Origin of the sequence: Mucilaginibacter metallidurans (assembly GCF_003286435.2) — a bacterium.
In the GTDB taxonomy this organism is placed as follows: domain Bacteria; phylum Bacteroidota; class Bacteroidia; order Sphingobacteriales; family Sphingobacteriaceae; genus Mucilaginibacter; species Mucilaginibacter gossypii.
The window spans coordinates 1,324,222-1,785,594 of sequence record NZ_CP043449.1 but is presented as its reverse complement, the minus strand read 5'-3'; the positions used below and the strand labels follow the sequence as shown (position 1 = coordinate 1,785,594).

Genomic DNA, 461,373 nt, shown 5'->3' with positions numbered 1-461,373 from the left:
GCGGTTGCCCAGATGATAGAAAAAAGGCTGGTATAATGTTTAAGCTGCTCGCCCGAGTACATATCTACAAAGTATGCCCTCTTCCCTACCACAATAAGCGCTACGGTGATGCCCTGCAAAATACGCATGGCATAAATAAGCTCAATATTATGGCAGATAGCTATGACAAAACTTGCAAATGCAAACACCAGCAAGGAAACAGTACCGATACGGTACCGGCCAAAGCTATCGAGCAAGCTGCCAACAAACAACTGGCTAACGCCCGAACTGATCATAAACGCGATGAGCGAAAGCTGAACGGCCGAATTATTGACAGCTAATTCCCTGGCCATAGAAGGCAGGGAAGGTATATAAATATCAGTTGCAAAACCAGAAAGCGGGATCAGCGCGAACGCTAAAATTGTGCTGATGCCCCTGTGGTGTTCTTTTATAATTTTCATAGCTTATTGTTGAAATTTAACAGATCGTAAAAACAGTATGCTGTGCGTTTTTATTTAAAACAAAAGTAGACTAATTGGTTTATTAAATAAAACCATTTGGTCTACTTTTAGCCATATTTACATTACTGTGTCAATCACTGCTTAGCCGGCTTATAAATACAGGCATTCATAAGATAAGTGTAAAAAAATCAACCTAAAGTTATACATTTACAAACCAAACCTGAAAATAAAACACTAACTAACAGCTACTTACAAACAATAAAACACTCAGTTAATTTCAACAGGCAATCAACGGCCTTTACTTTTTTAAACCATTTAGTCTATATTTGCATAGTAAATAACTGAAGATGAGCAAAGGCGAGCAAAAAAGGCAATTCATTATTGAGCAGGCAGCGATTTTATTTAATGAGAGGGGAATTGCCGGCACTTCTGTTGATGAGGTACTTGAAGTTGCCAATACCAGTAAGGGATGTTTTTATGGCCATTTTGAAAGCAAAGACGAACTGGCACAAGCCGCTGTTGATTACCTTTTAGGAAAACTAAACGACAGAAGGAACAACACAGTAAGCAAACATAAAACTGCCATTGCCAAGATCAATGCCGCTTTAGACAACAGCAAAAATCCACTGAAAAGCTATATTGAAGGCGGCTGCCCGATAGTTAATTTTTCGACAGAGACCGATGACACTAACCCAGCCATCAAAAAAAAGTTAAAAAACATGGTTGATACCGCAATAACAACCTATGCCAATATAATTCAGGAAGGAATTGATAATGGAGAACTCTCAAACGCCATAAATCCCGTTGAATTTGCAACCCGAATGATGCTTTCGATAGAAGGAGGCAACGCGATCTGCAGGGTATTAAACAGCACAAAACCAATGCAGATCATGATCAAAAGCCTGAAAAACGAACTGGCATCATATGCCCTGGAAAAAGAATAAACACGCTATGGCTTTGCGATAGCCTCATTGATCAATTTTTCGGCCTGCGCACTCCCCGGGCCCGGAGCATCAAAGCTGAGCATTTTTCCTTCTTTATCAATCAGTATATATTTTGGAATTGCATATGCTATATATGATTGTGCAACTGTACCGTCTTTGTCATAAAGCTGCAGCCAGTCCGGCTTTTCTTCTTTGAGCGCATTTCGCCATTCCTTTTCTCCGTCATGTACGGCAATACTGACAAAAGCAACCTGCGGATTAGTTTTAAACTTGTCGCTTAGCTTTTTATATGCAGGCACCTCCTGGCGACATGGCCCGCACCAGCTGGCCCAAAGGTCAATATAAATAACTTTTCCTTTAAAATCGGCCAGGTTAAAAACCTTGCCACGGTCGCTGGGCAAAGTAAAAGCCGGGGCCGGCTTCCCAATTTGCACGTGCATCAGCTGTAACTTTTTTTCGGTAAAATTACCGGCGATGTTATTTTTTAAAGCCGGGTTACTTATTGCGTCAATGAATACACGCATCTCCTTTTGGGCTATATTCAATTTTTCAAGAGAGTTAGCACTACCAATTCTTTTTTCAACGTGTCGGTTCAGATAATAGTCCCTAACCTTACCGGTAAAAAGCTGTTTGATTTTGCCAAGTGTGTACCCGGGCTGCTTCACCGATGCCGAATCGCGCAGCAGATCCAAGCGCTGTTCATAAGCATAATAAAGGGGCAAAACCCATGATTTATAGTCTTCTGATACTAAATATTCGTCATGCGATATCCCTTTTGAAAATGCTGAAGGGGTATTTTTTGATACCAGCTCCCGCATCTGCGCTGCATTGTATTTACTCAAATCAAGGTGCTGAAGCAGCATGTAAAAATTTAAGCTTTGATTATCTAAATCAATCATTTTCTTAAACGTATTGAAATAATGATCCTGTTTTGCCGGCTTATTAAACACAGCATTTAGTAACGAATCTTCCAACGTCTTGCTTTTTTTAAGGAATTGGATTAACTCATCGGTCTTAAGTTCATACCACGCTGTTTTATCATTCCGGGCAACCAGGATTGAATCTAATTTTACACGGTATTGATTGGTTTCGGCACCTATACCGGTTATCTTTTTAGTTTTCGACAGCTTGGCATAATCAATAGCGTCACCGGTTATATGGAGATCATAACCCGGTGCCACATAGATCCGGTTGATTTGGGTATTGTTTTGCTGGATGCTGGTGCGTTGAGGCTTTACTATCTTGTACGTTTTTAAATAAAACTCACCCGAATCATTAAGCCTGATGGTATCCATAAGAAGTTTACCGTTGGCATCTTCAAAAAAGATCTTCAACATCTTTTCGGCCGAATTGCTGAGCTTTCCCTGAATAACAAGTGGTTGAACCGGGTTTTGAGCTACTCCCTTGCCGATAAAATAAAATGAAAGCAGGAACAGGATTATTTTTTTCATAGATGTAGCTGGTAGGTTTAAACAAATATAAAGCTCAGCAGCTTATTTCAATACAACTTCGGGATTTAGTTTGCATGTTATCCCCACCCGGAGACAGACCGAATCAGCGATGGTTCAAAAAGAAACCTAATCCCGTCAGCTTTGTCAAATCATAAAAAATTAAAAATTATAATAAAATGCTAAATCGATTTAATTATATTAGTCAAACCAATTTATCTACTTAATGCAAGCAGGAAAAACAACCTGACCATCACCAATTAATCAATTAAATCTACATGAAACACTTTCTGATTTTAATTTTTTCTGTAACTACCCTTCTCTCATCACAAAACAGTAATGCCCGGCCTGTTCATAAAACTGCACAGGAAAAGACATGGAATGCGCAATGGATCTCCGCACCCGGCATCACCGGAAATGAATACGGCATTTATTATTTCCGTAAAAACATTGAGCTGACCAACAAACCGGCCGGCTTTATTATTCATGTATCGGCAGATAATAGGTATAAACTGTACGTAAACGGCACATTGGTATCATTAGGCCCGGCAAGGGGCGATACTTTTTACTGGAACTATGAAACCGTCGACCTTGCGCCTTATCTCGTAGCCGGTAAAAATACCGTAGCTGCTTTAGTGTGGAACGAGGCTCAATACCGTCCTGAAGCGCAGATCAGTGTCCGCACAGCCTTTATTATACAAGGTAATTCAGCAGCCGAAGATATCCTCAATACCAATAACACCTGGAAAAGCATTCAGGATAAAGGCTATCAGCCCATCTGGGGCTATTTTGCAGCCAGCACCGGCGAAATGGTGGACCTGAATAAAAGTATTATGAACTGGTATTCGCCTAACTTTGATGATAGCAGCTGGCCAAAGGCGGCAAACCTCTTCGGTGGGCAATTAAAGGGCCGGTGGGACGGTTTCGGATGGCAATTGGTACCGTCCTCCATTCCGCACCAGGAATTAATTTACGAGCGGATCCCTATTGTACGTAAAGCCTCCGGGATGGATGTTCCCCCGGCTTTTCCGGGCACTAAGGCACCGCTTACTATTCCTGCAAATACTACAGTTACCATACTGCTTGATCAAACGCATCTTACCAACGCCTATCCTACTATTAATTTTAGCGGTGGGAAAGATGCCGGGATCTCTTTAAGCTATGCCGAATCGCTTTTTGATAATTTAAGCAAATATGGCATGCGTAAAGGTAACCGTAACGATGTGGAGGGCAAGGATTTTTCGGGCAGAAATGATAGTTTGATATCCAATGGCAGCAAAGGGCAATCATATACTACGCTCAACTTCCGTACTTTTAGGTACATCCGCTTAATTGTGCATACACAAAACGAGCCTTTGGTTATTGATGACCTGTATGGCACCTTTACCGGGTACCCATTTAAGCAGCGTGCCGTTTTCAATACCGATAATAAGGAAATAAAACAGATGCTCGATATCGGCTGGCATACCGCCCGTTTGAATGCGTTTGAAACCTATACAGATTGCCCTTATTATGAGCAATTACAATACATCGGCGATACCCGTATCCAGGCCATGATATCCTACTACTATAGCGGCGATGACCGGCTGGCCCGCAATGCCATAAACCTGATGGATCACTCCCGTTTAACAGAGGGCGTTACCCAAAGCCGTTACCCTACGCATGATACCCAAATTATTTCCACCTTTTCGTTATGGTACATAGGCATGCTGTACGATTACTGGATGTACCGCAATGACAGTAATTTTATTAAGGATAAGCTGGATGGCGAACGGGCAGTATTAAAGTTTTTCAGCCAATACCAACAAGCTGATGGCTCATTAAAAAACACCCCTTACTGGACTTTTGTGGATTGGGCCAGCGGCAAAAACTGGGATATAGGCTCGCCGCCAAAAGGCACCGACGGCAGTTCGGCCATTATTGATTTGCAATTACTTTGGGCTTATGAGTGGGCTGCTGCTATGGAAACAAAAATGGGCATGCCCGGTTACGCCACTTTATACAACAAAGAAGCTGCGAAACTTAAGCAAACCATTCAACGCAAATATTGGGACCCGGCGAAAATGCTGTATGCCGATACATGGGACAAGAAACAATTTTCGCAGCATGCCAATTCATTAGCCATACTTACAGGCATGGTGAAAAACGCAGATCTGCCTGTATTATCCAAACGATTATTAACCGATACCTCATTGACCCAATGCACCATTTATTTTAAATATTACCTGCACCAGGCCTTAGTAAAAGGTGGTTTAGGTAACGATTATATGAACTGGCTGGGTATCTGGCGCGAGAATATTAAAATGGGCTTAACCACCTGGGCCGAATACTCCGATCTTAAATATAGCCGTTCAGATTGCCATGCCTGGGGAAGCAGCCCCAACATTGAATTCTTCAGGACTGTTTTGGGTATTGACAGCTACGCCCCCGGGTTTAGCAAAATAAAGATCGAACCACATTTGGGGACAATGACCAATGTGAGCGGTGAGATCCCGCATCCTGATGGCAGGGTTGCAGTAGCTTATGTTTTAGAAAATAACAAATGGAAAATAAAGGTCAGTTTACCACAGCACACATCCGGCATATTGGTTTGGAGGGCAAAATCCTACCCGCTTAAAGGCGGTGAAAATGTGATGGTTATTTAAGAAGTTTTAAGACTTACGAAGTAATTATGTAAGAAAAGCATAGCGCAGAGTATGCGGTCATCCTCTTTTGGAGGGCCGAAATTTAATTTAGAGGCGATAACTTTAAGTTTCGCAAAATAACAATTAAATAACCGCGCTATGCCAAAAACAAAATTGCAAAATGGGAATGACTTTAGTGGTCAGAAATTTTATGTTGGACTTGATGTTCACAAAAAATCATGGGCAGTAACGATCCGGAGCCTTGGGATTGAGGTATCCCATTTTAGCCAGGATCCGGGAGCAGAGCGATTGGATGCTTATTTACAGCGGGAGTTTCCCGGAGGGGATTATTATTCAGCGTATGAAGCGGGCTTTTGTGGCACGGAAGCCCACGGGCAACTATGTAAGCTCGGAATAAAGAACATCATTGTACACGCAGCGGATATTCCCACAACAGACAAGCAAAAGAAGAATAAAACAGATCTTCACGACAGCCGGGCACTTGCAGACCATTTGGAGCGGGGCAATTTAAAAGGGATCTATGTACTCAACCAGGATCAACAGGAATTAAGGAGCCTGTTTCGGATGACGGAAAGCAAGGTTATTGACGTAACCAGGGCAAACAACAGGCTCAAAAGCTTTTTGATGTATTATAGTATAAAGCTACCCGAGACCATCTCAAAAAACGAGTTTTTATCGGGTAAGGCGCTGGCCTGGCTGAACATTGAGCTGGGTAGTTCGCCTGGCACGTTTACCTTACAGCAATATATAGAAGAGTTAAAATATCAGCGGAAGCAATTATTCCAAATAACGAAATCCCTGCGGTTGCAGATTCAGTCCTTGCATAAGGAAACTTATACGAACCTGTTGACAGTTCCGGGCATCGGTGCAATTACAGCAATGGGATTACTGGTAGAGATAGCTGATTTCAGTCGTTTCGAAGCGCCGGACAAATACGCCAGCTTTCTTGGTTTATGCCCATGGGAGGATAGTTCAGGTCCGGTTATTAAAACCAAAGGTGTGCAGCCACGCTGCAATGGTCACTTGCGTCCATTACTGGTAGAAGCATCATGGAAAGCGATAGCTAAATCCCGCTCATTGTTTGCTTATTACAGCAAACATGCAAACAAAAGTGGTAAAAAGGCGATCATTAAAGTAGCACGTAAACTGGCTATGATAGCCAAAGGGGTTGCCACAAGCGGACAGCCCTACAAAGAAGATTATTTAAAGAATAAACAAAACGAAAAGGGCCTGAAAGCTGAAAGGTTTTCTTTAGGCATGACAGAACAGCATATAAACAAACAGCCAGGCAGTGGACTACGAATAGAAATGCCTGGCTGATATGCTTTATCCGGCTGTAATATCCCTGGCAGGTTGCTCCTCAGCAGAGCCCGCTTCCGTTTCTTACAGCATACTAAATTTATTAAAAAAGAGTTTCAGTAACAAAAAGCATCTCAGATCAACATTAAAGAGGAAAACGCACATTTGAAAACTGTATTTAATTACATTACGAAGTATTCGTACCTCTTTTAAATTCACACAATTACTGGCGGCATTGATCGCACATAGCAGTTTGAGTCTTTTTAATTACTGAAAATAAAACTATAACTTTATGTGAATCGAAAAATCTCATACATCTTTGCTATGCTTTTCTACATAGCAGTTTTTAAAACTTCGTAAGTCTGGTTTTTATTATTTGAGATCTTTTAATTGAGCAAATGCCTTTCGTCCTGCCTTAAAATCATTTGTTCCCTGGCGCTTAGCAGCACCATAATAAATAATCCAAGTAAAATACAAACAACCACACCAAAATTGGCTGTAAGTATACTTGAACTTACATTTCTTTGCCCGCTTTGCAGCAGGCGGTTGCTCTCGCCAACCTGTATCGCTATCAGTTGATCAAGCGATTTAAGGGCCTGATTAAAAACATACTCTGCATTATTCAGGCCAGCTTCCTGCTGCTGCAGATCACGCAATTGCACACGAAAGGTCTTCCATTTTGCTGATTCTTCGCGTGTTAATTGAGTGGCCTCATATTTCTTTGCTAACGCTTCTATAGCTGCATAATTACCATTAGTTTTTACCTGGACATCTGCACCAGAAACAGCTGCCAGTTTATTTTCATAAAGCCTGCTGCTTATTTCATGTACAAAAGTAGCTGGCAATAAGCGATCCTTCATAATGGATGTCAGCGTTTTATCCAATTCTTTAACATTGTCGCGACCATTCCAGTTGGCTAATAAAAGCATAGCAGTAAGCACAGCTAAGGCTAATACCATTCTTGCTTTATTTTTTATAATAAAAGCCCGTTTCATAACAGTAAATTTTTATTAAAGGTAAGATACAAACTGAATATTAACGAAATATCCATCTTTATAAATACTTCACTTTTACCTGCTAATATAAGGCCCTTCTAAATCAAATCACCCTTTTAATCCGGACGATGAGCCCCTGATCTGGAGGTTGGTTTTAAGAATTATTGAATGAGAAGCGGTACTAACTCCCTTGGTATTAAGCTTTTTAAGTAGCACGGTGATCACATTATCGGCAATTTCTTCAACCGGCTGAGCTATGGCGGTTACCGGGGCGAGTACAGCTTAAAAACGTCATAATCATCAAACGATATAACGGCCATATCCCTGGAACTTTAATACCCAGTGTGTTAAACACTTTTAACCCGCAGGTACCTACGTGGTTGGTGCCAAAAACTACCGCGTCGAGATCCTGATGCTTTTTAAAAAAGGCAGTCATCGGTTTAATGATCATTTCTTCGTCCTGGTTAAAAACAATCTCTTTAACCACCGGAGCAAAACGGCTTTCCTTCAGGGCATCCTTATAGCCCTGCATCCGGGCCAGCATTTGTGTTTGTGACGAAGCGAAAGTAACGAAGCCTATATTTTTGTAACCCTGTTGTATTAAGTGCCTGGTGGCATTATAGGTGCTGAAAAGGTTATCAATCTCTACATAATCGGTATTTACTTTGGGTAAATGCCTGTCGAACATTACCACCGGCAGGCCATCCTTAAGCAGTTGTTCTACATCGTCTTCAATACCTTCGGGCGGGGCAATAATATAGCCATCCACATGCCTGTCACGAAACATGCTAATTAGTTCCCTGGTTTTTTGGGTATCATTATCGGTACTGCAATAAATTATTTTGTAGCCGTTTTTATAAGCCCTATCCTCAATAAGCCGGGCTATGCTTGCAAAAAAAGGGTTTGAAATATCTTCAACCATTAAACCAATGGTATTTGATTTACCGGTACGCAGGCTTTTAGCCAGGGAATTAGGTTTATAACCCACTTCTTCTACATATTTGGTAACACGCTCTACCAGGTCTTCACCTATCCGTTTTTCCTTTGCACGCCCGTTCAGTATAAACGATACGGTGGTTTTAGAAACCTTTAATTCATTGGCGATATCAACAATCGATAGTTTTTTCAATGGCTTATAATTGGCTAAAATCAAATATAAAATATAATCGCTTAATAACCATGATTTATTAAGCGATTATTGGCCAAAATATAAAAATAAATCGATTAAGCTAATCTGCTCATATTCCTTTTTTATTCAGTTTAGGATAACTGATCCCGAACAAAAATATCACCATATAACAAATGATAGGCAGGTAATAAGCCGTAGCAACATTGTGATTAGCAATGAGGCCCATAACCGGCGGAAACAATCCCCCGCCTACAACTCCCATTACTATAAATGATGACGCGTTTTGCGTTTGTGAACCTAAATTTTTCAACCCCAGGCTAAATATGGTTGGGAACATAATACTGAAGAAAAAGTTGATGAACAGCAATGCAACAAATGACACCACGCCAAATCCCTGTGCTACAATAACACACATCAGGATATTGCCCAGGGCAAATATCGCCAGCAGTTTGTTTGGCGCTATGTAACGCATCAGGAAGGTGCCAATAAAACGGCCGGCCATCATCATCACCATACTTAATGAAAAATAATAGCCTGCGTGTTCATCGGTTAAATGCATGATCTCGTGACCGTAATTTATAAAAAACGCCCAGGTGCCGCCTTGTGCTGCCACGTTAAACAGTTGAGCTATGGCCGCAAAAACGAAATGCTTTTTTTTGAACAGGCTTTCCGGAATATGTCCTTCGGCAGCAACAGCGTATGAATCCGTAGCTACCACATGTGGATCTTGTAAAGGGGGCACTTTTAAAAATGAAAATGCTACGCCAACCAATGCTATCACCGCTCCTATCACAATATACAGGTGTTTAACAGATATCAGGTCGTTAGAATGCTCCTGCCCCCTTTTAAAACGAAATAGCCGCCCAACAGCGGACCAATAACGCCGCCGACACCGTTAAAAGCCTGCGAAAAGTTAATGCGTTGGTCGCTGGTACGCTGATCGCCGAGAGAGGCAACAAATGGATGAGCAACAGTTTCGAGCGTAGCCAGGCCGCAAGCCAGGATAAACAAGGCTATCCGAAAGAAGTCAAACGATTTAGCATCAGCCGCCGGAACAAACAGGAATGCACCTGCAGCATACAGCCCCAGGCCTAAAAGCACACCGTTTTTATAACCGAACTTTTTCATGAACATACCTGCCGGGATGCCCATCACCGCGTAAGCGCCAAATAATGATAACTGTACATAAGCCGAACGCGACTTTGAAACATGCAAAACATTTTGAAAATGCTTGTTTAATGTATCGCCGAGGGTCATGGCTATGCCCCAAAGCATAAATAATGAGGTTACAAAAATGAGTACGACAAGGAACTTGCCTTCGGTGAATTTGGGTTTGGTATCCATTATGCAGGTTTGTTTGTTAATTGGACCGGTAAATTAGTTTAAAACTTCAAGGTACCAAAGGCTTATTATTACTTTTCTGTTATTACCGGATCGTTATAAGGCTGTACCAATAGCTTCAGCTTGTCGTTGCCCAGCAACGCTGCATCAAATTCAATCCTGATATCTTTTGATTCGCCCTTCATCAGCGAAAAATAGTTATCATTCATTATTGCCGGCAGTATCTGTTCACCCGTCCCGGCTTTCGTTGCCAGTACGCGAATAGCAAATGCAGCCGCCTTTGATGAGGATGGATTGCTGATCTTCGCATCCACATAATACTTGCCGTTAATTAGTTTTATGGTTGATGATACTTTCAGGTTAACCTTCGGCAGTTGGTTAAGAGCGGTAAAATCTGTGCGTTTATTACCCCGCCAGTAAAAATTATCCGATACCAATTTGCCACCCTTATCAATCAATCTTAGTTTGATGAAATGAACATCCGTAAGACCACTGCTTTTCGGCGCGCCGCCGTACACCTCAAAATCCCAAAGCGAGTAGCCCCATCCCGATCCGCGCTGCAATCCATACATACGAACGTAGCGGCCTTTTACCTCATCAAAAGTGATTTGCTGTACGCCAACGTGGCCATCCCCGCTTTCATAAACATCTTTCCAGCTTTTAGCATCGTCAGATACCTGGATCTTGAAAGCTTTACCATATGCCTCCTCCCAGTTTAATTTCAAGCCGTTTACTTCTTGCTCTTTACCCAAATCGACATAGATCCATTCGACATCATTTGAATTACTGGCCCACCTGCTTCCCGGATTACCATCCGTTACAGAACCGGCCTCACCCATGGTGGTTGATGATGCAAATGCAGGTTTGTTTAGTGCCAAATTTTCGCGGTTATCAGCAAAAGCCATGGCAAAGCAATTCAGCGCTGTATTCGATGGCGCATCGATAGTTTTTGACTGGCTATATTCTTTTACGATCTGTCCATCGCTGTTATAAACATCGGCATAAGCAATGAGGCTGTTTTCGTCGGTACGGGTGGTGTTGATCACTTTAATAGCATTATTTACCGGGTTCCATTGAATATGCACCGGTTCGCAGGCTTTTTTTGCTCCCCAGTAGGCACCAGTGAGATCATAATAGTAGTCATAGGTTTGCCACACCAATGAAGGATAGGCCGACTGGCTCATCCAGGTCATAATGCCCGATGCATCTTCCCAGATATTATCTTCCCAGCCTTCGTACATGGCTTTATTGGTTTCGATGTTCAGCAGCTGGGCTTTGCGGCAATAATCCTCGATACCCGTAGGCGCACCGTAACGGTTTTTAATACCATCGTCGTACCTGTCGGGCCCGGCATTACCTGCGGACGAACCAAAGAAATGCAGGTTCCACATCTCATTGCGGGGCCACCATTTATCCTTCGGCATAAACTTTTTAAAGCTGTCGAAATTGGTAAATACCGCCGTACCTATCTCGCTGCGAAGCCCCCAACCCTGGTTACCGCCAAAGCCATTAGGAAAACGGCTGAAATACCAGCGCGGATCAAAGTTAGTCCACGGACCGCTGCCTGTTAGGTTACCCGCATGCGAGTTGGGTTGATAATATCTGTCGTTACCATCGTAAGCGCTGATATCTTCACGAAGCCAGTTATTGAGCGGAGGTAAAGGTTCGCCCTCATTATCACCGCACCAAATGGCAATGGAAGGATGGTTCCTGAAGCGTTTAATTTTTTCGATGGCGTTGGCATTGAAAGTATTTACGTCATTAGGCAGGTTGGGGATAGAGTTAAGCCAGAAATCATCCCAGATCATGATGCCGTATTTATCACAGGCATCATAAAATTCCTCATCGGTGGTTGAGCCTATCCAGTTGCGGATGATGTTAAAATTCATCTCTTTGTGCAGGCGTACTTTAGTATCATACTCATCTCCCCGGCAGCGCAGCATGTACTCGGCCATTCCCCAATTGCCGCCCTTTAAAAATACTTTGGTGCCATTTACACACAAATGCAATACATGGCCAACAGTATCGTAGCTGTATTTTTTTATGCCGAATTTGATTTGCTTGCTGTCAGATACTTCATCGCCCAGTTTCAGGCTTAAGTTACAGGTGTACAGGTTGGCATCGCCATAGCCATTAGGCCACCACAGTTTTGGGCCGTTGATCACCAACTGCGAAAAATGTTTTGGGTCGATCTTTACCTCGGCATTGCTGTTAGCACCCACAAATACCTTTTGGGTAAACTGGATATTTCCAGGATTAATAACACCGGTTAAGGTTCCTGTTTGAAAAGTATCGGTGCTGTTTTTCACCCCAACCGAAACCGATACTTCAGCCCGGGCGGTAGTAGGCACATCCGTGCGAATCCAGGGATCATTAATGGTAAGGCTACCTGTGTTGCTCAGGTAAACATCATCAGTAATGCCGCCGTTGAGACCCGGTACATAAGGCATCCAATCCCAACTGGCGCTGGGTATATATGTTGGACTGGCATAATTTACCAATGGGTTCAGCGGACAGTAAGCCAAAACAGCCAGTGTGTTTGCCCCTGTTTTATTTACGAGTTTCGTTACGTCATACACTCCCCGCTGCATAAAACCATCCAGGCTGCCTATCTTCTTCCCGTTCAGGTAGATCTCGGCTTTGCGGTTAATACCTTTGAAATTAAGCCAGATTTTTTGTTTGGTGAAACCTGCAGGTACGCTGAACTGCGTACGGTACCAGAAATTGCGGTCGTACTTCTTTTTATCAACCTTATAAATATTATCGCCAAAATTGGGATCCTTTTCCAAACCGGCCGCTACGTATGATGAAAATACAGTACCAGGTACAATAGCCTTTACCCAATCAGTAGCGGCGTAACCGCTTTTGTGGATGTCAAGACTATCGGCTCCCAGGTCGGTCTGGGCTTTTACTTTCCATGTAATTTGTTTATTGGTGTTGTTGAGGTAAAAGATTTCCTGTGCTGATGCCGGGTTAAACAGCAGTATCACCGAAGTAAGTAATAGAATTGACTTTTTTATTTTGTAAATATTGATCATAAAATCGTTTTAGCGAATACTCTAATAATTCTTAAAGTAAATCGTCATTGCGAGGAACGAAGCAATCCCAAACTCTACAGAGCGGACCTGCTAATCGGGCATTGCTTCGTTCCTACCCATGACATAATAAAAAATACAGTCATGCTGAACTTGTTTCAGCACCCCACATGCAAGGCCGCTTGCATAGCCGCTCAGCGCGTCGGATCCCGAAATAAATTCGGGATGACGGGTAGTGTAAATGTCATTTCACCTTCAGAGGCCCGCGGATTTTAATACTTGCAATGACGGTTTTTGATTTACTTTTAACGGCATTAAACATCTTTTTATTTAGCTTTTGAAAGCGAGAACGGTCTGTCTTCAAGCGCTATGCCACGGTTCACCACAGGTTTATCACCCATTTCAAAATGCAGTACACCGCCATTTATAATATCGGCCTGGGTGATCCAGTTATGGGTATAAGGCTTACCATTAAGCGTCGCCGACTGGATATACACGTTCTCCTTGTTGTTATTGTTAGCTTCTATCACGAACTTTTTGCCATTTTCCAAAGCGATGGTCATCTTTTTAAATAGCGGACTACCAATCACGTACTGATCGGTACCGGGGCAAACACTGTAAAAGCCAGCGGCGCTCAACACAAACCAAGATGACATCTGGCCTTCATCCTCATCGCCGGGGTAACCGTTTTCGCCTGCGTTGTACATCTTATCCATTACATCGCGCAAATGCTGCTGCGCCTTCCATGGCTGGCCGGCATAGTTGTACATGTAAAGCAAGTGGTGAATAGGCTCGTTGCCCTGCGCATACTGCCCCATTTTAAATTCGGCCATCTCCGTCATTTCGTGGATCACCTGGCCGTACCCTCCTACTTTGATAGTTCCAGGCTCGGTAAATACCGAATCAATCTTAGCAGTAAAATTCTTCTCTCCGCCCATCAGGTTGATCAAACCCTGCGTGTCCTGAAAAACAGACCAGGTCCAGTGCCAGGCATTACCTTCGGTATAGGGGCCACCCCAATCCATTGGGTCAAAAGGTTCAACCCAATTACCTTGCCCATCTTTCGCGCGCATGAAACGGGTTTTGGTATCAAACAGGTTTTTATAATTGTACATCTGCCGGGCAAAAACATCTTCATAAAATTTATTACCGGTGAGTTTCGCCAGTTGATATCCACAAAAATCATCGTATGCAAACTCCAGCGTCCAGGCGGTTGAACCAAGGGTTTGCGGCGTAAAAGGCACGTAACCATTTGCATAATATTCCTTCCAGCCAGGGCGACCATTGGCACTGCCCCACGGACCTTTATTGGTAGCTTCATGATAGTAAGCCTCAAGGGCTTTTTTGGGATCGAAGGTGCGGATCCCTTTTACCCAGGCATCGGTTAATAGGGATATGGCATGGTTCCCCAGCATTCCTCCCGTTTCACCCGGGAACGACCAGGCCGGCAACCAGCCACATTGTTGTTGTGCATCAAGCAGCGCATTTACAAGCCGGCCTTCCATTTTGGGGTGCAACACCGTATTCAGCGGAAATTGGGCACGGAAGGTATCCCAAAAACCATTATCGGTATACATGTACCCATCATGTACCTTGCCATCGTAAGGGCTATAATAGTATGGCTTTCCATCTTTATTATATTCAAAAAACTGGTGTGAGAATAGATTGGCGTGATACATGCACGAGTAGAAAGTCGCCTTCTGATCTTCTGTAGCCCCCTCAATGGCCATACGGCCAAGCAACTGGTTCCACACTTTATCAGCAGCTTTACGGGTATCATCAAATGATTTGTATTTACCCAGTTCAGTTGTCAAAGTAAGTTCGGCCTGCTCCGGGCTGATATAGGACGAAGCTACTTTGGCTTGTACAGTTTCTCCATCTTTAAATTTGATATAGGCCCCGATACCTTCGCCCTCTGCCGATCCGTTCTTTTCAGAAAGGGTATTGTTTTTATTTTCCCAGGTGCCGTAATCGGTAAAGGGCCTATCAAAAATAATGACAAAGTAGTTCCGGAAATCTTTAGGGGCCCAGCGGCAGTTGTTTACATAGCCTGTTATTTTCCGCCGGGCCGGGATGATTTTTACCCCGCTCATTTTAGTGTAGCCATCTAAAACAAGATAAGAGGCTTTACCTTTCGGGAACGAAAACCTCAGGTGCGCTCCCCGTTCGGTCGGCGACATTTCGGTTGTAATATTATTATCAAGTTTTACCTTATAGTAACCTGGTTGCGCTATCTCGTTATAGTGGCTAAATGATGCCGCCCGTTCATCTTCATTAACAACCAGTTTCCCGGCAACAGGCATGAGCGAAAACACCGCATAATCGTTAACCCACGAACTGCACTGGTGCGATTGCTGAAAACCGCGGATAGTGTGCTCAAAATACTGGTATTTCCATCCATCGCCGTTTTTGCCGGTTTGCGGTGTCCAGGTGTTCATGCCGAAAGGCAGCGAAGTAGCCGGATAGGTGTTACCGTACGAGAACTCATATTTGGTATTGGTGCCCTGCCGGGTATTCACATACTTAACAAGGTTAGCCTCCTGCGCAAACAGTTTTCCGGCATACATAAGCGCAACTGCGCAAATAAGTGAACGTATTTTCATTGGGTTATAATGGTATCAGAGGCAGATTTGTAGAATAATTAGCCTCTGAACAAAATTAAAAATTAAATCGATTTAGCAAGGTAATATTTTTATGTTCTTTAAACAGAAAAGCTTCGTCGAAAAAGTTCTTTAGAACATTGCTTATTCAAATTTTACCCTGATAAACCTTGGGCGGTACAGGTTTGGATATTTTTTCAGATCGTTTAAAAAATCAACGGAGTTAATATTGTAGCTGATCAGCAGTTCACCGGGCTTTGATAAGCTTGGATGCGCCTTGGCATTATAAACCACAAAGGTTTTGGCGATAAGGTCTGGCTTGCAATCCCATAATTTAATGATCGGGCCAAACGGACCTACCGGGCTTGCACCTATCCGCATCCCCACCGATGTGGTCATCCCCCCTACCTGAAATATCAGCGCGTAACGACCATCCGGCAGCGGACTAAAACTTAACTCATTTGATACACTGCTGGTTATATTAGTAACCTGTTCCATATCGGCAACCCAGGCTTTACCATTATAGAAAGTCCATTTGCTATAATCCTCAAAATCCCCGGGCAGTACACGGGCAACCATCAGGTGCTTGGCCATGCCACGTACCCCATAAACATAAATATAGCCATCGGGCTTTGGCGCGCCGGCCTCTTTGGTATTTACGTAAATGCCGGCACCAAACGAGCCGCTTTCCCCTTTCTGATCTACCAGGTAAAACGGCGTATCCATTTGCTTCAGGTCTTTATACGGAGGCTTACTGTTTGCCGGGATCTTGATGAGCGTGTTGCCAACTTCCCTGAAACCAAATGCTTCGTTGCTTACGTTATGTACCCTGTATCCAAAAATATAGATGCTGTTATTCAATGCCTGGTTTACAAAGCCATCGCCAAGCCAGTAGTAATCTGTAGCTCCTGTTTTAGGTGTATGGGGGATAAAAATAGACTCCGGTTTTCCTTTAGCATTTTTATCCCAATAAAATTTCATTTGTTTATCCAAAGGCTCGTTGCCTTTTAGTTCAGCTACTGCATTGTGGATCATGATGGCTCCCGGCGCCGTTGTGTTATCACGCACCGCGCCTATCATGCTATCGCTGAAAATAAAAAGCACTTTATCGTTATGTTTTGCCTGGCCGGTCTCCTTGCCACTCAAAGGAATGGTATAAATACCATCGCCCCCAAACCAGCCCGAATCACGCTTTAACAGGGCCGACCATTCCGGCGCGGCCTCTACCTTAAATTTAATATCGGTAAGATTAACGGTATCAGCTTTTTGTGAAAAGGCTCTATTGGTTAAAACCAGGCTCAAACAAGCTAAACAAACAAGGGTAATTTTCTTCATTAAATAATATTTATACAGGTAAATGTTTATGATGATGGCTTTTGTGTTTAGTAAACAGCACAATAAAGCCTGTTAATCCACCCATCAGCATTAAAAATCCGATGAAGCCAGCCTGGGTAAATGGTAAACCTAAAAAATGATAAACCGGGTTTATACGGATCTGCTCTATCAAAAAACGCTCGGTACCGTTTAACACAAGGTACAGGAAAAACATAAAACCGGGTGTAACTATCCGTTTACGAAAAACCCACATCAGCAAAAACATACCAATGCAAAGTGCAGCCTCATAAAACGGCGTGGGGTATACCGGGTTAGCCAGTTGATTGCAATAGTTACCCAGGCAACCAGGTATTAGTGTACCTGCATTGACAGCATTATGCGGATAATTGAACGCCCATATCCAATCGGGCAACCAGCTTAAAAAACCAGGCTTTAGATGTGGGTTAACCTTACCCCAATCACCGTCACCCGCCAGTTGGCAACCAATACGGCCAACGCCATACGCCAGCATCATGCCCGGCGAACCGATATCGGCAAGGTGTACCAGTTTCATGTTATGCCGGTGGCCTATATACAAATAAGTCAATGCGCCAAAGATCAGGCCGCCGTAATAAGCAAATCCGTTGGCCGAAAATATAGTACCCAGCGGATCATATCTCAACCTGCCAAAATGCTCAACGATATCAAAAAGCTTGGCGCCAATGAAACCGAAAAATCCAACACTGAAAACAATCAGCCCCATTAATTGATAAGGGTGTACAGTGTATTCGGTTGTTTGCGGTTTAGGCAATGCAAATTTCTTGCGATCGCGGTAAATCCAAAAGGCAAATGCACCTCCAATAAGTACGCCGGCTGTTAAATTTCCCTGCAATGAAAGAATATATGCCCGCGGGTTTGCAGCAAAGACCTGGTAATTAAAAACCGCTCCAAAAAGTTTAAAGCCAAATAAAAAACCGGGCAAAAAATTAATGATCATTTCGGCTGCCGAAGCGGATTTTCCGATGATTACCTTCCGCTTAAATGCACTGATCTTTCCAATGGCTTCATATCTTTTAAATTCTGACGTAAACACTATGTAGGCAAATAGAAAGGCAAGTGCTATAAAAAAACCAAGCGTTTGGATAGGAAATCCAATCCGGATATGGAAGAGATAATATATCAGATCGCCGATGGTTGGAAACATATTCTAATTTAAAGTTTATCTGCCAAATCAAAAAAGGAAGCCGGCACCGCAACGCCGGCCCCTTATGGTTTATCTATTGGTTTTTAAAAACCTGCCTGGATGCCCAGGTTAATCACCCGCTGGTTAATGTACGCATCGCCCGCGGTATTGGTGGCAATTTCGGGGTCCTGCTGATATTTTTTGTAGTTATCAAACGTGAGCAGGTTATATGCACTCATATAAATGCGGGCGTTATTAATCTTAAATGGTAACAGCTTGGTTGGCAATTGATAACCGATATCAACCGTTTTTAACCGCACGTAATGTGCGTTTAGTAACCAGTAATCAGAAAAATAAGCCGTAGGGCTGTTTACCGAAGTTGGATTGGTAGTTAACCTTGGGAAGGCGGCATTAACCGGGTTTTCGGGTGTCCAGCGTTCCTGGTGAATGGGCTGAAACTGGCTTTGAAATGGTTCGATACCTGTACCAATCACCGCGAAACTGTAGTTAAACGATCCCTGCAAAAGCACACTTACACTAAAACCTTTGTAAACAGCCTGCAATGAAAGACCGAGTATGGTATTTGGCAGGTTTGGATTGCCTATCGGCCTTTTGTCAAACACATTGATAACGCCGTCACCGTTCAGGTCCTGGTATTTCAGATCGCCGGGCTGTAGTGGGATACCGTTATCTGGCACGGGTACCGATTTGCTTCCCGAATTGATGGCGGCAATATCGGCAGCGGTATAGTATCCCAAAAAGTGATAACCATATTGCTGCCCGATTGAATGACCGGTTTGCGCAAGCCATGGATATGCCGGGGTAGCCTCATCTTCATATAGGATCTTGTTTTTAGCGTACGAGAACACGAAACCAACGTTGTACTGTACTTTGCCAAGCGTGCTATGATAGCTGATCTGCCCGTCAAGGCCCTGGTTACGGGTTTTACCGATGTTTACGGCAGGCAAACCAACACCCAAAATCTCCGGTATACTCCCCGGTGTAATCAGCTGATTGTAACGGATATCGTGGAAATAATCGGCTGTGATGGATATTTTATCATTAAACAAGTTGGCATCCAGGCCTATGTCAATCTTTTTGGCACGTTCCCAAACTACGTTTGGATTGCCCAATGAACCTTCATATATAGTGTTGTAATTTTGAGCTGTTTCGCCAAAATTGTAACCACCGCCCTGATTGTAAACCTGGTTATATACATAACGGTTACCCGGCGCTGCATCCGAACCAACCAAACCATAACTACCCCTTATTTTCAAAAGACTGAACATAGGGAGGGCCTTTTCAAAAAAAGACTCTTTGGCGATGTTATAACCAAAGCTCACAGCCGGAAAAATCCCAAAGCGATGATTAGCGGCAAAGCGGTCGGTGCCATTATAGGCTACGTTAAAGTCGAACAGAAATTTCTGTTTAAAGTCATATCCCACCTTGCCCGATATACCGCGGAACTTTTGCGGCACACCAACCTGCGCGCCATCAAGCAGCGGATAGGTGAAATACGTTTGCGAAGTTTGATTGAACAACAACAATCCCGAAAAATGGTGCGAACCACGGAATGTCCTGTCGTAGTTGGCATAAAGCTGCAGGTTGTAATTATTGGTATTGATATCGGTGCTGCCCGTTAAAGCATAAGTTTGATACACATAAGTAGCACCCGGCCTTAAGGAATATTGATTAGTAGCCGGATCGTAATGATAAGCAGGGATACCGCCGTTAAAAATTTGCTTGGTAAATTGTTCAATACTTGAATAAGCAACCCTGCCTGTTACCGAAAGACCATTGGTTAAAGCATCGAGCCTTTGGGTAGCGCCAAAAAGTACGTTAAAATCGGTACGGCGGGAGTGTTGATAGCCTCCTGTTGCCAGCCTGGCGTTAAGCGTTGGCAGGTGATCGGGATTAAACGACGAATAGGCGTAAGAATAGCTTCCGTTAGGGTTAAGATATGGCGCCGTAAAAGGCGTTTCCTTGGTAAAATTATATACCTCGCTCACTGCGTTCTGGTTATAAGGCTGGTTCAGGTCCGAAAAACGGGTGGTAATGTCCAGCCGCAGGTCAAGGGTTTTATTGGCTTTCAGATCGAGGTTTGAGCGAAAGTTATAGCGTTTGAAATAGTAATTGGTATTCACCAAACTTTGCGGATCGGCAAAATCACGTACCAGGCCATTCTGGTTTAGCGCGCCACCCGAGATGAAATATTTTACCCCGGTTGTGCCACCCGAAATATCCAGGTTGGCATTGGTTTGATAGGTGTACTTCTTGAAAATTTTATTATACCAATCAACATTGGGGTGACCGTATGGATCGGATCCATTTTTAAACAGGTCAAGGTCCTGCTGGGTAAAGCTAAGCGGGATGCCGTCATTATGCTGGGCCTCATTAATCAATACCGCTGTATTATATGAATCTAAAAACTGCGGCGTTTTAGTAGGCTGCTGGATGCCGCTTTCCACACGAAGGTTCACTTTAGGGGTGCCGGCCTTGCCGCGGCGGGTGGTCACCACCAATACGCCGTTAGCGCCTTTGATACCGTAGATAGCTGTAGTTGACGCGTCTTTCAGAATCGAGATGCTCTCTATCTCATTCACATTGATCTGCTGTAGCTGGTCATAGCTGTACTCGATGTCATCTACAATGATGAGCGGCTGGTTACCCGATGGGTTTAGCGAGCTTACCCCACGGATATAAAAATCTGAAGCATCCTTACCCGGCTGGCCCGAACCCTGCTGCGAAAAAAAGCCCGGCAATTTACCGGTTAAAGCATTTTGCACGTTGGCCGTTGGCACGGTACGGATCTCACTGGCCGAAATGGAACTTACAGCACCGGTATTGGTGATCCTTTTTTTGGTTCCGTAAGCTACTACGGCTACTTCATCCAAACCATTGGTATTGGTTTGCAGTATGATATCCATTCTGCCTGACTCAGATACACGGAGCTCACGCGGGATATAACCAATAAAACGCACAATGATGGTATTTGACTGCCCTTTAAGAACAAGCCTGAACTTACCACCCTGATCTGTAATAGCACCGTTATTAGGAACACCTTTTTCAATTACCGATACCCCCGGCAATACCCCGGTAATATCGCGTACAGTACCTGTTACGGTCCTGCTTTGCGCAAATGACACCGCCGGGAGCAGGATCATTAATATCTGGAAGAGAAGTATTATTTTTCTCATAAAGCTTAATTTTTTTGGTTTAACTGGCTGAAGTTTTGAGATTACCATCCTGGATTTTGTTTCATATTCGGGTTCTTCAAAACCTCGTCATAAGGTATTGGGTACAGGTACATCTTAGGCGCTTCGAATTTGGTAGTGAGCGCATTCACCACGTTATAGGTAAGGCTGGAGCCTATCTTCACAATGCTGATCCCCTTTTGCGGCTGGTTCATTACCGTTTCGGCAATTTTCCAGCGGCGGATATCCCAGTAGCGGTTCTCTTCAAAAGCCATTTCCAGGCGCCGCTCATTTTGGATGATGGCGCGCATCTCCGCTTTGCTCATACCGGCTTTAAGCCCGTAATTGCCGGTGCCCGCATCTATCCCTGCCCTTTTCCTGATGCTGATAACAGCATTATAAACCTCGGGAGTTGCTCCGGCCGATTCATTGAGTGCTTCAGCATAGCCTAAAACCACATCAGCATAGCGCAGGATCTGCCAGTCTATGACATGAGCAGCGTAAGCATTGGTGTTTTCAAAATTGCCCATGAACTTGCGCATGTAATAGCCCGTTTTGGTTTGCTGTAATGAGCCGTTAGGTTTGCTGGCCCCGCCTTCGTACAATTGCAGATCTGAGTTAAGCCATCTTGCCCCGTTATAGAGCACGGTATAGGTCAAGCGTGGATCTCGGTTCTGGTAAGGGTTGTCCGGATTATAACCTGATGCCGGATCGGTAATAGCCAAACCGTTTTTCATGGGGAAGGCATCAACCAATTGCTGTGTAGGACTGGTTTGCCCCTTGCCTACCGCCCCGGTAAAGCCAACCGGACCGTTAGTGGTTTCAATCGAGGATGAATTATCCGTTTGGCGGATAAATATATTTTCAGAGCTGTTTTGAGTCAGAAATACATCTTTAAAGCTGGGCAATAACGAATAAACATTCAGGTCCATTACCGCTTTTTCGGCAGCAGCGGCCTGTGCCCACCTGTCGGCGCTGAAATCGGTATAACCGGTTAGCAGATTTGAGGCATCAATATTCTGCCCGTTAAATAATGGGCTTGCCGCATATAGCAGTACTTTGGCCTTTAAAGCCATGGCGGCACCTTTAGTAGGGCGGTAATAATCAGCATTAGGGTTGCTCAGCGGCGCGGCCATCAGGGTGTCCTTAATGGCATCGCATTCGCTTACAATGTATTTGATACAATCGGCAAAGGAATTACGTGGCAAGGCTACATTATCTGTTATAGTAAACACCTTGTTGCCCAATAAGGGAACGCCACCGTAACGTTTAACCAGTTCAAAATAATACAGTGCCCTTAAAAAACGTGCCTCGCTTTTCCATACATATTTCATGGAATAACCATGGTATTGGGCCAGCACCGGCACTACATCAATATTGTTCACAAACTCATTTGCCTTGCGGATGCCTGCGTAGTAATAAGCCCAAAGGTTTTCAACGGCGGGGATAGTATATGAATTATAAGATGCTGTTGAAAGTATGGTTACTACATTTGATGATACCGAAGCCGATGACATGGCATCATCACTGGCCGCGTCAAGGTAGTCGTTCCCTACCCTATTGTGCCCGTTTTGGAGCGTTGCATAAATCCCATAAAGGAACATTTGGGCATTGGTGCCTAAGGAGTCCTTTTTGTCAAACACGTAATTGATAGTCACCTTATCAACCGGGAACTGCTCATATTTTTTACAGCCGGCCATTATGGTTAAGAAGCCGGCGGCCGCTAAAATTATTTTGTTGAAACTCTTCATGATCGTAATATTTTTATGATGGCCAAAATCAAAGCTTAATGTTAACGCCGGCATTTATCACCCTTTGAATCGGGTAAGCAGTACCATATACCTCCGGATCAAAATCTTTGTAGCCATACAGTGTATACAGGTTTTCGCCGTTTACAAATATTCTCAAACCCGATAGCCTGAGCTTATGCGCCCACTCATAAGGCAGGTTGTAACCTACCTCAGCATTTTTAAGCCTTACATAATTGCCTTTGCGCAGGTACAAGGTTGAGTTGGCGGTATTATTGGCGTTACCTATTGATAACCTTGGCGCAGTAGCCGTGGCGGCGGTTTCGGGTGTCCACCGGCCTAAAATGGTTTCGTACGCCTGCCCGCTGTAGGTAAGCCCGAGGAACCCCACACCTGCAAAGCCGTTCACCTGCGAGTTATTGAACGTCAGCTCACGGTTCGCTACGCCCTGTAACAGGAAACTCAGACTAAAACCTTTGTAATTGAAGCCCGCCGAAAAGCCATAATAAACCAACGGCCGGTTACCGCCTATGGCCGAAACATCAAACTGGTTGATAATATGATCGCCGTTAAGGTCTTTGTATTTTACATCTCCTGCCTGTGCGGTGTAACCGGTAGTTGTTGCACTGGTGGCAGCATCCTGGGCATCCTTGAAATAACCGATAGCCGTGTAACCATAAATAGCATTGGTTGAGCGGCCGGTGTGCCTGAGCCATGGGTAAGGATATGGCTCTTCGTCGCTAAAAATAATTTTTGACGATTGGATAGAGGCATTACCCGAAATAAAGTAATTGAAATTTTGGATGTGGTTTTGATAAGTTAAAGTAAGCTCGCCGCCTTTATAAAGGTTGATGCCTAAATTTTCATAAGGGTAAGCAGTACCCAGCAAGGCTATGCTGTTGCCACGTACCTGTAACAGATCATAATACCTGTCGTGGTAATAATCGGCAGTAATATTAAAATGATTATTAAACAGGGAAATATCAGCTCCTACATCCAGCTTGCGGGCTTTTTCCCAACGGATGTATGGGTTGGCCAATGTGTTTTCAAAATAACCCTGTACCGGGCTTTTGCTGGTACCTGTGCTGTATGAATAGCCCTGCGAAGGGCCGTAGGTTTGCAAAAAGTTATAGTATCCGTAATTATCTACGTTGTTGTTTCCGGTTTTACCATAGGTGGCGCGCCACTTCCATGAGTTTATCCAGCTGAAATTATCTTTAATAAAATCTTCTTTACCCATTTGCCAGCCAATACCGCCGGCGTAAAACAAGCCATATTGATTGCCCGGAGGATAACGGTTATAGCCGCTGCTGTTGGCGGCCGCTTCAATAAAGTATTTACCATCATAATTATAGCCTGCTTTTAATGCACGGTTTGTTGTTACCTGCGAAAGGTCATAGTTTAATACAACCGAGCGTACATCATACAGTGCCATACCGGTTATATTACTTTTGCCAAAAGTCCTGTCGTAATTAACTGATGCCTGAGCAAACGAGTAGCGGGCGCTTGAAACTGTACTGAACGAATTGCTTTGCGCAACTGATGAGCCCACTGCCGAATAAGAACTGTCGGCGTTAAAGGAATAGGCATTATTTTGCAATGAGCGATTTAAAAAACTTTGCGATGAAAAAGCAAGGTTGCCTTTTGCCTTTGCCGACAAACCTGGTGTTATGCTGCTGAGGTTATAATTCAGATCGAGATTGGCCAGTACATCATTGCTGCTGGTGCGCTGATAGCCTGAAAACTCGGTTTGTGAAAGCAGGTTGTTGGTATATGTTGTTGTACCGCCAAATGTGTTATTTGGATTATAAAGCGGATATGCATTGTTTGGCGTGCTGTAAAGTGCGCCCAATATGTTTCCATACCCTGCTCCTGGCTGCGTGCTTTGCTGGATACGGCCAAATAACTGCAGATCGACAGTGAATTTTTTGGTTACGTTAACTGCGAGATCGGAGTTAATGATATAGCGGTTAAGATCATTATTGGTGTTGTATGGTACAGCCGATGCCGTGCGGAACATCCCGGCCTGGTCAAGGTAGTTTAATGAAACACTGTAGCGTGCTACCTGGGTACCGCCGTTAACATTCAGCTTGTAGCTGGTCATTGGTGAATTATCGCGCAATATGGTTTTAAACCAATTAACGTCCGGATGTCGTAAAGGGTCGGTGTGGTTGCGGTAGGCGTTAAAATCGGCACTGCTGTAAAGGGCGGGCTTACCATCGTTTTGTAACGCTTCATTATATAAATACGCATATTGATAAGCAGGCAGCGGGTTTGGCAAGCCTAAAGGCTGTTGGCTGCCTGTTTGTGCAGTGAATGAAATATGCGGCGTACCCACCTGACCGCGTTTAGTAGTAATAAGTAAAGTACCGCGCGAACTGTTGATGCCCAGCATCATATTTGAAAGCGCATCCTTTAATACCGAAACCGATTCGATACTTTCCGGATCAAGCGACGCTATCTCACGCTGAACACCATCGATAATCGTTATCGGCCCCTGCCCTCTTAATGAAAGGCCGAACTCGGTATTGTCATTGGCCGAATAATTATTGTGCTGCACTACCGCCCCGATAAAATCATTTACAGTCTGCACGCCGGTTTGAGGTGCGGCGAAACCGCTATACTGCTGGGTATATAAACCGGGGAGTTGCCCGGGTAAAGCATAGGTATACAAAGTTGCTGGTGTGCTTGTAAGCTGATTGGTATAGATAGTTGATATGGCACCCACATTTTTTGATGTGCTGATGGTATCATAAAGCACATTAATGGTTTTAGGTGCCTGAATATAGGTATCTATGAGCCTCACCGTTAATTTAGCAGTGTTTTTAACAGTAACTTGCCGGGCGTTATAATTCGCGGCGGTAAATACCAGGGCATCTCCCTTTATGGCGTTGATAGCAAACATGCCGTCTTTACCGGTAGTCAGGGTACTATTTTTTCCTTTATTAATTACTTTAACACCCTGTAGTGGGTTACCATACTCATCAAGTACAATACCGCTTACCTGACCGGGCCGTGCAGGCGCCATGGCAGCTGTATCCTGCTGCATGGCTGCATAACTGGTTTTAACCAGTAGCAGCATCAACAGCGTGATACCTGTTAAACATTTATTTATGTAGCAATAAGCCATATTTTTCAGGTTTAAAATTGTTGGCAAAAGGTTTAAATATCGTTTTAGCAAAAGCAATATTGTGTAGTGCATTTGCTTGTTATTTACATTTTCAGATCAACCGCATTTAAATGTATAGGTGAACGGGGCATCAGTATTACCATAGCCTACCTTTACCTTGCCCGTTTTATCTGTAAGGAAGTACTCCATTCTTGTGATGGTTTGCGTATCCCCTGCACTAAAGAATGATCTCGGCCAAAACGTGAGCTGGTACTTTTTACTGGTGGCAGTAGTTTGTTTCAATAATGTTTTAGTGGTTTGCTCACAAACTTTTATGGTTTTGCCATCGCTGGTGTAGGCCGTTGCGCACAGGTAAACTTCACTTGCGCCGCTCAACTGCGTATCGGTAACTGTACCATCAAAAGTCAGGGTCACAAAATCGTTATCCAATGATTTTGGCGGATCGATAGTGGTAAGTTGCGGGTTACAAAAGTCAACCAGGTCACCGCTGCCGCCGGTTACTTCAAAACAGGTATTACCAAGCAGCACACTGTAATAAGTACCGTTGCCATCGCTGGTAAAACCGTTGCCGCTATCGGTTATGGTATAGCCCAGTTTAACCAACATGTTATTATTATCGGCGCCTACTTTTGTTTTGATATTCAGGTCGACAATAAACTCTACCCCGCCGGTATGGCTGTAGGCTTTATCAGTTTGATAAGCCACCCATTCCATGTCATCAATAAGGTTACCACCGTTACCGAAAGTTTTTTTCATGTATGCCGACCAGGTAAGGCCGTCGCCTTTTTTAGGTAAAGTACCGTCGGGTATCAGGGACATGGTTCCGTTACCTTGTTTGCTGGTGTAAGTTATAGTGGTATTCTGCGCTGCCTTCCAGCCTTTAGGCACCAAAAAACCAAAAATGAGGTAGTCGGGGCCTCCATCTCCCACGGTAGGGATATCACAGTGTACCGTTATCGGCACAACTGAACCTACGGTAGCTGTGGCCGGCTGATCAACACTGGTAATTTGTTCGCCGCAGCAGGCTAAAGCAATACCCAGCACCACCAAAGCACACAGCTTCCATAAATTTTTACCTTTTATATGTAAATATGATCTCATAATTTATTGGTTGCTTTTAGTTTATCAATTGGCTTTTTCAAGCACGTACACATAAGTATTATTGGTACAGCCCGGACTGAAGGTTATGCTAAGCTGCCTTTTGCCGTTTACTATAGGATAAGTAAAAGCTGTTGAAACCGGCTTATCGCCTGTAGCAGTAAAGGTGATCTTAAAGGGATACTGCGGATCATCAAGTGCAAAAGCACCATCCTTGCTTACCAGGAAGGGCAATTTGTTCATCAGTGTATACCCTTTATCGGTAAAGCTGATCCTGAACTGGCTAAAATCAATAATGGAGGTTAAATCGGTGCCATTACGGGTAGCTTTGATCACCCGCCAGTTGCCGGCGATATCTTTGGGGGCCTCGCTTCCGGGAACTATCTTTTCGGTTTTACATGATGATACTGTCATCATAAAGACAGCTATCAACAGCAGGTAAAACCATTTTGCTTTGTAATTATATTTCATATCAATACTACTATACTGTCGGTGATTAATAACCAGGGTTCTGAATCAGTTCGGGCGATTTGGCTACCTCGCTTTGCGGGAAAGGCCACAGGTACATCGCTTTACGGAAATTGCGTTTGCGCACATCAAATTGTTTGTAGGCCACCGCAGCACCATCGCGGTCAACCTCCATGCCTTTGGTAGTGATGTTGTCAGTTTGGTCGGCAATTTTCCAGCGGCGCACATCCCAAAAGCGGTGCTCTTCAAAAGCCAGCTCAATGCGGCGTTCATTTTGAATGGCTGTACGCATATCAGCCTGGCTCAAACCTGCGGGCAACTGGTATGGGTTTAAGCCCGCCCTTTGACGGATAGCCTCAACTGCCGAATAAACTAATGCGGTTGGCCCTTCATATTCATTAGCAGCTTCGGCATAGTTAAGCAGGATCTCGGCATAGCGGATCAATGGCAGGCAACGATCTGTCCGGTGCATAAAATCATTGGCCACAGCGGCCGGGTCAAGCATTTTATTGGTATAGTATCCGGTGGTAGTGCCAACATGAACGGCATCAGGCCCTGTTGTATTTCCGTTGTATTTACCAACAAAAATATTTATGGGTGAGGTACCTGACGAAAGCCTGATTTGCAGAGGTGTTTGGTCATGGATGATGCTATAATCCAAACGCGGATCGCGGTTAGCATATGGATTATTGGGATTATAGTTTGATGTAGGGTCTGTTATACTTTTACCGTTGCTCATCGGGAAAGCATCAACCAATCCCTGCAGGGGGAAAGCACCGTTTTTGCCTGTACGGGTTGGCGGCTGCCATAAGTTTTCTAAATCCACGTTGCCGGTCGGGCGCATCAACTGGAAAATATATTCGGTATTTACGCGCCTGGTAAACAGCTTTTGAAAGCCAAAACCCGGGGCAGTGGCATTGTCAACGTTGAGACTATATACGCCAGTTGAGATAACGGCAGCCGCAGCTTGTACGGCAAGTCTCCAGCGTTCTTTATCGTAAGCCGGGTATCCCACCAATTCAAGCGTTTTACCCTCACCAATAGATTGCCCATTGAACAAAGGGCTTGCGGCATAAAGCAGCACCCTTGATTTTAAAGCAAGGCAGGCCCCTTTTGATGCACGCCCATAGTTTACCCCCGATTGCACAGTCGGCAGGTCCTGCGCTGCCGCGTCACACTCGGCAAGGATATAATTCACGCAATCGGCATAGGTATTGCGGGCAGCCGGGATCTTATCCGTATACGTGTAAACACTGTCGCCAAGTAAATGCACACCGCCGTAATGCTTCAGTAATATAGCATAATACCAGGCCCGTAAAAACCGCGCCTCAGCTTTCATCTGTGTTTTGACGAAATTATTGATTGGTGCCTTAGGCAAATTTTTAAGCAACTGGTTTACCGAGCGGATATTGGTATAGCAGGTTTTATACGCATCATCGGTAACCACGGCAGCATTGATGGTGCCGGTTTCAAATGCCAGCGCGGTTGACCCGGCAGATGCTGATACTTCGGCTTCGTCGGAGGCAGCGTCGATACCGCCGTTAGGTGTAGGCGAAAGTATTGGCCCGTAGGTAAACCTTCCTGCCGCCGCACTAAAACCAACATTGGCGTAAATGCCGGCTAAAAACGATACGGTATTGGCACTATCGGTAAACACTGTCTCCCCGGTTAGGTTTGATGTTTGTGTTTGCCCCAGGAAACCTTCCTTTTTACACGAAGTAAAAACAAGGAAGCCCCCGAAAACCGAATAAGCAAGAACCTTGAAGTAAAGTTTTTTCATACTATAGGGGTTAGTTAACATCATGCTTCGACAGAGAAAATATAAAATCGTTTTAGCAATTTCATATTTTAACCCGCGGAGCAAACGTTTTAAAAGCTATTTGTTAATTGGTTTATAATTCAGATGTTGAAATCTGATACTAATATAGTTTATAAAAACGATTTAGCAAATTTTTCGAGTTATTTTTTTATAATTTCTAAAATCACAATTTCGATACCGGAATTTTAACAATTACAACATTTGCAATCGGTTGAAAATGTTGTAATTGTTATTATAAAAGCGTTATCTATTTAAATCGATAATACTAAACCGGAAGCCACTGGTCTGATTTTCTCTTTTTTGATACCTGAACGTGTACATTGAACTAAAAACGTAGCGCAATTTATCGGTAACCTGGCACTAACTATTTTTTCCACCAAAAAAACGACTAAAAAACAGTGCCTGATAGTTAATGGAATTGCCCCAAAATTCCCAGGTATGGCCCCCCGGCCTTACGGTATAATCATGGGGGACTTTACGTTCAAGCAGCTTTTCATGCAGTTCCTGGTTGGCCTGGTAAAGGAAGTCGTCATAACCAACATCAAAAGTAATAGCAAGTGAGTTGGGTTTTAACAGGTAAATGAGGTTTACCACGCTGTTTTGTTCCCACCTGTCGGGGTGTTCGCTGTATTTACCCAATACGCGTTCGATGCCAAAACTATCCGGAAAAGGCCTGATATCAACCGCGCCACTCATGCTCCCGGCAGCACCAAATTTGTCTAAATGCTTAAACGCTATATACAACGCGCCATGCCCGCCCATACTCAAACCGGTTATGGCCCTCCCCTTCCGGTCGGTTATGGTTGAATAATGCTTATCAACCCAGTTCACCAGTTCGGTACCTACATAGGTTTCGTATTGTGAATCCTTAATGATTGGGCTATCAAAATACCAGCCCGCAAAGTCGCCGTCGGCACAAACTATGATAAAATGATAAGTATCGGCCAAACCGGCAACAGCAGGGACTTTTTTAATCCAATCGCTGTAATTGCCGCTAAAGCCATGCAGCAGGTATAATACCGGGTACTTTTTGGTGCTTGAATAATCGGCCGGCTTGATCACCACAGCCTTAATGTCTTTGTTCATTATGGCACTGTGGGTCAGCACCGTATCAACCGTTGCAGCGGCAGCTTTCAAACTGCAGACTGCAAAGCCGATAAATAATGGAATAAATAGTAACTTTTTAATATTCATCAGTATATAGTGATTTTATTTTGAGGCGATGATGGTGATGCGATGGTTTTGCGGTTTATTGATAGCATAGATCTGGTTGGTAAGTACATCCATTTCTTTTTGCCAGGCATCGCGCAGGCTTTTGTAGCGGGCACGGGTATAATTATCTTTATTTCCATTAACAAAAATGTCTTTTTTGGCATACTTGCTTATGGTATCCATAGCGGCGTTGGTATCATGGAACAACAAGCCTTTGCCTTTTAAAAAGTCAAACTGCATCCAGGTATACATGCGGATACGCCTTTCAATATCCCAGCGCTCCTCGTTCAGTTCCCTAATCTGGATAGCCTGCTGATATTGCGGTGTTATAGTGATCCCGGCCAGGTTGATACCTGCGCCAAATTGCTCAGCCGACCAACTCCCCATTTTTTCTCCATCGATAAGGACATCATAATTGGCTGGTTTTAACCCTTTAACGGCAAGCAACTCCTGGTTCATTTCTTTGGTAAACGGCACAACCTTAAGCGCATCGGCTTGTTTTTTTCGGTTTCCCCAACCACGCGGAATAGTATCAATAGGATAAGGCAATGAATTTGCGAGGTAATTAAACGATACAGAGTCTGCCGAAGAAACCAGGTTAGTTACTTTACAATTCACCGCCTTAATGGTCTTTTTACTTTTAGCGTCAACAGCCACATCAGCCACTACTTTATTGCTGAAGCCCTGCGCCTTTAGAAAAAGATAAGCCATCACGAGGTGCCCGTCATTGTCAGGATGTACCCTGTCATTAGGCGTTAAGCTGAAGGTGGAATCTTTGGCTTGCTCACGCAGGTTGATCTCTGTCATGGGGTGGTAGAAATCAACATAACCCCAGTTATTTCTTTTTGCCGCTGCTTGCTGAAAATCGATCACCTTTGAAAAAGCCGCACTTTTTTTAGGATAGATGTTTTTGACAGTAAACTTGCTGGTTTCGTCATAAGGCGAACCGAGAATAAAAATTTTACGGATCTCGGGGTGTTGCTTTAGTTTGTTTTCCAGCAGTGCATAGTTATCGTATGAGCCCTGGATCCTTTTATCCATAACATCCTGTGCATCGGGGCGGTACCATTCAAAATACCCGGTATCATTCATGCCCCAGGTAAGGGTTAACACATTTGGTTTTTTGCTGAACACATCATCTTCAAAACGATCGTTGATCTGCCCTACAACATCGCCGCCAATGCCGGCGTTATAGCAGGTTATCCGCATGTTGGGAAACCGCGTCATATAATACAGCCAGATGTACGAGTGGTAATGGCCCCCATCTGTAATGCTGTTGCCAACAAAAGCCACCCGGTCGCCCGCGCGAAATGGCGCTATGTTTTGGGCAGTTACTGCTCCCCGGGCTGCTATCAGTACTAATAATAAAATCAACTTTTTCATTAACTGTTAATTATAATGTGTTCAGCAAAAAATAAATTCAAACTATAAACCCACCAGGCTGTACGGGATCCTTACTGCTTTTACCTGGTAAAAGTTAGGATCCTGGTTATTATTTACGCAGGTGGTTGTGCTGCAGCTGCCGCCATCACCGTTATAATTAAGGCAATAGGTAACAAGCAACTCGTTATGCCCGTTAACAAATTCAGAGTGGATGGCTGGGGTATAATATTTAGCCAAATGCCCCTGGTAAACATCATTAATGGTAAAAACCATTTTGGGCGTGGTGAAAGGCCCTTTAGGGCTGTCGGCTGTTGATATGTAGATATTGTGGCTCGCCGGATCACAAAAATAGCCCAGGTCCATTTGCATCATTACATATTTATTGTTCACTTTTGATATGGTCACATTTTGCTGGGTGGTATTGCCTGCACCTACAGATATAGCTGCTGCCGAAGCGGTTGTACGGGTTGACGACCATGAAGAGCCTGTCCAGAACGACCAGTTAGACGGGTTACTTACCGGGAAGCGGGCCAGGAATACATTGGACGTATTAAAGAAAACGCTTTTGCTTCCGTAAACATATACCGAATCGTTAGTAGCGTTTTTAACCATCCCGTTTGAAAACCCGGTTTCAGTTTGACCCGACATGCCCGCAGGTGTTAGCCGTGCGGCTGTGCCCCAGTTAAGTCCGGATGTATTTTGAGTTAAGTCATAAAGCACCTGGTTTTCGGGTGTAGATCCGTTGGCCGATTCAAATGTGTAAAGATAAACGTGGCTACCGGCCTCAATTCCTGCGCCGGGCCAGCGATAGGTTGAGTTATGATCGCCCGGGCTTTCAATGATCTCCATGCTGTTTACCGGCGAATTATTGGTAGTGATATTGGGCGTAAGGGATTGATCCCAACTGTGACTGGCCGGCTGCAGCAGGGCCGAATTGTGATACTTAAAAAACTGGCAATATAACTGTCCGTTACTTTGAAGTTGTGACGATTCATAGGCATCTTCAGTTATCCAAAGCACTTTTCCGTTGTTGGCGCCATAAGTAAGCGGGATACTTTTTCCCTCATCAAAAGCAACGGTGCCATTGGTACGGTGAAAAAAGTTCACGACATCGTCGTCGCGGTAAGCCTCGGCTATGAGCCCGTTAAGCAGCCAGGTTTGCGCCGTATTCCCGGCAACAAATACTTCCTGGGTAATAGGCGTACCATTAGTGGCAGATGATCCATGATTGGTGACCGCCAGGCCATTACCCACATTAATAATTTTATAAACGCCGGTACTTACTGCCTGAATATACCATTGCTGGGCATTGTTGGTGTTGGCTTTATCCTGCCATAGGCCTGTACCGGGATTCGTGGTGGCTAAGGGTACTTCCAGATATTTACCGCTGGCTACGTTCATGATCTTAAATTTGGTAGTGCTGGTTATAGCGCCGCTGCCCTGTTGTACAATTATCCATTTTTGGTTGGGGGCCGTAGCTGTACCGCTGCCCGAGTATTGGTTTTGTTGCGCACCGGTGCCATCATTAAGCATACCGCTGCTATTAATTTCAATAGCTTTACCGCTTAAAACGTTGGTGATAAAAAAGGTTCCGTATGAGCTTACCGGCGATCCGCTGGTTAGTTGTACGGAATCTGTGCGTACAAAAGGTTTGGGGTACTTAACGGCAGCTTGTTTACTGCATGATGCCAGCAAAGCCATAGCCGTTATGGTACAGGTGAACAGGTTTGTTTTCATAATTTGGTTTGGTTTATAATTTGGTTTGATGTTTGGTCGGTGCTGTAAAATCATTCAATTTATAAAATCGATTTAGCAATTCTATATAAAAAACCTGCTCATCTTTCCTTCCCGTATATCCTAAATTATCAGATCCCCCAGTTTTTATTGGGTGTTGCGCCCATACTTAGTTCAAGGGTGCCACCTGCCGCAATATCCTTATAATCGATATAGCATTTATTATAGGCTTTGCCGTTAAGCTTTGCCCCCTGTATATAAATATTTTTTGTCGAATTATTATTGGCGATGATGGTAAAGGTTTTACCCTTCGCGTATTTAGGATCAAGCTTTAACGTTACTTTATCGAATACCGGGCTGGTGATTTCCTGCCTGGTATCACCCGGACAAACCGGATGCAAACCACTCGCTGCCAATACATACCAGGCCGACATCTGCCCGACATCTTCGTTGCCTACCAAACCCTCTACGGAGTTTTTATAAGCCCGGCCGCAGATCTCACGGGTCCATTTCTGGGTGAGCCATGGAGCGCCCAACCTGTTATATAAAAATGGAACATGGTGTACAGGCTCATTGGAATGATTGTAGTAATCGTTCCACATCATGTTATCGGGCGTTTTTTCAAAAAGATTGTTCAGATCAGCTATCACTCTTTCGCGGCCGCCCATTAGTTTTGCCATACCATCAATATCCTGCGGTACAAACCACCCCTGCTGATAAGGGTTGCTCTCAACACAGCCGTACCATTGTTTAATCCGTCCCTCTGCAGGCCAAGGAAGCCAGTTGCCGGTACTATCCTTAGGCCGGAACCAACCTTTATCAGCATCAAAGATGTTTTTAAAGGCTTCTCCCCTTTCACCGTATTTTTTTACGTCGTGTGTTTTGTTAAGCGCTTTTGCAAGCTGTGCAACGCACCAATCGTTATAGGCGTACTCAAGCGTATAGCTTACGCCGCCACCACCCGGAGTAAAACCCTTGTCGCCATTACCAAATTTTTCAACAGTGCTCACCGCTAATTTATAGGCATCTGGTATATTATAATTGCGGATGCCTTTGGCATACGCATCGGCCATTACAGCTACAGCCGGATTGCCAAGCATACATCCGCTGTAAGCATTTAATAACTCCCAGCGTTCCAGGTAATCTTTCTTCTTTTCGTTGGCAAGCGTAACCAGCGAATTAACAAGGTCATTAACCAGCGACGGATTAATAATGGTTTGTAAAGGCATCTGGCTCCTGAAAACATCCCACCCGCTAAATATGGTACGTTTTTTAAATGTTGTAGTATGATGCACCTTGCCATCGCCACCCATATATTGCCCGGTAACATCGCTTACAATGCGGGGATCGATCATGGTATGGTACAGTGCCGTGTAAAACACCGTTTTTTGCTCAGTAGTGCCCCCCTGGATGCTTACTTTTGATAAGGCGTTCTTCCAGAGGTTAACGGTATGCTGATGAACAGCATCGAAATTCCAGTCCTTTATTTCGGCTTGCAAATTGGCTTTGGCACCGGCTATACTCACAAATGAAATACCCGATTTAAGCAATACCTGTTCACCGGCTTTGGTAGCAAATTCGCTATAAAAACCAAGATGCTTTCCCTGCTTTTCCGTCAAACCTTTAAGTACCTCAGCATTAGCTACGCGTTCCTGGTATTTATCGCCGGTAACATCGTCCAGCTTACGACCCCAGTCGCTTGGAATATCGGCACTCCAGATGCCATAGTTTTTAAGCGGCTTGCTGAATTGTGCATAAAAACACACTGTATAATCCGCATGTCCGTCACCGTTGCCCCAGCCGCCACCCTCAGGGGTGCATTTCATAAAGCCCTCAATAGTGTGGTCATCAACTACTTTTACATATTGCAGCGTTGACGTTCCCCCTACCCTCCGGGCCAGATCAATCTGGATACGCGATTGTTTATTTTGTGAAAAGGTAAAGCGCAACATGCCGCTATGAGGGGCGGCAGTGGCTTCGGCCCTGATATGATTATCAGTTAGCAGGACGCTGTAATATCCGGCCGATGCTTTTTCAGTGCTTTTATCGTAAGCAGAACGATATCCAACCCCAGTAGTGCCTGGTTTACCGGCACTGATTTTAATTGGCCCCGCTGTAGGCATTACCAAAAAATTTCCCAGATCACCATACCAGCCAATGCCACTCATTTGAGTAAAGGCAAAGCCTTCAATACTTTTATGTTCATAGCTATAGCCCGAGCCATTGTCGCCTCCGGTTATGGTGTTTGGGCTTAACTGTACAAGCCCATAAGGTGAGGCAGCGCCCGGAAACGTTTTACCTAAACCATGGTAAACCCCTGCTCCATCGGCGCTGGTGCTGGCACCTATAAAAGGATTAACATAGGAAGCCGCATTTTGCGCTTTAAGCACTGTTGCCGGAATAAACAACATACCCGTGGCAAATACGTTTATTAAACATTTTTTTAAGGCTGGCAGCGTAGTTATGTTCATAATAGTAGTACCGGATAGAAAGTTTAGTTTACCGTAAGTTTTTTATGACAGATAAACCGTCAGAACTAAAATTGACCGGTATTTATTAATTGGTTATTGCACGACCAAATTATATAATAAAATCGATTTAGCAAATTTTTGTTAATTTTATTTTTAAGGCTTAGCCGTGTTTAAATTAGCGACTTATTAATTATTCAATAAAATTCATTGCCGTTGACTTCAGCCAACGGAATAATGCCGTAAATTTAAGGGGCTTTAGCCAAAATACCATCTGAATTTGGCTAAAGCCCTCTCCTCATTGGCTATTTTACCGTTGGCTGAAGCCAACGGCAATGAATAAATCACTCTTTAAACAGCTTCTTAGAAATATTTAATGGCTTCCCTTAATATCACAATACTGTATTACAGCCATTTGCTAAACCAATCCAACGTCATTTTAAAATGTTCCGGCGTAGATGTATGGAATAGCTTTGGCGTTACATCGCGCATAATCTTATCGGTTGCCCCTTTCGATCTATATGCTTGTATGGCCGAAGCGTAAGCTATGTTTGCTCCGGGAAGCGGGCAATTGGGATCATTTTCTGTGCTTACAATCAACATGGCACGGGGCGCTATCATTCGCAGCATCGACGGACAATCGAACTCGCCGGTGATACCGGGTAATAGTTTATCCCATACAGCCTGTACATTATGCATGTTTAATACCGAATCGCCAAGGTCTTTAGCTGCCTGCAAATGCGTTCCCCGGATAGTACCTGCACGCCCCTGCCATTTATCATTATCTAACGACCATTTGAAACTTTGCACTGCAATATCCAGTACAATTACTTTTATCCGCTTATCTACCGATGCCGCAAGCCATGTTTCCATCCCTCCCATGGATATGCCGCCCATACCGATGCGGTTAGCATCTACATCGGGCCTGCTTGCCAGGTAATCGGTTACCCGCCAAAGGTCAAAAGCGGTATCAAACAAAAATGGATGGGTTTGATGGGCTTTGTCCTTATTTTCCCAGGCAGCAGTGGCAGCTGCTACGTATTCCTTTGAGCCATGAGCGCCTCCGGCAATGCGTTCACCATGAAAGCGGGCATCAATGGCTACGCCCATGATCCCCCTTTTAACCAATTGGTACAACATCTTTTTGTTGTCTTCCTTTTTACCACCTGTACCATGTAAAAAAATTACAGCGGGATATGGTTTGGTCCCGGTAACCGGCTTATAAATAAGAACAGGTACCCGCTCATTCTTTTCGCTATAAATAAAACCGTGTTCTATAATAACTGAATCTGTATGAGTAATAGTAAAAGATGGATTTAACGGAACACGAGGCCTTTCTAACAGTTTTTTAAAATCAGCAGCAACCTTATCAACAGGAGGATAATTTATTTGCTGCGCAAATGAAATCAAAGAGCATAACGATAATGTAATGCAGGCACAAAGCACTTTAATCTTAAACAACATAACATAATTGATTTACCTGTACAATGTATAAAATATGTGGCTTGATAAATGTAACAATACTAACATGCTACGTGAGAATATTGAAGTGTACAGGCGGGACAGGAAGCGTGGACTTGGTAAAAAGAATAATAGCTTTGTTGAGTACATTTTCCTACTCCTAAACTAAGGGCAGAGTAAAAAGTACAAAAGCTGAATGTCTCCATCCAGCTTTTGTAAAACTACCATTAACGGTAAATTTCTGAGCACGTTAATTTTCTTCGGCGTATTTCTTAAAGTTGTTAAGTATCGCCTGCCAGCCATTTTTTTGCATTTCAAGGGGATTTTGATCTTCAGGATCGAATGTTACTTCAACTTCGGTTTGATCGCCATGCGCTTTGAAGGCAACCGAGGCCTGCCTGCCGCTTGGCATGGTATAGGTAAACTCTTCACCATCAACAATTTCGTCATAAGTAGCTTCAAAGTCAAAACCGAAGCTCCCATCTTTGGCTTCCATTCTTGCCGAGTATTTTCCGCCTACCCGCATATCATTTGATGCAGAAGGACATTGCCACGAAGGATCGGCAAAGTTCCATTTGGTAATGTGTTCGGGATTGGTGTAATAATCCCAAACTTTTTTAGCATCTGCATTTACCGTGGCAGTAACAGTGATCTTATTGCTCATTTCTTACTTTTTTAAGGTTAATAATAATTGGTCAAGTTTTTCGAGGGTTGCCATCATTCCCTGTTCCATGCCCATCTGGATAACCGTTTCCAAATCTGAAAGCGATTTGTAAGTTACAATGGTTTCTACCAAAGCGTTTTCGCCTTTATCGGTAAAAGTTACAAGCCACTCCGCACGGGGAAGATCCTTATTTATTTCACCTTCTGCGTTACAAAAAGCATCCAATGATGTATAGTAATCAATGGGTTTGATTTTCAGATAGTCTGTCCAGCCCCAATATTCTGTGCCGTTAGGTTCCACCATGGCGTAGTGCCAGTGGCCACCTTCGCTAAAGTCCATGGATTTGGTTTTGGTGGTTAAGGGCGCTGGCGCAAACCATTGATCGAGCAATTCGCTTTTAGTATAACAGTCCCAAACCAATGGTCTGTCGGCTGAAAACTCACGTCTGATGGTCAGCGTATTTTTTACTTTGTCGGCAATAAAATCGAAGTGCAAATTATTTTTCATTTTTGTTGTTTTTTTAAGGTTGCTAAAAGGTTATCGAGTTGCAGGAAGCGGGTTTCCCATATTTTCCGGAATTGCTCCAGCCATTTGTCTATTTCTTTCATTTTGTCAATCTCCAATAGATAGTAAATCTCCCGGCCCCGGTGCTCCGGTTTCACCAGTTCACATTCGGTTAAAACCCGCAAATGCTTTGAAATTGCCTGTCGGGTAGTATCAAAATGTTCGGCAATAGCATTGGGTGTCATTGCCTGCAATGCTATTAAAGCGATAATAGCTCTGCGGGTAGGATCGGCAACAGCCTGAAAAATATCTCTTCTCATTGAAGTACTATTTACGAACCGGTTAATAAGACCGCCGGTTCATTTAAAACTTATTTCCTGATCATGGGCAGGTATTTTTCCCAATTGTCAATAATTACCCAAAGAACAATTGCGATCAATACTAATACGATAGGTAAACCTGATGGGGCCATACTAATATTAGCCAATAAAATACCGGTTAAAAGAGGTACAAGTACTAATGCGCCGAGCGCCCTGGTTCTTGGAATAATCAATAATAAACCGCCAAAGATTTCCATGGCACCAACCAGCGGCATGAGCCATCCTATTTGCATAAAGGCCTGCCCCGCTTTCACCATTTTTTCGGGCATTTCTTTAGGCATCGGCATGTAATGAAAAAATTTGTCAAGACCGGCGTTGATAAACATTAGCCCGGTTAGCAGGCATAAAACAAATAGGATTTTAGTTTTCATGGTTTGGTTTATTTAAATAAGAAACTGATTGGTTGCAAATATATGCGCAACTAATTGGTTTCGCAAATTTATTTTGATTTTTTTAGTTATAAACACAAAGCCCCGATATTTGCGATATCGGGGCTTCTAATTATCCAATCTTATAACTGTTATCCCAGTTGCAGATCTTTTTGCTGTACAGCGCCTGGTTGCCCAGGTGCACACTGATGGCGGTGCGGGCTCCCGTGAATACATTACTGTCCGGTAGCTCATTATGCTGTATTTTCTGATAAAAATCGTTGAATGCATACCAGGTACCATCTTTCGTGACCTCGGGCAGAATGGGTGTGCCTCCTTCTTTATTCCATACAATACGTGTTGCACCGGTTACGCCGTCTACCGTCCCTTTTTCTTTCAATAGTTTTTTCTCAGGGTAAAACATGCCCTGGTCGGTTAGCAGGGATACAGTACCCAGGGTACCTTTAATCTTGAAAAGATATCCGTCATGCGCATTGCCGCACATCGCGCCGAAATTACCGATCAGGCCCAGGTCCGGGTAACGTAACATCAGTTGTACATTATCATAGGTCTCCCGGCCATCTTTAAACACATCTATTCCACCGGTGGCAAAAAATTCCTGCGGATGGGTATCAAAAACCCAGTTAATAAAATCAATCTGGTGCGAAAGCAGTTCGGCCGCCAGTCCGCCCGAATATTCTTTGTACATGCGCCAGTTGATGGCCCGTTCCAGTGAAGGATCGGGCACCGGGCGCCGCCAGTTGCCATTGCGGTCCCAGCGGCAATCTACTTGCGTTACTTTGCCCAGGTAGCCTTTATTGATTATCTCTTTAACCCGGTAATATAAAGGCGAATAGCGGTACTGGTGACCAACCTGCAGCACCTGGTTGCTGCGCCCATGCATCAGGCCCACAAGCTCAAGCGCCTGATCAATGGTATAGGTCATTGTTTTTTCCAGGTATAAATGTTTACCCGAGCGGATAACGTCAGCTGCCACAGCGTAGTGCAGGTACAGCGGAACAGCAACGATGATCGCCTCCACCTGCTTATCATCAATTAATTTACGGTAATCCGTATATATTTTCACTGAACCAGGCTTAACCAGCTTTTGTGCTGCTGTCAGCCTGAAATCGAGCACATCGCATAAGGCAGTAATGCGGAACTGATCGGGCATTCCGTTAAGGATATTCATAATCCCGGTACCACGGTCGCCACAGCCTACCACTGCAATTTTAACGGGATCGGCCCCGGGCTGTATTGCACTCAGGTTTTGGTTTAGCAATAGTCCGCCTGTTAGCAGGCCTGTATTTTTTAAAAAAGTTCTTCTCTCCATTTATCCAGTTTTATTGTTGATATCCTTTAAAGTAAGCAGTAACCGTATCTGCTATACGGCCATCCGGCTTCCGGTATACAATATAAGCACCCAGATCCTTCCGGTTTTTCAGGAAGCTCAACGTGCGTTTTAATCCCATCGTCATAAACCCGTTATCATAACCATCCGCTGTTATTGCATCTTTTGCATAAACGGTAACACTGATCATTTCGTTTTGTATTGGGTAACCTGTTAACGGATCCATTAGGTGCGAAACCTGTTTGCCGCCTGCTTCATGATGTTTGCGGTAATTGCCGGATGTAGTAATGGCGCCATCTCCCGGTTCGATCACTTTACGCATCGGGGCCGGGTTCAGGTCATCACCACTGATGCCTTCAATGCCTACCTTAAACGGCTCGTTGCCGGGTTTATGGCCTTTAACGCGTAATTCGCCACCCAATTCGATGAGATAGTTATGAATGGAATGCTGTTCCAATAACGAAGCCAGCAGATCGACAGAATAGCCCTGCGCGATGCCGTTGAGATCCAGTTGTACTTCCGGCTGGGTTTTGTGTAAAAAAGTACCTTTCAAACTGATTTTATCCGCTCCTACATGATGAAGGAGGTTTTGTACTTCTTTCCGGTCGGGGTCATGTGCCGGTTTAATTATACCAAATCCCCAGGCATCAACCAAAGGTTTCACTGTGGGGTCAACCAGCCCCCCGGTTGCGTGGCTGATCTGCAGCGCACGGGTGATCAGCACACGAAAAATCTCATCTATACGGATACCTTTTGCAGAACGGTTGAACTGGCAGATAAGCGAATTAGGCTGATATAGGGACACCGACTGATCAAAACGCTTTAACAGGCTATCCGTTTGCACTGTATTCACCAGGCTGTCGGGCGCATAATACACAATACTATATGTGGTACCTTGTGCATACCCCTTCAGTTCGAAGCGGCGGGGCTGCTCCTGCTGTACGAAAGCACAGCACATCAAAATAAAGACGTAAGGATACGCCAGTAAGGTCGTTTTCATAGTCAGATAGCCAAATGTAAGCATTCAGCCGCTTTTTTATCTTATTGCTTGAAATAAGCTTGATGATCATCTGCGGGCTACCGGAAGATCAATTCCCCTTGCTAAAATTCGTACCCCAAACGATAAATGAACTCCTAAAGACCGGTAGTTAAAGCGGCTTTAAGTGTTTTAATATGCAATGAGCTGATTTAAAATTTGATTAACACCTTTCCAAAAGGCTTTTCCTCTATTAAATAACGCTGGGCTTCCGGTGCATCGGCGGCATCAAACACTTTTGCTACCGTTGGTTTTACAGAGCCGTTAGCAAGTAATGGTAATAGCTGATTCCATACATATTGCTGTTGCTCGGCTGTAAACCAGCCCGAAAGGCTTTGCCCCCGCATTTGAAGGCCCTTCCACACAAAATCAGTAATGTTTGCTGTAAACTGTGCCCCTGCAGAATACCCAATGTTTACGATGATGCCATTTCTGGCCAGGGCCTTAATAGCGTTGCCGGTTAAATTACCACCAACACTATCAATAACGATGTCAACCCCTTTTCCACCGGTAATACGCATAACGCCTTCGTTAATACTTTCATTTTCCAAATTAATTACATTTTCAAAACCTGCTAATTCCGCAGCTTTTGCTTTTGAGGCCGATCCTGCTGTTGTTATTACCAATGATTTTCTTTAATTAATCGACTAATAGTTTAGCATTTAAATACAATGTCATTATTTCATCTCTTTTCAATATACGGCCAAACACTTTTATATTAGTTAAAAATGATGAAGCTGAAAGATGGCCGCAGCTGCTCCCTATTGTTTTTAGCGGACAAACGAATTGCTTTTCGACTGACTCTATTTCTTTGCCATCGATATAAAGAGTACAGTTGTTATGCCCGCCGGTCAAGGTTATCTGCGTCCATTTATTTACAGGGACAATGCTATTAAATACCTGCCGGTAAAAATCTTCACCCTCACCTGCGTACTCTTTATAGCCAACAGTCCGGGCAATACCTAAACCGGTCTTGCCTGATTTTTTATCTTTAAGGTTTAGGAAAATTGTTCCGTAGGGCGATTCGAACAGTACCGTCGTTGTATCGCGGGTATCTGTTTTTTTAACCCGGAAGCTCAATGTCCAGGGTTGTTCTAACTCGTCGGCTGGTAAGTTTAGCCGAACAAAATCATGCTGATCAAGCGCCAATACAGATTTTGACTCATAACCGGCCAAAGGTTTTATTAGTTGTTTATTTACAGCGTCGGGTAAAGTATTTTCTTTGAAATCGACGTCAACGATTGGATCACTGTTTTTGGAAGCGTTCAATAGCCTTGTATCATTTACTTTCGGTACGTTTTTCAGGCCGTCAACTCTCTTTATAAATTCATCAAAAGAGGGTGACATTTTATTGCCCCATAGTTTTTCGGCCATTACGGGTAAAGCCACCGCAACCTCGTCTGCCGTTTCATGATAGGTAAAACCCATTGGCCCAAGATCATTCCATACATGCAGCTTCGCCCCTAACAAATCAGGTTCGCCCGGGTTTAGCTGCTGGTTTGGCCCGAAATCATTCGGTGCCCATTTTTCATACAAAAACTTATTATCTACGCCATAGTAATTTGTACCCGGAACAATATACAGCCACCCGTCAGTTGATTGTACCACCTGGTGCCCCGCTTTAATCTCCTCCTTCGCATTATTACCCAACCACATATCAATCATTATATTACTATCAATAGGGGTAAATCCCGGCATTTCGTTGTATCCGGACCATATCATTACTTTTTTCCCTTTAGCACCTATGTATCTGTTGAAATGATTGATATAGTTACAAAAGCCTGCTGCAAAAGCCTTACGGTCTTCTGTCGTAGTAGCCTTTTTAAATCTGTACTCATCAGTTCCGATATGGAAATAGGGTGATGGAAATAACAGCACAAATTCATCGAAGATCTTTTCCATTATGGCGGTGGTTTTGGGATTTAATACATCCAATTGCCCATCCTGCAACTTCTCATTTTTTAGCTCGGGGGCAATATCCAAAATACTCATGGCATGGGCGGGCGCATCAATTTCCGGGATGATATTTATGCCACGATCTGTGGCGTATTGTATCAAATCCTTGATTTCCTGCTGTGTGTAAAATCCATCTGTAGCGGTTAGCTGCGGATATGTTTTACTTTCGACCCTGAAAGCCGCGTAATGCTGCCCGTGAAAAGCCTGATCGTTTAAATGCAATTGTAATTGGTTCATTTTATACCAGCTCATGCGGCATATGTAATCTTTCAGCTGCGATATCGGGAAAAATTTGCGCCCGACATCCAGCATAAATCCCCTAAAAGGATAAGCAGGGATATCTGAAATAATATAACAAGGAATACTTTGCTTATCGGCACTCTGTTCAATTAACTGCAACAAAGTCCTGGTGGCATAAAAAACACCGGCCTCATCCATTGCCTTTATAATGATCTTATCCGGTTTGATTTCCAGGTGATAAGATTCCCTTTGGAGTTGCGTTAAGTGACGCTGGGGTTTTATTTTTATGATAATATCATTCTTCCCTCTTTTTGCCTGTAACCCGGATTGCCGCTCCTTGCCTTGCAATGCAGCCAGGTCTTCAAGGAATATTGCAACGGTTTTTTGTGTTGAAACAGATGGCTTAAATTTAAATACCGTAGCAGCGTTAATAATAAAACTGCCGCTACCTGCCTGCCACTGATGAACCGCCGGTATAATATTCGGCGCAATATTATTCACCTGGGCGTACAGGCCCGATTGTATTAAAACAAAGAACGTGATGTACGTGATTAATTTTTTTGTTGAGATCATTCAAATAAATTTCGATGAGGTTATAAATAACAATTGAGAAAACTGGAGAGGTAATTTGTCGCTTCTCCGGTGGTTTTAACCATATCCGTAGCCTGTTTATTCAATAGTAAACCATGTATAACTCCCGGGCGCTATGTTGAAGGTTAGCGTAATCTCATATTTCCTGTCAACAGGATACTTTTTAGCTATCCCTCCCTTTTCCCTGAGCAGGGCCGAACTTGTTAAACCGGTGTAATACATGGGTACCTTAATGGTTCTTGTGATACCAACTTTAAGCGGGTTGTAAAGCATGAGCATTCCTTTTGTACCCAGTTTCGGATTTACATGCAGCAAACCATCCCAATCTCTGCCGTCGGCCCGGCGAAGATGGATGATCTCGGAGTTAAGGATGCTGCGATATTTTTTATACCAGTCAATTACGCTTACTACCATCTTTCGGGTAGCCTCGGTATCGTACAATCTTGGACCGCGGTAACAGGCCTGGACTCCCGCCCCGTAATATTGCACCATCAATTGTTCATAATCTTTCAAATGATCCGAAAGCGGTTCCAGCACGGCTTCGGGGCCACCGCCCTGATACCGGGTAAGCGGCACAAATCCCCAGCCCATAGCAGGGGTCTTCTCCCAGGTGCCGTCAAAAATATTCTGACGGTTCAGGATCATTTGCTGATCACGCGGCAAAGAAAAATTGACTTCTCGGTAGCCTAAGGCAATTTTATTGGTGCCATCCAGAAAATACCAGTCGGGAGCGTTTACATAAACACCGTGCTCATTGCACCAATGATATAAACCTTTTTGCAGTTCCATTTGCTGCCATTGGCTATCATCCAGGTTTTTATGGCCGGGGTGCGTAGTTGAAGCACAAACATCACCGGGATAAGGGCCGTCATTTTCAAAAATATCGAACCCGGTTTTACTAATAAAATATTTTAACTTATCCAGATAAGCCAGGCCCCATTTGCTGCCCAAACAAGGGGCATTACCAAAGAAAGCAGCGGCATCCGGCTTTTTTGTTACCGGATCGATCACATCATCTTCATCACTGATCCGCCTCGAACTAAATAAAGAATAGCCCCCTATCAGGATATGCTTACTGTGTGCATAATCGGATAGCGTTTTCCAGCGTTGTATGTTGACAGCCGAGCTGTCTTCCATATTGCAATGGCTTCCAAAGCTGAGGATCAGGGCTTCATATCCTGTCGCCGCGCATTGGTCTATAGCCTTTTTTACATCATCATCGTTACGGCTTACCAGGTGCATGAAGATGGGATTTTCGGTTGTCCATGGAGCTATAGTGCTGTACATTTTCCTGATGGCCAATCCGCGCCTTTCGCGGTCATAACTATCCATTAGTAACTCGTAAGTGCGAACGGAGTTAAAAACCTGCCCTTTTGCCAATTGTATACCAGTAGCCTTTTCCGGGTATACCTCTAATAAACACGGCGTTTGATAATTATAATTTACCTGTGATGTATAATTACTGTCGGCTTTCCAATGGGTAGTTTGGTCGCTGATGTCATATCGCATAGAATTGTTAAAGGCATAGTTAGTCTCCAAATAGAGGCCGTGCTGTTTTTCCATTTGCGCCGGCGAACCCACTACAGCACTTTCTTCCTCTACTGTTGCAAGCACCTCATTTATAACCCTGTTTAACGTTATCGCTTTATTTCCTTTATTCTGAACCGAAAGCCATTTCACAATAAGAGGAATGTTATTATACAGTTCATAATGTACAGTAACAAGCAGCTCTTTTAAGCCGTCAACATTTGATTTATAGCTGAATGACAACATTTTACCGGAGCAGGTTGCGATATTAAGCGCCCAGCCTCGCGGTTGCCAACGGATGTAAGGAGGAATATCCGTTACCGAAAACGATTGAAATTGAAAATCATTTTCATTGCCTTTGAATCCGCTAACCCATTCGGGCAGCAGATAGGCATTCTCCTTTTGCCCGTAAAGGCCTCCGATATTATATTCCCTGCCATCAACGGTTAACTTCGCTTCGGGCTTTACAGCCCTCAGCAATTGCTGGCCGTTGCTCATATTGCTGTAATCAATGCAGGCCACATTTTGTTGAATCCGGAAGGTTCTTTTTACCAAACCATTGCTCAAAATAATGTTTTCACCATCAGCATAAACGTCGGCTTTTTGCTGAACCGGGTTTACCAGCCAATCCTGAGAAAGGGCCGATCTGTCATTTTCCTTCCAGGCAGGTAATTTATTATTCGCTTCTTGTGCACTGGCGATGCTGATGATGCCCCAAAAAGCAATCGTCGAAAAAAACAGCTTTCTTTTCATTTATTTCTTTTCAATTTGTTCCATATTTTAAAAGCAACACTATACGCGCAACCTGTTCAGTCAGAACGAATGCGGATAATAGCGGTTACTTACGCTTCCATCTTCAAATAAATCTAATATAGCATAGCCAGGCGGGGTTTCGCGGTAATAACATTTAGCCGCCGAATCACTGTCGCCGTCTTCCCACCAAAATCCACTTAAGGCGCCGTTACAATAGTAGCGAACGCCATCATAACCGGCCTCATCAAGTAAATGGATATGGCCGCTTATACAAGTGATTGTTTTGTCCCGGTGTTTATTAAATAAATTAGTGATATATCTTGCATCTGTATGGTTGCCTCCTTCCATTATGGTACTTACGCCCAAAATCGGGTAATGGCTCATACACAAAACGGGCGTGCCGCGCCGCAGTGACGCCAGGTCGTTCTCCAGCCACTTTCGCTGTTCGGCATCTAATGAACCTGCATTATCATTATTGCTGTCGAGAATGATAAAATGCCACCCATGCTTTTCAAAACTGTAAAAGCGGCCCGGCATTTCAAGTTGAGCTATTACATGCGGTTTGCCATACATGCCGTCGGATTTGTCAGGGCAAGCCCACCACATATCATGATTACCCAAACAACTGTATACTTCATATTCCTTAAATATTTCACGACCGTTTTTCCATATCGCCCACTGTTCGTTGACCCGTTCACGGGTAATGTTATTGTAGTCGGCAGCGAATATGGAATCACCTCCGTTTAGAAAAAAATCGACCTTATGTTTCTTTATTTCTTCAATGCAGCGCCCGAAACGTTCAAGGGCATTGTATTCGGGCGGATATGTACATCTGTAATATGCGCTACCCGTAATACCCTTTTCTTTTCATGCGGCCCGGCCAAAACCTTCGGTTCGCATTTTACTCCCAATGGCAATGCTATGGCGAGCAAGCCTATCCCCTTTACCAGGTCCCGCCTTTTTTTGGGGTCGACAGTGTTTGTCATATTTTTAGTTGAGTGTTTTAATGGCCAAAATTTTGTTGCTGGCTGTGATTTGCAGCTGTACTTTTTGCCCTGCTTTTACCATCACTTTAGGCCAATGTAAAAACGCTGTATATGGAAGCGGCCTCTGCGCCTTGGCACTGCTTTCTGCAAAAACGGCTACGTTGGCATCATACCCGGTGTTGTTGCTCAACAGCAACGTGGTCGATTTCTTATCCTTCTTCAAAACAGCAGCGTCCACATGATCAAAAACCAGGAGCTTCCCCTTATCTGTTTGAAGATAAATTCCGGGCAATTCAATGGCCATTAACATGCCGTTCGTTTCTGTCCACGAATTCCGGGTGTTTATGAAATTGCCAACACTGCCACGGCCTTCGGCGTCACTGGGCTGAATCCGTTCCATGCTTGATCCGATAAGGTTGTTGGTAGTATAATGGCCGGGCATGTTTACTGCTTCGGCCTGCGCATGTTGAATATCCCTTATCAAATCTGCATATAATTTGTTACCTGTTGCACGGTATAATTTGAACAGGTAATCGCCCGAGGCTTCACAAATACCCGGAGCCGAATGTTTATTTTGAATACTGGCCCAAACCGCCCCGGTCATATGGCAGTTCAACTTTGCGATCTGGCTGCCGGCTGGAAAAACAGGATCATAGGACAATACCCAGGTTGAACAAAGCGCGGCTTCTACCTCGGCCTTTTGCAGCCAACTTTTATCGCCGGTAACGTTATATAAGGCCATCAATGATTCTAAAAAACCAAATGCCGATTCTGAATTAGCATCCATGCTAATATCTCCGCAGTCGCCGCCGGTGAGGCCCTGGTTTACCACATCGCGCTGGTAATAATAATTGGCAGCATCCCTGGCTACTCCAAGCCAGTCCGGATGATTAAAGTAATTTGCCGCAATAGCCAGTCCGCCGGGCGCTATCGCCCCTGCCGTTGAGTTAAATACGGCTATCTCGCCAGTTTCGGGTACGATGTACTGCCCAAATTCGCCGTATTTTTTCCAGGTTTTAGTAAAAGCTTCGGCCAGTTTCTTAGCGGCCGACTCCCATTCGGGCTTAATTATATTTCCAAAACCCTGTGCTTTCAGCAGCAACAGATGTTTCATCAGCCACAATAAAGCATCGCTATTTTTACGTACCATAGCCTGGCCTTCCGCGAAATCAGGGTGCATTTTTTCAAAAAGGAGGCGGCCATTTGCTTCTGTTCCGCCATAAAAAAAGCCGCTTTTCCCCTGAAGTTTATTCACAACAAAGTCTATCTCCTCCGCCACCCGCTCACGTTCTTTTGCATTATTAAGCGCCAGCATAGGATAGGTATTCATCATACCGCTCACCCAACCCAGCTGAAAATCGTCATTATTTTCAGGCTTGTAATAACTGCCGGCAGGAACATGTATAAAATTACCGCTGCATATTGCCGAACCTACTGCAAGTAACTTACTCATAGGTAATATATTGCGGGGACAATTTGGCCCGGTTATATCCTTACGTACCTGCATAAACTTCGTAAGCAAATCGGGAATGCTGCCGGCATCAAATACATATAACCTCATCGCAATGGTTACATGGTCGCCGGCTTTCCAGTCGCGTGCTTTATCGCCACTTTCATGAAAATCCCCAAACCCGGGCGCCATTCTGCGCACTGCAGGTGCCGAAATGCTAAAGCTGCAACTATCTTGTTTTGCATTTTCTGCAATGGTAAGGCCACTATTGCCCAACTGGGTCTGCTGGGTGGACAACAGGATAAAGCCTTTCTTTAATGATGGTGAATAAAAGCACATTGCCGGCGTTGCTGCATTGCCGGTTTGTAACTGCACCAGCGATGCTTTATCGTGTTCTGCGGATAACCTGGGGTTATTTGAAATGGTTAGCGGTACTTTGGGGTTATAGTACATATCCCTGGTGTAGGGTGGATTGTACCCGTTGCCAATAGCAGGATACCTGTTCCCGTTATACATACTTGCAGGCACCATAATATAATTTTTCCTGCTCCAGCGGCTGAAGCCAAAAGATACCTCCAGGGCCGTGGCAGCTGCATGGCCTTCTTTTAACTTAATATCGGCGGTGATATCCAGTATCCCGGCGCTTGTACCCTGTTTTGCGGTTAAGTTAAGCAACCACTGGGCACTGTCTGTTGTAAGGCTGTCGTTCCCGAACACAAATTTATTTAATGCTTTGGTACCCTCATATTGGATAGCGCTTACATGCATACTTCCATGTACAGCTTTTAAAAAATCTGGGGTTATAAGCTTTTTTACTCCCTGCGCATGGGCAATGCCTAATAAACATGTATAAATTATGAATGCGGAAAGGCAGCTTTTTTTGTTAAAGTTCATGTTAAATCATCAGAGTGCTATACCCGGACCTACGGATGAAACCAGCAGTTCCATATTTACTTTTTGATTGCTGTTATGCAAGGCGCTAACCTGGATTGACGATGCCCCGTGCGGAAGGCTCAAATTGCCCCGAGTAGGAATTTCAGCGATCTTCTTTCTGTTCTTATCCGCTACATAGCAAGCATTATCCTTCAGGATAATAAATTCGCCATTGGTAATTTTTTTGTCGATTGAAAGTTCTGTACCGTCCTGAAAAGTAATCCTGATCCCGTCAGCATATCCGTCTTTTTCGGCAGATGAGATCCGTATCGCACAATCCAGCGGCTGCGCATCAAATTCATTATTTAACCGGCAGGTATTTTTTTCGATAGTGTATTGCTGGTCAGTAAAGCGGGTTTCACGTACAGGATATAAAACGAAAGACTTTTCGCCGTTTTGCACCAGGTGAAATTTAAAGTTTAAATCTTTTAAACGCTCTTTTACTGTTTTGGTGAAAATATTCAATGCCCTGGCATTTTCCCAGGCGCGGTATGCCTTGAAAATATTATTCTTTTCCGGGCAATTTTCAACAGCATGCTGGCTCAAACCAAGCATGTAGGTTGCGTTCCATCCTATTGATTTGGCTTCCAGGTTTTCAGCATCGTATAAACTCCAATCACTCTGCAAATCAACTATTCCGAATGTTGCGGGTAAATAACTGCTCTCAAAAACATATCGCATATCTTTTCCTTCTATCCCCCATTGGTTCAATACCGGATTAAACATATTATTACCGCCGCCAACATTGCAAACGCTCATATAATGCCAGTTGCCTTCATATACCGCGCTCCCCATTACGCGGAGATAATCACCTCCATTTTTTGCGTAGCTATCAAATAATTTCCTGAAAAACTGTTTAAAGGAGTATTGCCCCTGTCCCTGGTATATACAGCTCTCTAAACCATCAAAATCAATATAATCCATCCCTCCTTCTTTAAGCCACTTGCCATAATAATCTGCGTATACTTTTTGCAAATTCATATCCGGAACAAAACCACGATAGCAGTTAGGCTGCAGCTTTACTATTGTGGCACCTTTTTTATAGGCACCTCTTTTTGTTCCGTAAAGCCCCCTTTTGATATGTAAAAAGGTATAAGGCTTACTCTCGCTAATACCATTGTATTCTATAAGCTCCTTCCCTATTTTCAGTACATTGGTATGGTTACCTTCCCAGCCACCAAACTCGTTGAAATAGGCCCTGTCGGCCACCGTTATAACCGTGTCCTGGTCAGTAAGATTTTTGGTTATGGAAGTGCGCTGCATAATGGCCAGGCTATCGCTTGGTACCGGGGCCACATCACTGTTATTATCAGGCTGCAGAAATTCGCACAGGGTATGCAGTCCATACCTGATCCCATTTTTTTTCATCAATGCGCCATATTGCGGAATATCCATGGGAGCGGCGTTGTTGAAATTTATTTTTCTGTTGGTCCAGCGATTTTGTGGGTTGGGATAATATTCGCCCCATCCTTCATCCTGTACGCCTTTGATGGCTAATTGATGAGCATAGGTGATCAGGCTGTCATGAACGCCATGCCACGCGATATCGGGGCGATATGCTTTAGGATCTTTGATCCATTGACCGTCAATTTCGGGATGCGGCAGACCTTCCTTTAAAACTATTTGTTCGATAGTGCGGAGCCCGACAGAATCGGGGCAGGCAAGCAAAGCAACCGACGATCCGATAAAATCAGCATTAACCGGCGGCACCAACTGGTACCTGGCCGAATTTACCTTGCCATCCAAATTATCGGGTAACACCGGGAAGCGTATCATTTGTTCCTTTCTACGGTCTCTTGAGTGCATGCAAACTGTTGAACCAAAAGCGGGTTCAAGTCTTGCTCCGTTTCCGTAGTTCATCCGGTAATACTCTTCCGGATGTGAATAAAACGCCACGTCATTTATGCCATCTCCGCCTATTGTGAAAGTTTGACCTTCCTTAAGATTTGGAGGCAAGGGGTATTTAAGGGGATCAGGCGAATGAATAAAATAGTACATGAAAGACATGTCGCCTCCTGTTGGGGGGCCGCTGGTGGTATTGTCATTTAAACCCAGTATGCCAAATGCGAAATCATCATCTCTCACTACGCCCAGGATATCTCCTATTGTTTTAGAGATAGTTAATTTATAAGGGCCCCAAACGATATTATCAACCCCGTTTCGCGGCTTAAGCGATACCAGTTTCAATCGTACGTACTCCCCTTTTTCATCAGTTTGCACCGTTGCCACCGAGCCATTAGGATAGCGTAGTGTAATGCGCTTATTGAGCGTGTTAAATGCAGCAGCTACCGGCAGTATATAGTTTTCGCCTTTGTACAGACTAAGCAATGCAGAAACTTTACCGGCAGGGCAATATTCTTTATGGGATGATTTATCCTTAATACTGGTGATGAACCCACGTTTGTTTATACTAAGCGTAACAAACTTTGTGTTTAAAGTTATGGTTTGTGCATTTGCCTGCGGGTGAATTACCAGCATCATACTGAACGCCAGGAGAACTAAAAAACCTTTGTTCAATTTATTTATCATGTTATAAAAACTCATATATAATCAACTAAAAAGCATTTCCAATTTCTAAGCACCGCTTTCTGATCAATGATAAAAGAGGGCGCCCTGTACCACCATACAGGGACGCCTCTTCAACTAAACCTCAGGTAGTCTCATTACCGGAAGTACACTTAAAAAATAAAACACATTCGGCACCTATTGTATCACCGGATTAAAGGTTCCGCCATCCCAGCCTGTATTTTGCTGCAGATTTTTGTTTTGTAAAATATATTGCGGGTCAATAGGGCCGAAATAATAGGCATCGGGTATATTGATTTGACTGGTGGCACCAGGATCTATCGGCTCATATTTGTAATTGGTAATAGCCTTAAGAAAAGCGTTACGATCAAACGATGCCGGTGAATTTACTATCAGGTTAGAAAGCTGTGCGGCAATCCCGCTATTACTTTGCGTAATATCAATACCATATTGGGAGGATGCAGCCGCGCTGTTAAAGTACGGCCCGTAAGCATGCAGCGTACCCATGTTATTCAGTACACTAAACATCCGCCTGCGCCTTAAATCCCAAAATCGTTTTCCTTCAAAAGCAAACTCTATTGCCCGTTCGGTCATAACAGCGTTTAACGTGGCCTGATAATCAGAACCAACCGATGCAGCCAATCCGTAATTTCCTGCTCCCGCTGTGACATGGGCCCTTTGGCGGATTTGAATAATATAAGCCCTCGCTTCAGCCGGGTGTTGTACTTCATTAGCAGCCTCGGCAAGGTTAAGTAAAACCTCAGCATACCTGATGATAGGCCAATCAAAAGCCTGGCGGTTCCAAACGCTTGAACCCAATGTGGTATCAATCCCCTTACGGCAATAAAAACCCGTGATATTATAATTGGGTGTGGCTTTGTAGGCATCATCGCCGGCAATTGTGTTAAAAATCCATTGCACACGTGGTGTTATGTCCGCAAAGTCGTACCTGGCGCCATTATATACAATTGTTTGATAGAAGCGCGGATCCCTGTCCTTCCAAAACTCTGTAGGGTCATATCCCGAAGCCGGGTCGGAAATTGGGAGGCCATTTTTCATGGGATAAGCCTGCACCATCTCCCAGGTTGGATCGCAGGAGCCTGCAGCGCCAGAGGTTTCAGTTAAAGGCCTTTGCCCTTGTTGAAAGCCATTTGTTTTTTCGGGATAATGGTAGCGTAAACTCAAAACCATTTCCTTAGCAGCCCCTGCCTTATCATACCACATGTTTTCATTTGGTTTTGCAGTATTATCAGTATACAAGCCATAACCATCAGCATCTAACTCAGTTTTGGCGGCCAGCAAGGCACTATAAGCATCATTCCAATAAGTGGCATTAGGTGTTTTGCAAAACAGAGGGCTTGCTTTTAATAACAGGGCTTCGCCTTTTACTGCCATAGCCGCGCCTTTGGTAACCCGGCCCATATCATTTGAGCCCCAGGTAGCCGGCAATAAATTAATTGCGCTATCCAACTGTTTGCCAATAAAGTCAAAACACTCAAGTGACGAATTTCTTTTTACCTGTAAAGTATTTATATCGGCTGTTGGGTCCTGAACCGCGGTAATGATCGGCACCCCTCCTAATACCTTTACCATCCTGTAGTATAAATATGCGCGGAAGAAGTATGCCTGACCTTTCAGGCTTTTATAATCGGCATCAGATAAAACAGATTTACTTTTATCAATATTTGCAAAAAAGTTATTGATAGACCTTACCCTTCCCCAGTCCCAAACCCTGTCGGGGTAACCGCTTTGGCTTGTATAGGTACCTTTAAGAAAAGAGTTAAGCCCATTGCCACCACTGCCGCCAGAATACGCTTCGCCGGCCAGTTCTTCGTTCCTGTTCCAGGAAGGTAAAATATTATAGAAATTGGTTACATATCCTTTTACAAAATCAGGACTGCCCCATTCCTGCTCCGGCGTGATAGGGCCTCCCGGATGATCAACGTCAAATACTTTTTTACAGGATATTGTTAAAGCAATCATCCCCAATAAAACGAATAGTATATTGAATTTAAGTTTCATGATCTAATAATTTAATGTTTAAAGTGTTACATTAAGCCCGCAGGTAAACCCTCTTAATACCGGGTACATTCTGAAATCGCCGCCCAGTTCAGGGTCCCAATCGGTTACATGGTTCCATTGATACAGGTTTTCGCCGCTGAAATAAACTTTCACAGCTTTAACTTTTATTTTCGCCAACAAGCTTGCCGGCAAACTGTAATCAACGATTAAAGACTTTAACCGCAGGAAAGCGCCATTTTTTAACCAAAATGTAGATGACACCTCGCTATTGCTTGTGCCTTGCCAGTCGGTCATAATAGGGCTTGGCATGGTAGCGGTAGAGGCTGTTTGCGGGGTCCATGCATTTTTCCAGATGGTTAAATTATCATTGCCAGGCAACGGCCGCCTGTAGTAAACATCGGTAGGCATAATGTCGTAACGGCCCAAACCGGCAAATACAGCGGTGAGGTTAAGCCCTTTCCAGCCAAATGTGAAGTTGAAGCCATAATTAACACGCGGTATGCCGTTTTTTGAAATGATCTGCTGGTCGTTCCCATCAATTTTCCCATCGGGCGAATCGGTACCCAGCGGGCCTCTGATGTCCTTGTACATCAACATTCCGGGCTGTGGCTTGCTGCCAAATATGGTAAAATTAGGGCCGTTAGCTTTTAAAATATTATCCACGTCCTGCTGCGTTCTGATAATTCCGTCGGATACATAACCCCATATAATCCCGTTGATTGGCTGTCCGATCAAATTCTGGTAACCACGAACTGATGCAGCCTGGTCAACCTTCAGATATTTGTTGGCAGAATATGACCAGTTGCCAGACACGCGATAAAAAAAGTCATTGATGTGCCGTTCGTGGCTAAGAGATAGCTCAATACCCCGTGCCGATGCTATTCCATAATTAACTGCAGGCAAGCTCGCTCCAACTGTGCTGGGAACTGATGCCACACGTGCACCAAGGATATCGGTGGTTTTTTTGTACCATAAATCAACAGTTCCTGTGAGGATTCTTTTTGGCATGCCAAAGTCTAAACCCAGGTTGTAATTATGATTTTTTTCCCATGTGATATTGGGGTTGATAGTTGAACCCAATGTTGTTGAAGGCGGAAGCCCGGATCCTATATAAATACCTGAGTTTGCGTTAAAGTTGTAGGTTTGTTGCCACTGCCATGGAGCGGTATTATCTGTGCCGGTTATACCGTAAGAGAAACGCAGCTTCAAGACATCAAGGACTTTAGTATAATTTGCAAAGAAATTTTCATTGGCGATATTCCAGCCTGCTGAAACGGCCGGGAAATACCCCCAACGCTTATTTGCCGGGAAAATATAAGAGCCATCGGCCCTCATGGTAAAGCCAAGCAAATATTTTGAGGCATAATTGTAGTCGACCCTCCCAAAGTAAGAAGCGAAGCCTGTAGGCTGGTTCTGATCGCCCCTGATGTACCAGTCGGTGCTATTGGTTGAGCCACCATTAATTTGCTGATAGTTAGGGTTGCTGTAATTGTCATCCCAGATGGTTGAATAATGGCCCCGGTATGCCGATTGCTCATAGCCGGCAAACGCGCTGATATTATGAAGGCCAAAAGAGCGTTCATAATTCAACATCAAATCCAGTTGGTAATTAGATGACTGCGAATACGACTCCTGCAATTCGGTAGGTGCACCAATTCCCGAAATCTGGGCCTGATCTAATATCTGATAGCCTCCTGATCGTGTTAAATCCAACTTATCGGTAACGATGTGGTTATGGTCTCCACCGGTTTGGAAATAATAAATGTAAGGTGCATTACGCCATGCTTTGGTGTAATTATTGGTGGTATTGTAGGCGAAAGTACCTTTTGCTGATAGTCCGGTTATGCCGGGGATTTCATATTTCAGTTGAAAAACAGGGGTGATATTATTGCCCGACGGCTTGGTGTAGCCACCATTTCCCTTTGCCAGGTTGGCGGTATTGGTGTTATCAAAGTTGCCAACAGGAAGGCCATTAATAAAAGACGGTCGGCCGGGATTTACCATTAACAACCTGTTGTACATGTTCGACAAATTGAAATCCCCATAATCATAGGCCCAGAACGGGCGGCTGCCATTATTCCATTCGCTTTGGATATTTAAATTATAGCTCCATCGCTCAGAGATTTGTCCATCTATTTTTGCTGTTAAATTATATTTACGGAAGGAATTTGAGGTTGCCCCTTCCTGCTGGAAATAACCTGCCGAGATGTAGTACCTGGCTGCTTGCGAACCACCGCTTACAGCTAAGTTATGTGAAGTATTCCAGGGATTACGCCAGGTATCTTTTAACCAATCGTACGAATGTGTTTTGAAATAATCTAATTCATCAGGCGTATAGTAGCTTGGATCGTTTGCCGGCAAACCTTTTTGGGCAAATGCCTCATTGGCAAAAGTATAAGCATCAAAAGCGTTCATTCTCCGTGGTGTAATTTCACGGTTATTCATGGTATATGATGCATTATAGGATATAAAGGTCTTATTAGCTACGCCATGTTTTGTTGTAATCAAAACAACACCGTTACCGCCCCTGATACCATAAATTGCGGTTGATGCGGCATCTTTCAGGATACTGATATTATCGATATCGGCCGGGTTAATGGTGGCAAATGTGGTTGCATCCCTTACAAAACCGTCTATCACGTATAGCGGGTCTGTTCCGCCCTGCCAGGTGGAGGATTCCCTGATTTTAATATTAGCGCTTGCGCCGGGATAACTACCCTGCGTAGTAACGGTAACGCCCGGTGACAGGCCTTGCAACAAATTGGCGGGGGAAGATGTAGGGCGGTTTTCAAGTGCAGATGATTTAATTACACCTATTGCACCTGTCAGGTTTTCTTTTTTCTGTGTACCATAGGCAACCACAACTATTTCGCTGAGCCCGCTTACATCGGCTTCCATCTTTACCAGCATAGGTGTACCGGGAGTAACCTGCAATTCTTTTTTCACATAGCCAACAAATGAAAAAACAAGTGTTGCGTTCCCATCCGGAACCTCTATGTTGAATTTACCATTGGCGTCGGATATTGTGATGGCTTGGCTTCCCTTTACTGAAATAGTTACGCCGGCCAGGGGTATATTTTTGTTATCAAATATCTGCCCGCTTATCTTAACCGGGCTTACATTTAAGCTGGTAACCACATTATCAACAGCCTTTTCAATTTGCTGAAGGACAATATTGTTATTAACCTTTTTATAAGTTAAGGACTGATTTTTAAGGCATTCCTTTAAAGCCTCGTCTATTGAGGCATCTTTCAGATGAATGGTTACACTTTTATTCTGTACATCTTTTGAATCATAAAAAAACACATATCCTGTTTGTTTATTTATCTGGTTAAGTACTTTTTTCAGTGAGGAATTTGTTTCATCCAGGTTAATTTTTTGACTATACACTTTTGCGCTACATTCAAGAAGGGCAACTAACATGATCAAGGTAGTCAATTTCATAACTAATAACATTTTGCGCGGCCACGGACAACGCATGGCCATTAAAAAAGCATTTAATTTCATACTTTTGTTGAGTTGGGTTAACAGACAGTTAGAGACACTAAACATATTCCCGTTTTGCGGGGAGGGTTAACTCAATATTTAACCGCATTCCGATTGCCCTCGGGATGCGTTTTTTTTGAGTTAACCTTGTGGGGATGGGCCTAAATTTTGAAGGCCGGATGTGTATTTATTTTTCCATATGGTTCCTTTTATTTTGAGGTGAATAATTGGTTAATTACAGATGTTAGTTCATTACAATAATTGTTTTCCCATCTATTTTGTAATGTATTTGCTTAAAGCTCAAAATATCCAGTATTTGTGACAGATTGACGTTCCTGGAAATTTCGCCCGAGAATCTTCGTGAGGGTAATTGCCCTTCATATCTGATCTCCACACCATACCAGCGCGAAAGCTGCCGCATTACTTCCTGAATATTATTGTCTTCAAAAAAGAAAAATCCATTTTTCCAGGCCACCACTTCGTCCGCATCTACATTCATAACATCGATCAGGCCGTGATCAAACCTTGCCTGCTGCCCAGGTTTAATGATATTACTCACTTTCCCGGCTGATACTTTTACACTGCCTTCGAGCAGGGTAGTTTTAACAGCTTGCTCATCATTGTAAGCATTGATATTGAAGTGGGTGCCTAATACCTCTACTGTTTGCCCGTTTGAAATAACTTTGAAGGGCTTTTTGGCATTGTGTGCAACTTCAAAATAGGCCTCGCCGGTAAGTTCTACCCTGCGTTCGTTACCATTAAAAACTACCGGGTATTTTATTGATGACGATGCGTTTAACCATACTTTAGTACCATCAGCCAAAATAAATTGATACTGCCCGCCTTGCGGCGTAGCGGCGGTGTTATATATAATGTTCTTTGACGGATGGAAGTCCACAACAACATCCCTATAACTAATTTGGCCGTCGGCGGCTTTTTTTATAATGATGTTACCCTGCCGTGCGAGTTTTCCAATCTTTGCACCATTTAATACGATAGTGCTTCCATCCCCTAATGTTAATATGGCTTTGTTTCCGCCGGGGGCTACATCCTGTTTCTGAGGCTTAACTGCAGCTATTTGCCGGCGGGAATTATTATTAATGGTAAAAAAATATCCCCCCACAGCCATAAAAAAAAGTATTGAAGCAGCTATTGCCCAACGCGATAATTGTATCCTTTTTGTCCTTCCCTGTATTTCATTCAGCAGACTATCAAGGCTCTCTTTCTGATCTTCTTCCAATTGCTCCTGCGACAAATAAGGATCGTCGTGCTTATATTTTAAATACCAGCTTTCAACCAAAGCATTCTCTGCCGGAGTAGTCATGCCGCTGTTATACCGTTCTATTAAATCTTCGATGTCTTGTGGTTGCATAATCGTTAAAGGATATATCATCCTTATTACCCCATATACAACTACTACCGGGGGGAGGGAGTAGATAAAAATTAAAAAATTTAAAATAATTTACCGGATCATAAAACGGGGAAGGTATCACCTGTTGTGATTGTAAGAAAGCTTATTGAACACTTACTTATATTCAGCTATTTCAAGTCGCCGGATCGACATCGTCTATGCTTTCAGATATAAGAATTTGCCACAAATAAATTCAACGCAAACGTTTGTTTATCGCAACAAGGCTCATAAATATGTTTTTTGAGTTTTATAACAGCGAAGTGTTGTTATTGAAAGCCTGTATTAATTACCCCGACGGTAAAATCTTTACCAATCAGTTAAAAACAGCGCTCTTAATCAGCGGATTAAAGCGACATATCGCTCGCATTGAGGGCAAGAACCTTTTTGTTAAAGCTGATTCGCCCAAATTAACGCAAACGGTTGCGTAGAACTTTAGCGCTTAAAATCACTCCAGTCCTCTTAATTTGTAACAACAATTATACGATTAGATAAACAGGGACCCGGTTTCAGGCGATTCGTTTATCCCGGGCCTCAATGGTCATCAATCAATAAATATCGCTTTGCAAATTTATAATCAATGTAAACTTTAATGGCTTTGTACGGTAAATATAGTGACGATGATTTGATAACGCTGTTAAGGCAAGATGACATATCTGCTTTTACGGCGATTCATTCGCGCTATTACGGAGCGTTATATCAGCATGCGTATAAAAGATTGCCGGACAGGGATACTGTGAAAGATCTTTTACAGGAGCTTTTTATCCATTTATGGGACCAAAGAACATCAATTGATATTAAAGGCAGTTTACAAGCTTATTTATGTACCGCTATCCGGAACAAGGTTTTAAATGTTTTTAAGCACGAGAAAGTAAAAGCCAATTACATTACCTCGTTAATTAATTTTGAGGAAACCTGCGAATCTACAACGGATGAAAATTTAAGAAATAAAGAACTTATTGCCCTGATTAAGGCCGAAGTAAGCTCTTTACCTCCAAAAATGAAACTGATATTTGAGTTAAGCAGGGATTCAAACCTGTCGCACAACGAAATTGCCGAAATATTGGAGATAAGCCCCTTAACTGTTAGAAAGCAGGTAAACAATTCTTTAAAAATACTGAGGGCAAAATTAGCGTCACATCTGCTAACGCTGTTTTTATAACCAGGTTTTAACACTTACGTGGTGTATTTTGATATGCGATAATACCATCCTAACCGATTACAAAAAATTTATGCTGTTTTAAAATGTTCCCGGTTTTGATTCGTCTTCATTATTAAAGAAGGTTAAAATCATTAAATAAACATAACATGAAAAAGCATATCATATCAACAGCAGATAGTCAGTTGTGGGAGGGCATAGACGACTAAAAGAGTAAATTAACAAAGGTTATTAGCGGCAGGTGCTGTATCTTAGCGCCATGACGGATTATAAACTGGAAGCAGCTAAAGCCGCTTTAACCTTGATTACCCCCAATCAAATTATTGGTTTGGGAGCCGGGAGCACCATAGCTCATTTGGTTAATATGTTAGCCCAGGATCGTAAGCTTGCGGCTTCCTTAATATTTACCTCATCATCATTCAAAACAACTCAACTGCTAAGCACATACGGTTTGCGCATTCAGTGGCCTGCCTTGCTTAATAAACTCGATATCTATTTTGATGGCTGCGACCAGTTTGACAGCGAACTAAACGCCCTGAAAAGCGGCGGCGGCATCCATACTACCGAAAAGGTCCTTGCCTCAATGGCGCATGAATTTATTTTGCTGGGCGATGAGGGAAAATTCTCTGCCCAACTTAACGCTACATATCCCCTGGTTATAGAGATATTACCCCAGGCTTTACAAATTGTACTGGTAAAACTGGCAATCCTATTTCCCCAGGCCACACTTACCCAGCGTATGAGCACACAAAAAGATGGGGCTTTGATATCAGATAATGGTAATATGCTGATCGATGTACAATTTACTGAACTGCCCGAACCCGTTAAATTAAATACCCTGGTTAAAATGATACCGGGTGTTGTTGAACACTCTTTATTTTACCAAATGGCCGGCAGGGCAATTATTGCAGGCGAAAATGGTATCCGGATCATAATACCTCAACGGTAACTGTCAGTCGGCATTATTTAAAACGGCGATACCTTTTAACGTACAAACGCCATAGTTAAAATGGTTTAAAAGCTGCAGCTGGACATCCCATAAATTAAATTCGGCATGAGGATATACGGAGGCGTTAAAACCAAGTTCAATCTGGTTAACCCGCATAATGGCAATTATTCTGGTATCAATTTCGGGACGGACATACCCTTGATCGATACCTTTTTTTAACAGCTTCCCGATAATATTTACCATGAAGCCTGTTTTAAATTTCAGGTATAACATCCAGCCTTCATGATGGTACTTTTGCAGATCGAACAAGACAGCAGGGTTTACCCTCGAAAAGATCTCCCCTGTACATTTGGTGAGCTCAACCATCTCATCCATCATATTACCCGTGTCACTAATAATTGAGCAAAGCATTGCCTCATCATCGCTCAGACGCTTTTTTACAAGAGCAGTAACAAGTTCATTTTTGTCCCTGAAATGTTGGTAAATTGTTTTTTTGGAGATCCCCAGATGCCGGGCAATATCATCCATGGTAATGCTTTTTATCCCTGCTTCAAGAAAAAGCGCTTCACTCCCATTTAAAACCCGCTCCTTATCAATCATAGCATTAGGTTGTTATCAACGCGGTGATCCCCCTGATAGCGCCAATCAGGATCTCCTGGTTCATTTTTTCATCCCGCGTGAGCTGGATCATGTTAATGGCTATCAATCCATGAATTACGGCCCAGTAGGTGTAGTATTTTTTTTGAACTTCCTCCTCACTTACCTCCCGGGGTGCATACAGCGCCCGTATCACTTCAGAAACCATCTCCGGAAAAACCAATGCTTCCGCTATCCGGTTTTCTACCGGGCTGCAACCTGTACCAACAGCAAACATCAGCTGGTAAAGCTCCTTATAGGCAATTGCAAAGTTCCAGTAAGCCAACCACATAGCCTCCATCTGTTCAATGGCGTCTGTATGTGCCTCTTTTGCCAGCTTTACCATAGCTGCCAGCTTCAGGTGCCCCTTGCGGGCAAGCTCGGTATACAAAGCTTCCTTGCTTTCAAAATACTCGTAAATAGCGGGAGCAGTGTACTCAATATGCTCAGCAAGTTTCCGCATACTTAACGCATCACATCCCTCACACTTGATCATATCCAATGCAGCGTCCAGTATCTTTCGGCGGGTATCATCCTTTTGCCGCAATATCCGTTCTTTACTTCCCATGTTTTAACCTCTCAATCACAAGCAAAATTTACTTTAATTTATTCATTAATAAACAATTAACCATAATTAAATTATCAATTTGGTTTAGATGATTGTATGATAACAGGTTTTACAAAAATCAATTAGTTGGCATAGATAATAAATGTTTAAACAACTTCAAAATATGTCAAAATCACCACTGGCTATAAAAGAAGCCCGGCAGCCCAATTGCAAACCGGGCTTCATAATTAACATGGTGCTGATGTCATCTATTTCCAGCCGCCCCCTAAAGCGCGGTAAAGGTTAACTATGGCTTGTAATTCCTGCAAATGATCGTTAACGCCGCTTAACTGGGCAGCAAGCAAGTTTTGTTCTGAAGTTAAAACATCGGTATAGTTAGTTGCCGAGCTGTAACGCAGCAACTCCTTGGTATAATCAACCGATTTTTCAAGCGCCTGCAACTGTTTAACCCTTGAACCTTGTTTTTCAATGGCGTTTTGGTAGGAGAACAACGCATTAGTTACCTCCTGCCCCGCCGTGAGTAATGATTTTTGATAAGCATAATAAGCTTCCTGTTGCTGGGCTTGCGCTGTTCTTAAACGCGCCCGGTTTTGACCTTTGTTAAAAATGGGCTGGGTAATGCCGCCAACAAAGTTGTAAAATATGGAATGATCAAAAAAGTTCTTCAACTGCAGGGTTGATAAACCGGCCTGCCCGGTAATGGTAAGCTGCGGATAAAAATAAGTACGTGCCAGGTTGGTATTCTCAAACGCACTCCTGAAGGCAAACTCCGCTTCCTGCACATCCGGGCGTTTTTTTAAGAGTTGGGATGGGATGCCCGTTTTCAGGTCGGCCACAGGTTTCTGTTCGCTTAGCGTTGTACGTTTGATGGTGCCCGGCGCCCTTGCCAGTAAAATACTTAAAGCATTCTCGGCTTCACGGATGCTTTGTTTAAGGTCGGGTATGGTAACCTCGGCAGCATAACGGTTTGCTTCGCTTTGTACAACGGCCGCGCCGTTTACCACAGCACCTTCCTTCAGGGCTTTTACGGTCTCTACATCTTTTACCCGTATGGTAAGGGTTTGCTGAGTGATAGCCAATTGCTCATCAAGCGCCAGCAGGTTATAATAAGCGTTTGCTATATCGGCTATGAGCTGGGTTTGAACCGCTCTTTTTGCCGCGTCACTTTGCAGCAGTGATGCCAGCGCCGCTCTTTTCGAACTGCTTAATTTACCCCAGATATCGGCCTCCCAACTGGTACTCAAGGCTGCCTGGTAAGTAGTGGTTTTCAGGTTGAACGAGTTGGCAAACTCAGGCGGAAAATTTAAGCTTGCCGCTGATGTTTTTGCCCTCGTAACGGTTCCGCTTCCTTCCAGGCTTGGCAGATATGCCGCCTTGCTTTGGTTAAATGTTGCCTGCGCCTCGTTAATGCGCTGTACGGCAGTTTTTAAATCGAGGTTTTCACGCAGCCCCTCCTGGATCAGGTTTACCAGAACGGTATCAGAAAATAGCTGGCTTACCGGCATGCTGGCCATTGATGTGGTATCGCTGATGGTGGTATCGCGATACAGCTTATCGGTATTTACTACCGGCTGCTGGTATTTTTTTGTAACACATGAGGCAAATACCGCCGTTGCTGCCAGCGTGGCCAATATTTGCCGTTTATATGAATGGATCATTTTTTTGCTTATTTATCGTTTTAAAAATTTTGCTCTGAGGCTACCGTTTCGGTCTCAATCTCTATTTCTTTTCCAACAGGTTTACCGCTTACGCGTTCCTGGAGTGATTGGAAGATGATGAACAGTACCGGGATCACAAACACACCGAATATGGTACCGATCAGCATCCCGCCTACAGCGCCTGTACCTATCGAGCGGTTACCTTCGGCACCTGCTCCTGATGCAATCATTAGCGGGACTAAACCCAGTATAAATGCGAAAGATGTCATCAAAATAGGCCTTAAACGGGCAACCGAGCCATCAATAGCGGCCTGCACAATGCTTTCGCCATTACGCCTGCGGGCTACCGCAAACTCAACTATCAGGATGGCATTTTTGGCTAACAGACCGATGAGCATGATGAGGGTGATCTGCAAATAAATATTGTTTTGGATGCCGAAGATCCTGGCGAAAATAAACGCGCCGGCCAAACCTATAGGCAGTGACAGTAATACAGCAAATGGCAGGATATAGCTCTCGTATTGCGCACTTAATAAGAAGTATACAAACACCAAACACAGCAGGAAAATAAAAATAGTTTGGCTGCCGCTGGCAATCTCCTCGCGGGTAAGGCCCGAAAATTCGAACCCGTAACCGGCAGGCAATGTTTTCGCGCCTACTTCCTGAATGGCTCTAATGGCATCACCCGTACTGAAGCCCGGTTTCGGAGCGCCGTTTACCGAAATAGAAGTAAACAGGTTAAAACGGTTAACTGATTCAGGGCCGTAAACCTTTTTCAGCGTAACAAACTCAGATATGGGCGCCATCGTATTATTGGCATTGCGCACATACATGTTGTTCAGGCTACCGGTGGTACCCCTGTAAGCGGCATCTGCCTGAATCATTACACGGTATTGCTTGCCAAACTCATTGAAGTTGGAGGCATAAACACCGCCAAAATATCCCTGTAAAGCGCTTAATACCGAGTTTACAGTAATACCGGCATCCTTACATTTAGCCACATTGACATCAACCAAAAACTGCGGGAAGTTGGTGTTAAAAAACGTAGACGCATATTGAATTTCGGGACGCTGGTTTAACGCGCTCAGGAACTTGCCGTTTATTTCGGCAAATTTCACAATGTCACCGCCGGTTTTGTCCTGCACCTGGAACTCGAAACCGCTGCTGTTACCAAAGCCCTGTAAGGTTGGCGGAGCAAAAAACAAGACGGTAGCGCCTTTAATTCCGGCTGTCATGCCAAATAGCTTACCGATAACGGTGTTTACGTCAGATCCTTTGGCCGTGCGTTTGTCCCAGGGTTTCAGCTTAACCATGATTAAGCCATATGAGCCACCCGCGCCGCTCAGTATGCCCTGACCTGCAACCCTGATAGTCGACTCCACTTCGGGCAGGGACCTTACCATACCTGATACCTTGTCGATAACCTCTGTAGTACGCTCCAGTGATGCGGCAGGCGGCAATGAGATATCGCCAATAATAAAACCCTGATCTTCATTAGGCACAAAGCCCGATGGCGTTGTTTTTAGCAGGAACCAAAATATCAACCCAAAAACCGCAATGCCGGCAATCGAGAGCCATTTTTTGGCCGCAAGAAAACTTACAGATTTTTTGTATTTGCGGGTAATTGTATCAAAACTGGTATTAAAGGCTGTATAAAATCTTTGTAACAGGCCTGTTTTATGATGCTCGCCTTCGGGATGCGGTTTCAATAGCAGCGCGCACAATGCCGGGCTTAATGTTAAAGCGTTTACTGCAGATATAAAAATCGCGACAGCAAGCGTTAAACCAAACTGTTTATAAAACACCCCGGTTGAACCGGTAATGAACGTTACCGGGATAAACACGGCAGCCATTACCAATGTGATAGATACGATTGCCCCGCTGATGTCATTCATGGCGCTGATTGTAGCCGCTTTTGCCGATTTAGCCCCATGATCAAGCTTGGCGTGTACGGCCTCAACCACTACTATGGCATCATCCACCACAATACCAATGGCCAGCACCATGGCAAATAGCGTAAGCAGGTTAATGGTAAAACCAAACAGCTGCAGAAAGAAAAAAGTACCTACAATAGCCACAGGCACCGCGATAGCTGGGATCAGTGTGGAACGGAAATCCTGAAGGAATACGAACACTACGATGAACACCAGCACAAAGGCTTCAATCAGGGTGTGCACAACTTTTTCTATCGAAGCATCTAAAAAGTCATTAACACTAAAAAGGGAAGTATAGCTAATGCCCGCGGGGAACGTTTTCGACGCCGCCTCAATGGTCTGCTCGCAGTTTTTAATTAACTCATGCGCATTTGAACCCGCGGTTTGATAAATGGCTATAGCTACCGCGGGTTTGCCATTCATGGTAGTAGCATTGGCGTAACTTTGCGCGCCAAGCTCAATCCGCGCTATATCTTTCAGGCGCAACAGCTGCCCCTTGGTTGATGAGCGGATCACAATGTTTTCAAACTCGGGCACACTGGTAAGCCTGCCTTTGTATTTCAATACATACTGGAACGACTGATTATCGTTCTCTCCTACTTTACCCGGCGCCGCTTCAATGTTCTGCTCGGCCAGGGCGGCGTTCACATCATCCGGTACAAGACCGTAAGTGGCCATTACATCGGGCTTTAACCAAATACGCATGGAGTAATCCTGTATGCCAAATGATGACGCGTCACCTACACCGCTGATACGCTTGATTTGCGGCAACACGTTAATGTTGGCATAGTTTTGCAAAAATTTCTCGTCGTAGCTTTTATTATCGCTCGACAGGGAAAATACCATCACCATACTGCTTTGCCGTTTACTGGTGGTAACGCCTGCCTTTGTAACTTCGGCCGGTAATAAACTGGTGGCTTTTGACACCCTGTTCTGCACGTTTACCGCTGCCAGGTCGGGATCGGTGCCTTGTTTAAAATAAACAGTGATAACGGCGCTGCCGTCATTACTTGCAGTAGAGGTCATGTAAGTCATGTTCTCCACGCCGTTAATTTGCTCTTCGAGCGGTACGATAACACTTTTCATTACCACTTCGGCATTAGCGCCCTGGTATGATGCGGATACCTGCACGGTAGGCGGTGCTATATCGGGGTATTCTGATATGGGCAAGGATGTAAGGCCCAGGATACCCAGTATGACTATAATTACCGATATTACGGTAGATAGTACTGGTCGTTCAATGAATGTACGTAACATATTGTTTATGTTGGTGCCGGGTAAAAAGGAATCCGGCCGGTGTTGTGAAAATTATTTTAGATCTTTATATACCACGGCGTTCTCCTGTACTTCCGGTTTGATAACCATACCGTCTTTTAAACTGCCTGCGCCATCGGTAACAATGGTATCACCGGCTCTAAGGCCTTCGGTAACTACATAATATTGGCCTGTGGTGAGGTCCATAACGCTCACTTCGGTATTTTTAACCGCTCCTTTGCCGTCAACCACATAAACAAAATGCTTTCCCTGTAACTCATAAGCGGCCTTTTGAGGGATCAGCACGGCATCTTTTACTGTCTGGGGGATCTGTATAGTAGCACTTCCGCCGCTGCGGATCAGGCCAACAGGGTTAGGGAACGCGGCCCGGTAACTTGCCGATCCGGTTTCGGTATTAATTAAACCGCTGATGGTTTCCACTTTACCTTTTTCGGCATAGGTGCTGCCATCCGGCAATACCAGTGAAACAGGCGGCGTGTTGGCCAGCTTTTCATTCATGGTTTTTCCTTTTACCGTTCTCGAAAAATCAAGCAGCTGCTTTTCATTCAGCGCGAAGTAGGCATACACCTTACCGATATTAGATACTGTTGTTAATGGCTGCGCGGTTGAACCGGTGATGAGGCTGCCCAATTTATAAGGGATGGCCCCTACCACGCCATCAACCGGGCTGGTTATTACCGTATAACCTAAATTGGTTTTGGCGTTTGCTAAACTGGCTTTTGCCTGGGCAAGGGTGGCCTTGCGGGCTTTTAATGTGTACTCGGCCGATTCAAGCTCATAATGGCTGATGATATCTTTTTCAACCAACGGCCTGGTTTTGTTAACCTGCAATTGGGCAGCGCTTACATCAGCTTCGGCACTAGCGATAGCCGCTGTCGCGGTGTTTACGTCCTGGGCGTATTGCGGCGCGCTGAGCTTAAAAAGCAGCTGGCCCTTTTTTACAACGCTGCCCTCGTCAATGTAGATCTTATCGACATAACCATCAACTTTAGGACGGATCTCTATATTTTGCTGCCCCTGGAGCGTGGCAGGGTATTCGCTGTTCAGCGTGGCGTCATGTAAACTAATTTTAAAAACCGGGTAGCTTTGCGGTGGCTGGGGAGCCCCCGCAGCCATGGCACCGCCCTGGTTTTGGCTGCCGCCGCATGACGACAATAGAATTAAGGCGGCCCCAAAGCCGGTTAACAGTTGAACTGTATTTTTCATAAATATTAACTTGTAGTTATTGGAGTGAATTGATATTGAAGACATTGTGATATATGTTAAATTGTTTTGTTTGACGATTGCGTTAATCACCGGATAAATTTTTTACTGGAAAATCATTTTACAGATCATCTTCTTTCGCTCATTAATGAGGCAGGTATAACTTTCATTGCTCAGGTTGAAGGCCTTCTTATATATAGGCCCCATGATAAGCGGGTATGACATCAGCGAAAACAGGTTCAGCACAAAATGCATGGGGTTCATCCGTTCAATATTACCCGCCTCCATCTCGGCGCTGATCTGCTCCATGAACTTATTGATATGGTGCGGCCTGGCCTCGTTTGTGTACTTACAGATGTTTGAATTGATCTCGGTGATCAGAAAAGTTTCCTGGTAGGGATAATCGTTGGCCTCAGTTAAAAACAGTTCTATAAAGCTTTCGACCTTGCTTTTAAACGGCATGTCAGATGCCATAACAGCATCAAGGCGGGTAGTTAAAGCAAGCATAGCTTCCTTAAACACCTGCTCAATTAAAACATCCTTAGTGCGGAAATAGTAATTTAACAAGGTGCGGCTTACACCGGCCGCGTCGGCAATATCCTGGGTATTGGCGTGGAGCCGGCCCTCGGCAAAAAAAATGTGTTTAGCGGTGTCCTTAATTAATTGTTCGGCACCTGTGTCCCTTATCGGCATAAACAAACCTGGCGTTTAACCGGGCACACTATTACGCCCGGCTGCATCAACAACTGATGACAGGGCAAAAGTGGCTCAATTATCGTTTTTGCAGAATGTTTAAAGGATGGCGCAATATGTCAAAAAGTCGTTTTCACTAAAAACATTGTAATGGAATGGTAATAATAGTTACAGCGTTGCAACGATACTTATCATTTGCAATTAAAATTATAACGAATAGCGTAGTAACTAAGTACCAAAGAGATCGGACTGAGAAGAATTTCTCCAGGGGGGCTATAGGCTTATAAAGGCGTTTGACGGTACTTACTGGGACTGGTACCGCATTGTTTTTTGAAAAACTTGCTAAAAAAGAACTGATCGGCAAAGTTGAGATAGGCAGCAATCTGGGCTATGGTTAACGAGGGGTCGTTAAGGGCGACTTTAGCTTCCAGTATCACAATCTCGTCAATGAACTCGCCCGCGGTTTTACCGGTTATTTCCTTTACAGTTTGCGAAAGGTATTTAGGGGTGATATTGAGCATGGCAGCATAAGCCTGCACGCTTCTTTCTTCCTTAAAATGCTGCGGAAGGATTTTTAAAAACCTAAAAGTCAGTTCTTCTTTACGCGTACCTTTTACTTCCGCTATTTTTTGTTGCTTTTGATATAAGGCACCTATCTCATAAATAAAACCCGTAAAAATGCTTAACACAACTTCGTCCTGGTATGCCAGATCATTACGAACATCCATTTTACTTTCGAGGATTTTCATAATTGGTATAAGCGTATCGGCCGCCTCCTGGTCAATAACCAGTAACGGATTTACCTGCGATGATAAAAAATCAAACGCTTCTACGTTTTTGGTGTGGATACTGGTAGCAGATAAATACGCCGAGGTAAATATGATCGAGGTAAGCCTGCAATCTGGCGAAACATTCAGAAACTGGCGAACGGTATTGGGGGCTACCATCAGGATATTGTTTCTTTTTAAGTTATATTCCAAAAGGTTGGCACTGATTGATAACTCACCTTCATGAACAAGCGTTAAAAAAAAATGATCTGACCGGAAGGGATGCAAAATAGGCACCTCAATGTCCCCCGGATTAAACGACATCACATGCAGGCCTTTATACTGATTGGTAACACCAAGCGGAGCAAGCAATTGCTCCATAGTATGCATCTGTACAGGTCGGATCTCTTTCGGCATAGTGAGCAATAATAATTATTTACACGAATTATTACGAATTGAATCGAATTACACGAATTAGCTATTTGATATAATTCGTGTAATTCGATACAATTATAAACACCTTGCAAAGGCATTCGTGTATATCAGCTCATCGACGGGAACGAAATTCCTTTAATCTTCCTAAACAATTCTACAGCGTACAGATCCGTCATGCCCGAAACAAAGTCAAGAACGGTCTGGATCTTTGAATAATCGTCATTGGCTTTGGTTAAAAACTGTTTAGGGATCAGTTCGATCAGTTTCTCGTGGTATTTTGAATTATTTTTTAAATAAGCAGGGACAAACTCTTCCAATAAACCACCCATTACCTTATAACCGGCAACTTCCTTTTGCACTACCGAACTATAGTTGTAGATCTTTTTTACAGAAACCTTTTCGATCGCTTTCATGGCAGACCGGAGTGGTTCTTCAATCGCATCCATCAGCGCCGAATTAAAATCACCGTTCATGATCTCTTCTTGTTTGTCATAAAACAGATTTGAGCATTGATTTACCAGTGTATTTATGGCTATTGCCCTTAGATATCCCACCTTAGCATCAGTATCATCAAACTCTTCCAGTCGCTCTTCCATCCTGGGAATAGTACACAATGGCATTAGCAATGCTTTCACTTCCTCATAGGAGAGTATTTTAAGGCGATGGGCATCTTCCAGATCAACGACATTGTAGCAAATATCATCAGCCGCCTCAACAAGGTATACTAATGGATGCCTTTTGTAAATAAGTTCATCTCCCTCTACCCTGATCAAACCCAAATCATTGGCTATCTTTTCAAAATCCTGTTGCTCGGAAGCAAAGAAACCATATTTCTTTCGGTAGATGATACCCTTTTTATGCCCGGCGGCAGATGAACACGGGTATTTTGCAATAGAAGCGATGGTTGAATAAGTTAATGCCAAACTCCCCCGGCCTTTACCGGCAAACGGATGCGTTAATAATCTCAGGGCATTGGCATTGCCTTCAAAATGCGTCAAATCATCCCATTGCTGAGCGGTAACAGTGTCTTTATAATCCTTACCTGCTCCTTCTGCAAAATAATGTGAAATGGCTGACTCGCCCGAATGGCCAAAGGCGGGATTACCCAGATCATGGGCTAAGCAGGCGGCAGCCACCATATTGCCGATCTCACTGATCAGCGGATATTTCTTTTCTACATCCGGATCTTCTTTAAGCATCCTGTTAAAATGCATCCGCCCTAACGAGCGGCCCACACTGGCTACTTCCAAACTATGGGTAAGCCGGTTATGTACAAAAATGCTTCCGGGTAAAGGGAATACCTGGGTTTTGTTTTGCAACCTCCTGAAGGGTGATGAAAAAATGATCCGGTCGTAATCCCGCTGAAACTCCGATCGTGCATCGATATGGTTTGCAATATATTTATCCTCGTAACCCCAGCGTTTTGCCGATAACAGTTGATCCCAGTTCATTATAGTTTGATGTATATAGAGCGGCAAAAGTAGCCATTATGCATGAAAGAAATAATAGGCTACACCACCTCAAAATGCTGCCTTAATTTCTCTTCTTCCAAATCCAGCAGATCCAATTGCTGCTTTACAATATCATCGCTAATGTTTTCTTTTTTATTCAGTGTAAGTAACAAGGCCCGCTGCTGGTCCATTACATCATTTAAAATTACGCGGTAGTCATGATAAAAATTATCGGCGCGTTGTTCACTGCCATCTTTTTCCCAGTCTTTCAGCAGTTCCATATCGGCACTCAATCTTAACCTAAATGCTTTGATCATATCGTTACCGTCTAATCTGTCGGCATATTTATCTTCAAGTATTTGTAATGCCAACTTCGATAACTTCTTCCTGACTAATTGCTTTTGCTGCTCGTGCGAACCTATGTAATCACGATCGGGCATATTTACAAACTTCACCAATAAGGGCAACGAAAGGCCCTGAACCACCAGGGTAAACATGATCACTACAAAGGTGATAAACAAGATGAGGTTGCGTTGAGGAAAGGCGGCGCCCGACGGCAAAAGTTCGGGGATACTCAAGGCGGCGGCAAGCGAAACCACACCCCGCATCCCTGCCCAGCCTAACAATAATGGCCCCTTCCAACCCGGGCTCGGATCGGCTGTAGTGATGTAACGGCTAATGAATACGGTAAATACAGAGGCCCCAAAAGTACTGGCCAAACGGGCCAGTATCAGTACACCGGTTATAATAAGGCTATAATTTATCGCCGGTTTCAAGCCATCGGGCCCAAGCGCCTTGATAATTACCGGAAACTCTAACCCTATCAGGATAAACACAAACCCGTTTAAAACAAAAGCTACTGTTTCCCAAACATTAACCCCCTGTAACCGGCTGCGGTAACTTAATATCACGTGCCGTTGTGACGACAGGAACAAACCGCCGCTTACTACAGCCAGCACGCCCGAAAAGTGAAACTCTTCGGCCGCCATATACATGGCATACGGTGTAATAAACGTAAGGATAATATCAATATTGGCCGTAGTTGGCAACCACCGGTGTATGGTATAAAAAACCAAACCTACTGCCAATCCTATAACGATACCCATTACAATCACCAGTACAAAACTTAGCGTGGCCTGTCCTAACGCAAATTTACCGGTAACAACCGCGGCAAGCGCAAACCTGAATATCACTAAACTTGATGCGTCGTTCAGCAGGCTTTCACCCTCAACAATGGCAATAAAGCGCTTAGGCACTTTTATATTTTTCAGGATAGTACTCGCCGACACCGCGTCGGGTGGCGAAATGATCCCTCCGAGCAAAAAACCCAGGGGCAGGGTAAAGCCCGCGATAAAGCTGTTTGACACAACCGCGATTAAACATGATGTTAAAATAACGATCAAAAATGCAAAGCTGGAGATCACCCTGCGCCATTTCCAGAAATCCTTCCAGGAAGTGTTCCAGGCCGATTCATACAACAAAGGCGGCAGAAAAATAACAAAGATCAGATCGGGCTGTATTTCGATACCTTTTAGAAAAGGAACGAAACCAAGAGGTAAACCGACTAAAACCAATAGTATGGGATAAGCTATTTTGATTTTTTGCCCAAGCATTACCACAAAAAGGATAACTACCAACAGGCAGGCACATTGAATAATAACGTGATGCAGCATGTAGCTAAAATACAATTATTCGTTGAGTTAAGCTTGCAAGCTATATTATTAACCAGTATTAAGAAAACATGAACAAATAATCGTTTTTGCTGTTATGAAATCATTAAATAAAACTACCGAAGTAAAAATTGAGTTATAAAAAGATAAAATCCTAAAAAACAGCAACAAAAAATAAAAATAAAGTCATTTTATATCAAAAAAAATACAAACCTATTTCGATAGCTTCAAATATTTTAGTATTTTCGCAATCATGGCGCCGACGATAAAAAAAATATTCTTCGCATTATTTTTTTTCCAGCTTGCAATAGCTGTAGCCCCTGCTAACGCCGAATCAATTTTAACCCACTACAAAAAATCCGGCCAGGCTGCCGATTTAATTTCCCGCACCCATCAAAGGATCATCGGTCAAATTCAGCAGCAGGAAGTTCAGGATGATTCACCCGATTCGGATACTAACGAAGCTCACCATAACCGTACCATCATACGCTTTTTACCCAGCCGGGTAAATTATTCATCAGCACTAATGCCTGGTCAGCAGGCCTCACTTGCCGATATTATATCATTAGTCGAAAAACGACAAAACCAGAATAAATCCATCAAAGGCTTTTTGCCTGCATATTACAATTTCCTTTTCAGGCTCAGCCCGTTCTGATCCCTTTTCCGTTTCAGATGCCCTTTGCGGCAAATCCATGTTTTTATAAATCAAATTTTAACATTGGCTAACAGTACGTGATTAGCACTGCTATGCCTGTAATCTATCCGGAAAAAAATGAAAAAGATCATCATTTATATACCCCTGCTGGCCATGGCCGCCGGCATACTTGTCACGGGTTGCTCAACCAAAGCCAAAACCAATAACGAAGCTGCCGCTTCCGATACGCTTCAGCTACCTGTACTTACGTTAAATACGCAGGATACTGTTCTTCAAAAATCATACGTTGCCGATATCCAGGCACAAAAAAATATCGAGATCCGCTCACGCGTTCGTGGCTTCCTCGAAAAAATATATATCGATGAGGGAAAGCAGGTTAAAAAAGGCCAGCTTTTATTTAAACTTAACGACCAGGAATTTAAAGTAAACCTGTCAAAAGCTAAGGCCGCGTTAAGTAATGCCGTGGCCGCTGCCAAAGCAACCGAACTTGAGGTAGCAAGGGTTAAACTACTGGTTGACAAGAAAGTAATATCTAAGTCTGAACTGGAAGTTGCCGAATCAAAAATGAGCGCAGATCGGGCAACCATTGAAGAAGCACGCTCTATGGTACAAAGCGCCGAAGACCAACTGGCTTACACTTACATCCATGCGCCGTTTGATGGCATCATCGATAGGATCCCGCTTAAATCGGGCAGTTTGATTGATGAAGGCACATTGCTTACCAGCTTGTCTGATATAAGCTCCATGTATGCTTATTTTAGCTTTCCGGAAAATGAATACCTGCAATATATCCGCAAAAAGGAATCAGCTCCCGGCCAAACAAGTGATAAGGTTAAGCTGGTATTAGCAGATGGCCTGGACTTCCCTTACCAGGGCGAAATAGAAACAGTAGAGGCTGAAATTGAGCAAAAAACGGGCTCAATCAATTTCAGGGCAAAATTCCCTAATCCGAGCAAGCTATTGAGGCACGGTGCTACCGGTAAGCTTTTCATATCTACCAAAGCCAATAACGTAGTCATGGTGCCACAGCAGTCGGTATTTGATATCCAGGATAAAAGTTACGTATACATAGTTGATAAGGATAATAAACTGCACATGCAGGCTTTTTCGCCGCAAACCCGTTTTTCTACCTATTATATTGTGAAAGACGGCCTGAAAGCAGGCGACAGGATCTTGTACCAGGGAGCGCAGAACGTACGTGACGGCATGATCATTAAACCAAGGAAAATGGCAAAAGACTCATTGCTGGCAATGAAATAATTATTGCTGATGTTTCCTTTTTCCGGCCGCGTAAAACGCGCGGCGCGGGTTTATTGTACACTTACCCTAACAAACTATGTTCGAAACTTTTATAAAGCGGCCAGTGCTGTCGCTTGTTATCTCATTGATAATTACCATGCTGGGTGTGCTGGCGCTTATCACGCTGCCCGTTACACAGTTCCCTGATATTGTGCCGCCATCGGTAACTGTAACGGCCAACTATACCGGTGCCAATGCCGAGGTATGTGCCAAGGCCGTGGCTACCCCGTTGGAGCGTGCTATTAACGGCGTGCCGGGGATGACCTACATGTCGACCGTTTGCAGTAACGATGGCTTAACGGTGATCCAGATCTACTTTAACGTTGGGGTTGACCCCGACCAGGCCGCGGTGAACGTTCAAAACCGCGTAGCCACCATTATTGACGAAATGCCGGAAGAAGTTATCAAAGCCGGTGTTACTACAGAAAAAGAAGTAAACAGTATGCTGATGTACCTGAACATCATGAGCCAGGACACCAGCATGGACGAAAAGTTTATTTATAACTTCACCGATATCAACGTTTTACAGGAACTTAAACGAATTGATGGTGTAGGCCGTGCCGAGATCATGGGTGCCAAAGAATACTCCATGCGGGTATGGCTTAAGCCCGACAGGATGATGGCCTACAAGGTATCAACCGATGAGGTGATAGATGCCATCCGTGCCCAGAACGTGGAGGCCGCGCCGGGCAAAACCGGCCAAAGCTCGGATAAAACCCCGCAAATGCTGCAATATGTATTGCGCTACCCGGGCAAATTCTTCGAGCCTAAACAATATGAAAACATTGTTATCCGCGCCGAGGAAGACGGTTCGGTATTAAGATTGAAAGAAATTGCTGATGTTGAATTCGGTTCCCTAACCTACAGTATGGTATCCAATACTGATGGCAAGCCCTCGGCATCAATCATGATAAAACAACGCCCCGGCTCAAATGCCCGCGAGGTGATCAACAACATTAAAACCCGCATGGCCGAGCTTAAGGAAAGCTCATTTCCGGCCGGGATGACCTTTAACGTAAACTATGATGTATCGCGCTTTTTGGATGCATCCATACATGAAGTATTACGTACGCTGGTTGAGGCTTTTATCCTGGTTTTCATTGTAGTATTTATTTTCCTGCAGGATTTCCGGTCTACACTGATCCCGGCTTTGGCGGTCCCGGTAGCCCTCATCGGTTCGCTGTTTTTTATGCAGATGCTGGGCTTTTCCATCAACCTGCTCACACTCTTCGCATTGGTATTAGCCATCGGTATTGTGGTGGATAACGCGATTGTAGTAGTTGAAGCCGTACACGTAAAAATGACCGAAAACCACATGAACGCCATGGATGCTACCATTAGCGCCATGCGCGAGATCAGTGGAGCTATTGTGGCTATCACACTGGTCATGTCGGCGGTGTTTGTGCCGGTGGCCTTTATGTCGGGGCCTGTTGGGGTATTTTACCGGCAGTTTTCGCTTACGCTGGCTATTTCCATTGTGATATCGGGCGTCAATGCTTTGACGCTTACCCCCGCCCTTTGTGCTATCATGCTGAAACATAGCCCTGCTTCAAAAAAGAAAAGTTTGATGCAGCGCTTTTTTGGCGGTTTCAATAAACGGTACGATGGATTACAGAACAGGTATTCAACCTTCATGACCTACCTGTCGCCGCGCAAGGGAATTACTTTGCTATTACTGGCAGGCTTCTTTATCCTTACCTGGGGTACCAGCGCTATTTTGCCAACGGGCTTTATCCCAACTGAAGACCAGGGTATGCTTTACGTGAACGTAACCACCCCGGCAGGTGCTACAGTTGAGCGTACCGAACAGGTGCTGAAAGAGATTGAAGCCAAAACCAAATCGATGAAGTCTATCGAATCGGTTTCAACCCTTTCGGGTTACAGTTTGGTGAATGAGATTGCCGGTGCCTCGTACGGCATGGCCATGATCAACCTTAAACCATGGGATGAGCGCAGTGAATCATTGGATGATATCATTGCCGAACTAACTGCGAAAACGAAGAATATCGGCGATGCATCCATTCAGTTCTTCCCCCCGCCTACCGTACCGGGCTTTGGTAACGCCAGCGGTTTCGAGATAAGGGTACTTGATAAAAGCGGCCAGGGCGATTTGCAGAAAGCTGCCGATGTAACCAAAAACTTTGTAAATGCGCTTAACGCTTCACCGGAAATTGCCGGAGCTTTCACCAGCTTTGATCCTAACTTCCCGCAGTATATGATCTCTGTCGACCAGCAAACAGCGGCTCAAAAGGGCATTACGATTGATAAAGCAATGTCGACCCTGCAAACATTGATGGGAAGTTTCTATGCTTCCAATTTCATCCGTTTCGGGCAAATGTATAAGGTGATGGTACAGGCCTCGCCCGAATACCGTTCGCGCCCCGAGGATGTTTTAAACCTGCAGGTTAAGAACGATAAAGGCGAAATGGTGCCGTTCTCCACATTCATTAAAATGGAGAAGGTTTTCGGCCCCGAGCAACTCACCCGCTATAATATGTATACATCGGCCATGGTTACCGGCGATGCAGACAAAGGCTTCAGCAGTGGCGACGCCATCAAAGCCATTGAGCGTATCGCTGCAGAAAAATTGCCGAAAGGCTATGCCTTTGAATGGTCGGGTATGACTCGTGAGCAGATCCTATCCGGTAACCAGGCTATTTACATTTTTGTGATCTGTTTGATATTCGTTTACCTGTTGCTGGCTGCCCAGTATGAAAGCTTTTTGCTGCCGCTTCCGGTTATCCTTTCATTGCCTACAGGTATTTTCGGCGCGTTCTTCTTCCTGAAGATCACCGGGCTGGAAAACAACATTTATGCCCAGGTGGCACTGGTAATGCTTATCGGCTTGTTAGGTAAAAACGCCATCCTGATAGTTGAGTTCGCTATCCAGCGGCAAAAAGAAGGATTGAGCGTGCTAAAAGCCGCTATTGAAGGTGCAGTATCCCGTTTACGGCCAATCCTTATGACATCGCTGGCATTCATTGCCGGTTTGATACCGCTTTGCGTAGCAAGTGGCGCCGGTGCAATGGGTAACCGGTCGATAGGTACCGCTGCTGCCGGAGGTATGCTGATGGGAACTATTTTCGGATTGATCCTTATTCCGGGTTTATATGTCATCTTCGCGGGTTTGGCCGAACGCAATAAAAAGCAAAAACCAGCCACAGAAGTAGCTCACCATGAGCTCGATATCGTTAATAATTAATCAAGATCTGCAATGCTAAAAAAAGCAATTTTCTATATACTCAATACAGCACTTTTGATGGTGATCATGGCCGGCTGTAAAAGCTACAAACCGGTCACGGGGCAGGAAGTGGCCGCTAATCTGCCGTCGTCATTCAATAACAGTACTGATACGACAACAATTGCAGCCTTACCAATAGGCCAGTTTTTTGCCGATCAGAGGCTCGTTAACCTCATTGACACAGCCCTTAAAGCAAACCCCGATTTGTTAAGCGCCCTGCAAAGGGTCGAAGCCGCGCGGGCCAATCTACGGTTCAACGCCTCAAAGCTTTTCCCTACCATAAACCTTGCCGCCAACGCAGGGGTTGAAAAATATGGTGATTATACCCAAAACGGCGTAGGTAATTACGACACCAATTTTTCAAACAACATCAATAGCGATCAGCATATCCCCAATCCTGTACCTAACTATTTCCTGGGCTTTCAAAGCTCATGGGAGGTTGACCTTTGGGGCAAGCTGAATAACCAGAAAAAGGCCGCCTTTGCCCGTTTCCTGGCCAGTCAAAGCGGATACCACCTGGTAACAACAGCCCTTACAGCCCAAATTGCCGGGCTTTATTACCAGTTACTGGCTTACGATACCGAATTAGGCATCATCAAAAAGAATATTAAGCTACAGGAGCATGCCCTGGAAATCGTTAAAATCCAAAAACTGGGCGGCCGTGCTACAGAGTTGGCCGTACAGCAATTTGAGGCGCAATTGGCCCGTACCAAAGGTTTGGAGTTTACCACCCGCCAGCAGATTACCGAAACCGAAAATCAGCTCCGCTTTTTAACCGGAAGTTATACCGGAACAGTAACACGGGACACTTCTATCATGAAAATTAAACTGCCTGTGGTAGTTGGTACTGGTGTTCCGTCGCAAATGCTGTTAAACAGGCCGGATATCCGCTCTGCCGAACTGGAGCTTACCGCGATGAATGCCGACATCAAAGCGGCAAGGGCCAACTTTTTCCCTACTTTAACTTTAACTCCCTATGTGGGTTATAACAGCTTCAGGGCAAACCTGTTATTCGACCCAACTTCATTTACCTATGGTATTTTAGGAGGCATTACCGCCCCTATTTTTAACCGCAAAGCAATCAAAGCCGAATATGAGCGGACTATAGCCGAGCAGAAAATAGCGGTGTACAATTATCAAAAAAGTATCCTTTCAGGTTTCCAGGAAGTGAAGAATAATTTGAGCGGGATAGAGAATTTTAACCGTGCTTTTGAATTTAAACAACAGGAGCTGCAATCGCTAAACAATGCTTTATCCGTAGCTAACGATTTATACCTTGTTGGCAGGGCCAATTATTTGGAGATCATCACCGCGCAACGGAGCGTACTTGATGCCGAACTTGAGCTGGCCGGTATTAAGCGGGATATTTTCTTAAGCTCGGTTAATTTATACCAGGCTGTAGGCGGCGGCTGGAGGTAAGATACAAACATAATTTAATTAGAAATGGATACCTTATTAGGCATCCATTTTTTGCTTCTATTGAGTCGTTAAAAGCTTGGGAATGTGCGATTCCCTCCCTTGAGAGGGTGTAGGGAGGGGTTTCTTCTGTATGCCTGCTCGTTTGCAAGGCGTATAAACCCCTCCCTGCTATCGCACTTATCCTCCGCGCCCCTCCCGAGGGAGGGAATTGCAAAAGCCTCATTTACCACTGCCGTCACAAATCCGTTACACAAATCAAATTACATCGCAACAATATTAACCGGTAGTATAAATTGCTTAATATAGTGGTTCCGGTGTTTACAAAAGAAAACATCGGTTGACTGACTAATACTTAAACAATTAACACAAATGATCAAACTTTTAAAGCACGCATTGATCACTCCATCAATTGCTGTACTGGCGTTTAACGCGGTTGCCCAAACCGCCGCGCAACCAAAGCTTATTGAAAAGGTTACCCGTAAGGGGACCGAGCTGGTGATCCCCTATGAAAAATATGTATTACCCAATGGCCTTACGGTTATTTTGGCCGAAGACCACTCCGATCCGCTGGTTCACGTGGATATCACCTATCACGTAGGTTCGGCCCGTGAGGAGATCGGTAAATCGGGCTTTGCCCACTTTTTTGAGCATATGATGTTCCAGGGATCTGATCATGTAGCCAATGGCGATCATTTTAAGATCATTACCGAAGCCGGCGGTACCCTAAACGGTTCAACTAACCGCGACCGTACCAACTATTATGAAACCGTACCGGCCAATCAGCTGGAAAAAATGCTTTGGCTGGAGTCGGACAGGATGGGCTTCCTGCTCGATGCTGTTACCCAGCAAAAATTTGAGGTGCAGCGTGCAACCGTAAAAAACGAACGCGGGCAAAACTATGATAACCGCCCATACGGTTTAGTTGGTCAGTATGCTTCAAAAACACTTTATCCATACGGCCACCCCTATTCATGGCTTACCATTGGCTATATTGAGGAGCTGAATAAAGTAGGCGTAAACGATCTTAAAAACTTTTTCCTGAGATGGTACGGCCCTAATAACGCCACGCTAACCATTGGCGGCGACCTTAACCCCAAACAAACGCTGGCCTGGGTGAGCAAATATTTCGGCGGGATCCCAAGAGGGCCAGTGGTAAAGAATATGTCTTTACCTGCACCTGTGTTAAAAGCCGACAGGTATGTATCCTACACAGATAATTACGCCAAGTTCCCCTTGTTGTCTGTAAGCTATCCTGGCGTAAAGATCTATGATAAAGACATGTCGCCGCTTGATGCTTTGTCAGCCATCATTGGCCAGGGCCGTAACTCTATCTTTTACAAAAACTTTGTAAAAACCCGTAAGGCGGCACAGGCCACCATGAGTTCGTCCAATACCGAACTGGCCGGTGAGATCAGCATGCGGGTTATACCTTTCCCTGGTCAAACTTTGGCCGACGCGAAAAAACTGGTAGACGAGTCATTAGCTGAGTTTGAGAAAAAAGGTGTAAGTGACGATGACCTGGCCCGCTTTAAAGCCACCGCCGAAGCCGATTATATCAACAGCTTATCGAGCGTAAGCGGTAAAGTATCTGAACTGGCTCAGGCGCAAACATTTACCGGTAACCCCAACCAAATTGGCCGCGAACTTGCTGCTATCCGCGCGGTTACCAAAGAGGATGTGATGCGCGTTTACAACCAGTACATTAAAGGAAAACCGGCGGTAATATTAAGCGTATTGCCTAAAGGCGGTAATATGCAGCCTGTAGCACCCGATAATTTTACTGTTGATACCACAGGTTACAAAGCACCGGATTATGGTTATAATGGTTTAACCTATCATAAGCCTAAAGATAGTTTTGATCGTACTGCAAAACCTGGCGTTGGCCCTAACCCGGCCATTAAAGTTCCGACTATATGGTCAGCCAATACATCAAATGGTATCAATATCATCGGTACGCAAAATAACGAGATCCCATCGGTATCTATGTCGATCTCTATTAAAGGCGGTGGCTTGTTTGCCATCAATGATCCATCAAAAGCAGGCCTGGCAGGTATTGTCGGCCGCATGATGAATGAAGAAACGCAGAAATACACTGCCGAAGATTTCAACTCCGAATTGGATAAACTGGGTAGCAGTATCACTTTTTATGCCAGTTTAGATCAGATTGATGCTGAGGTATCATCACTCACCAAAAACCTGGGCAAAACAATGTCCCTGCTCGAAGAAAGGTTATATCACCCTAAATTCACCCAGGACGCGCTCGACAGGATCAAGAAGCAAACTTTGGAAGGCTTTAAACAAGCTAAAACCCAACCTGCAGGCGTAGCCAGCACAGTGTACAGCAAAATCCTTTATGGTACCGATAACGTGCGCACTTACGCTGCAGGTGGTAATGAAGAAACTGTTGCAGGTATAACGTTGCAGGATGTTCAGGACTATTACGATAAAAACTTTTCGCCATCGTTAGCCAAAATTGTTGTGGTAGGCGATGTTAGCGAGGCATCTGCAAAAAGCGCACTCGCTTTCCTCAATACCTGGAAGGATAAAAAGGTGAACATCCCGGCTCCTGCTGAGGGTAAAACATTTGATAAAACCACGCTATACCTGGTTGATATCCCGGGCGCGGCACAATCTGAGATCCGTATCGGGTATCTGGATAAACTAAACTATGATGCAACAGGCGATTATTATAAGCTGAACATAGCCAACTACATTTTAGGGGGCGCATTCAACAGTCACATCAATCTTAACCTGCGTGAGAAAAAAGGCTGGACATATGGTGCCCGTTCATCTTTCAGTTCGGGTAGATATGGCGGCGACTTCACCGCCGCGGCCGGCGTATTGGCTACGGCTACCGATAGCTCGGTGGTTGAGTTTATGAAGGAGATCACCAATTATCAAAAAACAGGGATTACACCCGAAGAATTGAAGTTCACCCAAACTTCTATCGGTCAGAGTGATGCCCGTCGTTATGAAACCAACGCGCAAAAAGCGGCGTTTTTGTCGCGCATCCAGGAATACGGTCTTAAACCTACTTTTGTTGACGAGCAAAGCAAGATCTTATCTACCATTACTCCAGCCGAGATCAATAGCCTTGCTTCAAAATACCTCAATCCCGACAACATGATCATTTTGGTTGTCGGCGATAAGGCAAGGATCTATCCGGGCCTGCAAAAACTGGGCTACCCGATTGTTGAACTTGATGCTGATGGCAAGCCAAAACAATAAATTAACATAACAACAGGCGGATAAAACCCTTATACCTTAACCGGTATAAAGGTTTTTTATTTTAAAAATCAATCATTTATAATAAAGCTACAACCCTACGGGTGTTGTTTATACCATTGCTTTGCAACTGAAAAGTTACTATTCAAAACCTATTTACTAACATTGATTTAACCTAAATTGAATACACAAAGTTCAATTTTGAAAGGTTGATATAGTGCATATGGCAACTGCCAAAGCCGGTGGTGTTAATATTTAAGTTTTAACTATTTGAGTGCAAGCAGTGCACCGGCCTTGTAATGGCACAATAATATCCCAACAGGAGCATGTGAATGCGTATTCCTGTTTCTTTTAGTTCTCCTAAATCTTTCCGGTTTTAAAATTTACGCAGCGTAAACGCATTTGCTATGCATTGTATCTATCTATCATAAAAAACAACATTATGAAAATTAACAACCTACTTATTGGCCTGGGTTTAGCTTTAACCCTTGCCGGATGTTCCAAAGACCTTAAAAACTCGCCTATCCCGCCCAAAACCGGCGATACTACAGCAAGCCCTCCTGCCCCGGTTCCTTATTCCATTACCGAAGGTTTTGAACAGGGCAGTAAAACCGCCTACGCAGCAGCCGATGTAACCCTAAGCACCGGAAGCTGGAATTTTAGCGATGCCCTGATAGGCAATCTCGCTGCCGACCTTAAAGATGGCAGTAAATCTGTAAGGCTGCGTACCGGGGATATCGCGATGAATTTTGATATCAAAGGCCTTACTACTTTATACATTAAACACGGTAAATATGGCAGCGATGCCACATCGACCTGGCAGTTGCTAATGTCGACAGACGGCGGGGCGAATTACACGCAGGTAGGTACCGATATTACTGAAACCAATACCACACTGGTAACCGACTCATTTAAAGTGAGCGTTACGGGTAAAGTTAGGTTTGAGATCAAAAAAGCTGGCACAACCCGCATCAATATTGACGATATTACCTTTAAGGGTACCGGCGATCCGGGCATCACCGTTGGCATACCTGATACCGGCGGCAGCGACACTACCGGCACATCAAATTCTGCAACACCAAGGGACGTTACCGCCGGGGCTGATGCGCCACCTGCAAGCGGCGATAACAGCAACCTGCTTTTCGGTAACCCCTCAAATGCACTTTCAACACTAGCCTCAATGGATAACTACCTAATAGACCAGAAGTATTATGTAGAATCATACAACGCTACCAAAGGCGAGCCAAACTGGGTAAGCTGGCACCTTGATGCGACCAATACCACTAATGCGACTGGTCGTTTGGATAATTTTGCCGGCTGGAGCGGGATCCCTGCCGGCTGGTACCAGGTGGAGAGCAACAGCTATTCGGGCAGTGGGTTCGACAGGGGTCATAACTGTCCCTCGGCCGATCGCACAAGTTCAGCCAACGCTAATTCCTCAACCTTCCTGATGACCAATATGATACCGCAGGCCCCGCAAAATAACCAGCAAACCTGGGCCAATCTTGAAAATTATTTGCGCGAGCAAGTGGCTGCCGGTAACGAGGTTTACATTATTATGGGCAGCTATGGTACAGGAGGTACAGGTTCAAACGGAACTGCAAATACTATCAATGATGGCCATGTAAACGTACCAGGGAACGTTTGGAAAGTTGCGCTGATCATACCTAAAGGTGATGGCGACGTTGCAAGGGTTACCGCTTCAACCAGGGTTATCGCGGTGAATACCCCTAATGTTAACACCATCAACTCCGACTGGACCAAGTACATAACAACTATCAAAGATATTGAAACAGCAACCGGTTATACCCTGCTCTCAAACCTGCCAACTGCGGTTAGGACAGCGCTTGAAGTTAAGGTAGATACCGGAGCTTCGGGAACATAAGAAATTGGTAATTGAAAAAGGAAAGCCGGGAGTGTAAATATTTCCGGCTTTTTTGTTGGCTTTTTCGGGGGTGTTCAATTTTTGAAAAAGGAGTGTTCAACTTTCAGAAGTTCAATATTATAACACATTGACTATCAGCACCAAGATGTTCAAATTCCCTTATTGGGTGTTTCTTAATATTTATAACACATTGATTATCAGTGGTTAAAGTTTAGACAAAAACAACAAGTGTTCACACTTTTAAAAATTGAACACCTGCTATCTGTGTGAGTTTTGTTAATTCTGAAGCTATCGGGAAACAGGATCAATCCACTCCTTTTACATTCATTTTAAAGGTGTAAACTGCCTTTGATGCGGTTATAAATAATACATCTTTGTTTTTTCCGCCAAAACAGATGTTGGCTGTCCACGGCTCATCGATATCGATGTGGCCAATCTTTTCACCTTTGGGGTTAACTATGGTAACTCCTTTACCGCACATATAAATATTACCATGCTCGTCAATCGTCATACCATCGCAGCCCATGGCTATGAACAGGGTACGGTTGGTTAATGTACCGTCTTTATTGATGTCATAACGATAGGTTTTGTTATCACCGATATCGGCTACATACAAAGTCTTACCATCCGGAGTTCCGATGATGCCGTTAGGACGCACAAACTTATCATCAACCATAACAGCCGGTGCTTTTCCTTTGGCCAGGAAGTATAATTTTTGTCCGTCAAGATCGGGCTGTTTGCGGGTCCAGTAGTCACGTTGATAATAAGGGTCGGTTATATAGATGCCCCCGTCCGGGCGCACCCAAACATCATTAGGGCCGTTAAACTTATGCCCCTCATAGTCTTTCAGCAAAACGGTCACCTTTCCTTTGGGACTAATAGACCAGAGTTGATCATCGGCATCAGCGCAGCTAATGAGGTTGCCTTTTTTATCAAAATACATCCCGTTTGAGCGGCCCGCGCTATCCAGAAAAACAGAAAGCTTACCATCGGTATCATATTTCCAGATCTTGTTGTTGGGCTGGTCGGTAAAAAACACATTGCCTTTTTTGTCAACAGCTGGCCCCTCGGTAAATGAGAATTGTTTGGCAACCAGTTGGGCTTTGGTATTGGGATCGTAAAGGCTTGCATCCGTTTGGGCAAACGCCTTAACCGACAGGGCCGATATCAATAGAATAAGAGCAGGTAGTTTTCTCATCGCTTTTGGAGTGTTATAATGGTTTTGCTAAAGTAACACGTTTTTGAGACCGATTATTTTAAAGGGGTAAAATATTTGATACAAGTAGCGGTTTTGTAGGATTGCAGAGTTGACTTAACTTTCATTTACCACTATTCAAAATCTCTTTAAAAAGAACTCATTAAAAACGCTATTTTTGCACCTTTATTAAAATACCGTACATCACATGAGTATTGCATTATCCGAACAGGAGATCATTCGCCGCAAATCTTTACAGGAGCTACGTGCACTGGGTATTAACCCTTACCCTGCCGAAGCTTTTAATGTCAACGCCTGGGCACAGGATATAGCCGATAATTTTAAGGATAAACCCGAGGCCTACCAGGATGTTGTAATTGCAGGCAGGATCATGACCCGTCGTATTATGGGCAGCGCTTCTTTTGCCGAACTGCAGGATTCAACCGGTCGTGTGCAGATCTACCTGAAACGCGATGATATTTGCCCTGACGAGGATAAGACCTTATATAATACTGTATTCAAAAAACTGCTGGACATTGGCGACTACGTTGGCGTAAAAGGCTATGTGTTCCTCACTCAAACGGGCGAGATCTCGGTTCACGTACGTGAGCTGGTTGTGCTTTCAAAATCTCTTAAACCACTACCGGTTGTTAAGCGCGAAGAAGACGGAACTATTCATGATGGTTTTACCGACCCTGAACTGCGTTACCGCCAGCGATACGTGGATTTAACCGTTAACCCGGATTACAAACAAATCTTTATCAACCGCTCGAAAGTGATCAGCGCTATGCGCAGTTACTTTAACACCCAGGGATGGATGGAAGTGGAAACCCCAATCCTGCAGCCTGTTCATGGCGGTGCAGCGGCACGCCCGTTTGCCACACACCATAACACGCTGGATATGCCCTTGTTTTTACGTATCGCCAATGAGCTTTATTTAAAAAGACTTATTGTAGCCGGCTTTGACGGTGTTTATGAGTTTGGCAAAATGTTCCGCAATGAGGGCATGGACCGCACCCACAACCCGGAGTTTACCGCTATGGAGATTTATGTAGCCTATAAAGACTATATATGGATGATGGCTATGGTTGAGGAATGCCTGGAAACTGTTGCCAAAGCAGTTCACGGAATCCCGGTTGTGCAGGTTGGCAGCAATGAGATCAACTTTGCAGGCCCGTACGAAAAACTGTCGATGTATGATTCGATCCTGAAATATACCGGCATCGATGTATCGGCGATGGACGAAGCAGGCTTGCGCGAAGTTTGTAACGAACTGAAAATAGAAATAAACCCAAGCATGGGCAAAGGCAAACTGATCGATGAGATTTTCAGCGCTAAAGTTGAGCATCACCTGATCCAGCCTACTTATATTACCGACTACCCTATCGAAATGACGCCGCTTGCCAAAAAGCACCGCACTAAAGAGGGCTTGGTTGAGCGTTTTGAGTTATTCGTTAACGGTAAAGAGATAGCTAACGCATACTCTGAGTTAAATGATCCTATCGACCAGCGCGAGCGTTTGGAAGAGCAGTTGATCTTAGCCGGTCGCGGTGATGATGAGGCTATGGCCATGGATGACGATTTTTTACGTGCGCTTGAATACGGTATGCCGCCAACATCTGGTTTAGGTATCGGTATCGACAGGTTGGTAATGCTGATGACGAATCAGAGCACCATTCAGGAAGTATTGTTTTTCCCACAAATGCGTCCTGAGAAAAAAGCCAAGGTCGCCACTGCGGAGGACTTTATAAACATAGGTGTATCTGCTGAATGGGTACCGGTATTGAATAAAATGGGCTTTAATACCGTCGAAGAATTAAAAGCAGCTAACCCCAACAAGGTATTTAATGACCTTGGCGGGATGCGTAAAAAACTAAAACTCGATATTACCATGCCAACCAAAGAAGAGGTAATGACTTGGTTTAAATAATGAACCTTGATTTGTCGGATTTTAGGATTACCCTGATATTTAATAATGGCCTGCTTCGCGCAGGCCATTTTAGTTTATGATCAATCATAAAACCTTTCAATCAAGAAAATCAGGATTCTCGATAAGAAAATCAACGCAATCAGCGTAATCCCTCCATTCAGCAGTTATAATTTCTTAACAAAAGCTTAAAAAAAATAATACTTTCATTTAAAAAGAGTTGGCTATTATTGTAATAAACACATATATACAAATATCATGACCAACTCAATATTAGAGATCACCGAAAACGAATACCTGATCAAACTTAACAGGAGCAATTTTAACCTGTCGTTCATCAGGAGTTTATTGAAGCTTGTTGAAGTGGCCAACCCGTCTGAAGAATCTGAATATTCATCATACACAGACAGCTACGTTCAGCCTTATCAAAACCATTCAGCAACGCCTGATTATTTCAGCGCCATTGAAGAAAAATAAAAGGGACGCGGTTTTCGCGTCCCTTTTATTTTTATCCTTTTTCTATTCGTTCTTTTTCTTAGAACTGACGATATCCGCCCCTTACTACCTGCTTATCCATCTGTGCCAACTGGCCTTTCATCATTTTAATTTGTTCGGTAAGCAATTTGTTCTTGTCATCTTTTGAAGCTTCTGACAAATACATTTGCGCCTCACGCTTGTTACGCTTAGCCATTGAAATGCCGGCCAGGCTCAACTTCGCCAAAGCTATATTGTGCGACATTTTCATACCCAGCGACAGAGCTTTCTTAAAGTATTTCTCTGATTTCATTGGCGCTTTGCGTGATTCGATCAAACCGATCAGCAAGTTGTAGTAACCGTGCTGGTTTTTGTGAAGCTGTTTTTCGTAATCGGTAATTTTCAACAACCATACTTCCGACTTTTCAGAATTTTCCTTACGTAAAAAATACTGGGCGATGATCATGTTCTCGTTAAAGAAGAAGCTAAGCAGTATAATACCGCCCATTAACAAAACAAAAATACCCCATCCCCAAAAACCGAATGCACAAAGGGCAACCGCCGCACCCATCACTACACAAGCAATAACTAACCGAACAATATTTGACATAATTTGTGATACTAATATTAGCGCAAATATCTGTTTATTTGTACGCTAAACCAACTTCTATATAAATATTTATGGCGATTGCATTACCACCATCATGGCTTGAGGTTTTACAGCAGGAATTTGACAAACCTTACATGATAAAACTTAAACAATTTTTAAAAGAAGAGCAGCAATCAGGGCAAGTTGTTTATCCCAAAAACGGCGAAATCTTCAACGCTTTCAATACTACACCTTTTGATGATGTTAAAGTAGTTATATTAGGGCAGGACCCGTATCATGGCCCTCACCAGGCCCATGGTCTTTCCTTTTCAGTACAAAAGGGCATTGCTATTCCCCGATCATTAATAAACATTTACAAAGAGCTGCAAAACGATATTCCCGGATTTAAAATCCCCGCACATGGCAACCTCGAAGAATGGGCTAAACAAGGTGTGTTGTTACTGAACGCTACACTAACCGTTAGGGCAGGCAATGCAGGTTCGCACCAAAAAAAAGGATGGGAAGAATTTACCGATGAAGTAATCAAAACCATTTCCGATAAAAAAGAAGGTATCGTGTTTATACTGTGGGGAGCTTTTGCCCAATCAAAAGCGGTTTTGATTGACGAGAAGAAACATTTTATTATTCGCTCTCCGCACCCCTCGCCTTTCTCAGCCGATCGCGGTTTTTTTGGCAGCAAACCATTTTCAAAAACTAATGAGATATTGAAAAAGGAAGGGAAAGAAGAGATTGACTGGCAAATACATTGAGCGAGAGACAAGACGCCAAGAGTCAAGAAACAAGATTTAAAAAAGTCTGAAAATAAAAAGAGTCAAGAAATAAAAGATATTTAATCCTTCTTCTTGACTCTTGATTCTTATAGTCTTGACTCTTATCTAATACTCCAGCGGCACTATAGGCTCTTTTTTACTGGTAGACATGATCATCATTGTTTGGAAAGTTTTCACCACAGTAATACGGCTAATCTTTTCCATGATGAGTTGCTCGTATGATTTGATGTCGCGTACGTATACCTTTAACAGAAAATCACACTGGCCAGTTACGTGATGACACTCGGTTACCTCTTTAATATTCTTAATTTCATCCAAAAAAGTTTGAATGGTGTTTTTCTGATGAAAATCAAGGGAGATCTGGATAAAGGTTTTGATTCCTAATCCTAACTTCTCTTCATCTACCAGCGCATGATAGCTTTTAATGTATTCTGCGTTCTCAAGTTTACGCACGCGTTCAAGAGTAGGTGCTGGCGAAAGCCCTATCTCGTTAGACAACTGGAGGTTGGTTATCCTTCCGTTTTCCTGTAAAATCTTGAGTATTTGTAGGTCTATTTTATCTAATTCGGCGGCCATAGTTGTATGCAAATATAGTATTTTCCTTGCTTCGCAAAATTTAATTTTTCGTTAAAGTACTTCAACGAAAACATATTTCCTAACGTTTATTTTTTTAGATTAGTCTAAATTTTTTATTAGATTTGTTTAAATGAACACTTTAGCCGAGGAAAACTACTTAAAATCCATCTATCATCTCTCTGTAAATGATGGAAATGCGAGTACAAATCAGATCGCATCCTCGCTAAATACCAAAGCGTCTTCGGTTACCGACATGCTTAAAAAACTTGCAGATAAAGCGCTCATCAATTACACCCCCTACCAGGGAGTAAGCCTCACCCCTTCCGGCGAGAAAATAGCGATAAGCATTATCCGCAAACACCGGCTGTGGGAGTACTTTCTGGTAGAGAAACTCAATTTTAAATGGGACCAGGTTCATGACCTTGCCGAAGAGATGGAACATATCTCGTCTGAAGAGTTAATTGACCGCCTTGACAAGTTTATGGGTTATCCAAAACATGACCCACACGGCGACCCTATACCTGACTGTAACGGCCGTTTTAACACGCACGAGTTAAAACCGGTTTCGGCAGTAACAGTTAACCAAAGCGGTATAATTTCAGGCGTACGCGACCATAGTTCATCCTTTTTACAATACCTCGATAAAAAACAGCTTACCATCGGCTGCAAAATAATGATCACTGATATTATTGAATATGACCATTCGGTAGTGGTACAAGTCGGCAATAAAGAAGTGCATATCAGCCGCGAAGTAGCCAACAACTTGCTTATAGCCCTATGAACAATACACACAACGAATCTTTAGGCAATGTACACGGATCAGTAACCACCGAAAACAAAAACGGCTGGCGTAAGCTGATGGCTTTCCTGGGCCCGGCTTACCTGGTGAGCGTAGGATATATGGATCCTGGAAATTGGGCAACAGATATCGCAGGCGGGAGTGCTTTTGGATATAAGCTGATCTGGGTATTGTTTATATCCAACATGATTGCCCTTCTGCTGCAATCACTGGCAGCCCGATTGGGGATAGTGCGCGGGCTCGACCTTGCACAGGCCTCCAAAAATGCCTATCCCCGTTTTGTAAACTTTTGCCTGTATATACTGGCACAAATAGCCATTATAGCATGTGACCTGGCCGAAATTATTGGCATGGCCATTGGGTTAAAGCTACTGTTTCACCTTCCGTTAATCTGGGGTGTATCGCTTACGATCACCGATACTGTACTGATGCTCTACCTCATGAATCAGGGTATGCGCAAGCTCGAAGGTTTTATTATTTCGATGATCTTTATAGTCGGGCTCTCTTTTTTGGTCGAAATGTTTATTGTTAAGCCCGATGTAATAGAAGTAGCAAAGGGTTTTATTCCCGGCAATCTGTTTAAAGGTGATAAAATAAGCCAGCAAATGCTTTACATAGCTATAGGCATTATTGGCGCTACGGTAATGCCGCATAACTTATACCTGCATTCATCACTGGTGCAAACCCGCCAAATAACCCGTAGCGAAGAAGGCTTCAGGGCGGCGATTAAGTTTAATCTTTTTGATACTGTTATAGCCCTTAATCTTGCTTTTTTTGTGAATGCGGCGATTTTGATATTGGCAGCAAGCGCCTTTTTCAGGAACGGCTATTTTGAAGTAGCGGAGATACAGGATGCATTCAAGCTGCTGGAGCATATTTTCGGTGCAATAGCGCCTACTTTATTTGCCATAGCGCTTATTGCCTCGGGTCAAAGTTCAACCATTACCGGTACACTTGCCGGGCAAATCATTATGGAAGGGCATATTAACTTGCGGATAGAGCCTTGGCTACGTCGCTTGCTTACCCGTGTATTGGCTATTGTACCGGCAGTGTTCACCATACTTTTTTATGGCGAGGAGGGTTTAGGAAAACTCCTTATCTTAAGCCAGGTTGTATTAAGCCTTCAGTTGGGTTTTGCCGTAATCCCCCTCATCCATTTCACCTCCGACCGGAAAAGAATGGGCAAGTTTACTATCAATTTCCAAACAAGGGCATTGGCCTGGGCAAGTGCTTTATTAATTGTTGCATTAAACGCCAAACTGGTATATGAACAAATTGGCGATTGGGTAAACGGAACCCCATCACCGATATGGATTTATGCCGTAGTGGTTCCCATTGTTATCGGCATAGCGCTATTACTGATCTACGTTTTTATACGGCCATTATTATTTAAACATCATGACAGGCCGGCTATTGTACCACATGGAATAGCCAATGCCATTACCGAGCTTGATGCGATAACTTACAGCCACATAGCTATAACCATAGATTTTTCAAAGAATGATACCGATTGCCTCCGGCATGCTATTATGCAGGGAGGTAAAAAAGCCGATTATACATTGATACACGTTGTTGAAACTGCCGGTGCGCGTTATTATGGCGGCCAGGTGCTGGATAATGAAACCCAAATTGATTTTAACAACCTCGATAAATATGTTTGCGCGTTAAAAAACCTTGGCTACAATGCCCAGGGACAAATTGGCTACGGCAATCCGGCCAGTGCCATAGCCGAAATTGTAAAGAATGAAAAAATTGATTTCATTGTCATGGGTTCGCACGGACACAAAGCTTTGAAAGACCTCATATTTGGCACCACTGTAAACTCTGTAAGGCACAAGGTTAATGTGCCGGTACTGGTGGTAAAGCCACAGTCAAACTAATTTTGTAAGTTTGCGGCTGAATAATTATGAGCCAGGATAACATCTATATAAAAAATAAAAAAGCCTACTTTGAGTATCATATACTTGATAAGTATGTGGCAGGCATACAGTTGCTCGGTACCGAGATCAAGTCGATAAGGCAGGGGAAGGCTAACATTAATGACGCTTTTTGTACATTCATTAATAACCAGTTATATGTACGCAACCTGCATATCTCTGAATATTCATTCGGCTCGTTCTATAACCATGAGGCCAAGCGCGACCGCATCCTGCTGTTAAATAAAAAAGAGCTCAAAAAACTCCAGACGCGTGGCGAAGAACGGGGGTTGACCATAGTCCCCCTGGCACTATTTATCAGCGAACGGGGCTTTGCCAAACTTGAAATTGGACTTGCACAAGGTAAAAAGACATACGATAAACGCGAAACCATGAAGGAACGCGATACCAAGATTGAACTGGACAGGGTGATGAAAAGGTAAATTGATTTCGGAATTGGGAGTTTCGATTTCGAATTTATTTAAATGGAATCATGACAATTCTTAATTCCGGAATCAAAAATTCGAAATCCCAAATCCCTACCAGGCTTTATCCCCTACCAATGGCACAAACCTGAACGTATCCAGCACAATCTTTTCATAATCGTTATCTCCCACTTTTAGTATTGTAACCATTTTTTGGGTTTCCTCATCACCAACGGAATAACCAGGATACCGCCTATTTTCAATTGCTTTAACAGCACGTCGGGTACGGTAGGTGCTCCGGCGGTAACAATGATCTTATCATAAGGTGCGTGTTCGGCTATCCCAACAGAGCCATCTCCCAGGAAAAAACGGCATTGTAGCCCATTTCATTGGGCAGCACATATTTGGTACGCTGATAGAGCTTTTCCTGGCGTTCAATAGTGTAAACATTAGCTCCAAGTTCAAGCAGGATACAGGTTTGATACCCGAGCCTGTGCCTATTTCAAGAACTTTATCCCCTTTACGGATATGCAGTAATTCGGTTTGATAGGCCACAGTATAGGGTTGCGATATGGTTTGCCCTTCGCCTATCGGGAACGCAATATCCCTGTAAGCCTGGTTCCAGAAAGTTTCATCAAAAAAACAATGACGTTTTACCTTGCCAATAGCCTCTAAAACGTGTTCGTCGCCAATTCCCTTCTTTCTCAAAACATCCACCAGTCTTTTACGGGCACCCTGTTCGCGGTAATTATCAGTATACTTGTAAGCCATTTTCAAAGGCAAAGTTAATACGAATTTTCACACAATTTACCCAATAAGCATCATTTACGGGGTTTTGGACCCTGGTGGCTATTTATGTGCTTCATTAGTACAAATTTAAAATTCAATTTTTTCAATAATGAAACGCATGGTCTAAAAACACTACACGCCGAACAGTTTGCCCGGCGTGTCATGTTTTTATGTAATTAAGAACCTATACCTCCCTGTTACTGTCCCACTTCTCTAAATAATCGGCCACACGCCTTACAAACGAGCCACCCAAAGCTCCATCTACAACGCGGTGATCATATGATAATGAAAGGAACATCATGTGGCGTATAGCGATCATATCGCCTTCTTTTGTTTCAATAACAGCAGGTTTTTTCTTGATAGCGCCAACAGCTAAAATGGCAACCTGCGGCTGGTTGATTATAGGTGTACCCATTACGTTACCAAATGAGCCAACGTTGGTAATGGTAAATGTGCCCTCTTTTACATCATCGGGCAATAACTTACCGTTGCGTGCACGGTTCGCGAGGTCATTAACGGCTTTTGTTAAACCAACAAGGTTAAGCTCATCAGCTTTCTTTATTACAGGCACAATCAGGTTACCATTAGGCAAAGCCGTAGCCATGCTGATGTTGATTGCCGCTTTTTTAATGATCTGGGTACCGTTAACAGATACATTGATCATTGGAAAATCTTTGATCGCTTTCGCTACTGCCTCAATAAATATAGGCGTAAAGGTTATTTTTTCGCCTTCACGTTTTTCAAAGCTGTTCTTTACTTTTTCGCGCCATAACACCAGGTTAGTGACATCGGCTTCAACAAATGAGGTAACATGCGGCGATGTTTGTTTGCTCATCACCATATGATCGGCAATCAAACGGCGCATCCTGTCCATCTCTATGATCTCATCACTGCCGGATACAGAAACAGCCGGAGCAGGTTGCTGCTCCACAGGGGCAGTTTTTGGCGTTTCGGTTTTTGCAGGTCCGGGAGCCGCAGCAATTATCGGTTGCGGCGCCGGTTCAACAGCCGGTCGTGCTTCCTTAGCAGGCTCAACTGTTTTTACAGGTTGCCCGGCGGTTTGAGTAGTAAACGACTCAACATGAGCTGGCGAATGTGTATTTGGAACTGATGAAGTTTTTGCCTGCAGATAGTTCAGGAGGTCGTCTTTGGTTAAACGGCCATCCGACCCCGTCCCGGGGATGCTGTCCAACTCCCCAATACTGATACCTTCCTGTGTGGCAATATTTCTTACAAGGGGCGAATAAAAACGCCCTTCGGATTTAAATACCGGAGCAGCAGGCGAACTTTTTTGCTCAAGCTGATCAATCCCGGGAATACCCGATAAATCTTTAGATTGAATTTCGTTTATTTCGGCTTCAGGAACTTTTTCGGCTTCATTTAACTGAACAGCTTCCTGGTATGTTGTTTCCGTTATTTTGGGTCCTTCGGCTGATTGAGGAACTGGAGTTTCTTCAGGCTGAACACTTACCTGGGCAGTTTCGGCTTCTTCAGTTTCAATAATTGCTATAACTGCGCCAACCTGTACTACATCGTTTTCCTGATACAGTTGTTCAACTAACTTACCGGCTACAGGCGAAGGCACATCCGAGTCAACTTTATCGGTAGCAATTTCCATTACAGCATCGTCGGCATTCACCTTATCACCCGGCTTTTTTATCCATTTGATAACGGTTGCTTCAGCAACACTTTCCCCCATTTTTGGCAATAACAGTTGGTATTTGGCCATACAGTAGAATATAGTTTAACTCCAAAATTAGGTATTTAAATCTTTACTTTTTAATTTGAGTAAGCAAAGTATTCAACATTGACAGGGCCATTACAGCACTTCGCTCAATGTTTTGCCGGCGTTTACTACCAAATGTATATTTTTTTATTAATGATTTCTCTTTTGCGGCAACTGCAATCCACACAGTACCAACGGGTTTATCTTCCGTACCGCCCCCGGTCCGGCAACGCCGGTTATAGCGACGGCCAAATCCGATTTGAAATTCAACAGTGCCCCCTCTACCATTTCTTTTACAGTTTCTTCACTAACGGCTCCATGTTGCCACAAAGTTTCGTTCTTTACTCCCAAAATACTTTCCTTTAACTCGTACGAATAAGAAACCGCGCCGCCTAAAAACACCTGCGATGAACCCGGATGTTGGGTAAACAAGTGCGAAAGATAACCACCGGTACAGCTTTCGGCTACTGATAAAGTAAGGCCGTTACTTTCCATCAAATCAAGGATGGCTTTTTCAAGCGGGATATCCTGATCAATAACAAACGGTGAACCGATGCGCTCAATAAACCTGGTGGCAAATGCATCAACTTCTTTTTGCAAAGCAGCTTCATCTTCGCCAAAGGCGCTTAATCGTAAACGCACCTGGCCTAACTTGGGCAGGTAGGCCAGTTTAATATGCGATGGCAGGTCATTTTCGATATCCGCAATCCGTTCGGCCAAAAATGATTCACCCTCGCCAACGGTTAGCAACGTTTTATGAATGATCACCGGAAGCTTTAAGGTAGCTTTAATTTTAGGCAATACCTGCCCTTCCATCATGTACATCATCTCAAACGGCACACCCGGCATCGACATATAGATAACCCCATTATGATTAAACCACATGCCCGGAGCAGTGCCGTTTTCATTAAGCACAACTTCGCAATTGGCCGGAACAAGCGCCTGCTGTTTGTTGATCTCCAGCAACGGGCGGTTATATTTGGCAAAAATGCGTTCTACATTAGCAAATGCATCCTTGTTTTCAACAAGTTCAACACCAAAGTATTCGGCTAATGTTTTTTTGGTGATATCATCTTTTGTAGGGCCAAGTCCACCGGTAATAAAAATGATACTGGCCCGGCTTGCTGCTTCGGCTAATGCCTTCAGGATATGTTCTTTATCGTCGCTTATTGATGAGATCTGCTTTACCCTTATCCCTATCTTGTTAAGTTCGGTAGCCATCCAGGCCGAATTGGTATCAACAATTTGTCCGATAAGTATCTCGTCGCCGATGGTTATTATTTCTGCCAGCATTATTTATATTAATAAAAAGATGATTGTGGATTGTAATCGCTTTTCTTGCTTAGTTTCAAATCCTGCAAAATAGAGGCTTTCACCTTTAAAGTTACATTATACATTTTGTATACACCGAAGGGGATCCATTGAAAGGCCAGATCCCAGCAATGCAAATCGCGGTATATTGAAAACGAGGTAGCGCTTGCAAATTTAGCCGCCTTTATATCATACGTAGTAGAATATTGGATCTTCCACTTTTGCGTAAGGTTCACATCGCCCGAAATTTGGAGCGTATTACTGGTTGTTTTGTTGTTTAAGTAGTTTTGATAGCTAAAACTGTAGTTGAGCGAGATATTCCACGGCACATTAAAGTCAACATATGCATTCGGATCGCTGTTTACCAGGGCCAGTCTCTGAGCCTGGGTGGGATTCATGGTTGCGATAGTATTTAGAGCCGCATTCCCCGGAGTTGCTTTGGTTGAATTCAAACTCCCCCCCATAGAGATGTTCAAACCTGTTAAAGTTGGGAATTTGCCGTCCTGCCAGGCATACCTGTTTATGTAACGGCTTGTTCTTACAATCTGATTATTGGAGATTGAATCGCTTACCTTGGTTACATATGGGCTAAACACTCCCGAAAAACTGATACTTAATTTTTGATTAAAAATAGCGGTATGCCCCGAAAATGAAATATCAGAAAGTTTCATTGAGTCGGCTGCAAAATTATAAAAGGTGGAGAACGACAAACCTTGTAAAATCATGATTTTTCGGTCGGTGCCGGATGTATCCGTGCTTTTAGCTTTTACCTTAGCTTCTATCGTGTTATCTACCGAAAAGTTTAAACCCGCCTGCTTACCCGCTGAGGGGCCGCCGTAAACTCCATTCTGAAAAATAGAATATTTTTGATAGGTATACGGATAAGGCACTGTGGCTGTACTTACAGCTGTTTTGTAATAGCCAAAGCTTGGGTCGCTGAAGTCGGGACGATAGCTAAAACTTATTGACGGAGTTGCCACGTGCCTGATTGCTTTCAGGTTACCATGTTTAAAGTTTATGGTACCGTACAATTTGGTTGATATACCCGTACTGATGCTATACTCGCCGGCACGCTTAAAACCAGGTATAGTATCAATAATTAATTGATTTGAACCGGCAATGCTTCCCCTTTCAAATCTTTCATTAATGCTTTGAAAATACCAGCGTTCGGTATAGTTAACACTGTTATTAAACTGAAAGTACTTTAATACGTTTAAGCCTAAACTAACCGGGATGGTATGCTGAAAACCATTTTGTAACCGTTTTGATAAAGTTTCGCCTTTAAATAATTGAGACTCGGGTATATCGTTAAGCTTGTTGGTACCTACTAAATTATAGCTCACGGTAATTTTTTGATACCATTTTTGTTCGCCAACCCTGTTTTTAGAGTCGAATGGGTTTATTGACGACATACCGAAGGCAATGGTGGGCAACTCGATATTCACCGTTTTACGGGCTATATCCTGGCTATGCGAAATGCCTACACTTAAGTTAAACGGTGTACCTGCCCAGGTTTTACCATAAGCGATACTTGAGCGTAAACTACTTTGGGCAATGGAGTTAACATTATAGTTACTTGCCGATGGCGTATTCCTGAAGAAACCGGAAGTACCTGCATCAACCGAAGCACTGAAAGTTGAACCTGGGTTAGCATTGGCATCCTGCACATGCGACCAGTAAACATGTGCGTCTTTAGTGGCCGGGTCGCCCTCAAGGCCATAATTATGCGAGCCAAAGCTTAGCGTAACGTTGCCGGTATATTTATAACGTTTAAGATATCGTGCCGTGCTGCTTAGTTCGTACGAGCCTTTTGAGTAGATAGACCCGGTGGTAGTCAAATCAACATAATCACTTATACCAATATAGTATCCAAGCCCTTTTAAATAGAAACCCAGGGTGTTGTCCTCACCAAAAGTTGGCAAAATAACACCTGATGTCCTGGTATCCGGCTTAGGGAAAAAACCGAAAGGAATGGCAAGCGGTAAGGGGACCCCTTCAATCTCCAGGTAAGCGGGCCCGGATATAATACGTTTCTTTTCGCCGATGCCACGTGTAATCACTATACCAAAGTGTGTATCCGGGTAAGGCAAATCGCACGTACTGAAAATAACGTTACGGTATGCAACCTCATCATCATTGAGTTTTTTTGCCTGCCCGCCCGAAATAAAGTTGCCTTCCTGCTCGGATGCAGGATTATAGATCTTCACCTTTTTTGTTTGATAATTAAAAATCAGCGAATCGGATGCTACGGGCTTATCCGTTTTTTGCTTCATGATAGGCCTGCGGACATATTGGTGTGTACGCGGGTCAATGCTTCCCCGTGCAAATATGAGGTGGTTTTTATCATCAACCCTGATATAATCTGCGTCAAGCTCAAAATCTTCATAGGTTACACGGGCCTTGCCGTAAAAATAGGTAACCTGGTGCTCCCGGTCTGAGTGGGTCGAGTCCTCGGCAGTTGCCTTTACTTCTGATTGCAGGCCGCCTTTATTCTTTTTAGTGGTATCATTTGCAGGTAAAGAATTTACCGGCTTACCGTTTCTCAACGGCGTTATTGAGCCGGATTGTTTACCTTTAAGAAGTTTCTTATCACGAAGCGAATCAAGTTTGATAATAGTATCAGTTAAAGGCCTCCTGCCATGGCTGTTATTTAAAACAGTGCCGGCATTAGCAGCAAGTCCGTTTACTATTAATATAATTGCAAGCAGAAAAAAAAAGGTTATGAATTTCAAAATTGATTATGAATAGTATTTTTGCAGATATAGTTAACAGCGTTCAAAAATAATGAAAAATAAGGCATTGAAAAGATTGATTTATAGTTTGTGGGTGTTGCTGGTTCTCCTTTCATTTTTTCCCTTTAAATCATACAGTTCTATTTTAACCAATAGTCTTCCTCGTCAAACAGACACTGTTGTCAACAGTACCGGTTTTAAGATTAAAACCATTATTATCGACCCCGGGCATGGTGGTAAACCATCAGCCTCTACAGGTCATTATTCACACGGTGCATCGGGCTCTTATTCGTCAGAAAGGAATGTAACGCTGGCTATCGGCTTTAAATTGCAAGCCGCTATAGAAAAAGAATTAAGCGGTGTTAAAGCTGTAATGACTCGTACTACCGAAGATGATGTTTCGTTTGAACGCAGGGCTGAAATAGCCAATGAAAACAAAGGGCAGCTCTTCATTTCCCTGCATTGCAATTCGCTATCCGACAGAACAATTCGCGAAAAGGTTGGCACCAAACGTCATAAAGCGGTATACCGTACCGTTAGGGTTCCGGACAGGTCGGGCAAAGGCGTACTGATTTTAGTTTATGGTTTACACCGTACCCGCGAAGAGGAAAACGCCATTCAAAAAAATCAGGTTGGCGAAGAGACCGAACTCGATGGTGGCGCACTGGACCCGAACGACCCCATGACCATTATTTTAACAAACGAGTATAAGAGAAAGTTCAGGCAGCAGAGTATCAAGCTGGCTACTTTAATTAACGGCGAGTTTGTTGATACCGATGGAAGGCGTAGCGAAGGGATCAGGGAGCAGGGCATTTACGTACTTTGCCACAGCGCAATGCCATCAGTATTGGTTGAAACCGGCTATATCAATAACCCCGACGATGAAAAGTACCTTAATTCAGAAGAAGGACAAAATGAGATTGTAGCTTCAATTATCCGTGCATTAACAACCTATAAAAAAGAGATGGAACAGATTTCGCAATAATTATAAAAGCCAAACTGTTACCTTCCTTGTAAATAAAACGTACATCATAAAACATATAAGCCTGGTTGCAGGTTTATAGCCTTAAACACAATTAACGCATAAACTCTACTTAATGAAAATCTCTAACGAAACCAAAATTGGTGCACTTACGGCAATAGCAATTACCATACTCATATTAGGTTACAGTTATTTACGCGGTAATGATGTTTTTTCAGGATCAAATAAATACTATGCTATTTATAACAGCGTTGAAGGTTTAACCGTTTCAAAACCAGTATTGGTAAACGGTTACCAGATAGGCCGCATCTCTAAAATGAAGCTTCAGCCAGACGGGCGTACCGTGGTTGAATTTAAAATTGAGCCAGATGTGGTTGTCCCCAAAAATACGCTTGCCAAACTTGAAAGTACCGATCTGCTGGGCAGTAAAGCCATTGTTTTTGAGTTAGGTAACAGCAATGTGCCCGCCGAAGACCAGGATACACTTAAAGCCGATATTCAGGGCAGCCTTGCGGAAAGCCTGCAGCCCATACAAAAAAAGGCAGAGATGCTGATGTCTAAACTCGATTCGTCACTGAGCGCTGTTAACAAGATCCTGAATCCTAACTTTCAGAAAAACATTGACCGCAGCTTTATGAGCATTGCCAACTCATTACAAACGCTTGAAGGCACTACCAAAAAAATAGACCATCTGGTAGGTTCACAAACCGGACATATCGACGCCATACTTACCAATGCAGAGGAAGTATCAGGCAGCTTAAAGACAAGCACAGCCCACCTAAACGGGATGACAGCTAACTTTGAAAAAGTAAGTAACGACGTTGCTGCTGCTAACCTGAAACAAACACTTGATAATGCAAATAAAGCTATGGCCGATTTGCAGGCAACTATTGCCAAGATCAACTCCGGTCAGGGTTCTTTGGGCCTTTTGCTTAACGATGATAAAATGTACAAAAACCTTACGGATGCATCAAACAACCTCAATAACCTGTTTATTGATCTGAAAGCACATCCAAAACGTTATGTAAGCTTCTCGGTATTTGGCGGTAAAAAGGATTAAGGAAAAGCTAAAAGCTGAATGCACAAAGCCTAAAGCTAATAAACTGATTATTAGTCGTAGCTTATGCCCTATGTTAAGTTAATGAATAAACGTTTGCCGGTTGCAGCTTTTCGCTTTAAGCTTTCAGCTCCCTACTCTATAAAAAAGGTTTTCCCCTCAATTGCAAGTTCGGTTGAGGGGAAATTTATTTTAGCCTCATCCAATAACTCATTCAGGGTTTTATAACGGGCCGAAAAATGGCCTATTAGCAGTTTTTTGGCGTTGGTTTTCAGGGCTATCTCTCCGGCTTGTAACGCTGTGGTGTGATGGGTTATAACTGCCCGGTCGAGCATATCATTTAAAAAAGTAGCCTCGTGATAAAGCAACGTGGCGTTTGCGATTTGGCCGAAATAGTTTTCATTATACATCGTATCGGAGCAGTAAGCATAGGTTTTAGGCTCGGCCGAATCGATAGTTAGCTCCTCATTTTTGTAAACTTTACCTTTTTCATCAGTATAATCCCCCCCCTTTTTTAATACCGAATAATAGGCAACCGGGATATCGAGACTTTCTATTTTCTCCTTAACAAGTTTACGAAGTCTTTTCTTTTCCTTAAACAAAAAGCCGGTACAGGCAATGCGGTGATCAAGCGGTATAGTTTCAACAATAACGTCACTATTACTGATCACCACTTCACTTTGTTGGGCATTAGTAAATATATATTCAACAGGAAATTGCAGTTCGGTATCTGAATATCTTAATTGCAGATCAATTATCTCTTTCAACTGCACAGGGCATACCAGTTTAAGCGCCTTTTTACGACCGTTAAGGTGCATGGATGATAATAAACCAACTAAACCTAAATAATGGTCGCCGTGAAGATGACTTATAAAAATATGATCAATGCGACTGGCTTTGATATCAAAACGGAGCATTTGTTGCTGAGTGCCTTCGCCACAGTCTATTAAATACAGGCGCTCATTGATATTGAGCACCTGTGAAGTAGGATTTCTGTTAAAGATGGGGGTTGCGGAGCTGCTGCCAAGTATTGTTACCTCAAATTTCATAATAGGTAAACAATCAAATGGTTTATCTTGCTTCCTTTTTTAATTCCTTTTCAATCTCTTCCATAAAAATAAGATCGACACCCTCTTCGGCGGTTGGGACAATGGTTAATACATTATCCAATTGTGATATGGTTATTAAACGCGCAACTGCGTCATTTAAACCCGCCAAAATAAATGAACCCGTAGCATTTTTACACAAGCGGTGACCAACCAGCAAACTGCTTAAGCCCGATGAATCGGCATATTTCACCTGCGACAAGTCGAGAATGATGTTGCGCTGCCCCTCTGTATTGATCAAAATCAGTTCTGATTTTAACTGAGGCGTTACTATTGAATTTAATTTTGATTCATTAAGTTTCAATAATATATATTTCTCATGTTTATCTACAGTAAATTTCATTCTTATTAAATTTAATAAGCTAAGATAAATATTTTATGGATATTTTAAAATTACATAACGCTCAACGCGTTATTAATTGCTGTTTCAACGCGGGCTAATACATTCCCTTCGGCAGGCTTAACAAATGCCTCGCCGATAATCTTTTCGTAAAGCTCTATATAACGCTCAGATATCGAATTAACAATCTCTTCGGTCATAACCGGCACTACTTGCCCCTCTTTACCCTGGAAGCCATTTTCGATAAGCCATTTGCGCACAAACTCTTTAGAAAGCTGTTTCTGCGGCTGACCTTTTTGCTGACGTTCCTCGTACCCTTCTTTATAAAAATATCTTGAAGAATCAGGCGTGTGGATCTCGTCGATCAGGTAAATCTGTCCGTCAACCTTGCCAAATTCGTACTTAGTATCTACCAGTATTAAGCCTTGTTTGGCTGCTATTTCGGTACCACGTTTAAACAACGCCTGTGTGTAAGCCTCAAGCTTTACATAATCTTCTTCCGATACAATGCCTCTTGACAGGATCTCCTCGCGTGAAATATCTTCGTCATGCCCTACTGATGCTTTAGTGGTAGGCGTAATGATAGGTTGAGGCAGTATGTCATTCTCCTTTAAGCCTTTAGGCAAAGCCACTCCGCATACATGATGCCTGCCTGCAGCGTACTCGCGGGCAGCATGACCTGCCAGGTAACCGCGGATCACCATCTCTACTTTAAACGGCTCGCAAATACGACCAATGGTAACACTTGGGTCCGGAACAGAAATAACCCAGTTCGGAACAATATCGGTTGTAGCCTTTAAAAAACGGGCTGCTATCTGGTTAAGCACCTGTCCTTTAAACGGAATAGCTTCAGGTAATACAACATCAAAGGCCGAAATCCGGTCGGTAACAACCATGGCCAAGTATTTATTATCTATCGTATAAACATCGCGTACTTTCCCCTTGTAAAAAGCCGTTTGCCCCGGAAAGCTGAAATGTGTTTCTTTTATTGAGTTCATTGTTTTTAGTGATTAGAGATTGGAGGTTAGAGATTAGGATTGGCAAGTTTGCTTCCCTTTCAATAGCCTCAAATCACTTTATATTGAAGACTAAAGGTTGTTAGTTAGAAATGAGCTTTGGAACTAATCTCTAACCACCAACCTCTAATCAACTAATTACTGTATATCTCCGTAAGCTTCTAATATCTTACGTACTAATTTGTGCCTTACTACGTCTTCGCCGCTTAAGTATACTATCTCGATACCTTTGATATCGGTCAGGATCCTTAAAGCAGTGTGCAAGCCGGATTGTTGTTTTTTTGGCAAATCAATCTGTGTTACGTCGCCGGTTACAATAAATTTAGCTGATGGCCCCATACGGGTCAGGAACATTTTGAGCTGCATATCCGTAGCGTTCTGGGCTTCATCCAAAATAACAAAACAGTTATCAAGGGTACGGCCACGCATAAAGGCCAGCGGTGCAATCTCAATGGTACGGTTCTCCAGGTAAACCTTCAGTTTTTCGGCCGGGATCATATCATCAAGCGCATCATATAAAGGCCTCAGGTATGGGTCGATCTTTTCTTTAAGGTCGCCAGGTAAAAAACCAAGGTTCTCCCCTGCTTCAACCGCCGGGCGGGTTAGTATAATGCGTTTAATCTCTTTGTTTTTAAGTGCCCTTACGGCCAATGCCACCGCAGTATACGTTTTACCGGTACCCGCAGGCCCGATTGCAAAAAGGATATCGCTTTTGTTAATACTATCAACCATACGGCGCTGATTGGTAGTACGCGCCTTAACCATTACACCATTAGGTCCAAATACTATCACTTCGCCGCTTGCAAATTTATCGGCAGTAATAGGTTCGGATGTAGCGGCATTGTTAACCTTCGAACCAAGGATCCGCTCGAGATCAGTTATGTTGAGATTTTCAAATTTCTCAACATGATTTATCAGATGGGAAAATTTTTCCTGGAAAATATTCAGTTCGTTATCATCGCCCAAAACCTTCACTTCACTGCCGCGGGCAACTATTTTAAGCTTGGGGTATTGTTTCTTAATGATCTCAAAATGATCATTATTAGGCCCCCACAGTACTGCAGGGTTTACGTTTTCAATTGATAGCTTAAGTTCGTTCAATACTAATTTGATTTTTTAGTTACGGATTTTTATGAATTAAAAATTGAATATTTGTAGCTTCAAATGCTACTACAAGATTAGCAATAAATATTTATAAAATTAATGGCAATTATAACATTAACTACTGATTTAGGCGATAAAGATATTTACCAGGCTGCGTTAAAAGGCAGTATCTACAAATTGTTGCCTACAGTAAATATTGTTGATATTACCAACAGTGTTGCAGCCTTTAATGTACAGCAGGCCGCTTTTATACTTAAAAACAGTTTTCATTATTTTCCGGAAGATACCGTACACCTTATCGGTATTGATACCGTTTATAATGACCATACCAAATACCTCGCTGTCCGCTACAAAAAGCACTACTTTGTGGGGGCTGATAACGGTATTTTTTCGCTGATGTTTGACCAGGAACCTGAAGAAATAGTTGAGATCAACATTATGCAGGACCTTAAATTCCTTCACTTCCCCCTGGCCGATATCTTTGTTAAAACGGCCTGCCATTTAGCCAAAGGCGGCAAACTGGATGAAATAGGCCTGCCGGTGAGCGATATTGAAAACAAAATGAATTTGCAGCCTGTTATTGAAAAAAACATGATCAAAGGTGTTGTAATTTATATCGATTCATTTCAGAATGTGATAACCAATATAACCAAGGAGTTTTTTAACAGCGTGCAGCAAGGCAGGCGTTTTGTGCTCAATTTTAAGCGCAACGAAACCATAAACCATTTAAGCTGGCATTATAATGAAGTACCCGTTGGCGAAAAACTTTGTTTGTTTGGTATCAGCGACCATTTGGAAATTGCCATAAATAAAGGCAATGCAAGTGGCCTTCTGGGGCTGAACCTGAATGATAAGGTGATCATTGAATTTCAATAAGATATTTATATAAAATGAAAAAAACTGTACTGCTTTTTTTATTTTGCTTGATAACAACCGGTTGGGCATCGGCCCAAAGCTCTGTTAACTCCGATTCTGTAGCTTACCAGCTTCAGCGTAAAAAAATAAATAATATGCTGGCGGCCCGTAAACAAAAATTCGGGCAATATGACCAAAGCCTGGGCCATCATACCGGCATTTTCGGCTTTCAAACCAAAGGTGATGTCCGACGTTCGGCCGGCATCCTGATGGATATCGCCAAAACAGACGATGCAATTTTTAAAGAGCTCAAGATCCTGCTTGAATACCGTGATTTTCAGCAAAGACGGATCCAAAGTCACAGCAAGGAGGCAGAAACTACAGCTGCCGGTTATATACAGGTAATTAACAGGTTAAGGCAACAAAATGCGCATCTTAAACAACAGTTAAACAATTCCGAAGAGCACTTCAAAACCCGGCAAAACATATTTGTAGTAGTGATACTTTTCATGATTGCGTCAATTTTATTTCTGCTTGTTAAAAAGAACCGTGTTAAAGCGTAAATTCGCGGCTTATAACATTCAAACGCATACATGGCAAGAGGACGACTGAACAGTGGCAGCAAGGCCGAAGCAGAATTACCTAAAGCAAAGATAAACCGGAGCAGCCTGCGCAACGTAGCTAAACTGCTCACTTACTTAAAACCTTACCGGGTTAAATTCATAGCCGGATTAGTTTTCCTGTTTCTGTCAAGCCTGGTGGGCTTGGCATTCCCCGCCATTCTGGGTGCATTGATTGATGCAGCACAAGGCATTTATAAATACAAGTACCTGCCGCATGGCTTAAATGCCATTGCCATCATGGGTTTTATTATATTATTTGCACAGGCTTTTGTGTCGTTTTTCAGGGTGGTTTGGTTTGTGCAGGTGGCCGAAAAATCGTTAGCCGATATCAGGCGTGATACCTATTTTAAGCTTATTACCCTGCCCATGAACTTTTTTGCCAACCGTAGGGTTGGTGAATTGAACAGCCGTATTTCTGCCGATCTTTCCCAAATCCAGGATACGTTGACCACCACTTTTGCCGAAATGATCCGCCAGTTGGTGATCATGATAGGCAGCACTACCTTATTGGCCATCGTGTCTATCAAACTTACACTTGCGCTATTAGCTATATTGCCATTCCTGGTTGCATTCGCTGTATTCTTTGGGCGATTTATCCGTAAGCTATCACGTGAGGCGCAGGACAAATTAGCCGAATCAAACACCATAGTTGAGGAAACACTGCAAGGCATTGCCAACGTAAAGGCTTTTGTTAACGAAGCTTACGAGGCTAATCGTTACGATAAAATTCTGCGCAAGGTGGTTAACATAGCTGTTAGGGGTGCGAAATTCAGGGGTACCTTTGCCTCGTTCATTGTATTTTGTTTATTCGGCACCTTTGTGGGCGTTATCTGGTATGGCTCGGTACTGGTAGCCAATCATGAGATCTATGTTGGCGACCTTACCACTTTTATCATGTACTCGATATTTGTAGGTGCCGCTATGGGCAGTTTCCCTGATCTATACGCTAATCTGCAAAAGGCAGTAGGTGCAAGTGAGCGTGTATTGGAGATCCTTGCCGAGCAAGGCGAAGAAATTTCCATAGTCGAAAGCGACAATAATATCAAACAACCTATTAAGGGTGATCTTGCTTTTGATAATGTATTGTTCGCATATCCCTCTCGCCCTGAAATCACCGTATTAAAAGGTATTTCATTTAATGCCGATGCCGGACAACGCGTTGCTATTGTTGGACCAAGCGGTTCTGGTAAATCTACTATGGCTTCGCTGATATTGCAGTTTTATCATCCGCAAAGCGGCAGCATTTTATTCGATGGCAAACCAGCCCATAACTATTCTCTTACCGATATCCGTAACCAGGTGGCAATTGTTCCGCAGGATGTATTGTTGTTTGGGGGCACCATTATGGAAAACATTGCCTATGGTCGTTTAAATGCCTCAAAAGAAGATATCATCCAGGCTGCCAAACGCGCTAACGCCCATCAATTTATATCTTCCTTCCCAGAAGGCTATGAAACCGTTGTGGGTGAGCGCGGTGTTAAACTTTCAGGCGGGCAAAGGCAACGGATTGCCATTGCCAGGGCATTGCTAAAAAACCCTTCGATATTGATACTTGACGAAGCTACATCATCATTAGACTCTGAGTCGGAACGCCTCGTACAGGAGGCGCTTGAGGAATTAATGAAAGATCGTACGTCGATCATCATAGCTCATCGTCTGTCAACTATTCGCGAAGCAGATAAGATCATTGTACTTGAAAAAGGCCATATAGTAGAAAGCGGCAGCCACGTCGAACTCATTGGCAATGAACAAGGTCTTTATAAATACTTAAGCCAGCTTCAGTTTGAAAGCAACCAGGCTTAGTAACACTCCTTAAAACTTATTGGTTTATAACTAAACTTATAAAGCATTAATACGTTTACACTCGCAGTAAAGCGGGTGTAAACCGTTATATTCACAAACTGAAGATTACTTACAACGTAATATAATTATCGATACCCGCTTTAGCACAGGTATCACTTATAAAAATGAAACTAACTATACACGGGGCGGCCCGGCAGGTAACCGGGAGCATGCATTTGCTCGAGGTTGGACAATATAAAATTTTAGTGGATTGCGGACTTGATTATGAAAAGGACCGCAGTATCATATCTAACGAAAACTTTCCTTTTCGGCCCGAAGACATTGACGTGGTAGTACTTACCCACGCTCATATCGACCATTCGGGCAACCTGCCTACCCTGATCCGCTTAGGTTTTGAGGGGCAGATCTTATGCACCCCTCCCACGGCAGACCTGACTGAATTATTGCTGCTCGATTCTGTAAATATCTTCATGCGCAAAGCGGCAAGCAAGGGCGGTCACCATAAACGTGGCAGAGGCAAATTTAACACCCACGCACAGCCCCTATATATGCAAAAGCATGTTATGGACACAGTAGAGCGCTTCGTTACCATAGGATTCAACAAACCATTTAGAATCACCGGCGACATCGAGCTAACTTTCGTACCTGTTGGTCACCTGTTAGGTGCGGCCGCAGCGGTATTTAAAGTAAATGATAAAGGCGAAGAAAAATCAATAGCCTTTACCGGCGATATCGGCAGAAAAAACTACCCGGTATTAAATGACCCGAAGCCCCTCCCTCCTGTTGATTTCCTGGTTTCGGAAGCAACCTATGGTGGCCGCTACCACAGTAAAGACAAAACGGTTGAACAAACCCTGATAGAAGTTATTGAAAAGGCTTGTATTAAAGAGCAGGGCCGCTTAATTATCCCTGCGTTCAGCATTGGTCGTACACAATCCTTGGTTTATACGTTGAACAAGATCTTCAGCACTGGCTTATTGCCACCTGTCAAGGTTTTTGTTGATAGCCCGATGGCCACACAGGCTACTGAAGTATTCAGGAAATACCATAACCACGTTAACCAGGAAGCACAGGAGTTTTACCAAAAACGCGGCGACGAATTTGAGTTTGATAACCTCACCTATGTAGAAACCCTGAAGGATAGCCGGCAGATCTCCAATTATTGGGAGCCGTGCATTATCATATCATCTGCAGGGATGCTTGAAGGCGGCCGCATCCAGGATCATCTTTTTTATAACATTCAAAATTACTACGCCACGATTCTTTTCATAGGTTACTGTGCCAAAGGCACATTAGGCCATCGTTTATTACGTGGTGATTCCATCGTCCACATCAAAGACCGTGAACTGGCCGTTTATGCCACCATCAAACAAACCGACGTACTAAGCGCTCACGGCGACCATGACGACCTGATGAATACCGTAAAAGCCATTGATAAAGCAAAGCTCAAACACATATTCCTGGTGCATGGCGAAGGTGAAAGTATGCAGCTATTGGCCAATGACCTTGAAAAAGAAGGCTACGGAGTTACTTTGCCGGAGAAAGGTGTTAGTTATATAATTTAAATACATCATATTCGATGTCATTGCGGGGAACGAAGCATTCGCACGGAAGCATAGCGGCCCTGTAAAGCATGCGATTGCCGCGCTACGCTCCCAATAACATAAGATATAAAACAACAAACGGCACGAATTTCATCAATTCGTGCCGTTTGTTTTATAGTTTGTATTCGTGTAATTCGCTCTAATTAGAGCAAATTAGTGTTATGCTTTTTTGAAATGCTCGATGATCAAGCTTGCAAGCTCAACACCAATTCTTTCCTGGGCCTCGTTGGTAGCGGCGCCAATATGCGGGGTCAGGGAAATTTTTGGATGGGTCAAGATCTCGGCACGTGGGGTTGGTTCATTGTCAAAAACGTCAAGTGCTGCAAATGAAACCTGGCCGCTGTTTAAAGCGTCAACCAAAGCAAGTTCATCAATTAAACCACCGCGTGAGATGTTTACCAGGCCAACACCTTTTTTAGTTTTAGCCAATTCCTCAGCACCAAAAAGGGCTTTGTCGATAAATGGAGTATGTAGGGTAATGAAATCTGCAGTAGTGATGATTTCATCAAGAGTAGATTTTTTAACAGATGCTTTAACAGTGATACCGCCGCCTAAAACAAGATCCAGCTCGGGGTTGAAATCAAAAAGGTCATAGGCTAAAACATCCATACCAACACCGATAGCTATTTTAGCTACTTCCCTGCCGATACGACCAAAACCTACTATACCTAAAGTTTTACCGCGAAGCTCAACGCCTTTAGCATAAGCTTTTTTCAGGTCGTTAAATTTGGTACCGCCATCAACAGGCATTTTACGGTTGCTATCAGGCAAAAAGCGTACAGCGCCAAATAAGCTGGCGAATACCAATTCAGCAACTGATAATGAAGAAGATGCTGGCGTGTTGTAAACACCAATGCCTTTTTCTTTGGCATAATCAACATCAATATTATCGACACCTACGCCACCGCGACCAATCAGTTTAAGATTAGGGGTAGCGTCGATTAATGCTTTACGTACTTTAGTTGCGCTACGTACGGTAATAGCATCATAGTTTTTCAATTTTTCAGGAAGCTCGTCCTGTGGGATATTGTTGGTATCAACAAAAAAGCCGGCATCTTCCAGCATTTTTTTACCTATCGGGTCGATACCGTCATTAGCTAATATTTTGATCATGTCTAAAGTTTTGCCCCCCGGCCCCCTAAAGGGGGAGTGATTATTCCACATCTTTAAGGGCCGGGGTAATTATTTAAAATTGTTGTTCCCCCTTTAGGGGGTTAGGGGCTACTTATTTTTTTCAGCAAATTCCTGCATTACATCAATCAGCACATAGATGCTGCTTATTGGCAATGCGTTGTAAATTGAAGCGCGGAAACCGCCTACGCTCCTGTGGCCTTTGATACCTACTATACCGCGTTCTTCGGCAAGTTTCAGGAATGGTTTTTCCAACTCAGGGTTTTCCATTACGAAGCAAACGTTCATTTTTGAGCGGTCTTCAACTGCTGCCACGGCTTTGAACAATGGGTTGCGGTCAATTTCTTCGTAAAGTACACGTGCTTTGGTAATATTTTCCTGCTCAATTGCCGGCACACCGCCTTTTGCTTTTAACCATTTAAGGGTGAGCATTGATACGTATATTGCAAACACCGGCGGGGTATTGTACATTGAACCACCTTCAATTTGAGTTTGGTAGTTGAACATTGCAGGGATCTTACGGCCGGTTTTACCCAGCAGGTCATCCTTAACAATAACCAAAGTAACACCTGCAGGACCCATGTTTTTCTGAGCACCGGCGTAAATCAAACCAAAATCGGCAACGTTAACCACGCGACTGAAAATATCTGACGACATATCGCAAACCACCGGAATTGGCGATTTAAAGAACTCCTGTAACTGCGTACCGTAAATAGTATTGTTAGAAGTAATGTGGATATAAGAAGCATCAGCCGGAATTTCAAAATCCTTAGGGATGTAAGTAAAGTTGGCCTCTTTTGATGAAGCTACAACCTGTACTTCGCCAAAATATTTAGCTTCTTTTAAAGCTTTGTTAGCCCAAACACCGGTTTCCACATAAGCAGCTTTGCCGCCTTCGGGTAACAGGTTGTAAGGAGCTAAAGCAAATTGGGTGCTGGCACCGCCTTGCAGAAACAATACCGAATAACCTTCAGGAACGTTGAACAATTCTTTTACCAGGCTAACAGCTTCGTCTAAAACGGCCTCAAACTCTTTTGATCGGTGCGAAATTTCAAGCAAAGAGAGTCCAGTACCATTAAAATCAATAACTGCTTCTGAAGCTTGCTTTAAAACTTCGTGTGGTAGAATGCCAGGTCCGGCACCAAAATTATGTTTCATAATATTAACGAATTGTAGGTTCTAAATACACTATTAGGAAGTTTGTATTTTGCTGGGCCGAAGTTAATTAATTTGACAAAATATATAGACATTATTTACATTTTTTGAAAAAATATACAATTAATCAACAAACGGGCCTTTGATTGCAAATAATTAAACTAACCCTACAGGGCTTGTTTAATTATTATCATTATAATAACTTTTAGGGATGTTTGAGTTTTGAAATTGCGGCCACCTGGTTGGCCGACGAGAACACTGAAGTGCCCGCAACAAACACATTTGCTCCTACTTCTATCAGTTTGGTGATATTGTTGGCATCCACCCCACCGTCAATCTCAATTAACAGCCCGGGATTTTTTTCTGCACTTAGTGTCCTGAGTTCTTTAATTTTTTTGTAGGTATTTTCAATAAAATGCTGTCCGCCAAAGCCAGGATTAACGGACATGATCAAAACCATGTCCAAATCCGCAAGGATATCGTCCAAAGTAGATACAGGTGTGGCCGGATTGATGGCAACCGCTGCCTTGCAACCTAATTGCTTAATAGCCTGAATGGTGCGGTGCAAATGAGGACATGTTTCCTGGTGAACAGTAATACTATCGGCACCGGCATCCTTAAATGCCTTAAGGTAACGATCGGGGTCAACTATCATCAGGTGAACATCGAGTGGTTTAGTAGCGTGTTTTTTTACCGCGCTAACAACCGGGAAGCCAAAAGAGATATTTGGAACAAACATGCCATCCATAATATCAACGTGGATCCAGTCGGCTTCGCTGTTATTGATCATTTCAATATCGCGTTGCAGGTTGGCAAAATCGGCCGCTAAGATAGATGGTGCTATGAGGTGATTCATATGCAAATATATAAAAGCAGGTAATCTATGGGACTGATAGTGTAATTATTTTTATGATATAATTGTAAAAAAGTGCCTGTCCCAAAATCGCCGTTCTCCATAAAAAAATGAAATCATGCAGACTCCTTTTTTTTAACTGTTCCATTTTTTGAGTGTAAAAACATGAAACACCTTAAAAATAAAACGCACTGATAATCAATAATTTAATATTTCACCTAAAACACCATTAATAGCTCATAATCAACTAACAAAACTTTTGAGAATAAAAAATATGCGTTTCAAAAAGCACTTTATCCCGCTGTTTTCTGGTGATTTTTGGGTTGTTTTTCTGATCTTTTTGCTCAAACTTAAAATTAACCGAAAGGTGCTGACAGAACTCTGCCACCAAAAAAGCGGTTAATTTAGTTATAGCTGAAAGCTTTAACCATGCTACCACGGTTATGCTGCGCTAAACCCGCGGCTGTTATACAGTTGATATTTTAAAATCTAAACCCGATAGATATATAAGGCAACGAGCCTTCTTTTGAAAAGCCCATTACGGCTTCAATCAGCACCAATTGCGCCGGAATAATATACAAACCACCGCCATATCCATCGTGCCACCTGTCTGACGATTCGCCAGGAACCCATACCCTGCCCACGTCATTAAAACCAATTAAACCCAATGAGCCTGGCAACAGGTACGATGTAAAATCAAGCACTTTTAAACGCAGCTCCAGGTTGTTATAGGCTATGGTACTACCGGTAAACCTGTTGGTATGAAAGCCGCGGAAGTTTTGCGCCCCGCCAAGTTTCATCTGCTGAAAATATGCGGCATTTCCTACGGTTGTACCTAAGCCAGTACGATTGGCTATAACCAGCACTGAATCCTTGCCGGGATTTAAATAAAAACTAAACTCAGATAATACCTGTCCGTACGTATTGTGGCTGCCCGAACCACCGCCGCTAAAGCCGCTTACAGTGGTTGTCCACAAAATACCTTGTGTTGGGATGATCAGTCTATTCCGCGTATCAACCGTTGCGTTGGCTGTTAAGCCGCCGTAGACCTTAGTGCCAAATACTTTCTCATCCGGGAACATCGCATTGTATCCATTCAAGAACCTTTCGGTATTGTTTGATGTCTTGCTGTTGTAAAACTGCCCTGCAACGCCGGCGCTTACGTGCAGGTTTCCAAAACTGCGGTGCAGGGAAACATCGCCGGTAATATAATCGTAACGGTTACGATAGTAGGAGATCTTCCTGTCGTCCTTATTTTCAAAAACGGTATTATTCCCTATGCCGAAAAAATTGCTGAGGTTGCTTGGCCCGCGCGAAAGCAGGTTGATCTTCAGGTCGTTTTCACCGATGGCTTTTTTCCAGTCGGCGGTATAGGTAAACAAAAATGATTTACGCCCCAGTGAATAATTGGTCAAAAATTCTTCGCGGAAGGCATACGGTTCCTTACGAAACCCGTGCCGCTCGTATGAGAAACCTCCAATCAACAAAATGCCAATATCATTACTGTAATTAGCCAGGATAATAGGCTCAAACCTGTCGAACTTAAAGGCAGTTTTATCATAACTATTTACAGTGGTATCTGTCGAGGTCCGGTTTTTAGCAAGGGATGACGAAGGAAGTACATTTTTCTGGTCCGAACGGTCATAAATATAGGTTTTGCCTTTATTATTTAAACTGCTGTCAACCGCAAAAGTGTCCACCCCTCCCCACCTATCATCCGCACAGTTATGGGTGATGGTGTTGAGCCCGTCACCGTAAAAAAATCATCACCATCAAAACCATACATCCTGATCTCTTTGGTAACATCGGGTTTAAAAGTACGCTGATACGTAACCTTATCAATGCTGCCGTCTTTTTTTATCTTATTTATGGTAAGGGTAATGTCACCATTGCTTTCGTGAGCGATGGTAAACTTGTCCGTTTTGTCACTTGCAGGTACATCTACATATATGGAGATGAATTTATAATATTCGAGTGCCTGTTTTTGCAGGATGTTACGCCTCGCTATCATTTTGCTGATGATCTCAGGCCCCGAAAGTTTGTAGATGGTATCGGGCATTAAATGCACCGCTTTTTTGATCAGGTCATCGGTCAGTTTGCTTTGCACATAGGCTATCTGTTCTTTCCAGTCGTCTTCGCTCAACTGGTTCAGGAAATAGCGGTCAAAATAGCGGGCATTGAAATTCCATCCATTGATATCCCTGATCTCGTCACTATAACCCTGAAATTTTGATTTAAGCCATTGATGTGCTACTATCCAGGGCAACACACCTGATGTTTTATAGTACACCTGATCGCGGTCGCGCGGCACGGGTTCATATACGGTTTCATGTTTTCCATCTATTTTTTCCCAGCGCCATTGGTCTTCGTGCCTGTCCCAATCGCCCAAAAGCATATCTAACAGGCGGGCGCGTAGCACAATCTTCTGGTCAACCCGGTTATCATTGTCATCCTGTAGCTTGCGTTGTACCTTTTCGGTATTATCCGTTTTTTCGGCATCGAGCGGCTCACGCTCTTCAAATAAAAACACCTGATTTGCAAAATCCTTTTGATACTCACCAAAAGCAGGATCATCAGGAATATAAACAATTTTAGGATTAGAATGCGGAACCCCAAGCGCTTCGGCCAGCGGCGGTACTGTGAGTGCCGAGAATGGATGTGCGGCCGATACCTGATCTTGCAGGATATCTTTGGCTACCGTTGGCCGCAGATCAACAGGCAGGCCTTTTTCAGGATACTTTTGAATGGTGCGCAGTACCCATTGCTGGCCCGTAGGATCCTGAAGGCGTAATGATTTTGTTTGCTTCCCCCCGCCTCTTTGCAGTATTTTAAGTCCACCCTTTTCGGCGGTAAGGTGAAATACCGGCAAGGTGACGGGTGCCGCCCAAAGCTTGCGGTAATTATCGCCTAAAAAAAATTGGTGAGTACCGCTTACATTATTATAAGATGGCTCAATGGCCAGTTTAATACTATCGGCAGGGGTTTGTGCATATGAAATATTGCCGGCTAAGCACAAGCCTGCCGTTAAAAAAAAGGATAAAGCGTTGAACAGTTTTTTGCCGCCCATGAGGTTTTGTAAGTAATGCGTCAGTAGAATAATGCATATTACAAAATAGTTTTAATTATACACAGGGAAATTACTTTAAAAATGCATGATGAGCAGCTGTTAAAAAAAACAGAATATTCATTGCCGTTGGTTTTAGCCAACGGAATAAAAAGCTAAAAAGTCTTGGCTTTAGCCTAATTATGCAAGCGAATTTGGGCTGAAGCCATCATGTTGCTACTCATTATTCCGTTGGTTAAAACCAACGGCAATGAAGTTTTATCTACCCGTAAACGATATTCTTCAAGCTTTGACAGTTTCTAAGAAGAATCGAACAAATAAAAACTCCCGCACTATTTTTCCGAATTAACCTAATTACACCAATTTCAAATTTACGCTATTGAAAAGTTCGTGTAATTCGATTAATTGGGACAGGTATGAAAAGCAATTCGCATAGAAATTTCTGATCCTATTGTTAAAACTTGATTACTATCTGCCCTGATTAATCAACGCATGCATCACCTGCTCTTTAAGCTGCCTGCTGATTGGCACCTCAAATGTGCCTATATGCAGTATATTTCCTTCTATCGATGTAATTTTATTATTGGCTACAATGTATGACTTATGGGTTTGCATGAATTTACGTGGAGGCAGTTTTTCGGCAAAGGCCCGCAGGGTACTGTGGGTTATAATCTTACGCGCCGGGGTATAAACCTCAACATAGTTTTCCATGCCTTTAATGAACAACACTTCGTCAAAAATTATCTTCTCGAGCTTACCATTGCTTTTAACAAACAGATAATCTACACTATCTGTATTGTTCCTTAAATCAAAGTAATCCTTAGCTTTAAAGGCTGCCTTCATAAAACGCTCAAAAGGTATAGGCTTAAGGAGATAGTCGAGCACATCCAGGTCAAAACCATCAGTAGCATATTCTTTAAAAGCAGTAGTGAAAATCACTTTTGGCGGATTGGGCAGCGAACGAATAAATTCAACGCCGGTTAAATGCGGCATCTGGATATCCAGGAACAGCAGGTCTACAGGTTGCTGCGCTAACAACGCTCCTAATTCCATAGCGTCTTCACATTGCGCTTTCAGGTCGAAAAAGCCAGCTTTTTTAACATAGCCTTCCAGGCCCTTACGGGCAAAGGGTTCATCGTCGGTAATAATGCAGCTAATTAATGCCATTTTTTAAATATTCAATGCAAGTATTGCTGTATAATGATTTTCTTCACGACCCGCAGTTAATTTGTGTTTATCCGGATAAAGCAATTGCAGCCTCCGGCTTAAGTTTTCCAAACCAATGCCGCTGTAATTATCGGGAGCCTTCATATTGGCAGGCACATCGTTATAAACTTTAAAAACAAATCTATTTTCAATAATGCACCCTTCAATGGCTATTTTATATTCACCGCCTATATACTTAAAAGCGTTTTCAACCAGGGGCAGCAAAAGCAGCGGATAGATGAGCTGATCTGTTAAACATCCTTCAAAATTAACACTGAGCTGCATTTTGCTGCTTGCCCTGATCTGCTGCAGGCGGATATAATTTTCAAGATACTCCAGCTCCTGCTTAACGGGCACTTGCTGGTGTTGGTCATAAAGCTGATAACGCAAAAGGCTCGATAATAACTCGGTACTCTTTTTGGCACCGGGCACATCTTCATCCATCTGGAAATAAATAGTATTCAGGGCATTAAATAAAAAATGCGGATGGTATTGGGCTTTCAGAAACTTCAATTCGGTTTCCAGCTGATCGTTGGTGAGCTTTTCCAGTTGCATCTTATTATTTACATAAGCCTTTAGCCAGGTACTGCTACGTGCAATCCCATAATAAACAATAGCGTACAAAGTGGGGATCATATTAATATCGGCCACATCTGCCCAGGGCATCAGCTCATCTATGCCCTGGCTTACGTGCAGAGCCATGACCATCGGAACAAATACGACGTTCACTAATATCAAATTTGCTCCCACCAATATGGCCAACTCCCTCACTACAGCCCCGTAGGATAGCTGTACCGTCCGGTGCCTGTCATAGTACTTAAAAAGCCGTTCAAAAATATAGATTGCCAAATAGCCAACCAATATTGAACAGGCCATTTCAATGCCATTAACATAAAAATCTCTTTCCCAAAAATGCTGACCAATGTCAGTATCATGCAATAGCCTGATGGTAAAATAAACCAGTAGGCCATACAGTGCCGGAAAAATGTACTTCCTGAAAAATTTCATATCAGCAAATTACAAATTTAAGGCAGAAAGAATAGGTTCGGGTTTTGTCTCTACTATCTCCGGGATCGGCACAGTTTTGAGTTTTTCCTTTGGTTTCATACCGAATAAAAACCGGGTTAAAGCGTAAGGGCGTACTAACAAATGATAGGTAAGCACCGTTACAAAAAAGGTAATACCCACCGTATAAATATATTTTGATAGGATGCTTTCATTTTGCGTTTGTACAATATAATAGGCAATTAATACAATAACGGTTTGGTGCAATATGTAAAACGGATATACAGCCTGGTTTAAATAATTGAGCGCGTTATGAGGCTTATTTAAATAATGTTTGCCATAGCCAACCAGCGCCAACACCCATCCCCAGGCAATGATTGGGCGCAATGCGGTAAAAGCATAGGAGAATGCGATATTTTGAAAAGGCCAGTGGGGATGCAAGGGTTCGATACCGTTCCAGCGCATTACTTCCCATGTCATCAGGCTTAAAAAACCGATGGTTAAGGCAAAACGACGGTTGCGCTCAAGACTGTCCATTAGTTTAGATTGAAAGATACAGATAAAACCTGCCAGGAGGAACAATAACCAGTAAACAAAGTAACTGCCATCATGGATCAGGTCGTTGGTTTCGGGGAGGTCCCAACTGGTGAAGGTAAACCACAGGATTCCAGGCAGCATTAACAGGTAAACCCATTTCCCCCGGGCCAAAATGGCAAGCTTTTGTTTAAAACCATTGCTTTTGGGCGAGATCATCCAGGCAAATAAAGGCGCGAAAATGAGGTCATAAAGAAACAGATAGGCAATAAACCAAAGATGGTGCCAGCTGAAATTGCCTTTGGGATATGGCTGAAAGTTAAATGTACTGGGATAAAAATCCAGGAATGTGCCTTTGTAGCCATTGGCCAATCGTTCCATGTAAATTTGCGGTGGCACAATGATGAACATACCCACCAACAGCGGAATAAAAAGACGGCGGAAACGCAAACCGATGAAACTGAGTGTAGAACGCCGCTGCATCATGTAGTAACTCACGGTACCTGAAATAAAAAAGAGCAGCGGCATGCGAAAAAGGTGCAAAAAATGGTTTGATTCCATCATCAGGTTGCTGGTTTCGTGGTTTTTGATGTGCCAGCCATCCTCGGCAACAAAGGGCATTGCCGAATGAAAAAATAACACCCCCAATATAGATAAGATCCTCAGCCAATCGAGGTAAGTTTGACGTTGTGTGGTTTCCATGATTTCTTTTTTTATCAAAAGAAGTCACAACCCATCGCCCCATAAAATTACTTTGACCAATGGTAAAAAACCTTTGACCATTGGTTGAAAGCAAGAACATTTCCCATGGCGGCCAGAGGCCGGTTGATAGTTGCCACCCGGCTGGAGCGAGCGGCGTTCGGAAGATTTTTAATTCCCTCCCTTGGGAGGGGTGTGGCTGGAATGTGTAGTGGCAGGGAGGGGTTTATCCGCCATTTCAAAGGAATAGGCAAAACGATGAAACCCTCCCTACACCCTCCAGGGGAGGGAATCGCACAATCCTGCGCCTTTTTTAAACAATTAACTCGTCACAAAACAATCAACGGTCAGCCGCGCATAAACGGATTAAAATTCCTTGTACCAATTTCCATTCCGGCAGCCCGGCAGATGGTTTTATCGCCGAACTTGAAATTGATCTGATCCATGGCCTGGTAAAGTTTGATGCGTTCCTCATTATCCTCAAACAGGTTGATCTGGTAACTCCCTGTACAAAGATCGCTCAGCCGTACGCCTATCAGCCTGATAGGCCGGTGCTGGTCCCAAGCCATTTTAAGCAGGTTTTTTACACCGGGAATCAGGATATGTTCTGCCGCCGTAAGTGCTATCTTTTGCTGTTGGGTATGGGTTTCAAAATTACCGTACCGCAACTTAATAGCCAGGCATGATGAAAGCTTGTTTTCCCGTCGTAATTTGGACGATAGTTCTTCCGTCATGGATACTAAAGTAGTTTCAAGTGTGCGGTGATCCGACACATTAGTATGGAAAGTATGCTCGGTGCTGATGGATTTCCTGTCGGAATGCGGAACGATTTCGCTATGATCGATACCATTGGCTTTTTCCCAAAGCGAATGCCCGTATTTACCAAAAACAGTTTCCAGGAAACGGATATTGGTACGTTGCAGATCACCTATTTTTTCGATGCCGTATTGATATAACTTATTGCGGGTACTTTCGCCCAGGCCGGGTATCTTACCAATGTTAAGCGGCGCCAGGAACTTCAGCTCATCGCCATGCTTTACAAACATTTGTCCGTTGGGCTTGGCCTGGTTGGTAGCCATTTTTGCTATCGTTTTACCCGATGCCATACCGAAGGATATAGGCAGGCCCGTTTCTTTAATCACCTTCTGCCTAAGTTTGGTGGCCTCATGGTAGCAATCAAAAAAGCGGTCCATCCCGGTATAATCTATATAAAACTCATCAACCGATGTTTTTTGATACAGGGGTACCGTATCGTGAATGATCTGCGTAACCTCGCGTGAGGCTTCGCCATAGCGCCCGTGCGAACCGCGAATAAGAATGGCATGCGGACAAAGCTTTAAAGCTTGCCGGGTAGGCATAGCCGAATGCACACCAAAAGCCCTCGCCTCATAACTGCAGGAAGCCACAACTCCCCTTTCGGCCGAGCCCCCTATGATCACAGGCTTACCGATCAGTTCAGGATGAAACTTCCGCTCTACCGAAACGAAGAACGAATCAAGATCAATGTGTACAATATGACGTTTAACTTCCACATACCAAAAATGCTAACATTTTTTGTATTTTGCTAATTTTATTAGCATATTTGACATATAGAAATTGTGAAGCAAATGAGTATATATGAAGACTACCTGCTGTTATTATCGCCTCCCGACACGGTGAAGCATGAGATTGCGCGTTACAAAAAGGCATCGGCGAGGCTTATTGGCAGTTACAAAAGCATGGATTCGCCTGCTCATATCTCTATACAACACCTGGAGAGGCAAAAGCCCTTTATGGCCGATAAAAACCTGGAATTGATGGAACAGGCCCTGAATACCATGCCACCGGTATTGCTGCATATGGATGGTTTTTATCATTTTACCCACTTGCACAGCCGCATGACCATTTATGCCAACATCCGCGCAACACCCGCTACCGACGAATGGTTTAACACCTTAAAAAAGAAGCTGCGCATTAAAAAAAACCTTATCCCACATGTAACGGTTGTGCGTGATATTGCCGAAAAAGATTTCGACACACTTTGGCCGCATTTTAAGCATAAAAAATTGGTGGAGCCTTTTTGGATTAAAGAACTTACCATATTGAAACGCGATACACTTGACGCCTTTGCCAAATGGGATAAGTTTAAAACTTTTGAATTTAAAAACATGACCGGCCCCGGTTATACCCGCGATGAACTGGAACTGCTTAAAGCCGGCGACCCTGATCAGATCAATTTATTCATTTAAAATTTAACAATCATGGACTACGCATTTTATCATTTTATCCTCCCGATACCTGATCATGTAGATGTTATGATCCGGAAATTAAAAAGCGAAGCAAAACGTGTTATCGGTAATTATCCCAGCATGCATGCCCGGTCGCATATCACCATAAACAATTATCCGCGCAAACCGCTTGATGTAGACGTTCAGGGCTTCTCGTTTTTGAGCCGGAAACTTAGTTTGCTGCCTCCCGTTGTTTTTGAAACAGATGGATTTGATTGCTTTAATGAGAGTAATGACTATAACAAAACCATTTTTGCCAGGCTTAAGCTCACCGAACAAAATAAATATTGGATTAAACTATTGAAGGGTATTGTTGGCGATAGCAGTACCATACCTCATATTACCATAGCAAGGGCCATAACGCCCGAACAATTTAACCTGCTTTGGCCCTATTTTCAAAAAAGGGAAATGAAGGTAAAATTTGTTGTGAACCGGCTTACTATTTTAAAAAATTTGTTGCTTGATCTCGACCAACATGCCAAAACTTATCGGGAATTTGAATTTCGGGGAGATGAAAACGTGTTAACGAAGTATGATAATCTGGCTATAGCAAGGCAAATTAAAAATTATCCATCTATAAATCAACAGATAAGCCTTTTTTAACATTTTCTTAACCATAAACGCTACCTTTTTCTATATTTGCGCCGGGGTAAGTCTTTTACGGCCAGCTCCTCTTGAACTCCCCCAGGGTGGGAACGCAGCAAGGGTAGAGAGTTGAGCGGCGCGATAAAAGTAGCTTACCCTTTTTTATTTTCTTATTTTTGCCGCACCGGCAAACATGCCCGAACCTGTACAGGTTCATGATTTCTTAAATTTCATAAAGTACATAAAATGCTTGATATATTTATTATTGGCGGTGGCCCGATAGGTTTAGCTTGCGGACTTGCTGCTCAAAAAGCCGGTTTAAGTTTCGTAATTGTCGAAAAAGGCACGCTTGTGAATTCATTGTACAACTATCCCGCTACCATGACGTTTTTTTCCACATCTGAAAAATTGGAGATCGGCGGCGTTCCCTTTGTTACTGTACATAACAAGCCTACCCGCAATGATGCTTTGGAATATTATCGCCGCGTAGCACTCTCAAATAACCTGCCCATTCACCTTTTTGAAGAAGTTACTGAAGTAAAGCCGGAAAATGGCTTTTACAGCATAACCACAAAAAAAGCAACCTACCAGGCTAAAAAAGTGATCCTTTCAACCGGCTTTTATGATATTGCGGTAAACCTCAATATCCCCGGCGAAAACCTCCCCAAAGTAAAACACTACTACCAGGACCCTCATTATTATACCCTGCAAAAAGTGGTGGTGGTTGGCTCAAGCAATTCGGCTATTGATGTGGCCCTTGAAACCTACCGTAAAGGAGCCGAGGTAACACTGGTGATCCGCGGCAGCGAAGTGAGCAACCGGGTTAAATACTGGGTGCGGCCCGACATTATTAACCGAATTAAAGAAGGTAGCATTAAAGCTTACTTTAATTCTAATCTCGAGGCCATTCGTGAAAACGAAGTGGATATTCAAACGCCCGATGGATTGATCACTATCCCTAATGATTTTGTAATGGCGATGACAGGCTATAAACCGAATTTTGAGTTCCTGAAAAAGCTTGGTATTATACTTTCTGAAGATAAATTCATCCCCCAATACAACCCCGAAACCATGGAAACAAACATGCCTGGTTTATACCTTGCAGGCGTGGTTTGCGGCGGCCTTGATACCCATCTTTGGTTCATCGAAAACTCCCGCGTTCATGCTGATATGATCATCAATGATATTGTGGTAGGGAGGTGAACGGTTGATTGGGTTGATTAGGTGAATAGTTATTGCTGTAAATCTGTGAGTTACAACAACAAACCAACCACTCATTCAATAAACTTAATCAACCATTCACCAACCAACAAATAATCACATTTTTTTCTTGTATAAATAAAATTTTATAGCCTAATTTGCAGCAAATTAAAAACACAGTAATTCAAAAAAAAATGAATACACCAAGCTTAAATAAGCCCGCTACAAGAGCAAATTTTGCTCCGGTTGCTGCTGCCTTGGGTTCAACTGTTTTTTTAAACTGCCCTCTCCGACGAAGGACCTACATGCCACGGGTTTGAATTAATTTTTCTCCTGTCCACACAAAAAGAGTTTTTTAAACGTCTTTTTAAAAAAACCATCTAATTATTTAAGGCTTATAAAGCCAATTAATTTCACGGTAATTATCTATTTAAATGACAATACAAGATTTTGATATTCAGGTTGCTACTGCACAGCATGTAGATTATGCCACTATGATTTGCGATGAGATGGCCGAATCGGCCAAGGCGCGCGGAACTGGTATAGCTACACGCTCGCCCGAATACGTTGCTAATAAAATGCTGGAAGGCAAGGCTGTTATAGCCCTGCATAAAGACGGTACCTGGGCCGGTTTCTGCTATATTGAAACCTGGAGCCATGGCGACTTTGTTGCTAACTCGGGACTTATTGTTAATCCGCAGTTCCGTAAGGCGGGATTGGCAAAAGCCATCAAACACCGAATTTTCCAGTTATCGCGTACCAAATACCCTAATGCCAAAATATTTGGGTTAACAACCGGTTTGGCGGTAATGAAGATCAACTCGGAGCTTGGTTACGAGCCGGTTACCTATTCAGAACTAACCCAGGACGAAAACTTTTGGGCCGGCTGCAAAAGCTGCGTAAACTTTGACATTTTAACCAGCAAAAACCGCAAAAACTGCATGTGCACCGCCATGCTTTTTGATCCTGCCGAAAAACAAAAGGAATACGAGGAGAAAATGCAGCGCATTACGCACAAAGCGACTTTGCTTGAGCGTATTGAGAACGCCATCAAAAAGCGCATAAAACACGATGCTTAGGATTTAGGTAAAAGGTTAACACCTGTAAATTAATAAAACAGATCACCATAATTGATAAGTAAAGCTTTAAGCCTTGTGCCTTTAGCTTTAAGCTCACCAAAAACATGAAGAAAAAAGTAGTATTAGCTTATAGCGGAGGTTTAGATACCTCTTTTTGCTGTATTTATTTAACACAGGACCTTGGTTATGAGGTTCACTCGGTTATTGTAAATACCGGCGGTTTTAGCGAGGAAGAGTTAAAAGGCGTCGAGGAACGCGCTTATAAAATGGGCGTTACATCACACCATGTGGTTGATGAAACCGAAAACTTTTACAACACCTGCGTACGCTTTTTAATTTATGGTAACGTATTAAAAAACAACACCTACCCGCTATCTGTAAGCGCCGAGCGCGTAAGCCAGGCTACTGCTATTGCTAACTACGCTAAAGAAATTGGTGCCGAGTTTGTTGCCCACGGCAGCACCGGCGCCGGTAACGACCAGGTGCGTTTTGATATGATCTTCAACATCCTTGTACCTGAAGTAAAGATCATCACCCCTATCCGCGACCTGAAACTAAGCCGCGAAGAAGAGATCGAATACCTGAAAAAACATGGTGTTGATATGAACTTCGAGAAAGCCAAATACTCTATCAACAAAGGGATCTGGGGTACATCAGTAGGTGGTAAAGAAACTTTGACTTCAAACCTTGGCCTGCCAGAAGAAGCATGGCCTACACAGGTAACTGCATCTGAAGTAAAAGACCTTGTACTTACTTTTGAAAAAGGTGAATTGGTAGCTATAGGTGATGAAAAATATGATCACCCAACCAAGGCTATCCAGGCATTACAGGCTATTGCTCAGCCTTATGGCATTGGCAGGGATATTCACGTTGGTGATACCATTATCGGTATTAAAGGCCGTGTAGGTTTTGAGGCTGCCGCTCCTATGGTGATTATCAAAGCTCACCATACTTTAGAGAAACATGTGCTAACCAAATGGCAGCTTTCATGGAAAGATCAGTTATCATCTTTCTATGGCAACTGGCTGCATGAAGGTCAGTTTCATGACCCTATCATGCGCAATATCGAGGCTTTTTTAACCGATACTCAGAAAAACGTTACAGGTAAAGTATTTGTTCAGTTACACCCATATCGCTTCCAGGTAGTAGGCATTGAATCACCATACGATCTGATGTCGAACAAGTTTGGCAGCTACGGCGAAATGAACAACGCCTGGAGCGGCGAAGACGTTAAAGGGTTCTCCAAAATATTTGGTAACCAGGTAATGATCTATCATAAAGTAAACAGCCAAAATGATTAATACGGCGTTTTCAAAAGGTGACTGCTTAAAGCACTATAACTGGGGCGATGATTGCCATGGATGGACCTTTATTGATACAGAAGCGTTATCTGTTAAACAGGAGTTAATGCCACCGGACACTGCCGAACAATTGCATTACCACGAGAAAGCCACGCAGGTATTTTTTATTTTAAAGGGACGTGCTACATTTTCGATAGACGGCGAGGTTACGGTATTGAAGCCCGAACAGGGTATCGAGATCCATCCGGGTCAAAAGCATTTCATCAGCAATAACGACCGGAGCGACCTGGAGTTTATTTTATATTCATATCCATCTACAAATAATGATCGGGTAAATTTAGCCCCCTAATCCCCTAAAGGGGGAGTAATTGTTAAAATTATGACTGAATTTAAAGATAATAATGACGCTACTCTTGCTCCCCCTTCAGGGGGCCGGGGGGCAATACGTACAGGCATAATTGGCGGAGCAGGGTACACCGGCGGCGAAATGCTCCGGATCCTGATCAACCATCCTAACGTGGAGATAGCTTTTGTTCATAGCAACAGCAACGCGGGTAACTATGTTTACCAGGTACATACCGACCTGTTTGGTGATACCGATCTGAAATTTGCGGCCGAATTATCTACAGATATTGATGTGTTATTCCTTTGCGTTGGCCACGGTGATGCCAAAAAGTTCCTGGAAGCAAACGTTATCCCCGATTCGGTTAAGATCATTGACCTTAGCCAGGATTTCAGGCTGAACCAAAACTCAACTTTAAACGGTAAAAGCTTTATTTACGGCTTGCCGGAGTTAAACCGTGAGGCTATTAAAACAGCCTCTAATATTGCTAACCCCGGTTGCTTTGCTACCTGTTTGCAATTGGGTTTACTTCCACTAGCTTCAAAAGGTTTGCTAAACAACGAAGTGCACGTTACTGCTACAACAGGTTCAACCGGTGCAGGACAAAGTTTATCGCCGACCTCACACTTTACCTGGCGTAATGATAACCTTTCTGTTTACAAAGCATTCAGTCACCAGCATTTAAATGAGATCGGTCAGTCGTTAAGGCAGTTGCAAGCCGGTTTTGATAAGGCTATCAATTTTATTCCTTACCGTGGCGACTTTACCCGTGGCATCATCGCTTCAATTTATACCGAAAGCGATTTGAGCGAGGAAGAAGCATTAGCACTTTACCAAAGCTATTACGATGGGCATCCGTTTACGCATGTAACCAATCGTAATATCGATTTAAAGCAAATTGTAAACACCAATAAATGCTTTATCCAGATAAAAAAACACGACAACAAAATATTCATCATCAGCATAATGGACAACTTACTTAAGGGCGCTTCCGGCCAGGCAGTACAGAACATGAACTTATTGTTCGGGCTGGACGAACGCGCAGGCTTACGACTTAAGGCGATCGGCTTTTAGAAGAGCTGAAAGCCGATGGCTGAAAGTTCTGTTATTAATTAAGTACTAAATTTTTATACCATTTAAGAAATGAAATTATTTGATGTTTATCCTATAAATCCAATTAATATAGTTAGGGGCCAGGGCAGTTTAGTTTATGACGCTCACGATACTGAATACCTTGACATGTATGGTGGCCACGCCGTTATTTCTATTGGTCACACCCATCCACACTACGTAAAACGTTTAGAAGATCAATTGCATAAACTTGGCTTTTATTCTAATTCTATCGAGATTCCTATTCAAAAAGAGTTAGCTCAAAAGTTGGGAAAAGTTTCAGGCAAGGAAGATTACCAGTTATTTCTGTGTAACTCTGGTGCTGAGGCCAATGAGAATGCTTTAAAACTGGCTTCTTTTTATAATGGTAAAAAGAAAGTTATTGCTTTCAGCAAATCATTTCATGGCCGTACTTCATTGGCTGTGGCGGTTACTGACAACCCGAAGATCGTCGCTCCTATCAACGAAACTGATAACGTGATTTTTTTGCCATGGGCCGATGAAGCAGCGCTGGAAGAAGCATTCAAAAACAACGAAATCTCTTCAGTAATTATCGAAGGCATTCAGGGTGTTGGTGGTATCCAGGTTGCACCAGAGGGCTTCCTGCAAAAGATTCGCTCACTGTGCGATCAGTATAATGCCGTATTCATTGCTGATTCTGTACAATGCGGTTACGGCCGTACAGGTAAATTCTTTTCGCATGATTTTGCCGGTGTTAATGCTGATATCTACAGTATGGCTAAAGGCATGGGTAATGGTTTCCCTGTGGGAGGTATCATCATTTCGCCTAAAATACAGCCGGCATATGGCATGTTAGGTACTACTTTTGGTGGGAACCATCTGGCTTGCGCTGCAGGTTTAGCCGTTCTTGAAACTATGGAACAGGATAACCTGTTGCAAAATGCTGCTGAAGTTGGCGGCTACTTAATAAAGGAGCTTAACAAGCTGGAACAGGTTAAAGAAGTTCGTGGCCGTGGTTTAATGATCGGTATAGAATTGCCCGAAGAATTGGCCCATGCCCGTAAAGAACTGTTAAACAAGCACCATATATTTACTGGTGAAGCTAAACCAAATGTGATCAGGCTATTACCCGCTTTAAATTTAACTAAGGCCCATGCTGATAGGTTCCTGGAAGCTTTTGTAAACGTATTGAATCAATAAGACGCCCCCTCTAAATCTCCCCCTTGAGGGGGAGATTTAAAAAATAAATAGCAGAACAACTCACCCAAAAATTGTAAAGTTCATGAAACTATTCTCTTCTGTTAATGATGTTGCTGATGTTAACGCACTTGTAAAAGAGGCATTGGCGCTTAAGCAGGATCCCTTTGCCCATCAAAAGCTTGGTAAAAATAAAACACTTGCATTAGTGTTTTTAAATCCAAGTTTACGTACCCGTATGAGTACACAAAAAGCTGCTATCAATTTGGGCATGAATGTAATGGTGCTCAATATCGATAAAGAAGGCTGGGCACTTGAACTGCGCGACGGCGTGATCATGGATGGCACTACTGTTGAGCATATCCGTGAAGCCGCAGGCGTTATGGGCCAATACGCTGATATTATTGGCGTTCGTTCGTTCCCTGGCTTAAGGAACCGTGAGGAAGATTACAGCGAAATGATTTTCAACAAGTTTGTTGAGTTTTGCAAAGTGCCGGTTGTGAGCCTGGAATCAGCCACACGTCACCCGCTGCAAAGTTTGGCCGACTTGATCACTATTGAAGAGCTGAAAAAAACAGCGCGCCCAAAAGTAATATTAACCTGGGCACCTCATATCAAACCTTTGCCGCAGGCTGTTCCTAACTCATTCTCGGAGTGGATGTGCAAGGCGGATGTCGACTTTACTATCGTGCAGCCTAAAGGATATGAGCTTTGTACCGATTTTACCCGGGGTGCAAATATCTCTTATGATCAAGATGAGGCTTTAGCCAGCGCGGATTTCATCTACGTAAAAAACTGGTCGGCTTATGAGCCTTATGGCAATATATTAGGCAAACACGAAGAGTGGATGCTTACTAACAAAAAGCTGGAGCAAACCAACAATGCCAAAGTAATGCATTGCTTACCGGTACGCCGTAACCTGGAGCTTTCTGACGAAATATTAGACGGGCCAAGCTCAATCGTAGTACATGAAGCCGGAAACCGCGTTTGGGCCGCGCAAGCTGTGCTCAAACAGATGCTGGAAAGTTTGTAGCTATAACTGGCCATGAATAAAATATACGATATCTTACTTGGTAACACCAAAATCGGAACAACTGCATTTGAAAATGCGGATCCTCCAATGGGTGTTGTACTTGGTAAGATATCGTTTGCAGATGAAAGGTTTGACTATTCCTTTTTTAAAGATTACTGTATAAAGAACAATGTAGGCTTCCAGGAGGACATTGATCTTAAACTTATCACCACCGTTAACATTCCTGATTTACATGTTTTTGATTTAGCGGGTCTGAAGATTAAAGGATTAGCTGCAACGATTTCAGGCATGGACGATGACGAGTATTTAATTTCTTTAGAAGGAATCCCCTATCCGTTTTATGAAGATGAGTTCGGCCATCATTATAAATCATATTATCAAAGACCTGGCAATCATTAACTCAATTTCATCCCGATGTATACGCCAAAACATTTCCAATTAACGAATGAGCAGGAAGCAATCAGCTTTATGCAGCGCTATAGCTTTGCAACAATTGTAACAGCTACTGATAACGTTCCGTTTGCTACGCATCTTCCCTTCCTGGTAAGCAAACGCGATGATAAAATTGTTTTGTCGTCTCATTTCGCCAAGGCCAACCCGCAGGCTGCTGAAATTATTGGAAAGGAAATATTGGTGATCTTTACTGAGCCTCACGCTTATATCTCACCCAAACATTACGAAAAGGAAACCAACGTACCTACCTGGAATTATATCGCGGTACACGCTTACGGCAAAGCAACAATCCTGCCTGAAGGCGGACAAACTGCTGATCTGTTAGTGCAAATGATCAGTAATTATGAGGCCGATTATCTTACCCAATGGAATAATTTACCAGACGAATATAAGCAACGGATGATGAAAGGTATAGTAGCCTTCGAAATCATAGTTGACGACCTGCAAGGCAAACAAAAACTTAGTCAAAACCGTAGCGAAACGGAACGGGAAAACATCATCAATGCATTAGGCAAAAGTACGGACACTACTGAAGCGGAGATTGGCAAATACATGTCGCGTCTTAAATAATATACTACCCCGGGTTACGCTGCACCAAATCCACGCAGCATGTTTTATTCTTCTATCTTTTTGGAAGCGCTGTTTATCATTCTGTTCAACGTCAATCCCTGAACTATTACCGAAAATATCACAATAAAATAACTGCCGGACAAAATCAGGTGCCGGTATGGCGTATTGGGTAAAGACAACGCAAGGGCTATAGATATAGCCCCGCGCAGACCGGCCCAGGTCATAATGTTGATATTGCTATAGTTCACTTTAAGAGTATGCCTTAAAAACGTTAGCGGCAGCATAATACTCAGCCAACGGGCTATTAAAACTGTAACTATAGAAAGGCTTCCCGTTACCCAGTAATTATTTACAAAAGGCAGGTTAACGAGTTGCAAGCCAATCATTACAAATAAAATGGTGTTCAGTATCTCATCAACCAGCTTCCAGAATTTCTCCAGCGCCTCGTGCGATCGTTCTTTATTATCCTGGTTAATAGATTGGCTCCCGGCAAACAGCCCAGCTGTAACAACCGACAATGGAATTGAAAAATCAAGCAAAACTGCCAACACGGATAAACCCATTACTAAGGCCAGCGAGATCAATACGATAGTCTGAAAATCCTTAACCGAGCGCATCAACCGGTGAGCGAGATAACCTAAAATTCCCCCGGCTACTATCCCGCCAATAATTTCTTTAACAATAAGCGCTACAACCTTAGCCAGTTCAATTTTCTCTTCTCCTACCCGCGCCACCTCCAGGATGATCACAAACAGGATCAGCCCTATCCCATCATTAAAAAGCGATTCGCCCGAAATAATAGTTTCAAGATTGGCAGGTAACTTTGAATTACGGATAATGGCTGCAACCGCCACCGGATCGGTGGGTGAAATCAAAGCGCCGAACAACAGGCAATAGATCAGCGGCATATGGATATGAAAAAACGGGGCTACATAAAATAACAGGCATCCAAACACCGCAGTAGAAATAACAACCCCCAATGTGCTTAGTACAAATACGGGGCGCATTTCTCTCTTCAGCTTCCGGCCATCCAGGTTAAATGAGCTTGAAAAAAGCAGGAAACCAAGCAGCACATTCAATACCGCTTTTGAAAAGTTGATATTTTTGGCAAGTGTACCCAGGTAATCCGCTATCGACGAATCAATCCTATCTACAATAAGTATGGTGATAGAAGTAATGGTTGCCAGCAGCACAATGCCGATAGTGCCCGGCAGCTTAATAAAGCGGGCGTTAAGGTACGAAAATATCGCGCTGACAATAACCAGCAAAGCTATTACAACAAACAGATCCATAAATACTTACAAGTAAGGATTTAAAAGGATTATTGTTTGTTTTTATCTCGATTCGGGATCCGTCATTCGGGTTTCGGTATCAAAATAGCGTACGATGAGTCGGTTGTCGCTGTTTTTGGTGAAATAATTGATGGCCCAGCTAAAAAATATGATACCCTTATTGGTAAAGCCTGCAAGCGACATGATGTGTACAAATCCCCACACCAGCCAGGCAAAAAATCCCTGGAAATGAATTTTCCCCAAGTCGGCCACGGCTTTATTTCGGCCTATGGTTGCAAGCGAACCTTTATCCCTGTATTTAAAGGGGACCAATGGTTTACGGTCGAACATTCGGTAAACGTTCTCACCAAGGTTTTGTCCCTGTTGGATAGCTACCGGTGCAACACCTGGATGCCCGTTTGGATACTCCTCGGTGATCATAGCGGCAACATCACCTATGGCATAAATATTTTCGTAACCTTTTACCTTGTTAAATTCATCAACCAGGATGCGGTTACCCCGGACTATATTATCGGCAGAAATACCTTCAGGAAATTCTCCCTTTACTCCTGCCGCCCAAAGTACATTACGGGTTAACAACGATGTGCCGTTATCTATCTTGAGTTCATAGCCATTATAGCTTTCCACGTGTGCGCTGTTATAAATGGTTACGTCCATATCCTGCAAAAACTTTTTGGCCTTGGCCCTCGCCCCCGGCGAAAACGCGGCCAGCAGTTCCGCTTTACCCTCAACAAGGTAAACACTCATGCTGTGTTTGCGCAAACCATGATAATCCTTCATTAATATCAGCTCGCGCATTTCGGCAAGTGCACCAGATAGCTCCACACCGGTTGGCCCCCCTCCTACAACCACAAAGGTCATTAGCGCCGCTTTTTCTTCCGGATCTTTAGATACGAGTGACATTTCGAGGTTTTGGAGGATCAGGCTCCTTAAGTTTAAAGCCTCCGGGATATTCTTCATCGGCATAGCAAAATGCTCTATCTCTTTATTACCGAAAAAGTTGGTATTGGAGCCGGTAGCTATAGCAAGGTAATCGTAATAAATGGTACCGATATCGGTATCAAGCGTATTAGTTTCGGGGTTGATCTTTTGCACCTCAGCAAGTGCGAATCGAAAATTCTTTTGCCTGGTAAAGATCCGGCGCAATGGAAAGCCAATTGAATCGGCAGCTATGGAGCCCCCTGCCACCTGGTACAACAAAGGCTGAAACGTGTGATAATTATGCTTATCAATCATCAGTACATCAACGGGCGCATCTTTTAGTTTTTTAGCTAAATGGATCCCGCCAAATCCTCCTCCTATTATTGCCACCCGCGGCCTGGTGTTCTTTTTTTGCTCCATAGATAGTTATAAGCAAGGATAATGCCTTAAAGTTTTCCAATATTACTAATTCTTTCATAATCAAATTGTAAACTTAAACTGCAAGTCCCATTATTCATTTTTAAATCAATTTTTGAAAAAACACGCTATATTTTCGTAATTTTAACAGTTTTCCGCTTAAAAAAGTGGAAATTTGGCACTAAAAGAGTTATATTAACAGCTGGAATGAATAAAATTGATACAGATCATATCAAAACGGGTAAATTACCATCAAATAAGAGCCTTTATATAATCAAAATAGGTGGAAACGTTATTGATAACTCTGAAAACCTATATCATTTTTTAAAGGACTTTGAAGCGCTCGACGGCCTGAAGATCCTGGTACATGGCGGTGGAAAAGTGGCCACACAAATGGCCGAAGATTTAGGTATTGAATCGAAAATGGTTGATGGCAGGCGCATCACTGATATTGAAACGCTGAGAGTGGTCACCATGGTTTACGGAGGCCTCATCAATAAAAATATTGTAGCCCAGTTGCAGCGTTTTGGCAACAACGCCATAGGCCTGACCGGTGCCGATGGCAACTTTATTAAAGCGGTTAAACGGCCGGTAAAAACTATTGACTATGGCTTTGTGGGGGATATTGTTAAAGACTCTATCAACCCCGAAAATATAAGCCGGTTGATGGAAGCAGGCTTTACCCCCGTTTTCTGTGCTATAACGCATGATGGCGAAGGGCAGCTGCTAAATACCAATGCGGATACCATTGCTTCGGCACTGGCGGTATCGTTATCGGGATTATATGAAACCACCCTCATATACTGCTTTGAAAAAAAGGGTGTGCTAAAGGATATTAATGACGAAGAATCGCTGATCAGGGAAATTAACCCGCAGCACTATGAGGAACTAAAAGTGGAAAGGATAATACACAGTGGTATGCTACCTAAACTTGACAACGCTTTTACCGCAATTGCTTGTGGTGTGAAGGCAGTAATTATTGGCAAATCAGATGATCTGGGCCAATTGAAAGATAACAAACCATTTGGAACACGTTTAACAAAAAGCGCATGAACGCACAACAGCACATTTCAATATTAGGCTCCGGTAACATAGGGCTTTCATTAGCCAAAGGTTTGGTTAAAAAGGGTATTTGTAAACCCCAGCAAATATCATTAACCCGTCGTAACGTAGCTGCGCTGGCCCAATATGCCGAGCAGGGGTACCATGTGTCAGACAATAACCTGCGTGCCGTGCGCAAAGCCGATATTATTGTGCTGGCCGTACTGCCGCAACAACTCAATAAACTGTTAGACGAGATCAAACCATCGTTAAAGCCGGATAAGCAGTTATTGATCTCAGTTATCTCAGGCGTAAGCTGTGCCGATATCCGCCAGCACCTTGACCTCAATGTACAGGTGATCAGGGCAATGCCGAACACCGCGATTGCGATAGGCCACTCTATGACCTGTATCGCTACAGATAACGGCACCAATAAAAATATCAACATGACCAAATCATTGTTTGATACGGTTGGTGTAACTATCCAGATCAATGAAGAATTGATGACCTCGGCCACAGCTCTTTGCGCCTGTGGTATCGCTTTCTTTTTAAGGTCGATCCGCGCTGCTTCACAAGGCGGAACAGAGATTGGCTTTCATGCGCATGACGCCTTAAAGATGGCAGCTCAAACAGCCAAAGGAGCGGCCGACTTGTTACTGCAACTGGCATCGCACCCCGAGCAGGAAATTGATAAGGTAACCTCACCAAGCGGCTGTACCATTGCCGGCTTAAATGAAATGGAGCACCACGGTTTCAGTTCGGCCATGATCAAGGGCATCCGTTTATCTGCCGAAAAAGCAGGCGATTTATATAAAAAGGATAGTTAATTAAGCGAAAAGCTTAACGCCGAAGGCTCAAAGCTTTTAATCATTATATTTCAATCGTTTTGATAGCGTATATCAAAATGAGTTATTTTTAAAAAAGCAGTTCAGATACAAGCTATTTACATTCAACCAATTAATAAATAGCTACAACAATTGGTATGGTTAAGGTATTTGACTGCTGATCTTTCAATATAAAATGTTAACAGTAGAAAAAATTGGCGGTACATCCATGACCGCTTTGGGTGATGTGATAAAAAACATTATCCTGTTTGAACGCAGCGGGGAACAACTTTACAACCGCATATTTGTAGTATCGGCATTTTCAGGGGTAACCAACCTCCTGCTCGAAAACAAAAAGACAGGCGCGCCGGGCGTATATCACAAGCTTGCCAATTACAAGGATTTTCATACGCCGTTAAAACAATTGATTATGCGCCTGAAGCAGATCAATAAAACCTATGAAGGCCTTGGTTTGAACATAGCCGAAGCAGATAAGTACATTGAAACAAGGATCAACGATGCACAAACCTATCTGGAGAACCTGGCTAATATCCTGGCATCGGGATACGTAGGTAAAGAAGGCATTTTACAGGCCGCGAGAGAGATCCTGGCCTCAATAGGTGAAAGCCATTCGGCTTTTAACTTCACCAATATCCTGCAAAATATGGGTATCAATGCTACTTTGGTGGACCTGAGCGGTTTTCACGACCACCGTGCATTAACCATTGATCAACGCATTAAGAAAGACCTTGCCCATATTGATTTTTCAAAAACCATTACCGTTGTTACCGGCTACGCCAAAGGCACGGAAGGTATTATGCGCGAGTTCGACCGCGGCTATTCGGAAGTTACTTTCAGTAAAATTGCCGTTGCTGTACAGCCACAGGAGGCCATCATCCATAAAGAATACCACCTTTGCACTGCCGACCCTCAATTGGTTGGCGTTGAAAACTGTTTCCCTGTAGGTAACACAAACTATGATGTTGCCGATCAGCTGGCCGACGTGGGCATGGAGGCTATCCACCCTAAAGCATCAAAACCGTTGGAAATAAATGATATCGACCTGCGAATCAAAAACACCTTCCAACCTGAACATCCCGGTACGTTGATCACCCGCGAATACATTTGTGATAAAAAGCGTGTCGAAGTAATCACCGGCACCGATAAGGTGATCATGATTGATATTTACGATCCCTCAATGGTAGGTAACGTAGGTACAGATTTTCATATCATGCAGCTGTTTTACAAGTTTGGCGTTAGCTATAGCTTTAAGGCCACCAGCGCCAACAGCATTTCTATAGTGATATGGGAGAAGGACTACAATAAAAAACTGATTGGAGAACTGGAAGACAATTACGAAAAAGTTGCTGTGGAAAAAATGGCGATGGTTTGCCTGATAGGTTCCAACATGGATCAGCCGGGTTTACTGGCCAAATCGGCAACAGCATTGGCCCAAAAAGGGATCAATATCAAAAGCTGTGGCTTTGCACTAAGAATGGTCAATATCCAGTTTTTGATAGCCCGCGAAGATTTCGATGAGGCGATCCGCGCTTTGAATAAAGCAATGTGCTAAGGGAGGCGAACCCTGATTTTTAGGATTAGAGGATGTCCTTGATTTTTAACAAAACTTACGAAGTTTTTGAAACTTCGTAAGTTTCTCCCGCAACATACCCCCTCTTGTTTTTCGCCTCATCCGAATGTAACTTTCCTGTGGCTTATTTTTTAAAGCAACAAGTTTTCGGCATATTTAAGTTTGACACTACTCCTGTATGCGTAAACTTTTACTATCAGCTTGCCTTTTTTTGGCTATTGGTTTTCATGTATCTGCTCAAAAAATATCTAAAAAACCTTTAGACCATACTGTGTTTGACCGATGGCAAAGTATAACCGGTCAACGCATCAGCAATGATGGTAAATGGATAGGTTACATCATAAAGCCGCAACAGGGCGATGCCGAACTAATTATAAAAGATTCAAAAAATACCAGCTCAATTAAAATTCCCCGTGCAGATACAGTTAAAATAACCGGGGATTCAAAATTTGCTATATGCCTTATCCGTCCGTTTTATAAGGATACCAGGCAGGCCAAAATAAAGAAGAAAAAGCAGGCCGATTTCCCTAAAGATACTTTAGGCATAATTGCTTTAGGATCATCATCCGTAAAGAAAGTCCCGGCCATCCGTTCATTTAAAATAGCCGAAGATGCGGCTGTTATTGCTTACCTGGCAACGGCCGATACGCTTAAAAAACCTGCATCAGGCGATACCACAAAAAAAGCGGTAGCTGCAGCTGTAGCCCCGCCTACACATGAAGGTGCAGATTTAACTATTAAAAAGTTAAAAACCGCCGCCGAACGCTCTTTTAAATATGTTACCGAATACCAGGTCAGTAAAAATGGAAAATGGATTGCGTTTGCTGTAACAGCGCCGATAAAACAAAAAGAGACTGTATCTGGTCTGTATCTATTTAATTTGGAAAAAAACGCGGTCAAACGGCTTAGCACCGGAAGGGGTAATTACCGTAACATCAGCATTGATGATGCCGGACGTCAGATAGCTTTTACTGCCGAAAAAAATCCGGAAAAGGCACTGGTAAAACCTTTTAAGCTTTATTACTACAACACGGCAAAAGATAGCGCGGAAGTTATTGCCGCTGCCGGAACTGCAGGCATATCCAATAACTGGGCGGTAAGTGGCGATGGCAAAGTGAGCTTTAGCAAAAGCGGCAATAATCTGTACTTTGGCACTGCTCCTATCCCCAAACCAGCTGATACTACCCTTGTTGATTTTGAGGTAGCCAAACTGGATATCTGGAACTACAAAGATGATTATCTGCAGCCCCAGCAGCTCAAAAACCTGCAAACCGAGCTAAAGCGTAGCTATCTTGCGGTGATAAAACCTGAAGAAACAAACGCCAAAACTGTTCAATTAGGTAGCAAGGCCATCCCAGAAATATTAACTGCCGAAAATAAAGATGCCCGCTATGTTTTAGGACTTACGGACACCGGCGCACGCGTATCGGCCCAGTGGGAAGGCAGTACCAGGCAACAAGCCATTTTAATTGATACCCGGAGCGGCAATCACAGGTTTATTAATGCCTCTTTGGGCCGTTATTATATCTCTCCGCAGGGCAATTATGTGCTGTGGTTTGATCTCAAAGATCAGGCATGGTACTGTTATACCATTGCAACAGGGCAAAAAATAAACCTGAGCAAAGCAACCGGCACCAAAATGGGCGACGAACTGAACGATGTGCCAGGGTATGCTTCGGCCTATGGTATGGCCGGCTGGTTAGCAGGAGACAAGGCCGTATTTATTTATGACCGATACGACATATGGCGTTTTGACCCGGCAACTGGCGACGCGTTTAACTTTACCAAAGGCATCGGGCGCAAAAACAAACTGATCATGAGGTATGATCAAACTGACCCGGAGCAAAAATTCATCCCGCTGAAAGAGCCTATGTGGCTGTTAACCCAAAACGAAGAAACCAGGCAATGGGGATATTTCAGGAAGTTTCCTGAGACTAACAATCTGCCCGAAAAAGCGGTCATGGCCTCAATGAGTTATGATAACCTGCTGAAAGCTAAAAATGCCGAAGCTTACATCTACACCAAAGCAAGCTATAAACAGTCGCCTGATTTGTACTTTTCATCTGATTTGAAGAAAGAGATCAAGCTGAGCAGCATCAACCTACAACAAAATGATTATAACTGGGGCACTGCCGAGCTTGTGAGGTGGACGACACCTAAAGGCTATCAGTCGCAAGGGATCCTGTATAAACCCGAAGATTTTGATCCGGCTAAAAAATACCCGATGATAGTTTATTTTTATGAAAGACTTTCTGACGGGCTTTATAATTACATTGCTCCGGCTCCCACCCCTTCCCGCCTGCCTATCTCATTTTTTGTAAGCAACGGTTATCTTGTTTTCGCGCCAGATATCCGCTATCAAACCGGTCATCCGGGGGCATCAGCGGTCGAATTTGTAAATTCGGGTGTTGAGGCTTTAAAGAAACACACATGGGTTGACGCCACGCATATTGGCTTACAGGGCCAAAGCTGGGGCGGTTACCAGGTGGCTTACCTCATTACCCAAACCAATATGTACGCGGCAGCCTGGGCGGGGGCGCCTGTTGCCAACATGACTTCGGCCTATGGCGGTATCCGCTGGGAATCGGGCTTAAACAGGCAATTTCAGTACGAAAAATCACAAAGCCGCATTGGCGCCACGCTTTGGGAAAAGCCGGAGCTGTATATCGAAAACTCGCCCTTGTTCCAGTTACCTAAAGTAAAAACACCGGTGATGATCATGAGTAACGATGCCGACGGCGCTGTGCCCTGGTACCAGGGAATTGAAATGTTTACAGCTTTACGCCGTTTAGGTAAACCTGTTTGGTTACTGCAATACAATGGCGAGGCTCATAACCTGGTACTGCGCCAAAACCGCAAAGATATTACTATACGTGAGCAGCAATTCTTCGATCACTTTTTAAAAGGCGCGCCAATGCCGGTTTGGATGGATAAGGGCGTACCTGCAGTTGATAAAGGAAAAGACTGGGGCCTGGAGCTGGAAAAATAAAAACTTTATATAGAAATTAATTTCACATAAAGTAACAGCATGAATAATCTATAGCTCTTTCAAAAAGCCCAGCAGCGCAATGGCCACACCGGCCAATACCGCCATCATTTTACGCATATTGAAACGGTGATCAGCACTCGATTCAAAGAGGATGGTAGTGGAGATATGCAGGAAGATGCCGATGACAACGCCCATGATCCTGTTAAAATAATGCTGCAGGTTACCGATGTTTCCGCTGCTTAAGGCATCACTAAAAAAATAACCGGCCGGGGCCATTACCGCGAATACAGCCACAAAAAGTATGGTTTTGTTTTTACCTTGTTTGTTAGTGAGCAACACTGTAGCCAGTGCGAAGGCTGCCGGGATATGGTGTAAGGCAATGCCGTAAACTAATTGATCCTGGTTGCCCTGGGCAAGAGGCATTCCCTCCAAAAAAGCATGCAGGCAAAGGCTTGCCATAATGCCAATCGGGAAAACTGCCAGATCATGCGGGTGTTTGTGCATGTGGCCGTGCTCAATCCCGTCCGAAAATTGTTCAAGCACAATCTGGAACAGGAAGCCGACCAAGATAAATACGCCTACATAGTTATCATTACCGTGGTAAGCATCTGGAATCAGGTGCAAAACGGTAATACCGAATAGGTAAGCCCCGCTGAACGACAGCACCAGCTTCAGCGTTTTATGGTTATCGCCTTTAAATAAAAATACAGAAGTACCGCCAAAAAAGGCAGCAAAAAAAAGCAGCAGAATTTTCCAATATCCCATTAAAAGGCAGGTTGTAATTTTTTAAACAATAATGAAAACAGCCATCCAACAAAGGCCCCATATAAAGCGCCGCACAATACATCTACCGGGAAATGCACCCCCACATATACCTGTGCAAAGCAAATGCTGCCTGCCCAAAGTATCGCCCAAAGCCATACCCACCTCCATTTTCTGAAAAACACAAAGCTAAGGAATATCGCCATGGCAAAATGATCGGTGGCGTGGGTTGATGGAAAACTATACCCGCTACCACAGGGCACGCGGCTGATATCGGTTGCAGATACAACCGGATCATGGCAAGGGCGAAGCCGCTGGATATTGTGTTTGATAATAACCCCGCTGGTGAAATCAGCAACGCCTGCCGATGCCGCCAGCAGCATTATAATAATAGCGCCTGTTTTTTTATATCGCCATAAACAAAAAATAATGATGAAAATATACAGCGGGATCCAAAATTTGGGGTTACGCAACAAGGGCATGATCCAGTCGAAAAACGAATTGGACAGGTCATGATTAATGAAATAAAATAAATGCCGGTCGAGGTTTAAAAGATAGTCGGGCATTGTTTTTTACTATAGGTGTTTGTTTGCTGTAATTTCCAAAGTTATCAAATAGCTTAAAAAATCCTTTAAATTTTAATACTTAGCAGCAGCATTATCCCGTTAAGCATAAAATAATGCGCAGGGATGACAATTGAAACCACCCTGCACCGTATTAAAAAACAATAAATTAACCGTAACCTTATATGCAAGCGTTTGCGTAAATCCTTAAAACAATATCATTTGTAGCTTATATTTTTTACTTTTACCACACCAAAAACTTCGCATTTTGACATTAATAAAATCTATTTCAGGAATACGCGGCACCATAGGCGGTGCTGTTGGCGATGGTTTAACACCGCTTGATATTGTAAAATTCACTTCGGCCTACGGATCATGGGCTGTAAAAAAATCGGGGATTAAAAAGATTGTGGTAGGCCGCGACGCCCGTTTATCGGGTGCTATGGTGAACAATCTTGTTATTGGCACACTACAGGGTTTGGGGATTGATGTTATTGATCTTGGTTTATCAACTACGCCGACTGTTGAGGTTGCCGTTACCGGTGAGCAGGCAGCAGGTGGAATCATCCTAACCGCGAGCCACAACCCAAAACAATGGAACGCCCTTAAATTGCTCAATGCAAACGGCGAGTTCATCAGTGATGCCGATGGCAAGGAAGTGCTAACAATTGCCGAATACAGCGACTTTAATTATGCCGATGTAAACGATTTGGGTAAAGTTACTCATGATGACACCTGGCTTCAAAAACACATCGACCTTGTACTGGCCTTGCCGCTGGTTGATGTTGAGGCAATAAAAAAAGCCAACTTTAAAGTAGTAATAGATTGTGTTAACTCAACAGGCGGTATTTTTGTACCGGCCTTGCTGAAAGCATTGGGCGTTGAAACCGTTCACGAACTGTATTGTGAGCCGGATGGCAATTTCCCGCATAATCCTGAGCCGCTTCCTGAAAACCTGACAGCTTTATCAAAAGAGGTTGTGGGTAAACGGGCCGATTTGGGTATTGCTGTTGATCCGGATGTAGACCGCCTTTGCTTTGTTTGCGAAGATGGTAACATGTTTGGCGAAGAATATACGCTGGTTGCCGTAGCCGACTATGTTTTGAAAAACAATGTGGGCAACACGGTATCTAACCTGTCATCAACCCGTGCGCTGCGCGACGTAACTGAAAAAGCAGGCGGCGAATACCATGCGGCTGCGGTTGGAGAGGTTAACGTGGTTAACAAAATGAAAGAAGTCAACGCTGTTATTGGCGGCGAAGGTAATGGCGGGGTTATCTACCCTGAGTTACATTACGGTCGTGACGCTTTAGTTGGTATCGCGTTGTTTTTAACTCATCTGGCTAAATATGGTAAGTCGGTTTCAAGTTTGCGCGCGTCATATCCGGGTTATTTTATTTCAAAAAACAAGATAACGTTAACACCCGAAATGGACATAGACGCCCTTTTGGCGAAAGTTGAAGAAAAATACATCAAGCAGCCCCACTCAACAATTGATGGCCTGAAAATAGAATTTGATAAAGAATGGGTACATTTGCGGAGGTCAAACACCGAGCCCATTATTAGGATCTACTCTGAAGGTAATTCTGAAACCGTGGCAAACGGTTTGGCCAATAAGATCATCATCGATATTAAGGAGATCTTACAACTGAAAGGTTAATTTTACTGGTATTAAAAATAGCAGGCAACCGGCGGTAAATACCGTTGGTTGCTTGTTTATATATAATTACCGGGCATGTGTTTTTAAAGTTACTGATCCATTAATTTATAAATTTTAAAAAAATGCGCGTTTATTTTGATAATGCCGCCACTACACCGCTTGATCCTGATGTAATGAAGGAGATGTATAAGGTGATGGAAACCCAGTTTGGTAATCCGTCGTCAATACATGCCCACGGCCGGGAAGCCCGTACTTTAATTGAGCGTTCGCGGAAAACGATTGCCGGTTTACTGCACACCTCGCCCGCCGAAATCTTTTTTACATCAAGCGGTACGGAGGCCGATAATACGGCTATCAGGTGCGGGATCATTGATCACAAAATTACCCATGCTATCACCAGCCCCACCGAGCATCACGCAGTGCTCCACACGCTGGAAGCAATGGAAAAATCGGGCATTATTAAATTGAGCCTGGTAAACATAAACAGCAAGGGTGTTATTGATTATGATCACCTGGAAACATTATTGAAAGAAAATGAACGCAGTTTTGTTTCATTAATGCATGCCAATAACGAAATAGGCACCCTATCGGACATGGAACGCATTGGTGACCTGTGCGAAGCATACAATGCCATTTATCATTGTGATACTGTGCAAACCATGGGCCATTACCAGCATGACCTGAGCAAGCTTAAAGCTCATTTTGTGGTATGTGCCGGTCATAAATTGCATGGCCCTAAGGGCGTAGGGTTCCTGCATATCAATCATAAAATCAAAATAAAACCATTTATTTACGGCGGCGCCCAGGAACGCAACATGCGCGGCGGTACCGAAAATATTTATGGTATAGTTGGTTTGGCCAAAGCGCTTGAACTTGCTTACGGCGAAATGGAACAGCATCAAAATCATATCCAGGGTTTAAAATCTTATATGATGGAGCAACTGGTTGCTAACGTACCCGGTGTAAGCTTTAACGGCGAAACCGACCCCGAAAAAAGTTTATATACAGTATTGAACGTGGCTTTCCCCGAGATGGAAATGAGCGATATGCTGCTGTTTAATCTTGATATTGCCGGGATCTCCGCTTCGGGTGGTAGTGCCTGCAGTTCGGGCAGCGATATTGGTTCGCACGTGTTAACTGCTATCGGGGCCAGCTCTTCAAGGCCATCGGTACGTTTCTCGTTCTCAAAGTATAATACAAAAGAAGAAGTTGATTTTGTAGTGGCTAAAGTTCGCGAGCTTTGTGCTGTAAATGTGTAAGCTTTGAAATTGCTGATATTATAAACGCCTTAAGGACTGGTTCTTAAGGCGTTTATATTAAAAGACGTCATTACAAGTAACAGATGTCTTTTGAAGAATCTCTAAGCTACAGTTCCTTCCTCAACCTCGCTACCGGGATGTTCATTTGTTCGCGGTATTTGGCTACGGTACGGCGGGCTATGTTGTAGCCGGCGTCTTTGAGTATTTCGGTCAATTTTTCATCAGCAAGCGGGTGACGTTTATCTTCTTTTCCGATATGTTCTTCCAAAATCTTTTTAACCTCTTTATTGGATACTTCCTCACCGCTTTCGGTTTGGATGGCTTCGGAGAAGAAAGATTTCAGCAGGAAGGTACCAAACTCGGTTTGTACATACTTGGAGTTGGCTACACGGGATACCGTTGAAATATCCATGCCAATACGGTCGGCAATGTCTTTCAGGATCATCGGCTTCAGATTTTTATCATCACCGGTAAGGAAAAACTCATACTGGTACTGCATAATGGCATTCATGGTTTTGAGCAGCGTTTGCTGGCGCTGTTTAATGGCATCAATAAACCACTTGGCCGAATCAAGCTTTTGCTTTACAAATTGCACTGCTTCCTTCAGTTTTTTATCCTTTTGGGAAGCCTTGTCATAATGCTGAAACATTTCCTGGTATGAGCGGCTTACCCTAAGTTCGGGGGCGTTTTTTGAATTGAGGGTAAGGATGAGCACGCCATCATTGTTAGTGATATGAAAATCAGGGATCACCTGCATTTGCTTGGTGTTGATCTCGTTTGAATCGCCAGGTTTGGGATTGAGTTTTAAGATCTCATTAACCACCGCACGCAACTCAACGGAGTTCATATTCAATGATTTTTCAAGCTTATCGTAATGTTTACGGGTAAACTCATCCAAATAATGTTCAACAACCTGTATCGCTTTTTTGATGATAGGGTCGTTTGCATCTTTTTTGCGAAGCTGGATCAGCAGGCATTCCTGTAAGCTGCGCGCGCCTACCCCAGGGGGGTCAAAGCCCTGGATCACCTTGAGCATCTCTTCTACTTCGTCATCCTCAGCCAATACATTTTGTGAAAATGCAAGGTCGTCGGTTAGCGACATGATGGGGCGGCGCAGATAGCCGTCGTCATCAAGGCTGCCTATGATCTGCTTGCCGATCATGAAATCTTTATCACTCAGGGGAAGCAGGTCTAACTGGGCTTGCAGACTTTCAAAAAATGAGCTTTGCACAGCAATAGGAATCTCTTTACGCTCATCCTCATCGTCACCATTTTGATCATAGCGAGATCCGTAATCGTTTACGTTATCTTCCTGCAGGTAGTCGTCAATATTAAATTCATCCATCTCGCCCTTTTCCTCATCGTTGTTATAATTATCTTCGTCGGGGTCGCGGTCGGGATATTGTTCTTCGGGTTCGTTTAGGTTGGTAAGGCTCAGATCTTCAAGCGCGGGGTTTTCTTCCAGTTCTTCTTTTATCCGGGTATCAAGCGAAACAGTAGGCACCTGCAGCAATTTTATAAATTGTATTTGCTGGGGCGAAAGTTTTTGTAAAAGTTTTTGTTGAAGGTTCTGTTTAAGCATAATTAAGATGTAGCCAAAAATACATCAAATTAATATCAACTAAAAATTACTTGAGGTATCTGCTTTAAAGTTGTTAAATGTTTTAGGCATGCCAATTGTTTTAGCGCTATCAAAAAAACTATATGAATTGATAGTTTATGTAATATTAGGCAATTATATACAAAGCTAACCCAACCTTTGGGTAGCTGAATTTTGTTATTTGATTTGTTGTTTGGTAGAATTATTGACTTGGTATAAACTAAAGTTATAACCCTCCAATTTAAAGCCCTTTAAATATAGGCATCAAAATTACTACTCTATAAAAAAAGTTATAGCGACACAATGTATATAGTAAAATAGTTTACTTTGTATTGTTAATCATCTGAAAGGTACTATACCTCTCGCCCTTAATTCGAGACTAAGGGCGAAAAAATAGAACTAAAAGTATTCCCGTAGTTGCAAGGCTGCGGGATTTTTTTTGTCTTGCCTTGCGGTCTTTTTCAGGTAGACTTTAAAGAACTGGCGGAAAGGAGGTATAGTGCCTTGGAGAAGATGATTAACGGCCAGTTACATAAGCTTATATTCAGGAGAACTCGAACTCTTCCTAACGGAACTGTAATAAAAGCAACAGGTAAACCATTCCCTATATGGGTGTTGGCATAACCAATGTAAATGTGCTTATCTTTTTAAGAGGGCCGGGGCTATAGACACCCCGGTTTTTTATTACTTTTCAAAAGGTTTTATTATTTCTTCATATAAACTCTCGTGAACTAAATAATACCCATGCGCCTTAAGAACCGGTATAGGTTTACCTTTATTCCACATTTGGCTACTCTCGTCATTGGCTAATCGTTGTTGGCTTTTACACACACTATCAACATATTCCTTTCTCCTGTAGCAATTAACCATTTCAAACTGCTCAAATATTTGATTGTCCTTTGCTATAAAATAAGCTTTCCTGAATTTATACTTCTTGCCCATCATTGCTAAATTACTAATGTCATTAACAAATTAGCAAGTGGTTTTATCAATAAAAAGAATTGGTTATTATTCCCGAAAGTGGTATTATTGTCAAATAAGATATTTGTACCAATAACCTCTGGCTATCGCAAATTACCACCAATACCCCTGCCAGCAATAGAGCAAAAACGTACTACCCGCATGGCATAGCTATGTTGTTTGCTTTGGTAAGGCCGTGGTAAGCCTGGGCGATAGCACAACATTAGTTATGCCTATTTTTTTGATTAAGATGTAAAATGCAGTACTTTAGCGCTGTTAAAATTATTGTGCTGAAAATCGTAGTGCTGTTCTAAATTACCACATTTAACAACATGCATACACTCGATACAAGTGCGCTGATAAGGCGTGGCTATATCTTTTGTATGTATAGGTTGTGGTAAACCTTGAACGGCAAACGGTAATTGGTCACGCCGTTTTTTATTATCATTTAATCGTTCAAATTACCACACGCGAATGAAAACCTTACCACGTATAGCCGTACTGGCTATGCTTTGCCTATTTAGCTGCAAAGCGCCCCAATACACCATTGGGATGAATGAACAGGACTTTGTTAAGCACAACAGAGTTAATGTTGTAGAACAAGCCGAACACTACTCTATTTACAAAAAAACAAACTACCCGTTTGGCACAGCCCCGGTTACAAGGTTCTTTTACTTTGTTGATGGCCGGATGGTAAGAATGGATAGTGGCGAGCGGGTTCCTGATTTTATAATTGAACATAGATCCAGGTAAGCCATGATTAAGCCTTATAAGCCATGGTTGATAGCTTTGGGGGTATTGCTATTGCTAATCATAACAAACCCCTCTATATCGGCATTTAAAGCCTTTAGAGGCCGGGATTCATATAGTGGATTGAAAAGGCCATTAAACTTATTCGTTGCCTCTGTTTATAAAGAGCATTCAAAGAAATTTATAGGATTCTTTGGCAACTTTATTGATATTTCAAACAATCCTGAAGTATTAACTACGCCAGTGGTTGCTGATACGATAAAGCATGATTCAACTGTATATGACACCTCTTATCATTGGAAGCCCCCGGTTACAGATTCGGTTAAATAATATAACTTTATCCTAAATCCATCACACAATGCCAAATGAAGATATTTTTTTCATAGCCCTAAAAAAGGGTGCTGAAAAAGGACTGTATAGTCCTGTAGATATTACCCCTGAATTTAGGGCACTGATAAGGACTATTTATTCAGATCATCTATCAGCTCCACATAATTGGCACCAGTTACCTACTTTGTTTTTTAAAGACTTTGCAGATTTAGATTACATCCGCTATGTACCGATATATGACCATCCGTTAGATGACACACCCGTCCCTGATAATTGGATAGATGTTATATCGGTGCAAGTTATACTACAACCCAGTGGGCTATTGTTTTACAATCAATGGAATCAAATGAAGGTTCAGGAGCGTGCGAATAAATTGAGCACGAGAAACATAGTAGCCACGTTTGTTTTAGCTGGTTTAGGGTTTTTGGTTTCTTTCGGTTCTTTTATTAAATCGTTTTTTGATAAGAGTGATAAGCAACAATTACAAGAACTATCGCAGCAACTACAACAGCAAAAGCAATTGCTATCAACAATGCAAAAAAACCTAAATCAAGAAGATTATCGGTCACATTCGGAGAGCGCAAAAAAGCCCTCCAAGTAGATTCTTTAGAGGGCTTTTCCATAATGTTATCTCCCTATTTTGATTGAGTGTATGTTGACGGTTTTTTAAGCATTTTATCAATAGCGTTATCAAACGATTTATCTCCGCTTGATTGCTTTGGCTGAGGTGTGCGCACTGGCTCAACAACAACCGGTTTTTTATCTGCTGGCTTCATATTAAGTGATGGTTAAAATGTGTTGCTAATACGAAGTTACAGTAATAAATTTCGGCATCAAAATTAGGCCGCTATTAAATCTTTGTATTTTGTTCGGATAGCCATATTACTTATAGCTTGCTCAATTTGTTTTTGAGCGCTTAAATGCCTGTAATTATATCGGAATGTAAATTCCTGCACATACTTATCCTGGTGCTTACGGCTCACCCAGTGGTGTGTTGCCTGTATAGTTAGTTTTAGATGTTTCCAACCGCATTCAATAGCGTTAGAGGTATAGCCGGCATCGTTTTTATATTGCTTTCTACCGTGGTCAACAACTTCGTGTTGGTAGGTATCATTTAAGCCTTTGTAAGCAAACCATTCATCAGAGACTACAATACTACCGGCCACAACGTTAGCCCTTATTAGAGGCTGTATAGTCGCTGTTTTGGTGTCTTTGATGGTCCAACACTTCAAACGTGCGTTCTTATCTATAACCTTCTCTTTTACCGTTCTGCCGGGTATTACTTTATGATCACGCTCAACATAGTGCCTAACCTCTGTTTGAAGCAATCCTAATACGGGCGTTTTGTCAATAAAGGATCGGCCTTGGCTGTGTGCTACTTTTTTATCCTTATGGCGGTTCTTATTCTTTCCACCAACAAATGTTTCATCGCTGGCAATAGTTCCCTCTAATGGCACATCAATTTCGTTGCCGAATACAGCTCTTAAGCGCTGCAGGATAAACCACGCTGTCTTTTGCGTTACGCCAATGTCTTTGCCTAACTGGATGCTGCTAATGCCCTTTTTGTGAAGTGTAAGGTAAATAGCCATAAACCATTTAAGCGTGGCTATTTTGGATGCCTCCATCATAGTGCCTGTTTTAGCGGTGTAGATCTTACGGCATGTTTTACACTTGTAGCGGATGCCATCTTTAAATACATCGGCGCTATGGCCGTCACAGCCTTCATGAGGGCATGACATAACACCATCGGCCCAGCGCCTGGATGCTAAATATTGGTGACAAGATTTTTCATTGGGAAACCTTAGCACTACATCAATGACAGTTTTAAATTCGGTAGAAGATAACATGGTATTGGGGTATTACTGATTATCAATAAAGATAACCAATTAGAAGTTTAGATGATACTCTGCATTTATACGGGCTTGTAACCGTCAATGGCTGCATTACATCTACTCACAGGTAATAACATACCGGGCGAATCAATCAAGCCGTTCTTTGTTATATCTATTAATCGATCCCGCTATTTGCGTTCACCGTGGGAAAGCTTTGCCACGTGCCTTTAGGAGTAGTATACCTAAGACATAGCTATCGCTATGTTTCGCCGAATAACGGCTCTTCAGTTAGGTTAATTAAGATTTTTGGATTGGGTTACGTTTGTATATAATTGCCTAATATTATTAACTTTAAGTAACCAAACTTTAATTTATGGCAATAGTAAAAGAGTTTAAAGAATTTGCAATGCGGGGCAACGTGGTTGACCTTGCTGTGGGTGTTATCATTGGCGCTGCTTTTGGTAAAATTGTTACCTCGCTGGTTGCAGATATTATTATGCCACCTATTGGCATGGCAACCGGGGGTATTGATTTTAAAGATTTAAAGTACGTACTTAAACCGGCTGTTGATAAAACACCCGAAACCGCGATTAATTACGGTTTATTTATCAATAATGTAATTGATTTTTTAATCGTTGCTTTTTGTATCTTTTTAATTGTTAAGGGTATCAACTCTTTGAAGAAAAAAGAAGAAGCAGCCCCGGCAGCGCCACCTGAACCAACTAAAGAAGAAGTTTTACTTACCGAAATCCGCGATTTACTTGCTAAGAAAGCTTAATGGAATTTAGTTCATAGTTGATGGTTCATGGATCATAGTTTTTGTGCTATATGGCTATCTATAAACCATCAACTATTTCCTAACTATCAATCATAGTCACCAAATTTATGGTTCGCGTTTTTTTATCTTAATGACTATGAACCATCCACTATGAACCATGAAATATCAACTATCAAAAGGTTTTTGGCAGCTTAGGATCAGTTAAAATGATATAGTCGGCCATGCCGGCTAATTTGTTCCAGTCGGGCTTGTCAAAACTATCATCCATGTAGGTTGCTATGTTAAGCACACGTAATTTGGGTGCGTATTTTTTAAGTTGGGCTACCGCGCCCAGTTTTTCTTCACTGTGAAAGCCGCCGTTAAGCTGCAATACTTTAAAGCCGGAGTGGTTTTTCAGGAATTTCGCTATCGACCAGCCCATGGTAGCATCCCAAAGGTTTTGCGACTGGTAAATCTGCATGCCCGGCATTGAGGCATGACCTCCCATTATTTTAGCAAATTTATCATAATAAGCCCCGGCAGCGGTATCTATAGGCAGCGGCGCAAGATAGCTTTTAGCCTGCGCATCAAGCTGCTTTAAAGCATCAAGGCCGCCGCGTGTAACCATGTTGGTATAGCGGGTTGGAGCGTTGGCTGCTATTACCGGCAGATGATTGGATTTGGCAAGTTCAACAAGCGGTTTGTAATCCTTATAGTTAGGCCAGGTACGTGCATCTGTTACCAGATTTTTTTCGCGAATAAGCCCCGCGAGATATTCATTCAGCACCAGCTGACAGTCAGTTTGAAACATCTCCATGGAAAGCGCTGTTTTTTGTGGATATTTTTCCGAAAGCTTTTTGAACAAGCTAAACTCCAGATAGTGCGCCGTTGAATCATTATGCTCTTCGCCAAAGAAAAGCACGTCGGCATTGGCCATGTCATTAACAATATCATCGGGCGTGATGATTTTTTGTGCCGATGTGCTATAAATTTTATAATGCGTTGCAGGTAGCTCCTGCGCTATGGTAACAGCCGATAAGAAAATAAAAAGTATGGAGAGGATTAATTTCATTTGTTAGGATAACCTGTTGAATTTACACTTTGTTAATGATTCGGACCTATTTATTCAACTTTTTTTAGCAAATACCGTAGTTCGCGATTGTACATTGTTGCAAAATTGAATCTGTAACAAATAATTAATGTTAAATTTAACTTTTTATTTAATATGATTTGTAATGATAGCTTAGCGCTGTTATTTAGTTCAGACAATGAACAGGATTTCGAATTTAATTATTGCGTATACAATTAGTTTTCCGGAAAAAGTGCCACTGATTTGCAGCCACCGGGCGGCAGCACACATGTTATTATAAATAAGAAAAATAGTGTTTGAATTATTAAATAAAATAACTACATTTGCGCTCTTGTTTTAAAAAGACGAATAGAATAAAATATAGCCATGAAAAGAACGTTTCAGCCTTCTCAAAGAAAAAGAAGAAATAAACACGGTTTCCGTGAACGCATGTCAACTGCTAACGGTAGAAGAGTATTAGCAGCCAGAAGAGCTAAAGGCAGAAAAAGGTTAACTGTTTCTGACGAAGGCAGGCACAAAGCATAATTGAGGTTGCCCTACCCTATTTATAAGGGTTTGGAACCGCTTATCTGCTTTATCCTTCGGTTCAAAAATGGCAACTATGTATACTTTTAAAAAAGAAGAACGGTTATGTAACAAAAGGCTTATTGACAAGCTTTTTCATAACGGTTCTTCTTTTTTATGTTATCCCTTCCGGGTATCCTGGCTTGTCAGCCCCGAGCCACAGCCCCATCCTGCGCAAATTCTTTTTTCCGTTCCTAAAAAGCGTTATAAACACGCAGTTGACCGTAATTTGGTAAAACGACTGATGCGCGAAGCGTACAGGCTCCACAAACAGCAGCATCTTTATGATATTCTGCAGCAAGCGGATAAAAAGATAATTGTTTCGGTAGGCTATGTAGGCAAAGAAATTGAACCATACCTTTTCATCGAAAAAAAAATGCTGAGGATGCTTGCCCAGCTTTCAGGTGAATTAACTGCTGCAATACCAGTCACGGCTAATTAACATGAATGGGCTTATGGATACAATCACCAGGTTTTTAAAAGCAATAGTTGGGGGAGTTTTCATCATTCTGATCAAATTTTACCAATATTTTATATCGCCGCTTTCGGCTGCATCATGCCGGTATACACCCACCTGCTCGCAGTACGGTGTTGAAGCCATCAGGAAGTATGGCGCTTTTAAAGGTGGTTGGTTAACCATAAAGCGCATTGCCAGTTGTAATCCCTGGGGTGGTCATGGGCATGATCCGGTACCATAAATTTATAATATGAGCCTTATACTTCAAATAGAAACAGCAACAACATCCTGCTCGGTAGCACTTGCCCGCGATGCCAAGGTTTTGGACTTTAAACAAATAAACGTCCGTAATATCCATGCTGAAGTTATTACTTTATATATAGATGAATTGCTGAATAAATCGGGAGTAACTTATAACGAGCTTGATGCTATTGCTGTAAGCAGCGGTCCGGGGTCATACACCGGTTTACGAATAGGTGTATCTACCGCCAAAGGATTGTGCTTCGCCCTTGACAAGCCATTGATAGCGGTTGAAACACTTGAGGCTATGGCTTATGGTGTTATTAACAGCCCGGGGGTTGCTGCTGATGGTAATATGCTGCTATGCCCGATGATAGATGCCCGCCGAATGGAGGTTTACACAGCATTATTTGATGCAGCCGGCAATAGAGTGCGTGAAACAGCTGCTGATATTATAGAAGGAAACAGTTTTGCCAACTATTTGAAAGACCATCAGATCTTGTTTTTTGGTGATGGTGCCGAAAAGTGCAAAGGTGTTTTAAGTGAAAGCCCAAATGCCTTGTTTTTGGATGATTTTGTAAATTCGGCAACATATCTTACCCAACAAGCAGCTCAAAAATTTGCTGATGGCGCATTTGAAGATTTAGCTTATTACGAGCCTTACTACCTTAAAGATTTTATAGCCGGGAAAAAAGCTCTTTAATTATTGGTTTTAAAAATACGGCCAAACAAACGGCCCAAAAACCCTTTTTCGCCCATGGGGATATAGCTGGAATTCATGGGATGTTCAATTACCCGTCCAAATTTCAGTGAAAAGCCCAGGAAGATATCCGCCCCGCTATAGTTGCCTACCCTATTTATTTGATTGGTATTATTTAAAGCGGCCAGAGTAAGGCGACCCGTATTTAGTAAGCGTTCGGAACCTATAAAAAATTCGACATTAGGGGATTTTACCATAATTTGTGCGCCGAGATTAAATAATTTATAATCGTCATAAGTGGCCGTTAAGGTAGCTATCAGGTTGTTTTTCTGTACCGAGTTAACCATTGCACCGGTAAAACCGGAAAAGAACATTTCTTTTTGTGCTACAACTGTTGGGAAATATCTGTACGTTTTTTCATCATCAAGCCAATAGCTTTTAGATACACTCAATTCGGCTTTGGCATTGGTTTTTGTATTAAATGAGGTAACAACTCCATTGCCCCTGACTAAGTCATATACAGCATTATATATATTCTCATCACGATGCTGGGATGTAATATCTGTTATGTTTGTTGTGTTATTAAAATCAGTAATGGTTGAGCGCTTGTTCCAGTGAATAAAGCCAAGGTCTTTGATGTTACCTTGTATCAGTATCCCATCCTCTGTTCGGTAAGTTGCACCCATTGATATCGATGCGCCTGGGTTACGAAACGTTGGTAAAAAGTCTCGTCCGTCCAGTCTGCCCGGTACATAGCTCCTGTAATACCGTCCCCTCATATAAACGTCGGCATTGTCATTGTCGGGATTTGCCGGGTCCCGGTTAATCTGCAGGCTCGACTCCTCCACATCTATTTTGTCATATTGAACACCAGACAGGTAGCTCAGCTTAAACCCTAACGACAGTTGTTTATTAACCTGCTCCCGGTAAATATAACTTAACTGGTCATACATCTGCACCCGATAATGGTTGTTGAATATATTATCATAATTATCACGCGCAAAATTTGACGGTCCATCAAGAAAAGCAATAGATTCATCGGAGATCACGCCTTTACCTTCTACTTTAGTTTGGGCCGAAAAGCCCATTTCAACATTCCCGTTTAAGCTGGTGAAAAACTTGAGCATTACCGCATAGGCATTGGCATTTGCATTGAAATGATTTAAAGCATTTTGGCCGATGCGCAGTGATGAGGTATTATAATATGAAGGGCTTGCAAATGCGCGGCTTTTCAGCGGCCGTTGTATATCGCCGGTTACATAAAAATTAGCATCGAAATTCGGGATGAAAAAATTGAATGCTACCCCCGGCTCGAATCGGGGATAAAGGCTCTTTGTGAAGGATTTTCAAATGAATCGTAAAGCGTGCCGGTATTATATTGCGAAAACTGTTGAGCCGATACGGATAAAGAACAAAAAATAAAGAAAAGAATAGTAAAGAAGATTTTATTCATAATTGGCTCACATATCTTGCCCCGAATCTACTTAAAGAAAAGAACTCAAAGCTGATTGTCTGTAAATTTTTTACAAATTGCTATTTGTAATGTTTTACGAAATTGGGCGGGTATTGTTGTGTAAACGTAAATAAATTTATTTTTTAACTCCACTTGTATCCGGAACATTTAGCCGCATACAAAAATTGGTATAAAAGTTTTTGTCGGATGCAGTGAGTTGGAAGGCCGCACCATAATAATTTTTCCAACCGGGGTCGCTGTTTTCAAAAGCATCGTAAAAAGTCCTTTTTAAATCGCGTTTTAATATAGGCTGCATGTTTTTAAAGTTAATAAAGAAGGCCACATTGCTCCTTTCGGCCAGCAAATTATCAAACTGGGTATACTGATCGGTTTTTCCTATGAATTTGCGGTTGAAGTAGGTGTCGTTATAACTTTCTAACTCGGATACCGAAGTGGCAAGTATGAGATAATTATCAATGATCAGAAAGTAAGGTTTCCGGAAAATGCTGAATGCATCGCCCAATAAAAAGAAAGGCAGTTTTTCATAATTAAACTGGCCAACTTTATCAGTAACCATATTACTGATGTTCATCATCACCGGAAAAAGCTTTGAGCCATCCTTAACAGAAATGATGGCAAATTTTTCAAAGTACCGCGTGGTAACTATCGCGAACTCGTTACCGAGCAGCTTTTCAAACTCGGGTTTTACAAACAGCCCTGCTTCTGATTTTACCTTATTCAAAAGTTCATTCTTTTCCTTGCCCACTCCCGCTTTATCATGCCATTGCGAAAGGTCGGCTTCAAACTTTTTAGGATCTGAAACGGCGAAGCTTGTGCTGTAGGCAGTTGTAGCCGGGAAAATATCTTTTAAATGATTCTCGACAGGTTGCTGGGCCGAAAAAATGTTTAAATAACTGGTTGCATTATTTCGTTTAGTGGTGAAACCGTTAAACATCAAAGCATCGCTTTTGTAATTTAAGTTTAATGCCGCATAGGCCGGCAGCATTCTAAAGCTCTTAAAAAGATCGGTAGTTTTATTAAGGAACAGCTGATCAAAAAACGGGTTAAACTGGTTGTAATTAATATAAAGATTGGCAAGTGAATTGGCGTTTTGCTGCTCAGGCAACGGTACAAAGCCATTATGGCCTTTATTCTGTTGGTAGATGGCGCTATGATCAACCAAATCTTTTGAAAAACTGCCCGAAAATATATTGTCGCCGGTTTTAATGAGGTAAAAATGTTTATTGAGCGGCTTAACATATATATTATAACCCTGGCTTGCCGCTATTTGCATAGGCGCTATTTGTAAAGCGCTTTTGGCATTGCCTGTTAAATGATTAAACATAGTTGCGGAAAAAGCTTTTGATGCCGAGGTGGTTACGAGCAAGTCTATATTATCATTATTTGTAGGATGAAGGGAAACGAAAATGTTTTGGCCTGTAAAAAATTGATCAAGCTGTGGAGAGGCAATAAGCAACTTGCGTAAGGTGTCAAGTTCATGTAATTTGCCGGGGCCAACAAAAGTGCTCAAGAGCTGGTTGCCGGCAAAAATATCATAAAATCCCTTTTCATTACCAAACTCAAATATTGCCACCGCATTATCAGGAATAGCGCGCATAACCTGCCCGGTACGCACTCCCGGCGGACTTAAATTTTTAAAATATAACACCGTTACCAGCACGGTAGCTATAATCAAAAATATAGTGGTTACTATCAGTCGTTTCATAGCAGGGGCGTGCAGCAAATATAGAATTTTACCCCACGGCGTTAAAGTAATACTTTCAATTGGTTAACTTAGCTTTTTATATCGCATGAACAAACAAATAATTATTACCGCTTCGTTTTTAGGTATGCTGGCCGTTATCACCGGCGCTTTTGGAGCCCACGGTTTAAAAGCGTTGCTTGCCCCCGCCCAGCTTGAGGTTTGGCATACTGCTGTACAATACAACTTCTATCATGTATTTGCTTTGCTTTTTTTAGCAGTTTTTGCGCGGGAAAAGAGCGGTGGCTTAATATCAGCAGCTTACTACCTGTTCACTTTCGGCATTATATTCTTTTCAGGTTCGCTGTACCTGTTGTCATGCCGCGATCTGCTTGGCTGGAACTGGCTTATAGCCATGGGGCCAATTACACCCATTGGTGGTTTGTTGTTCATTTTGGGCTGGCTGATGCTGGCATTAGCTGCTATCCGCAACAAATAATAAACAATGTTAGAGTTTGCCGAAATTGAACATACCGACCGTGAAACACTTTTTGCCGAAGTGATTTTGCCATTGGCTATTTCAAAAAACTATACCTACCGGGTTCCTTATGATCAAAATGATGCTGTTGCTATTGGCAAAAGAGTGGTGGTGCAGTTCGGCAAAAGCAAGCTTTATACAGCCATTGTTAAAGAGATAGGGAAACTGGCGCCCGAAAAGTACGAAGCAAAATATATCATCGAGATCCTGGATGACCGCCCGGTTGTAACTCCCAAGCAGCTCGAATTTTGGCAGTGGCTGGCAGATTACTATATGTGCAACATAGGCGAAGTTATGAACGCCGCGCTGCCATCGGCATTGAAGCTGGCCAGCGAAACCCGCATCATACTTAACCGGGAATATGAGATAGATAAAGCCACGCTTCACGATAAAGAGTTTTTAATTGTTGAAGCCCTCGAAATTCAGCCGGAACTTACCATAAGCGATATTACCAAGCTTTTGGGACAGAAAACTGTAATGCCGATATTGAAGCTGATGTTTGAAAAAAACATCATCAACATATCCGAAGAAGTAAACGAACGTTATAAGCCCCGCAAACGCACTTTTATTACACTTAACCCGGTTTATAACAACCAGGATAATCTGCGGGAGCTATTCCCGATATTGGAAAAGCGCGCGCCTAAACAGGCCGATGCCCTATTAGCTTACATCAAGCTTTCCCGTCATCAAAAAAGCATCACCAAAAACGAACTTATCGAAGAAAGCGGTGCAGGTGAATCAAGCATTAAATCGCTCATTGAAAAAGAGATCTTCTTTTCGGAGGACAGGAACGTTAGCCGCCTGCATTTTGAGGAAGAAGGAGAAGAGGGCAACAACTTTGAATTGAGCGAACAGCAAACGGAGGTACTTCAAAGTATCCGCGGGCAGTTTAAAGAAAAAGAAGTAACGTTGTTGCATGGCGTAACCTCATCAGGCAAAACACAATTATATGTAAGGCTGATAGAAGAGATTGTACGCAGCGGGAAACAGGTACTTTACCTTTTGCCTGAAATAGCCCTAACAACACATATTATTGAAAGGTTACGGACGTATTTTGGTGCGGATATCGGTGTTTATCATTCGCGTTTTAATGACAATGAGCGGGTTGAGGTTTGGCAGAAAGTTTTAAGCGGAGAGTATAAGATTGTGCTCGGCGCGCGGTCGTCTGTGTTTTTACCTTTTGCCGATCTGGGATTGATCATTGTTGATGAAGAGCACGAAACATCATACAAGCAATTTGATCCGGCGCCGCGCTACAACGCACGCGACACCTCGATTTTTTTGGCTAACATGCACCAGGGTAAAGTGCTTTTGGGTTCGGCCACGCCATCCTTTGAAAGCTACTATAACGCCCGCACTCACAAATACGGTTTTGCAGAGCTCACCGAACGCTTTGGCGGCGTTGAGCTGCCCGATGTGCAGGTAGTAAGCATCGCTCATGAAACCAAACAAAAAACTATCCAGTCGCACTTTACCAGTGTGCTGATGGAGGGCATCAAGCAGGCACTTGAAAATAAAGAGCAGGTGATTTTATTCCAAAACCGCCGCGGATATGCCCCCATCCTGATGTGCAAAGTATGTGCTTATACTCCCAAATGTATCAACTGCGATGTAAGCCTTACTTATCATAAAAGCAGCGGCAAGCTGCATTGCCACTACTGCGGTTACAAGGAAGATACACCATCCATTTGCCCCGCCTGCGGATCTACCCACCTGGAATATAAAGGCTTCGGTACCGAAAAAATTGAAGATGAACTGAGCGTTTTATTGCCCGAAGCCCGGATTGCCCGGATGGACCTTGATACTACACGATCACGGAATTCCCTGCAAACTATCCTCAACGATCTGGAAGAGAAAAGGATAGATATATTGGTTGGAACCCAGATGGTGGCCAAAGGGCTTGATTTTTCAGATGTAACGCTAATTGGTATTATTAATGCTGATAGCTTGCTAAAATTCCCTGACTATAGGGCAAACGAGCGTGGTTATCAACTACTTGCACAGGTAAGCGGCAGGGCCGGCCGCCGGGGTAAGCAGGGCAAAGTAGTTGTGCAAACCTATGATATTTATCACCGGGTGTTAAAGCAGGTGATTGATAACAACTACGCCGATCTTTATTTTACCGAGATGGAAGAGCGGAAAAGCTTTAAATACCCTCCCTTATACCGGATCATTAACCTCGATATCAAGCATAAAAATCCCGATGTGCTCCATAACCAGGCAGAGTACCTCGGCGCGCGGCTCCGGGAGCATTTTGGCGAGCGGGTGATTGGCCCGGAGCAACCGCTCATCAGCAGGATCCGCAATTATTACATTAAAAGCATTATGCTCAAATTTGAGAAGGATGGGATCTCTATCATAAAAGCAAAAACTGTTTTAAGGGATGTGATCACTCAGTATTATACAACCAAACTTAGCACGGGCAGTATTGTACAGCCCGACGTTGATCCGTATTAATACAATCTTGAGCCGTGCCGGGCGGGAATTTTCTGATTAACAAATTGTGTATCTTAGTTAAATGCATATTGAACGCTTTACGCCCGGCGAAATACTAAAGCCTTTTATACGGCAATACGTTTTTATCGTGACTGCAAATGATCTGGTCAATCGTATTTTGCCCGATACATCGCTGGTAATGGCATTCAGGTACGGTGGCAAGATTAGCGATATTACCGAGGCACATAGCGGTAAGCTTCCCTCTTCTTTGATCACCGGCTTAAAAAAATCGCCCAGGCTAATTAATTACGCATCAGGCACGGGCAATATGCTGGTTTTATTTAAAGCAGCCGGCGCGACAGCGTTTTTCAAAAATCCGCTTCATGAATTGTTTGAAACAACTCTGCCGCTTGATAACTTTATTGACCTGTGTGAATTATCCTTAATTGAAGAACAACTGGCAGAAGCTGCCAATAATCAGCAACGGGTAATCATCACCGAACAATTTCTGCTTAAACATATTGAAAACTACAAACAGGACCAGTTGATCATATCTGCCCTGCAAAAGATCCGCTTATCAAAGGGCATGATCAAAATTAAGGACCTTGCCGATACTCATTATATAAGCCAGGATGCATTTGAAAAACGCTTCAGACGAGTGGTTGGTACTTCGCCAAAGCAGTTTTCCAATATTATTAAGATCAGGTCGATAGTTGATAGTAAACCTAAAAACGGTTCGCTCAGCCAGGTAGCTTTAGAAGCCGGGTACTTTGACCAGCCGCATTTCAACAAGGAATTTAAACTGTTTACAGGGTTAAACCCTACCGATTTCTTCAAAATACCAAGGGCCTGGTAAATCAATGATTTTTTACAAGTATTGGGCGTTGATTGTGCTGAATTTTGGAACAAAAACAAGGATTATCATGAAACAGATATTTATAGATCAATTTATTGTTCCCGCAACAGCTCAACAGGAATTTAAAGGACGTATGAAAGTCAACCGCGACTTTATAAAAAAGCTCGACGGATTTATTGAAGACCGTGCCTTTGAGCGCTATGATGACCAAGGCAACCTCATTTGCATTACAACCGCCATTTGGCAAAACGAAGATGTTTTACAAAAAGCTAAAGAGGCAGTGCAGCAGCTATATCAGCAACAGGGCTTTGATATGAAGGCTATGTTGCAAAGGCTAAACGTAAGCATGGAAAGGAACACTTACCGGGAGATTGCCGATTAGAAAGCAGCAACATATAATCGACACATAAAACGTTTTATATTGAATTAAAAGAACAGGCAAATATTACCCGGCCTAATTTTGCCGGGTAAGCCCGTTTTGTAATTTAATTTCTGATAGATTTGTGTTACGATTATAGTTTTATGACAATAACCAACTCCGATTTTAAAATAGATGTAACCTCCGAAATTGGCACACTCCGCACATTGCTTATTCATAGTCCGGATAGCGGTTTAGGCAAAGTTGTGCCTTCAAAGGCGCAGGACTGGCTTTTTGAAGATATAATTCATCTGGATACGGTACGCAGGAATGAATATGATTACTACGTAAAGCTGTTGCTCTATTTTCTTGACCCAGATAAAATAAAAGGCAGGCTGCATCAAATTGATGATGAAAGTACGCGCCGTTCGTTTTTTAAACCTGATAATGCTGGCTTCCATTCTTCAGATAAGGTTATCGAGATCCAAACCCTGCTGGCTGATATTTTACAACAGCCGGATATCCGTAAAAAACTGGTAGCTTCTGTATGCGCGGTTGAAAGCTGCAATTACCGTTTACAACAGCAGCTTACCGATACCGCCCCGGTTGAACTGGCCAAGATCTTTATTTCGGGCTCGTTAACAACCGAAGAAATGATCTTTGCCCCTATCCCCAATCTTATTTTTTCGAGGGATCTGGGTATAGCAGTGAATAATCATATGCTGCTCAATAAGCCGGCAAAGAAAGCCCGTTTCCGCGAAACTTTGCTGATGCGTTACATATTTTTCAATCATCCGCTGTTTGAAGCTTATCGCGATAATATTTTGGAGATTCCTGAAACCGCGCAGCATTTTTTACGCCCGGGCGAAGACGCGGAAGGCCGCACAACTTTAGAAGGCGGCGATGTGATGATGGTAAGTCCTGATCATTTAGTGATTGGCTGCAGCGAGCGGACATCTGTCAGCGGGGCTAATGAAGCTATCAGGCTGTTATTTGAACATGATGTAGTTAAGAAGGTAACCATCGTAAAAATTCCAAACAAGCGTGATTATATGCATATCGACACTGTTTTTACGCAGGTAAAACGCGATACCTGGGTGTTGCTCCGCTCACTTGCGGTGGCCGAAGCCCCTATTGAAGAACGGGAGCCGATATCATGGTTTGCCGATAAAAAACAAAAAGAACGGGCGGAAATTGTACAGTTTGAAAAAGATAAAAAACCGAGGCTATTTGGTTGTATTGAGGACCTGCTTTCTGACATCAGCGAGAACGACCTCAAAAGCGGCGTAAAAACCAAGTTTATTTACTCGGGCAACAACACCTTCCCCTTTGATGCCCGTGAACAGTGGACGGACTCCTGCAATCTGCTTGCCCTAAAAGAAGGCGTTGTTGTTGGATATGATCGGAATGATAAAACTGTAGAGGCTTTTAAAGAAGGTGGCTTTAATGTGATCCGGGTAGCCGAATTGCTTCAAAAATTTGAGAATAATGAACTTGATCCGCATAGTTTAACCGATACGCTGATATTAATGCCATCAGCCGAACTTTCTCGTGCCCGCGGTGGTTTCCATTGCATGAGCATGCCGGTATTGAGGGATGGTGTAATTTAAGTTATCATCGAGTCATTTGGTCATTAAGTCAATGCTGAGCATGATTTATTGCAATCAAAAGTGACTCAATGACCTAATGAAATAATGACAAATAAGGAATGAGTCAATCAACATCACATATATTAATGATCCGCCCGGTTAATTTCGGGTTTAATGAAGAAACTGCAGCAAGTAACGCTTTTCAAAACGCTAATGCCGAAAAAAATGGTGTACAGGAAAAAGCTTTGACTGAGTTTAACGGAATGGTCAACATTTTGCGCCATAATGGTGTGAATGTTACTGTTATAGATGATACACCTCAACCCTACACGCCCGATTCGATATTTCCGAATAACTGGGTATCGTTTCATAATGACGGTGGCGTTTTCCTTTACCCTATGCAGGCCGAAAACCGCAGGCTTGAGCGCAGGGAAGATATCATAACCGATTTGGAGGATAAATTTAAAGTAGCGCATGTAATTGACCTGAGCCGTTTTGAGCATGAGCACCGCTTTTTAGAAGGCACCGGCAGTATGGTGCTTGACAGGGATAATAAAATAGCTTACGCCTGCCTCTCGCCCCGTACAGATAAAGAGGTGCTTAACTATTTCTGTGAACAAGCTGGTTATCAACCGATCAGTTTTGAGGCCGTTGATGAAAAAGGGAAAGCCATTTACCATACCAATGTACTGATGTGCATTGGAACTGAATTTGCAGTAATCTGTTTGGATAGCATCCCCAACCCACATGAAAGGATAACTGTTATAGATTCATTGAAATCCTCGCACAAAGAAATTATTGAAATCACTTTTGAGCAGATGAACCAGTTTGCCGGTAATATGCTTGAAGTGAAAAACAAAGCGGGCGAAACGTTGATCGTGATGTCGCAAAACGCTTTCAGCGCTTTGAGTGAAGCACAGCGTTCCGCTTTACAACAGTATGGAAAGCTGGTTTATACTGATATCAATACCATTGAAACTAATGGCGGCGGCAGTGCAAGATGTATGATGGCTGAGGTGCATTTACCGGCTATTTAAATTCATCTGTTAACAGCGTACAACGCTATCAGATACTTGAAGAGGAAAACAATCACAGCTATAACTGCGAGTAATAACAATTGCTTCACTAAATATTTAGGCATGGCTAAATCGTGATTAAGATATAAAGAGGACAATTTAATTATTACAATGCAATTTATAGCCTCTGCACATTTTTCACAAAAATTGTGTCTTTATTGTATAACAGCAACTTACGACAATAGCTTATCTTTAAACATACGTTATTAATTATGATTTTTTTACCAACGAATAAGCCCCTTTATTAGGGGCTTATTCGTTAAGTATCCACTTGAACAGCTATTCAGGTTTATTCGGTAATGAAATAGGTATAAGCCTGTTTTTGCTTCATTTTTGAGCGTACGCGTTTAAAACTATCTTCAATGTCTTTACGCTCGTCTTTTTCAGTCACTTCCATAAAGGCTTCCTGGTAATAACCTAAGGATTTATTCCAGTCCTTTTGTTTTTCATAAAACAAGCCAAGCAGCTCAAAGGTGCGGGCCTTGTTCACTCCCGGTGTGGTTAAAGCCTGGGCCGAAATGGTTGAAACCAGCTTATCCATTCCCAGGTATACTACCAGGTCAAGATAATGGGTGTAATTATCCGGAAAAGATGGCTCCAGCTCCATACAGGTTTTAAAATGATAACCTGCGGTTTGGTAATCCTGGATCTTGTAATAGTAGATCATCCCTAACTGGTAATGTGCCCTTGCAAAAAAAGGCTCATCTGTAATGATCTGGTTTAATATGTTTAGGCCTTTAGGTGTTTCACCGAACGATAGTTCATCAACAGCCTGTAGGTATTTTTCTTCTATTGAATAATAATTGTCCATATAAAATTTCAAATTCAGTTAAGCTTACGTTTATGTAAGGCTTAATGTTATACTAATGTGGTAAATGCAGGATCGGTTCGGGTGCTTCAAAAGCACTACACCGGAGTAGAGAAGAGAATTATCGACACAAAACCCTTCTGCTGCGGCACCATGGGCCACATTATTGTTGAGCAGATTGATTTATTAAATAGCATCGGTTTGTACTTTATTAATGCAAACCTACAATTATTGAACGAGAAAAGCAAGAGAGGAAGTGTTCATGCACAGCTCAATGCCCTGTGCATGAGGTTTATTGCCTTTATATGACTTGAAAAAGCAACGTAAAAAAATAGCAGCTTGAAATTAAGCTGCTATTTCATTTTGTTTAACTGCCTCAATCAGGAAGTTGTTTTTTAATTCTTTTTCAGAGATCATTATGCTGAAATCATCAAACTTAATGCCATGTTCAAGCGGATAAAGTACATAGCCGCGTTTAAGGGCATCATATGCGCCAAGTTCAAATATTTCGTCGTGCTTTTTGCCTTTTATTTTCGCACCGCTTACTAACTGGTAAGCGTCGGATATGGTTTCAAAATTATTGTTTTTCATAGTACAGGTAGCTATACAATTACTTTGCCAATTTTTATGCAAACCAGTCGAACAAATCGTTTTGTTTTAAAGAAGCTTTGTCCGTACCCGATAAATCATTAATAATCAACCCTTCGCCCATTTGTATTATTCGTGTGCCATAATTAAAAGCATCCTTCAAATTATGCGTAATGAATACCGCCGTTAAATTAAATTCGCGGATCAGTGTATCAGCTGTCCGCATTACCACGTCGGCCGAGCGTGGGTCGAGGGCGGCGGTAGGTTCGTCAAGCAATAAAACTTTACAACTATCCATCACACTCATCAGCAGGGTAAGCGCCTGCCGCTGCCCGCCCGATAAAGTACCCATCGGCTGATCTATCTTATCCTGCAAACCCATGCCAAGGCCGGCTACTTTTTCCCGAACCTGTTTTTTAAAAGTATCATTTACCCCAACGGATAAACCTTTTCTTTTTGTGCGGATAGATGCCAGCCGGAAATTATCTAATATGCTCAAATCTGGCGCAGTGCCACTCAATGGGTTTTGAAATACCCTTGCAATCCACCGGCTGCGTTTGTAATCAGGCATGTTGGTTACATCGTTACCGTCGATACTTATAGTACCATTATCGGGCGATACGCTGCCGGCAATTAAATTAAGCAAGGTGGTCTTGCCTGAGCCATTCGAACCAACTATCACCAAAAACTCACCGTCTTTGATCTCCAGTGTAATGCCATTAACCGCGTTTACCTGGTTGGCTTTACCTTTATTAAATGTTTTATGTACGTCGGTTATCGTTATCATGATGATCTTAATAAGGATAAACGCGGCAGGCTTACAATTACCAGCACAAAACCGGCGGTAACTATTTTAAGTAATTTAGGGTCGACACCAACTGAGAGTGTAAACGCCAAAACCAGCTGAAATATCACTGCCCCTGCTAATACCAATACCAGGCTTAACCATACCGAGGTAAGCTTAAACCAGTTAATTAATGTTTCGGCAATGATCACCGATCCTAACCCTACTATCACAATCCCAATCCCCATGCTGATATCTGCAAAACCCTGGAACTGGGCTACCAGGTAACCGCTCAAAGCCGTGAGCGCATTGGCCAGTGCCAGCCCGGTAATTTTCATCCTGTCGGTATTTACGCCTAATGAACGGATCATGGATTCACTGTTACCTGTAGCCCGCATGGCTATGCCAAAATCGGTTTTGAGCAGGTAGCCGATCAGAAAAGTGATCACGATAACAAAAATGGCAAGGATCCAGAATGTATTTTGATTAGGGTCGCTCACAACACTTACTATAGTAAATAACGAAGGCAAATTGATGAGCGGTAAATTTGAGCGGCCTAAAATAGTAAGGTTAACCGAGTAAAGCGCCGTCATGACCAGGATGCCGGACAGCAGTGCATTGATCTTTAACTTGGTATGAATAATACCGGTAAGCGCCCCCGCTGCTGCGCCTGCCAAAATCACAGCAGGTAAAATAACATAGGCAGGCTGATGATTGGTCAGCAATACTGCCGTAACCACGCCACCCAGTGTATAACTTCCATCGGTTGTGATATCCGGAATATTGAAGATTTTCATGGATATATAAATCCCCAGCGCTATGGCCGAAAAGCATAGGCCCTGCAGTAAAGCGGTAAGGTAAAAATCCATTTATTTTACAGGCTCAAAATTTGGCGGAATGGTAATATTGTATTTTTTAGCAGCAGCCGGGTTATATACCCTCTTTCTGACCTTTACCATTTCGGGTTGCAGGCCATCGGTTTTATGAGTTTTAAGAAATTGGGCAGCCTGCTCGCCGGCCTGGTACCCCCATTGATAAATATCAGCCCCAAAAGCAGCGACGGCTCCACGCTGTACCAAACCTGCTTCGCTTGTAAAAATCGGGATGTTTTTTTGATTACAATTTTTAAGGATAGTTTCAAAAGATGCAAAAACGGTATTGTCCGGATTGGCAAAAAAAGCGTCGATGTTTTTGCCCAATAGCGACTGCGTAACCAGCTGCGCATCGGCCGAGGTATTTAACGGAAGTGCTACAATATCAACGTTTAGCCCTGCGGCCAATGATTTAATACGGTTTAAGGCATCGGCCGATTGCGGCTCCGATTGATTATAGATCATCCCGATTACAAGCTTTGCTCCTTTGGGCTTAAGCAGTTTGGGAATAATGCTAAACGAAGTATCGATATAATTTAGCTCTTCTACCGCACCAAAAAGGTTGGCGGGTGCTTTCCCGCTTGCATCAACTACCTTCATGCGTTCGGCAGTTGGGGATACCATGGCGAAAACGGGGATATGTTTTGTTTTTTGAAGCGCTGTTACTGTTGATAATGTTGTACATGTTGCCAGCAGGTTTACACTATCAGTAACAAAGTGGTTAACAATTTGCGTAAGCGTTGGGATATCGCCCTGGGCATTGCTGTATTCAATCTGAACGGTTTTCTTATCTTCGCTGAAACCATTTTTGTTCAAGGCATCAGTAAAACCTTTGCGGGCCTGTGATATGGTGGCATCTTCAAAAGCATCAACAAAACCAACTACAGGCACCTGCATTGATTTAGTTTTGGGTTTACAGGATACGAAAAAAACAAGCACTATAGCTACCGGCAGATATTTGATAAACTTCATTTTACTAAATTAACTTTTTAGCCGTAAAGCTGAAAGTACAATGGCAAAACCCGAAAATTGTTTTACAATAAGATTATCATTATACGAAAGCTTAAAGCAGAACACACAAAGCCAAACCGGCAAGCCAATTACAAAGTCGTTTAATTATGTATAATAATTTACCGCATTACCTTTCCAGGCAACGAGCTTAACAACTATTCAACCCTAATATGATTAAAACACAATAAGTTTAAAGCAGATCTTTAAGCCCGGCAAAATTACTGATGGTTGCTACCATGCCATCAGGCACAACGCCAAAACCATAATTTGCAAAAATAAAAGGTACACCGGCTTGTTTGGCGGCATTATAATCGCCCATGGTATCACCTACGTAAACCGGGGCTTTCAATTGATGATCATTAACCACATCTTTGATATTATCGGCCTTAGGGTTTCCTTTTGTGCCGAAACACTGGTGTCCAAGAAAATGGCCATGCAATTGGTTCAGATCCAAAAACAGTTCGATATAACCGTTTTGGCAATTGCTTACAATATAAAGCTTATAGTTTGCGGCAAGATATTTAAGCGTTTCTTCTAACCCGGGGTACAGCTCCCCTCCTTTGGTATGTAATATTTCCAGCTCACTTACAGCACAAAGCGATTGTACTTCTTTACGTTGCTCAATATTTAGTTCCGGGAATAATTTATCAAAAATGGCATCGTAGGTCATTCCGGTGATGGAACGCACACGTTCCTGCGTCATTTCCTCTTTAATATAATCAACCTTGCTTATAGCTGCCTGCCAAGCAAGAGCTACGTTTGCAGTGCTATCCCAAAGTGTACCGTCAAGGTCAAAAATTATGCTGTCGTATTTATTTTTAAGCGAATCATTCATATCGCCGGCAAAAGTAAAAGTTTTTTATTCCTGCCGGCTATCAGATTGATGTTAATTTAGGAAGTAAAGAAATATGGAGTTATTGAGCTGTAAGTACCCTTATCATATTATTAAAAGTATCAGCCACATAAACCTTCCCTACTCCTACAGACAGGCCATAAGGAACTGAGAAACTTGCCTTAGAACCCTCTCCATCGGCCAATCCCGAAAAACCTGTACCCGCAACTGTGGTAACCTGTCCAAAAGTATCAACAGCCCTGATAAGATGGTCTGAATCCCCTACATAAATGTTACCCTGATTGTCGGCGGTTATACTTACAGGTGCGTTAAAAGTAGCAGTATTACCAGCACCATCTACTGAGCCTTTGATTCCGTTACCGGCCAATGTCGAAACAACGCCATCAGAAGTAATCTTCCTAATCATGTTATTGCCCAAATCTGTTACGTAGAGGTTACCCGACAAACCAATTACAATACCTGTAACCTGTGAAAAACTTGCTGCAGTTCCTGTTCCATTTGCTGAGCCACTTACACCCGAACCTGCAAACGTAGTTACAACACCGGCCGGAGTTATTTTACGGATCTTATAAACATCGGCAACAAATAAATTTCCACTTCCATCTACCGCTATTCCGGTTGGCGCACTGAAGCCTGCAGCTGTGCCTGCACCATCAACCCCGTTCGCCCCTCCCCCCGCCAATGTAGTAACAGCACCTGCCGAAGTTATTTTCCTGACCACTTTACCTGTACTTTCGGCTACATATAAGTTACCGTTCCCATCCAGTGTTATATCCTGAGGATTGTTAAAACTGGCAGCGGTACCAATACCGTCAGTGTCTCCCTGCGCACCACTCCCAGCAAAAGTAGTAACTACACCAGCCGGGGTTATTTTACGGATCAGGTTATTGCCAGCATCAGCTACATAGATATTGCCTGCTGCATCTGTGATCATACCGCTGGGCCTGTTAAAAGACGCTGTCGTTCCGGTGCCATCAGCTTTGCCCGGATTTATATTGCCTGCAAATGTGCTTACTACAACCTTTAGCGCCTGGGGAGCGTTATCATTATTTTTTTTTGAGCATGCGGAAACAGCAAGTAGAACTATTAGGCATGATATGGTCACTTTAAAAAAGGCTAATTGAGTTTTTTTCATAATGTAGTTTTAGATCGATGACCTCTTAATTGGTTTTATTGTAGACAAATGTAGTGAGCCAAATGAATTAAAATCAGGAAAAGCTAACCTGATTAAACACTAATATCACAACTGAAAATTTATTCATCTTTTAAACAAGATTACGAAGATAAACTGCTGTTTGTAACAGCGTAAAAAGTTTAATTTTTTTTATCGATCTTATAACGTTATATCAAATTTTCTTTCTACATTTAACTATTCATCTGTATCTATTAAAAAATGCGTAAAACTACGTACGCAAAACGGTGAAATCCCTGATTATTTTTTATAAAGCGTTGGTTATTTTTGGAGCATAATATGTTTCTGAACATCCGGAGGCATCTTTTAAAAACTTATACCTTGCTTATGAAATTATTCTACCATTTTCTTGTTTTGGTTGCGGCGTCTCTCATTTTGGTAGCTTGTGCCAATATGTTTTCCTCAACACCCGAAAAAAAAATCGATAAACCTGCGCAACGCAGCGGCATCTACTTTGGCAAAGATTCATTGTATAATTCAGAAACAAACACCCGGCTCACATTCTCGGATTCTTATTACCATGATGTTTTAAACCGGTATACGAGCGGCAACCACCAGGCCTGGCACAAAATCAATAACAATTTATTTATTGCCGCAAATTACCTGGGCCTTAACCCAATAGAAAAATAATTTAGTTTAATAGTTAGTTAGTTAGGAACAGTTGTAAACAGTCGCCGCAGAACGCTCCGACTGTTTTTTTATGATCAGAATTTGGGAAATGAACCCAGGCCAAAAAATATCGCGAATAAAGGAATAGCCAACAAAAAATATGCTTTTGCCAATTGTCTGTCATCGGCATTCCCAACTACAAATACATTATATAGATCGGCTTTCAGTGATTTAAGTTTCGCTTTCATGATAATAGATTTTAAGTAATTATAAACAGCTTAATTTCAAATACTTATTTAATTTATATAAATCAAGCTTGTTATTATTATGACTGTAGCGGCGGATTTTGGTTTAAATGAAAATGCCCTTAATTTTTTAATCAAGGGCATCTGTATGTATTTCAGTCAATTAAATTATTTCGTTTTATCCTCGCTCATCTCCGGATGATAATGTAAGCCCGGTGTAAGCCAGTGCAAAAGCATCACCCTTGAATACCTGAAATTAAATGGCGCTAAAACTACCGCTACTCCTAAAATAACAGTTACATACAACCAGGGGTTACTGCTGCCTGTTAAAACGCTGATAGCAACTGCCAATGTAACCATCTCAGCAACGTTAAGCGCATAACTGGCAAACATGGCTACATAAAAATAACCGGGTTCACGCTCATACACCAGGCCGCAGTGTGAACATGTTTTATGCATCTCCTGTCCTTTAAATTCATACATACCGGTAGCAAACAGGTCGCCGCGCCTGCAACGCGGACATTTGGCGTTTACAAAGGCAGACCAGGCGGATAATTTATATTTAGGGGTTTCCATAACGTTATGATTTATTGTTTAAGGTTTTTTTTCTGAATTCTTCGGGGTAATGCCCTCAATTTTTTTAAAGAACTTGGTAAAATAGGAGTTATCACTAAAATTTAGGTTAAAAGCTATCTCACTTATATTAAGTCGCGGATTGGTCAATAGCCTTTTTGCTTCAAGCAAAGTTCTGTTACGGATCACCTCTCCTGCCGACAGGCCAAGCACATCTTTACATACCGCGTTTAAATGATTGGGGGTAATATAAAGCAGTTCTGCATAATCTTTAGGGAGCTTTACATCGATATAATGCTGTTCAATCAGCTTCTGAAAGTTACGGATCAGCGTTTGATTATAGCCCTGTTTGCCAAAGCTATCGCCTTTGCCCTGGCAACGATTTATCAGAATGAAAAGCTGAAGCATAAGCACCCTTACCATATCGCTACCCAAAACTGCAGGCTTTTCAACTTCAGATACAATCCTTTCAAAAAGGGTAATGATTTCGGGTAACTGGTTGGCAGGTAAGTCAACCACCTCATCCCTTGGATTGCCGTTCAAAAAGTTAAAATTGTCAAAGTAGCCTGAGCGTAATAAAAACGACTGGATAAACGAGCTTGAGAAATTGATAATATAACCGTCAGTAAAACCTTCAAAAGCCCATGAATGCACCTGCCCGGGAATCATAAAGTAAATCTGCCCCGGCCTTACCTCAAAGCTTTCAAAGTCAATGGTATGTGATCCTCCTCCATCAGTAAACAATACCAGGTGGTAAAACGAGTGGCGGTGCGGGAAGAAAAGGTTTTTATGAGCATCCAAATAAGACGCAAACCTGCTGATCAGGATGTCATCCTGTTTAATATCATCCGCAAGTGTGCAAATATCAATTGTGGGAATACTTTGTAACATGACACAAAACTACACACAATAGCTTTGCCCTTAATGGTACTATTTTTATTTTGTATGGTACTAATCAACGATCGACAATTTTTTGATAAATCACGTCCATTTTTGGATGATATCTTCCAGCCGTTCAAAAGTAAAAGGTTTACTTACAAAATCTTTCATACCGGCCTGGGTGCATTCACGCTCATTTTCGCTAAGCACGTTGGCTGTCATGGCAATAATAGGCGGAGCGCCTTTACCATGCTTTGTTAATATATGGCGGGTAGCCTGTAAACCATCCATTTCGGGCATTTGAATGTCCATGAATATCAGATCGTAGTTACACTGCTCAACCATATTTACCGCAGCCAGTCCATTTTCGGCAATATCAATATTATAACCAACCTTTTTAAAAATCTTACTGGCTATTAACTGGTTCATTTTATTATCCTCGGCTAATAAAATGCGTAACGGCCGGTACTGAAAAGCTTCCTTTTCATCCGGTTGCATCTCCGGTTCAATAATGCCATAGGTAACATGTAAAGGCAAGATAAAGCTAAACAATGAGCCCTGGGCTTCCTTACTTTCTACCCAGATTCTGCCGTGCATCATCTCCACAAGTTTTTTGCAAATGGATAAGCCCAGCCCCGTACCGCCATATTTGCGCAAAGCAGTAGTATTTACCTGTGTAAATGGTTTAAATAACTGTGCTAATGCCTCTTCACTTATGCCAATCCCGTCATCTTTGATGCTAAAGGTTATGTCCTGGACGTTGTTCCTGATCTCAGATGCTGTGACGCGTAAACTTACCGAACCTTCGTCGGTAAACTTAATGGCATTTCCGATCAAATTAACCAGGATTTGCTGAAGCCTGCCCTCATCTGCTATTACATAGTTTGCCACATTAGCATCAACATCATAGGTTAAGCTTAGGGGTTTGTGAAGGGATGTAATGGCCGGTTCAGTAATTTCAATAACTGTTTTTATGCAGTTACGCAAATGCGTTGAAACCGGGTGAAGGACCAGTTTATCTGCTTCGATTTTTGAAATATCAAGAATATCACTGATGATGTTAATCAATAAATTACTGCTCGATTGTAAAGTTTGAAGCAGTTCCTGCTGCTCGGGCTGTAAATTAGTACGTGATAGCAATTGGGCGGTACCGATGATACCGTTAAGTGGTGTGCGAATTTCGTGGCTCATATTGGCCAGAAAGTTCGATTTGGCAAACGTGGCAGCTTCAGCCTGGTCACGTGAGGCCGAAAGTTCAATTTGAGAAGCCTGTAACTCTTCACCCTTACGAATCAGGTCGCGCTTATCGGTTTCGTGGCTTTTTTTAATAAAACCTACCAGCAGCCCAACAGTCAATATGTTTACTACAGCCGATGTGATGAGGTCAGATTCTTTTGATGCCGTACTATCATAAGGCTGTACTAAACCAGGAAAATGTTTTTCGATAAAGTAGCATCCTAAAAATATAGCTATCAGCGCGCCGATAAAAATATAATGATATCGCTTTTTTACAAGCAGTGTTATAAGTACAATAAAAAAGACTCCCGAAAGCGTTGTTGATCCGGAGATACCGCCATTGTAAAACCAGCCCGGAATAATTGCAAACAGCCCTAAGCAAATGTAAATGACGGTTACATCCTCTTTATACTTAACAAACCTGCTCCTGTAAAAAGCCCAGCCCGACATCAGGATTACAAAAAGCTCGACAAGCTCAAGTTTATAGCTTAAACCTAAAAACAAATTGCAGACCAGCGAAAAAATGCTGCTGGTACAAATGAATAATGAGAGCACATTAAACAGCTTGTTCTCCAGCGACAAATCAGGCATCCCGTAGCCAATAATCCGCTTAAGCTTTTCCATTTAAAATAAAAAATTAATTAGAGAGAACTCTTTATACTCAAAAACAGGGAGTTCGGTTTAGTAAATAAACTATTTTTCAGGAAATATTTAAAACTTTAGTGTTTAAAAAGATAAAAAACATGTTATTATTGTTTAATAATTAAATTAAAAAAACAATATAATTATTAAGCAATTCAAAATCAGCATTTAAAATATTAATCAGATGATTAAAAACAACAGCGCGACCTTCATTTGAAAAGCCCGCTGCTATATATAGTTAAATATAAATTAATATTTAATAAGCGCTGGCGATATTCAGCATCTCAATTGCTTCATTATTTAATTTCAAAGTGGCTGATTCAAAAAGATCATTGAGTTGCTCCAAACTGGTGGCACTAACAATGGGTGCTGTAATACCAGGCCTTGCAATTAACCACGCCAGTGCAATTGCCGACTGACTGGTTTGATACTGCCCGGCGAGGTCATCCAGGGCTTTTAATATTCTGTAGCCTCTTGGGTTAAGATATTTTTTGACCATACCGGCGCGGCTGCTTCCCTTCAGGTCGGCTTCCGAACGGTATTTACCGCTTAAAAAACCGCTGGCCAACGAAAAATAACTGATCACCCCAAGGTTTTGCTCTTTAATGAAAGGCTCGTAAGTAGTTTCATATTTTTCCCTGTCGAACAGGTTATATTCGGGCTGAAGCGTTTGATATGCTACCAGGCCTCTTTCAATACTCGTTTTGAGCGACTCATGCAACCGTTCGACAGACATATTGGAAGTCCCTATAGCCCTCACCTTACCGTCCTGCATCAGTTGATCATAAGCACGCAGGGTTTCTTCAACCGGGGTTGAAGGGTCATCGTAATGGGTTTGATATAAATCAATATAATCAGTTTGCAAGCGCTTTAATGAAGCCTCGGCCGATTTAATAATGTAATCCTTTTTAAGCCCTTTACTGCCCGAATCCATTTCGGCGCCTACTTTAGTGGCTATAACTACTTTATCGCGTTTGCCGCTTTGCCTAAGCCAGTTACCAATTTCGGTTTCCGATTCGCCGCCTTTATTGCCCTCAACCCAGCGCGAGTAAACATCAGCGGTATCGATAGTGTTAAAACCGGCATCTACAAATGCATCCAATAAAAAGGCTGTATCTTTACCTTTAACAGTCCACCCAAACACATTGCCGCCAAAAACCAATGGCGCTGTTGATATACCGGATGCTCCTAATTCACGATTTTCCATAATAATTTATTTAGGGTATTACAGGGATAAAGCGGTGTTAAGCGTATTTGTTTGTCAGCATAATGAAATAAAGGCTCAATCTGCAATGATGTTACAAAACGCACAAAACTTAACAAATTAGAGATTGAGAAGACATATCCTCAGCCAAAACTAAGTACATTTGCGCTTTGTTAACTTAATATAATGGCTAAAGTTTCTATCAACCTGGCAACAGGCTCATTGCAAAAAGAAGAGATCATTGTAGGCATCGATCTGGGTACCACTAACTCGCTGGTAGCATTCATCAACCCTGATAAAAACCCGCAGGTAATTAATGATGCAGGCAAAGGTGTATTGGTGCCCTCTGTAGTTCATTTTGGTGATGCAGGCGACGTGCTGGTAGGTAACGAGGCAAAAGAGTTCCTGATAACCGATCCGCAAAACACCATATTTTCGGTTAAACGTTTGCTGGGCCGCAGTTACCACGATATTGAAAACTACAAAGACTTTTTTAGCTATAAAGTAATTGATGATGATACCGAAAGCCTGGTAAAGATCAAGGTAGGTGATAAATTTTACACCCCTATTGAGCTATCGGCCCAGATATTGAAAGAACTTAAGGCCCGTGCCGAGCATGCCCTTAAAACCCCGGTTAACCGTGCTGTGATCACTGTTCCGGCATATTTTAATGATTCGCAGCGCCAGGCCACCCGTGATGCCGGTAAACTTGCAGGGCTTGATGTGCTACGGATAGTTAACGAACCTACTGCCGCAAGTTTGGCTTATGGGATAGGCCTCAACCCCGAAGAAACAAAAACCATAGCGGTTTATGATCTTGGCGGCGGCACCTTTGATGTGTCCATATTGCAAATACAAAACGGCATTTTTGAGGTACTATCTACCAATGGCGATACCTTTTTAGGCGGCGATGATTTTGACCGCATTATTGTTGATTACTGGATTGAGAAAAACCAGCTTAATAAAGCCGAAGTCCTTGCAAATACTGAGCTGGCCCAGCAATTACGCTTAAAAGCCGAAGAAGCAAAAAAAGCCTTCGCCCACCAAAGCCTGGTTAATGATAAAATAGGCGATATCTGGTGTACGCTTGACCGCATCACTTTTGAGCAGCTAATACTGCCCAAAGTACAGCAAACCATCACCAGTTGCCAAAACGCACTTAAGGATGCTAAACTAACTATCGATCAGATTGATGAAGTGGTTATGGTTGGCGGCTCAACCCGCACGGCATTGGTTAAACGTATGGTTGCTGAGTTTTTTGGTCGCCCGGTGCATGATGATGTGAACCCTGATGAAGTAGTTGCCTTGGGCGCCGCCATACAGGCCGATATTTTAGCAGGAAACCGTAAAGATATTTTACTATTAGATGTTACCCCCCTATCCTTAGGCATTGAAACCATGGGCGGCCTGATGGATGTGATCATCCCCCGAAATTCTAAAGTGCCAACCAAAGGCGGCAGGCAATACACTACATCGATAGACGGACAGGTAAACATGAAAATTGCCGTTTACCAGGGTGAGCGCGACCTGATCAAAGAAAACCGTAAACTGGCCGAATTTGATTTAAAAGGCATCCCTTCCATGCCTGCAGGTTTCCCTAAAGTTGATATTAACTTTTTGTTGAATGCCGATGGGATCCTAACCATACAGGCCATCGAGCTACGTTCGGGCGTAAAGCAGGAGGTTGAAGTAAAACCAACCTATGGCATTACCGACGAACAGGTAGAACAAATGCTGATGGACAGCATTACCCACGCTAAAGACGATGTAAGCCAGCGTATGCTTATTGAAGCACGTACCGAAGGAGAGCAAATGGTATATACCGTTGAACGCTTCCTTCAAAAAAATGCCGATTATGTTTCTATTACAGAAATTGCCGATACTACCAAACTTGTTCAGAAATTAAAAGAAGCCCTGACCAGCGGTGATAAAGACCTGATATTGAAAACCATTGACGAACTAAATGAGTTTACCAGGCCATTTGCCGAACGTTTGATGGATCAGGCTATAAGCACAGCTATGAGAGGCAAGAGTATAGAATAGGCATAGAAATTGCTGATCAACCCCAAAATCTTAAAATTTGAAAAGGACAATTTCTGCTTTAGCCCTGTTTATTTTTATTGCCGTTGCTAATACGGCCTGTTCTACAACCCGCAAACATTTCCGCGATACTTCGGCAAGGCCATCCATGCTGGATACTTTACAGTACGATTCGCTGATGAAAAAGCTGGCCAACGGCGATAAAAGTGGTCGCTGGCCGGTAAAAACCAAAGAATATCCGCTCCCTGGAGCTATTTTACCATTTAACCGCATTGTAGCGTTTTATGGTAACCTCTATTCAAAAAACATGGGCGTGCTGGGCCAATACCCACGCAAAACCATGCTCAATAAATTAAAGGAAGAGGTTAAAAACTGGGAAAAGGCAGATACAGCTACCAACGTGGTACCGGCCTTACACTATATCTGCGTAACGGCCCAGGCCGATGCCGGGCGTAACGGTTTGCATAATCTGCGGATGCCTTTTAGCCAGATAGATACCGTGATCAGTTGGGCAAAAAGCATCAATGCGCTTGTGTTTTTAGATATCCAGGTTGGCTTCAGTACTGTACAAACCGAATTGCCTTTATTGGAGAAATATATGAAGATGCCAAACGTTCATTTAGGTATCGACCCGGAATTTTCCATGAAAGAAGGTAGTGTGCCCGGCAAACGTATAGGCACCTTTGACGCCGATGATATTAACTACGTAACCGGCTATTTGGCCAAGTTGGCAAAAAAGAATGACCTCCCACCTAAAATATTTGTTGTACACCGCTTTACCAAACGCATGGTAACCAACTACAAGGATATTAAATTACGTCCCGAAGTACAGGTAGTTATGGATATGGACGGTTGGGGCGGCCCGGAACTAAAAAAGGGAACTTATAAATATTTCATTTCCGAAGAACCCGTTCAATTTACCGGCTTTAAGCTTTTTTATAAAAACGACTTAAAGAACGAACCACACAGGATGCTGACGCCTAAAGAAATATTGAGCTTAAAGCCCGCTCCTATTTATATTCAGTATCAATAATGATAAACTTATATTTACTACATTGGTATAATGAAAGATGAGATAGAGGAAATGGATTATAATGAGCAATTAGACCTTGCCGACGAAGATATTGCGATGGGAGATTTTGTCAAACACGAAGAGGTTGAAAATCTGTTTCAAATGAGAAGAGAAAATCGTTGACTTGAATTTTGAAAGGAAAAAAGAAAATCCCGGGAACGGGGATTTTCTTTTTATAACTTATTTTCCTAATGCTTCCTGCTCTTTCAGGGCGGCTATATTATTGCTATTGCTAAAGTTTTCAGTCTGATTAGCAAAATCCTCAAGGATAGCTGCAATAGTATCCAGGTTTTCGGATACGCGCTGGTGCATATCGGGCAGATCTTTTTCAAGGCGTTTATCACCAAGTTCGATATTATCAACTTCTATTTTAGTTAACTTAGCAATAATAGCCTGCTGGCTGTTTTTCAAGTCTTCCAGTTCATGGACAATTTTTTCCATCAGTCCAAATTTCTTTAACTTATCCATAATGTGTGGTTTTAAGTATCACTTTACATTTTAACCACACCAATAAAAAATTGTTTCAGATTTGGAATTAACACCTATAACTAATAACTTAGTTTAACTAAATACTTAGTTATGAAAAACCTATTTATAACCCTAATCCTTACCTTATCAGTATTGCAACTACACGCTCAGCAAACCGTTAATGATTCGCTACTGCTTGATTATTATCAAAACCAGCGTTTTGCCGATGCAGCAGATTACCTCAAAAAAATATATCCCGAGCCTGTTACCGACATAAAAGTATTGGCTAAACTGGCCTATACTTCCAAAATGGCCTCCCGCCTGCCCGATGCTGAAAACTATTATCAACGTATTTACGCTACTGATACCACCAACCTAACTAACTTGTATAACATGAGTGAGATCATTAAAAGGCGCGGTAATAATAAAAAAGCGATCGTGTTTGTAAAGAAGATCCTGTTGAAAGATACCACCAACTTTGATGTGTATAAGCAACTGGCAGACCTGTCGCAAAATTTAGGCGATATAGAGGGGAGCATCGTATATCTGCAAAAAGCCAATAAGATCAATCCACTTAACCCTGATGTGGCGTATGACCTTTCGTCTTTTTATATCAGCATTAAGCTATATGGCAATGCCGAAAATATAATTGACAAAGCTTTAGCTGCCGATACAGCAAACCTGCTGCTGCTGAAGGGGAAAGCCCAGACTTCGTATGCATTAAAAAAATATCCGGTAACTATTGCTATTACTAAAAAACTGATGGATGCGGGCGAGCAGGCCGGCAGCATTGTATCCATGCTGGCCACTTCTTATTACATGACCGGCAACTATCCGGATTGTATTAAAACTTTCAAAACATTGGAGGACGGCAATACCGGCACCGAAGCTTCATATTATTATACGGCCATGAGCTACAAAGCCCTGCACAATAACTCAAAAGCGATAACTTACCTGGATAAGGCCATTGAAGAGGGCATATCTACAGGGGTGAGCTCCTATTACAGTGAAAAAGGTGATTCATACGACAGGCTACACCAGCTTAGAAATGCAGTTCAAGCTTACCAGAAAAGCTTGCTTTATAAACCGGACCCTATTACCTATTATGCCCTTGCAACCCTGTATGATACCGAACTGAAGAATAAGGCAACAGCTATTAAGTACTATAAAAAGTACCTGGCAAGCAAGCCAAAAGAGTCACAAAAAACTTATATAGCGTACTCCAGGGAGCGCATTAAATCATTAGGGATTTAGCGATGCATTAAGCGGGCAACGTATTTGCCTATGATATCGAACTCAAGGTTAACCTGGCTGCCAACTTGCACATTGTGCAGGTTGGTATGCTCAAATGTATACGGAATAATAGCTACAGAAAAACTATTGGCATGCGAATTAACCACGGTTAGGCTGATACCATTTACACAGATAGATCCTTTTTCTACGGTTACATTGCCGCTTGCTGCATCATATTCAAAGGTATATTCCCAACTGCCGTCAAGTTCTTTAAACGCGGTGCAAACAGCCACCTGGTCAACATGGCCCTGCACAATGTGGCCATCGAGCCGGGCATTCATTTGCATGCAGCGTTCCAGGTTTACCGGGTCGCCGACTTTGAGCTGGGAAAGATTGGTTTTATTTAAGGTTTCCTCAATCGCGGTTACCACGTGCAAGCCATCGGCTAAAGCCACCACAGTAAGGCATACACCATTGTGCGCTACCGATTGATCGATCTTGAGCTCATGCGATATAGCCGATTCTACTGTAATATTAAGGTTGCCTTTTTCCTGCTGCAGATCGGTGATCTTCCCTAAAGTTTCTATGATTCCTGTAAACATATGCTTCCCGGCCCGTTGAAAGGGGCTATTTTGATTGGCTCAAAGCTAAAATATTTTACACTATGGTTTGTCAGCAGTAAATGAAATTATTTGAAACTTGAGAACAGGTCTTTACGCTTACTGCGCAGATCTTTGCCACCCTCCAATACCGATTTCAGATTGGCCAAATAAAATGTCCAGCCAAGTTGGCATTGCACATAAAGGTTTTTTTCGGGGTCTGCTTCTTCGGGGATGTTTTCCTGCACCAGTTCAACAATAACAACGCCCAGTTTAGCAGTGATAGATACACTCACTATACTGCCGCCTGTAAAAGTAAATTTTATGAAATCGGCACCGTTGGCTTCCAGCACTTGTCCGTTTTCAGAAATGGTATCATCAAACCCATGCCAATGCCAGGTATAAGTATCCTCTTTTTTTATAAACTCCTGCGGTTCGCGCTGACGGCCTGCTATGGCAAAAAAATCGGCCTTACGCAAAAACCAGGTTTCCAGGCCTTCGGGAGTAGCCCAGGCTTCATACATACTGCGTACGTCCGTATCAACATCAGCAGTTACTTTAAATTTGCTCCATCTATTGTCTGCCATAATAATTGTATATCGGTTTGGGGCGTTTGTATCAAAAATAACAATTATAATTAAGGCTTTCATTAACTTGCCTTTAAATCTTAAACATGCCAAAGCAAAGCGCAGGGATCTTATTGTACCGAAAGGCAGCTCATGGTTTGCAGGTATTTCTTGTACATCCGGGCGGACCGTTCTTTAAAAATAAGGATGAGGGCTCATGGTCGGTACCCAAGGGTGAATATCCTCCCGATGAAGATCCCCTTATGGCAGCAAAACGTGAATTTCAGGAAGAAACCGGGCATGAGATAACCGGAAATTTTATAGCGCTGAACCCTATCAAACAAAAAGGAGGTAAAACGGTACTGGCCTGGGCTGTTGAGGGTAGTATTGATCCTGAGGAAATCAAAAGCAATACATTTGAAATAGAATGGCCGCCACGCTCAGGCAAAAAACAAACTTTTGATGAAATTGATCGTGCCGAATGGTTTGATATGGCGACAGCAAAAATAAAGATCAACCCTGCTCAGGCAGCTTTGATAGATGAACTGGCCGCGATCACCAATTATTAAATCTGCTTCCTGTTCTTGATCCAGTTGCTTGAGTTAGCCCCTGCCACCGGGGCTGCAATTGAAACCCTTTTTTTGCTCAAGATCTGTTCCATTACTATTGCTGCTACTATAGCTTCATCCTCGCGACTTTCGCGCAGCACCTCGGGCGAAAAATATTTTTTTACAAAATGGGTATCAAAATTACCAGAGGTAAAAGCTTCGTGCTGCATTACAAAACGGCCGAAACCGAGGGTGGTAGTAATACCGGTGATTTGATATTCATCTATAGCCCTTATCATCCGCTCAATAGCTTCAGCACGGGTATCCGCAAAGGTTATGAGCTTGGCTATCATCGGGTCGTAATAAATGGGAATCTCCATGCCTTGCTCAAACCCATCGTCAACCCGTACGCCAGGCCCTTTTGGGGTTATATAGGTTTGCAGCGTGCCGATATCCGGTAAAAAATTATTGGCCGGATCTTCGGCATAAACACGCAGTTCAATGGCATGACCCTGAATCTTCAGATCTTCCTGTTTAAAACTGATAGCCTCGCCCCTTGCAATTTTAATTTGCTCCTTTACAAGGTCAATACCGGTTATCAGTTCCGTAACAGGGTGCTCAACCTGTAAACGGGTATTCATTTCCAGGAAATAAAAATTCAACCCTTCATCCATGATAAACTCAACCGTACCCGCTCCTGTATAATTTACAGACCGGGCTACATCAACCGCACAACGCCCCATCTTTTCCCTGATTTCAGGCGTTAATATTGCCGATGGAGCCTCTTCAACTACTTTTTGATGGCGGCGCTGTACCGAGCAGTCACGCTCAAACAGGTGCACGATATTACCATGCGTATCGCCAAGTACCTGGATCTCGATGTGTTTGGGGGATGATACATAGCGCTCAATGAAAACAGAGCCGTCGCCAAAAGCTGAGGTAGCTTCAGATACAGCCAATTGCATCTGCTCTTCAAAGTCTGCCGGGCCTTCAACAATGCGCATCCCTTTACCCCCGCCGCCCGCGGCTGCTTTAATCAATATTGGAAAACCAACCTCAATAGCCCGTTTTTTAGCTTCGTTAACATCAGTAATGGCTTCCTCCGTTCCGGGTACCATCGGGATATTATATTTGAGTGCCGCAGCTTTGGCCGATAACTTGTTACCCATTACTTCCATGGCCTCGGGAGAAGGGCCAATAAGAATAAGTCCCGAATCCTTAACCAGCCTGGCAAAACCGGCATTTTCGCTCAAAAACCCATATCCCGGGTGGATACCTTCAGCCCCGGTTTGCTTACATGCAGCTATGATCTTTTCTCCAATAAGATAGGATTGACTGGATGGAGCTTCCCCGATATTTACAGCCTCATCGGCATAGCGCACGTGCAGGGCGTCCCGATCAGCATGTGAGTAAACTGCAACGGTTTTAATACCCATTTCGCGCGCCGAGCGCATAATTCGTAAAGCTATTTCTCCACGGTTGGCAACCAGTATTTTCTGCATAAAACAAATGTAATTGATTTACGCAAAAAGATACTATATACCCAATGCTTATAAAACGATTGAAATATTATTTGGGGGCCCACCTGTAGGTTTTACGGGAGCACTTATAACAGATATATTTTTTAAAGGGTAAACCCAACAATAAAAATTTGGCAAGGCTGCTCCGTTTGATACGGCTCAACCGGTTTTTGCAATTCCGGCAAAATAAATCGCTGGAATTTGTTGATATATTAGCTTGCTCCTGTGGCTTAATCCGAAACTCAGCAGTCATTTATTAATTATGATAATATTAAAGGTTACAATAATTAGTCCCCGGTTTCATAAATCAACATTGCAAATTTGATCATAAACCAACCAGCAATTCCTAAATAAAACCAACGAATCCTTATCGTGTATAAAGATCGTTACCAAGCATGAATTTTTTATGAACGCAGTTTGAAGCTATCTGTCAAAAAGGATAAATATTCAACTGTTAAATACCTAAACCTTAACCTAATTTTTACTTGCAGGTAAACGCAGCTGATAATAACCACTATAAAACAAAAATGCCCCTGGGATTACCAAAGGCAATTAATTATATTAATACACTTGTTAATTATGGCTTAGTTGGCGCAGGGCTGCCCGGAGCAGGACCAGCAGGCGGCGGACCAGGCTGACCACCCGGACCTTTTCCGTCAGGTACCATAACCTCAGGATGAGCTGTACCACGGTGACAGGTATTGCAGTTAACACCACTTTGCATAATCATGCCTAAAGAATCTTTTTTGGCATGAAAATACTTCTGGTTAATTTTGTTCATCATTTTATACATATCGCGCGCCATTGCTTTTTCGGGCTTGGCATCGCTTGCCCAATCCATCTTTTTAGTTTCTTCATTACGGGCATGGCAAAAGTTACAATGTACACCTAATGAATGCTCCCACTCTTCCATAACCTTGTGCAGGTTCTCGCCCGAAATGTTTTTAGGCAAAACTTTAAGGTTTTTAAAACCTTCGTCCTGCGGTTTATTGGTGGTCATAGCGCCAAACACTACTATGGATAGCAGACCGAGTGTAACTAATAATTTTTTGTTAACAGGCATAATTGTCATGTTTAAGTCATCTAAATTAAATCATTGGTTTTAATGTTGCAACATTTTTAAACAAATGATTGAATTATTCACGGTAACTTCATTATTACAGAAGCATGTTTCCCGATAGTTACCCTGGCCGGACTACGCATTGCTGCCGACATTGTTAAGAAACTAAGTATTTTACGAATAACTCAAGGTTCCTCCACGAGTTTAAGTTTGCTCACAAAATTGCTTGTCGTTTAAACAACAAGTCGTCGTGTGTTGCCCCTCTGGGGCAACGGGTATTCTATAACTTTACGAGCTACAAACCTTTTGCACCTTTGGTGCATCTGTTCTTGGGCAATTAATACATGTTTATTAATTGTAAAATCCCCAGAGGGGGAACAGGTTTGTAGAAATTGATTAAAGCAGAGAAAGGGAACACTAAATTACTTCTGCATCACCATTACACCGTTCATGAGCAGGGTACTGCCGCCATCGGCTACAATGTTATATACTCTTTGTACACCGCCCGCGTGTTCTGTTTTTTGCAATACGGTGAAAGTTTCATATTTGCCGGTTTGCTCGTTCAGGCAAAGTACTTCCTGCCCGGTTGCTACCGCTCCTATTTTAATGTTACCCTGTTTGGTTAACATAGGGTGATTAGGAGTTGCCTGTAACACTTTGCTATTCAGTTTTACCTGCCTGCCTTCGGCTGTGTTTTTTGTTTGGGCCGATACCAATACCAGTTGCGTTAAAGCATAGTTTTTGGCCTCATGTATGGTAAGCTCTTTTACCTTTACAGCGGTACTTTTTTTAGTCAACGGATCAATTGTTATTACCTCATCACCGCTTTTTACAGCTTTCAACATTTTTTTATCGCCATTGGCCATGGTAACCAATTCTTCGCCCGGGAAACAGATGTCATTGCCATAGGTAGCTGCTTCCTCCTTCAGATCCTTACCCGCGTTAAGTACCTTATATTGTTGAAAGCTGACTTCCTTCGACAGTACGTACGACAACTTCAGGATAAAGTTTTGCTCCACTTTGTTGATATTATCAATATCCTGAAAATATTGCTCCCAAACTTTAGCATCGGCAGTAAAGTCTGGCACGACGGCTTTGTAAAGCTTGCCTTTTTCGTTGGTATAAAACACCATGAGGCCTATTTCTTGCATACCTTCTTTGGCAACCAGTTTATACAGGTCGATACGTTTTTTCAAGCCGTCGGCCCCGGTTATAAAATAAGGTTTACGGCTTTCGTACCGGTCAAGCACATAGGTATTTTCAAATTTAACGTAGGTGTTATTATCCAAATTAGCAATGGTGAATGACTGTGCTTTTTTATACTCATCCATAGTAAGCGGACGAGGGTTTACAGTTTGCGCCTGGGCAAAATACAATGAAGAGCTTAGTAATAGTGTTAATGTTAATTTACGCACTTTGTTTTAGAGATTAGAGGTTGGAGATTAGTGATTAGGTAATGGTCAGAAATTGAAAGTTAGGGTTATTTGTATAAAACTATTGAAACCTAACCTCCAATCTCTAACCTCCAATCACTTAAGATAACTGTTTAAACGCATCGGCAAAGGCTTCCATTTCGTCCATGCGGCCAATGCTTACGCGGCACCAGTCTTTGCCGTTAAATTGCCAGTTACGAATACCTACGCCGCGCTTCATCATTTCGCCGACAAATTTTTTTCCGTCCATTTTCAGCGGGAACATGACAAAGTTCGCCGATGAGGGGATGTATTCATATCCCTCTTTTTTAAGTACTGAGTACAGATACTCCTTAGAAGCATTTGTTTTTTCCAGGGTTTCTTTCAGAAATGCTTCTTCGCGATAACCCGCTATGGCGGCGGCGAGTGTAGTTGCGCTAATGCTCCAGGCCTGGGTAGTATATTTTTCAAATGTTTTGATGGTATCCGGCTGTGATATAATATACCCGAGCCTTAAGCCGGCAAAGCCATAAAGTTTTGAAAAGGTACGTGCAACTATCACATTATTACCCGCTTTAACAGAACTGATCATACTTGCAGCTTTCGGATCAGGCAGGTAATCTATATAAGCCTCATCGACAAAAACGGTTGTTTTTTTTGATACCCGCTCGCAAAAGGCCTTTAACTTTTCGGTATCAACCACGGTAGCGGTTGGGTTGTTGGGATTGCATATATAAACCAAACCGGTATTGTCATCAACCTTTGCTTCCATGGCGTCCAGGTCGAGTTTATAATCGGCGGTCAGGGGCACTTTTACCCACTTTCCCTCAAGCGCCTGGGCCCTGCCTGGCAGGTCATCATATGAAGGGTCGCCGGTGATTACGCTTTTACCACCTTTAGTAAAATGCATGGCAGCCGCAAGTAAAAGCGGGGTTGAACCTGCATCCATCAGTATATTATTTGAGTTTACGCCTTCGTATGCAGCAATTTTCCCATAAATCTGGGACAGCTGCATAAAAGGGTACTGATAACTTTTATCAATAGCATCCTGAATGGCTTTTTTAACTGTAGCCGATGGACCAAACGGATTCTCGTTAGCAAGGAGCCTTGCTTTTAATTCAAAGCCTGCGTTAGTAATAGCTTCCTGATCGGTTAGGCCGCGGGTTAATGGCTTAAATACACGGGCCGGCATGGCTGCCAGCTTACCAATTGTTCCTGAAAAAAGGGCCAGTCCCCCGGCCATAAATGCGCTGGATTTAATCCAGTTTCTGCGGTTAATTGTACTTGACATGGTGGTGGTATTTAATGTTTTTTAACGTCGTTCTATTTTTGAGCCGGATATTGGGTACGCTGACCTGTAGCCCTTGCATGTACAGCGGCAACCGTGCTCCTGGCCGATTCAAAAGCACCGGCCATCCAGGCATTCAGGTATGTCAAATGCTCACCTGCAAAATATACCTGCTTATCGGGCTTTAACAGTACCGGGTATTGTGTTTTGCGGGTTTCTGTGGTATACACCGCCCATCCGCCTAAATTATATTTGGTTTTATGCCAGCTTACCGAAAACGAATTTTCAAACTCCTTGTCATATTGCGGGTGGATCAGCCTGCCTTTTTCCAGCGCGAACTTCTCCCTTTCGGCGTAGCCTAAAGCGCCGATCTTTTGCGCTTTTTCGTTAAAGTTATAATATCCAATCAAGATACCCTTTTTTCCCAAATAATCATAACTCGGGTAAAAAATCTGCGTTAAATCATTGTTAGTGTGCGTTATACCACCATATATATGCTCATCCTCTTCCCAAAACCTGCGCTTAAACTGCAGGCCTATCTTCCCGGTTTGGTTATAGCTGATATAGTCAATAGCCCGGCTAACATCGCCGCTGAAATTATTGCTGATATTGCTTAGCACGGGTAACGGAATGGCGCAGATACACAGGTCGCCATTTAAGATATGCTCCCCTGTAGCGTCTTTATAAGTTATCTTAACGCCATCAGGCACACTATTAATGGCAGTAACCTCCGCTCCCATTTTTATGGATGGCGCCACCTTCTTCTCCAGCGCTTTAGCTATCTGATCCATACCACCCACGGCCTGAAACATGGTCATCTGCAGTTCATAGGTATATTCTGCTACATTATAAAAATCAGGATCCATTAAGCCTGAATGCAGCAGATCGGCCAGCTTATGCGGATCAGCAACTTTACCGGGCTTGTCGCCGGCTCCCGGCGTTTCGGCATAACCCCGGCGTGCGGATGCCTTGTACAATTTATCAATATCCAACCCGCCTTCGGCCTGCAGGTATTCGATGATCTTTTCGCCATCCTCTTTGGTAAAATTACTATCGAGACTGCCGTGGTCAATGCTTTTAGCAAGCATCTCGGTCATGTATCCACGGATATCATTATGCACCTCCCTAACCTTTATCTTTTTGTTGGACAAAGGCCCTTTACCTTCGGCAAAATAATAAGCGCCCTCGTTTACATTGTTATAAACCTGGATGGGTACACCCAGCTCTTTACAGTAATGCAGCGTAAGCTCATGATTATGGGGAATGCGCGATGGGCCGGCATTAAAATATTGGCCGGCATCAAAACGGGCTGTAGCCGCAGGCTTATCAATTTCGGTATTGGTACTGCCATTGCGGATACTGAAACAACGACCGCCGGTGCGTTGCTGTGCCTCCAAAATGGTACATTGATAGCCGAGCTTGCCGAGTTCATAGGCACAGGTCATACCGGCCAAACCAGCTCCTAAAATAATAATGTGTTTGCCTTTGCCGCTGCCTTCCAGGTTAAAGGCATGTGCGGGCGACGGTTTCAATAAGCCAAGGGCAAGCATAGCGGGATAGGCTCCGCCAGCCAGCATAGCACCTTTACTTAAAAAGTCTCTGCGGGTAATAGTTTTCAATAAGCGCGTATTTATGTTTTACAATCAACTCAGGCCTAAATATAGTTTTTTGTTTGCGTTTATATTAATTTAAGATCAACTTTTGTTGTGGTTATTATGAAATTAACAGGGTTGTTTTAGTACTTGATAAGTTAAAGTTAAGATTCTGTTAGAATCAGAATTTACAGAATTATAAAATTTTCCGAATTAGAAATTTTCATGGAAGTAACATTCTGTTAATTCTAAAATTTTGTAAATTCTGATTCAGACAATCCTCCTAACCTCTCATCTCAAACCACTAACCTCTCCAACCAAACGTTAAATTCTGTTAAAAAGTAAAAATAAATTTGCTTTGCTACGAATAGTTCGTAGATTTACGAAACAATCGTAAATACAATGGAAAAACTATCGCAACAAGAGGAAGAAGCTATGCAGGCAGTGTGGCAATCGGGCCCCGGGTTTATCAAGGATTTTTTAGATCAACTGGCCGAACCTAAGCCACCCTACACCACCCTTGCCTCAACCATAAAAAACCTGGAACGCAAAGGATTTTTGAAAAGCGAAAAATTAGGCAACTCGTTCCGTTACCTGCCCCTGATACAAGAAGAGGAATATAAAAAGCGCTTTATGAGCGGTTTTGTAAGCGACTATTTTCAAAACTCCTATAAAGACCTGGTGACGTTTTTCGCCAACGAAAAAAAGATCAGCGCTACCGACCTGAAAGAGATCATTAAACTCATTGAAAAACAATAAACCTTACAACCATGCCGGCAACATTTGTTTTTTTACTGAAAGTGAACATAGCCCTGCTATTGTTTTGCGCGGGCTATTACCTGGTGCTAAGGCCCCTCACCTTTTATACACTTAACCGCATCTATTTACTTGCGGCCATCCTGTTTGCCAGTATTTACCCGCAAATCAATTTTTCGGCCTTTGTGCAGCGGCACGAAGAACTGGCTAAACCTATGGAGCAAATAGCCCTTAACTGGCAGTTGCCCGCGCAATTGGTGAGCCAGCCGGTTCAAACTTTTGATTACTGGTACTGGCTGGGCATTATTTTCTGGACAGGTGCCGGTTTGCTGCTCATCCGCCTGGCCTTACAGCTTTTATCACTGTTACGATTGTATAAAAACTCCAAGCCTCAATATATAGGCGACCATTTAGTTAGGATAATGGACAAAGACGCGGCTCCATTCTCATTTTGGCGAAGCATTTATGTAAATCCAGCCAAACACGAACCCGCCGATCTGAAATCGATCCTGCTGCATGAACAGGTGCACGTAAACCAGTGGCATACTGCCGATATTTTGTTAGCCGAGCTCAGCAGTATTTTTTACTGGTTTAACCCAGGCATCTGGCTTATTAAGCGGGCGGTAAGGGAAAACATTGAGTTTATTACCGACCGCAAGATCCTTAAAAACGGGATCGACAGTAAAACCTACCAATACAGTTTGGTTAATGTAAGCTTTAACAACAACCAACCCGGCATCGTTAATCATTTCAATATTTCAACTATAAAAAAACGGATAATCATGATGAACGCGAAAAGATCGTCGAAACTTAACCTCACCCGCTACGCCTTTGTAGTGCCGGCCGTTTTGGCCCTGTTACTGGTATTCAGCATATCAAAAGCTGATTTTGCCAAACCTGTGAGGATCACCCTTGCCGCCGCTGTACAGCCTTTGGCCAGGATCATTAACATTAATGCCGATGAAGGTCCATCCGCAAAACCGGTAAAAGCAGGTAAACCAATTCACAAAACACCTGCTGCAAAACCAATGGTTACACCCGAGCCTGCGGCTGCACCTCAGCCATTGCTAACGCCGTTGATAGCTATTACGCCAATGGCAACCAAACCAGACACCAATAAAGAGCTAAAGATATCTTTTGCATTCATTAAAAAAGATTCTCTGGTATTTGTGATAAATGGTGTGGTATCTACCGGCAAGACCCTCGATCCGACAAAAATCGAGAACATGTATATACTTACCGGTGCTAACGCCCGAAAGTTTGTAAAAATTGATGATGACAAACCTGTTAAAGTTGCTTATATAATAACTAAGGACGCCCCAATAAGGACGAGCTCGAAAAAAATGTACCCAGCATTACTTTAAAAAAGGTTAGCACAAACCTAAGCGGCTATACTGTGCTAAATGACAACGACGATATTAACGTAATGGCTGTTGCCCCGGCTAACAAAAGTGTTGGTAAAACTTACACCAACCTAAAAACTTACATCTCAAAAAACACGGCCAGTACATCAACCGGATCCGGCAGTAGCAGCAGTACGGTAACCATTAACGGGGTAAAAGCCAAACCAGCCACTCTTTCATACAGCATCAGATCTGACGATGATGCCATAGTAGCTGAAGGCGGTGATGTAGTTGTTACCGGTTATGGTAAAAAAGCAAACGTTAAGGCAGTAAAGGTTAACGGAATGAACATCGTGACCGACGGTAAGAAAGATCCGTTGGTAATCATCGATGGAAAAACCAGTACATTGGATGCTTTTAAAAAAATGGATATAAATACGATAGATAGTATAGCAGTAATGAAAAGCGACGAGGGCACAAAAAAATATGGCGATAAAGCTAAAAATGGTGTAGTAATGATCAGTACCCGTAAAAAATAATTGGTTGATTGGAGCCTGGGTTTTACGGAGTTCAGTTAATAGTTAAACCGTTCTTTATACCGCTCTAAAATCAACCGGGTAAACATACTTAACCAGCTAACTGGCCTCGGCCAGTTTTTCCGTTTCCAGCAGGTTGAGCAAGGCTTTTTCGGCAATATTAAGTTCGGCGGCTTTTACATCTTCGCGTTCATCAAGCTGGCTGATATACTTAAAAATTGTTCCCTCTTCATAACTTTTAATAACCGATGGGTGCACGTAGTACTTTTTACAAACAGTACGCGTGTTCCCAAGGTTAATGGCTACCTCATCCAAAACGCTTACTATCTTCTTTTTACATTCTGTTATATTGTTAAACTCACCGGCTTCTTTAAACGCGTATAGCGCACTCACACTTCCCGCCCAGGTACGGAAGTCTTTGGCTGTAAAATCCTCGCCGGTTATTTCGTGCAGGTAATTATTGATATCGCCTGAACCAACACTGCAACGGGTTCCATCCTCATTATAGTACTGAAAAAGTTCTTTCCCGGGGATATCCCTGCATTGCTTTACCAAACGGGCCAGCTTACGGCTTTGCAGCGACACTTTATGAAACACGCCTTTTTTGCCCTTAAATTCAAAGCGCAGGTTAGAGCCTTCAACCTTAACATGCCTGTTTTGCAAAGTTGTTAAACCAAATGAGCCATATAACTTTTTGTACGATTCGTTCCCGACCCTGATACTTGTCAATTCCATTAACCTTACCACCAGTGCCACCACCTTTTCATGATCAAGGTTGCGCCTTGCCAGATCTTTATCCACTTGCTCACGAATTGCCGGTAAGTGCGCGGCGAAAGACTGCATGCGATGATATTTGGATTGATTGCGGATCTGGTTCCAATAGGTGTGGTAACGGTATTGTTTGCGCCCTGCGGCATCTGTACCGGTAAATTGCAGGTGACCGTTTTCATAAGGCGAGATCCAAACGTTGGTATAAGCCGGGGGGATCACCAGCTTATTGAACCTTGTTATCAGCTCTTTGTCTTTTACCAGATTACCATCCGCATCATAATAGCTCCAACCCTTGCCCGATTTTTTGCGGGTATAACCTGGTGATGAATCAGAAACATAACGCAGGCCGACTGCTTTTGCAGTGATCTTAGGATCGCGGCCAATTTTTTCGAGCTTTTTAAGGAGACGGTTCATGTTGAGATAACATGTCAAGGCAATATTAAGTTTTAATTAGGGATTTATCTTATGGAGATATTCACCGCAAGTTTACTTTCTTATGCTATTTAACAAGAGAGGGATGAGATGGCCATCCCTCTCTTGTTAAAACATGTCATTGCGAGGAGTAGCTGGGGCAGAGCTGCAGGACGACGTGGCAATCTCGTAGCCATGCAACCCGCCAGCAAATCCGCTCTATATAGCTACGAGATTGCCACGCTGTGCTCGCAATGACATATTTGTTTCCCCCATTACTTTAACACCGAAACCGCTTTATTAGCTTCACCAACACCCCAAACGGCGCCAGGCTTATCACCCATGGTGATCACCAATTCTCCACCCTGCATAACATCTGTGTGTTTGATATAAGTTTTGGTATAGTTGGCACCGTTAAGCGTCATGGCCTGGATGTATTTGTTTTTAGGGCCGTTATTCTTAACCACTACATGGAATTTCTTATTGCCTTGCAATTGTAGCGTAGCTTCATTTACCACCGGGCTACCAAATACATACAGACCGTTAGCCGGGTTAACCGGATAAAAACCGACTGCGGATAACACGTACCAGGCCGACATCTGGCCAACATCTTCGTTACCAATAATGCCATCTGGTTTATCAGTATAAAAATCGTCAAGGATGAACCTTACCTTTTCGGCTGTTTTCCATGGCTTGCCTGAGTAAGCATAGTAATAGCTCATAGGGTGGCTCGGCTCGTTACCATGGGCATACTGACCTATCAAACCAGATACATCCGGCGATTTAAATTTACCCATATCGCCTTGCGCAATAAACAATGAATCGAGCTTGGCATTGAATTTATCAACGCCCCCAAGCATATCAATTAAGCCTTCCACATCCTGCGGGACAAGGAAGGTATATTGCCAGCCGTTACCTTCAGTAAAGTCGCCGGTTTCATGGATAGAAATAAACGGGCTGTAAGGAGTGCGCCATACATCTTGTGACAAACGGCCGCGCATGAAGCCTGCTTTGGCGTCATAGTAGTTTTTGTAATAAGCACCACGCTTGCTGAAGTAAGCATAATCTTCAGTTTTACCCAGCTTTTTTGCTACCTGCGCCAGGCTCCAATCGTCAATAGCATATTCAAGCCCCATTGAAACCGATTCGCGGCTGCTATCGGCCGGGATATAGCCATATTTTTTTACATATTTAATACCGCGGTCATCGCCCATGGCAGTAGTTTTCATGGCTTCGTAAGCCAGATTAGCATCAAAGCCTTTATAACCTTTCAACAAAGCATCGGCAACAACAGGTACTGCGCTGTAACCTACCATACAATTGGTTTCGTTAGCCATTAAGTGCCAAACCGGCAAACTGCCCTGCTGCTGATAAATAGCCAGCATAGAGTTGATCATATCGTTCACATGCTCCGGGTGGATAATGGTTGACAGCGGATTGTTTGAACGATAAGTATCCCATAACGAAAATGTGGTTACATTATTGAAACCTTCGTTTTTGTGCACCTTTTTATCGGTTCCCCAGTATTCGCCATTTACATCGTTAAAAATAGAAGGCGCTATCATAGTGTGATAAAAAGCTGTATAAAACTTTTTCATTTGCGATAATGAATCAGCCTTGATCACAATTTTCTGGAATTGCTTATTCCAGGCTGCATCAGCATCAGCAACCACTTTATTGAAATCCCAGCCCGGATCTCTGCCTTAATATTAAGCATGGCATTTTCTGCGCTTACCGGCGAGATTCCCACTTTAGCGTAAACCGCTTCACCTTTGGTGGTAGTAAAACTGATCACGCCTTTTACCTTTTCCCCTTTTAGCTCAGTACCTTTAACGTTGGCCGTACTGTCATAAACCGCGAAAGTTTTAATGGGCTTTGAAAACACGGCAGTAAAGTAAATACGCTGATCATCTGCCCAGCCTTTGGAAAAGCGGTAGCCGCAAATGGTATTCTTGTCAACCTGTTTAATATAGGTTTCCATTGGCCTGTCCCAGCCTATGCCTTCCTGCAAATCAATCAGGATGTGAGCATCTTTTGACGCAGGAAACGTGTATTTATGCATACCAACACGGGTACTGGCGGTAAGCTCAACGCCTATATCGTATTTCTTAAGTTTTACTTTATAGTAGCCCGGTTTTACAACCTCGTCCTTATGGCTGAACAACGACACATAGCCACTTTTTAAATCTTTATTACTGCCTTTGTATACATTAATTGGCCCGGTTGTAGGCATAAAAGAAATATCACCCAGATCACCGATACCGGTGCCGCTCAAATGCGTGTGCTGGAAGCCGATGATGGTAGAATCAGAAATGTGATAGCCCGAACACCAGTCCCAGCCTTCGGATATATTGGTTGGGCCTAACTGCACCGCACCAAAGGGAACGCTTGCGCCCACAAAAACGTGACCGTGAAAACCGGTACCGATGTACGGATCGACATATTGCGTTAAACCGCCTGCCTTTTTCATAGGCCGCGATTGATGCCTTTGTGCCTGAGAGCTTAAATTAACAAGAGCCAGTAAACCGGCCAAAACGAGTTGTTTTTTCATTCTTTACTTAATGATAGTATTGAGGTTTATATTGCTGCCAATTAAACCCCAATACTTAATAGATTATTAATAAACGCTTAATTCCGCAACAGTGATACCATTGCCTGCAATTACATGCGTGGCCTCAAATTTAAAATAACGCGCGCTAACCTCCTGCTTTAATGCTACCGGCTGCTCAATTGGGTTCGATTTGATATTTGAGAACTCGCCCGAAGCTACTTTTTCCCAGGTTTTACCGTCGTTACTGATATAAAACACATAGCTATCAACTATACCATCAGCTTGTTTATCCTGCCTTGGCAAATAGCCAAATGCTTTTATCTTTTGCTCTTTTCCTAAATCAACGCTGATCTGCTGCGGGAATTGCGCGCTTTCTTTTTTTAGCGTGCTGTAAAGGCTCCCGGTATTTTCATCAAAGGCATTCTCTGCACGTCCCCAATCCTCATTAGGCGCTGTGGCATCCAATACTTTCCAATCGGTTTTAGCATAGCCGAATGATGCATAAGCGCTTTCACTTTGTTGACCTTTACCTTCAAAGCTCCGGGCTTTTACTACTCCGCCCTCATTAAGCACAAACGGCTTAGTGTAAACCGGCGAGCTCGATGTTGGCTCATGCCCGTCAAGCGTATAGCGGATAGCGCTTACCGGTGCTTCGGTAATAATGCTTACTTCGCCTTTTTTATTGCGTGATACTTTTGGTGCAGTTAAATGTACCGGCTCTTTATAAATCCCGAAATCGCTCAATGCAATAGCCACCGGTGAAGCAGTAACCCTCAGTCTCAGTTTACTTGCAGTGATGTTTTGAGTTAAACGAATCAGCCTGTTACCGCCAATACTGGTAGCCTCACCTATTTGCTCCCACTTGCCATTCAAATAAGCATCTACAGCAACAGCTTCAATACGCTGCCCAAGCTTAATATTTTCGCGCAGGCGGATCACGTTAAATGTTTTTGGCGAATGCAGATCGATAGTTAAAGTTGGCGTAGTTACTTTATCATCAGTTGCCCAATAGCTGTAACGGTTGTCATCTACTAAAAACTGCGGACCGAATTTGGCTTTGTTGCCGCCACGCACATTACTTGCCGTTAGTGTTGCACCTTTTGCCAAATTAACCGCGAAGGTTTGTTTAAGCAGGTTGCCGAACTCGGTTAATGATTTAACATCAATTTCATTAATAATCCCTCGCTGGTCGGGAGATAAACCCAAATCAAGCGCAGCACCACGGCCAACGCTTTTGTAATACAGATCAAGCAAAGTATAAGGTGATTTCACGCCTTCATCCTGTGTTTTATGGTAAAACCATCCCGGGCGTAACGACACGTCGCATTCGGCAGGCATCCAGTACTTACCGTTGCGGGTACCTTCGGTGCCTTCATAATCTTTCACATAACCATTAGCCGGGGTTTTGCCTTCATCAGGAGCATGTGGCGTATAAGTTGCCCAGCAGGTTTCGCCCGCATGACCTTCCTCATTACCTACCCAACGCACATCCGGACCAACATCGCCAAATAAAACAGCATTTGGTTGCAATTTGCGGGTTATAGCCCAGGTAGTATCCCAGCCATAATAAGTTGAACGGTCAATTTTCCTTACTTCACGTTTGCCACCGTAATAGCCATCGCCCCCGTTAGCACCATCATGCCATGAAATAAACAGCGGACCGTAATTAGTATACAACTCTTTCAATTGCGCACGATAGGTCTTTACATATTCGGCAGTGCCGTAATTGGGATTGTTTCTGTCCCATGGTGAGCAGTAAACACCCAGTTTCATGCCCAATTTATCACAGGCTTCACGATATTCTTTCAGCATATCGCCCTTGCCATTTTTATATGGGCTTTTGGTGATGTTGTGCTCCGTAGTTTTAGTTGGCCAAATGCAAAAACCATCGTGGTGTTTTGCTACCACAACTACACCTTTAAAGCCGCCGGCCTTTGCAGCAGCTACAATCTGCAAGGCGCTAAACTGTGACGGATTAAAGATCTTCGGATCTTCATCGCCAAAGCCCCACTCTTTGTTGGTATAGGTATCCACCCCATAATGGATAATGCAATACATACCGGTTTCCTGCCAGTTGAGCTGCCCTTGTGTGGGCAATACACCGTAAGGTTTTGGAGCCGTTTGGCCGAAACCATTTAAACCGGCTGCAAGTAACAATAAGGCAATGCCTGTAAACTTCTTCATAATTGGTATTTGATAATTAGTTTTTAAACCATGATGATGGCACATCCTGTGGGGCCGAGCCATCAACACTATATTTTAGCAACAACTTAAAGCCGCCGCCACCTTCAATAAAATCAAGCTTAAACGGATGTACACCCATTTTTAGGGCAACCTGGCCGCTACGTTCCTGTGCCGAGTGGTTACCATCGTTATCCACAACCGTTTTATCGCCAATGTATAATACACCGCCATCATCGCAGGTTAAGTAAAAGCTGTAAATACCGTCAGTTGGCACATCAATGTAACCCTTGTAGGTGATGCCAAACGACGGCGCTTTAACGGTAGCAGGTACCTCTATTTTATCAGTACTAAACGTGCTGTCAACCTTTGCATTTTGCATTAATGCTGTCTTTTTAAAGAATTCCTTATAATAAGTAGCTTTAAGCCCGGGTTTAGGTGGAGCAATTTTTACCGGACCAAGCATTTGCTGTTGTGTGTAGTTCAAATTATAAACATCACCACGGGTACCAGTTGGTGTGAACGCTGCAACCCTTACCAACTCTGATTTAGAGACAGTTAATGGAGATGGCAATACCGGCGATTTACTATCAGGCAACGAACCGTCGGTAGTGTAGCGGATAGTAAGGCTTGGTAATGGAGATGCTATGCTCAGCTTGCCTTCATCGGTGAAAACATACTGGTTAAGCAAATTTGGCAGATCGGGCAAACGATAGTTGATCTTCATCGCGTCCATTCTTTTATATTGTTGAGTTAAACGCTCCAGGTATGAATCGTATTCACTTTCCTTATGTGTCCACAACATTTCGGACAATGCGGTTAGTCGCGGCATGTACATATAATCGGCACGTTTTTCAGACGGGATCATTTCTGACCAGAGATTTGCCTGCGCACCGATAATTGATTTTGCTTCTTCGGCGTTCAGCACTTTAGGCACCGGGTTAAAATGATACACTTTGCTAACAGAATACTGATCGGGCTGATTATCAAAATAAAGCGGTTCGCCTGGTGTCATGATCACGGTGTTGCCATTCTTAACTGCTTTTACCGGTGCATCAGGCACCCAGGTACGCCAGTACATGATAATAGCTGTTGGACTAATGCCTCCTTCAATTACCTCGTCCCAACCAATCAGCTTGCGACCTTTAGCGTTAAAGAACTTCTCCATACGGTTGATGAAATAACTGTGCAATCCGGCCAGATCTTTAATACCCTCTTTGGCCATTAAAGCTTTACAGGCATCTGATTTACCCCAGTTGGTACGGTCAACCTCATCACCACCGATGTGAATGTATTTTGACGGGAAGATTTGCATGATCTCGGTAAATACATTCTCGGCAAACTCAAAGGTGCTTTCGTTACAAGGGCAGATAGGTTTGGTGAATAATTCACCCCATTTATTTTCGCCATCGCAGGTTAAAAACGGATATGAGTTAATGGCAGCCATCATGTGCCCCGGCATATCAATTTCCGGAACGATATCGATATGTCTTGCGGCGGCATAAGCTACCACACCTTTCATTTCCTCCTGGGTGTAAAAACCGCCGTATAATGTTTTACCATTTTTTTGGATGATATGCTCTTTATCAATCACAAAATCAGGATTATCCTTAGCCTTTTTCATGCAGGCCGAGTCCTGGTTATTGAACGTGCGCCATGCACCTGCTTCAGTAAGCAGCGGGTATTTTTTTATTTCGATACGCCAGCCCTGATCATCGGTTAAGTGCAGGTGCAGCTTATTCATTTTGTACAAAGCCATCCGGTCGATAAACTTTTTCAGGTAGCTTACCGAAAAGAAGTGCCTCGATACATCCAAATGCATACCACGCCACTCGTAAACAGGCGCATCTTCAATAGCTACAACGGGTAATGATAATTGCTTTTGCGCAACACCGGCTTCAATGCCAACAGGCAATAACTGACGAATGGTTTCTACAGCGTGAAATACACCTGCCGGATCTTTCGCGCGGATAACTACCTGCTCTTTAGTAACGCTCATGCGATAAGCTTCAGGAGTCGTTATGCTTGCATCAAAAATAAGATTTATGGCGTGGGCCTTCTTTACCTTGCTCACTTCAACAGGCGTGCCTAAACCTTTGCGCAGCAAATCCTTCAAGGCATAGGCTTCGGTATAAAAAGCGCCGGCATTTACAATAGCCGTTTTAGAAGTGATAGTAAATGAACCCTCTCCCGCAGTTAATTGAGCAGGATAAGGTATCAACGGAAATTTTGCAGCTGTTTCCTGGGCACCAACAACACCGGTACAGATAAGGGCCAATGCCGCTGCCGACAAATATTTTGAAATAGTATTCATTGTCTTCTTTTTGTTATTTGTCGATAGATATAGTACGTTCTGCGATGTTCCAGCCTCCAATAGTTACTGCAAGGTTTTTATCTGCACCTGGATTATGGTCGATAACAACTGTTTTAGTTTGACCCGGTAATACAGTTACGTAGTTATCACTATAAAAGGCCGGAAGGATACGTTGTTTGGTATCAGCATTAACTAAAGACAGGCGGTTGAAAAATGCCAGTGCACCGTTACCTTCGTTAGTCAGTGTTACTTCTACTTTGCCATTTTTCAAATACTTGGCTGTGGCTCCTAAAGTACCTTTCGGCATTTTTTGTAAGCCGGAAAAATCGCCGTTAGCATCGGGTAACCAGTAAATATTTTCGCTGATCACTTCTTTATCTGACTTAAGCAGCTGCAGGCAAAGGAAAATACCTTTGTCTTTTGCTTCTTTCTCAATCTCTCTTTTCAGTGATAAATAACGTTTGGTAGTAGTTGGGGTTACATCAGCAAAAACCTTTGTCAATATTTTCTCCTTGCCATCCATATCATATGTCTTGGCCACCAGCAGCATGTTGCTATGCGTTTTAAAAGTATTGTTGGCTACCATTACCATACCGTCTGTTTGATTGTACATGATGTGCAAAGGTTCGCTGCCATTATGCAAGCCGTAAAGACAAGCATTAGGATCAAGGTAATAATCATACATCTGGCCGCGCATGGCTGTCCACGGGTTTTGAGTTTTCCAGATGATGGTACCCGTATACCAATCCCACATGTGCGAGCTGAAGCCCTCCATCAAAGCACGGTATTGATCATAGTTTACCAATTGTGCTTTAGTTGCGAAGTCTTCAACATTTTTGGCTTTTCCGTACTTATCAACAAAACCGTCGTAGCCAATATATTTATGATATTCCCAAACGGGGTCTGTTTTAGTTTTGCCGGTAGATGCATCAAACTCGGGCACTACCATATTTTCGGCAGGAATAAAGCGTTTTAACGATTCATAATCGCTAACGCCAACCGAACCTACTTCGGAGTTGAACGGATATGTTTGGTGATCCCAGAAAGTTGTAAGGCTTTGGATGCCGTAAGGGCCATCGCCGTTGCCGCCCTGTACATTGCGCGACATTTCTTCGGAGTTTGAATACGGGATAAACCAGCGGGTATTATCCAGCTTAGGCATAATGGTATCGCGCAGGGCCGCAAAAATATCCTCAGGCGGAGTGATCTCATTACCACCGCACCAGATAGCAAGCGATGGGAAGTTACGCACCAGTTTAACCTGATCGGCAACCGATTTTAAATACAGGTCATGATCATCAGGATATTTACGGCGGGTCCATTGGTCATCAGCTTTCATCGGATCTATCCAGCGGCCATTGCAATCGCCCGATCCCCACATATCCTGGAAAACCAGCATACCGTATTTATCGCAAGCCTCATAAAACTCAGGGCGTTCAATTAGCGCGCCACCCCAAACCCGGATCAGGTTCAGGTTCATATCGCGGTGAAAACGAACTTCGGCATCGTAACGGGCATCGCTGAAACGTAACATCTGATCAGAGATGATCCAGTTACCGCCTTTAATAAATACCTTTTGGCCGTTCACATTAACCTGGCGGCTTTCGGTTTTATTGTTCCATTCGGTAGTAATCTGGCGTACACCAACTTCAATATTTTTTTGGTCGGATACTTTACCGCCTGCTACAAACTGCAAATTAAGCTTATACAAATTTTGCGGACCGTAGCCACTTGGCCACCAAAGCTTAGGGTTTTTAAGGCTGTAGTCGGCCAGTTTAACTTCCTGTTTTGAATTGGCTTTCAGGGTAACCGGCTGTGATACCAACTTACCATCTAAATTATATTGTAAAGTACCACTTACTGCAATACCTGTAGCATTTTCAACCTCGGCAGACACCTGTACGATGGCCGGCTGCTGCACACCTTCCGGCTGACGAACACCCGGAACAAGGGTAACAACATGCGGATCCTTAATAACTATAGCACCAGTGTGCTCAATGGTCACTTTATCCCAGATACCCGTGTTACGGTCGCGGATGGGCTGGATCCAGTCCCAACCTGCTGTATATTGAATACCTACGCCGCGGGCAATGGTACCATCACCACCCTGACCGCCATTGGGATTACCAACAACATCAGGAGGGTATACTACAACAGCTAAACGATTATTGCCGTTTTTGCTCAGCCATTTGGTAATGTTGTAGCTCTGGCGCAAAAACATGCCTTTATGCAGTTTGCTGTTAAGCTTATGCCCATTCAGGAAAACATCACAGCTATAATTTACACCACGAAAATTAAGGTAAGTTTGATTGCTGCCGGTTGGCGCGGCCTCTTTAAAATCTTTGGCGAACCAGTAGGTATAATAATCGCGGCCTACTTTGTAGATATCAGGGATCTTCTCATTATTCATCCCGTAAAATGGATCAGGTACTTGTTTGTTGGCTACCTGGGTTGTAAGCACCGTTCCAGGCACAACTGCAGGATTCCATGCAGCCAGATCATAATTGGCTTGAGATATAATAGTGCCATTATCTTTAACACTATTCATTGACGTACATTTCCAGCCGCTATTGAGCTCGTAGCTGGTTTGCGCCCCTGCGTTTTGATAAACGCCAGAAGCAAGGACGGATAACACTAATGAAAATTTAAACAATGCAGATCTGCCTGCCGAACGGGTTGTTGTCATTTATTTGGGTTGGATGGATGATCAAAATTAAGAACTGCCAAATCATTTTAGCTGTAAAAACTTGGCTATATAATATGGGATTTTGTCGGTATAATTGTCATTTAGACGAGTATACAGGGCATTTTTGGTAGTAATCAGGAGAAATCTTGTACACCCGGGAATTTGCCCGTCGCTTGTACAAGATTTCCCCTCACCTTTTTAGCCCTACCCTGATCGTCGAAATGACATTGTGGTTATTTGGTTGTTATGAAATATTAATAAACTATTTTAAAACCGGCCGCTTCATTAAGCCCGCTGGTTTTTTGTAATTTTGCCGGGATACTGATATCGATACCATCAGTCACCTGCTTCCACTTAAGGTTTTGAGTGCTGCCAAGCAGGGTAACTTTCTTTACCTTTTTTATATCCTTTAATTTTATAGATACTGTAGCAGGTAAAATTACTTTTTCCTGATCGCTCAAGGCAAAGGCATAAATGGTATTGCTGTTCTTAGCTTTAGTATAGTATATATTACCTGTTGAATATGGTGCAACCGACTGGCTGGCATAAATGCCTTCACCGTTGATTTTCATCCATTGGCTGATACCTTGCAGGCGTTCATAAGCAACCGGATCCCAGTCACCATCCGGGCCGGGGCCAATGTTCATAAGCAGGTTGCCACCACGCGATACGATTTTTACCAATAGCTGCACTATTTGCTGTACCGATTTATAATGATCGCCCGGAACATAGCTCCATGAATTACCCATGGTTATGCAGCTCTCCCAGGGATGATCAAGCGGTACTGCTGGTACTTCCTGTTCGGGAGTAGTGTAGTTTTCATATTTGCCGGCTACGGTACGGTCAACCACTATTAATCCTGGTTGCTTTTGCCTGCCCATTGCGGCTATCTTCGGCATATCGATATCCTGGTCAAATTTAATTCCGCGTTGCCATTCTACGGTAGTATCAACACTGCTTTTAGGGCGCACCCATCCACCATCAAGCCATAAAATATCAACCTTGCCATAATCGCTCATCAACTCGCTGATCTGGTTATAGGTAAAATCTTTAAACTTTTGCCAGCGTTCAGGGTATTTCTTAGGATCGTAGTTTACATTCCGATCTTTTGGCGGGAAGTATGGCCACCAATAATTTTCGGTATGCCAGTCGGGTTTTGAAAAGTAAGCGCCTATCATAAAGTTATCTTTACGGAAAGCGTTAAAGATCTCCTTAGTTACATTGCTCCTCGGATTACTTGAAAAAGGAGTTTTGCTGCTCGTAATTTTATAATCGGTTTCTTTGGTATCAAACATGCAAAAACCATCGTGATGCTTGGTAGTGAAAATTACATATTTCATACCAGCATCCTTGGCGGCCTTCACCCATTTTTCGGGATTGAATTTGGTTGGATTAAAAGTGGTTTGCAAATTTTCGTATGCCGCCTTATAGCCATTATAGGTTGCTCCATACGGACCGCGGCGTTGCGTCCAACCTTCATCTTCCGGACAAATGCTCCAGCTTTCAACTACACCCCACTGGCTGTAGGTACCCCAGTGCATAAACAAACCGAACTTAAGATCCTGCCAATTAGCAATTTTTTGCTCAACTGCAGGATCGCCCGCAGGAACATATTGCTTTGACATATTGTGCTGTTGCCCAAATGCTTTAAAGCAGCCAAAAACCAAAAGAAATACCGTAAATAATCGTTTCATCAAGCTTTTATTTTATAAATTACTGACAATTTTATATGGTGTATTGCCTACACACTTTTTAAAATATTTTAAAAAACATCGCAACTTACATCATAAAATTTTATTTTTCGGTTTAAATATGTTATTATTGTTACACCATTATTAAGTTTTAAATTTAGTTGATTAATTAAAAAACTTCGGTTTGAGAGACAGAAAAGTTGATACGCTGAAATTATGGAATCTCATTTGCAATAATGACGATGAGAACGCTTTTGAGCTTTTTTTCCATATCCTTAACAACTCGCTCATTAAATTTTGTGTGCTGTATGTACACCAACGGGAGATTGCCGAAGAAATAGTTTCGGATGTATTTGTGAAGTGTTGGATCAATCGTAAAAACCTCACCGAAATTCAAAACCCCGAAACCTACCTGTTTGTAGCGGTAAAAAACCAATCGCTAAACCATATTAAAAAATACTCAACCATTCATCTTGTACAAATTGAAGAAACCAACTCAGTTGAATTTGTAAATACCTATAACCCCCAGAAGGAAATAGAAAACAAAGAGTTGATTTTTAGAATGGACCAGGCTATTGCCGGTTTACCGCAACAATGCCGTATAGTTTTCAGACTGATAAAAGAAGACGGCATGAAGTATAAGGAAGTAGCCGAAATTCTTAATATTTCGCCCCGTACCGTACAGACCCAGTTATTCAGGGCAATAAAGAAACTTAGTGTCGTTTTGACACAATATAACAAACACAACGATTTTCAATCTAAACCAAACGCTATCAACATTTTAGGAACTGTAATTGTGATTTTACAATTATTTTTTTTAAACTTGTAGGTAATTAACCTAAATAAGTTGTCCTATCATAAATAAGGATGCAATTATACGATGGGCAATGATAAATTTATAGAGTTGGTGGGCAAAAAACTGTCGAATGAAATCAGCTCTGATGAAAATACCGAACTTCAGCTTTGCTTAGCTAATGATGCTTCCCTTCGTGAACAATATGAGGCACTTTCTGCTTATTGGAAACACAGCGATACTGTATACGCCGATAATGCCCTCGCCTTCCAAAAAATAAAATCAAAAATTAAGGCACAAGAGGTTACCGAATCTTCAACTACTATTACGCCCGTAAAAAACGGTGTTATATATTACCTGTGGCGTGTTGCTGCGGCAGTTGTTTTAATGGCAGGTTGCTCTTACCTTTTTTATTCAAAAACAGTTACTTTGGGCCACGGAATTGCAAACACAACATCCGCCGCCTGGCAAAATAAAAACACTTCTGCCCGCGATAAATCAACCATTGTATTAACCGACGGTACGCGTATCACCCTTAATTCGCAAAGTTCGTTAAGATATCCAACAAACTTCACAGGCAAAACCCGCGAAGTTTATTTAAGCGGCGAAGCCTTTTTTGATGTACATAAAGATCATGAACATCCGTTCATTATCCATACCGAAAAAATGAACATTAAGGTGCTGGGTACCGCTTTTAACGTTAAATCATACCCCGATGATCCGTTAAGTGAAACAACCTTGATCAGGGGCGCCATTGAAGTTACCCTTGACGACCGGCCATCGGACAGGATCATTTTAAAACCAAGCGAAAAACTGATTGTTAAAAAGGGCTCGTTTACTACTGTACGTAAAAACCAGGCTAAGCTTTCACCACCTACCGACAGCAGTGCCGGTACGCAATATGTCTTAACCAGTTTTACCCGTCTTCGTCAGGACGACAGTGCCATTTTAGAAACCTCCTGGACACAGAATAAACTCATTTTCAGGGACGAAAGCTTTGCCGACCTCGCCATGCGCATGGAGCGCTGGTATGGTGTTGAGATCAAATTTAAAAATGATGAAATGAAAAAGTACCGTTTCAGCGGCACTTATGAAAAAGAGTCCATTACCCAGGCTCTTGACGCATTACGCATTACCGAAGATTTTCATTACAAAATTAAAAACGCTGCCATTTATATCTACTAACTGATAATTCTACAGTTAGTTATCAGTACATTTGTTCCCATCAGTTGGCTTGGCTGTGGCTTTACAATATTCGTAATTGTTACCTACCAATTCGGTCATTTTACACTATTACCTGTGCTAATTATAAAATTTATGTAAATTTAGGCATCCCTAAAGGATGTTGGCGACAGGTTTAGGTTATCAGTATAAATGAAAATACGGTTTAGGTTAATATTATTCTTCAATTTACTGGCTATATTAACTGTATATTCACAAACCCGCGTTACTATCAATTTAAAATCGGCCGATTTTAAAAAGGTGATCTCTGCCATCGAACATCAAAGCATTTATCATTTTGTTTATAGCGAAAGAAAAATCCCTGCTTTAAACAAAGTCGATATAGATTCTGATAATGAAGATGTTAAAAGTATTTTAGATAAAATTTTGGCCAATTCGGGCTTCGCTTATACCGAGCTTGCCAATCACCTGATAGTAATTGCCCCGATTGATGAAATAGTTAATGTAGTTAAAGTAACGGGCGTTGTTGTTGATGAGAATGGCGCGCCGCTTGCAGGCTCAACAGTTAGGGTAAGAGGTTCAACCATGGGTTCGCTCACGGATACGAAGGGGGCGTTTTTGCTTGAAGTACCCTCCGGGTCAACATTGATAGTGAGTTTCGTAGGCTACGTTACAAAAGAGGTAAAACTTATTGGCGCTGTACCGTTAACTATTTCGCTTACGGTAAGTAACGTGCTAAACGAAGTGGTTGTAACGGCACTTGGCATTAACAAGGAACAAAAAAAGGTGGGTTATTCAGTAACTACTATTAGTGGTGAGGTGCTTGATAAAGCTAAGGAATCAAATGTAGCATACTCGTTGGAGGGGCGCGTAGCAGGTTTAAGTATCAATGGCATAAACGGCGGACCAGGATCTTCTGCGCGTATTTTATTAAGAGGCGTTACAAGTTTTGGTGCAAGCGCGCCACTCTTTATTATTAATGGGGTACCCATGGATAATACCCAAAGGGGATCGGCCAATGAATGGGGCGGGGCCGACTTTGGCGATGGCATCAGCAATATAAATCCCGACGATGTTGAAAATATGACCGTTTTAAAGGGCCAGGCGGCATCGGCACTTTATGGAGCGAGAGCGGCCAATGGCGTAATTTTAATAACTACCAAAACAGGAAAAAAAAACACTCCATTTGGTGTTGAGTTTAATACCAATTACCAAACTGATAAGGCAATTAATACCTTTGATTATCAAACACAATACGGCCAGGGTTTGTATGGGATAAGGCCGACTACCATAACCAATGCAATATCCTCAGGCAACTATGGCTGGGGTGAAAAACTGGATGGTAAACCCACAATTCAGTTTGATGGCGAATATTACCCCTACTCCGCCGTAAAAAATAATATCAGTAAGTTTTACCGGCAAGGTTATACTTTTACCAACACTGCTGCATTTAGCGGAGGTAACGACAATGGTAATTTCCGGTTGTCGTTATCAAACCTTAGCAACGGCTCAATAGTACGTAACAGTGATCTCAACCGCAAAACGTTCAACTTATCGGCAAGTCAAAACGTTACCAAAAAACTGAATATTAATGTTGTAGCTAATTTTATCAACGAAACTTCTAATTTAAAACCCAACCTGAGCGATGGGCCTTTTAATGTAAATAACATTCAATACCTGGCAGCCAACGAAGATCAGGCTATCCTTGCGCCGGGTTATGCCCCAGATGGCAGTGAAATAAGATGGAATAGCGACACCTTTACTACAAACCCTTATTTTACCGTTAATCGGTTTATTAATGATGTAAACCGTAACCGCTTAATAGCTGCATTATCGGGTAAATACAATTTCAATAATTGGATGTATGCACAGTTGAGGTTAGGTAACGACATCCTTTACGATAAACGAAAAACGGTTACCCCAACCGGAACCGCTTATTACGCCGGCGGAATGGGAGGACTTGATGAACAGTCAAACACGCGACGATCTGAACTAAACAGTGACCTGCTAATAGGTGCCAAACATGACATTATTGCTAAAGTGCTGAGTTTTGACATATCTGCAGGGACTAGCCTACGTAAAAACACATACGAGTACACGAAGCTTTTTGGAGGCCCATTCATTATACCATATTTTTATAGCTATAATAATTTGAACATCAAAAACAGCAATTACAACTATAATAGTACCGAAACGCATTCAAGCTATTATGCTGTTGATTTTTCATTAAGAGACTATTTAACAATAACTACTACCGGCCGCTACGATACCTACTCCACGTTGCCGAGTGATAACCGGAGTATCTTTACGCCTTCGGTATCGGCAAGTCTTTTATTTTCCGATCTCGTTCATATCCCCAGCCTTGACTTCGGAAAATTAAGGTTATCGTATGCGCAAACGAGCGGCGAGCCAACTGATGCATATGTAACAACCCAATACTACACAACAAATTATTCAATAAACGGTGTTGCCATCGGGAGTTTCAGCGACAGCCTGCCCAATTTATTCCTTAAGCCTTACACGCTTACCGAAATGGAAGCCGGTACCGAGCTTAAATTTTTAAACGGCAGGCTTGGAATTGATGTAGCCTATTTTCACCGTAAAACAAAAAATGAGATCATTAAAGGCGACCTTGATCTGGCAACCGGTTTTGCACGGCGGTTTATCCCTACGGGCTCAACCCAAAACAACGGCATTGAAATTGAGCTAAGCGGCACTCCTGTTAAAGCAACCGGTTTTACCTGGTCGCCATCGTTTAATTTTACTTATGTACAAAACAAGATCCTTCAAACAGACGGCACTCCCGAGTCGGCTAACATAAGCTTCGGTACTTACCGCCCGCTAAACGCTGCTACGGCACTGGTTAAAGGCTTGCCAGGGCCTCAGATTATGGCCAACGATTACCTTAAAAATGATAAAGGACAGATCATTTTTGACGAAAATGGTTTACCCATGGCCGGCCCGCGTGTACCTATGGGTAGCGTGGTACCTAATATATACGGTGGATTAAACAACAATTTTGCATTTGGCAAACTAAGCCTCTCATTTTTGATCGATTACCGTTTTGGTAATAAGATATTATCGGCTACAAATTATAATAGCATTTACAGGGGCTTTAACCAGCTTACCCTTGCAGGCAGGGAAAACGGCGTTGTTGGCAATGGAGTAAACGCCAATGGTGAAAAGAATACCATTGCTGTACCTGCGCAGAACTATTACCAGGCGCTGGCCCAAAATGTATCTGCATTAAATGTGCTTGACGGCAGGTTTATTAAATTACGGCAGGTTACTTTTGGCTATACTTTTTCAAAGGGCTTTCTTAATAAAACACCATTTGAAGGCATAACCTTTTCACTGGTAGGCAGAAACTTGTGGACAATTATGAAGCGCTCGGCCAATATCGATCCGGAATCTGGATTTTCGCCGGATATAAAATATGCAGGAATTGAAGGAGCAAGCCTTCCGCCAACCCATACTTACGGAATAAATATTAACTTTAAACTCAAAAAATAAATCACCTAAAAATGGCTTCCACCATAAAACACAAACTCCTATGTTGTTTGGTAATGTTTACGGCATTACTAAAGTTTTCTACCGCAAATGCGCAGGTTCCTTTTTATAAAGACGCTTCGCAATCGATTGATTCACGCGTAAAAGATCTTTTATCGAAATTAACCATCGACGAAAAAATTTCCTTATTAGGTTACCGCAGCCAGGCCGTACCGCGTTTAGGCATCCCTGCATATAACTGGTGGAATGAGGCTTTGCATGGCGTAGCCCGCGCCGGGGAAGCAACCATATTTCCGCAAGCTATCGGTATGTCGGCTACATTTAACGAAGATCTGTTAAAGCAGGTATCAACGGCCATATCAACTGAGGCCCGCGCAAAATATAACCTGGCCATTGCACAAGACAGGCACCTGCAATACATGGGCCTCACCTTTTGGACACCCAACATCAATATTTTCCGCGACCCGCGCTGGGGACGCGGACAGGAAACTTATGGCGAAGACCCTTTCCTGACCGGCCGTATGGGCTCAGCCTTTGTTAAAGGTTTGCAGGGTGATGATCCTAAATACCTAAAAACATCGGCCACGGCCAAACACTTTGCCGTACACAGCGGCCCCGAAGCCACCCGCGATAAATTTGACGCCAAGGTTGATGAGAAAGATCTTCGCGAAACCTACCTGTATGCCTTTCACGAACTGGTTAAAAACCACGTTGAATCGGTAATGAGCGCCTACAACCGTGTTAACGGTGTACCAAACTCTATCAATAAAATGCTGCTTACCGATATATTGCGGAAAGAATGGGGCTTTAACGGCCATGTAGTAACTGATTGTGGTGCCCTGGATGATGTGTACCTTACTCACAAAACACTACCAACTGCGGTTGAAGTAGCCGCTGCTGCCATAAAGGCTGGCGTTGACCTGGATTGCTCGTCCATTTTGCAAAACGATGGTATTAAAGCTATTAAACAAGGCCTGCTTACCGAAAAAGATGTTGACCAGGCCCTGAGCGCTATCTTACGCACCGAATTTAAACTGGGTTTTTATGACGACCCTGCCGCTAATCCTTATCATGGTTACGGCGCCGACAGTGTTCACAATGAACAACATTTGGCTTTGGCCCGTAAAGTAGCCCAGCAAAGCATGGTATTGTTAAAGAATAACAACAATGTTTTGCCATTCAAAAAAAGCAGCTACTCCAGCATTATGGTGGTTGGGCCAAACGCGGCCTCGCTCGATGCTATGATAGCTAATTACCACGGTACCAGCAGCAAAGTGATCAATTTTGTTGAGGGTATTACCGGCGCGGTTGATAAAGCTACCCGTGTTGAATATGACCTGGGATGTGATTATAAAGATACCACCCATTTTGGCGGCACCTGGGCTGCGGGCAATGCTGATGCTACCATTGCTGTGATAGGCCTATCCCCGGTTTTGGAAGGCGAAGCAGGCGACGCTTTCCTGTCTGAAAGCGGCGGCGATAAAAAAAACCTGAGCCTGCCTGCCAGCGAAATTGCTTTTATGAAAGAGCTGCGTAAAAGTGTAAAAAACAAACCTCTTATTGCTGTAATTACCGCAGGCAGCGATGTTGATATATCTGCTATTGAGCCTTATGCCGATGCCATTATATTTGCCTGGTATCCCGGCGAACAGGGGGGTAATGCATTAGCTGATATTATTTTTGGCGATGTTTCGCCTTCGGGCCACCTGCCGCTTACTTTTTATAAAGACATGAGCAATTTACCCGATTACAGCGATTACAACATGAAAAACCGCACTTACCGTTATTATACCGGTCCGGTGCAATATCCTTTTGGTTTTGGTTTAAGTTATACAACGTTTAACTATACCCTCGGCAGCAAATTGAAATCGGCCTATAAAAAAGCTGATACCGTTGCCGTAACCGTAAACGTTAAAAACACAGGTAAGTTTAATGGTGATGAGGTGGTACAAGCATATATCAAATATCCAAGCATCGACAGGATGCCGGTTAAAGAATTAAAAAGCTTTAAACGCATAAGCCTGGAGCAGGATAAAGAAGGTACCGTTACTTTGAAAATCCCTGTTCAGGATTTAAAGAAATGGGACCTTGCCACACACAAATGGAAGCTTTATCCCGGCAGCTACAAATTAGTACTGGGCAGCAGCTCGGCCGATGAAAAATTGGTAGCTGATTTTAAAATATCTAATTGAACAGATTTTTATAAATAGCAGGCGCTTAAACTCAAATGCGTCATTGCGAGGTACGAAGCAATCCCAAACTATACAGGGCGAACCTGCTTATCGGGGATTGCTTCGTACCTCGCAATGACGTTTTTTTATGATTTATTCATAGCAAGGCTTTCAAATCCTTCATAATTCTACTTTTATCAGCAGCAGTTTTAGCCAACTTTAAGGCAGTTTGCAAATGCGATACTGCCTTTTCGCCATCTACCCCTGTATACAAGTAACCAAGCAGTACATGGTACAAATGATTGGTATCCACCTTTAACTTTTCGGCCTCAATAATGGCTTTCTCCTTCCCTTTTACCTTTGCCAAAGCATAAGCCCGGTTCAACGCAGCCGCAGGCGAATAAGCAGCGATAAGTAACCTATTGTAGAGCATTAATATATTTTCCCATTTTTCGGGAGTATCAGTTTTAACGGTATGCCAATAAGCTATAGCAGCTTCAATATGATATTTACCGGCGTCGTTTCCTTTTTTTGAGGCAAGGTTTAGGTAGTATCGTCCTTTTACTATCAAATCATCATTCCAAAGCATTCTGTCCTGGTCATCATAGCGGATCATTTCGCCATTTTCGTCTACCCGGGCATCAAACCTTGAAGCATGAAAACACATGAGTGATAATAAGGCATTCACCTCGGGCAGGTTGGTTTGCTTGTTTTCTATGAGGAGATAGTTAAGCCGCATGGCTTCTAAACACAAATCTTTTCGCAATGTAGTGCTCTGGCAGCTGGAGTAATAGCCCTCATTAAACAGCAGGTATAAAGTTTTCAGTACGATGCCCAGCCGGTTAACAATATCAGCCCGTTCAGGAAAAACGATCTTTACTTTTTGCTCCCTGAGCTTTTCCTTAGCCCTGAACAGGCGTTTGTTAATGGTTTCTTTATTCGATAAGAAAGCCTCGGCAATTTCATCAATTCCGAAACCGCAAAGGATTCGTAATGCAAGGCCAATCTGTGCCTCGGCCGGCAATACCGGGTGACAAATAGCAAACATCATTTGCAGCTGGCTGTCGCTAATATTTTGGTTAGAAAGATCGATCTCTGCCTCGTAATTATCCTCTGCAACAATCCCTTCGGCTATTTTTTGCTTAAACCTAGAGCCACGCCTTACATAATCGGTTGCTTTATTGCGGGCCACAGTATATAACCATGCTTTAGGGTTATCCGGCAATCCCTTGATCCCCCATGTTTCGGCAGCTGTGAGAAAAGTATCACTGGCGATATCTTCGGCGGCTTCTATATATTCAAAGCCAAAGTAACGGCATAATACCGCGATTATCTTTTGATATTCGGAGCGGAACAAATGTGGTAGAAGCTGATCTTGCTGCATAAAACAAGCAGCCTCCCGTATATGGGAGGCTGCAAATCAATTATACTTCCATTGGGATGATAGGACGCACCTCAACACTTCCCCCTACCGACAGGATCGGGCAGCCCTTTGATAACTCGGCGGCTTCTTCCAGCGATGACGCTTTGATAATACTGTAACCCCCAATAGCTTCCTTAACTTCAACATAAGGGCCGTCTGTTACTACATTGTCGGGTTTTACAACGCTGCCGGCGGTATCCAACCTGTTGCCTACAGCAACCAGTTTGTTTTGCGCGGCAATCCCGCCAATCCATTCGCGCCAGTAATTCATCATAGCTTGCATCTGTTCGGGCGACCGCTGCGCTGCAGTGGCTTCTGCGTCTCTTCTGAAGATCAATAAGAACTCGTTCATGTTTTTTGAATTTAATGGTTAAAACCAAAAGACGATCAGGTTTGGCTGAATTGGACAACTACTTGATTTTTTTTCAAATTAACCAGAAAAACTTAATCTGCAATGTATAACCTTACATAATACTTATAAATTGAGGTTGATGTGCTTTTGTTATTTCACGTACTTTGATAATACAACAAAACTACCACATTATGAAATACAGAAAATTAGGAAACACCGGAGTTGAACTTTCGGCCATTGGACTGGGATGTATGGGCATGAACCATGCTTACGGCCAGCCGGATGACGATGAATCAATAGCAACACTTGAAAAATCAATAGAAATAGGCATTAACTTTTGGGATACGGCCGATGTTTATGCCAATGGCCGAAATGAAGAACTCGTATCAAAGGTATTGGCACCCAATCGTGATAAGATCTTCATCGCCACCAAATTTGGTTTCAGGGCCGGTGCCGATGGCAGATTAACCGAGTTTAACGGCTCGCCGGCTTATCTTAAAACCGCGGTTGAACAAAGTTTAAAACGCTTAAGAACAGATGTAATTGACCTCTACTACGCCCACCGCATCGACCCAAATGTGCCCGTTGAGGATATGGTTGGCGCCATGGCCGACCTGGTAAAAGAAGGTAAAGTAAAATACCTGGGTCTGTCAGAAGCTTCGGCAAACTCTGTCCGTCGTGCGCATGCGGTACATCCAATCAGCGCCTTGCAAAGTGAATATTCATTATTAACCCGCGATGTTGAGGCTGAGATCTTGCCAGTTTGCAAAGAGCTTGGGATTTCATTTGTACCCTTTAGTCCGCTGGTACGTGGATTGGTTACTAATGCGTTGGATGTAACCAAACTGGCTGATAATGATTTCAGGAAAAGCCTGCCCCGTTATCAGGATGCCAACGCCGAAAATAATATGGGCCTGGCTCATGAGTTTGCACAACTTGCGGCTCAAAAAAACTGCACACCTGCCCAGTTAGCCCTTGCCTGGGTGCTGGCACAAGGCGATAACATTATCCCTATTCCAGGAACAAAGAGGAGAAAATACCTTCTGGACAATGCCGGCTCGGTTGATGTGGAATTAACCGCCAATGATTTACGGGATATTGAAACCGTTTTAGCTAAATACCCGGATACCGGCGACAGGTATAATGAGGCTAATTACAAATTTGTTGATAAGAATTAATTGTAATTTTATTTCACGACGGCGCTAAGACGCCGGATTCCGTTGCCTGTCTTAGCGCCTCTGCGTGAAAAAATATAAACCCTTATGGCATATAACGAACAAATGGCCGATCGTATTCGCGAAGCATTAATGGACCTCCCGGTGGTGGAAGAAAAGAAAATGTTCCAGGGAGTTTGTTTTATGGTAGATGATAAGTTATGTGTTTGCGTACGCGACAATAGCATTTTGTGCCGCATTGGCGAACAACAAGCGGCTATTGAACTTGAGAAAGGAAACTGTAACCAAATGTTAAGCGGCGAAAGAGTAATGAAAGGCTATGTTTATGTTGAAGATTTTAACCTGCAAACCACCAACCAGCTGAATTACTGGATCAACCTGTGCCTTGCATTTAATCCGCTGGCAGAGGCATCCAAAAAGAAAAAGAGTAAGAAGTAGCATCATTCACAACAACTACTTCTTAACCATTTTATAATGTTTGATCCCGGCTTCTTCAAACTCCGGCCCTGATGCTTCAAAACCCAGTTTTTCATAAAAAGGTACCGCGTGGGTTTGCGAATTAAGATAAACATAATCCGCATCGGCCGGCAAATCGTCCAACACAGTTTTCACCAGTTCCCCTCCTATACCATATCCCCTGAACATTTTCAGTACGGCAAACCGTTCAAGCTTATAACCGTTTTCGGTTTTACGCCAGCGGCAGGCACCGGCCGGTGCTCCATCAGCAGTAGCTAAAAAATGATGTGATACATCTTCATGTTCATACTCCAGCTCGGGCGGGCAATTTTGTTCAACAACGAACACTTCGTGCCTTATGGCATGTACAATATCAAGATCAGCTTGCTCCGTTACTTTTTTTACTATGATTTTTGCGGGCATTGATGTAATGCGGTTTTGTTTTGAAATGATTGAGTTTTGTGGTGTGGTTTTCTCTTGCGGCATCAATAGAGTGCGTACAGGTGATATCATCTTCCTCTTCCGCAAGTCCGGCCAGTTCCACATAAAATTTATGCAATTGATCGAGCTCCTTTTCGGTAATATCTTCAATATCAACCATCCGGTTGCTTGCCCCCTGGTGCGAGGCAAGCAGCTCATTCAGTTTCAAATGTATAGCCTTCGAATCTTTATTTTGTGATTTCTGAATCAAAAAAACCATCAGAAAAGTAACCACAGTAGTACCGGTATTGATAACCAACTGCCAGGTATCCGAATAATGGAATAATGGTCCGGTTATTCCCCAAACAATGATGATACCAAAAGCCGTGATAAATGCTCCCGAACTGCCCGTGGCTATAGTGGCCCAGTTGGCAAAGCGTTCAAATAAATTCTTTTTCTTCTTATTAATTTCAACCATATAGAAGCCTTTATCTTTTCTGGGGGGTCGAATCGCCTGCTGCCTGTAAACAACAAAGCGCCTGTACAACAAATGTACAGGCGCTTTTGTTAGTTTATAATGAATATTATAATTTGCTGTGTACGTCGATACAGTTAAGATCTTCGAAAGCAGCAGAAAGCCTTTTAACAAAGTTTTCTTCGCCTTTGCGTAACCAAACGCGCGGGTCATAATATTTTTTGTTTGGAGAATCTTCACCGTCCGGGCTGCCGATCTGGCTTTGCAAATAGCCTTCTTTTGATTGGTAGTAATCTTTAATGCCTTCCCAGAAAGCCCACTGCATATCGGTATCAATATTCATTTTGATAGCACCATATGAAATAGCTTCGCGGATTTCTTCCTGGCTTGAACCAGAACCACCATGGAATACAAAGTTGATCGGTTTTTCTGCAGTTAAACCAAATTTTTGTTTAACATACTCCTGTGAGTTGTGCAGGATAACCGGTTGTAACTTAACATTACCTGGTTTGTACACACCATGAACGTTACCAAAAGCAGCAGCTACAGTAAAACGGGGGCTTACTTTTAAAAGGTGCTCATATGAATAAGAAACCTCTTCTGGCTGGGTATATAAACGAGAGCTGTCAACATCAGAATTGTCAACACCATCTTCTTCACCGCCGGTTACACCCAACTCAATTTCAAGGGTCATGCCCATTTTGGCCATACGCTCGAGATATTTAGCCGAAATTTCGATATTCTCTTCAATAGGCTCTTCTGAAAGGTCGAGCATGTGCGATGAAAATAAAGGCTTGCCTGTTTCGGCAAAAAATTTCTCGCCATGATCCAGCAGGCCATCAATCCACGGTAACAATTTTTTGGCAGCATGGTCTGTATGCAGGATAACCGCAACGCCGTAATGCTCAGCCAACAGGTGAACATGCTTTGCAGCAGATACACCACCTAAAATACAGGCCTGAAGTTTTGAATTATCCAATGATTTGCCGGCGTAAAACTGTGCACCGCCATTTGACAGCTGAATAATAACCGGGGAGTTAACAGCTTTAGCTGTTTCCATAACTGCATTGATAGTATTAGTACCAATAACGTTTACTGCCGGTAAAGCAAACTGGTGCTTTTTTGCTGCTTCAAATAGTTCCTGCACCTGATCGCCGTGCAGAACACCTCTATAATTTTTTAAATCCATTAGCGTTTATTTGGGGCTCGAAGTTATAAAATTTATTGAATTCGGATACGCAATCTTAAAAGTATATTAAAACGGTAGTAAAAATAGGGTTAATTTAAAAATATGATATAATTAATTAACAATCCGATCCTTTTATTACAAAAATAGCATTAAATAAGCAATTAAACTTTCAAGCAAACAATTTGCCCTCTATAACTTTTTATATACCGGCACCACATGTTTAATATTTTTTGTTTCTTTGTACCCAATTGAAAGAGTTAGACACAGATATGGCATGGTTTAAACGAGAGTTGAAAGGGATAATTACGACTACTGAGGAAAAAAAGGAAGCCCCCGATGGCATCTGGAATAAATGCCCTAATTGTAAAAAACCTTTACACTATTCTGAGCAGGTAGAAAATCAATATGTGTGCCATTACTGTGGCTTCCACCTGCGCATAGGTTCAAAGGAATATTTTTCGGTACTATTTGATAATAACGAGTTTACAGAACTTTTCCCTGAGCTTACTTCCGGCGATCCGCTTCATTTTGAAGATACCAAAAAGTATACCGACCGACTTAAGGAAACTCAGCACAAAACAGGCTTAAAAGATGCAATAAGGGCGGGTGCCGGTAAAATTGACGGTCAGGACCTTGTTATTGCCTGTATGGATTTTAACTTCATTGGGGGATCAATGGGATCGGTAGTTGGTGAAAAGATAGCCCGCTCTATTGATTACTGTATCCAGCATAAAGTTCCGTTCCTGATGATTTCAAAATCGGGTGGTGCGCGCATGATGGAAGCCGCGTTTTCATTAATGCAAATGGCTAAAACATCGGCTAAACTTGCCTTGCTTTCACAGGCAAAAATCCCTTATATATCTTTACTTACCGATCCAACCACCGGCGGCGTAACAGCATCATACGCTATGTTAGGCGATATCAATATTGCTGAGCCAGGTGCATTAATTGGCTTTGCAGGACCAAGGGTAATTAAAGAAACCATTAAAAAAGATCTTCCAAAGGGTTTCCAGACTGCCGAGTTTGTGCAGGAGCACGGTTTCCTTGATTTCATTGTTGACAGGAGAGAAATGAAAGAAAAATTAGCTTCGTTTATTAAAATGATGGCCGATTAAGATATATATCGATGATTATACGGTAAGGGATAAGCTTAAATGTTTATCCCTTATTTTTTGCTATCGCTTCTGGAAAATCGTCATTGCGAGGAGGAACGACGAAGCAATCGCGAACTCTGCAGGGGCACTTGCATAGCCGCTCTGTAAAGTTGGGGATTGCTTCGTACCTCGCAATGACGGGTGGACAGGCCTTACCTCCACAACCAATCTGACTAACTCCTCCCTCCCCTGCCATTTTGACAATACATTAACAATTGGAACATACATTGATAACATAATTGCGACAAACATTAAATCAACCATATTAAATATAGTTATGCAAGAAAAAGGCAGCATTTCGATCCACACCGAGAACATTTTCCCGATCATTAAGAAGTTCTTATACTCTGATAATGAGATATTTTTGCGCGAGCTGGTATCAAACGCGGTAGATGCTACCCAAAAAATTAAACGTTTGGCTTCATTAGGCCAGTACACCGGCGAACTTGGTGACCTCCGTGTTGAGGTTGCTTTTGATGCAGACAAAAAGACAATCACCATTAGTGATAATGGTATTGGTATGACCGCCGAAGAGATCAAAAAATACATCAACCAGATCGCGTTCTCAGGCGCTACCGAATTCATGGAGAAATTCAAGGAGGCTAAGGATGCCAATGAGATCATCGGCCGATTTGGTTTAGGTTTTTATTCGGCTTTCATGGTGGCCGATAAGGTAGAGATCCAAACCCTATCCTACCAGGAAGGTGCAGAACCTGCTTTCTGGGTATGCGACGGTAGCACCGAATTTGAAATTGGCGAAGGTATTTTAGAAGAGCGTGGCACCGAAATTACACTGTACATCAACGATGAATCGGCTGAATTTTTAAGCCAATACAAACTTCAGGAGATCCTTGATAAATATTGCAAATTTTTGCCGGTTCCTATCAAATTCGGCATCAAAACCGAATCTGTTGAAGATGGCGTTGATGAAGAAGGTAAACCAAAATACACTTCAGTTGAAGTTGATAATATCATCAACACCACTAACCCTATCTGGACAAAGGCACCATCTGAATTAAAAGATGAAGATTACCTCGACTTTTACAAACAGCTTTATCCTTTCAGCGAAGACCCATTATTCTGGATCCACCTTAATGTTGATTATCCTTTCAACCTAACAGGTGTACTATACTTCCCTAAACTGAAAAACGATTTTGAATTCCAGAAAAACAAGATCAAATTATTCAGTCGCCAGGTATTTATTACCGACGAGGTAAAAGACATTGTTCCTGAATTTTTGATGCTGTTACATGGCGTTATCGATTCACCTGATATCCCGCTTAACGTATCACGCAGCTTTTTACAGGCCGATAGCAACGTTAAAAAGATCAACAGCTATATCACCAAAAAAGTAGCTGATAAATTGGCAGACCTTTTTAAAGCCGACCGCAAAGCTTACGAAGAAAAATGGACAGATATTGGCCTGTTTGTAAAATACGGCATGGTGAGCGAAGACAAGTTTTATGACAAAGCAAAAGACTTTGTTTTGGTTACCAACACCGAAAAACAAAACTTCACGCTGCCTGAGTATAAAGACAAAGTTGAAGCCAACCAAACAGATAAAGACGGGCAGTTGGTTTACATCTACACCAATGATCCGGCAAAACAGGATTCATTTATCCAATCGGCCAATAAAAAAGGCTATGATGTATTGGTGATGAACTCTCCTATCGACAACCACTTTATTAGCCAGTTGGAGCAAAAATTAGAGAAAACATCATTAAAACGTGTTGATGCTGATGTGGCCGATAAACTGATCAAAAAAGATGATGCGCCTGAAACGGTACTTACCGAAGAGCAAAGCACCCAGGTTAAGGACATCTTTAACAAAGCCATTAACAAGCCTGCTTACAACGTACAAATTGAGAGCCTCAGCCCTGACGAATTGCCTGTTACAATAACTATGGACGAATTTATGCGCCGCATGAAAGATATGGCAGCTATGGGTGGTGGCATGAGTTTCTATGGCAACATGCCTGACAATTACAAGGTGATTGTAAACGGCAACCACAAACTGGTAAGCCGTATTTTGCAGGAAGAAGATGAAACCGTGCAGGCCCAGCTTTCAAAACAAGCTTTTGATTTGGCGCTGTTATCACAAGGTTTATTAACAGGTGCTGATTTAACTGAATTTGTTAAACGCAGCGTGAGTTTGATATAAAAGCAACTTTAAAAAGTTACTTCCCATTTTTTGAATTAAAGGCCATCTGTTGTCGTTGTCAGATGGCCTTTAATATTGAGAATATCTCTGCTAAGCTTTTTTTTAAAGGTGTAATTTCAAAAGGATCATGTGTTATTTTGCAGATCTGACCGTTACTTTCAATACCGATAAAGTCCCCATCTTCCAGGTCGTAGATATGGTAAAATACTCTTTCCTTCAGGTTTACTTCGTAAATCTCGTCCGGATCTATTAATTTGAGGTCATCGTTACTTAACACATCTTTGAGACTTTGATAGTCTCTTCTGTAGTCGTCGGTTTCATAACATATGATGTACGAAGACACGTCTGCACTGATTATATCAACTACATTGCCGGCTAATCCTTTTACGCTATAACCTGAAATTACTTCTTCGCTAACAAATATGGTGTAATCAAACCAGTTTTCTCCATCTATATCGCGTACTTTTATATTTGTAATTTCATAATCCCTTTCGCCCATACGTCTAAATTCTTTGTACTCATCTGAATAAGAAAATGCCACGTAATCAGGATAAGAGGCACTATAACCAACAAGCGATGAGGCAAATATATCTGCTTCTATCTGACGTTTCAGATATTCAAACTCCGTTGGCAGCTTTTCAAGCGTTTTATACATCAGCACCAATTCCCAATCGTGTACAGGGCGCTTTGACCTTTTTCTATTAAATAGCCGAAACATAATTTCAATATCTTTTTAGTGCCTAAATCTACTGAATTACCAGTGGGCTTTTTGTTTAAAAGATTGCTTAAATTTGAATGTACTTAAACCTAAATAACTCTTTACAGTCTAACCACTTAAACATTTATATCATGAAAATCTTAAACAAAATAGCCCTTTTGGCTGCTTTCATATTTATTGGCGTTAACGTAAGCTTTGCTCAAACCAAAGCTGAGAAAAAGGCAGCCAAGCAGGCTGAAATCAAAAAGATGGTAGAGGACCAAAACTTTGTATTTAAGGCAAATTATGCTTTACCGATGCGGGGCGGTACCAGGCCGCTTACCTCTGATTATGACATGACGATAACTAAAGATACCATTGTATCATTTTTACCGTATTTTGGCCGGGCCTATGTAGCGCCTCCTCCGGGAACAACAGATGGCGGCATCAAAGTTAATACTACAAAATTCACATATTCGTCAGTAAAAAAGGGAAGCGGATGGAATATCACGATAAAACCCAAAGAAAAAAACATAGCCGACTGGCGCGATGTACAAACATTTAATCTGAGTATTTCGCAGGATGGATACGGCTCCCTGCAAGTGATCAGCAGTAACCGCGACCCAATATCATTCAATGGTTATGTGGAAGCGAGAAAAAGTAAATAGGAAAAGCCTGAGGCTTAAAGCAGCAAGAATTGGCCCGGAGCATAATTGCTTTGGGCTTTTTGCTTTCAGCGTTTAGCTCATTAACCTTCAGCTATCAATCCCGCATTATCCTTCAGCTCCACTCCCGACAGTTTCCGTTTAAACGCTTCATTAATTAAATAAAAAATTTTCTTTGCTGCTTTTTTATAGGTTAAACCTTTGGGGCGGATATTAGAAACGCAGTTTCGTGATTCGTCTGTCAAGCCGGGTTTGGGATTATAGGTAAGATATGCACCAAGACTATCCGCGGCACTTAGACCAGGGCGCTCACCAATCAAGATTAAAGACAGTTTAGCCTTCAGGCCATACCCAATATCGTCGCCAATAGCTACCCTGCCTTGTTCAACCAGACTTATTGGCGCAAGCTTTAAACCATCGGCAACCAACAAAGGAATTAGCGCATCGAGCAAACCAATTGTATTTTCATTTACCGCCGTTGCAGAGAGACCATCAACTATCATAATAGCCACATCACTTTCAATACTGTAGCCGTTTAACTCATTCAATGAGGCCTCATTAAGTTTACGCCCAAGATCGGGCCGTTGCAGGTATTGCCGCCGGTCTGTTACCTGGCTATGAAGGTGCAGGATAGGCTGTTCAAAGTGTTTAAGGGAATTAGTTAGTTTGCCTGAATTTAATTCAGAGTATACAGCATCACGTGCATGCGCATGTGCCAGTTTAAACTCAAGCGACTGTTTTAAGGGGATACTCGTTCCCACCCGGCCAATAGCTATCCGCGCAGAAGTAAACTCCTGCAAGGCTTTCAAAGGTTCAATTTCATGTGGGATGTTTCGTTTCATTCAATAAAAAAAATGTCATTGCTGGCGTAGCGTGGCAATCCCGTAGCAATTGCATGTCCAATTTGTATAGCTATGAGATTGCCACGTCGCCCCGAATGCTCATGTCCACACGGCTCCTCGCAAAGACATGATTTTATTGTCACTACAAAGAACCTTTTACCATTCGCGTTTTCCATTCACCTTAAAAAACCCCACCCAGCAAGCCATGCTCCCTAACAGGCAGCATATAGCCTTTATCATCAACAATCCCCTGCTTTATCAACCACCCCTCAAACTCGGGGGCTGGTTTCAAACCTAATACTTTGCGCAGGTAAAGGGCATCATGAAACGATGTTGACTGGTAATTAAGCATAATATCATCCGAGCCCGGAATACCCATCACGAAGTTGCAACCCGCTACACCAAGCAACGTAAGCAGGTTATCCATATCGTCCTGATCGGCTTCCGCATGATTGGTATAGCAAACGTCAACACCCATGGGCAAGCCAAGCAGTTTTCCGCAAAAATGATCTTCGAGCGCGGCACGAATAATCTGTTTGCCATCATACAAATATTCGGGGCCAATAAAACCAACTACGGTATTCACCAGCAAAGGATTAAACTTACGGGCGACGGCATAGGCCCTCACTTCGCAGGTTTGCTGATCTACCCCGAAATTGGCATTGGCCGATAGGGCGCTACCCTGTCCGGTTTCAAAATACATTACATTATTACCAACAGTACCCCGCTTTAACGATAGTGTGGCCTGGTAAGCTTCCTCAATCAAGCTTAAATTAACCCCGAAACTGGCATTAGCTTTTTCCGTGCCTGCAATAGATTGAAAACATAGGTCGACAGGAGCGCCCTCGTTAACCAATTGTAATGTGGTAGTTATGTGGCTTAGTACGCAGGTTTGTGTAGGGATATCGAAACGGTGCCGTAACTCATTCATCAACGTCAATAAACTGCTCACCGCCGCCGGACTGTCAGTCGCCGGGTTAATGCCTATAACAGCATCGCCGCTACCAAATAATAAGCCGTCGATGATGCTGGCCGCTACTCCCCGCGGATCATCAGTTGGGTGATTGGGCTGTAAACGCGTACTGAAATGTCCCTTTAAGCCTATGGTATTACGAAAGCGGGTAACCACCTGGCATTTATTGGCCATAGCAATCAGGTCCTGGTTGCGCATCAGTTTGGATACTGCAGCAACCATTTCGGGTGTCAAGCCGGGAGCTATAGTTGTTAAAATAGCACAGTCGGTTTCGTCACTTAATAACCAGTCACGTAATTCGCCAACGGTTAAATGGCCAATGTGACTAAAGGCAGCCTTATCATGATCGTCAATGATCAGGCGGGTAATTTCATCGTCCTCATAAGGGATTACCGCTTCATTTAAAAAGTTTTTAAGCGGCACATCGGCCAGGGTAATTTGTGCAGCCACACGTTCCTCATACCCGCCGGCGCAAAGCCCGGCCAGTTCATCGCCCGAGCGGTAGGGTGACGCCTTGCCCAGCAATGTTTTGAGGTCGGGAAACTTATAAACCCGGTGATGTATGTTGTGGCGGTACATTCCTTTATATCATTATTTCACTGGTCATTGGGTCATTTTTTTTCATTATGTCATCGGTTCATTAATCAAAAAGCGAACAAGCAAATGATTTGATGACTCAATGATTAATGACCTCCTCATCCATTGGTGCGCTCATCATATCTTCTGTTAAAGCCACTTTATGCTTGCCCATCACTATAAAAATCAGTAAAACAATTACTAATCCTCCTGCAAAAATGAGGCTCATATCTGGGTTAAAATAGATTGTTGCTATTAAACATATCACACAAATAACCAAAGCTATTGCCGGGAAAACCGGGTACACCGGGGCCAGGAAGGGTCGGCTTAAACGGGGCTCCTTTTTTCGCAGTATAAACAGGCTCAGCATACTCATGATATACATAACCACTGCACCAAGTACCGAGAGCATGATGATCTGATCCGTCTTAAACTTATAAATGAAGATGGAGCTTACTACACCACTTACAACAAGCGCCCAGTGAGGCGTTTTAAACCTGTGGTTAATATCGGATAGCATCCGGGGCAAATAACCACTGCGGGCCATAGCAAACACCTGCCGCGAAGAGGCAAGAATAATACCATGCAGCGATGCTATCAGCCCAAACAAACCTATACTGGCAAATATTTTGGTTAAGCCGTTACCCTTACCCAATACTATCCCAATAGCTTCGGGCAAGGGATAGTCTAAATGGCTTAGCTTGCGCCAATCGGTAAGTCCGCCGGTTATGATCATTACACCCAGCGCTAACACTACCAGCGTTATAATAGCCGATATATAGCCGCGGGGAATATTCCTTTTGGGGTTCTCCACTTCTTCGGCCACCATCGCAACACCTTCAATGGCCAGGTAAAACCAAACCGCAAAAGGCAGGGCTGCAAACACACCAGCCCAGCCAAAGGGCATAGGATTGGTGAGGTAGTTTACCATTTTAAAATGTGGCGATACAATACCAAGGTAAAGCAGCAGCTCAATTACGGCAAGTATAGTAATGAACACCGAAAACGTAGCCGATTCCTTTACCCCAAGCATATTTAAAAGGATAAAAAGAACATTAAAGCCCATAGCGGCCTCTGCTATTGGGATAGCCGGGTATAAAAAATGCAGGTAGCTTCCTAAAGAAACTGCTACAGCAGGCGTAGCCACCAGGAAATCAACAAGGGTAGCGTAACCGGCAATTAACCCGCCAAACGGTCCCATAGCCCGATACGCATAAGCAAAAGCGCCTCCCGCATGAGGTATGGAGGCGGTGAGTTCGGTATAGCTAAAAATAAATGTAATATACATCAAGGTGATAACCAGGGTGGCTATGAGCAAACCTATAGTGCCGGATACAGCCCATCCCAAATTCCACCCGAAATATTCGCCCGAAATAACCAGACCTACGGCTATGGCCCATAAATGGATAGGTTTCAAAACCCTTTTTAAATGTTCTGTAGATGTTTCTGCCATGCGCCGCCGTTATAAATAATATTTTATCGCCTTAAATTACTCAACAGGCAGGTTAAATCAAAATTACGGTACATTATGGAATTATTAAGCCATACTTTTCCGAAAAATACAACAAGTTCCGGCGTCTTCTTTTACAAAAAAAGCTCATAAACTAAAATAAGAGGCAAACAACAATCGTTAGCAAACAAAACAGCCGATAAAACTTAATTTATCGGCTGCAATTCTATTATAAAACAATTAATAATTAACGATTCGGATATCACTCCCCTATTTACACCATCAGCTTATCCTTCAAATATCCCATACTGGCTGTAATACTTGCAAAGGCATCTTTAGGCATATCATGCTCTACAAAAAAGTGTTGCATACCTGCTGATTTAGCCGCTGCAAAAATTGGTTTAAAATCAATAGTGCCGCCTCCTACAGGTTGTATATTCTGCCTGCCTGCATCCAAATCTTTCACATGCCAAAGCGGGAAACGACCGGGATGTTCCTTAAACATTTCTACCGGATTTTTACCTGCCTTAACAGCCCAGGCCAAATCAAGCTCCATTTTTACATTACCTGCATCTGTTTCGCTTAATAATAAATCATAAGGCACTTTACCATCAACCGCGTGGAACTCCATATCGTGATTATGATATGCAAACTGGATGCCGGCTTTTTTAGCAGCTTCTCCCGTTTTGTTCAGCACCTCAATGGTCGATTTTATTTCATCAAGCGTAGCCGTAGGCGAATTGGCACAAACCAGGTATTGAACGCCGCCTTCAGCAACCTCGTCAATCACCTGCTGCATATTATCGCGCAGGTTCAATACAGGAGGCAATACCATCGGCTTACCATCTGCACCTGCAGGCATTTTTGCTCCCGGTGGCAGTTTAAACGGAGCGCCAAGAACATGGTGCGAGGTCCAGCTCATACCCAGGTCATTCACCATAGCTTTAAATTCTTTAGGCTTCATACCATAATAGCCGCCTTTTTTACTAAAAGCCGATTCCAATTCCTTGTATCCTATAGCCGCAATTTTGCTCAGCGTGCCCTTTACATCTTCGTCAATAACGCCGAAAAAAGTAAACAACTGCAGTCCTACAGGATGATGCTCCATGTTACTCAAAAAACTTGCTGCTTTACCCGATAAGGCCATGCCGCCAAGCACCAATGCACCGGTGCCTTTAATAAAATTTCTTCTGCTGTAAATCATGCTTGATAATGGTTAATAATTAACTGGTACAGTAAAGCTAATTAATTAATAAGAAGCCAGGAAATTTTATTGTGTCTTTTTTACACAATAATTCATATCAAGCTAAAAGTATCATGCTGAAAGTTGATTGACAGACGGAAGCTTTAATATTTATCTGCAGCAATCCCACCACGGCACAATGTTGATTTATAGCGCTGCGCCGGGTTTATCATATACATAAACGCTACTCCAGGTACAAACAATTGGCTATCAAGCCCGTCCAGCCGGTTTGATGTGCGGCACCTAAACCAAGACCTGTATCGCCATCAAAAAATTCATAAAACAAAATGTGATCTTTAAAATGCGGATCGGTTTGCAGTTTTGGATTTTTGCCGTAAACTGGTCGTTCACCATTTTCGTTTTTCATAAACAGTTTGGAAACCCGGGCATATAGTTCGTTGGCTACCTCTTTCAGGTTCATAAAGTTGCCAGATCCGGTCGGGCATTCTATTTTAAACTCATTTCCATAAAACATATGGAACCGGTGCAAACTATCAATGATCAGGTAATTGATAGGCATCCAGATAGGGCCGCGCCAGTTACTGTTGCCACCAAATAAACCGCTGTCACTCTCGCCCGGCACATAGGATATGCCAAATTCAACTCCATTTACCGAAACGTAATAAGGATGTTTAAGATGATACTTTGAAAGTGAACGGATGCCATAATCGCTCAAAAACTCGTTTTCATCCAACATGTATTTGAGCAATGATTTCATCCTATAGCCGCGCAGCAAACTAATCAGGTGTTTACCGTTGCTTCCCTTCTCGTTCCAGCGCGAAACCAGCGAGGCAAGATCGGGCCGGTTTTCGGCAAACCATTTCATACGATCTTTAAATACCGGGCTCTCCATAATATCTTTCTCGTCCAGCACTTCAGTAGCAAACAGAGGAATCAATCCTACTATACTTCGTACCCGCATTTTTACAGAACCATCATCAGGAAAACGGATCTGGTCATAAAAAAAGCCATCGTCATCATCCCAAAGGCCTTCATTGTTTTCGCCCAGGTTTGACATGGCCCCTATAATATAAATAAAATGCTCAAAAAACTTTGAAGCAATATCAGCGTAAGCTTTGTCGGTTTCGGTAAGCTCGGTGGCAATACGCAGCAAATTAAGCGAATACATGGCCATCCAACTGGTACCATCGGCCTGTTCCAAATGCTGCCCGGATGGTAAATGCATATTACGGTCGAAAACACCGATATTATCCATGCCCAGGAAACCACCCTCAAAAATATTATTCCCCGATTGGTCCTTACGATTAACCCACCAGGTAAAATTGAGCATGAGTTTGTGAAAAACCCGCTCCAGGAAATAGGTATCTCCCTTACCGTTATTGTTTTCTTTATCAGTTTTATAAACGTTCCATACGGCCATGGCATGTACCGGAGGGTTTACATCGCCAAAATCCCATTCATAGGCAGGCAACTGGCCGTTAGGGTGCATATACCAATCGCGGGTAAGCAAAATCAACTGATTTTTGGCAAAGGCCATATCAACGGTTGCCAGCGGCAGGCAGTGAAAAGCAAGGTCCCAGGCGGCAAACCAGGGATATTCCCACTTATCGGGCATTGAAACAATATCACGGGTATTAAGATGCGTCCATTTACTGTTTCGGGCTTTTTGCCTTTGCGCAGGCGGGCGGGGCATCCCCTTATCACCGCTAAGCCAATGGCGGATATCTGAATAGTAAAACTGCTTGTTCCATAACATGCCGGCAAAAGCCTGCCGCTGAATAAGGCGGCGATCGGGGTTCATGGTAGCGCCATGAATATCGTTATAAAACTGGTCGGCCTCTGTTTGGCGAACAGCAAAAACTTCGTCAAAATCCTCAAAACTATAATTTGCGTCTTCAGACAGTCGCAAGCGTATGGTTACGCTTCGCCGCGCCGGGATATTTAAATCGTAGTTTATAGCTGCTTTGGTACCCATGTTTTTAGGATTTACAGTATCGGCAGCATGAATAATGTAATCGTTTATACCATCCTTATAATACTTTCGGCCATCGTCATAATTATAAAGCCTGCGCGAGTTAGTTTCATTATCACAGAACAGGAGTTGAGCTTGCCCTTCGATGTGCAGCCACATCTGCCCAAGGTCTTTATGAAAAATACTGATCACTTTATCCGAAGAAGCACAAAGATCTGGTTTGCGCGAATCATATCCCCAAGCCCAGGTATTGCGGAACCATAAAGTAGGCATTACATTAAGCGGGGCATCCTCTTCACTCCGGTTATGAATAGTTATTTTAATTAGGATATCTTCCTGCGCGCTTTTGGCATATTCGGTAAAAACATCAAAATATTCGTTACGATCAAATATCTCCGTGTCCATCAGTTCAAATTCCGGATCCTGGCGGCCGCGGTGTTTGTTCTCATCAACCAGCCATTTGTACGGAAACTCGTTTTGCGGATATTTATACAACGTTTTCATGTACGAGTGTGTAGGTGTACTATCCAGATAGTAGTACATCTCTTTCACATCCTCGCCATGATTACCTTCGGGGTTGCTTAAACCAAAATATCGTTCTTTAATTATAGGGTCTTTCTTATTCCATAAGGCGATGGCGAAGCAAAGGTATTGCTGCCTGTCGCAGATACCGGCTATACCTTCCTCGCCCAGCGATAAGCTTTGCTGCGGGCCATATCATGGGTAATGTAGTTCCAGGCATCACCATTTGCACTGTAATCCTCCCTCACAGTACCCACTGCCTATCACTTACATAAGGCCCCCATTTTTTCCAGCCTGTATCCTTTAACCTTGATTGTTCTGCATTCATAGTATAGATGACAATTTACACTATCCCTAATTTAAGGTAAGTGTTTCGCAAAGTAGATTTAATTAAGGAAAGTTACAGATATAAAAGGCAGGTTTTACTGTTTAATGAAGAAAGCGAAGGATTTGGAGCGTGGTATTTTTAAAATCGCTTTTTGTTGTCTGGTCGAAGTTTAGCGATAGCTTAACTTCGACCCAAAATAAGTTAAGCTTTCAGCTTAACTACGATACCCTATGCTACGATTTCATAAATTAGCTTACAAGCTCCGCTATAGAAGCAGAATGCTTCCATAGTGATATATCTAAGTTAAGCTACAGCTAAACTTCCACCATTGTCCAATCGATGCAGCCTTTTTCGGAGAACAACCCACTGCAAACTAAAAACTGCAACTGATTTATGCCCAGGCATTCCTTAAAAACCTGAGCCAGTTGCCATGCATCATATTTTGGACATCCGCATCCGTATAGCCACGTTTTTTTAACAGATCCGGTACTTTTTGCAAATCGGCAATTGTTTCCAGGTCATAAGGGCACTGCTCCCTGCCAAAAGCACCGTCAAGATCGGTACCCATGCCTACGTGCAGGGCATTACCGGCTATCTGGCAAATATGATCGATATGATCAACCATAACTTCCATATTACAGTTCATACCTTTTGGGGTAGATACGCCCCTTACCCATCCGGGCACCATCATCCAGGCATCAAGGGCCGCGCCTATAACTGCTCCGCGGTCGATAAGGGCTTTGATCATCTCATCGCTGTACTGGCGGTTATGATTTACCAGCGCCCGGCAATTGTTATGACTTGCCCAAACGTGCCCGTTAAAATGATCAAGTGCTTCCCAAAAACTATCATCACAAAGATGGGTAGCATCTAAAATGATATTCAGCCGCTCCATTTCTTTAAGCAACTCATGACCTTTAGGTCCCATGTAACCGGTAGCATCAGTACCCTGGGCATACCTGCCGGGGCCATAATGCGCGGGGCCAACAGCCCGCAAGCCATAATTATAAGCCCGTTCCAAATGCTTCACGGTCACTATCGAATCGGCACCTTCCAAACTCAAAATATACCCAACCGGCTTTTTTTCTGACGGGGTACCATCATTCCAAAGTTCTAAATGTTTTTCAAGCGATGGCAGATCGTTCACCTGCACCATTTCGCCGGCATCTTCCATAGCCTTGTACCAGGCTACCTGTCCCTGGGTTTGCGCCCAGGCCTGCTCGGGCGAGTGCCAGCCGGGCAACGGGTTACCAGGTGCTACATAACGCCCTATCTGGGTAGCTACTACCAGGCCAATATTCCCTTTACGCAATTCGGGCAGGGTAACAACAGCATTGGCACGATCTGGCTTGTCGGTTAAGCCTTCCTCGCGTTTGTTTACTTCGGCAAGCGGGCGCGTAAGATCGCGGTTCCACTCAAGGGCGTTCATGCTTAAATCTAAATGGGCATCTATAACAAACATGGTATCAGGGGTATTTAAATGGTAATTTTGCGGTCGCGGGCCTTGTTAAGCCACTCACCGGTAACATTTTCGTTTTCGATAGTATAAACGCGCTCGTACAGCGCTACAGTAGGACAAACATGATGCGGAATACCATAAAGTATATCACCCACCTGATATTGGTGGTTAGCCCCTGCTTCAACTACCAGATGCTCCTCACTTTGGCTTAACGGGTAAAGTCCGGGTGCATTTAAAAAGTAAATGCGTTTACTCAATTCATTCTCGGCAGATATCGACTTATGCCCCACATCCAGACAAAGCTTTGTTGGGCCGGGCAGAGAGATTACCCGCGTAATAACCAGTGCCGCGGGTAAAAAACCTTGCTCGGGCATACCCACCTGGTAACCTTTATCCCAGTAAACAAACGTGCCGGGACTACATTCAACATAATGACGTTTGGCATGGATAGGAAAGGTTGGTGAACCTCCGGCTACGATGACCGGTTCGGGATAGCCTTTACTTTTTACAGTTTGCTGCAACTTAAGCACAGGATCGAACGCAAAATCACAGCGTTCGGCCCGTTTTTGCAAGTCTACATCATGAATGTGGCCATCATAGGCATGCAAACCCAGGGGATTAATACCCGGCAACACACCGCAATCCATATAAAGTTGCAAGGCTTCAAACCCCGGTGCTATACCAGTGCGGTTCATACCTACGTTCAAATCCAAATATACGTCGATATTAGCATTAAATCTTACCGCTTCGTCAGAGATTTCCTTTGCCGACGCGGAGTTATCAACCAAACATGAAAAACGCGTTTGCGGATAAGCATGGATCAACCTGATGAACCGGTGCAGCTTAGGACCCTGGGGTTGATAAGCCAGCAAAACATCAGGAGCTTTGCTCATGGCCAGCAGTTCAGCCTCGGCAATGGTGGCACATTTGAACTTACTGATGCCTGCCTCCAGCAGCAAAGCGGTAACTTCGGCATTTTTATAGGTTTTAACATGCGGTCGCAAACGCTTAATATCATCAATTATGCCGGTAAGCATGGCTATGTTTGTTTTAACCCTGTCGGGATAAACCACCAGTGCCGGGGTATCCAGCTTATCAAGATCCTGTATATTATACCAGTTGGGGGTCATGGATTAAGTATTTTTTCATGTAGAGGCGCATAATTGCGACTCCGAACATCCAAAGCCGTCTGCATAGTGCCTCTGCAAAAGGGAGACGCAATTATGCGTCTCTACAAAAAACGATATCGAATTATTTTATTCTAATTCAAACAGAGCTTCAATCTCAACAGGGATATTATCAGGTAATGAGCCCATACCCACCGCGCTGCGTACGCCTATGCCGTTCTCCTCGCCCCAAATTTTGGCAAAAAGTTCGCTGGCGCCATTTATGATAAATGGGTGCTTTTCAAATTCGGGTGTACAGTTAACCATACCCAGCACTTTTATAACACGTTTTATCTTATTGAAACTGCCGATGTTGGCTTTAATGGTAGCAAGCATAGTTAAACCAACCTGTTGCGCGGCAAGCTTACCATCTTCCTGGCTTACTGTTTCACCAATGCGGCCAATAATCAGCGAAGCATCATCCTGTACCGGACCATGGCCCGACAGGTATAAATATTTGCCATCAACTAAACATGGTTTATAAACGCCAAGTGGTTTTGGTGCAGGCGGCAGGTTTAAACCCAGCGCTGCAAAGTTTTCTTCGGGAGTGTTCATGAACGTAAAACTATTGTTTTTAAGTAAAAAAGTATCCATAAAAAATAATTTTACACGAATGCTGTCTATTGGAGAGAATTTATTCGAATTACACGAATTACAGGTAATACAACCAATTATTTAATGCATTTATACTATTCGTGTAATTCGATTCAATTAGAAAAATTAGTGCCAATAAAATAAAAAAGCCGGGGATCTCACTCCCGGCTTCACCAAATCAACTAAGTAGTATATATAATCTCAAAATTTAAACGACACTCCAAAATTGATAGCATAATCGGCAAATGCCGCGTCGCCGATAACGTATTTACCGGTGGCTATCGAATTTTCTTTATCAGTAACACTTTGTGTGCGGTCGCGCTTCAGGGCGATGGGCACGCTGGCAAAGATATTTACCCTTTTAAATGCGTAGCTCAGGGCAGGCTCTGCAGAAATGATATAACCCGGACGGCGGAAAGCGTCGCTTTTACCTATCAGGTCATGAACGGGGATCCCCTCAATACGGCCACCAGCTGATATAGTGAACACATGCGCTATGGTATAATTAACACCTAAACGGGCCAGGTACTGATCGGGCACACTTGAAATAGCTTCGTTGGCCAGTGTTGCGCTCAAAGTTTCACGATAAGTGCGGGTACCGTTGGTATTGCGCGGGTTGCTCATATAATACAGGTTACTATACCCGCTAAAGCCGCTGCCAAAACCCAGGTAACCGTTTGCTTCGGCAATGATACCCAAACCGCCATCCCCTAACTGAATGGATTGATCAACAGGGCGCTCGGAAGGGATGACGTTGTAAAAATGTGATTTATAATTAAAATCGCCGGTAGGCAACTTGATACCTAAACCAACCTGGATATTTCCCCTGGTTTTACGGCTATCAAACAACCACCTGTTAACAACGATGCGGGCATCGCCAATACCCTGCGAGTATGAATTATGGCGCTCTTTACCGCCGTGCTCATATAATGAAGAGCGGGTGTTAACAAGATAAGGTACACCAACAGATACTGACCAATACTGGTTAAAATTACGGGTAAGATTTAGATCAAAAGTATGTTGATGGTTGATCACCTCGTTACCTATCACCAGGCGTTGCTTCTGCTCGTCGCTACCTTTAAAGTGGCGAAACGATTTAAAATAACGCCATGAAGCGGTAAGCTCCCAACCTTTGTATGAAGTATCCTGCGTAGTATGTTCCATGTTACTGAATGGGCCATCTCCTTTAATAGCAACGCAGCCTTGCGCGTGTACACGGTTATAGGTAAGCAGCAGGCACGTCGCTACGCAAAAGAGAAATTGTAAAGTATGTTTCATAATATGTTGTTTAAATGTAATTGCAACTTGTAAGCAGTGGTTGAATAAAGCCGGGGTCTCAATGCCGGCTTTAAAATCAACCAAAACAATTTTCTATTTAATTCTAAAAGTTATCCCCACGTTGATGGCATAATCGGCAAATGCGGCATCGCCCTGAGTATAAGTTCCTGTTAAGTTGGTTGTAATTTTATCCGGTACGCTTTGCGTGCGGTCGCGTTTTAATGCTACAGGTACAAAAGCGTAAATTGAAAATGATTTAACACGGTAAGTAACACCCGGCTCGGCAGAGATGATATATCCGGGCCTGCGGAAGCCATTGCTCCCCCCTACAAGATCATGCACGGGCAAACATTCATAACGTACACCGGCCGAAAAATCAAACTTGCTGACACCGTAGCTTGCACCGCCGCGGATCATTACCTGGTCGGGCACGCTCATAACATCGCTGCCGTTGGCAACCGCTTTGGCACTTGGTGTACCGCCACGGGCCGATGATACACCATTTTGCTCCCTTGGACTGATGAGATAGTAAAACCCGCCGTATAGGCCAAACCTGTGTGTAAAATTGTAATAGGTATTGATCTCGGTGGTGATACCGGTTCCGCCGTCACCCAACTGAATGGATTGATCAACCGGGCCCAGCGTTTTGCCATCGTTGGCAGCTGTATGATAAAAATAATCCTGATAGTTGTAGTTTCCGGTTGGCAGTTTTAAACCCAAACCGACCTGGATATTTCCGCGGCGGGCTTTTGCTGGGTTTAGCAACCAGGCGTAAGCGGTTAAACGTACATCGCCCAAACCAAAGGAATGAGTTTCCAAACGCTCCTTACCTCCATGCTCATATAATGATGAACGGCTGTTATCAACTATAGGTAAATCAACAGCAAACGACCACCTATTATTAAATATGCGGGTTAAAGTTAAATCCTGCGTATAGGAATGATTAATAACGTTGGTTCCTTGTTGAATTCGTTGTTTTTGCTCCTTGGTACCAACAAAGTGTTTATACGAGCGAAAGTAACGGTTATTGCTGTTTAACAACCAGCTGCCATTGTTGGAAACACTATCGGGATGTTCATCCATAGTGCATAAACCGCCTGTGCTTCTAATGGCGACACAACCTTGCGCATTTACCTTGGCAAAGGTTGTAAATAGGATAACCGTTGTAACGCCAATAAATTTCAGTACCAGTTTTTTCATAGTATTATTAAAAGTGTTTTTGTGCAATTGTTTAGTTAATATATTTGCAAAGCAGGGTAACTTTTTACCCTGTTCAATAAACTTTTTTATGTTTTGATGGATTAACTTGCTCTTAAATGTGATGTATGTTTAAAAGGCCAGAGAATATAACCAGCCGGTGCTTTTTTAACCGCAAACCACAAGGCCAGCAATACACCATAGCTCCCGCCGCGTTCTACCCACTCAAACATTTCGTATTTTGGATAAAAGAGCTCGCTGGATATTTTCCATATAATAAAAACGAGGAGTATATTTTTAAAAGGACGAATAAGCACTGTTAACGCAGCCAACACTTCAAACAAGCCAACAAACTGGGCCGTTTTAGCCGGCTCAGCAAAACCAAGCGTATGGTATTGACTTAATAAACCTTGCTTTTGGATAAGGTTGAGCCAGCCATGGCCTATTAGCAGCAAAAATGCAAATACCCTTAACCAGGTAATAACTTTAGCCAGGGTTTCGGCATTGATACTAACATTATCATCCATATGGGCAAACCATTGTTTTTTACCTAATGGGAACCCTCCCTGTACCAACAGTAAAGCAAACGGTGCACCATAGTTGCCGGCACGTTCAATGAACTCGGCAAAAGGTTCGCCCGACAGTGGGCGCATAGATGCAGTAGCCAGTCCCCAAACCACCAGCCATGCAGCTATGGCACGGGTTGGATAAACCAGCATGGAAATGCCCATTAATATATCCACGGTACCTACATAAGGCATCAGTGTATAGGCCATTTCTTTACCTATGCCGAAAACACCAAAGTAGTTACACCAGATTTGTTTGGTGATAATACCAAAGCAACCGTGCCCTATAAAGCACATAGCTACCGCGAGCCGAAGCGTGTGATATATTTTCTGATCGTTTGTTAAGCTGCGCATTGTTTATTCGTCCTCAATTCAACATCCTGTTATTTTGCGTCTGCCCCATCAGCCTTACCTCTGTTAACTGCATACTGGCCAACTTTATTTCCGGTTACCAAACCAACTTCGCAGTCGCTCCGATAGTGAATAGCCCCGTACAACCTCGACATAGCCGCCGCATGCGCCATATCGGTGAACTTACTCCCTCTATCGGGCAGCAAATAGGTTAGTACAGTAGCAGCCGAACCGCTAAAGTTAGAGTGACCTGACGTATACGCCGGAAAATTTGGCACCCCGGTTAATGTTTTGATATTTGGGTTAGCCTGCGACGGGCGCTGGTTAAAGTAAAAATATTTAGTATCCCAACATACAATAGCGGCATCCATTTGGGCCATGTTCAACAACGCAAAGTTACGTGCCCAGCGTACTTCGCTGTAATTTTGTTTTACAAATTCATCAGCTGCAATAGCATTCCAGTGACCTGTAGGCGTATAAGTACCGGCACCATCGGCCCAGAAAGCAACCAGCTCTTCATGATCGCGGCTGTGGTCTTTACTGAATGACAATACTTCTTCTGTTTCTTTTTTAAACTCGGCCGAATTTGTTGCGTAGGGAGCCGCGGGCCTGATTGCAGCTACGGTAGTCGAATCGAACAAGAAAGGCGTAACTTTTGAAAACAACGGCAGCATCGGTGGCCTTTTGGGGGTTTCCAGGCTCACCCAAAATTGCTCGCCTTTTGCAGCGGTGATGGTTTCAAAGCTTTTCCAGATAGCGGGAGAACCGCCTGCTTTGCCTGCACCATCATTACGGGCGCGGGTGGCAAATATGGCAGCTACCTGCCTGCCTAACGATTCGCCGGCAGCAAATTCGCCACGGGTATTAGCTCCTGATGCCATCCTGTACAATCTTTCTTCATCAACCTTTTGTTGTATATAGGCCACATCCGCAGGGAATAATAATTTCATGATCTCAGATGTCGCACCAGATACTACCGCGTCCTCGCTTGGGTATGAAGGCAGTTCGGATGCCGGGATCAGTGCTTTAACACCCGAGTCGTTTTTATATGGCGCCGTACGCTTATAAACGTTTTTGAAATGCCATGCAGCTATCAGCGCATCATATTGTGCAGCACTTACATAAGCGTAGGCACGTGCAGCATAAGGAGGGTTTGAAAACGGAAATTCAGGGTAATTAAACGGATTGGTAGAACTTGGAGCCGGATAAGTACCATCAGGGTTCTGGTATGGTGGTATATTATGTTTGGCTACCAGTTCGCGCAAAATCTCATTCCATCTTAATACAGAGCCCGCGCTCCAATATTGGATCTTTGACTGCTGATCACTGGTCAGGTTTTTCTGTAATCCTTTGATCTCGTTCAGATCGGCTACATAGGCCGGTGATGTAACAGCATCAGGCGCGGCTACGTTCAACACACTAAAATCTTTAACCAGCACGGGGTTCCAGGTATCGGCAGTAAGGTCAAGATTTGAGGGTTTAAGCGCCGGGTATAACGCAGTGCGGTCTAAAATATCTTTCCTGCACGAACTAAACGTTGCCGCTGCCAACGCTGTAATTGTAAATATATTAAGTATCGTTTTTTTCATTTCATTGATCATTGATTATCCAACTGCTAATTACTTCTCCTTTTTGGTGCTAAACACATAGTACACACCTGCAAATCCCGACCGGGTTTGGCCTACATTACGTCCGTTTAAAACATAGTTACCGCCTGCAGTAAACTCAAGTCCGCTGATGGACTGGAAACTGTATTTCAATATTAAACCAACAGCTGTGCTATTCATGCGGTTACTTGGAAAAGGCATATCGTTTTTACGGATATCAAAGCCGCTTGTACTTGTAATCTTTGTAAAAGTGGCCTCGGCATTAAATTTGAGGCTGCGGTAGCCGCTGCTAAACATAACGTTGGTAGCGTTTGGTAACTGCACCTCATTGGTGTAATGCATTTCGGTAGTGTAGTATGAATTTCTGTCGATAGTAATATTATCGCGGCGAATGTACTGACCTGAGCCTGCCACGAAGAATCTGCCTGTTTGATAGTTAAGCAAGGCGCGTAATGCTACGCTTTTGCTATGCAAACCTACAGATAAAGGCAAAAAATCGGCTTGATAATTGGCTAAAGGCAATGAACCCGTAGCTATAGCATGAACGCTAAATAAACCACTGCCTATCTCCTCTTTTACGGCCATCCATTTAAACGAAACCATAAGGTCCTGAAATGACTTTTCGCCTCTTAAAGTACCGGCCGAAGCGTTGGTAGTTACATAAGGAACCATGAATAGCAGGTTGATCCGGTTTGAAAGACCGTAATTACCACCCAGGCTGTAAACATTTGTACTCACAGTACCCAAATTTGGATTATCCCGTTTAAAAGTACCTTCCCAGTAATGGTCCCAACTCCCATGGGTATATACTGCGGCGGCACAAAAATAATTTTTAGGGATCATCAATGCATCAGCATCGGTTTGGGCTTTGGCACATTGTGCAACAGCCATTAAAAAAGAAACTACAATACAACATCTGTAAAAATACAGCGACATAAATTTCATTACGTTTAAATAAAGGGTATAAAAAAATGGTAAAACAAAAGCCGGATCAACATTATCAACTGAAATCGCTTAACCACCGATTGTTGATAATATCTCAGCATTAAAGAGCATGATCAAAGCCGTAAATGAAATTGTTGTATCTAAAATTAGCAGCACAGATGATGTGCAGATTCAAACAACAAAATGATAAAAAACCTTTGTGTCCCTTAAAGTACAGGCACACAAATCAATTTAACTCATAATTTACAGGCAATAATCAGCAGGCAATGTTTGGAGGTTTGCCGGGTGACTCGATGAAGGGTGAATTTACATGGTAGGCTATAGGGCGTGGTTTTACCTTTAATGTCCTTCCGTAAGATAAGAATTGGTAATGCATAACCTGGAAGCTGTATTCGCCCCGGCGTTTATCTTTTTTTGCGATGAATCATGTCCCTTTTTACTTAAGGCACATCGTTTATTTCTTTGGCAATAATGAGGTTTGCATTAACCAAACGGGTTTTAACACTATTGGCTATACAAATAAATGACATGGTATCCTGTGTAACTTTATACCGCAGATAGTTGTAGTATACCCCTTTTAACTGCAATTGCCCCTGATCGCGGACATAACCATCCCAACTGTGAATTTTTGGAAGATGTACAGGGATCTTGATCTCAACAAGTTTGGTAGCGTCAACCTTATTTTCATAGATCTGCTTAACAATTTGCACTTCGGACCGGTGAATAAAATACTCAAATACTAAACTGTATCCGCCCAAATTGAACAGATGTACGTTTAATAAAAGTATCGCTATAAGCTTCTTCACCAAAAGAAATTTTGTTAGGGTATATAATTGCCAGTAAATATATGTAACAATATTGTTAAAACAAATAAAAAGTAAAATTGTATCAATTACAATTAAAAGCCAGCCTGATTAGGATTTTGCCAATTCACATTAGATATATTTGCGGGTATTAACCCGTAAACTATGGATCTGATAACTCAACCCTGGCCCTGGTATGTATCCGGTCCGCTAATAGGCCTTATTATACCAGCCCTGCTTATTATCGGGAATAAAACTTTTGGTATCTCGTCATCACTGAAGCACATCTGTGCGGCATGTATTCCAGCCAATATATCCTTTTTTAAGTATGATTGGAAAAAAGAAAGCTGGAACGTGTTTTTTGTAGTCGGCATTGTTTTGGGCGGCTTTCTGGCTGCACAATATCTTTCTGCTAATCATCCGGTTAATATCAATCCGCAAACCCATGCATTGCTGCAACAACAGGGAGTTAAAGATTTTAATGGTTTATTACCAAGGGATATCTTCAGTTTTGGTGAACTGCTTACCTTAAGGGGTTTTATTTTCATGGTGGCAGGGGGCTTTTTAGTGGGCTTTGGCACCAGGTATGCCAACGGCTGCACATCCGGCCACGCTATCATGGGAATCTCGAACCTGCAATGGCCATCGCTGGTGGCAACCTGCTGTTTTATGGCAGGAGGTTTCATCATGAGCTGGTTTATTTTACCTTACCTTTTACGTTTATAATATGCAAAACATTAAATATTTGTTTGCAGGCCTGCTTTTTGGCATAATGCTGGTAAAATCGGAGGTGATCTCCTGGTTCAAGATTCAGGAAATGTTCAGGCTGCAATCGTTTCATATGTATGGTATCATTGGCAGTGCTATTATTGTAGGGATGATCTCCGTTATGATTATTAAACATTTTAAGATCAAAACCCTTGCCGGCGATGCAATCGTTATCCCCGACAAAAAATTTAGCTGGGGCAATGTATATGGCGGGCTGATATTTGGCTTAGGCTGGGCAATTACAGGCGCCTGCCCTGGTCCGCTGTTTGCGCAGATTGGAAGCGGCTTTTTGGTTACTTCAGTTACGCTTTTAAGCGCTATTTTGGGGACATGGGTTTATGGCTTGCTCAGAGAAAAATTACCACATTAAATTAATTTCATGCAAAGGTGCAAAGCAGCGAAATATTTACAGACCCTTAAATATCACTTTATGATCCAACAAAAAAAGATCCCGGTTTCAAATATTTTCAGCATCCTCATTATGGCATTGGCGTTGTTGGTAATTTTTAACCCAAATGCAAAAGGTTATCTGATCAGGGGCCTCATGTCGCTGGGTTTTTTCCAGCCCGATCCCCGGGGGTACGTTAAGCATCAAGAAAATGTTGCCAATGTACCGGATATCCAGTTTAAAGACGCAGCAGGTAATGCCACATCATTAAGTACCTTAAAATCTAAAGTGGTATTTATAAACTACTGGGCTACCTGGTGCCCTCCCTGCATCGCAGAAATGCCTAAAATAAATGAACTCTACAAAAAATTCAGGAACGATCCAAAAGTAGCCTTTCTTTTGGTTGATGTAGATAACGATCTGCCTAAAGCCAAAGCTTTTATGCTTAAAAACAGGTACGACTTACCTTTATATTTACAAGATAGCAATGTACCCGGCACTTTATTAGGTGGAACTATCCCTACTACCCTCGTGTTTGATAAAGAGGGCAAGCTTATTTATAAACACTCCGGCGCGGCAGATTATAGCAGTGAGGAATTTGAAAAGTTTATGAGGAACCTTGATTAGCTTGATTAAAGGATTTCCTGATAATACTTTCCTTAAAGGCTAACCACCGGTTTTATTCAATTATGCTTATAATTCAAGATAATCCATTAATCGAGCTAATCATGGTTCAGATATTTTTATTGTTCTTTTAACACTTATTCGAAAAATTTTCTTTTCTTTACTGCACAATCAGTTAAATCCTAAGTTTCAATGAAAAAGAACCCGTTTTTACAACTCGGCGTTATCGCTTTGTCTTTATTGAGCTCGGCATCCTTCGGGCAAACAGGTACACTTAATATCAGTACCGATTCAAAAACAACCATTAGCAAGCACATTTACGGCCAGTTTGCCGAGCACCTCGGTCATGGCATTTATGGAGGTTTCTGGGTTGATAAAACCCTCCCTGTAAAAAAGCAGGACCGCATCAGGCTTGACATTGTTGATGCCCTTAAAAAGATAAAGATCCCTAACCTGCGCTGGCCCGGCGGGTGCTTTGCCGACGAGTATCACTGGCGCGATGGCATCGGCCCCGCAACTGCACGCCCACGTATGGTAAATACCAACTGGGGCGGCATTACCGAAGATAATAGCTTTGGTACACATGAATTCCTGGAACTCTGCGACTTGTTGGGCTGTGAGCCTTATATAGCAGGTAACGTAGGCAGCGGTACGGTTGATGAAATGTCGAAGTGGATTGAATACTTAAACTCAAACAGTAGCAGTACTGTAGTGCAATTGCGTAAAAAGAATGGACACCCGGCACCCTACAAAGTAACTTATTGGGGTGTGGGCAACGAGAGCTGGGGCTGTGGCGGCAATATGACACCTGAATATTACTCCGACCTGTTTAAACGCTATGCATCATTTGCCAAGGATTACCCAGGTGCTAAACTGAAAAAAATAGCCAGCGGACCAAACTCTGATGATTACCGTTGGACAGAAGTTTGTATGAAAAACATCTCGAGCGGTATGATGGCTGGTTTATCGTTGCATTATTATACCATACCAACAGGTAATTGGGGCAAAAAAGGTTCGGCAACTAACTTTGACGAAAAAGAATACTTCAGCACTATGGTAAACTGCCTTAAAATGGAAGAGCTGGTTACCAAACATTCGGCCATTATGGACAAATATGACCCTGAAAAAAAAGTGGCCCTTGTTGTTGATGAGTGGGGCGTTTGGACTGATCCTGAACCAGGAACAAACCCGGGTTTTCTTTATCAACAAAACAGCTTGCGCGATGCTTTAATAGCGGGCACAACGCTAAACATATTTAACAACCATAGCGGCCGTGTTAAAATGGCTGCACTTGCACAAACCATTAATGTGCTGCAGGCATTGATATTAACTGATAAAGAAAAAATGGTGCTCACCCCTACATACCACGTGTTTGATATGTATAAGGTGCACCAGGATGCCAAATATCTGCCCATTAAGTTGAGCGTGCCTGATTATGAAGTTGACGGCAAAAAAATTGAAGCTGTAAATGCATCTGCTTCGCAGGATGCGGCCGGCAAGGTACACATCTCATTAGTTAACCTTGATCCGCACAATACTATTACCATTACAACCGGCCTTAGCGATATAAAATGGCAAACCGTTAGTGGGCAGGTATTAACCTCGGCTAAGTTAACTGATGTTAATACATTTAAAGATGCTGATAAAATCCACCTGAACGCTTTTACGGGTGCTAAGAAAGACGGTGACAAACTGGTAGTAAGTCTGCCTGCCAAATCAATCGTAACACTCGAATTGAAATAAAATCCTTTCCCCTAAATACAAAAGAGGCTGCATCAAATACAAATGATGCGGTCTTTTTTTATTACATATACAGCAATTGAACAAACACGAATAATCAACCTATTAGTTTTAAGCTTACGTATTCTGCTTTTAACTTTATAATGCCTCCCGGTTTTTTCTTAAAGTTTGAGGGCAAAGGCTTTTCAGACTAAATGTCAAAACCTTTGAAAGCTTTTGACGCATCCCATCATGATCATATAATTAAATCAAAAAAAAATCCACCTGCTATTGCTAACAGGTGGATGGGGATATAATTAAAACAATAAACTCTTAAGCCAAATTGCGCCCGGCATTTACAATACCGTAAACCGTACGGATCACCAGCTTGTTATAAACATCATTAAGCTCGGTATCCTTTTCATAATTGATACATTGCAGGGCGTAGTGCTGAATGATCACCAGCGGTAATACTATTTTTTCGCGAATAGCGATAGAACGACGTTCAACCGGATATTCTTCCATCAGTACGGTGCTGCCGGTTAGTTCAAGAAGCATTTCGCGGGTAAGAATAAACTCATCGCGAAGCATTTTCCAGAAGGCGCCAAATTTTTCATCCTGTTCCAGGTACGCTGTAACCCTAAAGTCTGACTTCGACATCGACATCATACAGTTATCCAGCATAGTTTTAAAGAAGCCTGATGTTTGGTAAAGCTCTTTAATCTCGTCCCAGCCACCGGTTTCTTTAACCTGTTTAAGTGCTGTACCCACACCATAAAAACCGGGGATACTTTGCTTTAACTGGCTCCATGAAGTTACAAAACTGATAGCCCTAAGATCTTCCAGTTTTAATTGGGCCCCAGCATTACGCTTGGTTGGGCGGCTGCTGATATTAATCCTTGACAATAATTTCAGCGGACTGAATTTTTCGAGGTATTCAACAAACAGCGGATGTGCGCGCAGATCGATAAACAGCTTGTAGCTTACATCGGCCATTTGCTGAATGAGTTCCTTATGACGGTTATCCAGCAGATCGTTACGGTTAGGGTGCAATGCTGAGATAATACCTGCGTTGATCAGTTGCTCCATATTAAATTGGGCAGTTTCAACCGAACCATATTGCGAACTAACGGTTTGCCCCTGTATAGTTAACTGGATATGCTCGTTAGCAATCTCTTTACCCATCGATGCATAGAAACGGTGTGTTTTACCACCACCGCGGGCAGGCGGCCCTCCCCTACCATCAAAAAACGCCAGCTGGATTCCGTATTTGCGGGCCATCGCGGTAAGCTCAACTTTAGCTTTATATATCGACCAGTTAGCCATCAGGTAACCGCCATCCTTAGTACTATCCGAAAAGCCAAGCATAATAGTTTGCTGGCTCCCCCTGTTTTTCAGGTGCTCGGCATAAAACGGATGGGTATATAATTGTTCCATGATGCTTGCAGCATGTTCCAGATCGTTCACGGTTTCAAACAGCGGCATAAAATCGATACTTAAGCTGTCTTTTTTCCACCCACTCCATAAAAACAGGTTAATCAACTGCAAAATATCCGAAGCGCGCTGACAGTTACTGATAATGAAACGCTGGCACGCCCTTTCACCATTACCCTGTTGAATTTGCTTAACCAACCTGATGGTATCCAGTGTATCGTGGATCATAGCATCTTTTTCCTCTTTAGGACAAACAAAATCGGCCTCTTTAAAAGTGATGCTCTTTATTTTATCTTCTTCGCTTAGTTCCGAATAACCTTCCGCTACGCCTGTGTCAATATTTTGGGTTCCATATTCAAACACCTTACGTAAAATACGGCTATCCTGCCTGATATCAAGTGTTGCAAAATAACATCCAAAAAGGCGTACCTTCTGGATCATATCCTCAACAATATTCACGAACAAACCATCGTGGTCGCGAAGGATAACTTCTTTTATAGAAAGCAGCAGCTCCAATAGTTCGCCTTGAAGATCAACCGGGGTTAACTGTTCATTAGCGTTTTTATAAAACAGCGTTTCCAGTTTAGTCATGGCTTCCTCAACACCGCGGAAAGTAATTCGGCGTTTAAGTACCCTGAAATCGCGGTAGTAACACCTGAACAGGCGCTGCCTTAAAAAGCTGGCAACTTCTTTAGTGGTTTGAGTTGTTACGTTAGGATTACCATCACGGTCGCCACCCGGCCAAAAACCCAGCTCCAATATCTGGCGGCTTGCAGCGTCAATATCAAACTCCTCTTCCAGTTTTGACTGGATCCCAGATACGGCATGATAAAATATATTTTCCAGGAACCAGGAAAGGCTGATAGCCTCATCAACCGGTGTCGGCGATGTTTTATTAAAGAATGGCGTTTTACCTAATTGCTGCAGCAATACATCAATATTATTGATATCGTTGGTTTTTACAGCTTCAATTAAATCCGTCATGATGCCAAGCACCGTACCTGGATAAAACTGCGTAGGGTGAGCAGTAAGCACCAGGCGTAACGAAAAATCTTTTAATTTTTCACTGATATCCTGCCGGCTTTCATCACTGATGGCTGCATGCTGCAACAAGCTTTGCAGGGTACCACTGTCATCAAACTTACCTATTTTATTAAATGACGAATCTTCAATGGCGTCAAATAAAACTACCTGCCGTTCAATGTACTGAATAAACCTGAACATGCGGTTAATCTGCTCGCGATGATCGATATCCGGTACATACTTTTCAAAAAACGACTCGATAATATCTGTCGGCGAATCATGGGTGATAGCGCCTTTCTCACAATGTGAACTAAAAAACGGTAATAAGATCCCTGTATCCTTTACCTGGTAAAACGGAAGTGTTTGAAACAAACTGTTATATAACTCAAATCGGGTAACAACCTCGTTATTGAAGGCTGCTTCTCTTTGGCTGAGTTTTAACGTTGGCGACATAGTAAAAAATTAAATTGAGGTAAAATTGATTGGTTTAGCTTTTGGCCTTTTCCGGGGGGTGAATTTACTGATCTTTAATTTAATTTCATCAAAAAGCAAATATTTATTAACACAAATCTTCAATTAATGCCATTTTTATCAAAAACAGATGCATAAATTAAAATTATGTAAATTTGAAACGTCATTTTAGGCCAATAAATTATATTTAATAAAAACAGGCTGAACAAACAAAATTGCTTATAATAGTTCTGTTATTTACAAAGCTACTGCTACCATGTCTATAAACACCAGGGAAATAAAAAGTTTCTTTTACAGTCAATATTTTTCTGATGGGATCCGCATTTGTATAGGCATTTTATTGCCCTCACTGCTCCTAATGCAGTTTGATAAGTTTGATCTGGGCCTTACACTTTCACTGGGTGCACTGTGTATCTGCGTTATAGATACTCCCGGCCCGGTGTCGCACAAGCGTAATGCTATGGCGGCCGGTAACCTGTGTTTGTTTTTGGTTGCTGCTATTACCGGTTTTGCCCGGCTCAATGTATTTACGCTTGGCTTCGAGATCACCTTCTTCGCTTTTTTGTTTTCCATGTTTACAGTTTATGGCAACAGGGCAGCATCCGTAGGCACTTCATCGTTACTGATCATGATCTTTATGATGGATAAGGCACTGGCAGCTCCCGAGGTATTGGGTTACAGTGCAACTATCTTAGCGGGTGGCGTTTGGTATATGATCTTCAGTTTATTGTTTTTCGGTATCCGCCCTTACCGCGCGGCACAGCAGGCCCTTGGCGAAAATGTTACCGATATAGCTCGTTTTTTACGCATCAAAGCCGATTTTTATTTGTCGGATACCGATATTGATGAAAACTACCGCAAGCTGGTTTCCAAACAGATCCAGGTGAGCCAGCACCAGGATGCCGTGCGCGAACTGCTTTTTAAAAGCCGCATCATGGCCCGCGAATCAACAGCACCAAGCAGAATCCTGGTGCTTACTTTTGTGGACCTTGTTGATATTTACGAACAGATCATGGCCACACACTATGATTACAGCCACATTCGTGAAAAATTTAAAGACACTGGTGTACTTACCGAAATAGCCCGTATTATCCATAACATGGCCGATGAGCTTGATGATATAGCCTACATTATATTATCAAATACCCGTCGCCGCCATCTCACCGATTTTAATATCGAACTGGAAAAACTAAAAATAAAAATTGACTCCATCGGAAAAAACAACCAGGAAACCAGCAATCTGGTGCTTAAAAAGGTGCTGGTAAACCTGCGTTCACTTAGCGAGGGGATCAACAATATCTATAAGTACTACAGTTCAAAAGCCGCCGAATCATTAAACGAGCCCAAGGGTGATGTAGAGTATTCGGCTTTTGTTACCCACCAGGATTTTGCACCGCATATTTTCTTCGACAACTTTACGCTGGCATCCGGCGCATTCAAACATGCCCTGCGTGTAGCATTGGTATGTTTGATAGGCTTTATCACGGCTAAATTAGTATCATTAGGCCATCACAGCTATTGGGTACTGCTTACCATCATTGTAATATTGAAGCCTGGGTTCAGTCTTTCAAAACAACGAAACTACCAGCGTTTAATAGGCACTATTGGCGGTGGTGTTATTGGTATAGCCATACTTACCTTTATCCCTAACGTCACCGTGCAGTTTATTTTCCTGGTGATTTTTATGATGGGTGCCTACAGCTTTCAACGCCTTAATTATGTAGTGAGCGTAATTTTCATGACGCCTTATGTACTTATATTGTTCAAGTTCCTGGGCGTTGGATTGCTCAATGTAGCCCAGGAAAGAATTTTGGATACCGTCATAGGCTCAACTATCGCGTTGGTGGCCAGTTACCTGATATTCCCTACCTGGGAATTTGAACAGATCCAGGAAGCACTTAGGGATGTGTTAGTGGCCAACATCAATTACCTGGTTACCATTGCCGAGAGCATATCGGGTAAAATGATCAGTATTACCAGCTACAAACTGGCGCGTAAAGAGGTTTATGTAAAATCGGCCAACCTTTCGGCCGCATTTGAGCGCATGACATCAGAACCTAAAAGCAAACAGCGCAAAATTAAGGATGTACATAAATTTGTGGTGCTTAACCATATCCTTTCCTCGTACATCGCTACCATTGCATCGGCACAAAGCAAAAAGGAAATCCCGGTTGCACACCCTGAAGCCATGAAGCTCATCAAAAAAAGTATAACCGTTTTGAACGATACCGGTCAAAAATTACATGCTGAAAATATTGAATTTAATATAGGTAAAATTCCACCTGTTAACCCCGAAGCCCAGAAGCCAGTACCCCAGCCCGAAGATGCTTTGATGAAAGAACAATTGGGTTTTATCAATAAAATCAGCTACGATATAGCTAAGATTACCGACAGCATCCTCATTGAACCATGATTTTTAGGATTTAAGGATGGATAAGATTGACTTTGTTGGGTAATCTTCCCGATTCGAAAAATCCTGTTAATCTTCTAATCCTAAAAATCACGGCACAGCAATATGTTTAAACCTATAAATTAAAATATTTCCAAATACAAAAAATACCCGGTTATGGGGATAAGTTCATAATGATTTTTCCCTACTTTAGCCGTTGATGATACCTGTTGTTTCAAAATTACCCCAAACCGGAACTACCATATTTACCGTCATGTCGGCCCTGGCCAGCGAGTTGGGTGCAATAAATCTATCGCAAGGTTTTGCTGATTATGACTGTTCACCCGAGCTGATAGCGCTTGTAAATAAGGCCATGAAAGAGGGTCATAATCAATATGCGCCCATGGCTGGTGTTATGGCTTTAAGAGAACGTATTGCCGAAAAAACCGAAAAACTTTACGGCGCGGTTTATAACCCCGAAACCGAGATCACCATCACTGCCGGTGGTACACAGGCCATTTTTACAGCTATAAGCGCTGTAATTCACCCCAACGATGAGGTGATCATATTCGAGCCGGCTTTTGATTGTTATGCCCCTGCCATAAAACTGATGGGCGGCGTTGTAAAATCGCTTGCCCTTGAGCCTCCTAATTACCGCATTGCATGGGACATGGTTAAGCGGTTGATCAACCAAAAAACAAAAATGATCATCCTTAACTCGCCTCATAATCCAACCGCAACCATTTTGCATAAGGAGGATATTGACGAGTTGAGCGCGCTGGTAAAAAACCAGGATATCCTGATCCTTAGCGATGAGGTATATGAACACCTGATTTATGATGGCGAAACCCACCACAGCATGGCCCGCTACCCTGATCTGCAGCAGCGCAGCTTCATCGTAGCATCGTTTGGCAAGCCTTTTCATGCTACGGGCTGGAAGGTGGGCTATTGCATGGCGCCTGCTTATTTGATGAATGAGTTCAGGAAAATTCACCAGTTTTTGGTATTCGCCGTAAACACTCCTATTCAGTATGCAATCGCCGAGCATTTAAAAAACGAAGAAAATTATCTTGGCCTGGCCGAATTTTTCAGGGAAAAACGCGACCACTTCAGAAAAGGCCTTGAACAAAGCCGTTTTAAGCTTTTGCCATGTTCAGGATCATACTTTCAGTCTGTAAGTTACCGCGCTATTACCGACGAAAAAGATGCCGACTTTTCTATCCGTGTGGCGAAGGAATTTGGGGTAGCGTCCATACCTGTTTCGGCCTTTTACAGCAAGGGGATTGATCACCATGTGTTAAGGTTTTGTTTCGCCAAAAGGCAAGAAACTTTAGATAAAGCCGTTGATAGGTTAATTCGAGTTTAATTTTTGGTTAATGGTCCATAGATCATGGATCATAGCCAGATCATAAGTTTGATTTTGGATCATGGTCTATAATTCATGGATCATAGCCAAATTGTATAAGTTTTATCCGTATGGATCAACCAACCATCATGCATTTTTGCCATGATCCATGATCCATCAACTATGAACCAAATATTATGGAGAATCTTAAAATTACTGTTTTTCAAGGCTACCTTTTTTGGGAAAATACCGATAAAAATCTTCAGAATATTACCCTCAGGTTATCGGGAGGGATCCGCGAAAAAACAGATCTCATCATACTGCCCGAGATGTTCAGTACGGGTTTTACCATGAACGCCGCCGAATTGGCTGAGCCTATGAATGGCAAAACCATGCAATGGATGGAAAAAATAGCCAAACAATATGATTGTGTGATAACCGGGACCATTATTATTAAAGAAGGTGGCAAGTACTACAACCGGTTAATCTGGATGCGCCCTGACGGCAGTCATGAACATTACGACAAACGTCACCTTTTTGCACTTGGCCAGGAACATAATACCTACACCGCCGGTACCAAAAAGCTTTTCGTTGAACTTAACGGCTGGAAAATTTGCCCGGTAATCTGTTATGACCTGCGTTTCCCGGTGTGGCTGCGTAATATAGAAGCCAATCCTTACGATCTGCTCATTGTGGTTGCTAACTGGCCCGAGCGCCGTGCCGCGCACTGGCGTACCCTGATACCTGCCCGTGCGGTTGAAAACCAGTCGTACGTCATAGCAGTTAACCGCGTAGGCCACGATGGAAACGAAATTTACCATAGCGGCGATTCCACCTGTATCGATCCTAACGGTAAGGTAGTTTACTATAAACGTGATGAAGAAGACCTTTACACTTTCAGTATCATAGGTGATGAGGTTGAAAAAGTGCGCCGTGCACTACCTTTTTTAAAAGATGCGGATGATTTTGAAATCAATATCTGAACCGGGATTTGGGGGGATTTTTAGGATTAACCGGATTTTCTTATTGTCACGCCCTGAAAAAAATTTACGATTTTGATAGATAATCCTATAGGCGATTGGCAATCTGATTGAAAATGAAATCCGGTTAATCCACAGAATCTCATAAATCCAGGTTCAGACAAAATCAAGGTTCCTCTACCATTAGTTTTCTTTCACTTCATACAAAATTCATAACCGTTTTGAATTTTTGTACTGTAGAATTGAAGAAGGAAACATGCGTACTATAAAATCCCTGCTATTTATATCACCGTTATTTTTTAGTTTATTAACACAAAAGGCCGAAGCACAAACAGATACGTTAAAGATCACTTTCCCTGATGCTGAAAAACAGTTCATTGAAAATAACCTAAGCCTGCTTGCCCAAAAGTATAATGTTGATGCCTCAAAGGCGCTCATTCAACAAGCCAAACTATGGGACAACCCTGTGTTAAGCACCGACCAGAATATCCATGACGGTAGCACCAATAAATTTTTCAACCACTCAAACGGAGGCGGACAAATATTTGTCCAGTTAAACCAGGTGTTTGCCACTGCCGGCAAACGCGGCAAACAGGTAAAAGTAGCCGAAGACGATGCTAAAGTTCAGGAAGCCGCCTTTAATGACTTGATGCGCAACCTGCGTTATAATCTGCAGCTTGATTTTAGCCAGTTAGGTTCCTTGAATGCGCAACAATTAGTTTATCAAAATGAAATTAAATCGGCCACTGAACTGGTTAATGCTATTCAAAAATCATTTGATGTAGGTAATACCTCAATGAAGGACCTCATCCGTTTGAAAGCCCTTTTGTTCGGTTTGCAAAATGATATGGTTGAAAATAACCGCCAGATCAACGATCTGCAAACAGAGCTTAAAACATTGTTGCAAACAAAGGAAACCACATTTGTTCAACCTGTCATAAATGACAAGCCGGTTGAAACTGTTGATCTTGATGTGCAATCGCTCATTAGCCAAGCCATGACCAACAGGCCCGATTATTTATCGAACCAGTATCAATTAAATTCGGCTACCCATAATCTTGTTTATCAAAAAGCCCTTGCCGTGCCTGACGTAACTTTAGGTGTATCATACGATCAAAACAGTAGTTATGCCCGTCATTACTATGGCTTACAAGTTGGTTTTCCGATACCGTTGTTTAACCGCAACCAGGGCAATATTAAGTCGGCACAATACAATATCAAAAGCCAGGAGAGCACCCTGAAACAAAATGAATTCCAGCTTAAAAATGATGTAGTTGCAGCTGTTAACCAGTATAAGCTAAACGTGCAGCTGTTCTCAACCCAGCAAATCGCCTTTAATGAACAGTACGATAAACTGTTTGGCGCAATGCTCAAGAGCTTCCAGCAGCGCCAGATAAGCCTTGTGGAGTTTGTAGACTTTTTTGACACCTATAAGGACACCAAATTAAAAATATTGCAACAACAATTCAACCTGCAAAAAGCAATTGCCGACCTCAATTTTGCTGTTGGCACTACCGTAATAAAATCCTGACTAACATTTTAAGACTTACTATGATGAAAAGAGAAACGCTGTTTTCCGGCATCTCAGCTTTGCTACTACTTGCCGCTTGCAAAGGCAAGACACCTCCTGCTGTTGAAAACAAACAGGTAACTGTTAGTGATTCAATGGCTAAAATTATCACAATCGATACTGCCAGGATCGCTACCATAAAAAATGAGCTTACACTTTCGGGCGAGGTATCATATGATGACAACACCGTTGTTAAAGTATTTCCTTTTTCAAGCGGGCAGGTGTTGGATGTAAAAGTTTCACTGGGCGATAAAGTGAGCAAAGGTCAAACTCTCGCCATTGTACGCAGCGCCGATGTTGCAGGTAATTATACCGACCTTAGCTCGTCAAAATCCGACCTTGCTATTTACAAACGTCAGCTTGAACAGGCCGAATACCTCTACAAAAACGGCATCTCAAGCGAGCGCGATTACACCGAGGCTAAAGAAAATTTCAACAAAGCCGAAGCTGCCTACAACAAAGTAAAAGAGCAGATTGCAATCAACGGCGGCGGTAATACCAGCCCCGGCGGTACATTGGTAATCAAAGCGCCTGAAAGCGGTTTTGTGGTTGAAAAAAATATTACAGCAGGCGGCTATATCCGTCCGGATAATAACAACAGCATGTTTACTATATCCAACATGAAAGATGTTTGGATTTGGGCCAACGTGTTTGAGTCAGACATTAGCCGTGTTAAAGTAGGTTATACAGCCAAAGTTACTACGATTGCCTACCCCGATAAAGTTTTTACCGGCAAGGTTGACGCCGTTAGTTCTGTGCTCGATCCGGACAACAAAGTATTGAAGATTAAAATCGTATTGCCCAACGATGGCATGCTGCTTAAGCCGGAGATGTTCACCAGTGTGGTAATAGCCAACAGTGAAAAAGCGCAGTCGGTTGCTATACCAGCAAAAGCCGTTGTTTATGACAACAGCAAAAACTTTGTAGTGGTTTATAACAGTAAAGACGATTTGAAGGTACGCCAGGTAGCGGTTATCAAAACCGTTGAAGACACCACCTATATATCGTCAGGTTTGCAAGCCGGTGATAAGATCATCTCAAAAAACCAGCTGCTTTTTTATGATGCCATTGCCGGCAACAACTAACAGGTGGGTAAACCAAAAATTGCCAGGTTTTAACCAGGGCATTTACGTTTTTAAAATACAAAGACTACAATGAACAAGTTCATCAAAAATATAATATACTTCTCGCTCAGGCACCGTTACTTTGTGTTTTTTATGACACTTGTATTGGTAGCATTGGGTGTGTGGAGTTACACCAACACCCCTATCGAGACTTTTCCCGACGTTACCAATACACAGATCATTATCATAGCCCAATGGCCGGGCCGCAGTGCCGAAGAGATGGAAAAAATGGTTACCATACCAATGGAAACCGTTTTAAACTCGGTGCAAAAAAAGGCTAACCTCCGTACCACATCGTCTTTTGGTTTATCATACATCCGTATTATTTTTGATGATGATGTTGATGATGCGTTTGCCCGCCAACAGGTATTAAGCCGACTTGGCAATGCCGATTTGCCCGATGGGGTTAAACCCGAGGTTGAACCGCCATACGGCCCAACAGGTGAAATTTTCCGTTACACTCTAAAAAGCCACACCAAATCTTTACATGACCTTACCGCTATACAGGATTGGGTGCTTGACCGCCAGTTTAAATCAATCCCCGGCGTAGCTGACGTGAACAGTTTTGGTGGCGAGGAAAAAACTTATGAAGTGAGTGTAAACCCTTCGCTGTTACAAAAATACGGTCTTACTTCACTTGATGTTTACACGGCCCTTAATCGTAGTAACATTAACGTAGGTGGTGATATCATCGAAAAAAACGACCAGGCTTATGTAGTACGTGGTATTGGCTTAATCAATAATATCGAAGAAATTCAGAATATTATTATCAAAAACGTTAATAACGTTCCGATTTTGGCCCGTGATATTGCCGAGATTAAAGAAGGCGGTTTACCGCGTTTAGGCCAGGTGGGCCGGGATAAAAACAACGACGTTATTGAAGGTATTGTGGTAATGCGTAAAGGTGAAAACCCTGCCGAGGTATTAAAGCTCATTAACCAGAAAGTTGTCGACCTCAACAAAAGCGTGTTACCTGCCGATGTAAAGATCTCCACCTTTTATGATCGTACCAACCTGATGGATTTTTGTACCGAAACGGTGATCCATAATTTATGCGAGGGTATCATATTGGTAACCGTTATAGTATTCTTGTTTATGGCCGATTGGCGCACAACGCTCATTGTTGCGATCATTATACCGCTGGCATTATTGTTTGCTTTCATCTGTTTACGATTAAAGGGAATGAGCGCCAACCTGCTCTCTATGGGTGCAGTCGATTTTGGTATCATCATAGATGGTGCGGTGGTGATGGTTGAAGGGATCTTTGTGGCGCTGGATCACCGGGCTAAGGAAGTAGGGATGCAAAAATTCAACGGGTTGGCTAAACTTGGCCTATTCAAAAATGTCGGCGCCGAGATGGGTAAAGCTATCTTCTTCTCCAAGCTTATCATCCTCACCTGCTTGGTACCAATTTTCGCTTTCCAAAAGGTTGAAGGCAAAATGTTCTCTCCGCTGGCTTACACTTTGGGTTTTGCTTTGCTTGGCGCATTAATCTTTACCCTTACGCTGGTACCAGCTTTGTCAAGCATCTTGCTTAACAAAGATGTAAGGGAAAAACATAACCCGGTAGTAATATTCTTTGAAAACGGTATCCGCCGTATGTTTAGTTACACATACCGTAATCAAAAGCTGAGCCTGATAGTAGCGGTAGCGTTTATGTCGGTTACCTTCTTTTCGGCTAAATTTTTAGGCTCGGAATTCCTTCCGCAGCTTAACGAGGGCGCCCTGTGGGTAACCGCGCAGCTGCCAATGAGTACATCGCTGGAAAGTTCGGTTAAGGTAACTGATAAAATGAGGCAGATCCTGTCAACCTTCCCCGAGGTTAAACAAACCCTGTCGCAAGTGGGCCGTACCAACGACGGAACCGACCCGAAAGGTTTCTTTAACGTACAGATCCAGGTTGACCTGCTGCCAAAAAAAGAATGGAAACGCAGCATCAGCCAGGAAGAGCTAATAGCCGAAATGGATAAAAAGCTGAGCCAGTTTCCGGGTATTGTATTTAACTATTCGCAGCCTATTATCGATAACGTAGCTGAGGCTGTTGCAGGTGTACCTGCATCTATGGCGGTAAAAATATTCGGGCCCGATTTCCAGGTGCTTGATCAGAAGGCCGACTCGGTAATGGCTGTGCTCAAGAAGATCCACGGTGTTGAAGATCTCGGGATCTTGCGCAACCTTGGTCAGCCGGAGTTCCGCATCGAGCTTGATCAGCGCAAGATGGCACTTTACGGAGTGTCTACTGCCGATGCCAACTCGGTTATTGAGATGGCCATAGGCGGTAAAGCGGCCTCACAGCTTTATGAAGGCGAACGTAAATTTGATATCCGGATCCGTTACCAAAAACAATTCAGGGATACTCAAAGCAAAATTGAGAACCTGATGGTACCTACATTAAACGGTTCAAAAATTGCGATTAAAGAGATTTCTAAAATCACCACACTAACTGGCCCCGCATTTATTTACCGGGACAATAACATGCGTTACATCGCTGTGAAATTCTCGGTGCGTGGCCGCGATTTAGGTAGCACCATAGCCGAAGCGCAGGAAAAAGTCGGCGCCGCCGTAAAACTTGACCAGGGATATTCATTTACCTGGAACGGTGAGTTTGAAAACCAGATCAGGGCATCAAATACGTTAGCGCACGTAGTGCCTGTGTGTTTACTGGTGATATTCCTGATCCTGTTCATCACCTTCGGTAACGCTAAAGATGCAGTGTTGGTTATCCTGAACGTGCCGTTTGCGTTGATAGGCGGTATTTTAGCATTACATATTACTAATACAAACTTTAGTATATCAGCAGGTATTGGTTTCATTGCCTTATTTGGTGTATGTATACAGAACGGTGTGATCCTGATCTCGGTGTTCAAGAAAAATATTGAAGAAAAAATGCACCTTGATGAGGCCATTATGCAAGGCGTGATATCACGTGTGCGCCCGGTAGTGATGACCGCGCTGATGGCTGCCATTGGTTTAATGCCGGCAGCTATCTCAACCGGTATTGGTTCGGAAACTCAGAAACCGTTGGCTATAGTAGTTATAGGTGGGCTTGTGACATCTACCATACTAACCTTATTGATATTACCTATTATTTACGCAATCGTGTACCGTTTAATACACCGTCGTGAAAACCGTAAACTGCTGAAAAAAGTAGGTATGATAAAAGGATAAAACTGAACACTAATTATTTCGAATTAAATCGAATTTCACGAATTAGTTATTCTAAAACAAATAGCGATGGGGATATGCCCGTCGCTATTTGTTTTTAGTGACCATTTATTACACTAATAATAAAATAGGGAACTTTCCTGTTAGTAAATATTCGTGGTAATTGGTGTAATTTGTGCACACTCAAATCATATAATTGGTTTTAAATAATATGTCATTGATCAAACCCGTATTCCGCTCTGCTTTGCCGGTCACCCTGTTGCTTGTTTTGCCTTTTTTATCATCGGCACAAAAGAAAAAAGAGAAGGAAAAAGACTACGCCCAACTGGTTGATCCATTTATAGGTACTGGCGGACATGGGCATACTTATCCCGGTGCGGTGATGCCTTTCGGCATGGTACAACTTAGTCCGGATACCCGGTTGGAGGGTTGGGATGGCTGTTCCGGTTATCATTATACCGATAGCCTGGTATATGGTTTCTCGCACACGCACCTCAGCGGTACCGGTGTCCCTGATTACTGTGATGTATTGTTTATGCCAACCACCGGCGATCCTAAATTTAAAAACACAGATTATCGGTCGCACTTTAGCAAAAAAAATGAGAGTGCTACACCAGGTTATTATAAAACACTGCTCGATAAATATAATATTGGCGTTGAGCTAACTGCAACTACCCGCGTAGGCATGCATCGCTACACTTACCCGTCAACCGATAAGGCAAATATTATTATCGATCTGCAGCACCGCGATGAGGTTTTGGATTCATGGATAGAAGTAGTAAATGATCATGAAGTACGTGGTTTCCGTATGTCGAAATCATGGGCTGATAAACAGCAGGTATATTTTTACGCTAAGTTTTCAAAGCCTTTTAAAACTTACGGTATTGCTGTAAATAACGAGGTACAAAATGGCCAAAGCAAAGCACAGGGCAAGAATGTAAAGTTGTTTTTGCAGTTTGATAATCCCGGCGAAGTGATCAGTAAGGTGGGTATCTCCTCGGTAAGCACCGAAGGTGCTTTAAAAAACCTGGATGCAGAAATACCTGATTTCGACTTTAAAAAAATTCAGAAAGATGCCAAAATAGCCTGGAACCATGAATTGAATAAGATTCAGGTAGAGGGCGGCGCACCGGCCCCGGCAACCCAAACCCAACCGGTAGGCGGAACAAGTCCATACAGTTATGCTCCCCCTGCTAAAAAAGTAGTGCAGCCAGACTATGCTAAAATCAAACAAACCATATTTTATACAGCCTTATACCACAGCATGGTTGCTCCCAATATTTACAGTGATGTGGATGGGCAATACCGTGGTATGGATCAACAGGTACATACAGCTCAGGGATTTGATTATTACACCGTGTTTTCCTTATGGGACACCTACCGGGCCGAGAACCCGCTGCTTACACTGATAGACCGCAAGCGCACACTCGATTTTATCAAGAGTTTTATGGCGATGTATGATCAGGGCGGCTTATTACCGATATGGCCGCTTGCAAGTACCGAAACTTATTGCATGATCGGCAATCATTCTATCCCGGTTATTGTGGATGCTTACGCGAAGGGCATCCGCGATTTTGATGCTGAGAAAGCTTTCACCGCCATGAAAGCCGCCGTAAACCGTAACCAGTTTGGGCTGGATAATTATCGCCAAAACGGAGCTGTTCAATCAGACGAAGAAGATGCGTCTGTGTCTAAAACATTGGAGTATGCTTATGACGATTGGTGTATAGCCCAAATGGCAAAAATGCTCAATAAAACCGACGACTATACCCAATACATTCAGCGGGCACAATACTGGAAAAACGTTTTCAATAACCAGAACACCTTTATGCAGGCCCGTGCAAACGGCGGCTGGTTTGAGCCTTTCGACCCTGCAGAGATCAACAGCAATTATACCGAGGGCAACTCCTGGCAGTATTCGTTCCTGGTACCCCACGACGTAGAAACCCTGATTGATAAAATGGGAGGCAAACAGGCATTTGAAAACAAGCTCGATGAACTGTTCAGTACACAATCAAAACTTAGCGGCAGTGATATTCCCGATGTAAGCGGATTGATAGGCCAATACGCACATGGCAACGAACCAAGTCATCACATGGCGTACTTATATAATTTTACAGACTCGCCGGATAAAACCCAGTTTTATGTGAGCCGTATTTTGCGGGAAGAATACAGCAACAAACCTGATGGTTTAGCCGGTAATGAGGATTGCGGGCAAATGTCGGCCTGGTATGTGATGAGTTCTTTAGGAATTTACAACATTGCACCCGGCCAGCAGGATTTTCAGATCGGGATCCCGCAGTTTGATAAGGCAGTGATCAATTTGGAGAACGGCAAAAAATTCAGCATTATTAACCCCGGCGCCGGCATTACCCGCAGCAATATCTATCTGCAAGGCATGAATCTTGATAAAAAGGTATACAGTAAGCTTTTTATCAATTATGATGATATTACTAAAGGCGGGGATTTTGAAGTGTTTACCGGCAGGCTGGCTAATAAGATCTTTACCCAGGATCTGGAAAAACCAGTTTCAAAAATTACTGATAAACTCATCGTACCTAATCCTTACATTATATCGCCCGCCAGGTCATTCAAGCAGCCGTTCAGCATCCAGATCAAAGATCAGGATACTGATGCAAAAATCTATTACACACTCGATGGCTCTGCTCCTGCTGCATCGTCAACGCCTTATACACAGCCAATTACTATTAGCAATAACATCACGGTAAAAGCCATTGCCATAAAAGATGGCAAAAGCAGTTTTATTGACGAAGCAAGTTTTATTAAACTACGTAACGACATCAAACTAACCATAATCAATAAATACCTGCCTAATTACGCAGCAAAAGGCGATGAATCATTAATTGATGGACAGCACGGCACAACCAACTGGCATTTAGGCAATTGGCAGGGCTATCAGGGAAAGGATTTTATAGCCATTGTTGATATGAGCGCCGTTAAACCCATCAAACAAATCAGCGTCAGCACCTTGCAGGATAGCCGTGCCTGGATTGTGTTCCCTAAATATGTACAGTTCTGGACATCAAATGATGGCAAAACTTACAAACTGGCGACCGCCGTTAACACCAAAGTTGATATTAAAGATACCAACGTACAAACGCAGGAATTTACCGCGACGTTAAACACCAATGCCCGTTATATTAAACTGATAGCCAAGCAATACGGCCCGCTTCCAGATTGGCATGGGAATAAAGGCAGCCAATCCTACATTTTTGCTGATGAGATAACCGTGGAGTGATTTTAGATGTGTGGATGTGCAAATGATTGAAGTTTTGCTATAGCTAACCATTTAAAAATGAATAAAACTATTTCATTTTTAAACGGTTAGCTTTATACAAAAAACTTTACCACACATGGAAAATTACAAACCTACCTCTGACGACGGTAAGACCGCCGGCATCATCAGTTATTTTACGCTTATCGGGTGGCTTATTGCCTATTTTGCATTATAAACCAACAATAAAACACCGCTTGCATCTTACCAGATGAGGCAAACCCTATTGTTTCACCTGGTTTCAATTCTTATTTCATGGATTGCCGGTTTTATTATAGGCATGGCCTTTGTAACATCAGGAATATTCATAGGTGCGTCAATCCTTTGGATTATACGCCTGGGCTTACTGGTTATTTGGATCATCGGTTTAATTGGCGCAATTAACGGCGAAACAAAACCGATGCCGCTTATTGGAGAGCCCGCACAAAATATGTTTTCGGGCATTTAAGATTCAGAATGCTATCGCAGACTTACGAAATTTTGAAAATTTCGTAAGTCTTAATATTTCCGTTATTGCTTTTCTAACAAATGTTTAGCCTCCTGTAGTTTTTCCATTTCGTCTTTAGGCAAAACGGGGAATTCCAGCTTCAACTTTTTCAAGGTATCCCTGATTATAGTTGATATCGCGATGCGCGTAAACCATTTCTTATCAGCCGGGATAACATACCAGGGGCAATCATCTGTAGCGGTTTCGTTAATGGCTTTTTCATAAGCTTTCATATACTCATCCCAATGCTCCCGTTCCGCAATATCGCTGGCCTGGAACTTCCAATTTTTTTTGGGGTTATCTATTCGTTTTAAAAAACGCCTCTTTTGCTCCTGTTTTGAAACATTCAGGAAAAATTTGATCACAACAGTACCGCTGTTACAGATATGTTTTTCAAAATTGCGGATGCTCGCGTACCGTTGCTCCCAAAACTGCTTGTCAATATCTTTTACTTGTTTTATCGTTGGATTATTTTCCTTTAAAACAAGTTCGGGATGGACTTTAACGACAAGCACATTTTCATAGTGCGACCTGTTATGAATACCAATACGCCCTCTTTCGGGCAAGGCTTTGTAATGCCGCCATAAAAAGTCGTGATCATAGTCTTCTGAACTGGGCTGTTTAAAGCTATAAACCTGGCACCCCTGAGGATTTATGCCCGACATGGTGTGCGCTATAGCGCTGTCTTTTCCGGCAGCATCCATCGCTTGAAAAATAATAAGCAATGAATAACTATTTGAGGCATAAAGTTGAGCCTCCAATTTAGACGTTTCAGCTATCAGTTCATCCAAAACAGACCCGGCATCTTCTTTTTCGTAACCATAGCTAAATGCAGGATCATGATCACTCAGCGAAAATTTGGTATTACTTGGTACCTTAAATTGCTCTGTCAAACTTTTCATATAAATAGATATCCATACAAAGTACAAAAACAACATTAAAGTTTTAGCAACTTGATTTCAAATATACGTTGCAACCTTCAACAGGCGATTTTTTTTATCCAAACAGCTTTTGATTTATTTATTGTGTACTTTGCACATCATAAATATGTATTATGCCAGCGTTAACCTAAAATTTACCTGTCTATTTTACGTTGTTTATATTTGTTAAACTGCACTATGATATAGTGTCATAATTTTACATTTTTTACCCAATGTTCAGACGTATACGCAACCGGTTTCTGAGATATTTTGTCATATTCATTTACTTCGTAATTATTTTCTTTTGTTCTATTGAGCTTAATTTCCTTTGGCTTTTTGGATACTCACCTGACATGCAGGACATTAAAAGCCCGGTACTTTCGGTAGGATCGGAAGTTTACACTGCAGATGGCAAACTTATAGGCCAGTATTACAAGGAGAACCGCTCACCAATTGAATTTAAAGAGATCTCCCCCAACCTCATAAACGCCCTTGTGGCAACTGAGGATGTGCGGTTTTACAGTCATGGCGGAGTAGATTTTTACTCTTTTTTTACCAGCGTACTCTCAACAGCCAAAGGCGACCGCCGCGGCGGCAGTACCATAACCCAGCAGTTAGCCAAAAACCTTTTTGAAACGCGTAAAAAGAAATCGCAAGGCGTCATTAAGCATATCCCGGTGCTGCGCACTATTGTTTATAAATGCAAGGAATGGCTTACCGCTTTTAAAATTGAGCACGTTTACAGCAAGCAGCAAATATTGACGTTGTATTTCAATACCGTGCCCTTCGGCAATAATTCATACGGTATTAAAACAGCATCGTTAAAGTATTTTAATAAGCAGCCCGGCACCTTAAATCCTGCCGAATCAGCCTTACTTATCGGCATGCTGAAAGCCACATCGAGCTACAATCCCATTAAAAATCCGCAGCGTGCTACCGAAAGGCGCAATACTGTGTTGGGACAGATGGCGAAATATAAGTACCTCACTTCCGACCAGTATAAAAGTAACTTCGCGTCGCCACTCGGGCTCGACCTGAGTTATGTTGAAGACGACTCCCACGGCGATTCGTACCTGCGCCGCGCCGTTGAGAAATGGCTGGACAAATGGTGCAAGGAAAATGATTATAACCTTTACGAGGATGGCCTTAAGATCTACACCACCATCGACTCAAAGATGCAGCAATATGCCGAAGAAGCTGTTACCGAAAAAATGAAGATGCTGCAAAAACGCTTCTATAACCTTTGGGGGAACAAAAATCCGTGGCGCGATTCAAAAGGCGTTGAGATCAAAGATTTCATTCTCAAAAACGAACAAAGGCTTCCTATTTACAAGCTACTTGAAAAAAAATACGGCGGTGATACGATAAAGATCCAGGATTACTTTAAAACGAAAAAGCGGATGACCGTGTTTACCTGGCATGGAGAACAGGACACTACTTTTTCTACTATAGATTCTATAAAATATTACGCTAAGATCCTGAACACCGGTATGATGACACTGGAGCCATCAACCGGTAAAATAAAAGTTTGGATTGGCGGTATCGATCACCGTTTCTTTAATTACGATCACGTAAACCAAAGCCGCAGACAGGCAGGCTCTACCTTTAAGCCATTTGCCTATTTAACGGCGCTTGATAATGGCTTTACCCCTTGCGATAAGTTTACCGACAAGCCGGTATCCATCAAGTACAAAGACAATGGCGAGGACAAAGTTTGGGAGCCAAACAATGCCGACTTCCATTTCTCCTATCGTGAAATGTCACTGCGCTGGGCTATGGGTAAATCTGTAAATTCCATTACAGCACAACTAACCGAAAAAGTGGGCTGGGATAAAATTGTGGAATACGCTCACCGCTGCGGCATCGAAAGCCCTTTGAAGTCAGTTCCATCGGTATCATTGGGTTCAAATGATGTTTCGGTTTATGAGATGGTTAGGGCTTATAGCACCTTTCTTAACAAGGGCGAAAAATTGGATCCGTTACTGGTCACTAAAATAACTGATCAGCAAGGCAATGTGATACAGGAGTTTAAGCTTAAAACCGAGAAAGTACTAAGCGAGGAAACTGCTTGGCTGATGCTTTACATGTTCCGCGGGGGGATGGAAGAACCCGGCGGAACCTCACAGGCGCTGTGGGAATACAACGGCCTTTGGAAAAAAGACAACCAGATAGGCGGCAAAACCGGTACATCATCCGATTATGTGGATGGCTGGTATATGGGTATCACCAAAGATCTGGTAACAGGCATTTGGGTTGGTGCTGATGACCGTTCAGTACACTTTACCACATCCGAAACCGGCGAAGGCTCACATACGGCGTTACCTATCTTCGGCAGGTTTATGGAAAAAGTATATGCCGATCAGTCGTTAGGTTATACTTACGGACCATTCCCCAAACCATGGACCAAGATCACCAAAACTTATAATTGCCCATCGCCGCATATTGAAGAAGATACAACTTCAACTGATAGCATAAGCAACCCTATTGATACAACAGGCGTAACACCTGTACAGGAAAACAATCCGGAAAACCCGGAAAGCACACCGCCTAATAACCAACGGTAAACAGGTAGAGGCGTTTTTTTTCATACTGTGAAGAGAAAATGAATAAGGTTGTTTTTTGAACTAAGAACAACCTTATTTTATTAAATTAGCCATATCTATTTAGTTAAATAATATATGAATAAAGTTTACTCACTTTTCAATAGAGTTAAAAAGCACACCATTATATTTATTTGTTTTGTCGGCTCGCTGTTGATAAGCATCAATGCCAGGGCGCAATATTTTGGCCAAAACAAGGTGAGGTATAAAAACCTTAAGTTTAACGTTTATAAAACCCCTCACTTCGAGATTTACTATTACCTGAAAAACGATAGTATGGTAAAACGCTTTGCCCAGGAAAGTGAACTTTGGTATACGCTCCATCAACAGGTTTTCAGGGATACATTTAAGCATGCCAACCCAATAATATTATATGCCAACCATCCCGATTTTCAGCAAACCACCGCAATTGACGGCGAGATCGGTGTAGGTACCGGCGGTGTTACCGAAGGTCTTAAAAATCGGGTGGTAATGCCGGTGATGGAAACCAATCAAACTACGAGGCACGTTATCGGCCACGAGTTGGTGCACGCTTTTCAATACCGGCTATTGATGGGTCATGATTCGTCCGCATATGAAAATATAAACAACATTCCGCTTTGGATGATAGAGGGTATGGCCGAGTACCTGTCCTTAGGTAAAAAGGACAGCTATACAGCCATGTGGATGCGTGACGCATATTTGAACCATGATATCCCTACCGTTCGTGATCTTACCGAAAGCAGCAAATACTTCCCTTATCGTTATGGCGAGGCATTCTGGTCGTTCATAGGCTCAACTTATGGTGATACGGTTATAATACCCTTCTTTAAAAACGCGGCTAAATTTGGTTTAGAGTATGGCATCAGGCGTACGTTTGGTTATGATGACCGAACCCTTTCCCGCCTTTGGAAAAATTCTATTGAGGCTACCTATAAACCCTTTTTAAAAGACACCACTCAAACACCTAAAGGCATCAAACTGGTTGACAGCAAAAACGGTGGCGACCTTGTGGTTGCCCCATCCGTTAGTCCCGATGGTAAATATGTTGCCTTTCTATCGGCCAAAAGTTTATTCAGTATTGATCTTTATTTGGCCGATGCTAAATCGGGACGCATATTACGAAAACTCACGAGTAAGGTATCCAACACCCATATTGATGAGTTTAACTTCATCGAATCGGCAGGTGCATGGTCGCCCGATGGAACTAAATTCGCATTTAGTGTATTTAGCAAAGGACGTAACAGGCTCGATGTAGTTGACCTGAAAAGCGGCGATGTAATTGACGATATTTCGATGGAGCAGGTAGGTCAGTTCAGTAACGTTTCATGGTCGCCCAATGGCAAGGATATTGTTTTCCAGGGATTGGTTGAAGGGCAGGGCGATTTGTATTCTTATAACTTCGATACCAAAAAGATCACACAGCTTACTAACGATAAGTTTTCTGATTACCAGCCAAGCTATTCGCCGGATGGTAAAAAGATCATTTTTTCAAGCGATAGGACCACCTATGACCAAAGCCTTGAACAGGACATCCCTTTCAACCTTGCCGAACTTGATCTGGCAACGGGAAAGGTAACCGACATAAAAATTTTTAACGGCGCTAACAACCTGAACCCGCAATACTCGGCCGATGGCAAGCAGATCTACTTCCTGTCAAACCGTGATGGCTTCCGTAACCTTTACCGCTATACCATCGCTTCGGGGCAGATAGAACAAATGACCAACCTGTTTACCGGCATTTCGGGCATTACTGAATATTCACCGGCATTAAGCATTTCCAATCACGATGACGTGGTTTACTCTTACTATCGCGCGCAAAAATATTCCATTTATAACGCCAAAGTGTCCGACTTTACCCCTGTTGTTGTGCAACCGGGTGAAGTTAACTTTGCAGCAGGCACGCTGCCGCCAAACCGCTCCGTTGGCGTCGACCTGATCAACTCTAACCTGAACAACTTTTTGGCCTATCGTAAAATCCCGACTGATTCGGTTAAGGCCATTCCATTTCGCTCAAAATTCAAGCTCGATTACCTTGCAGGAAGCGGCATTGGTGTTGGTGTAAGTAACTTCTATGGCACAAGTCTTTCAAGCGGGATCCAGGGCGTATTTAGTGATATTTTGGGCCGCAACCAGATCTTTGCAGCAGCATCGGTGAACGGGCAGATCTATGATTCGGGCGCTGCGGTAACTTATGTAAACCAAACCGGCCGCTGGAACCTTGGTGTGGGCGTTTCTCACATCCCTTACCAGTTCGGCTTCAATTCAACCACCTACCCGGTAAGGAATGTGGGCGGTAAAAATCAAACTGTTTATTCTGATAACATTGACATTATCCGCAATTTTGAGGATGCGGGCAGGGTGTTCACCTCCTACCCTATATCAAAAACCACCCGCTTTGAAGTAAGCGGGGCTGCGTCGCACAACTATTACCGCGTTGACCGTTACAGCGATTACTACCTCATTGATACCGCAGTAGTAAATGGCAAACAGCAAATCGGCATAGGTAATTATATTACGTCTGACAGGAAAAAAATCCCTAACGAAGAAGAGTCTGCAACCCTTAATCAAAACTACGGTTCCACTTATTTCTATAACTTAAAGTCATATTCTATTTTAACGCTTTCAACCGCGCTAATTGGCGACAACTCATTTTTTGGTGTTACAGCACCGTTAAATGGTTTCAGGTACAGGCTGGAAGCCGGTTATAATTTTGGCACCTATAAGTTCTTTGCACCAACAATTGATGTAAGGAAATACGTACGTACCGCACCGGTAACCTTTGCGGCCAGGTTCTTTGCTACAGGCCGTTTCGGCGATGATAAAGGACTTTATCCATTATTTGTGGGTTATCCTTTTTATATCAGGGGTTACGAAGGGCAAACATTTTATAATAACGGTAAGGCTACAACCAACGGCTTCACTATCGACCAATTATCAGGCAGTCGTTTGGCTGTATTTAACTTTGAGGTGCGCTTGCCATTTACCGGTCCCGAAAAATTGGCTGCTATTAAATCCAAATTCCTGTTTACCGATCTTAACTTGTTTTTTGATGCAGGTTTAGCCTGGAATTCTGGTGATCATATCTATTTTCAGAAAGATCCGCCGGTGATTGGTCAGCAGGACTTTATAAATTCTGACGGCACTACTACAACACAAAACATTTACGGTCGGGTACCGGCATTGAGTGCCGGTATTTCCCTGCGGATTAATGTATTTGGTGCTTTTATATTAGAGCCTTACCTGGCTGTTCCATTTAACCGCAGCGATGTTAAAAAACCGTTGTTTGGTTTAGGTTTTACACCAGGTTGGTAATAGTACTTATTACGATGATAAAACAGAAAAGCGGCTGCATAGCCGCCTTTCTGTTTTATATTGCCTAACAATAAGCTACGACAATAAAAGATGAGCCGTCTCCATCCATTTTTTAATCAGCGCGACCCTATCCTTTAAAAATTTTGGCCCGAAAAAGAGATTTGACCAGTCATCAAAGTTTTCATACTGGAAACCAAGATAAAATACCCAAAAGCCGAATCCTAAATATGGGATGGCATTAATTTCTTTATCTGATAATGGCCGAACTTTACGGTAATTTGCAATGAAGGCTTTGAATGAATCGCGTCCCTGTTGTTCTGTAATTTTTCCGTAGGTAACCTCCATAAAATAGTGAATAAAAAAAGAGGTGATATCGTAAGCTAATAATCCTTTCCCTGCAAAATCGAAATCAAAAAAAGTGATCTCACCTACGTTGGTAAAATGAAAGTTCTTAGGGAGAAAATCAAAATGACAATATCCATAGCTGAACTCGCCGCCAAATTGGTTGTATTGGCCGATTACATCAAGAGCAGTATTTCTCAGGTATTCATACTCGTTTTCAAGTCCGGCAAATGCTGGTTCAATAACTTTGATGGGATCAATTATCACCGTATTCATTGAGTATGCTTTACGCTGATGGCTAAGTTCAATTGAAGAGGTAATATTATGTATGGCTGCCATCTCCCTACCTATTACTTCAAGATGTTGCTCACTAAGAGCAGAAATAACACCTCCTTGTGCCCATGAAAACAACACGCCGTAACGAATCCCTTCAGCAGCATTGAATATCTGTAACATTTCACCGCTTTTATCAGGGATAGGTCGAGACACTTTTGCACCTCTTTGAAATAGGATAGATAATAACTCTACCTCGCCTTTGATCTCTTCCAGCTTTCGGTGCGCATCCCTGTAAATTTTAAAAATGTACTTTTCGGCTGCATTTTCTATAATATAAGTGTCGCTCACATTGCGGATCAATAACCGGCATGTTGTATGGCTTAAACCATAACTTTCCTGAAGTTTTATATTCAGTGCTTTTGATGATAAGGTTGAGTATTGCGTAGGGAAGATTTCCATAGGTTAACAAAGGTAGCTTATAATCCACAACCCGGCTATCCATTTTAAAACCTATTTATATTTTGTATGTTTAACCTATAACCTACACACTATGAAAAAGTTACTGCTGTTAATATCCATTGTATTTTGCCCGGCATTATTGCTGGCCCAAACCGACAGCAAAAGCAGTAATACAACAACAATGCTTCCTGCCAATGATATTGTAAAAAACATATCTGTAGCGCCCAATACGCATACATTTTATATTTTCATTCAAAAAACAAACCTCGCACTCACTTATACAAGCCGTGGGCCTATTACCGTATTTGTACCGGTTGATGGCGGGTTTAGCGACATGCCTACCGGTAAGTTCGACTCCCTTGCCAAACCTGCGCATATTTGGGAACTTACAGATTTAGTAGCTTATCATGCCATTGCAGGACAGCTAAAGGCAAGAGACATTCAGAAAAAGATCAATAAAGGAAAAGGCATAGCCACATTTACCACACTTTCGGGCGGTAAATTATTCGCTAAAATAGATAGCAACAGCAATATCGTTTTGATTGATAGCAATGGAGGTAAAAGTACGATCAGTCAGTTTGATATTAAACAAAACAACGGTATAGTACATCTGGTAAACAAAGTACTGGTACCTAAAAAGAAGCTCATATAAACAGACTGCCAAATGACAATCCTCATATAATAAAATTACGTATTTGAGTTATAGCATATAGTAGTTTCCGACAATAAAAAGGCAGCATCTATAATTAAGATAACATCAAAACATAATGGGTTATGAAAACACTCATCTTAACAGTGATAGCTTTAAGCATCCTGATAGCATTTGGATGCCAAAATACCAACGGACAGGACGCTAAACGTAAACTGAGCAAACCTGCCGGTGAATGGAAAAAGATGCTTACATCCAATCAATACCATATTATGGTTGAAAGCGGCACCGAACCACCCTATCAGAACGAGTATTGGAACAATCATGAAAAAGGTGTTTACGTAAGCGCCGCAACCGGCGATACGCTATTCACCTCTGATGACAAATTTGATAGCGGTACGGGCTGGCCAAGTTTTGTTAAACCTGTCAACCCGAAAAAAGTAGCAATAATTACTGATAACAGCTACGGCATGAGCCGTGATGAAGTTATTGAAAAAAGTACAGGCTTACACCTTGGCCACGTATTTGATGACGGGCCTGCCGACCGCGGCGGCAAAAGGTACTGCATGAACTCAGGGGCTTTAAAATTTATTAAAAAGCCATAACCCTGCGGTTAGCATTTAATGACGGGCGTAGCTGCGGCCTTACACGTAAGCCCTGCTCATATTTTAACCCAATGGTCAAATCTATCCAGTCGGCATTAACAGATCTGATCATTTTTTCTTTTTGCGGACGGGTATAAGTGCTCACCACTTTAAAACGTTCCATAGCCTGTTCTTCGGTATTGATCTCCTCAAAGTAAACCAAACGGTTAAGCTGTTGCGCATTATCGAAAAACAAAGTTGGCATTTCGCTGTAAAACTGGATGGTTTTCATCAGGTCTGAACATAAGCCTACATGCAGATTTTTACGGTTTCTGTCGGTAATGATATAAACAAAACGTTTCATTTTATGATAAAAAATTTGGTGAACAGATAATTATTACTAACTTTATGAGCATAAAATTACTAATAAATTTAGCAAATCCAAATTTTATGTCAATAATTTCACAAAATATTAAGTTTCTCCGCAAAAAGAAGGGTTTAACGCAGCAGCAATTTGCGGACGAATTAGGTATAAAACGTTCATTAGTAGGCGCATACGAAGAAGACCGGGCCGACCCTAAATATGACTTACTAAAAACATTAGCAACCTATTTTGATGTTACTATTGATGACTTCATCAACGAAACCATCAACGAAAAATGGCAGCCAAAACCAAAAGGCAACCCTGCTAACCTGCGAATCCTGAGTATTTCTGTTGATAAGGAAGAAAATGAAAATATAGAAATGGTACCTGTAAAGGCCAGCGCCGGTTACCTTAATGGTTATGCTGATCCTGAATACGTGGCACAGCTTCCGAAGTTTTACCTGCCTATGTTTAAACAGGGTACTTACCGCGCTTTTGAGATCAAAGGCGACTCCATGCTTCCGCTTGTATCGGGCACTATTATAATAGGTGAATACGTAGAAAACTGGGGCGATGTAAAAAGCGGCGAAACCTATGTAGTAATATCTAAAAATGACGGCGTGGTTTACAAACGCATTGGCAATAAATTTAAAGAGAACAAAAAGCTAAAGCTTATTTCTGATAACCCCGTTTACCAACCTTATGAAATACCGGGCGAGGATGTACTGGAACTGTGGAAAGCAAAAGGTTATATCTCCACCCAATTGCCATCACCGTCACCGGAGCCTACCATGGAAAGCCTTACAGCAATGATGGCCCAGATGCAACGCTCTATATCTAACTTACAGCAAGGCAACAATTAAGTTACATCGGCTTTTTTAAACCATTACGATCTATCTTTATCATACTGATAAAACGTAAATTAAATTAAAAAGCTATGAAAAAATTATTGTTAATGTGCTGCTTCCTTTTAGGAATTTCAGCAGCCAGCTACGCACAGGGTGGCATGAGAAGAAGCCCGGAAGAAAGAGCAAAAGAATTGCAAACCCAGCTTAAATTAACGGATGATCAAACAACCAAGATCACTGCGGTTTACAAAGAGCAGGCAACTAAAATGGATAGCGTACGTACTGCGGCCAATGGCGACAGGGATGCGATGCGCTCTGCGATGCGCCCAATGATGGAAGCAACCAACACCAAAATCAAAGCTATTTTAACAGCCGAACAAGCTGCGGCTTACGATAAGGCAATGAAAGAAAGAATGGACCGTATGCGCCAGGGCGGCGGTGGCCAGTAAACATTATCACATAGAAAAAAGCGACCAATGGTCGCTTTTTTTATTTTTGCACAAAACGAAGCACATTGAACCCAGCCGAAGATTTTTTAAAACGCAAACTGCAGGAGCGACAACAAGCTGGTAACTACCGTGAACTGAAACCCGAAAACAGTAGGGTTGACTTTTGTTCAAACGATTATCTCGGTTTTGCTCGTTCGTTAGTTTTAAAGCAAAGCATCGCTCAGGAAGTAAACACCAATCCGCTTAGCTTAAATGGTGCAGCCGGGTCAAGACTGCTATCGGGCAACATCCGATATGCCGAAGATCTGGAAAATCAAATAGCTGACTATCACCAAAGTGAAGCGGGCCTGCTTTTTAATTCGGGCTATGATGCTAACCTGGGACTACTGTCATCGCTTGCCCAGCGCGGCGATACCATAATTTTAGATGAGTTAGTGCATGCGTCAATCATCGATGGCGCAAGATTAAGCTATGCCAATCGCTATAGCTTCCGGCATAATGACCTGGAGAGTTTAGAAGCTAAATTAAAATTGGCCAAGGGCAATTGCTATGTGGTTATTGAAAGTGTGTATTCTATGGACGGAGATACTCCTCCCCTTACTCAAATCCTTAATCTTACAGAAAAACATAACGCCGCGCTGATTGTTGATGAAGCACATGCTGTAGGTCTTTATCCCAGGGGGCTGGTTTGTGAGCTTGGTTTACAACAAAGGATTTTTGCCCGTATAATAACATTTGGCAAGGCACTGGGCAGTCACGGGGCTGTAGTGCTCGGTAGTAATACCTTACGAAAATATCTAATCAATTTTGCTCGTTCCTTTATTTATACTACTGCAGCACCTTTCCACCAGCTGGCAGCTATAAAAATGGCCTATCAGCTATTAGAAGATTCCCGCGAAGCTACCATCAGCCTGAAAAAGAATATTGACCTGTTTAAACAGCAAGTAAACACGGGCAAAAATTTCACTTTACTAAATAGTGATAGCGCTATTCAATGTATCGTACTCAAAAGCAATGAAATGGCAAGGGAAGCGGCTAAGCAACTGCAAATGAACAACTTTGATGTGCGGCCCATCTTAAGCCCTACGATTGCACAGGGCACCGAGCGCATCAGGATTTGCCTGCACAGCTTTAATACGGAAAATGAATTAACTTTGCTGGCTGTAACTCTTAACAAATTTATATTACTACATGCTTGATACGCAACCGATATTTATTACCGGTATTGATACCGGAATAGGTAAAACCCTGGTTTCGGCTATTTTAACTGAAAAACTAAACGCAGACTATTGGAAGCCCATACAATCGGGCGACCTTGATAACAGCGATACACTGAAAGTTAAAAACCTTATCTCAAATCCGGTTACCCAGTTTTTCCCGGAGGCCTATGCTTTAACTCAGCCATTCTCCCCTCATAAATCTGCTGCCCTTGATAAAGTGACTATCGACCTGGAAAACATCGTTCTGCCTAAAACTGATAACCAGCTAATTATTGAGGGCGCCGGTGGCCTTATGGTACCGTTGAATGATAACTTTCTTATTATCGACCTTATTAAACAGCTTAATGCAAAGGTAATACTGGTAAGTAAACACTATTTAGGCAGTATTAATCATACCCTGCTTTCCTTACATGCATTAAAAAAATATGGCATTCCTGTTATGGGGGTAATTTTTAACGGTGATAAGGATATCTATTCAAAAAGCTATATCCTCGATTATTCAGAAGTTGCCGATCTGGGACAGATCCCTGAGTTTAAAACTATCAACAAAAAAACTGTTAAAGAGGCCGGTAAGTTTATTACCTTGTAATACCGGCAGATTATATAAACCGATGTTTTGCCGGTTTCGTAAACAAATACTATGAAAAACATTACTGTAATTGGCTCCGGCACTATGGGCAACGGCATTGCCCACACCTTCGCGCAATATGGCTTTGAAGTATCATTGGTGGATATCAGCGGCGATGCCCTGAGCAAAGCATTACAAACCATCAGCAACAATCTTGGCAGGCAAGTAAAAAAAGGTACCATCACCGAAGAAGTAAAAACAGAAACGCTGAGCCGTATCCGTGTTTTTACAGATTTGGCCGAAGGCGCTCAAAATGCCGGCCTGGTAATTGAAGCTGCTACCGAAAACCAGGAAATAAAACTAAAACTGTTTAAACAGCTCAGCGAAATTTGCAATGAAAACGTAATACTGGCATCCAACACCTCATCTATTTCTATCACCAAAATTGCTTCGGTAACCAAACATCCGGGCAATGTGATAGGTATGCACTTCATGAACCGGTGCCGGTAATGAAGCTTGTTGAAGTAATACGGGGGTATGCCACTACTGATGCCGTTACCGAAACCATTATGGAACTTTCGCGCACTTTGGGCAAAGATCCGGTTGAGGTTAATGACTATCCAGGCTTTGTAGCCAACCGCATTTTAATGCCGATGATTAATGAGGCCATTTATACGTTGTATGAAGGTGTTGCCGGCGTACAGGAAATTGATACGGTGATGAAGCTGGGTATGGCCCACCCAATGGGTCCGTTGCAATTAGCCGATTTCATTGGGCTGGATGTTTGCCTTGCCATTTTGAAGGTATTGCATGATGGCTTCGGAAACCCTAAATATGCTCCTTGTCCGCTGTTGGTAAATATGGTTACAGCAGGCCATTTAGGGGCTAAAACCGGCAGCGGATTTTATAAATACACTGCAGGCAGCAAAGATTTGATTGTAGCTGATAAATTCAGCGCGTAAACCCGGTTAAACTTTCGATGTTGGATGTTGTCAATAGTCATTATACTGAACAACTAAAAACATCTGAAAATGAAAACCATTGCTAAATTAGGAATAGTACTCGCCTTAACAGGCTCATTATTTGCATCATGCTCAAGCCAGGCTTATGTAACAGAGCAGCCGGTTGAACCTGTTTATGTTCGTCCGGTAGCTCCCTACCCTAACGCGGTTTGGGTACCCGGCGAATGGGTTTGGCGCGGCAACCATTACGTTTACCGCCAGGGCTTTTACGCACGCCCAAGATATAACCGGGTATTCGTACAAGGGCACTGGCAACCAACCAATCGTGGTTATGTATGGGTGAAGGGATATTGGAGATAATCGCTGCGCCCCCCGGCCCCCTAAAGGGGGAGTTTAAAATACGAAAAGCCCCAGGTACTATTATTTACCCGGGGCTTCTTAATTAATAATCATTGTTCCCCCTTTAGGGGGTTAGGGACCTACATCCTCTCCGGCACTTCAATCCCTAAAAGCTTCATCCCTTTGCTGATCACCTTGGCTGATGATGCAGATAGAGCCAAACGGAATTGTTTTGAATCCTCATCTTCAGCCTGTAAGATCGACTTTTCATGATAGAACTTGTTATATGTTTTAGCAAGTTCATATACATAGTTGGCTATTACTGCCGGGCTATAACCTTTTGCAGCTTCTTTAACCGTTTCGGGGTATTTATCAAGCAATACAATTAAGTCGCGCTCAACACCTGCCAGTTCAGTTACCACAGGTTTAAGCTCAGCATTATAATCGGCCCTGCTTAGTACCGATTTAATACGGGCATGCGTATATTGAATAAACGGGCCCGTATGTCCCTGAAAATCTACGGATTCATTAGGATCAAACAGCAAACGTTTTTTTGGATCGACTTTTAACAGGAAGTATTTAAGTGCGCCCATACCAATGGTATGATATAATGCAATCTTATCTTCTTCGTTAAACGCATCAACCTTGCCCATGGCTTCGGTTTGCTCTTTAGCGGTTGCTTCCATCTCGGCCATCAAGTCATCAGCATCAACCACTGTGCCTTCACGCGATTTCATTTTGCCAGATGGAAGATCAACCATACCATATGATAGATGAAACAATCCATCTGCACCTGTTTTTCCCAATTTCTGCAATATCAGGAACAGCACCTTGAAGTGATAATCCTGCTCGTTGCCTACCACGTAGATGGATTTATCCATGTGATAATCATTGTATTTCAATTGGGCCGTACCCATATCCTGGGTGATGTAAACGGAAGTACCATCACCACGAAGCACCAGTTTTTCGTCAAGACCGTCTGAGGTAAGGTCTATCCAAACCGAGTTATCAGCTTTTTTAAAGAATACACCTTTTGCAAGGCCTTCTTCAATAATATCCTTACCTAACAGGTAAGTGTTAGACTCGTAGTAGTATTTATCAAAGTCAACACCCAGTTGCTTGTAGGTTTCGGCAAAGCCAGCGTACACCCAACCGTTCATGGTTCTCCACAAGTTCATTACCTCTTCATCTCCGGCTTCCCATTTTTGCAGCATCTGCTGGGTTTCGATCATGATAGGAGTCGCATTTTTGGCTATCTCTTTGATCTTATCGTCTTCACCGGCAATTTTATCTTCCAGTTCGCCAATTAGCTTCTGATTTGCCTCGTCGGTTTGAGCACGTTTTTCTTTAACCTTTGCTATGGTAGCTAACGAGTCCTCTATTTTGGTCTTCTGATTTTCTTTAAAGGCCGAAAGGTCATGCTTCTCGTAAACTTGACTCAAAACAGGTTTAAGCTGTTCCCTCAGTTCTTTATCAAACAGCACATAATATTTACCTACCAGGTGATCGCCCTTCATGCCTGATGATTCAGGTGTTTCACCATTGCCGAACTTTTGCCAGGCCAGCATTGATTTACAGATATGGATCCCGCGGTCGTTAACCAGATTGGTTTTGATCACCTCGTAACCATCAGCAGCCAGTATCTCAGCAACTGAATAACCCAACAGGTTGTTGCGGATATGACCAAGGTGCAGCGGTTTGTTGGTATTTGGAGATGAATACTCTACCATTACCTTTTGTCCGTTGGGCTTTGCTACCGCAAAATCATCGGCAGTAATGTTGTTATATAAACGACCGATCCAGTATTCGTCGGTTATAGAAAGATTAAGGAAGCCTTTAATCACGTTAAAAGAGGCAACTTCCTTTAATTCGTTTTTAAGGAACTCCCCTATTTCGGTACCGGTTTGTTCCGGGCCTTTGCGCGAAAATTTGGTGAACGGGAAGGTTACTATGGTTACTTGTCCTTCAAACTCCTTACGTGTTTCCTGTATGCTAACGGCAGCCGGTTCAATGTCAGTTTGGTATAATTGCTTAACTGCTTTTACGGCCGCTTCTATGATAAAATCCATTCGGCAAAATTAAATAAAATGGGCAGATTGTGAATACTAAAATGGCGATGTTTACATGTAGATTAGGAGGCACCTACAGAATCAACAGCAATTTATAATGAGCGCTACAAACAGGACACAGCTGTGGAGTACTAAGACTCAAATATTGTTATGAGCCACATGCTTAAAAACATGCCTATAATCATTTCTTACCCGATTATTGCAATTAAAAAAAGCCCCAGGTCAACACTACTTTTTAGACATTCATTATGGAATAATTATTCAACCCAAGACGTAAACAACTTCAAAACCCCGGTCTGATTATTTTGCTCTGCCAATTTCCTGGCTGATATCCCCTGTTTATTATCTATATTAAAGTCGGCGCCATATTTCAGCAACAACCTGATCTGATCCAGTTTATACTTTCGTTTCACCGCATAAAAAAGTGCAGTATTCCCGTATTTATCGGTAAAATTCACATCGGCACCATTGCTTAAAAACCATTCGGCCACTTCAAAGCGTTTCCAGTTGAATGCGGCCATAAACGGGCTGTCATCTCCAGCACCCGGGTCTGTTTGTGCACCATAGCTTTTAAACAGACCGGCGGCTTCCACATCATTATACCAGGTTATGGCATACATGCAATGCTCCGGTTTGGCGCCATTAGCCAGCAAATATTCATATAACAGCTTATTTCTTCCCCGGGTATAAGCATACCAAAGCGGGGTGGCCGGAAAAAAGCCGCATTCCTCTTTTATCCGGTGGATTGAATTGATATCCATGCCTTTTGCCAGCAATAGCTTAAGCATGGTCAAACTTTCTTCGGCTTTTGCAGGGCGTTTGGCGATTTCAATGCCACACAGGTAATGAAGTGCATTTTTACCGCTGTCTTCAGCCCAGGTAAGCCAGCCGTGATCTTTTTCGATCATCACTTTAACAGCTCCAACGTTAAGTTCTTTTATGTGCTGAATAAATTTGATCATAGCTTTCTCCTTTTATTTATCCAGCAAAGTCAACCAGGTTTTCACAACGTTTCGCAAAGCTTCTTCTTTTGCCTTAACTTCTTCCATATTGTGAAAAAAAGCCAACCGGCGGCCGTCGGCATAATCGCCGGAAAGCAAACCGGATGTATCATTGATCTTTGCCCCTGAGGGGAATACCAGTCTGATACAATCTTTTTGGTACACGTTCGAAACGATAATATATCTTTTATACTCTTTAGGATCAAAGGGTTTCATTTCACCGATATATAAAAAGCTCGGTGCATTCCATTTGATATGCTCGCCAATTTCATCGTCAATAGCCAGGATAATTTTTCTCAGCGCTCCTAACACCTCCTTCAATGGATGATCAAGCTTTTGCATGTAACTGTCTACCCCTGTAGAGTCGGAAAGGGCAGCTGATTTTGTACTTTTGGCTTTCATGATTAACAGGTAATAAATTGGTTAAGAGGGGCTATTTAAATTTAAAAAAAGAAAACATAATACCAAAGGAACGTTGAATAGTACCATTAAATAACCCCGCATCGTCTTAACTTTGATATATCAAATCAGATTATTACCATCATGGAACAAAAGCTGCCATTACCGCCATTTAACTTTGAAACAGCCACCCAAAAAGTGCAATTAGCCGAAGACGCCTGGAACAGCCAGGACCCGGCAAGGGTCTCTTTAGCATATACCATTGACACCGAATGGCGCAACCGCTCGGAATTTGTAAACGGGCGCCAACAGGTAGTGGAATTTTTAACCCGCAAATGGGAAAAAGAATTCGATTATAAATTAAAAAAAGAACTGTGGGCCTTTACAGATAACCGTATTGCAGTACGTTTTGAGTACGAATATCATAATGCTGAAGGCCAATGGTTTCGTGCTTATGGCAACGAGAACTGGGAGTTTGACGAAAACGGCCTGATGCAAAAGCGCTATGCCAGCATCAATGACCTGCCCATCAAAGAAGAAGACAGGCGGCTGTAAAAAGAAATAGCCCATTACCAAAGCCGATGGCTCTTATAATGGGCTAAACATCAATATTAAATAATTGAACAAAAAGGTTTAGGGCTTCCTTAAATTCAGTTAGTATAGTTTTGAACTGTAATTCCAATTTCCCAACGCCTCTTCGCAGCACTTGAATATTTATTTTATCAGCAGTGCAAATTAAAAGCCGGGCATATTTCTTTCAACAACCCAAATCTCGCTTAACAATTAAGAATTAAAAAGGGTGAAACCACCCTTTTTTGCTTTAAACGGCATGGTAAAATGAAATATAAGTTCATTATTTTTTTACTTTGGCAATATGATTAACATCAGTTAACATATACACCTAATATTAATGCACACTTCAACATATACCGGGCCTGTACAAATTGCCATAATTGATAATCATACCTTATTTAGACAGGGAATGATCAGCTTACTGGGCGATTTTAAAGAGATCAATATCCTTTTTGACGCCGAAAATGGAGAGGATATGATCAGCAAGCTAAAAAAAACCGCCTTACCTGATATTATATTGATGGATATAACTATGCCGGTAATGGATGGTTACGCAGCTACGGCCTGGTTACGTGAAAATCACCCTACAGTAAAAGTGCTGGCGTTAAGCATGTCTGACGATGATAAACCTATTATAAACATGCTTAGGAACGGAGCTGTTGGCTATATGCTTAAGGAATCGAAGATAAGAGACGTAGTTTATGCAATGCAAACTATCCAAAAGCACGGCTATTATCTAAATGAACTGGTAAGCGGCAAATTGCTTTATACCATGCAAAATAAAAATACACCCGTCGATAAATCCAAAGAGCTTACCTCCAATGAACTTGCATTTCTGAAACTAAGCTGCTCTGAACTTACCTACAGGCAAATTGCCGACGAAATGAACCTGAGCCCGCATACTATTGATAATTATCGCGAATCGTTATTTCAAAAGTTTGGGCTTAAATCAAGAACAGGCATGGTACTTTTTGCCATCAAAAATCAGATCATAACCGTTTAAAAAACGAAGGACAAACAATAATGTTAGCAGGTTAACCCCCTGAATCAAACACAAGGGGATAATTGTAAATGCCTTCCAATACTTGACATTTTCTCCTTTCTTCGTCCTTTCCTGCGTAATGGCATCAACCCAGATCTTATAATAAATGCCCAACATTTGTTTCAGATATAGCATGCAACTATTTTAAATAACCTTAACGCCGCAGATAAGTTTGTTTCACTGTTTTCTAACTCACAATTGCTGTATTCCGTTAGTAATGGCAAATCGTGACGAGATTTCGTCATTTCAAAGTCAAACAGATTACAAACAACTTATTATCAATAATATAACAAAAAGGCATAAGTATTGATAAATCCTGTTTATTCTTAAGCAAATCACTTTTAAAAATATTATTAACCTTAAAAATCACTGTTATGCCAAATCATTTATCAACATTAGGAGTTATTCATACAGCCATAAGTCTTGTGGGAGTTGCCGTCGGTTTTATTGCATTGTTTCAGGACGGGAAAATCGCCCCTAAAACAAAAAACGGCAGGCTTTACGGTGTTTTTACCGTGCTGGCCTGTTTATCCTCATTTTTCGTTATGAAAACCGGTCACCTGAGCAGTGCCCACAACCTTTCGTTTCTTATTTTAATATTACTGCCTGTTGTTTACTATGCCCCCTCCCTGCGCATTTTTGGCAGCAAGGCCGATTATGTACAAACTATAGGCATGACAGCCACCTCATTTTTCTCATTAGTACCTGCCGTAGTTGAAACGCTCACCAGACTTCCGGTTGAACAACCACTGGCTGAAGGGCCTGACTCCCCTGTAGTAAAAATGGGGCTTTTGATCATGCTGGTATTATTTATTGTAATTATGATATACCAGGCGATTAAACTAAAGGGCCAACGCAAAGGGTTTACCCCGGCCATGTGAATTGATATTTGCCGGGACGTATCTATGGGGTCATGTATCCGCTCGGCGTACCGGGTGTCAGGCGAAATTGATAAAGCATAAAACAAAAAAACACCCCGACCGGGGGTGCCTAAAAAACAAAACTAAATCAAATAACTTTATCCTGAAGTACCATTGAAAAAATACTTTTCATAGCAGCCCCGGTATTGTCTTTATAGTTTATGGTCAATTTATAATTGTCGACAACAAATGCCGAATTGGTATAAAATTGAGCATTAGAAGGGTCGGTACTGATAACATTACTACCTTCACTTACCATTTTTTTTGCGATAACAATGTTTAATCCATCCCCTTTAGTATGAAATTTCCCCGTGTACTGAACCGTTGTTGAATTACCATTTTTATAAGTTACATCGGCCAAAATAAAAGTACTATCCGACGAGAATACTAAATAACGCGCTTGTTCCCCTTCTTTAACCGGAATATACCACTGGCCAAAAAGGGATGTATTTTTTTGGACGGGTTGCTGCGCCTTGTCTTTTTTACAGGCGCCAAGAGAAAACAAAACCGATAGCAACAGGCAAACAGTTAAATTCTTAAATATCAATACAGGCTTAATCATAAAGTGAAGGTTTTACCTATCAATACGATAGATACTTTTAATTCGATACACCAATGACAAAAAAAAGACCGCTCTGAAGAAGCAGTCTTTCTATATAGTAAGTTAACCAGGTTTTAATCAGCTTTGCTAACCCTGCCTGATCCGGCGTAACGGGTTGCACCAATTGTTGCAGTACCGGAATATACAACACTTCCTGAACCAGAAATACGCGCAGAAACTGTTTTACTGGCAATCAAATTAATATTTCCTGAACCTGCAATTGAAGCTTCAACAGTTTCCGTCCTCAATGATTTACCGTTGATCTCTCCCGAACCTGAAATACGGCAGTCTGCCATACCGGTACTACCTTTAACATCAATTGAACCCGATCCGCTGATTTTCAGATCCAAAGTACCTGATTTAACAGCAGTTTTAATATTCCCCGAACCGCTTAACGCAATTTTGGCATTTTCGGCAGTCATTGTACCATCAACAGTTGCATTTCCTGAACCGCTGTTAGCAAGGTATCCAAGGCTTTTGGCGGTGATGTAAATGTTGGCGCGTTGCATATTGCGGTGGTTTTTCCAGTGATCTTTAAATTCAACTTTTAATATACCGTTTTCTACTTCAGTTTTAATATCATCAACTACATTGGCATCAACATCAAGTTTCAGGCTTTCGGTTCCATCAATTTTAATAAATACGTTAAACGGGCCACCACAGGCAATACCGTTATAACCCGATACGTTGCGGGTTACAGTTTGCGCGGAAGCATTAAAGGCTATCGAAACCGTTAGTAACGAAGCCATAAGTGAGAAGATTAGTTTTTTCATGATCGCGTGTTTAAGAATATGACGCTTTTTCAAAAAAAACGTTGCAATTTTTTGATTTTTTTACCGTCGCCAACTTCCACAAAGATTCATTACAACCTGAAATTAAGCGATATGTAAGGATACCATCCTTCGCTTGAATGACCGGCCAGCAATTGTAATACTGTTAAACTTGCCGGTGCAAAATATAACCCGCCGCCGGTACCGGTATGCCACTTATCCGAATGCTCATTTTGTATCCAAACACGACCCGTATCATAAAAGCCTACCAATCCCAACTGGCCCGGTAATATATAACTGGCTATATCAGCAAGTTTAACCCTTGCCTGTAAATTATTGAACACCATATGCTTGCCTGCAAACCGGTTTTGCAGATACCCCAACAGGTTGCCTTGTCCGCCCAAAAACATTGATTGATAAAAGGCCGGCTTTCCAAAACTTACACCGCCACCAACACGATCAGATAATACAATAGCACCGCCAGGGGTTAGTTTTTGATAGAAAGTAAACTCTGGCTTGATCTGTACAAAAGATTTGGAATAACTGTTAAATCCTTCATAACCTTGTACCGTTACAGTAAAATAGTAGCCCTTGGTAGGCAGGATATTATTATCACGTTGGTTTGTGGTATAATTGATCAGCGCGCCAAGATGTGCTTTATCTTTTCCAACCGTTAAGCTATCGTAAGAATTGATAAGCGATGTTTGGTTAATGAACCGCCCGGTATTTTGTGAAAGATCAAGATGATAAAACTGAAACGAAGGACCAACGCTGATATCGCTGTTCTTGCCCGTATGCCAGCGTAAAGCCGGATCAAACTGATAAATATCATACCGTGTACGATAGTAAGTACGATAACCAGGAAATTTATTTAACGGGCTTTCATTACCCAGGCCAAAAAAGTTCACCGTATTATCAGGCGACTGGATGTTGGCCTGCATCGTGAAATCGGCTTTACCAATGGCATCTATCCATTCCCCCCGGTATTTGATCCTGAAAGCATCCGTAGCAAACGAATGGGTGATCATTACCTGCTGTAATGTTGAATAAGGCAATTTCCTGAAACCATCATGACCGGTATATTGAAAACCCAGGCCAAGTAAAAAGCCATCATCCTTATTTAATGCTGCAGTGGCAAGCGGCATCCACACATTGTATAAATTGGTGGGTAAAAACTGAGTATTTGAGGTGTCGTTTGAAAGGTGCTTGTTTAATTTGCCAACATCGCCGGTAAAATTGGTGCTATCTCTTCGTCCATAAAATTTTATCGCTTGTGCAGATTGCTTAACCTCAACAGTTTTACTGCCTACACTATCAATCAGCCTTAACTTAATAGGTGAGTTAGCATTGTTAATTACTATACGGTCATCTCCGGCAGAAACATACAATCTTATTTCTTTAGTGATCTCCGGTTTGTACACCATATCCATAAACTGATCTTTGGTTTCGCCATCTTTGTTCAGTTTATTAATAGTTATACGCATAACTTTGCAGGGGGCATCGGCAACGGTGATCAGTTCGCTTTTATCAGTAGCGCGGATATCCACTATCCTATTAGTGAATTTATAATACTCACTCATTGCTGCCGGTATATTATCCCGGCGTTGTTTTAATATGGCAAGCAACTCTTTGTGCCTCAATTTATAGCTTTCTGCAGGCAGGCGTTTTAAACTTTCCTCAAGCACCGCATCAGTTTCGGCTTTAACAAATTCATTGGCAATCTGCATCCATCGTTCGTAGCTTATTTGTGCATCCGGATACTGCTTCATGAACCTTGTTTTAAAAAGAGAATATTTCACATGCGGAATATCCCCTGTAAAATCTTCAAGTAAGGGATCTATCCAGGGTAGCGCAGCAATACTCGGAAACACACCCTGTGTAACATGAAATACCTGGTCACGGTCACGTGGTACAGCAACATAGGTTTTACCTTTACCATTTTTAGTATCAGCCCAGCGCCATTGATCTTCGTGCCTGTCCCAATCACCCATTAAAAGATCAAGCATACGGGCACGCAAAAAGCCTTCTCCATCCAACCTGTTATCATAGCTTTTAAGCAGTTGCCCTTCCATTTTAAGGGTATTATCTGATGAACCAACAGGCTCCCTTTCCTCTATCAAACATACGGTACCAACAAACAACTTACTATATTGTCCAAGTGCGGGATCTTCGGCCACAACACCTATAACCGGGTTAGCATGCGGCACACGCGCCGCTTCAGCAAGAGGCGGCACAATCAATGCCGAATATGGGTGCTGGCCACTAAACTCGTCGCCAACCCAATCAACAGCAAAGGTACCCTGCAAATTTTCGGGCAACAGCTTATCCGGTGTTTTTTCAACACTGCGCAATACCCACTCGCGGCCGGTTTTATCTTCCAAACGTAACGACTTTGATTCCATACCACCACCCTGTTTAATAGGTGATAGGCCGCCATTTATTTGCGATAGTTTTATAACGGGAAGCTTCACTTTCATGGCCCAGTCCTTACGATAGTTTTCGCCGAACAGCCATCGATGAATCCCGCTTACATCATCATATGAGGCGTGAACACTTACAACAGTGCTATCCGGAAATTTTTGCCAGGCCGATGGCGCTATAGCCTGGGCATTAGCATACAATGCCGAGCCCGTAAGAAATAAAATAGTAAGTATCCTTTTTGTCATGAGGTGATGTGTTTAAGATGCAGGACTTAAAATACAATAAACTAACTGTTAACAAGAGACATACCAAACACACAAACATCTAAAATACAGATACTTAATAAAAATAAGCACAAAAACAAGTGGCGATATATCGTTATTTTAAAAGGTAATTCCGAATAACACAACAATATGGCTGTTATCTTAATAGTCTTTTAAACTCTTGCACAGGTATAAAAATAATCAATATGTAATCATTTTACACATCAGGCAGGCGGTTATGTTATTACCGTTCTGATATTGACCGACAAAGATTTTGAAAGCAAACAGTCTCTACATATTAAATTTTATTAGTTTTATGGTTGTATGACCCGCAACGATAAATCGCCACACATCCTTAACGCAGCATCAAATTTACTGGGCTTGTGCTTTGTGGTGCTTACCTCATTGAAATTCCTGAAAATGTCCGACCGGACCTATATTGACGAAACAGTAACCATAGCACTTGTTTTCTTTATGCTAAGCTGTATACTGTCTTTTCTGTCTATCCGGGGAAATATAAAACCCGGTGGACGTTCGGAAGCCGTGGCCGATTACCTTTTCCTGGCTGGGATGATCGTATTATTTCTTACCGCCATCTTAATCATATTTAAGGTAATGGTTTAGCCACACCTAATTATATAGGCTAAACTTTTATATGATCACCAATCACAAAAGTTCTGCAATATTTAATGCACCTAAAAACGGGCTGAGCCTCTGGCAATGCTTTTATTATTATTATTACATTCCCCCAAAAAAACCAATTAAATTAGGAATTATAATATCTATTTACTGTTTGTAAGAAAAATTTTGCAATAGTGTAAATTGATTGTAACTTGTAATTCAATTAACCTTACTGCATTTTACGTTTTTTAGTTCTATCTCCTGCACTATAACACTCTGTTTAAAGCAATTAACAGAGCGGCGCGTTTGTTAATAAATAATTTACTGAGAAATACGGCTTAACGATTTGATAACTTTGGGTTTTCATTATTTAAAAACTACCCTCCTACATTTATCAAATCATAAGTTTTAGCCGGATATGGCAACTTCTTATTTAAATTCTGAATCAGGAATTTGTAAAGAATTAGCCATGCTATATTTTGAAATTTGATATGACAACTACTCAACCTAACAATATTACTATGTCATCCGGCCAATTTCTTTTCACAATGGCTAACTACAGAATCTATACAAAATCGGTCTATACCTTAATGCCTTTCACAAACAAAATTCCGGGAATAAAAAGCTAATTGAAATAAAAGGATGAAGAAAATACTATTCATTACCGGTTCAATTAACCAAACCACTCAAATGCACCAGATAGCTAATGAGCTGCCTGAGTTTGACTGCTGGTTTAGCCAGTTGTTTACTGATAATACTACCTTAAATACCATTATTAATAAAACTACCCTGCTTAGCGGCACAGTGCTTTCTACCAAATTCAGGCTCATTTCTGAAGAGTACCTTCAAAAACATGCTTTACAAATTGATTTCAGGGCACAAAAAAACAAATATGACCTTGTTGTATTCTGTACCGATTTGATTGTGCCCCCGCGCATGCGCAATATTAAAACCATTTGGGTGCAGGAGGGTATGATTGATCGTTACACTCCGTGGAGCAGTGTTGTTAAAGCCCTAAAGCTACCCCCCACGCTTTGCGGCAACACCTCGTTAAACGGTTCGTCAAACATATGTGATGTCTATTGTGCCGCATCAGAAGGTTACAAACAGTACTTTACAGGTAAAGGGACCAGCGAACGCAAAATTGTGGTAACAGGCATGCCAAACTATGATAACCTGGTTCAGCACGTTAATAATGATTTTCCGAACCATAACTATGTAATGGTAGCCACTACTGATATGCGCGAAACATTCCGCATTGAAAACAGGATTGCCTTTATTAAAAAAGCGGTAAAAATTGCAGACGGCCGCCCATTACTTTTTAAGCTTCACCCGAATGAGAATGTCGAGCGTGCGGAAAAAGAAATCTACGCCAATACGCCGGCCGGTACATTGGTATACAGCAAAGGCAATACTAACCACATGATAGCTAATTGTTGTGAGCTTATAACCCAATACTCAACCGTAGTTTATACTGGTATTGCCTTAGGTAAAAAAGTTCATTCGCTTTTTGATGTTAATGAGCTTAAAAGGCTTGCACCGATACAAAATGATGGCGTATCGGCAAGAAATATCGCTGCCATTTGCCGCGGTTTTTTAAACCACGATGGCGATAAAAAAAGCTTTGACCCGCACGCGGCTATGGATAAATACCAGGTTAATAAGCCGGAGACGCAATTAACCGAAGAACTAATAGCTAACTGGTAATCATTTACCGTGAAACAGAAAATATTAATTGTAGTACAGGCCCGCATGGCTTCGAGCCGTTTACCGGGTAAGGTAATGCTGCCTATATTGGGTAAAAGCCTGCTGGCAAGGATGATTGAGCGGCTTAAAATGATCAGTCACGAGGCAGAAGTGATCATCGCCACATCCGAAACGCCGGCTGATGATATCATCATCAATGAAGCTATCAACATAGGTGTCCCTTATTATCGCGGCAGTCTGAATAACCTGCTCGACAGACATTACCAGGCAGCGAAATTGCATAACGCAGATGTTGTATTAAAGATCCCCTCTGATTGCCCGCTCATCGATCCGCGTATTGTGGACCATGTATTGGATTACTTTTTTGCCAACCAAAACAGCTTTGATTTTGTAAGCAACCTACACCCGGCTACATATCCCGATGGCAACGATGTGGAGATCATGACCATGGATTGCCTCACCAAAGCTTGGGAACAAGCAAGCCGGGAGCTGGAACTGGAGCATACCACTCCTTATATATGGGAAAATCCGCAATTATTCAGGCTTGGTAATGTAACATGGCCTGCCGGTTTGGATTATTCCATGTCGCATCGCTTTACGATTGACTATGCAGAAGACTATTATTTCATAGAGCGGGTATTCCGCGAATTATACGCAGATAAAAATAATTTCTCGTGCGATGATATCCTTAACCTACTAACTCAAAAACCCGAGATCTATAATATCAATGCACAATATGCCGGGGTAAACTGGTACAGGCATCATGTAGATGAGTTAAAAACCATTACATCTGCCCAAACCAAACAGGCACCCACAAAAAACTTACAGGAATTATAACAAGCGAATGATAACAGTGGAGAACAACAATTACCAGGAATTAACAGGCACCGCTCTGAAGGTACGGGAGCACATCATCCGCATGTCTACCGATGGCGGGTGTTTTACAGGTGCATCGCTATCGGCGGTGGACCTTATTGTTTATTTATATAGCCGCTTTTTAAACATTAAAAAGGATAATCTTGATGATCCAAACCGCGATTACCTTTTTCTGTCAAAAGGCCACGATGTGCCCGCCCTGTACGGCACCTTTGCCGAGCTGGGTTTATTGGAGAAAGAACGTTTAAAAAACCACCTGCTACTTAATGATCATATTTACTGGCACCCAAACACAAAAATCCCGGGTATTGAATTTCACTCAGGTTCTTTAGGTCATTTGCCTTCGGTAGCTATTGGTGTGGCTATGGACTTGAAAATCAGCGGCGGCACAAACAAAGTTGTTTGCATTTTGGGCGATGGCGAGTTGAACGAAGGCACCTGCTGGGAAGCCATGCTGGTAGCCAACGCTTATAAACTCGATAACCTGCTATTCGTGGTTGACCGCAACCACTTCCAGGCCAATATGCGTACGGAAGACCTGATTCCGCTGGAGCCGCTTACCGATAAGTTTGAAGCCTTTGGCGCAGCCGTTAAAAGAATAAACGGACACAGTTTTGCCGAGCTTGACGAAGCTTTCGGCGCCTTCCCTTTCCAGGACGGGAAACTGAATGTAATTATTGCCGATACCGTACGCGGCAAAGGCCTGCCAAGCATACAGGAACGCGCTGACAGGTGGTTTTGTAATTTCAACGCAGACGAAATCCAGCAGCTTTTATTGGAGCTGCATGGCGAACATCAAACAACATTAACATCAGAAACTTTAGTGGTGCGATAAGATGAGTTACGAAGAACTTTTAACCCAAACAGCCCTTGCCAACGAGCAAGTGATTGTAATGACCGCCGAAAACCGCGCGCTGGTACGTAACCTGCCCGGTATATTAGGCAAACGTTTTATTGATACCGGTATTACCGAGCAAACCATGATTGGTGCGGCGGCCGGCTTAGCCTTACGTGGCCGCACGCCTGTTGTACATGCCCTTGCCGCTTTTTTAACCATGCGGGCTTTTGAGTTTGTACGCACCGATGTTGGCATCGCCAATTTGCCGGTTAAACTAAGCTCATTCATACCTGGTTTTTTATCAGACGGTAACGGCCCTACCCACCAGGCTATTGAAGATGTCTCTATCATGCGTGGTATCCCCAACGTAACCGTTTTTGCCCCTGCCGATGAAGATGACCTTGTAAAAATGCTGCCACAGATCTGGGAAAGCAAAAGCCCTGCCTATACCCGCATTAATACCCGCAAAACCACCTATGTGCACGAGCCTTTTACCATAGGCAAAGCCGAAGTGATAGCTGAGGGCAGCGATGTAACCATTTTAACCTACGGCTTATTATTTGAGCAGGCACTGATTGCAGTTGAAATACTGAAAAGCGAAGGCCTTTCTGTTGGTTTGATCAACATGCGCAGCCTTAAACCTGTTGATGAGCAGGCTATATTGAAAGCATCGGCACAAAGCAAACTGGTAGTTACGCTTGAAGACCATTTTTTAACAGGCGGTCTTTACACCATTATAGCCGAAGTTTTATTAAAACACAGGACAACCGCTAATGTACTACCTGTGGCGCTGAACGAAAAATGGTTCAGGCCCGCCCTGCTTCCTTCCGTATTGGAGCACGAAGGTTTTACAGGCAAACAGATTGCCGAAAAAATACTGGGCTACCAAACTACCCACAACCAACCACAAATTTTAACACCTGAATTTTCAGAATAAAAATATCGATCATGGCTAATAAAATTGAGCTTAACAACAATTATCCCGACATCACCGAATCGGATAAATTATACGAACGTGCTTTAAAAGTTCAGAAACCAGTTACTCAAACCCTGGCTAAAGGTCCGGGGCAATTTACCAAAGGTGTAGCGCCAAAATATCTTGTAAAGGGTAAAGGATCGCATGTATGGGATGTAGACGGCAACGAATATATTGACCTGAACTCGGCTATCGGCCCTATTTCTTTGGGTTATGCCTACCCTGCTGTTGACGAGGCTATCCGTCAGCAATTGAATGATGGTATTACCTTTTCATTGATGCACCCTCTTGAGGTTGAACTTTCAGAACTGGTACAACAGGTTGTACCTAATGCCGAAGCGGTAAAGATCTCTAAAACAGGAGCTGATGTTTGTTCGGCAGCTATCCGCGTAGCGCGTGCATTTACCGGCCGCGATAAGGTATTTTGCTGCGGTTACCATGGCTGGCATGACTGGTATATTGGTATTACCAGCCGTAACTCGGGTGTGCCTGAAGCTATCCAGGATTTAACTTACACTTTTGAATATAATGACATTGAATCAGTAAAAGCAGCTTTGGATGAAACAATTGCTGCCCTTATACTGGAGCCTTTCATTTTTGAGGCACCGAAACCAGGCTATCTGCAGGAACTGGCAGAAGTTTGTAAAGCTAATGGCACCCTGCTCATTTTTGACGAAATGTGGACAGGCTTCCGTGTAGCAGTTGGTGGCGCGCAGGAATATTTCAATGTTAAAGCTGATTTGGCTGTGTTTTCAAAAGCATGTGCCAACGGTATGCCAATAGCATTGTTAACAGGCCGTGCCGATGTGATGGAGTTGTTCAACGCTGAAGTATTCAGCTATACAACCTTTGGCGGCGAGGCTTTATCATTAGCGGCTTGCATCGCTACTATCAATGAGCTTCGCGATAAAAAGGTGCCACAATACCTTGACGAGCATGGTGCACTTTTAAAAGATGGCTACAACAGCCTTGCCATTGAGTTGGGCGTTGATAAATACACCCGTTGTGTTGGTTTTAACTGCCGCAGCATGGTAACCTTTACTCCTGATGCCGGTAACGGATTGGAAGTGAAAACTTTCATGCAGCAGGAAATGATAAAACGCGGTGTGCTTTGGGCAGGCTTCCACAATATGTGCTACAGCCATACCACTGAAGATATCGACTACATCCTTGCTGCTTACCGTGATGTATTGCCATTGCTAAAAGCAGCCATCGAAAGCGGTAATATCAAAGATCAATTAAAAGGCGAAGTGTTAGAGGCCGTTTTCCGTAAGGTGAGCAATTACAACATCAAACCTAAAAGTATAGCCTAAGTCATGGATCTGTTTTCATTAAAAAGGAAAACTGCAGTTGTAACGGGTGCTTTAGGGCTCATCGGTCGTAAACATTGCGAAGCCCTTGCAGCAGCAGGTGCAAACGTAATAGTGGCCGATATAAACGCTGAAGCAACCAGGGCATTTGCCGCAGAACTGGGCGATAATCATTTAGGGCTGGGCGTTGACGTAACCAGCAAGGAATCATTAATTGATGCGCTCAACGCAGCACTTGATAAATATGATTCGATTGATGTATTGGTAAACAACGCCGCCATTAACGATAAGTTCGAGAACCCGGCCATGGCCAAGGAGCTATCTGCGTTTGAAAACTATCCGTTGGAGGCTTTTCAGCAATCGCTTAATGTAAATGTTACCGGCGTATTCTTATGCTCACAGGTATTTGGTACACACATGGCCTTGCAACGCAGCGGTAGTATCATCAATATAGCATCAACCTATGGCATGGTTGGGCCCGATCAAAGCATTTACCGCGATTCGCTTGGGCAGCAAACTTTTTACAAGTCGGCAGCATACCCGGTTACCAAGGGGGCTATCATCAATTTCACCCGCTTTTTAGCAGCCTATTGGGGCCATACCGGCGTGAGGGTAAATACACTTTCTCCGGGCGGCGTTGAAGCCGGGCAAACCGAAGATTTTATTGGCAACTATTCAGCAAAAACTTTATTAGGGCGCATGGCCCAGGCGTCAGATTATCAGGGCGCGCTTATATTCCTGGCCAGCGAGGCATCGGCTTATATGACCGGCGCTAACCTGGTTGTGGACGGGGGGTGGACAGCTATTTAATTTAAACCAACTATTATGAACGAGATTTTAAAACAAAAAGCGGCCGGCATTAAATTATTGCTTACCGACAACGATGGGGTTTTAACAGATGCCGGAGTATACTACAATCACGACGGCGAACTTTTAAAAAAATTCAGCATGCGCGATGGTATGGGGGTTGAACGTCTTCGCAAATTTGCTGATGTAAATACTGGTATTATTACCGGCGAAAACTCGCCTTCATTAATTAAAAGAGCAGAAAAATTACACATCACCGAACTGCATTTAGGTACAAAAGATAAAGTAGCTGCTTTTAAAGAAATTTGCAGCCGCTTAGAGCTGCAACCTACCGAAGTTGCTTTTATCGGCGATGATTACAACGACCTGGAAGTGATGAAACTGGCCGGCCTTACCGCCTCTCCTGCCGATGCTTTACCGCACGTTAAAGCACAGGTAGACTTCGTAAGTTCATTAAATGGTGGCGACGGGTGCTTCCGGGAGTTTGCCGAACTGATTATCGAAGCTAAAAACGATAAATATTTAGCGGGTAAAAGAAATGGCACAATTACTTTACAAAACGGCCGGGTAATTGGCAAAGGCCAGCCAAGCTATATCATTGCCGAAATTGGCATTAACCACAACGGTTCACTTGAAATTTGTAAGAAATTAATTGATGAGGCTGTAGCAGCTAAAGCCGATGCGGTTAAATTTCAAAAACGCACACCTGAAATTTGCGTGCCGCGCGATCAGTGGGAAATTATGCGTGACACCCCATGGGGCCGCATTACCTATATCGACTACAAACGTAAAACCGAATTTGGCATAGCCGAATATGCAACCATCGACCAATATTGCAAAAAAGTAGGTATCGACTGGTTTGTATCTGCCTGGGACGCACCATCTGTTGATTTTATGGAGCAGTTTGATACCATCCTATACAAACTGGCGTCGGCGTCATTAACCGACTTTGCCCTGATCCAGCGTATCCTTGAAACCGGCAAACCGTTAATGCTTTCAACCGGCATGTCGACCATGAAAGAGATCGAAACAACTATGGATTATATCAATGCCTTTGATGAAAACTATCCACTGTTTATTGCTCATTCAACTTCGGCTTATCCATGCCCTCCGCATGAGCTTAACCTTAAAATGATCCAGACGCTGGAGAATAAATATCCGGGCATCCCTATCGGCTATTCGGGCCACGAAACAGGTTTGGCAACTACCGTAGGTGCAGTAGCTATGGGCGCAACCTTTGTTGAGCGCCACTTTACGCTCGACCGTGCCATGTGGGGATCTGACCACGCTGCTTCTGTTGAGCCTCAGGGTTTACAACGTTTAGTGCGCGACATCAGGGATGTTGAAACGGCAGCTGGTGACGGTGAAAAACGTGTTTACGAATCAGAACTTGCACCAATGAAACGTTTAAGGGTAAACATCAGCGACGAATATAAAGAGAAACCAAGCGTTAAATCATAATGTCTCCGGAAAAACTAACCACCATAATTACATCTATTATCCTTTTTTGCTGGATAGGATTCATCATTGCCTGGGAACGAATATCGCCTTACAGAAAAGGCTTGAAATTTTTCAGGGAGGGGTTTTGGATTGATTTAGTGTGGTATACACTGATACAAAGTTATTTTTTAAAAATCCTCATTTTCGATTATATCATTAAGCCTTTAGAGGCGCATTTTGATCTGTCGCATCTGCATTTAATAAGTAACTGGCCTGTAACATTGCAAGTATTGTTTTTCCTGTTTACGCATGACCTTTATATTTATTTGTTTCACCGCTTTCAGCACTCGAATAAATTTTTCTGGCGTATTCATGAGGCGCACCACTCGGGCAAGGAGGTTGACTTTTTAGCCGGTTCACGTTCGCATATCATGGAGATAATCATCAATCAAACCATTGAGTTTGCACCTATCATTTTGTTAGGTGCAAACCCAATAGTTATACCGATAAAAGCTATGTTAGATGCCATGTTTGGCATGTTTATACACGGCAATATTAAGGTAAACATGGGCAAGCTTAAGTACATCATTAACTCGCCCCAATTGCATTTATGGCACCATGCCAATTACCAGGAGGTTTTTCATGCCAACTTTGCAACCAAGTTTTCATTTTGGGATTACCTTTTCGGTACAGTTTATGATCCTGGCCACACGCCTGGCAACAAGCCCGAAAACTGGGGCCTTTATTATGATTACCCCAAAGATTACTTTTTGCAGCATGCATTCAGCGTAAAACGCTTCGATGAAAAAACGTTGCTCAAATACCGCTGGTTTATCTGGTATTATAACCTGCGGCCACGGTTTATGAATTGGATAAAAACTTTACTTCCTGTTAAAATAAACAATGCACCTAAATTGGAGATTGAGCAGCAACCCGTTACCTTAGTATCCGAACAAGAAAACGTACTACAACAAAACTAACAACATATTGGCCTGGCTATATATTTTAATCGCAGCCGCATTTGAAGCGGCCTGGACATTCTCGCTAAAATTCATGAAATTCAGCGATTTGAAGGCACTTCGTCTTAATTCTGTTTTAAGCCTGCAACATGGCCTGCCAGTATGGTTACCTTTTGTAGGTTACATTGTTTTCGGCATAGGCAACATCTACTTTTTTTCGCTGGCAATAAAACTGGTGCCAACAGCCGTAGCATATGCTGTATGGACAGCGGTAACCCTCATCCTGATCAAATTAGCAGAGGTTTCGTTTTTAAATCAGCGCCTCTCCTATGTGGAAATATTTTTCATGCTGCTGATCATGACAGGTGTTTTAGGTTTGAAATTTTATGGCCCGGAAATAAAGTAAGCCTGGCGAGTTATTTACCCAACGCCTCCTTTTTTAGTTTTGCCTTCAAAGCATCAAACCGTACCCAATAAAGGTAACAATCCTTTTCACTGGTGCCTTTGGTATAAATCAGGTATTTACCATCAGGAGTAACATATTCGCCCCAGCGGTGGGCATCACCATCATTAATCAGCGAGCCAAGGTTTAACGGTGCTGTCCAGCTATAATCGGGCTTACGAAAAGTGATCCCGAGCTCACATTCGTAATCTGACTTTTCCTTATAGCTGATGATCAAGTATGACTCATCGGGCGCTACATAGAAATCGCCGTCGAATGCCGGTGTATTGATAACCGGTCCTAAGCTTTTAATAACTGTATCTGTTTTGGAGATGGTAAGCGTGCAGAAATCGTAAGTACTATAGTCTCTTACGTTGCCCTTATCACCGTTACTACCTACATAAAAAGTTCCGCTGTTGGTCGGCATAAAATTGTAAAGGCCATAACCCTTTTTCAGAAATACAGATGGATCTGTCCAACCGTCTTTGTTGCGATGTGATATCCAAACATATGAATGTTTACCATCGCCTCTGCCTGCAAAGTACATGCTCCTGCCATCAACAGAAAAAGTTGGTGTGCTATAATCATAGTTAAGTACAAAAGGGCCTTGCCATCTGTTATCATCATATTTAAAATAACGGATCTTATTACCTTTTGCATTAAACCAGTGTATGGAGTTGCCGTAATAGAACTCCTTGCCATTTGCAGAAAAGGCAGACCGCCCCATGGCTATGCCACTATCAGGCACCAACATGTGTTGCGCAAAAACACGCGGTGTATCATTAGGGCGCTGCTGTCCAAGATAAGCGTCCTTGCTATTGAAAAAATTGCTTTGAGCGCTTACACAGCTATAAAAGCAGCACAACACAAGCAGGAAAATTAAAATTCTCATGGTAAAATGGTTATGTTTATTTTATTGGATTTACTATCTGCAAAACAAAGTTAGCGGTGGTTAATTACAAACACCGGTTCAAACCCATTCAAGTTTGTTTCAATTAAAATCAAGTTGTTTTGCCTGTACCATATTCCTCCAGATTGCTCTCTTAAATTAGTGTAAATCAAAATAAAAGCACTTATGAAAAAGGCCATTTTATTATCCGCAACTGCCTGCCTGTTCAGTATCGGAATTGCAGCAAAAGCAGCCAACGCATTAGAAGTACCAGCAGCTGTGAAACAAAGCCTCGCCAAAAAATATCCAAATGCAACCAAAGTAACCTGGGAAAAGGAGAAAGGAAATTATGAAGCCAACTGGGGAGGCAAATCTGGTGAGGATATTTCGGTAACTTTTACCCCTAAAGGCGACTTTGTTGAAGAGGTGGATGCCATATCGGTTAACCAACTGCCTCTTGCCGTTATTGAATACGTTAAAACAAATTATAAAGGCACAAAAATTAAAGAAGCCGGGCGTGTAACCAATGCAGCCGGCAAAAAAATGTTTGAGGCAGAAATAAAAGGGAAAGATCTGCTATTTGACGAAAAAGGAAAGTTCATTAAAATTGATTGAATATAGCCGTCACAATCCTGTTAATCTTAAAATAATACTATCTTTTGTAACAATTCAAATTTAATTTGTACGTTTAAAACAATTGAAAAGCATATTTCGGGCACACGCCCGGAATATGAATAAAACTGAACACTTTTTGTACCCTTAATCTACCACAATTTGTTATCCTCTTTTGAGATTTATTCCCGAACGTCAAAGTCAACAAGACGGCTATTCTCTAATCTTTTAACTCCATTGCTTATTCTTATGTTGTTTCCGTTGCGCAGCACAGCACAACAACCAGACAGCGTTAAAAAACCATCAACCCAGGTAATAACGAGCGTTAAAGGACAAGTGGTGGATGACGTATCGGGGCAGCCACTTCCGGGTATTAATGTTAAAGTTGTTGGCGGCAAGTACGGAACCATTGCAGATCCGGACGGGAAATTTGAGTTAAACGCCCCGGGAGCTTTTACGCACGTTACCTTCTCTTATATTGGCTATCAAACCGTTACAAAAGTGATTAAACCTGGACTGGTAAACGTTCTGCATATCAGGTTACATGATAGTCAAACCCAGCTTAAAGAAGTTAAGATTGTTTCCGGAAAGAAACAACGATATCGTAATAAAGGCAATCCGGCGGTTGAGCTTATCCAGCAGGTGATCGACCATAAAAAGCAAAACCGCATGGAAAGCGCCGATTACCTGCAATACGACCAATATGAGCGCATCAATCTGTCATTTATCGACGTTCCTTCTAAACTGATGAACAGCCGTTATTTTAAGATGTACAAGTTCATGCTTGATACTGTAAAAGATAACGGGCAAACCCAGGTGTTGCTCCCCGCTTATCTCAGCGAAAAACAATATCAAAACTATTATCGCAAAAATCCGGCTAAATCTATCCAGGTACTTAAAGCGCAAAAAGAAGCCAACATCCTTAAATTTATTGATACGGCAGGCCTTGATGTTTATATGAACCGCCTTTACGGTAATGTAATTGATATTTATGATAACAATGTTTTTATCATCACCAACCAGTTCCTGAGCCCTATTGCCGATCACTCTCCTAATTATTACAAATTTTTTATTACCGATACCATACAGACTGCTAAGGAAAAACTGATTGAACTAAGCTTTACACCACGCACCAAAGGCGACCTGCTTTTTGAGGGTAAGCTGCTTGTAAGTATGACAGGCAACTATGCTGTACGGGGCTGTGAGCTTAATGTGAACAAGCAGATCAATATCAATTTCATGAGGGCACTCAAGATCACACTTGATTTTGAGCAGAATCCTAACGGCAAATATTTTTTAAGCAAAAGCGATGTTAAAGCCGATTTTGGCATCTTAAAAAACAAAGGCCTCGGGCTGATGGGTGAACGAACGGTAATCTTTTCTAACTACATAGCAGACAAACCGCTTCCTGCTGCATTTTATGAGGGCAAAGAATTGCAGATAGCCCCCGATGCAGACAAGCCCGACACCTCATACTGGGCTCGTAACCGGCCGGATACACTAACCGATCATCAGTCGAAGATGTACCCGCGCATCTCGCGGTTAGAAAAAATGCCGCAATTTAAACGGGCAACCTGGTTTGCAGCTACGTTTACCGGAGGTTATGCCAAGGCGGGCCCGGTGCTGATAGGCCCCATTGGCACATTTTATTCCCGGGACAGCCAGGAAGGCTCCCGCTTTCAGATTGGCGGACGTACCACCACCGATTTAAGCAAATCAATTTATTTTGAAGGATTTGGCGCCTATGGTACTCGCGATAAGGCTTATAAATACAATATCGCAACTTTTTACTCATTCAATAAAACACCTTTTTACCGCTACCCTAATGACTACCTTAAGGCAAGCTATTTAAATGATGTTAATGTACCGGGCAGGGACCTTTCTACTATCAATCAGCAAGCCGCGCTTGCATCGTTTTCAACAGGAAAAACAATATACTGGCTTTATAGTAAGATTGCCAAAATTGAATATGTAAAGGACTTTGAAAACCATTTTTCGTTCGATCTCGCGTTTAGAAACTGGAACCAGCGCCCCGCCGCGGCATTAGTGTTTCAATATAATGATGATGCCAACACTATGGTTCATGACATTACTACCAGCGAGTTGAACCTCGCTTTCAGGTATGCACCGCATGAGCAAATTTTACAGGGAACGGTATACCGCCGCACCATCTACAGCAAATACCCGATCATGAATTTGCAGATCAATCATGGCTTTAAAGGCCTGTTCAATGGTGAATATGATTTCACCAGTGTTAAAGCAAGCATTTTCAAACGGTTTTACCTGTCTCAGCTTGGTTATACTGATATTACTGTACTTGGAAATTATTTAGTGGGTAAAGTGCCATTTCCACTCCTCAATCTGGCCCCGGCTAACCAGTCACTTGCCTATGATGAGGATGCCTATAACCAGCAAACTTACCTTGAGTTTGTAAGCGATCATTATGCGGGTATTAACTTAACCCATAGCTTCAGCGGCTTTTTGCTGAATAAATTCCCATTGATAAAACACCTGAAATGGAGGGAATTTCTATCAGCCAAAATACTATTCGGCGGCTTGCGCAACGAAAATAATCCACTTTATTCATCTAACTTGTTCCGGTTCCCGGTAGGTGGTAACGGGGCAAATGGCACTTATGCTTTAGGCACTAAACCTTATATAGAAGCCGGAGTAGGTATAGGTAATATCTTTAAGTTTTTGCGGATAGACGGGATCAAAAGGTTTAATTACCTTGACCATCCGGGGGCTGCGGAATATGGCGTTAAATTTAGTTTCGCCCCGGATTTTTAAGCAAACCCTTTTTATATAATATTAAAATAGCGTGGTCGTAAACCCGATGCTATAACTTACATAATCAGGATTTAAAATATACTGTGATTTAGCCTTATACAAATGGTAATAGGCCGGTTCAAATACAAGGGCAAAATGTGGTACAATGTAATATTCCAACCCTGCAGATATCTTTACCGCCGGATGTTTAGTGCTCACACTGCTTACGGTAATACCGTTTGAGTTAACAGATGTATTATTATACCCAGAGCTATTATAACCTGGCTGCAACAACGCATAAATCCCTAATCTGTTCAATTTCCGTCGATAACCTGCGCCCAAAAGAAAAAAGCTGGCAGATAGCTTTCCCTCTGTCACGTTAGTCGGAACTTCGCCGGCTTTACTTTTATATTTGTTATTTAGGGCGTCGTAGTTAAATCGAAAGAAAAAAGCATTGATATAAGCAGGGCGGTACTCAACGGCGGTATTTAAAACACTCCCCCGTTTCATACTTACCTGCTCATCTCCAGAGGGTATATTTATACCTACCCCTCCGGGAAAATAAAGCCTTGAGGTAAATTTTTCAGTTTGGGCTTTAACATGTAATGTCATTAGCAGCAGCCCCGGCAACAATAAAAAAGATGCTTTGCAAATCCTCATTCTGTTAAGTACGTTTTGAAACAAAGGGAATTTGTAAAACCTTAACAAAACTTCTGCATACGTTTTTATCAGGATGAGTATCTATCCCAAATACCGTATCTTCCGGCTTTAGCTTTCCGTAGGTGCCAAATATTCTGTCCCACACAGATAATACATCGCCATAATTGCAGTCAGTATAAGGTAACTGATAGTGATGATGAACATGGTGTATGTTGGGTGTTACAAAAATTAGCCCTAACCACTTATCCATACCATCTGATAAACGGAATTGCGTGTGTGATGTGATATTTGAAACAGTTTGAATTGTTTGTCTTAACAAAAGCAGTTCAAACGACGCTCCTGTTATTCCTATCCATAACATTAAAAAACACATTCTTAAAAAAGTTTCACCGGGGTGTTCCCTAACAGTTGTTGATACATCAAGTTTTTGATCGGTATGGTGTACAAGATGAAATTTCCATAGTACTTTAACCTTATGCATAATAACGTGGTACAGGTATTCGCAAAAGTCAAGTATAATAAACCCTATTACGTATTTTACTAATATACTTTGGTGCAAGGGCAAGAGGTTTAACAAACCTAAATGACTTTGGGTTATCCAGGCTGCCTCAACCAATACAAACATCGTCATGAAAAGCTGCACAGGCAGCGCTGTTACAATAAATAACATATTTGTAAAGGTATGCTGCCATTTTTTGCGGACAGGTATTGCCAATATCAAACCTTCCGCAAGCCAAAGTGAAGTTATCAATCCTCCGAAAATCAATATTTGTACCGACGAGGGGTGGGTAATGAAAAAAGATTTGTTAAATTCCATGCAAAGCCTTTATCATCAATATTACAAGAACATTCTGTAGTAATTATGAACAAAGCCATTCAAACAATATCAAGAGGTTGTATCATAAATCAAATTGACGCCCCTTAGTGGTGTGTTACCTAATAAATTAAAATTTAGCCGATAATATTTATATAATAAGGGGGGTAACATATTTTTACATAAAACACACCCAATTACCTGATTATAAACCATATAAATAAACACCAACACTAAATTGTGTTAACCCTGTTAACCCCTTTTTTGTCAGTAGAGTTAACCCAAAACTATATATCGCTTAAATATCCGAACAAGTTAAAAAAGGCCGCATCACGATTTTTTTATGATACAGCCTTATGGTTTATTAACTTAAAAATTACAATCCTTTCCAGGATCGATATTTTCTTTATCACGGGCAAAAACGGCCTCGCCATTTTTGAAAGTCACTATCCAGATGCTGTCGTAATCATCATCAGGCCATTTCAGTTTTTGCTGCTTCGCCCCTAATGAATGTACAATTGGTGCTATACCCCCATGCTCCCATACTACGAGTATCACACCTGTACGACTTTTTAAATCGGCGGCTAAACCTAAGGAGTCCTTTTCCGTGCGGGAGCTGTTTACCGTTAAATTGTACTTGGCGGCAAGCGGCACAATTGTTTGAAACATCCTGGAATGTTTGGTAGCCTCTCCTAACCCCAAACCGGGCACAAATATTTTGTCAGGTACACCAAATTTAGCTGTTATTACAGCCGGTAATTTTAACGATCTGTTTATTCCCTGGCAGTTCAGATTATCCCCTTTAAGTGGTTTTTCCGCATGACGGATAAACACAATCTTTAAATCAGCTGATTGTGCATTGACCGATAATGCTGTTAGCGACGATATGACTGATAGGCAAAGTATACAAATAAACTTTTTCATTTTTCTTGAGCGTATAAAAAAATAGCCGGATTAATTCCGGCTATTCCTAAAGAGTAAATATTATTATTTAGTGTTGATTCCCTGAACCATTTAACTGGTATGCACCAAGATCGGTACCTGGTAAAGTTGCGTCAGATAAGCCATAGATCTTATCAAGTGGCACTGTAATCAACGGTTTAATGGTAGTATTGCCCCTACCTATAAGCGGTGAGCTGGCCAGCAAATGAAAGTTGAAGTTCCCGATTGCGCTGTATTGGTACAATGGGTGACCAACTGTTGGAAGCGGGAAGTTCAGGAACATGGGGTTGTTTTTCTGAACAACATCACTACCGTCATAAATAGAGCCTAAAGTATAATTTGAAGGCAGGTATTTTGCGGATGTTGTGATTGATGGGATATCCGTGCTTTGTGGCTGCGTGATATAACCTGTTGGGTAAAACTGGTTAGCTACGTTTAATGAATCAGCCCATTGATAGTTATTACCGTATGAAAGGTGGGCAACATCGGCAACCGGGCTGCCTACCACACGATAGCCAAACTTACAGTTAATAGCTACGTTATTATAATACATACCCGCTGCACCTTCTTCAAAGTTGATACAACCACCACGACCGCTTTGTACCTGGCGATAACCACCGCTAACGAAGGTGTTATTATACATTACAATATTGGTTTGCGGGGCACCGGTTGCCTGACCTTTGTTTGATGCCTTTTGGCCATTGGTTGCAGTACCGATAAACATGTTATAGGCCATGGTACCTACAGTGCCGCCTTTAACATTTAAACAATCACCTCCGCTAACACCATTTTTTTCGAATGTATTTCTGAAGATGGCTATTTTACCGGCCGAGACCCTAACCGGATCATCCACCCCACCGTACAGCCAGGAGTCTTCCATGATAAAGTTACCCCTATAGTTGGCAAATAGAATACTGTATTGATTCCCGGTACCCGAGCCTGCAATAGTTGACGTAGCTTTACCTTCTGTTAAACCGGCATATTCTACATGTGTCCATCTTAACACCAATAAATTACAGGTAGGTCCGCCAATAATGCCTTTCCATTTGCCTGAATAAGCCGGGTCAGCAGCTGCTGTAAGGCCACCGGGGGCATCGTTTTTCACAATACCAGGAACGGTGATCCAGTTTGGCTGATCTTTTGAACCGTTACTTACTAATGTTCCGAGCGCTATAAGGCTGCTCCCCGCCCCCATGTTTAACCTGACACCAGGCTGCATTAATAAAGTATCTGTTGGATTGATAACCAGGTCGCAGCCATCTTCAACAGTATAAGTTTTGCCGCTAAGCATGGTACCTTTTACCGGGATAACCGTTGAACCACTTGAGCTGCATGAAAGGGGAGCCTTATCACTTACCGGGTTTGCAGCCGGCGGCGTATAGCTGTAAATGTCCATGTGCTCACCTTTCCATTTCTGGCAACCGGAAAACGCGGCTGCCATCAGGATACAAATAACTGGGATTATATATTTTTTCATCGTTGCTTTTATTATAATTTATACCTGAAACCACCAAGGAATAGTGTTTTGTAATAGTCGCTTTGTACAAGCGTTTGACCTGCAATATCCTGTTTGCCTAAAAACTCCTGCTGCTTTGCATCAAGACTACCATGCGGGTATTTCAAATAGATTTTGCTGGCCGCGTTGGTGATATTATTAACCTTGCCATAGAAAGAAAATCTTTTGGCGATAATTTTTTCGAAAGAAAAATCTAACTGGTTGTAGGCATGCTGGTAAAAATCGAGGTTATAGTATGGTGATACCTGTGCCAAACGCTCGCCGGTGTAAACAAAAGTCAGTTGCATATCCAAACCTAACTTCGCGCTTTTGTAAAGTACAGATGCGTTACCCACATGATCTGCCTGACCTTGCAGCGGGCGCGTTTGATTCACATTGGTTTGTTGTAAACCCAGTGTAGGATCATTTGAGTAAAGCAATTTGTTGGTGGTTATCCTTGAGTGGGTATAAGTATAGTTGATTGAAAAGCCTATCACACCAAAGAATTTAGTAGCCAAAGCTTCAAAACCATAGTTGGTAGCATTACCCTCATCGTTTTGTGGTTTAATAACCTGATCACTCGGACCGCCATTGCGCACAACAAAGTACTCAATTGGATTATAGATCTTTTTGTAGAAAGAACCTAACAATAACTGATCGGCACCGCCCGGGAAAAACTCGTAACGTACATCGTAATTATCGGCAGTGATATGTTTTAAATATGGGTTACCTACCTGGTCATAATATTCGCCGGTAACTTTATATGGCACCTGCTCACCAAAACCCGGACGGCTGATTGCCGCAAAATATGAAGCACGGATATTCTGATTATCTGTTAACTGATATCTTAAGTGGATGCTTGGTAATACATCGGTGTATTTGATGTTACCGCTTCTTTGCGTAACAGTTTCGGGCGATTGGGTGTTGTAGGTCAAATCGGTATTTTCAATTCGCACACCGCCTAATACCTGCAGTTTCGGCAACAGATCAAACTTAACCTGTAAATATTCGGCATTGTCATTTTCCGTTACGTGGTAGTTATTTTGCAAATCAGGGTTATTGCTACCGATACCATCGGCCGCCGATTTGAATGCAAAAGGGATTGCGTTAAAATTATTGTTAAATAAGGTTGATTTACCACCGGTTAATGAATAAGTGATATAATCAGCATCCCTCACTTTGTGGCGATATAAACCACCTGCAGAAAACTCAACATCTTTACCGGCGATTTTAGGAGTATAGATCAGGTTAGTATATCCTGAAATATCTTTATCGCGGTTATTTTCCCAATGATGATCTAACTGGGTATTGTTATCAACCTCGGCAGTAACTGCTCCTGAGTTATTGAGGGTTTTATTGGCATCATAAAAAAACTCAGTCCTATCCGGCTGGTGCCTGGTAGCTTCAGAATACACTCCATCCCAGTTTAAACGCCATTCATTGCCAAGCCAGTGGTCGCCATGCAAGGTTGAGTTATAGATATTTTGCTTAGTTAACATACTTCTGTTTGAGATGGTGATCTGCTTGCTTAAGCCGGTTGAGTTTAAGCCCAAACCAAGGGTATCAGAAGTAAAGCGCGATTCAAATTCGCTTTGATGAATATAAAGGTTGTACAACGAGATCTTGTTTTTGTCGTTAATTGCGTAATCTATTTTGTTGTGGATACCTACGCGTTCTGTTTGGGTTGAATAAGTACGGTCATAAGCATCAGAAAACTGCGGCGAGTTTGGCAGCGGGATAGCTGATGGCTGCGCGTTTGGCGTAAGCTGTTTTGAGTTAGAGCCGCGGTATATGTTCTGATAACTTGCAGATACGATAACGCCTAATTTTTTATTCAAAAACCTGTCGCCAATAGTGATACCGGCGGTTGAGCTAAAAGGAGTTGAAATATTTTTATCGCTTGTAAGCGCTTTATTGCTAAAATCGGCATAGGTAGCGGCATAGCTGTTACCATTGATTGCTGCCGGAGATTTGCTATTAGGAGATGCGATGAAACCAACAAATGGCCTGCTTGATGAAAACAGGGTAGAAAAACCACCCGAAACGTTAGCGCTGAAAGTAAACTGGCTTGGCGCACTTTTCATCACCAGGTTCATTACACCGCCAATGGCGTCGCCTTCCATACTTGGGGTAAGCGCTTTGATCACTTCAAGCCTTTCCAGCATTTCTGAAGGGAATATATCCATAGGCACAAAACGGTATTGAGCATCCGGGCTTGGTATTTTAATACCGTTTACCAATGTTGAGTTGTAACGCTGGTCCATACCCCTGATAATGGCATAACGACCTTCGCCACTTGCCGAACGTTGAATGGTTACACCGCTAACACGCTGCAAAGCGTTGGCCACAGTAACGTCAGGCAATAACTTAATTGCATTTGCCGAAAGTACGTTGATAACCATTGGTGCATTTTTTTCAATACTGCGTACGGCGCCATCAGATTCTTTGTTTGTCTGGGCTTTAACCTGTATTTCGGTCATCTGCATATCGGCGTCCTGTAATGCTACGTTGACCGTAATCACCTCATTGGCCGACGTGATATTGCCCTCTCTAACTTTAGAAGGACCATAACCAACATAATTTACCTGTATTTTGTATGGCCCATTCTTTAAATTTTTAAAGCTATAAGCGCCATTAAGGTTAACCGCAACAAATTTGCTAACCCCATCCTGGGTTAAGTGTACTGTTGCTCCGGTAAGGGGTTCGCCGGTTTTAGTATCGGTTACCTTTCCCCTTATGGTTTGGGCATTAGCCGAAACAGAAAATAGCAGGCATATTGAAAATAAAAACAATAGCCTGTTAAGAAAGTAGGTGTATTTCATGAACAACGGGTTTAATTTTCCGCAAAGAAACCCGCTGAAAACTGGAGAAAAATTGAATAAAAGAGCCTAAAACTATTAGATAACCCAAACTTAATAAATGCTTAACACAAAAGGCCGAATTGCATTAATTACCTCCAAATTAAAATGGGCAGCTTCTATAACAATGCTATCGTTTCAGCTTATTCGGCTTTTATTTTAGGTAGGACCAACTCATAACCTGTTGATGCTACTATCCTCAATAACAAGGTTGCTGATTGCCCCCGATTAACACGAAAGCTTAAAAATAAACAATGCTCAATTATACTAACAGGCTGTTTATCAATCAAAAATGCCATTTCCACAAAACTGGTTAACCAATCAAAAACGCAAACGTTTGCGTAAATAATTAACAGCATTGTGGGTGCAATATGTAAATACCATGTTATAATTGGTAATCGGTAAGTATTCTGTTAACCAAATTTTTTTAAGCTACCGGGTTAAACACATTAAACATCGAAAAATATGACGGCATTTAAAACTCTTGGACAATTTATTATTGAACGGCAAAAAGATTTTCCTTATGCAAAAGGCGAGCTTTCGCGGCTACTTCGTGATATTGGGATCGCCGCCAAAATAGTAAACAGGGAAATTAATAAAGCCGGCCTGGTAGATATTTTAGGTGATGCCGGCTCCTCCAATATTCAGGGAGAGTCACAAAAAAAGCTGGACATTTATGCCAATGAGCAGTTTATAGCAGCATTAAGAAGCGGCGGGGAATGCTGTATAGTTGTTTCGGAAGAAAATGATGAATACCTGGTTATAGATTCGGATATTTCAAAAGAAGCAAACTACGTTGTTGCACTTGATCCTTTAGACGGATCATCCAATATCGATGTCAATGTAGGTGTAGGAACCATATTTTCTATTTACAGACGAAAATCAGACACAGGGAAACATTCCACAAACGAAGATGTATTACAGCTTGGTACCGAGCAGGTGGCTGCAGGATATGTCATTTATGGATCTTCAACGATGCTTGTATATACCACAGGCAAGGGTGTTAATGGCTTTACCCTTGATCCTTCAATCGGCGAGTTTTGCCTTTCGCACCCTAACATGACAGTTCCGGCAGCAGGAACAATTTACTCAATAAACGAAGGCAATTACATTCATTTTCCGGATGGGGTAAAAAAATATATTAAATATTGCCAGGTAGAAGATCCGGATACCAACCGACCATATACTTCCAGGTATACCGGATCGATGGTTGCGGATATACACCGGACCTTAATAAAAGGCGGAATTTTTATCTATCCCCCTACTACAGGCGCAAAAAAGGGAAAACTGCGGCTGATTTACGAGTGTAACCCTATGGCTTATATTATTGAGCAAGCCGGTGGTAAAGCATCAGATGGATACAAAAGAATTATGGAAATTGAAGTAAGAGAACTACACCAGCGATCCTCCATATTTATTGGCTCAATGGATATGGTGCTCAAAGCCGAAGAATTTATGTCATCATTTTCTCCAAAATTATTTGTGAAATCATTTGAAGGAGAAGTTAAAATTCAATAAGAATATTGGAAAAAAGCGCGATAGTGACCACGTTATGCACCAGCTTTTTGTAAAGCTGCTTTCACAATTTAATGCTTTAATTGCAAGTTAAAAATACTGGGCAAAACTTGGTTTTAAAGTGACATAAGACAATAATCGACGAAAATTGTTTTTTCTTCTGAACTAAAATTGTCATCCAAATGTCATGAAGTGTGAAGTACTTCACAACTATACATGTCACAAATACACATAACTTTACAGGCTTAAACAACAGAATCGACGTTTTTGAACTATTTAAGCTTTTAGTCTATATCTTTAGGAAAAAATCAACGGTAATTTTTAATATAAGACCGCGTTTCGAGGGCTTAATTAAAAATTATAACATGCAAAAAACAAAATCCTTAAAAAAAATGACTTTTGGCAGTTTGGCACTGAGCGCAATTATCCTCATCGGAAGTTGCTCCAAAAATGCAGACCAACCAGTAACCGTTCCAATTAATGATTTAAACGCCAGCAAAAGCCTGGCAACAACAGCCCCCACCGTCTACACGATGGCCACATCTTCAATCCGGTTAGATGAAGGTTACGCTTACAAATTCAGCCCCGTTCAGGTAAGCGGCGATTCAAACACGCAGCCAACAGCATCAACACTCCAACTTTATGAAAATGGTGTTGCGTTAGGTCCGGCCCATTCTCTTCACAGTGACATCAGGACCCTTGGTAAAGGTCGTTACAGCCACTGGGATACCGGATTGTATTTCTCAACATCCGACAACAGCAGCCCTCTGACAAACGGAAGAAAGTACACTTACACCCTTACCGGTACGACTACCACTACCACAACTGCTCCAACTACAAGTACTTCAACAACAACCGCATCAGGTTCTGTTTTGAGTACAGTATTAACCGGTTACGCTGCTGTTAATGGTACTACTACCGGTGGTAAAGGTGGTACCACGGTAACTGTAAACACACTGGCTGCGTTCAAATCTGCTGTGTCAGGCAATTCGCCCAAGATTGTGTATGTTTCCGGTACAATTAGCGGATCAGGCTTAACGCCTGTGTATGTTGGTTCAAATACCACCATCATCGGTAAAACCGGCGCCGTTTTATCAAGCCTGAACCTTTACCTGTTTACTGTAAGCAATATCATTATCCAAAACGTTACGTTTAGAAATTACGTAACCGAATGCGGTGTTTACGTTAAATTCCAGTCGAATCATGTTTGGATTGACCATTGCGATTTTGCAACAGACCGCAGCCATGGCTGGGATTACTGGGGTAAAGACATCGGTGTTGCCGAGGGTTCTGACTACGTAACCATTTCATGGAACAAGTTCCATGACACCTACCTGTCATTGCTTATTGGTTCGGTAACAAGCGATGCTGTTACAGCCAACACCGGCAAACTACACGTTACATTGCACCACAACTACTGGTACAATGTGTCTGAAAGGGAGCCAACTTTGGTATTCGGTACCATCCACATGTACAATAACTACCACTTAAACAATGATGGTTATTCCATCGGTGCAAGGTACGGTGGTACAGTAAGGACAGATAATGAATATTTCTCAGGCTGCAGGAAGCCACTTACTACTAACTTAGATGGCGACCCTGTAGGTTACTTCAGCGGTATATCAACCAACATTTATTCTAATTGCGGTGCTAACGACATCACCTCATCTTTATCAAGTTGGGTACCGTCTTACGCTTACAGCACGTTGCTTGATGCTGCCGCAAACGTTCCGGCAGTGGTAACAGCAGGTGCCGGCGTTAAAACAGTTAATTAATTAAATTATTCATTCCCATGCTAAGTGAAAGGCCGCTTTATGAATTATCATAAAAGCGGCCTTTCACTTTTTGTTGATCCCGGCTCCGATACAATATTCAATTCTCACGCAGGGTTTCCTGGTTTTTACTGAAGTATTGAACGTTAGCTGCAGGGCTTAATCTTTTTTTCATAAAAGCCACGATAGTATCTGTATACAAATCGGCTCCTCTGCCGTTTAAATGCGCCCTGTCCGAATAGTATTCTGGGTTTTTAAAATATACATCGTTGGTAAAATCGTGAAAAACAACCTTGTTACTGTTACAAATACTTTTCAATTTTAAATAGGAATTCTGTTGGGTATCATCGTTATACCTTGGCGATACGAAAACAAACAATTGAATTTTTTGCCGCTTACATTCATTTATAAACAAATTCAGTGCATTTACATTATCGGCCGATATGCTGTCTGAATATGGCTTAAGCGATGTATGGGTTGAAACCCGGCTAACGTCCATTTTATTATCCAAAGGATTAAATCCCATGACGGTGTTTCCTGATGATAAAAAGTAATGCTGAAATATAGAAACCACCTGGCCATTGTAGCGATATGTTTGAAGATGACTTTTTATTAGCTCCAACCGGTCTTTCTTTTCAATCATATTGCCGATCACATCCGATTGTTTTAAATAAGGCAGTAAAATGGAAAGCCTGTTCTTTTCATCTTCCTTTTCACTTAACACATCGCTCGTTACATCTAATACAACAACCTTAGGAACGTGGTGCTGTAATGCCAGTTCAAATACTGCTGTACTATATAAAAGCCCTTCGCCATCCCGGCCGCCATTAAAACAACTTAGGTGTAAACCATCCTTTATAATCGATGAGTTATAATGATGAGAAGCTCTTGAGCTTCCCAAAACCAACACATCTTCATTTAAATTATACACAACGTGATTAGCGACAGCGTATTCACCGGAAACCTGGTGTGTAAAAAAATAATAAAGGAACATACCGGCTGCCTGATCAACAGCCACAAAAGCCACAATCATCAATAACAACCTGATAAAAAACTTATTGCTGTTTTCTTTCAACTGCTTCATAATTTAAAACTGAAAGTAAATGAATTGTCCGCCGTCAAAAACTCCAAACAACAGGATTATAAAAACCAACCCTAAATAGGAAGCCATACGGATCCCCCAATTTTCATTGTGAAGAAACCGTAATGAATGAAGGTCATATTCCTGCTTTATTTCGTAAAAAAACAAGGCGGCTATAGCCATCAAGTCATACAAAAAATAAGAAGGTTCGCCTACGAAAAAGCCGGGTTTATAAATAAAAACACCTTTTAACAAACCCCAGGCCTGCTCTAATGATACAGCCCTGAAAAAGATCCAGCTTATAGTAACCAAGAATATTGTAAAAGATATATTTAAGAAATTGGCAAATACTCCGCTGCCTAACCCTAATTTACTTGCTGTTGCCGTCCTCCATTTCTGCGTTACCATTCCGCAGATGAGGTAAAACCCGTGTAAAGCGCCCCAAACAATAAATGTCCAATTGGCGCCATGCCACAAACCGCTGATCATAAACACGGCAAATAAATTTAAATACAACCGGCCTTTACTAACCCGGTTGCCTCCTAAGGGGATATACACATAATCTTTAAACCACGTAGAAAGTGAGATATGCCACCTGCTCCAAAACTCGCTTATGCTTTTTGCAAAATAAGGTCGTTTAAAATTTTCCATCAGTTTAAAGCCCATCACCCTGGCGCTGCCTATCGCAATATCCGAGTAGCCTGAAAAGTCGCAATAGATCTGGACTGCAAAAAACAATGAAGCAAGCACAATTGTGGCCGAGCCGTGTTCAGGATAATTGTTGAAAACAGTTTTTACATATATAGATAACCTGTCGGCAACCACAACCTTTTTAAAAAAACCGATGAGCATTCGTTTTAACCCTTCAGAAACATCCAGGGGATTAAAATGATGTTCGGTTTTAAATTGCGGTAACAGATTTTGAGGACGTTCAATAGGGCCGGCAACTAATTGCGGATAAAACATCACATATAGAGCATAAATACCGAAATGCCGTTCGGCCTTTTGATGGCCCCGGTAAACTTCAATAGTATAGCTCATGGCCTGAAAAGTGTGAAATGACAACCCTATCGGAAGCAGGATCTGTAAAAACGGAATTGGGTTAGTGTACCCCATCCAATATAGCAATCCCGATAAATTGGCATTAAAAAAATTAAAATACTTAAATACAGCCAGTACGCCAATGTTTGCCGTAAGGCTCAATATTAACAAGAGCTTCTTCTTCTTAGGGTCATTAACTTTTTCCAGGTAAATGCCCGCGGTATAGTCGATAATTATTGTAAAAAACAAGATGAGGATATAAATGGCTTTAAAGAACATATAAAAATAGCAGCTTGCCATAAGAAGCAACAGCCACCTAAATTTATGGGGCACAAGAAAATATAAAGCCGTTACCACAGGAAAAAACAGCAGAAAAGTTAATGAGTTAAATATCATCGCCAGGTTCTTTTTGGTGAATTAAACCTAACTGAAAATAAAATGATATAAAATAGCGGCGCTGCGATCGTATATCATTCTGTAAAATCACGCAACAAACTTCACAGCCAAAATCTGATGAGAAGGTTGCAAGTTCAGGAATACATGCACGGTAACCCCGAGGTGAATTGATTCTCCAACCATTTGATAAAAAACCTTCAACCGGCTTATCATATAACACAACAACTAAAATGTAAAGCGATTTATATTCTTTTACAGTTTAAACGTGTAAAATGGCGTCAGATTTACAATTTACGGGCAATTGAACTTAGCTCATACTTAATTGATAGTCAATTAAATAATTTTACTCACCAAGTAACAAATAAACTTAATTTATCATTTAAAGACCTAAAACTATGTGCGGAATTGTTGGTTACATCGGATCAAGAGATGCGTGGCCCGTTGTGTTGAACGGCCTCAAACGATTAGAATATCGTGGTTATGATAGCGCCGGTATTGCTATTATAAATAATGTAGGCTTCAGCGTTTATAAAAAAACCGGAAAAGTGGCGTGTCTTGAGGAGCACACAGCCGATAAAGACAAGAGCGGGCATATTGCCATAGGACATACCCGGTGGGCCACACATGGCGCCCCATCTGATGCAAATTCGCATCCGCATAGCTCAAACGATAACCGCCTGCACATTATCCATAACGGGATCATCGAAAATTACCTGATCCTTAAAGAAGAACTTCTTGCCCGTGGGCATACCTTTAAAAGTGAAACAGATACCGAAATCTTGATCCACTTAATTGAGGAAATTCAAAATATCGAACAAACTGATTTACTGGAGGCTGTCCGATTGGCTTTAAATACAGTGATAGGTGCTTACGCTATAGTTATCATGGACCGGGAAAACCCCGATCAGCTGATTGCCGCCCGAAAAGGCAGTCCATTGGTTATTGGTGTTGGCCATGGCGAATATTTTATTGCATCAGACGCCACTCCTATTATCGAGTACACCAAAAACGTAGTGTATTTAAAAGATAACGAAATTGTACAGGTTAAACCCAGTGGGCTTTTAATAAAGAAGCTTGACAATGTTGTTCAAACCCCATTGATCCAGGAGTTGGAATTAAAACTTGAATCGTTAGAAAAAGGCGGCTTTGAGCACTTCATGATGAAGGAAATCTTTGAGCAGCCGCGTTCTGTAAGGGATTGCATGCGTGGCCGCATCTTTCCGCTTGAAGGCAAGGTTGAGTTAGGTGGCATTAAACAATATACCGACAAGCTTAAAAATGCCGAGCGGATAATTATTATTGCCTGCGGCACCTCGTGGCATGCCGGCCTAACAGGCGAATACCTTATTGAAGAATACGGACGCATTAAGGTAGAAGTTGAATATGCTTCCGAATTCAGGTACCGTAATCCCATAATTACTGATAAAGATATTGTAATAGCGGTATCTCAATCGGGGGAAACTGCCGATACATTAGCCGCCATTGAGATAGCTAAAGAACGGGGTGCAACCATCCTGGGAATCTGCAATGTTGTTGGCGCTTCAATTCCGCGCGTGACTGATGCAGGGGTTTACACCCATGCCGGCCCTGAAATAGGCGTTGCCTCGACAAAAGCCTTTACAGCGCAGGTTACTGTTTTAACTTTAATTGCTTTATATATTGCACAGCACAAAGGTACTTTAACACCAGGCAGGCTCACCAATTTATTAACGGAGCTTGATACTATACCCGATAAAATACAAACGCTGCTGCAGGATAATGAATTGATTGAAGACATTGCCTCTAAAATAAAGAATGCCCCTAACTGCCTGTTCTTAGGACGTGGTTTCGGTTTCCCGGTAGCTTTGGAAGGGGCTTTAAAACTGAAGGAGATCTCCTATATCCATGCCGAAGGTTATCCCGCCGCCGAAATGAAGCACGGTCCAATTGCGTTAATTGACGAGCAGATGCCGGTGATCTTCATCGCCACAAAAAACTCATCGTATGAAAAAGTGATCAGCAATATACAGGAGGTTAAAGCCCGGAAAGGAATAGTAATAGCTATTGTTACCCGTGGTGATGTTAAAGTGAAAAACATGGCCGATTACTGCATTGAAATACCCGACGCCGACGAAGCCTTTTTACCACTGCTGGCCACTATCCCGCTACAACTTCTCTCCTATCATATAGCCGTAAAACGGGGCTGCAATGTTGATCAGCCCCGTAACCTGGCTAAATCGGTTACAGTAGAATAATTCGTAATAATTAACCAACAAACTCCATAAAAAAAGCAGGCTCAGGCCTGCTTTTTTTATGTGCTGTTACTACTGGGTGTAACAACTGTTATATGAAAGTGTAGCCCAAAATGCCCAACTCAGATGCTTTTTTCTCATCACTTTACACATGCCTGTATTGCTGCTTTACATGTTCTGTAAAGACTGAGATACAGGTTTACAAAAAAGCGGCAATCAGCTAAAACCGTATACTATCGATGCCCAAATAGATAAATTTGACTAACCAAATAAACCAGTTCAAAATAGTTCCCTAAACTCTCTTAAACTATTGATGATGAAAAAAATTAATATATACTGTTTCATTACAACATTGCTATTGATAACCGGATGTGCCGGAAGTCGGGATCTTGTTTACTTCAGCAACATGGCAAATACGGGTACTGCAAACAACAATACAAACGGAACAGTAGTCATTCATCAGAAAGACATTTTAAATGTAACTGTTACCAGCTTAAACCCCGAATCGAACATGTTGTTCAATGGCAACAAAAATGTGGGCTTAAACAATCAATCAACCCGCGGCGGATATAAAGTAAACGAAAATGGATTTGTGAATTTACCACTTATAGGTGACTATAAAATTGAAGGGCAAACCATTGAGGAAGCACAAAGCGAAATAGGTAAAAAACTATCGGCTTTTGTTAAAAGCCCGGTAGTTGACATCCAGCTGCTAAATTTTAAAATAAGCGTGATAGGCGAGGTTAACAAACCATCAACATTTATAATAACTGATGAAAATGTAAACTTACTTGAAGCATTAGGTATGGCCGGGGATATGACAGTTTATGGACGCAGGGAAAATGTATTGGTGATCCGCACAGAAAACGGACGCAGAACAATGAACCGCCTTAACCTTAATAAAGTTGAATCAATGGATTCGCCTTACTTCAACCTTAAACAAAATGATATTGTTTATGTGGAGCCCGACAAATCAAAGGCAGTTGAGTATAGCCAAAGCACGCGCTTAGCACCAATAGTAGTAGCCTCAATTTCGGCATTGGCCGTATTGGCGGCAGTACTTTTAAGAAGATAAAATACAGTTTTAGAGATACCTAAGAATAGCTGACATGGATAACAATTTTATTTTAAAAGAACCTTTGCCGGGCAACAAGTTCAGGAACAACATTAAGCCTTATTTAAATGGCTGGTATTTATTCCTGATAAGCATGGTTATCTGTTTTGCAGCAGCCTGGACATACCTTAACTATGTTACCCCGCTGTATAAAATAACAAGTACACTGCAAATCCCCGACGATAAAAAAGGCGATGGTATTTTAAAAGCTACTGCTTTCAGTGACCTGAACATGTTTCAGGAAACTAAAACCGTGGATAATGAAATGGAGGTATTGCGATCAAAAGATTTGATTTATAGCGTATTCAAAAAACTTAACCTGGAAACTTCCTATTTTGATGAAAGCGGCTTTAAAGTAAAAGAACTGTATGGTAATGAGCGGCCTTTCACCGTTACTGTAAAGAGAATAGGGAAAACCGGCTATTTGAAAAAACTATATATCCAGCCATATTCACAAAGTAAGTTTTTGTTAAAAGAGGAGACCAAAACATGGATTTACAGCTATAACCAACTGATTAATCACAAGGATTATTCCTTTGAAGTAGAAAAAGGCCCGGCCCTTGCAGATAATGAAACGCCGATACTGATCCAGTTTAAAAACCTTACCGGGCTGGCAGCAGCTTACAGCGCTGGATTATTACAGGTTAACCCTGTAGTTAAAGAATCAAACACCTTAACCTTAAGCCTGGTTGATGCTGTGCCCGAAAGAGGGATTGATATTTTGAACAACATCATATCTACCTATAATGCCGAAAACGTTGTTAAGAAAAATGTTACAGCCGTAAACACCATATTATTCATTGATAAACGATTACATGATTTAGAACGGGACCTGTCATACACCGAAGGTGACATTGAAACTTTCAAGCAAAGGAATGGAGCTGCAGAGATCAATGCAAGCACACAGGTAAATCTGACAAAATCTGCAGAATATAATCAACTGCTTGAAGAATCAAATACTCAGTTGGGTATTGTGAATTCCATTGAAGCATATTTAAAAAACTCGGCTAACCAATATGATGCTGTACCCAGTACCATGGGATTGAAAGATCCGGCGTTAAATACACTGGTTAGCCGTTTCAACGACCTGCAATTGGAAAGGAACCGCATGCTGGGCAGCGCAAACCCTGCCAACCCTCTTATTGAAAACCTGAGCAACCAGATAGCCAGCCTTCGCGTAAATATCATGGAAAACCTCAGTAATATTAAAAAAGGCTTCTCTATCAGCCACAAATTGCTCAGCCAAAATTCTGCCCAGTATGACTCCCGCATCCGCTCTGTCCCGTCGCTTGAACGGGGGCTTTTGCAGCGGAGCCGTGAACAGGGGGTAAAAACTAATTTATACCAGTACCTGTTGCAAAAAAGAGAAGAAACAGCGTTGTCGTTATCAGCTACAATTCCTTCATCGCAATTGATTGATAAACCTGCCGCTAATCCGATAGCTGAATTTCCTAAGCAACAACTCACCTATTTATTCGCTATTATAGCCGGGTTGTTCATACCGGGAATTTTCATCTTCCTGAAAGATAAATTTAGCCTAAAAATCAGGAATCAGTCAAGCCTGTTGAATATAAAGGGAGTAAAGATCCTGGGCGAATTATGCCATAATAATGAAGGTCAAAGCCCGGTAGTAATTTCTAACGGCAGCAATACCAACATTTCAGAACTGTTCAGGTATATCAGAAGCAATATTGGCTTCCTGAACCAGGGAACGCAGCACAAAACGATGCTTGTTACATCGTCTATGAAAGGCGAAGGCAAAACTTTTTTTAGCATCAACCTGGGCTTAACGCTTGCCATGCTCAATAAACGCGTATTAATTATGGAGTTTGATCTGCGTAAGCCCGATTTGCTTAAAAATATCAACATGGAGCAAACCAAAGGCATTACAGATTTTTTAATGGGTGACACCAATTCACCGGCCGAATGCATCCAGGCTTATAATGAATCAGATAACCTTTTTATAATGGGGAGCGGCAGTAAAGCAATTAACCCTGCCGAGCTATTGTCAGATAAACGGCTTGACCTGCTTTTTAACTGGTGCAAAACCGAGTTTGATTATATCGTGCTTGATACATCGCCTGTTGGTGCCGTTGCCGACGCTTTTAGCCTGGCCAAATACGCCGAGTTGAGTATTTATATTGTACGGTATAATTATACCAATACCGAGCAATTAAGTATCCTCAGAGATATTTATGATAATGATAAACTAAATAACCTTATGGTAGTGTTTAACGATGCGAAAAAAGAAAACCGGGAGGCCTATGCCTATGGCGGTTATGGATACGCATCGGCATATGGCAGTTGATAACCATCTTTTTTACAATAGCATAAGGTTAATGCTAATACGTGTTATAAACTTTTAGTTAGACTGTTTATTTGATCGCCGCTATTCCATGTGACTGGATTGGCGGAGCCGTAAGCAACATAAGTTGCAGTTGTTATGAACCAATAACCGGGTAAAACCGGAGAACGATATAAGCCGTTAGCTTGCTTTTTTACTGCCTGACCAGTGTGACTGGATTGGCGAAGCCGCAGAGAGACTGAGACACCTGTTATGTTTTATAGCAAACGGGAAAAACCGGCGAATATTATAAACCATTAGTTCGATTATTTTTTATTAACCGCCTAACCATGTGACTGGATTGGCGAAGCCACAGCCAGCACAGGCTGTGTCCGTAATAAATCAGATAACCAGGTTAGTAATTTTCAATTACTATTTTTTAAAACCATCATCACTTGCACCATGTGAGTGAGTTGGCGAAGCTATAATAAGCCCTTATTAATTCCCCGATCCAACTTTATTCATTTTATGGAAACCCAATTAAGAACACCGCAATTTCGCATGACAAATTATCATGAAAAAAAATGGCTTGTTATTTACACCAAGCCCCGATGGGAAAAAAAGGTGGACAAGCTTTTAAAGCAAAATGGCATTGAATGCTATTGCCCGGTCAGAGATGTAGTAAGCCAATGGTCTGACAGGAAAAAGGAGATCAGTGTCCCTCTGTTTAGCTCCTACGTATTTGTTCATGTCGATGCTTATGAGCAGTCAAGGGCGCTTTACGTAATGGGGGCGTTAGGCTTTGTCTACTATATGGGTAAACCTGCTGTAGTGAGGGACAACGTAATAGACGAGATCAGGACAAATCTTGTACGCTACAAAGACATGGAAATTGTGAGCCTTAACAACCTCAGTGTTGGTGATACAGTTAAAATAAAAGATGGCGCTCTTGTAAATCAAATGGGTAAGGTGCTGCAGATACAGGGCAAAAATGTATTAATGATTTTTGAAACCATCAATTGCGCTTTGGTAACACGTGTTTCAATCCAAAACTTATCAGTTCATAACATCAGCAGAAATCATGAAAATTGAGAATTACCAACCTAAATTAGGCATTATCGGTCTTGGTTATGTAGGTTTGCCCCTGGCCGTTGAATTTGCAAAAAAATACAAGGTTATTGGCTATGATATTAATGTAGACCGCATTAATGAGCTCAAATCGGGCATAGACCACACTTTAGAGATCGACTCCGATCAATTAAATGCGGTAATTACCCCTGTTTGCACAACCGCAACCGGTTTATACGTTACTGATGAAATTGAAAAATTACGGCAATGTTCCATATTCATTGTAACTGTGCCAACCCCTGTTGATAAAAATAACCGGCCGGATCTTTCTCCGTTAATAAATGCCAGCCGGGTTGTAGGCAAAGTGTTAAAAAAGAATGATATTGTGGTTTATGAATCAACCGTATATCCTGGGGTAACAGAAGACGAATGTATGCCCATCTTAGAAAAAGTATCAGGGCTTACTTATAACGTTGATTTTTTTGCAGGCTACTCGCCCGAACGGATCAATCCCGGAGATAAATTACATACCGTTTCAAAAATCCGCAAAATTACATCAGGCTCTACTCCGGAAACAGCCGAAACTGTCGATAAGCTTTACCAATCAATTATTACAGCCGGCACATTTAAAGCGCATTCGATAAAAGTAGCTGAGGCTGCCAAGGTAATTGAAAATGCGCAACGCGATATAAATATTGCATTTGTGAACGAGCTGGCCATGATCTTTAATAAACTGGGTATCGATACCCATAAAGTGTTGGAGGCAGCTGGCACTAAATGGAACTTTCTGAATTTCCGCCCGGGCCTTGTTGGCGGCCACTGTATCGGAGTTGACCCATATTATCTTGCACAAAAGGCCCAGGAAGCAGGTTATCACCCTGAAATTATTTTGGCTGGCCGGCGTATCAACGACTCTATGGGGGCATATGTTGCCGATCAGTTTATTAAACAGATGATTTGTCGCGGTACATCATTAACCGATAGCGAAGTATTGATACTTGGTTTCACCTTTAAAGAAAACTGCCCGGACGTAAGGAATACCCGTGTGATAGACATTGTTAAACGGTTGAAGGAGTATAAAGTAAAAGTGCATATCCATGATCCCTGGGCCAACGCGGCACATGCTAAAAAAGAGTATGGCATCATCTGCGAAAACGGCGAATCAAAAACCCGTACCTATGATGGGGTTTTACTTGCGGTTGCCCATGAGGAGTTTAAAGAAATGAATGTAAAAGCGCTTTGCAAACCTAATGCCGTATTGTATGACCTGAAGGCGTTTTTACCGGAAGAGGTTGTTAACGCCCGGCTTTAAAAATTATGAGCTATAAACAAAGAGCGGTATCTGGCATAGTGTGGGCGCTATGGCAGCAATTAAGTTCAAAAGTGGTAAGCTTTGGCATATCCATATTTCTGGCACGGATTCTGGAGCCATCACAATTCGGTTTGATAGCTATGCTGTATCTTTTTATATCGGTAGGCAATAGTCTTTTGGATGGCGGCCTTACTGCTTCGCTGATCCGCACAACCGATGCCGATCAGCGCGATTATTCAACCGTCTTCTATTTTAATATCATTGGCAGCAGTATCCTTTACCTGATACTTTTTATAACAGCGCCGCTTATCGCTGCTTTTTATCATCAACCGTTGTTAACCTCTGTTGTGCGGGTTTACACCTTAATTTTGATCATAAACGCATTTTTTGGTGTACAAAGCACCTTGCTGGTTAAGGATCTGAAGTTTAAAAAACAAACTAACATTCAAATCCCATCGGCTATTGGCGGCGGAATATTAGGCATCATACTTGCAAAATTAGGATACGGCGTTTGGAGCCTTGTTTGGATGGGTTTATGCACCTCATTTTTATCAACAGCCATACACTGGATCACCTCAAGCTGGCGACCGGCACTCATATTTGATAAGGCTTGTTTTAAAAAACATATTCATTTTGGTTATAAAATGACATTGTCGGGTTTAATTGATACCGTTTATCAAAACATTTACCTGATAATCATAGGTAAGTTCTTTTCGGCAGCCCAGCTTGGCTACTACAGCCGGGCCGATTCGATAAGCCAATTACCGATAAGTAACATTTCAGCTGCTATAAATAAGGTTACCTACCCAATGTTTGCAGAAATATCAGACGACCCGGTACAGTTAAAAAATGTTTATAAACGACTCATGCAACAGGTAGTATTCTGGAATGCACCGGCACTCATCATGCTGTGTATCATTGCCAAACCGCTGTTTCATATTTTATTAACCGATAAATGGTTACCTGCTGTTCCTATTTTCCAGTTGCTGTGTATAGGAGGTATCATGTATCCCCTGCACTCATACAACTTAAATGTGCTGAAAGTGATGGGGCAAAGCGCGCTGTTTTTAAAGTTGGAAGTTATTAAAAAAGTTTTGAGCGTTGTCGGGATCCTGTGTTTTATCCCTTTCGGCATCTATGGCTTGTTATATTTCCAGTTATTTTTTAATGTAATAGCCTATTATATCAACTCTATTTACAGCGGGCGTTTAATTGACTACCCCGTTACCGAGCAAATAAAAGATATTTTGCCTACAGTGGTGTTAGCCGGAGGCATTGGCCTCTGCTGTTATTTCCTCGACAAGTTGGTGATCAATGATTTTTTCATCCCAACTATGCAAATTGGCATATTACTCATAGTATTCATCGCGGTTTATTATAGTGCCAGTTTGTTAATTAAGCTCTCCGCTATTAAAGATTTTAACCAATTAATCCTAAAAAGATGATTCCAGTAACCAAACCATTTCTCCCTGCCGAAAAGGAATTCAGAGCCTATGTTAAAAGTATCTGGGAAAGGCAATGGCTCACCAACAACGGGCCCCTTGTAAACACGCTCGAATTAAAGTTAAAGCAATACCTGGGCGTTAGTCATATGCTGTTTGTAACAAACGGTACAATAGCTTTACAACTGGCCATCAAAGCACTTAACTTAAGCGGAGAAATTATCACAACGCCGTTTTCATTTGTTGCTACTACAAGCACCATAGTATGGCAGGGTTGCGAACCTGTATTTGTGGATATCGATCCTGAGACACTGAATATTGATCCGGCTAAAATAGAAGCTGCCATCACACCCAACACATCGGCTATACTGGCAACACATGTATTCGGTAACCCATGCGATATAACAGCCATACAGGCTATTGCTGATAAACATAACCTTAAGGTGATCTATGACGCCGCACATTGCTTCGGTACTTTTTATAAAAACCGCTCCGTATTTGAATATGGTGATATCAGCGTAACCAGCTTTCACTCAACCAAATTATACCACACTATCGAAGGCGGCGCTGTATTTACCCAGGATCCGGAGTTATTAAAAACCATGGCACTGATGCGCAACTTCGGATATTCAGGTGTTGATACTTTCTCGGAGGAAGGCATCAACGCCAAAAACAGCGAGTTTCACGCAGCAATGGGTTTATGCAACCTGCGCCATGTTGACGAAATACTTAAAAAAAGAAAGTATTTGTATGAGCAATATCTGCAGCGCCTGGAAAACCTGGATGTTCAGTTTCAAAAACTTGAAAACGAACAGGATTACAATTATGCATATTTCCCCGTCGTTTTTCAAACAGAGGCCCTTATGCATCAAAGTAAAGCAAAATTAGAGTTGGCACAGATTTATTGCAGGAGGTATTTTTACCCCTCACTGTCATCATTGCCATACGTAAAAAGCCAACCAATGCCTGTTTGCGATTCGATAGCTTCAAGGGTGGTTTGCCTTCCCTTATACCATACGCTATCGCTGTCAGATCTTGACCTTATTTGCAGGTTACTGCTCCGTGCACAAAACTTCGACAACAACTTTAAGCCGAAACATTTTGGCACACTGGTGACTGATAAAATTGAATCTGAAATAAATGTTAGGGCGGCGAATGTAAATGGAACGGTATGAATGATGATGAAATAATGGTAAGTATTATCTGTATTACTTACAACCATGAAAAATTCATTTCCGAGGCTATCCGAAGCTTTTTGATGCAGAAAACCAATTTTAAGTTTGAGATCATCATTGGCGACGATTGCTCGACAGATAAAACCCAATCAATAATTAAATTTTACTCAGAAACCTATCCCGGCAGGATCAAGCTTATAGCCTCCCCTACCAATTTAGGCACGCATAAAAACTTAATTAATTGTGTTACACAGTGCAGGGGCCGGTACATAGCTCTTTGCGAGGGCGACGACTACTGGATAAATGAATATAAACTGCAAAAGCAGGTTGATTTTTTAGAAAACAATGCCGACTTCGTTATTTGCTGCCATTACCACAAAGTGATAAACGTTAATAACAAAACACTTTACGTACATCCTAACCCAACACCACTGATACATACATATGCCGATTTGCTGGCGGGGAAACAGGAAGAAACAAAAACGGCAACAGTTGTTTATCGCAATATTCCCGAAACCCTTCAGTTATTCACTGCCCCCTGGTTTTTTGAATGTTTTGCCGGAGATAAAATATTTAAGCTATGGGCCACTCAGCATACTGGCGGTAAAATTTACGTAATACCCGAGGTAATGAGCTGTTACCGCAATCATGAGGGCGGCGTATGGAGCATGATCAACGCCAAAGCACGTATGGAAATGGTTATAAGTGATTTCAATTTAATCATCAAAAATTTCAAATACTCCGCGATCGCTAAAAAAAGACTTTTGCTGCTTTATATAAAACGCTATCTGCTTTTTGAATTACAAAACAAGCGGTTTCGTAAAGCGTACGATACGGTAAAATACCTCCTATAACTGCCAGCGCATTTAACATTAACATGAACATACAAGCCGCCCCCTTTTCAAAACCCGTTCTGTTTTTCATTATTCCGTCGCTTAAAGGCGGAGGAGCAGAAAGAGTTATCATTTCGCTTGCTAATTATTTTAATAAAAACAACTTCCAGTCGGTACTTATTTCTTTAAACAATGATGTTCCAGCATATGAAATTGATGACGATGTTAAGGTATTTTACCTAACTGACCGTCAAAAAAGCTCATTCATTTACAGGTTGTATCATATTGCCGAAACTTTTTTTAAACTTATCAAGTTATTGCGGACTCAAAAACCGGTGTACGCTTTATCGTTCATTACATCGGCCAATGTTTGGACTGGCATTACCTGTTGGTTAACCCGGGTGCCTTACATTGTTTCAGAGCGCACTTCGCCCGATAGAAGTGTTATCAGGTTTAACTATTTACGTAAACAACTGGCTTTAAGCTTATATAAAAGAGCCGAAGCAGTTGTAGTAAGTGCTAAAGGAGTTGAGGACTGCCTGCTTAAGGATAAAGACTTTAAAGTACTCACTAATATCGTGCGCATAACAAATGCTGTTACTATTTTCCCATTACCGTCAGAGGAGAAGGTTCACCATCGGAGGTTTATTCTGGGGGTTGGCCGTTTGGCTTATGTAAAAGGCTTTGATATCCTTATTGAAGCCTATGCAAAATCAGGCCTTACCGACGTCGATCTGATAATCGTTGGCGATGGCGAAGAACGCGCTAACCTTGTTTGCCAGATCTTTAATCTCGGGTTAAGAGAACGGGTGTTGCTGCCTGGCAGCAAAAACAACCTCCAGGATTATTATAACCAGGCCGAAATGTTTGTTTTGCCATCGCGCAACGAGGGATACCCCAACGCTTTAGTTGAGGCTATGAGCTTCGGATGCCCTTCCATAGCGGTTGATTGCAATTTTGGACCTTCGGAGATCATCAATAACGGCAAAAATGGAATACTGGTAAAGAGAGGGTCAATAATTGATTTAGCCGATGCAATGCACCGCTTGGCCGGCGACGAAGTTTTAAAAACAACTCTTGGAAATCAGGCCCGCGTAATATCTCAAACCAACCATCCCGATAAGATACTGGGAGAATGGGAAACGTTAATCAAAAAGCACATTGCTGCAACTGCAACAGCGGCACAACTAACAAACAGCCAACCAGCTTTATAAAACTATCAAACTGTTAATATGCTACAGTACTTAATTCGTTTGGATGATTTATGCCCGACAAATAACCTCCAAAAATGGCAACGTTTCTTTACCCTGTTTGACAAGTATGGCATAAAACCCATAATTGCAGTTATACCGGCAAATAAAGACCCAAAGTTAAAAGCCTGCGGTAATTTCAATCCTTACTACTGGCAGTTGGTGCGCGAGCTTCAAAATAAAAATTATGTGATAGGCATGCACGGTTTTGATCATTATTACATAAATCACAACTCCGGCCTACTGAAGATGAATAACCGGTCGGAATTTGCAGGCTTACCATTGCAAACACAAAAAGAAAAAATAAGAAAAGCGGCCGAAATTTTCAAACGTAAAAATATCAACCCCACTGTTTTTATTGCTCCTGCACATACTTTTGACCGTAATACATTGCTTGCTTTACACGAATACACCAACATTAAAATAATAAGTGACGGCCTGCTTAAGTCACCTTATGTAAGATTTGGCTTTAATTGGGTACCTGTTCAACTATCAGAAGTTGAACAAAAAACAAAATACACCTGGACATTCAATTATCATCCCGAAACCTGTTCTGACAAAACATTTGCTGAGCTTGAAATTTTCTTAGAAAAAAACCATCACCTTTTTGTTTCATTGGATGACCTCGATTTTTCAAATTATACCTGGGCAGATGCCCTTGCCGAAAAATATTGCATTTATAAACGATTAGCCCGTGATTACGCTCAAAAAGCAATCGCTTTTTTGGAACGGGTCCCCGCCGGAAACTAACTCTATTAAACCTGATATGAAAATTTCTTTTGCGCCACCTTACATTGACCAGGCTGTTATAAACGAGGTTATGGACACGCTTAACTCTGGCTGGATAACCACAGGGCCCAAAGTAGCCGCACTTGAACAGCAAATGAAGCAGCTTACAGCTTCGGATGCGGCTGTTTGCGTAAACTCCTGGACATCAGGAGCTATCCTGATGCTGAAATGGTTCGGCATAAAGGAAGGCGATGAAGTTATCATACCAGCATACACCTATTGTGCTACCGCTTTAAGTGTACTGCATTGCGGGGCTACGCCGGTAATAGTTGATGTTGATGACGATTGCTGCATCTCCACAGAAGCTGTAATCAAAGCAATAACCCCAAAAACAAAAGCAATTATTGCTGTTGACATAGCCGGCTGGCCATGCAACTACGAAGAATTAAAGGCGATTATCAATAAACCGGAAATTAAAAAACTATTTGTTGCTGAAAGTCCCAAGCAAAAGATTTTAGGCAGGATCCTCTTAATTGCCGATGCAGCGCACTCAATCGGTGCAACCATAAATGAATTACCGGCAGCAAAGTATAGTGACGTATCGATATTTTCTTTTCACGCGGTGAAAAACATCACTACAGCCGAAGGAGGTTGTATCTGCATCAATTTGCCTGCCTGCTTTAATCCGGCCGAGGAACACCGGTATTTAAAACTATATACTCTTAACGGCCAAACCAAAGATGCCTTTACCAAAAGTAATGGCGGCGGCTGGAAATACGACATCCTGTTTATGGGCCTCAAAATCAACATGCCCGACATTTGTGCAGCAATAGGCCTCGGCCAACTCAGAAATTATGAAGCCAGGTTGCTCCCTATGCGCAAGCATGTTGCATCCATATATTGTAACAGGTTCAAATCGATGGACTGGTTTATTGAACCACCACTAAAAAACGAGCAAAGGGAATCATCCTACCACTTGTTTGCCCTGCGCATCAAAGGCATATCAGAGGCACAGCGTGACCATATAATTGAAAGCATTATGGCTGAAGGGATCATGGCCAATGTACATTTTACCCCGCTGCCAATGCTTACTCTTTTTAAAGATCTGGGTTATAAGATCGCTCAGTATCCATCAGCTTATGCCCTTTACGCAAATGAAATCTCATTGCCCATTTATCCTCAACTTACCGGCGAGCAGATTAATTTCATAGTTACTACGGTAATAAACTCAGTAAACTCTGTGCTGGAAGAATGTAAAGAACTTGCAAAAGTTGAATTATAAAATAGAGTTATGATTAAACGGCTTTTTGATATTGGCATATCACTTATAGCACTGATAATGTTGCTGCCATTGTTTATTTTAATTGCCATAGCTATTAAAATAAATTCGAGGGGAAGCGCATTTTATAAACAAACAAGGGTTGGGAAAGATGGAAATGAGTTTGAACTGTTCAAATTCCGCACCATGTACATAAACTCGGACAAGGCCGGATTACTAACCATAGGTAGTAAAGATTACCGGATCACCAGTGTTGGTTACTGGCTCAGGAAATATAAACTTGATGAACTGCCGCAATTACTAAACGTGTTAAAAGGTGACATGAGCTTTGTTGGCCCGCGCCCCGAAGTACGGAAATATGTAAACCTGTATACACCAGCTCAACTAAGGGTATTAAGTGTTAAACCAGGAGTAACAGACTGGGCATCTATCAAATATTTTGATGAAAATGATATCCTGGCCGGCAGCGATGATCCTGAAGATATGTATATCAAGGTAATAGTTCCATCAAAGATCAGCAAGAACCTCGAATACATTGACAACCAGGATCTTTTCATGGATCTGAAGATTATATTTTCTACAATAAAACGAATTTTTCAATAGCACCACTTTATTATGCTGCTTAAAAAGTGCCTCTTTTACGGTTTAATGCTCTTCTATCTGTACACACTTGCTTTTAACATTTTCATGACAGATACTTTGAGGATTCCTGCGCCTGTAATTTTTTGCATGCTGCTATTCTTTGTGCAAAAACCTTTGCTGGATTTCGGCTATACCAAGGAGTTAATAATTTTTTTAATCGGCGTTTTTTTATACCAGGTAGTAGGGATGAGCAATTATATTACCTTTTTTGCCATTCTCCTTACTATAATACCATGTTCGTTATACTTTAATTATTTTGTAGGTGCAAATAAATCGCGCTATTACGCTTCAATATTAATGTTCTTCTTTTTGCTCATGTGCTCTATGATCATTATGGTACTTGATCACAGCATGGCAGGTACCATTGATCCGATCAGGAGCATGCTTTTGGGCGAACCGGTTAAACAAAGCCCTGCAGGGCTGGCAGTAACACAATTTAACTTCGGATACCAGGTTGTGGCCATTACAACGTTTGCCTTCATTGCCTCATGCACCACAGGGCAATATCTTATAGTAAGGGTTTTGGTTTTAGCAGCCTGCGTTGTCTGCATTTACCTTGGCATGAACAGGTCGGCATTTATAAGTTTTGGAGCCGGTGTAACGCTCTTTCTGTTTATTTACTATCGCTATAGAGCCGTTTTCCTGGTTGCAGCTACAGTGATCATATGTTTTGGGTTGTACACTTACGTATTAAAAGATAACACTGATGACAAAAACAACATCCTGTCAAAAAATCAAGCTAAAGAGGCCAATGATTTTAACAGGGCCGACATGGCTGCCGAAAACCTTAAAATATTTGCAGATTATCCTTTCGGGCTTATATTTTATGGCAAAACCTGGAACGACGTAACTTACCGAAACCCCTTGTTTACATTCGGCCTGTCATCGCACAATGCCTACCTGATGTTTATTACCCTGCTCGGCCCGTTTTTGGGGCTGGGGTTGCTATGGGCCATATATTACAAAACTGTCCGACTGTTTTGGCAAACTATAAAAAACGTAAAACATAAAGAGAGTGCAATTTATGTAGCTATATTTTTCACATTCATAGCAATTTCATTAAATGCGCTGTCGCATAACGGGTGGTTGATGAGCGTGGACGGCCCTACTATATTTATTTATTTCGCCGTATTACACTACAACAGGTTGAAAGACCCTGTAAAACAAACCGAACCAGTGCAGGAAGAATTAGCTGTCGCTTAAAACTTGATCCCAATTTTTATTTATAATGAGAAAGAAGATTTTCCTTGTTCTTGGTTCGCTCGGTACAGGTGGTTCTGAGCGTGTTTACTGGCTGCTATCGCAATATTTCAACAAGCCCGATTATGAGGTAGTTGTGGTGTTGCTTAATGGGGACGAGTGCAGTTTCTCAACAGAAATAGCAGGTATCAGATTTTTAAACCTGAAAACAATAAAAGCTTCACGCTCATTTTTTAAACTTCGCAAGCTGCTGAAAGATGAAAAACCATACGCTGTTTTTTCAACTACTGATCATATTAATATCCTGGTAGCCTTTGTTTCAATGTTTGTTAAAGTGCCTAATTTAATAGCCAGGGCATCTAACAATCCGCAACAAATGGCGCAGTTTTATGAATTTAAATCCCGCTTTTACAATTACTTTTCAAGGTTTTTGTTTGTGCGCTTTAACTCAATAGTTTGCCAGTCTGAAGAAATGAAGCAATCCATAGCCCGGTTTTATAATATTAACCTAAACAAGCTTATTGTTATTCATAACCCGGTTATTATAACGAACGCAATAAAACCTCAAAATCAAATTTCAGGATTAAAAAGGCTTATTGCAGTTAACCGGCTAATCAAAGAGAAGGGATTATTTCGCTTGCTTGAGGTTATGAAAGCACTGCCTCAAAACTATGTTCTAACTGTAGCCGGCAAGGGCCCGCTGATGGATACCTTAAAAGCAGAGGTACAAAATATTGGCCTCAACGAACGCGTGAAGTTCATCGGCGAAATTAAAAATGTTGCCGATGTTATTTCTAAGCATGACTTACTGGTTTTAAGCTCATTTACCGAAGGCTTCCCTAATGTAGTGCTCGAAGCACTGTCGGTAGGCGTTCCGGTAGTTACATTCAGAGTTGGCGGGGTTAACGAACTGATAAGGGAAGGCTTTAACGGTTTTATAGCCGAACAAAATGATCTTTGCACACTACGCCATCAAATTATCAGGGCATGCAATCAAACCTGGCAGCATCCTAATATCAAAGCCGATATCGTTGATCGCTTTAGTCTCGAGAAAATAGGTATGGAATATGAAACCCTGCTTGCTAATTAAACAAAACTATTAACCCCAAACGTTTTTTTATGTGCGGCATTTACGGATCAACAGTGAGATATGACGATAACATCATATTTCAAAAACTGGCAAGGGCCGATTTCAGGGGCCCCGATTATTCTGGCTTTGAACACAATGGCCCGGTTACCTTAGGCCATAACCGGTTGGCTATTGTTGATCTGGATCACCGGTCTGATCAACCCTTAACTTACAATCACCTTAAAGTTGTATTTAATGGCGAAATCTACAACTATAAAACCTTAAAGGTAAAGCTCACAGCCCTGGGTTACAGATTCCTGACCGATTCCGATACAGAAGTTATCACAGCCGCCTATCTTGAATATGGCGAAAACTGTGTCAACCATTTCAACGGCATGTTTGCCTTTGTAATTTTTGACACCCGCACGCTCCAGCTTTTTGGCGCCCGCGACAGGCTTGGCAAAAAGCCATTTTACTATACCCAAAATGGTTTAGATTTTGAATTTGCCAGCCAGCCATCGCAAATATGTATAGGCCGGAATGTAACTATTAATGAACAAGCTATTAACGAATATTTTGTATGGGGATACGTTCCCGAACCCAAATCGGCCTGGAACGAAATCCAAAAGCTTGAGGCCGGGCATTCATTTTGTTTTGATTGCAACACCGGCAGTTTCAGAACAAGAAAATACTGGGAACTGGACTTAAACCATGCCGAACGCTATGAAGGAGTATACCAGCAAGCACAGGCCGATTTAACCCGACTGATTACTAACGCTGTTGATATACGCATGCATGCCGACGTGCCGCTTGGTGTATATCTTTCAGGCGGTATCGACTCATCACTTGTTGCGGCCATAGCTTCAAAAAACTATAACAATGTAAAAACCTTTTGCATAAAATTCAGAGAAAAAGGTTTTGATGAAAGCGTTTTTGCACAAAAAATTGCCGATCATTTAAAAACAGACCATCATACGATTGAATGTAATAAAGAAGAAGGCCTCGAACTGATTGAGAGTTTCGGCCGCTATTATGATGAGCCTTTTGCTGATTCAAGCGCCATCCCATCCCTGCTGTTAAGTAAACACACCAAAAAACACGTTACCGTGGTTTTAAGCGGTGATGGTGGCGATGAAAGCTTTTTAGGATACAGCCGTTATAAATGGTTTAATATGGTTAACCAGCTGTTTAAATGCCCGCTGGCGCTGCGTAAAAGAATAGCCGATATAATTAGCATCTCCCCTAACTATCGTCATAAGCTAATTGCAATGGGGATCTGCAATCCGGAGGTCAAATCACTTTACGGGCTTATGCTGGGCGGACTGGAATACTCCTGGCTCGAAAATCCTAACATTGGCCTGCAGGTTCCGTTCATGGATATCTGGTCGTCAAAATCAACAAGCATGCTTCAAAAGCTGTCGGCATTTGATACCAAGACTTATTTAAACGGAGATATAAATACTAAGGTTGACAGGGGCACAATGGCCTTTTCGTTAGAAGCAAGGGCGCCGCTTATGGATTACCGGGTAATTGCATTTGCTCAAACCCTGCCCGACAGCTATAAGTTTAAATACGGCATTCAAAAGAGGATTTTGAAAGATATACTATACCAATATGCACCGGCGCAACTGTTTGACAGGCCAAAATCCGGCTTTACAATGCCGCTAAGCCATTGGTTTAAAAACGAATTGAGAGATCACGTAATGGATCATCTTTCAATCAGCGAGTTAAAGAACATCCCTGGTATTAACGTACAAAAATCGTTTGCCATGATAAACGACCACATGAGCGGCAAATGGAACAGGGCAACTCAGATCTGGAAACTGCTTGTGTATACACAATGGCTTAAAGATCAGCGTTCAAACGCAATTTCAACATACCAGGTAGCTTAAAATACTCTAAACCTTATGATCCAGATTAACAACAGGGCCATGCGTATAGTACCATACACAGTTGTGTGGTTTGCCGCTAAGCCCAATTTATGGGGCTGCCTGTTAAAATACTATAAACAAAGTAAAAGCAGCGAAGCTGTTCCGGGATATCGCAAAGAGGATTTTTTTACCAAAATAATTGATATAACCGTACCTGTACCTGCTATTGAAGCCAATTTTGACAAAAACACAACATACGAAATACGCAGGGCCCTTAAAGATGGCGTATCAACCGTGATGGGCACCGGCATTAAACCCTTTATTGACTTTTACAATACATTTGCCGTTACCAAGGGCCTAAAAAAAATTAATAAAGAATTTTATAAATACAAACCGCACCTGTTTATCACCAAAGCGGTTTACCAGGACCAGGATATTGTTATGCACGCTTACATCCGCGATCATTCATCGCAAAGAGTGAGGCTATTACATTCGGCTTCCCTGTTCAGAAATGAAAATGACAGCCAGTTAAGGGCTGTTACAGGCCGGGCAAACCGCCTGCTGCATTTTGAAGATATCCGCTTTTTTAAACAGCTTGGGTTTAAAATATATGATTTGGGTGGCTATGCTTACAATACATCGGATACCGAACTTTTAAAGATCAACAAATTCAAAGATAGTTTTGGCGGAAGCCTGCTGCAGGAAACCGACTATCTGCCTATGTCACTAACACTCCTGTCATTTTTTAAAAATAAATTTCGATTTATGAAAGACCTTATCTCCTCATTCATTTCGTTTATTCACAAAGTGTTTAGTTATGACAAATGGAATATAGGTTATATATCACAATCTCCCGAAAACCTTATCCACACTCAGCAGCTAAACGGAAAAATCAATTGGTTATCAGAAGATAAAGTGGATTATACAGCCGATCCTTTTACTGCAAATATCAATGGCCGTTTACATCTATATTATGAAGAGCTTAATTTCTGGAAGGGAAAAGGTGAGATCATGATGACTGATGACATGCATTTCAAAAACAAGAAAAAAGTGAATGGCATCATGGAAGACGAAATACACCTCTCCTATCCTCACATGTTCACTGACAATAATCGGCTATACTGTATTCCGGAAACAGGCAGAGCTAAACAGGTGGCTCTTTATCAAATTGATATGAACAACCCGTATAAGTTTGAAAAGGTCAGGGTGTTGCTGGAAGGTCAGGCGTTTGTTGACAGTTCCATTATCCATTACAACAACAAGTACTGGCTCTTTACAAGCGTTTCGGGAGAACACGGTGTACTGTACTTATTTTATGCCGATACCCTCGACGCTCCATTTAAGGCACATAAACAAAACCCGATAAATGTGGCGTCAAACGTGAGCCGGTCGGCAGGCAGGTTATTCGTTGTTGGTCAAAAGCTTTATATGCCCAGCCAAAATCCAAAAAGGTGTTATGGTGGCTCTGTAATGATCAATGAAATAACCACTATAACCGAAACAGATTTTCAATACCATACCGCTTTTGAACTACTTCCCCAGGCACCTTATGATGAAGGATTGCATACTATAAATTTTGAAGATGGATTATTAATTGTTGACGGAAAACGCAAAGTATTGAGTGCAATGGGACCGTTTAAAAAAGTGATCAGGAAGCTGAAGAGCCTTAATAATCCTAACTAGTGCCCAAGATGAAGCCTAAATTACTTTTTGTTTCAATTACCGACAAGGCAAACGGAGCTGAAAACATACTGTTACAAGCCGCCCGTGCAAGTAACGCTTCTCTGCTATTTTTAAAGAAAGTTGAAAGCGGCGGGTTAAATATCCCCAGCGATCAACAAGTTGAATATGTGAGCAACGGAAGCATATTAAGCGGCTTTTCCAGGTTAATAAAAAGCTTAAGCCCTTACCGCACAGATCATATTATTTTCAGCACGCATCCTTACTTAAATGCTTTCCTGGGGTTTTTAAAACGCATTGGATATTTAAAATCAAAACTCATAGTAAGGGAGTGCTCGTCTGTTTTAACCCGGTACAGCGGTTTAAAAAAATTGAGTTACCAGATAGCATATCGGCTTGGCTACCCCGGGGCAAATTTGGTTGTATGCCAAACCAGCAGCATGCGGGATAGCTTTATACAGCATCTCCCATACATCGACAAGGGAAGGGTTGTTATTCAGAAAAACCCGATCGACATTGAACAAAACCTAATAAAGGCCGAAGAAGCACTGCCCGCTGCCGATGCCGCTGTTGAATTTATTTGCGCAGCCGGGCGGCTGATTCCTGAAAAGGGTTTTGATATACTAATTATGGCTTTTGATGAAATTAAAGCATTCCGACCCAATTTGCAGCTGCTGATATTTGGCGAAGGCCCGGAGCAAACCTCGCTTCAAAAACTCATCAGCGAATTAAAATTGGAAGGCCGGGTAGTATTAAAAGGGTGGATCGCAAACCCAATGCCTTATTTTAAGCATGCAAAAGCCTGCGTTATATCATCAATAAAAGAGGGTTTTCCGAACGTATTGCTGCAAATGATGATCCTGAACCCAATTATAATCAGCACCAATTGCGCGGGAGGTATCGATGAGATTCCGGGCATTTACCTGGCTGAAGCCGATAATGTAAACTCGTTAACAACAGCGGTGAACACCGCCCTCAGCACTAATAGCAATCATAAAGACCTTATAATGCAATACGTAGAGGACCGTACCCCCGAAATATTCATAAAGTCGATACTCAATGCACTGGTATAAACGGCCCCTGACTTATACATAATAGCGCAACAACTTTAACTAACTAAAATAAAAATTTTATGAAAACAATTATTAAATCCACCCGAAATGTTGTGTTGCCTATAATAACAATTGTAGCCATGCTATCTGCTATTAACGGCTGTAAAAAAGCCGACCAGCCAACACCAACTACAACACCGCCTACAACTACTCCTCCTGTTACAACACCACAGGACGAATCTATCAAATCGATAAGCTTGATAGGGTTGAGAGTCGATAGCGGCTTTTGTTACAAAATTGGCTATGATTTACCTGAAATTGGGGATTCAAACACCTCTCCAACTGTTTCAAAGCTCAGGCTGTTTGAAAATGGAGTTGAACTGGGGCCGGCCCACTCTACCCACCGTGATATCCGCAGTTTTGGACTGGGACAATTTAGCCATTGGGGCAACACATTGTATTTTTCAACGTCAGACAATAGTAATCCACTTACAAACGGGAGAAAATACACTTATACCATGAAGTAAGATTTATCAAATTACACTCAAACACGCGCAATTTGATAAACTCCTTACTCAAAAGTATTCTGCAACAAGTACATCTACCTGCCTTTTTCGTTACCGTTCCTGATTTTTTGATACAGGCATTTACCATTATTTAAGCGTTCGCGCTTATGATCAACCAATAGTCAACGCCTTCCTCTGAGGCTTTCATTTAAACCTAATTTCACTTATTTATGAAAATTTTAATTACCGGCACTGCGGGATTTATCGGCTATCATTTAACCCAAAAATTACTTAAACGCGGTGACACCGTTGTAGGCATTGATAATATTAACGATTACTACGATGTAAAGCTAAAGCACGCCCGATTGCTGGATGCCGGCATAAAAGTATCAGGAATGGTTTATAACAAACCTGTTTGCAGCACAAAACATCCAAATTATACGTTTATTAAACTGGATATAACGGATAAGGAAAATCTGCAGCAGCAATTCCAAAATTATCAGTTTGATGCCGTTTGTAACCTGGCCGCACAGGCCGGTGTGCGCTACAGCCTTACTAATCCCGATGTTTATATTGACACAAACGTAAAAGGATTTTTAAACATCCTGGAATGCTGCAGGCATTTCAAGATTAATCACCTTGTTTACGCCAGTTCATCAAGCGTTTACGGTTTAAACAAAAAAATGCCCTTCAGCGAGCATAATATCGCCGACCATCCGGTTTCATTATACGCAGCATCAAAAAAAGCCAATGAAATGATGGCCCATACCTACAGCCATTTATTTAACCTGCGAACTACGGGGTTACGTTTTTTTACAGTTTACGGGCCGTGGGGCCGACCGGACATGGCTTTATTTATTTTTACCAAAGCAATTCTGGAAGGCAGGCCTATTGAAGTTTTTAACAACGGCAATATGCTTCGGGATTTTACCTACGTAGATGACATTGTTGAAGGCATTACGCATGTTATTGATCAGCCGGCAGAGCCCAATTTTCTGTGGGATGCCAAAGATCCCGATCCGGCTACATCATCTGCACCTTTCAGGGTGTTTAACATTGGCAGAGGAGCACCGGTTAACCTGCTTGATTTTGTAAGCGAAATTGAGGCACAGGTGAACAAAAAAGCAATCAAAACACTAATGCCAATGCAGGATGGTGACGTTGCCGAAACCTGTGCTGATGTTTCAAATTTAGATGAAATGCTGAACTACAAGCCCCAGGTTTCTGTCCATACAGGGGTTGAGCGATTTATTGCATGGTATAAAAAATATTACCATATTAAAAGCACCAGCCCTGAGCCGGTCCTTGTTCACTAAAATCCCCCCCGATAACGGTGCATTATCTTTGAACAGCATTACATCCCTAATTAAATCTTCGCTCATAACCTATTGCTTATTATACCATCATGGCAAGCAAAAAAGTGCTGATCGCCTGCGATTCAGCCAAATCGTTGATTGATTTTAGAGGTAAATTAGTTGAGCTGATGCGGAGAGAACATACTGTTTATGCTTTTATCCCTGCAATACCGTCCGAGCAACGCGCAAAACTGGCATCGCTAAACATCGTTTTATTTGAAAACAATCTAAACGGCAGTAATGTATCGATCTTATCTGATCTGAAATATGCGTTGAAACTTTACCGGCTCATTAAACAGCTAAAGCCGGATGTTTTTTTTCCATACACCCTTAAACCGGTTATATATGGAACACTTGCAGCCAAACTGGGCGGCGTGCGAAAAATAACCCCGATGCTTTCGGGCCTTGGGTATAACTTTGTTAACGGTAACACATCTTTAACAAGCAAAATTACACGCTTACTACTTAAGTTCAGCCTTAAAAACAGGCAGGGGTTGTCTGTCATATTTCAAAATAAAGATGATGTACAAACGCTGCTTGATTCTAAAATAATATCGGCAAACCATCAAACTGCAGTAGTTAACGGATCGGGAGTTGATTTGAGCTACTATACCCCTACCCGGCCGGATATTAATAACATAAGCTTTATCATGGTATCCAGGTTAATCAATGCCAAAGGGATCCGCGAATATTTTGAAGCAGCGCAAATTGTATTCCTAAAACACCCGCAGGTAACTTTCAAACTAATCGGATCCTATGATGATAATGTCGATGCCATTCACCCCGACTTATTTTCGGAAATAAAGCACCGGAGTGTAATTAATTACCTGGGCGCCGTTGATGATGTAAGACCATATATAAGCAGTTCATCTGTTGTGGTACTGCCTTCATACTATCGGGAGGGAATTCCACGGTGTTTGCTTGAAGCCATGGCTATGGCGCGCGCCATTATAACCTGCGATTCTGTTGGTTGCAGGGAAACTGTTGAAACGTCACCCAACAGCAATGGATTTTTAATACCTGTAAAAAACACAGCCGAACTTGTGCACAAAATGGAGTATTTCATAACCAACAAGGAAGCTATCAGCAGTTTCGGTCTTAACGGATTGGCCTTAGCAAAGAAAAAGTTTGATGTGCATAAAGTAAATGCCATGATGATGCAGATAATGGACCTGAATTAATTAGCCGAAAATCAACAATACAAATTCATGAGAAATAGACTTAACTACGGAGACAGGCACTTTGAAGATTTCCGCGTTGCAATGCGTGATTACGGATGGGTTATTTTTGAGAATGCTTTAGACAGCGATTTTGTTGCAGTTATTAATGAGGATTTAAAAGAAGCGTATGTAAAACGACGAGCCATTCAGGAAAAAAACGGGATAGGCTCTAACATGGTCGGCACACTTCACCACCTTGTTGAAAAGGACAATTTCAGCTTACCGTTTATTGAAAAAATGTATTGTGCCGATGAGATTGCTTATTTTTTGAGTGGTAATTATATACTGAATGGCTTTAATGCTGTAATACACACCCAGCAGCAACATCCTTATGTAAGTAACATGCACCGTGATGTGCGCACATTTTTAGGCGACACGAAATTATTAGTGCAAATGATAGTTACCCTTGATGATTTTACCGAAGAAAACGGTGCTACCTATTTCCTGTCGGGCTCACATAAAACAGATATCAGACCTAACGAAACTTATTTCTACGAAACCGCCGACAGGGCTGTAACACCAAAAGGAAGTATTATCCTTTTCGACTCCAACATATGGCATGCTGCTGGCGAAAATAAAACAATTAAGCAACGCCGGGCATTAACGCTGGGATTCACCCGCCCTTTTATTAAACCACAAATGGACTATCCAAGGGTATTAGGCTACGACTTTATTGATAAGCTTAGTGCTGATCAGCGGCAGGTATTGGGTTATAATTCACGTATCCCAGAAAGCCTGGAAGAATATTATCAGCCTATTCATTTAAGAATGTATAAAAGCGACCAAGGATAACAACTTTATTTTTCACACTCAATTTACAGTCATGCAAAAAAATAAAGCCGCGTTAAGACCCATAGGCGGGTATTTGGAGCTGGAACTGCCCAAAGGGAATGAATACTATCCCGATCTGGTTCGGTTAAACACAGGGCGCAACGCGTTAGAATACATACTGTTACAAAAAAAATACCATAAAATTTATATTCCTTATTTCACTTGCGATGTGTTGCTTGAGCCTATTGTTCGAACAGGTATTCAATACCAGTTTTATCATATTGACCGGCAGTTAGATCCCATAATTGATTTTGAGATTGAGCCTGACGCCTGCTTTTTATATACCAATTACTTTGGCATAAAACAAACAAAAGCATCAGAGCTTAGCGGCAAAATCAAAAATCTTATAATTGATAATTCGCAAGCCTTTTTTTCAGAGCCCCTTGCCGGCATTGATACATTTTACTCGTGCCGTAAGTTTTTTGGCGTTCCGGACGGCGCATACTTAAGCATTAAAAGAAAACTCACTAAAAAGTTACCCGTAGATAGCTCAGTAAACCGGTTTTCGCACCTCATAAAAAGTATAGACTCAGGTATCGAAGCCGGGTATTCTGACTACATTAACAACAGCAAGGATCTGGAAAACAACGAGATCAGGTCCATGTCGTTATTAACCCGAAAGATACTTACAAGCATCAATTACAACGAATGTGTATTTGCAAGGCAACGAAACTTTAATTTTTTGCATAAGCACCTTGCCGAATTTAACCTGCTCAAGTTTGATGCCGCTGATGAGCACACAGTACCGTTGGTATACCCTTTTTTAACTAATGACCGGCACTTAAAAGTACATCTGATACAGAAAAAAATATATGTTGCTACCTACTGGCCTAATGTATTTAAGTGGACTAAGAAAAACACCAACGAAAATTACCTGGCCCGGTGCTTAGTGCCATTACCAATCGATCAACGGTATGACCTTCAGGATATGTTTTATATGTTAAATACGCTAAGACTTTTTTTATGACCATTTCAGTTTACATACGCCCCCTTGTAATAGAAGATGCGTCCGTATCTTACGCATGGCGTAACGACCCATTGATATGGGTATATACAGGCTACAAACCCACTCATTATATTAGTTCGGAAATAGAAACAGCCTGGTTACGTGAAAAGCTGGCCAAGCCCGATCAGCTTAGATTTGCAATTTGTGTTAAAGAACTTAATACATATATAGGTAATATCCAACTGCTCGATATTACTGATCATGACGCAGAACTGCACCTGTTTATTGGTAACAAACTTTACTGGGGTAAAGGAATTGGTTACCAGGCAACAGTACAGATGATACGGTATGGCTTTTTAATAAAGGAACTGGATGAGATTTATTTAAAAGTACACCCTGCAAATATCGCGGCAATCACTGTTTATGAAAAGGCAGGATTTGAAATTACAGGTAAGGTAAATGATTTGATTACAATGAGTATTACCAAAAGTAAATTTGTTTGCCTTCAAAATCAACAGTCATAATTAGCATCTCCTAAATTTTAGTTCAATGATTAAGATCTTTACCCTGCTCAATAAAGATAAATGGATTTCTTACGTCGGTAATTCGGCCGAATATGATTTTTATCATACATGGCATTATCACTCCCTTGAAACAGCCGGAGATCCTGTTCTATTTATTTATGAGGAGTCAGATACCTATATCGGCTTCCCCCTGCTGCAGCGAAAAATTCCGGGTTCTGATTATAGCGACCTAACCTGTGTATATGGTTTTTCGGGCCCTTTTTCAAATAAAAGAATTGATGAGATAGATGAGCAGGTGATGGAAAATTTTAAAGGCGCTTTCAACAATTTCCTAATAAAGGAAAAGTACGTATCTGTTTTTGTGAGACTCCATCCTTTTTATAAGCAGCAAAAATTACTGGAGAAATTTGGAGGTGTTCACGAAAACGGAAAAACGGTAGTACTTGACCTTTCAGTGCCTATTGATGAACAGCGCAAAAAATACAGGCAATCAACCATGGATGCTATTAAGCACGCATGGAAAATGGGGTTTAAAGTAAAGGACGAAACAAATGCTGACGGCATAAACACCTTTGTCGAAATTTATACCGAAAACATGAAACGCGTTGGCGCCAGCAGCTACTACCTGTTTAATGAAAAATACTTTTCAGAAATATTAAACACATCTGAATATGAGGCCCGTTTGCTAACTGTTTACTACAACGACATTGCAATTGCAAGCACTATAATAACCTTTACAAATGGCATTATTCAAGCCCATTTAGTAGGTGCCCGCGCAGAATATTTACATCATAGCCCAACCAAATTTCTGGCCGATTGCATAACGCAGATTGGCAGAGAAAAAGGAATGAAATATTACAACCTGGGCGGTGGCCTTGGATTTAAAAACGACAAGCTCTTTGACTGGAAATGCGCCTTCTCCAACCTCCATCTTGACTTTAAAACATGGAGATATATTGCCAATCCCGAAATGTACCAAAAGCTTTTGCAGGATAAGGGCATTGAAGAAAATGCCGAAGTAGACTTTTTTCCGCTATATAGATACGCTTAAGATAATACCTAAATAAACCAGTTATGATATACCTCAAAAATTTGTTATTCCAGGATAAGTTCCATTCAAGATGGTTAATCCTGGTAATTGACCTGATGGTAGTTTTGTTATCATTATGGACATCTCTATATTTTAAAAACCGGCTTCAGTTTGATCCCATCAGTCTTTATTATATGCTCTTTTATTGCAGCAATGCGGTGCTGGTTTTTATGATAATGAAAATACATACATGTATTATCAGGTATTCCAACACACGGGATATGATGCGGATTTTAATAACCGTACTGGCAAGTAACGTTACTTTTCTGCTGTTTTATCATTTGTTCTTCGCGTTCTATCTTAAAATAGATGTCAGCGGATTGATGGATGTGCTGCTGATCAATTTCTTTATCACTTCGTCTATGCTTATGTGTATGCGTATTATTATCAAGGATGTTTTTAAATACATTGAGACAACAAGCTATAAAGTCGAAAAAGAAAATGTACTCATCTACGGCTCCACCGAACCTTCCATACTAATTAAAAATGCCCTTGAAGCACAAAAAGGATTTATACTCAATGTTCAGGGCTTTATCGACACCGGGGTTGACAGAATATCAAAATGCATTGAGCAAAAGCAGGTTTATCCTATCAAATCAATTGATATGCTAAAAAAACGCTATGATATAAAGTCAATGCTGATAACATCCGAGGATATAAAAATCGACGGAAAAAGAAAGGCGGTTGAAAAATGCATTGAACTTGGCATAAAAGTAATTGTTGTGCCGTCATCAGACCAGTGGATCAATGGCAAGCCAAACCTAAATCAGTTTAAAGATTTAAAAATAGAAGACCTATTGGAACGAAAACCCATAAAAATCTGCAATGAACATATTTTAGATGACATTAAAGGTAAAAGGATCCTGATCACGGGTGCTGCCGGTTCAATAGGTTCTGAGCTCGTAAGGCAAGTGTTAATGTATAGTCCGGAATTTGTTGTATTATGTGACAGGGCCGAAACCCCGTTGCACGATATTCAAATGGAAATTGAAGACGGTTTGTACGGAAACCGCACCAGGATCTTTATTGCTGATATCCAAAATTCTGGTCGTATAAAAACACTGTTTAATTTATACAGGCCTCAAATAGTATTTCATGCGGCAGCTTACAAGCACGTACCGATGATGGAAAATAATCCAACCGAAGCTATTTTAACCAACGTATGGGGCACAAAAATCCTGGCAGATATTTCAATAGAATTTAATGTCGAAAAATTTATAATGATATCAACAGATAAAGCGGTGCGTCCAACAAACATCATGGGGGCCTCAAAACGGATAGCCGAAATGTATATTCAATCGTTAAATAACCTGTTATTTGAAGAGCATTTTTTCAACTCTGATCCGTCAAAAGGCAACCAAACCAGGTTTATAACAACCCGCTTTGGTAATGTCCTTGGATCAAACGGCTCCGTCATCCCTCGCTTTAAAGCACAAATTGAAAAAGGCGGGCCTGTTACTGTTACCCATCCGGATATCACAAGATACTTTATGACTATACCCGAAGCTGTACAACTGGTACTTGAAGCAGCCGTAATGGGTAATGGGGGTGAAATATTTTTGTTTGACATGGGCGAGCCGGTAAAAATCGCTGATCTGGCGGCAAATATGATAAAAATGGCTGGTCTTGTTCCGGGAAAAGATATCGAGATTGTTTATACCGGCTTGCGGCCTGGCGAAAAACTATATGAAGAGTTGTTAAATGCGGAAGAAGAGGTAATACCTACTTATAACAAAGACATAAAAATCTCCAAAAATATCCCGGTTAGTTACGCTAAGATCAATAATTTAATTAAGGACCTTTTGGAACTTAACCTGCATAATGAAGTTGACTTGATGGTATCGAAAATGAAAACCATATTGCCCGATTACATCAGCAATAATTCCCAATATGAAAAGCTCGACGTAAAATTAATTGACAAACAAATGGTAAACTGAGCTTTTTTTGTAATTTATATGATTAATCTTATAGGTTTCCAATAATAATTTGCAGATTTAAGCAAATTATAACCTAAGATCCCATTCGCATTACAATGGCAAAGCTGAAGATTGTTATTTTTTAAAGAGGAAATCCAATGTCCTTTGATCCGAATTCCGATTTTTTTGAGATAGCGTTCAACGTGACGGAGCATACTGAAGCCATGCTGGCTTATTGGGATAAAAACCTGATTTGCCGCTATGCCAATAAAGCTACGGCCGATTGGTTCGGGATAACCCCGAGCATATGATCAACAAATCACATCTTTCGGAGATTTTGGGAACATTATTTGACGTGCAGCTTCCTTATATTAATGGCGTGTTAGGTGGTAAAATACAGGTTTTTGACCAGGTAATTCATTTGTATTCGGGCAAAGCTAAAAACGTGCGGGTAACTTATCATCCCAACTATGTTGAAGGTGAAATAAAGGGCTTTTACGCACATATGGCAGACATTAGCCCGCTAAATAATAAATCCCACAATGATAAAACAGGAGTAGAAAAACTACCTGAATTTGTAACTCAAAACGACCAGCTTCTTGAAAATGTTGCAAAAACACTAAACGAGAACCTGTTTATCGGGTTTCCGAGCATCTCTGCACTTTCAAAAAAACATTTTGTATCTGAGTCGAAATTAAAAAGGGATTTTAAGCAAAACTTCGGCAAAACTATTTTCTCCTATTACCGGTATCTGCAAATGGAAATTGCAGACAGATATATAAGGGAAAAGCGCTGCAATAAAAACCAAATGGCAGTAATGCTTAATTTTTCCAACCCGTCAAATTTTTCGGCATGCTATCATAGATATTTAGAAGAAAAATCATCCGATGGTGAGCTCATCGAAACACAAAAAGAAGATAATACGCATAATAAAACGCTTATAGAACAGGCCCCTATTGCTATTGCCATGTTCAATAACCAGATGCAATTTATTGCTGCTTCAAAAAGATGGGTTACCGAATATAAACTTGAAAACACAGGTTTTATTGGAAAAAGTATTTATGAAGTCTTACCAGCCACAAAAAAGAAATGCGAAAAGCTCCATAATCATTGCTTAAAAGGTAATATATATCAATGTGATGGCCTGCTCTTAAAAAAGAATGATGGTACCCGCGTTTGGCTAAAGTGGAATATTCACCCCTGGTTTACAACTTCGGGAGAAACAGGCGGACTATTTATCCATACCGAAGATATCTCCAAAATTAAAGCCATAGAGAAAGAGAACAAACAGGCCGAGAAGCTTTTAAAAAGAGCTGCAACCTTGTCAAAAATAGGTACCTGGACACGGGATCTGCTTACCCATACCATGCAATGGGATAATGTTATAAAAAGCATCCTTGAAGTACCTGAGTACTTTGTACCTGATATAAAAACGATATGGAAGCTTTTTAAACAAGGTAAAAGCGAGCGGCTCAGTAAAAAAGCTTTAAAAGACGCGTTAAAATACGGAAGTTCTTTTGATATTGAAGTTGATATGATAACAGCCAAAGGTAATTCAAGAAAAATAAGAATTATTGGTTATCCTGAATTTCAAAATAATAAGTGTAAAAAGCTATCAGGAATACTTCTGGATATCACTCCTCTTTCACCATTTAAAACGGCCAACTTTTTGACGGATTGAGCTGTTTAGAAAAATATTTTATCTTAATGATCTTCAATCGGTAGATAAAAAATGATAATTCGCCAATATTTTATGAATTTATGTGTTTGCATTAGCGCTACGTACTAAATTTATCTTATTTTGAAAAAAAATACACCATTAGTAAAATTAACTAAAATAACACTTCATTGGATGGATAACAGTTTAATAAGTTAACTACCGCTCACAAAACCTGGCAAATATCGGCCCAAAAAACGTGCAAAGCCATTTTTACCATTCCTAATTAGTGTGCATTAACGCCTTCTACAGGTATAATTTGGCCTTTTATAGGTTGAATAAGAAAGGAAGTATACATACATTTAATTCACAAACGATGATACGAATTATCAATAAGGCCATCGCTTGTTTATTGATAAACAAATGTGAAGCACTAAATACTAAACTAATGAACAACCTAAACTTAAATCATGATTCAGAAAAAGCCGAGACCTGATATTTATGATCATAAATATCTATAAGTAATTCGCAGTTTATTATAACCTAAATTTAATTATGCTAACCAACTGAAAATTGACACCTAATCGAATCTAATCTTATGCACAGCAAAGTTTATTACCCTGTTAGCTCATATATCAATAATGATCAAAGATCTATTGGTATTAATGACACTCAAGATTTACATTTTGGCAAAATTGTAGAGCGAATTGTTAGACGTGACCATATGGGGATAAGTGAAATCGCCCGGAAGCTCAATGTGAGCCGCAGAACCTCATACAATTGGTTCAACACCAAAAGGCTTAGCTTTGATATAATTTGTCAGATCGGTATCGTTATTGAGCATGATTTTTCAAAGGAATTTCCCAACGAATTTGCTTTGAGATTTAACTCACCTAATGCCGAAAAGGATATCGAAACCCATGAGGCAAAAGAAGCTCCGCTTGACGCCATATATTATTGGATGGACAAGTATATAAAATTGCTTGAAAAATTCAATGAAGCGTTGCGTAATGAAAACACACTAAAGCCAGATTGACAGCTTCCAAGCATCACAAAATTATTATATTGACAAAAGACCTATACTTACTTTTTTTTATGCAGTTATAAGTTGGTTGCTGCAAAACAGCGATCAATTTTGTTGTCTTTATACATCTACCTATTTCCCAGCCTCTGTACCTACTGAATATTCGTAAGCCAGCCACTTTGGCTATTTTTTAAAATTCACCATCATGCTTTTTAATTCCTTTGGGTTCGGAATATTTCTGATTGTGGTTTTTGTGCTTTATTGGTTTGTACTTAACCGAAAACTGCAACAGCAAAATTTGCTATTGCTCGCTGCAAGCTATTTTTTCTACGCTTGCTGGGACTGGCGGTTTCTTTTATTGTTAATTTTTTCGACCCTTTTAGATTATTTTACCGGGCTAAAAATGTTCCAGGCAAAAACACATAGCCTAAAAACCTTTTGGCTTTGGTTAAGCATATCTGTAAACCTGGGCTTTTTGGGTGTTTTTAAATACTACAATTTCTTTGCAGCATCGCTTGCCAGCATATGCGCCAGTATAGGGATCCATTTAAGCCCGTTTACCCTAAATGTAATCCTGCCTGTCGGTATCTCTTTTTATACATTTCACGGTTTATCATATGTAATTGATGTTTACAAAAACCGTATTAAAGCCGAACGGAACTTCATCGACTATTCATTGTTTGTAAGTTTTTTTCCGCTTTTGGTGGCGGGCCCTATTGAACGGGCAACACACCTTTTGCCCCAGGTAAAAACAAAGAGAGAATTTAACTACCAGGACGCAATTAATGGCCTGAGGCAAATTCTATGGGGCCTGTTTAAAAAAGCTGTAATTGCCGATCAATGTGCCGATTATGCCAACCTGATATTTGCAAATAGTTCGCATTATTCAGGCAGTACCCTGGTTTTAGGCGCTATATTTTTTGCATTCCAAATCTATTGCGATTTCTCAGGATATTCTGATATGGCATTAGGCATAGCAAAACTTTTTGGATTTGAACTATTGAGAAATTTTGCATTCCCGTACTTTTCAAGAGATATGGCCGAGTTTTGGCGCAGATGGCATATCTCACTATCGTCATGGTTTAGAGATTACTTATACATACCTCTTGGGGGCAGCGAAACAGGCACCTGGCTCAAAGTAAGAAACATATTAATCATTTTCCTGGTTAGCGGCTTTTGGCACGGCGCCAACTGGACCTTCATCATCTGGGGCCTTCTAAATGCTTTATTCATTCTCCCTTCTATCCTTTTAAAAACAAACAGAAACCACCTCGAAATTGCAGCCAAAGGCAAAGCTATGCCAACGTTCACCGAATTCATGCAAATGATAGCTACATTTCTGCAGGTAATTTTTGCATGGATCTTTTTTAGGGCTGATAGTGTTACACAAGCATTTAAATATATCGGCCGGATTTTTTCACGATCTCTTTTTTCAATACCTCAATTAGATGTTAACAAGGCACAATTGCTTGAGGTGATCACTCTTATCCTATGTTTTATAATAGTTGAGTGGCAGGGGCGGGAAAACCAATATGCCATTGAGAAGTTAAGCTGGTTAAGAAAAAGAGGGTACAGATTGACCTTTTACTATACATTGGTGATAGTGATTTTTTTATTTACAGGAAAAGAGCAGCAGTTTATTTACTTTCAATTTTAAGCAATGCATCGCTTTTTAATTAAAACCATATCATTTGTTTTAGTGAGCTGCCTGCTCATATTGGCTATTGCCCTGATTCCGGGTTATATGGTAAATAAATTTTCAAAGTTTAGTGTAAAGAAAGACAATACTATTGCACTTTTTGGTCATTCACATTCAGAATGTGCCTACAATGATACCCTGATACCCAAACTAACCAATCTGTCGCACTCTGCCGAATCTTATTTTTACACCTTTCAAAAAGTTAAAAAATACCTGTCGCAAAACCCTCAGATAACCACTGTACTTATAGAATTTTCAAATAACCAGATTGACACAAAGATGGATGACTGGACATGGGGATATACCTACATGTCAAACATGTTTCCGCAATATGCCTCTTTTATGAGCCCGGCCGATTTTGAATTGCTGGCTAAGCACAATTCAAAATATTTTATGAATTGTGTAGGCATAGCTGCACGTACCAATTTTATTAAAGCGCTTTCATTTAATTACGATTATACAGGAAAAACAGGAGGATATTTTAAAATAGAAGGTTCCAGGCTTTTACCTTCAAATAATCCGGCGGGCAAAAATATTAAAACAGCATCAAATAAAAGTGCAATCTCAATAACCAATATTCAATATCTAAGAAAAATAATAGATTATTGCAATGGAATGCATAAAAGTGTCTTCCTTATCAGGAGCCCGCAACATCCTTTGTATGAGTACAGAAATAATGAGGCTGAATTTTCGCTGATCCGTGAGCGTTACTTTAACGATATAAAATTCCTGGACTTCAATAACTTTCCGCTAAAAAATGATGACTTTGCCGATTTTGGGCATTTGAATTTCAAAGGAGCTTTAAAGTTTTCAGCTTACATCAATCAGCGCATTATAAACGGGATGCTTAATACCGTTAATACCGCATCCCTAAGTCGGCTTGATAATAAAACGGTCAGTGGCAATTAATAAATAAAATATCAAACAACTAACTAACAGCGCCTGGTACAAAATGTGGCCGTTGCGCAACTAAACTGAGGTTTTCAACTAACCCAGTCGAATAAAGTTCGATTGGGTTAGTTTTTTTATAAACATTTGACAATCAGATATTTGTTTTGTATATTAAGGATATGCAAGGCAAAAAAGATTATCAGGAAAAGCTCTTTATCCGGTTTCAGCTTTCAGACTACGTTCCAGCAGATAACTTCTACAGGCGTTTGAAAAGTATACTCGATCTGAACTTTGTTTATGATACGACCAGCAAATATTATGGTACAGAGGGTCAAAAGAGCATTGACCCGGTTGTGTTTTTCAAACTAATGCTTGTTGGTTATTTAGAGAACCTGAATAGCGATAGGCGCATTATTGCTACCTCACGTATGCGCATGGATATCCTCTATTTTATAGGATATGATCTGGATGAAGAACTTCCCTGGCATTCGACATTAAGCCGCACACGCCAGCTTTACGGAGAAGAGGAGTTTACAGCTGTCTTTAAACAGGTTCTGAAAAAGTGTATTGATGCAGGTTTGGTAGCAGGTAAAAGACAGGCTATCGATAGCGCATTTGTCAAAGCCAATGCAGCTATGTCAAGTTTGGTAGAACGCGAGATCATGAATGATGCGGCAACTTATGGCAAGCAATTGGACGATCATAATGATGAAGCCCCGGCTGGGGACATACCGGATGAAAACACTAAGCCTAAGCCGAGAAAGAATGCTAAAGTTGATAAGAAAGCGAACAGCAAGCGTTACAGCCCATCAGACCCTGATGCCCGGTTATCGGTGAAACCCGGAAAAACAACACGGCTGAACTATTCGGCTCATGTAAGCGTAGATACACAAAACCACGTTATTACACACATCCAGGCCTTCCATGCAGATAAAGGAGATGCACCATGCCTACCTGAGATCCTTACCCATGTCGCCGGAAACCTTAAAGATAATGGCATGGAAATAGAAGATGTGCTTGCCGATACAGGTTATAGCGGTGAAGCGGCGCTTCTGTTTTTAGCTGGTAATCATATTAAAGGCTTCATACCTAACAGGCCAGGATGTCAAAGCAGGGAAAGCCGGCAGGGCTTCAGTTATGACGGGGAGCAAGACCGGTATGTTTGTCCTGAAGGCAAATACCTTACTTTTCACAACTTCAAAAAAGCAGAGAACGATAATACCCATAAGATATATCGTACCAGTGTTAAAGATTGCAGGGACTGTCCGCTTAAAAGCACCTGCGCTAATCTGCAAGGCTTTAAAGTGTTTAAGGATTCCGTAGCTAAAGACCTTTATATAGAAATGCATGAACGCATGCAAACCCGACAAGGGAGCAAGGCCAGGAAAGTAAGACAAAGTACGGTAGAACCGGTACTGGGCACCCTGATCAATTTTACAGGCATGAAACAGGTAAACACAAAAGGGCTCGAATTGGCCAATAAATGTATGATCATGGCCGCCATTGCATATAACCTTAAAAAACTTGTCAATGGTATACCTGCAAAAATCAGAAGAAGAAAAAGAAAGCTACCGGGAAACCATTCTGATGCCGTAATCAATACATTATCGGCCTGTTTATTGAAGATAGCAAACATACTAACTGCTTTCAGCATTGACTATAAAAGCAAATGGCCGAATAATCATTTGCTTTGCAATTTAATTATTCAGCCATTTTAAGCCCTGTTGCGCAACGGCCACAAAATGTATCGGGCTTTTTTTTGTCTTATAAATAGCTTAAACTTTTTATATCTAACGAACTATTGCAGGAGGTTGCAGGCAATTTTAATAGCAGGTTAATAATAAAACGCCGATCAGGGACGCGCTTTATTATTAACTAAACTGCATTTAAATAATGCAACATTATAAATCAATAACTTAAATAGCCATGATATTAAAAACCCCGCTTCCTCCATCCTTAGTAATCCCGGCTTTGCCGCACTTTATTTAGCCGGGGCATACGCGCCGGTTTTTAACCAGGTAAGCCAGGCTTTCTTAAATGCTGCGTGGCTCATTGGTGGAAGTTTACGGCCCTCCCCAGGTTTCCAGGCCCAAAGCACCAGTCCATCATCTGCATGTGCAATGAGCTTCTGCATGTCCTTATGCCCGTTTTGCTTCGGATCTATGATTTGTTTTGCCAATTGGCGGGGTGTCCTCCCCTGGAAAACCATTTTCATATCGGCCGGTGGGAGATGCCAATTGGGATTACCCGGGGGCGTGTGCAAGCCCGGAGTATTTGTTGGCTGATGGCAATTGGCGCATTTCATGGCATAAACACCCTTACCATCCACCCCTCTTTTGGGAAACATAGTGTGCAAGTGATTATCATCACCCTGCAGTGGTATATCTCCCGAGGGATGACAATTCATACAGCGGGCACTCATCAATACAGTATAAACTTGTTTAAAAGCTGCAACAGAAGCCACACTATCTTTAGGCAGTGCCGCATAATTAAATGTTGAATTTTCCTCTTTGAACGATAATATGACCGTGCTTGACATAAACAAAACGATCATGATGATTATTAGTTTTTTCATGCCTGTTTTTCGAGTCGGTTGTTAACGATAGGTAAATTGTAAATCCGTTTTCCGGTTGCTGCAAAAATTGCGTTAGTTACAGCCGGTGCTGTTGGCGGAACTGCACATTCTCCGGCACCCCCCATTTTTTCCTTGCTATCCACAATGTAAACATTGATCCGCGGTGCTTCATACATCCGGGTGATCCGGTAATCATAAAAATTATTTTGTTGTAATTCTCCATTAACGAACGTCAGTTCGCCGTACATTGCCATCGAGATACTGAAAATGATCCCGCTTTCCATTTGGGCTTTTACACCGTCGGGGTTCACGGCCAGGCCGCACTCAATTGCACAATCTACCTGATGTACCTTCGTAACTCCTTTTTCAACACTTACTTCGGCTATAATCGCTACAACGCTGCCAAAAGCCTCATGTACCGCAATGCCTTTAAACCGCCCTGGAGCCAGTGTCCGGTTCCAATTGCCTTTTTCAGCCACAAGGTTAAGCGCAGCCAGGTGCCTTGAATGATTTTTAAATAACCCGCGGCGGTACTCCACCGGGTCTATACCTGCATCGTGGGCAAGCTGGTCTATAAGCGTTTCCATTACAAATGCAGTGTGCGTACCACCTACAGACCGGTACCACAAAACAGGCACTACTTCTTTAGTGGTGTGAAGGCCGACAAAATGATTTGGTATTTCGTCCAGGTACGGTGATCCTTTTACACCTTCCACCGTTGTATCATCTATTGCCGGAGGCGGACCAAAAAGCACTGCCGCATCCGCCATAATTGACTGACCTGCAATATTATGATTCCACACAATGGGCAGACCGTCCTTATCAACACCAATCTTTACATTATGGACATAAAAAGGCCGGTAAAAGCCGCTCTTCATATCGTCTTCCCGTGTCCATACCATTTTTACCGGCCTACCGCTTGCTTTCGCAATATGAACCGCCTCCGAAACAAAATCGCAGGCAGGTGTAGCACGCCTGCCAAAGCCTCCCCCAAGGAATGGTATATTTACTTTTACCTGCTCCGGCTTAAATCCAAGAATTTTTGCTGCGGCAGCTTGTTCTCCTCCTGGCAACTGTGTACCTGTCCATATCTCGCAGCTATCATTTTCAATTTTTACTGTGCAATTCAGTGGTTCCATAGGTGCGTGGGCCAGGTAAGGAAAAACATATTCTGCCGAAATGGTATTCACCGCTTTTGTAAACGCTGCTTTAACATCGCCTTTTTCCTGAACCAGGAGGCCATCCGATGCAGCCAGTTTTCGGTAAGCCGCAGTTTGCGTACCGGTATTTAACTGCGCGCCGGCGCCATGTTCCCAGGTTATCTGTAAGGCCTTCCGTCCCTGTTGGGCGGCCCAGAAGTGGTCGGCAATGACAGCCACACCCGTCGGAATTTGTACAACCTCCCTTACGCCGGGAACTGCTTTCGCCTTACCGGCATCAAACGATTTAACTTTACCACCAAAAACAGGTGCGTGGGCAACAACTGCGGTAAGCAATCCGGGAAACTGGATATCTAAGCCAAATTTTGCAGTACCATCAGTCTTTACTCGGGCATCCATCCGTTTGCTTCCTTTGCCGATGTATTTCCAGTCGGCGGGTGAACGCAGCGGAACCTTTGCAGGTACAGGCAACTTTGCGGCATCATTAGCTAACTCGCCATAAGTGTATCTTTTGTTCCCGGCAATAACAAACCCATCTTCCGTTTTGCAGCTTTCAACAGCAATCCCCGAACGGGTAGCGGCTGTTTGAAGCAAGAGCGTCCGTGCGGTTGCGCCGGCATTTCGATACCTGTCAAACTCAGACCAGGTGGTACTTGACCCGCCGGTAATTTGGGCACCGTAAATAACATGGTTAAACGCCTTATCGGCACCGCCATGTTTAATATTGATTTTTTTCAGATCCACATCAAGCTCATCCGCGATAAGCATGGGCAGTGTAGTCCAGATCCCCTGCCCCATTTCAACATGACTTAAGTATACCGAAATGATGTTGTCTGCACCTATATTTAAAAATGCATTTGGGGCAAACACATTTAAATCAGCCGTATCTGCAAGGGCAGCAAGCTTATTGGCCTTTGGAATAGTAAATGAGATGAGCAAGCCACCGCTCAATAATGCACCTGATTGTATAAAGTTACGCCTGTTCATGATTTTGCTCCTTCCCGCTGCAGTTCTGCAGCTTTGTGTATAGCCAACCGGATGCGGGGATAAGTACCGCAACGGCAAATATTACCTGACATCGCATCATCAATATCCTGATCTGTTGGGTTAGGATTTTCCCGCAGCAAAACAGCTGCAGACATAAGTTGACCCGACTGGCAATAACCACATTGCGGAACATCGAGTTCGGCCCAGGCAATTTGCAAAGCGTGGTCATTTAATTTAGACAGTCCTTCAATTGTAGTGACCTGCTGCCCTGCCGCACGGCTCACTTTTGTTACGCAAGACCGTACAGCTTCGCCGTTCAGGTGTACAGTACATGCTCCGCACTGCGCCACGCCACAACCGAATTTGGTGCCGGTAAGGCCTAAAAGGTCACGAATAACCCACAGTAAAGGCATGTCCGGGTCAGCGGCAACCTCCCGCTGTTTCCCATTGATTGTTATCGCTATCATATTGAAGAGTTTAAGTTAGGCTTGAGATCAGGAATTAATAATTAAATTTAAGTATTTCTACCAGGAATACCATTGTAAATAAAATAGTTATTTTTTCTTTAAATCTATTGCAGGTTAAATCTGGCGCCAGGGTGAACCGACCCGGCCGTTTCTCAATTCAATGTTCTATATTCCTGACGTGTTTGGCCGCTTACCTTTTTAAATGCCGGTGTAAAATGCCGCGGGTACTTAAATTCTAACCTGTAGACACTAACCAGCCAATTTCATATCGGCCAGGGGGAGATATCTCAAACATCGCAACGCTCTTTATATGTACTGATAATAAATCATTGTCCTTGGGTTCTGTGACAACCTGATGGCCGGTTAATATTACCGGAGCAGGCAGATTATTTGTTCAACACATTTTAACATTTGCCGGCATATTATTTATCTTCACAACAAATACATATTACCCATGTCAAAACCAATCAAACCCTTGTTAGTTACCTGTGCAATTGCTTCACTTTGCTTTTTTCTTGATATTGCGCAGGCTGTTGCCCAGTCACTGCCGCCCGTTGAAACGCAATCACCAACGGCCAACTACAAGCCTGCTTTTCCGGGTCAGACAAGGGCCCCCGGTGCACAAACTAAAACCAAACTCAGTGTAAACGTCATCAATCATGAGCTGAAGCAACCCTTTGCTTTACGCTGTCTGCCCGACGGGCGCTTTTTAATTACAGAAAAAGGCGGTACCATGCGGATATTAAAGGCTGATGGCGGTTTAGACAAGAACATTCAAGGTTTACCGGCAGTAGCGGTGGGTGGCCAGGGCGGTTTGTTAGATGTTAATTTTGATGCTTCTTTTGTAAAAGACCGGATGTTATTTTGGTCATACTCCGAAAAAGTTCCTGAGGGATTCCAGTTGGCTGTCGCCACTGGTGTGCTTTCGCCCGATTACAGCCGGCTCGAAAACGTAAAGGTAATTTATCATGCTAAACCCGCCTATAACGGTCACCTGCAATTCGGCTCACGAATCGTTTTCGATAAACAGGGTAACCTGTTTGTAAGCACAGGCGAACATGGGGATGATGAAATGCGTGTGAAGGCCCAGGACCTGAATACCGCAATCGGAAAAGTATTACACATAACTCGTGACGGGAAACCGGTGGCCGATGGACCATTTGCGCAAAAAGCCGGCGCTTTGCCCGAAATTTACGCTTATGGCTTAAGAAACCCTGAAGGCATGACGATGAACCCAAATACCGGCGAATTATGGGAATCGGAATTCGGTCCGCGCGGAGGTGACGAAATTAACATTATCCGGCCGGGAAAGAACTATGGATGGCCGGTTATTACTTATGGCATCGAATACAGGGGGGTAAAAGTTGGCGATGGCATACAGCAAAAAGAAGGCATGGCCCAACCCACTTATTACTGGAACCCAAGCATTTCACCGTGCGGCATAACCTTTTATACGGGCAACCTGATTCCCGAATGGAAAGGAAATCTATTTGTAGGCGCCTTAGGTGGCTCACATATCATCAGGCTTATTATCAAAGACAATAAGATTGTAGCGGAAGAACGCCTGCTGAAAGACAAGGGCGAACGCTGGCGTGCTCTTGTCACAGGCAAAGACGGCGCATTATACGGTGTTACAGACAATGGCAATCTTTACAAAATAAGTAAGCTTTAATTTGAAAAGTTATATGGGAGAGTAATTTTGCTTAAATCGATCAGCGCTGCTTAGTACAACGAAACCGGCTGTTTACAATTCGGGAAGGATATTCAATTACATCAAAGGTCAGCGCTTGTCTTTTTAATTGGAAATTGAAAGTTTGAGTTTCATAACTTTACATCATGGACAATAAAATAGCGAGATCGGTTTCTCCCTTCAACAATGAACTCAGGTTAAAAGGCTTCAATGTTTTCCAGATAGAAGAAGACGGTCAGGCTGTTCGGTTTTACAGTAGAAAAGACTTTTACAAAATTTGCTTAACAACAGGCAAAAGCAAGATTCACTATGCCGACCGCAGCTTTGAAGTGGAGGGCACTGTTTTGTTTTTTGGCAATCCGCATATTCCATATTCCTGGGAAACTATCTCAGCCACTTATGCGGGTTATACCTGTCTCTTTTCCGAAGAATTTCTGTGCGTTTCAGAACGTACCGATATGCTGCAGCAATCACCCTTTTTCAAGATCGGCGGCACACCAGTATTAAAGATCACCGAACAGCAAAGAGCGTCTCTGAACATCCTCTTTCAGAAGATGATGGATGAGCAAAACAGTAGTTACGTATATAAAGACGACCTGATACGTAGTTACATCAACCTGATCATGCATGAAGCGATGAAAATGCAGCCCTCTGAAAATCTTGATCAGCATAAAAACGCTGCTTACCGGGTAGCTGCTGTATTTATGGAATTGCTTGAAAGACAATTTCCTGTAGAAAGCCCAAATAAGCCGTTGCAGTTGAAGGCGGCCCAGGACTACGCCCAAAACCTCGCCCTTCACGTAAATTACCTCAACCGTATGGTAAAGGAAGTTACCGGCAGGCCAACATCTGCGCACATTGCAGAGCGAATTATTAGCGAAGCAAAAGCACTGTTACAACATACTGACTGGAACATAGCCGACATTGCTTATGCACTTGGCTTTGAATATCCCAGCTACTTCAACAATTATTTTAAACGTATGACGGGCACCAATCCAAGCTCGCTTCGCACCATGGAAGTTTGATTTTCATAAGCATTGGTTTGATTTTCTTAAACAGCAAAGTTGGCAACAGCACTAACTTTGCAAAATGAAAAACATCGGCAGATACAAAACTTCCATCATACTGCAGCTGATGATTTTAGCTGCAGGTAGCCTGTTTTCACTAAGTGCCACGACGCAAAAAATTCTACACAAAGGTGATGTGGTCACCATTTCGCCGGGCATCTTACACTGGCATGGTACTACGTTCCAAAACAGCTTTACGCAAATAGCAATCAATTTCAATATAGAAAAAGGCATTGCGATATGGCTACATATTTCTGATAATGAATACAATAGCGTTAAATAACAACATTATTATGAAAGATATTTTCGAACGGTTGAAAGCAGGGGAATTTGTTCCGCTTACTGACCCGGAATTTCACAAGGTAAATCATGTGGTGGCCCGCACTCTGGCGTTGTCGCCTGCACTCAATGCAGCAACCACCGTTGAGCAGATCCGCGAGCAGCTTAGCAACATTATTGGCGTAACAATAGACAAAAGCACCACTTTGTTCGCACCCTTCCATACCAACTTTGGCCGTTTCATTAGTATTGGCAAGCATGTGTTTATTAATCATGCCTGCTCGTTTCTTGACATGGGCGGTATTACGCTGGAAGATCATGTACTCCTCGGCCCTAAGGTAAACCTGATCACTGAAAATCATCCACTCGACCCGGTTAACCGGCGGGGTATGATTTGCAAACCTATCGTTATCAAGCGCAACGCATGGGTTGGCGCGGGTGCCACTATATTGCCGGGTGTAACCATTGGAGAGAATGCAGTTGTTGCCGCTGGTGCGGTTGTTATCAAGGACGTACCGGCAAATACTGTTGTCGGGGGTATTCCTGCAAAAATTTTAAAAACCATTGAACCATAAAGAATAACGGTGCAGCGGCATATCGGAAACTTAAAAAGTTAATTCCTGTACAGACAATAACATTTACTCACAAATACAGGTTATTAAGGCAGAATAAGTTAATGAAGTCAGGAAAATACAATGACTGAAAAAGCACGCTATCGTTATGTCACTGATGTCAAAACCATATAAACTCTCTCAATCTATTTATTATGGAAATAATTAAAAACGGTGCGCAAGCATCAGTAAAAGGTCCGGAAGCCTGGTTTACCGGCGCCGTGCGCATAGATCCCCTGTTTGCAAAAAAAGAAGCAACCAAAGGCGCGGGTGCGTTGGTAACCTTTGAGCCTGGCGCCAGAACAGCCTGGCACACTCACCCGGCAGGTCAAACACTTATTGTTATTTCCGGTCTCGGCCGGGTACAACGCGAAGGTGGGCCAATCGAGGATATAGGGCCGGGTGATGTAGTTTGGTTTGAACCAAACGAGAAACACTGGCATGGTGCATCGCCGGATAAAGCTATGAGTCATATAGCCATTCAGGAAGCCGTTAACGGCGAGGTGGTTACCTGGCTGGAGAAAGTAAGTGATGATCAATATTCAAAATAAACGATTATGAAACAACAACAGTAAAAGCATACGGTACTGAAGCTGCAGATGCGCCGATTTATGATTCCAATCTTAAGTCAGCCGGCATCCTGCCGACCGATTCAGTAGAGAAAGCCGGTTATGGCAACTTTGTACATTAGATGGATCCTGAAGGCAATAAAATTGAACTATAGGAACCTAATGCTGCGGAATATGCCTAGTCCGGGAAGTTAACAGCTAATAGGAGCATCACGCCGATACCGGTCACAGGCCATCAGAGGCCCGCTGCAGGGCTGCGACGTCAACTTTCTTCATCGTCATAAAAGCTTGTGTAACGCGTGCAATTTGTTCGGGGCTGCCATTTTTCAGTGTTTCTAACATAACTGTTGATGCAACCTGCCAGGACACTCCATATTTATCCTTCAGCCAGCCGCATTGTCCGGGCTCGCCATCAACCGAAAGCGCCGACCAGTAGTAATCGATCTCTTCCTGTGTTTCACAGGGAATCAATAGTGACACCGCATCGTTAAAACTGAAACCGTGCGGATGTGCGCTGTCCATAGCTGCCAGCCAGGTTTGGTCTATATAAAAATCGGCAAACATCAGTGTCCCGGCTTTATCAGGCCCCATATCCTCCGGACGTGGGGCTGTAATACCCCGTTTGCCGTCTTTAAATACAGAACAATAAAAGTCGATGGCTTCATTGGCTTTACCGGCTACCTGGCCTGTATACATCAGCGACGGAACGATCACCGGTCTTTCTTCACCTGCAGGGTTGGTCAGTATCAGTTGCCATGACACGCCATATTTATCGCTCACCCAACCGTAGCGCTCGCTGAAAGGATAGCGGTCGAGCGGCATCATTATCTTTCCGTTCTCTGACAGTTTGCTCCAAACTTCGTCAATACGCCCTGCGGCATCCGAGTCACGCGACGGATCAAAATTGATCATAAAAGAAATAGAGGGACTGATCTTTAATCCATCCCCAGCGCTGATGCCCAGGAATGGCTGGCCGGCAAAACTAAATTCAACTATTTCGCACTCTCCGCTGGGCATTGGGAAATGATTAACATAGTTTAAAGCCGAATCAGGCATCAAAGTTGCATAGAACTCGGCAGCTTCCCGGGCTTTATCCTGGTCGAACCAGATGTGTGGTTTGATGGGTAACATGGGTAAATGATTTTAGTGGTGATATATAATTAAAAATTGTAAGCGTTAATTGTTACTACAGGCAGCGCCTCCGGTTAAGGCTTCACCTTGCAGCCTTCATCCGGAATAAGAACTCAAGATCCTAATCTGTTCTGATTTTTCTTATTAACTACCTCAAAACTAACTGGTTTTTTATGGACAAACAAGGTGCATTAGTGACATTTAAGCGGCATATTATGACATGAGTTCACTCACCGTCGGTTTGCCAAACCAAATGAAAAGCCCTCTATTTTCATCAGGGTATACTATATTGCACATTCATTGAAAAACCATGAAAAAACCCGTGCCATTTGACTTCCTGCTCGATTACTTGCCGACAGGTATAATCATCAAGCCGACGGTAGGCATGTTCTATATCTATTTCGATAAAAAGATTGTACTGATCTTCCGAAAGGTTAGTAAAAATCCGCAGCATAACGGTATTTGGATCTCTACCACGCGGGAAAATCATGCCAGCCTCAAAGGGGAAATACCGGCCATCACTGATTTTGTATTAGAAGAGGGCTTTGATACAGCCTGGCTCCTGCTTAGTGACAGCCACGATGATTTTGAAATTTCGGCAATCCAGCTTTGCGAACTTGTTTCGCGCAGGGATAAAAGAATCGGTAAAGTAACCCCTAAAAGCGCAGCGATGTTTTAATAGCTTCCTGAACAATTTAATCGTTGTCAGCATCAGCTTTTTCGGGATGATCTTTAAAATATTCCCGTGCCTTTTTTAAACCTGTGGCTATGGCAAGGCCTTCATCCCCGCTTTCCTTCAAAATTTCATTAGCAATTTCTACCGCCTTTTCCCGCAATTTGGGAGGTTGATTTTTGTAAGATGGCGGGTAGTCTCCGTTATACCAGGGCATGCTTCCTCCTTTTTAGGCAACAACAATTACGATGAAGATTTGATTGAAAAAAGTGTCGATTGAGAGACAAGAAGCTCAAAACATTTCTTCAAGAGATCATTTAAACCACTCTTTCAAATACCTGCAAAGCCAGTATCCTTATGAGAGAAGCCGCCTGATTAAAAGCTAAATTCTGATAACGCTTTTCTTTTAGCATGCCTTTGCATCAGCTTACTTTAAAAAATTGTTCAGATAGGTCAAAACCGTTGTTGTCTGCATCATCAGGCTTACATGTCCTTGCGAAGGGACAATGGCCAATTGCGATTTTGGCATTGGCGCTAAATCAGCAGAAACGCCCCCGCCTAATAATTTATATGTTTTTGCCAATTCAATTTTGTCCAGCCCATCGTTATCACCGGCTATGATCAATACCGGCGCAGAAATTTTCGAAATATTGTCATCACCAAAGTCGAATGGTTCCTGCGCGAAAGCGATCATCTGCCCTATAAACTTTGTCCATTTTGTTTTATCTGGTGCTATTGCATCGTACGCGGCTTTCATAGGAGTATTCATAAAAAGCCCGGGCTTCCAGTATTTGAAAGCATTGGTTATTTCAGGCAGCCATCCGCTACTTTTATAAGTAGAAGAAATGATCACTAATTTTTTCAACCGTTTAGGGGCTTGTATAGCAAATTTGTAAGCCACAGAGCCACCCATACTATATCCTGCTACGTCGGCACTGTCAATTTTCAGGTAATCCATCACTCCTTCCACATCATGCGCTAAGGTAGCATATGATAACTTTCTATCCGAAAACGGTGTATGTCCGTGTCCCTGTAATTCAATGGCAATTACTTTCCTGTTTTTTGATAGTTCAGGGATCAATTCGGCCCAGTTTCCTTCAATTGTCATAAAAGCGCCATGCAATAAAATGAGCGGTTTACCCTCGCCATATACCTCATAATAAACTTCGATACCGTTCACAGGCGCGTAGCCACCGTTGGATGGCTTGACTTGTTGTCCATTTGCTCGGGATGCTGCACACATAACTACAATTAACAGTATTGATTTAAGAGGGTTAAGTGCTTGGAGTAAATTTTTCATGGCGGTTAAGTTTGATTTTATTAAGCAATACAAAGATGGAACTCATTTCAGGGTTTGATAGCGTGCAAAAACGACTACTTAGAGGGAGAATTGCGACAAAATATGCTTGTAAGCAAAGAAATGACTTTACTTGCTCCCCGTTAAAGAAGATCAAGCATGGAAGAAAGTAACATGAATCTTTAAAAGAAAACCCTCTAAAATTTTAATTTAGAGGGCTTTGATACTTGGTATCGCTTGTTGTCGGGATGGCGGGATGATTATCCGGCCATTTATATCTATGATATTCAATAAGTTATACCGGAATCAATCAGAAACGGGCACCGAATAGGGCACATATAATGTGCATTACTTTAGTGGCTTTTATTGCGTATTTGTTGGTATAAGTGATAGTCAATGAACTTGTTATACAAATATAATAAATGTTTTTCATTTAAAAAAGCACCATTAAGCCGCCATCCTGTGCACTTTTTAAGCGAAAAGAACGACAACTCCTTAATTACCATGTAAGCAACTAAAAGCGCGTAGCCGTATAAAATGTCAAGGGCCTTTAGATTTGCTTTGTGATTATTATTGAAAGTATCTTGCTGACAAAGAATAGGGTGAACCAAGTCAAGGCCCAGGCTAAAGACCTATGGCCCGTATTAGTCCCTGTTTCGAGTCACAAGTCGATGTCAATGACAAGTTAGAATTTTAGACACCAGGTCTTATAAAGGTTTTAGTCTGAGTACATCACATTAATTTATTTAGTATGAAATACAAAGTATTTATCGGCATCGATGTATCAAAGCTTACTATTGATGTCCACCTGCACGGAATCGGTGCCTCCAAAACATTCAGTAACGAGGAAAAAGGATTTGCTTTATTTTTAAGTTGGGTAAAAAAGCATAGTAAACAATCGGAACCGGCGGAGATGATCATATGCTTCGAGCATACCGGTATGTATTCAATTAAACTTGCCACTTATCTAAATGATATTGGAATCCCATTCGCCATGCTTCCTGCGCTTCAGATTAAACAATCTATAGGGATCAGAAGAGGAAAGAATGACCAGATCGATGCACAAAGAATCGCTGAATATGCTTGGCTACACCGCGAAACCATTCAGGCAACTCTATTACCAGCTAAAAGTATTCTCAAACTTCAGTCGCTGCTTACATTACGAAATCGCTTGGTATGTGATCGTGGAGGGTATGAAGCCACATGGAAAGAACAGAAAAAGGCATTGGAAGGAAAAGAGCACAAGGGGATATTTCAAGTTTATAAAAGCCTGATAATGAACCTAACGGTTCAAGTTAAAAAGATTGAAGAACAAATAAAGGCGGTTATAGAAAGTGATGAAGCAGTTAAATTAAACTATCAATTACTGACCAGTATTAAGTGTGTAGGACCTGTACTGGCCGCAAATATGATTGCTTATACGCACAACTTTACCCGTTTTGCTACCTGGCGAAAGTTCGCCTGCTATGTGGGAACTGCTCCTTTTGAACACCAATCTGGCACGAGTATAAAAGGAAGAACACGAGTCAGTAGTTTATCCAACAAGCAACTAAAAAAATTAATCCACATGGTGGCTATATGTGCTTGCGCATATAATCCAGAGATGAAAAGCTATTATAAAAGAAGAGTGAGCGAGGGGAAAAATAAGATGAGTACACTAAATGTTATACGCAACAAGATCATTTCCAGAATGTTTGCTGTTGTCAATCGCGGCTCGGGCTATGTAGATCTGATGAAATATGCAGCTTAGGGCTTATCATCTTAACTCTTAAACAACTCCCCTTATTTTGGACGGGTTCTGTCAAGGGCAGCGAAGGGCGGGCTTGTGCGGCTGCGCTGTTTATGTACCCTTGACGGGTTCCGGCCAAAATGAGAATTTTGTTGTCGAGTTAAGATGAAGAAATATTATTTGGAAAAGTCTTAGAATACCTTTAGTTACAAAAAGAAGAAAATAGTGTAATCCTATATAAGAAGGGATATCGGCAAAGGCGCTGAAATTGTTGGCTATAACGCCTTTACGGGCAAAGCAGATAATATGTGACAGGTCGTATTTTTGCGATAGCGTTTCGATCAGCGTGGTCGTTTCGTTCGCCTGTTCTTCCGTTAGGTAATAATCAGATACCAATTCATGAATAGGAAACTCCTGATTTAGTGCGGCCTGTAGTATTTTTACCTTTTCTCTTTCACTTGCTAATAAACGTTGATACAGTGATTCAGTTAAGTTTTCCGTACCAATTGAAATGCCGGAAACCGTAACGTTATGGGCATTCATGACGACATTGTTCATGAATATTTTGCTGCCGAAGAAATTAATGTTATTCATGTTTTCCTGAATTTTGATTATTGATTAAATCAAAATTCGGCAGGCAATGAAGCGTACCAAACCCAAATCGCGGGTATTTTACCCAAGATAGCGTTATATTTACCCTTACAAATTCTTTGTATATTTGAATTATGGAAACATCTACTAAACCCTCAAATACTCATATTGGCCGGAAAATCAGCCGTATCCGTGAACTTCGCGGTATTAAGCAAGAAACGCTTGCCTCTGAATTAGGTGTCAGTCAGCAAACTGTATCACGTATAGAACAAAGCGAAACAATTGAGGATGATGTTTTGGAAAAAATCGCAAATGTATTGGGGGTAACCTCTGAGGGAATAAAGAAATTCAGCGAAGATGCTGTTATTAACTATTTTAATACGTTCAATGACAATAGCGCAAATAATGGGGCATTCTACGCTCAAACTTTTAACTTCAATCCCATTGAAAAATGGCTTGAAGTTGTAGAAGAAAATAAAAGGCTCTATACTGAGAAAATTGAACTTCTCGAACGTTTATTGCAGGCTGAAAAGGAAAAGAGCGAATTATTAAACAAATAATGTAAATCAGTTAGACGGAATATCTATTAAGCCTTGAACCCTGGTCTGGGCGCTCTTATTGAAGATATAACAAGAATGTTTCGCAGTTTATTCTGGCTTATATTTTAACAATACGTCAACGTTCACTTCTAACGCCCTGGCAAGTTCGTGAAGGGTTAATATGGTTGCATTTACGTTTCCCTTTTCAATGCGTTTTAAATTCGAGGCATCAATGTCGCAAAGCAAAGACATTTGTCTATATGACAGCTTTTTGGAAAGTCTTAACTTTCTAATATTGCTGCCGAATTCTATAAGTAATTGTCTTCCTTTATCGCTAATCAGTAGCCCCTTTAATGATTAGGAAAAATCAAACATTTATTTTTTTTGTCCGGGGGCTAATAAGCCCCTAAAGTTATTTAGCTTTGAATGTATACTATGGTATATTGACTTGCTCGTAAATATTTTATAAATGATACTAAATAAAACATAACTTTAAGAACTTATATAAATCTTATACAATTATTAGGACTGACAAATGCTTTTTTAAATTAATCACGCTGAAATGATTTATTTCTAATGAACCTTTTTCTTTATCCTGAAAACCTTATTCAATTCCTTAATGACATTTATAAATCCCATTGATATATTACAACTTGGACAGGACGAAGCATCGGATATTACCCCTACATTAATAAAGCGAGCTAAAAAAAGAATATATGCTGATATTGAACTATCAGACGATGGAGTATACCATTATAAAGGGAAATCTTTTTCCAAATCGGATATTGATCATGCTATTAATCAATTAGACGACCATGATAAGCTTGAATATTATTTGTTTATAAACAAATATCAAGATTTACAGAACTTTCTTTACAGCCAGGACGATAGATTAATCAACAACTTTAGAAATGAAGCTATTTTTCTTCATCCGGGATTCATAGAGTTTATTAGTCCTTATTTTGCCGCAAGCTTTAATATATTAATTTATAAGACATATTTATCGGGGGAATTAGTTTTTTTCAAAAAGGCGACATCCGTAAAATTGCTAACTGTACCACGCGACATAACAAAGGCATATCAAAACCTTACCCAATACCTTACTGAAACAAAAAAAGATCTTGATAAAGTCGTTGCCGATCTTAGAAACAAAACCTCAATTCATACAGTTGATACTATCAAAAATGTTTATAGTCAGTATAAGTTTAAGCTAAGTTCACCTAAACTAAATTGTCTTCCAATATTATTTCAGGATCAGCGAAATGCCATTGCTAATTCTTTTCGAAACTTCTCGGTAAACATTTATAATTTTTTTGACGATGCGCAACTTTCAATGGACGTCATTAAATATGCTTTGACGTTTGAAGTTAATGGTTTAGATAAGCAGGAATTAGAAAAGGATTTGATTGAAATTACCAAGCTGTTTAATGAACGGGAAGAATCAATAATATTCGAGGAAATTATTAAAAAATATGCCGACCTTTTAAAAGAAGGTGACGCTCTAAATCAAAGAATAAACAACAAAACAGCCAATGGCACCACTGCGGTCAGTTGGGTCAACGCCAACATCCCTTTTTCTGAACTTAATTCGTTACCTGACAGTTTAACGGAAATCAATAGTCAACTGGCACTTTTAATTCGAAGTTTGTCTGTTTCGGTATGGAATAAATGGGAAGATATTGATAATGCAATTCGTTTGATAGATAAGTCGCTTGTTATAAAGACAACAGATTTAAAAGTTAAACAAAATTTAAACGAAGCAAAATCCAAACTATCGGAACTGAAAAGCGATCTAAACAAAGTTACCACTGTAAATGCAATACATCGTGCTCCTATCACTTCAAGACCGGTAACTGTTCCATCTCCTAAACCTTACACAAGCACTAATAATAAAACTTCTCAAAAAGATAATTCTGGCTGTGCAATTTTTATAATTATCATTATCGTTATCGCCATTATAATAGCTATTGCAAACGGTCAAAAAAATTCATCTACAGCGGTTTCGACTGCCGCTGATTCAGTTATGACAGATAGTTCGGCAACTATACTTGATTCATCGAAAACATCTGTGGTTACGCCCCCGGCACCCGTAAGTCAATGGGCCGGTAATAGCTTAAAAACAGGAGCCTCTCCATATAATTCTTGTTTTGGGATAGGCAGTTGGAATGGAAATGCCTGGATAAAATTCACAAATGATAATTCGGTGGATGCTATTATCTGTTTAGTGGATAGCCTGAGTAATAGCACGATAAGGAATGAATATATTAGGGCAGGTGCTGTGTTTAAGATGAAACAAATTCCGGCGGGTATGTACTACATCAAGGTATATTCAGGAAACGACTGGAATCCCGGTTTGCAAAACGGATGCGGTAATACCGGGGCGTTTGAAAAATCGCCTAACTACAGTAGTTCTATTGGAGTATATAATGCGATTGAAATAACAGACGATGGAGTTCAATACAGCACCTATAAAATCGATCTTTCGAAAATAATAAATAGTAATCCAGCTATTCCTTACAATGAATCGTCATTCTTCAATAACCAACAAACTCAGTAAAGTATGCAAGAGCAGGTGAAATTACCCAAGTTATATTTAGATATTTTAAACCAGGTGTTTGAAATTGAAAAAAAGCTAAGTCAAATTAAGGAGCCAAATTCAATTCAACGAAATGTTAACAGATTGAAAGAATCCTTCGAGAATATGAAGTCCAATATATCCAACGAACCAATGAATATTATATATAAAGACCCTATTGGAGAGGACTATAATGAAACCCGAACTGACTGTGAAGCAAGCATCGCAGGTATCACAACTGAAAATTTGGTAATTGTTGAAGTTATCAAGCCTATAATCTACTGTCAATTCGGAGGACAAAATATTATAGCTCAAAAAGGGGTAGTAGTAGTAGAAGAACAAAAAAATTAATCAAATGGAAAACATAAATTTTGGCATTGACTTGGGCACAACTAATTCTGCCATCGCCAAATTCACAAAAGGTCAGGTACATGTATATAATAATCCTACTGATTTTGGCAGAAATACGCTTCCTTCGGTAGTTGGTTTTCGAAAAGACAAAATTATAGTCGGAAATCAAGCCAAAACGTATTACGAAAAAGACCCCAAAAGCGTAGTAGGTGTATTCAAACGTAGGATGGGTACATCGGAAAGTTTTAAAATTAAAGCTATTAATGAATCCAAAAGTCCTGTTGAACTGTCGGCAATTGTTTTAAAGGAATTAAAGACATTTTTACCTCCCGGTGAAAGTATTGATGCAGCGGTGATAACAATACCTGCTTCCTTTGATACAACGCAGGCATCTGCAACAAAAGAAGCCGGCCTGCAAGCGGGTTTTAAACAAGTCATATTGTTGCAAGAGCCAATAGCTGCAAGCCTGGCTTATGCAAACATGAAAAAGGAAAAAGAATTGGCCGACGGTCAATGGCTGGTTTATGATTTTGGCGGGGGAACATTTGACGTTGCACTCATAAAAATAAAAGATGGTGAAATGCGCGTATTAGACCACGAGGGTGATAACTTTTTGGGAGGAGCCGATTTTGACAGACTAATTATTGAAAAACTTATTGTTCCAAAAATTGAAAAAAAATACTCTATTGATGGACTCTTAGACTCGTTTCAAAGTGGCTCAGGTCGGTTAAACGGAAAGTATTATGCACTGCTTCACCTTGCAGAACAAGCCAAGATTTTATTGTCAGCCAAATCATCCGCAGAAATTGAGGTTTCAGGTTTTACCGATGAAAATGATAATGAAATTGATGAAGAAATGATAATCTCAAGATCAGAGTTTAATGAGCTAATTAAGGATTATGTTGATGTGACAATCGATATGGTAAAAAAAATCCTTACCAGAAATTCATTAAAACCATCGGATGTCAATTTTACGTTAATGGTTGGTGGTTCTACTTACATTCCTTATGTAAGACAAAGGGTTGAAGAAATTCTTCAAATACCTATCAATTGCGAGATTGATCCAACGACTGCTGTAGCGATTGGTGCGGCTCATTACGCTTCCGGTAAAACCAAAGATTTTTCAGCGAAGCAAAACAATAACAGGAAACCTCAATTGAGTGTTAAAGCTGCATACTTAAAAACATCTAAAGAAAAAGAGGAATTGTTCTCTGCCAAGATAACCGGCAATATTGAGGGGCTGTTTTATCGTATAAAAAGAGCAGATGGCGGATTTGATACTGGCTTAAAACCATTGTCAGCTAGGATTAGCGAAGACCTACCATTGGTGGAAAACGTTTATAATTTCTTTGATCTAACCGTTTACAATGGTGCGAACGATATTATCGAAACCGATTTAGACACAATTGGAATTAATAGTGGATTCGGAATCAGTGGACAGCCTTTACCTGAAGACATTAGCCTTGAAGTAGATGACGATGAAAATCCAGGCGAAACGAAATTGCTTTTAGTATTTCAAAAAAATTCAGTATTACCTCTTAAAAGAACAATTACGCGTCAGCTAAATAAGACCGTTATTAAAGGTTCTGTAGACGAGTTAATAAGAATAAATGTTTTAGAGGGACCTTATACCGCGTTACCAGAAGCAAACAAAAGAATAGGCTATTTTGAAATTACCGGCAAGAATCTCATCCGGGATATTCATAAAGGCTCCGATGTTGAGATTACTATTCAAATGACTGAATCCCGTGATTTGACAGTATCTACTTATTTAACAATGGCAGATCAGGAATTTAAAGAGATTTATAATCCAAAAGAAAGAAACACGCCTGTCAGCGTTTTAAAATTGGATATAGAAAATCTATCTGTAAAACTTGACGAAGAATTAGAACAGGCAACGCAAACAGAAAATTATGAAGCTGCTAAGGAACTGTTAAACTTAAAAAGGGAAATGGAAGCTATTTCCGAAAATGCATCAGATTTGACAGATGATGATATTACGGATAAACGTTACCAATTAGAAGATAAAAAACGAAAAGTGGCTTTAGATATTGGTAACGCCACGATGGATAAACGCATTGCCGCTGCCAAAAGTGAATACTTTGAAGCTAAACAGGAATGTGAAGAACTTTTGGACGAAAATGGGAACGATCATGAAAGAAAGTATTTTAATGACGTCGTTGCGCAGGAAAATATAATTTTCAGTTCAAGCAATCCTTTAAAAATAAGAGAATTTGCGGAATCATTACATTCAATACGGTTCAACATTATGTGGCGGACACCTGATTTTTTGGTAGCCCTGTATAATAACTTATCTTCAGATTTGCATAAAATGAATGATGCTAGTCAGGCAAAATCGTTATCGGATGCTGGTAAATTTGCAATTGAAAGTAAAAACTGGAGCAGGTTAAGTGAGATCGACCGGGGACTGCTAAACCTTTTGCCAAAAGCTGCACAACAGGAAGCTACAAGAAAAATTGGCTTTTAATGGATGTATTCAATTTGAACGCTTTTCTATTAGGAGTGCTTATCTTTTTAAGCACTTCTTTAACTATTCTTTTTTACATATGGTTCTGCATGATATGGGAAATTAGGATAGAAGAAGTGACAATTTTAACCAATTCCTGGTTTTCGTTGGTCGATAAAAAGATAAATGGAATAAAATATATTCTGGGTTGGTTACCGTTTGGAAGCTCTGTCAGACCGTTAGGTATGTTAGAGGAAGATGCGGCAAGACTACCCGAGGAAGAATATAGGTATGCTTTTTTAAGTAAAGAGCGCTACAAACAACGACTATTCAGATTTACACCGAAAATAGTCTGGGCCTTTGTAATGATTATTTCTTTATATGCAGTAAGTAAGGGCAGCAGTAATATATTTTCCAACTTTATCGAAATTGAAAAATATAGTTACATCGCATTAAAAACCATGATTATTCATGACATTTCAAGGGCGCAGTTTTTGGCATTAACCCATCAAATTTTACTTGGTAAATCTAAAGTTGTCTTTGCATTGTTATTAATAGTGAATCTTCAATTACTATTATACCCCATAAATCCAATATTGTTATGGATAGCCAGCGAGAATAAAAAGCATGGGTGGCAAAAGTTTACCGCTATTATTGTGTTCATGATTTTTTTGTATCTGTTTCTTTGGTTAATACCGTCTTTTGTATTTTCTTTTTTTCATTGGGAAAGTATCATTAAGTATATGATAAGTGCGTTTTTGGGTATTTATAGCGTAGGATTGACCGCTTTTATTCTTATAGTCTTTCTTGTAGGAAAACGAATTAGTGTTTAACGTTAAAGTATTCTTACGATAAAAATTTGCTTCTTGTAGGCAATGTATTGAATTGTGGGATTAAATCTTCTATCAAATGAGTTTCGCGTTTAAATTTTCGGGAATTCAGCTTATGTGATTCCTTTATACAACATTCAAATGAGAAGGGCTTATCCTTGTAATAAGCCTTTCTTATTTGGCAAATTCTCTTAAGCGGGATCATTTATGATTTATGGGGTAATCTACTTACTTGTATATGTATGTCTAATTTTTGCTCTTGTTTTCTTTGCTGCTTCCTCGCTTTCAAACTTTGTTACCATTTTTTCAGCAAGACCGGGATTATTTAAATAGGTGGTATCAGCCCATAATCCTATTTCGGGTGCGACCTGCTTAATCATCCTGAATTTTACCTCCACGGCTTCTAAATGGGTATTCTCTTTCCATAAGTAAATTATCAATCCTGTAGCCGATGCGAGGTAAATAAATATGACTGCCAACGCTATGAGCACACCCTTAGACTTAAAGTCTAAGGAGTACTTAAGTTTTATAGGCAGGGCTTTCCTAATGGCCTCTAAAATGCTTCGCGTTTCTACCTGCTGCTTTTGGATTTGCTCGGCAGGATAAGCAATGTTCATTTTCGCGATGGCGGCTATTTGCTCCGCACTCTCTTTATTGTACCTGACTAAAAATACTTTAAAAATTTCCTTTAATGCCTCGAAATGGGGCGTATAGTCCTGTATTTTCTCGGCCTTTTTCTCCATCTCGGTGACCCGTTTTATCAATTGGTCGATGATCTCATCATCGATGCTTTTTTCATTATTTTCCATAGTGTTGTTTTTATGGGTTAATTATTACATATGCATACCCCGGCTTTGCTCCTGATCGTTGTCCTGACCCTGACCTTTCTTTTTCTTTCTTCGGTACGGCTCATCCGGTTCAGGTGTGATTACGGGTATAAATCCCGATGGTAAAAAGCTATGCTGCTGTGTGGAATGCTCCTTGCCAGTGTCCTTGTTATTAATTACCGCCCTTAACTGGTCTGCTAAAGATGGCTCTAACGCCTTAGCCTGTTTCTGTTCGGCCTGCTGCTCTATCTGCTTGCTCAACCTGCCATAGCTTAAACTGCGGTCGATCTCTGACCCCTTAAACTTGAACTCGCCCTTGCTGAAACTGATACCCTGTTTTTCAAGCGTACCGCTTTTATATTTATACTGCATACCAATGCCCTGCTTCGCTAACTCCTGCTTCAGTTCATTCATGCTGTATACCTTTTGACTTACCGCCTTAATGGTATCGTATAGCTCGTACTTTAGCTTATCCATACCCTTTAGCTGCTGACGGTTAACGTTCTGCTTGTCCTGTGCGACAAACAGGCCATGCTGCAACGTGAGCGACTTACAAATCTTGATGCTCTTTTGCCGTTGGAAGTTATCAGCTATGGTTTTGCCATTGTGGTTTACCCGGTTATAAATGATATGTACATGCGGATGCTCCCGGTCTTTGTGACGTACCATTAAAACCTGCGTGTCCTGTATTTTCATCCGCTGCAAATATGCCTGGGCGATACTGACCATTTTTTCATCGGTCAATTTGTCCTTATCGTTCGGGCTCCAGCTTAATGCAATATGCCCGACCGCCTGACCTAAGCCGGGGTTCATTTTACGCTGTGCGTTAAAATCCTCGATGGTGTGCGCGATCTGCCCGGTGCGTACACCGTCCGCGTACAATATGCCTGCATCCTTTTTCAGTACGTTGTACTGGATGCAGCCGCCGAAGCTTTTGCCGGGCTTAGGTATCTTGGCGATCATGGCTGTTAAAATATTTTAGCGCGTCGAAAATCTCGGTTAGGGTACTGTCCGCTTTCCGGGCAATACTTAGAATACCGTCCCGGTGCGCGAGTTTCGTTAACTGGTTCAGGTTATTGGCTAACCCTGACAACATCCGCATCAACTGTAAATCTTCTGGCTTTAGCCGGGCGACTACCCGCGCGGATTTAGCGGCCGCCCTTATCCAGTCGCTTACCCGCATCCCTGCTTCTCTGGCTTTCGACCCGATCATAAAATGTTCAGTGGCGGTTAGCCTCACCTTTACATGCGTCTCGCGCCTGACCCTGCTCTTGGGTCTGCCGCCCTTACGTTTCGGCTGTTCCGTTTCCTGTTTTGCCGTTGCTTTTAAATCCTGTGACATCATAATTCCTGTCTTTAAAAAGCCTAAAAGTTCCTTAAATCTTTTTGCGACCATCGGGAGCAAAAAGCAAGTTTGCCGACCCGCCGTAGGCGCGGGCGGAGTTTTTGGGTACCAAAAACACAAACTCATACTTTAGTAGCCGTAATCCAGGAGATAGATTAATGAGTAACTAACACAAACGTGCAGCATGATTTATATGAATGTATAGCAAGATCTTACCATACCTATCAGAAGATTATAAAGGCAGAGACAAGAGTACCGAACATTAACATGCAACAACTTACAGGATGTATGCATAGCGAGATAATACCTTGTTTTTGTAACGCAAACAGGAATACCGGCCCGAGAGTACCTAACATAGCTTTGCAGCAGAATAGATGCATGCTTAGCCAGATAATGCCTCCCCGGTCTCCTGTTTCGTTTATTTGTAATTAGTTAGTAAACAATAAGATATTGATATAGAGAGGGGACGGCAAAAGAGCATCCACATAGCTTGCAACATCATAAGTAATGATGTATGCCTGAGCAAGACCTTACCATTGCCGGGTTCTTATCCATGAGTCTCAATAGTATTTTAAGCCGGGGGACAGCTCCCTGAGCCTGTGTAGAATATGAGTATAGACTGTGGGATATATCTCTCTGTTTCGATTTCTGTAACAATTCAATTATGAGCAAAAAAGTAACATTGAAACAGTGCCTGGGTATTGACGTATCCATGAAAAAGATTGATTGCTGCCTGTCCTTCTACACAGAAGACCTGAAGATCAAGGTAGTGGCAACAAGCGGATATGAAAATAACCCTGACGGATTTGTAAAGCTCCGGGAGTGGTTAAACAGGAAACAGGATAATAGCCTTGCCTTGCATGTCAATATGGAGGCGACCGGCACCTACCATGAAGAAGCCGCCTATTTTCTTGCCGGGGTCGGTTACCGGTTGAGCGTTATTCAGCCCACTAAAGGCAAACAGTATGCCAAGAGCCTGGATGAGAAGAATAAAACAGATAAGATCGATGCCGGTATGCTGGCCCGTATGGGACTGGAACGGGACCTTATGCCCTGGAGCCGGCCCAATGAGCAGCTGCGCCGCCTCAAAAGAATGAGCAGGGAACGCATCGGTTTGATCCGGGACAGAAACGCCTTAACCAATCAGTTACATGCCCTGAACCATTCTTTCGATGCTTTCAGGGATAGTGTAGAGCGCCTGAAAGAACGTATCGCTTTAGCAACCAAACAGCTTGGTGAGATAGAAACACAAATGCGGGAACTGACAGATAGTGACCCTGAACTCTCCAAGCGAACCAAACACGTCATTACCATTCCGGGGGTCAACTTTGTTACAGCTATTACAGTTATTGCTGAAACCGATGGTTTTGCCAATGTCGGTAACCGGCGGCAGCTGGTCAGCTATGTGGGTTTGGATGTGGTTATGAAAGAGTCAGGCACCCTTTCATGGCGGCCCCATATATCCAAACGGGGAAATGCCTACATTAGGGCGGGGCTGTATATGGCTGCTGTCAGTTCTATTATTCACAACAAAACCTTAAAGACTTATTTTAACCGGCTTAAAGATAATGGCAAACCGGGAAAGACGGGTATCGTTGCCCTGGAAAGAAAACTGCTCGTCCTGATCTATACCCTGTATAAAAACGGTCAGGATTATAGCCCGGATCACCGGTAGCCTAATATCTGGTACTGCTTTTTTTAAAAAGAATAGCCCGCATAAACGGGCTATAGTAGATGGTCTTTGCCCTAAAGTAGGGCATAACCTCTGGTACTGTAAAGATAAGCATTATTCTGTATTTAGGATACCATGGCATAGTTTCAACGCGTGATCTGCTGACCCTGCGATCTTTTCTTTCTTTTTTTCTTTTGCTCGGCTTCGCTCTCCGGGACGATATTAGCACCTGCTGTATACATCGGTTCCAGCATTACTTCCAGGAAACTCGCCGCTGTTTTGCCTGCTGCTGCCAGCATACCGACTGTGGTCGTAAACAAGCCTTCTGCAACGCCCTGGGCAAGTTCATTAGCTACCGATCTGCTCTGGTAATTCTGCGAAGCGCCCTCGGCCAGTACGCCCAGCTGTTCCCGCTGCGCCAGTTTGCCGTTCTTCTGAACATTAGCGTAGGCCAGTGTATCTTTAAGTTGCCTGTCAAATTCGAACAAGCTGTCAAAAAGATTTTCCCCGCTTTGCTTGAAAGCCACCCTGTCAAACTGCCCCATCTTTTTAGAGTGCTCCGCATTCTTGCCCCGCGAGGTGTTCATCGGGCTAAGCTTGATCTTGTTAGTCGCATCCTTACGGCTGACAATGACCTGCACATGCATCTGCTCGCCGTCCTTGCGGTCGCCGCGCTTTTTAAGTCTCTGTTTGACCTCCGGGTCTTTGTGGCTATAGTAACGGTGATTTTCCAGCTTGGCGAACCATACCAGGTCTTCATGGCTGTGAATACCGTCTTTTTTAAAGTTCTGTGCGTAAGCATCCATTACCCTGACGGCGAACCCTTTCATTTGCTCTTTTGCGCCATCTTCGCCGTATTGCTCTTTTAGAAACGCGATCTCTTTCTGGCTGGGGCTGATATTGACCAGAAAGAATTTGGCATCCTCCTTACTCAGCTTAGCGATATTGTTATTTATTGTCCGCATTACCTTATACGGTTCGATCCTAGTCTGCTGGCCGTTAAACCAGTACTCCGGTTGTTGTTTATGATCGAGCCGGTTTTCTTTTTCAAGATAATGCACCAGCCCTGCGCTGCTTCCTTTGTTCGCCGCTTCTTTACTGTCTGTAATATTAATAAACATACCCCCTAACATTCTTGATTTATTACTTATAATAAACTGATCTGCGATTTGGTAACCGCAATCAGCTCTTCTTTTTCCCTGCCGATGTCATCATGCCAAACGCATCTCTGGACCGGATATACCCATCCAGGATATGAAGGAACTGCGACTTGAGCGCTTCCTTGCTTTTAAGCCCTTTCTGCATCGTGTCCATGATTATCCCGATGGCGTTTAGCTTCCCGTCCTGGGTATGTTGATTATTCAGCAGGTCTGTATTGGCCTTGAGTATTTGAGTATTAAAGCGTTCAATGATCTGGCCTTGCGATACAGATACCCTGTCCATTTCCGTTTTCATGGGTATGAGCAGCATGTTTTCCTGGCTTTTGATAAAACCGATATACTGCTGGTGGTTCTTCATCAGGGCATTCTTTAACAACTCATCATTCAGATCTATCGGATCCTTCTTGCTTTTATAAAAATAGTCTACCATCTGGATAAAGACCTGGCGCTTTGTCCGCCCCAGTTTAAGGGCGATCTTTTCAAACTTCTGGTCAACCAATATGGGGTATCTTACTGATCTTACATTAATATCTTCCATCGTTCATTCGTTTTACCAGCACAATCCTGTATATCGGAATATGCCTTTATCTGTTTATACAGGATACCCTAAGTATCCTGTTTTCTTTTATTTCACCGGCAAAAACGCCCTAAAGTATCCCCGGAGGATACGTAAAACCCCGTAGCGATAGCGTAGGGCAAGCAAAGTAGGGCTCCGCCCAACTTCCGCTTGCTCCTTATGCTTTTCGCATAAGGACAAGACTTTATCCCGGTACAAAGTCCCGGGTACAAATCCTCGTGGCACAAACTCCCCTGGTACAAAATCTCCCGGTATAAAATCTCCCGGTATAAAATAAAGCACGCGTTTCGTAAAGGCTGCCATCAAAAAATTACTTAAAAATTTGCTTTTCATAATAGTATCTTGCTTCTTACCGGCAAATGCCTTTTGTTAACGGCCTCCGGCCGGTATAGACAACTATACAGCTATACCGGAAGCGGTATGCTGTGCCGCTCTTTTTACCAAAGCTTCGCTTTGGTCTTCACCCGTTGCTTTTTCCGATGCGAAGCATCGGAGCTGCTTTTTCTCCCTCACCTGGCGTTGCCCTCCAATAGCTTTTCAATGTCTTCTAACTTGTAATAAAGCAGCCCGCCGATCTTGGTATAACGGAGTGTTCCGTTAACCCTTAAATTCTGTAAGGTGCCTGGCGAAATGTTTAACAGCTTCCTGACCTCGTAGCTTTTCAGCCATTGTTTACTTTGTCCCTGACCCGGTTTTAGGAGATGCTTCATCTCGGTTAGCATCTCGTTTTTAAATTGCTTTAGGTCTTCCCTTGTGATTAATTCAACGTTCATCTTTTCCTCCTTGATCTTTAGTTTTTTGTTGCATGATTGCGAGCACCTCGCTCTTTTTAAAATACACCCGTTTGTGCAGGCGTAAAAAGGGCAAGCCTTTTTTCATCCAGTCTGTTAGGGTGACCAATGACACGCCTAACTCTGCGGCCAGTTCCTGTTTGGATAACAGCCGCTCGTCATCAGGCGGGGGACTGCCGCCTGTCTTTAAATGTTGTTGTAATTCTGCCCTGACTGCATCCCGGATACAGTGGCTAAGGGCTTCGTAGTTGATTATTGTCATGCCACAAAAAAATATAAAAAAGGTGCGCGGGCATGACCACGCAGATTTGCGTGGTTAAATTGGAGTGGTATAAGGCAAGTTAATACTTGCTATAACTTGCTGAAATATAGAATATTGCCAATCGTATTAAGATAAGCAAGGTATGCGGATTATTTATCGGTATGGGTACGCTTTTTGGATGGCGTGATGTCAAAAAGCCGCATTTGAGCAGGTATAACAGAGTACTTTTTGCCGGGGTTTTCCTTGTCTGCGGGAAAATAACGGCGGATGGTTTCTAAATTGATTTCTTCGTTACCCTCCCTGAAATACTTAGCTATCATCTTGCACCATACCATTTGTGTCTGTGAGAAAACAAGCTCCTTGCGGTTGTCGGGTAAGATAGTGGATTGTAATTTTAAACAGAGGTCTAAGAAAGTTAAAAGGTAGCCTTCGGGAATATCTATGTATTCTTTGGTTTCCAGTTTCTTTGCTTCCCTCACTTCATTTTTAAGCTGGGCGATTTCGTCTTTCTGCCTTACAATTTCCTCGTGCTGCTCGGCAATGATCTCCGGCAGGGTCTTTTCCGTATGCCATTGGTCTATTGAACGCAGGTACTTTTGAAAGCGTAATAATTTTTCAATCATCTCCGTATCCGTGGCATGGCTGGAATTAAACGGGTTCTTGTTTTCTAAATATCGTATTCGCCTTAGAACAATCTGCCAAACGAACGTAAAAAATTCGCGTTCTCCCTGCGGAACTTTATCTAAGAAATAGGCTAAATGGTATTTGTAGTATAAACTGTATTCCTGCTCCGGCAATTGGAATAGCCGGTAAATAAACAGGTTATCCTCATAACCTTTTTTTAATCCTGTTACAATACCAATATCGTACTTATGTGGGTTGAGGTCAAACGGTTTACGGGCTTTAAAATATCGGTTCGGCATGGCTTCGGTTGTTAATTTCCTATTACATGCTATAACGATAGTTTTCCGTTTTAGTTTATTACAGCCAGTTCCGGGATTTTATAATGGCGATTATAATTAGATATGTAGATTAATAGTAATAAATATTACAGGGGGGGGTAACTGGAAAATGCTGTAAAAAACAAAGCCCCCAATGAAGGGGGCTTGTGAGACTGTCCAGTTAAAACGCCTGCCGTTAGGCTGTCCAGCTTTTTCTCCTGTCTCAAATACTAATACAAATATAAAGATTTTTTGTATGCAAACATTGATTTTTGCAAATAAAAAATTCAATTATAATGTGTACTGTGTTAACGGAAACTGGAATAAAAGGTTTTAGGGATTTGTCGTAACTTCTATTAACCGCCTGTTATCCATTTTTTTCAAGCTCGATTCGTCTCCGTCTATTAGTATCACATATTGACCATCGCTTATTCTAAATGTATCAGTTACCATAGCCGTAAATACGGTAACTTCATATTTGCCTATTTTACGTTCGTAAAAACCAACGGCAACGTTAAGCATCCCATCGGCTGTATCCTTTTGTAAAACGACCCTTAACGAATGACTGGCCGGGTTTGTTGCGTTAACAAAGGCAAAGTTTTTTACCTTAAAAGCATAGTTGATTAAATGACTAATCGAATGCGTTACCAACTCTTTAATGGTTTCCTCGTCTATGCCTTCTCGCTTTTGACCATCATCGCTGCCAAACTGAACGCGGTTTAAGTAATGCTTATCAAACCAAATCTCTATATGTAACTGCTCGGATTTCTCACCGATCTTTCTTGCATTTTTTGAACCAATGTTTTCTGAAAAGGCTAATTCATCTACTACGATTTCTCCTATCAGTTCTTTTGTTATCCGTTTACGTTTTGGTCTGCCCATTATTAGAAAAATTATTACTGCCTATGCAAGACTAAACCTATCAGGCAGGGTATTTAGCAAATATAATTGAAACTAGCCCCATACCGGAAATATGGGGCTAAAATCTATTGAGCTCTTAGACGCTCACTTAATCGGACCATATCGTCGCCTAACTTACTTTCGATCACCTTTGCATATATCTGCGTAGTGGTAAGTTTGGAGTGGCCTAAAAGTTTGCTCACCGTTTCTATCGGCACGCCGTTGGTTAATGTTACTGTAGTGGCGAAAGTATGCCGGGCGATATGAAAGGTTAATGGTTTAGTTATATCACACATATCAGCAATTTCCTTTAAATAGCTGTTTAGTTTCTGATTGCTTAATGTTGGCAATACCTTTCCCTCGGCCAAAGCCTGCGGATGGCCTTTATACTTTTCGACAATTTCTAAGGCTTTTGGCAATAGCGGCACTTTAACCGGCTCATTGGTCTTTTGCCTGTTAGTCATGATCCAAATGTTATTTGCAGATTTTTCAACCAAGTTGGCCGGGGTTAAATTAAAAACATCTATATAAGCAAGTCCCGTATAGCAACTGAAAATAAACAGGTCTTTAACAACCTGCAACCTGACGATATTAAAATGTTTGTTCTCAATCCTTGCCAGTTCGTCTTTGGTTAAAAACTCCCGTTCGACTTTATCGAATTTCAATTGGTATGCGTGAAAAGGGTTGCGGTCTATCCATTCTAACCTGACAGCAAGGTTTACCATCTTGCAAAATCTTTCGATGTGTTTCATAAGGCCATTATTATTTAATGGCTTCTGTCCCTTGTCCGGTGTCCTGTTGCGCAGGTAGTATTCAAAATCGGTAATAAATTTATAAGTGAGTTCAGAAAGGTACTTGTCTTTCGTCCCAAATCGTTCAATGATAAATTCCTGAATATACTTTTGGGTGGTGTAGTAATTTTTCATCGTTCCCGGTTCCAACACCTGTATTTGTTCTGTGTTGTGATATTCAATCAGGCGGCAAACGGTAAATGCTGCCTGATCTTCGCCTGTAAACTTATCTTTTACCAATTCAGAGGTAATCAGCTTCTTTTGCAATAAGAGGTGCTGATAGCTTTCTACAATACCTGACCTGTATTGCTCCAGGTAGTTGTTTAATTTTACCACTTCTTCCTTACTGCCTTTTGCCATACCTTTGTTGGCATTCCAGTTTGCAGGGTCGATTGAACGTTTTACTGATACATCGGTACGATGACCATTCACCGTAATTCTCGCGTAAATAGGTGCTTTTCCGTCATTGGTCGCTTTATACTTTCTTAAGTAGAAGATTACGCCAAAGGTGTTGTTTTGTGTTTTCATATTTGTCAATTTTTATTTTGCAATAGCTTCAGATTGACAGATTTTAATATGCTTTGGCAGTGGGGCGATTTGCCCGGTTAATTAAGGGCACTGCAAAGGGTACTAAAACCAATCAAAATAAATCAAATAACAAATTGACTATCAGTTACTTAATGAGCTATTTGTGCCCAAATATAAATGATATAATTGGGGCACCGAATAGGGTACATTTTCTTTGATATAACTTGAATGAATTGGGGTGAAATAAAATAAAAAAGCCCCTAAATCATAGATTTAAGAGCTTTTTAGTGTCTAATGACACCGTGAGCGTCGGGATGGCAGGATTCGAACCTGCGGCCTCCACATCCAAATGTGGCGCGATACCGGGCTACGCTACATCCCGCTTTGGCTTTCGCCGGGTATTATGATTCCACCAATCAGAAAAGAAAACCCTCTAAAATTCAATTTAGAGGGTTTTGATACTTGGTATCGCTTTAGTCGGGATGGCAGGATGCATCCTAAACTCTCTATATTGTTGTTAATCTGCAACTTACAAACGTTTAAATTTGACAGGGTGCAGAATAGGGCATTTTTCAATTCATATCAAAATGAACTATTTTACATGGTTTGACTGTTTTTACTTGTCTATCCCAATGATATACAAAGATAACAAGATATAGCCAAAGACAAAAATTCATGTCAAATCATTGTCTTTTTTTCGGTCATATTTCTTTAAAAGCAACCCCCAAATTATAACTACAATCGTTGGTTAACTCCCCAACAAGCTTTTTTCTTTTAGCTATAAAAAATACTCATAGGATGGCAAAACCCTAATTTAAACGATCTCTCTAAATTCTCATTAGCTCAATTATCCGCGGATAATCAAAAACCTTCCCCTTGCATTATTCAGATCTAATCAAAACCTTTACAAATAATTTAACGTAAGACGAAATATAGCAGCTTTGCTATTTCCTTAAAGTTAATGCTCCCTGGCTCACCCCAAGCCCCCGAGATGTATAATTATTTTAATAAACCGTAATGTAGAGAAACAAGATATATAACATCAATTAAATCTAATAAAACTAAACCTTTTTCACGATCAACTTGCGGGCTGGTAACCGTAATTGAATATTTAATAGCCTATGCCAGTTAATCATTTTATTCATGTTTTAAATAGCTATCTACCTCTTTCGCAAGGTTATCAGGATTTTTTGAAAGAACATGTTAAAACTATTTATGTAAAAGCAAAAGATGTGCTTTTACCCTTTAATCATCAAAAATTTGTCTTTTTCTTCGTCAACAAAGGCATGATTTACTCTTGGCGTGAAGATGATGAGGGAAACGTAATTCCGAGACAATTCACCTATGAAAATCAATTTACCGGAACAACTATTAACCCCCTTTACCCCGTACTTATTCCTGATGGTATTAGTTGTGTTGAAGACAGCATACTGGTAACAGGAGATGTGGCTATTTCACCAAAAGCTGTTGAAAAATTTGATGAGGCCAGGGAACTGATTAACATTCTTGTTAGTAACGGTCAAGTTCAACAGCAAAAACTCAATAATGCGTTATTATTACATAATGCCAAAGACCGCTACAAAAGCCTGCAAGAAATAGCACCCGTACTATTTAAGCGTGTTCCCGAAAGGCTACTTGCTCCTTATTTGAATATGAGCCGCGTTCACCTTAACCGGCTTAAAAATGGTCATTTATAATGTCCTGATTTTAGCAATAATCATTCCAAAACATTCCAAAAAGTTGTAACAAATGTTACAACTTTTTGGAATTGTATCGTATTACCTTTGATCTATTAACCAATAGTAACAGCTTACTTAATTTTTAAGTAATACAAACGGAAAGGAGCTTGGTGACAAACAGTAAAAATCAATTTTACGGATTACGTATCCGTCAGTGGCTTAGGTCACTTTAAATTTTTAACTAAATCTTTTTGCTATGAACATAAATTTAGTAAAGCACCCATTATCTGAATTAAACGAAAAGAGTAAGGCAACAATCATCTTTTTAATTTGCTTGAGTTCGGTATTTCTCTTTGTTTATACCGCAGGCAGCAAAATAATTCAACATGATCGATTTCTGGATGGGATAAAAAATGTGAACATCCTAAGTCCCTACGCCACTTTTCTCTCTTGGATAGTACCTATTTCTGAATTATTTGTCTCAGGCTTATTACTCATCCCAAAAACATATCGGATTGGCTTGTCATCATTTCTATTTCTAATGATCACTTTCACGGTTTACATTGTAGGTATGTTGTTATTTGCCGATAAACTGCCTTGTCATTGTGGCGGGGTAATTGAAAGTCTGACTTGGTTCCAACACGTTTTATTTAATTTGCTTTTCATAGTATTAGCTTTGGTCGCATTATCGTTAAGTAATGATTATCAAAATTCAATTAAAAATGAAAAATTTTAAAAAAGTTGCAATAGGGATATTTGTAGCCGTTATTGCTTTTAGCTTCAGCGCATTTACCAATGCAAAAAAGTTTGCTACTACTAACAAGTTTTATAACACAACCGGCATAGCAAGCAGCAATCCTGCCGACTATGTATACCGTGGAGGCGGCGTTGACCGTTGTCTTTCAAACCCATCTGATGTTTGCACCGCGGAATGGAGCACTACTAATACTCCTACAACCGGACAAACGCCAACCCAAGCTGGTTCACCATCATTTGTTGGTAACCCTACTTCAGGCGACTATAATCCATAAATTAAAATAATGGCAGGGTTAACAAACCCTGCCATTATTTTGATTTAAGTTCAAGGGCCTCTTTAATCTTTTGAGTTAACCCGTTAACGCCTTTTGCCCGTAAATCATTTTCCGAATTACTAAATATCTTTCCTTCTTTGTCGATTAACAAAGGATGTGGATATGCGACTATCGAATACTGCTTTATTACTTGAGAACTATTAGCTTTGTACAGATTGATGATTTTTGTTGAAGTGTAGAAATTACTCGTCACTCCTTTATTCCAAATATCTTTATTCGCATCCAAAGAAATGCTAATAAAAACCACATTCTCATTAGAAGAATAGGCTTCTTCTACCTTTGAAAGCACATTTTTAAAGTACTCAATACATCCCTGGCATCCGGTAAACCAAAAATCAATAAAAACCACCTTGCCTTTATAATCGCTCAAATTAATCATGCGATCATTACGATCTGGCAAAGAAAAATTGTAAGCAGTTTTGCCGATTTGGTTGTTGCTAATTGATAAATTTAAAATATCTAAATATTGATCATTTTTGACAGTGTACAAACAATCACTTAATATCGGGGAATCATCGTTTATATAAGATATGTTGTTGTATACGAATGCGGTTAATAATTTTTCTTTTAATTGTCCAGTGTAGTTAAATTTTAAATAGTTATATACTTTCTCTACTAAAGGAAGATTTACCTGACGCTTCTTTTCTTCGTTATTATTTCCCAATAATAAGGTTTCCAATTTTGATCGAGTTAAAATATAGTCCAAGTAAAAAACAGAATTGGATGCATTATTTTGAATAATTCCCGAACTTTTAATTTGGTATTTTTCCTTGTACAGGTTTTTATAATTGTCTTTTTCTAAACCAGAAGTTGCCATAGATGTTCGTATCGACATTGGTTTTGCATATAGGTCATTCATCACCTTTCCAATCAGATTAGCCTCAACAATACCGTAAGTTTCGTTTGACAATTTTGACTTGAAATTGTATAAAATATTAAAAGGGGTTTTTAAAATATAATCAATTCTTTTCTGTAGCCTATTTGACTCTTGAGAGAGTGTTGGAATAGGAAGTTCAGCACCTTGATCTTGATAGATCTTTAATGTTTTGTAATATTGTGCGGTTTCCTCTTTATTGTAAAATTTCCAGGCATTGGCCGAGGCAGTATCTAAACTGTAACGACAATTATTTTTTTCAGATCCTTTACCGGCAAACAATATTGTCTTACAATTAACACAGGTAGAATCGCCTTTATCGGTTTCAATATATTCAGCAATAGACGGTTTTACATTGGTAATAGCGATGTTAATATTATCACCAGGTCCGATCAAATAGAATTTTAAATAAGGAAATGCGTTTCCCCATTTATCATTAAAATCTGAAAGTGAAAAATAAGACAATTTGTACACGGAATCTAATTTGAATGTAAACCGGCCATTTTTTAAAGGTACACGGTAACTTCGATGGGGTATAAATTGGCTTTTATCAGCAGTAAACAGATTATCCCATAAGTCGATATTGACACTGTCAATTTTACTTTCATAGTTGTAATATCGCCCTGAAATGATTACAACAGAACCTGATGTATTGGTTTTAGCTTTGCGTTGGGCATACAGCAATCCGGGTAATAACAGGAAAGCCACCCAAATTATTTTTGGTTTGGACATAAATTTTTTTTAGTGATATTACCTTGGATTTTGTTGTAGCCCACCGAGAGTTATCTCATTTATATCGATAGGCAGGGTGTATCTCAATGAGTTGGGTAATAAAGTATATTTTTGGCCGCTAACAGTCCTTGTCAATGTAGTTTGAAAACGGCTGTCAACATTTAGCCTTCTTAAATCTGTCCATCTTAGCCCACGAAAACAAAGTTCTTTACGCCGCTCTGATAGTATTAAAATAAGAGCTTCGTCAGCAGTTGTTACCGAAGCATTTTGATATGTTCCGGTTTTCCATCTCAGTTTTAAAAGTTTATTGAGATCCGCCATTGCTTCAGTAATTTTCCCTGTTCTTGCAAAACATTCCGCACGATTTAAATACATTTCGTCAGTTGCAATTCCCCCAAATAAGGTGGAGCTTCCAGAATAGCTACCTTTATAGGTTAAATTGCCACCAACTGTTGTAAAAAAATTTGCAGGTCTTAAATCATTACCATTGTAGGATTGATAGAGGTTTGGATCAATGATCAACCGCGTTGTGAGAAACGATAAATAAGTTATAAGCGTTGAATTAAAAATGATCTCTGGATTAAACATCTGAATTGGACGAGGATCGGCACTATTTAATTGGTTATAATCCATTAAACTATTCTGTAGCTGCAAACATGAATCAGCGTATAATAAAGCTTTATCATAAATCTGTTGAGATAAATATATTCTTGAAAGCAAACCATAAGCAGCGGGTTTCGATGGTCGCATAGGTGTCAATGGCTTGATGGGTAGCAGTTGAACCGCCTGTAGTACATCTGATTTGATTTGCTCATAGGTTTGTTCCACGGAAGACCTATTAACGGTAATATTAATATTAGCAGATGTTCTTAAAGGCAATCCTAAATCAGTTTTAGCCGTGTTTGAAGAATAGCTATTGCAGAATAGCTGGGCTAAATTGTAATAATCAAAACTCCTGTAAAAAAGAGCTGACCCTTCAACGTTTTTATATGCAGGATTAGATTGGTTGCCCGCTTTGATTTTTGACAATCCATCCAATACAACATTTTCATTTAATATTCTTGCATAGGATAATGTCCAGTCATCTACAGTTGCCGCGCTATAAAAATTATCAGTAGTAGGTGCCCACAGATAGACGCTTCGTTCGGTTTGAGAAAGGCCAGGAAAGCGAGTATCATTAACGTAAAAATCTCCTTCACTAATCACTCCAAGACTTGGCTGATTAATATTCATTGAAGATGTCGAATTGTCGAGTAAGGCTTGATAATCCGCTACAGTTGTCGGTACGACTAAGGATTTACTTGGCTTGGCATCTAACCAGTCTTTTTTACACCCGCAATTAAGTATACTTAACAGGGATATTATGAGTACGTATAATTTATTAATTTTCATAAATTTTGCTTAATTGATATGTTAGAAATTTCCTTTAATTCCAAAAGCTATAGATCTTGGATTAGGCATAGTACTGTTATCATTTGTTCCGGGAATAGCATCCGGGTCAATGCCGCTATGATTAGCACGCCAAATAAGCCCTACATTATTGCCATAAATGAATACTTGCAGATTTTTAAAGGGAAGTTTGGGAAATTTGGAGTTTGAAAAATCATAACTTAGGCTAATATCCTGTAATCTAATATTGTCGCCTTTTTCAATGTTGACTTCAGAATATTGGTAAAATCTATCTCTTGCTTGGGAAAAGGGATAAATTATCGACGGTACGTTTGTCCTTGTCTCATCGCCAGGTTGAAGCCATCGATTATCATAGTCACGATTAACTGCTAAAAAAGACGTTCCAGTTGAGGTAATTCCTGAATAATTTATGGTAGGTTTTCTGAAATAGTAACCTAATTTGTATGTAATCTGAACCGCCAAAGCAAATCCTTTGTAGGTAAACTTATTATAGATACCCCCGTAATATGTTGGTCTTGCAGGGCCGGAATAAATTAATGAGTTGATAGGGCTATTATTTACAATAGCCGAATAATCTTCACTCGTCGCCCCATTTAAATAACCTATCGGATTTCCCGTTTGCGCGTTGAGCCCGCCCCATTTATAACTGTATAGGCCAAATACAGGCCTATTAATATTGGGGACGGCAGAATTGCCGTTCCCATCTGCCCCTACCAATTGTGGCGCGGTAGGTGTGACATCATAGCGTGTTACTTTATCTGTTGAATGACTTATTAAGAATGTAGTTGTCCACCTAAGTTCACGGTTAAGATTTTTGGTAGTAAGTACTAAGTCAGCACCCGACCCTCTCATATCTGAATAATTACCCTTTAAAGTTGTTATCCCTACATTTGTAGGAAATGTCTTAAATCCTAACAAATCGGTTTCTTTCTTGAAATAAAAATCGAGACTGCCAGTAACGATATTGTTTTTAAAACCAAAATCCACTGCTAAATTCCCAATTCCGGTTTTTTCCCATCGTAAATCAGGATTACCAATATTGGAAATGGACGCATAGGGTAAATTTGTAAATTGAGCATTGTTATAATATTGAAATGTTGTAACACCTGTTACTGATCTGTCAAGATTACCGTTATAGCCGTAGGTTGCCCTTAATACTAAATTTGGCAGCCAATTAACATTGTAAAAGCTTTCTTTATCGACCGTCCATTTGCCGCCAAAAGACCAAAGTGGAACACTTTTTTGGTTTGTAGAAACACCGAAATAATTTGAACCGTCTATACGAGCGCTGGCAGTTGCAGTATAACGATCTTTGTATGTATAAGCGATATTTGCAAATGAAGATCGAAAACGATCCAATGTCCCGGTTATACCTAAGCCACTATTAATAGCCGAGAAGCCACCAGATGGATTAGTTGGAAATGAATTCAATGAGTTTACGTTCGTGAACGTGGAAAGCTCATCATTATAGCCATACAGACTTGAAGAGTTGTTTTCAACCGAAGTTTGTGAAAACTCAGTACCAAGTAAAGCAACGATAGCGTTATTCCCCCATTTAACATTATAATTAATTTGGCCGCGTAAATTGTTAGAAATAACATTGCCATTTGTTAGTGCTAAAATTCCGCCTAACGGGATGTTATATCCACTTACCATTCCATTATTTAGAATGGAAAATTGATTGATCAAATTACGAACATAATATGTATCCTGACTTTCATAATCTCTATTTTGGAGATTCGTCCGTTGATATTGGTATTTTATTTCAGCACTCAAACCAGGCCAAAATGTATATTTTAGGCCTGGTGAAAATCTTAGATCAAGATTTTTAGTTACGTTATCCGGTTTCTCTAATTCATTAAGTGGGTAATAGCTCCAGTCTAAAAATCCTTTTGATGATGTAGCATTTGTAAAAGTTTGATCAAAATCTATAGGAATAGCTAATGGCTGACCTTGAGCATCGGCGATTTGTGAATACGGAAATAATCGGTTAGAAAATTGATTTAAGGTATTGTCTATTTTACTTTTATCCTGAACAACATTTAAGCCCACATTTATCTCTAAATTTTTAACCGGGCTAAAAGTATTTTGGGAATTAAGGGTTATCCGCTCATAAGAGTTGCCTTTGATACTTGGAATATTTTTGTCGTAACCAATAGAGAAATAATAGACAGTGTGTTTTGAGCCACCAGAGAAATTGGCAGCGTACTGTTGATTAACGGAACGTTGGTAGAAATATTTATTTAGCTCATCATTTTTAGTCAGATTACTTAATCCGTTAATTTGAGTGTTAAGTGCCGCCACTGATATAGCTCCAGAGCGTTGTTGAGCCAAAAGTCGCACTACAGGCGATATAACCGGATAATTAGTAACATCCGTTAAGTTAGCATCATAATAACCGTTACTAAATAAATATTTCTCTAATTGAATGTAAGAAGATGAGCTTAATTGATTAGGGTTGTAATTTAAATCTGGCTTATTGGTGATAGTGACGTTTGAGTTAAATCCAACTTTTAATGGTTGATCGATTTTACCTCTTTTTGTAGTTATAACAATTACACCATTACCAGCTCTTACACCCCAAATGCTTGCTGAAGCTGCATCTTTTAGAATGGTGACATTCTCAACATCATTAGGATTTATATCATTAATATTTCCACTATAAGGAAAGTTGTCTACTACAATTAGAGGTTGGTCATTAGCAAAAATGGTGCTTCTCCCACGAACATTTATATCTAACTGACCCGATTTAGCGGTCGTACTGTTGGCATTAAAAAGCACTCCACTCGTTATACCTGACAGTTTTGAAAGAACGTCCGTTGATACTCTCATATCAAATTCACTTTTAATTGGTTGAGCAAAACTTCCCGTAACACGTTCTTTTGGTATGTTTTGATAACCCGTAGAAACTACTGCTACCTCATTAAGTTGATTGCTACTATTTTCAAGCGAAATGGTTAGGTAGTTCGCGTTTGATACAACAATGTCTTTTGTTACATACCCAACAAATGATACCTGTAAAACAGTACTGTCAGCTACGTTAGTGATTTGAAATTCGCCATTGCTATCAGCAGTTGCCAAAACTGGCCCACCTTTAACTTTAACAGTTGCCCCAGGCAGTGGTGCCCCATTGCCGTCGGTAACCTTACCCTTAACTGGAAACCTCTGTTTTTCTATTTGCCGTTGCGAGGGAGGCCGTGAGCTTGTATAATCGAATTTTACGACGATTTGGTCGCCTATAATTTCGTAGGTCAGCGTGAGCGGGGACAACAAATCGCTCAGCACCTTACTGACCGGCTGATCTTTCGCGTGTATAGTTACCGGATTTTTTAAGATGCCTTTGGCATTGCTGTAAATAATGCCTACGTGTACCTGCTTAGAAATTTCGTCAAGCGTTTCCTTTAGCGTTTTCTTATCAATATCAATTGAAATGCGCTTATTTAAGTCTTGCGACCGCGCTATTTCGGTTGCCAATGCGCAATTGAGAAAACTGGTGATGGCAACGGTTAGTACAAGTGATTTGTACTTTAATCTGGAGCGTAAATTTTTGAGCATAGTGTTTAATTAATGGGGTTAAATGAGAATGTGAAATAAAATTCTGATCGTATTATCAGCGGCGGGGATTGTTGAATGAGCCAAAAAAAAGGCAATAGAAGTCCCGTAAAGCAATTTTTCATGTTTTTGCAGTTTAATTTGTTCGTTAAAATTTGGTTAGGTGACTGTCAGAAACCGCAGTCCTTAATTATTATTTCTCACTACAGCCCCCCTCGAAAGTATATCCTTTATCTGTTTGCCGGACTGTTGCGCCGATGGCCGCCGCCAGTTGCTGCAACACAATATCTATCGGCTTTGATGTATCAAATTCACCGTAACAGAGACAGGTTGCCGACTTGTTTTCCAGTTCGATGGATTGATTGTAATAGCGCCGGAAGTCCGCAACGACTTCCGGCACTGGTGTACCGTCGTAACTCAAAATACCGTCTCTCTTTTTTATTATTGGGTCAATCGTTGTTACTGATTTGTCGGTTAAAGATGCTTGCGAATTGTTATAGATGGCCTGTTGTTTAGGCTTCAGGATAACTTCTGATAGCTTTTCTTTTTTGGCTGATAACATGGAAACCTTTACAATGCCCGTAACTACGGTAACTTTGTAGATATTCTGTTTACTGTAGGATTTCACATTAAAAGAGGTGCCGACGACTTCGGTCTGAATCCGGCCACTATGGATGATAAAGGGGTGTTTTTTATCTTTGGCCACTTCAAAAAAGGCTTCCCCATCCAACATTACTTCTCGATAACTATTAACTAACTGATCTGAAAATTTTATCGTGCTGGATGGGTATAGCCATACTTTTGTGCCGTCGAATAATTGAATAAATTTTCTCTGGCCTGTTTGGGTAACTAACTGTTTTGTATGCTGTTTGATTTGGGCATTGTAACTATCGTTAAAATGCCGGAATAGCAGGAACATGGTCGCTGATCCTACTAACAGCCATAAAGCTGCGATCCTTAGCCAGGAGTTGGCTATTTTATAAGGGGACTTTTTTTCTTTTACAGACGGGATTTGAGTGCGGATTTCGCTCAACAAGATAGACTTTAATTTAATTATGGCCCTGTCTTCCTGTTTTTCATCAAGCGGTTCAGGAGCATTTTCAGAGAGTACTTCCGCGATTAAATAATCAAAGATTTCCTCATTTTCTTTCTTTCCAATTAAAACAAACAATTCTTTGATCTCATCTGATGTACATTGCACCGCGAGATATTTTCTGAATAGTTTTTCGATATGGATTTGACCTGCCACTTTGTTGGGGAATTTACCAACATAACTGCAAAGCGATCGAATATCCTCTATTCATATTTTAAAAAGAGTTGAATTTGCCGTTTATAAATGAGCCAAGTAGCAGAATAAAGCTTTTTTAAGTTACGATAAACGTCAATAATTTCTTTTGGGGTTAATATTTCGTGCGTAGCCTTGGTAGATAAGGCGCTATGTAACCATTCATGTAATACTTCTAAATATTTGTCAAGGGAAATTTCTTTAAACAAATGGTTAATGACTTTTAACGGATTTAAAAGTGATTTTCTACCCAGGTTGTCAGGATAATAGTCCCAAGCTTGTCGCTCTTTGATCATATCATTTTCTGATACGGTGTTCTCAACAGACAATACTTCGAGACGAGCAGATAAAGCGTGTGCAGCCTTAATTAGTCGAATAGTTTCCTCGTAATTGGCAACAACGTGAGATGCACCAAAACGACTTTGATATTGCTGATCATTTATTACGTAATAAAGCCATTTTTTTAAATCTTTACGATGCTCATCCGGGAGGCCCGCTTCAAAGAATATATGGATCGCTTCAAATGCTTCATTAAGTTCAACTGGAATTTTCTCCAGATCTTTCTTATCTAAGGCTATCATAAAGTAGCTATGCTATTTTGTATGGTGAAATAAGTTACAACACAGGTTACGATTAAGACCGCTAAATCATTATTTAAAAGAAAAAATTCTTTGATCGACTTGTTTGCTGCAACAATTTGATTGCTTATTGTTGAAGTCGAAATATCCAACAGATCAGCAACTTCCTGATAGCTTTTTCCTTCAAATTTACACAGCTTGAAAACCTGCTTGCGTTGCGGCGGTAAATGCTCTATTGCTTTGATAAGCAATTGATGTGTTTCCTGATCGATTATAGCTTCTTCGGCATTTATAACCGTATCAACCGTGGTGATTATCAAGTGGTCTAAAAGCCGCTTGTTTTGAGAAACTTTACGATAATGGCTAAATACTAATATTTTCGCTATTTGATAAATAAAGGGGCTAAATGATTGTTGAGGATTGATTTTGTCCCGTTTGACCCAAACGGCTAAAAATGTTTCTTGCAAAATTTCTGCCGCCACATCTTCATCGTAAACAAGTCTTAAAACATGGCGGTATACGGGTTTGCTATAAAGGTCGTAAATTTTTGAAAAAGCAGTTTCGCTGCCTTGTTGAAGCTGTTTAAGGAGAAAGGTTATATCTACATTTTCAGAAGCCATACAACATTTTGATAGTTGGCCTCTTATAAAGTGGTTACGGAATATAATAGGGCCGGTAACTCACTATGAAATGTCCGCAGGCTCTGGTAAGCCACCTTTCTTGCGAAAAGTTCACACACAACATAAGTGAGAACCGACCCTATTATATGAATAGGGATCAGTTGCTCAACTTACCATCGCGTGAAATTTACCAGATTTGCGGGCGAGGCTCGTATAGCAGTCCTTAAAGACTGCAAATTTATAAAAATCTAACTATTACTTTTCTACATTACCAACTTATGTTTCTATTCAACAAGTTTTTTATTAGGTAACTAAACTAAAAACTTAAGTTACATGAACATTAAATATCAATTATATAAATATAATTTCTAAAGTTAAAATATTTATTTCTAAATCAAGAATTTATAGTCCTATAAGTAGAATATCCCTATGTTTTACACATGGGTGGGTGGATTTTTGCCCAGAAATTAGATTTATGGCGAAAATTAACCCACAAAGATTACAGCATACTATAAGTTCCTTAAAGGCAAGATTTGATACAGATGCTATAAATAGCATGAACGATGTTGCCGAAATATACGTTACAGGAATGTTTGTTGTAATGGGTATGGGCTATGATGCTTTTGTAAGTAAATGTGCAGCCCCAGAAAAGTTTACAATTGAAGAATTAATGCAATTATCTTATGTAATAGACGTAAAACTTGAATCTATTTTGAAAGTCGTTGTGAAACAGGGAAAGTTAAATTTTAAACCAAAAGACATTTCAAAATTTCTGATTAAATAGTTTACTGAACAAAATGAATGAGGTAAATATTTCTAAATGAAAAATATTTACATTTTTTTTAGTAAGTCATGACTTTAGCGGAATCATATCCTGACTTTGAAAAACCCCTTTTTTCGATATGATGGATATTGGGTTCTAAGCGACAGTTTTAATATTCCAAATCTTAAATCAGAGGCAAAAAAGCTTTTACTGCATTTCATATTCGACAAACCTGTTGCCTTTAAGACCCTTGATTCTAAGCAATTGAACGTTCTGAAGACGTACACTTTTTTTGACGTCTTATTTTGGATCTATATTTATTACATGTTAAGTAAATATCTTATATTCCAATATTTAAAAATCCATGATATTTACTCACACTGGGATCAAGTACTCGATCTGAAATTATTTGCTAAAAATATACTTGTTTTTATACCTAGTTTAGTGATTACGTACTTACTACTGCTACAATTGCTAAAAATTTGCACCACAGTTAGAAATGAAACGATCGATGTATTTAAACGAAAGAAAAAAGTTGCAAGACTTGTGCGTGAATGATCATAATGACGAATTGTTAACTAATCATTCTTTTAACTTTGTTAGTGCGCATTTGTCAAATTTCATTCCGCATTTGAAAGTTTCGGAACATGCACAAATCTTTCAAGAAATTCTATTTCATCAAAAACTCAGTTGGCTTGATATTCAGTTTGAGAATATTCCTGACCTTGTAAGTGTTAATGGGCTTACTAACAGCCTATTGTCCCAAATTAAAACAAAGCCTGCCGTTCTATGCACCTTCCATCTAGGCTCCATACGTTTGCTTAATCTTATGTTGGGTCATTATGGGATCAAGTTCGCTCTTATATTATCGGAAGCGGCAATTGCCGAATATCAGGATATCTATCTGGAAATTTATAAAAAGCATAATTGCTACGGTGCAAATGGAAGCTTTACTATAATTTCCGCACAGTCGCCATCTGCTGCTCTACAAATGTTAAAAGCAGTGAAGCGCGGTGAAAGCTTGCTATTGTACGTTGATGGAAATACTGGTACAGGAAAAACGAATTTGACTAATGAACGTCTCTTAAAGGTGAACTTTCTTGCGGAGAGTATTCACGCAAGAACTGGAGCGGCATACATAGCACACCTCGCTAATATTCCTTTGATAACAGCTGCGAGCTTCAGAAATTCCCTGGACGATATTCAGATAAAGTTCTTTGAGCCAATGTGCCCAGATTCTGAGCCTGACCGTGAAGAGTTTATTTCAAAGGCTATACGATTAACGTATGAACAACTCTCAAATCTTGTTCAGTGTTATCCCGGACAATGGGAAACTTGGCTCAGTTTACACCGATTCATCAAGCCTGAATTATTTAATCAACCTGAAAAGCGTTACGATAAGATCGCTCATAAAAAATTTTATAGCTTTAATCTGGACAAATTTGGACTTTTCATGGTAGATTTGAAATGTTACCTTTTTGACAAGAGAAAGTATCAAGGTATTGAGATAAGTAATGAGTTGTATCATACATTAAAATCTTGCATTAATGCGAAAATTAATAGGTCTGAAATTGAGGCTAACATAATTGATCAACTGACGCAAAAAGGGGTTTTAGCATAATAAAGCAAGTGAATTCACGTTCGAATAATTCAAGAAGGACATGGTTTTTGTTTAGATATTCTTAAAAAAGAAAGTTTGCAAAACGTATTTCAATATAAAACAAAATTGCTCCTTTTATGCACTGCTATGATCTGCTTAGGGATCGAAAGAGCGGTTGCGCAGGGTATGTCTGGATCGGTAAGCCACAATAATAGCCCGCTTAGCGGAGCTATAATTAGAAATACGGAAACGAATAAAATAGCCATAAGTGATATCGATGGCAAATTTCAGATCACAGCGTTTAAAGGCGATACATTGGTGACCAGTTTCGTAGGTTATAAAAGCGATACACTGATTTTGCAAAATCAAACCTCATTGTCAGTTTATTTGCAGCCGGCAACTCAGTCGCTTACAGAGGTGGTGATTAAAGGCAATCGCTTAGATCCACTGGTTATTTTCCGAAAGAATCAGCAGGATTATAAACAGATTTACCGTATCGGCGATAATAGTCGGCTATTTAATGTAGGGGGAGGTTTAGGACGTGTGGGCGTCGGAATAAGTATCGATGCATTATATAGCACTTTCAGTAAAGAAGGAAAAGATGCACGAAGGTTACAGCGGGTTCTCCTCAATGACTATCATAATAGCGTGGTCGATAACCGTTTTACCAGGAGCCTGGTCAGCAAAGTTACCGGTTATAAAGGGCAACAACTTGAGGATTTTATGATGGACAATCGACCGTCATATGAATTTGTGCAGGCATCGACCGAATATGACATCATAGCATATATTAAAAGAAAAATAGGTGGTATTGCCTTACAAAGCGATAATCCTTCAGCAACCAAAACTGAAGAAAAGGGATTCAAGATAAAATTTAAAATGCCGAACATACAGCCCAATAACCGGCCTACAGGCACAAATTTCACACCAAGGATACGCCCTTGATTCAAAAAAATACAGGTCAATTTGAAATTGCTATACTTGCAATAGCTATTTTTATCTACACAGAAAGATCCGTATTTTCAAAGCACCTTCCGCAATTCGTTTAGAATACTTTACAATAAGATTTACTTTCTTAAATGATTGTAATTTTAGATTGACTACTGCTCGATTTGCGGCAGAAGAGAAGTTCTTATGGCTTGCGCCCTTTAATATTTTTGGTAAGTTTATCTATTTAATCGACAATCTTTTATCAAAGTTCTATGGCGATCAATTAGGATCTAACATATCGGAACGGTGCTGAATATGTAAATCATCTAACTCTGTAGGAAAATCAACCCCGTCAATTATCAGTAAAATTGGCGCAGGTAAGCGTTTAAGATAATTATAAATTTGCCCCACGCTTTTAATGACAAAAACTGCCACTGATCACTGACAAAAAATGGCATATTTCTTTACCTAGTTTTACCCCAAGACGCAAAACAAACCATAGTCTCATTTGTCGTAAGGACATGTTCGCTTCTATGAAACAGGTCTTCACAATTTTGCTGACAGCCATCTATATGATGTTGGCCGTAAGCGCTGCCCTGTATCGTGATAGCGAGGAGGCATCTTCCCGGAAAGTATTGAGCTCATCGATACCTTCAAAAGACGGTCAACATAAAAATGAAGGCAAGCATTGTAAGCAGTGCGAACGCTACCGGTCTGTTAAAGTAACCCTCAAGACGGTCAAGACGGATAATGCGCTCAACTACGCGAACGCTGTTCCTGTCGATATAAGGGTCTGTCTTCCGGCAGTATATCTTGCTGATCCACCGATCTATGCCTATTCGCTAATAAAGGTAAGCGCAATACCTATTTACTTATCTGACAGATCGATCCTGATCTGACTTTCTCTTTTCAACGATCTTTAGCGCAACGTAGCCCCCGGTGAACGGACGGGTCTTGTCGCTATGTCTTTGTTTACGTGATCCATTTTTATTTTTTCACCATAAATTTTAAGTTATGACAACGCAGAATTCAAACCAGGAAGAGAACAACAAGAATCCGGAGCAACACCCGCACACCGAGCACCACGGTCATCCCGAGCATCATGGCGCGGAAGCCGGCGAGCAACAGGAACATCATGTGGAACGTGAGCACCACGGCGAGAAGGAACATCATGAGCATCCGGAGCACCATGAAGGCCCTGGTCGTGAAAATGAAAAGGAAATCATCCGGAAAAAGAGCACCATGATCATCCCGAGCATCACGGGCATCCTGAGCATGACAAGGAAGAGGGCCAGAACGAAGGACAGGAGCAACATGCTGAGGGTGAACACCACCAGGAAGGTGAACATCATACCCCTAAAAAGTAACGCTGCCAACCCCAATTAAGGGTCTTTCAGTAGCCGGTGCAATGAGTGACACCGGCTACTTGATCAGATCCAAACCGACCTGTCAATGAACAAAACAAAAAAAATCGATCTTTATCGGCTGGACGCACATCACAAGCTGTACGTTTCCCTAACACTGGCTGCCATCTGTTTTTTTGCGACCAGGGGAAGTGTTTCGGCATCCACGCAATTTATGATCTGCTGGCTGACCTATGCCTGTTCTTCACTGTTGCTTGCGGGGTTGACGATGTTCAATGTTCACCCGGAGGTGATGCACCGGGATGCCCATGTACAAGACTCCAGCAGGACACTTGTCTTCCTTTTTGCACTATTTGCCGCAGTGGCCAGCCTCTTTGCCATCGTGATCCTGATGAAAAACAGCAAAACCACGGATCAGGGACAGTTGACCATGCATATCCTGCTATCCCTGGCTTGTGTGGTCAGTTCGTGGCTGTTGGTGCATTCCATCTTTACTTTCCGTTATGCACATTTCTTTTATTGCGACCTGGAGAAAGATGACGATAATGACCGGAGTGTTGATCCCGGTGGACTTGAATTCCCCAAAGAAAATAAGCCGGATTATATTGATTTTACCTATTTTTCGTTCGTGATCGGCATGACCTTTCAGGTTTCGGACGTGCAGATCAGTTCAAGGGAGATCCGCCGCCTGGCTCTTTTACATGGATTATTGGCTTTTGCTTTCAATACGGTGATCGTGGCATTAAGCATCAACATCATCGCCGGAACGATACAAAATTAGGGAACAGGTCATAATACACTTTTTAATTAACTATCTTAGGACCTATGAAGTGGTTATCCCTGTTACTGGTCATTTATGCGCTTTGCCTGGAGCTTCCGCCTTGCAATGACCGCACGCCTACCTCAAACAGTACCGGTTTGACCATAGGTCAACATGACGGTCATTCCAGTGACCAGCAAGACGGGTGCAGCCCCTTGTGTACTTGCGCTTGTTGCAGCCATGCGCCCGTTGTCCAGCACTTTCAGCAGGAGCTATACTCGCCAATCATGAATGTAGCCGGGCTGCGCATGCCAGCGCTGGCACACAAAGCGGTAAAGCGGATAGTGGTTGTCTGGCAGCCGCCCAAGCTTAGCGCCTAACCGGGAACATCACCCATAGCCGCCCCTGAGGGTTCGCGGCCTCGCGCTTTTCACCATTTATAATTTACCGGAATATGAATGCCTGGCTTTTCGTTAAAGACGGATCAGCCTGTCTCCTATTCGTTAGCACCCGTATCATCCCATGCGGAAAACAGATCTCGCAGCACATCTGTGCTCTTATTGCATCCGCCTTTTAAGGACGGCGCCGAGGTATATCGGTTGCCTTTGCCTGGTATTAAGTTTATTTGGACAGACCCTTGCGCAGTCGGTCAATGTCCGTGGCCGGGTGACAGACGCAGACTCCAAAACTTTTCTGCCGGACGTTACCGTGACCTCAGGCCCCAGTAGCACAAAGACCGATAGTTCAGGCAAGTTCTCGCTGAACGTTCAGCAGACCATTTTAAAGCAGGTTGGATTACGCTTTACCCATGTGAGTTACAGACCGCAGCTGGCCCCCTACGATCCATCCGATACCTATCAGGTCCGGATGAAAGCATCCTTTATCGAATTACCGGAAATAAAGATCATGGGCTCGGGCTTGAGCGTACTGGAAAAGGCCATTAAAAGGATCCCACAGAACTACCCTGACAAGGCTGCCATGCTGACCGGCTTTATACGCCTGCAATATCTGCGTAACGGGACGGACCATTTCAATAGTGATGCCATGGTCCAGTTGTTCATCCCGCCGGTCAGAAGCGGGCGTGAACCAGCTGCCCGCTTGGTGACGAACCGGACCGATACGCTCACCGACCCGTCACTGATCTTTATCAAATGGATCGGCGCTTACCATGCTCCATTACATGCCGACTTCGTCGGCAAAAAAGCTGCTTTCATTGATCCGAAAAAGATCAGGACTTACCAGTACCAGTTGACCGGAAAGCGCCGGCTCGGCGGCAGGACCGTCTTTGCCATCAATTTCGCGCAGCATGACACCAGCGGAAAGAAAGAGGCGACGGCTGGAACATTATTCATCGACAGTGCGACCTTTGCTTTTGCCGGTGCTGATATCAGTTATTTTCATCTGAAACGCTACGGCGTGTTGCCGCGTTCCAAGGTGCAATACTCGGTACGCTACCGGAAGCTTGGCAGCAAGTGGTACCTGCAGGAAGCTTTCACCAAAGGCAATACGATCTATAAGAAGGAAGATCCGGTCAGCCTGACCGATTATGTGACCACGAAGATCGATACGGTGAACGTCACCCCATTCTCCTATGCTGACATTATCCAGGAGACGGATGTTACCCAGCGCATCCGCAAGCCGACCGATACTACCTTATTGAACGGCGTAGACAGTATGCTTCAGCAGACCTTGCGGTATCAGGAACTGTATCCGGTCGCTGAATTAGCTACGGCGAGGACGGACGCACGGAAAAATGAAAGAAAAGGCCGTAACTGGCTCAATTATTTTACCGGGGACAATACACGCGCGGGAATATCGGTCATGCGGTTCCCATTGAACAATTACAGCAGTTCGGGACCGGTCAACTATGGTTTCCAGCTCGGTGCACATTACCGGCTTTATCAAGGGCTGTTCTTAGGGTTTGAAGGAGCGGGTAACATTGGCGCCAACACGGCACTATCGCTTTATCATTTCCGCTTATCTTACGAATTCACTGTAACGTCGATCGTCGGGAGATCAGTGATCTTCACTCCGATTGTTGGTTATAACATTTTGACGATCAATGAAAAGAGCAAGTCATTGAAAAGCCAGGCCAATTACTGGAGTTACGGATCAGCCGTAGCCTTCGAGCTCACGCATCAGATCTTTCTGTCCGCAACGTTGACAGTGGCGGACCTTACCCTAAAGGGCACCGGGAGTTTCCGTCCGACGACCGTCAGTCCGGCGTTGGGCCTGATGATCAAACGTTGAACTATAACAAATAACAAGATAATCTATAATCAAACATCAAATTTATGAAATGTCCGAATTGTAATGAGACGCTGGTCATGTCCGAGCGTCATGGAGTCGAGATCGACTATTGCCCAAACTGCCGCGGTGTGTGGCTGGACAAAGGGGAACTGGATAAGATCATTGAGCGTACAGCTGATTATAACGGCCCATCACCGAACAACGTACCGCCGCAGCAACCGCAACAGGTATATGTCAATGAAGGCTATTCCGGTGGCCATCATGGTGGTCACCACGGCGGGCACCATGAACGGCGCAGGGGTTTCTTCGGCGATCTGTTCCATTTTTAGAAAGTGTCGGTCAGCGATGCAGCGCCAATGCCTGCATCGCCTGATCGATCTGTAACCTCATTTATTCATACACCACATTAAGTCATATTTCATGATCACTTATCAAATAGAACTACTCATTCTTGCCAAGGTCATCGCCGCTTTTCTTTTTGGCGCGGTCATCGGTTATGACCGCGAAAAACACGGTCAGGATGCGGGCATACGGACCTATGCTGCAGTTTGTATCGGCGCTGCTGTTTTTACCTCTTTGGCAGCACACCTGGGTGATGTTGCCGCTGCCTCCCGCAACGTGGCGAACATCGTTATGGGGGTCGGCTTTCTTGGTGCCGGTATCATCACCCGGAACGACGCCGAAAATAATTCATTCGGCTTGACCACAGCCGCAACCATCTGGTGCACGGCTGCGGTGGGTGTGACTGTAGGACTGAACGAATTCATCTTAGCAGCAGGGACGACGGTAGTCCTGTATTTCCTGCTATCGCTGGATCATCAACGCTGGTACCAGGACTGGAAGCAGCGGATAGCTAAAAAAAGAAAACTGAACATTGATTATTTGGGGGAAATCGATTTCTGAAAAAGCGTTTGCAATAATGAACTTATCAGCACCGATACGCTACCGTCGCATCGAGCACCAGTTATTGGATGACAATTATCTCCCTTCGTCGGGGCTCTACTCACGTTGACCGCATTCAGTATCGCCGGCGCAATGTTATTAATATATTATCTGATCCCGAAACCTGTGAACCTAAGCTTCTTTTATATAATCACAGACCATTTTCGGGCACCGTTCCTGTGAACAGATCTTCCAGCCCTCTTTTCACATCCTCTGGCATTTGAGGGTCGAGGATTTCCAGGGTAAGTGTCCCGCTCACATCCCCGGTCTTAAGCACGAAACAATCCTCAAAAGGTCTTGGTCTGAGGTAACTGTCATATTGCACCCGCAGGCCCTGGGCCTCTGAAAGGAATTTTTCCCGCCAGATACTTAATTTAACGCTATCCATTTTGCTTATTATTTAGTGTAATTGATCATAAATATATTATAAGATAGGCGATCTTTATCCGGTGAGTGATACTCCTAGATCATATCTGCTTATCGCAGATCATATCACCAGGTTTTCTAACACCCGGTCCTTAAAAAATTGATCCTTGATCTTATTGGCATCGGCGAGTACATTATCCAAAGCAATGGCCTGGTCACCGAGATATTGATCGGCGCGGATGATGACCTCCCTGTCATCCTTTATTTTGTCAGTTTCTTTGATCGCTTTCGATAAGGCCAGTATTGCAAGGCCCTGGTCTTTTAAAATGCCTAATTTTTCTATCATCCAGCTGAGTGCATAAAAATCATACTTGGAAAGCGCCAATGGGTAAAACCGCTCATTTTCCGGCGGAGGCAGCTTATTGTAAGGCGAACCAGCAACCTCATCTGTGACATAGTTTTTTAAAAACGTACGCTCTTTTTCGACGGCCACGAGTTTTATACATCCCCGCAAGGCCTGGGCATAGATACTCAGCCAGCGCAATTTTCTCCTGAATTCATGGATGCCCGCTTCGATGTCGTTGAAGGACACCTGCTCACCGTCCGCAAAATTTTTTATCCGACCGGTCTCCGTTTGGTAAAGATCGAGCAATCGGGCATGATGTTCCGCCTTAGGTTTCCAATCTACTTTTGTTATACGGGTACCGATCTTGCTTACTTGCGAGCCGTCAAGCCAACCTTTATCTTTCAGTACCTTATTAAGCTCTTGCATGCTTTTTTCCTTATTGCTTTGAAAATAAGCCAGTACAGTTTCAGGTATTCGCGCGTTCCCCGAAAATTGTTTAGCGAAAGCATCAAAATAATCGATCTGACCCAGCAGATCCTCCAAACGTTTGAATTTTATCTTCAATTTAGTGAACCGCTTCTTCTTTGGGCCGGTCGAACTGTATATTCTCGACAGTGCTTCAAGCTGAAACAACGGCGCCCTGAAGTTTTTTTCATACAATAGCTGTGCGGGGTCCTGTGCCTCTCGTGCCTTGGTCAAAAGGGCCGATATTTGCAATAATAATGGGGTGAATTGCTCTTTATCTTGTTCTATTTTCATTACGTTGTTCTTACATGATCTACTACAAAAGAGTTATCGAAGCCTTTTGGTTTTAAATGTCCCCTCCAATTTGCCATATCATGGTCGATGATCTTCGAATTGATCTGTTCCAGCCAGGCTCTGATCCCCGGATCTGGAACATAAGATATATTGATGGCATTTTGTAAAAAGGAGGATCATACACTACTTATTGCATAACTTTACCACAGCAAGATCTTTCATGATCCCATAAATTTATGAAGCTATTGAAGACCGTATATGATCTTTTAAACCCCAAGCCGATATGGCATGGTTCTCCGGAAACATTTTTAGCCATGATCCTGGAACTTCAGTCGATGATGCCTGTTACCGACACCGCAGAAGCAACCCTAAGACTGGGTAAGGTCATGGTCACCAAGTACCGTATCTCACTTACCCCTTACGCCGATCTCCGGGAACTTATAGAAAAAGGAGTTCCGGATCGCTCTAAGCTTCATTTGATGCGCAAAGAGATCAGCCAACTATCGGTCCATTTTAACCTGCTGCCCGGTTACTAAGATCTTTATAGCGTTCAGCAGCGAACGGCTCTGAAACTGTCCGCGATAATGATCTCCGTCTCCCCATAAAATTCCGGGATATACCGATCCATTTATAATTAAAGACATAACTTTGAATGCTATTTATTGCGTGTTGCAGAAAGTTCTTTTTTAATGAATAGGATCAGTTAATTATACGGGAGTAATGCAACATGCTCCTGTTTTTGGAAAGTCTGACGAAAGCCAAAAAGGTATGACGCATAGACCGATAAGTAAATACTTACAACACCTGCTGTTTTTGATCTTGGCAGGCTTCATCCTGCTCACCATGCTGGTCCTGGTCGATCCGTTACCCAAATTAGATATCAGGCTATCCCGCGAGGTCCAAGAACACCGGTATCCGGAGCTTGATCTGGTCATGCGCGGCATCAGTTGGGCCGGTGAGCTACCCAATACCGTTTGGGTCGTCGGCGTAACGGCACTATGGCTATTTGCCTTCAAATACAGGCGGGAGGCAATCTATGTCCTTTTGACTCCCTTATCTGTACTGCTCAATACCATCATCAAGTTCGCCGTGAACAGGCCCCGGCCCACGCCCGACATCGTGCAGGTGCTGGAACGAACGCGCCAGCAGAGTTTCCCCAGCGGGCATGTCCTTTTCTACACGGTTTTCTTCGGCTTTCTTGCCTTGCTGATGTTTCCGCTAAAGTCGCTCCCCCGGATATTCCGCTACAGCGTTACTGGTGTTTGCCTTTTCCTGATATTCACCGTTCCGCTATCCCGTATTTACCTGGGCGCGCACTGGTTCACAGATGTAAGCGGAGGCTTTCTTCTGGGTCTGGGGTGTCTTTACCTGTTAGCTTACCGCTACCTGACGTCTGGAAGATCAGCGCTTAGCGAATAGCATTTGATCTGATGGACCTAAAGGTGGTGGCTGATATACCATTCCCAAAGAAGTTTAGCGGTCAATGCTATGCCAATCAAGATCTTGAGGAATACCTGCAATAAGGCTTCCCCAAGCGTAGGACCTGACCTGTTAACTCTTGCCGAAAGCAAGCGTGATCTCTTCCATGCCATTTATAAGTAATGATCTTATGATTTTTAGATATGTTCAAAACAAAGCCACCCGTTTGAGATCAAATGCTGACACACGGAGGTTTACCTGTGAAAGATTAGTTGAAAAGGTAATTACGTATGCAAGGGCGCTATTGATCGGATCTGGATAACGGGCGTGATCATTGACACTTGAATAGCTGCGTGATCTGACCTAGGCGAACTCAAACGAGTTGACCTACACGCGCGAAAGTGTTAATGATCGTAAAGGCGTTGCATTGAGGAGGTTGCCAGATCTGAGAAGACATGGCCATAATTTCTCCAGATCCAATTGTACGATAGTGTTGTGCTGAGACGCCGGGAACCGTTGTCAGGATATTTCTAGTGATCAAAATAGCGGGAGAATGACAACAGTTACAATGACAAGACAGCGGGCAGTGATGCTTGTTGGCTTGGCTACCGACTTTGCTGACCATTGATCTGCCACTTATCGGAGAATATCGACGAACGTTGATCTCATGATAATTTACCATGTCCGTAGTCACCAATATAATAGCCAGGAATATCCACAAATACCGCATATTGAGTCATCAAAGCTTTATTAAAACCACAGTTCATTCCTGATCTATTCAGGGGGCACTGCACTATATGCAAGTAAACATGTCTTAGAAGTCAAATGTTTTAAATGGCAATAATCAGATTTAACCGAAATTCGTTAGCTACAGGACAAATTTCGTAAGAAAATAAAAGTTCTTCGACAACGCTGATGTAGGATTCAACCTTAACGGTGGCGTTTCTTATCATTGGCCACTAAAGGAGGACTTTGCATTACAAGGGTTGTTGGGATATTCATATCAGAACATCAGTGACCCGACGTTACCTTTAAATATCCATTCGATCTCGGTAGGGATCGGCCTTCCTTTTTAATTTATTGCCCTTTGTCCATTCCATTTATTAAACTATCCTATATTTGATCTTGACCTCATTAACTCTTTCTTTCCATTTTCGTTGCCTTTGATTTTGGTCTATAACGGATCAACTATAAACTTAACGTTTCCAGCCCATTTCATCTATTCTGGTCGCATCAGGCAAATAAGAACCTTTAGGTCAGGATTGACTACCTGTGATCCTGAAAGAAACTGTTTAAGTATATCGTGCAGGCCGCGGCACTGATTATGACAGCATTGGCGCAAACTCCTCGCTCAAAATATCAGTGCCGCACCGGCGGTGATCGCGGAGCCATTCAGATCAACGGTCTTTGGGGAATAGTAGGCCGACCTCAACCGACTGACACCCCGCCCGGGATCTGTACTATCCCAACCGCCGAACAATTGCAGGCTTTTATCGCCAATATCCCGCTCCAACACTAAGCGGGGTGACCAACCTATCCCGTAGCCGGCATTATTGCTATTTCGCTCGAACAACTTTTGCTCACCCTTTTCGTTCTCGCCCTGCACTGATCCCCAGCCAAAATATTTCCCCGCCTTGACCTTTAAAGCTAACGCTACCGTCCAGGTCTTTTGAGGATTGAAACACCAGGACGGGGTGACGGACATACCGGTAAATCCTGTCCAACCATACAACATCCGGCTTGCAAGCCGACCTTTTTCGACCTCTACTGATGCCAGTCTGACCGGACGGTCGTAGAGGTCCAGATATATCCCGGTGGTCAATCCGGCATGAACCCTTTATCCAGGAACATACGGTAGCCCAGATCGATACTTCCTGAATAGGTCGATCCACCATCGTCCTTACTGGGCGATGAATAAGAGGGCCACATGCTTGATAAACCAACGGCAACACCCCGGTTCTGCGCTGATACTTCTGAAGACAGCCAGAGTAGTGCGAGCATAAAAGAAATATGAAATTTTATCATAGATAGTTTGCCAATTTTCAGCTACCCAAAGCAGATATGTTTAAACCAAGTGAACGAAAAGTAGGTCTTTAAATTGTTCAGATCTTGTCTTATTTAGGTTTGCAATTACTGGCGATCCTACAAACCTCTAAGAGCCGTTCACACAGATAAGGCTTTGGCAAGATCGCGGTTAACTTCATATTGTAGTCCATGATCTTATATTCTAGTTCCGCCGAAATTATGACCACCTGAATATCCTCCGGTATTTCTGTAATAAATACAGGCGCGTCGATCTTTCTTAAATGGAGATCAAGAAATATCAGATCAATTTCACCGGACCGTATTAATGGCAATGCCTCATAGGGGTCGGTAAATGTTCCGAGCAAATTAATAAAAGGAATTTTCTGGCAGCATTCCCGGAGATACTCGTTGCAATCTTCCTCATCGTCGATGCCGATACAGTTTAATATTTTCATTTAGCCACCCTTTTTTTCAAAGTTAGGGATAGTTCTATTAGCATACAATCCACTTTTGCCCAAATAAAAATCAGGGATATCCCTAAATGACTCAATTCTTTTTTTGCGGTCTTTCTTCATTTGCACCAGACAGCGCAGGCCATGCCTGCCATTAGCATTTAGAATTATGGCCACATTAGATCTAATTACCAAAGAAGATCTGCAACAGTTCAAGACAGAATTGTTCGCAGAGTTAAAAAAACTTGGCATTGGCCGAGCGAACGAGCAAGCCTCAAGGCAATGGATTAAAAGCGCCGAGGTACGCAAATTATTAAACATATCATCCGGCACCTTGCAGACCTTGCGCAGCGCTGGTGTCATTACCTATACGAAAGTCGGCGGCCTGCTTTATTATAATCAGGAAGACATTCACAAAATGTTAGAGGATAAAAGATCTTAAACATCAGCAGCCATGAAAGAAAGAACAGTACTTGGATTTAAACCTGCTTTAGAAGCCGGTTACGAACCCCGTAATTATTCCTGGTCACCGGAGATCGTTCCGGTAGGTGTTTATGAAGCTACTCTTGATTTTATGATCTGGTCGAATAAGCATATTGCCGTTGACTGCTATTTGAGTACCGATGACAATAAGCATATCCGGCTCACCGCCTATCGCAATAAGGCGGACGACTACATGGCCGGGGCCGTCGCGGTCGCCTGCCTGCCATTCGGCACACGACTGATGGTGACCGTCGCGCTGAACGGGAACGGCAATCCAAAATGGACTGATGCCGCGGTCATTTCAGACGGCGAACCGTCTGCCGGATAATGCCACCGGCCAGAGGCCGGGTTACTTTTTAAGGCTGTATCAGCGTCCAATTTTTAAAAAAAATTGGAGCAAGCGGGAATTGGGCAGTGGCCCTATTCGCTTGCCATTTGCGCTGCAAATGGGGTTTGATGTATACTCCGGGTATACATTATAGCTTCTAAAATACCGTAAGGCAGGAAAAATGTATACAGTGCTGTATACAATAAGCTGTAATTTATGATGAAAGAGCAGAAGGACATCAATATTAAAACGATACGTTTTCCGGTTGCGCTTGATGAAAAGATCATCAAGCTCAGCAAGAAATTCGGGCGGGGTAAACTTGAGATATTCGGGCAAATGCTTGAGTATTTTACCAAGACCGGGAAAGATCCCGCAGATATAAACGACGAGCGGTTAAAGAGCACGCTTGTGAAAAATCACGATACCTATATCCGGTTTATCAGGGCGCAGGAGGAAAAAATACTTATCCCCATTAAGGTAGAGATCGACCGTATGGTTGCCTCACAGATCAAGATCATTGACAGCTTTAACAGCCAGGTATTAAAAGCCAATAAAGAGATCATCTCTGGCCAGACAAATCAGTTCGAGGCAACCGAAAAGCTGCTTATGGCTATTACTGAAAAGCTTGATACTAAGGAAAGCCTTAAACTGAAATTCCTGTATATCCTGAACTATTACCATAAAGCAAGCCTGACCGTATCATCAAAAGAAAAAGAAACACTATTGCAGGAGACACGCCTGCATGTATCAAAACTTTAAAGCTATGTATATCAATATAACCGACAGCACGACAGCGGACAATAAAAGCAGCAGTCACGACCTTGTGCATTATCTTGAAAAAGAGAACCGGACGGACAAAGAGCACAATCCCGAACTATGGTTTAATCAGGACCGTACGACAATTTCAGCTTTTGATACGAGACTGGCCATTGATAACAACATTGCCAAACTCAGTAAACAAGACGCAAAATTCTTTTTGATCAATATCAGTCCGAGCCAAAAAGAGATCGCGTGGTTAAAAGAACGTTACGGCGATGAGGGGGCGAAAGAGCAGCTTAAAGCTTATGCCGTGAAGGTCATGGACGAATATGCCAAGAATTTTAAGCGCCCAGGCATTAACAGCAATAAAGACCTGCTTTGGTTTGGAAAGCTGGAAAACTACCGTTATTACGGGCACAAAGACCCCGAAGTCAAACAGGGTTTAAAAAAACGTGGTGAGCGTAAGCCCGGTGAGCAAATGCACATTCAGGTCATCGTCAGCCGTAAGGACATAACCAATAAGATCAAGCTTAGCCCTAACAATAATTCAAAAGGGCGAAATGCTGAACATTCCCGCAGAATGGGCCAGTTTGATCGTTCCGCCTTTAAACAGTCGGGCGAAAAAGTTTTTGACCATCTTTTCAATTTTGAACGCGGTTTTGATGAGACATTCAATTACGCGAACGCTAAGAAAAAAGGATTGCTTGATGAGCGTGTAGCCATGCGAACTGAACGTAGTAATAATTCGCCGGGACAAAGGCCAGTGGCGAGACAGGAGTTTGCACCGGCTCACAAAGAACCTCAACTTAAACTTGCTTTGGGCAAGACCCAGGCGGAAGCAGCTCCTTACATACCGATCAAAAAGAAGAAAAAAAGAAGCAAGGAGCAGGAACAAGATCAGGGTCTATCATTTTAAGCAGCCATTATAATAACCACATTAAAAGAACGGGAGAATATTATGAATACAGGGGAAGATACGCAAGGTCTAAGGAAAATCGTCGATTTTACGCGCCTTATCAGCATTTTTATTTTAGCCATTCACTTTTACATAACCTGTTACCACGCCTTTGAAACATGGCACTGGACGGCGGGTATCACCGATAGGATCATTAGCAACATTGCTAAAACAGGTTTATTTAACGGAATCGTAAAACCAAAACTGGCGACATTGCTTTGCCTGGCTATCTCTTTAGTCGGCATCAAGGGCCGCAAAGATGAAAAGATCAATTATAAAGGTATTGTCGCATATCTGGTATGTGGTATGCTACTGTATTGGTTAAGCGTTCTATTTTTCTATATGCCTGCCGGTATTTCCGTGATTGCCGCATGTTATATCGTTATGACAGGTATTGGTTATTTGCTGATGCTAACCGGCGGTGCCTGGCTATCCCGCTTGCTCAAAGACAAATTGAGTAAAGATATTTTCAATACCGATAACGAAACTTTCCCGCAGGAAGAACGGCTGCTCGAAAATGAATATTCCATAAACTTACCTGCAAAGTATAATCTGAAAGGCAAGATTAGAGAAAGTTGGATAAATATCGTTAATCCCATGCGCGGCCTGCTTGTGTCAGGTTCTCCCGGCGCGGGTAAATCCTATTTCGTTATTCGTCATGTGATCGACCAACATTTGAAAAAAGGATTTTCTATGCTGATCTACGATTTCAAGTTCGACGACCTCTCCAAAATTGCCTACAACAAACTAATGATGTACAAAGGTAATTACACGGTTAAGCCCGCCTTTTACGTCATCAACTTCGACGATCTTAATCGCTCTCATCGTTGTAACCCGCTTGAACCTGAAGGCATGCAGGATATTACCGACGCGGCAGAGGCCAGCCGTACCATCATGATGGGCCTTAACCGTGAATGGATAAGAAAACAGGGCGACTTCTTCGTAGAAAGCCCGATCAACTTTTTGACCGCTTTAATATGGTATCTACGCAAATATGAGGATGGTAAATTTTGCACGCTGCCGCATGTCATCGAATTAATGCAGGCCGATTATGAAAAGCTTTTTGCTATCCTGCAAACTGAAGAAGAAGTCAAGGCGTTGATCAACCCGTTTATACTGGCCTATAACAATAATGCAAAAGCGCAACTGGAGGGCCAAATTGCAAGTGCCAAAATCGGCTTGTCACGGCTATCTTCGCCTACTTTGTATTACGTTTTATCTGGCAATGATTTTACGCTTGATCTCAATAATCCAAAAGCGCCAAAGATCATCTGTTTGGGGAATAACCCCCAAAAGCTTCAAACCTATGGCGCGGTGCTATCCCTTTATATTTCCAGATTAATCAAGCAGGTAAACCAAAAAGGCAAACTTAAAAGCAGCTTGATATTCGACGAGTTTCCAACCATATTTTTTAATAATATGGATAGCCTGATCGCTACGGCCCGCAGCAATAAGGTAGCGACCACACTTGCGGTGCAGGATTTCAGTCAGCTAAAAAAAGACTATGGCGCGGAACAGGCAGACGTAATAACCGGCATCGTCGGCAATATTATCAGCGGCCAGGTAACCAATGATACCGCTAAAAAGTTATCGGAAAATTTTGGCAAGATCGTACAGGATAAAAACAGCCTGACCATTAACAGTAACGATACTTCATTCTCAAAGGCTACACAGCTTGATTATGCGATACCTGCTTCAAAGATCGCTTCTTTATCGTCGGGTGAGTTTGTCGGCATCGTAGCGGATAATCCTGAAGAACGGATAAATCTGAAATTGTTCCATAGTGAAATTCAGAACAACCACGAGGCTATTGCCAAAGAAGAAAGCACATATAAACCAATTCCGTTGATAGGTTATGTCTCCCCTGAAGATGTAGAAGAAAATTACAAGCAGATCAAAGACGATATAGCCATTCTTATTGAAACCGAGATGGAAAAGGTTGAGGCAGGTAAACCGAAAAAAGAAGAAGAAAAGGCAGATAAGGGTAAACAGGAGGGAAAAGAAAAGGAAATGACTGAAGCGCAAAAAGAGGCGACCGAACAAGCCGTGGAATTACCCGACAATAACCAAGCGGCGGACGAACAAGCAAAGATTGAACAAGAAAAACTTGATCGTGCAGGCGATCAGGATATATCGTACTACTTGTAAGCCCCTTAAAACTAAAGTTTTGTTGACCTGTTATTAAGTAAATATTTACCTTAAAATCGTGAGCTATGGCAACAAGAGGCGCAAAAGTGGAACGTAATTCAGTATCTGAACAACCCCACGAATTAAAATACGAAGCGAAAAAAGAGGGCACCACGGCGAAAAAAGTTGAGGCTGCTAAAAAATCTGCCGGAACGAATAAACGAAGTGCGGTAGAAAAAAAGCTTGATGGCAAGAAATAAGCATAAGCCCCGAAAGGGGCTTTGTTGTCTGTTATGAAAATTGCCACTTACAATATTAACGGCATCAATGGCCGTTTGGAAATTCTCTTGCGTTGGCTAAACGAAGCGCAGCCGGATGTTGTATGCTTACAGGAATTGAAATGCGAAAACAGCAAATTCCCGGAACGACCATTAGGGGAGGCAGGTTATCAGGCGATCTGGCACGGTCAGAAAAGTTGGAACGGCGTTGCCATTCTTTCTAAAACAGAAATCAGGGAATTAAGGAATGATTTGCCCGGCGAGGATGAGGAATTTACACATAGTCGGTATATTGAGGCGTTCATAAACGGAATTGTGGTCGGTTGCATTTACCTGCCAAACGGCAACCCATACCCAGGGCCTAAATTTGATTACAAATTACGCTGGTTTCAGCGTTTGGCTGAACATGCGCAGGATCTGGTTGACCGCGATCTGCCGGTAATACTGGTTGGCGACTACAATGTAATGCCGACTGAATTAGACACCTATAAACCCGAAAAATATGTGGACAATGCCTTATTTCGCGTTGAATCCCGAGATGCTTATAAAGATTTGGTAGCCCAGGGATGGACAGATGCAATCCGGGCATTATATCCCAATGAACGCATCTACACGTTTTGGGACTATTTACGTGATGCCTATGCCCGAAATGCCGGGTTACGGCTCGATCATTTTTTACTTAATAAGAAGATTGCCGGACGTCTTGCAGGCGCTGATGTCGATAAGCATGTGCGTGGCTGGAAAGGTGCCAGTGATCATGCGCCTGTATGGATTGAGCTTGCGGATAATGATCTGCCACCACGTAAGCAAACTGCATTCAAACCGGAACCGCTTGAAAAGCAAATTCAGCATGCAGAACATGGCAATGAAATCAAACAAGCGCCGGCAACCGATCTGAATACATTGCTCAAAGATGCACCATCGTCGAAAATACCGGCGGATATAAAACCAATGAAAGCCACATTAGTGGACGCACCTTTTGATGATCCTGGCTGGATATATGAAATTAAATGGGATGGCTACCGCGCAGTAGCTATTGTAAAAAATGGCACGGCAGAACTGATCTCCCGCAATAACCTGCCTTTTGACCAGTTTAGGCCGATCAATGACCTGCTGGAAAGCTGGCAGTTAAATGCGGTTTTAGATGGCGAGATCGTCGCGCTCAATGAACAGGGCAATGCTGATTTTGGCGCGCTGCAAAACTGGCGTAATTCCAAAACTGCCAAGCTCGCTTATTTTGTTTTTGATATACTCTGGTATGATGGCAAACGGCTGACTGATTTACCACTATACCAACGGCGGGAAATTTTAAAATCCGTTTTACCGCCTGATAACGAACTGATCAGGGTAAGCCAAGCATTCGAGGTGAACGGGATAGAATTTTTCGAGGCCGCGAAAAAAATGAAACTGGAAGGCATCATCGCCAAACGCGCCGATAGTACCTATTCCTCTGATGCCCGCTCCCGCGAATGGCTGAAGATCAAAGCCAAGCGCAGGCAGGAAGTCGTTGTTGCCGGGTTTACCAAAAACGAGGGCACGGGAAAATATTTCAGTGCGCTGGCCATTGGCGTATATGACAAAAAGGGTGTCCTTCGCTATATCGGTAAGGTTGGCACCGGCTTTAATGATGCTAAACAAAGGGAAATGATGGCGCAATTTAAACCGCTTATTACCGCTGAAAGCCCGTTCGATGTAGAACCTGACGTAGATGAACCATCCCAATTTCGACCAAGAAGATTAGGCGCTAAGGCCACCTGGCTAAAACCTGAACTGGTATGTGAGGTAGAATTTGCCGAGATCACCGGCGACGGCAAAGTCCGTCAAGCATCTTTTAAGGGAATGCGCAGCGATAAAAATCCTAAAGACGTGGTTCTGGAGTTGGAGGCAGACACGCAGGACGTAGTTGAAGAAGTTAGCTTGCAGTCGGATATGACCACTGTTATAAAAGAAAAGCCCAAGTCACCAATTAAAAAAGCAAGCAAGCCCAAATCAGGAGCAGCACCTGCCAATCTTTTACTAACATCCAAAAATGAAACGGAAGAAAAAAAGGTTGAGGGCCATCTGTTGAAATTTACACACCTGAATAAAGTTTACTGGCCGGAAGATGGTGTTACTAAACGGGATATGTTTAATTATTACCATCAGGTTGCGCCGGTTATGGTGCCGTACTTGAAAGACCGTCCTATGTCACTCAACCGTTTTCCTGGCGGCATCCACGGGGAGAGCTTTTATCAAAAAAACGTAAAGGATAAAGCGCCGGATTGGGCCAAGACCATGCCACATACCAACGGCGAGGGTGTAGACAAAGACTATTTGCTTGGTAATGATGAAGCGACCTTGCTTTGGATGGCCTCTTTAGGCTGTATTGAAATGAACCCCTGGTTTAGCCGCGCTCAGTCGCCGGATAACCCCGATTATTGTGTGATCGATCTTGACCCTGATAAACAGCACTTCGATCAGGTCATCCAGGCAGCACAGGAAGTGAAAAACGTGCTCGACGCAATAGATGTTCCCAGCTACCCAAAAACTTCGGGCTCTACAGGCATGCATATCTACATACCGCTTGGCGCTAAATATACTTACGATCAAAGCCAGCTTTTCGCAAACATTATCGTCAAATTAGTGCATAAACAAATACCTGATTTTACCACCCTCGAAAGAATGATCAGCAATCGTAACGGCAAAATGTATCTTGACTTTTTGCAGAACAGGCCGGGGGCAACTATTGCGGGCGTTTACTCGTTGCGGCCAAAGCCCGGTGCAACTGTATCCATGCCGGTTTGTTGGGATGAAGTAAAACCGGGTTTAACCATGCGGGATTTTACCATTCATAACGCGGTTGATCGCATTCGTGAAACGGGAGATTTATTTAAAGGTGTATTAGGCGAAGGGATTGACCTGGCCAGAACCATTCAGAAAGCGCAGGCGATATTCACCTTGTAATTTAAAGGGTTTTCGGTTTATAAATGACTTTTAAGGATGTGGGATCGGCATAAATGTCATGCATAGGGCAAACTAAATAACCATTTTTTTCCTGCATATCCGTTCCTAAGTGTGGACATTTTTTTCCTTTACAGCTTTTGCCAATAAAACTCTTATACCAATTCTCATAAAGTTCAATCTTGGGAAGTTGTTTTTCGGTTGGATTATCCGGTATCAACAAGCCAGTGGTTAAGCGCACACACATTACAATTTTCTCAACGATGCCGATAAAGCTATATGTTTTAGCAAGCTCAGGGACTATCACCGCTGCCGTATGCCCATCTACCACATTGAGCAAATGCTGCATTGGGGGATGTAAATAAAAACGGCCATCAATGTGATAGTGATTAAGTGCAAACCCGAATTGCGCGTCCGCATGAAGATGCTCAAACACCGGAATGTAATAAACGCGCTCATCGTCAGTTTCAATTTCCGCACATTTAACGGGATATTGCTTTCCTATCTTAAATTCCATCTGTCTTAAAAGTAACAGTTTAATATTTCATTTGCAATTACTAATTTTTTTAGCATAATTTTGTATTCTGTTTTCACGATTATGGGTAATTTAAATTTCACGTTGACAAATGAGCCGGGAGCTGACCCGATGGAGATCATCAGCTTAAAAGAAATGGGATTATACTTAAAAGTAATTCCCGGTCATTTGCAAAAAGAAATATACCCATCAGATCATATTATTTTTATTGCCAAGTTCTTCGCAAAGACAATGAAAGGCGGACTGAATAAAGATGCTTCAAAGGAAACTCACTTTCAATTGCTTAATTCGCATAGCGAAAAAAGAAGATTTTGGGATAATGATCTTTTTAAATCGGCAATAGATTACTATTGCCGGGAACACCTGCACCGACCATGTAATGAATTGGCGATGGTAATGAAAGGGCAGCTTTTTAAATGGGATGAAGATCAATACTTTGATTAACAAAATCATTAATTTTACTAAGATGGTTATAGACGAAATAAAACCCTTTACAATCGAATTTAAAGGACAATCTTTGACAGTAAGTGAACACTATATCGGAGAGGAACGCATATTTAGAATATTGTTTGAGGATAAACGCAAGCCGTTAACGCTGGCGGTCGGGATAAACAGTCAGAAGCAAAAGTTTTGGACTTCAATACCCCAGGGGCGACAGGAAGAAGCCGGAGAAATCGGCCCGTTAATTGCATGGTATTATAAAGAAAAAAAGAAATAGCGATGTGTTATTATAATGGTCAAAAGGTAACAAGAGCGGAGTTTATCAGGTTAAAAGGCTTGGAAAAAGAAACGCGCAGATATGATTTTCTTAACAGAGGTGTGATCAGCGGTTTTACAGACGTTGAAGTAGCCGTAGTCGTGCCAATTTCGGACAAGACAAATTTTGACATTGTTCAAATGGAATGGGGTTTTATCCCAAATTATCTTGAAGATCGTGAAGCAGTAGTCCGAATGCGAACCGGCTATAAAGGCGAGGATGGTAAATGGGTTCCGGGACAGCCTCAATTGAATGCCAAGTCTGAAAATCTTTTTATTAGTGAGCGAAGCAATCGCAGGTCTATGTTCGCAGACGCAACACGAAATCGCCGCTGTTTGGTGCTATCGACAGGTTTTTTTGAGTGGCAACATATTTACCGTACGAAAAAGAACGGTGAAAAATTAAAGAAACCTGATACCTATCCCTATTATATCAGTCTGCCGGATAACGAATATTTTTATATAGCAGCCATTTGGAATCCCTGGACTGACCGGGTAACCGGCGAAATGTCAAATACGGTAGCATTGGTGACCGCCCCGGCTAATCCATTGATGAAGCAGGTTCACAACAGTCGAATGCGTATGCCTACTATCCTTGATGATGAATTAGCATGGCGCTGGATCATGGAAGATTTATCAGACGAAGAAATTTCGCAAATCGCGGGTACGCAACATCCACATCAAAAAATGACCGCCTGTTCGGTGACAAAAGACTTTTTAGGCCGTATTGATCCAACTGAACCGTTCGCTTACCCGGAATTACCGGCATTAAACTTATCTATAACTGAAGCTTAGGCGACCATTGCTTCATCGCCCCGGTAATGAAGCAGCGCCGCTTTTGCTTTGGTTATACTTTGTTTATCCTTACGATCTTTTACTGGTAAAATTTCGCAACGGATTACCTCTAAGCTTGCAAAGCCAAACTCTTCAATTACCTTGCCCATTATCAGATAACAGCCTCTCCCTTTGAACGGCGTATATTTAAAGGATTGGGGGAAATGCACCGTATCAAACCAATCCCCGTTATTGTCCAGCCATGCTGCAAAAAACATGGTTTGCCCCTTTATCGTGTGAACCGGCTTATCCGTTACAAAATTGCCGATCATACGAACGGTTTGGCCTACATAATTTTTAAGGTCTTTAGCCATGACATCGCCCCGGTGACTGGTGCGCAATAATTCAAACATATTCAAAGTGAGCGAAAACCCTAATAACTCAATTTCGTCGTAAGCGTCCTCAACCTCAGTTTGTACCAGATCGGCAGGCATGACTATGTTCTTTTTACGCACCCCGAATAGCTGAAGCTGGTTACTTGATGGCCTGTTTGAGACATATTTATGTACTTCCCAAAGTAATATTTTTTTGTTTTTGCCTGTAAAGCGTAAAGCGCCGGCCCTGATTAGGATTTTGCATTGCTCTAAGGTAATGCCGGTTCGTTTGACAAAATCTTCTAAATCTCTGAAAGTACCGTTTCGGTGACGTTCAAAGGGGATGTTTTCAATATAAGTTTTTTCAAGATCTAAAATTCCAGTGAAGCCAAGCCAGGCATCAGTGCCCGTAATGCTCACTTCGGCTTCACTCATGTTTACACATGGCAGATGAACATCCGCACCGGCCTTTTGCAGTTCAAAGACATAAAGCCAGCGAGCATAAAAACCACCGTAGTTATTCAGGACACCCACCATAAATTCACGGGGATAATAGGTTTTCAAAAATAGGCTTTGGTAGCTTTCAACAGCAAAAGCGGCAGAATGTGCCTTAGAAAAACTGTAGCCCGCAAACGCCGCTACCAAATCCCACACCTTCAAATTAACGTCATTAGGGCGGCCCAACCGCTCTGCACCATTAAAAAAGTTGCCTTTGACACGCTCCATTTCTTGTGGCGAACGCCACTTTCCGCTCATGCCTCTACGCAGAACATCGGCATCACTGCCGGACATTCCTGCATAATGGATACAAACTTTCAGCACGTCTTCCTGATACACCATGATCCCATAAGTTTCTTCCAACAATTCTTCCATCACCGGATGCAGGTAAGTCGTTTTCGATGGATCGTGAAACCTTGCTATATAATCCGGCATGGACTTGGATGTACCAGGCCGTATAAGGGAACTGGCGGCTACTAATCCGATATATGTAGAGCAACATAGCTTAAATAACAATGAGCGCATGCCAGGACTTTCAGTATAAAATCCACCTATGGTATTTCCGATCTTAAAGTTTGCATTGATATTCGGATCTTTTTTGAACTTTTCAACGGCGTGTATATCGAGCTTTACACCGTGGTTTTTTTCCACCATCTGAACAGTAGTTTTCAAATGCCCTATACCACGTTGGCTTAGAATATCAAACTTTTCATAGCCTATTTCTTCAGCGATATACATATCCCATTGCACGGTTGGCAGGCCAACCGGCGGCAGATCAAGTGCGGTGTAATAGCTGATAGGTTCTTCCGAGATCAATACACCCCCGCGTGGATACTACGCTGATTGGGTATTTCGCCCATGAAGTTCATAAGCTGTATGATCTTTTTGTAATGGGGATTGGTACGATTTTCTGCTTCCCGTGAAGGGTCAGTAAAACTGACGATCTCAGCATCCGCAAGACCTAATACTTTACTAAATTCCCGAATGACAGACCTCTGCTTAAAACTTACGAATGTTCCCAATAGAGCGGTATGCGCTGCCCCATATTTATTAAAGACATATTCATGCATCTTAGGACGGTCATCCCAGGAATAATCAATATCAAAATCCGGCGGACTTGTTCGCTGACTATTTAGGAACCGCTCGAAGTAAAGGTCAAGTTCGATAGGTTCAACATCCGTAATATATAAACAATAAGCGACGATGCTATTACCTGCTGAACCGCGCCCGATATGGTAAAACCCCATCTTTTTACCTGCCCATGCGAAGTCATGAACAATCAGGTAATTAGCCATAAAATCCAGTTGCTCGATAACGGCCAGTTCAGATTTTATTTTATCAAGCGCTATGCCGTTATTGCCATAACGGCTTCGGTAGCCTTCCATTGCCAGCCGGTGTAGTAATTCCCTGTCTTCAGCACGGCTGCCCGTAAAAACCTTTTTGTTTTTTGGTGTGCTCAATTCCACCTGCATGTTGCAGCTGTCCATGAGTTTTTGGGTGTTTATGGCCAGGTACGGATACTGTTCATAAATTTTAAGCAGTTGCTGTAAAGGCAGCATGATTTCATTACTTTGACACAGGTCGCAGCTTTCGACTTTGGTAAACAATGTATTGCGTGCTACAGCCCGCAAGTAGTGATGTAAACGTTCCTCGATACGGCTGTTGATGGTCACCGGCGCAAAGATGATCAGCTTGTCCCGCATAGCATTTACAGGTTGTCCCCAAAGTTTATTAACCTGACCGGGCCGTATGCCGATGTATTCGTTCTCCTTTAAAATCTTAGGCGCTTGATCCCAGGAATAGATAAAATAAGCATTTGGTAATTCAGGTGCCCGTTGAGGCAAAGGTGTTTTATTCAGGTTGTGCCTTGTGAGAAACTCATTCAATTCCCGGAAACCCTCGTGATTTTTAGCTATTCCTGTATAGAGGAAATGGTGCGATATATCTCTGAACTCAATTCCTAATATGGGTTGTATACCTTTTTCACGACAGACTTTTACAAAAGGCATTGCCGCGCTTGTATTATTAATATCCGTAAGTGCCAATTGCTCGATACCATATTGCGCCGCCAGCGTTACGATCCGCTCGACGGAGAGCGTCCCGTAACGCAAACTGTAGTGGCTATGAACATTCAGATACATTACGCCATCATTTTAAGGCAGAAGCCAGTGTCAGTGATTTCGTACCATAGCGCTGCCATATCTTATCAATAGCCGCCTGTTGCTTGGATTTATTTTTATCAGGGTGCTCGAAAATGTCAGTTTGTTCGTAACCATGCATAATCTTAGTGAAGCTTACAGCCACAAGCCTGATCATCTTCCGTTTTTGCCAAAGCGTATCTAATACCTGATGGGTTTTGCCTATCAGTATATCATTAGATGCCGTATAAGCGACCACGGATTGTTTCGTCACCGTTTCAAAGTCAGTATAAGTGATCTTCAATTTGATACAAGACGTAACTTTGCTTTCCAGCCGCAACTGATGGGCCATCTCCATAACCATGCGGGTAACCGTGCGCCGCAGCAGATCAACATCGATGGTATCCGGTTGAAAGAGTTGTTCCCGGTAAAGTTCTTTGGTTTTTTTATAGGGAATGAGCGGCCTGTCATCCAGCCCATGCGCACGTTGCCACAAAACATGCCCCGGCTTGCCAAATACGTCCTCTAAAGTTTCCAAAGGGACTTGCGCAAGTGTCCCGATCAGTTCAGCGCCCATCTGCTCAAGCATGGCACCGGTCTTATCGCCAATGCCCGGAATTTTGTAGATTGATAATGGGTCAAGAAAAGGCTGTATTTCGGGATGACGAACGACCTTAGCACCCAACGGTTGGGCTTCAAAAGTAGCGATACGTGCTACGGTCTTGTTGACCGATAACCCAAAAGATACCCCTAAGCCGGTTTCCTTCTTAACGAATTGTTGAAGTTCCCGGTTCCATTGCAGGCACCCCTGAAAGCGATCCATACCCGACATATCAATGTAATGCTCCTGAAGCGTACTTTTCTCCAATAAGGGCGCTTGCTCCAGTAATACGTCAGTAACCGTATCTGAATATTTACTATACTCGTCTTCATTACCTCGAATCATCACGGCATCTCTGCAAAATTGCTTTACAACTTTGGTCGGCATTCCTGGCCGCACTCCAAAACGCCTGGCTTCAGGACTGCACGAGGTGACAATGCCCCGCTCACTGTTACCGGCGATAACAACTGGTTTATTCGCTAACTCCCTGTTTTTAAGCACCTCGACAGCCAGCGGCAGGTTATCGAGGTTGATATGCACAATTCTTAAATCCCTGTCCATAAAGCCAAATTTTTGAACCTATGAAATTATGCTAAAAATATTAGCATTTCATTTAGTGTTGACAAATAAATCTCACAACTGTTTGATTTGGCTTTTTAGCGAGGATACTTCTAAAACCATTCCTTACAACAATTATGTGTAACTTTAGGGCAATGGGTCAAGATTTAATACATTATCAATTTATCAATTCTCAAACGGGCAATATCATAGCTTACTTGTCCTTGCCATCTCACACGGACAAAAAACAACTGACCAAACAACTGGAAAATAAGAGAGCTGAATTAGCTACTGAACACAAATTAAATTTCAATCTGATCTACTGGCAGGATAAGGATAATCCCATCCCTAAATGATCTAATTATAATCACATGGAAACACTTCAGGAAAGCGTCGTAAATACCATCCGTGAAAAATGTTCATCCGACTGGACTTTAAGTGTATTTAATAGCCATGTCATTGTCAACCTGCCAAAAACTGCCGAAGATCAACGCGCAGCATATAACACAGTCAAGAAACAGATTACCGCTTGCATTAAGGAACATCTGCCCGAAAGAAGCACTGATATTTCGATCGAGGTTAGAAGCGGTTCACTAAATTGCGGTTTTAAATTAGGTGCAACCCTGTAATCGTTTTTAGTTAAGAAAATCCTTATTCGATTAATTTCCCTATTTTAATTTTGCTTATAAAGTAATTTAGGTGTCAAAATTTCGTGTTGTAACAACCTTTAGGAATAAGAAATCGTAAAACATGATATTATTGAATTAAATATTAATCGCGGTTTTACAACCGCTACCTAAATTATTATTGCTGTTTTTTTTGTCATCCCCGGGCGCAAAAACAGCGTTTACACCTACTTATTGACACATGAAAAAAGCAGATAATAATGACAAGCAAACTATAATCGACCTGCTGACCGCAGCGTTCGAGGACAATCAAAGTGTAAATTATATTGTTCGCAACGACGACAAACGTAGAGAGCGCATAGCCGCTTTGATGGACTACTCATTTGAAATGTGTTCTTTATTCGGTGAAGTGTGGCTTTCAGACGACCGGAAAGCATGTGCCCTTGTCCTTTACCCGCAGGCAAAAAAGGCCACCTTATCCGCTATTTTACTGGATGTTAAACTGATAATCAAAGCCATTGGGTTAGGCGGTATCAAAAAGGCCCTTGATCGGGAGAGCAAGATCAAAGCCAAGCAGTCTAAAGAACCCATGACTTACCTATGGTTTATCGGTGTTGAGCCTTCGGAGCAGGGAAAGGGCATTGGAAGTAAGTTATTACAGGAGGTCATTAAGGATGCTGAAACCCGCCAGCTTCCTGTTTACCTTGAAACGTCAGCCGTAAAAAATTTGCCCTGGTATGAACGCCACGGCTTTAAGATATATGAACAGCTTGATCTAACTTATACCTTATATTTCTTAAAGAGATAGACGCATATAATTTTAGCTGATACTATTACCATAATAAACCTAATAACCTTATTATATGCTCGTCTTTGGTACACAGATACACATCGTCACTTTTATTTTTATTGTACTGGAATTTATGATGCTCAGTTTCCAGTTCTTTTATTATCTGTTCAGGCCAGAAGATAAAAACCGCTTATGGTATCTGATCTTATTGGTATTGATGCTTATCTACAATATCACCGGCGGATTATTCCCTGATCCTAAGATAAACATATCCATTGCGTTGCAAACAATGATCGCTTACGGCAGCGGATTTGTCATGGCTTCTTATTTCCCATTCTATTTTTATAAAGCATTTGACCTTAGATCGCTACGTTGGCATGCTTACTATGGTGTCCCTTTATTTTTGATGCTCCCCTATGTAGTCTTTTTTGTCATTGACTATGCGATACACGGCAACCTCGAAACAGATCTAAAATATGGCATGATCACGCCATTTATTTACGCACTCGTTTTGCTTTGGGTGATGTTTCGTGCGATCAGAAAACAACAGCAGGAAAGCCGCAACCATAAAAAATATGTTGAAGAATTTGCGATGTACCTGGCTGTTAGCCCATGGGCGGCGCTTGCCTTTTTCGGGTTTGTTGAAGAAAGCCAGTTGATCGAGGTGCTATGTACCAATACCGGGATCATTGCCATAAGCTCCCTGTTTATCCTGAAGTCCATAAAAAAAGCGCGGCATGAATATCGGCGCATACTTAAATTGAACATTGAGGGAACACCGCCGGAGATCCTGCAAGAAAATTTCGTACGGTATAAATTCACAAAAACTGAAATTGAGGTTGCTCAATTCATGGTCAAAGGTTTGACCAATAAACAGATCGGAGAACTGCTTTTTATCTCCGAAGAAACGGTAAAAAAACATATCTATAATATGTTCCGAAAAACGAACTCCAAGAATCGTCAGACCTTGCTGTATAAGATGCAAACCTTGCATTTTAATATCTTTTTGGCCCTTTTTCTATAAATCTACCACTTTTTTAGTAGCAGATTTACACCTTTTTGGTATTTTTTGAATGTGTCTATCCTGATAGTTTTGACCTGGTTTTCATGTAAAAAAAATCAGAAAGGAAGTCTATGGAAAAAATTTACGCATTTCCTGCCAAGTGAAAGTTGTCGCCAGTGAACAGGCAGAGCAGGAATTACTTAAATAAATTTCTATATGTTACAGGAACAAAATTCCCGGCTGTTAATCCAGTTGGAACAGGATTTGGAACATCTATCGTTCCAGAATTATGAACCGCTTGAAAAATTGACCAGTGCTTTAAAACTGATCAGACAGGCGCTCAGTAAGTTGAAAGAGTTTATAAGAAACCATCCGTTCAAAGATGCTCAGGAACAGATCAAATTTTTTAAGTATGTCAAGCCATCCTTTTATCAGTGGCAGATATACCACACTGAATTGTATACTATCGAAACAGGTTTTCCTTTTGATGATACCGGCAAGCAGATCGATTATTTAAATCAGGAACTTCATTATTTTGAACGTTTCTTTCAGCAGTACGCATTTTTATATCAATACTTTAAGCTGGATGCCGATGATCTGGATAACATTTACTTTATAAGCGGCGAAAGCATTCAAAGCGTTCTCCTGCCTGAAGTACCCGAGGTTAACCCCGGTTTTGCAACAAGTTGCGATTACCTCTTTTCTAAGTTCAAAGCCTTTGAAAAGTTAAAGGCATGGGTGATCGAAAAACTATTGTACCTGAAGAAAAATCCCGCTTCCCCTTTACAATTAGCGAACGACCCTGATGAAATGAAATGGACAGGTGACACGATCAACCTGGCCGAGATCGGCATAGGTATCTACCATACCAAACAACTAAACAACGGCACGGCAACCCTATCCGAGATCTTCCGTTGGTTAGAGGAAAAACTTCAGGTAAAAATTGGTATTCCGTCCAAACGACTTTCCGAATTACGTCGAAGAAAAAGGTTAAGCCGGACTAAGTACTTGGATGAAATGAAGGAAAACGTAGTCTTGAAACTTGACAAAGATGACGAGTTCGAGGCAACAAGGTAAACTATCACAGATCAAGCTGAAAATAGCTCCTTGTTAAGTTATTACTTTTCAGTCGTTTAACCTTTATTTCAGGGATATCCCTCAATGACTCAAACCAAAATTTGCAGTCTCCGAAAATTTGCTTTTGAAAATCCCGGCATAATGGTGTGCCGGGAAAAAGCAAATTTTTATGATACTACAACATTTCACATGGCAGCAGTTTTTAGTCGCTGCCACTATCCTGACCGCTATCTGGTACACGGTCATTATCCTTGTTTTTTACCGGCAACGGATCAAGAACTTCCTGCAAGGCAAGGCAAAGGATTTTGAACAACCGGAGCCATTGGGCCACGCTTGGGATGATGAATTTGAGGATGAGCCTGATGACGAGCCGGACGATCTGATCGGTAAAACAGCGATGCCGGAGGGAATGACAAAAGTGAGCATGAGCATGTTTGGTTTTGCGCCTGGTATTAGTGAGGAAACACAGGAACAGGAAACAGCAGCTTTCGGAGATAAGGAGGACGAATTAAAAAATGACACCGGTGACGATGATGGCCGGGAACTTCAGCAAAGCGTAATCCCCGATGTGATCGAAGAACTCAAAACGATCTTTCACATTCTGGAAACAGAAAAAGGCACAAAGGAAGACTTCTTATCCCTTTTTGCACTGGTAAGCGCTAAATACCCGCGCATTCGTGGTACTTCCAATCAGCAGGCATTGAACGACCACATCCGCGAGTACCTGCCATTTAGTATTACCGACGAAGAATTGGACAGCCTTTGGGCCTAATTCCTCATAACCCATTATTAGACAGATCATTTTTTAATCAGTGAAATCAAAAAAATTAATCATGAAAAATCACATCCCTTATACCCCGAAACAGCAAGCTTTATTAAAAACGTTAATGTTTGCCGCCGCGTTGCTCACCATCAACTATTGCTTCGGGCAAGATGGCAATTCCGGCATTAACTCAGCCACGACACAGGTAAAAAGTTATTTTGAAAGCGGCTGTAACCTCATGTATGCTATTGGTGCCGTAGTCGGCATTATCGGGGCGATCAAAGTTTTTAATAAATGGAATGCTGGCGAGCCTGATACCAACAAGGTTGCCGCCGCCTGGTTCGGTTCATGTGTTTTCTTAGTTGTGGTCGCTACCGTGCTTAAATCATTTTTTGGCCTTTAAAATTCAAACTATGTCACTCTACCAGATCAATAAAGGGGTATCAAAACCAATAGTTTTCAAAGGGTTGAAAGCGCAATATATTGCTTATCTGGCTATCGGTTTAGTCGTTCTGCTGATCGGTTTTGCTATCCTGTATATATGCGGGTTAAGCCTTTGGGTTATTCTGCCTTTGATCGTCGGGTTGGGTACAGCACTGTTTGTTACCGTCTTTCGGTTAAGCCATAAATTTGGCGAACATGGTTTGTCAAAGCATTTAGCCAAAAAGCAACTGCCCGAATATCTCACATTCAGGTCAAGGCAGCTATTTATAAATCTTAAAAAATAAAATCATGGGAATTGAAATAGAAAAAATTCTGCCCTTAACCAAAGTCGAGAACGGCACGATACTTTCAGCACAAGGCGATATCACTATCGGGTTTGAGGTCACATTACCGGAGATCTTTACGCTATCCGACCGCGATTACGAGGCATACCACCAGGCTTGGGTTAAGGCGATCCGCTTATTACCGCAGGGCAGCGTATTCCACAAACAGGATTGGTTTACGGAAAGCAGCTTTAAGGCCGACTTTGAAAAGGCAGGTAAAAGTTTTCTTTCGAGGTCGAGCGAGCGTTTTTTTAACGAGCGTGAATGCCTGGAGCATCAGTGCTACATTTACCTGACCCAAAAGCCTAAAGACAGGAAATTAGGTTCATCGGTTTATAGCAATCTTTTACGTAAGAGCATTGTACCTCAACAAACCATCAATCCTGTATTGTTTAAAGACTTTTTAGACAGTGCCGGCCAGTTCGAGCGCATTTTAAAAGATAGCGGCTTTGTTACGCTTTCGCGCATGAACAATGATGATCTGGCCGGAACGTTGGAAAAGGCCGGAGTGATCGAGCGGTATTGCTTTCTTTCCACCCCAGGCACAAGGCCCGTTATACAGGACATCCATATCAAAAATGAATTAAAGGTCGGTAATAATCATTGCGAACTTTATACCTTGGCCGATGTGGATGATCTTCCCGCCCTTTGCGGTAGCCGTATCAATTACGATAAATACAGTACCGACCGCACTAAATTCAGTATTGGGTTCGCTTCACCGTTAGGCCAGTTACTTAATTGCAACCACATTCTCAATCAATACGTATTCATTGAGGATAGTCAAAAAACGATCAAACGTTTGGAAGCAAAAAAATTACGCCTGCAATCCCTTTCCGGTTACTCCCGTGAAAATGCGATTAGTCGCGACGCGGTTAACGATTTCCTTAACGAAGCTATCGGACAACAACGCCTGCCTGTTAAAGCACACTTTAATATTCTGGCGTGGTCAGAAGATAAGGAAAAAGTTAAAGACCTGAAAAACCTCGTTAGCTCTGCTATGGCACAGATGGATGCCACAGCCAAGCAGGAAACTGATGGTGCGCCGCAAATATGGTTTGCAGGTATGCCTGGAAATGAAGCGGATTTTCCCATGAATGAAACCTTTGATACGTTCGTGGAGCAAGCCACTTGCTTTTTTAATCTCGAAACCAATTATCGTAATAGCATTAGCCCGTTCGGTATACGCTTAGGCGACCGGCTTACCGGCAAGCCCGTTCATGTGGACATATCTGACGAACCTATGCGCTTAGGCTGGACAACTAATCGTTCCAAGTTTACATTAGGCCCATCAGGTTCAGGTAAAAGTTTTTGGACAAACCACTTGTTGCGCTCCTATTATGAGCAGGGTGCCCACATTGTAGTTATGGACATTGGCCATAGCTATCGTGGCTTGTGTGAATTGGCCGGAGGCTATTACTTTACCTATTCTGAAGCTGACCCGATCAAATTTAATCCTTTCCATCTTGCGGACGGCGATACACTGGACACGGAAAAAAAGGAAAGCATCAAAACTTTGTTGCTGGCGCTTTGGAAAAAGGACGACGAGCCGTACCGCAGGTCTGAATACGTAGCGATCTCAAATGCACTCACCGGGTATTATAAGCACCTCGATACTTATCCTGATATTTTTCCATGCTTCAATACTTTCTACGAGTATCTGATGGAGCATTATTTACAGGTATTGGAGGACGGCAAGGTTAAAGAGAAAGATTTCGATGTGGCAAACTTCCTGTATGTGCTTAACCCGTATTACCGCGGCGGCGAATTTGACTACCTGCTGAACGCTACTGAAAACCTTGATCTGCTGCATGAACGCTTTATCGTATTTGAAATAGATGCCTGTAAAGATCATCCTATCCTGTTTCCGGTCGTCACTTTGATCATTATGGAAATGATCATTTCCAAGATGCGAAAACTACCGGGCATCAGGAAAGTTGTGTTAATAGAGGAATGTTGGAAAGCCATTGCTAAAGAGGGAATGGCAGAATATATCCGTTATTTGTATAAAACGATGCGTAAGTTTTATGGCGAACCCATCGTTGTAACACAGGAGGTTGAGGATATAATCAGCAGTCCGGTTGTTAAACAAGCGATCATTAATAATAGTGATTGTAAGATTTTGCTTGATCAAAGCAAATATCAAAATAAGTTTGATGCCATACAGGAATTATTGGGCCTGACGGATAAGGAAAAGGCAATGATATTGTCTATGAACAAATCCAATGACCCAAAGCGCAAGTACAAAGAGGTCTTTATCTCGTTGGGCCAGTTCTCAAAAGTTTACCGAACGGAAGTGAGTTTGGAAGAATATCTGGCCTATACGACGGAGGAAAGCGAAAAGGTAAAAGTACACCAATACGCCGCGAAATACGGCAGCATACAAAAGGGCATTGCTGTACTGGCAATGGAAATGAGAACCAAAAACTGAAGATGATGAATGCAACGTTGAAGATCATGGCAGCTTGTTTATTATTACTGGCCGCCTGCCAAAACCCAGGTAAGGACAAACAGGACTTCATTCCCGGAACTTACGTAAAGAGTGCGAAAAGTGAATATAGTATCGCTGATGATACCCTTATCATCGAACATACGAACGGAACAAGCTACAAGATCACACAGCGAACCACCTACCAGGCCATAAGGGACGGTAAGTTACTGCCCAAAAAGCACCTCGTACATTATCTTAATGCGTCTTGGGATGACAGCAAGCAGGAACTTGACGAAACAACCACCGGCAAGGTATATCATGCTGATCCTCTAAAACAGGTACTCACCATTAAAAACCTTACCTACCATAAGATCAGGTAAGGGCAATTAACAAGATTTATTAACCATTAAATAACGCCCCGTTTGGGGCGTAAGGGAGGCTTATGAATATTCCCAAAGGGATTTTACATGCCATTAAAAAACTAAAAATCATGAAAAAGTACATGGTCATATTACCCTTATCGGCTGTAACGGTCTTTGTATCCCTGCCCAAAGGCGCAGATGCACAGGTTATTATCGGTCAGGTACTTGGCGAAACCGTAGGCCGGGTCATCCGCGCTATCGATCTACAGGTACAGCGGATGCAGAACCAAACGATCTGGCTTCAAAACGCGCAAAAGGCACTTGAAAATCAATTATCCAAACTAAAGCTTACCGAAATATCAGATTGGTCGCAAAAACAAAAAGATCTTTACGACGGGTATTACAAGGAGCTTTGGCAGGTAAAATCGATCATCGCTTATTACGAGCGTATCAAAGACATTACTACGAAGCAGGCCGCATTGGTCAGCCAGTATAACAATGCCTGGAATTTACTGAAGCAGGACAAGCATTTTAACGCCGAAGAACTCACCTATATGCAATCCGTCTATTCGGGCATTTTGCAGGAAAGCGTAAAAAATCTCGATGAAATATTGGTCGTTATCAACTCATTCAAAACACAGATGAGCGATGCGAAGCGCCTTGAACTGATCGACAAGGCCGCCGACCGCGTGGACACGAATTGCAGCGATCTTAAACAGTTCAATAATCAAAATTACCTGCTTAGTATTCAGCGGGCCAGGGATGAGAACGAGGTAAGCACATTAAAACGCTATTATGGAATCGACTAAGTTAAAAGTCATCATGTTCTGTCTGTTTTGCTTGGCAGCGGCTTCCGTTAAGGCACAGACATTCGCCGAATGGTTTTCTCAGAAAAAAACGCAGATCAAGTACCTGACCCAACAGATCGCTGCTTTACAGCAGTATGGGGCTTACATCAAACAAGGTTACGCGATCTCACAAAATGACTTAGGCAGCATAGGCGGCTATATCAAAGGTGAATACGGTTTACACAACGATTATTACACATCGCTTAAAACGGTAAATCCTGCCATAAAGGGCAATTCCAAAACGGATAGCATTATGGCTTACGCCGCACAGATACCCACACGGTTTGCCCGCTTGAAAAATTTAAGGGGATTGGATGACGATAGCCGCAGCTACCTGGCTGATGTACGGGAAAAAGTATTGGATGATTGCAATAAAGACCTTTCCAAGCTTCAATTGGTCATGACCGATGGCACTGTTCAAATGACAGATGATGAGCGCCTTAAACGTCTCGATGAGATATATGTGTGTATGAAAGATAAGTATGCCTTCACGCTCTCATTCTGCACTGAAGTCAGAACGCTGTTATTGCAAAAGCAACAGGAACTTAATGACATTAACACGCTAAAGCGACTGAATGGTATCGATTAAATAACAGAGCGCAGCAACATTCGTATCGGCTAACAAGGTTGAGGGATCAGCATTTCAGGGTGTTGCCGCGCTCAAGATTGTGAGTTTAACATCAAATTAACATTTGTCATTATGAAATGGATTAGAAAATATTTAAAAAAAATTAAGACGGGCGGCACCCTTGTGATCCTGTTGCTGCTCAGCTTGGTTAAGGAAAACGCAGAAGCGCAAATATCTACAGGGCAGGATATGCAACAACTGTTGCTCGATATCGAGAAGCTGACACAGTTTAAGGCGATACTGTCGGATATGCAGCAGGGCTATTCGATCTTAACGCAAGGCTATGGTCAGGTAAAATCATTGTCGCAAGGAAATTTTAACCTGCATTCCGTTTTCCTGAATGCGCTGCTTCAGGTCAACCCTGAAATAGCGAAATACGCACGGGTAGCTGATATAATTGCAGATGAGGCCAGTATCCTTACGGAATACAAAAAAGCCTACAAGCAATTTCAGAACGGCGGGCATTTCAACGCAGACGAATTGGATTACCTGGCTAAAGTCTACGCACAGCTTACCAGTGCGGCACTTAATGATGTGAACGATCTGGCCAATATTATTACTGCATCTAAAATGCGTATGAGCGATGATGAAAGGCTCTCAGCTATTGACCGTATTTACGCTTCAAGCAGTGATAAGCTTACATTTCTAAGGGACTTTAACCGGCGTGTAAATATCATGGCCTTGCAGCGCCAAAAGGAACAGAACGAGGTCAATAACTTAAAATCTCTGTACCCATGAAAAGTAAAATATTATACACTGGCTTAGCGATACTTTTTTTAAGTAGTGCGGCCTCAACGGTTAATGCGCAGGATATTACGAGCAGTCTCAAAGGTATGCAGCCCATTTTAAATAATGTGTACGACCAAATGATACCCATGTGCAGTAACCTGATTGACGCAGCAAGGGGCATTGCCGGATTTGCAGCGTTATGGTATATCGCATCACGGGTTTGGCGACAGATCGCACACGCCGAACCTCTGGACTTTTACCCGCTCTTGCGGCCCTTTGCGTTGGGTATGGCCATTATGATGTTCCCCTTGGTTATCTCTCTTTTGAACGGCATAATGCAGCCCATCGTTTCGGCCACGGGCGCTATGGTGACCAATTCGGATAACAGCATTGCCTTATTGCTTAAACAAAAGCAGGACGCTATAAAAAATTCCAAAAGTTACCAGATGTATGTTGGTGATGACGGGAACGGCAGCAGGGAAAAATGGTATAAATATACCCATCCCAATGACCCCGACGGTAACGAGGGAACCTTTGAATCTATCGGTAACGACGTAAAATTCTGGATGGATAAGCAGGCGTACAATTTCAAGAACAGCATTAAACAATGGATGTCAGAAATTTTACAGGTATTGTATGCGGCAGCAATTCTCTGTATCAACACTATCCGCACCTTTTACCTGATCGTATTGGCCATACTTGGCCCGCTCGTGTTCGGCTTTGCTGTATTTGATGGCTTACAACATTCGCTACAGCAATGGATAGCCCGTTATATCAACATTTTTTTGTGGCTGCCTATCGCCAACATTTTTGGAAGTATCATCGGTCAGGTGCAGCAACAAATGATCAAGCTGGACATATCGCAGATACAGAGTGCCGGGGACACCTTTTTTTCATCGACAGACACAGCGTACCTCATATTTCTTTGCATTGGGATTGTAGGCTACTTCTCCGTACCGAGTGTTGCCAACTATGTGATACATGCCCACGGCGGTAATGGGTTATTGACAAGAGTTACCAATGTGGCAGCCAGCACGGTCACTACGACCGTTGGGGCGGCCTCTACTGCCGGAAATATGATCGGCGACCGGATGGAGCAAGGCGGGGCCAATCTGATCAACGCGCCCAAAAACTTTATGGAGGGTTACAAGGGTTCAGGCAACAACTACCAAAAAGACCGGCTATCCGGTAAGGACAGCTAATTATTTCATTACCATTTAACACCCATTCAGGGGATAAGGAGGATTATGTTTCAACAATTCAAAAATATAGACACCGCTTTTAAGCATATCAAGCTCTTTAGCTATCTGCTGATCTTCGCCTGCATTGCGATAACCTGCTTTGCGGTTTACAAAAGTTATCAAAGTTCGGACAACTTTAAGAACCACATTTATGTACTGGCTAACGGTAAAGCCTTAGAAGCCATCGCATCGGGTCGAAAGGATAATATCCCGGTAGAATGCCGCGATCATATTAAAACTTTTCATGAGGACTTTTTTAACCTTGATCCCGATGATAAGCAGATACAGGCGACGATCTCTAAAGCATTATATCTGGCTGATGGCAGCGCTAAAACCGCCTACGATAATTTAAAAGAGGCCGGTTATTATAATAACATCATTTCCGGCAGTATCAGTCAGCAGATCACGGTTGATAGCATAAAGCTTAATATTGATCAATATCCTTATGCATTCACCTGCTATGCCACTGAAAAACTGATCAGAAGCACATCTACCACCACACGGAGCTTAATAACACAAGGTTTTTTACGCAATGTAAACCGGAGTGATAACAACCCGCATGGCTTTCTGATCGAGCGTTGGGAAACCGTTGAGAACAGGGATGAACAGGTAAAAAGCACCCAGCCATGAAATTATTAAAAAAAAGAAAGACAGGCAGCGCAGCCGATAACCAGGCATTGCTCAGGGTAAGACTGATGCTGACAGCAAAACAACGGAAGGTCGCAGATTATCTGGACAGGAAAACGCTGTATTGGAACCGCAATTCCAAGATAATAGCATTGGTGATCTTTTGCCTGCTATTTGGCGGCGCCTGCCTGCTGCTGCTCATTAAAGCAATTATTCACTATTAAAAAAATTATAATGACAACACAAGAAGAAAGAAAACGGAAACTCCTGTTGTTTCTCCCGCTTTTACTATTGCCTTTTTTAGCGTTAGGGTTCTATGCGTTAGGCGGCGGCAGAAGCAATGACGGGCAACAAACCGCGAGCGCTAATAAAGGTATCAATACGGAGTTACCCGGTGCGAAATTAAAGAACGACAATTCCGAGGACAAGTTAAGCCTGATGGATAAAGCGAAAAGGGACAGTGCCGCCGCACGTTCTAAAACAGCCGCAGGCGCATTTGCCGCATTGGGTTGGGATACTTCAAAATTCAGCCAACACGTAGACCCTGCTAAAACGGCGGAAGCTAATGAAGTGCAGATCAATGAACGACTGGCACAGATCAATAAGCAAATCAATCAGCCGGTATCAATTAGCAAAAACCCGGCAAATGATTATGGAGCAACGTCCAAGTCCGCTGAACTGGAAAGACTGGAAAAACTGCTAAAGCAAAAACAACAAAATAGTGAGCCTGACCCGCAAATGCAGCAGTTGAGTACCATGCTCGACAAGATCATGCAACTTCAGAACCCGTCATTGGTTAAAGATGAACCCAAACAAAAAGAAGCGGTTGATTCAGATAGCGCTTTCAGCGCGATCCCGGCGATCATTGACGGTGATCAAAAAGTACCGCCGGGCGGCATTGTGAAGCTTCGTCTTAAAGATTCGATCACCATCGGGGGAATTACCTTTCCTAAAGGACAATCCCTTTACGGCTTATGCGCGATCACTAATCAACGCCTCTTGCTGGACATTAAGAATATCCGCTTAGGTAACACCATTATCCCGGTCAACCTCACTGTATTTTCATTAGACGGACTGGTTGGCATCGATGCGCCTAAAGCGGAACTCGCGGGGGCTGCGGGTGACGGCGCGAGCAGTGCATTGACGAATATGCAGTTCTTGTCCATGGATCAATCGCTTTCCACACAGGCGGCGACAGCGGGCATTTCCGCCGCGAAAGGGCTGTTGAGTAAAAAGGTTAAAAAGATCAGGGTTAAGCTGAAAGGCGATCAGACCGTCCTTTTGCGCAATAACCAACAAAAGTAAAATGCCATGAAAAAGGATATAAACAAGGCTGAACAGCTCTGGCAGAATTGGGAAGAACGGCAGCAGCGCATAGAAAAGCTATTAGGCACCAGTGCCGAAAGTACCCGTGTTATACAGCAGGAAAAATACGATTTTATGCGTATGGGCCTGTACAGACTGTCCGGTCAGCCCAATGAAAAAGAGAAGTTTTATCTGAATGCGATCAGGTTGGTTACCAATAATCTGCAAAAAAAGTTATATCCGAACCGTTTTGTCAGGCTTTTACATCAGATCAAAACAAACCTTTATGATAAACCAATGCACTTGCGCAGGTTTCAGCAACAAAAAGACGCAAGCCTTGATCTGCTTAGACAAAGGTTTAAAACATTAGGGCTGTCATCTTACAGCGGCAAATTGGAAAATTACCTTGATCATGAAAGTAACTTGGTCGCGATACCGATGACAACCCAACTAACAGATAAGCGCACTTTGGACGTTAGCGTTCAGTTGGAAAAGGACAAAACGGGCGAATACCATTTCAGGGGCTATCAGGCGACGGTACTTCGGGACGGGCAAATCGAAAGTACACATGCTTTTGGTGCCGACACTATCGTAAAGGCGCAGGAAGCCGTCAATCTTTTGAGCGGCAGGCCGGTATTGCAATCTTACGAGACGGCGGACGGTCTGGTCGCTCAAAAGTGGATACAGTTCGATCTTAATGTAAAGACTGGCACCGATCAATATAAGACAAGAGAATTTCACCACGCATACAGCTTGGAAAAGTCATTGAGTGAGGTTTTACCCAAAATCGGGTTAACCGGCGCTAACAAAAAAGATATGGTATATGAACTCCAACAGGGTAATCAGATCGCTTACGAGGCACGCCCGCCGATCAGCGAAACGCTTTATCTGGAGGCAAATCCCGCCAACCGATCTGTATTGATCCGCGACCAGAACAAGCAGCCCGTCAGCGTGGAAACATTAGTTGCAAGAAAGGAGGATGCACAAAAAATGCGGGTAGACAATACCCTAACGCTTGTCAAAAGTAAAGAATCTGATAAAGAGCAGTCTCAGACGTTCGGCATTGGATAGCTATCAGTTTATCATAGCAAACACATACCATGAATTTAGAAACTAAGCATGCTGAACTGATCATTAAATCACTGGAAAGTGCTATAAAATCGGGGAATCAATATGTGGTATTTGAAATGCAACCAAGCGACCTGCAATTGCAACCCTATCAGCTTGAGTTTTTTGGATCGCGTGACGAAGCACTCGATCACCTCGAAATGAGATCCGGCTTTGGCGCGTTGCCTGGCGACAACCATAACCCGGTATACTATCGCACTATAGATCAGATGATCAATGAAGTAAAAGAATTTAATCCATTAACAAAACAAGGAGTTATGAATTACAACAATCTTGAAAACTTAAAGGAGGAGCTGACAAAGCTATCCTTTAGTAAGAAATCCATTGAGGAAATGCAGAAACAAATGGAACAAGGCGTTCCCGAATTTACATTGAACGAAAAGGTAAAGGGTAATCGGGGGCAGGTTGACCTAACGCTGCATTTTAAGCAGTCCGGCCAGTCCGAAAATTATTACTTTAATAAATTTGAGGCAACCTTATCCACTGCCAAGCCATTAGAAGATGGTCAGAAATACATGGTCATCAGCCCTAACCCTAACGAGCAGGGCAAAAATCTGGTTAAAAATTTTGTAAACGTCACAGAAGCGATCAGCTTTTTTAAGGATCAGAAAGGCGACAGTATCTTAGCCTCCGGTAAAGATGCCGCACATAAGACCGAACTGGCCAAAATGGAAAAAGGCAAGATCAATTATGTTGCTAAAGAATTTCAGGTGCCTTTCCGCGCCCCGGCCAAAATGCAGACCTTTTTTGTAGAACGCGGCAAAGGCTTTTCTGCTGAACAGGCGGCCAACCTGATACAGGGACGCGCGGTTTACAGGGACGACCTCGTAAATGCGGGCGGTGAATATAAAGCCTGGATAAAACTGGACATGGACAGCCCCAAAGACCGGTATCAAAACTACCAGACCAATCAATACCATGTGCCAACCTATGGTTTTGATCTGGAAAGCGTCTTAGACAAGTTCAAGATCAAAGAGCTTGACAACCCGGCAAAAAAGGAGGCCCTTGTACAATCCTTACAAAACGGGAACCGTCCTTTGATCACCACCGTAAAAGACGGTCAGGAGATCAAGTTGCATGTAGAGGCCGTACCCCGCTATAGCCAACTGAATATGTTTCAGGAAAACGGAAAACCTGAAAAACGTGAGCAATTCTTAAAAGTTCCCGTGCTTGATAAAAACCTTAACGTCGGTAAGGCTAAAGAAAAAGAACAGGAACAAGGCTTGGGTGTTTGATCGTTATCGCGCCAACTAAACGACAATTAACAAAATTATTTATATTAAAAATTATTATTATGAGTATTATCGCAAAATTGAAAGACCTGGTTGGTTCAGCAGAAGTTGATGCAGCAAAGTTTTATGAAAAAGGAAATAGCGCAGCCGGAACAAGGTTGCGCAAAGCTTTGCAAGAAATTAAGTCTGTTGCTCAGGAAATACGTCAGGATGTAACGGCAAAGAAAAAAGCATAACTGTAGCCCAATATATAAAAACGCCCTTTCAAGTCATTGACAGGGCGTTTTTATATTAACCCAATATGATATTTTCAAAATTTTCAATCAACCTGATATTCAGAAATTCGACCATAATTTCATGATATAACTCTTTCAGATCGCTTTCTGCACTTAGCTTAATATCTGTGTCTTTTAAGACCCCGCCAAATAAACTTTCTGACTCTATTAATTTTTTAAAATGCTTCATTTCATCAAAATAGGCTTGAGTACCAAGATAACAAAGCCTAAAAGCCTTTATCGAATCCAACCCATCCTTTTCAACCCTTAATTCCCTGATTAGAAAATCTCCAACGGTTTCAATGGCCGGATCGTCTATGTCCCATCCAAGCATTTCTGCCATCAGGCTAAATAGACAGAAAAAGGTTAATGCCGATTTGCACCAGCAGATATTTTTAAATTCAGGTGATTTCAGGACATTTAATTGTTCAGAAGTAACACCATAACGTTTTTGGATACGATCAATAGAAAAATCAATTTCTTCAATCGTGCCTGCTATATGCGCATTCTTTTTGTTCAGCAAGGCCGGTAATGCAAGGGGTGAACCAATGACGTTCAGACCAAAACAAACCGCATAAACGATTAAGACCTCATTTGACCTGATCAACAAATCAATTAAAAATTCTTCATTTTCCGGTTCGAGAGACAGACTAAGGGTATTTAAAACTTTATCGTTTTTTTCAGCTATGAATGACAACTTTTCATTTTCTCCCGTAGGCAACTTAGCACTTGGATCAATTCCCTTATCAAAACTTGCAGTCTCTATATGAATATCAAAGGCGTCCTTGTAACTTATATTATCGAAAATTAAATAATAAAGAAGATTTCGTGTGTCGGCCATATCGTATAGGTTTGGTAAAAGTATCGGCAAAATTAGGTCACATAACTATCTAAAAGTGTGACATGCCAAAAAATAAATCGCAATTATCTTGTTTTGTTTACCTGTTCATGCGCCTTTTTCATCAAACATCAATATCGAAAGGTTTGGCGATAAACTCATTGATCTTAATAGTTTTAGCCATTAAATGGCCATCGAAATGGGTGGTCATTGAAAGGACAGGAATTTCGTGAGGAATGTCACAATCTTTAAGTTGCCTGCAAACATCAATACCGCTACCGTACCATATCGTGTTTAAACAAATCCGGTAACGAACCTTCGAGCAATACATTTAGGTTAATTTCGTATTTTTTTTTAACATTAGGTTAATATCAGGGCTGATTAAGTATGGCAGCCGCTTTTAACATAAGCCTGAACTGGTCGTCATCGACTGGTAAATGGAGCCGGGTGAGCAGGTAGTCGCACTGCATATTGGCGATGTTCTCATCTAACTGGCTATCTGAATTGATAGAAATAGCCGCATCTGCAATGGCCGATTCCGACATGAGTTCATTGCTGAAATTAACTAAAACACTTGTCAGATCTTCCTCCATATCTATTTCAGGCAAACACAACCGCAATTCTCTGAATGATTGGTGAGGCGAAAGATCAATCGCCATTTCTTTAACCAGTTTTTCGCCAAGTTCATCTATCACCTCGCCCTCAAAAAACTCCTCGTTATATAACAATCCGGTTAGGCAAGCCACGTAACTTATAAATTTCGCTTTCGATGCAACCCATATTGGTTTCCAGTAAGCTGGTAAAAAGAAGTCTTTTAATTCCGAAACAGAATCTTTTTCAATACGCTTTTTAATGGTTTTGATCGCTTTATTTGCTGCTACAGCTTTGGGCCCAGTTTCTAACGCATAAGCCATTAAGGTCGGCACCGCGAACAGACCGCCCGAAGTTCCCAATGCGGCACAGATCGTCCTGAAAAGAAAAATACTCTCTGTTTTTCGCAATGCCTTATGTAAGTGAAGTTCATCTTCACGATTCTCCTCATTATAGCCCTCATTCAGCAGCTTTTCTAAAATATCATAGGTTCTTTGGTCATCCATAGGCCGCCTGGAATTAATGTAGATCAAAATTAAGGATTTAAAATTTAACCTCTGGGAAACCAGCGTTAAAGCCGCTTCTTTCCGTTCCTGCATTCAGCCGCTTTCCCGCTTTGGCATATATGGCGGCCCTGCCGCCAATTATGTACCCGCCTTTTGCTATGTCATAAAGTCTTTTACAACACCTGATATTTTACTCCACTGGCTTTTTACAAAGCAAATTTCTGAACGGCAGGTCTGAATGTCAAGACCGGGGCCTTCGGTTTTTGAAAAAAAATCTTCCCTGCTCGCTACGCTCACGAGGTATTTTTTCCCAAAAAGTCTTGCCCTTCAGACTGCCGTATTCAGGTGAGTTGCTCAATAAAAAGCCACCGGAGGCTGCTGCCGAGGGTGACTTACTTAAAGAGCAAAAACCATGAACGCAGAAAAAAAAGCAAACGGTAGAAGCCCACCGCACAGCCCGCAGCTTGGCGACAAGCCGCCACGGCTGACACCCGACACACGCCCTTTCGGGCAATTGATCCATTCAGTTAAAAACAATTTAAAAATTAGAAATCATGAAAACTACAGTAATAGGAAGCGAAAAAATTAACAAGGTTGATAACAAAGCGCAAAACGGTACAGCGGGCAAAATTAACAACCTGCCAGTAAGTACTTCATTTAATGCACCTGCCAAAAAGGACGAAACCAAAAAGGACGAGCCGGCAAATGAAGCACCACAGGCAATAACCGCAACCGCTCCCGAGCAGCCTACCGCCAAAGTTGAACCGCCAAAAGCGGAAGAAACAAAACCGCAGGTAGAGGAACCAAAGCAAGAGCCAAAGGCCGAGCCGACCAAAGCGGAAGTTAAGGCAGCCATTAAACCCGTGCTTAATCTGGAAAGCACTTTAAAATTAGTAGAGGAAATGCACCGTAAGAGTAAACAGCGCACCAAGTTGCAGGAGACCATTAAAAATTTAGAGGGTTTCGAGGTTGAGTTACGGGACGAGGCCGACACCACCGACACCAACTACTATACAGGTTGTGTACTGGTTATCGAGGATGACAAGCGCAACAAGTTTGAAACCAAGAACCCAACTATCATTTGGGCAGTGGCACAGATGGTAAACAGCATGTGCGTCGATAAACTGGCAGAGATCGAAGCATCAATTGTATTGCCCCAATAATTAAAGAAATGCCCCGTGCGATCGCACCATTGCACGGGGCATATTAAACTAATAACCATTAAAATAGGCTAATCAAATGTACGAGTTATTTATCGAATTGACCGACCAAATATTTTGGGATGGTTACGCCGAAAACTTAGCCCTTGAAAATCCCGCATTGTTCCAGTTGGAATATAACGAGTTTTTAAACGGCCACAATTAATGATCGCCATGAAAGACACAGTTTATTTATTGATCAAAGTGGTGATCGATACCAATTACCGAAACATACAGGATGCTATAGGCGAGGTACAACGCAATACGATCTATACCGTGATTGATAGCAAAAATGTAAAGGTGATCGATAGTAAGATCATGGATCTGCGGACCAAACGCAAATAATTTTTAACAACCAAATTTTAAGACAATGACAGCTTTAAATAATAACATCGTTAAGCCAAAAGTTTGGCAAATGATAGGTAAAACCATTTCACCGAATGCAACAAGTGCAGAAGCGATACAGGAAGCGAGTTTGGATTTCGAGGTAGTAAAGCGCTCAAATATTCATCCCTTGCCAAGTGGCATAAACATCATATCCGAGAACAGTTACTTTACTTTCCGTACTGATACCGAGGCGATCTTAGGCGATAAGATCGGCAGCGATTACGCCGTAGTGCAGAATACACAGGCGTTTGATTTTTTCGACAGCATTGCAGGGGGTAAAAATCTCATAAAATATGAAACAGCCGGTGCGTTGGGTTATGGAGAAACGATTTTTATCACCGCCAAGCTGCCGGAACATATTCGTGTCGGCAGGGATGATCTGATCGACAATTATTTGTTTTTGACATCTACCCATAACGGCACGGGCTGCATAACCATAGCATTTACCCCGGTGCGTATTTGGTGTTCAAATACCCTAAATGCAGCTTTGAAAAATTGCACCAATGCTATATCAATTCGTCATACCGCAAGCGCAGAGGAAAAGCTAAAGAGCGCACACAAGATGTTAGGTTTATCCGACCAATTGACCGTTGAACTGGAGGCGATTTTTAACCGATGGACACGGGTACGTATTACCGACCCGCAGGTAAAACGGCTGATACAGATAGCCATGATACCGAACAAGGAAACATTTGACAAATTGAAAACAGGCAGGGAAGCCGAGTTATCAAGCCATTACAACAACATGGTAAGCAGTGTTTTTGATTACGCCATGACCGCTAACAGTCAGCAGGAACACACTACCAAAGGGACGTTGTTCGGGGCGTATAACAGTATCACCGGGTATTTTCAGAACGTCCGCAATTTTAGGGACGAGGAAAGCAAATTTAAAAGCATCATGTATGGTACAGGTTCACAAAGGGGGCAAACAGCTTTTGACCTCTGTACTGATTTCGCCAAGCATGGCACGGATGCGCTGATATTGAATTAACCTAAATAAGGCGGGGCAATCCCGCCTTATTCAAATATTACAGCAATGGAAGAATTAACGATTTGCTACGAATATGATTTTGCCTTAACCGTCCGAAAGAAGAACGGGAGGCTATATAAAAATCATCATATCGGAGCGATAGGAATAAGTTTTAGCACCGCTCTATTTGATGCCTATACCATCCTAAAGAAACAAAAATGTGAAATACTGGCTATCAATCATGTGAAAGCTAAAAGTATCGCATTCGCTTTTGACAAGGACGGAGCAGCCGTAAAGATCAGCTTAAAAGACCGTCCCCCCGTGATGCCTGATGATTACGAAAAAGAACTAAGTCGATTACCTAAAAAACACTAACATGAAAAATCTAAGAAATCTCACCAATACAGATAAAGCCAAATTGTTATACGAGCTTTTTCCCGAAGAAATAGCACCGCTTTTAGACCGCATCCAAGCGGTATGCGCCGACCTGAAAACCAATCAGGATGAACACCGCAAAACATGGGATCTCGGTTTAATGACTTTTGATATGTGGCTGCAACTATCCGAACAGGTAGACGAGCGGATAAGAAAATACCGCCCAAACTTGGTTAAAAGCAGTAAAGTATTTTCCGAACAGCTTTTTGGTTCTTTTGATTACACGGTGCTTTTTGTAAATGACCGTATTATTAAATATGCGCAGCACGATAGCGAGGATAAAAAATTTACACTGGCAGTTGACCTATTATTTAACGCTTAATCTTATTATCATGGCTACCGAAAAATGCTTATACGACAGATGGTTTGATAATGAGAGATCCAACCTCAATAAATTTACGATTACTTTATTTCAGCTTTTCCAGTACGCAGACGGCGGGAACCGTCAAATCATCCTAGATAGCGGGCATGAATTTTTCATAAATTCTGTAAATGTTTAGCTTTTGGCCTATTAATTTTGAGCCAAATTAAGCCGTTTAAAGACGTACAGACCGTCATGGACATAGTACACTATCAATCGTAAATAATGCCTCATATCGCCTAATTTGAAGCCAAATTGGGTGTTATGAGGCATCGTTAATGGCGGCGAAAAGCTTGCGATACCTTCCGTTAACTCAATATTTCTACCTTTAAAAAACAGGCTTTTACACTTCATAAATTTCTATTTGAACCGCAAAATTTCATTTCCTTTAACGAAAGCCTTTGCCGACAGTATTCATTTAGTAACATTAAATTAAAGTCGAAAATATATTATTTCTATATGTTTTATTAACTGTCCGGCAATTTATTTAATCCTTATAGCAATATGAGAATGTTTAATCAACATCAAAAGCGAACAAGGTATGTGTCAACGTTATTAAAATATAATCTTTTAATAAAATATTTGAAATTGAATATTAATATAAAAGTTTTTTAACTTAGCATATAACCTGGACCAAAAAGTGAAAAAGACACCTACCTTTATTTTTTTTCTTTCCGCAATGTTTTTGCATGTAGCTTTGTGCAAAGCTCAAGTAAATTTAACCTTACGCCAAACAATAGACTCCGCCCTACGAAGGAATCTCCAATTAAAAAGAAGTCAGGTAAATCAAAAAATTGCATCGGCGGTAGTACTTCAATCACGCTATAACTTGTTACCTACTTTAACAGCCAATCCACAACTATCGTTTAATTGGGGAAGAACACTCGATGTTTCCACCTATAATTATGTTAATCAAAGGGTATTTCTAACAAATGGTACTCTCGGCAGCCAAGTTACACTGTTTCAGGGAGGTGTTTTAAGAAATCAAATTCTTCAAAATAAAATTTTATTGGAAGCTGAAAATAGCGCGTTAAAAAGAAATGAGTACGAACTGACAATCGCTGCTATGACCGCTTTCTTTCAAATCCTTGCATCCGAAGAATTGCTAAACGCCGCGCGGGAACAGGTTCGGCTGGCTAAATTAAATGTTGAAAAAATGCAGCGAAATTTTGACTTAGGAAATAAGACTTCAACGGATATAGCACAAATACGGGCGCAGCAAGCTAATACGGAATCAGATCAAGCCAGTATAGAGAATCAACTGGAAGTGAGCATTTTAAACTTAAGGCAGTTAATAAATATTGATGAAGATACATTGATTCTTAAAAAACCAGATGTAAACAAAATAAAAGATCTTTGGATGCATATGGATACTTCTGAATTAATAGATAAAAGCATAAAATTAAATCCCAGTATTCAAGAAGCCAATTACCAAAAACGGGCTGCATATGTTGGTGTACAAGTGGCAAAGAGTTCGTACTATCCAACACTAATTTTATACGGTCAGGTTGGTACAAATTACTCGAATGCAAGAACCTTAACCTCAGGCTATAGAATAGTGGGTTTCGACACGATTGGTATTACTGCCACATCAAATGAACCAGTTTTATCTCCTTCGTTAATTCCTGTTACTAAAAAGTATAGATTGACCAATCAATTAAAAGATAACTTTTATCAGGCCGCTGGTTTAACTTTGCAAATTCCCATTGTGAATCATTTTACAGCTCGAATAAATGTCAAAAAAGCCCAATTGGCTTATTATGACGCGGTTTTAGCAAATGAAATAGTGGTAAGCAATTTTAAGAAAGTTTTTAAACAGGCATTGGCCGACCTAAAATCAGCCAGAAAAAAATTAGCGGCCGCAGTTGCGAACGTAACTGAATCTAAACAAGTTTTGTTCGCATCAGATAAACGTTATCAAATTGGCTTACTGAACGCATTAGACTATGAAACCGCCGTTAGTAATTTTAATCGAGCCCAGTTTCAGGAAATCCAAGCAAGATACGATCTGATTTTTAAACAAAAACTGATTGAGTTTTATATCGGTGAACAGCTCGATTTTTGAAGTAACGTAACTAAAATGCTTTTCTATAAAAACAACCACCTTATCCAACCCAACCCGCCATGAAACTCGACATTTATATCGACCGAATAAACAAGCTCGATAAACTACTGGAACAAAAAACAACAGGGACGCCCGCCGAACTTGCGAAGAAACTAAAATAAGCAAGAGTCGATTGTTTTGCGTTATAGATGACCTTAAATATATGGATGTTCCAATTAAATATAGCCGAAAATTGCAAACCTACTACTATCAGCGCCCTTACAAAATTGAAATAATATTAAATTTCACCGACCTTTCAATTAAACAGGGCCTGTCAACTTATTTTAATGGTCGATAACAACAAAAACTGATTCATAATTATTTTAATACTTCTTTTATGTAGCGAACAACTTTAAATTAGTTTGCATTGCAATGTCGCAATACAAAATCTATATTTTATGCACAGTTTAAATCTAAATGAAATGGGATTTTCTCCAATGAGCAATTCGGAAATGGTTGCTGCAAATGGTGGTAGCTTTTGGGGCAAACTTGCAGCCGTTGTTGGCGGGGCTATCCTCTTAGTGGCTACTGGTGGTTCAGCACTTTTTGTAGCTGGAGCAATTCTAAGTGTTGGGGGCGGTGTCGAAGACCTCGTTAATCCGTAACAAAATGAAGCCGGTCTTTAAACAAACCGGCTTCATCTTTATTCTAACAATTTTTTGGCAATGAAAACTTACTCCCTAATTATTTTTCTAATATTTTACAGTTTTGCAACGTTCGCTCAAAATGTCAAAGTTCAAGGTACTGTAAGAGATGCTGATTCAAAAAGAAGCTTGGCTGGTGTTTCTATTTTCTCAGGGAATAATGGAGGTACAAGCGATTCAACTGGTAATTTTAGCTTTACAACAGAACTTCGGGGTCTAAAGCAAAATGGACTAACTTTCACATATATTGGGTATAAAAAATCTATTACGCCATATTCAATATCAAACTTATATAATATAGAACTTCAAGCTACATATGAAGAATTAAGGGAAGTTAAAATTTGGGGTTCTGGCCTTTCTATATTGACAAAGGCAATTGATGCAATACCACGAAATTACCCAGACAAATATTCTCAATCTACCGGATTCATACGTCTTCAATATCTAAGAAATAATTCCGATTATTTCAATAGTGATGCTATCATTCAGATTTACACGCCGCCTGTAAAAAATAAAAAATCATCTACTGTCCGGATTCTACAGAACCGCATCGATACCATAACTGATAAATCTCTAATTTTTATTAAATGGATCGGTGGCTACCTTTCGCCTGTACATGCTGATATTATACATAACAATGAGCCATTTATCGATAAAAGAAAGATAAAAAATTATAGATATCAACTTATGGGGAAAGTTTTGTACCATAGCAAACCTTCCTATGTGATCAATTTCTCCCAAAGTGATTCAACGAGTAAACAGAAAGCTACGGGAGGAACCCTGTTTATTGATACAGCAACTTATGCCATTACAGGGGCGGATATCAGTTATTATAACTTGACGAAATACGGAACATTACCCAAATCAAAGCTACAATATCATGTTCTCTATCAGGAAAAGAACGGCAAATGGTATTTAAAGGAGTCTTTTATGAAGGGGAATACAATTTATAAACAGGAAAATCCTACAACAATTGCAAATTACACAGCAACTAAGATTGACACTGTAGGGATTAATTCGTTTTCTTATGACGAAACGATACAGGAACAGGATGTAACACAATTACTAAATAAACCAGGAAATCCTTCAAGACTTGAGACAATCGATGAGGCTTTGAAGCAAACTGAACGTTACAACGAATTAACAAAGCCTCCTCAATTAGATACTATTCGTGTTAAAAACGCTACTAATAGCAAGAAAGGCAGTAACTGGTTGAACTACTTTACGGGGGATAACTTTCATTATTCACTTTCCTTCGTAAAATTCCCCCTCAAGCTAAGTGAATCAATGGCTTCAAAATCGAGTTTTGTAAATTATGGTTTCCAAATCGGGACTTACTTCAGAATTTATAAAGGACTGTTCTTTGATTTCGAAGGCTCTGGCAATACAGGAACGGATAATGTTGTATTATCGTTGTACGCGTTTCATTTAGCTTACGATGTCGATGTCGTTTCAGTGGGACGCTCCCTGACATTATCACCCTTCGTGGGGTACGACCTGTTAAGTATTAACGAAAAGGATGAAAAAATAAAAGACCGGGCAAACTATCTTGTTTATGGAATCAAAGGATCGTTTGAAATTACACACCATGTTTCAATTTTCGCATCCATTGGCAAAAGTAATTTTTCTCTCACTGGCGGCAGCCATTTTATATCGACCAACTTTAACCCTGCTGTAGGCGTACTTATAAAACGTTAAACCTATGAATGAAAATATCCAATCTATAATTGCAAAAATTCAAAATTCCGTATCTGAAACCGTAATATCGCCCAATAATGAAGTGTCTGTTACGGTTAACGGGAATGCACAGATTACCGAATTGCATATCAATGAAGAATTACCTGCTGAAAAACTTGAGCCCATTTTGATGCAATCCATTAACAAATGTCTTATTACAGTGTCTCATACAATGCAGGCTAAATTGCTGAGCCTACAGAACCCTGTCAATTGATATGGCCAAAGTGTATCCATATTCAGCATTAGATAATTCAGCAGTCAGTTACCTACCCAAACTCAAAACTTATGGCAGTCCGATATATTGGTTTATATTGGTTTTGATCTTCGGATTGGTGGCTTGTTTACCTTTTATATATGTTGATATTGCTGTAAAAGCAACAGGAATCACAAGGCCGGCAAAAGAACGAACCGAGGTAAAATCGCTTTTGTCAGGGATTATTGATTCAGTATATTTTAAAGATGGAGATGCTGTTAAACAGGGACAGGTTATTGTAAAGCTAAAAGATCTCGTTACCGGCGGAAAGAAATTAATGAATCAGTTTGAAATCGATCAGAGACAAAAATTCATTCATGATCTTGTCCTGCTTTCTGATACCAATAAACAGAATGAGCGCTTGACCGAAAAACTAAACTCTCCTTTATATAAAGAGCAATTGAGCAAATATTATCATGAGTTAATTGATCAGCGCGCATCTTTAAAAAAGGCTAATAAAGAACTTGAGCTATATAAATCGCTTTTCGACAATAAGGTCATTACGCCTAAGGAATTCTTCGACATACAAATTCAGGCAGAAAAAGCAAATGCTTCTTATAGTGCATTTAGACAGCAGCAACTTAGTTTGTGGGATCAGGATTTAACGCGCAACAGAATGGAGTTGAACCAATATTCGGCGGCCCTGTTACAGGTAAAGAATGATGCAACATTTTATTTTGTAAAATCCCCGCTTGACGGAGTGATCCAGGGGCTGAATACAAAATATTCGGGAGGGTCGTTATCGCTAAACGACGTTTTATGTTCTATTTCCCCTAATGGCGACCTGATCGGTGAATGTTATGTTTCAACAGCTGATATAGGTCTTATAAAAAAAAATCAAGATGTTTCTTTTCAGATTGATGCGTTTAATTATAATTATTTTGGTATGCTTAAAGGCAAGGTGTTAGCCGTCGACAACGATTATCTTGTTGTAGATAACAAGCCGATATTTAAAGTACGTTGTTTGTTCTTGACAACGAACCTACTCACCAAAAATAATTTTGCAGCGCAACTAAAAAAAGGTTACACTTTTCAAGCCAGATTTTTAGTTGGGCGCCGCAGTCTTTGGCAATTAATGTTCGACAAAGTTAATGATTGGCTTAACCCGGCAGCTCCCGACCAAACCCAAAGCAATGAATAAATTCGTAAAAATCAAGCAAAAGGATACCACTGATTGCGGCGCAGCCTGTTTAACGGCTATTGCGAAATTCTATGGGACAGAGCTAACTATAAGCAGGGTACGACAATATGCTGGCACTGATAAGTTTGGAACAAATATACTCGGCATAATTGAAGCAGCGGAAAGACTCGGCTTTCAGGCAAAAGGAGCAAAAGGAAAAATCGAAAATTTACTAAACGTCCCGCTTCCTGCAATTGCACATGTTATTTTAGAATCCGGCCTTCATCATTATGTGGTTTTATATCAGGTCAAAAATAACAAGTTCACGTATTTGGATCCGATTGATGGCTTATTACACAAAGCAACCCTGGAAAACTTTAATTCCTTGTGGACAGGTAACATTGTTCTTTTACTACCTAACGCGGAATTTATAAATGATCAAAAAAAGATATCCGCACTCCGGCGTTTCGGTCAACTGATTAAACCACATAAGTGGATCATGATTCAAGCACTCGTAGGTGCCATCGTTTATACTATACTTGGATTAGCCAGTGCTGTTTATGTTCAAAAAATCATAGATTATGTATTGGTAGATAACAATCAAAGGCTGTTGAATATTTTGAGCATAGGCATGATCTGTATACTTATATCTCAAGCTATAGTGGGGTTGATGAGATCGGTATTAACGATAAAAACCGGGCAGTTTATTGACGCCCAGCTTATCCTTGGATATTATAAACATCTGATGCGTTTGCCTCAGCGATTTTTTGATACGATGAAAATTGGTGAAATAATCAGCCGAGTCAACGATGCTGTAAAAATCCGCGTTTTTGTAAATGAAGTAGCATCCAACATTATTGTCAATTTCATGATTTTAATTTTTTCCTTTATAATCATGTTTCTTTACTCTTGGAAACTGGCGCTGGTAGTTACGTGTATTATTCCTTTTTATATCCTGATTTATCAGATAAGTAATTCTGTTAATAAAAAATGGCAACGGATACTGATGGAAAATACTGCATCGCTCGAATCGCAGCTGGTGGAAAGTTTAAATTCAATAGGTACAATCAAAAAATTCGGAATTGAAGATTACGCTAATCTAACGACGGAAACCCGTTTTATCCCGCTAATCAAGGCAATTTTTAAAAGCGGAATCAAAGGATTATACCTGTTGACCTCAGCTGAGTTTATAACAAAGGCTTTTACTATAATTGTTCTTTGGTGTGGGAGCTATTTTGTTATTAATCAGCAAATGTCGCCCGGAGAGCTTTTGTCATTTTACGCATTGATAAATTATTTTACAGGACCAGCTTCATCACTGATTGTTGCCAATAAAAATATTCAGGACGCACTGATAGCAACCGAAAGACTTTTTGAAATTATCGATCTTGAAGTAGAAGAAACAGAGGTTGATAAAATATCACTAAACCCCTCACTATTGGGCACCATAGAATTTAAAGATGTATACTTTAATTATAGCAACAGGTCTACAATATTTAATGGGCTTTCTTTTAAAATAAAAAAGAATGAAATGACAGCAATAGTTGGCGAAAGTGGCAGCGGAAAATCGACTATAGCAGCTTTGTTATTAAAAGTTTATCCTTTAACCGGTGGCAGCATCTCCATTGGTGAACGGGATATTAAGTATTACAGCAACAGCAGTTTAAGGCAGATAATTAGTATTGTACCGCAGCAAATCGACCTTTTCAATAGTTCAATCATTGATAACATTGCATTAGGAGATATCGCCCCTGATTTAAATAAAATAATTATTTTATGTCAGAAACTTGGATTAAATGATTTTATAGAAAAACTCCCTAATACCTATTACACTATTGTAAGTGAAAATGGTGTAAATTTATCCGGCGGTCAAAAACAAAGAATAGCAGTAGCCAGAGCCCTTTACAAAAATCCCGAAATATTAATTTTAGATGAAGCGACCGCCGCTTTGGATGTAATAAGTGAGCGACTTCTTATAGAAACGCTATCGTGGTTCAAATCAATGAATAAAACAGTCATTATAATAGCACACAGGCTATCGACAATAAGAGATTGTGACCAGATTCTTGTTTTGAATAACGGTAAGTTAGCGGATTGTGGTAATCATCAATTGCTTATCGATAGAAACGATCTCTATGCAAACCTGTGGAAAGAATACGCTGGTAATCTTCAATAAAATCCGCTTAACTACTTGAATAAGTTACAAATCCAACATTTAGTAGGTGGTGCACTAATCAAATATTATCTTTTTTTTGGCAAATCCAGTTCAGTTCTTAAAAATGATCTTAAAACTGATAATATAATTGCCCAAAACACGATTGTTGCTGCAACGCTTAATAATAATTGGTATTCGGAAGGCTGATGGTTGTTAGATATAATAGTATCTATATTGCCTGGCATTAAAGGAAAAGAATCCATGATTAATTCATTTAGAAAGTAATTTTATACATAAAAAGCCATATTAGATAGCTTTTTTATGTTCAAATTAATTAAGCTAAATTTTTTTTTAAAGCTTTTCTACTTCTTTAATAGTCAGCCTAGTGGTTTTAGCAATAAAATCGTTGGCTAAGCCCTCATTTTTAAGTTCTTTGGCAATAGCTAAAGCCTTTAAATATTCTCCTTCTTCTTTGCCTTTTGCTTCACCTCTTTTATATAGGGGATCTTTTTCTTCTTTAAAAAATTTAGTTACCGTTTCCATGGCTTCATCGAATTGTGTCTCTAAGTTACGTAATTGCACTAATATGCGCAACTGATTAAAATATCTGTCTTCTGCCAAATCGCTTTGAGCAATTGATCTTACTTCTATCAATATTTTTTTCAGGGCCTTTACAGGATCATCATTTTTAAAATCTGCCAATACCGCAAGTAGTTTTTCCTCTGGTTGATTTGCACTTAAAAATATCTTGTAATCAACCGACGAGAGCGAAAGGAGGTGATACCTGAAATAAAAGTCCTCTTTTTCAATGCTTTCAGCCATCTTAGGACGGCCAGTACCAATGTACACTACATATTGCTTTATATCCGTTCGATGTTTCCATTGCAGCATAATACTATACTCTGCCATGCGGTAAACCATATCTTTATCGGATTTAGCTTGATATTCAATATGTAAAATGTAACTCCGGCCATTTGTGTCAACGACCTTTTTCAAAAGGTCGGGCTTACGTTCTTTGGTATGCTGTATTTCGTCGGGCACTTCTTCACTGCTGACGATCTCCAAGCCTAACAGATGACGGATGATACCAGGTAATGCAATCTCCATATTTTCCCTGAATATCTTATCGTATCGGTTTGCCCTACTATTATCCTTTATTTTCGCCATAACTCAATTTCAAGATGTTATAAAAATCAATGATCTAAGCTTGCTTTAAGCGTTCCCTCAATACTTTCATATCATTGCCAGTTTTCCTCTTTTTGACTTTTGAGTAAATTTGTGTTGTACTCAATTTGGAATGGCCAAGCATACTTGATACGGTTTCAATCGGCACACCGTTTTCTAAAGTAATCGTTGTGGCAAAAGTGTGGCGGGCGATATGAAAGGTTAATTTTTTATCAACTTTCGCTTCTTTACCGATAGCTTTGAGATAGCGGTTAATAACCTGATTTGAAAATACCGGGAAGATCGTTTTTGTATATCCGGCCATCGGATTTTTTCTATAAATATTTATAAGTTCAATCGCTTCGGGCAGCAGCATGACAAAAAATTTCTTGCCGGAAAAATTTTTTGTTTTCTGCCTAATCATCTCAATCCATTTTTCCCCCTCGATATCCGTTACCAAATGGTCATTGCTCAACACACACATATCAGCGAAAGACAAACCGGTATAGCAGCTAAATACGAAAATATCGCGAACGATACGTTGACCGTCTTTATCCAGCTTTACTGCTATGATTTGCTCCAGTTCCTCAAGCTCCAATGCTTCGCGGTCTTTATTTATAAGCTTACGTTCATACCGCAGGAACGGGTCTTTAATTAGCCAATCATTATTAACTGCTATGGTGATCATCTTGCGCAATCGCTCAATATGTTTCATCACAGTGTTGTTAAAACAAGGCCGTTGATTTTTATCCGGCTCCCGTTGGCGCAGGTAGATTTCAAAATCTACAATAAATTTATAGTCAAGTTGAGACAGGTAAATATCCCGCCGTTTTTTCTTTTTGACCAGAAACTCTTTAACGTAGCGTTCAGTAGTGTAGTAGTTTTTCATAGTACCATCTTCCAGAAGTTTTTTTATTTCCGTGTTATGGTAGTTCATTAACCACAATAGCGTGGTTTGTTCTTCGTCAATACCCTCTACCTTTGCCTTTATAGCTTCGGCGGTAACCAATTCCTTATTGAACCTCAGCTCATCGTAAGCGTTGTTTATTTCCGTTTTGATCTGCCGCATTTTCTCCTTAACGTCCCTGGCTTCAGGGGTGTTCCCCGATACTTTCTGTTCGTCCTGTACCCACGTATCCATGTTGACACGGCGCTTTAATGAAATGTCTACAAATTTGCCATTTACAGTAATTCTAACGTAAATCGGCGCGTTTCCTTTACTTGCTTTGTCCTTTTTAATAAAAAAGTTTAGACTGAATGAATTTGTCGTTTTCATATACTTTATCCTGTTTTAAATGACAATGACTTGCTTTGTCGATATCGAGCTGTCGCACCGCAATATTAAAACAGCACAAACACAAGCAAAATAGATTTAAGCAACTCATTGTCAATTGATTAATAAATTCATCGGCCAATGATACTAAGAAAAAACAGGGTGCAGAATAGGGCATTTTTACTTTGATATTGAATGCCTCATTTTGATATGAAAAATTTTAAAATAAATGAAAAAACCCCCTAAATCTTACAATTTAGAGGGTTTTTGACTTGATTTAGTATCGCTGTCGTCGGGATGGCAGGACGATTAATCCTTTCCGCAAATAACTATATATCAATAAGTTGATGGAGATTTTTTAGAACTACTCACTGTTTTACTCACATACTCTTTAACAGCGATTGATACAAATTTAACGATCTGTTTTAAGTTATGCAAATACAATTTTGATTAGTTTGCTACTTTAAGCAAACATTTAAGTTGAGTACCCGGCGGGATTACTACGGTCTCAAAATTGATTTAATATTCAATATGTTACGTGGATTTCAATACTTGCTTTTCTTGAAGCCTCGGCATATAGGCATCTTTTGCCTGACTTCGGGCTATCATAACCATCCAGGTAAAAAGCTTTCCTTTTTTGGGGGAATACAGATCAAAGGAGTGCCAAATCTTAATAAAGGTTTGTTCGAGAGTATGTTCTGCCATGCTCTTTTGTGGAACAATACGAATAATAGCTATTAGCAACGCAATCGCATACCTATCGTACAACGCCTCGGCACCTGCCCGACTGTTCAAGCGCACCAATCGGATTATATCGGCATCAGTCAACACTGATTTTACAAAAGCCATAATAAATAGCACATGTTATTATACGTCTAAAATGATGCCAACAAAATGGATTCCCAACTATTCCATTCCCAGGGTTGTAGGCAAAGCTTTTAGTTACGACCCCCTTGTTAAACGGTAATAAAATGCTCATTTCCAAAAATATAGTCGTAAGTTTGATTTCACTACACTCTAAGAATTTTTAAAAATTCTTATTCCGCTCTTTTAAATCCTGCCATGCTGAAAGCTGACCCCCACCATATTATTGCTATTGGCGCCTCTGCGGGCGGCATGGAAGAGATTAATTCTTTTTTTGACCATACTCCTTTAGATGGAGTATCTTATATCATTGTGCAACATTTATCTTCTGATTTTAAAAGCAGAATGGTTGAATTGCTGGCCAAACATAGTAAGCTGAAAGTTGGACAAGCGGAAGATGGAATGACGGTTCAATGTAACCAGGTGTACCTGATTCCAAGTGATAAGTTCATGACCATACAGGACAATAAGTTATACCTAACGGCTAAAGAAGAAGTTAAAAGCCCGCATTTAACGATCAATACGTTCTTTAATTCACTTGCAGAAGATTACGGCAAAAAGGCTATTGGTATCATCTTGTCAGGCTTAGGTTCGGATGGCACCGAAGGCGTTAAGGCAATTAAGCAGGCAGGCGGCATGGTGATGGCCCGTGACCCCGAAACTTCGGAGTTTGGCAGTATGCCATCCCATGCTATCGCTACGGGATTGGTAGATTTTGTCCTGGAACCCAGTGCCATGCCGGATGCGATAGAAGATTTTGTAAAAAACGAAGGAACTTTAACGATTGATCAGGCGGATGATGAAAAAAACCTCGCCGCAATTATTGAACTGATCAAAGAAAGATCGCCACTTGATTTTACCGACTATAAATTACCTACGATATTAAGAAGGACTAAAAGAAGGGCTTCCTTTGGGAATTTTACCACGCTGGAAAATTATCTTGATTTTTTGAATGTTACCCCTAAAGAAGTAGAGGCCCTGACCAAAGAATTCCTGATTAGCGTTACTTCATTTTTCAGAGATAAGGAAGCTTTTGATTTTATCAAAAGCAAGGTACTGCCTGACATTCTTGAAAGTTTAACACCCGGTGAGGAGTTAAAAATATGGGTAGCAGGTTGTGCGACCGGGGAAGAAGCGTATTCCATAGCCATATTGATAGCGGAGCAATTAAACGGTAAATTAGCGGATACCTTAGTGAAGATATTTGCTACTGACATTGACAGTGCTGCCTTAGTACATGCGGGTAAAGCCGTTTATAATAAGAGTATTTCTAAAAATGTACCTGCTGACCTGCTTGAAAAGTATTTCTTAAAAGAGGGGGATAATTACCGGGTAAAGCCAGTCATCCGTAAGATGTTGATCTTTGCACAGCATGACCTGGTGAAAAACCCGCCCTATTGCAATATGCATTTGATCAGTTGCCGTAACCTGCTGATTTATATGGCCCCTGTTTTACAAAAGAAAATATTTGCCATGTTGCTCTTTGGACTTAAAAAGGATGGCTATTTATTTTTAGGTTCCAGCGAAAATCCGATGCCTATCATCAAAAACCTGGAAGTAGCCCATAAAAAATGGAAGATCTATAAGAACCTGGAAACAAAGCGGGCCGTAAGCTTTGATGCATTCTCCATGCCTGAATTTTTGGATACCAAACAGAAACCCTCGCGCTTTTCGCAGGAAGATGCATCTAAAAACACCAACCATTCATTGGCCGAAGCCATGCATGAAAGCCTGGCCAAAAAATTGGACTATTTCGCAGTTTGTATTGATGAAAACAACCAAGTGATCAAATCTTATGGTGATAGCACTAAATATTTACTTCATAAACATTTCAGCTCAAACCTTTCGGAACTGTTACCAAAGCCACTTGCGGTAGCTTTTAATACCTTGAGCAAAAAGGCTTTAAAAACAAAAGAAAACGTTGTTCTAAACGGAGTAAAAATCAAACAAGGCCAGCATATCGTTAAGGTCAACCTGTCAGTAAGCCCTTTAATATTAAAAGGGGAAGGTCAATTGTTACTGGTCACTTTCAGTGAAGATAAATCAATTGCGCCTTTAGAAAAAGACACCGTGTTCGATGAAAAGATATACCTTGATCAATACGTTGTTAACCTGGAAGAAGAATTAAAGGAATCAAAAGACAAGCTTCATTTTTCCAATGAAAAACTGGATGCCTCCAATGAAAACCTACAATCGTTTAATGAAGAACTGATCTCGGCCAATGAAGAAATGCAAAGTACGAATGAGGAAATGCAATCCGTAAACGAAGAACTGCATACCATTAATGCAGACTACCAGCTAAAAAATAAAGAGTTGCTGGAAATTAATGATGACCTGAATAACTATTTCAGGAGCAATATCAACGGCCAGTTATTTATTGATAATGAACTTCGTTTGATGAAATTTTCGCCGGGTACAGTTAAGCAGATCAACTTACTGGAAACGGATATCGGCAGGCCCCTCAGCAACATTTCCACCAATATCAAATTTGAGACCATTATTGATGACATAAAAAAAGTACTGGCTGAAGGAAGCGTTATCACCAAAGAAATTGAAACGAACAATGGTAAATGGTATCAGATTATGACCATGCCTTATGTGCAGCAGGCAGATCATAAAAACACCGGTGCCATTATTACTTTTAATGACATCACCGAATTAAAAAAAATACAGCAGGAGTTAAATATCAGCAATAAAATGCTGGGCATAGCTATAGATTCTGCCGCAATGGGCATGTGGTCTATAGACCTCCAAACCCGTGAATTTGTTCCATCCCAACGGCTAAAGGAAATATTTGGATTTCATCCTGATGAGCAAATGACTTATGAGGCGGCTATCGCCCAAATTGATAGTAAATATCAAGCTTTAGTGACCGATGCCGTGGAAGCTAATATCAGCCAGGGTATCAAATGTGATGTAGAATATCCGTTAAGGGGTTTCCATGATGGAAAACTTCGGTGGGTAAGAGCCAATGGAGACCTTTCCAAAGATTTGGAAGACAAGCCAATTTATTTTACAGGTGTTGTACATGACATTACAATGCATAAGCAGGATGAGATTCGGAAAAATGACTTTATCGCGATGGTGAGCCATGAGTTAAGAACTCCGCTTACCTCACTCCAAGGATATATACAGCTACTAACTTCAAGGGCAAAAAAAGAAGAAGACACCTTTAGTGTAGTTAAACTGGATAAAGCGCATGCCCAGGTAAAGAAAATGACCGCTATGATCAACGGTTTTTTAAATGTTTCGAGCTTTGAGGCCGGAAAGATTTACTTGAATGAGCAGCCATTCGAGATGACTGCCTTGTTAAATGAAATCGTGGAAGAGGTTACCCTGATAACCGCAAGTCACAATATTGTGGTACTGCCGTCCCCAACGGTCTCTGTTAAGGCAGACAGAGATAAAATAGGCCAGGTGATCAACAATTTTCTTAGTAATTCTGTTAAGTATTCACCGAAAGGTAAAAATATTGAGATTTCCTGTAAAGCAGTGAACGATACTATACAGGTAAGTGTAAAGGATGAGGGCATGGGTATAAAACCGGAAGATCAGGAAAAGTTATTTGATCGTTACTACCGGATAGAAAGTGTGCATACTCAGGCTATCTCCGGTTTCGGGCTTGGCCTTTATTTGTCTGCCGAAATTATCCAACGGCATAAAGGTAAAGTATGGGTTGAGAGTGAAATGGGTAAAGGGTCAACATTTTACTTTAGTTTACCACAATCTTAATAGGTTATTATTTGCGGTGGTTTCCAATTATTGTCGTAAATTTTTTTTCTTTAAACTTAAAACTGGCATCATATTAGCGGTAAATATTAAGTCTTTGTACTATCCGATTTATGAACAAAAGAATACTAATTATCGATGATGATCCCGATATTTTGGAAATTCTTTCTTTAGTATTATTAGAGGGCGGTTATGACGTTCGTATGTTATCTTGTGGTGATACTGTATTTGATGATATTAAAGACTTTCAGCTAGACCTTATATTAATGGATGTCATGCTTGCCGGTATGGATGGCCGCGCGATTTGCAAAGATATAAAGGAAAATCATTTGACTTATTTCCTGCCCGTTATTCTGATTTCGGGGACACATGACCTTGCTGAATCACTGCATCTACCTGGTGCACCAAACGATTTTGTAGCAAAACCTTTTGATATTGATTATTTGCTCGAAAGAATAGAAAAACAATTGGCTGCTTGATTAATCATGTATGTTTACTACATATTCCGAACACAAATAAATTTATCCACCATCAATATTTTATTGAACACACCATCCCTTATTCACCAAGTAAGCAACCAAAAGCGGGAGCCGGGTAAATAGTCAAGGCCCTTTAGATTTGCTTTGTGATTATTATTGAAAGTATCTTGCTGACAAAGAATAGGGTGAACCAAGTCAAGGCCCAGGCTAAAGACCTATGGCCCGTATTAGTCCCTGTTTCGAGTCACAAGTCGATGTCAATGACAAGTTAGAATTTTAGACACCAGGTCTTATAAAGGTTTTAGTCTGAGTACATCACATTAATTTATTTAGTATGAAATACAAAGTATTTATCGGCATCGATGTATCAAAGCTTACTATTGATGTCCACCTGCACGGAATCGGTGCCTCCAAAACATTCAGTAACGAGGAAAAAGGATTTGCTTTATTTTTAAGTTGGGTAAAAAAGCATAGTAAACAATCGGAACCGGCGGAGATGATCATATGCTTCGAGCATACCGGTATGTATTCAATTAAACTTGCCACTTATCTAAATGATATTGGAATCCCATTCGCCATGCTTCCTGCGCTTCAGATTAAACAATCTATAGGGATCAGAAGAGGAAAGAATGACCAGATCGATGCACAAAGAATCGCTGAATATGCTTGGCTACACCGCGAAACCATTCAGGCAACTCTATTACCAGCTAAAAGTATTCTCAAACTTCAGTCGCTGCTTACATTACGAAATCGCTTGGTATGTGATCGTGGAGGGTATGAAGCCACATGGAAAGAACAGAAAAAGGCATTGGAAGGAAAAGAGCACAAGGGATATTTCAAGTTTATAAAAGCCTGATAATGAACCTAACGGTTCAAGTTAAAAAGATTGAAGAACAAATAAAGGCGGTTATAGAAAGTGATGAAGCAGTTAAATTAAACTATCAATTACTGACCAGTATTAAGTGTGTAGGACCTGTACTGGCCGCAAATATGATTGCTTATACGCACAACTTTACCCGTTTTGCTACCTGGCGAAAGTTCGCCTGCTATGTGGGAACTGCTCCTTTTGAACACCAATCTGGCACGAGTATAAAAGGAAGAACACGAGTCAGTAGTTTATCCAACAAGCAACTAAAAAAATTAATCCACATGGTGGCTATATGTGCTTGCGCATATAATCCAGAGATGAAAAGCTATTATAAAAGAAGAGTGAGCGAGGGGAAAAATAAGATGAGTACACTAAATGTTATACGCAACAAGATCATTTCCAGAATGTTTGCTGTTGTCAATCGCGGCTCGGGCTATGTAGATCTGATGAAATATGCAGCTTAGGGCTTATCATCTTAACTCTTAAACAACTCCCCTTATTTTGGACGGGTTCTGTCAAGGGCAGCGAAGGGCGGCTTGTGCGGCTGCGCTGTTTATGTACCCTTGACGGGTTCCGGCCAAAATGAGAATTTTGTTGTCGAGTTAAGATGAAGAAATATTATTTGGAAAAGTCTTAGAATACGGGCCACCGCTAAAAAACAAAACAAAATGGCCCGCTCTGCATGGCCTTTACTTTTTACCCGGCGGTGGCTACCTTTGCTGTGCTGGTGAATGAGGAATGTTATAATTAAGTGGGTGGCCAAAAGCAAATCTGTTATGAGCATAGCGAATTTCAGTTTTGCGGCGGGGTGTTGAGGCTGACGGTGTAATGAAGCCCGGAGCGAAGCGTGTGGCGTAATGCAACTGTCTGCCTAAACATGAGGATTAGCCCGGTTGTTTTAACGCTACTTGCCTTTATTTGATGTTGAAAAGGATTATTCTTCTTTTGGCAGATTGTCTAATAAATATTTTGCTCTTTCCTTGCTGATTGCTTTATGCCATTCCCTGATTACTTCCCGAGCCGCCTCTTCAACGACAGCAGGTGAATTTTCTTTGATAGCTTCTACAGCATCGGAAAATTTTTCAAGATAATGTTCATTAAATTCCATTTCCTTTTCATCCAAATGATGTTCATTATCTAAATAATCCAAAAATATAAGCGTTGCCCATTTACCTTTGTCAAATGAATGGGCATAAAAACGGGGAAAAGAAATCTGGTCGATGATTAACTGAATAATGAATTGAGGTTTTACCGCAAAAATTTCACACAACATGGTAAAATCTTCAGGGAGGTTAATTTTTAAATCTAATTCCATGACGTTATTCTTTCGTTTTATTAGTTTGGTTGTAATGGTCTAAAAAGAACTCTTGGTAAATCGCCTTTCGTTTTTCAAAATTTCTTATGATAAAGACCTTTGCATGTAATTGCTGTAGTTTACTGAGAAATTCTATTTCTAACTCGGTAGCCGGTTTTGCAGAATTATGTACATTTGCATCAATTAAACCACCCATAAGCATTACAAAAAACGCCATTGAATTATTTTCTGTGAACTCGTTTAGACCAACCCGCGTTGTATGGTCTGCAAGGTCGATTTTGGACATAAAATATTCCAGGTACTCTTTGGGATAGTGATTATGAAATTCACATAAGAGTTGAAAATCTTCATTCAAATTAAGGACTGTTTCTTCATCCAAGTACAATTTATCTGCGCTGTAAGACCTTTCCATCGTATTAAAAAGGGCCTTAACAAATCGCTGGCTCTTGACTTTTTTCTTTTTAGGATTCCCTTTTTGAATACTTATCTTCAAAATCCCAATTGTGCATTGCGATGCAAACTCTCTGTTTTTAACGAAAGCCTCCGATGGCTGACCCTGCGTATTAGCAAAAATATATTCACTAAGTGCATCGGTTGCCTCTCTATAACCTTTAAAATAATCTTTACTTAATGCCGCATAAAATGATACATGGTCTATAAATGCCTGTAAAACTGCCCCTCATTAAAATATTGAACCAAGCAGGCCAGTTTAAATTCTAAAGGAATATCAATGATGTCGTTTCTATGGGTGGTCATATTTAAAATATTACTTATCCGTAATTACCTGAATGTTGATAGATTTTAGTTTACTGCTTCGTATTCCTCAATTTCCAAATCCGAAAGTGTATTTAAATAGACCTTTTCCGATCTCAACACGAAACTATTACATCTCAAATAGACCTCGTTCAAATCGTCTGGGTCAATTGATTTACTTACAGCGTAACGGAGTTCTGAATGGCTTTGAGATAATATAGCCAGTAATTTTTTATCATAAAGTGTTTGCATGGGAAAGTAGTCTTCATTTTCCGGCCAAAAAATTTTACAGATGCTTAGTAAATGTGTTAAGCTATGGAGATTAGGTGAGTATCCCCAAAAGTTATAGATAAGCCCTAAACAAGCCTGTTCTAAGCTTTGTGACAATAAGAACACGGTTACCTCAAATACCTCATCTTTTATCAGCGCTGCCGCCTTTAAAATGGCTGTAGCTCGGAATATTCGCCTTGTGGCGTTTGCTTTTGTTTTCGTGTAATTAAGTTCAATATCTGTTTTCAGGATTGTTCCTTTGTCAATCAGCGTAATTTTTGAATAAACCAATTGACCGTGCTGGATTACCGTTTGAAAGAATTTATTTTGGTTCTCGATTTTTTTAAGAACCTCGTCCTTACTATGAATAAACAGATTAATGGTAATACCATCAATCGTGTTGACTATGCTCTGTATATTATTGCCATAAGGGTTTGGCACGGAACTGATCGCCAGTAGATCATAGTGTAAAGTGTTATTGTGGGCATTTCTTTCCTGGCTAAACAAATGTGATCTGATGGTTTGAAAAATGATATTTCCAAATACATAAATTTGGTCTGGCGTTCTATTTTCAACGATTAAGGTAATTACCTCTTTAAGCTTACTCGAAGTATTGAAAAATAGGTTCTCATACTCATTAGTGTTTAAATCATCCAATGGCGACGACCTTTCTACTATTACCAAATCATTTCCATTGGCTCTAACTGACAACGCTTCTTTTTCCTTTTCATCAAGGATAGCACTTAGATTGTCAATAATTGTTTTTGAACGCTTCTGCAATAAAGCGACACGTTCAAATAGTACAGGTATATATTTTTCCTCGACTTTATGGTTCTGCTCGTACCTTACTGCGGAATAAGCGTCATTCAGCGTTCTAAGGATTTCCTTTTCTTCTGCTGTATCTGCGGGGAATAATATACCAAGTTGCGGAATGAACGGAGTAATGAAAGATTGGTGGATGCTAATGCTGTGTGTCTTTTTTTCTTTTGCCAGTATCGCTAATTCGAGTGCCCGGAATGTCAATTCTATTACCTGATGTAACATAAAGACAGTTAAACCCGGTTCGTTTTTTTGGTTATAAAAGTCTGCACCCTCTAAAAAGGCGGTAGTTTTGTCGAGGCCGTCTTTAAAGTGTATTATGGCCTCATTTTTCCATTTCAGTAATTCGTCCGCTTTTGGAAGTGGCAAACCGGGGCTATCAACTTTGTTATAAATTAGATTATTATCAATACAAGCGATATGAAAGAAAAGGTTGCCAGTTTTCAAAGCCCCTTTAACATCGGAAGTTAGATAAAGGGTAAAGGTAATGTTCTTACGTCCGTTAGTTGCAATTTTAACAAACGGTTCTAACTCGGTAAGTTTCACACCAACCATTGGCGGGAGCAGCAAAATTAGATGATAGGTTCCTATATCCTCATTGTTAAGGCAATAGATTTTTTCAACTGGCAGCTTGCCTGCAATCTCCTCCGCTACTTTTCTCAATTCTCCTTTTTCCATGATTGTTGTTTTTTGACGTAGTTAAATCTTAGCAAATGCCTTTTCATATA

Annotated in this window: 400 protein-coding genes, 1 tRNA gene, 1 other RNA gene and 4 pseudogenes (2 of these 406 cut by a window edge); 217 read left to right on the top strand and 189 right to left on the bottom strand. The window is 42.0% G+C overall.

Annotated elements, in window-relative coordinates:
• On the bottom strand, positions 1-440 hold the 5' end (the start) of the coding sequence (locus DIU38_RS07820) for an MFS transporter (protein WP_112652986.1). The gene continues 799 nt to the left of window position 1, outside the view; the window shows 440 of its 1,239 coding nt (coding positions 1-440); its start codon is at positions 438-440; its stop codon lies off the left edge, out of view.
• A 347-nt stretch (positions 441-787) separates the two neighbouring features.
• Here DIU38_RS07820 and DIU38_RS07815 point away from each other — a divergent pair, with 347 nt between their 5' ends.
• Positions 788-1,384 (top strand): TetR/AcrR family transcriptional regulator, encoded by a 597-nt coding sequence (locus DIU38_RS07815; RefSeq protein WP_112652987.1) that lies wholly within the window; start codon positions 788-790, stop codon positions 1,382-1,384.
• Positions 1,385-1,389: 5 nt separating this feature from the next.
• Here the strand turns inward: DIU38_RS07815 and DIU38_RS07810 are convergent, their stop codons facing one another.
• Positions 1,390-2,835 carry a TlpA family protein disulfide reductase gene (locus DIU38_RS07810; protein WP_112652988.1) on the bottom strand — a complete coding sequence of 482 codons (1,446 nt, stop codon included), beginning with the start codon at positions 2,833-2,835 and terminating at the stop codon, positions 1,390-1,392.
• A gap of 275 nt (positions 2,836-3,110) precedes the next feature.
• On the opposite strand from DIU38_RS07810, the gene DIU38_RS07805 reads away from it, so the two are divergent.
• Positions 3,111-5,477 (top strand): alpha-L-rhamnosidase-related protein, encoded by a 2,367-nt coding sequence (locus DIU38_RS07805; protein ID WP_112652989.1) that lies wholly within the window; start codon positions 3,111-3,113, stop codon positions 5,475-5,477.
• Positions 5,478-5,615: 138 nt separating this feature from the next.
• Complete coding sequence (locus DIU38_RS07800) at positions 5,616-6,797, top strand: IS110 family RNA-guided transposase (RefSeq protein ID WP_112658976.1); 1,182 nt, start codon at positions 5,616-5,618, stop codon at positions 6,795-6,797.
• Positions 6,798-7,162: 365 nt separating this feature from the next.
• On the opposite strand, the gene DIU38_RS07795 is transcribed toward DIU38_RS07800, so the two are convergent.
• The 35 genes from DIU38_RS07795 to DIU38_RS07630 all read right to left on the bottom strand — a co-directional run bounded on the left by DIU38_RS07795 (position 7,163) and on the right by DIU38_RS07630 (position 60,233).
• Positions 7,163-7,771, bottom strand: coding sequence for an MCP four helix bundle domain-containing protein (locus DIU38_RS07795; protein ID WP_112654216.1), 609 nt, complete (start codon positions 7,769-7,771; stop codon positions 7,163-7,165).
• A 241-nt stretch (positions 7,772-8,012) separates the two neighbouring features.
• Positions 8,013-8,900 (bottom strand): LacI family DNA-binding transcriptional regulator, encoded by an 888-nt coding sequence (locus DIU38_RS07790; RefSeq protein WP_244311269.1) that lies wholly within the window; start codon positions 8,898-8,900, stop codon positions 8,013-8,015.
• Between the two features lie 109 nt (positions 8,901-9,009).
• Positions 9,010-9,693 carry an MFS transporter gene (locus DIU38_RS34630; RefSeq protein WP_317132426.1) on the bottom strand — a complete coding sequence of 228 codons (684 nt, stop codon included), beginning with the start codon at positions 9,691-9,693 and terminating at the stop codon, positions 9,010-9,012.
• Positions 9,694-9,716: 23 nt separating this feature from the next.
• Entirely contained in the window at positions 9,717-10,244 is a 528-nt protein-coding gene (locus DIU38_RS34625) for an MFS transporter (RefSeq protein ID WP_317132425.1), read from the bottom strand.
• 68 nt (positions 10,245-10,312) lie between these two features.
• The gene (locus DIU38_RS07780) at positions 10,313-13,279 is read right to left on the bottom strand and encodes a discoidin domain-containing protein (protein WP_112654218.1); all 2,967 of its coding nucleotides are present in this window, start codon (positions 13,277-13,279) and stop codon (positions 10,313-10,315) included.
• Between the two features lie 323 nt (positions 13,280-13,602).
• Positions 13,603-15,879: a GH92 family glycosyl hydrolase gene (locus DIU38_RS07775; RefSeq protein ID WP_112654219.1), complete on the bottom strand. Its 2,277-nt coding sequence runs from the start codon at positions 15,877-15,879 to the stop codon at positions 13,603-13,605.
• A 141-nt stretch (positions 15,880-16,020) separates the two neighbouring features.
• The gene (locus DIU38_RS07770) at positions 16,021-17,211 is read right to left on the bottom strand and encodes a DUF4185 domain-containing protein (protein WP_112654220.1); all 1,191 of its coding nucleotides are present in this window, start codon (positions 17,209-17,211) and stop codon (positions 16,021-16,023) included.
• 10 nt (positions 17,212-17,221) lie between these two features.
• Positions 17,222-18,394, bottom strand: a complete 1,173-nt coding sequence (locus tag DIU38_RS07765) for a prolipoprotein diacylglyceryl transferase (RefSeq protein WP_112654221.1) — start codon at positions 18,392-18,394, stop codon at positions 17,222-17,224.
• A gap of 83 nt (positions 18,395-18,477) precedes the next feature.
• On the bottom strand, positions 18,478-21,570 hold the full coding sequence (locus tag DIU38_RS07760) for a SusC/RagA family TonB-linked outer membrane protein (RefSeq protein WP_112654437.1): 3,093 nt from the start codon (positions 21,568-21,570) through the stop codon (positions 18,478-18,480).
• A gap of 41 nt (positions 21,571-21,611) precedes the next feature.
• Positions 21,612-23,318 (bottom strand): RagB/SusD family nutrient uptake outer membrane protein, encoded by a 1,707-nt coding sequence (locus DIU38_RS07755; RefSeq protein ID WP_112654438.1) that lies wholly within the window; start codon positions 23,316-23,318, stop codon positions 21,612-21,614.
• Positions 23,319-23,346: 28 nt separating this feature from the next.
• Entirely contained in the window at positions 23,347-26,445 is a 3,099-nt protein-coding gene (locus tag DIU38_RS07750) for a SusC/RagA family TonB-linked outer membrane protein (protein ID WP_112654439.1), read from the bottom strand.
• A 96-nt stretch (positions 26,446-26,541) separates the two neighbouring features.
• The gene (locus DIU38_RS07745; protein WP_112654222.1) at positions 26,542-27,546 is read right to left on the bottom strand and encodes a DUF4961 domain-containing protein; all 1,005 of its coding nucleotides are present in this window, start codon (positions 27,544-27,546) and stop codon (positions 26,542-26,544) included.
• 24 nt (positions 27,547-27,570) lie between these two features.
• Complete coding sequence (locus DIU38_RS07740) at positions 27,571-28,014, bottom strand: DUF5004 domain-containing protein (protein ID WP_112654223.1); 444 nt, start codon at positions 28,012-28,014, stop codon at positions 27,571-27,573.
• A 25-nt stretch (positions 28,015-28,039) separates the two neighbouring features.
• Positions 28,040-29,791, bottom strand: coding sequence for a RagB/SusD family nutrient uptake outer membrane protein (locus DIU38_RS07735; protein WP_112654440.1), 1,752 nt, complete (start codon positions 29,789-29,791; stop codon positions 28,040-28,042).
• 399 nt (positions 29,792-30,190) lie between these two features.
• The gene (locus tag DIU38_RS07730; RefSeq protein ID WP_112654224.1) at positions 30,191-31,024 is read right to left on the bottom strand and encodes an alpha/beta hydrolase; all 834 of its coding nucleotides are present in this window, start codon (positions 31,022-31,024) and stop codon (positions 30,191-30,193) included.
• 15 nt (positions 31,025-31,039) lie between these two features.
• The gene (locus tag DIU38_RS07725) at positions 31,040-32,425 is read right to left on the bottom strand and encodes an SGNH/GDSL hydrolase family protein (protein ID WP_112654225.1); all 1,386 of its coding nucleotides are present in this window, start codon (positions 32,423-32,425) and stop codon (positions 31,040-31,042) included.
• 42 nt (positions 32,426-32,467) lie between these two features.
• The gene (locus DIU38_RS07720; RefSeq protein WP_167516108.1) at positions 32,468-34,162 is read right to left on the bottom strand and encodes an RICIN domain-containing protein; all 1,695 of its coding nucleotides are present in this window, start codon (positions 34,160-34,162) and stop codon (positions 32,468-32,470) included.
• A gap of 128 nt (positions 34,163-34,290) precedes the next feature.
• Entirely contained in the window at positions 34,291-36,630 is a 2,340-nt protein-coding gene (locus DIU38_RS07715; protein ID WP_243770789.1) for a GH92 family glycosyl hydrolase, read from the bottom strand.
• 402 nt (positions 36,631-37,032) lie between these two features.
• Entirely contained in the window at positions 37,033-38,091 is a 1,059-nt protein-coding gene (locus tag DIU38_RS07710; RefSeq protein ID WP_112654227.1) for an acetylxylan esterase, read from the bottom strand.
• A gap of 247 nt (positions 38,092-38,338) precedes the next feature.
• Positions 38,339-38,752, bottom strand: a complete 414-nt coding sequence (locus tag DIU38_RS07705) for an SRPBCC family protein (RefSeq protein ID WP_112654228.1) — start codon at positions 38,750-38,752, stop codon at positions 38,339-38,341.
• A gap of 3 nt (positions 38,753-38,755) precedes the next feature.
• A complete protein-coding gene (locus DIU38_RS07700; RefSeq protein ID WP_112654229.1) occupies positions 38,756-39,259 on the bottom strand; it encodes an SRPBCC family protein in 504 nt (167 codons plus the stop codon).
• On the bottom strand, positions 39,256-39,576 hold the full coding sequence (locus tag DIU38_RS07695; RefSeq protein WP_091162735.1) for an ArsR/SmtB family transcription factor: 321 nt from the start codon (positions 39,574-39,576) through the stop codon (positions 39,256-39,258). Before DIU38_RS07695 ends, DIU38_RS07700 begins: the two co-directional genes overlap by 4 nt.
• Positions 39,577-39,626: 50 nt before the next feature.
• On the bottom strand, positions 39,627-40,007 hold the full coding sequence (locus tag DIU38_RS07690) for a DoxX family membrane protein (protein ID WP_112654230.1): 381 nt from the start codon (positions 40,005-40,007) through the stop codon (positions 39,627-39,629).
• Positions 40,008-40,137: 130 nt separating this feature from the next.
• Positions 40,138-41,337 (bottom strand): Gfo/Idh/MocA family protein, encoded by a 1,200-nt coding sequence (locus tag DIU38_RS07685; RefSeq protein WP_112654231.1) that lies wholly within the window; start codon positions 41,335-41,337, stop codon positions 40,138-40,140.
• A 10-nt stretch (positions 41,338-41,347) separates the two neighbouring features.
• Positions 41,348-42,355: an FAD:protein FMN transferase gene (locus DIU38_RS07680; RefSeq protein WP_112654232.1), complete on the bottom strand. Its 1,008-nt coding sequence runs from the start codon at positions 42,353-42,355 to the stop codon at positions 41,348-41,350.
• A 188-nt stretch (positions 42,356-42,543) separates the two neighbouring features.
• Positions 42,544-43,017 (bottom strand): quinone oxidoreductase family protein, encoded by a 474-nt coding sequence (locus DIU38_RS07675; RefSeq protein ID WP_112654233.1) that lies wholly within the window; start codon positions 43,015-43,017, stop codon positions 42,544-42,546.
• A 13-nt stretch (positions 43,018-43,030) separates the two neighbouring features.
• A complete protein-coding gene (locus tag DIU38_RS07670) occupies positions 43,031-45,160 on the bottom strand; it encodes a family 20 glycosylhydrolase (protein WP_112654234.1) in 2,130 nt (709 codons plus the stop codon).
• A 96-nt stretch (positions 45,161-45,256) separates the two neighbouring features.
• Positions 45,257-47,458, bottom strand: a complete 2,202-nt coding sequence (locus DIU38_RS07665) for an alpha-galactosidase (RefSeq protein ID WP_208057559.1) — start codon at positions 47,456-47,458, stop codon at positions 45,257-45,259.
• A 60-nt stretch (positions 47,459-47,518) separates the two neighbouring features.
• Entirely contained in the window at positions 47,519-48,232 is a 714-nt protein-coding gene (locus tag DIU38_RS07660) for a metallophosphoesterase family protein (protein ID WP_244311304.1), read from the bottom strand.
• Entirely contained in the window at positions 48,229-48,444 is a 216-nt protein-coding gene (locus tag DIU38_RS07655) for a hypothetical protein (protein ID WP_149354055.1), read from the bottom strand. The genes DIU38_RS07660 and DIU38_RS07655 overlap by 4 nt, the downstream gene beginning before the upstream one ends.
• A gap of 4 nt (positions 48,445-48,448) precedes the next feature.
• Positions 48,449-50,788, bottom strand: a complete 2,340-nt coding sequence (locus DIU38_RS07650; RefSeq protein WP_112654236.1) for a hypothetical protein — start codon at positions 50,786-50,788, stop codon at positions 48,449-48,451.
• A gap of 9 nt (positions 50,789-50,797) precedes the next feature.
• The gene (locus DIU38_RS07645) at positions 50,798-53,356 is read right to left on the bottom strand and encodes a hypothetical protein (protein WP_146750300.1); all 2,559 of its coding nucleotides are present in this window, start codon (positions 53,354-53,356) and stop codon (positions 50,798-50,800) included.
• A gap of 174 nt (positions 53,357-53,530) precedes the next feature.
• Complete coding sequence (locus DIU38_RS07640; RefSeq protein WP_112654238.1) at positions 53,531-55,375, bottom strand: RagB/SusD family nutrient uptake outer membrane protein; 1,845 nt, start codon at positions 55,373-55,375, stop codon at positions 53,531-53,533.
• A gap of 18 nt (positions 55,376-55,393) precedes the next feature.
• The gene (locus DIU38_RS07635; protein ID WP_167516107.1) at positions 55,394-58,819 is read right to left on the bottom strand and encodes a SusC/RagA family TonB-linked outer membrane protein; all 3,426 of its coding nucleotides are present in this window, start codon (positions 58,817-58,819) and stop codon (positions 55,394-55,396) included.
• Positions 58,820-59,105: 286 nt separating this feature from the next.
• The gene (locus DIU38_RS07630; RefSeq protein WP_167516106.1) at positions 59,106-60,233 is read right to left on the bottom strand and encodes a FecR family protein; all 1,128 of its coding nucleotides are present in this window, start codon (positions 60,231-60,233) and stop codon (positions 59,106-59,108) included.
• A 628-nt stretch (positions 60,234-60,861) separates the two neighbouring features.
• Here DIU38_RS07630 and DIU38_RS07625 point away from each other — a divergent pair.
• Both DIU38_RS07625 and rpiA read left to right on the top strand, forming a co-directional pair.
• Positions 60,862-61,431, top strand: a complete 570-nt coding sequence (locus DIU38_RS07625; RefSeq protein WP_112654242.1) for an RNA polymerase sigma-70 factor — start codon at positions 60,862-60,864, stop codon at positions 61,429-61,431.
• Positions 61,432-61,687: 256 nt separating this feature from the next.
• Entirely contained in the window at positions 61,688-62,377 is a 690-nt protein-coding gene (gene rpiA, locus DIU38_RS07620) for a ribose 5-phosphate isomerase A (RefSeq protein WP_112654243.1), read from the top strand.
• A gap of 3 nt (positions 62,378-62,380) precedes the next feature.
• On the opposite strand, the gene DIU38_RS07615 is transcribed toward rpiA, so the two are convergent.
• The 9 genes from DIU38_RS07615 to DIU38_RS07575 form a co-directional block, all read right to left on the bottom strand.
• A complete protein-coding gene (locus DIU38_RS07615) occupies positions 62,381-62,977 on the bottom strand; it encodes a TetR/AcrR family transcriptional regulator (protein ID WP_112654244.1) in 597 nt (198 codons plus the stop codon).
• A gap of 4 nt (positions 62,978-62,981) precedes the next feature.
• A complete protein-coding gene (locus DIU38_RS07610) occupies positions 62,982-63,581 on the bottom strand; it encodes a TetR/AcrR family transcriptional regulator (protein ID WP_112654245.1) in 600 nt (199 codons plus the stop codon).
• 248 nt (positions 63,582-63,829) lie between these two features.
• Entirely contained in the window at positions 63,830-65,239 is a 1,410-nt protein-coding gene (locus DIU38_RS07605) for an efflux transporter outer membrane subunit (RefSeq protein ID WP_112654246.1), read from the bottom strand.
• 20 nt (positions 65,240-65,259) lie between these two features.
• Entirely contained in the window at positions 65,260-68,430 is a 3,171-nt protein-coding gene (locus DIU38_RS07600) for an efflux RND transporter permease subunit (RefSeq protein ID WP_112654247.1), read from the bottom strand.
• Positions 68,431-68,481: 51 nt separating this feature from the next.
• Positions 68,482-69,654 carry an efflux RND transporter periplasmic adaptor subunit gene (locus tag DIU38_RS07595; RefSeq protein WP_112654248.1) on the bottom strand — a complete coding sequence of 391 codons (1,173 nt, stop codon included), beginning with the start codon at positions 69,652-69,654 and terminating at the stop codon, positions 68,482-68,484.
• A gap of 102 nt (positions 69,655-69,756) precedes the next feature.
• Entirely contained in the window at positions 69,757-70,344 is a 588-nt protein-coding gene (locus DIU38_RS07590) for a TetR/AcrR family transcriptional regulator (protein ID WP_112654249.1), read from the bottom strand.
• A 281-nt stretch (positions 70,345-70,625) separates the two neighbouring features.
• A complete protein-coding gene (locus DIU38_RS07585; RefSeq protein ID WP_112654250.1) occupies positions 70,626-71,528 on the bottom strand; it encodes a helix-turn-helix domain-containing protein in 903 nt (300 codons plus the stop codon).
• A 125-nt stretch (positions 71,529-71,653) separates the two neighbouring features.
• Positions 71,654-72,997 carry a deoxyguanosinetriphosphate triphosphohydrolase gene (locus DIU38_RS07580; protein ID WP_208057561.1) on the bottom strand — a complete coding sequence of 448 codons (1,344 nt, stop codon included), beginning with the start codon at positions 72,995-72,997 and terminating at the stop codon, positions 71,654-71,656.
• A gap of 59 nt (positions 72,998-73,056) precedes the next feature.
• Complete coding sequence (locus tag DIU38_RS07575; RefSeq protein WP_167516105.1) at positions 73,057-74,670, bottom strand: Na+/H+ antiporter; 1,614 nt, start codon at positions 74,668-74,670, stop codon at positions 73,057-73,059.
• Positions 74,671-74,920: 250 nt separating this feature from the next.
• Here DIU38_RS07575 and DIU38_RS07570 point away from each other — a divergent pair, with 250 nt between their 5' ends.
• The 6 genes from DIU38_RS07570 (at position 74,921) to DIU38_RS07545 (ending at position 86,391) form a co-directional block, all read left to right on the top strand.
• Positions 74,921-75,322, top strand: coding sequence for a hypothetical protein (locus DIU38_RS07570; RefSeq protein WP_091162714.1), 402 nt, complete (start codon positions 74,921-74,923; stop codon positions 75,320-75,322).
• A 117-nt stretch (positions 75,323-75,439) separates the two neighbouring features.
• The gene (locus DIU38_RS07565) at positions 75,440-76,582 is read left to right on the top strand and encodes an efflux RND transporter periplasmic adaptor subunit (protein WP_112654251.1); all 1,143 of its coding nucleotides are present in this window, start codon (positions 75,440-75,442) and stop codon (positions 76,580-76,582) included.
• Between the two features lie 76 nt (positions 76,583-76,658).
• Positions 76,659-79,823, top strand: a complete 3,165-nt coding sequence (locus tag DIU38_RS07560; RefSeq protein WP_112654252.1) for an efflux RND transporter permease subunit — start codon at positions 76,659-76,661, stop codon at positions 79,821-79,823.
• A gap of 12 nt (positions 79,824-79,835) precedes the next feature.
• On the top strand, positions 79,836-81,281 hold the full coding sequence (locus DIU38_RS33855) for a TolC family protein (RefSeq protein ID WP_243770790.1): 1,446 nt from the start codon (positions 79,836-79,838) through the stop codon (positions 81,279-81,281).
• Positions 81,282-81,650: 369 nt separating this feature from the next.
• Positions 81,651-84,509, top strand: a complete 2,859-nt coding sequence (locus tag DIU38_RS07550) for a M16 family metallopeptidase (protein ID WP_112654253.1) — start codon at positions 81,651-81,653, stop codon at positions 84,507-84,509.
• A 439-nt stretch (positions 84,510-84,948) separates the two neighbouring features.
• Positions 84,949-86,391 carry a DNA/RNA non-specific endonuclease gene (locus DIU38_RS07545; protein WP_112654254.1) on the top strand — a complete coding sequence of 481 codons (1,443 nt, stop codon included), beginning with the start codon at positions 84,949-84,951 and terminating at the stop codon, positions 86,389-86,391.
• A 304-nt stretch (positions 86,392-86,695) separates the two neighbouring features.
• Here the strand turns inward: DIU38_RS07545 and DIU38_RS07540 are convergent, their stop codons facing one another.
• A complete protein-coding gene (locus tag DIU38_RS07540) occupies positions 86,696-87,589 on the bottom strand; it encodes an SMP-30/gluconolactonase/LRE family protein (protein WP_112654255.1) in 894 nt (297 codons plus the stop codon).
• Between the two features lie 205 nt (positions 87,590-87,794).
• Here DIU38_RS07540 and lysS point away from each other — a divergent pair, with 205 nt between their 5' ends.
• Complete coding sequence (gene lysS, locus DIU38_RS07535; protein WP_112654256.1) at positions 87,795-89,516, top strand: lysine--tRNA ligase; 1,722 nt, start codon at positions 87,795-87,797, stop codon at positions 89,514-89,516.
• A gap of 255 nt (positions 89,517-89,771) precedes the next feature.
• Complete coding sequence (locus DIU38_RS07530; protein ID WP_090527160.1) at positions 89,772-89,990, top strand: hypothetical protein; 219 nt, start codon at positions 89,772-89,774, stop codon at positions 89,988-89,990.
• A gap of 58 nt (positions 89,991-90,048) precedes the next feature.
• On the opposite strand, the gene DIU38_RS07525 is transcribed toward DIU38_RS07530, so the two are convergent.
• Positions 90,049-90,597, bottom strand: coding sequence for a hypothetical protein (locus DIU38_RS07525; protein WP_091162705.1), 549 nt, complete (start codon positions 90,595-90,597; stop codon positions 90,049-90,051).
• 71 nt (positions 90,598-90,668) lie between these two features.
• Here DIU38_RS07525 and ung point away from each other — a divergent pair, with 71 nt between their 5' ends.
• Entirely contained in the window at positions 90,669-91,346 is a 678-nt protein-coding gene (ung, locus tag DIU38_RS07520; protein WP_112654257.1) for a uracil-DNA glycosylase, read from the top strand.
• A gap of 126 nt (positions 91,347-91,472) precedes the next feature.
• Here the strand turns inward: ung and DIU38_RS07515 are convergent, their stop codons facing one another.
• Entirely contained in the window at positions 91,473-91,943 is a 471-nt protein-coding gene (locus DIU38_RS07515; RefSeq protein ID WP_022832833.1) for an Lrp/AsnC family transcriptional regulator, read from the bottom strand.
• 130 nt (positions 91,944-92,073) lie between these two features.
• Here DIU38_RS07515 and DIU38_RS07510 point away from each other — a divergent pair, with 130 nt between their 5' ends.
• The 3 genes from DIU38_RS07510 to smpB are packed head-to-tail and all read left to right on the top strand — an operon-like array spanning position 92,074 to position 95,101.
• Positions 92,074-92,724, top strand: a complete 651-nt coding sequence (locus DIU38_RS07510; RefSeq protein ID WP_112654258.1) for a metal-dependent transcriptional regulator — start codon at positions 92,074-92,076, stop codon at positions 92,722-92,724.
• Positions 92,721-94,622, top strand: coding sequence for an Nramp family divalent metal transporter (locus DIU38_RS07505; RefSeq protein ID WP_112654259.1), 1,902 nt, complete (start codon positions 92,721-92,723; stop codon positions 94,620-94,622). Before DIU38_RS07510 ends, DIU38_RS07505 begins: the two co-directional genes overlap by 4 nt.
• A 26-nt stretch (positions 94,623-94,648) precedes the next feature.
• Complete coding sequence (gene smpB / locus DIU38_RS07500) at positions 94,649-95,101, top strand: SsrA-binding protein SmpB (protein ID WP_090527145.1); 453 nt, start codon at positions 94,649-94,651, stop codon at positions 95,099-95,101.
• Between the two features lie 96 nt (positions 95,102-95,197).
• Here the strand turns inward: smpB and DIU38_RS07495 are convergent.
• The 4 genes and pseudogenes from DIU38_RS07495 to DIU38_RS07480 all read right to left on the bottom strand — a co-directional run bounded on the left by DIU38_RS07495 (position 95,198) and on the right by DIU38_RS07480 (position 101,641).
• Positions 95,198-95,854: pseudogene (locus DIU38_RS07495) on the bottom strand (protein-L-isoaspartate(D-aspartate) O-methyltransferase).
• 202 nt (positions 95,855-96,056) lie between these two features.
• Complete coding sequence (locus DIU38_RS07490; RefSeq protein ID WP_112654261.1) at positions 96,057-97,601, bottom strand: dihydrolipoamide acetyltransferase family protein; 1,545 nt, start codon at positions 97,599-97,601, stop codon at positions 96,057-96,059.
• 43 nt (positions 97,602-97,644) lie between these two features.
• Positions 97,645-98,891: pseudogene (locus tag DIU38_RS07485) on the bottom strand (competence/damage-inducible protein A).
• An 8-nt stretch (positions 98,892-98,899) separates the two neighbouring features.
• Positions 98,900-101,641, bottom strand: coding sequence for a putative LPS assembly protein LptD (locus DIU38_RS07480; protein ID WP_112654263.1), 2,742 nt, complete (start codon positions 101,639-101,641; stop codon positions 98,900-98,902).
• 52 nt (positions 101,642-101,693) lie between these two features.
• Between DIU38_RS07480 and DIU38_RS07475 the strand changes: the two genes are divergently transcribed.
• Together DIU38_RS07475 and DIU38_RS07470 are read left to right on the top strand one after the other, a co-directional pair.
• Positions 101,694-102,626 (top strand): N-acetylmuramoyl-L-alanine amidase family protein, encoded by a 933-nt coding sequence (locus DIU38_RS07475; RefSeq protein ID WP_112654264.1) that lies wholly within the window; start codon positions 101,694-101,696, stop codon positions 102,624-102,626.
• A gap of 112 nt (positions 102,627-102,738) precedes the next feature.
• Entirely contained in the window at positions 102,739-103,683 is a 945-nt protein-coding gene (locus DIU38_RS07470) for an MlaD family protein (RefSeq protein ID WP_090527134.1), read from the top strand.
• A 131-nt stretch (positions 103,684-103,814) separates the two neighbouring features.
• Here DIU38_RS07470 and DIU38_RS07465 read toward each other — a convergent pair whose 3' ends face one another.
• The 4 genes from DIU38_RS07465 to DIU38_RS07450 all read right to left on the bottom strand — a co-directional run bounded on the left by DIU38_RS07465 (position 103,815) and on the right by DIU38_RS07450 (position 107,243).
• Positions 103,815-104,729 carry a ribonuclease Z gene (locus DIU38_RS07465; RefSeq protein WP_112654265.1) on the bottom strand — a complete coding sequence of 305 codons (915 nt, stop codon included), beginning with the start codon at positions 104,727-104,729 and terminating at the stop codon, positions 103,815-103,817.
• Positions 104,730-104,751: 22 nt separating this feature from the next.
• Entirely contained in the window at positions 104,752-105,129 is a 378-nt protein-coding gene (locus DIU38_RS07460) for an STAS domain-containing protein (protein ID WP_090527130.1), read from the bottom strand.
• A gap of 50 nt (positions 105,130-105,179) precedes the next feature.
• Positions 105,180-106,124 carry a phosphoribosylaminoimidazolesuccinocarboxamide synthase gene (locus tag DIU38_RS07455; RefSeq protein ID WP_112654266.1) on the bottom strand — a complete coding sequence of 315 codons (945 nt, stop codon included), beginning with the start codon at positions 106,122-106,124 and terminating at the stop codon, positions 105,180-105,182.
• A 156-nt stretch (positions 106,125-106,280) separates the two neighbouring features.
• Positions 106,281-107,243: a PhoH family protein gene (locus DIU38_RS07450; protein ID WP_112654267.1), complete on the bottom strand. Its 963-nt coding sequence runs from the start codon at positions 107,241-107,243 to the stop codon at positions 106,281-106,283.
• Positions 107,244-107,345: 102 nt separating this feature from the next.
• Between DIU38_RS07450 and DIU38_RS07445 the strand changes: the two genes are divergently transcribed.
• From DIU38_RS07445 to DIU38_RS07430, 4 genes are all read left to right on the top strand, one after another.
• Positions 107,346-108,122: an SAM hydrolase/SAM-dependent halogenase family protein gene (locus tag DIU38_RS07445; protein WP_090527124.1), complete on the top strand. Its 777-nt coding sequence runs from the start codon at positions 107,346-107,348 to the stop codon at positions 108,120-108,122.
• 14 nt (positions 108,123-108,136) lie between these two features.
• On the top strand, positions 108,137-108,664 hold the full coding sequence (locus DIU38_RS07440; protein WP_112654268.1) for a hypothetical protein: 528 nt from the start codon (positions 108,137-108,139) through the stop codon (positions 108,662-108,664).
• Between the two features lie 30 nt (positions 108,665-108,694).
• Complete coding sequence (locus tag DIU38_RS07435; protein ID WP_112654269.1) at positions 108,695-110,527, top strand: ABC transporter ATP-binding protein; 1,833 nt, start codon at positions 108,695-108,697, stop codon at positions 110,525-110,527.
• A gap of 164 nt (positions 110,528-110,691) precedes the next feature.
• Positions 110,692-112,092, top strand: a complete 1,401-nt coding sequence (locus DIU38_RS07430) for an MBL fold metallo-hydrolase (RefSeq protein WP_112654270.1) — start codon at positions 110,692-110,694, stop codon at positions 112,090-112,092.
• A 198-nt stretch (positions 112,093-112,290) separates the two neighbouring features.
• Here DIU38_RS07430 and DIU38_RS07425 read toward each other — a convergent pair whose 3' ends face one another.
• From DIU38_RS07425 to dinB, 9 genes are all read right to left on the bottom strand, one after another.
• Positions 112,291-113,244, bottom strand: a complete 954-nt coding sequence (locus tag DIU38_RS07425; protein ID WP_188832562.1) for a D-2-hydroxyacid dehydrogenase — start codon at positions 113,242-113,244, stop codon at positions 112,291-112,293.
• 108 nt (positions 113,245-113,352) lie between these two features.
• Positions 113,353-114,420, bottom strand: coding sequence for a 3-phosphoserine/phosphohydroxythreonine transaminase (gene serC / locus DIU38_RS07420; RefSeq protein WP_112654271.1), 1,068 nt, complete (start codon positions 114,418-114,420; stop codon positions 113,353-113,355).
• A gap of 202 nt (positions 114,421-114,622) precedes the next feature.
• Positions 114,623-115,273, bottom strand: a complete 651-nt coding sequence (rpe, locus tag DIU38_RS07415; protein WP_112654272.1) for a ribulose-phosphate 3-epimerase — start codon at positions 115,271-115,273, stop codon at positions 114,623-114,625.
• A 479-nt stretch (positions 115,274-115,752) separates the two neighbouring features.
• Positions 115,753-116,970 (bottom strand): BamA/TamA family outer membrane protein, encoded by a 1,218-nt coding sequence (locus DIU38_RS33850; RefSeq protein ID WP_244311268.1) that lies wholly within the window; start codon positions 116,968-116,970, stop codon positions 115,753-115,755.
• On the bottom strand, positions 116,940-118,337 hold the full coding sequence (locus DIU38_RS33845) for a hypothetical protein (RefSeq protein ID WP_244311267.1): 1,398 nt from the start codon (positions 118,335-118,337) through the stop codon (positions 116,940-116,942). The genes DIU38_RS33850 and DIU38_RS33845 overlap by 31 nt, the downstream gene beginning before the upstream one ends.
• A gap of 465 nt (positions 118,338-118,802) precedes the next feature.
• Positions 118,803-119,501 carry a LytR/AlgR family response regulator transcription factor gene (locus DIU38_RS07405; RefSeq protein WP_112654274.1) on the bottom strand — a complete coding sequence of 233 codons (699 nt, stop codon included), beginning with the start codon at positions 119,499-119,501 and terminating at the stop codon, positions 118,803-118,805.
• Between the two features lie 3 nt (positions 119,502-119,504).
• Positions 119,505-120,548, bottom strand: a complete 1,044-nt coding sequence (locus tag DIU38_RS07400) for a sensor histidine kinase (protein ID WP_112654275.1) — start codon at positions 120,546-120,548, stop codon at positions 119,505-119,507.
• A 9-nt stretch (positions 120,549-120,557) separates the two neighbouring features.
• Positions 120,558-121,781 carry an acyltransferase family protein gene (locus DIU38_RS07395; RefSeq protein WP_112654276.1) on the bottom strand — a complete coding sequence of 408 codons (1,224 nt, stop codon included), beginning with the start codon at positions 121,779-121,781 and terminating at the stop codon, positions 120,558-120,560.
• A gap of 344 nt (positions 121,782-122,125) precedes the next feature.
• A complete protein-coding gene (gene dinB, locus DIU38_RS07390; protein ID WP_112654277.1) occupies positions 122,126-123,310 on the bottom strand; it encodes a DNA polymerase IV in 1,185 nt (394 codons plus the stop codon).
• 75 nt (positions 123,311-123,385) lie between these two features.
• On the opposite strand from dinB, the gene DIU38_RS07385 reads away from it, so the two are divergent.
• The 12 genes from DIU38_RS07385 to DIU38_RS07330 all read left to right on the top strand — a co-directional run bounded on the left by DIU38_RS07385 (position 123,386) and on the right by DIU38_RS07330 (position 132,877).
• Positions 123,386-124,006, top strand: coding sequence for a 2'-5' RNA ligase family protein (locus tag DIU38_RS07385; RefSeq protein WP_112654278.1), 621 nt, complete (start codon positions 123,386-123,388; stop codon positions 124,004-124,006).
• A 12-nt stretch (positions 124,007-124,018) separates the two neighbouring features.
• The gene (locus tag DIU38_RS07380; RefSeq protein WP_091162683.1) at positions 124,019-124,648 is read left to right on the top strand and encodes a 2'-5' RNA ligase family protein; all 630 of its coding nucleotides are present in this window, start codon (positions 124,019-124,021) and stop codon (positions 124,646-124,648) included.
• A gap of 44 nt (positions 124,649-124,692) precedes the next feature.
• An RNA gene (ffs, locus tag DIU38_RS07375) (signal recognition particle sRNA small type) lies at positions 124,693-124,791 on the top strand.
• Positions 124,792-124,876: 85 nt separating this feature from the next.
• Positions 124,877-125,833: a YpdA family putative bacillithiol disulfide reductase gene (locus DIU38_RS07370; protein WP_112654279.1), complete on the top strand. Its 957-nt coding sequence runs from the start codon at positions 124,877-124,879 to the stop codon at positions 125,831-125,833.
• A gap of 431 nt (positions 125,834-126,264) precedes the next feature.
• On the top strand, positions 126,265-126,909 hold the full coding sequence (locus DIU38_RS07365; RefSeq protein ID WP_112654280.1) for a GNAT family N-acetyltransferase: 645 nt from the start codon (positions 126,265-126,267) through the stop codon (positions 126,907-126,909).
• A gap of 104 nt (positions 126,910-127,013) precedes the next feature.
• Complete coding sequence (argG, locus tag DIU38_RS07360) at positions 127,014-128,210, top strand: argininosuccinate synthase (protein WP_091162681.1); 1,197 nt, start codon at positions 127,014-127,016, stop codon at positions 128,208-128,210.
• Positions 128,203-128,559 (top strand): cupin domain-containing protein, encoded by a 357-nt coding sequence (locus DIU38_RS07355; RefSeq protein WP_112654281.1) that lies wholly within the window; start codon positions 128,203-128,205, stop codon positions 128,557-128,559. Before argG ends, DIU38_RS07355 begins: the two co-directional genes overlap by 8 nt.
• 138 nt (positions 128,560-128,697) lie before the next feature.
• Positions 128,698-129,627, top strand: a complete 930-nt coding sequence (argC, locus tag DIU38_RS07350; protein ID WP_243770840.1) for an N-acetyl-gamma-glutamyl-phosphate reductase — start codon at positions 128,698-128,700, stop codon at positions 129,625-129,627.
• Between the two features lie 69 nt (positions 129,628-129,696).
• Complete coding sequence (locus DIU38_RS07345) at positions 129,697-130,824, top strand: aspartate aminotransferase family protein (RefSeq protein ID WP_112654283.1); 1,128 nt, start codon at positions 129,697-129,699, stop codon at positions 130,822-130,824.
• Between the two features lie 82 nt (positions 130,825-130,906).
• Complete coding sequence (locus DIU38_RS07340) at positions 130,907-131,854, top strand: N-acetylornithine carbamoyltransferase (protein ID WP_112654284.1); 948 nt, start codon at positions 130,907-130,909, stop codon at positions 131,852-131,854.
• A gap of 12 nt (positions 131,855-131,866) precedes the next feature.
• The gene (locus tag DIU38_RS07335) at positions 131,867-132,253 is read left to right on the top strand and encodes a hypothetical protein (protein ID WP_112654285.1); all 387 of its coding nucleotides are present in this window, start codon (positions 131,867-131,869) and stop codon (positions 132,251-132,253) included.
• Positions 132,254-132,268: 15 nt separating this feature from the next.
• On the top strand, positions 132,269-132,877 hold the full coding sequence (locus tag DIU38_RS07330) for an FMN-binding negative transcriptional regulator (protein ID WP_112654286.1): 609 nt from the start codon (positions 132,269-132,271) through the stop codon (positions 132,875-132,877).
• Between the two features lie 44 nt (positions 132,878-132,921).
• Here DIU38_RS07330 and DIU38_RS07325 read toward each other — a convergent pair whose 3' ends face one another.
• Both DIU38_RS07325 and DIU38_RS07320 read right to left on the bottom strand, forming a co-directional pair.
• Positions 132,922-134,169, bottom strand: coding sequence for a cation:proton antiporter (locus DIU38_RS07325; protein WP_112654287.1), 1,248 nt, complete (start codon positions 134,167-134,169; stop codon positions 132,922-132,924).
• A 42-nt stretch (positions 134,170-134,211) separates the two neighbouring features.
• Positions 134,212-135,510, bottom strand: a complete 1,299-nt coding sequence (locus DIU38_RS07320; protein WP_112654288.1) for an NAD(P)/FAD-dependent oxidoreductase — start codon at positions 135,508-135,510, stop codon at positions 134,212-134,214.
• A 204-nt stretch (positions 135,511-135,714) separates the two neighbouring features.
• Here DIU38_RS07320 and argB point away from each other — a divergent pair, with 204 nt between their 5' ends.
• The 4 genes from argB to DIU38_RS07300 all read left to right on the top strand — a co-directional run bounded on the left by argB (position 135,715) and on the right by DIU38_RS07300 (position 141,952).
• Positions 135,715-136,560, top strand: coding sequence for an acetylglutamate kinase (argB, locus tag DIU38_RS07315; protein ID WP_112654289.1), 846 nt, complete (start codon positions 135,715-135,717; stop codon positions 136,558-136,560).
• Positions 136,557-137,375, top strand: a complete 819-nt coding sequence (gene proC / locus DIU38_RS07310) for a pyrroline-5-carboxylate reductase (protein ID WP_090527080.1) — start codon at positions 136,557-136,559, stop codon at positions 137,373-137,375. The genes argB and proC overlap by 4 nt, the downstream gene beginning before the upstream one ends.
• Before the next feature lie 193 nt (positions 137,376-137,568).
• Positions 137,569-138,945, top strand: a complete 1,377-nt coding sequence (locus DIU38_RS07305) for an aspartate kinase (RefSeq protein ID WP_112654290.1) — start codon at positions 137,569-137,571, stop codon at positions 138,943-138,945.
• 196 nt (positions 138,946-139,141) lie between these two features.
• Positions 139,142-141,952 carry a S9 family peptidase gene (locus tag DIU38_RS07300; protein WP_112654291.1) on the top strand — a complete coding sequence of 937 codons (2,811 nt, stop codon included), beginning with the start codon at positions 139,142-139,144 and terminating at the stop codon, positions 141,950-141,952.
• 48 nt (positions 141,953-142,000) lie between these two features.
• Here DIU38_RS07300 and DIU38_RS07295 read toward each other — a convergent pair whose 3' ends face one another.
• Positions 142,001-142,717 (bottom strand): ZIP family metal transporter, encoded by a 717-nt coding sequence (locus DIU38_RS07295; RefSeq protein ID WP_112654292.1) that lies wholly within the window; start codon positions 142,715-142,717, stop codon positions 142,001-142,003.
• Complete coding sequence (locus tag DIU38_RS07290) at positions 142,717-143,280, bottom strand: phosphatase PAP2 family protein (RefSeq protein ID WP_112654293.1); 564 nt, start codon at positions 143,278-143,280, stop codon at positions 142,717-142,719. The genes DIU38_RS07295 and DIU38_RS07290 overlap by 1 nt, the downstream gene beginning before the upstream one ends.
• Positions 143,281-143,545: 265 nt before the next feature.
• Here DIU38_RS07290 and glmM point away from each other — a divergent pair, with 265 nt between their 5' ends.
• Both glmM and DIU38_RS07280 read left to right on the top strand, forming a co-directional pair.
• A complete protein-coding gene (glmM, locus tag DIU38_RS07285) occupies positions 143,546-144,937 on the top strand; it encodes a phosphoglucosamine mutase (RefSeq protein ID WP_112654294.1) in 1,392 nt (463 codons plus the stop codon).
• 122 nt (positions 144,938-145,059) lie between these two features.
• Complete coding sequence (locus DIU38_RS07280) at positions 145,060-146,196, top strand: cysteine desulfurase family protein (RefSeq protein ID WP_112654295.1); 1,137 nt, start codon at positions 145,060-145,062, stop codon at positions 146,194-146,196.
• Between the two features lie 106 nt (positions 146,197-146,302).
• Here the strand turns inward: DIU38_RS07280 and rpoN are convergent, their stop codons facing one another.
• Positions 146,303-147,778 carry an RNA polymerase factor sigma-54 gene (rpoN, locus tag DIU38_RS07275; protein ID WP_112654296.1) on the bottom strand — a complete coding sequence of 492 codons (1,476 nt, stop codon included), beginning with the start codon at positions 147,776-147,778 and terminating at the stop codon, positions 146,303-146,305.
• A 702-nt stretch (positions 147,779-148,480) separates the two neighbouring features.
• Complete coding sequence (locus DIU38_RS07270) at positions 148,481-148,741, bottom strand: hypothetical protein (RefSeq protein ID WP_112654297.1); 261 nt, start codon at positions 148,739-148,741, stop codon at positions 148,481-148,483.
• Positions 148,742-149,230: 489 nt separating this feature from the next.
• Here DIU38_RS07270 and DIU38_RS07265 point away from each other — a divergent pair, with 489 nt between their 5' ends.
• The 3 genes from DIU38_RS07265 to DIU38_RS07255 are packed head-to-tail and all read left to right on the top strand — an operon-like array spanning position 149,231 to position 150,437.
• The gene (locus tag DIU38_RS07265) at positions 149,231-149,509 is read left to right on the top strand and encodes a hypothetical protein (protein ID WP_112654298.1); all 279 of its coding nucleotides are present in this window, start codon (positions 149,231-149,233) and stop codon (positions 149,507-149,509) included.
• A gap of 3 nt (positions 149,510-149,512) precedes the next feature.
• A complete protein-coding gene (locus DIU38_RS07260) occupies positions 149,513-149,836 on the top strand; it encodes a hypothetical protein (protein WP_112654299.1) in 324 nt (107 codons plus the stop codon).
• 28 nt (positions 149,837-149,864) lie between these two features.
• Positions 149,865-150,437: a hypothetical protein gene (locus DIU38_RS07255; RefSeq protein WP_112654300.1), complete on the top strand. Its 573-nt coding sequence runs from the start codon at positions 149,865-149,867 to the stop codon at positions 150,435-150,437.
• 34 nt (positions 150,438-150,471) lie between these two features.
• Here the strand turns inward: DIU38_RS07255 and DIU38_RS32950 are convergent, their stop codons facing one another.
• Together DIU38_RS32950 and DIU38_RS07250 are read right to left on the bottom strand one after the other, a co-directional pair.
• Positions 150,472-150,612, bottom strand: a complete 141-nt coding sequence (locus DIU38_RS32950; RefSeq protein ID WP_167516104.1) for a hypothetical protein — start codon at positions 150,610-150,612, stop codon at positions 150,472-150,474.
• Positions 150,613-150,675: 63 nt separating this feature from the next.
• Positions 150,676-151,683, bottom strand: a complete 1,008-nt coding sequence (locus tag DIU38_RS07250) for an IS1595 family transposase (RefSeq protein ID WP_112654301.1) — start codon at positions 151,681-151,683, stop codon at positions 150,676-150,678.
• Positions 151,684-152,041: 358 nt separating this feature from the next.
• Between DIU38_RS07250 and mscL the strand changes: the two genes are divergently transcribed.
• The gene (gene mscL, locus DIU38_RS07245) at positions 152,042-152,446 is read left to right on the top strand and encodes a large-conductance mechanosensitive channel protein MscL (RefSeq protein WP_090527064.1); all 405 of its coding nucleotides are present in this window, start codon (positions 152,042-152,044) and stop codon (positions 152,444-152,446) included.
• Between the two features lie 172 nt (positions 152,447-152,618).
• Here the strand turns inward: mscL and DIU38_RS07240 are convergent, their stop codons facing one another.
• Positions 152,619-153,497 carry a ChaN family lipoprotein gene (locus DIU38_RS07240; RefSeq protein ID WP_112654302.1) on the bottom strand — a complete coding sequence of 293 codons (879 nt, stop codon included), beginning with the start codon at positions 153,495-153,497 and terminating at the stop codon, positions 152,619-152,621.
• A gap of 384 nt (positions 153,498-153,881) precedes the next feature.
• Between DIU38_RS07240 and rpmH the strand changes: the two genes are divergently transcribed.
• The 4 genes from rpmH (at position 153,882) to tsaB (ending at position 155,479) form a co-directional block, all read left to right on the top strand.
• Entirely contained in the window at positions 153,882-154,040 is a 159-nt protein-coding gene (gene rpmH / locus DIU38_RS07235) for a 50S ribosomal protein L34 (protein ID WP_083878950.1), read from the top strand.
• A 76-nt stretch (positions 154,041-154,116) separates the two neighbouring features.
• Entirely contained in the window at positions 154,117-154,521 is a 405-nt protein-coding gene (locus DIU38_RS07230; protein WP_112654303.1) for a ribonuclease P protein component, read from the top strand.
• Between the two features lie 13 nt (positions 154,522-154,534).
• A complete protein-coding gene (gene yidD / locus DIU38_RS07225) occupies positions 154,535-154,777 on the top strand; it encodes a membrane protein insertion efficiency factor YidD (RefSeq protein WP_167516103.1) in 243 nt (80 codons plus the stop codon).
• Between the two features lie 9 nt (positions 154,778-154,786).
• Entirely contained in the window at positions 154,787-155,479 is a 693-nt protein-coding gene (gene tsaB / locus DIU38_RS07220) for a tRNA (adenosine(37)-N6)-threonylcarbamoyltransferase complex dimerization subunit type 1 TsaB (RefSeq protein ID WP_112654304.1), read from the top strand.
• Here tsaB and DIU38_RS07215 read toward each other — a convergent pair.
• Both DIU38_RS07215 and DIU38_RS07210 read right to left on the bottom strand, forming a co-directional pair.
• A complete protein-coding gene (locus tag DIU38_RS07215; protein WP_149354054.1) occupies positions 155,476-156,603 on the bottom strand; it encodes a DUF5723 family protein in 1,128 nt (375 codons plus the stop codon). The two genes, tsaB and DIU38_RS07215, sit on opposite strands and share 4 nt — an antisense overlap.
• A gap of 462 nt (positions 156,604-157,065) precedes the next feature.
• Positions 157,066-158,655, bottom strand: coding sequence for a hypothetical protein (locus tag DIU38_RS07210; protein ID WP_112654306.1), 1,590 nt, complete (start codon positions 158,653-158,655; stop codon positions 157,066-157,068).
• A gap of 85 nt (positions 158,656-158,740) precedes the next feature.
• On the opposite strand from DIU38_RS07210, the gene DIU38_RS07205 reads away from it, so the two are divergent.
• From DIU38_RS07205 to ctlX, 6 genes are all read left to right on the top strand, one after another.
• Positions 158,741-159,130, top strand: a complete 390-nt coding sequence (locus DIU38_RS07205; RefSeq protein WP_090527050.1) for a DUF423 domain-containing protein — start codon at positions 158,741-158,743, stop codon at positions 159,128-159,130.
• A 6-nt stretch (positions 159,131-159,136) separates the two neighbouring features.
• Entirely contained in the window at positions 159,137-161,626 is a 2,490-nt protein-coding gene (gene priA, locus DIU38_RS07200) for a replication restart helicase PriA (RefSeq protein WP_112654307.1), read from the top strand.
• A 61-nt stretch (positions 161,627-161,687) separates the two neighbouring features.
• A complete protein-coding gene (locus tag DIU38_RS07195; RefSeq protein ID WP_112654308.1) occupies positions 161,688-162,461 on the top strand; it encodes a helix-turn-helix transcriptional regulator in 774 nt (257 codons plus the stop codon).
• A gap of 67 nt (positions 162,462-162,528) precedes the next feature.
• On the top strand, positions 162,529-162,843 hold the full coding sequence (locus DIU38_RS07190) for an antibiotic biosynthesis monooxygenase (RefSeq protein WP_146750301.1): 315 nt from the start codon (positions 162,529-162,531) through the stop codon (positions 162,841-162,843).
• Positions 162,844-162,983: 140 nt separating this feature from the next.
• Positions 162,984-164,429, top strand: coding sequence for an arginine deiminase family protein (locus DIU38_RS07185; RefSeq protein WP_112654310.1), 1,446 nt, complete (start codon positions 162,984-162,986; stop codon positions 164,427-164,429).
• 98 nt (positions 164,430-164,527) lie between these two features.
• Complete coding sequence (ctlX, locus tag DIU38_RS07180; protein WP_243770792.1) at positions 164,528-165,445, top strand: citrulline utilization hydrolase CtlX; 918 nt, start codon at positions 164,528-164,530, stop codon at positions 165,443-165,445.
• 328 nt (positions 165,446-165,773) lie between these two features.
• Here ctlX and DIU38_RS07175 read toward each other — a convergent pair whose 3' ends face one another.
• The 7 genes from DIU38_RS07175 to DIU38_RS07145 all read right to left on the bottom strand — a co-directional run bounded on the left by DIU38_RS07175 (position 165,774) and on the right by DIU38_RS07145 (position 171,535).
• Entirely contained in the window at positions 165,774-166,295 is a 522-nt protein-coding gene (locus tag DIU38_RS07175; protein WP_112654312.1) for a tetratricopeptide repeat protein, read from the bottom strand.
• Positions 166,296-166,637: 342 nt separating this feature from the next.
• A complete protein-coding gene (locus DIU38_RS07170; protein ID WP_112654313.1) occupies positions 166,638-166,883 on the bottom strand; it encodes a hypothetical protein in 246 nt (81 codons plus the stop codon).
• A 34-nt stretch (positions 166,884-166,917) separates the two neighbouring features.
• Entirely contained in the window at positions 166,918-167,667 is a 750-nt protein-coding gene (locus tag DIU38_RS07165; protein WP_112654314.1) for an ABC transporter ATP-binding protein, read from the bottom strand.
• Complete coding sequence (locus tag DIU38_RS07160) at positions 167,664-168,533, bottom strand: ABC transporter permease (protein WP_112654315.1); 870 nt, start codon at positions 168,531-168,533, stop codon at positions 167,664-167,666. Before DIU38_RS07160 ends, DIU38_RS07165 begins: the two co-directional genes overlap by 4 nt.
• Positions 168,534-169,508: an ABC transporter substrate-binding protein gene (locus DIU38_RS07155; protein WP_112654316.1), complete on the bottom strand. Its 975-nt coding sequence runs from the start codon at positions 169,506-169,508 to the stop codon at positions 168,534-168,536. It lies immediately after the preceding gene.
• Positions 169,509-169,737: 229 nt separating this feature from the next.
• Positions 169,738-170,382 carry an HAD family hydrolase gene (locus tag DIU38_RS07150; RefSeq protein WP_112654317.1) on the bottom strand — a complete coding sequence of 215 codons (645 nt, stop codon included), beginning with the start codon at positions 170,380-170,382 and terminating at the stop codon, positions 169,738-169,740.
• A gap of 79 nt (positions 170,383-170,461) precedes the next feature.
• Complete coding sequence (locus DIU38_RS07145) at positions 170,462-171,535, bottom strand: NHL repeat-containing protein (RefSeq protein ID WP_112654318.1); 1,074 nt, start codon at positions 171,533-171,535, stop codon at positions 170,462-170,464.
• A 384-nt stretch (positions 171,536-171,919) separates the two neighbouring features.
• Here DIU38_RS07145 and DIU38_RS07140 point away from each other — a divergent pair, with 384 nt between their 5' ends.
• Positions 171,920-172,222: a hypothetical protein gene (locus DIU38_RS07140; protein WP_146750302.1), complete on the top strand. Its 303-nt coding sequence runs from the start codon at positions 171,920-171,922 to the stop codon at positions 172,220-172,222.
• A gap of 74 nt (positions 172,223-172,296) precedes the next feature.
• On the opposite strand, the gene DIU38_RS32945 is transcribed toward DIU38_RS07140, so the two are convergent.
• From DIU38_RS32945 to DIU38_RS07120, 5 genes are all read right to left on the bottom strand, one after another.
• Positions 172,297-172,449 (bottom strand): hypothetical protein, encoded by a 153-nt coding sequence (locus DIU38_RS32945; protein WP_167516102.1) that lies wholly within the window; start codon positions 172,447-172,449, stop codon positions 172,297-172,299.
• A gap of 165 nt (positions 172,450-172,614) precedes the next feature.
• Entirely contained in the window at positions 172,615-173,022 is a 408-nt protein-coding gene (locus tag DIU38_RS07135; RefSeq protein ID WP_112654320.1) for a DUF983 domain-containing protein, read from the bottom strand.
• Between the two features lie 18 nt (positions 173,023-173,040).
• On the bottom strand, positions 173,041-173,910 hold the full coding sequence (locus tag DIU38_RS07130; RefSeq protein WP_149354053.1) for a helix-turn-helix transcriptional regulator: 870 nt from the start codon (positions 173,908-173,910) through the stop codon (positions 173,041-173,043).
• A 90-nt stretch (positions 173,911-174,000) separates the two neighbouring features.
• A complete protein-coding gene (locus tag DIU38_RS07125) occupies positions 174,001-175,758 on the bottom strand; it encodes an ATP-binding protein (RefSeq protein ID WP_112654322.1) in 1,758 nt (585 codons plus the stop codon).
• 274 nt (positions 175,759-176,032) lie between these two features.
• Positions 176,033-176,983, bottom strand: coding sequence for an aldo/keto reductase (locus DIU38_RS07120; protein WP_112654323.1), 951 nt, complete (start codon positions 176,981-176,983; stop codon positions 176,033-176,035).
• Positions 176,984-177,166: 183 nt separating this feature from the next.
• On the opposite strand from DIU38_RS07120, the gene hscA reads away from it, so the two are divergent.
• From hscA to DIU38_RS34405, 3 genes are read left to right on the top strand one after another with little or no spacing between them, the layout of a single operon-like run.
• On the top strand, positions 177,167-179,023 hold the full coding sequence (gene hscA, locus DIU38_RS07115) for a Fe-S protein assembly chaperone HscA (RefSeq protein ID WP_112654324.1): 1,857 nt from the start codon (positions 177,167-177,169) through the stop codon (positions 179,021-179,023).
• Between the two features lie 37 nt (positions 179,024-179,060).
• The gene (locus DIU38_RS07110; RefSeq protein ID WP_112654325.1) at positions 179,061-180,053 is read left to right on the top strand and encodes a hypothetical protein; all 993 of its coding nucleotides are present in this window, start codon (positions 179,061-179,063) and stop codon (positions 180,051-180,053) included.
• Between the two features lie 30 nt (positions 180,054-180,083).
• Complete coding sequence (locus DIU38_RS34405) at positions 180,084-180,215, top strand: hypothetical protein (protein WP_262714283.1); 132 nt, start codon at positions 180,084-180,086, stop codon at positions 180,213-180,215.
• Positions 180,216-180,272: 57 nt separating this feature from the next.
• Here DIU38_RS34405 and DIU38_RS07105 read toward each other — a convergent pair whose 3' ends face one another.
• Entirely contained in the window at positions 180,273-180,560 is a 288-nt protein-coding gene (locus tag DIU38_RS07105) for a hypothetical protein (RefSeq protein WP_090527010.1), read from the bottom strand.
• Between the two features lie 111 nt (positions 180,561-180,671).
• Here DIU38_RS07105 and DIU38_RS07100 point away from each other — a divergent pair, with 111 nt between their 5' ends.
• Positions 180,672-181,814 (top strand): tetratricopeptide repeat protein, encoded by a 1,143-nt coding sequence (locus DIU38_RS07100; protein WP_112654326.1) that lies wholly within the window; start codon positions 180,672-180,674, stop codon positions 181,812-181,814.
• Here DIU38_RS07100 and DIU38_RS07095 read toward each other — a convergent pair.
• Positions 181,811-182,395 carry a riboflavin synthase gene (locus DIU38_RS07095; RefSeq protein WP_112654327.1) on the bottom strand — a complete coding sequence of 195 codons (585 nt, stop codon included), beginning with the start codon at positions 182,393-182,395 and terminating at the stop codon, positions 181,811-181,813. The genes DIU38_RS07100 and DIU38_RS07095 overlap by 4 nt on opposite strands.
• Before the next feature lie 86 nt (positions 182,396-182,481).
• Positions 182,482-182,979 carry an SRPBCC family protein gene (locus tag DIU38_RS07090; RefSeq protein ID WP_167516101.1) on the bottom strand — a complete coding sequence of 166 codons (498 nt, stop codon included), beginning with the start codon at positions 182,977-182,979 and terminating at the stop codon, positions 182,482-182,484.
• An 86-nt stretch (positions 182,980-183,065) separates the two neighbouring features.
• Between DIU38_RS07090 and DIU38_RS07085 the strand changes: the two genes are divergently transcribed.
• On the top strand, positions 183,066-183,527 hold the full coding sequence (locus DIU38_RS07085; protein WP_112654329.1) for an NUDIX domain-containing protein: 462 nt from the start codon (positions 183,066-183,068) through the stop codon (positions 183,525-183,527).
• On the opposite strand, the gene accC is transcribed toward DIU38_RS07085, so the two are convergent.
• The 5 genes from accC to DIU38_RS07060 all read right to left on the bottom strand — a co-directional run bounded on the left by accC (position 183,524) and on the right by DIU38_RS07060 (position 190,405).
• Complete coding sequence (accC, locus tag DIU38_RS07080) at positions 183,524-185,008, bottom strand: acetyl-CoA carboxylase biotin carboxylase subunit (protein ID WP_112654330.1); 1,485 nt, start codon at positions 185,006-185,008, stop codon at positions 183,524-183,526. The two genes, DIU38_RS07085 and accC, sit on opposite strands and share 4 nt — an antisense overlap.
• A 595-nt stretch (positions 185,009-185,603) precedes the next feature.
• Positions 185,604-186,089, bottom strand: coding sequence for a c-type cytochrome (locus tag DIU38_RS07075; protein ID WP_112654448.1), 486 nt, complete (start codon positions 186,087-186,089; stop codon positions 185,604-185,606).
• 419 nt (positions 186,090-186,508) lie between these two features.
• Positions 186,509-187,501: a Hint domain-containing protein gene (locus DIU38_RS07070; protein WP_146750303.1), complete on the bottom strand. Its 993-nt coding sequence runs from the start codon at positions 187,499-187,501 to the stop codon at positions 186,509-186,511.
• 118 nt (positions 187,502-187,619) lie between these two features.
• On the bottom strand, positions 187,620-188,789 hold the full coding sequence (locus DIU38_RS07065) for a pyridoxal phosphate-dependent aminotransferase (protein ID WP_112654333.1): 1,170 nt from the start codon (positions 188,787-188,789) through the stop codon (positions 187,620-187,622).
• A gap of 32 nt (positions 188,790-188,821) precedes the next feature.
• Positions 188,822-190,405: a flavin monoamine oxidase family protein gene (locus DIU38_RS07060; protein ID WP_208057563.1), complete on the bottom strand. Its 1,584-nt coding sequence runs from the start codon at positions 190,403-190,405 to the stop codon at positions 188,822-188,824.
• Positions 190,406-190,780: 375 nt separating this feature from the next.
• On the opposite strand from DIU38_RS07060, the gene DIU38_RS07055 reads away from it, so the two are divergent.
• The 3 genes from DIU38_RS07055 to DIU38_RS07045 are packed head-to-tail and all read left to right on the top strand — an operon-like array spanning position 190,781 to position 193,016.
• Positions 190,781-191,137 (top strand): BlaI/MecI/CopY family transcriptional regulator, encoded by a 357-nt coding sequence (locus tag DIU38_RS07055; protein WP_090526995.1) that lies wholly within the window; start codon positions 190,781-190,783, stop codon positions 191,135-191,137.
• Between the two features lie 11 nt (positions 191,138-191,148).
• Complete coding sequence (locus DIU38_RS07050; RefSeq protein ID WP_149354052.1) at positions 191,149-192,498, top strand: M56 family metallopeptidase; 1,350 nt, start codon at positions 191,149-191,151, stop codon at positions 192,496-192,498.
• 32 nt (positions 192,499-192,530) lie between these two features.
• A complete protein-coding gene (locus DIU38_RS07045; RefSeq protein ID WP_149354051.1) occupies positions 192,531-193,016 on the top strand; it encodes a hypothetical protein in 486 nt (161 codons plus the stop codon).
• Positions 193,017-193,112: 96 nt separating this feature from the next.
• Here DIU38_RS07045 and DIU38_RS07040 read toward each other — a convergent pair whose 3' ends face one another.
• The 7 genes from DIU38_RS07040 to DIU38_RS07015 all read right to left on the bottom strand — a co-directional run bounded on the left by DIU38_RS07040 (position 193,113) and on the right by DIU38_RS07015 (position 205,621).
• Positions 193,113-194,198: a DNA topoisomerase IB gene (locus DIU38_RS07040; RefSeq protein ID WP_112654335.1), complete on the bottom strand. Its 1,086-nt coding sequence runs from the start codon at positions 194,196-194,198 to the stop codon at positions 193,113-193,115.
• 272 nt (positions 194,199-194,470) lie between these two features.
• Positions 194,471-195,868 carry a GH92 family glycosyl hydrolase gene (locus DIU38_RS33840; protein WP_244311266.1) on the bottom strand — a complete coding sequence of 466 codons (1,398 nt, stop codon included), beginning with the start codon at positions 195,866-195,868 and terminating at the stop codon, positions 194,471-194,473.
• Positions 195,817-196,746, bottom strand: coding sequence for a hypothetical protein (locus DIU38_RS33835; RefSeq protein ID WP_244311265.1), 930 nt, complete (start codon positions 196,744-196,746; stop codon positions 195,817-195,819). Before DIU38_RS33835 ends, DIU38_RS33840 begins: the two co-directional genes overlap by 52 nt.
• A 66-nt stretch (positions 196,747-196,812) precedes the next feature.
• Positions 196,813-198,930, bottom strand: coding sequence for an alpha-L-fucosidase (locus tag DIU38_RS07030; RefSeq protein WP_112654337.1), 2,118 nt, complete (start codon positions 198,928-198,930; stop codon positions 196,813-196,815).
• A 16-nt stretch (positions 198,931-198,946) separates the two neighbouring features.
• Complete coding sequence (locus DIU38_RS07025; RefSeq protein WP_112654338.1) at positions 198,947-201,241, bottom strand: family 20 glycosylhydrolase; 2,295 nt, start codon at positions 201,239-201,241, stop codon at positions 198,947-198,949.
• A 13-nt stretch (positions 201,242-201,254) separates the two neighbouring features.
• Positions 201,255-203,927: a glycoside hydrolase family 2 protein gene (locus tag DIU38_RS07020; RefSeq protein WP_112654339.1), complete on the bottom strand. Its 2,673-nt coding sequence runs from the start codon at positions 203,925-203,927 to the stop codon at positions 201,255-201,257.
• Between the two features lie 254 nt (positions 203,928-204,181).
• Entirely contained in the window at positions 204,182-205,621 is a 1,440-nt protein-coding gene (locus DIU38_RS07015; protein WP_112654340.1) for an alpha-L-fucosidase, read from the bottom strand.
• Positions 205,622-205,802: 181 nt separating this feature from the next.
• Between DIU38_RS07015 and DIU38_RS07010 the strand changes: the two genes are divergently transcribed.
• The 4 genes from DIU38_RS07010 to DIU38_RS06995 all read left to right on the top strand — a co-directional run bounded on the left by DIU38_RS07010 (position 205,803) and on the right by DIU38_RS06995 (position 213,295).
• Positions 205,803-206,447 (top strand): RNA polymerase sigma-70 factor, encoded by a 645-nt coding sequence (locus tag DIU38_RS07010; protein WP_112654341.1) that lies wholly within the window; start codon positions 205,803-205,805, stop codon positions 206,445-206,447.
• A 51-nt stretch (positions 206,448-206,498) separates the two neighbouring features.
• The gene (locus DIU38_RS07005; RefSeq protein ID WP_112654342.1) at positions 206,499-207,596 is read left to right on the top strand and encodes a FecR family protein; all 1,098 of its coding nucleotides are present in this window, start codon (positions 206,499-206,501) and stop codon (positions 207,594-207,596) included.
• A gap of 189 nt (positions 207,597-207,785) precedes the next feature.
• Entirely contained in the window at positions 207,786-211,106 is a 3,321-nt protein-coding gene (locus DIU38_RS07000; RefSeq protein ID WP_112654343.1) for a SusC/RagA family TonB-linked outer membrane protein, read from the top strand.
• 11 nt (positions 211,107-211,117) lie between these two features.
• Positions 211,118-213,295, top strand: coding sequence for a glycoside hydrolase family 3 protein (locus tag DIU38_RS06995; protein ID WP_243770793.1), 2,178 nt, complete (start codon positions 211,118-211,120; stop codon positions 213,293-213,295).
• 136 nt (positions 213,296-213,431) lie between these two features.
• Here the strand turns inward: DIU38_RS06995 and DIU38_RS06990 are convergent, their stop codons facing one another.
• Both DIU38_RS06990 and DIU38_RS06985 read right to left on the bottom strand, forming a co-directional pair.
• Positions 213,432-214,658: an RNA polymerase sigma factor gene (locus DIU38_RS06990; protein WP_112654345.1), complete on the bottom strand. Its 1,227-nt coding sequence runs from the start codon at positions 214,656-214,658 to the stop codon at positions 213,432-213,434.
• Positions 214,659-214,698: 40 nt separating this feature from the next.
• Complete coding sequence (locus DIU38_RS06985; RefSeq protein ID WP_112654346.1) at positions 214,699-215,049, bottom strand: YciI family protein; 351 nt, start codon at positions 215,047-215,049, stop codon at positions 214,699-214,701.
• A 191-nt stretch (positions 215,050-215,240) separates the two neighbouring features.
• Between DIU38_RS06985 and DIU38_RS06980 the strand changes: the two genes are divergently transcribed.
• Entirely contained in the window at positions 215,241-216,227 is a 987-nt protein-coding gene (locus DIU38_RS06980) for an aldo/keto reductase (protein ID WP_112654347.1), read from the top strand.
• A gap of 84 nt (positions 216,228-216,311) precedes the next feature.
• Positions 216,312-216,662, top strand: a complete 351-nt coding sequence (locus tag DIU38_RS06975) for a TfoX/Sxy family protein (RefSeq protein WP_112654348.1) — start codon at positions 216,312-216,314, stop codon at positions 216,660-216,662.
• Between the two features lie 15 nt (positions 216,663-216,677).
• Here DIU38_RS06975 and DIU38_RS06970 read toward each other — a convergent pair whose 3' ends face one another.
• From DIU38_RS06970 to fbaA, 3 genes are all read right to left on the bottom strand, one after another.
• Positions 216,678-217,103 (bottom strand): GNAT family N-acetyltransferase, encoded by a 426-nt coding sequence (locus DIU38_RS06970; protein WP_112654349.1) that lies wholly within the window; start codon positions 217,101-217,103, stop codon positions 216,678-216,680.
• The gene (locus DIU38_RS06965) at positions 217,060-217,578 is read right to left on the bottom strand and encodes a low affinity iron permease family protein (RefSeq protein ID WP_090527640.1); all 519 of its coding nucleotides are present in this window, start codon (positions 217,576-217,578) and stop codon (positions 217,060-217,062) included. Before DIU38_RS06965 ends, DIU38_RS06970 begins: the two co-directional genes overlap by 44 nt.
• Before the next feature lie 106 nt (positions 217,579-217,684).
• Positions 217,685-218,764, bottom strand: coding sequence for a class II fructose-bisphosphate aldolase (gene fbaA, locus DIU38_RS06960; RefSeq protein WP_112654350.1), 1,080 nt, complete (start codon positions 218,762-218,764; stop codon positions 217,685-217,687).
• 269 nt (positions 218,765-219,033) lie between these two features.
• On the opposite strand from fbaA, the gene accD reads away from it, so the two are divergent.
• A complete protein-coding gene (accD, locus tag DIU38_RS06955; protein ID WP_112654351.1) occupies positions 219,034-219,879 on the top strand; it encodes an acetyl-CoA carboxylase, carboxyltransferase subunit beta in 846 nt (281 codons plus the stop codon).
• 316 nt (positions 219,880-220,195) lie between these two features.
• On the top strand, positions 220,196-222,079 hold the full coding sequence (gene htpG / locus DIU38_RS06950; protein WP_112654353.1) for a molecular chaperone HtpG: 1,884 nt from the start codon (positions 220,196-220,198) through the stop codon (positions 222,077-222,079).
• Positions 222,080-222,137: 58 nt separating this feature from the next.
• On the opposite strand, the gene DIU38_RS06945 is transcribed toward htpG, so the two are convergent.
• Positions 222,138-222,797, bottom strand: coding sequence for a hypothetical protein (locus DIU38_RS06945; protein WP_112654354.1), 660 nt, complete (start codon positions 222,795-222,797; stop codon positions 222,138-222,140).
• A gap of 131 nt (positions 222,798-222,928) precedes the next feature.
• Here DIU38_RS06945 and DIU38_RS06940 point away from each other — a divergent pair, with 131 nt between their 5' ends.
• On the top strand, positions 222,929-223,444 hold the full coding sequence (locus DIU38_RS06940; RefSeq protein WP_112654450.1) for a DUF4251 domain-containing protein: 516 nt from the start codon (positions 222,929-222,931) through the stop codon (positions 223,442-223,444).
• 80 nt (positions 223,445-223,524) lie between these two features.
• Here DIU38_RS06940 and eutC read toward each other — a convergent pair whose 3' ends face one another.
• The 14 genes from eutC to DIU38_RS06870 form a co-directional block, all read right to left on the bottom strand.
• On the bottom strand, positions 223,525-224,283 hold the full coding sequence (gene eutC, locus DIU38_RS06935) for an ethanolamine ammonia-lyase subunit EutC (RefSeq protein WP_112654355.1): 759 nt from the start codon (positions 224,281-224,283) through the stop codon (positions 223,525-223,527).
• Between the two features lie 181 nt (positions 224,284-224,464).
• Positions 224,465-225,835: an ethanolamine ammonia-lyase subunit EutB gene (locus tag DIU38_RS06930; RefSeq protein ID WP_112654357.1), complete on the bottom strand. Its 1,371-nt coding sequence runs from the start codon at positions 225,833-225,835 to the stop codon at positions 224,465-224,467.
• A 97-nt stretch (positions 225,836-225,932) separates the two neighbouring features.
• On the bottom strand, positions 225,933-227,285 hold the full coding sequence (gene eat, locus DIU38_RS06925; protein WP_112654358.1) for an ethanolamine permease: 1,353 nt from the start codon (positions 227,283-227,285) through the stop codon (positions 225,933-225,935).
• A gap of 271 nt (positions 227,286-227,556) precedes the next feature.
• A complete protein-coding gene (locus tag DIU38_RS06920) occupies positions 227,557-228,486 on the bottom strand; it encodes a sugar phosphate isomerase/epimerase family protein (protein WP_091162611.1) in 930 nt (309 codons plus the stop codon).
• 223 nt (positions 228,487-228,709) lie between these two features.
• Positions 228,710-231,001 carry an MGH1-like glycoside hydrolase domain-containing protein gene (locus tag DIU38_RS06915; RefSeq protein WP_244311303.1) on the bottom strand — a complete coding sequence of 764 codons (2,292 nt, stop codon included), beginning with the start codon at positions 230,999-231,001 and terminating at the stop codon, positions 228,710-228,712.
• Between the two features lie 698 nt (positions 231,002-231,699).
• Complete coding sequence (locus DIU38_RS06910; RefSeq protein ID WP_112654360.1) at positions 231,700-232,770, bottom strand: dipeptidase; 1,071 nt, start codon at positions 232,768-232,770, stop codon at positions 231,700-231,702.
• A 14-nt stretch (positions 232,771-232,784) separates the two neighbouring features.
• Positions 232,785-233,897: a D-TA family PLP-dependent enzyme gene (locus tag DIU38_RS06905; protein WP_112654361.1), complete on the bottom strand. Its 1,113-nt coding sequence runs from the start codon at positions 233,895-233,897 to the stop codon at positions 232,785-232,787.
• Positions 233,898-234,023: 126 nt separating this feature from the next.
• Complete coding sequence (locus DIU38_RS06900; protein ID WP_223266270.1) at positions 234,024-234,527, bottom strand: RidA family protein; 504 nt, start codon at positions 234,525-234,527, stop codon at positions 234,024-234,026.
• 201 nt (positions 234,528-234,728) lie between these two features.
• On the bottom strand, positions 234,729-235,805 hold the full coding sequence (locus tag DIU38_RS06895) for a hypothetical protein (RefSeq protein WP_091162916.1): 1,077 nt from the start codon (positions 235,803-235,805) through the stop codon (positions 234,729-234,731).
• Between the two features lie 93 nt (positions 235,806-235,898).
• Positions 235,899-237,005, bottom strand: a complete 1,107-nt coding sequence (locus DIU38_RS06890; protein ID WP_112654362.1) for a hypothetical protein — start codon at positions 237,003-237,005, stop codon at positions 235,899-235,901.
• A 101-nt stretch (positions 237,006-237,106) separates the two neighbouring features.
• The gene (locus tag DIU38_RS06885) at positions 237,107-237,922 is read right to left on the bottom strand and encodes a hypothetical protein (RefSeq protein ID WP_112654363.1); all 816 of its coding nucleotides are present in this window, start codon (positions 237,920-237,922) and stop codon (positions 237,107-237,109) included.
• Between the two features lie 29 nt (positions 237,923-237,951).
• Entirely contained in the window at positions 237,952-239,508 is a 1,557-nt protein-coding gene (locus DIU38_RS06880; RefSeq protein WP_112654451.1) for a phosphatase PAP2 family protein, read from the bottom strand.
• A gap of 30 nt (positions 239,509-239,538) precedes the next feature.
• On the bottom strand, positions 239,539-240,417 hold the full coding sequence (locus DIU38_RS06875; RefSeq protein WP_112654364.1) for a transporter: 879 nt from the start codon (positions 240,415-240,417) through the stop codon (positions 239,539-239,541).
• 494 nt (positions 240,418-240,911) lie between these two features.
• The gene (locus DIU38_RS06870) at positions 240,912-241,277 is read right to left on the bottom strand and encodes a hypothetical protein (RefSeq protein ID WP_149354050.1); all 366 of its coding nucleotides are present in this window, start codon (positions 241,275-241,277) and stop codon (positions 240,912-240,914) included.
• A gap of 162 nt (positions 241,278-241,439) precedes the next feature.
• On the opposite strand from DIU38_RS06870, the gene DIU38_RS06865 reads away from it, so the two are divergent.
• The 4 genes from DIU38_RS06865 (at position 241,440) to DIU38_RS06850 (ending at position 244,797) form a co-directional block, all read left to right on the top strand.
• Positions 241,440-242,000, top strand: a complete 561-nt coding sequence (locus tag DIU38_RS06865) for a YeeE/YedE family protein (protein WP_112654366.1) — start codon at positions 241,440-241,442, stop codon at positions 241,998-242,000.
• A 1-nt stretch (position 242,001) separates the two neighbouring features.
• A complete protein-coding gene (locus tag DIU38_RS06860; RefSeq protein ID WP_112654367.1) occupies positions 242,002-242,412 on the top strand; it encodes a DUF6691 family protein in 411 nt (136 codons plus the stop codon).
• A gap of 60 nt (positions 242,413-242,472) precedes the next feature.
• Entirely contained in the window at positions 242,473-243,057 is a 585-nt protein-coding gene (locus DIU38_RS06855; protein WP_167516100.1) for a TlpA family protein disulfide reductase, read from the top strand.
• Positions 243,058-243,246: 189 nt separating this feature from the next.
• On the top strand, positions 243,247-244,797 hold the full coding sequence (locus DIU38_RS06850; protein WP_112654369.1) for an alpha-N-arabinofuranosidase: 1,551 nt from the start codon (positions 243,247-243,249) through the stop codon (positions 244,795-244,797).
• A gap of 309 nt (positions 244,798-245,106) precedes the next feature.
• Here the strand turns inward: DIU38_RS06850 and DIU38_RS06845 are convergent, their stop codons facing one another.
• Positions 245,107-247,683, bottom strand: coding sequence for a phosphoenolpyruvate carboxylase (locus DIU38_RS06845; RefSeq protein WP_091162599.1), 2,577 nt, complete (start codon positions 247,681-247,683; stop codon positions 245,107-245,109).
• Positions 247,684-247,957: 274 nt separating this feature from the next.
• On the opposite strand from DIU38_RS06845, the gene DIU38_RS06840 reads away from it, so the two are divergent.
• From DIU38_RS06840 to DIU38_RS06805, 8 genes are all read left to right on the top strand, one after another.
• Positions 247,958-250,114: an FUSC family membrane protein gene (locus tag DIU38_RS06840; protein ID WP_112654370.1), complete on the top strand. Its 2,157-nt coding sequence runs from the start codon at positions 247,958-247,960 to the stop codon at positions 250,112-250,114.
• Between the two features lie 196 nt (positions 250,115-250,310).
• The gene (locus tag DIU38_RS06835; protein ID WP_112654371.1) at positions 250,311-251,456 is read left to right on the top strand and encodes a methionine aminotransferase; all 1,146 of its coding nucleotides are present in this window, start codon (positions 250,311-250,313) and stop codon (positions 251,454-251,456) included.
• 176 nt (positions 251,457-251,632) lie between these two features.
• Positions 251,633-252,418 carry a nitrilase family protein gene (locus DIU38_RS06830; RefSeq protein ID WP_091162596.1) on the top strand — a complete coding sequence of 262 codons (786 nt, stop codon included), beginning with the start codon at positions 251,633-251,635 and terminating at the stop codon, positions 252,416-252,418.
• A gap of 253 nt (positions 252,419-252,671) precedes the next feature.
• Complete coding sequence (locus tag DIU38_RS06825; protein WP_112654372.1) at positions 252,672-253,946, top strand: TolC family protein; 1,275 nt, start codon at positions 252,672-252,674, stop codon at positions 253,944-253,946.
• Between the two features lie 20 nt (positions 253,947-253,966).
• On the top strand, positions 253,967-255,070 hold the full coding sequence (locus DIU38_RS06820; RefSeq protein WP_223266271.1) for an efflux RND transporter periplasmic adaptor subunit: 1,104 nt from the start codon (positions 253,967-253,969) through the stop codon (positions 255,068-255,070).
• Positions 255,071-255,139: 69 nt separating this feature from the next.
• Entirely contained in the window at positions 255,140-258,277 is a 3,138-nt protein-coding gene (locus tag DIU38_RS06815) for an efflux RND transporter permease subunit (protein ID WP_112654373.1), read from the top strand.
• Positions 258,278-258,485: 208 nt separating this feature from the next.
• On the top strand, positions 258,486-261,533 hold the full coding sequence (locus DIU38_RS06810; protein ID WP_112654374.1) for a GH92 family glycosyl hydrolase: 3,048 nt from the start codon (positions 258,486-258,488) through the stop codon (positions 261,531-261,533).
• A gap of 247 nt (positions 261,534-261,780) precedes the next feature.
• Complete coding sequence (locus DIU38_RS06805; protein ID WP_112654375.1) at positions 261,781-262,017, top strand: hypothetical protein; 237 nt, start codon at positions 261,781-261,783, stop codon at positions 262,015-262,017.
• Positions 262,018-262,079: 62 nt separating this feature from the next.
• Here the strand turns inward: DIU38_RS06805 and DIU38_RS06800 are convergent, their stop codons facing one another.
• Positions 262,080-262,958 (bottom strand): polyphosphate kinase 2 family protein, encoded by an 879-nt coding sequence (locus DIU38_RS06800; protein WP_112654452.1) that lies wholly within the window; start codon positions 262,956-262,958, stop codon positions 262,080-262,082.
• A 251-nt stretch (positions 262,959-263,209) separates the two neighbouring features.
• Here DIU38_RS06800 and DIU38_RS06795 point away from each other — a divergent pair, with 251 nt between their 5' ends.
• Together DIU38_RS06795 and DIU38_RS06790 are read left to right on the top strand one after the other, a co-directional pair.
• Positions 263,210-265,540: a penicillin-binding protein 1A gene (locus DIU38_RS06795; protein ID WP_112654376.1), complete on the top strand. Its 2,331-nt coding sequence runs from the start codon at positions 263,210-263,212 to the stop codon at positions 265,538-265,540.
• 114 nt (positions 265,541-265,654) lie between these two features.
• Complete coding sequence (locus DIU38_RS06790) at positions 265,655-268,870, top strand: DPP IV N-terminal domain-containing protein (RefSeq protein ID WP_112654377.1); 3,216 nt, start codon at positions 265,655-265,657, stop codon at positions 268,868-268,870.
• 75 nt (positions 268,871-268,945) lie between these two features.
• On the opposite strand, the gene DIU38_RS06785 is transcribed toward DIU38_RS06790, so the two are convergent.
• Positions 268,946-269,947: a phosphotransferase enzyme family protein gene (locus DIU38_RS06785; RefSeq protein WP_112654378.1), complete on the bottom strand. Its 1,002-nt coding sequence runs from the start codon at positions 269,945-269,947 to the stop codon at positions 268,946-268,948.
• A 91-nt stretch (positions 269,948-270,038) separates the two neighbouring features.
• On the opposite strand from DIU38_RS06785, the gene DIU38_RS06780 reads away from it, so the two are divergent.
• Together DIU38_RS06780 and msrB are read left to right on the top strand one after the other, a co-directional pair.
• Entirely contained in the window at positions 270,039-270,599 is a 561-nt protein-coding gene (locus DIU38_RS06780; protein ID WP_112654379.1) for a fasciclin domain-containing protein, read from the top strand.
• A 122-nt stretch (positions 270,600-270,721) separates the two neighbouring features.
• Entirely contained in the window at positions 270,722-271,201 is a 480-nt protein-coding gene (gene msrB / locus DIU38_RS06775) for a peptide-methionine (R)-S-oxide reductase MsrB (RefSeq protein WP_112654380.1), read from the top strand.
• Here the strand turns inward: msrB and DIU38_RS06770 are convergent.
• The gene (locus tag DIU38_RS06770; protein WP_112571944.1) at positions 271,188-271,544 is read right to left on the bottom strand and encodes a GIY-YIG nuclease family protein; all 357 of its coding nucleotides are present in this window, start codon (positions 271,542-271,544) and stop codon (positions 271,188-271,190) included. The genes msrB and DIU38_RS06770 overlap by 14 nt on opposite strands.
• An 86-nt stretch (positions 271,545-271,630) precedes the next feature.
• Between DIU38_RS06770 and DIU38_RS06765 the strand changes: the two genes are divergently transcribed.
• The 7 genes and pseudogenes from DIU38_RS06765 to DIU38_RS06740 all read left to right on the top strand — a co-directional run bounded on the left by DIU38_RS06765 (position 271,631) and on the right by DIU38_RS06740 (position 275,951).
• The gene (locus tag DIU38_RS06765) at positions 271,631-272,407 is read left to right on the top strand and encodes an XRE family transcriptional regulator (protein WP_112654453.1); all 777 of its coding nucleotides are present in this window, start codon (positions 271,631-271,633) and stop codon (positions 272,405-272,407) included.
• Positions 272,408-272,481: 74 nt separating this feature from the next.
• On the top strand, positions 272,482-272,841 hold the full coding sequence (locus DIU38_RS06760) for a hypothetical protein (RefSeq protein ID WP_091162584.1): 360 nt from the start codon (positions 272,482-272,484) through the stop codon (positions 272,839-272,841).
• 65 nt (positions 272,842-272,906) lie between these two features.
• Complete coding sequence (locus DIU38_RS06755) at positions 272,907-274,040, top strand: aminotransferase class I/II-fold pyridoxal phosphate-dependent enzyme (protein WP_112654381.1); 1,134 nt, start codon at positions 272,907-272,909, stop codon at positions 274,038-274,040.
• Positions 274,033-274,650, top strand: coding sequence for a dethiobiotin synthase (gene bioD, locus DIU38_RS06750; protein ID WP_091162582.1), 618 nt, complete (start codon positions 274,033-274,035; stop codon positions 274,648-274,650). Before DIU38_RS06755 ends, bioD begins: the two co-directional genes overlap by 8 nt.
• Before the next feature lie 51 nt (positions 274,651-274,701).
• Positions 274,702-275,186, top strand: a pseudogene (locus DIU38_RS35045) (3-hydroxyacyl-CoA dehydrogenase family protein); the annotation flags it as partial.
• 12 nt (positions 275,187-275,198) lie between these two features.
• Positions 275,199-275,591, top strand: a complete 393-nt coding sequence (locus DIU38_RS35040; RefSeq protein ID WP_456152472.1) for a 3-hydroxyacyl-CoA dehydrogenase family protein — start codon at positions 275,199-275,201, stop codon at positions 275,589-275,591.
• Between the two features lie 69 nt (positions 275,592-275,660).
• A complete protein-coding gene (locus DIU38_RS06740) occupies positions 275,661-275,951 on the top strand; it encodes a YXWGXW repeat-containing protein (protein ID WP_112654383.1) in 291 nt (96 codons plus the stop codon).
• A 119-nt stretch (positions 275,952-276,070) separates the two neighbouring features.
• On the opposite strand, the gene argS is transcribed toward DIU38_RS06740, so the two are convergent.
• The 3 genes from argS to DIU38_RS06725 all read right to left on the bottom strand — a co-directional run bounded on the left by argS (position 276,071) and on the right by DIU38_RS06725 (position 279,402).
• A complete protein-coding gene (gene argS / locus DIU38_RS06735; RefSeq protein ID WP_112654384.1) occupies positions 276,071-277,999 on the bottom strand; it encodes an arginine--tRNA ligase in 1,929 nt (642 codons plus the stop codon).
• A gap of 257 nt (positions 278,000-278,256) precedes the next feature.
• Positions 278,257-278,961 (bottom strand): ankyrin repeat domain-containing protein, encoded by a 705-nt coding sequence (locus tag DIU38_RS06730; protein ID WP_112654385.1) that lies wholly within the window; start codon positions 278,959-278,961, stop codon positions 278,257-278,259.
• A gap of 12 nt (positions 278,962-278,973) precedes the next feature.
• The gene (locus tag DIU38_RS06725) at positions 278,974-279,402 is read right to left on the bottom strand and encodes a DUF1801 domain-containing protein (RefSeq protein WP_112654386.1); all 429 of its coding nucleotides are present in this window, start codon (positions 279,400-279,402) and stop codon (positions 278,974-278,976) included.
• A 141-nt stretch (positions 279,403-279,543) separates the two neighbouring features.
• On the opposite strand from DIU38_RS06725, the gene DIU38_RS06720 reads away from it, so the two are divergent.
• The 3 genes from DIU38_RS06720 (at position 279,544) to DIU38_RS06710 (ending at position 281,895) form a co-directional block, all read left to right on the top strand.
• Positions 279,544-279,954, top strand: coding sequence for a nuclear transport factor 2 family protein (locus DIU38_RS06720; protein WP_090526872.1), 411 nt, complete (start codon positions 279,544-279,546; stop codon positions 279,952-279,954).
• A gap of 355 nt (positions 279,955-280,309) precedes the next feature.
• Positions 280,310-280,975, top strand: a complete 666-nt coding sequence (locus DIU38_RS06715; RefSeq protein ID WP_112654387.1) for a response regulator transcription factor — start codon at positions 280,310-280,312, stop codon at positions 280,973-280,975.
• A gap of 413 nt (positions 280,976-281,388) precedes the next feature.
• Positions 281,389-281,895 carry a hypothetical protein gene (locus DIU38_RS06710; protein ID WP_112654388.1) on the top strand — a complete coding sequence of 169 codons (507 nt, stop codon included), beginning with the start codon at positions 281,389-281,391 and terminating at the stop codon, positions 281,893-281,895.
• Positions 281,896-282,022: 127 nt separating this feature from the next.
• Here DIU38_RS06710 and DIU38_RS06705 read toward each other — a convergent pair whose 3' ends face one another.
• The 3 genes from DIU38_RS06705 to DIU38_RS06695 form a co-directional block, all read right to left on the bottom strand.
• On the bottom strand, positions 282,023-282,496 hold the full coding sequence (locus tag DIU38_RS06705) for a hypothetical protein (protein ID WP_091162573.1): 474 nt from the start codon (positions 282,494-282,496) through the stop codon (positions 282,023-282,025).
• A 113-nt stretch (positions 282,497-282,609) separates the two neighbouring features.
• A complete protein-coding gene (locus DIU38_RS06700; protein WP_112654389.1) occupies positions 282,610-283,308 on the bottom strand; it encodes a head GIN domain-containing protein in 699 nt (232 codons plus the stop codon).
• 89 nt (positions 283,309-283,397) lie between these two features.
• Positions 283,398-285,971, bottom strand: a complete 2,574-nt coding sequence (locus tag DIU38_RS06695) for a BamA/TamA family outer membrane protein (protein ID WP_112654390.1) — start codon at positions 285,969-285,971, stop codon at positions 283,398-283,400.
• A 342-nt stretch (positions 285,972-286,313) separates the two neighbouring features.
• Here DIU38_RS06695 and DIU38_RS06690 point away from each other — a divergent pair, with 342 nt between their 5' ends.
• From DIU38_RS06690 to DIU38_RS06645, 10 genes are all read left to right on the top strand, one after another.
• Positions 286,314-286,613 carry a hypothetical protein gene (locus tag DIU38_RS06690; RefSeq protein WP_091162570.1) on the top strand — a complete coding sequence of 100 codons (300 nt, stop codon included), beginning with the start codon at positions 286,314-286,316 and terminating at the stop codon, positions 286,611-286,613.
• Between the two features lie 639 nt (positions 286,614-287,252).
• The gene (locus tag DIU38_RS06685) at positions 287,253-288,317 is read left to right on the top strand and encodes a UDP-N-acetyl glucosamine 2-epimerase (RefSeq protein WP_112654391.1); all 1,065 of its coding nucleotides are present in this window, start codon (positions 287,253-287,255) and stop codon (positions 288,315-288,317) included.
• Between the two features lie 9 nt (positions 288,318-288,326).
• Positions 288,327-289,154: a glycosyltransferase family protein gene (locus DIU38_RS06680; protein WP_243770794.1), complete on the top strand. Its 828-nt coding sequence runs from the start codon at positions 288,327-288,329 to the stop codon at positions 289,152-289,154.
• A gap of 7 nt (positions 289,155-289,161) precedes the next feature.
• Positions 289,162-290,028: a transketolase gene (locus DIU38_RS06675; protein WP_112654392.1), complete on the top strand. Its 867-nt coding sequence runs from the start codon at positions 289,162-289,164 to the stop codon at positions 290,026-290,028.
• 1 nt (position 290,029) lies between these two features.
• Positions 290,030-290,968 carry a transketolase family protein gene (locus DIU38_RS06670; protein WP_112654393.1) on the top strand — a complete coding sequence of 313 codons (939 nt, stop codon included), beginning with the start codon at positions 290,030-290,032 and terminating at the stop codon, positions 290,966-290,968.
• An 11-nt stretch (positions 290,969-290,979) separates the two neighbouring features.
• Positions 290,980-292,320 (top strand): aminotransferase class III-fold pyridoxal phosphate-dependent enzyme, encoded by a 1,341-nt coding sequence (locus tag DIU38_RS06665; protein WP_112654394.1) that lies wholly within the window; start codon positions 290,980-290,982, stop codon positions 292,318-292,320.
• Between the two features lie 3 nt (positions 292,321-292,323).
• Positions 292,324-293,127 carry an SDR family oxidoreductase gene (locus DIU38_RS06660; RefSeq protein ID WP_112654395.1) on the top strand — a complete coding sequence of 268 codons (804 nt, stop codon included), beginning with the start codon at positions 292,324-292,326 and terminating at the stop codon, positions 293,125-293,127.
• A gap of 15 nt (positions 293,128-293,142) precedes the next feature.
• The gene (locus DIU38_RS33830; RefSeq protein WP_112654396.1) at positions 293,143-294,585 is read left to right on the top strand and encodes an N-acetylneuraminate synthase family protein; all 1,443 of its coding nucleotides are present in this window, start codon (positions 293,143-293,145) and stop codon (positions 294,583-294,585) included.
• Entirely contained in the window at positions 294,585-295,544 is a 960-nt protein-coding gene (locus DIU38_RS06650) for a sterol desaturase family protein (protein ID WP_112654397.1), read from the top strand. The genes DIU38_RS33830 and DIU38_RS06650 overlap by 1 nt, the downstream gene beginning before the upstream one ends.
• Before the next feature lie 7 nt (positions 295,545-295,551).
• Positions 295,552-295,929 carry a DMT family transporter gene (locus DIU38_RS06645; protein WP_208057565.1) on the top strand — a complete coding sequence of 126 codons (378 nt, stop codon included), beginning with the start codon at positions 295,552-295,554 and terminating at the stop codon, positions 295,927-295,929.
• Between the two features lie 10 nt (positions 295,930-295,939).
• Here DIU38_RS06645 and DIU38_RS06640 read toward each other — a convergent pair whose 3' ends face one another.
• Positions 295,940-296,857, bottom strand: a complete 918-nt coding sequence (locus tag DIU38_RS06640) for a PD40 domain-containing protein (RefSeq protein ID WP_112654399.1) — start codon at positions 296,855-296,857, stop codon at positions 295,940-295,942.
• Positions 296,858-297,040: 183 nt separating this feature from the next.
• On the opposite strand from DIU38_RS06640, the gene DIU38_RS06635 reads away from it, so the two are divergent.
• Both DIU38_RS06635 and DIU38_RS06630 read left to right on the top strand, forming a co-directional pair.
• The gene (locus DIU38_RS06635; RefSeq protein WP_112654400.1) at positions 297,041-297,469 is read left to right on the top strand and encodes a PepSY-like domain-containing protein; all 429 of its coding nucleotides are present in this window, start codon (positions 297,041-297,043) and stop codon (positions 297,467-297,469) included.
• 246 nt (positions 297,470-297,715) lie between these two features.
• Complete coding sequence (locus tag DIU38_RS06630; RefSeq protein ID WP_112654401.1) at positions 297,716-300,256, top strand: DUF5686 and carboxypeptidase-like regulatory domain-containing protein; 2,541 nt, start codon at positions 297,716-297,718, stop codon at positions 300,254-300,256.
• A 21-nt stretch (positions 300,257-300,277) separates the two neighbouring features.
• On the opposite strand, the gene DIU38_RS06625 is transcribed toward DIU38_RS06630, so the two are convergent.
• The 5 genes from DIU38_RS06625 to DIU38_RS06605 all read right to left on the bottom strand — a co-directional run bounded on the left by DIU38_RS06625 (position 300,278) and on the right by DIU38_RS06605 (position 306,968).
• On the bottom strand, positions 300,278-300,895 hold the full coding sequence (locus DIU38_RS06625) for an outer membrane beta-barrel protein (RefSeq protein ID WP_112654402.1): 618 nt from the start codon (positions 300,893-300,895) through the stop codon (positions 300,278-300,280).
• 4 nt (positions 300,896-300,899) lie between these two features.
• Positions 300,900-301,712, bottom strand: coding sequence for a sterol desaturase family protein (locus DIU38_RS06620; RefSeq protein WP_112654403.1), 813 nt, complete (start codon positions 301,710-301,712; stop codon positions 300,900-300,902).
• Positions 301,713-302,078: 366 nt separating this feature from the next.
• Positions 302,079-302,633, bottom strand: a complete 555-nt coding sequence (locus DIU38_RS06615; protein ID WP_112654404.1) for a histidine phosphatase family protein — start codon at positions 302,631-302,633, stop codon at positions 302,079-302,081.
• Between the two features lie 67 nt (positions 302,634-302,700).
• The gene (locus DIU38_RS06610; protein ID WP_112654405.1) at positions 302,701-304,128 is read right to left on the bottom strand and encodes a hypothetical protein; all 1,428 of its coding nucleotides are present in this window, start codon (positions 304,126-304,128) and stop codon (positions 302,701-302,703) included.
• Positions 304,129-304,139: 11 nt separating this feature from the next.
• Positions 304,140-306,968, bottom strand: a complete 2,829-nt coding sequence (locus tag DIU38_RS06605; RefSeq protein ID WP_112654406.1) for a TonB-dependent receptor — start codon at positions 306,966-306,968, stop codon at positions 304,140-304,142.
• Positions 306,969-307,469: 501 nt separating this feature from the next.
• On the opposite strand from DIU38_RS06605, the gene fbp reads away from it, so the two are divergent.
• Complete coding sequence (gene fbp, locus DIU38_RS06600) at positions 307,470-308,522, top strand: class 1 fructose-bisphosphatase (RefSeq protein WP_112654408.1); 1,053 nt, start codon at positions 307,470-307,472, stop codon at positions 308,520-308,522.
• Between the two features lie 362 nt (positions 308,523-308,884).
• On the top strand, positions 308,885-310,294 hold the full coding sequence (locus DIU38_RS06595) for a pectate lyase family protein (protein ID WP_112654409.1): 1,410 nt from the start codon (positions 308,885-308,887) through the stop codon (positions 310,292-310,294).
• Between the two features lie 97 nt (positions 310,295-310,391).
• On the opposite strand, the gene DIU38_RS06590 is transcribed toward DIU38_RS06595, so the two are convergent.
• Both DIU38_RS06590 and DIU38_RS06585 read right to left on the bottom strand, forming a co-directional pair.
• Positions 310,392-311,375: a hypothetical protein gene (locus DIU38_RS06590; protein ID WP_112654410.1), complete on the bottom strand. Its 984-nt coding sequence runs from the start codon at positions 311,373-311,375 to the stop codon at positions 310,392-310,394.
• Positions 311,376-311,378: 3 nt separating this feature from the next.
• Positions 311,379-312,662, bottom strand: coding sequence for an MBOAT family O-acyltransferase (locus tag DIU38_RS06585; RefSeq protein ID WP_243770796.1), 1,284 nt, complete (start codon positions 312,660-312,662; stop codon positions 311,379-311,381).
• A 542-nt stretch (positions 312,663-313,204) separates the two neighbouring features.
• Between DIU38_RS06585 and glmS the strand changes: the two genes are divergently transcribed.
• The 31 genes from glmS to DIU38_RS06435 all read left to right on the top strand — a co-directional run bounded on the left by glmS (position 313,205) and on the right by DIU38_RS06435 (position 350,417).
• Positions 313,205-315,043 (top strand): glutamine--fructose-6-phosphate transaminase (isomerizing), encoded by a 1,839-nt coding sequence (glmS, locus tag DIU38_RS06580; protein WP_112654413.1) that lies wholly within the window; start codon positions 313,205-313,207, stop codon positions 315,041-315,043.
• Positions 315,044-315,446: 403 nt separating this feature from the next.
• On the top strand, positions 315,447-316,115 hold the full coding sequence (locus tag DIU38_RS06575; RefSeq protein ID WP_243770797.1) for a polysaccharide biosynthesis/export family protein: 669 nt from the start codon (positions 315,447-315,449) through the stop codon (positions 316,113-316,115).
• Between the two features lie 34 nt (positions 316,116-316,149).
• The gene (locus tag DIU38_RS06570) at positions 316,150-318,462 is read left to right on the top strand and encodes a GumC family protein (RefSeq protein WP_112654415.1); all 2,313 of its coding nucleotides are present in this window, start codon (positions 316,150-316,152) and stop codon (positions 318,460-318,462) included.
• Positions 318,463-318,966: 504 nt separating this feature from the next.
• Complete coding sequence (locus DIU38_RS06565) at positions 318,967-319,530, top strand: UpxY family transcription antiterminator (RefSeq protein WP_243770798.1); 564 nt, start codon at positions 318,967-318,969, stop codon at positions 319,528-319,530.
• Positions 319,520-320,818 (top strand): nucleotide sugar dehydrogenase, encoded by a 1,299-nt coding sequence (locus DIU38_RS06560; RefSeq protein WP_279574060.1) that lies wholly within the window; start codon positions 319,520-319,522, stop codon positions 320,816-320,818. Before DIU38_RS06565 ends, DIU38_RS06560 begins: the two co-directional genes overlap by 11 nt.
• A 5-nt stretch (positions 320,819-320,823) precedes the next feature.
• A complete protein-coding gene (locus tag DIU38_RS06555; RefSeq protein WP_091162539.1) occupies positions 320,824-322,263 on the top strand; it encodes a lipopolysaccharide biosynthesis protein in 1,440 nt (479 codons plus the stop codon).
• Positions 322,260-323,435 (top strand): DegT/DnrJ/EryC1/StrS family aminotransferase, encoded by a 1,176-nt coding sequence (locus DIU38_RS06550; protein ID WP_090526811.1) that lies wholly within the window; start codon positions 322,260-322,262, stop codon positions 323,433-323,435. Before DIU38_RS06555 ends, DIU38_RS06550 begins: the two co-directional genes overlap by 4 nt.
• Positions 323,432-324,289, top strand: coding sequence for a glycosyltransferase family 2 protein (locus tag DIU38_RS06545; RefSeq protein WP_243770799.1), 858 nt, complete (start codon positions 323,432-323,434; stop codon positions 324,287-324,289). The genes DIU38_RS06550 and DIU38_RS06545 overlap by 4 nt, the downstream gene beginning before the upstream one ends.
• A 23-nt stretch (positions 324,290-324,312) precedes the next feature.
• A complete protein-coding gene (locus DIU38_RS06540) occupies positions 324,313-325,482 on the top strand; it encodes a glycosyltransferase family 4 protein (protein WP_112654416.1) in 1,170 nt (389 codons plus the stop codon).
• A gap of 18 nt (positions 325,483-325,500) precedes the next feature.
• A complete protein-coding gene (locus tag DIU38_RS06535) occupies positions 325,501-326,268 on the top strand; it encodes a DUF2334 domain-containing protein (RefSeq protein WP_112654417.1) in 768 nt (255 codons plus the stop codon).
• A 16-nt stretch (positions 326,269-326,284) separates the two neighbouring features.
• Positions 326,285-327,529, top strand: a complete 1,245-nt coding sequence (locus DIU38_RS06530; RefSeq protein ID WP_112654418.1) for a DegT/DnrJ/EryC1/StrS family aminotransferase — start codon at positions 326,285-326,287, stop codon at positions 327,527-327,529.
• A gap of 9 nt (positions 327,530-327,538) precedes the next feature.
• Positions 327,539-328,129, top strand: coding sequence for a sugar transferase (locus DIU38_RS06525; protein WP_112654419.1), 591 nt, complete (start codon positions 327,539-327,541; stop codon positions 328,127-328,129).
• An 84-nt stretch (positions 328,130-328,213) separates the two neighbouring features.
• Positions 328,214-329,371: an O-antigen ligase family protein gene (locus tag DIU38_RS06520; RefSeq protein ID WP_167516099.1), complete on the top strand. Its 1,158-nt coding sequence runs from the start codon at positions 328,214-328,216 to the stop codon at positions 329,369-329,371.
• 25 nt (positions 329,372-329,396) lie between these two features.
• A complete protein-coding gene (locus DIU38_RS06515) occupies positions 329,397-330,458 on the top strand; it encodes a glycosyltransferase (RefSeq protein WP_112654421.1) in 1,062 nt (353 codons plus the stop codon).
• Between the two features lie 29 nt (positions 330,459-330,487).
• Positions 330,488-332,329, top strand: a complete 1,842-nt coding sequence (gene asnB, locus DIU38_RS06510; RefSeq protein ID WP_112654422.1) for an asparagine synthase (glutamine-hydrolyzing) — start codon at positions 330,488-330,490, stop codon at positions 332,327-332,329.
• Positions 332,330-332,344: 15 nt separating this feature from the next.
• On the top strand, positions 332,345-333,991 hold the full coding sequence (locus tag DIU38_RS06505) for a glucosamine inositolphosphorylceramide transferase family protein (RefSeq protein ID WP_112654423.1): 1,647 nt from the start codon (positions 332,345-332,347) through the stop codon (positions 333,989-333,991).
• An 8-nt stretch (positions 333,992-333,999) separates the two neighbouring features.
• Positions 334,000-335,061 carry a glycosyltransferase gene (locus DIU38_RS06500; protein ID WP_112654424.1) on the top strand — a complete coding sequence of 354 codons (1,062 nt, stop codon included), beginning with the start codon at positions 334,000-334,002 and terminating at the stop codon, positions 335,059-335,061.
• Positions 335,062-335,120: 59 nt separating this feature from the next.
• A complete protein-coding gene (locus DIU38_RS06495; protein WP_112654425.1) occupies positions 335,121-335,567 on the top strand; it encodes a hypothetical protein in 447 nt (148 codons plus the stop codon).
• Positions 335,568-335,776: 209 nt separating this feature from the next.
• Positions 335,777-336,862, top strand: a complete 1,086-nt coding sequence (locus DIU38_RS06490) for an NAD-dependent epimerase (RefSeq protein WP_112654426.1) — start codon at positions 335,777-335,779, stop codon at positions 336,860-336,862.
• 89 nt (positions 336,863-336,951) lie between these two features.
• Positions 336,952-338,082: a glycosyltransferase family 4 protein gene (locus DIU38_RS06485; protein ID WP_112654427.1), complete on the top strand. Its 1,131-nt coding sequence runs from the start codon at positions 336,952-336,954 to the stop codon at positions 338,080-338,082.
• Between the two features lie 27 nt (positions 338,083-338,109).
• Complete coding sequence (locus tag DIU38_RS06480; RefSeq protein WP_112654428.1) at positions 338,110-338,913, top strand: phytanoyl-CoA dioxygenase family protein; 804 nt, start codon at positions 338,110-338,112, stop codon at positions 338,911-338,913.
• A 31-nt stretch (positions 338,914-338,944) separates the two neighbouring features.
• Positions 338,945-339,919, top strand: a complete 975-nt coding sequence (locus DIU38_RS06475; RefSeq protein WP_112654429.1) for a hypothetical protein — start codon at positions 338,945-338,947, stop codon at positions 339,917-339,919.
• Complete coding sequence (locus DIU38_RS06470; protein ID WP_090526775.1) at positions 339,916-340,422, top strand: GNAT family N-acetyltransferase; 507 nt, start codon at positions 339,916-339,918, stop codon at positions 340,420-340,422. The genes DIU38_RS06475 and DIU38_RS06470 overlap by 4 nt, the downstream gene beginning before the upstream one ends.
• A gap of 25 nt (positions 340,423-340,447) precedes the next feature.
• A complete protein-coding gene (locus DIU38_RS06465; RefSeq protein ID WP_112654430.1) occupies positions 340,448-341,473 on the top strand; it encodes a GNAT family N-acetyltransferase in 1,026 nt (341 codons plus the stop codon).
• A gap of 23 nt (positions 341,474-341,496) precedes the next feature.
• Positions 341,497-343,449, top strand: coding sequence for a polysaccharide biosynthesis protein (locus DIU38_RS06460; protein ID WP_112654431.1), 1,953 nt, complete (start codon positions 341,497-341,499; stop codon positions 343,447-343,449).
• Positions 343,450-343,586: 137 nt separating this feature from the next.
• Positions 343,587-343,739, top strand: coding sequence for a PAS domain-containing protein (locus DIU38_RS32930; protein WP_167516098.1), 153 nt, complete (start codon positions 343,587-343,589; stop codon positions 343,737-343,739).
• Positions 343,736-345,109, top strand: a complete 1,374-nt coding sequence (locus DIU38_RS06455; protein ID WP_149354049.1) for a PAS domain-containing protein — start codon at positions 343,736-343,738, stop codon at positions 345,107-345,109. The genes DIU38_RS32930 and DIU38_RS06455 overlap by 4 nt, the downstream gene beginning before the upstream one ends.
• Positions 345,110-345,683: 574 nt before the next feature.
• Complete coding sequence (locus DIU38_RS06450; RefSeq protein ID WP_112654433.1) at positions 345,684-346,121, top strand: helix-turn-helix domain-containing protein; 438 nt, start codon at positions 345,684-345,686, stop codon at positions 346,119-346,121.
• Between the two features lie 193 nt (positions 346,122-346,314).
• Positions 346,315-347,766: an MBOAT family O-acyltransferase gene (locus DIU38_RS06445; protein ID WP_112654434.1), complete on the top strand. Its 1,452-nt coding sequence runs from the start codon at positions 346,315-346,317 to the stop codon at positions 347,764-347,766.
• A gap of 3 nt (positions 347,767-347,769) precedes the next feature.
• A complete protein-coding gene (locus DIU38_RS06440) occupies positions 347,770-348,717 on the top strand; it encodes a hypothetical protein (RefSeq protein ID WP_112654435.1) in 948 nt (315 codons plus the stop codon).
• Positions 348,718-348,878: 161 nt separating this feature from the next.
• Positions 348,879-350,417, top strand: a complete 1,539-nt coding sequence (locus tag DIU38_RS06435; protein ID WP_112658366.1) for an IS1182 family transposase — start codon at positions 348,879-348,881, stop codon at positions 350,415-350,417.
• Positions 350,418-350,680: 263 nt separating this feature from the next.
• Here the strand turns inward: DIU38_RS06435 and DIU38_RS06430 are convergent, their stop codons facing one another.
• The 3 genes from DIU38_RS06430 to DIU38_RS06420 are packed head-to-tail and all read right to left on the bottom strand — an operon-like array spanning position 350,681 to position 353,888.
• Positions 350,681-351,274 carry a hypothetical protein gene (locus DIU38_RS06430; RefSeq protein ID WP_112659110.1) on the bottom strand — a complete coding sequence of 198 codons (594 nt, stop codon included), beginning with the start codon at positions 351,272-351,274 and terminating at the stop codon, positions 350,681-350,683.
• Positions 351,271-353,421 (bottom strand): xanthine dehydrogenase family protein molybdopterin-binding subunit, encoded by a 2,151-nt coding sequence (locus DIU38_RS06425; RefSeq protein WP_112659112.1) that lies wholly within the window; start codon positions 353,419-353,421, stop codon positions 351,271-351,273. The genes DIU38_RS06430 and DIU38_RS06425 overlap by 4 nt, the downstream gene beginning before the upstream one ends.
• A complete protein-coding gene (locus DIU38_RS06420; protein ID WP_112659114.1) occupies positions 353,418-353,888 on the bottom strand; it encodes a (2Fe-2S)-binding protein in 471 nt (156 codons plus the stop codon). Before DIU38_RS06420 ends, DIU38_RS06425 begins: the two co-directional genes overlap by 4 nt.
• A 454-nt stretch (positions 353,889-354,342) precedes the next feature.
• Between DIU38_RS06420 and DIU38_RS06415 the strand changes: the two genes are divergently transcribed.
• The 5 genes from DIU38_RS06415 to DIU38_RS06395 all read left to right on the top strand — a co-directional run bounded on the left by DIU38_RS06415 (position 354,343) and on the right by DIU38_RS06395 (position 358,086).
• Entirely contained in the window at positions 354,343-355,560 is a 1,218-nt protein-coding gene (locus DIU38_RS06415; protein ID WP_112659116.1) for a PQQ-dependent sugar dehydrogenase, read from the top strand.
• 164 nt (positions 355,561-355,724) lie between these two features.
• Positions 355,725-356,603, top strand: coding sequence for a helix-turn-helix domain-containing protein (locus tag DIU38_RS06410; RefSeq protein WP_112659118.1), 879 nt, complete (start codon positions 355,725-355,727; stop codon positions 356,601-356,603).
• Between the two features lie 64 nt (positions 356,604-356,667).
• Entirely contained in the window at positions 356,668-356,928 is a 261-nt protein-coding gene (locus DIU38_RS06405) for a cupin domain-containing protein (RefSeq protein ID WP_112659120.1), read from the top strand.
• A 10-nt stretch (positions 356,929-356,938) separates the two neighbouring features.
• Positions 356,939-357,499 (top strand): DapH/DapD/GlmU-related protein, encoded by a 561-nt coding sequence (locus tag DIU38_RS06400; RefSeq protein WP_112659132.1) that lies wholly within the window; start codon positions 356,939-356,941, stop codon positions 357,497-357,499.
• Positions 357,500-357,690: 191 nt separating this feature from the next.
• The gene (locus DIU38_RS06395) at positions 357,691-358,086 is read left to right on the top strand and encodes a (R)-mandelonitrile lyase (protein ID WP_112659122.1); all 396 of its coding nucleotides are present in this window, start codon (positions 357,691-357,693) and stop codon (positions 358,084-358,086) included.
• A gap of 243 nt (positions 358,087-358,329) precedes the next feature.
• Here DIU38_RS06395 and DIU38_RS06390 read toward each other — a convergent pair whose 3' ends face one another.
• Positions 358,330-359,235, bottom strand: coding sequence for a VOC family protein (locus DIU38_RS06390; RefSeq protein ID WP_112659124.1), 906 nt, complete (start codon positions 359,233-359,235; stop codon positions 358,330-358,332).
• 310 nt (positions 359,236-359,545) lie between these two features.
• Here DIU38_RS06390 and DIU38_RS06385 point away from each other — a divergent pair, with 310 nt between their 5' ends.
• Positions 359,546-359,914 carry a hypothetical protein gene (locus DIU38_RS06385; RefSeq protein WP_112659126.1) on the top strand — a complete coding sequence of 123 codons (369 nt, stop codon included), beginning with the start codon at positions 359,546-359,548 and terminating at the stop codon, positions 359,912-359,914.
• Between the two features lie 16 nt (positions 359,915-359,930).
• On the opposite strand, the gene DIU38_RS06380 is transcribed toward DIU38_RS06385, so the two are convergent.
• Positions 359,931-360,125 (bottom strand): DUF2188 domain-containing protein, encoded by a 195-nt coding sequence (locus DIU38_RS06380; RefSeq protein WP_112659128.1) that lies wholly within the window; start codon positions 360,123-360,125, stop codon positions 359,931-359,933.
• Between the two features lie 210 nt (positions 360,126-360,335).
• Positions 360,336-361,208, bottom strand: coding sequence for an alpha/beta fold hydrolase (locus tag DIU38_RS06375; protein WP_112659130.1), 873 nt, complete (start codon positions 361,206-361,208; stop codon positions 360,336-360,338).
• Positions 361,209-361,956: 748 nt separating this feature from the next.
• Here DIU38_RS06375 and DIU38_RS06370 point away from each other — a divergent pair.
• Positions 361,957-362,955: a transposase gene (locus DIU38_RS06370; protein ID WP_112657431.1), complete on the top strand. Its 999-nt coding sequence runs from the start codon at positions 361,957-361,959 to the stop codon at positions 362,953-362,955.
• A gap of 90 nt (positions 362,956-363,045) precedes the next feature.
• Here the strand turns inward: DIU38_RS06370 and DIU38_RS06365 are convergent, their stop codons facing one another.
• On the bottom strand, positions 363,046-363,528 hold the full coding sequence (locus DIU38_RS06365) for a hypothetical protein (protein ID WP_149354048.1): 483 nt from the start codon (positions 363,526-363,528) through the stop codon (positions 363,046-363,048).
• 131 nt (positions 363,529-363,659) lie between these two features.
• On the opposite strand from DIU38_RS06365, the gene DIU38_RS06360 reads away from it, so the two are divergent.
• A complete protein-coding gene (locus tag DIU38_RS06360; protein ID WP_112658974.1) occupies positions 363,660-364,085 on the top strand; it encodes a helix-turn-helix domain-containing protein in 426 nt (141 codons plus the stop codon).
• 87 nt (positions 364,086-364,172) lie between these two features.
• On the opposite strand, the gene DIU38_RS33825 is transcribed toward DIU38_RS06360, so the two are convergent.
• Positions 364,173-364,316: a helix-turn-helix domain-containing protein gene (locus DIU38_RS33825; RefSeq protein ID WP_243770800.1), complete on the bottom strand. Its 144-nt coding sequence runs from the start codon at positions 364,314-364,316 to the stop codon at positions 364,173-364,175.
• A 367-nt stretch (positions 364,317-364,683) separates the two neighbouring features.
• On the opposite strand from DIU38_RS33825, the gene DIU38_RS06350 reads away from it, so the two are divergent.
• The 4 genes and pseudogenes from DIU38_RS06350 (at position 364,684) to DIU38_RS06335 (ending at position 370,290) form a co-directional block, all read left to right on the top strand.
• Entirely contained in the window at positions 364,684-366,621 is a 1,938-nt protein-coding gene (locus DIU38_RS06350) for a hypothetical protein (protein ID WP_112658970.1), read from the top strand.
• Between the two features lie 3 nt (positions 366,622-366,624).
• Positions 366,625-366,990: a hypothetical protein gene (locus tag DIU38_RS06345; protein WP_112658968.1), complete on the top strand. Its 366-nt coding sequence runs from the start codon at positions 366,625-366,627 to the stop codon at positions 366,988-366,990.
• Between the two features lie 4 nt (positions 366,991-366,994).
• Positions 366,995-368,032 (top strand): annotated as a pseudogene (locus DIU38_RS34805) (Hsp70 family protein); the annotation flags it as partial.
• Positions 368,033-369,567: 1,535 nt separating this feature from the next.
• Entirely contained in the window at positions 369,568-370,290 is a 723-nt protein-coding gene (locus DIU38_RS06335; RefSeq protein WP_112658964.1) for a hypothetical protein, read from the top strand.
• Between the two features lie 221 nt (positions 370,291-370,511).
• Here the strand turns inward: DIU38_RS06335 and DIU38_RS06330 are convergent, their stop codons facing one another.
• Genes DIU38_RS06330 through DIU38_RS06320 form a run of 3 tightly spaced genes read right to left on the bottom strand, consistent with a single transcriptional unit; the run spans position 370,512 to position 372,510 of the window.
• The gene (locus tag DIU38_RS06330; protein WP_112658962.1) at positions 370,512-371,096 is read right to left on the bottom strand and encodes a hypothetical protein; all 585 of its coding nucleotides are present in this window, start codon (positions 371,094-371,096) and stop codon (positions 370,512-370,514) included.
• A gap of 24 nt (positions 371,097-371,120) precedes the next feature.
• Positions 371,121-372,077, bottom strand: a complete 957-nt coding sequence (locus tag DIU38_RS06325; RefSeq protein WP_112658960.1) for a relaxase/mobilization nuclease domain-containing protein — start codon at positions 372,075-372,077, stop codon at positions 371,121-371,123.
• The gene (locus tag DIU38_RS06320; protein WP_167516097.1) at positions 372,058-372,510 is read right to left on the bottom strand and encodes a plasmid mobilization protein; all 453 of its coding nucleotides are present in this window, start codon (positions 372,508-372,510) and stop codon (positions 372,058-372,060) included. The genes DIU38_RS06325 and DIU38_RS06320 overlap by 20 nt, the downstream gene beginning before the upstream one ends.
• A gap of 613 nt (positions 372,511-373,123) precedes the next feature.
• Between DIU38_RS06320 and DIU38_RS06315 the strand changes: the two genes are divergently transcribed.
• A complete protein-coding gene (locus tag DIU38_RS06315) occupies positions 373,124-374,134 on the top strand; it encodes an IS110 family RNA-guided transposase (protein WP_112659106.1) in 1,011 nt (336 codons plus the stop codon).
• A 143-nt stretch (positions 374,135-374,277) separates the two neighbouring features.
• Here DIU38_RS06315 and DIU38_RS06310 read toward each other — a convergent pair whose 3' ends face one another.
• From DIU38_RS06310 to DIU38_RS06270, 9 genes are all read right to left on the bottom strand, one after another.
• Positions 374,278-375,252 carry a DUF5712 family protein gene (locus DIU38_RS06310; RefSeq protein ID WP_112659104.1) on the bottom strand — a complete coding sequence of 325 codons (975 nt, stop codon included), beginning with the start codon at positions 375,250-375,252 and terminating at the stop codon, positions 374,278-374,280.
• A 61-nt stretch (positions 375,253-375,313) separates the two neighbouring features.
• A complete protein-coding gene (locus DIU38_RS06305) occupies positions 375,314-375,829 on the bottom strand; it encodes a BfmA/BtgA family mobilization protein (RefSeq protein ID WP_149354047.1) in 516 nt (171 codons plus the stop codon).
• An 87-nt stretch (positions 375,830-375,916) separates the two neighbouring features.
• Positions 375,917-376,201, bottom strand: a complete 285-nt coding sequence (locus tag DIU38_RS06300) for a hypothetical protein (RefSeq protein WP_149354046.1) — start codon at positions 376,199-376,201, stop codon at positions 375,917-375,919.
• Positions 376,202-376,377: 176 nt separating this feature from the next.
• Positions 376,378-376,641, bottom strand: a complete 264-nt coding sequence (locus DIU38_RS06295) for a helix-turn-helix domain-containing protein (protein ID WP_112656893.1) — start codon at positions 376,639-376,641, stop codon at positions 376,378-376,380.
• Positions 376,631-376,921 (bottom strand): helix-turn-helix domain-containing protein, encoded by a 291-nt coding sequence (locus DIU38_RS06290; RefSeq protein WP_112656891.1) that lies wholly within the window; start codon positions 376,919-376,921, stop codon positions 376,631-376,633. Before DIU38_RS06290 ends, DIU38_RS06295 begins: the two co-directional genes overlap by 11 nt.
• Positions 376,922-377,070: 149 nt before the next feature.
• On the bottom strand, positions 377,071-377,844 hold the full coding sequence (locus tag DIU38_RS06285; RefSeq protein ID WP_112656889.1) for a hypothetical protein: 774 nt from the start codon (positions 377,842-377,844) through the stop codon (positions 377,071-377,073).
• 351 nt (positions 377,845-378,195) lie between these two features.
• Entirely contained in the window at positions 378,196-378,744 is a 549-nt protein-coding gene (locus DIU38_RS06280; RefSeq protein WP_112656885.1) for a hypothetical protein, read from the bottom strand.
• Between the two features lie 104 nt (positions 378,745-378,848).
• Positions 378,849-380,081, bottom strand: coding sequence for a site-specific integrase (locus tag DIU38_RS06275; RefSeq protein ID WP_112656883.1), 1,233 nt, complete (start codon positions 380,079-380,081; stop codon positions 378,849-378,851).
• Positions 380,082-380,390: 309 nt separating this feature from the next.
• Positions 380,391-380,463, bottom strand: a tRNA-OTHER gene (locus DIU38_RS06270).
• Between the two features lie 739 nt (positions 380,464-381,202).
• Between DIU38_RS06270 and DIU38_RS06265 the strand changes: the two genes are divergently transcribed.
• From DIU38_RS06265 to DIU38_RS06255, 3 genes are all read left to right on the top strand, one after another.
• The gene (locus tag DIU38_RS06265) at positions 381,203-381,778 is read left to right on the top strand and encodes a cyclic nucleotide-binding domain-containing protein (protein ID WP_112656881.1); all 576 of its coding nucleotides are present in this window, start codon (positions 381,203-381,205) and stop codon (positions 381,776-381,778) included.
• A 238-nt stretch (positions 381,779-382,016) separates the two neighbouring features.
• Positions 382,017-382,496 (top strand): MauE/DoxX family redox-associated membrane protein, encoded by a 480-nt coding sequence (locus DIU38_RS06260; RefSeq protein WP_112656879.1) that lies wholly within the window; start codon positions 382,017-382,019, stop codon positions 382,494-382,496.
• Complete coding sequence (locus DIU38_RS06255) at positions 382,483-382,791, top strand: hypothetical protein (protein WP_146750404.1); 309 nt, start codon at positions 382,483-382,485, stop codon at positions 382,789-382,791. Before DIU38_RS06260 ends, DIU38_RS06255 begins: the two co-directional genes overlap by 14 nt.
• Positions 382,792-382,825: 34 nt before the next feature.
• Here DIU38_RS06255 and DIU38_RS06250 read toward each other — a convergent pair whose 3' ends face one another.
• The 6 genes from DIU38_RS06250 to DIU38_RS06225 form a co-directional block, all read right to left on the bottom strand.
• Positions 382,826-384,457 carry a TlpA family protein disulfide reductase gene (locus tag DIU38_RS06250; protein ID WP_112656875.1) on the bottom strand — a complete coding sequence of 544 codons (1,632 nt, stop codon included), beginning with the start codon at positions 384,455-384,457 and terminating at the stop codon, positions 382,826-382,828.
• Positions 384,458-384,475: 18 nt separating this feature from the next.
• Complete coding sequence (locus DIU38_RS06245; protein WP_112656873.1) at positions 384,476-385,849, bottom strand: RagB/SusD family nutrient uptake outer membrane protein; 1,374 nt, start codon at positions 385,847-385,849, stop codon at positions 384,476-384,478.
• Between the two features lie 21 nt (positions 385,850-385,870).
• Positions 385,871-389,422 (bottom strand): SusC/RagA family TonB-linked outer membrane protein, encoded by a 3,552-nt coding sequence (locus DIU38_RS06240; RefSeq protein ID WP_112656871.1) that lies wholly within the window; start codon positions 389,420-389,422, stop codon positions 385,871-385,873.
• Positions 389,423-389,612: 190 nt separating this feature from the next.
• Positions 389,613-390,668, bottom strand: coding sequence for a FecR family protein (locus DIU38_RS06235; protein ID WP_112656869.1), 1,056 nt, complete (start codon positions 390,666-390,668; stop codon positions 389,613-389,615).
• Positions 390,669-390,715: 47 nt separating this feature from the next.
• A complete protein-coding gene (locus DIU38_RS06230) occupies positions 390,716-391,285 on the bottom strand; it encodes a hypothetical protein (RefSeq protein WP_112656867.1) in 570 nt (189 codons plus the stop codon).
• A complete protein-coding gene (locus tag DIU38_RS06225) occupies positions 391,282-391,902 on the bottom strand; it encodes an RNA polymerase sigma factor (RefSeq protein WP_112656865.1) in 621 nt (206 codons plus the stop codon). Before DIU38_RS06225 ends, DIU38_RS06230 begins: the two co-directional genes overlap by 4 nt.
• A 475-nt stretch (positions 391,903-392,377) precedes the next feature.
• Here DIU38_RS06225 and DIU38_RS06220 point away from each other — a divergent pair, with 475 nt between their 5' ends.
• From DIU38_RS06220 to DIU38_RS06175, 9 genes are all read left to right on the top strand, one after another.
• Positions 392,378-392,686, top strand: coding sequence for a hypothetical protein (locus tag DIU38_RS06220; protein WP_112656863.1), 309 nt, complete (start codon positions 392,378-392,380; stop codon positions 392,684-392,686).
• Positions 392,687-393,164: 478 nt separating this feature from the next.
• On the top strand, positions 393,165-394,286 hold the full coding sequence (locus tag DIU38_RS06215; protein WP_112656859.1) for a lysophospholipid acyltransferase family protein: 1,122 nt from the start codon (positions 393,165-393,167) through the stop codon (positions 394,284-394,286).
• A gap of 126 nt (positions 394,287-394,412) precedes the next feature.
• Positions 394,413-395,210, top strand: a complete 798-nt coding sequence (locus DIU38_RS06210) for a carboxypeptidase-like regulatory domain-containing protein (RefSeq protein ID WP_112656857.1) — start codon at positions 394,413-394,415, stop codon at positions 395,208-395,210.
• A gap of 999 nt (positions 395,211-396,209) precedes the next feature.
• Entirely contained in the window at positions 396,210-396,581 is a 372-nt protein-coding gene (locus tag DIU38_RS06200) for a hypothetical protein (protein WP_112656853.1), read from the top strand.
• 66 nt (positions 396,582-396,647) lie between these two features.
• Positions 396,648-397,340, top strand: coding sequence for a DUF1345 domain-containing protein (locus DIU38_RS06195; protein WP_112656851.1), 693 nt, complete (start codon positions 396,648-396,650; stop codon positions 397,338-397,340).
• Between the two features lie 44 nt (positions 397,341-397,384).
• The gene (locus tag DIU38_RS06190) at positions 397,385-397,699 is read left to right on the top strand and encodes a DUF6660 family protein (protein ID WP_112656849.1); all 315 of its coding nucleotides are present in this window, start codon (positions 397,385-397,387) and stop codon (positions 397,697-397,699) included.
• Between the two features lie 142 nt (positions 397,700-397,841).
• Positions 397,842-399,569: a carboxypeptidase-like regulatory domain-containing protein gene (locus tag DIU38_RS06185; RefSeq protein WP_146750406.1), complete on the top strand. Its 1,728-nt coding sequence runs from the start codon at positions 397,842-397,844 to the stop codon at positions 399,567-399,569.
• Between the two features lie 77 nt (positions 399,570-399,646).
• Positions 399,647-399,898 (top strand): TFIIB-type zinc ribbon-containing protein, encoded by a 252-nt coding sequence (locus tag DIU38_RS06180; protein ID WP_243770801.1) that lies wholly within the window; start codon positions 399,647-399,649, stop codon positions 399,896-399,898.
• Positions 399,899-399,989: 91 nt separating this feature from the next.
• Positions 399,990-400,472, top strand: a complete 483-nt coding sequence (locus DIU38_RS06175; protein ID WP_112656843.1) for an MgtC/SapB family protein — start codon at positions 399,990-399,992, stop codon at positions 400,470-400,472.
• Positions 400,473-400,662: 190 nt separating this feature from the next.
• Here the strand turns inward: DIU38_RS06175 and DIU38_RS06170 are convergent, their stop codons facing one another.
• Positions 400,663-400,899, bottom strand: coding sequence for a hypothetical protein (locus DIU38_RS06170; RefSeq protein WP_112656841.1), 237 nt, complete (start codon positions 400,897-400,899; stop codon positions 400,663-400,665).
• 99 nt (positions 400,900-400,998) lie between these two features.
• Entirely contained in the window at positions 400,999-401,982 is a 984-nt protein-coding gene (locus DIU38_RS06165) for a hypothetical protein (protein WP_112656839.1), read from the bottom strand.
• 236 nt (positions 401,983-402,218) lie between these two features.
• Here DIU38_RS06165 and DIU38_RS06160 point away from each other — a divergent pair, with 236 nt between their 5' ends.
• Positions 402,219-402,518: a hypothetical protein gene (locus tag DIU38_RS06160; RefSeq protein ID WP_112656837.1), complete on the top strand. Its 300-nt coding sequence runs from the start codon at positions 402,219-402,221 to the stop codon at positions 402,516-402,518.
• Positions 402,519-402,702: 184 nt separating this feature from the next.
• Complete coding sequence (locus DIU38_RS06155; RefSeq protein ID WP_112656835.1) at positions 402,703-403,401, top strand: phosphatase PAP2 family protein; 699 nt, start codon at positions 402,703-402,705, stop codon at positions 403,399-403,401.
• Between the two features lie 17 nt (positions 403,402-403,418).
• Here DIU38_RS06155 and DIU38_RS32925 read toward each other — a convergent pair whose 3' ends face one another.
• The 4 genes from DIU38_RS32925 to DIU38_RS06140 form a co-directional block, all read right to left on the bottom strand.
• Positions 403,419-403,574 (bottom strand): hypothetical protein, encoded by a 156-nt coding sequence (locus tag DIU38_RS32925; RefSeq protein WP_167516095.1) that lies wholly within the window; start codon positions 403,572-403,574, stop codon positions 403,419-403,421.
• A 1,178-nt stretch (positions 403,575-404,752) separates the two neighbouring features.
• On the bottom strand, positions 404,753-405,106 hold the full coding sequence (locus DIU38_RS06150; protein WP_112656833.1) for a hypothetical protein: 354 nt from the start codon (positions 405,104-405,106) through the stop codon (positions 404,753-404,755).
• 113 nt (positions 405,107-405,219) lie between these two features.
• Complete coding sequence (locus DIU38_RS06145) at positions 405,220-405,402, bottom strand: hypothetical protein (RefSeq protein WP_146750407.1); 183 nt, start codon at positions 405,400-405,402, stop codon at positions 405,220-405,222.
• Positions 405,403-405,515: 113 nt separating this feature from the next.
• Positions 405,516-405,881 (bottom strand): response regulator, encoded by a 366-nt coding sequence (locus tag DIU38_RS06140; protein ID WP_112656829.1) that lies wholly within the window; start codon positions 405,879-405,881, stop codon positions 405,516-405,518.
• A gap of 166 nt (positions 405,882-406,047) precedes the next feature.
• On the opposite strand from DIU38_RS06140, the gene DIU38_RS06135 reads away from it, so the two are divergent.
• From DIU38_RS06135 to ligD, 7 genes are all read left to right on the top strand, one after another.
• Positions 406,048-406,320 (top strand): helix-turn-helix domain-containing protein, encoded by a 273-nt coding sequence (locus DIU38_RS06135; RefSeq protein WP_112656827.1) that lies wholly within the window; start codon positions 406,048-406,050, stop codon positions 406,318-406,320.
• 12 nt (positions 406,321-406,332) lie between these two features.
• Complete coding sequence (locus DIU38_RS06130) at positions 406,333-406,689, top strand: hypothetical protein (RefSeq protein ID WP_112656825.1); 357 nt, start codon at positions 406,333-406,335, stop codon at positions 406,687-406,689.
• Between the two features lie 216 nt (positions 406,690-406,905).
• Entirely contained in the window at positions 406,906-407,448 is a 543-nt protein-coding gene (locus tag DIU38_RS06125) for a BfmA/BtgA family mobilization protein (RefSeq protein WP_146750408.1), read from the top strand.
• 4 nt (positions 407,449-407,452) lie between these two features.
• Positions 407,453-408,364 carry a DUF5712 family protein gene (locus DIU38_RS06120; RefSeq protein ID WP_112656901.1) on the top strand — a complete coding sequence of 304 codons (912 nt, stop codon included), beginning with the start codon at positions 407,453-407,455 and terminating at the stop codon, positions 408,362-408,364.
• 42 nt (positions 408,365-408,406) lie between these two features.
• Positions 408,407-410,551 carry a conjugal transfer protein MobC gene (mobC, locus tag DIU38_RS06115; protein ID WP_112656821.1) on the top strand — a complete coding sequence of 715 codons (2,145 nt, stop codon included), beginning with the start codon at positions 408,407-408,409 and terminating at the stop codon, positions 410,549-410,551.
• Between the two features lie 65 nt (positions 410,552-410,616).
• Positions 410,617-410,790 carry a DUF3606 domain-containing protein gene (locus tag DIU38_RS06110; RefSeq protein ID WP_112656819.1) on the top strand — a complete coding sequence of 58 codons (174 nt, stop codon included), beginning with the start codon at positions 410,617-410,619 and terminating at the stop codon, positions 410,788-410,790.
• Positions 410,791-410,823: 33 nt separating this feature from the next.
• Positions 410,824-413,751: a DNA ligase D gene (gene ligD / locus DIU38_RS06105; protein WP_112656817.1), complete on the top strand. Its 2,928-nt coding sequence runs from the start codon at positions 410,824-410,826 to the stop codon at positions 413,749-413,751.
• A 1-nt stretch (position 413,752) separates the two neighbouring features.
• Here ligD and DIU38_RS06100 read toward each other — a convergent pair whose 3' ends face one another.
• Complete coding sequence (locus DIU38_RS06100; protein ID WP_112656815.1) at positions 413,753-414,265, bottom strand: hypothetical protein; 513 nt, start codon at positions 414,263-414,265, stop codon at positions 413,753-413,755.
• A gap of 81 nt (positions 414,266-414,346) precedes the next feature.
• On the opposite strand from DIU38_RS06100, the gene DIU38_RS06095 reads away from it, so the two are divergent.
• From DIU38_RS06095 to DIU38_RS06085, 3 genes are read left to right on the top strand one after another with little or no spacing between them, the layout of a single operon-like run.
• The gene (locus DIU38_RS06095) at positions 414,347-414,727 is read left to right on the top strand and encodes a hypothetical protein (protein ID WP_112656813.1); all 381 of its coding nucleotides are present in this window, start codon (positions 414,347-414,349) and stop codon (positions 414,725-414,727) included.
• Positions 414,728-414,749: 22 nt separating this feature from the next.
• Positions 414,750-415,001, top strand: coding sequence for a hypothetical protein (locus DIU38_RS06090; RefSeq protein WP_146750409.1), 252 nt, complete (start codon positions 414,750-414,752; stop codon positions 414,999-415,001).
• 59 nt (positions 415,002-415,060) lie between these two features.
• Positions 415,061-415,834, top strand: a complete 774-nt coding sequence (locus DIU38_RS06085; protein WP_167516094.1) for an SOS response-associated peptidase — start codon at positions 415,061-415,063, stop codon at positions 415,832-415,834.
• On the opposite strand, the gene DIU38_RS33820 is transcribed toward DIU38_RS06085, so the two are convergent.
• Genes DIU38_RS33820 through DIU38_RS06075 form a run of 3 tightly spaced genes read right to left on the bottom strand, consistent with a single transcriptional unit; the run spans position 415,831 to position 419,985 of the window.
• Positions 415,831-417,501, bottom strand: a complete 1,671-nt coding sequence (locus tag DIU38_RS33820) for a helix-hairpin-helix domain-containing protein (protein ID WP_244311264.1) — start codon at positions 417,499-417,501, stop codon at positions 415,831-415,833. The genes DIU38_RS06085 and DIU38_RS33820 overlap by 4 nt on opposite strands.
• Complete coding sequence (locus tag DIU38_RS33815) at positions 417,498-418,826, bottom strand: PHP domain-containing protein (RefSeq protein WP_244311263.1); 1,329 nt, start codon at positions 418,824-418,826, stop codon at positions 417,498-417,500. Before DIU38_RS33815 ends, DIU38_RS33820 begins: the two co-directional genes overlap by 4 nt.
• A gap of 7 nt (positions 418,827-418,833) precedes the next feature.
• Complete coding sequence (locus DIU38_RS06075; protein ID WP_112656805.1) at positions 418,834-419,985, bottom strand: DNA polymerase Y family protein; 1,152 nt, start codon at positions 419,983-419,985, stop codon at positions 418,834-418,836.
• A 368-nt stretch (positions 419,986-420,353) separates the two neighbouring features.
• On the opposite strand from DIU38_RS06075, the gene DIU38_RS06070 reads away from it, so the two are divergent.
• The 19 genes from DIU38_RS06070 to DIU38_RS05980 all read left to right on the top strand — a co-directional run bounded on the left by DIU38_RS06070 (position 420,354) and on the right by DIU38_RS05980 (position 435,772).
• On the top strand, positions 420,354-420,611 hold the full coding sequence (locus DIU38_RS06070) for a hypothetical protein (RefSeq protein ID WP_112656801.1): 258 nt from the start codon (positions 420,354-420,356) through the stop codon (positions 420,609-420,611).
• Positions 420,612-420,849: 238 nt separating this feature from the next.
• Positions 420,850-421,416: a GNAT family N-acetyltransferase gene (locus DIU38_RS06065; RefSeq protein WP_112656799.1), complete on the top strand. Its 567-nt coding sequence runs from the start codon at positions 420,850-420,852 to the stop codon at positions 421,414-421,416.
• A gap of 271 nt (positions 421,417-421,687) precedes the next feature.
• Positions 421,688-422,422, top strand: coding sequence for a helix-turn-helix transcriptional regulator (locus tag DIU38_RS06060; RefSeq protein ID WP_243770802.1), 735 nt, complete (start codon positions 421,688-421,690; stop codon positions 422,420-422,422).
• Positions 422,423-422,617: 195 nt separating this feature from the next.
• Entirely contained in the window at positions 422,618-423,478 is an 861-nt protein-coding gene (locus tag DIU38_RS06055) for an RteC domain-containing protein (RefSeq protein ID WP_112656793.1), read from the top strand.
• A 169-nt stretch (positions 423,479-423,647) separates the two neighbouring features.
• Complete coding sequence (locus DIU38_RS06050; protein ID WP_112656791.1) at positions 423,648-424,250, top strand: hypothetical protein; 603 nt, start codon at positions 423,648-423,650, stop codon at positions 424,248-424,250.
• 61 nt (positions 424,251-424,311) lie between these two features.
• Complete coding sequence (locus DIU38_RS06045) at positions 424,312-424,644, top strand: DUF4134 domain-containing protein (protein ID WP_112656789.1); 333 nt, start codon at positions 424,312-424,314, stop codon at positions 424,642-424,644.
• Positions 424,645-424,654: 10 nt separating this feature from the next.
• Positions 424,655-424,969, top strand: a complete 315-nt coding sequence (locus tag DIU38_RS06040) for a DUF4133 domain-containing protein (RefSeq protein WP_112656787.1) — start codon at positions 424,655-424,657, stop codon at positions 424,967-424,969.
• Positions 424,970-424,973: 4 nt separating this feature from the next.
• Complete coding sequence (locus DIU38_RS06035; RefSeq protein WP_112656784.1) at positions 424,974-427,436, top strand: TraG family conjugative transposon ATPase; 2,463 nt, start codon at positions 424,974-424,976, stop codon at positions 427,434-427,436.
• A 5-nt stretch (positions 427,437-427,441) separates the two neighbouring features.
• Positions 427,442-427,816 carry a hypothetical protein gene (locus DIU38_RS06030; RefSeq protein ID WP_146750410.1) on the top strand — a complete coding sequence of 125 codons (375 nt, stop codon included), beginning with the start codon at positions 427,442-427,444 and terminating at the stop codon, positions 427,814-427,816.
• A gap of 110 nt (positions 427,817-427,926) precedes the next feature.
• Positions 427,927-428,607, top strand: a complete 681-nt coding sequence (locus DIU38_RS06025) for a conjugal transfer protein TraI (RefSeq protein ID WP_112656899.1) — start codon at positions 427,927-427,929, stop codon at positions 428,605-428,607.
• Entirely contained in the window at positions 428,594-429,235 is a 642-nt protein-coding gene (locus tag DIU38_RS06020; RefSeq protein ID WP_112656780.1) for a hypothetical protein, read from the top strand. The genes DIU38_RS06025 and DIU38_RS06020 overlap by 14 nt, the downstream gene beginning before the upstream one ends.
• Before the next feature lie 111 nt (positions 429,236-429,346).
• A complete protein-coding gene (locus DIU38_RS06015; RefSeq protein WP_112656778.1) occupies positions 429,347-430,012 on the top strand; it encodes a TerB family tellurite resistance protein in 666 nt (221 codons plus the stop codon).
• Positions 430,009-431,205 carry a conjugative transposon protein TraJ gene (gene traJ / locus DIU38_RS06010; protein WP_112656776.1) on the top strand — a complete coding sequence of 399 codons (1,197 nt, stop codon included), beginning with the start codon at positions 430,009-430,011 and terminating at the stop codon, positions 431,203-431,205. The genes DIU38_RS06015 and traJ overlap by 4 nt, the downstream gene beginning before the upstream one ends.
• Before the next feature lie 45 nt (positions 431,206-431,250).
• Positions 431,251-431,874 carry a conjugative transposon protein TraK gene (gene traK / locus DIU38_RS06005; RefSeq protein ID WP_112656774.1) on the top strand — a complete coding sequence of 208 codons (624 nt, stop codon included), beginning with the start codon at positions 431,251-431,253 and terminating at the stop codon, positions 431,872-431,874.
• Positions 431,871-432,095, top strand: a complete 225-nt coding sequence (locus DIU38_RS06000; protein ID WP_112656772.1) for a hypothetical protein — start codon at positions 431,871-431,873, stop codon at positions 432,093-432,095. Before traK ends, DIU38_RS06000 begins: the two co-directional genes overlap by 4 nt.
• A 10-nt stretch (positions 432,096-432,105) precedes the next feature.
• Positions 432,106-433,176: a conjugative transposon protein TraM gene (locus tag DIU38_RS05995; protein WP_243770803.1), complete on the top strand. Its 1,071-nt coding sequence runs from the start codon at positions 432,106-432,108 to the stop codon at positions 433,174-433,176.
• A gap of 6 nt (positions 433,177-433,182) precedes the next feature.
• Positions 433,183-434,247 carry a hypothetical protein gene (locus tag DIU38_RS05990; RefSeq protein WP_112656770.1) on the top strand — a complete coding sequence of 355 codons (1,065 nt, stop codon included), beginning with the start codon at positions 433,183-433,185 and terminating at the stop codon, positions 434,245-434,247.
• A 29-nt stretch (positions 434,248-434,276) separates the two neighbouring features.
• A complete protein-coding gene (locus DIU38_RS05985; RefSeq protein WP_243770804.1) occupies positions 434,277-435,539 on the top strand; it encodes a hypothetical protein in 1,263 nt (420 codons plus the stop codon).
• A 59-nt stretch (positions 435,540-435,598) separates the two neighbouring features.
• Positions 435,599-435,772 carry a histone H1 gene (locus DIU38_RS05980; RefSeq protein WP_112656768.1) on the top strand — a complete coding sequence of 58 codons (174 nt, stop codon included), beginning with the start codon at positions 435,599-435,601 and terminating at the stop codon, positions 435,770-435,772.
• Between the two features lie 55 nt (positions 435,773-435,827).
• Here the strand turns inward: DIU38_RS05980 and DIU38_RS05975 are convergent, their stop codons facing one another.
• From DIU38_RS05975 to DIU38_RS05965, 3 genes are all read right to left on the bottom strand, one after another.
• Complete coding sequence (locus DIU38_RS05975) at positions 435,828-436,652, bottom strand: hypothetical protein (RefSeq protein WP_112656766.1); 825 nt, start codon at positions 436,650-436,652, stop codon at positions 435,828-435,830.
• Positions 436,653-436,773: 121 nt separating this feature from the next.
• Positions 436,774-436,980 carry a PleD family two-component system response regulator gene (locus DIU38_RS05970; protein ID WP_146750411.1) on the bottom strand — a complete coding sequence of 69 codons (207 nt, stop codon included), beginning with the start codon at positions 436,978-436,980 and terminating at the stop codon, positions 436,774-436,776.
• A gap of 40 nt (positions 436,981-437,020) precedes the next feature.
• On the bottom strand, positions 437,021-437,746 hold the full coding sequence (locus tag DIU38_RS05965; RefSeq protein WP_112656764.1) for a hypothetical protein: 726 nt from the start codon (positions 437,744-437,746) through the stop codon (positions 437,021-437,023).
• A 412-nt stretch (positions 437,747-438,158) separates the two neighbouring features.
• Between DIU38_RS05965 and DIU38_RS32920 the strand changes: the two genes are divergently transcribed.
• From DIU38_RS32920 to DIU38_RS05915, 13 genes are all read left to right on the top strand, one after another.
• Complete coding sequence (locus DIU38_RS32920) at positions 438,159-438,335, top strand: hypothetical protein (protein WP_167516093.1); 177 nt, start codon at positions 438,159-438,161, stop codon at positions 438,333-438,335.
• Positions 438,301-438,909 carry a dihydrolipoyllysine-residue succinyltransferase component of 2-oxoglutarate dehydrogenase complex gene (locus tag DIU38_RS05960; protein ID WP_208057573.1) on the top strand — a complete coding sequence of 203 codons (609 nt, stop codon included), beginning with the start codon at positions 438,301-438,303 and terminating at the stop codon, positions 438,907-438,909. The genes DIU38_RS32920 and DIU38_RS05960 overlap by 35 nt, the downstream gene beginning before the upstream one ends.
• 76 nt (positions 438,910-438,985) lie before the next feature.
• Positions 438,986-439,111: a hypothetical protein gene (locus tag DIU38_RS34400; RefSeq protein ID WP_262714282.1), complete on the top strand. Its 126-nt coding sequence runs from the start codon at positions 438,986-438,988 to the stop codon at positions 439,109-439,111.
• An 8-nt stretch (positions 439,112-439,119) separates the two neighbouring features.
• A complete protein-coding gene (locus DIU38_RS32915; RefSeq protein ID WP_167516092.1) occupies positions 439,120-439,290 on the top strand; it encodes a hypothetical protein in 171 nt (56 codons plus the stop codon).
• Between the two features lie 25 nt (positions 439,291-439,315).
• Complete coding sequence (locus DIU38_RS05955) at positions 439,316-440,323, top strand: DUF932 domain-containing protein (protein ID WP_112656760.1); 1,008 nt, start codon at positions 439,316-439,318, stop codon at positions 440,321-440,323.
• A 45-nt stretch (positions 440,324-440,368) separates the two neighbouring features.
• Complete coding sequence (locus tag DIU38_RS05950) at positions 440,369-440,677, top strand: hypothetical protein (protein ID WP_112656758.1); 309 nt, start codon at positions 440,369-440,371, stop codon at positions 440,675-440,677.
• 1 nt (position 440,678) lies between these two features.
• Positions 440,679-441,059 carry a hypothetical protein gene (locus DIU38_RS05945; RefSeq protein WP_112656756.1) on the top strand — a complete coding sequence of 127 codons (381 nt, stop codon included), beginning with the start codon at positions 440,679-440,681 and terminating at the stop codon, positions 441,057-441,059.
• Positions 441,060-441,738: 679 nt separating this feature from the next.
• Positions 441,739-443,163 (top strand): TolC family protein, encoded by a 1,425-nt coding sequence (locus DIU38_RS05940; protein WP_146750412.1) that lies wholly within the window; start codon positions 441,739-441,741, stop codon positions 443,161-443,163.
• Positions 443,164-443,624: 461 nt separating this feature from the next.
• Positions 443,625-443,807 carry a hypothetical protein gene (locus tag DIU38_RS05935; RefSeq protein ID WP_112656748.1) on the top strand — a complete coding sequence of 61 codons (183 nt, stop codon included), beginning with the start codon at positions 443,625-443,627 and terminating at the stop codon, positions 443,805-443,807.
• Positions 443,808-443,867: 60 nt separating this feature from the next.
• Positions 443,868-445,544 (top strand): carboxypeptidase-like regulatory domain-containing protein, encoded by a 1,677-nt coding sequence (locus tag DIU38_RS05930; protein ID WP_112656746.1) that lies wholly within the window; start codon positions 443,868-443,870, stop codon positions 445,542-445,544.
• Positions 445,545-445,548: 4 nt separating this feature from the next.
• Positions 445,549-445,797 (top strand): YbaB/EbfC family nucleoid-associated protein, encoded by a 249-nt coding sequence (locus DIU38_RS05925; protein ID WP_112656744.1) that lies wholly within the window; start codon positions 445,549-445,551, stop codon positions 445,795-445,797.
• Positions 445,798-446,008: 211 nt separating this feature from the next.
• Positions 446,009-446,977 carry an HlyD family secretion protein gene (locus tag DIU38_RS05920; RefSeq protein WP_167516091.1) on the top strand — a complete coding sequence of 323 codons (969 nt, stop codon included), beginning with the start codon at positions 446,009-446,011 and terminating at the stop codon, positions 446,975-446,977.
• Entirely contained in the window at positions 446,970-449,132 is a 2,163-nt protein-coding gene (locus tag DIU38_RS05915) for a peptidase domain-containing ABC transporter (RefSeq protein WP_112656740.1), read from the top strand. The genes DIU38_RS05920 and DIU38_RS05915 overlap by 8 nt, the downstream gene beginning before the upstream one ends.
• 65 nt (positions 449,133-449,197) lie before the next feature.
• Here the strand turns inward: DIU38_RS05915 and DIU38_RS32910 are convergent, their stop codons facing one another.
• The 4 genes from DIU38_RS32910 to DIU38_RS05900 all read right to left on the bottom strand — a co-directional run bounded on the left by DIU38_RS32910 (position 449,198) and on the right by DIU38_RS05900 (position 452,397).
• On the bottom strand, positions 449,198-449,374 hold the full coding sequence (locus tag DIU38_RS32910; RefSeq protein WP_167516090.1) for a hypothetical protein: 177 nt from the start codon (positions 449,372-449,374) through the stop codon (positions 449,198-449,200).
• An 88-nt stretch (positions 449,375-449,462) separates the two neighbouring features.
• The gene (locus DIU38_RS05910) at positions 449,463-450,278 is read right to left on the bottom strand and encodes an RpnC/YadD family protein (protein WP_112656738.1); all 816 of its coding nucleotides are present in this window, start codon (positions 450,276-450,278) and stop codon (positions 449,463-449,465) included.
• Between the two features lie 34 nt (positions 450,279-450,312).
• Positions 450,313-451,551, bottom strand: a complete 1,239-nt coding sequence (locus DIU38_RS05905; protein WP_112656736.1) for a site-specific integrase — start codon at positions 451,549-451,551, stop codon at positions 450,313-450,315.
• 531 nt (positions 451,552-452,082) lie between these two features.
• Positions 452,083-452,397, bottom strand: a complete 315-nt coding sequence (locus DIU38_RS05900) for a sigma factor (RefSeq protein WP_112656734.1) — start codon at positions 452,395-452,397, stop codon at positions 452,083-452,085.
• A 213-nt stretch (positions 452,398-452,610) separates the two neighbouring features.
• Here DIU38_RS05900 and DIU38_RS05895 point away from each other — a divergent pair, with 213 nt between their 5' ends.
• The 4 genes from DIU38_RS05895 (at position 452,611) to DIU38_RS05880 (ending at position 457,952) form a co-directional block, all read left to right on the top strand.
• On the top strand, positions 452,611-456,144 hold the full coding sequence (locus tag DIU38_RS05895) for a chemotaxis protein CheB (protein WP_112656732.1): 3,534 nt from the start codon (positions 452,611-452,613) through the stop codon (positions 456,142-456,144).
• Positions 456,145-456,254: 110 nt separating this feature from the next.
• Positions 456,255-456,620, top strand: coding sequence for a response regulator (locus tag DIU38_RS05890; protein ID WP_112656730.1), 366 nt, complete (start codon positions 456,255-456,257; stop codon positions 456,618-456,620).
• 334 nt (positions 456,621-456,954) lie between these two features.
• Complete coding sequence (locus DIU38_RS05885; RefSeq protein WP_149354044.1) at positions 456,955-457,476, top strand: IS110 family transposase; 522 nt, start codon at positions 456,955-456,957, stop codon at positions 457,474-457,476.
• Positions 457,407-457,952: a transposase gene (locus tag DIU38_RS05880; protein WP_149354043.1), complete on the top strand. Its 546-nt coding sequence runs from the start codon at positions 457,407-457,409 to the stop codon at positions 457,950-457,952. The genes DIU38_RS05885 and DIU38_RS05880 overlap by 70 nt, the downstream gene beginning before the upstream one ends.
• A 470-nt stretch (positions 457,953-458,422) precedes the next feature.
• On the opposite strand, the gene DIU38_RS05875 is transcribed toward DIU38_RS05880, so the two are convergent.
• The 4 genes from DIU38_RS05875 to DIU38_RS05860 form a co-directional block, all read right to left on the bottom strand.
• Positions 458,423-458,803 (bottom strand): hypothetical protein, encoded by a 381-nt coding sequence (locus DIU38_RS05875; protein ID WP_112658481.1) that lies wholly within the window; start codon positions 458,801-458,803, stop codon positions 458,423-458,425.
• 4 nt (positions 458,804-458,807) lie between these two features.
• The gene (locus tag DIU38_RS05870) at positions 458,808-459,296 is read right to left on the bottom strand and encodes a hypothetical protein (RefSeq protein ID WP_149354042.1); all 489 of its coding nucleotides are present in this window, start codon (positions 459,294-459,296) and stop codon (positions 458,808-458,810) included.
• A 308-nt stretch (positions 459,297-459,604) separates the two neighbouring features.
• Positions 459,605-461,323, bottom strand: a complete 1,719-nt coding sequence (locus DIU38_RS05865) for a HEPN domain-containing protein (RefSeq protein WP_112658485.1) — start codon at positions 461,321-461,323, stop codon at positions 459,605-459,607.
• A 21-nt stretch (positions 461,324-461,344) separates the two neighbouring features.
• Positions 461,345-461,373, bottom strand: the 3' end of a protein-coding gene (locus DIU38_RS05860; protein ID WP_146752303.1) for a hypothetical protein. 619 nt of this gene lie beyond the right edge of the window; only the last 29 of its 648 coding nucleotides appear in the window; the start codon falls outside the window, past its right edge; the stop codon is at positions 461,345-461,347.

What these genes read in the sequence shown, in the direction of transcription:
- DIU38_RS07815 (WP_112652987.1), top strand. Translation starts at nt 788, where the DNA reads ATGAGCAAAGGCGAGCAAAAAAGGCAATTCATTATTGAGCAGGCAGCG.
- DIU38_RS07810 (WP_112652988.1), bottom strand. Translation starts at nt 2,835, where the DNA reads ATGAAAAAAATAATCCTGTTCCTGCTTTCATTTTATTTTATCGGCAAG.
- DIU38_RS07805 (WP_112652989.1), top strand. Translation starts at nt 3,111, where the DNA reads ATGAAACACTTTCTGATTTTAATTTTTTCTGTAACTACCCTTCTCTCA.
- DIU38_RS07800 (WP_112658976.1), top strand. Translation starts at nt 5,616, where the DNA reads ATGCCAAAAACAAAATTGCAAAATGGGAATGACTTTAGTGGTCAGAAA.
- DIU38_RS07795 (WP_112654216.1), bottom strand. Translation starts at nt 7,771, where the DNA reads ATGAAACGGGCTTTTATTATAAAAAATAAAGCAAGAATGGTATTAGCC.
- DIU38_RS34625 (WP_317132425.1), bottom strand. Translation starts at nt 10,244, where the DNA reads ATGGATACCAAACCCAAATTCACCGAAGGCAAGTTCCTTGTCGTACTC.
- DIU38_RS07780 (WP_112654218.1), bottom strand. Translation starts at nt 13,279, where the DNA reads ATGATCAATATTTACAAAATAAAAAAGTCAATTCTATTACTTACTTCG.
- DIU38_RS07775 (WP_112654219.1), bottom strand. Translation starts at nt 15,879, where the DNA reads ATGAAAATACGTTCACTTATTTGCGCAGTTGCGCTTATGTATGCCGGA.
- DIU38_RS07770 (WP_112654220.1), bottom strand. Translation starts at nt 17,211, where the DNA reads ATGAAGAAAATTACCCTTGTTTGTTTAGCTTGTTTGAGCCTGGTTTTA.
- DIU38_RS07765 (WP_112654221.1), bottom strand. Translation starts at nt 18,394, where the DNA reads ATGTTTCCAACCATCGGCGATCTGATATATTATCTCTTCCATATCCGG.
- DIU38_RS07760 (WP_112654437.1), bottom strand. Translation starts at nt 21,570, where the DNA reads ATGAGAAAAATAATACTTCTCTTCCAGATATTAATGATCCTGCTCCCG.
- DIU38_RS07755 (WP_112654438.1), bottom strand. Translation starts at nt 23,318, where the DNA reads ATGAAGAGTTTCAACAAAATAATTTTAGCGGCCGCCGGCTTCTTAACC.
- DIU38_RS07750 (WP_112654439.1), bottom strand. Translation starts at nt 26,445, where the DNA reads ATGGCTTATTGCTACATAAATAAATGTTTAACAGGTATCACGCTGTTG.
- DIU38_RS07745 (WP_112654222.1), bottom strand. Translation starts at nt 27,546, where the DNA reads ATGAGATCATATTTACATATAAAAGGTAAAAATTTATGGAAGCTGTGT.
- DIU38_RS07740 (WP_112654223.1), bottom strand. Translation starts at nt 28,014, where the DNA reads ATGAAATATAATTACAAAGCAAAATGGTTTTACCTGCTGTTGATAGCT.
- DIU38_RS07735 (WP_112654440.1), bottom strand. Translation starts at nt 29,791, where the DNA reads ATGAAAAAACTTTACTTCAAGGTTCTTGCTTATTCGGTTTTCGGGGGC.
- DIU38_RS07730 (WP_112654224.1), bottom strand. Translation starts at nt 31,024, where the DNA reads ATGAATATTAAAAAGTTACTATTTATTCCATTATTTATCGGCTTTGCA.
- DIU38_RS07725 (WP_112654225.1), bottom strand. Translation starts at nt 32,425, where the DNA reads ATGAAAAAGTTGATTTTATTATTAGTACTGATAGCAGCCCGGGGAGCA.
- DIU38_RS07720 (WP_167516108.1), bottom strand. Translation starts at nt 34,162, where the DNA reads ATGAAAACAAACCTGTTCACCTGTACCATAACGGCTATGGCTTTGCTG.
- DIU38_RS07715 (WP_243770789.1), bottom strand. Translation starts at nt 36,630, where the DNA reads ATGAACATAACTACGCTGCCAGCCTTAAAAAAATGTTTAATAAACGTA.
- DIU38_RS07710 (WP_112654227.1), bottom strand. Translation starts at nt 38,091, where the DNA reads ATGTTGTTTAAGATTAAAGTGCTTTGTGCCTGCATTACATTATCGTTA.
- DIU38_RS07705 (WP_112654228.1), bottom strand. Translation starts at nt 38,752, where the DNA reads ATGAGCAATAAGATCACTGTTACTGCCACGGTAAATGCAGATGCTAAA.
- DIU38_RS07700 (WP_112654229.1), bottom strand. Translation starts at nt 39,259, where the DNA reads ATGAAAAATAATTTGCACTTCGATTTTATTGCCGACAAAGTAAAAAAT.
- DIU38_RS07695 (WP_091162735.1), bottom strand. Translation starts at nt 39,576, where the DNA reads ATGAGAAGAGATATTTTTCAGGCTGTTGCCGATCCTACCCGCAGAGCT.
- DIU38_RS07690 (WP_112654230.1), bottom strand. Translation starts at nt 40,007, where the DNA reads ATGAAAACTAAAATCCTATTTGTTTTATGCCTGCTAACCGGGCTAATG.
- DIU38_RS07685 (WP_112654231.1), bottom strand. Translation starts at nt 41,337, where the DNA reads ATGGAGAGAAGAACTTTTTTAAAAAATACAGGCCTGCTAACAGGCGGA.
- DIU38_RS07680 (WP_112654232.1), bottom strand. Translation starts at nt 42,355, where the DNA reads ATGAAAACGACCTTACTGGCGTATCCTTACGTCTTTATTTTGATGTGC.
- DIU38_RS07670 (WP_112654234.1), bottom strand. Translation starts at nt 45,160, where the DNA reads ATGATCTCAACAAAAAAATTAATCACGTACATCACGTTCTTTGTTTTA.
- DIU38_RS07665 (WP_208057559.1), bottom strand. Translation starts at nt 47,458, where the DNA reads ATGAAAAGAAAGCTGTTTTTTTCGACGATTGCTTTTTGGGGCATCATC.
- DIU38_RS07655 (WP_149354055.1), bottom strand. Translation starts at nt 48,444, where the DNA reads ATGACAAACACTGTCGACCCCAAAAAAAGGCGGGACCTGGTAAAGGGG.
- DIU38_RS07650 (WP_112654236.1), bottom strand. Translation starts at nt 50,788, where the DNA reads ATGAACTTTAACAAAAAAAGCTGCCTTTCCGCATTCATAATTTATACA.
- DIU38_RS07645 (WP_146750300.1), bottom strand. Translation starts at nt 53,356, where the DNA reads ATGATAAATAAATTGAACAAAGGTTTTTTAGTTCTCCTGGCGTTCAGT.
- DIU38_RS07640 (WP_112654238.1), bottom strand. Translation starts at nt 55,375, where the DNA reads ATGAAACTTAAATTCAATATACTATTCGTTTTATTGGGGATGATTGCT.
- DIU38_RS07635 (WP_167516107.1), bottom strand. Translation starts at nt 58,819, where the DNA reads ATGAAATTGACTACCTTGATCATGTTAGTTGCCCTTCTTGAATGTAGC.
- DIU38_RS07630 (WP_167516106.1), bottom strand. Translation starts at nt 60,233, where the DNA reads ATGCAACCACAAGACATCGAAGATTTAATAGAACGGTATAACAGCGGC.
- DIU38_RS07625 (WP_112654242.1), top strand. Translation starts at nt 60,862, where the DNA reads ATGGCTTTGTACGGTAAATATAGTGACGATGATTTGATAACGCTGTTA.
- rpiA (WP_112654243.1), top strand. Translation starts at nt 61,688, where the DNA reads ATGACGGATTATAAACTGGAAGCAGCTAAAGCCGCTTTAACCTTGATT.
- DIU38_RS07615 (WP_112654244.1), bottom strand. Translation starts at nt 62,977, where the DNA reads ATGATTGATAAGGAGCGGGTTTTAAATGGGAGTGAAGCGCTTTTTCTT.
- DIU38_RS07610 (WP_112654245.1), bottom strand. Translation starts at nt 63,581, where the DNA reads ATGGGAAGTAAAGAACGGATATTGCGGCAAAAGGATGATACCCGCCGA.
- DIU38_RS07605 (WP_112654246.1), bottom strand. Translation starts at nt 65,239, where the DNA reads ATGATCCATTCATATAAACGGCAAATATTGGCCACGCTGGCAGCAACG.
- DIU38_RS07600 (WP_112654247.1), bottom strand. Translation starts at nt 68,430, where the DNA reads ATGTTACGTACATTCATTGAACGACCAGTACTATCTACCGTAATATCG.
- DIU38_RS07595 (WP_112654248.1), bottom strand. Translation starts at nt 69,654, where the DNA reads ATGAAAAATACAGTTCAACTGTTAACCGGCTTTGGGGCCGCCTTAATT.
- DIU38_RS07590 (WP_112654249.1), bottom strand. Translation starts at nt 70,344, where the DNA reads ATGCCGATAAGGGACACAGGTGCCGAACAATTAATTAAGGACACCGCT.
- DIU38_RS07585 (WP_112654250.1), bottom strand. Translation starts at nt 71,528, where the DNA reads ATGCCGAAAGAGATCCGACCTGTACAGATGCATACTATGGAGCAATTG.
- DIU38_RS07580 (WP_208057561.1), bottom strand. Translation starts at nt 72,997, where the DNA reads ATGAACTGGGATCAACTGTTATCGGCAAAACGCTGGGGTTACGAGGAT.
- DIU38_RS07575 (WP_167516105.1), bottom strand. Translation starts at nt 74,670, where the DNA reads ATGCTGCATCACGTTATTATTCAATGTGCCTGCCTGTTGGTAGTTATC.
- DIU38_RS07570 (WP_091162714.1), top strand. Translation starts at nt 74,921, where the DNA reads ATGGCGCCGACGATAAAAAAAATATTCTTCGCATTATTTTTTTTCCAG.
- DIU38_RS07565 (WP_112654251.1), top strand. Translation starts at nt 75,440, where the DNA reads ATGAAAAAGATCATCATTTATATACCCCTGCTGGCCATGGCCGCCGGC.
- DIU38_RS07560 (WP_112654252.1), top strand. Translation starts at nt 76,659, where the DNA reads ATGTTCGAAACTTTTATAAAGCGGCCAGTGCTGTCGCTTGTTATCTCA.
- DIU38_RS33855 (WP_243770790.1), top strand. Translation starts at nt 79,836, where the DNA reads ATGCTAAAAAAAGCAATTTTCTATATACTCAATACAGCACTTTTGATG.
- DIU38_RS07550 (WP_112654253.1), top strand. Translation starts at nt 81,651, where the DNA reads ATGATCAAACTTTTAAAGCACGCATTGATCACTCCATCAATTGCTGTA.
- DIU38_RS07545 (WP_112654254.1), top strand. Translation starts at nt 84,949, where the DNA reads ATGAAAATTAACAACCTACTTATTGGCCTGGGTTTAGCTTTAACCCTT.
- DIU38_RS07540 (WP_112654255.1), bottom strand. Translation starts at nt 87,589, where the DNA reads ATGAGAAAACTACCTGCTCTTATTCTATTGATATCGGCCCTGTCGGTT.
- lysS (WP_112654256.1), top strand. Translation starts at nt 87,795, where the DNA reads ATGAGTATTGCATTATCCGAACAGGAGATCATTCGCCGCAAATCTTTA.
- DIU38_RS07530 (WP_090527160.1), top strand. Translation starts at nt 89,772, where the DNA reads ATGACCAACTCAATATTAGAGATCACCGAAAACGAATACCTGATCAAA.
- DIU38_RS07525 (WP_091162705.1), bottom strand. Translation starts at nt 90,597, where the DNA reads ATGTCAAATATTGTTCGGTTAGTTATTGCTTGTGTAGTGATGGGTGCG.
- ung (WP_112654257.1), top strand. Translation starts at nt 90,669, where the DNA reads ATGGCGATTGCATTACCACCATCATGGCTTGAGGTTTTACAGCAGGAA.
- DIU38_RS07515 (WP_022832833.1), bottom strand. Translation starts at nt 91,943, where the DNA reads ATGGCCGCCGAATTAGATAAAATAGACCTACAAATACTCAAGATTTTA.
- DIU38_RS07510 (WP_112654258.1), top strand. Translation starts at nt 92,074, where the DNA reads ATGAACACTTTAGCCGAGGAAAACTACTTAAAATCCATCTATCATCTC.
- DIU38_RS07505 (WP_112654259.1), top strand. Translation starts at nt 92,721, where the DNA reads ATGAACAATACACACAACGAATCTTTAGGCAATGTACACGGATCAGTA.
- smpB (WP_090527145.1), top strand. Translation starts at nt 94,649, where the DNA reads ATGAGCCAGGATAACATCTATATAAAAAATAAAAAAGCCTACTTTGAG.
- DIU38_RS07490 (WP_112654261.1), bottom strand. Translation starts at nt 97,601, where the DNA reads ATGGCCAAATACCAACTGTTATTGCCAAAAATGGGGGAAAGTGTTGCT.
- DIU38_RS07475 (WP_112654264.1), top strand. Translation starts at nt 101,694, where the DNA reads ATGAAAAATAAGGCATTGAAAAGATTGATTTATAGTTTGTGGGTGTTG.
- DIU38_RS07470 (WP_090527134.1), top strand. Translation starts at nt 102,739, where the DNA reads ATGAAAATCTCTAACGAAACCAAAATTGGTGCACTTACGGCAATAGCA.
- DIU38_RS07465 (WP_112654265.1), bottom strand. Translation starts at nt 104,729, where the DNA reads ATGAAATTTGAGGTAACAATACTTGGCAGCAGCTCCGCAACCCCCATC.
- DIU38_RS07460 (WP_090527130.1), bottom strand. Translation starts at nt 105,129, where the DNA reads ATGAAATTTACTGTAGATAAACATGAGAAATATATATTATTGAAACTT.
- DIU38_RS07455 (WP_112654266.1), bottom strand. Translation starts at nt 106,124, where the DNA reads ATGAACTCAATAAAAGAAACACATTTCAGCTTTCCGGGGCAAACGGCT.
- DIU38_RS07445 (WP_090527124.1), top strand. Translation starts at nt 107,346, where the DNA reads ATGGCAATTATAACATTAACTACTGATTTAGGCGATAAAGATATTTAC.
- DIU38_RS07440 (WP_112654268.1), top strand. Translation starts at nt 108,137, where the DNA reads ATGAAAAAAACTGTACTGCTTTTTTTATTTTGCTTGATAACAACCGGT.
- DIU38_RS07435 (WP_112654269.1), top strand. Translation starts at nt 108,695, where the DNA reads ATGGCAAGAGGACGACTGAACAGTGGCAGCAAGGCCGAAGCAGAATTA.
- DIU38_RS07430 (WP_112654270.1), top strand. Translation starts at nt 110,692, where the DNA reads ATGAAACTAACTATACACGGGGCGGCCCGGCAGGTAACCGGGAGCATG.
- DIU38_RS07425 (WP_188832562.1), bottom strand. Translation starts at nt 113,244, where the DNA reads ATGATCAAAATATTAGCTAATGACGGTATCGACCCGATAGGTAAAAAA.
- serC (WP_112654271.1), bottom strand. Translation starts at nt 114,420, where the DNA reads ATGAAACATAATTTTGGTGCCGGACCTGGCATTCTACCACACGAAGTT.
- rpe (WP_112654272.1), bottom strand. Translation starts at nt 115,273, where the DNA reads ATGAATCACCTCATAGCACCATCTATCTTAGCGGCCGATTTTGCCAAC.
- DIU38_RS33845 (WP_244311267.1), bottom strand. Translation starts at nt 118,337, where the DNA reads ATGGGCGGCAAAAAACTGTTCAACGCTTTATCCTTTTTTTTAACGGCA.
- DIU38_RS07405 (WP_112654274.1), bottom strand. Translation starts at nt 119,501, where the DNA reads ATGGCATTAATTAGCTGCATTATTACCGACGATGAACCCTTTGCCCGT.
- DIU38_RS07400 (WP_112654275.1), bottom strand. Translation starts at nt 120,548, where the DNA reads ATGAAATTTTTCAGGAAGTACATTTTTCCGGCACTGTATGGCCTACTG.
- DIU38_RS07395 (WP_112654276.1), bottom strand. Translation starts at nt 121,781, where the DNA reads ATGGAAACCACACAACGTCAAACTTACCTCGATTGGCTGAGGATCTTA.
- DIU38_RS07385 (WP_112654278.1), top strand. Translation starts at nt 123,386, where the DNA reads ATGAGTATATATGAAGACTACCTGCTGTTATTATCGCCTCCCGACACG.
- DIU38_RS07380 (WP_091162683.1), top strand. Translation starts at nt 124,019, where the DNA reads ATGGACTACGCATTTTATCATTTTATCCTCCCGATACCTGATCATGTA.
- DIU38_RS07370 (WP_112654279.1), top strand. Translation starts at nt 124,877, where the DNA reads ATGCTTGATATATTTATTATTGGCGGTGGCCCGATAGGTTTAGCTTGC.
- DIU38_RS07365 (WP_112654280.1), top strand. Translation starts at nt 126,265, where the DNA reads ATGACAATACAAGATTTTGATATTCAGGTTGCTACTGCACAGCATGTA.
- argG (WP_091162681.1), top strand. Translation starts at nt 127,014, where the DNA reads ATGAAGAAAAAAGTAGTATTAGCTTATAGCGGAGGTTTAGATACCTCT.
- DIU38_RS07355 (WP_112654281.1), top strand. Translation starts at nt 128,203, where the DNA reads ATGATTAATACGGCGTTTTCAAAAGGTGACTGCTTAAAGCACTATAAC.
- argC (WP_243770840.1), top strand. Translation starts at nt 128,698, where the DNA reads ATGCTCCGGATCCTGATCAACCATCCTAACGTGGAGATAGCTTTTGTT.
- DIU38_RS07345 (WP_112654283.1), top strand. Translation starts at nt 129,697, where the DNA reads ATGAAATTATTTGATGTTTATCCTATAAATCCAATTAATATAGTTAGG.
- DIU38_RS07340 (WP_112654284.1), top strand. Translation starts at nt 130,907, where the DNA reads ATGAAACTATTCTCTTCTGTTAATGATGTTGCTGATGTTAACGCACTT.
- DIU38_RS07335 (WP_112654285.1), top strand. Translation starts at nt 131,867, where the DNA reads ATGAATAAAATATACGATATCTTACTTGGTAACACCAAAATCGGAACA.
- DIU38_RS07330 (WP_112654286.1), top strand. Translation starts at nt 132,269, where the DNA reads ATGTATACGCCAAAACATTTCCAATTAACGAATGAGCAGGAAGCAATC.
- DIU38_RS07325 (WP_112654287.1), bottom strand. Translation starts at nt 134,169, where the DNA reads ATGGATCTGTTTGTTGTAATAGCTTTGCTGGTTATTGTCAGCGCGATA.
- DIU38_RS07320 (WP_112654288.1), bottom strand. Translation starts at nt 135,510, where the DNA reads ATGGAGCAAAAAAAGAACACCAGGCCGCGGGTGGCAATAATAGGAGGA.
- argB (WP_112654289.1), top strand. Translation starts at nt 135,715, where the DNA reads ATGAATAAAATTGATACAGATCATATCAAAACGGGTAAATTACCATCA.
- proC (WP_090527080.1), top strand. Translation starts at nt 136,557, where the DNA reads ATGAACGCACAACAGCACATTTCAATATTAGGCTCCGGTAACATAGGG.
- DIU38_RS07305 (WP_112654290.1), top strand. Translation starts at nt 137,569, where the DNA reads ATGTTAACAGTAGAAAAAATTGGCGGTACATCCATGACCGCTTTGGGT.
- DIU38_RS07300 (WP_112654291.1), top strand. Translation starts at nt 139,142, where the DNA reads ATGCGTAAACTTTTACTATCAGCTTGCCTTTTTTTGGCTATTGGTTTT.
- DIU38_RS07295 (WP_112654292.1), bottom strand. Translation starts at nt 142,717, where the DNA reads ATGGGATATTGGAAAATTCTGCTGCTTTTTTTTGCTGCCTTTTTTGGC.
- DIU38_RS07290 (WP_112654293.1), bottom strand. Translation starts at nt 143,280, where the DNA reads ATGCCCGACTATCTTTTAAACCTCGACCGGCATTTATTTTATTTCATT.
- DIU38_RS07280 (WP_112654295.1), top strand. Translation starts at nt 145,060, where the DNA reads ATGCGCGTTTATTTTGATAATGCCGCCACTACACCGCTTGATCCTGAT.
- rpoN (WP_112654296.1), bottom strand. Translation starts at nt 147,778, where the DNA reads ATGCTTAAACAGAACCTTCAACAAAAACTTTTACAAAAACTTTCGCCC.
- DIU38_RS07270 (WP_112654297.1), bottom strand. Translation starts at nt 148,741, where the DNA reads ATGATGGGCAAGAAGTATAAATTCAGGAAAGCTTATTTTATAGCAAAG.
- DIU38_RS07265 (WP_112654298.1), top strand. Translation starts at nt 149,231, where the DNA reads ATGAAAACCTTACCACGTATAGCCGTACTGGCTATGCTTTGCCTATTT.
- DIU38_RS07260 (WP_112654299.1), top strand. Translation starts at nt 149,513, where the DNA reads ATGATTAAGCCTTATAAGCCATGGTTGATAGCTTTGGGGGTATTGCTA.
- DIU38_RS07255 (WP_112654300.1), top strand. Translation starts at nt 149,865, where the DNA reads ATGCCAAATGAAGATATTTTTTTCATAGCCCTAAAAAAGGGTGCTGAA.
- DIU38_RS32950 (WP_167516104.1), bottom strand. Translation starts at nt 150,612, where the DNA reads ATGAAGCCAGCAGATAAAAAACCGGTTGTTGTTGAGCCAGTGCGCACA.
- DIU38_RS07250 (WP_112654301.1), bottom strand. Translation starts at nt 151,683, where the DNA reads ATGTTATCTTCTACCGAATTTAAAACTGTCATTGATGTAGTGCTAAGG.
- mscL (WP_090527064.1), top strand. Translation starts at nt 152,042, where the DNA reads ATGGCAATAGTAAAAGAGTTTAAAGAATTTGCAATGCGGGGCAACGTG.
- DIU38_RS07240 (WP_112654302.1), bottom strand. Translation starts at nt 153,497, where the DNA reads ATGAAATTAATCCTCTCCATACTTTTTATTTTCTTATCGGCTGTTACC.
- rpmH (WP_083878950.1), top strand. Translation starts at nt 153,882, where the DNA reads ATGAAAAGAACGTTTCAGCCTTCTCAAAGAAAAAGAAGAAATAAACAC.
- DIU38_RS07230 (WP_112654303.1), top strand. Translation starts at nt 154,117, where the DNA reads ATGTATACTTTTAAAAAAGAAGAACGGTTATGTAACAAAAGGCTTATT.
- yidD (WP_167516103.1), top strand. Translation starts at nt 154,535, where the DNA reads ATGGATACAATCACCAGGTTTTTAAAAGCAATAGTTGGGGGAGTTTTC.
- tsaB (WP_112654304.1), top strand. Translation starts at nt 154,787, where the DNA reads ATGAGCCTTATACTTCAAATAGAAACAGCAACAACATCCTGCTCGGTA.
- DIU38_RS07215 (WP_149354054.1), bottom strand. Translation starts at nt 156,603, where the DNA reads ATGCTCAAGTTTTTCACCAGCTTAAACGGGAATGTTGAAATGGGCTTT.
- DIU38_RS07210 (WP_112654306.1), bottom strand. Translation starts at nt 158,655, where the DNA reads ATGAAACGACTGATAGTAACCACTATATTTTTGATTATAGCTACCGTG.
- DIU38_RS07205 (WP_090527050.1), top strand. Translation starts at nt 158,741, where the DNA reads ATGAACAAACAAATAATTATTACCGCTTCGTTTTTAGGTATGCTGGCC.
- priA (WP_112654307.1), top strand. Translation starts at nt 159,137, where the DNA reads ATGTTAGAGTTTGCCGAAATTGAACATACCGACCGTGAAACACTTTTT.
- DIU38_RS07195 (WP_112654308.1), top strand. Translation starts at nt 161,688, where the DNA reads ATGCATATTGAACGCTTTACGCCCGGCGAAATACTAAAGCCTTTTATA.
- DIU38_RS07190 (WP_146750301.1), top strand. Translation starts at nt 162,529, where the DNA reads ATGAAACAGATATTTATAGATCAATTTATTGTTCCCGCAACAGCTCAA.
- DIU38_RS07185 (WP_112654310.1), top strand. Translation starts at nt 162,984, where the DNA reads ATGACAATAACCAACTCCGATTTTAAAATAGATGTAACCTCCGAAATT.
- ctlX (WP_243770792.1), top strand. Translation starts at nt 164,528, where the DNA reads ATGAGTCAATCAACATCACATATATTAATGATCCGCCCGGTTAATTTC.
- DIU38_RS07175 (WP_112654312.1), bottom strand. Translation starts at nt 166,295, where the DNA reads ATGGACAATTATTATTCAATAGAAGAAAAATACCTACAGGCTGTTGAT.
- DIU38_RS07170 (WP_112654313.1), bottom strand. Translation starts at nt 166,883, where the DNA reads ATGAAAAACAATAATTTTGAAACCATATCCGACGCTTACCAGTTAGTA.
- DIU38_RS07165 (WP_112654314.1), bottom strand. Translation starts at nt 167,667, where the DNA reads ATGATAACGATAACCGACGTACATAAAACATTTAATAAAGGTAAAGCC.
- DIU38_RS07160 (WP_112654315.1), bottom strand. Translation starts at nt 168,533, where the DNA reads ATGGATTTTTACCTTACCGCTTTACTGCAGGGCCTATGCTTTTCGGCC.
- DIU38_RS07155 (WP_112654316.1), bottom strand. Translation starts at nt 169,508, where the DNA reads ATGAAGTTTATCAAATATCTGCCGGTAGCTATAGTGCTTGTTTTTTTC.
- DIU38_RS07150 (WP_112654317.1), bottom strand. Translation starts at nt 170,382, where the DNA reads ATGAATGATTCGCTTAAAAATAAATACGACAGCATAATTTTTGACCTT.
- DIU38_RS07145 (WP_112654318.1), bottom strand. Translation starts at nt 171,535, where the DNA reads ATGAAAAAAACTCAATTAGCCTTTTTTAAAGTGACCATATCATGCCTA.
- DIU38_RS07140 (WP_146750302.1), top strand. Translation starts at nt 171,920, where the DNA reads ATGAAATTATTCTACCATTTTCTTGTTTTGGTTGCGGCGTCTCTCATT.
- DIU38_RS32945 (WP_167516102.1), bottom strand. Translation starts at nt 172,449, where the DNA reads ATGAAAGCGAAACTTAAATCACTGAAAGCCGATCTATATAATGTATTT.
- DIU38_RS07135 (WP_112654320.1), bottom strand. Translation starts at nt 173,022, where the DNA reads ATGGAAACCCCTAAATATAAATTATCCGCCTGGTCTGCCTTTGTAAAC.
- DIU38_RS07130 (WP_149354053.1), bottom strand. Translation starts at nt 173,910, where the DNA reads ATGTTACAAAGTATTCCCACAATTGATATTTGCACACTTGCGGATGAT.
- DIU38_RS07125 (WP_112654322.1), bottom strand. Translation starts at nt 175,758, where the DNA reads ATGGAAAAGCTTAAGCGGATTATTGGCTACGGGATGCCTGATTTGTCG.
- DIU38_RS07120 (WP_112654323.1), bottom strand. Translation starts at nt 176,983, where the DNA reads ATGGAAAATCGTGAATTAGGAGCATCCGGTATATCAACAGCGCCATTG.
- hscA (WP_112654324.1), top strand. Translation starts at nt 177,167, where the DNA reads ATGGCTAAAGTTTCTATCAACCTGGCAACAGGCTCATTGCAAAAAGAA.
- DIU38_RS34405 (WP_262714283.1), top strand. Translation starts at nt 180,084, where the DNA reads ATGAAAGATGAGATAGAGGAAATGGATTATAATGAGCAATTAGACCTT.
- DIU38_RS07105 (WP_090527010.1), bottom strand. Translation starts at nt 180,560, where the DNA reads ATGGATAAGTTAAAGAAATTTGGACTGATGGAAAAAATTGTCCATGAA.
- DIU38_RS07100 (WP_112654326.1), top strand. Translation starts at nt 180,672, where the DNA reads ATGAAAAACCTATTTATAACCCTAATCCTTACCTTATCAGTATTGCAA.
- DIU38_RS07095 (WP_112654327.1), bottom strand. Translation starts at nt 182,395, where the DNA reads ATGTTTACAGGAATCATAGAAACTTTAGGGAAGATCACCGATCTGCAG.
- DIU38_RS07090 (WP_167516101.1), bottom strand. Translation starts at nt 182,979, where the DNA reads ATGGCAGACAATAGATGGAGCAAATTTAAAGTAACTGCTGATGTTGAT.
- DIU38_RS07085 (WP_112654329.1), top strand. Translation starts at nt 183,066, where the DNA reads ATGCCAAAGCAAAGCGCAGGGATCTTATTGTACCGAAAGGCAGCTCAT.
- accC (WP_112654330.1), bottom strand. Translation starts at nt 185,008, where the DNA reads ATGCAGAAAATACTGGTTGCCAACCGTGGAGAAATAGCTTTACGAATT.
- DIU38_RS07075 (WP_112654448.1), bottom strand. Translation starts at nt 186,089, where the DNA reads ATGCCTGTTAACAAAAAATTATTAGTTACACTCGGTCTGCTATCCATA.
- DIU38_RS07065 (WP_112654333.1), bottom strand. Translation starts at nt 188,789, where the DNA reads ATGTCAAGTACAATTAACCGCAGAAACTGGATTAAATCCAGCGCATTT.
- DIU38_RS07055 (WP_090526995.1), top strand. Translation starts at nt 190,781, where the DNA reads ATGGAAAAACTATCGCAACAAGAGGAAGAAGCTATGCAGGCAGTGTGG.
- DIU38_RS07050 (WP_149354052.1), top strand. Translation starts at nt 191,149, where the DNA reads ATGCCGGCAACATTTGTTTTTTTACTGAAAGTGAACATAGCCCTGCTA.
- DIU38_RS07040 (WP_112654335.1), bottom strand. Translation starts at nt 194,198, where the DNA reads ATGAACCGTCTCCTTAAAAAGCTCGAAAAAATTGGCCGCGATCCTAAG.
- DIU38_RS33835 (WP_244311265.1), bottom strand. Translation starts at nt 196,746, where the DNA reads ATGAAAAAACAACTCGTTTTGGCCGGTTTACTGGCTCTTGTTAATTTA.
- DIU38_RS07030 (WP_112654337.1), bottom strand. Translation starts at nt 198,930, where the DNA reads ATGAAGAAGTTTACAGGCATTGCCTTATTGTTACTTGCAGCCGGTTTA.
- DIU38_RS07025 (WP_112654338.1), bottom strand. Translation starts at nt 201,241, where the DNA reads ATGAATACTATTTCAAAATATTTGTCGGCAGCGGCATTGGCCCTTATC.
- DIU38_RS07020 (WP_112654339.1), bottom strand. Translation starts at nt 203,927, where the DNA reads ATGACAACAACCCGTTCGGCAGGCAGATCTGCATTGTTTAAATTTTCA.
- DIU38_RS07015 (WP_112654340.1), bottom strand. Translation starts at nt 205,621, where the DNA reads ATGAAACGATTATTTACGGTATTTCTTTTGGTTTTTGGCTGCTTTAAA.
- DIU38_RS07005 (WP_112654342.1), top strand. Translation starts at nt 206,499, where the DNA reads ATGGGCAATGATAAATTTATAGAGTTGGTGGGCAAAAAACTGTCGAAT.
- DIU38_RS07000 (WP_112654343.1), top strand. Translation starts at nt 207,786, where the DNA reads ATGAAAATACGGTTTAGGTTAATATTATTCTTCAATTTACTGGCTATA.
- DIU38_RS06995 (WP_243770793.1), top strand. Translation starts at nt 211,118, where the DNA reads ATGGCTTCCACCATAAAACACAAACTCCTATGTTGTTTGGTAATGTTT.
- DIU38_RS06990 (WP_112654345.1), bottom strand. Translation starts at nt 214,658, where the DNA reads ATGCAGCAAGATCAGCTTCTACCACATTTGTTCCGCTCCGAATATCAA.
- DIU38_RS06985 (WP_112654346.1), bottom strand. Translation starts at nt 215,049, where the DNA reads ATGAACGAGTTCTTATTGATCTTCAGAAGAGACGCAGAAGCCACTGCA.
- DIU38_RS06980 (WP_112654347.1), top strand. Translation starts at nt 215,241, where the DNA reads ATGAAATACAGAAAATTAGGAAACACCGGAGTTGAACTTTCGGCCATT.
- DIU38_RS06975 (WP_112654348.1), top strand. Translation starts at nt 216,312, where the DNA reads ATGGCATATAACGAACAAATGGCCGATCGTATTCGCGAAGCATTAATG.
- DIU38_RS06970 (WP_112654349.1), bottom strand. Translation starts at nt 217,103, where the DNA reads ATGCCCGCAAAAATCATAGTAAAAAAAGTAACGGAGCAAGCTGATCTT.
- DIU38_RS06965 (WP_090527640.1), bottom strand. Translation starts at nt 217,578, where the DNA reads ATGGTTGAAATTAATAAGAAGAAAAAGAATTTATTTGAACGCTTTGCC.
- fbaA (WP_112654350.1), bottom strand. Translation starts at nt 218,764, where the DNA reads ATGGATTTAAAAAATTATAGAGGTGTTCTGCACGGCGATCAGGTGCAG.
- accD (WP_112654351.1), top strand. Translation starts at nt 219,034, where the DNA reads ATGGCATGGTTTAAACGAGAGTTGAAAGGGATAATTACGACTACTGAG.
- htpG (WP_112654353.1), top strand. Translation starts at nt 220,196, where the DNA reads ATGCAAGAAAAAGGCAGCATTTCGATCCACACCGAGAACATTTTCCCG.
- DIU38_RS06945 (WP_112654354.1), bottom strand. Translation starts at nt 222,797, where the DNA reads ATGTTTCGGCTATTTAATAGAAAAAGGTCAAAGCGCCCTGTACACGAT.
- DIU38_RS06940 (WP_112654450.1), top strand. Translation starts at nt 222,929, where the DNA reads ATGAAAATCTTAAACAAAATAGCCCTTTTGGCTGCTTTCATATTTATT.
- eutC (WP_112654355.1), bottom strand. Translation starts at nt 224,283, where the DNA reads ATGAAACGAAACATCCCACATGAAATTGAACCTTTGAAAGCCTTGCAG.
- DIU38_RS06930 (WP_112654357.1), bottom strand. Translation starts at nt 225,835, where the DNA reads ATGTACCGCCACAACATACATCACCGGGTTTATAAGTTTCCCGACCTC.
- eat (WP_112654358.1), bottom strand. Translation starts at nt 227,285, where the DNA reads ATGGCAGAAACATCTACAGAACATTTAAAAAGGGTTTTGAAACCTATC.
- DIU38_RS06920 (WP_091162611.1), bottom strand. Translation starts at nt 228,486, where the DNA reads ATGATTTACAGCAGAAGAAATTTTATTAAAGGCACCGGTGCATTGGTG.
- DIU38_RS06915 (WP_244311303.1), bottom strand. Translation starts at nt 231,001, where the DNA reads ATGTACTACTATCTGGATAGTACACCTACACACTCGTACATGAAAACG.
- DIU38_RS06910 (WP_112654360.1), bottom strand. Translation starts at nt 232,770, where the DNA reads ATGTTTGTTATAGATGCCCATTTAGATTTAAGCATGAACGCCCTTGAG.
- DIU38_RS06905 (WP_112654361.1), bottom strand. Translation starts at nt 233,897, where the DNA reads ATGACCCCCAACTGGTATAATATACAGGATCTTGATAAGCTGGATACC.
- DIU38_RS06900 (WP_223266270.1), bottom strand. Translation starts at nt 234,527, where the DNA reads ATGGATACTTTTTTACTTAAAAACAATAGTTTTACGTTCATGAACACT.
- DIU38_RS06895 (WP_091162916.1), bottom strand. Translation starts at nt 235,805, where the DNA reads ATGAAACATACTTTACAATTTCTCTTTTGCGTAGCGACGTGCCTGCTG.
- DIU38_RS06890 (WP_112654362.1), bottom strand. Translation starts at nt 237,005, where the DNA reads ATGAAAAAACTGGTACTGAAATTTATTGGCGTTACAACGGTTATCCTA.
- DIU38_RS06885 (WP_112654363.1), bottom strand. Translation starts at nt 237,922, where the DNA reads ATGCGCAGCTTAACAAACGATCAGAAAATATATCACACGCTTCGGCTC.
- DIU38_RS06880 (WP_112654451.1), bottom strand. Translation starts at nt 239,508, where the DNA reads ATGAAAAAAACGATACTTAATATATTTACAATTACAGCGTTGGCAGCG.
- DIU38_RS06875 (WP_112654364.1), bottom strand. Translation starts at nt 240,417, where the DNA reads ATGGCTGTTGCACAATGTGCCAAAGCCCAAACCGATGCTGATGCATTG.
- DIU38_RS06865 (WP_112654366.1), top strand. Translation starts at nt 241,440, where the DNA reads ATGGATCTGATAACTCAACCCTGGCCCTGGTATGTATCCGGTCCGCTA.
- DIU38_RS06860 (WP_112654367.1), top strand. Translation starts at nt 242,002, where the DNA reads ATGCAAAACATTAAATATTTGTTTGCAGGCCTGCTTTTTGGCATAATG.
- DIU38_RS06855 (WP_167516100.1), top strand. Translation starts at nt 242,473, where the DNA reads ATGATCCAACAAAAAAAGATCCCGGTTTCAAATATTTTCAGCATCCTC.
- DIU38_RS06850 (WP_112654369.1), top strand. Translation starts at nt 243,247, where the DNA reads ATGAAAAAGAACCCGTTTTTACAACTCGGCGTTATCGCTTTGTCTTTA.
- DIU38_RS06845 (WP_091162599.1), bottom strand. Translation starts at nt 247,683, where the DNA reads ATGTCGCCAACGTTAAAACTCAGCCAAAGAGAAGCAGCCTTCAATAAC.
- DIU38_RS06840 (WP_112654370.1), top strand. Translation starts at nt 247,958, where the DNA reads ATGTCTATAAACACCAGGGAAATAAAAAGTTTCTTTTACAGTCAATAT.
- DIU38_RS06835 (WP_112654371.1), top strand. Translation starts at nt 250,311, where the DNA reads ATGATACCTGTTGTTTCAAAATTACCCCAAACCGGAACTACCATATTT.
- DIU38_RS06830 (WP_091162596.1), top strand. Translation starts at nt 251,633, where the DNA reads ATGGAGAATCTTAAAATTACTGTTTTTCAAGGCTACCTTTTTTGGGAA.
- DIU38_RS06825 (WP_112654372.1), top strand. Translation starts at nt 252,672, where the DNA reads ATGCGTACTATAAAATCCCTGCTATTTATATCACCGTTATTTTTTAGT.
- DIU38_RS06820 (WP_223266271.1), top strand. Translation starts at nt 253,967, where the DNA reads ATGATGAAAAGAGAAACGCTGTTTTCCGGCATCTCAGCTTTGCTACTA.
- DIU38_RS06815 (WP_112654373.1), top strand. Translation starts at nt 255,140, where the DNA reads ATGAACAAGTTCATCAAAAATATAATATACTTCTCGCTCAGGCACCGT.
- DIU38_RS06810 (WP_112654374.1), top strand. Translation starts at nt 258,486, where the DNA reads ATGTCATTGATCAAACCCGTATTCCGCTCTGCTTTGCCGGTCACCCTG.
- DIU38_RS06805 (WP_112654375.1), top strand. Translation starts at nt 261,781, where the DNA reads ATGAGGCAAACCCTATTGTTTCACCTGGTTTCAATTCTTATTTCATGG.
- DIU38_RS06800 (WP_112654452.1), bottom strand. Translation starts at nt 262,958, where the DNA reads ATGAAAAGTTTGACAGAGCAATTTAAGGTACCAAGTAATACCAAATTT.
- DIU38_RS06795 (WP_112654376.1), top strand. Translation starts at nt 263,210, where the DNA reads ATGTTCAGACGTATACGCAACCGGTTTCTGAGATATTTTGTCATATTC.
- DIU38_RS06790 (WP_112654377.1), top strand. Translation starts at nt 265,655, where the DNA reads ATGAATAAAGTTTACTCACTTTTCAATAGAGTTAAAAAGCACACCATT.
- DIU38_RS06785 (WP_112654378.1), bottom strand. Translation starts at nt 269,947, where the DNA reads ATGGAAATCTTCCCTACGCAATACTCAACCTTATCATCAAAAGCACTG.
- DIU38_RS06780 (WP_112654379.1), top strand. Translation starts at nt 270,039, where the DNA reads ATGAAAAAGTTACTGCTGTTAATATCCATTGTATTTTGCCCGGCATTA.
- msrB (WP_112654380.1), top strand. Translation starts at nt 270,722, where the DNA reads ATGAAAACACTCATCTTAACAGTGATAGCTTTAAGCATCCTGATAGCA.
- DIU38_RS06770 (WP_112571944.1), bottom strand. Translation starts at nt 271,544, where the DNA reads ATGAAACGTTTTGTTTATATCATTACCGACAGAAACCGTAAAAATCTG.
- DIU38_RS06765 (WP_112654453.1), top strand. Translation starts at nt 271,631, where the DNA reads ATGTCAATAATTTCACAAAATATTAAGTTTCTCCGCAAAAAGAAGGGT.
- DIU38_RS06760 (WP_091162584.1), top strand. Translation starts at nt 272,482, where the DNA reads ATGAAAAAATTATTGTTAATGTGCTGCTTCCTTTTAGGAATTTCAGCA.
- bioD (WP_091162582.1), top strand. Translation starts at nt 274,033, where the DNA reads ATGCTTGATACGCAACCGATATTTATTACCGGTATTGATACCGGAATA.
- DIU38_RS35040 (WP_456152472.1), top strand. Translation starts at nt 275,199, where the DNA reads ATGGAACTTTCGCGCACTTTGGGCAAAGATCCGGTTGAGGTTAATGAC.
- DIU38_RS06740 (WP_112654383.1), top strand. Translation starts at nt 275,661, where the DNA reads ATGAAAACCATTGCTAAATTAGGAATAGTACTCGCCTTAACAGGCTCA.
- argS (WP_112654384.1), bottom strand. Translation starts at nt 277,999, where the DNA reads ATGGATTTTATCATAGAAGCGGCCGTAAAAGCAGTTAAGCAATTATAC.
- DIU38_RS06730 (WP_112654385.1), bottom strand. Translation starts at nt 278,961, where the DNA reads ATGATCAAATTTATTCAGCACATAAAAGAACTTAACGTTGGAGCTGTT.
- DIU38_RS06725 (WP_112654386.1), bottom strand. Translation starts at nt 279,402, where the DNA reads ATGAAAGCCAAAAGTACAAAATCAGCTGCCCTTTCCGACTCTACAGGG.
- DIU38_RS06720 (WP_090526872.1), top strand. Translation starts at nt 279,544, where the DNA reads ATGGAACAAAAGCTGCCATTACCGCCATTTAACTTTGAAACAGCCACC.
- DIU38_RS06715 (WP_112654387.1), top strand. Translation starts at nt 280,310, where the DNA reads ATGCACACTTCAACATATACCGGGCCTGTACAAATTGCCATAATTGAT.
- DIU38_RS06710 (WP_112654388.1), top strand. Translation starts at nt 281,389, where the DNA reads ATGCCAAATCATTTATCAACATTAGGAGTTATTCATACAGCCATAAGT.
- DIU38_RS06705 (WP_091162573.1), bottom strand. Translation starts at nt 282,496, where the DNA reads ATGATTAAGCCTGTATTGATATTTAAGAATTTAACTGTTTGCCTGTTG.
- DIU38_RS06700 (WP_112654389.1), bottom strand. Translation starts at nt 283,308, where the DNA reads ATGAAAAAACTAATCTTCTCACTTATGGCTTCGTTACTAACGGTTTCG.
- DIU38_RS06695 (WP_112654390.1), bottom strand. Translation starts at nt 285,971, where the DNA reads ATGACAAAAAGGATACTTACTATTTTATTTCTTACGGGCTCGGCATTG.
- DIU38_RS06690 (WP_091162570.1), top strand. Translation starts at nt 286,314, where the DNA reads ATGACCCGCAACGATAAATCGCCACACATCCTTAACGCAGCATCAAAT.
- DIU38_RS06685 (WP_112654391.1), top strand. Translation starts at nt 287,253, where the DNA reads ATGAAGAAAATACTATTCATTACCGGTTCAATTAACCAAACCACTCAA.
- DIU38_RS06675 (WP_112654392.1), top strand. Translation starts at nt 289,162, where the DNA reads ATGATAACAGTGGAGAACAACAATTACCAGGAATTAACAGGCACCGCT.
- DIU38_RS06670 (WP_112654393.1), top strand. Translation starts at nt 290,030, where the DNA reads ATGAGTTACGAAGAACTTTTAACCCAAACAGCCCTTGCCAACGAGCAA.
- DIU38_RS06665 (WP_112654394.1), top strand. Translation starts at nt 290,980, where the DNA reads ATGGCTAATAAAATTGAGCTTAACAACAATTATCCCGACATCACCGAA.
- DIU38_RS06660 (WP_112654395.1), top strand. Translation starts at nt 292,324, where the DNA reads ATGGATCTGTTTTCATTAAAAAGGAAAACTGCAGTTGTAACGGGTGCT.
- DIU38_RS33830 (WP_112654396.1), top strand. Translation starts at nt 293,143, where the DNA reads ATGAACGAGATTTTAAAACAAAAAGCGGCCGGCATTAAATTATTGCTT.
- DIU38_RS06650 (WP_112654397.1), top strand. Translation starts at nt 294,585, where the DNA reads ATGTCTCCGGAAAAACTAACCACCATAATTACATCTATTATCCTTTTT.
- DIU38_RS06640 (WP_112654399.1), bottom strand. Translation starts at nt 296,857, where the DNA reads ATGAGAATTTTAATTTTCCTGCTTGTGTTGTGCTGCTTTTATAGCTGT.
- DIU38_RS06635 (WP_112654400.1), top strand. Translation starts at nt 297,041, where the DNA reads ATGAAAAAGGCCATTTTATTATCCGCAACTGCCTGCCTGTTCAGTATC.
- DIU38_RS06630 (WP_112654401.1), top strand. Translation starts at nt 297,716, where the DNA reads ATGTTGTTTCCGTTGCGCAGCACAGCACAACAACCAGACAGCGTTAAA.
- DIU38_RS06625 (WP_112654402.1), bottom strand. Translation starts at nt 300,895, where the DNA reads ATGAGGATTTGCAAAGCATCTTTTTTATTGTTGCCGGGGCTGCTGCTA.
- DIU38_RS06620 (WP_112654403.1), bottom strand. Translation starts at nt 301,712, where the DNA reads ATGGAATTTAACAAATCTTTTTTCATTACCCACCCCTCGTCGGTACAA.
- DIU38_RS06615 (WP_112654404.1), bottom strand. Translation starts at nt 302,633, where the DNA reads ATGAAAAAGTTTATTTGTATACTTTGCCTATCAGTCATATCGTCGCTA.
- DIU38_RS06610 (WP_112654405.1), bottom strand. Translation starts at nt 304,128, where the DNA reads ATGAAAAAATATATAATCCCAGTTATTTGTATCCTGATGGCAGCCGCG.
- DIU38_RS06605 (WP_112654406.1), bottom strand. Translation starts at nt 306,968, where the DNA reads ATGAAATACACCTACTTTCTTAACAGGCTATTGTTTTTATTTTCAATA.
- fbp (WP_112654408.1), top strand. Translation starts at nt 307,470, where the DNA reads ATGACGGCATTTAAAACTCTTGGACAATTTATTATTGAACGGCAAAAA.
- DIU38_RS06595 (WP_112654409.1), top strand. Translation starts at nt 308,885, where the DNA reads ATGCAAAAAACAAAATCCTTAAAAAAAATGACTTTTGGCAGTTTGGCA.
- DIU38_RS06590 (WP_112654410.1), bottom strand. Translation starts at nt 311,375, where the DNA reads ATGAAGCAGTTGAAAGAAAACAGCAATAAGTTTTTTATCAGGTTGTTA.
- glmS (WP_112654413.1), top strand. Translation starts at nt 313,205, where the DNA reads ATGTGCGGAATTGTTGGTTACATCGGATCAAGAGATGCGTGGCCCGTT.
- DIU38_RS06575 (WP_243770797.1), top strand. Translation starts at nt 315,447, where the DNA reads ATGGCAAATACGGGTACTGCAAACAACAATACAAACGGAACAGTAGTC.
- DIU38_RS06570 (WP_112654415.1), top strand. Translation starts at nt 316,150, where the DNA reads ATGGATAACAATTTTATTTTAAAAGAACCTTTGCCGGGCAACAAGTTC.
- DIU38_RS06565 (WP_243770798.1), top strand. Translation starts at nt 318,967, where the DNA reads ATGGAAACCCAATTAAGAACACCGCAATTTCGCATGACAAATTATCAT.
- DIU38_RS06560 (WP_279574060.1), top strand. Translation starts at nt 319,520, where the DNA reads ATGAAAATTGAGAATTACCAACCTAAATTAGGCATTATCGGTCTTGGT.
- DIU38_RS06555 (WP_091162539.1), top strand. Translation starts at nt 320,824, where the DNA reads ATGAGCTATAAACAAAGAGCGGTATCTGGCATAGTGTGGGCGCTATGG.
- DIU38_RS06550 (WP_090526811.1), top strand. Translation starts at nt 322,260, where the DNA reads ATGATTCCAGTAACCAAACCATTTCTCCCTGCCGAAAAGGAATTCAGA.
- DIU38_RS06545 (WP_243770799.1), top strand. Translation starts at nt 323,432, where the DNA reads ATGAATGATGATGAAATAATGGTAAGTATTATCTGTATTACTTACAAC.
- DIU38_RS06540 (WP_112654416.1), top strand. Translation starts at nt 324,313, where the DNA reads ATGAACATACAAGCCGCCCCCTTTTCAAAACCCGTTCTGTTTTTCATT.
- DIU38_RS06535 (WP_112654417.1), top strand. Translation starts at nt 325,501, where the DNA reads ATGCTACAGTACTTAATTCGTTTGGATGATTTATGCCCGACAAATAAC.
- DIU38_RS06530 (WP_112654418.1), top strand. Translation starts at nt 326,285, where the DNA reads ATGAAAATTTCTTTTGCGCCACCTTACATTGACCAGGCTGTTATAAAC.
- DIU38_RS06525 (WP_112654419.1), top strand. Translation starts at nt 327,539, where the DNA reads ATGATTAAACGGCTTTTTGATATTGGCATATCACTTATAGCACTGATA.
- DIU38_RS06520 (WP_167516099.1), top strand. Translation starts at nt 328,214, where the DNA reads ATGACAGATACTTTGAGGATTCCTGCGCCTGTAATTTTTTGCATGCTG.
- DIU38_RS06515 (WP_112654421.1), top strand. Translation starts at nt 329,397, where the DNA reads ATGAGAAAGAAGATTTTCCTTGTTCTTGGTTCGCTCGGTACAGGTGGT.
- asnB (WP_112654422.1), top strand. Translation starts at nt 330,488, where the DNA reads ATGTGCGGCATTTACGGATCAACAGTGAGATATGACGATAACATCATA.
- DIU38_RS06505 (WP_112654423.1), top strand. Translation starts at nt 332,345, where the DNA reads ATGATCCAGATTAACAACAGGGCCATGCGTATAGTACCATACACAGTT.
- DIU38_RS06500 (WP_112654424.1), top strand. Translation starts at nt 334,000, where the DNA reads ATGAAGCCTAAATTACTTTTTGTTTCAATTACCGACAAGGCAAACGGA.
- DIU38_RS06495 (WP_112654425.1), top strand. Translation starts at nt 335,121, where the DNA reads ATGAAAACAATTATTAAATCCACCCGAAATGTTGTGTTGCCTATAATA.
- DIU38_RS06490 (WP_112654426.1), top strand. Translation starts at nt 335,777, where the DNA reads ATGAAAATTTTAATTACCGGCACTGCGGGATTTATCGGCTATCATTTA.
- DIU38_RS06485 (WP_112654427.1), top strand. Translation starts at nt 336,952, where the DNA reads ATGGCAAGCAAAAAAGTGCTGATCGCCTGCGATTCAGCCAAATCGTTG.
- DIU38_RS06480 (WP_112654428.1), top strand. Translation starts at nt 338,110, where the DNA reads ATGAGAAATAGACTTAACTACGGAGACAGGCACTTTGAAGATTTCCGC.
- DIU38_RS06475 (WP_112654429.1), top strand. Translation starts at nt 338,945, where the DNA reads ATGCAAAAAAATAAAGCCGCGTTAAGACCCATAGGCGGGTATTTGGAG.
- DIU38_RS06470 (WP_090526775.1), top strand. Translation starts at nt 339,916, where the DNA reads ATGACCATTTCAGTTTACATACGCCCCCTTGTAATAGAAGATGCGTCC.
- DIU38_RS06465 (WP_112654430.1), top strand. Translation starts at nt 340,448, where the DNA reads ATGATTAAGATCTTTACCCTGCTCAATAAAGATAAATGGATTTCTTAC.
- DIU38_RS06460 (WP_112654431.1), top strand. Translation starts at nt 341,497, where the DNA reads ATGATATACCTCAAAAATTTGTTATTCCAGGATAAGTTCCATTCAAGA.
- DIU38_RS32930 (WP_167516098.1), top strand. Translation starts at nt 343,587, where the DNA reads ATGTCCTTTGATCCGAATTCCGATTTTTTTGAGATAGCGTTCAACGTG.
- DIU38_RS06455 (WP_149354049.1), top strand. Translation starts at nt 343,736, where the DNA reads ATGATCAACAAATCACATCTTTCGGAGATTTTGGGAACATTATTTGAC.
- DIU38_RS06450 (WP_112654433.1), top strand. Translation starts at nt 345,684, where the DNA reads ATGCACAGCAAAGTTTATTACCCTGTTAGCTCATATATCAATAATGAT.
- DIU38_RS06445 (WP_112654434.1), top strand. Translation starts at nt 346,315, where the DNA reads ATGCTTTTTAATTCCTTTGGGTTCGGAATATTTCTGATTGTGGTTTTT.
- DIU38_RS06440 (WP_112654435.1), top strand. Translation starts at nt 347,770, where the DNA reads ATGCATCGCTTTTTAATTAAAACCATATCATTTGTTTTAGTGAGCTGC.
- DIU38_RS06435 (WP_112658366.1), top strand. Translation starts at nt 348,879, where the DNA reads ATGCAAGGCAAAAAAGATTATCAGGAAAAGCTCTTTATCCGGTTTCAG.
- DIU38_RS06430 (WP_112659110.1), bottom strand. Translation starts at nt 351,274, where the DNA reads ATGAAAAAACTAATAATCATCATGATCGTTTTGTTTATGTCAAGCACG.
- DIU38_RS06425 (WP_112659112.1), bottom strand. Translation starts at nt 353,421, where the DNA reads ATGAACAGGCGTAACTTTATACAATCAGGTGCATTATTGAGCGGTGGC.
- DIU38_RS06420 (WP_112659114.1), bottom strand. Translation starts at nt 353,888, where the DNA reads ATGATAGCGATAACAATCAATGGGAAACAGCGGGAGGTTGCCGCTGAC.
- DIU38_RS06415 (WP_112659116.1), top strand. Translation starts at nt 354,343, where the DNA reads ATGTCAAAACCAATCAAACCCTTGTTAGTTACCTGTGCAATTGCTTCA.
- DIU38_RS06410 (WP_112659118.1), top strand. Translation starts at nt 355,725, where the DNA reads ATGGACAATAAAATAGCGAGATCGGTTTCTCCCTTCAACAATGAACTC.
- DIU38_RS06405 (WP_112659120.1), top strand. Translation starts at nt 356,668, where the DNA reads ATGAAAAACATCGGCAGATACAAAACTTCCATCATACTGCAGCTGATG.
- DIU38_RS06400 (WP_112659132.1), top strand. Translation starts at nt 356,939, where the DNA reads ATGAAAGATATTTTCGAACGGTTGAAAGCAGGGGAATTTGTTCCGCTT.
- DIU38_RS06395 (WP_112659122.1), top strand. Translation starts at nt 357,691, where the DNA reads ATGGAAATAATTAAAAACGGTGCGCAAGCATCAGTAAAAGGTCCGGAA.
- DIU38_RS06390 (WP_112659124.1), bottom strand. Translation starts at nt 359,235, where the DNA reads ATGTTACCCATCAAACCACACATCTGGTTCGACCAGGATAAAGCCCGG.
- DIU38_RS06385 (WP_112659126.1), top strand. Translation starts at nt 359,546, where the DNA reads ATGAAAAAACCCGTGCCATTTGACTTCCTGCTCGATTACTTGCCGACA.
- DIU38_RS06380 (WP_112659128.1), bottom strand. Translation starts at nt 360,125, where the DNA reads ATGCCCTGGTATAACGGAGACTACCCGCCATCTTACAAAAATCAACCT.
- DIU38_RS06375 (WP_112659130.1), bottom strand. Translation starts at nt 361,208, where the DNA reads ATGAAAAATTTACTCCAAGCACTTAACCCTCTTAAATCAATACTGTTA.
- DIU38_RS06370 (WP_112657431.1), top strand. Translation starts at nt 361,957, where the DNA reads ATGAAATACAAAGTATTTATCGGCATCGATGTATCAAAGCTTACTATT.
- DIU38_RS06365 (WP_149354048.1), bottom strand. Translation starts at nt 363,528, where the DNA reads ATGAATAACATTAATTTCTTCGGCAGCAAAATATTCATGAACAATGTC.
- DIU38_RS06360 (WP_112658974.1), top strand. Translation starts at nt 363,660, where the DNA reads ATGGAAACATCTACTAAACCCTCAAATACTCATATTGGCCGGAAAATC.
- DIU38_RS33825 (WP_243770800.1), bottom strand. Translation starts at nt 364,316, where the DNA reads ATGTCTTTGCTTTGCGACATTGATGCCTCGAATTTAAAACGCATTGAA.
- DIU38_RS06350 (WP_112658970.1), top strand. Translation starts at nt 364,684, where the DNA reads ATGACATTTATAAATCCCATTGATATATTACAACTTGGACAGGACGAA.
- DIU38_RS06345 (WP_112658968.1), top strand. Translation starts at nt 366,625, where the DNA reads ATGCAAGAGCAGGTGAAATTACCCAAGTTATATTTAGATATTTTAAAC.
- DIU38_RS06335 (WP_112658964.1), top strand. Translation starts at nt 369,568, where the DNA reads ATGATATGGGAAATTAGGATAGAAGAAGTGACAATTTTAACCAATTCC.
- DIU38_RS06330 (WP_112658962.1), bottom strand. Translation starts at nt 371,096, where the DNA reads ATGGAAAATAATGAAAAAAGCATCGATGATGAGATCATCGACCAATTG.
- DIU38_RS06325 (WP_112658960.1), bottom strand. Translation starts at nt 372,077, where the DNA reads ATGATCGCCAAGATACCTAAGCCCGGCAAAAGCTTCGGCGGCTGCATC.
- DIU38_RS06320 (WP_167516097.1), bottom strand. Translation starts at nt 372,510, where the DNA reads ATGGTCGCAAAAAGATTTAAGGAACTTTTAGGCTTTTTAAAGACAGGA.
- DIU38_RS06315 (WP_112659106.1), top strand. Translation starts at nt 373,124, where the DNA reads ATGAGCAAAAAAGTAACATTGAAACAGTGCCTGGGTATTGACGTATCC.
- DIU38_RS06310 (WP_112659104.1), bottom strand. Translation starts at nt 375,252, where the DNA reads ATGTTTATTAATATTACAGACAGTAAAGAAGCGGCGAACAAAGGAAGC.
- DIU38_RS06305 (WP_149354047.1), bottom strand. Translation starts at nt 375,829, where the DNA reads ATGGAAGATATTAATGTAAGATCAGTAAGATACCCCATATTGGTTGAC.
- DIU38_RS06300 (WP_149354046.1), bottom strand. Translation starts at nt 376,201, where the DNA reads ATGAAAAGCAAATTTTTAAGTAATTTTTTGATGGCAGCCTTTACGAAA.
- DIU38_RS06295 (WP_112656893.1), bottom strand. Translation starts at nt 376,641, where the DNA reads ATGAACGTTGAATTAATCACAAGGGAAGACCTAAAGCAATTTAAAAAC.
- DIU38_RS06290 (WP_112656891.1), bottom strand. Translation starts at nt 376,921, where the DNA reads ATGACAATAATCAACTACGAAGCCCTTAGCCACTGTATCCGGGATGCA.
- DIU38_RS06285 (WP_112656889.1), bottom strand. Translation starts at nt 377,844, where the DNA reads ATGCCGAACCGATATTTTAAAGCCCGTAAACCGTTTGACCTCAACCCA.
- DIU38_RS06280 (WP_112656885.1), bottom strand. Translation starts at nt 378,744, where the DNA reads ATGGGCAGACCAAAACGTAAACGGATAACAAAAGAACTGATAGGAGAA.
- DIU38_RS06275 (WP_112656883.1), bottom strand. Translation starts at nt 380,081, where the DNA reads ATGAAAACACAAAACAACACCTTTGGCGTAATCTTCTACTTAAGAAAG.
- DIU38_RS06265 (WP_112656881.1), top strand. Translation starts at nt 381,203, where the DNA reads ATGCCAGTTAATCATTTTATTCATGTTTTAAATAGCTATCTACCTCTT.
- DIU38_RS06260 (WP_112656879.1), top strand. Translation starts at nt 382,017, where the DNA reads ATGAACATAAATTTAGTAAAGCACCCATTATCTGAATTAAACGAAAAG.
- DIU38_RS06255 (WP_146750404.1), top strand. Translation starts at nt 382,483, where the DNA reads ATGAAAAATTTTAAAAAAGTTGCAATAGGGATATTTGTAGCCGTTATT.
- DIU38_RS06250 (WP_112656875.1), bottom strand. Translation starts at nt 384,457, where the DNA reads ATGTCCAAACCAAAAATAATTTGGGTGGCTTTCCTGTTATTACCCGGA.
- DIU38_RS06245 (WP_112656873.1), bottom strand. Translation starts at nt 385,849, where the DNA reads ATGAAAATTAATAAATTATACGTACTCATAATATCCCTGTTAAGTATA.
- DIU38_RS06240 (WP_112656871.1), bottom strand. Translation starts at nt 389,422, where the DNA reads ATGCTCAAAAATTTACGCTCCAGATTAAAGTACAAATCACTTGTACTA.
- DIU38_RS06230 (WP_112656867.1), bottom strand. Translation starts at nt 391,285, where the DNA reads ATGATAGCCTTAGATAAGAAAGATCTGGAGAAAATTCCAGTTGAACTT.
- DIU38_RS06225 (WP_112656865.1), bottom strand. Translation starts at nt 391,902, where the DNA reads ATGGCTTCTGAAAATGTAGATATAACCTTTCTCCTTAAACAGCTTCAA.
- DIU38_RS06220 (WP_112656863.1), top strand. Translation starts at nt 392,378, where the DNA reads ATGGCGAAAATTAACCCACAAAGATTACAGCATACTATAAGTTCCTTA.
- DIU38_RS06215 (WP_112656859.1), top strand. Translation starts at nt 393,165, where the DNA reads ATGAAACGATCGATGTATTTAAACGAAAGAAAAAAGTTGCAAGACTTG.
- DIU38_RS06210 (WP_112656857.1), top strand. Translation starts at nt 394,413, where the DNA reads ATGATCTGCTTAGGGATCGAAAGAGCGGTTGCGCAGGGTATGTCTGGA.
- DIU38_RS06200 (WP_112656853.1), top strand. Translation starts at nt 396,210, where the DNA reads ATGACAACGCAGAATTCAAACCAGGAAGAGAACAACAAGAATCCGGAG.
- DIU38_RS06195 (WP_112656851.1), top strand. Translation starts at nt 396,648, where the DNA reads ATGAACAAAACAAAAAAAATCGATCTTTATCGGCTGGACGCACATCAC.
- DIU38_RS06190 (WP_112656849.1), top strand. Translation starts at nt 397,385, where the DNA reads ATGAAGTGGTTATCCCTGTTACTGGTCATTTATGCGCTTTGCCTGGAG.
- DIU38_RS06185 (WP_146750406.1), top strand. Translation starts at nt 397,842, where the DNA reads ATGCGGAAAACAGATCTCGCAGCACATCTGTGCTCTTATTGCATCCGC.
- DIU38_RS06180 (WP_243770801.1), top strand. Translation starts at nt 399,647, where the DNA reads ATGTCCGAGCGTCATGGAGTCGAGATCGACTATTGCCCAAACTGCCGC.
- DIU38_RS06175 (WP_112656843.1), top strand. Translation starts at nt 399,990, where the DNA reads ATGATCACTTATCAAATAGAACTACTCATTCTTGCCAAGGTCATCGCC.
- DIU38_RS06170 (WP_112656841.1), bottom strand. Translation starts at nt 400,899, where the DNA reads ATGGATAGCGTTAAATTAAGTATCTGGCGGGAAAAATTCCTTTCAGAG.
- DIU38_RS06165 (WP_112656839.1), bottom strand. Translation starts at nt 401,982, where the DNA reads ATGAAAATAGAACAAGATAAAGAGCAATTCACCCCATTATTATTGCAA.
- DIU38_RS06160 (WP_112656837.1), top strand. Translation starts at nt 402,219, where the DNA reads ATGAAGCTATTGAAGACCGTATATGATCTTTTAAACCCCAAGCCGATA.
- DIU38_RS06155 (WP_112656835.1), top strand. Translation starts at nt 402,703, where the DNA reads ATGCAACATGCTCCTGTTTTTGGAAAGTCTGACGAAAGCCAAAAAGGT.
- DIU38_RS32925 (WP_167516095.1), bottom strand. Translation starts at nt 403,574, where the DNA reads ATGGCATGGAAGAGATCACGCTTGCTTTCGGCAAGAGTTAACAGGTCA.
- DIU38_RS06150 (WP_112656833.1), bottom strand. Translation starts at nt 405,106, where the DNA reads ATGTCCGTCACCCCGTCCTGGTGTTTCAATCCTCAAAAGACCTGGACG.
- DIU38_RS06145 (WP_146750407.1), bottom strand. Translation starts at nt 405,402, where the DNA reads ATGCTCGCACTACTCTGGCTGTCTTCAGAAGTATCAGCGCAGAACCGG.
- DIU38_RS06140 (WP_112656829.1), bottom strand. Translation starts at nt 405,881, where the DNA reads ATGAAAATATTAAACTGTATCGGCATCGACGATGAGGAAGATTGCAAC.
- DIU38_RS06135 (WP_112656827.1), top strand. Translation starts at nt 406,048, where the DNA reads ATGGCCACATTAGATCTAATTACCAAAGAAGATCTGCAACAGTTCAAG.
- DIU38_RS06130 (WP_112656825.1), top strand. Translation starts at nt 406,333, where the DNA reads ATGAAAGAAAGAACAGTACTTGGATTTAAACCTGCTTTAGAAGCCGGT.
- DIU38_RS06125 (WP_146750408.1), top strand. Translation starts at nt 406,906, where the DNA reads ATGATGAAAGAGCAGAAGGACATCAATATTAAAACGATACGTTTTCCG.
- DIU38_RS06120 (WP_112656901.1), top strand. Translation starts at nt 407,453, where the DNA reads ATGTATATCAATATAACCGACAGCACGACAGCGGACAATAAAAGCAGC.
- mobC (WP_112656821.1), top strand. Translation starts at nt 408,407, where the DNA reads ATGAATACAGGGGAAGATACGCAAGGTCTAAGGAAAATCGTCGATTTT.
- DIU38_RS06110 (WP_112656819.1), top strand. Translation starts at nt 410,617, where the DNA reads ATGGCAACAAGAGGCGCAAAAGTGGAACGTAATTCAGTATCTGAACAA.
- ligD (WP_112656817.1), top strand. Translation starts at nt 410,824, where the DNA reads ATGAAAATTGCCACTTACAATATTAACGGCATCAATGGCCGTTTGGAA.
- DIU38_RS06100 (WP_112656815.1), bottom strand. Translation starts at nt 414,265, where the DNA reads ATGGAATTTAAGATAGGAAAGCAATATCCCGTTAAATGTGCGGAAATT.
- DIU38_RS06095 (WP_112656813.1), top strand. Translation starts at nt 414,347, where the DNA reads ATGGGTAATTTAAATTTCACGTTGACAAATGAGCCGGGAGCTGACCCG.
- DIU38_RS06090 (WP_146750409.1), top strand. Translation starts at nt 414,750, where the DNA reads ATGGTTATAGACGAAATAAAACCCTTTACAATCGAATTTAAAGGACAA.
- DIU38_RS33815 (WP_244311263.1), bottom strand. Translation starts at nt 418,826, where the DNA reads ATGTATCTGAATGTTCATAGCCACTACAGTTTGCGTTACGGGACGCTC.
- DIU38_RS06075 (WP_112656805.1), bottom strand. Translation starts at nt 419,985, where the DNA reads ATGGACAGGGATTTAAGAATTGTGCATATCAACCTCGATAACCTGCCG.
- DIU38_RS06070 (WP_112656801.1), top strand. Translation starts at nt 420,354, where the DNA reads ATGGAAACACTTCAGGAAAGCGTCGTAAATACCATCCGTGAAAAATGT.
- DIU38_RS06065 (WP_112656799.1), top strand. Translation starts at nt 420,850, where the DNA reads ATGAAAAAAGCAGATAATAATGACAAGCAAACTATAATCGACCTGCTG.
- DIU38_RS06060 (WP_243770802.1), top strand. Translation starts at nt 421,688, where the DNA reads ATGATCGCTTACGGCAGCGGATTTGTCATGGCTTCTTATTTCCCATTC.
- DIU38_RS06055 (WP_112656793.1), top strand. Translation starts at nt 422,618, where the DNA reads ATGTTACAGGAACAAAATTCCCGGCTGTTAATCCAGTTGGAACAGGAT.
- DIU38_RS06050 (WP_112656791.1), top strand. Translation starts at nt 423,648, where the DNA reads ATGATACTACAACATTTCACATGGCAGCAGTTTTTAGTCGCTGCCACT.
- DIU38_RS06045 (WP_112656789.1), top strand. Translation starts at nt 424,312, where the DNA reads ATGAAAAATCACATCCCTTATACCCCGAAACAGCAAGCTTTATTAAAA.
- DIU38_RS06040 (WP_112656787.1), top strand. Translation starts at nt 424,655, where the DNA reads ATGTCACTCTACCAGATCAATAAAGGGGTATCAAAACCAATAGTTTTC.
- DIU38_RS06035 (WP_112656784.1), top strand. Translation starts at nt 424,974, where the DNA reads ATGGGAATTGAAATAGAAAAAATTCTGCCCTTAACCAAAGTCGAGAAC.
- DIU38_RS06030 (WP_146750410.1), top strand. Translation starts at nt 427,442, where the DNA reads ATGAATGCAACGTTGAAGATCATGGCAGCTTGTTTATTATTACTGGCC.
- DIU38_RS06025 (WP_112656899.1), top strand. Translation starts at nt 427,927, where the DNA reads ATGAAAAAGTACATGGTCATATTACCCTTATCGGCTGTAACGGTCTTT.
- DIU38_RS06020 (WP_112656780.1), top strand. Translation starts at nt 428,594, where the DNA reads ATGGAATCGACTAAGTTAAAAGTCATCATGTTCTGTCTGTTTTGCTTG.
- DIU38_RS06015 (WP_112656778.1), top strand. Translation starts at nt 429,347, where the DNA reads ATGAAATGGATTAGAAAATATTTAAAAAAAATTAAGACGGGCGGCACC.
- traJ (WP_112656776.1), top strand. Translation starts at nt 430,009, where the DNA reads ATGAAAAGTAAAATATTATACACTGGCTTAGCGATACTTTTTTTAAGT.
- traK (WP_112656774.1), top strand. Translation starts at nt 431,251, where the DNA reads ATGTTTCAACAATTCAAAAATATAGACACCGCTTTTAAGCATATCAAG.
- DIU38_RS06000 (WP_112656772.1), top strand. Translation starts at nt 431,871, where the DNA reads ATGAAATTATTAAAAAAAAGAAAGACAGGCAGCGCAGCCGATAACCAG.
- DIU38_RS05995 (WP_243770803.1), top strand. Translation starts at nt 432,106, where the DNA reads ATGACAACACAAGAAGAAAGAAAACGGAAACTCCTGTTGTTTCTCCCG.
- DIU38_RS05990 (WP_112656770.1), top strand. Translation starts at nt 433,183, where the DNA reads ATGAAAAAGGATATAAACAAGGCTGAACAGCTCTGGCAGAATTGGGAA.
- DIU38_RS05985 (WP_243770804.1), top strand. Translation starts at nt 434,277, where the DNA reads ATGAATTTAGAAACTAAGCATGCTGAACTGATCATTAAATCACTGGAA.
- DIU38_RS05980 (WP_112656768.1), top strand. Translation starts at nt 435,599, where the DNA reads ATGAGTATTATCGCAAAATTGAAAGACCTGGTTGGTTCAGCAGAAGTT.
- DIU38_RS05975 (WP_112656766.1), bottom strand. Translation starts at nt 436,652, where the DNA reads ATGGCCGACACACGAAATCTTCTTTATTATTTAATTTTCGATAATATA.
- DIU38_RS05970 (WP_146750411.1), bottom strand. Translation starts at nt 436,980, where the DNA reads ATGTATTGCTCGAAGGTTCGTTACCGGATTTGTTTAAACACGATATGG.
- DIU38_RS05965 (WP_112656764.1), bottom strand. Translation starts at nt 437,746, where the DNA reads ATGGATGACCAAAGAACCTATGATATTTTAGAAAAGCTGCTGAATGAG.
- DIU38_RS32920 (WP_167516093.1), top strand. Translation starts at nt 438,159, where the DNA reads ATGAACGCAGAAAAAAAAGCAAACGGTAGAAGCCCACCGCACAGCCCG.
- DIU38_RS05960 (WP_208057573.1), top strand. Translation starts at nt 438,301, where the DNA reads ATGAAAACTACAGTAATAGGAAGCGAAAAAATTAACAAGGTTGATAAC.
- DIU38_RS34400 (WP_262714282.1), top strand. Translation starts at nt 438,986, where the DNA reads ATGTACGAGTTATTTATCGAATTGACCGACCAAATATTTTGGGATGGT.
- DIU38_RS32915 (WP_167516092.1), top strand. Translation starts at nt 439,120, where the DNA reads ATGAAAGACACAGTTTATTTATTGATCAAAGTGGTGATCGATACCAAT.
- DIU38_RS05955 (WP_112656760.1), top strand. Translation starts at nt 439,316, where the DNA reads ATGACAGCTTTAAATAATAACATCGTTAAGCCAAAAGTTTGGCAAATG.
- DIU38_RS05950 (WP_112656758.1), top strand. Translation starts at nt 440,369, where the DNA reads ATGGAAGAATTAACGATTTGCTACGAATATGATTTTGCCTTAACCGTC.
- DIU38_RS05945 (WP_112656756.1), top strand. Translation starts at nt 440,679, where the DNA reads ATGAAAAATCTAAGAAATCTCACCAATACAGATAAAGCCAAATTGTTA.
- DIU38_RS05935 (WP_112656748.1), top strand. Translation starts at nt 443,625, where the DNA reads ATGGGATTTTCTCCAATGAGCAATTCGGAAATGGTTGCTGCAAATGGT.
- DIU38_RS05930 (WP_112656746.1), top strand. Translation starts at nt 443,868, where the DNA reads ATGAAAACTTACTCCCTAATTATTTTTCTAATATTTTACAGTTTTGCA.
- DIU38_RS05925 (WP_112656744.1), top strand. Translation starts at nt 445,549, where the DNA reads ATGAATGAAAATATCCAATCTATAATTGCAAAAATTCAAAATTCCGTA.
- DIU38_RS05915 (WP_112656740.1), top strand. Translation starts at nt 446,970, where the DNA reads ATGAATAAATTCGTAAAAATCAAGCAAAAGGATACCACTGATTGCGGC.
- DIU38_RS32910 (WP_167516090.1), bottom strand. Translation starts at nt 449,374, where the DNA reads ATGGATTCTTTTCCTTTAATGCCAGGCAATATAGATACTATTATATCT.
- DIU38_RS05910 (WP_112656738.1), bottom strand. Translation starts at nt 450,278, where the DNA reads ATGGCGAAAATAAAGGATAATAGTAGGGCAAACCGATACGATAAGATA.
- DIU38_RS05905 (WP_112656736.1), bottom strand. Translation starts at nt 451,551, where the DNA reads ATGAAAACGACAAATTCATTCAGTCTAAACTTTTTTATTAAAAAGGAC.
- DIU38_RS05900 (WP_112656734.1), bottom strand. Translation starts at nt 452,397, where the DNA reads ATGGCTTTTGTAAAATCAGTGTTGACTGATGCCGATATAATCCGATTG.
- DIU38_RS05895 (WP_112656732.1), top strand. Translation starts at nt 452,611, where the DNA reads ATGCTGAAAGCTGACCCCCACCATATTATTGCTATTGGCGCCTCTGCG.
- DIU38_RS05890 (WP_112656730.1), top strand. Translation starts at nt 456,255, where the DNA reads ATGAACAAAAGAATACTAATTATCGATGATGATCCCGATATTTTGGAA.
- DIU38_RS05885 (WP_149354044.1), top strand. Translation starts at nt 456,955, where the DNA reads ATGAAATACAAAGTATTTATCGGCATCGATGTATCAAAGCTTACTATT.
- DIU38_RS05880 (WP_149354043.1), top strand. Translation starts at nt 457,407, where the DNA reads ATGGAAAGAACAGAAAAAGGCATTGGAAGGAAAAGAGCACAAGGGATA.
- DIU38_RS05875 (WP_112658481.1), bottom strand. Translation starts at nt 458,803, where the DNA reads ATGGAATTAGATTTAAAAATTAACCTCCCTGAAGATTTTACCATGTTG.
- DIU38_RS05865 (WP_112658485.1), bottom strand. Translation starts at nt 461,323, where the DNA reads ATGGAAAAAGGAGAATTGAGAAAAGTAGCGGAGGAGATTGCAGGCAAG.